Source organism: Streptomyces sp. BR1, assembly GCF_052373795.1.
In the GTDB taxonomy this organism is placed as follows: domain Bacteria; phylum Actinomycetota; class Actinomycetes; order Streptomycetales; family Streptomycetaceae; genus Streptomyces.
Genome location: NZ_CM126252.1, coordinates 2,633,087 through 3,083,680, shown reverse-complemented (window position 1 = coordinate 3,083,680; position 450,594 = coordinate 2,633,087). Strand labels below are relative to the sequence as shown.

The following is a 450,594-nucleotide window of genomic DNA, read 5'->3' as shown; positions in this document are numbered from 1 at the left end:
ACGCCGATCGTGCCGTGCTCGATCGTCGGGGCGGAGGAGATCTACCCGATGATCGGCAACTCCAAGACGGTGGCCCGGCTGCTCGGCATCCCGTACTTCCCGCTGACGCCGACGTTCCCGTGGCTGGGGGCGGCGGGGCTCGTGCCGCTGCCGACGAAGTGGACCATCCAGTTCGGCGAGCCGATCCCGACCGACGGGTATCCGCCGGAGGCGGCGGAGGACCCGATGCTCATGTTCAACCTGACGGACCAGGTGCGCGAGCAGATCCAGCACACGCTCTACAAGCTGCTGGTGCAGCGGCGGTCGGTGTTCTTCTGACGCCGTTTACGTAGGTGGTTTACGTAGTGGGGCGCCCGGGTCGATGGGGCGCCCCACCCACGTAACCGCTACTTCGCGTCCTCGCCGTGCAGGCCCAGGCCCGGGAGCAGGCCGGGGAGCAGCGGGGGCAGGGTGACGTCCGGGACCGGCGGCTTGGCCGGGGTGGAGCCGGGCGTCGACGGTGCGCTGTTCGACGGGGGGTCGAGCAGGCCGCCGGTGTTGCCGCCGAGCAGGCCCTCGTTCGCCTTGGGGCCCGAGCTGGACGGCTGGGGCCTGGCGTCGCCGCCCGCCGTGCCGTGCGTCGGGGCGGACGAGGAGGGGGCCGGGCGGGCCGTGTGACTGATGGAGCCGGAGGGTGTCGAGTCCGTACGGCCGTGCGTCCGCGTCTTGGCGTGCGGGAGCATCGAACGCAGCGGCGCGACTTCCTGGTCTATGGCCACGAAGACCGAGGTCACCTGGTCGCCGACGTCGGTGAGCTGGGCGGGCAGCTTGTCGCGGAGCTTGCTCCAGCTGTCGCGGTGGGACGAGGCGAACGACGACAGGGCGGCGATGGGGCCGAGCGAGCCGTCCTTCGCGTAGGCCGCGTGCAACAGGCGGTGGCCTTCGGTGACGTCGTGCTGCATACCGCTGAGCGCGCGGCGGACCTCGCTCAGCTGCTCGTGGTCGAGGTCGCCGGCGCGGCCGCGCTCCATGAGGCGGCGGGCCTCGCTCAGCCGGGTGGAGGCCTGGTCGAGGTAGATGCGCCCGCGGTCGGTGTCGTCGTCCGCGAGGTTGAGCTTGAGGTCCTCCATGCCGCGCTTCAGCCCGTACAGCGAATCACCGGGGAGGGCGTCGGAGCTGGCAGCGGCCACCCCGCTGAACGCGCCCGCGGCCACACCGATGCTGAGGCCGCCCGCAGCGATGCCCTTCGACCAGCGGGAGCGGGGGCGCAATTTCCGGAGCGAGGTCGCCCGGTGGGCGCCGCGGCCGGTCCGCTGCTCGGGCACCAGAGGGTCGGCGGGGACACCGCCCGCGGCGAACATCTGCTCCATGGCGGCCACGAGCAGCGCCCGCTGCTCGACCTTCACCTGCGGCTCCAGCTCCGGTTTGGGCAGCTCGCCGAGGACGCCCGCCAGGGTCAACAGGTCGGCTTCCGCCGCCTGTTCGGCCGGGGCGGCCGGGGTGGCTGGTGGCTGCTGGGCCGCCGAGGCTTCTTCCAGGGCCTGGGCGAAGGCGTTCGCCCGCCGGTGCGCCGATACGTTCGCGATCACTGGCGGCACCTCCTCTCGTCATCACGGTCGACTCCCCAAGGGGCCTGGAAGGTTGCACGTCTTGAGCACATCCACACGATCGAGTGAGCGGCGGTGGACATGACGTGACCACAGGGAGCCTGCATCCGGCACAACGACGGACGCGGCACTTGGGTTACGGACGAAGGATGATCGGACCACAGCGTGATCGAGGCACCACTGAGCGCTCACCGTAGGTGAGTTGAGGTGTTCGGCCGGGCTTTGTGTTCGGGCTGTTTGCTCGGCTCAGCGGGCGTCTTCCGGGAGGAGGCGGGCGAGCGTGCGCACGGCCCGGTACTGGAGGGTCTTGATCGCGCCCTCGTTCTTGCCCATGACCCGCGCGGTCTCGGCGACCGAGAGGCCCTGGAGGAAGCGCAGGGTGACGCACTCCTGCTGCTGGGGGTTGAGTTTGCGTACGGCTTCGAGCAGGGCGGCGTTGGAGAGCGACTCCAGGACGGAGTCCTCGGGGGAGCGCTCGACCTCGTTGGCGTCGAGCATTTCGCCGGTGGTCACTTCGAGGCGGAAACGGCTCGACTTGAAGTGGTCCGCGACCAGGTTGCGCGCGATCGTGACCAGCCAGGCGCCGAAGTCGCGCCCCTGCCAGGTGAACGTGGAGATCCGGCGCAGGGCGCGCAGGAAGGTCTCGCTGGTGAGGTCCTCGGCGGTCGCCTTGCCGCCGACGCGGTAGTAGATGTACCGGTACACCGTGTCGCTGTACTGGTCGTACAGCCGTCCGAAGGCCTCGGCCTCGCCCGCCTGGGCGCGCTCGACGAGGTCCATCATGCGGGCGCTGTCGCTGTCCGCGCTGGGGCGGCGGGCGGTGGGCGTCGCGGACGTGCCCGTGCCGCGGCCGCCGCTCCGTCTCCCGACAGCCGCGCCCCCGTCGGCCAGCGCGTAGCAGGCACCGAAGGGTGAGGCGGTGGCGAAGGCGGGGGCGGTGGCGTACGCGGTGGGGACGAAGCCGCGCAGACGGTCGACGACCGCTGCGCGCAGCGTAGCCAGGCCCGAGGCGTCAACCCCGACGTGTGGGTACACGGGACTCCCAGAGGCAGAGCTTCCATCACGTGCAGTGCGGGACCGTTCACCCGCCGTGGCGATGTGTGGGTTCCGGTATGCGTCTGAGGAGAATAACGCTTCGTGCAGGGAGCGCTACACCCAGTTGCTCAAATCGTCGATTCCGTCGCTTCTGTTACGTCTATGGGGCGGAACAAGTAGCGGATTGTGAGCGTGTGATGACTGGATGCTGATCGAAAATGACCGGGTGGTCGGTGTGATGTGGCCGAGTGCGGGGGGTGGGGGTGGTGGGGTTCGTGGCGGGGTAAGGGGCGAGGTTGGCTGCCCCACCCCGCCCCTTCCCGAAACCCTCCGAAGGTGGGTGGGGGTTGAGGTGGTCTCCCGGGGGCTCCGCCCCCGGACCCCTTTTCGCGGGGCCTGCGGCCCCTGCACCCCGCTTCTTCTGCGGACCGTGCTGGGTTGCTGGCGCAGTTCCCCGCGCCCCCAGATGCGCCCGGAGGGCGCTCCTTGGGGGCGCGGGGAACTGCGCGCTCAGCCCCCACCGGCGGTCAGCCGACGAACCCGGCCGCTCGCCCAGAGCTTTCGGGAAGGGGTGGGGTGGGGGACTGAAGCCCGGTGCTACCGCCTGCGGCGGTGCAGGGCCACGGCTGCCGCCGTGCCCCCGGCCAGCGCGCCGACGCCCGCCGCCGCCGGAATCCCCACCTTCGCCGCCTTCCGCCCCGTCCGATAGTCCCGCAGCCGCCACTCCCGAGCCCGCGCATGCTTGCGCAACTTCGCGTCGGGATTGATCGCGTACGGATGCCCCACCAGGGACAGCATCGGAATGTCGTTGTGCGAGTCGCTGTACGCCGCGCAGCGCGTGAGGTCCAGGTCCTCCGCCGCCGCCAGCGCCCGTACCGCCTCCGCCTTGGCGGGCCCGTGCAGCGGCTCGCCCACCAAGCGGCCCGTATAAACACCGTCGACCGACTCGGCGACCGTACCCAGCGCGCCGGTGAGGCCAAGGCGGCGGGCGATGATCGTCGCGGTCTCCACCGGCGCGGCCGTCACCAGCCACACCTTCTGCCCCGCATCCAGATGCGCCTGCGCCAACGCGCGCGTGCCGGGCCAGATGCGGTCCGCCATGTACTCGTCGTAGATCTCCTCGCCGATGGTCATCAGCTCGGAGACACGGTGGCCCTTGACGATGGAGAGAGCGCTCTCGCGCGCGTCCTGCATGTGCTCCGGGTCCTCGACTCCGGCGAGCCGGAACCACGCCTGCTGCCAGGCGAACCGCGCGAGGTCGCGCCGCTGGAAGAACTTCCGCTTGTACAGGCCCCGCCCGAAGTGGAAGATCGCCGCGCCCTGCATCACCGTGTTGTCGAGGTCGAAGAAGGCGGCTGCCAGCGAGTCCCCGACCACCGGGAACTCCGGCTCGGAGGGAGATCCCGCTTCCGCTTCCGCTTCCGCCAGTTCCGCGAGTTCCTGCGAGGACTTGCGGGCTGCCTCGGCTGCGGCCTCACCGGCCAGCACGCTGCGTGCTGTCGCCGAGCGCCTACGAGGGGTGAGCCATCCCAGTACGGCCATGTCGTGAGCATAGCCAGTCTGTTCGGTCCCACCCGACACGCCGGGATGCGATGGCGTGAACTCTCCGAGACCGGACTGTTAAACGGGCAATCCGTAACGAAAGAGGCATAGACGCGAGGGCTCGCCTCCCCGCGGCGGAGAATAGGACCCATGACTCCCTTGTTGCGCCGCACCAAGAAGCCCGCCCCGAGCCCCGTCCGCCCCGTCGACCGGCTCGTCACGCTGATCGGGAAGCCCGGCTGTCACCTCTGTGACGACGCGCGTGCCGTCGTCGAGAGCGTGTGTGCCGAGACGGGTGCGGCGTGGGAGGAGAAGGACATCACCGAGGACGAGGCGCTGCACAAGGAGTACTGGGAGCAGATTCCGGTTGTCCTGATCGACGGCGCTCAGCACACCTTCTGGCGCGTGGACCCCGTGCGTCTCAGGAGTGCACTGGGAGCCTGAAGCAACGAACTAGGGTATCGGTGGTAGTTGTGGTTACCATCGAGGTCGTTTTGTCGCGTTCGGGGGTGACATCGTGGAGAGGTGTGTACGGTTTTGCCCCCTTCGGGACTTCAACGGTCCGACCTCGTCGTCGGTTCCCGGAAATCGGCACCGGTTCGCGTGAGCCCGGTCACTTTGCTCGGACAAAGCGGACACCATCTTTGTGCACGCGTTCACAAAGACATAGCCTGCATTCGACGGGGCGGTCCTGGGACACATGGCCGCCTGCCTCGCTCATCCCGCAGGAGCACCGTGGCAACTGGCCGAACTCACCGACCGGCGACCCGTAGCCGAGGAATCCCCGAGGCCACCGTCGCCAGGCTTCCGCTGTATCTGCGTGCGCTGACCGGACTGTCGGAGCGCTCCGTGCCCACGGTCTCCTCCGAGGAGCTGGCCGCGGCCGCGGGGGTCAACTCCGCGAAGCTGCGCAAGGACTTCTCGTACCTCGGTTCCTACGGGACCCGGGGCGTCGGCTACGACGTCGAATACCTCGTCTACCAGATCTCCCGCGAGCTCGGGCTCACCCAGGACTGGCCGGTCGTCATCGTCGGCATCGGTAACCTCGGCGCCGCCCTGGCCAACTACGGCGGCTTCGCCTCCCGTGGTTTCAGGGTCGCCGCGCTGATCGACGCCGACCCCGCGATGGCGGGCAAGCCCGTCGCCGGGATCCCCGTCCAGCACAGCGACGACCTCGAAAAGATCATCACCGAGAACGGTGTCTCCATCGGCGTCATCGCGACCCCGGCGGGCGCCGCCCAGCCGGTCTGCGACCGCCTGGTCGCGGCCGGGGTCACCTCCATCCTGAACTTCGCGCCGACGGTCCTGTCGGTGCCCGAGGGTGTCGATGTGCGCAAGGTCGACCTCTCGATCGAGCTGCAGATCCTCGCGTTCCACGAGCAGCGCAAGGCCGGTGAGGACGCGGCGGCCGCCGAGGTCGGCGGTGTCTCCGAGGTAGTGGCGCCCGTGGTGCGCGGCGGCGCCGCCGTGGACCGGAAAGGACCCGACGGGGACATGCCCGCCGTGATGCCGGCATGAGCCTCCTGGTCGTCGGTCTCAGCCACCGCAGTGCCCCGGTGAGCGTCCTCGAACGGGCCTCCCTCTCGGCGGACACGCAGGTCAAGCTGTTGCAGGACACCCTCGCCGCGGAGCCCGCGGCCGAGGCGGCGGTGCTCGCCACCTGCAACCGCATCGAGCTGTACGCGGACGTGGACAAGTTCCACGCGGGCGTCGCCGAGCTCTCCACGCTGCTCGCCCAGCACAGCGGCGTCGGTCTGGAAGAGCTCACTCCGTATCTCTATGTGCACTACGAGGACCGGGCCGTCCACCACCTCTTCTCGGTGGCGTGCGGGCTGGACTCGATGGTCGTCGGCGAGGGCCAGATCCTCGGCCAGATCAAGGACACGCTCGCGCTGGGGCAGGAGCTCCACACCGCGGGCCGCCTCCTGAACGACCTGTTCCAGCAGGCCCTGCGGGTCGGCAAGCGCGCCCACAGCGAGACCGGCATCGACCGGGCCGGGCAGTCCCTGGTCACCTTCGGCCTGGAGCAGCTGGCCGCCGGGGAGCCGGTGGAGTCCTGGGCCAAGGGCAAGCGCGCGCTGGTGATCGGCGCGGGCTCGATGTCCTCCCTCGCCGCCGCGACGCTGGCGCGCGCCGGGGTCGCCGAGGTGATCGTCGCCAACCGCACGCCCGCGCGCGCCGAGCGCCTGGTCGAGATCCTGGCCGAGTCGGGCACGGCCGCGCGCGCCGTCGCGATGGCCGACGTCTCGCGCGAACTGACACGAGTCGACGTGGCCGTCTCCTGTACGGGAGCGACCGGTCTGGTCCTGACGGCTCAGGCGGTCGCCGAGGCCGTCGGCGTCGCGGCCCCCGAAGCCCAAGCCGCCCCCGAGGGCTGCCCGGTCGACTTCGCGTCGCCCACCGCCGCCTCCGGCGCGGGCCTCGCCGCGTACAGCGCGGTAACGGAAGCGGCCGACGCGAAGGCAGTGGACGCCGACTCCCTGGAACTGCACGGCAGTTGGGTCGACAACGCCACCGGCGCCCGGCCCGCCGCCCCCCGTATCCCCGCGCAGACCGGCCCCGTCCGGCTCGCGCTGCTCGACCTCGCCATGCCGCGCGACATCGACGCGGCCGTGCACCGCATCCCCGGCGTACGGCTCGTCGACATCGAGTCGCTGGCCGAGGCGTCCGCCGACGCGCCGATGGCGGCCGACGTGGACCAGGTGCGCTCGATCGTCTCCGACGAGGTCGCGGCGTTCGGCGCCGCCCAGCGCGCCGCCCACATCACGCCGACCGTGGTCGCGCTGCGCGCGATGGCCGCCGACGTGGTCGCGGGCGAGGTCGCACGCCTGGAAGGACGCCTTCCGGACCTCGACGAGCGCCAGCGCGCCGAGGTCACCCAGACCGTGCGCCGCGTCGTCGACAAGCTGCTGCACGCGCCGACCGTGCGCATCAAGCAGCTCGCCGCCGAGCCGGGCGGCGCCGGGTACGCGGACGCGCTGCGCACCCTCTTCGACCTCGACCCGGAGACGGTCGCCGCCGTGTCCCGGGCCGATCTGAACGACGCCGATGCCAAGAACCGAGGGCGGTCATGACCGAGAAAGCACTGAGGCTCGGGACCAGGCGCAGCATGCTCGCCATGGCCCAGTCCGGCCAGGTGGCCGACGCCGTACGGCAGTTGACCGGCCGTCCGGTCGAGCTGGTGGAGATCACCACGTACGGCGACACCTCGCGCGAGCACCTGGCGCAGATCGGCGGCACGGGCGTCTTCGTGACCGCGCTGCGCGACGCGCTCCTGAACGGCGAGGTCGACTTCGCCGTGCACTCGCTCAAGGACCTGCCGACCGCGCAGCCCGACGACCTCGTACTGGCCGCCGTGCCGGTCCGCGAGGACCCGCGCGACGTGCTGGTCGCGCGCGACGGGCTCACCCTGACCGAGCTCGCCGCCGCGAGCGAGGGCCGTCCGGTCCGGATAGGCACCGGCTCGCCCCGGCGCATGTCGCAGCTGAACGCGTACGCGCGCAGCCACGGCCTGACCATCGAAACCGTGCCGATCCGGGGGAACATCGACACCCGGATCGGATTCGCGCACAGCGGTGAACTCGACGCGGTGGTACTCGCCGCGGCCGGGCTGAACCGTATCGGCAGGATCGGTGAGGTGACCGATTTCCTTCCGGTCGACACCATGCTGCCCGCTCCCGGCCAGGGGGCACTGGCGATCGAGTGCGCGGCGCACAACGCCGACCTCGCCGCCGCGCTCGCCGAGCTCGACGACCCGTACACCCGGGTCGCCGTGACCGCCGAGCGATCCCTGCTCGCCGCCCTGGAGGCCGGCTGTTCCGCACCCGTTGGTGCGTACGCCGACCTGCTGGCCGACGGACAGGTTGTTCATGAGATGCGCCTGCGCGGCGTCGTCGGTACCACCGACGGCTCGACGCTGGTGCAGCTGTCCATCACCGGTCCCGTACCCATGTCGCACGACGAAGCCGTGGCACTCGGTCGCGAACTCGCGGTCGAGATGCTTGCCAAGGGTGCGGCCGGTCTTATGGGGGAGCGAGCACTTTGAGCCCCACCAACTCCTCGAACCTTCCCGCCGTCTCCGCGCACGGGTGCGTCACCTTCCTCGGTGCCGGCCCAGGGGACCCGGGACTGCTGACGCTGCGCGCCGTGGAAGCGCTCGCGTCGGCCGATGTCCTGATCGCCGAGCCGGCTGTGCTCGACGTGGTTCGCGCGCATGCGCGGGCAGGTGTGGACACGCCTCAGCTGACGGTTGTTGACGACACGTCAGCAACCGCTGGCGTCCCCGTGTTGCGGGACGCGGCCAATCTTGTCATGGAGGCCGCGCGCTCCGGCAGGCGGGTCGTCCGTGCCGTCTCCGGCGACCCCGGCCTCGACGGCAGCGCGGGCGACGAGATGCTCGCCTGCGCCGCCGAGGGCATCCCCTTCGAGGTCGTGCCCGGTGTCGCGACGGCGGTGGGCGTACCCGCGTACGCCGGTGTCCCGCTCAGCGACACCACGGGCGCCGACGTCCGCTTCGTCGACGCGCGCAGCGCGAACGACCGCTGCTGGACCGAGGTCGGCGCGAGCGACGGCACCGTCGTCGTCTCCGCGACCCTGGAGACGGTCGCGGCCGCCGCCGGTGAACTCGTCTCGGCGGGCCGCAAGCCCGACACCCCGATGACGGTCACCGTCGCCGGTACGACGACGCGCCAGCGCACCTGGAACGCGACGCTCGGCTCGGTCGCCCAGGTCCTCAAGCAGGCCAAGGTGCTGCCCTCGCCGGACGGGCACCAGCCGGTGATAGCCGTGGTCGGTGAGCGCAGCGCCGCGGCCCAGCGCGACCGCCTGTCGTGGTTCGAGTCCAAGCCGCTCTTCGGCTGGCGGGTGCTCGTGCCGCGCACCAAGGAGCAGGCGGCGTCGCTCTCCGACCAGCTTCGTTCGTACGGCGCGGTGCCGCACGAGGTCCCGACGATCGCCGTCGAACCCCCGCGTACGCCGCAGCAGATGGAGCGCGCGGTGAAGGGCCTGGTGACGGGCCGCTACGAGTGGATCGCGTTCACCTCGGTCAACGCGGTGAAGGCGGTGCGGGAGAAGTTCGAGGAGTACGGGCTCGATGCGCGCGCGTTCGCGGGCATCAAGGTGGCGGCGGTCGGCGAGCAGACTGCGGCGGCGCTGGTGGAGTTCGGCGTGAAGCCGGACCTGGTGCCGAGCGGCGAGCAGTCGGCAGCAGGCCTGCTGGAGGACTGGCCTCCGTACGACCCGGTCTTCGACCCGATCGACCGAGTCTTCCTCCCCCGGGCGGACATCGCCACCGAGACGCTGGTGGCGGGTCTGATCGAGCTGGGCTGGGAGGTCGACGACGTCACGGCGTACCGGACTGTCCGTGCGTCGCCGCCGCCGGCGGACACGCGCGAGGCGATCAAGGGGGGCGGCTTCGACGCGGTCCTGTTCACGTCGTCGTCGACGGTCCGGAATCTGGTCGGCATCGCGGGGAAGCCGCACAACGTGACGGTGATCGCGTGTATCGGTCCCGCCACGGCGAAGACGGCGGAGGAGCACGGCCTCCGGGTCGACGTCATGGCCCCCGAGCCGTCGGTCCTGAAGCTCGCGGAGGCGCTGGCGGAATTCGGCGCGGCGCGCCGAGCCGCGGCGGTGGAGGCGGGCGAGCACGTCACGCGCCCGAGCGAACGCCGCCCGGGCGCCCGTCGCCGCCGCACGACCTGACGGTCTGAGGAGCCCCCACCCCGCCCCTTCCCGAAAGCCTCCGGCGGTTGTCGGTCGGCTGCGGGTCGGTGGGGGCTTGTCGCGCAGTTCCCCGCGCCCCTGATGGGCCCTTCGGGCCCTCTTAGGGGCGCGGGGAACTGCGCGAGCAACCACGCACGGTCCGCAGTCGAACGTCACCTCTCGCAGAGTTTCGGGAAGGGGCGGGGTGGGGCAAAAAGGCCCGGGCCCACCGGCGTAGCGTGGTGGCATGACCTACGGATCCTTCCCCGGTGCCCGCCCCCGGCGGCTCCGCACCACCCCCGCCATGCGCCGCATGGTCGCGGAGACAAGGCTGCACCCCTCCGACCTCATCCTCCCCGCCTTCGTGAGGGAGGGGATCACCCAGCCCGCCCCCATCACCGCCATGCCCGGCGTCGTCCAGCACACCATGGACACGCTCAGGAAGGCCGCCGTGGAGGCCGTGGAGGCCGGGGTCGCCGGGATCATGCTCTTCGGGGTGCCGGAGGACGAGAAGAAGGACGGCGCCGGTACCGCCGGTACCGACCCCGACGGCATCCTCCAGGTCGCCATCCGCGCCGTCCGCCAGGAAGTCGGCGACGACCTCGTCGTCATGTCCGACCTCTGCCTCGACGAGTACACCGACCACGGCCACTGCGGCGTCCTCGACGCCGACGGCCGCGTCGACAACGACGCCACCCTCGAACGCTACGCGGAAATGGCCCAGGTCCAGGCCGACGCGGGCGTCCACGTCGTGGGCCCCAGCGGCATGATGGACGGTCAGGTCGGCGTCGTCCGCGACGCCCTCGACCAGACCGGGCACGAGGACGTCTCCATCCTGGCCTACACCGCCAAGTACTCCTCCGCCTTCTACGGGCCCTTCCGCGAGGCCGTCGGCTCCTCCCTCCAGGGGGACCGCAAGACGTATCAGCAGGACCCCGCCAACGCCCGCGAATCCCTCCGCGAGCTCGCCCTCGACCTCGAAGAGGGCGCGGACATGGTGATGGTCAAGCCTGCTGGGCCCTACCTCGACATCCTCGCCAAGGTCGCCGAAGCGGTCGACGTGCCCGTCGCCGCCTATCAGATCAGTGGCGAGTACGCCATGGTCGAGGCCGCCGCCGAGAAGGGCTGGATCGACCGCGACCGGGCGATCCTGGAAACCCTGACGGGAATCAAGCGGGCCGGTGCGAACATGATCCTTACGTACTGGGCAACGGAAGTCGCCCGGGGGTTGTAGCACTACGAGGGAGCTCGCATGGGGGAAAAGGCCCTGGACGTCCGGGATTTCGCGGATGTCACCGACTACTACACGCCGGTGGACACCGTTTTCGTACGGGCCCACATGGGCGTCCCGGACCTTGAACCCGCAGACGAGCTCTCCGACTTCGACTGGTCGCTGTCGGTCGAAGGGCTCGTCGAGAATCCCTTCACCATCAGCCTCGCCGACGTACTCGCCCTGCCCACGCGGAAGTTCACCGCGGTCCACGAGTGCTTCGGCAACCCGTTCCATCCTGACGTGCCTACGCGCGCGGTGGCCAACCTGGAGTGGGAAGGGACGCCCTTGGCCTCGCTCCTGGATCGCGCCAAGCCGCTCGCGTCGGCCCGGCATGTGTGGTTGGAAGGCGCCGACACGGGGTCTTTCGACGGCGTGGACGGGCTCTCGTATCTCAAGGACCTGCCGTTGCAGACGGCAATGGACGATGTCTTTCTTGCATATGGCATGAATGGCGAGCCGCTGACCGTCCGTCATGGCTATCCGCTACGGGCCGTCGTCCCGCGCATGTTCGGGACCAACTCCGTGAAGTGGCTGACGCGGATCGTCGTCTCCGACGAGCGCCCGGACCATATGTTCACCACGCGCTTCTACACCCGCGTCTTCCCCGGCGAGACCGTGAGCGTCCCCGTACGCGAGGTCGACGTCAGCAGCAAGATCCTCAGCCCGCAGGACGGGGGCCAACTGCCCGATGGGCGGCTTGAGTTGATCGGGCGGGCCTGGAGTACGAGTGAGGTCGTGCTCGTCGAGGTGGGCGTGGACGACGGGCCCTGGGAGGCCGTCGTCGGGCTCGAACCCGCCGGACCCGACCCCGCCTGGCAGCCCTTCACCGTGATCCGCGAGCTGGCTCCTGGCGAGCACACCCTCCGTATACGGGCCACCGACCGCGCGGGGCGGGTTCAGCCCCCGCCGGGGCTGCGGAACTCGATCCACGAGATCACGGTCACCGTTCCTTGATCCGACGGCTAGACGGCTAGACGGCTAGACGGCTAGACGGCTAGTGGGCGCGGTGGGGCAGAGGCATGGGGATCGGCGGGCCCTTGAGGTGGCCGGTCGCCGGGTCCAGTTCGATGACGGTGAGCGTGATGTCCGAACTCGCGTACAGGTACGTGCCCTTGGGGTGGACCGCGACGCCCGTGCAGTCGCGGACGGCCGCGTCGCGCATGCGCTCGGGCGCGGCCTCCTGGCCGAAGGTTCCGTCGGCGGCGAGGGGGAGGCGGTGGACCGTTCCCGTGCCCTGTTCGGTGAAGTAGACGCACCGCGCGCGTGGGTGGACGGTGAGCGGGCCCGGGGGCGTGGGCAGCTTCCAGAGGGGGAGCGGGCCGTCGCCGTCCGCGCCGCCGTCGTCCCGTAGCCGCAGTACGCCCAGGGCGCGGGCCTGCGGGTCGCCCACGTACAGGTGGGTGCCGTGCGGGTGGACGGCGAGGCTCTTGTGGCGGGGGCCGCCGAGCCAGGTGAGTACGGTCTCGCCGTCCTGCGGCCGTCCGTCCGTATCCAGGTGCAGCCAGGAAACGGGCGCGCTCTCGTCTTCGTTGGCGATGTACAGGCACGCGCGCGTGGGGTGCGCCACGAGCGCGCCCGGCCGCCGCGTCAGGGTGACGGCCTGCCACCCCGTCCCGTGCCCCGGGCGCCCGCTCCGATCGAGCGGCTGCCACCCCAGCATCCGGCGCGCGGGATCGGCGTCGGTGAGGTACACGTACCCGCCCGCAGGGTGCACGGCCACCCCGTACGGCCTTCTCCCGGCCGTCCACTCGGCCGGTGCCTCCGGGCGCCCGTCGTCGCCCAGCGCAATACGGTGGACCCCGTGCGGCCCGCCCACGAAGAGCCAGCCGCCGCCGGGGTGGACCGCGAGGGCCTGTACGACGGTCGACCCGCTGTACCGCTCTTCGTTCTGGCTCACGCCTCAAGGAGTACCGACCCCGAGGGCGTGTCGTCGCGCGCGGCGCGGCCGGGTCACCCGGTCAGCGCACGCCCGTGACGAACGACGACCAGGTGGCGGGGGCGACGGTGAGGGACGGCCCGTCCGGATTCTTGGAGTCCCGGACGTGTACGGCGGCGGGGTGGGCGCAGACCTCGACGCAGGCGCCGCCGTCGCTGCCACTGTGGCTGGACTTGTGCCAGTCGTAGCCGACTTCGAGGCAGTTGCCGCCTTCGCTACCGCTGTAGCTCGACTTGCGCCAGGTGAAGGCGACTTCGAGGCAGTTGCCGCCCTCGTCGCTGCTGTGGCTGGACTTGAACCACTTCAATGTGGCACTCATTGCTCTCCTAGCAAACGGTCCAACAGGCCCCTAGTTTCCTCGGTGTTGAGGGCCTGCGTCCGCAGCATCGCATACTTCTGCGCAAGGATGCTCACCTCGTCGGGGTCGGAGACGATCTGGCTGCCACGCTGTGTCTCGGTGTACGCGAGGTGCTGGTGGTCCGGGGTTTCCAGGAGGACGAAGGGGCCATCGAGCGCGGCATGAGACTGCCTGCCGAGCGGCATGATCTGCAAGGAGACTCCTGGGAGATCGGCACAACGGCGGAGATGCCGCAGGGCCTCCACGTACACTTCGCCGCCGCCGAGCCGGTCCATCAGCACCGCATAGGAGATGGTGAAACTGATGGTCGGCGGCTCCTTGCGGTGCAGGATCTCCTGGCGCAACAACCGAGTGTGGATCTGAGTGTCGATCTCCTCCTCGCTGAAGGCCGGGACCCGGCTCCGGAACACCGCACGGGCATAACTCTCGGGCTGGAGCAGACCTGGCAGTACCTGGTTCTCGTAGAAGGACAAGGCGATGGCCACCTTCTCCAGGTCGAGATACTGCTCCGCCCACGCCGGGATCAGGTCAACCTCCGGCAGGTTCTCGATCGCGGTCTCCAGGACCTTCTTCGTCTTGAGGATGGTGTCCAGCTGCTGCGCCAGATCAGGTTTCAACAGGCGTCGGCCCTGCTCGATCGAGGCGATGGTCTCCTCGTGCAACCCAGCCCGCTGGGCGAGTTCCCGCTGGGTGAGCCCGGCCAACTCCCGGAACAGCGCCACCAGGGCGCCCACCATCCGCATTGCTGACGCGTTCTTGCGACGCCGCCGCCGATTACTTGGGTGCATTCCTGCGAACTCCCCGTGCTCATAAGTAAGTTACGCACCCCCAACCCGTACAAAAAATCTGTACGGGTCGGCGCACTGCATCACGGTAATCACGCTCCGTAACCCTCGTCTCATGAACGAGAACGGACAACCCCTTCTGGTGACCGAGCGGTTCTGGCTGCGGGAGCGGCAATCGGTGCGGGCGGCACGGGAGTTCAGCCGCCGGGCGATCGACGGGTGGGGGGTCGGCGGGCGCGCCGACGACGTACTGCTGTGCGTCAGTGAACTCACCACGAACGCGCTGGTCCACGGCGTACCGCCCGGGCGCGGGTATCTGCTGCGGCTCGCGCTGTACGCGGGCGGGCTGCTGAGAGTGGAGGTGCACGACAGCGGCGGCGGGACGCCCCGGGTGCCGGAGTCGGCGGACGAGGGCGGGCGGGGGCTGCTGCTCGTGGCGGCGGTGGCGGACAAGTGGGGGGTGGGGGAGAGGCGGCCCGGAAAGGTGGTGTGGTGCGAGTTCGGGCCGCGCATGATGATCGGCGGGACGGCTGGAGGGAGCCAGGATCATGGCAGTTGATTCACCGGAAATACTCGCGCGCCGGTTGTGGGCGGCGGTCGAACCGCTGCACGGCATCGTGTACTTCGCCGAGGAGTCGGTGGAGTCGATGCGGCGGCTCGGGCTCAAGGGCTACTACATGGGGTACTTCGCCGGGCGCCTGTGCCCGGTCGGCCCCCTGGACGCGCCCGCCGGGCACGCCCTGTCGTTCGCCTTCGCGCCGGGACGGGTGGCGCGGGCGCTGCCGGACGCGTGGACGTACGCGTCACCGGAGGAGGTGCTGGCGGCGCGGCTGGACGTGGTGTCGGCGGTGCTGGGGCGGGCGTTGCCTCCGGCTGCCGATGTCGTACGACTCACTCAGGTGCTGGAGAGCGCAGCGGAGGGGTGTACGTACGAGGGGCGGGTGCTCGCGGCCGCCTGGTCGGGCGTGGCCCGGCCCTCCGATCCGCTCGCCCGTCTGTGGCTGGCGGCGACGGTGCTGCGCGAGCACCGGGGGGACGGGCACGTCATGGCGCTCGCCCAGCACGGCCTCGGCGGGCTCGACGCCGGGATCACGCATGTTGCGGCGGGTGGGGCCACGCGGGAGCAGATCCAGGTGACGCGCGGGTGGAGCGAGGAGGAGTGGGAGGCGGGGGTGTGGCGGCTGCGGGTACGGGGGTTGGTGGACTCGGCGGGGCTGCTGACGGCGGAGGGGGAACGGGTTCGGGAGTCGGTCGAGTCGGCCACGGACCGGCTCGCGGCCGGGCCGGTCGCGCGGCTCGGGGCCGAGGGGGTGGCGGAGGCGGTGTCGTTGGCGGCGCCGCTGAGCCGCCACCTCATGGACACGGGGGTGCTGCCGGTGCCGAATCCGATCGGGGTGCCGAGGCCGTGAGGGGTCGGTGATCAGCTGGCGGACGGCTATGTGCGGGATGCACTGAAGTGCGTACGCTGCCGGGTTAGTTGGAAGTCCGAGTAAGTGAGACTGAGTAACCGCCCGGGGGTCGCTTCATGTCCGTCCACGCCGCCGCCGTTCCCGCGCTCGCCGCGCGTGCCGCGTCCGTCGGGTCCTCGCCCGTACGCGAGATCCTGGCGCTCACCGCCCGCCCCGAGGTCATCTCGTTCGCGGGCGGGCTGCCCGCGCCCGAGCTGTTCGACGAGGAGGGGATCGCGGCGGCGTTCGCGTCGGTGCTCGCGGACCGGCCCGGGGCGGCGCTCCAGTACTCCACCACCGAGGGGGACCCGGAGCTGCGGGCCGCGACGGCTGCGCGGCTGTCGAAGCGGGGGCTGTCGACCGAGCCGGATCAGCTGGTGATCACGACCGGTTCGCAGCAGGGGTTGACCCTGCTGGCGGCGGCGCTGGTGGAGCCGGGGGACGTGGTCCTGGTCGAAGACCCCTGCTACTTGGCCGCGTTGCAGGTGTTCGGGTTCTCGGGGGCGCGGGTCGTGGCCGTGCCGTCGGACGCGGACGGGCCCGATCCGGTGGCTCTCGAATCCCTGGTGCTCCGCGAGCGCCCGAAGCTGTTCTACTGCGTGCCGACGTTCCAGAACCCGACCGGTCGGACCATGACCGCCTCGCGGCGTCGGGCCGTCGCGGACGTGGCGTCGCGGTTGGGGCTGTGGGTGGTCGAGGACGATCCTTACGGCGAGCTGCGGTACGAGGGGGATCCGGTGCCGTGGATCTCCTCGTACGCGGACGCGTCGGACCGGACGGTGTTGCTGGGCAGCTACTCGAAGATCATGGCGCCGGGGTTGCGGGTGGGGTGGATGCGGGGGCCGTCTTCGTTGCTGCGGGCGTGTGTGGTGGCCAAGCAGGCGGCGGATCTGCATACGTCGACGGTCGTGCAGATGGCGGCGGCTCGGTACTTGGTCGACCGTGACCTGGATGCGCACGTCGCCCGTGTGCGCTCGGCGTACGGTGCGCGGCGGGATGCGATGCTGGCGGGCCTTCCTTCGGCCCTGCCCCCGGGGTCTACGTGGAACCGTCCGTCGGGCGGGATGTTCCTGTGGGCGCGGTTGCCGCAGGGGAGCGATGCGACTTCGCTGTTGCGGCGGGCGGTCTCGCACGATGTGGCGTACGTGCCGGGGGCGCCGTTCTTTGCGGGTGCGGCGGATCCGGCGGCGTTGCGTCTGTGCTTCGTCACATCGGGGGTGGAGGAGATCGGGGAGGGCCTGCGCCGCCTGGGCGATGCTTTGTCCCCCACCCCGCCCCTTCCCTAAACCCTCCGGGGGTGGGTGGGGGTTGAGGCGGGTTTCCCGGGGGCTACGCCCCCGGACCCCTTTCGCGGGGCCTGCGGCCCCTGCACCCCGCTGGGGCTCCGGCCCGGAACCCTGGGCGGGGGCTGCGGCCCTTGCACCCCGCTGGGGCTCCGGCCCCGGACCCCGGCTGGGGTGGGTGGGCAGCGGGGCGTGCCCCTGCGGGTGGGTGGGTACGCGGGGCTTCGCCCTGCGCCCCGCCGCGCGGTGGTTCGTCTGCGGACCGTGCTGGCTCGCTCGCGCAGTTCCCCGCGCCCCTCAATGGGCCCTTCGGGCCCCTCCTTCGTCTGCGGACCGTGCTGGGTTGCTCGCGCCCACGCGGCGGAGCCGCAAATCGATACAGCCCCGCGCCCCTTAGAGCTTGTCTTTGAACCCCCGTCTGCGCCCCGACGCCCGGCACGCTCGCCCGCCGCCGTGCGGGCTTCCCCCCTCGGTCGGCAGAGCGCGGGGGGCTCGCTGAACTACGCTTACGCCGCTGGCCCGTTGCCATGTGTCGCATGTCGTGGGATTGCTGGACACACGTTAGTAGCGGGTTAGCGGCGGGTTAGCAGGGCGTTAGCGGGGTTCGCCATTCTGAGGTCGCTTTGGTCTTCGGTTCACACCGTCATGCACTGCCGTGGCGTGGTCGCGAGGAATGGGCGAGCACCACGCTTCGCAGTGGCTCCTCCTGGACGCGCACCGCCCGGCTGCAACGTTCAGAGAGAGAACGATGAGAAAACAACGAATACTCGCCGCGGCGTTTGGCACACTGCTGGCAACCGCTTCCGCCGCCGTGATCACCGTTTCCGCTTCGGCCTCGGACAACACGGACATCGCCTTCCCAACGTCGTGTTCATCGGACCCGACTTCGAAGCCGCCGAAGCCGAACCCGACGACGAAGCAGCCGAAGCCGAACCCGACGACGAAGCAGCCGAAGCCGCCGTCGCCGAACCCCACCACGAAGCCGCCGAAGCCGCCGTCCCCGAACCCCACCACGAAGCCACCGAAGCCGAGGGACGATTCAGGCGATTCGGCCGATTCAGCGGAGATGCCTTCGCCGCAGGCGACTGTGGCCGACGCCTCCTCCAGCGAGGCGACGGGGTGCAATCCGTCGTCAGGATTTTCCCATGCGCGGGCAACGTTCTACTCCACTGGGATGGGGGCGTGTGGCATTACCAACAACGATGGTGACTTCATCGTCGCGCTCAACTCCGCCCAGTTCGGCAGCGGATTCCCCAGCGCCCAGTGCGGAAAGAAGATAAAGATCACGTACAAGGGGAAATCCGCGACCGCGACCATCACGGACGAGTGCCCCGGCTGTCCCTACGCGGGCCTCGATATGTCGCCCGCTCTCTTCTCGCACTTCGAAAACCAGGACAAGGGCACAATCTACGTCGACTGGAAGTTCGTGCAGTAGTCGGACGGCCGCACGCCCCATTTCTCGTGGGGCTTGAGGCACTTGGAGCCTGTCTTTGAACCCCCGTCGCTCCCCGATGCCCGGCTGGGGCGGAGGGGCGACGGCCGCGCGGGCGGGTCCCTCCAAGACCTGCGCGAACCGGGCGCTCCACCGAGGCAGATGTACGAGATCAACCGAGGTTCAAAGACGGGCTCTTGGTGGGCCCTTCGGGCCCTCCTTGGGGCGCGACCAGCCCAAGACGGCCCGCTTTCAGGGGCGCGGAGAACTGCGCGATCAGCCCCCGCCGGGTCGCAGACGGCAATGGCGATGGCGTTCGGGGCGCAGCCTCAGCGGGGTGCAGGCCCCGCCTCGGGGGCAGGGGGCGAAGCCCCCGGTAGCCGCCTTGGCCCACCACCCGGCCGCCCGCCCAGGGCTTTCGGGAAGGGGTGGGGTGGGGAAACCGCCCGCCGCAGGCGCAGCGCACGTGGGGAACTACCACGCCTCGATCGGGGACACGCTCGACTGCCAGTACGTGACCATCGCCTGGGCGTCGACCACGCCCACCGGCTTCGACAGCGACGCGTACGCGGAGCGGCCCGTCGACTCCATCCCCACCGCACCCTGGAAGTACACGACGACCTGGCTGGTCATGTAGGGGTCGGTCCCGTCGGGCTCCCCCTGCGTCCGCACCATCGCGTACGCCGACTCGCCCGGGGCAAGGGTCACCACCGCCTGCGGGATGGTGTCCTTGTCGACCGGCACCGGCGACTGCGCGTTGGAGAACTTCACAGCCGGGGCGTTGTACGCGTAGCACGTCGACTTCCCGGTGTTCGTCGCCGTCAGCAGGACGTGGTTGATCGGGCGCGCCACCGGCGTCGCGGTCAGCTTGATGTTGCTGCCGGTGCACGTGACCGCCTTGCCCGAGCCCGAGCCGGAACCCGACCCGCCGGCGGAACCGGAACCGGGCTTCTTGGACGGGTGCTTGTCGGTCGAGTGGGCGGGCTTGGCGCCGGTTCCGGTTCCGCCGGTGCCGCCCGACTCGCCCGAACCCCCCGCCGTCCCGGCCGAGGCACCGCCGGTCGTGGCGGGCGCCGACGCCGACGGCGAGGACGTCGCCTTGTCCGACGCCTTCGAACCGGAGTCGCTGCCGCACGCGCTGAGCGACAGTGCGGCCACGAGCGCGGTGGTCGCGGCGGCGGTGATGCGGAGTTTGGTGCGCATGGTGGATCGAGCTCCCCGTTGGTCGGTGTGGGTCGGTGTTGATCGGTGTGTGAGTGGTACGCGCCGAGCGGGTCAGGCGTGAAGACTGAGGATCAGCGCGATGAACGTGGCCACCGAAGCGGCCAGCATCGCGGCGGCCATCGAGTCCGCCAGGTTGACCCGTATGCGGATTCGCATTGCGTGCTCCCCCGTGCTGCCGGACTGGCTGGTTGCTGCACCTACCTTGTGGGCCGGTCGGCGGCGGTCGCAATCAGCAGGGGACAATGGGGGAAGCTGGAACGCCGGAACACCCATTGACCTGGGGAAACATCCTTCCCCTGGAACGCGGTTCCGGGACGCACAGGGGAGGGGAACGGCTCGTGGCCACGGCAGAGTCCGAGGATTTCGCTGCGCTTCTCAGGGAGTTGAAGGACCGTTCGGGACAGAGTTACGGAGTCCTCGCGGGCAAACTCCATGTGAGTACGTCGACGCTCCACCGGTACTGCAACGGCGACGCCGTGCCGCACGAATACGCCCCCGTCGACCGCCTGGCCCGGCTCTGCCGCGCCACCCGGGACGAGTCGGTCGAGCTCCACCGCCGATGGATTCTGGCCGACGACGCCCGCCGCCGCGCGCGGGCGGGCACCGGAACCGGAACGGCGGCAACCGCCCCACCCGAACCGGCCGTTGCCGACGCGCCCTCAGAGGGTTCCGGCCCGGCTGCCCCCCGGACTCCTGCGGAGACGGCCGCCGCAGCGCCCATGGAGGGCCCGGGCCCCGAACCGGCTGTGCTGCCCGAAGTCGGGGCCGTGCGGGCCGACCCAAGCCCCCCGCGCCGAACCGGCCGGATCAGCAAGCGCACCCGGCTCGCGCTCGTCGCCGCCGGTGTCGTCGTCGGGCTCGGGGTGCCCGCAGCCGCCTTCGCGAGTCTGAGTGGTGGGGACGGGGACGACACGGGGGCCAAGAGTTCGGCCGTCGCCGATGCCAAGGAGGCTCGGCCCGGGCCGGCGAAGGGCACGCCCCTCAAGTCCGGCTCGCCGAGCCCCAAGGCCTCGGCGAGCCCGTCCGGGAGCGGCAGTCCGTCCGCCGCCGTCCCCTCCGCGCCCGTCACCCGCAAGCCCGCCCCGCCCGCCGAGGCCCCGCTCGGCGTCGGCGTCAGCTCGTACCAGTGGGACGGGCCGTGCGGGAAGTTCTATCTGCTGGACCAGAAGCCGAACTCGGTGCCGAAGCCGCCCAACCCGCTGGAGAGCCGTCCGTGGGCCGGGATGCTGGGCGGGGTCGACGGCGGGCATCTGACGCTCCAGCTCACCGCGACCGGCAAGACCCACGACTCGGTCGTCATCAACGCCGTACACGTGAAGATCGTGACGCGTGACGCGCCGCTCGACTGGACCGCGTACTCGATGGGTTCGGGGTGCGGGGGCAGCGTCACCCCGGGCTTCTTCGACGTGAACCTGGACGCGGCGCAGCCGCGCACCAAGCCGGTCGGCGGCATGCAGGGCGACGAGAAGGTGCCCGCCACGGACTTCCCGTACAAGGTGTCCACGACGGATCCGCAGGTGCTCAACCTCGATGTGCACACCGACGCGCACGAGGTGACCTGGTACCTGGAGGTGGACTGGAGCAGCGGCGACCGCTCCGGGAAGATCCCGGTCTACGACGACAACGGCAAGCCGTTCCACAGCAGCGCCGTCAAGGGCCGTCCGGCGTACGAGTACCGGTTGGATACGAATGTGTGGGAGCGGCTGTCGACCTGACGCAGGTCAGGAGTCGACAGCCGCCCCCGGCACGGGAGTTACAGGCGCTCCGGCGTCCGGATGCCCAGCAGGGCCATGCCCTGGTGCAGCGTCCGGGCGGTCAGGTCGCACAGGAACAGGCGGTTCTCCACCAGCTCCGCCGACTCGGCCTTCAGGACCGGGCACTGGTCGTAGAACGTCGTGTACAGCGACGCCAGCTGGTACAGGTACGCGGCCAGCTTGTGCGGCGCGTACTCGGCCGTGGCCTCCGTGAGGAGCTCGCCGAACGCGTCCAGGTGCAGGCCGAGGGCGCGCTCGGCCGGGGCGAGCGCGAGCTCGGGGTGGGCCGTCGGCCGCGCGGAGTCGGCCTTGCGCAGGATCGACTTGATCCGGGCGTACGCGTACTGGAGGTAGACCGACGTGTCGCCGTTGAGCGACACCATCTGGTCCAGGTCGAACTTGTAGTCGCGGTTGGCCGACGTCGACAGGTCCGCGTACTTCACGGCGCCGATGCCCACGTACCGGCCGTTCTCGACGATCTCGTCCTCGGTCAGGCCCACCCTCTCGGCCTTCTCACGCACGACCGCCGTGGCCCGCTCGGCGGCCTCGTCGAGGAGGTCCTCCAGCTTGACCGTCTCGCCCTCACGGGTCTTGAACGGCTTGCCGTCCGCGCCGAGGACCGTGCCGTAGCCCATGTTGTGGGCGGTGACGTCGTCGGTCAGCCAGCCCGCGCGCCGCGCCGCCTCGAAGACCATCTTGAAGTGCAGCGACTGGCGCACGTCCACGACGTAGATCAGCGAGGTGGCGTGCAGGTCGGTGACGCGGTTGCGGATCGCGGTCAGGTCGGAGGCCGCGTAGCCGAAGCCGCCGTCGGCCTTCTGGACGATCAGCGGGACCGGCTTGTCGTCCTTGCCGCGGATCTCGTCGAAGAAGACGACGAGCGCGCCCTCGGAGCGCACCGCGACGCCCATCTCCTCCAGGAGGCGGGCGGTCTCGGGCATGCCCTCGTTGTACGCGGACTCGCCGACGATCTCGTCGTCGCGGATCTCCATGTCCAGCTTCTCGAAGACCGAGTAGAAGTAGACCTTCGACTCGTCCACGAACTGCTGCCACAGCTCCAGCGTCTCCTTGTCGCCCGACTGGAGGGCGACCACCCGCTTGCGGGCCCGCTCCTTGAACGCGTCGTCGGAGTCGAAGACCGCGCGGGACGCCTTGTAGACGCGGTTCAGGTTGCTCATCGCCTGCTCGCCGTCGACGTCCCCGGCCGGGGCCAGCTCGCCGGGGTTCTCGATCAGGTACTGGATGAGCATGCCGAACTGGGTGCCCCAGTCGCCGATGTGGTGGCGGCCGATCGTCTTCTCGCCGGTGAAGTCGAGCATGCCGCGCAGCGCGTCGCCGATGACCGCCGAGCGCAGATGGCCGACATGCATCTCCTTCGCCACGTTCGGCTGGGCGTAGTCGACGACCGTGACGCCCGGGTTCTCCTTCAGCGGCACGCCGAGCCGGTCGTCGGCCGCGCGCGCGGCCAGCGTCCTGGTGATCGCCGCGTCGGTGAGCGTGATGTTGAGGAAGCCGGGGCCCGAGACCTCGACGTCCTTCAGAACGTCACCCGCCTCCAGCGCGTCGGTGACCTTCGTCGCCAGCTCGCGCGGGTTGCCCTTGAGCTTCTTCGCGAGCGCCAGGATGCCGTTGGCCTGGAAGTCGGCCCGGTCGCTTCGTCGCAGCAGCGGGTCGGTGGAGCCGGCCTCCGGCAGGGCTGCCGAGAGGGCGTCCGCCAGGCGCTGCTGGACTGTGGAAGCGAGGGAAGGGACCGATGCCATGGGTGCCGTTTCCTGTCGGTTGGCCGCACGCGCGCCGGGCGCGGGCGTGGATACGTACAGGCCGATTCTCCCATGGTGGCCACTCCCGTTTCTCCGGTAATCAACGCAACCCCTGAGCGCCCGCTTCCGTCTGGGACAATGGGCACGCCAGCCTCTCCATTGCGTACGAGAAAGAAGGACGTGCCGACCGTGGCTCAGAGCAGCACCGAGACCGACTGGGTCTCCCGTTTCGCGGACGAGGTCATCGAGGACTCGGAGCGTCGTGCGCCTGGCAAACCGGTCGTCGTCGCGTCCGGACTGTCCCCCTCCGGACCCATTCACCTGGGCAATCTCCGTGAGGTCATGACCCCGCACCTGGTCGCCGACGAGATCCGGCGGCGCGGTCACGAGGTCCGTCACCTGATCTCGTGGGACGACTACGACCGCTACCGCAAGGTGCCCAACGGCGTCCCCGGTGTCGACGAGTCGTGGGCCGAGCACATCGGCCGCCCGCTGACCTCCGTCCCGGCCCCGGCCGGCTCGGCGTACCCGAACTGGGCCGAGCACTTCAAGGCCGCGATGACCGAGGCCCTGGCCGAGCTCGGCGTCGAGTACGACGGGATCAGCCAGACCGCGCAGTACACCTCGGGCGTCTACCGTGAGCAGGTCCTGCACGCGATGAAGCACCGCGGCGACATCGACGCGATCCTGGAGCAGTACCGCACCAAGAAGGCCCCCGCCAAGAAGGGCCAGAAGCCGGTCGACGAGGCCGAGCTGGAGGCCGCCGAGGGCTCGGGGGCTGCGGGCGAGGACGACGGCACGGGCTCGGCGGGCTACTTCCCGTACAAGCCGTACTGCGGCGGCTGCGGCAAGGACCTCACCACGGTCTCGTCGTACGACGACGAGAGCACCGAGCTCGCCTACACCTGCTCGGCCTGCGGTTTCGCGGAGACCGTGAAGCTGAGCGAGTTCAACCGCGGCAAGCTGGTCTGGAAGGTCGACTGGCCGATGCGCTGGGCGTACGAGGGTGTGATCTTCGAGCCCTCGGGCGTCGACCACTCCTCGCCCGGCTCCTCGTTCCAGGTCGGCGGCCAGATCGTGTCGATCTTCGGCGGCGAGCAGCCGATCGGCCCGATGTACGCCTTCGTCGGCATCAGCGGCATGGCCAAGATGTCCTCGTCCAAGGGCGGCGTGCCGACCCCGGGCGACGCGCTGAAGATCATGGAGCCGCAGCTGCTGCGCTGGTTGTACGCGCGGCGCCGTCCCAACCAGTCGTTCAAGATCGCCTTCGACCAGGAGATCCAGCGGCTCTACGACGAGTGGGACAAGCTGGAGGCGAAGGTCGCCGACGGCTCGGTCCTCCCGGCCGACGCCGCCGCGTACTCGCGTGCGGTGCGCACCGCCGCCGGTGAGCTTCCGCGCACCACACGCCCGATGCCGTACCGCACGCTCGCCTCGGTCGTCGACATCACCGCCGGCCACGACGAGCAGACCATCCGGATCCTGAGCGACCTGGACCCGGCGAACCCGCTCTCCTCCCTGGACGAGGTGCGCCCGCGCCTCGACAAGGCGGAGGCGTGGATCAACACGCAGGTCCCGGCCGACCAGCGGACCGTGGTGCGCTCGGAGCCCGACACCGAGCTCCTGGCCACGCTCGACGACGCGGCCCGCGAGTCGCTGCGGCTCCTGGTGGACGGCCTCGACGACCACTGGTCGCTCGACGGCCTGACCCACCTGGTCTACGGCGTCCCGAAGGTCCAGGCCGGCTTCTCCGCCGACGCCACGCCGAAGGAGCTCCCCCCGGAGATCAAGACGGCCCAGCGCACGTTCTTCGCGCTCCTGTACCACTTGCTGGTGGGCCGCGACACGGGTCCCCGTCTGCCCACGCTGCTGCTTGCGGTGGGGGCGGACCGGGTGAGGAAGCTGCTCGCGGCCTAGCCGTACGTAACGGGAAGGGGGTCCAGGGCGAAAGCCCCGGGCCCCCTTTCGGCTCTGCGTGCCCCGCAACCTCCTAGGGGCGCGGGGAACTGCGCGACCAGCCCCCACCGGCCCGCAGACAAAACAACCGCCCCGGAGGGGCTACGCGATGTGGTCGGCCTCAAGCTCCGCGTGGTACCGCTGCTTGAAGTCCGGCATCAGGCGCCGCAGCAGCGCCGCCCCACGCGGATGCGTCGCGCCATGCCCGTCTGCGAGGTGTATCTCCAGCGCCTCGACGGCCGGATAGTCGTTGTGCTCGTTCACGAACTCGACGAAGACCTTGTACGCGAGGTCGGCGAACGCGACATCCTCCGGCATCGTCTCCTCGGCGTGAGCCATAGGCGCGGGCATCGGATGCTCGGGCGCGTTGCCCAGCGGCCGGGTGCGGCCGGGGCCCGCCGGGACCATCACCGGGGTCGGCTCAAGCCCCTCGACGTACTGCGGGTCGTACGTGCCCTCGTACGCGTCCTGGGAGAGCTGCTGCGCGGCGAACCACGGGCTCTCGTCGGGAACGCCCGCGGGGACGGCCCCGGGCTGCTCCTGAGCCTGCTGGGGCTGGACGGGGGCTTCCGCGGCGGGCGCAGGCTGGGGCGCGGGCGCGGCCGGAAGCTCGACCGGCTGGGGCGTCGCGCTCACCACGGGCTTCACCGGCGGGGCCGTCGGCAGCAGGGTCGGCTCGATACCGGCGGCGGCGAGGCCGGCCGGGCCGGTCTCGGACAGCGGCACACCGAACCGCGCCAGCCGCAGCGGCATCAGCGACTCGACCGGCGCCTTGCGCCGCCACGCGCGCCCATAACGGGCCTGGAGGCGGGCGCGGTACACGAGCCGGTCCTGTTCGAGCTTGATGACCTGCTCGTACGAGCGCAGCTCCCACAGCTTCATCCGGCGCCACAGGCGGAACGTCGGCACGGGGGAGAGCAGCCAGCGCGTGAGGCGCACGCCCTCCATGTGCTTGTCGGCGGTGATGTCCGCGATCCGCCCCACCGCGTGGCGCGCGGCCTCGACGGCGACGACGAACAGGACCGGGATCACCGCGTGCATGCCGACCCCGAGCGGGTCCGGCCAGGCCGCGGCGCCGTTGAAGGCGATGGTGGCGGCCGTCAGCAGCCAGGCCGTCTGGCGAAGCAGCGGGAACGGGATACGGATCCAGGTCAGCAGCAGGTCGAGCGCGAGGAGCACACAGATGCCCGCGTCGATGCCTATCGGGAAGACGAGGGAGAAGTTCCCGAAACCTTTCTTCTCGGCGAGCGCGCGCACCGCCGCGTAAGAACCCGCGAACCCGATCCCGGCAATGACCACCGCACCCGCGACCACCACCCCGATGAGTATGCGATGCGTGCGCGTCAGCTGCGTCGCGGCCACCCGCGATCCCCCTCCGTTGTCGACAACCGGCGCGCAAAGCCTGGCACATGAGTACGGAGTCCCGCCCACAGGGGAGGGCAGGACTCCGTATCGAGCCCGGCTCGTTACCCGTTGGACTACTGCTTGGCGCCGCCGTTCGCGGCGGCGACCGAGGCGACGGCCTCCTTGGCCGCGGCCTGCGCGTCCTTCATCAGATCACCGGAGTCCGGGGTGTCCGCGCCCTGGTAGCCCGCACCGTTGTAGTCGAGCACGACGACCGCGTTCGCGGTACGCGCCACGACGACCACGTTCTTGAAGTCCTCGTCGGTCTTCTTCAGGTCGAAGGAGAAGGCCGTCGCCTCGTCGCCGATGCCGCTGACCGGCGTCGACTTCACGTTCTTGGCGCCGTCGGTCGCCTTTGTCGCGGTCAGCACCCGGGCGTACTCCTTGGCCGCGCGCTGGTCGCCGCTGCCGACGGCCTGGTCCGAGACGAACCGCTTGAGCGAGACGTCCAGCCAGCGGTACTGCGAGCCCTTCACGCCCTTGTCGTCCAGGCCGTTCCAGGAGCAGGTGCCCTGCGAGGCCACGTCCGTGGAATTGCCCGCCGTGCCCGACTTGGACTTCGCCTTCGGCACCAGGTTGTCGATCGTCTTCTCCGACAGCGCCTTGCACGGGTCGGGCAGCTTGGCGTACTTCGCGGGCGCCACGGTCGGGGCCGAGGACTTCTTGCCGCTGGGCGCGGCGGCCGACGACGAGGAGCCGTCGTCGGCCTTCTTCTTGTCCCCGCCGCCGGAGTCCGACGAGCAGCCGACGGCGACGAGCATCACGGGGACGGCGGCGCAGGCGAGCACACGGGCGAGCCGCGTGCGCGGGGTGGTGGCCGGGGCGGTTCGGTGCATGGTTCTACGCGTCCTTAGGTGTTCGCTGTTCGCTGGGTTTCGACGTGCCTACTCGCCGAAGATGTCGACGAGCTTGGCGGCCAGGGCCCGGGACTTCTCCTGGAGTTCCTGGCTGTCGGGGGCGAGGGCGTTCGGGGAGGTGGGCTGTTCCGTGTACTCGACGGTCACGATCACGTTGGAGGTGCGGAAGACGACGGTGACGGTACGCCGCTGCACGGCCGAGCCGCTCGTCACCAGCACGTCGTTCAGGAAGGCGGCGTCGCCGAGCCCGCTGAGCACCCGCGGCTGAAGCCCGTCGGGCGGACCCGCGGGACCGCCGGAGGCGGGCGGGGAGACGGGCGTCGAGGCGGCCGGGGTGGCGGCCTCGCTCAGGGCGTTCAGCCCGGAGGACTTCGGCGACGGGGTCGGGGACGGGGAGGTGCCCGGCCCGGTGGTGCCCTTGCCGGCGCCGCCGGTGTGCGCGCCGGTCTTGTCGCCGTCCGTCGGCGCGGGCAGCTTCGCGGCCGTCTGCTTCTTGCCGTACACCGCCTTCGCCTGGTCGTCGTCGCTGACGGCCGGGTCGTACGAGACGACCCGCTCGAAGTCGACGTACAGCCGGCGCACACCGTCCGGCGACTCGTCCTTCCACCGGCAGCCGACGCGCCGGTCGGTGTCGTACGTGAGCTCCGCGACCCCCTCGTACGCCTTGGCCTTCTGGTCGTCCGGCAGCTCGGCGGCGCCCGGCAGCATGTCCTTGAGGACACCCTTGTTCACGGCCCGGCACGGCTCGGGCAGCGTCCGGTACCGGCCGGGCTGCGCGGCGGCCGCCTTGGGCGCGCCCGCCTTCGAGTCGCCGCTCGGCCCGCCACCGCCGGAACCCGAGGAGCAGCCCGCGGTCAGCGCCACGAGGAGCGCCACACCGGTCACGTACGCCTTTCGCTGCACGGTTCCCAGGCTCCTTTCGGGAGAAAAACGGTTGCCGCCCGGGGGCGGCCGCTGGACACAATGTCTATCGCACGCGCTGCCGTGAACGCCGGTCCACTGTCCTGTTTGTGGTCTTTGGTGACGGTTATTGCGCTTCGGGCGCATGCTGGCGCCATAGAGACTTTTCGGATGAATCAGCTCCACGGGGGAACGAGGAATTATGTCGTACGTAGAGGTGCCGGGCGCAAAGGTCCCGATCAGGATGTGGGCGGACCCCACGACGGTCGAGGACGTGGCGATGCAGCAGCTGCGCAATGTCGCCACGCTGCCGTGGATCAAGGGCCTGGCCGTGATGCCGGACGTCCACTACGGCAAGGGCGCCACCGTCGGCTCGGTCATCGCGATGCACGGCGCGGTCTGCCCGGCGGCGGTCGGTGTCGACATCGGCTGCGGAATGTCGGCGGTGCGCACATCCCTGACCGCGAACGACCTCCCGGGCGACCTGTCCCGCCTCCGCTCCAAGATCGAGGAGGCGATCCCGGTCGGGCGCGGCATGCACGGCGACGCGGTCGACCCGACCCGCTTCCACGGCTTCGCCACGGCGGGGTGGGAGGACTTCTGGGGGCGGTTCGAGGGGGTGGCTGATGCGGTCAAGTTCCGTCAGGAACGGGCCGTGAAGCAGATGGGAACGCTCGGATCCGGGAATCATTTCATCGAGTTCTGTCTCGACGAGTCGGGTTCGGTCTGGCTGATGCTGCACTCCGGGTCCCGGAACATCGGCAAGGAGCTCGCCGACTTCCATATCGGCGAGGCGCAGAAGCTGCCGCACAACCAGGGCCTGATCGACCGCGACCTCGCCGTCTTCATCGCGGACACCCCGCAGATGGCGGCGTACCGGAACGATCTTTTCTGGGCGCAGGAGTACGCGAAGCACAACCGCGCGATCATGATGGCGCTCTTCCAGGACGTGGTCCGCAAGGAGTTCAAGAAGGCGAAGGTGACCTTCGAGCCGGTGATCAGCTGCCACCACAACTACGTGGCGGAGGAGCGGTACGACGGCATGGACCTGCTGGTCACGCGTAAGGGCGCGATCCGGGCCGGCTCCGGCGACTACGGGATCATCCCGGGCTCGATGGGCACCGGCTCGTACATCGTCAAGGGCCTCGGCAACGCGGCGTCCTTCAACTCGGCCTCGCACGGCGCGGGCCGCAAGATGAGCCGGAACGCGGCGAAGCGGAAGTTCTCGACGCGGGACCTGGAGGAGCAGACGCGGGGCGTGGAGTGCCGCAAGGACTCCGGCGTCGTGGACGAGATCCCGGGCGCGTACAAGCCGATCGAGAAGGTCATCGAGCAGCAGCGGGACCTGGTGGAGGTCGTCGCGAAGCTCAAGCAGGTCGTGTGCGTGAAGGGCTGATCGTTTGTTCTTGAACGGCCGGGTGGGCCGTCGGGCGGGTGCCCGGCGGCCCACTTCGCGTATCGCTTACAGCTCCCGGTGCACCTTCGTGTTGGAGGCCTGGGCTCGGGGGCGGACGATCAGGAGGTCGATGTTGACGTGGGGCGGGCGGGTTACCGCCCAGGTGATCGTCTCGGCCACGTCGTCGGCCGTCAGGGGCTCGGCCACGCCCGCGTAGACCTTGGCCGCCTTCTCGGTGTCGCCGCCGAAGCGGGTCGTGGCGAACTCCTCCGTCTTGACCATGCCGGGCGCGATCTCGATCACGCGGACCGGGCGGCCGACGATCTCCAGGCGCAGGGTCTCGGCGATGACGCGGGTGCCGTTCTTCGCGGCGACATAGCCCGCGCCGCCCTCGTACGTGCCGTGGCCCGCCGTCGAGGAGAGGACGACGACCGTGCCGTCGCCGGACGCGTCCAGGGCGGGCAGCAGGGCCTGGGTGAGGTTGAGGGTGCCGATGACGTTCGTCTCGTACATCTGGCGCCAGTCGGCCGGGTCGCCGGTGGCGACCGGGTCCGCGCCGAGAGCGCCGCCCGCGTTGTTGACGAGGACCGCGATCGTACGGAACGCGGTGGCGAAGGCGTCGACGGCCGCGCGGTCGGTGACGTCCAGAGGGTACGCGGTGGCCTGGTGGCCCGCCTCGTTGATCTCGGCGGCCAGCGCCTCGATGCGGTCCTTGCGGCGCGCGGTGAGCACCACGCGGTAGCCGGCGGCGGCGAGCTGCCGTGCGGTGGCGGCACCGATGCCGCTGCTCGCTCCGGTGACGACGGCGATGGGGGTCCCGGTGGCGGTCATGGCGTACTCCTCGCGCGGATGATCGTATTGCGGCCAGGATAGGCGGACGCCAAGTAAAGGTGCCGGGGGCGTCTCGCTCAGCGGCCGCGCGGGGCGTACGTTCAGCGGCCGCGCGGGGCGTACATGATGACCGCGACCCCGGCCAGGCAGATCAGCGCGCCGGTGACGTCCCAGCGGTCCGGGCGGTAGCCGTCCGCCACCATGCCCCACGCCAGCGAACCGGCGACGAACACTCCGCCGTACGCGGCCAGGATCCTGCCGAACTCGGAGTCCGGCTGAAGGGTCGCCACGAACCCGTACACGCCGAGCGCGATCACCCCCGCCCCGATCCAGATCCAGCCCCGGTGCTCCCTGACGCCCTGCCAGACGAGCCAGGCGCCGCCGATCTCGAAGACGGCGGCGAGGAGGAAGAGGGTGATGGAGCGGGCTACGAGCATGGGGTCAGCGTGGCATGAGGGGACCCGCCTCTTTTTCCGTGTCGGGGTGGCGAAACGGGAATATAACCCGTTAAAGGTATCTTTCGGGCATGCTTGGGATGCTCAGGGGGTCCAGAGGCTTGTGGGTGGGGGCTGTTGTCGCGCTGGCGGCGGTGTGGGGGCCGTCGGCCGGGGCGGCTCAGGGTGTGGGTGATCCGGTGGGGCGTGCCGTGGGCCCTGATGCCGTCGCGCCGCCCGTCGCCGCACCCGGTGTCGAGGCCGATCTCGCGTACCACGGGCACGTCTCCTTCTGGAACGGACGCGTCGGCGTGTGGGTCGAGCCGTCCAACCACGGGCCGGGCGCGGTCCCGGACGCCACCGTGCGGCTGCGGTTCTCCACGCCGCTGGCCGGTGTCGAGGAGCTGCCTCCGGGGTGCCTGCGCGGGAGCCCGGAGACCGTGTTCTGCTCGACCGGACCGATGCGGGCGGCCGGGGCGGGGCGGCCGTTCGCGCTCGACCTGCGCGTCGCGGGCAGCCCGGCCGAGGTGGTCGTGAACATCAGCACCTCATGGAGCGGCGGCGCGCGGGACCGCAACCCGAACAACAACACGCACCGGGTGCTGGCTCCGGCGACCGGGGACAAGTACGCGTACTGAGCGGCCGTTGGTTGCCCTCTGCGCCGTACAATTTCTGCATGCCGCAGAAGAACAAGGACCGTGCCCGTCTCATGGGTGAGCTCGGCACCGCGTCGCGCCGCTACATGGCCTCGTACGCCCTGTTCAACCAGGCGCTCGCCGACCATCTGCGGCTGCACCCCACCGATCTCCAGTGCCTCAACCTCCTCGGCCTGGAGCCCGGCCCCGTCACCACCGGGCGGATCGCCGAGCTGACCGGGCTCACCACCGGGTCGGCGACGCGGCTCGTCGACCGGCTGGAGAAGGCGGGTTACGTCACGCGTCGGCGCGACACCGAGGACCGGCGCAAGGTGCTCGTCGAGGCCGTGCCCGAGCGGATGGCCGAGTTCGGGGCGGTGTGGGGGAAGCTGAACGGGGCCTGGTTCGCGATGTTCGACGCGTACGGGGACGACGAGATCGCGCTGCTCATCGCCCATATGCACCGCACGGTCGAGCTCGCGGGCACGCAGATCGAACAGCTGCGGGGCGGGGAGCTGTAACCCCTCGCGTGACGGGCCGTCAGTGGCCGTGTGCCGCCCCGCCGAACTCGGCCATCGCCCCGTCGACGATCGCTTCGAGGCGCGAGTGGTGGGCGCCGCGCCAGTACACCCGGTCGCAGGACGTGCACGCGGCGAAGACGTCGTACGTGCTGCTCGTCCCGTGTTCCAGACGCTCGCGGACCGTGTCCTTGTCGGCCGCGCGCAGCGGCGCGTTGCAGGCGGTGCAGCGGGTCCAGGGGGCGAGGACGGGGGCGAACCGTTCCAGTACGTCCCGGAGTTGGTCCTCGGGCCGGTGGCTGTAGACGTACGCGCCCGCCCAGATCTCGCGGCGCCGCAGCAGCCCGCGGTCCCGGGAGAGCAGGACGCGCTTCTCGGCCGCCGACCGCGCGGCGAGCGCCGGGTCGCCGATGTCCTCGCTCTCGTACGCCGCGTCGACGCCGAGCAGCCTCAACCGCCGTGCCAGCGTGCCGAGATGGACGTCCAGGAGGAAGCGGAGCGGGGCGCCGGGGACCTGCTGGGGGCGGGTGACGGGGCGCACTTCGACGGTCTCGTCCGCGCGCGGGATGTGTGAGACCGGGACCTCGCGGCCGTCGACGAGCAGCTGACCGACCTCGGTCAGCGGGACGCCGAGGGACTCGACGACATGGCCGAGCGTCGACGAGCCGTCGGTGACCACGGCCGTACGCCCCTCGCGGCGCTCGGCCGCGATGAAGAGGTGCAGCTCAGGGGCGAAGTGGCAGGTGATCTCCGGTCCGTTCACGCCGTCAGGATGCCATCGGGCGACGGGGCCGGGCCACGCATTTCGGTTCTTGCCGCCTACGGGCGGAACGTGTCCGCGTTCTCGGCGGCCCAGTCGGCGAACGTACGGGCCGGACGCGCCGTCAGCTCTTCGACGCCCCGGGTGACGGTGTCCGGGCGGCCGTCGTACGCGGCGAAGTAGTCGAGCAGCGCGTCGGCGGTGGCGTCGTCCATGTACGCGGACATCGCGGCCTTCCACGCCTCGGGGCTCACCGTCTCGACGGCGATGTCCCGGCCGATCGCCGCGCCGAGCGCCGCGATCTGCTGGGCGGCGGTGAGGGATTCGGGCCCGGTGAGGTGGTACGCGGCCCCGCGCAGCCGGGGCTCGGTGAGCACCGCGAACGCGGCGTCGGCGACGTCGTCTTGGTGGATGGGGCTGGCGTGCGTACCCGGGTACGGCACCTCGACCGTGCCGGTCGACTTGATCGACCAGGCCCAGCCGGCCGCGTTGCCCGCGAAGGCGCCGGGTCGCAGGAGCGTGGCGTCGATGCCGGAGGCGGTCAGCGCCTGTTCGACGGCGAGGTGCCGCTGGGCGATGGGGTTGTCCTCGGCGCCCGCGTACAGGACGGAGCTGGAGGAGAGCAGCACGATGTGCTCGACCCCGGCGGCCTTCGCGGCGGCGAGGAACGCGTCGACGTGGGTGGGGTCGGCGTACAGGAACACCTGCCGCACACCCGCGAGCGCGGCGGGGAAGGTGCCGGGCTCGCCGAGCCGCAGCCGTACGGTCTCGACGTCGTCGGGCAGATCCAGCTTCTCGGGGGCGGCGGAGGCGGCGCGGACGGGGAGCCCGGCGGCGCGGAGCCGGGAGACGAGGCCGGAGCCGATGGCGCCGCGGCTGCCGGTGACGAGGACGGGGGAGGACATGGAGGGCCTTTCGGAGGGTCGGGGGATGTTGCTGCGTCTCGCATAATCTGCGTGACACAGATAAATATCGGTGAAGAAGGCCCACCGGTCAAGCGGGATTACGGTGGGCCTTGCTCCGGACGTGCGCTTCCGGGTGCTACTCGACGACCCGGAAGTGGGTCATGGTCCGCCGGTCCGCGTCGAGGATGTGGAAGGCGATGCCGGGCGGCGACGTGCGGTTGACCAGGCCCTCGCCCGGCTCCCACGGCAGCCGCAGCGTCGACGTCACGCCCGGCGCGATGAGCAGCGGCCGCCCCGCGAACGTGGTCGCGGCCGGGGTGTGGGCGTGCCCGACGAGTACGGCCGCGATGTTGTCGCGCCCGGCGAGCACCTCCGCGAACCGGTCGCCGTTGGTGAGGTTGGTCGAGTCCAGGTACTCGTGGTGGATCGCGCACGGCGGGTGGTGGAAGGCGACCAGTGCCGGGGTGTCGCCGAGCCCGTCGAGCGTGCGGGCCAGCCACTCCAGCGTGGCGTCCTCGAACACGCCCGGGTCCTCGCCGGGGATCGTCGAGTCGAGCATGAGGATCGCGTAATCGCCCACGCGGTGCAGGCGGTTGACGGGTGCGTACGGGTCCGGGGCGGCGCCCTTTGTCGTGCTCGGCCCGCCCGGGAGGTCGAGGAGGCCCTTGCGGTACGCGGCGCGGTCGTCGTGGTTGCCGGGGCAGGTGAGGACGGGGGCGTCGATACGGGCGAGCAGTTCGGCCGCCTCGGCGTACTCGGCCGGGGCGCCGTGGTCCGCGATGTCGCCGGTGACCAGGACGGCGTCGGGGCGGCGGGACATCGCGTTGATGAACTCGACGACGCGCGCGGCGCGTTGCGCGGCCCGCGCGCCCCCGTCGAGATGCAGATCACTGATGTGGGCCAGCAGCACGGGATCCCCCTGGGTGACGCGTGGTGGCTAATGGTTGAAGTATTTTGTCCCATTAGCTCGTACGGAGGGGACTCTAGGGGGTGCGCGGCGCGGGGTTCAAGGGCCGATCGGCGCGGAGTGGCCTGCCGGGGGGTGGAGTGGCCGAGTCGGTCCGTCGTGGAGGAGTGGAGTGGCCGGGTCAGTCCGTCCGGGTCAGGTCGCGGCACCAGTCGTGGGAGGTGAGCCAATGGCCCGGCGGGTACTCGAACTTGACCTCGGTCAGGAGGTGGAAGCCGGCCTTGCGCAGGACGGCGTTGGAGGCGGTGTTGTCGACGGAGGGGAAGGCGTGCAGGTGGCGGCGCCCGCCCGCGTCGCGCGCGGCGTCGGCGGCGGCGCGGATCGCGGCGACGGCGAGCCCTCGCCCCTGGAACTCGGGCAGAATCCCGTAGCCCGTCTCGTACACGTCCTCGCCCTGCCATACGCGGGGCCAGTACCCCACGGAGCCCACGGCTTCGCCGCTCTCGGCGAGCTCGACCCGGAACATCCGCCCCTCGGTGGCGGGCCGTGCGCTGAGTTCGACGTACTTCCACTGCCGCGTGAGCAGCGTCTCCTCGTCCTCGGGTCCGCCGACGTGGGCGGTCATCTCGGGGGAGTTGGACCGCTGGAGGAGGGGGAGGTCGTCGGGGGACCAGGGGGTGAGGCGGATGTCTTGGGTGTTGTGGGTGGCCATGGGGGGACTTTAGGTGGGGGGTGTGACAGTGGCGAGGCGGACTGCCGGGGCTCGGCCCCGGACCCCCCCGCGCCCCGCCTGCGGCGGGCATTTCCCCACCCCGCCCCTTCCCGAAAGCCCTGGGCGGGCGGCCGGTTGTCCATCTGCGGACCGGTGGGGGCTGGTCGCGCAGTTCCCCGCGCCCCTTAATGGGCCCTTCGGGCCCTCCTTTGATGGGCCCTTCGGGCCCTCTTAGGGGCGCGGGGAACTGCGCGAGCAACCCAGCACGGTCCGCAGAAGAAGTGGGGTGCACGGGGCGAAGCCCCACGTACCCACACACCCCCAGCGGGGTGCAGGGGCCGCAGGCCCCGCAAAAGGGGGCCGGGGGCGGAGCCCCCGGGAGACCGCCTCAACCCCCCGCCCACCCCCGGAGGGTTAAGGGAACGGGCGGGGTGGGGGAGGTCACCCCGTGCGTCCCCTGCCGCACCACGCCAACCCCGCCGCATACAGCGCCAGCACCACACCCAACAGCGGGTAGTACACGACCGGCAACGCCCCCATCCCCAGCACCGCCCCCACAGGGGTGAGGGGCAGAAGCAGACCCACCGCGGCCAGCACCGCCGCCGCCACCGGCACAGGCCCGAGACGACCCGCCGCCGCCCCACGGCCCGTACGCAGCAGCACCATCACCAACGCCTGCGTCAGCAGGTTCTCGGTGAACCACCCGGTGTGGAACGACGCCTGCCCGGACGCGTCGGCCCCCGCATGCACCGCCCACGCCAGCACCGCGAACGTCGCGAGGTCGGCCGCCGCGTTCAGCAGCCCGAACCCGGTGACGAACCGCAGCACCTCCCCCGGAGCCAGCCGCAACGGCCGCCGCAGCGACGCCGGATCCTGCCGGTCGTACGCGAACGCCAACTGCGCCGCGTCGAAGCACAGGTTCTGCACCAGCACCTGGGACGGAAGCATCGGCAGGAACGGCAGCAGCAGTCCCGCCGTCAGCATCGCGATCACGTTGCCGAAGTTCGAGGAGAGCGTGATCCGGAGGTAGCCCGCGATCGTGCTGCCGCTCCTGCGGCCCGCCGCGATCGCGTGGTCCAGCGACGTCAGATCCTTCGCCGCGAGCACCACGTCCGCCGCCTCCCGCGCCACATCCACCGCGTCGCGCGGGCAGATCCCGACGTCCGAGGCGCGCAGCGCGGGCAGGTCGTTGACGCCGTCGCCGAGGAACCCGGTGACATGTCCCTGCTCGCGCAGCACCCGTACGATCCGGGCCTTGTGCTCGGGCGTGCAGCGCGCGAACACGGTCGTACGGGCGGCGAGCCCGGCCAGTTCGGCGTCGCCGAGAGCGTCTATGGACTCGGCGGTGACCGGGGTGCCGGGCTCAAGCCCCAGCTCGCGGCACGCGCGCGCGGCCGTGCCGGGGTGGTCGCCGGTGAGGACCTTGACCGCGACCCCGCTGCGGGCGAGCGCGGTGAGCGCGTCGGCGGCGGTCTCGGCGGTCGCGTCGCGCAGCGCGACGAGGCCCCGGAAGGAGAGCCCGCGCTCGTCGGCCACGGTGTACGCGCGCGTACGGGCCGGCCGCTCGGCGAGCGCCACCGCGAGCACCCGCAGCCCGTCGTCCGCCTGCGCGGCGGCGAGCGCGGTGATGCGCGCGCGTTCGCCGTCGTCGAGCGCGCACCGCTCCAGTACGTCCTCGACGGCGCCCTTGACGACCAGGGTGTGGCTGCCGAGGCGGTCCGGGGTGCGCACGACGGCGGTGGACAGTCGGCGCACCGGGTCGAAGGGGAGGGCGGCGACCGCGTCGTACTCCAGCGCGTCGAGCCCGTCCGGCAGCAGCCCCGCGGCGGCGTCCAGCAGCGCCTCGTCCAGGGCGTCGGTGCTCGGCATCTCGGCGAGCTGGAGCGTCCACAGGCTGTTGACGGCCGCCCAGTGCAGCACGTCCGCGTCCTCGGCCCCGCGCGCGTCGACCGCGCGGTCCAGGACGGGACGGTCCTGGGTGAGCGTGCCGGTCTTGTCGACGCACACGACGTCGACCGCGCCCAGATCGTGCAGCGCGGGCAGCCGCTTGACGATCACCTCGTGCGTACGGGCCAGGGTCGCCGCACCGCGCGCGAGCGCCGTCGTGACGATCACCGGCAGCATCTCAGGGGTGAGCCCGACGGCGACGGCGACCGCGAACGGCAGCGTCTCCAGGCCGCGCCCGCGCAGCGCCGCGTTCGCCATCAGGACGAGCGGCGGCGTGAGCAGCATGAATCTGATCAGGATCCAGGAGATCCCGTACACGGAACGATCAAAAGCGGTCGTACGGCGTTCGTACGCCAGCCGGGCGGCCCGGGCGGCCCGACGGTCGCCGGGCGTCGCGTCAGCCGCCCGCCGTCTGCCCCACCGCAGCCACGCACCCCCCGGCCGCGACCCGTAGGCCAGCGCGAACCGCGTGTCCGCGCCGGTCGCGACGACCACCCCCGTACCGCTGCCGGAGGCCACACTGCTGCCCTGGAAGCACAGCTCGGGACGGTCGAAGCCGGTGAAGGCGCCACCGGACGACGGCTCGTCGGCCGGGTACTTGTGCGCGGGAGCCGACTCCCCGGTCAGCGCCGCCTGATGCATCGTCAGACCGGTCGCCCGCAGCAGCCGCAGGTCCGCCGGGACCAGGTCGCCGGGGCCGAGCCGGATCACATCGCCCGGGACCACCTGGTCCACCGGGATCTCGCGCGGCGCCGGATCCTCGTCCGGGCCCGAGCGGCGCACGACCGTCGCCGTGGTCGCCACCAGCTCGCGCAGCCCGGACGCCGAGCGGTCCGCCCGGTACTCCCCGGCCGCGCGCAGCGCGCAGCTGACCCCGACCAGGACGGCGATCACCGACGCCGTGCCCCAGGCGGCGACGGCGGCCGACACCAGGGCCAGACTCGCGAGCACCGCCGTGAACGGGTCGCGCAGGCTCCGTACGAAACGCAGCGGCCAGGACGGCGGACGCCGGGTGGGCAGCACGTTCTCGCCGTGGAGCGCGAGGCGGGCGTCCGCCTCGGACTCCAGCAGTCCGCGCGGCCCGGCGTCGAGCGCGCGCAACACCTGCAGCGGAGTCTGCCGCTCAGGCGCCCAGGTCACGGACGAGTCCCGGATTCTCGCCCGCGTCGGGGCGGGTGCCCAGGCGGGCTATCAGCCAGCCCACCATCTCCGCCACGTCCGGGTCGTCCACCAGATACACCACCCGGCGGCCCTCGCGGCGCGACCGCACGAGCCCGCCCAGCTTGAGCTTCGCCAAGTGCTGGCTCACGGCCGGCAGCGCGCCGCCGACCCGCTCGGCCAGCCCCGTCACATCCGACTCGCCGTGGCTCAGCGCCCACACGATGTGCAGTCGCGCGGGCGACGCCAGCAGCCCGAAGACACCGGCCGCCTCGCCCAGCGCCGGGCCGGACGGGTCGGCGCAGCGGTCGGCGGACGCGGTGGTCAGATTCCTCACCGACGCCTCCTGCCCATGTCCGTACGTACGTGATGAAGTCAGGCGGCCCAGTCTAGAGGCGGCCACCGACAACGCGGCCGACGCCGACGGAACCGGGCTCGTCGAGGAGCGGCGCGCCGCCTCACAGCGCCACGAGAGTGACCTCCGTCGCCTTCACGCTCGACCAGACCGCCACGCCCTCCGCGAGGCGCAGCTCGGCGGCCGCGTCCGGGGTGATCTCGGCGACCAGGTCCGGCACCCCCGCCGAGGTGATCAGGACGCGCAGCCTGCTGCCGGACGCGGTGATCTCGCGGACCGTGCCCGGCCAGGTGTTACGGGGGCTGCCGCCGGGCCGGTCGCGGTGGACCGAGACCGACTCCGGCGCGACGATCGCCAACGCGCGCGTGCCGGCCGCCAGTTGCTCGGCGGCGACGATCCGCCCGCCGCCCGCCAGCTTCAGCCCGTCGGCGGCGGCCTCGCCCGGCCAGGCGTTGCGGCCGAGCATCCGCGCCACCCAAGGGGAGCGCGGCTGCCGGGTGACCTCGGCGGGCGGGGCGTCCTGGAGGGCGCGGCCGCCGTCGAGCACCAGGACGCGGTCGGCCAGCGAGACCGCCTCGACCGGGTCGTGCGTGACGATCAGGCAGACCCCGCCGAACCCGTCGAGATGGGTGCGCAGGGTGTGGCGCACGCGCGCGCGGGTCGTCTGGTCGAGCGCGGCCAGCGGCTCGTCGAGCAGCAGCAGCCTCGGCCTGGCCGCCAACGCCCGGGCCAGCGCCACCCGTTGGGCCTGCCCGCCGGAGAGCTGGCCGGGCCTGCGGTGCGCGAGCGCGCCCACCCCGAGCCGGTCCAGCCACTCCTGAGCCCCCCGCCGGGCCTCGCCGCGCGCCACGCCCTGGGCGCGCAGCCCGTACGCGGTATTGCCGAGCGCGGTCATATGCGGGAAGAGCGCGCCGTCCTGCGGCACCCAGGCGACGCCGCGCCGGTGCGGTGCGAGGCCGGTGACGTCCTGGTCGCCGAGGCGCAGCTCGGCACGCGCGCGTGGCGTGAGTCCGAGCAGCGCGCGCAGCAGGGTGGTCTTGCCGGCGCCGTTCTCGCCGACGACGGCGATGGTGGTGCCGGGAGCGGCGTCGAGGGTCAGCTCGGTGAACCCGGTGACGTCGGCGTGCAGGGCCCAATTGCCGTACGAAGCAGGCGATTTAACGGAGTCGGAACCTCCGGAAAGTCCGGAAACTTCTGCGGCATCCGCTTCGTTCTCCTCATACGAATCAGACGAATCCGAACGCGAATGTGGACGCGTCCGACTCGCCCCGCGTACGGAACGGGCCGCGCCCCCGGTCCAGCTCCCGCGCAGGGCGATGAGGACGGCCATCGCGATGGCGAGCAGCAGCAGAGAGACGGAGGTGGCGGCCTCGGGGGAGTCCTGGAGCAGCAGATAGACCTGGAGGGGGAGGGTCTGGGTGGTGCCGGGCAGATTGCCGGCGAAGGTGATCGTGGCGCCGAACTCGCCGAGCGCGCGCGCCCAGGTGAGCGCGGCCCCGGCGGCGAGGCCGGGCGCGACCATGGGCAGCGTGACCGTGGTGAAGACCCGGAACGGGGAGGCGCCGAGCGAGGCGGCCGTCTCCTCGTAACGCGGCCGCAGTCCGCCGAGCGCGCCCTCCAGGCTGATCACCAGGAACGGCATGGCCACGAAGGTGGCGGCGACGACCGCGCCGGAGGTGTGGAAGGGCAGCGTGATGCCGAACGTGTCCTCCAGCCACGGCCCGAGCAGCCCGCGCCGCCCGAAGCCGAGCAGCAGCGCCACACCGCCGACGGTCGGCGGCAGCACCATCGGCAGCAGCACCAGCGAGCGTACGAGCGCCTTGCCGGGGAAGTCGACGCGCGCGAGCAGCCAGGCCAGCGGCACGCCGAGGAGGAGGGAGAGACCGAGTGCCCAGAAGGAGACGACCAGCGAGAGCCGCAGTGCCTCGGTGACGCCGGGGCTGCTCAGATGCGTACCGAGGTCGCCCCAGGAGGTACGGGCGAGGATGCCGACGAGCGGCATCAGCAGGAACGCGACGGCGAGCAGCGCGGGCACGACGAGGGCGAGGGGGGTGCGGGTGAAGGGGCGAGGGCGGCCGCTGAAGCGTTTCATCGGGAGTTCCTGACGGAAGGGAGTCCGGCCGGGAGAGAAGGGGAGTTCCGCCCCGGCCGAAGGATGTCCGGCCCGCCTGTCCCCCGATCAGGCGGGCCGGGCCCGGGGGTTACGGCTTCTGGAAGCCCGCGTCCTGGAGGATCTTCTGCGCCTCCGGGGTGCTGAGCCACTGCACGAAGGCGGCCGCGGCGGCGGCGTTCTTGGAGGTCTTGAGCGTGGCGGCCGGGTAGGAGGCCACCGCGTTCTGCGCGTCCGGGATGTCGACGGCTTCGACCTTGGCGGTGGCGGTGGCGGCGTCGGTCTTGTAGACGATGCCCGCGTCGGCCTCGCCGAGTTCGACCTTGCTGAGGACGGCCCGTACGTTCGGCTCCTGCGAGACCGGCTTGACGGTGATCTTCTGCGCGTCCAGGACCTTCTTGCTGTAGCGGCCGACCGGCACCTCGGGGGCGGCGAGCACGACCTTCAGCTTGGTGTCGGCGAGGTCCTTGAGCGCGCCGACCTTCTTCGGGTTGCCCTGGCCGGTCGCGATGACCAGCCGGTTCTTGGCGATGACGGTGGCGGCGCCGGTGTCCGACTTCAGCCCGTCCATGGTCTTGGTGTCGGCGGTGACCAGCGCGTCGGCGGGGGCGCCCTGCTTGACCTGGGCGGCGAGCTCCTGCGACCCGGCGAAGGAGAACTTCACCTTGGTGCCCGGGTGCTCCTTCTCGTACGCGGCGCCGGCCTTCTTGAAGACATCGGTGAGGGAGGCGGCGGCGAGGACGGTGAGGTTGGCCTTGGGGACGGCGGAGGCACCGGACGCACTGCTGCCGGTGTCCTTCGTGCTGCTGTCGTCCTTCTTGTCACTGCCGCAGGCGGCGAGCGGAACGAGGAGGGCGGCGGTGAGAACGGCCGAGGCGGCACGGCGGGGAGTGAGTACTCGGGTCATGGGGACGGAACTCCTTGGATGCGGTTCGGGCCGCGCCGGTGACGGACGACGCGATGGTGCGTACGTAGGCGACGCGTGCGCCGCTAAGCGACGAGTGCGTACGTATGCGTCGGATGCGTCAGGTGCGGTCGATGTGCACGCTGGTGGACTTCACGCGGGCGGTGGCCTGCATGCCGACCTCCAGACCGAGCTCCTCGACGGCCTCCCGGGTCAGCAGCGACACCAGCCGGTGCGGGCCCGCCTGGATCTCCACCTGCGCCGCGACATCGCCGAGCTTCACAGCGGTGACGATGCCCGGGAACGCGTTACGGGCGGAGGTGTACGAGACGTCGTCCTCGCCGGTGCCGTTCTGCGCGACCTCGACGGAGAACGCGGCCAGATCACGGCCGTCGATGAGCCGACGCCCGCTCTCGTCGCGATGGGTGGCCACCCGCCCCGCATCGGCCCAGCGCCGCGCGGTATCCGGACTGACGCCGAGCAGACGAGCCGCCTGACCGATGGTGTAGGACTGCATGCGCCACAAGATAGGCCAGTTCAGCTCGCATTTACAGAAGAATTGGCGGTAGGTACGTCGCAGGTGCGAGGGGGGATGGAGAAAGCTCCAAGGGGTGGGGCGGGGGGTGTGGGGCCCGGTCCCGGGTCCGACAGCCGCCTTATGACCCGGCACGCGCGACGAGGGCGGGGTTCGAAAATCCCCACCCTCGTTACCCGGTGATGCCTCGGAGCGGCGCGCTACGGCCAGACCAGGCAATAAGGCTGATGCCCCGCCTCATGCAGCCGAACGGAAAAGTCCTGCCACTCGTGCAGCAGCTGGTACACGTTGAACGCGTCGCGGGGGCCGCCGCGGTCCGGGACCGTGGACCAGATGAAGGCCGCCGCGCCTACCGTCTCCTCGCCCACCCCGCGCAGGGGGTCGACCACCGTCATCGGGAGTTTGACCACCGCGTAGTCGGGGTGCAGGACGACGAGTTCCAGCGGGGGGACCTTGTGCAGCGGTATGCCCTGGATGCCGGTGAGGACCATCGCCGCCACCGTCTCCGGCTTGATCTTGGTGAACATGCCGCCCATGCCGAGCTCGTCGCCGCCGAGTTCCTCGGGGCGCATCGAGATCGGCACCCGGGCCGCGGTGGCTCCGTCGGGCGCGCCGAAGTACTTGTAGGTCACCCCCACTCGGCCGCTCCCGTTCCCTGGACCCGTGACGGGGTCGATCCGCTCGATCCGCTCGACCCGTTCCTCCGCGTCGCGCCGGTGCCGTCCCCGCCGACGGGCGCGCTCGGGACCCCGGTCATCGGTCCCCTCGCCCAGTCCGCCACCGCGATGCATATCTTTCACCCGATTGCTTGTAGCCCGACTGCTTTGTAGACGGCGCGGCCCCCGCCGCGCAACCCGATCATCGTGTCAGTGACCTCCCCCACCGGGGTGCGGTGAAACACCTGTCCGCAAGAACGTCCGGGCCTCTGCCACCATGGCCTGTGTGAGCTATCCGTACGAATACGACGCCCCAGTTTCGCAGACGCTTTTCGACCGTGCGTCCCTCGTGACGCCCGGCGGCGTCAACTCGCCCGTCCGTGCCTTCCGCGCCGTGGGCGGTACGCCCCGGTTCATGGTGTCCGGTACGGGTCCCTACCTGACCGACGCCGACGGACGTGAGTACGTCGACCTGGTGTGCTCGTGGGGTCCGATGATCCTCGGGCACTCGCACCCCGAGGTGGTCGCGGCCGTGCAGGCCGCCGTCGCCCGCGGCACCTCCTTCGGTACGCCCGGTGAGGGCGAGGTCGCGCTCGCCGAGGAGATCGTCGCCCGGATCGAGCCCGTCGAGCAGGTCCGTCTGGTGTCCTCGGGCACCGAGGCGACCATGTCCGCGATCCGGCTCGCCCGCGGCTTCACCGGCCGCGCCAAGGTGATCAAGTTCGCCGGCTGCTACCACGGCCACGTCGACGCGCTCCTTGCCGCCGCCGGTTCCGGCGTGGCGACGTTCGCGCTGCCGGACACCCCGGGCGTCACCGGCGCCCAGGCCGGCGACACGATCGTGCTGCCGTACAACGACCTGGAGGCGGTGCACGCGGCGTTCCACGCGCACCCCGGTGAGATCGCCTGCGTCATCACGGAGGCCTCGCCCGGCAACATGGGCGTCGTCCCGCCCGCCGACGGCTTCAACGCGGGGCTCAAGGCCGCCTGTGCCAAGAACGGCGCGCTCTACATCTCCGACGAGGTCATGACCGGCTTCCGGACCAGCAGGGCCGGCTGGTACGGCGTCGACGGCGTGAAGCCCGACCTCATGACGTTCGGCAAGGTCATGGGCGGCGGCTTCCCGGCCGCGGCCTTCGGCGGCCGCGCCGACGTGATGGGCCACCTCGCGCCCGCCGGTCCCGTCTACCAGGCCGGCACCCTCTCCGGTAACCCCGTCGCCACCGCCGCCGGTCTCGCGCAGCTGCGGCTGCTCGACGACGCCGCGTACGCGAAGGTCGACGCGGTCTCCAAGGAGATCCAGGGGCTCGTCAGCGCCGCGCTCACCAAGGAAGGCGTCGCCCACCGGCTCCAGACCGCGAGCAACATGTTCTCCGTCTTCTTCACCAACCGTGAAGTACGGAACTACGAGGACGCCAGGAACCAGGAAGCCTTCCGGTTCAACGCCTTCTTCCACGCCATGCTCGCCAACGGCGTCTACCTGCCGCCGTCCGCCTTCGAGTCCTGGTTCGTCTCGACCACTCACGACGAGCGCGCGATCGAACGCATCGCGGCCGCCCTGCCCGTCGCCGCCCGTGCCGCAGCGGAGGCCACCGCATGACCGTCAACGACACCTCCGGCGACATCACCGTCGTCCACCTCATGCGCCACGGCGAGGTGCACAACCCCGACGGCGTGCTCTACGGGCGCCGGGCCGGGTACCACCTCTCCGAGCTCGGGCGGCAGATGGCCGACCGGGTCGCCGAGCACCTGGCGGGCCGCGACATCACGCACGTCGTCGCGTCCCCGCTGGAGCGCGCCCAGGAGACGGCCACCCCGATCGCCAAGGCGCACGGGCTCGACCTCGCCACCGACGCGCGGCTGATCGAGGCGGGCAACGTCTTCGAGGGCAAGACGTTCGGCGTCGGCGACGGCGCGCTGCGCAAGCCCGCCAACTGGAAGCACCTGACCAACCCGTTCCGCCCGTCCTGGGGCGAGCCGTACGTGGAGCAGGTCGTCCGGATGATGGGCGCCCTCGACGCCGCGCGCGACGCGGCGCGTGGCCATGAGGCGGTTCTGGTCAGCCATCAGCTGCCGATCTGGACCGTGCGCTCGTTCGTGGAGCGGCGCCGGCTCTGGCACGACCCGCGCAAGCGGCAGTGCACGCTCGCCTCGCTGACGACGTTCACGTACCAGGGCGACAAGATCGTCTCGGTCGGCTACAGCGAGCCCGCGCGCGATCTGGTCCCGTCGCACCTGCTCGCGGGCGCCAAGCCCGTGAAGGGGAAGGCGAAGGCCTTCGGCGCCTGAGCCGGGCCACAGCCGCACGCGAATCGTTTCCGCCCGGCGGAGCCCTCCGCTCCGCCGGGCCGCGTGTCCGGACCACCCGAACCACCCCTCGTCGCCCTACGTGTACGGATTCTGACGACCCGTACGATTTGCGAAGATTTGTACGACTGGCCGGGAACCATCGCGCTCCCCGCCGCATCTCATCTGTTGTCCGCTCGCGGCCGTGGCCGGTGTGGACGCCGAGGACGACGATGCGATGGGGACGGACGCAATGCGCAATTTCAGTCGAAGGGGAATGCTCGGCCTAGGACTCGGTGCCGCCGCCGCGGCGGGTATCGCCGGTTGTGGCAGCAAGGACGGTTCGAGCGGCGGGAGCGCCGGCTCGGGCAAGGGCGGGGCCGACAAGAAGCCCGACGCCAAACTGATCGGCGACGGTTCCACCGCCGACACCGGCAAGCAGCCGCACCAGCCCCCCAAGCCCGTCCCCCTCGAACCCGGCCAGACCCCACCGCAGTTCGTGGTCTTCTCCTGGGACGGCGCGGGCGAGGTCGGCAACGGCCTCTTCCCCCGCTTCCTCGACCTCGCCAAGGACCACGGCGCCTCGATGACGTTCTTCCTCTCCGGGCTCTATCTGCTGCCCGAGTCGAAGAAGCGGCTCTACCAGCCGCCGAACAACAAGGTCGGCGCCTCCGACATCGGCTACCTCAGCGACGAGCACCTCAAGGCGACCCTGACCAATGTGCGCCGGGCCTGGAACGAGGGCCATGAGATAGGCACGCACTTCAACGGCCACTTCTGCTCCGGCCACGGCACCGTCGCCAACTGGACCGCCGCCCAGTGGCAGAGCGAGATCGACCAGGCGATGTCCTTCGTCACCAACTGGAAGACCAACACCGGTCTGCACGACGAGGACCCGCTGCCCTTCGACTACAAGCGCGAGCTCGTCGGCGGCCGCACCCCCTGTCTGCTCGGCCAGGACAACCTGCTGCCGACCGCGCAGAAGCTCGGCTGGCGCTACGACGCCTCCTCGCCCGGCGGCACCCAGGTCTGGCCGGTCAAGCGCCACGGCCTGTGGGACCTGCCGCTCCAGGAGATACCGTTCCCGGGGCACTCCTTCGGGGTCCTCTCGATGGACTTCAACATCCTCGCCAACCAGTCGAAGAATTCGACCAAGGCGCCGCCGGCGAACTATCCGGGCTGGCGCAAGCAGGCGACCGAGGCCTATCTCGCCGGATTCAAGCGCGCTTACGAGACCAATCGCGCCCCCTTCCACATAGGCAACCACTTCGAGCAGTGGAACGGCGGCATCTACATGGACGCCGTCGAGGAGGCCCTGAAGGGAATGGCGGGCAAGCAGGACGTACGCCTGGTCTCCTTCCGGCAGTACTGCGACTGGCTCGACGTCCAGGACCCCAAGGTGCTGGCGAAGCTGCGCTCGCTCGGGGTCGGCCAGCAGCCCGCCGGCGGCTGGAACACGTTCCTCAAGACGGCCTGACCAGGGGGCCCGCGCGGCAGCCTGTGAAACGGGCAGGACTTCTTAGACGGCCTTGACAAGGGTCTTTACGGGCACCCAGGGGGGCGCCCAAGATCCCCCAAACGGTCATGCGAAACTTTTCACATGTCCGTGAGTCCTGCCCATCCCCGCCGTCGCGCCTTCCTGCTGGTCACGGCAGCCGCGGCCGCCGGTGCGCTGACCCTGACCTCGTGCAGCTCCGGCGGTACGTCCGGCGGCTCCGGCGACACCAAGTTCGTCACCGGCACCGGCGGCATCGCGACGGTCGCCAAGGGCGACCGGCACAACGCCCCGGACCTGTCCGGCGAGACCGTCGACGGCAAGAAGATCGATGTCGCCGACCTCAAGGGCAAGGTCGTCGTCCTGAATGTGTGGGGTTCGTGGTGCGCGCCCTGCCGGGCCGAGGCCCCGTATCTCGCCAAGGTCGCCAAGGACACCAGAGCCAAGGGCGTCGAGTTCGTGGGAATCAATACCCGCGACACGGACAAGGGCCCGGCGGTCGCGTTCGAGCAGCAATTCGGCGTCGACTATCCGAGCCTGTACGACCCGATCGGCAAGCTCATTCTCCGCTTCCCGAAGGGAAGTCTGAATCCGCAGGCCATTCCGTCCACGATCGTGCTCGACCGGAACGGGAAGATCGCGGCCCGGGCGCTGCTCGCGCTCGACGACACCAAGCTCCACCAGATGATCGACCCGCTGATCGCGGAGAAGTGATCTCGTGGACGCGTCCCTGACCGCACTGGCCGCCCAGTCGACGCCCGGCATGAACGACACGGTCCTCAGCGGGGCCCTGCTCGTCGCCCTGCCGGTCGCCGTGCTCGGCGGTCTCATCTCGTTCTTCTCGCCCTGCGTCCTGCCGCTGGTGCCGGGCTACCTGTCGTATGTGACGGGGGTGACCGGCACCGATCTCGCGGAGGCCAAGCGCGGCCGGATGGTCGCCGGGGCGAGTCTGTTCGTCCTCGGGTTCACCGCCGTCTTCGTCTCCGGCGGCGCCCTGTTCGGCTTCTTCGGCCAGACGCTCCAGGAGTACAACGACACGATCTCCAAGGTCCTGGGCGTGCTCATGATCTTGATGGGCGTCTTCTTCATGGGCCTGATGCCCTGGCTGACGCAGCGCGAATTCCGGTTCCACAAGCGGCCGGTGAGCGGTCTCGCGGGCGCGCCGATACTCGGCGCCCTCTTCGGCGTCGGCTGGACGCCGTGCCTGGGTCCCACGCTCACCTCGGTGAACGTCCTGGCGATGGACCAGGCGAGCGCCGGTCGCGGGGCCATACTGACCGTCGCGTACTGCGCCGGTCTCGGACTGCCGTTCGTGCTGGCGGCGGTCGCCTTCCGCAAGGCCCTCGGCGCCTTCGGCTGGGTGAAGCGGCACTACGTGTGGGTGATGCGGACCGGCGGCGGCATGATGATCGCCACCGGTCTGCTGCTGCTCACCGGTGCCTGGGCGGAGCTCATCCAGCAGGTGCAGGTGTGGTCCAACGGCTTCCAGGTGGGTGTCTGATTGATGAGTAGGACCGAAGCGGCCCCGGAGCGGGCGTCGGAGCAGGACACGGAAACGAGCGAGGCGGCGGACCGCGCCAAGGAGAGCGCCGAGCACGATCTCGGCGAGGCCGGCGCGCAGCTGTCCACGGCCCCGGCCGAGGAGCTCTCCAACGGCCCGGTCGGCATCGGCGTGATCGGCTGGATCCGCTGGCTGTGGCGCCAGCTCACCTCGATGCGGATCGCGCTGCTGCTCCTGCTGCTGCTCTCGCTCGGCTCGATCCCCGGCTCGCTCATCCCGCAGACCCGGGTGGACGAGCTGAAGGTCGCCGACTTCGAGAAGCGGCACACCACGCTGTCGCCGATCTACGAGAAGCTCGGCATGTTCCACGTCTACAGCTCGGTGTGGTTCTCCGCGATCTACATCCTGCTGTTCGTGTCGCTGATCGGCTGCATCGTCCCGCGCACCTGGCAGTTCATCGGCCAGCTGCGCGGCCGCCCGCCGGGCGCGCCCCGGATGCTGACCCGGCTGCCCGCGTACACGACGTGGCGCACCGAGGCCGACCCGGAGCAGGTCCGCGAGGCCGCGGCCGCGATGCTGAAGAAGCGCCGCTTCCGTACGCATGTGGTCGGCGACGCGGTCGCCGCCGAGAAGGGCTATCTGCGCGAGGCCGGGAACCTGATCTTCCATGTCTCGCTGATCCTGATCCTGGTGGCGTTCGCCGTCGGCCAGCTCTTCAAGTCCGAGGGCGGCAAGCTGATCGTCCAGGGCGACGGCTTCTCCAACACCCTCACCCAGTACGACGACTTCAAGTCCGGCTCGCTCTTCAAGAGCGACGACCTGGCGCCCTTCAGCTTCACCCTGGACCGCTTCGACGCCACGTACGAGCGCAACGGGCCCAACCGCGGCACCGCGCGCGAGTTCGTCGCCCACGTCACGTACTCCGAGGGCGCCGACGGCAAGCCGAAGAAGAAGGACATCGAGGTCAACAAGCCGCTGATCGTCGACGGCTCGAAGGTCTACCTCCTGGCCCACGGCTACGCGCCGACGGTCACCGTCAAGGACGGGCGCGGCAAGGTCGTCTTCCACGGCTCGGTGCCGCTGCTGCCCATCGACAACAACATCTCCTCCAGCGGCGCCATCAAGGTGTACGACGGCTACACCGACGCCAAGGGCAAGTGGGACCAGCTCGGCTTCGCCGCGTTCTTCGTGCCGACCTACGGCGGCAAGGGCAACGGGACGATGTTCTCCCAGTTCCCCGCGCTCGACTTCCCGGTGCTCAACGTCGGCGCGTACCACGGCAGCCTCGGGGTCAACTCCGGGCTGCCGCAGAACGTGTACCAGCTGGACACCGACAAGATGAAGCCGTTCAAGGACGCCGACGGCAAGGTCCTCAAGAAGACCCTGCTGCCCGGTGAGTCCCTGGACCTGCCCGACGGTGCCGGGTCGATCACCTTCGACAAGGACATCAAGCAGTGGGCGAGCTTCCAGATCTCGCAGCAGCCGGGCAACGAGCTCGCGCTGACCGGCGCGATTCTGGCCATCGCGGGCCTGGCCGGCTCGCTGTTCATCCAGCGGCGCCGGATCTGGGTCCGGGCCGTCACCGGCAAGGACGGCGTCACCGTCGTCGAGATGGCGGGCCTGGGACGCAGTGAGTCCGCCAGGCTCCCCGAGGAGCTGGCCGATCTCGCGGTCACGCTCATCCCCGAGGCGCCGACCGCGCCCGATCCCGCAGCTGAGCCCGCCGAGGACAAGGCTGCTGTACCTGCCACCTCCGAAGGGGCTGAGAAGTGAATCTCGCCGCCACCACCAACGAGAACCTCGCGCACACCAGCAACTACCTGATCTACTCCGCCATGGCGGTCTATCTGCTGGCGTTCTTCGCGCACATGGCCGAGTGGATCCTGGGCAGCCGCAGCAAGGTCGCCCGCACGGCGGCCGCGCTCACCGCGGGCCCGGACGCCGCCGAGACCGGCTCCGGCACGGTGAAGGTGCAGGTCGCCAAGAAGGGCGGCGGCACCGCGGTCCTGGAGCGCCCCAAGGTCGTCACCCGCTCCGGCGCCGGCAACCGTGACGTACCGGACGGCCCCGGCGCCGCCGGCGGCGACGCCAAGGGCGACCTGTACGGCCGTATCGCGGTGTCCTTCACCGTCCTCGCGTTCCTCGTCGAGTTCGGCGGCGTGCTCACCCGCGCGCTGTCCGTGCAGCGGGCGCCGTGGGGCAACATGTACGAGTTCAACATCACCTTCTCCACGGTGGCCGTCGGTGTGTACATCGGCCTGCTCGCGATGAAGAAGGAAGTGCGCTGGCTCGGCCTTCCGCTGGTCACCTCGGTCCTGCTCGACCTCGGCCTCGCGGTCACCGTCCTCTACACCGCGAGCGACCAGCTGGTGCCCGCGCTGCACTCGTACTGGCTGTGGATCCACGTCTCCACCGCGATCTTCTGCGGCGCGGTCTTCTACGTCGGCGGCGTCGCCACCCTGCTCTACCTCTTCCGCGACAAGTACGAGGCGAAGCTGGCGGCGGGCGGACAGCCCGGCAGGTTCGCCACCTCGGTCATGGAGCGGCTGCCCTCGGCCGCCTCGCTCGACAAGTTCGGGTACCGCGTCAACGCGGCGGTCTTCCCGCTGTGGACGTTCACGATCATCGCGGGCTCGATCTGGGCCGGTGACGCGTGGGGCCGCTACTGGGGCTGGGACCCCAAGGAGGTCTGGTCCTTCATCACCTGGGTCGCGTACGCCTGCTACCTGCACGCGCGGGCCACGGCGGGCTGGAAGGGCCGCAAGGCGGCGGCGCTCGCGCTGATCGCCTTCGGTTGCTGGCTCTTCAACTACTACGGCGTCAACATCTTCGTGAACGGCAAGCACTCGTACGCGGGTGTCTGACCGCACTGGTACGCGGGCGTCCAGCCCCTCCCGTACACGGGCGTGAAGCCTCTGAAGCCGGGTCCGACCGTCAGCACAGGCGTTCGGGCCCGGCTTCGGTGACACTGGTGGCATGACGCACATGACGGACGTGATCCCTCATGGCACCAGCGAGCCCCACGACGGCGCCTGGCTCCTGCGCTACGAGCTCCATCTCCCGCGCCCGAGGACCCGGGTCTGGGCCGCCGTCGCCACCCCCGAGGGCCTGCCCGGCTGGCTCTGCGCCGCCGACGTACTGGAGCCGCGCCTCGGCGGCGCGGTGACGCTGCGCTGGCTGAACGGGGAGCCCGATGCCGTCCACTCCGGGCAGGTCACGGCCTGGTTCCCGGAGCGGGTCGCCGAGTACACGGTGGACCTGCACGGCCGCATCCGCTTCCACCTGGAGCCGGAGGGCCCGGCGGGGACGGTGCTGCGCTTCACCAACGAGTTCCCGGGCGAGGACGCCCTGCGCCTGGACTGCCTGGCCGGGTGGCACCAGCACTTCGAGTTCCTGGCGGACGCGCTCGACGGCCGCCCCAAGGACTGGTCGACCTGGACCCTGGAGCGCTGGCGCGAGCTGCGCGACACGTACGAGCGAGCCGCGGTCGCCCGCCAATAATCGGCCGCTAACGGCCCTTCGGATCGTCCTCGTCGCGCTTGTTCAGCGACGCCAGGAACTCCGGGTTGTCGTCCGGTGCCGTCCAGCCGCCGCGCTGCGCCGTGGTGCGACGCGGCCGACCGGCCACCAGCCAGGCGATCGGGCCGAGCAGGACCTCGCCGAAGAGCAGGATCACGATGACCCACACGACCTTCGGCAGGCCGCGGACCTCGTTCTCCGGGGTGTTGAGGCAGTCGATGAACGCGTAGATCCACAGCGCCAGGACCAGCAGGAACGGCAGATACCTGAGCATGTTCGGGAGGTCCCCCCAGGGAACGGCGGCGGGGCTTGTGGCGGCCCCGGTGACCGGCCCAGGGTAACCGGTGCCCGATACTTGACCCCATGGCTTACGACGATCTCCGCTCGCTGCTCCGCGCGCTGGAGCGCGAGGGCGACCTCATCCGCATCAAGGCCGAAGTCGACCCGTACCTGGAGGTCGGGGAGATCGTCGACCGGGTCAACAAGGCAGGCGGCCCGGCGCTTCTCTTCGAGAACGTCAAGGGCGCCTCGATGCCGCTCGCGATGAACGTGTACGGGACCGACCGGCGCCTGCTCAAGGCCCTCGGCCTCAAGGCGTACGAAGAGATCAGCGAGAAGATCGGCGGGCTGCTCAAGCCCGAACTCCCGCAGGGCTTCGTCGGGGTGCGCGAGGCGTTCGGCAAGCTCGGCTCGATGGTCCACGTACCGCCGAAGAAGGTGAAGGAGGCCCCCGTCCAAGAGGTCGTCCTCACCGGCGACGACGTCGACCTCGACATGCTGCCCGCGCTGTTCACCTGGCCCGAGGACGGCGGCTCGTTCTTCAACCTGGGCCTGACCCACACCAAGCACCCCGAGACGGGCGTGCGCAACCTGGGGCTCTACCGCCTCCAGCGCCACGACAAGCGCACCATCGGGATGCACTGGCAGATCCACAAGGACAGCCGCAACCACTACGCGGTGGCGGCCAAGAAGGGCGAGCGGCTGCCGGTCGCGATCGCCTTCGGCTGCCCGCCCGCTGTTACGTACGCGTCGACGGCGCCGCTGCCCGGGGACATCGACGAGTACCTGTTCGCCGGGTTCATCCAGGGCAAGCGGATCGAGATGGTCGACTGCAAGACCGTGCCGCTCCAGGTCCCGGCCAACGCCGAGGTCGTCATCGAGGGCTGGCTTGAGCCGGGGCAGATGCTGCCCGAGGGCCCGTTCGGCGACCACACCGGCTTCTACACCCCGCAGGAGCCGTTCCCGGCGCTGACGATCGACTGCGTGACGATGCGGAAGCGTCCCCTGATCCAGTCGATCGTGGTGGGCCGCCCGCCGACCGAGGACGGCCCGCTGGGCAGGGCGACGGAGAGGTTCTTCCTCCCCCTCCTCAAGATCATCGTCCCGGACATCGTGGACTACCACCTGCCGGAGTCGGGCGGCTTCCACAACTGCGCGATCGTCTCGATCGACAAGAAGTACCCCAAGCACGCGCAGAAGGTGATGCACGCGATCTGGGGCGCGCACATGATGTCGCTGACGAAACTGATCGTGATCGTGGACGCCGACTGCGACGTCCACAATCTGCACGAAGTGTCCTGGCGGGCCTTCGGCAACACCGACTACGCCCGTGACCTCACCGTCGTGGAGGGCCCGGTCGACCACCTCGACCACGCCTCCTACCAGCAGTTCTGGGGCGGCAAGGCGGGGATCGACGCGACGGCGAAGTGGCCCGAGGAGGGCTACACCCGGGACGGCGGCTGGCCGCACATGGTCGAGTCGGACCCGGACACGGCGGCGAAGGTCGACCGCCGCTGGAAGGAGTACGGCCTCAAGTGATGAGTGCTTCCGCAGCAGCGGTCCCGCAGCCGGGCCGCACAAAAGCCTTCCTCCGCCTGGTCATGATCGAGCACTCGGTCTTCGCGCTGCCCTTCGCCTACATCGCCGCGCTGACCGCGATGTTCCAGCTGGACGAGCAGATCCACTGGGTCAAGCTGCTCCTGGTCACCGTCGCCATGGTGGGCCTGCGCACCTTCGCGATGGCCTGCAACCGGATCATCGACCGCGAGATCGACGCCCGTAACCCCCGTACCGCCAACCGCGAGTTGGTCACCGGCGCGGTGAGCGTGCGGTCCGCCTGGACCGGCGCGCTGATCGCCGTGGTGGTCTTCCTCGGCGCGGCCGCGCTGCTCAACCCGCTCTGTCTGGCGCTGGCGCCGGTCGCGGTGATCCCGATGGTCGTCTATCCGTACGGGAAGCGGTTCACCGACTTCCCGCACGCGATCCTGGGGTTCGCCCAGGCGATGGGGCCGGTCGGCGCCTGGCTCGCCGTCACCGGCGAGTGGTCCGGGGACGCGGTGATCCTCGGGCTCGCCGTCGGCGTCTGGATCGGCGGGTTCGACCTGATCTTCGGCAGCCAGGACGTCCAGGCCGACCGCGCCGACGGCGTGAAGTCGGTCCCGGCCCGCTTCGGTGTCCCGGCCGCGCTGTACGGCGCGCGCGTCTGCCACGCCGTCACCACGGCCCTGCTGGTCTGGTACGCACTGGCGACGGACGCCGGGGCGTTCTTCTGGATCGGCCTGGTGATCGTGGCGGCGGCGTTCCTCTACGAGCACACGATCGTCAAGCCGCACGACCTGTCCCGCCTCAACCGGGCGTTCTTCACCACCAACGGTTTCATCGGGATCTCGCTGTTCGTCTGCGCGCTCCTCGACCTGCTGGTCCGCGGGCTCTCGGTGTGACCGCTCCCGCCCCCGTGCCGCCGGATAGGCTCGGACACGTGGAGCAGGTGAACATACACGGTCAGCGAGAAGCGCCGGGGGCTCGTACGCCCTGGGTCGTCGGGGTGTCCGGGGCGTCCGGGACGCCGTACGCGGCTGCCGTGCTGCGGGGGCTCATCGACGCGGGCGAGAGCGTGGACCTCGTGGTGTCGCGGGCCTCGCGGCTGACCCTGCTCGACGAGACGGGGATCGCCTTCCGTGACGCGCACTGGCGCGACGATCTCGCGACGTGGCTGGCGCGGGGGGCGGACGGGAAGCCGGGGACCTTCGACGTGGGCGGTGCCCGCCTCGACGACGTGCGGTACTGGAGCGCCGGGGATCTCGGCGCCGGGCCGTCGTCCGGTTCGTACGCCGTGCGCGGGATGCTGATCGTGCCCGCCAGTACGGCGTCGGTGGCCGGGGTGGCTCTCGGGCTTTCGAAGGACCTGTTGCAGCGGGCCGCGAGCGTGACGCTCAAGGAGCGGCGGAAGCTGGTGGTCGCGGTGCGGGAGACGCCTCTGAACGGGCAGACCCTCAAGCACCTGGTGACGCTGGACGAGGCGGGCGCAGTGGTGCTGCCCGCCTCTCCGGCGTTCTACGCGGGGGCGACACACATCCAGGATCTGGTGGACTTCGTCGCCGGGCGGGTGCTGGACGCGGCAGGCGTGCCGCACAGCTTGTACCGCCGTTGGGAGGGAGAGCTCGGAAGCGGCTCTCGTCCTCCTGGTTAGCGCTTCTTGGCGGCGCGCTTGGCGGCGCGGCGCTGAGCGGCGGTGGGCTGGTGGGCACGCGAGCGGTTGGCCTGGTCCTGAAGCTCGCGCATACGGGCGTAGGCCATCTCGATCGTGTACACGGTGTCAACACTCCTGAAAGATCGTCTTTGATCTGCTGGAAAATCATGCAAGCAGCTGAATGATTCACAGGGCGTCGACCCTGTGTACCTTAGATTCTACACCTAAACTCGCGGTATTGCTGAACAATGGAAGGCTTCAGGCATATGGACGCCGTGGACAGGCAGCTCATCCAGGCCCTGCGGGAGAACGGCAGGGCCTCCTACGCCGAGCTCGGCCGGCTCGTCGGTCTCTCCGGGCCCAGCGTCACCGACCGCATCAACCGTCTTGAGGCGGCCGGCGTCATCACCGGCTACCGCGCCACCGTCAACGCCGCCTCGCTCGGCCTCGGTGTGACCGCGCTCATCGGCATCTCGCTCTCGGACGCCGCCGACCACGAGGACGTGGCCCGCCGGCTGCGCGATCTGGAGGAGATCGAGGACTGCTGGTTCATCGCCGGCGACGACTCGTACATGCTCAAGATCCGGGCCTCGGACGTCGACGGCCTGGAGAAGACCATCCGGCGCCTGGGCTCCACCAAGGGCGTCTCGCGGACCCGTACGACCATCGTGCTCTCCACCAAGTGGGAGAACCGGGTCGGCGAACTGCCCGAGTAGTCGGGGGCGTACGGTGGTGGGGCCTGTGTACGGAGATATTTGGGAGGCCGCCGCATGACCGCATCCATCACAGATGTGGGCTTCAAGCGCGAGCTGGAGGCGAAGGTCCGGGCCGGGGAGCGGCTGTCCCGCGAGGACGGCGTCGCGCTCTACGAGTCGGACGACCTGGCCTGGCTCGGCGGCCTCGCGCACGAGGTGCGCACGCGCAAGAACGGCGACGTCGTCCACTTCAACGTCAACCGGCACCTCAACATGACGAACGTGTGCACCGCGTCGTGCGCGTACTGCTCGTTCCAGCGCAAGCCGGGCGAGAAGGACGCGTACACCATGCGCATCGAGGAGGCCGTCCGCCTCGCCAAGGCGATGGAGAACGAGAACCTCACCGAGCTGCACATCGTCAACGGGCTCCACCCGACGCTCCCTTGGCGCTACTACCCGCGCTCGCTGAAGGCCCTCAAGGAGGCCCTGCCGAACGTCGGCCTCAAGGCGTTCACGGCGACGGAGATCCACCACTTCGAGACGATCTCGGGGCTGACCGCGTCCGAGATCCTCGACGAGCTGATCGACGCGGGCCTCGAATCGCTGACCGGCGGTGGCGCCGAGATCTTCGACTGGGAGGTCCGTCAGCACATCGTCGACCACAACACCCACTGGGAAGACTGGTCGCGGATCCACCGCCTCGCGCACGAGAAGGGCCTCAAGACCCCCTCGACGATGCTGTACGGGCACATCGAGGAGCCCCGGCACCGGGTCGACCACGTCATCCGGCTGCGTGAGCTCCAGGACGAGACCGGCGGCTTCCAGGTCTTCATCCCGCTGCGCTACCAGCACGACTTCGTGGACATGCAGGACGGCAAGGTCCGCAACAAGCTCCAGGCGCGCACCACGATGGCGACCGGCGCCGAGGCTCTGAAGACCTTCGCGGTCTCGCGCCTGCTCTTCGACAACGTGCCGCACGTCAAGTGCTTCTGGGTGATGCACGGCCTGCAGACCACCCAGCTCGCGCTCCAGCACGGCGCCGACGACATGGACGGCTCGGTCGTCGAGTACAAGATCACCCACGACGCGGACAACTACGGCACGCCCAACAAGCTGACCCGTGACGACCTCCTCGACCTGATCCGCGAGGCCGGTTTCCGCCCGGTCGAGCGCAACACCCGGTACGAGATCATCCGCGAGTACGACGGCCCGGACCCGGCGCTGCGCGAGTCGCCGCAGGCGATGCGGATCTGAGGGCTTCGCTGTGTCACTGACCTTCGAACTGGACCCGTCCGTCACCCCGGAGCTGCGCGACGGGGTCCTGGCGCTGTGGGCCGACGTGTCCAACGCCGGGGGAGCGGTCGGCTTCGTGCCGCCGGTCTCGGCCGAGGACGTACGCCCCGAGCTGCTCAAGCACCTGACGGGGATGGCCGAGGGCCGGGTCCGGCTTCTGGTCGGCCACGACGAGGACGGGGCGGTCGCCGCCGCCACCTTCATCGCGCACAACACGCACGGCCTGATGCGGCACTGGGTCTGGGCGTACACGGTCATGGTCCACCCCCGCCACCAGGGCAAGGGGTACGGGCAGCAGCTGATGGCGGCCGTCGCCGACGCCGCCCGCTCCTTCGACGGGATCGAGGCGATACGCCTGACCTGCCGGGGCGGGCTCGGCCTGGAGCGGTTCTACGCGTCCTGCGGCTACAAGGAGGTCGGGCGGGTGCCCGGCGCGATCCGTGTGGCGCCCGGGGACGACCGCGACGACATCTTCATGCTGCTCCCGCTGAATTGATCCAATAGGGGACATGCTTCACTGGACGGACAGGCTTCACTGGACGGACAGGGAACGCCGAACCCAGAGAGAAGGTCAGCAGTGAACATCGCCAAGCCGAGCGCGACCGTCCGGTACACCGCGATGCGCATCGCCGTCTTCATGGGCTGCCTGGTGTTCGTGGCGGCCCTCGTCCACTTCGGGATCATGCCCGCGGGTCTGGGCGACGCCAACGCCATCTGGGTCGTGCTGCTCGCCCTGGTCCTCTCGGCCCCGCTGAGCTTCGTGCTGCTGCGCAAGCAGCGCGACGAGATGTCGGCGCAGATCGTCACCAAGGTGGAGTCGGCGAAGGCGAAGCTTGAGGCGAACCGCACGCAGGAAGACGGCGTGACGCAGTAACAGGCTTGGTTTCAGGGCCCGTTGGCCCTCGTAACAGGGCCGACTTCCCCCGCGCTTACCCTTACCCGGACGTAGGACGGCGCGCCGGGGAGGATGCGGACAGATGGGTGCAGCTGCGGGTGCGGGGAAGGCCAAGCGGATGCCGCGGGCCGTGCGCGAGCAGCAGATGCTGGACGCGGCGGTGCGGATCTTCGGCCGGCGCGGGTACCGGGCCGCCTCGATGGACGAGATAGCCGAGGTGGCCGGCGTCTCCAAGCCACTCGTCTACCTCTATCTCAATTCCAAGGAAGAACTCTTCACCGCAGTGATCCGGCGGGAGGCCCGCGCGCTGGTGAGCGCGGTACGGGCCGGGGCCGAGCCGAACGCCCCCGCCGACGCGCGGCTCTGGGCCGGGCTGCGCGCCTTCTTCCTCCACACCGCCGAGAACCCCGACGGCTGGGCGGTCCTCCACCGCCAGGCCCGTACGCACGGGGAACCCTTCGCCGCCGAGGTCACGGTGATGCGGGAGGAGATGGTGGCGTTCGTGACTGTCTTGATCGCCGCGGCGGCCCGTGAGGCCCACTCGTCCGAGCCGGAACTGGCGTCCCGAGACGTCGGCGGCCTCGCCCAGGCGCTGGTCGGCGCGGCGGAATCCCTGGCGGACTGGGCGAACGCGACTGAGGGGGTCTCGGCGAAGGAAGCTGCGGCGACGCTGATGAACTTCGCGTGGGTGGGGCTGGGGAACCTGCGGGAGGGCGAGCGCTGGATGCCCGGGGGATGCCCGGGGGCTGAGAAGGCGCCGGATTCTTTCGGCTGAAGGCGGTGGGGCGGGCGTACGTTCCGCGCCTGTTGTCTTGACGGCCGGTGAGCGGGGAGGGGGTCGGGGCTTCCGGGTCGGGGAAGGCGTGAATTGGCCAACGGTCCCCGAATTCAGGTCGAAGGGAAACGGGGATATGTGCTGTGCCCCGGCCAAGATGAATTCCGATGCACGACTTGAAGCCCCCGTTACGGGACGGGCCGTCGCGGATTAGGTTGAGGGCGCTCGATCAACATCCGTCGCTGGCAGTCAAGGAGGATTCATGGCCGAGAGCTTCATTCTGTCGCCGGGTCTGTACGTGATCAAGAATGTCGCGTACGACGACCGTGTGGTGGACGTCCGTGACGCCCGCACCGAGCCCAACACGCCCATCATCGGGTACTCGTACCACAAGGGTGACAACCAGCAGTGGGAGATCGAATTCCTCCCCGGCAACCAGTACCACCTCAAGAGCAAGCTGCACGGCGGCGAGTTCGGCGAGCTCTTCTTCGCGCTGAGCCTGATCAAGATCTTCCCGCCGCTGATCGCGACGCAGCCGTACCCCCAGCAGTGGTCGATCGAGCCGGTCGGCTCCGGCCAGTACCGGATCCACTTCCCGTACATGGACGGCGTGGTGACCCTGCGCCAGGAGACGGAGAAGACCCAGCTCACCATTGAGCCGTGGGAAGGCCGCGAGAACCAGAAGTGGCGCTTCGAGAACGTGTGACGGATGGGATAGCGGCTACGCCGATTACCAATCGGCGTAGCCGCTTTTTTGTTTTAGCGAGTGGCGTACGTGATGAATGTGACCCAGGCGGTGGGGGCGATGGTGATTTCGGGGCCGGGGGTGTTCTTTGAGTCGCGGATGTGGATGGCGGAGGGGTGGGCCGCGACTTCCACGCACTCGCCGCCCGCGCCGCTGCTGTAACTCGACTTGCGCCAGTCGTAGGCGACTTCGACGCAAGTGCCGCCTTCGCCGCTGCTGTAACTGCTCTTGAACCAGTGGAGCTGCTGTTCGGTGTTCATCGCTCTCCCAGCATCTTCTCGATCAGGGACAGAGACTCCCGTGGGGTGAGAGCCTGCGCCCGGATGATCCCATAGCGCTCGCTGAAGATCCGGACTTCTTCCGGGTCTGTGATCAAGCGGGGGTAGCCGTGGATCTCCGTGTAAGCCACCTGTGGACGCCCCTTGGGGGTCAACAGAGTGAACTCTCCGTCCAGGCTGGGGTGTTCCTCCCGCTCGATGGGCATGACCTGGAGCTCGACAGTGCGGAACTGTCCGAGGCGCAGCAGCTGTTGCAGCTGCTCGGTCATGACGGCGGCCCCGCCGGTGGGCCGGTGCAGTAGGGCCTCTTCCAGCGCGAAGCTGAACGTCGGAGCGGGCCACCGCTCCAGGATCTGCTGCCGCGCCAAGCGGTCGAGTACGCGCTTCTCGATCGTCGCCTCGTCCAGCAGTGGTCGACGGTGGGTGAAGACCGCCCTCGCGTAAGCCTCGGTCTGGAGCAGGCCAGGCACGGCCTGGACGCTGTAGACGTGCAGGGAGACGGCTTCCGCCTCCACGTTCGCGTAGTCGCGGAACCAGCCCGGATGCCGCACTCGGGCCTTCACCTGGGCCTTCTCGATCGCGCGCTTCGCGGCGATCAACACCCCGCCCGCGTTGAGGATTTGATCGGCGCGGTCGAGGAAGTCGGGCTGGGGGATGCGTACGCCTCGCTCAAGGGCGGAGATCTGACCTTCGGTGTAGCCGACGAGCTTGCCGAACTCGCGCTGGGTGAGCCCGGCGCGGATACGCAGCACCTTCAGCTGCTCGCCGACGGCGATGAACAGCTCCGACGTACCGTCTTCCTCGATCGCCGACTCCGGTCGTTCTTCCAGGTCCATGGCTGCCTCCGTGGTCACGGCCGATGACTCGTACAGAGCGGAGGCCGTACCCGTACAGGAAAACGGTGGCGCGCCGACGCCCCTGTTCAGCGTACGCACATCTCGTCACGCTCGGTGACATGAATCCTCAAATCACCACCCCTGCAACCGAGTTCGTACGGCGTTTCAGCAGTACGCGCCGGGGTGCGAGCAGTGCGCGGAAGGTGGCGCTCGGGCAGTTGGACGCGTGGGGCATCCCGCACGGGAGCGAACGCTCCGACACGGCCGCGCTCGTCGTCGCGGAGCTGGCGGCGAACGCGGTGCTGCACGGCCACGTACCGGGCCGCGATTTCGAACTCCGGCTCGTACTCGGCACGGTACTCCGCATCGAGGTCGCGGACACCAGGGCCGAACGCCTCCCGAGCCGTCCGGGTCCGGAGGCGGTGGGCGGCTGCGCGGAGTCGGGCCGGGGGCTGCTGCTGGTGGCGGCGCTGGCGACGGCGTGGGGGGTGGAGGAGCGGCCGCCCAGGAAGACGGTTTGGGCGGAGGTGGGGGTGTAGGGGGTGGGGTGAAGTGGCGGCGTGGGGTTGGCTGTTGAGGCCTGGCGATCTTGCGGAGATGCAGGCAGATTGCGGTTACGCGGGCCAGCGGCCACCTTCGCCCATTAGCCTGATGACCCACGCCCGGGGCTGATCCCAAGGGGGGATGCGGGCGGGATGGGGCTTATGTCGGAATCCATGAAAGTAAGCAAAAACGGGGCTGGGTCGACCTGAAACGCCAGGTCGCGCCCTGTGGTCCCCGCGCATGCGGGGGTGGTCCCGTCTCTACCGCCTCTTCCAGGGCTTCGAGAGAGTGGTCCCCGCGCATGCGGGGGTGGTCCCACCGTCTATCACATGGACTCGGTGCCGGTGACGTGGTCCCCGCGCATGTGGGGGTGGTCCCCAGTGGGTGAACACGGCCCAGGCGTGGCTGCCGTGGTCCCCGCGCCTGCGGGGGGTGGTCCCCACGTCGTACCGTCGCCCTCGGTTTCGGCCTGGTGGTCCCCGCGCATGCGGGGGTGGCCCCGTTCCCGGCAACGATCACGGTGACCCGGGCGCGTAGTCCCCGCGCACGCGGGGGTGGTCCCATCATCCAGGCCATCAGCCTGAACATCCCGCTGTGGTCCCCGCACACGCGGGGGTGGTCCCTGCTCGGGTCTCACGATCTACGCCTACGCCAAGTGGCCCCCGCGCATGCGGGGGTGGTCCTCGGACCGAGGCACAGCACATCGACGCCCTGTCGTGTTCCCCGCGCCCGCAGGGCTGATCCCCCCGAATCACCCGCCACCACCCCAACGGCCAAATCGACCGCCCAGCGCGCTTCAGGCGCTGCGCCTCAGTAGTTCGCCGTACTCCCGGAACATCTCCGTCACCGCCGCGTCCGCCGCCTTCGAGCGGGCGGCGAAGTTGAGGAAGCCGTGGATCAGGCCGGGGTAGCGGTGTTTGTGGACCGTTACGCCCGCCGCTGCCAGGGCGTCCGCGTACGCCAGGCCCTCGTCCCGTAGCGGGTCGTACTCGCCGCAGCCGATCACCGCCGGCGCCAGGTCCGCGTGGCTGGTGGCCAGGAGCGGGGACGCCGGGGGGAAGTCGGCGGCGGCTCGCATCTCGCCCAGGTAGAGGGCGATGTCGTTCTCCACCTCGGCCGTCGTCAGGAGGTAGCCCGTGGCGTTCTCCGTCAGGGACGCGTGGCTGCGGCCGGGGCTCAGGTCCGTGGACGGGTACGCCAGTAGCTGCGCCGCCAGCGGGCGGCCCTCGTCCCGGAAGGCCAGCGCCACTCCGGCGGCCAGACCACCGCCCGCGCTGTCGCCCGCCACGCCCAGTACTCCGCCGCCGTACTCGCCGATCGCCTCCGCGACATGGCTCGTCACCGCCACGCAGTCGTCGAAGCCCGACGGGAACGGGAACTCGGGGGCCAGGCGGTAGCCGACGCTCACCACGACCGCGCCCAGGTCCCGGCACAGTCTGCGGCAGACTCCGTCGTGGGTGTCCAGGTCGCCGACGATGAAGCCGCCGCCGTGGAAGAACACGATGGTGGGGGGCGGTGTGCCTGGTGCCTCTGGGCGGTACGTGCGTACGGGGACGCCCGCGATTCTGTCGTTCGTCACCTCGGCCACCTCGATCGGTGGGTCCGGGGCGACGGCCAGCGACAGCATGCGGTTGCCTGCGCGCATGTCGGCGACGGAGGGTGGGGCGTCGGGCGCGGGGGCGTCTACGCCGTACTGCTTTAGCATGGCCGCGATTTCGGGGTCCATCGGCATGTTGCCAGGATGGACCCCTTCGTGGTCCTTGCGCATCGGGGCCGCGCCGTTGCTTCGCTGGATGCGGTCGTTTGGGTGCGGGCCGTCTGTGGCTGGTTGCGCCGTTCCCCGCGCCCCTCTAGACCCTCTTGAAGGTGCGGACCGCGCGTGGTGCTCGCGCCGTTCCCCGCGCCCCTTAAGGCATCCGGGACCAAGCAGATCGCCCCAGCCCCCGCGCCCCTAGAGGCATCCGTGAGGCCCCCGGCACCTAGCAGTTGTTCCCACTAGGACGCCCCGCGAACTGGTCCGCCAACCAGTCCGCCGCCGGGAGCGCGCCCACCGTCACCCCGCCGATGTGCCCCAGCAGCGGCAGCGCGTGCCAGGAGATGTTCGCTCCCCGCGCGCACCAGTCCGACCTCAGGCCCTGGCCCACCGCGTACGGGATCAGCTCGTCCAGGGTGCCGTGGTACAGGTACACCGGGGCGTCGGGGGCGTGGGTGCCCAGGCGGGACTCGTTCAGGCGCGCCTGCCAGTCCGGTTGGTCCAACGGGTTCTTCACCGTCAGGTCTGTGATGTGTTTGAAGGAGCCCACGACCGAGTCGATCGCCACGCAGTTCGACTTGAAGTAGTGCACCAGCGCCTTCCCCGCCGGGTTCAGATACGCGTCCAGGTTCAGCTCCGGGAACGCCGCGTTCTGGCCCGCCGCCGCCATGAAGATCAGGCCCGAGCCGAGGCCGCCGTCGTTGGCGTGGGCGACCTTCAGGAGGTCGGCCGGGACTCCGCCGGTCGCCGTGCCCTTGACCTTGAGCTCGGGGGCGTACGAGTCGTGGAGTTCGGCCGCCCAGCTGCTGGCCTGGCCGCCCTGGGAGTAACCCATGATGCCGACGGGGGAGTTGGCGTCCACGCCGGGGATGCCGAGGCGCTGGGCCGCGCGGGCCGCGTCGAGCATGGCCGTGCCCTCGGCCCGGCCGACCGTGTACGTGTGGTCCCCGGGCGTGCCCAGGCCCTCGTAGTCGGTCACCGCGACCGCCCAGCCGCGCTGCACGATCTGGTTGATCAGGGTGGCCTCGATCGTCGTTCCGTACGGGAATCCCGCGCTCGGCGCGCACGAGTCGGCCATACCGACCGTGCCCACCGCGTACGTCACGAGCGGACGCGGTCCCGTACGGCCGTCGTTGGGGACGATCACCGTGCCGGACACGACGTTCGGGCCGCCCTTGGCCGTCGTCGAGCGGTAAGTGATGTGCCAGGCACTGGTGTTGGTCCATTGACCGGGCAAGGGGTGGAACTCCGTGGGGGCCGACGTGACCACGTCCCCGGGGCTCGTGGAGGTGTCGGCTGCGAACGCCGTGGGGGTGGCTGCCGAGAGGAGGAGCCCGGCGGCGACCGCGCCGGCGACTCTGGTTCGGATGGGCATTGCGGCTCTCCCAACGTCCTGTGGGGTGGGGGCAGTTGGGGAGACAGTAGTGACCCGCCAGTAGGTACGGCGCTGACCGAACCGCTCACCTTCACTGGCCCAGCCGATACGCCCCCGGCGTCGTCCCCGTCCAGCGGCGGAACGCCCGGTGGAAGGACGTGTCCTCGGAGAAGCCCAGCCGTGCCGCCAGGTCCGCGATCGGCTCGTGCCCCTCCGCCAGGCCCGCGATGGCGGCATCGCGCCGCACCGCGTCCTTGAGCTGCTGGAACGACGTTCCCTCCTGCTGGAGGCGGCGCCGCAACGTCGCCGGGGAGAGGGCGAGCCGGGCCGCCGTGGCGTCCAGGGACGGCAGGCGCGGGGAGTCCTGGAGGACCCGGGCGAGGTCGCGGTGGACCTGCTCGGCCACCGTCGTCCCGTACGCCCTGCGGCTCAGCAGTTCGAAGGGTGCCCGTCGCAGCATCTGCTCCAGCGCCGCCTCGTCCCGTACGAGGGGTGCGGTCAGCCAGCGGGCGTCGAACACCGCCTCCGTACGCGCGTCCCCGAAGCGGACCGGGCAGCCGAACAGCGACGGGTACTCGTCCTTGTGCGGGGGCGGCGGATAGCCGAACGACGCCCGCAGCAGCGGGATCCGGCGGCCCACCAGCCAGCTGCACAGCCGGTGCGAGATGATCAGCAGGCACTCGGTGAGGAAGTGGTCCGTGTCCCGACCGCCGAGGTCACCTCGTACGGAGAAGACCGCTTGCCCGGTGTCGGTGACGGTCAGCGACAGGATCGGGCCGCCCGGGAAGAGGCCGTAGAACGTGATCCCGCGCCGCATCGCCGCCCCCAGATCGCGGCACGCCAGCGACGCGTAACACATCATCGCGAAGGTGCCGGGGCGGCTCGGGGCCGTGCCGAGCCCGAGGAACTCGTCGCCCGTCGCCCGGTACAACGCCCGGAACAGCAGCGCGAATTGGGCGGGCGTCACCCGCGCCCGGTCGTCGCCGAGGAGCGATGCGGGGATACCGGCGGCCTGCAGCAACGGCACGGTGTCGATGTGGCGCCGCTCGGCGCCGCGCAGCACGGCGCGTACATGGTGCACGGTGATCGTCCCCTTGCCCATGGCCAACGACCGTAGCGGGATTGAGCGGTGCGGTCAGCGGGGGTGACGTTTCCCGTCATCCCGCGCGGCCGAACCCCGTCGTTACCGTCGGGTATATGACGGAACCGAGCACACGACGTCCCAGGACGCTGGCCCTGTTCGCGGAGTGGGTCGGGGAGCGGTACGCGTCCCACCCGGCCCAGCGGTTCCGCACGCCGGACGGCGCCTGGACCTCCACCTCGTACACCGACCTCCGCGACACGGTCCGCCGCACGGCCTGCGCCCTGCTGGCCCTCGGCCTGCGCCCGGGCGACCGCGTGGCGATCCTCGCCGAAACCCGCCCCGAGTGGACCCACACCCACCTGGCCTGCCTGGCGGCGGGCACGGTGGTCGTCCCGATCTACCCGACGGCGGGGGAGGAGGAGGTGGAGTGGGTGCTGAAGGACTCGGGGGCGAGCGTTGTCCTGTGCGAGGACGCGGCGCAGGCGGCCCGCGTTACCTCCTTACGTCCTCGCCTCCCCGACCTGCGGGAGTTGCGTGTGCTGTGCGCTACCGGAGGCCCTACAGGGGCGCGGGGAACTGCGCGACAAGCCCCCACCGGCCCGCAGTCGAAAGCAAACCCCGCATGGGCGGTACTGGGGGAAGGGGCCAACGCACCCCTTGACGACCTGCTGGCCCGCCAAAACGCCGTCCGCCCAGAGGACACCGCAACCCTGGTCTACACATCCGGCACCACAGGCTCGCCCAAAGGCTGCCGCCTCACCCACGCCAACATGGGCGCGGTACAGGACGCCACACTGCACCTCACCGAAGGCGGCCCGGGCGACAGAACGTACCTCTACCTCCCCCTCGCCCACCTCCTCGCCCAGCTCATCCAGTTCTCCACGCTCCTCTACGGCGGTGAACTCTGCTACTTCGGCGGCCGAGTCGAGGACGTCATAAAAGAGCTGGCAGAGGCGCAGCCCACCCATCTCCCCTCCGTGCCAAGGCTGTTCGAGAAGGTGCACCAGAGCGTTCTGAGGCTCGCGGAGGCCCAGGAGAACGGAAGGGCTCGCTTCGAGGAGGCCGTACGGCTCGGCGTGCTCGCCGCCGACGGCCAGCTGCCGCCCGAGCTGCACGAGGCCCACGCGACCGCCGACAAGGAGCTGTTCGCGCTGGTGCGGGCCGCGTTCGGGGGTCGTCTGCGCTGGGCGCTCACCGGCGGCGCCCCGATCGCCCCCGCCACCCTCGACTTCCTGCGGGCCACCGGCATCGCGGTGTTCGAGGGGTATGGGATGACCGAGTCGGGCGGGGTGATCACGCTGAACCACCCGGGCGCCGTGCGGTACGGAACGGTCGGGCGGCCGGTCGAGGGGTGCGAGGTGCGGATCGCCGGGGACGGCGAGGTGCTGGCGCGCGGGGCGAACGTCTTCCCCGGGTATCACGCCAATCCCGCCGGTACCGCCGAGGTGCTGGACGCGGACGGGTGGCTGCACACCGGGGACCTGGGGGAGCTGGACGACGACGGCTATCTGCGGATCACCGGCCGCAAGAAGGACCTGATCATCACGTCCGCCGGGAAGAACCTCACCCCGTCCGAGGTCGAGCTCGCCATCGAGCGCTCGCGTTTCGTCTCGCACGCGGTGATGATCGGCGACCGCCGCCCGTACCCGGTCGCGCTGATCACGGTCGACGCGGCCGAGGTCGCGGGGAAGGACGCGGCCGCCGTACGGGCCCTGGTCCAGGAGGCCGTCGACGAGGCCAACTCCCGGGTCTCCCGCCCGGCCCGCATTCGCGCCTTCGCGGTCCTGGACGAGGACTTCACCATCGCCGGCGGGGTGCTCACGCCGACGCTCAAGGTCCGCCGCCGGGCGGTGGCGGAGCGGTACGCCAAAGAAATAGAACGACTGTACGAATAGGAATGCCAGGCGCCCGCGCAAAGGCAGGAGCCCTTTCCCGTACGTCGCCGTACGGGAAAGGGCTCCTTGGGTACTGCTAGTCAGCGATCGCCGACCCGGGCAACTAGGCCGGGGTGACGTTCTCCGCCTGCGGGCCCTTCGGACCCTGCGTGACGTCGAAGTTCACGACCTGGTTCTCCTCCAGGGAGCGGAAGCCAGACGCGTTGATCGCGGAGTAGTGGACGAAGACATCCGGGCCGCCGCCGTCCTGGGCGATGAAGCCGAAGCCCTTTTCAGCGTTGAACCACTTGACGGTTCCGGTAGCCATAAGCCCTCCTTGGGCCAAAGGGTTGCCCTGCTCCAGAACCTGCAAACAAGTCTGAAAACTACAAAAGCCTGCGGGTTACATGCTCCGCAGGCTCTGTACTGCAAGGGAAACCAAACTGCAACTTGCGCTGAGCGTAGCACGCAGGATCGGGGGTGCGGTAGAGGGAAAGATCACGTCACCCGGACGTTTGACGGGCCTTTGACGCGCTGACGAAGAGACCCGCCGTAGCTGGACAAACCGGACAGGTCTAGTCTCGCGATGTGGACCAAACAACCACCCGGCCACGGGTCGGGCACATCCAGTTCCTCAACTGTCTGCCGCTGTACTGGGGCCTCGCCCGTACGGGCACCCTCCTTGACCTCGAACTCACCAAGGACAGCCCCGAGAAGCTCAGCGAGCAGCTGGTCCGCGGCGATCTGGACATCGCCCCGATCACCCTCGTGGAGTTCCTGCGCAACGCGGACGATCTGGTGGCGTTTCCCGACCTCGCGGTCGGTTGTGACGGGCCGGTCATGTCCTGCGTGATCGTCTCGCAGGTGCCGCTCGACCGGCTCGACGGCGCCCGGGTCGCCCTCGGCTCCACCTCGCGCACCTCCGTACGCCTGGCGCAGCTGCTGCTCGCCGAGCGGTACGGGGTCCAGCCCGACTACTTCTCGTGCCCGCCCGACCTCGGCCTGATGATGCAGGAGGCCGACGCGGCGGTGCTGATCGGGGACGCCGCGCTGCGCGCCTCGCTGCACGAGGCCCCGCGCCTGGGGCTCCAGGTCCACGACCTGGGCACCATGTGGAAGGAGTGGACGGGCCTGCCGTTCGTCTTCGCCGTGTGGGCGACCCGCAAGGACTATCTGGCCCGCCGGCCCGAGATGGTGCGCGAGGTCCACGAGGCGTTCCTGGCCTCCCGTGACCTCTCCCTGGAGGAGGTCGCCAAGGTCGCCGAGCAGGCGGCCCGCTGGGAGGTCTTCGACGCGGAGCTCCTGGAGCGCTACTTCACGACGCTGGACTTCCGGTTCGGCGCCGCGCAGCTGGAGGGCGTACGGGAGTTCGCCCGCCGGACCGGTCCGACCACCGGGTTCCCGGCGGACGTGGCGGTCGCGCTGCTCGGCGCGTAATCGAATGTGCTCTGTGCGTTAGGGCGACGGGATCGGGGCCATCAGGTGCTGGCTGATCCACTGCATGGTCCCGTCGCCCATTCCCTTGATGTACGTGTGGGCGTTGTGCTTGCCGCCCTGGATGACCTGGAGATGGGTCTTGACCGGGCCCTTGCCGTACCGGTCTATGAACCCCTTCAGGTTCGCCATGCCGCCTTCCTTGGTGCCTATCTGGAAGGCGAGGTCGACCTCGGGGCCGTTGCTGTCGATCAGGGCCTGGGCGAGCTTCTCCGGGTTGTTCGCCTGCTTCTCGGCCTCGTGGCCGGCCCACAGCGGGGAGTCCGGCACGGTGTCGGGGCCCGAGGCGATCACGGCGCGGAACTGGTCGGGGCGCTTGAGCACCGACTTCAGGCCGACGAAGCCGCCGGAGGACGAGCCCATGAACGCCCAGCCGTCACGGGACTTGAAGGTGCGGAAGTTCGCCTTCACGAAGTCCGGCACGTCCTCGGTCATCCAGGTGCCCATCTTGGGGTGGCCCGGGATGTCGCTGCCGTCGTAGTAGTACTTCGCGTCCGGGTTGAGGACCGGCATCACCACGACGAACGGGACGCTCTTGCCCTCCTTCGACCACTCGGTGATGCTGCTCTGCAGCTTGAGGTCGGTGCCCATCCAGTAGTTCTTGGGGTAACCGTTTCCGCCCGGCAGCGCGATGAGGACCGGGAAGCCGCTCTGGGCGTACTTGGGGTCGAAGTACTGCTTCGGCGCCCACACCCACACCTTGCCGGTGAAGCCCGACTTCTTGCCGTGCAGGGTGGTCACGCCGATCTTGGTGCCGTCCTCAAGGGTGTTCTGCGTGGTGAACTCGGCCTTGGGGCCGGTCGGCAGCAGCGTCTTGGCGCTGACCTCGGAGGCGTTCTTGTCCTGCGGCGTCTGGGGCGCCTTGCTGCCGGCCTTGGGCGAAGCCGACTGGGCGCCCGGGCTGTCGAAGCTGACCGGCTTGCTCTCGTCCGAGCAGCCGGTGACCAGCACGACCGCACCGAGGACGGCGGCGGCTATCAGCGCGGCGGGACGGCGATTCATACGGTGCTCCGAGGTGTTTTGTCGCTTACAGGCCAAGTGTGCGTTTCTCGTGCGATCTCCGCAGGGAGAGACGACCATTCGTTCGATACGGTTCGTCGCCGTACGTCTCGGATCCGACACGAGCCAGTGATCCCGCCCACGTCGCGCTCTACGCTGCTGTTCGACCGTACTTGACGGCCCGGGCCGGTCGGCCAGGGTATTTCGTCCCGGTCCTGTCGCCCGGTCCTGTCGCCTTGGGGGAGCAGATCGCGATGCAGCCGCTCGAAGCGGACGAACCGCGCACCATCGGCGCCTACCGGCTGCTCGGCAGACTCGGCGCGGGCGGCATGGGCCGCGTCTATCTGGGCCGCAGCGCCGGTGGCCGTACGGTCGCGGTGAAGGTCGTCCACCCGCACTTCGCGCTCGACGAGCAGTTCCGGGCCCGGTTCCGCCACGAGGTGGAGGCGGCCCGGCGGGTCGGCGGGGCCTGGACCGCGCCGGTCCTCGACGCCGATCCCGAGGCCGCGGTCCCGTGGGTGGCCACCGGCTATGTCGCGGGCCCCTCGCTCGCCCAGGCGGTCACCGCGCACGGCCCGCTGCCCGAGCACGCGGTGCGCGCGCTGGGCGCCGGGCTCGCGGAGGCGCTGGCGGCGGTGCACGCGCTCGGCCTTGTCCACCGGGACGTGAAGCCCTCCAATGTGCTGCTCACGCTGGACGGGCCCCGGCTGATCGACTTCGGCATCGCCCGCGCCACGGACGGCACGGCCTCGCTCACCGCGTCAGGTGTGTCGATCGGGTCCCCGGGCTATATGTCGCCCGAGCAGATCCTGGGCAAGGGGGTCACCGGGGCGGCCGATGTGTTCTCGCTGGGCGCGGTGCTCGCGTACGCGGCCACGGGTGCGCCGCCGTTCCCGGGCGACTCCTCGGCGGCCCTCCTCTACAAGGTGGTGCACGAGGAGCCGGAGCTGGGCGGTGGACTCGGCGGCGAGCTGCGGTCGGCGGTAGGCGCGTGCCTGGCCAAGTCGGCGGCCGATCGCCCCGCCCCCGCCGAACTCGCCCATGCCCTGGCCCCCGCCGGCGCCGCCGCCCTGGTCGCCACCGGCTGGCTGCCGGGCGCGCTGGTGGAGGAGGTGAGCCGGTCGGCGGTACGGCTGCTGGACCTGGAACCGGAGGCTCCGGCCACGGACGCCCCCGGCCCGGTGGCGTTCGCCGGCCCGTCGGTGGGGGTGTTCGGCCCGCCGGACGCGTCGTACGGGGCCGGTGCGCCGGTCGCGTCGCAGAGCGGTGGCTCGTACGCGTACGGGAACGGGGTGGCCGCTGGCGGTGCGGGGGCGGGGATCGCCGATGCCGTGCCCGGGCCGCGTATGCCCGAGCCGCCCGCCGCCCCGCCCCGCGTCTCGCTCTCCATGGGCACGGCGGTCGAGCCGGGTGAGCGGGGGCGCGGGCGGCGGGTCAGCTGCACGGTGGCGCTCGCGGTCGCGGGCGCGCTGGCGGCGGTGACGGTCGGGGGCGCGTTCGTCTTCGACTTGTTGCCGGGGCGCGGCGGCGGCAGTGACAAGGCCAGCGGCTCGGCGTCCTCGGGCTCCCCGCGTCCGCCGAGCTCGTCCTCCGGGGACAGCAGCGGATCGGTGTCCGCGCTGCCGCAGGCGTTCTGGGGGACCTGGCAGGGCCCGATGACCGAGTCGTCGACCGGGCAGCCGCACGGCGATCTGACGGCGGTGTTCTCGCCGGGCTCCATTGGCAAGGACGTGGTGAGCACCTCGTCCAAGATCACCCTCATCGGTACGACCGTGGAGTGCTTCGGGATCGGCAAGCTGGTGTCCGCCACGGCGGACAAGGTGACGATCGAGGAGCGTACGGACCCGTCCCGGCCGCGCCTGGGGGGCCTGTGCACCAGCGGCACGGCCACACTGGTCTTCACGCGCAACGCGGACGGCACCCTCAAGTACGACTCCCAGGAGGAGGCCGCGGGCAAGCCGTACGCGACGCTGGTGAAGAAGAAGTAGGTGAAGAAGTGGGGGCCGGTCGAGAACAAGGGCTCGGCCCCACCCGGACCGAGGCCGTGTCGGCGTGCTGGCGTAGGCTGGCGCGGTCCGTCCGAACCCCGCCGAAAGGGACACTCCGGTGACTGAGAAGGCCGAGCTTCAGTCCGTCCTCGACCGTGCCGCGGCGGGTGGACGCATCACCCCCGAAGAGGCCCTCGACCTCTACCGCTCCGCCCCGCTGCACGCGCTGGGCGCGGCCGCCGACGCGGTGCGCCGCCGCCGGTACGCCGGGACCGAGCACATCGCGACGTACATCATCGAGCGCAACATCAACTACACCAACGTGTGCGTCACGGCGTGCAAGTTCTGTGCCTTCTACGCGGCCCCCAAGGACACCAAGAAGGGCTGGACGCGCGACCTCGACGACATCCTGCGCCGCTGCGCGGAGACCGTCGAACTGGGCGGCACCCAGATCATGTTCCAGGGCGGCCACCACCCGGACTACGGCGTCGAGTACTACGAGAAGCACTTCAGCGCCATCAAGCAGGCCTTCCCGCAGCTGGTCATCCACTCCCTCGGCGCGTCCGAGGTCGAGCACATGGCCCGCATCTCCGGGGTGTCGGTCGAGGAGGCCATCACCCGTATCCACGCGGCCGGTCTCGACTCCTTCGCGGGCGCGGGCGCCGAGCTGCTGCCCGAGCGGCCGCGCAAGGCGATCGCGCCGCTCAAGGAGAGCGGTGAGCGCTGGCTGGAGATCATGGAGACGGCGCACGGCCTCGGCGTCGAATCGACCTCCACGATGCTGATGGGCACCGGCGAGACGAACGCCGAGCGCATCGAGCACCTACGGATGATCCGTGACGTACAGGACCGGACGGGCGGCTTCCGGGCCTTCATCCCGTACACGTACCAGCCCGAGAACAACCACCTCAAGGGCCGTACGCAGGCGAGCGTCTTCGAGTACCTGCGGATGATCTCGATCGCGCGGCTCTTCCTCGACAACGTCGCCCACATCCAGGGCTCCTGGCTGACCGTCGGCAAGGAGGCGGGCCAGCTGTCGCTGCACTACGGCGCGGACGACCTGGGCTCGATCATGCTGGAGGAGAACGTCGTCTCCTCGGCGGGCGCCAAGCACCGCTCCAACCGTATGGAGATCATCGAGCTGATCCGCAAGGCGGGGCGGGTGCCCGCGCAGCGGGCGACGACGTACGAGCACCTGCTGGTCCACGACGACCCGGCGAACGACCCGGTCGACGAGCGGGTCATGTCCCACATCTCCTCGACGGCGATCGAGGGCGGGACGGCGCACCCCGAGCTGAAGCTCCTGGCCTCCAACTAGCGTTCCTGTGCTGACGATTCACGCCCCTTCGGTGGGGGACGCCGTGGTGGTCGAGGGTGCGGTGGTGGTGGCGATCGGGCCGTACTCGGAGCTGGCGGCCGCGTATCCCGCTGCGCGGGTGCGGCGGTGGCCGGGGGTGCTGGTGCCCGGCCTGGTCAATCCGTACGGTTCGGAGCTGCTGGAGCGGGCGTATCACCCGGACCCGCGCGAGGCTTCCTCGCTGGGCACGGAGCCGATCCTCGACCCTTCCTTCCCGGTCGACGAGGCGCGTCGGGGCGGGAGTGCGCGGCGGGGGGTGCAGCGGCTGCTGGCGCATGGAGTGGTGGCGGTTTCGGGGGAGTTGCGGTCGCGGGTGGTGGTGGAGGCGGTGCGGCGGTCGGGGCTGGGGGTGGTGCCCGGGCCTGTTCCGTCCGGGACGCCGTCCCTGGGTGCGGGTGCGGCGTTGCCGCCGCTGCGGGTGGGCGGGGCGGCCCGGTTCGCGGTGTTCGACGGGGATGTGTGCGTGGTGACGGTGCTGGATGGTCGGCTGGTGTATCGCTCCCGCTGATCGAGCCCCACCCCGCCCCTTCCCGAAAGCCTCCGGCGGTTGTCGTTCGTCTGCGGGTGGGTGGGGGCCGCTCGCGCAGTTCCCCGCGCCCCTAGGAGCGCCCTCCGGGCGCATTTAAGGGGCGCGAGCAACCCAGCACGATCCGCAGCCAAAGAGCTCCCTCGGAGAGTTTCGGGAAGGGGTGGGGTGGGGGACGCCCGCCGCAGGCGAAACGGGTCGCCCCCGGGCAACACGGGGGGCGTGGGCGGCGGGGCGGAGACCCGGGGGCACAATGTGGGGGTGACCCGCGCATCCCTGGACAAGCAGCCGCACGAAGTCGCCTCGATGTTCGACGACGTCGCCGCGAACTACGACCTCACCAACGACGTGCTCTCCCTCGGCCAGGCCCGCCTGTGGCGCAAGGAGGTCGCGAAGGCGGTCGACGCGCGCCCGGCGCAGAAGGTCCTCGACCTCGCCGCGGGCACGGCCACGTCCTCCCTCCCGTTCGCCGCGACCGGCGCGTACGTCGTCCCGTGCGACTTCTCCATCGGGATGCTGAAGGTCGGCAAGGCGCGCCACCCGCACCTGCCGCTGACCGCCGGCGACGCCACGAAGCTGCCGTTCAAGGACGACACCTTCGACGCCGTCACCATCTCCTTCGGCCTGCGCAACGTGCAGGACACCGACGCCGCCCTGCGCGAGCTCTTCCGCGTCACCCGCCCCGGCGGCCGCGTCGTCATCTGCGAGTTCTCGCAGCCGACCTGGAAGCCGTTCCGTACGGTCTACACCGAGTACCTGATGCGCGCGCTGCCCCCGGTGGCGACGGCCGTCTCGTCCAACCCCGACGCGTACGTCTATCTCGCCGAGTCCATCCGCGCCTGGCCCGACCAGCCCGCGCTCGCCGCGAAGCTCCAGCGGGCCGGCTGGTCGAAGGTCGCCTGGCGCAACCTGACCGGCGGCGTCGTGGCCCTGCACCGCGGCTACAAGCCCCAGTAACCGGTCGGGCAGCACATCACCGTGGACTACCAGGCCGTCCTTGAGCGGATCGCGGACGACGTCGCGCCGCTCATCGGCAGCGGCACCCCCGCCGCGTACATCCCCGCCCTCGCGGACGTCGACCCGTCCCGCTTCGGCATGGCCGTCGCCGACCTCGACGGCAAGGTGTACGGAGTGGGGGACTGGCAGCGGCCGTTCTCCGCGCAGTCGATCACCAAGGTCTTCACGCTCGCCCTCGCGCTCGCGCGCGGCGGCGACAGCCTGTGGGAGCACGTCGGCCGCGAGCCGTCGGGCAACCCGTTCAACTCCCTCGTACAACTGGAGTACGAGAACGGCATTCCGCGCAATCCGTTCATCAACGCGGGCGCGCTCGTCGTCACCGACCGGCTCCAGACGCTCACGGGTGACGCCAGCAGCGAGATCCTGGAGTTCCTGAAGGAGGAGACCGGCAACCCGGACCTCGCCTTCGACGCGGACGTCGCCGAGTCCGAGTCGGCGCACGGTGACCGCAACGCGGCCCTCGCGCACTTCATGGCGTCGTACGGCAACATCGCCAACGACGTTCCCACGCTCCTCGACCACTACTTCTGGCAGTGCGCGATCGAGATGAGCTGCGAGGATCTGGCGCTCGCGGCGCGCTTCCTGGCCCGCCACGGTCTGCGCGCGGACGGGTCCCGGCTGCTCACCCGTAGCGAGGCGAAGCAGATCAATGCGGTGATGATGACGTGCGGGACGTATGACGCGGCGGGTGACTTCGCGTACCGGGTGGGCCTGCCCGGCAAGAGCGGCGTCGGCGGCGGCATCGTCGCCGTCGTCCCGGGCCACTGCACGCTGTGCGTGTGGTGCCCGGGGCTGGATGCTCGGGGGAACTCGGTGGCGGGCGTCGCGGCCCTGGACCGCTTCACGACCCTGACGGGCTTGTCGGTGTTCTGACCCCCACCCCGCCCCTTCCCGAAACTCTCCGAGGGATCCCGTTCGCCTGCGGACCGTTCTGGGCCGCTCGCGCAGTTCCCCGCGCCCCTCAGGGGGGTGGGGGGGCTCAGGAGTTGGACGCAGTTGCCCCGCGGCCCAACTTGGCCGAAAGACGCTCACCTCCGGACGTTTAGGGGCGCGGGGAACTGCGCGACCAGCCCGCCACCGGCCCGCAGACGAATCGCGCAGCCAAAAGCCGGCGTCACAGCGACAGCTGGAAGCAATACCCCGTCCGCTGAGACACCGGCGTCGTGAACGTCTCCGCCAGCGTCATCCCCAACCGCCGCGTCACGGCAACGGACCGCGCGTTCCGGGCGTCGACCATCGCCACGACATGGTCGACCCCGGCGGCACGCACCCGGTCGATGGCGACGCGCGCCGCCGCCGTCGCGTAACCCCGGCCCCACGCCGAACGGGCGAGCCGCCACCCGATCTCCACCTCCCCCACGGGGCCCCAGGGATGCGGCCACGGCTGCGCCCCGGTGAAGCCGAGGACCTCGTCGTCCTCGCCCAGGAGGGTCCACAGGCAGAACCCCCGCTCCGCGTCGTGCTTGCGCTGCCGCGCCGTCAGCTCCGCGTACACCGACAGCTCCGCGGACGCGCCCCCGTGGAACTCCATGACCTCCGGATCGTCGAACACCTCGTGCCACGCGTACGCGTCCTCCTCGGTCGGCACCCGCAGCCGTACGACGGGCAGGGACGTCTCTTCACTGGACTCGGTGGAGCTCATGGCGTGGCAACCCTTCGCGATGTCGATCAACAGCCCCCCATAGACTGCACATGTCCTGTGCATTCCGGCACGCAAAATCGAGTCTTCGGGAGAACCCGCTGTGACCGAGCCCCTCTCCGAACACACCGCGGATGTGATCGTCGTCGGGGCCGGCCCCGCCGGGTCGACCACCGCGTACTACCTGGCCAAGGCCGGACTCGACGTACTGCTGCTGGAGAAGACCGCCTTCCCGCGCGAGAAGGTGTGCGGCGACGGGCTCACCCCGCGCGCCACCAAGCAGCTGGTGGCGATGGGCATCGACATCTCCGAAGAGGCCGGCTGGCTGCGCAACAAGGGCCTGCGGATCATCGGCGGCGGCGTCCGCCTCCAGCTGGACTGGCCGGACCTCGCCAGCTACCCCGACTACGGACTCGTCCGCAAGCGCGACGACTTCGACGAGCAGCTGGCCCGCCAGGCCCAGAAGGCGGGCGCGCGGCTGTACGAGCGCTGCAACGTCGGCAGCCCCGTCATCGACGACCGTACGGGCCGTATCACCGGCGTCCACGCCAAGCTGGGGGAGGAGAAGACCGAAGTCACCTTCCACGCCCCGCTCGTGGTCGCCGCCGACGGCAACTCCACCCGCCTCTCCCTCGCGATGGGCCTGCACCGCCGCGAGGACCGCCCGATGGGCGTCGCCGTACGGACGTACTTCGAGTCGCCCCGCCACGACGACGACTACCTGGAGTCCTGGCTGGAGCTGTGGGACCGGCGCGGCCCGGGCGAGGACCGGCTGCTGCCCGGCTACGGCTGGATCTTCGGCATGGGCGACGGCACCTCCAACGTCGGCCTCGGCGTCCTCAACACCTCCGCCTCCTTCAAGGAGCTCGACTGGCGCGAGGTGCTGAAGGCCTGGTGCGCCTCCATGCCCGCCGACTGGGGCTACACGGAGGAGAACATGACCGGCCCCATCCGCGGTGCCGCCCTCCCCATGGCCTTCAACCGCCAGCCGCACTACACCAAGGGCCTGCTGCTCGTCGGTGACGCGGGCGGCCTGGTCAACCCGTTCAACGGCGAGGGCATCGCGTACGCCATGGAGTCCGGCCAGATCGCGGCCGACGTCATCGTCCAGGCGCACGCCCGCGCGACCCCCGCCCAGCGCGAACTGGCCCTGCACAACTACCCGAAGATCCTGAAGGACACGTACGGCGGCTACTACACGCTCGGCCGCGCCTTCGTGAAGCTCATCGGCAACCCGAAGGTCATGAAGATCGCCACCCAGCGCGGCCTCACGCACCCGGTCCTGATGAAGTTCACGCTGAAGATGCTCGCCAACCTCACCGACCCGACGGGCGGCGACGCGATGGACCGCATCATCAACGGCCTCTCCAAGGTGGCCCCGAAGGCCTGACCCGCCGCCAGTCGGCGTACAGCCGACGCATACAGCCAAGGCCGTCACTCCCCGAGCGGGTGACGGCCTTGGCTGTATGTGTGTTTCTGTCTGCTATGTGCCTACGCGTCAGAGAACGCGGACCGCGCCCGTCGGCTGGTCCCAGTCCAGACCGCGCTCGACCACACCGGTCGAGGAGTTCTGCGCGCCCACGAACTTGCCGCCGCCCACGTAGATCGCCACGTGGTACGCGGAGCCGGAGCTGCCCCAGTAGAGGATGTCGCCGGGCTGCAGGTTGGACAGCGAGACCTGGCGGCCGGTGGCCGACTGGTCCTGCGAGACGCGCGGCAGGTCGACGCCCACCGTGCGGTACGCGGCCTGCACGAGGCCCGAGCAGTCGTACGCGCTGGAGCCCGTGGCACCCGAGACGTACGCCTTGCCGACCTGGGCGAGCGCGAAGTCCACGATGGAGGCGGCGGAGCCGGTCGCGGACGAGGACACGGTGGAGCTGCTGCCACCGGTCGACGCGCTGAGCGTGGTGCGCTCGGAGGAGCGGGAGGCGCGCGCGGCGGCGTCCGCCTTCGCCTTGGCGTCGGCCTCGGCCTTCGCCTGCTTCTCCGCCTCGGCCTTGGCGTCCGCGTCGGCCTTGGCCTTCTTGGCGACCTTGGCGGCGCTGGAGGCGGCCGCGTTCTGCTGGGCCTGCAGCTGGAGGTCGTTGGCGACCTGCTGGGTGGCCTCGGCGGACGCGGCGGCGGTGGTGGCGAGCCCGGACGTGAGCGTGGGCATCTCGATGGTCTCGGTCACCGGCTCGGCGGCCTGCGCCGGTCCGGTGGCGCCGGCCACCGCGAGGGTGCTGAGGACGCCACCGGCAACTCCGGCCCGGAGCGCCATCTTCGAGGCGCTGCGGCGGGGCTTCCGGTGGCTGGGTATGTGAGCGGTGTGGGACATGAGGACAACCGCTATCAGGGGTTCACGGTTCCCTTCAAGAAACGTGTGCTGCGCCACAGTTGTGCTCGGAAGGGACGAATCCGCTTCCTCTGCGCCTTTATTGACGCCGTAACGGGCAATCCGGGCAGGCGCGATCATGGCTGTGATCATGTGGTTTTTATAAAAGGTCCGAATTGCCCGCCGCCTACCATCCGTTCACACCATTGGCCAAGCCCGGTTTATTCAGTGACCGAATCGTGTGACGCAGGTCACTTCGTAGCCGCCCCTCGGCCGTCCCGTAACCGGCCCGTGATCAACGGGGCGGCGAACCGGTCGACCTGTCTTGTCGCTTCGGGTCGACGGGAGTCGGTTCAGGACGATCCGGAGCTCGATCCGAAGTCCGATCCGGAGCTCGTGAACGCGTGCACAGGTCCACCCTCCGGCGAACACTTCACCCGCATGAGTGAGCCGCGATCCTTTACCACCCGAACGAGTCCATCGCCAATTTGCCTGTAGGGCCCATGTCTTGATAGTGCCGCACCCCTTGCGACCAGCGGTAACAAGGGCGGATGCTACGCCTTGTGATCACTCGGCCGCTTCGGGTGTGAAGATCACTGCTCATCCGACTTCATGATCCTTCGTCAGGTGGTGGAGATCACAAAGCCGTTGACGTACCCCGTGTCGCAGATCACAGACCACCGGGCATAGGATGCGGTGCAGTCGGGCTTGTGAACTGCCTCACATGTGCGCGATCTTCGCGTAGCGACGCGAACTTCGCGTGGCGGGAGGGGTGGCAGCGGAGCCCGCTGTGCGGTCCAACGGTCAAGGACGACTGGAAGGAGCGAGGAGCGTGAATGCCTACGCGCCCATCCTCGTGCTCGGCGCCCTCGGGGCAGGGTTTGCGATCTTCTCCGTGGTCATGGCCACGCTTATCGGCCCAAAAAGGTACAACCGGGCAAAACTTGAGGCGTACGAGTGCGGCATCGAACCGACTCCCACGCCGGCCGGAGGCGGCCGCTTTCCCATCAAGTACTACCTGACGGCGATGCTCTTCATCGTCTTCGACATCGAGATCGTCTTCCTCTACCCCTGGGCCGTCACCTTCGACGCCCTGGGGGTTTTCGGGCTCGTGGAGATGCTGCTCTTCGTGCTCACCGTCTTCGTCGCCTACGCGTATGTATGGCGGCGCGGCGGCCTGGAATGGGACTGAGGGGCTGAGGGGCACCTATGGGACTCGAAGAGAAACTGCCGAGCGGGTTTCTGCTGACCACCGTCGAACAGGCCGCGGGCTGGGTGCGCAAGGCGTCCGTCTTCCCCGCCACCTTCGGCCTGGCCTGCTGTGCCATCGAGATGATGACGACCGGAGCGGGCCGCTACGACCTGGCCCGCTTCGGCATGGAGGTCTTCCGCGGCTCCCCGCGCCAGGCCGACCTGATGATCGTGGCGGGCCGGGTCAGCCAGAAGATGGCGCCGGTCCTGCGGCAGGTCTACGACCAGATGCCCAACCCCAAGTGGGTCATCTCCATGGGCGTTTGCGCCTCGTCGGGCGGAATGTTCAACAATTACGCGATTGTGCAGGGTGTCGACCACATTGTTCCGGTCGACATCTATTTGCCCGGTTGCCCGCCCCGGCCCGAGATGCTGATCGACGCGATCCTCAAGCTCCACCAGAAGATCCAGAGCTCCAAGCTCGGTGTGAACGCGGAGGAAGCAGCCCGCGAGGCCGAGGAAGCCGCCCTCAAGGCGCTCCCCACCATCGAGATGAAGGGGCTGCTGCGGTGAGCGACACTCCCAAGACCCCCGAGACGCCGGGCAGTCCCGAGACCCCGGGCCAGAACGGCGGACTCCCGGCCCAGCGGGACGACACCGGCGACGTCATCGGCGTACGCAAGGGCATGTTCGGCGCGGCCAACGGCGGCGACACCAGCGGCTACGGCGGCCTGGTGCGCACCGTGGCCCTGCCGGGCGCCGCCTCCCGCCCCTACGGCGGCTGGTTCGACGAGGTGGCCGACGAGCTCGAAGGCGCCCTGGAGGAGCAGGACCTGCTCCCCGGCAACGCCATCGAGAAGACCGTCGTCGACCGCGACGAGCTCACCTTCCACATCGCGCGCGAACACCTCGTCCAGGTCGCCCGCACCCTGCGCGACGACCCGGCCCTGCGCTTCGAGCTCTGTACGGGCGTCAGCGGCGTCCACTTCCCGGGCGACAAGGGCCGCGAGCTGCACGCCGTCTACCATCTGCGCTCGCTCACCCACGGCCGGCTGATCCGGCTGGAAGTCACCGCCCCGGACAGTGACCCGCACGTCCCGTCCCTGGTCGCGGTCTATCCGACCAACGACTGGCACGAGCGCGAGACCTACGACTTCTTCGGCCTGGTCTTCGACGGCCACCCCGCCCTCACCCGGATCATGATGCCGGACGACTGGCAGGGCTTCCCGCAGCGCAAGGACTACCCCCTCGGCGGCATTCCCGTCGAGTACAAGGGCGCCCAGATCCCGGCTCCGGACCAGCGGAGGTCGTACAGCTGATGAACACGTCCAGCGAAGCTCCCGGCGCTTCGGCCGCCTCGGCCCGCGAGACCACCGAGGGGACTGTATATACGGTCACCGGCGGCGACTGGGACGAGGTCGTACGGACCGCGGCCCGCGCCGACGACGAGCGCATCGTCGTCAACATGGGCCCCCAGCACCCCTCCACCCACGGCGTGCTCCGCCTCATCCTGGAGATCGACGGCGAGACGGTCACCGAGGCCCGCTGCGGCATCGGCTACCTGCACACCGGCATCGAGAAGAACCTCGAATTCCGCACCTGGACGCAGGGCACCACCTTCGTCACGCGCATGGACTATCTGACGCCGTTCTTCAACGAGACGGCGTACTGCCTGGGCGTGGAGAAGCTGCTCGGCATCACCGACCAGATCCCGGACCGGGCCTCGGTCCTCCGGGTCCTGCTGATGGAGCTCAACCGGCTCTCCTCGCACCTGGTCTGCATCGCCACCGGCGGTATGGAACTCGGCGCCACCACGATCATGATCTACGGCTTCCGCGATCGTGAACTCATTCTCGATGTCTTCGAGCTGATCACCGGTCTGCGGATGAACCACGCGTTCATCCGGCCGGGCGGACTCGCCCAGGACCTGCCCCCGGGCGCGGTGGACCAGCTCCGCGAGTTCGTGAAGACCATGAAGAAGAACCTGCCGGAGTACGACAAGCTCGCCACCGGCAACCCCATCTTCAAGGCCCGTATGCAGGACGTCGGTTACCTCGACCTGACCGGCTGCATGGCCCTCGGCGCGACCGGACCGATCCTGCGCTCCGCGGGCCTGCCGCACGACCTGCGCCGCACCGACCCGTACTGCGGCTACGAGACCTACGACTTCGACGTCCCCACAGCCGACTCCTGCGACTCCTACGGCCGCTTCCTGGTCCGCCTGGAGGAGATGCGCCAGTCGCTCCGGATCGTCGAGCAGTGCCTGGACCGCCTTGAGCCCGGCCCGGTCATGGTCGCCGACAAGAAGATCGCCTGGCCCGCCCAGCTCGCGCTCGGTCCGGACGGGCTCGGCAACTCCCTGGACCACATCAAGAAGATCATGGGCACCTCGATGGAATCCCTGATCCACCACTTCAAGCTGGTCACCGAGGGCTTCCGGGTCCCCGTCGGGCAGGCGTACGCGGCCGTCGAGTCGCCCAAGGGCGAGCTCGGGGTGCATGTCGTCAGCGACGGCGGCACCCGCCCCTACCGGGTCCACTTCCGCGACCCGTCCTTCACCAATCTCCAGGCCATGGCGGCGATGTGCGAGGGCGGCCAGGTCGCCGACGTCATCGTGGCCGTGGCGTCCATCGACCCCGTGATGGGAGGCGTCGACCGGTGACCGAGAGCACCCCGACGAGCCTGGGCATGCCCCAGCTGCCCGCGCCCGACTTCCCGGCCGACGTCCGGGCCCGGCTGGAGGCGGACGCCAAGGACGTCATCTCCCGCTATCCCGACAGCCGTTCCGCGCTGCTGCCACTGCTGCACCTCGTGCAGTCGGAGGAGGGGCACGTCACCCGCACCGGGATGCGCTTCTGCGCCGAGATGCTGGACCTGACCACCGCCGAGGTCACGGCGGTCGCCACCTTCTACACGATGTACCGGCGCAAGCCCTCCGGCGACTACCAGGTCGGCGTCTGCACCAACACCCTGTGCGCGGTGATGGGCGGGGACGCCATCTTCGACGAGCTCAAGCGTCATCTCGGCGTCGGCAACGACGAGACGACCGCCGACGGCAAGGTCACCCTCGAACACATCGAGTGCAACGCCGCCTGCGACTTCGCGCCGGTGGTGATGGTCAACTGGGAGTTCTTCGACAACCAGACCCCCGAGTCCGCCAAGCGCCTGGTCGACGACCTGCGCGCGGGCAGGCCGGTGGAGCCGACCCGGGGCGCACCCCTGTGCACCTACAAGGAGACGGCCCGGATCCTGGCCGGCTTCCCCGACGAGCGCCCCGGCGCCGTCGCGGCGAGCGGGGGCGCGGGCCCGGCCTCCCTGGTGGGCCTGCGCCTGGCCCGGGGCGAGGCCCCGCACGCACGCGTCGTCCACCCCCGTGGCGAGGGCCCGCGCGGCGAAGGCGCCCGCGACGAACCCCAGCCCGGATCCCAGCACTTGAGCTCGCACGACGCACCGCACCAGACCTCTGCGTCCGACCCCGCACACCCGGCGGGCCCGGTCGACGAGGAGGGGGAGTGATGACCTTGGCAGCCGAACTGAGTGGGAACGGGAACGGAAGCAGCTCCGAAAAGCTGCTGGCACCCGTTCTGTCGGCCTTCTGGGACCAGCCCGAATCCTGGACCCTGGAGACCTACCGTCGGCACGACGGCTATGAGGGACTGCGCAAGGCGCTGGCCATGTCACCGGACGACCTCATCGCGTATGTGAAGGACTCCGGTCTGCGCGGCCGTGGCGGCGCGGGGTTCCCGACGGGCATGAAGTGGCAGTTCATCCCGCAGGGCGATGGCAAGCCGCACTATCTAGTTGTCAACGCCGACGAATCGGAGCCCGGGACCTGCAAGGACATCCCGCTCCTGTTCGCCAACCCGCATAGCCTCATCGAGGGCATGGTGATCGCCTGTTACGCGATCAGGTCGTCGCACGCGTTCATCTATCTGCGCGGGGAAGTCGTCCCCGTACTGCGGAGGCTGCACGAGGCCGTGCGGGAGGCCTACGCGGCGGGCTACCTCGGCAAGGACATCCTCGGCAGCGGAATCGACCTCGACATCACGGTGCACGCGGGCGCGGGCGCGTACATCTGTGGTGAGGAGACCGCACTGCTGGACTCCTTGGAAGGCCGTCGCGGTCAGCCCCGGCTGCGTCCTCCTTTCCCTGCGGTCGCCGGTCTCTACGCGTGCCCCACTGTTGTCAATAACGTCGAGTCCATCGCCAGCGTTCCCGCGATTCTCAATCGGGGAAAAGACTGGTTCAAGTCGATGGGAAGCGAGAAGTCCCCCGGCTTCACGCTGTATTCGCTGAGCGGGCACGTCGCCAATCCCGGCCAGTTCGAGGCCCCGCTCGGCATCACGCTGCGCCAGCTCCTCGACATGAGCGGCGGGATGCGCCCGGGGCACCGGCTCAAGTTCTGGACCCCGGGCGGCTCTTCGACCCCGATGTTCACCGACGAGCACCTGGACGTGCCGCTGGACTACGAGGGCGTCGGCGCCGCCGGCTCGATGCTGGGCACCAAGGCCCTGCAGTGCTTCGACGAGACGACCTGCGTGGTGCGGGCGGTCACCCGCTGGACCGAGTTCTACGCCCATGAGTCCTGCGGCAAGTGCACGCCGTGCCGCGAAGGCACGTACTGGCTGGTGCAGTTGCTGTGCGACATCGAGGCCGGCAAGGGCGCGATGGGCGACCTCGACAAGCTCACCGACATCGCCGACAACATCAACGGCAAGTCGTTCTGCGCGCTCGGCGACGGCGCGGCCGCTCCGATCTTCTCCTCGCTCAAGTACTTCCGCGAGGAGTACGAGCAGCACATCACCGGCAAGGGCTGCCCCTTCGACCCGGCCAGGTCGACCCTGTGGGCCGACGGCCCCCACCGCACCACGGAGGTGAACGCATGACGGTGACCACTGGCGCTCCCTCCGGCGGCGGAGAGGCGGCGGTGCCGCCCGAGGACCTGGTCTCGCTGACCATCGACGGCGTCGAGATCAGCGTCCCCAAGGGCACGTTGGTGATCCGGGCCGCCGAGAAGCTCGGCATCGAGATCCCCCGGTTCTGCGACCACCCGCTGCTCGACCCGGTCGGCGCCTGCCGCCAGTGCATCGTGGAGGTGGAGGGCCAGCGCAAGCCGATGGCGTCCTGCACCATCACCTGCACCGACGGCATGGTGGTGAAGTCGCAGCTGACCTCACCGGTCGCCGAGAAGTCCCAGCGCGGGGTGATGGAGCTGCTGCTCATCAACCACCCGCTGGACTGCCCGGTCTGCGACAAGGGCGGCGAGTGCCCGCTGCAGAACCAGTCGATGCAGGTCGGCGACCCGGACACCCGCTTCGAGGGCAAGAAGCGCACGTACGAGAAGCCGGTGGCCATCTCCACACAGGTGCTGCTCGACCGCGAGCGGTGCGTGCTGTGCGCGCGGTGCACCCGGTTCTCCGAGCAGATCGCGGGCGACCCGATGATCGAGCTCCTGGAGCGCGGCGCGCTGCAACAGGTCGGCACCGGCGAGGGCGACCCGTTCGAGTCGTACTTCTCCGGGAACACCATCCAGATCTGCCCGGTCGGCGCGCTGACCTCGGCGGCGTACCGGTTCCGCTCGCGTCCCTTCGACCTGGTGTCGTCGCCGTCGGTGTGCGAGCACTGCGCGGGCGGCTGCGCGACCCGTACCGACCACCGGCGCGGCAAGGTCATGCGGCGGCTCGCGGCCAACGAGCCCGAGGTCAACGAGGAATGGCTGTGCGACAAGGGCCGGTTCGGATTCCGCTACGCGCAGCAGCCGGACCGTCTGACGACGCCTCTGATCCGCGAGGCCGACGGTGAGCTGAGGCCCGCCTCCTGGCCCGAGGCGCTGGAGGCGGCCGCGGCCGGGCTCATGGCGGCCCGGGGCCGTGCCGGGGTGCTCACCGGCGGACGGCTGACCGTCGAGGACTCCTACGCGTACGCCAAGTTCGCGCGGATCGCCCTCGACACCAACGACATCGACTTCCGCGCGCGCGTGCACTCCGCCGAGGAGGCCGACTTCCTGGCGGCGAAGGTCGCCGGGCGCGGCCATCTCACCGGCGAGGGCGTCACGTACACCGCGCTGGAGAAGGCGCCGGCGGTGCTGCTCGTCGGGTTCGAGGCCGAGGAGGAGGCGCCGGGCGTCTTCCTGCGACTGCGCAAGGCCTGGCGCAAGCACGGCCAGCGCACCTTCTCGCTCGCCACCCACCTCACCCGGGGCCTGGAGAAGGCGGGCGGCACGCTGCTGCCCGCCGCCCCCGGCACCGAGACCGAGTGGCTGGACGCGCTGGCGGGCGGGGTCGGCCTGGACGGCGACGGCGCGGCCGCCGCCGAGGCCTTGCGGGCCACCGGCACCGTCATCGTCGTCGGCGAACGCCTCGCGGCGGTCCCGGGCGCGCTGACCGGGGCCGTACGGGCCGCCGCCGCGACCGGCGCCGAACTGGCGTGGATCCCGCGCCGGGCCGGTGAGCGGGGCGCGATCGAGGCGGGCGCCCTCGCGGCGCTGCTGCCGGGCGGACGTCCGGCGACCGATCCACGCGCGCGTGAAGAGGTCGCCGCTGTCTGGGGCGTACGCGAACTCCCGCACCGCTTCGGGCGGGACACCGGCCAGATCGTGGAGGCCGCGGCCACCGGGGAGCTCGGGGCGCTGCTCGTCGCGGGCGTCGACCCGGCCGATCTGCCGGACGCTTCACGCGCGCGTGAAGCGCTCGCCGGGGCGTTCGTGGTCTCCCTCGAACTGCGCCCGAGCGCGGTCACCGAGCACGCGGACGTCGTCTTCCCGGTCGCGGCCGTCGCCGAGAAGTCCGGCTTCTTCCTCAACTGGGAAGGCCGGGCGCGGATGTTCGAGGCCGCGCTCAAGCCCGAGCAGATGACCCGGCGCCTGGCGCCCACCGACGCGCGCGTGCTGCACATGCTGGCGGACGCCATGGATGTGCACTTCGCGCTGCCGGACAACCGCTCCGCGCGCGCGGAGTTGCAGCGACTGGGCCACTGGGACGGGCCGCGCGCCACCGAACCGCTGGAAACGGCCCTGCCCCTGCCCCGGCCCGGCGACGGCGAGGCGGTCCTCGCGGGCCACCGGCTGCTGCTCGACCACGGCACGCTCCAGGAGGGCGACGAGGCGCTGGCCGGGACCCGGCACGCGGCCGTCGCGCGGCTCTCGGCGGCGACGGCGGCCGAGACCGGCGTCAAGGACGGCGACCTCCTTCAGGTGAGCGGCAGCGCGGGCGCGCTCCAACTGCCGCTGAAGGTCACCGAGATGCCCGACCGGGTGGTGTGGCTGCCGCTCAACTCGACCGGCGGCGGCGTCCTCGCCGGCACGGGCGCGGTCCCGGGCCAGGTCGTCCGTATCGGCCCGGCGGCGCAGAACGCCGCCACCGCCGCACCGGAGGTGCAGCCGTGACCGACTTCCCCGTCCGCCCCGCGGCACCGGGCGCCGCCGTCCACGTACCGGAGGTGCGAGCGTGACCCCGACCTTCCTCGCGGCCGAGGACCTCTCGATGTTCGGCCGCGACCCCTGGTGGCTCATCGCCCTCAAGGCCGTGTTCTGCTTCGCGTTCCTGATGGTGACCGTGCTGTTCTCGATCGTGTGGGAGCGCAAGGTCGTCGCCTGGATGCAGCTGCGCATCGGCCCCAACCGGCACGGGCCTTGGGGCATGCTCCAGTCGCTCGCCGACGGCATCAAACTGATGCTGAAGGAAGACGTCATCGTCAAGCGGGCCGACAAGGTGGTCTACGTCCTGGCCCCGATCGTCGCCGCGATCCCGGCCTTCATGGCCATCGCCGTGATCCCCTTCGGGCCGCCCGGCAACGAGGTCTCGATCTTCGGCCACCGCACCACGATGCAGCTCACCGACCTGCCGATCGCGATGCTCTACATCCTCGCGTGCGCCTCGGTCGGCATCTACGGGATCGTGCTCGCGGGCTGGTCGTCCGGCTCGACGTACCCGCTGCTCGGCGGGCTGCGCAGTTGCGCGCAGATGATCTCTTACGAGATCGCGATGGGTGCGGCGTTCGCCTCGGTCTTCCTCTACTCGGGCTCGATGTCGACCTCGCAGATCGTCGCCCAGCAGCACGACCGCTGGTACATCGTGCTGCTGCCGGTCTCCTTCATCATCTACGTCGTCACGATGGTGGGCGAGACCAACCGCGCCCCCTTCGACATGCCGGAGTCCGAGGGCGACCTGGTCGGCGGCTTCAACACCGAGTACTCGTCGATCAAGTTCGCGCTGTTCATGCTGGCCGAGTACGTCAACATGGTCACCGTCTCGGCGGTGTCGACCACTCTCTTCCTGGGCGGCTGGCGGGCCCCGTGGCCGATCTCCACCTTCTGGGAGGGCGCCAACCACGGCTGGTGGCCGATGCTCTGGTTCGTCATCAAGGTCCAGCTGCTGCTCTTCTTCTTCATCTGGCTGCGCGGCACGCTGCCCCGCGTCCGCTACGACCAGCTGATGAAGCTCGGCTGGAAGGTCCTCATCCCGGTCTCGGTCGTCTGGCTGATGCTGGTCGCGACCGTGCGGGCGCTACGCAACGACGGCCACGACTTCTCCAAGATCGTGCTGTACGTCGGGGGCGCGGTCGTCGCCGTCCTGCTGATCTCCCTGGTCGCCGATGTCTTCCGGGGCCGCAAGGCCGAGGAACCGGAGGAGGAGCCCGCCGCCTTCGACCCGATGGCGGGCGGATTCCCGGTGCCGCCACTGCCCGGACAGACCCTCCCACCGGTGCCCAGGCGACGCCCGAGGCATGAGCGGGAGCTCGTTGTCAGTGGTGGGTCCGATACTGAGAGTGACCGTGACGGAAGGGAGGACGAGGGTGTCTAAGTCATCGGAACCGGAAGGGACTTCGGGGGAGCCCGAGGGTTCGTCCGAGGGCAAGTTCCTGAACCCGGTGGCCGGCTTCGGCGTGACCTTCAAGGCCATGTTCAAGAAGCGGCTGACCGAGCAGTACCCGGAACAGCAGAAGACCACGGCCCCCCGCTTCCACGGGCGCCACCAGCTGAACCGGCACCCGGACGGCCTGGAGAAATGCGTCGGCTGCGAGCTGTGCGCCTGGGCCTGCCCCGCCGACGCGATCTACGTGGAGGGCGCGGACAACAAGGACGAGGAGCGCTACTCGCCGGGCGAGCGGTACGGCATCGTCTACCAGATCAACTACGCCCGCTGCATCCTGTGCGGGCTGTGCATCGAGGCGTGCCCCACGCGCGCGCTGACGATGACCAACGAGTTCGAACTGGCCGACAGCAGCCGCGCGAACCTGATCTACACCAAGGAGCAGCTGCTCGCCGGGCTCGAAGAGGGCATGGTCGACTCGCCGCACGCCATCTACCCGGGCATGACGGAGGGCGACTACTACCGGGGCCTGGTCACCGAGGCTGCGCCCGGCACCGTCCGCCAGGTCGCCGTCTCCAAGGGCGAGCAGCCCGCCGAGCCCGCCAACGGGGAGCAGCCCGAGGAGGTGGACGCGTGATGCAGCTCGCCGTCTCCGCCACGACCACCTCCACCGGGGAGGCCTTCCAGTTCTGGGTGCTGGGCACGGTCGCCGTCATCGGCGCGCTGGGCACCGTACTGATGAAGAAGGCCGTGCACAGCGCGCTGTCGCTGGCCGGGACCATGATCATCCTGGCGGTCTTCTACCTCGCCAACGGGGCGTACTTCCTGGGCATCGTCCAGGTCGTCGTCTACACCGGCGCGATCATGATGCTCTTCCTCTTCGTCGTCATGCTGGTCGGTGTCACCGCCGCCGACTCGCTGAAGGAGACCATCAAGGGGCAGCGGATCTGGGCCGCGGTCTGCGGGCTCGGCTTCGGAGTCCTCCTGATCGCGGGCCTCGCCAACGCCTCCCTGAAGCACTTCGACGGCCTCTCCCAGGCCAACTCGAACGGCAACGTGGAGGGTCTGGCCACCCTCATCTTCACCAAGTACGTGTTCGCCTTCGAAATCACCGGCGCCCTGCTGATCACCTCGGCGGTCGGCGCGATGGTGCTCACGCACCGCGAGCGCACCGAGCGCGCCAAGACCCAGCGCGAGCGCTCCGAGGAGCGCGTGCGCGAGGGCAAGCACCTGCCGCCGCTGCCCGCCCCCGGCGTCTACGCCCGGCACAACGCGGTGGACGTCGCGGGCCTGCTGCCCGACGGCACGACCTCCGAGCTCACCGTCAACCAGACGCTGCGCGGCCGGGGCCAGATCCGCGATGTGTCCAGCGAGGCGCTGAACGACCTCAAGGCGCTGGAGCAGCGCTCCGCCGAGCGTCTGGGCCGGGAAGAGGAGGCCGCGAAGTGAACCCCGTCAACTACCTGTATCTGTCCGCCCTGTTGTTCACCATCGGCGCGGCCGGGGTGCTGATCAGGCGGAACGCGATCGTCGTCTTCATGTGCGTGGAGCTGATGCTCAACGCCTGCAACCTCGCGTTCGTGGTCTTCTCCCGGATGCACGGCAACCTCGACGGCCAGATCATCGCCTTCTTCACGATGGTCGTCGCCGCCGCGGAGGTCGTCGTCGGGCTCGCGATCATCGTGTCGCTCTTCCGTTCCCGCCACTCGGCCTCGGTCGACGACGCCAGCCTGATGAAGCTGTAAGGGGTCGCTGAATCGTGGACAACCTGATTGCGCTGCTCATCGCGGCGCCTCTGCTCGGAGCGGCCGTACTGCTGTGCGGCGGGCGCCGGCTCGACGCCGTGGGGCACTGGCTGGGCACGCTGCTCGCGGCCGTGTCGTTCGGCCTGGGCGTCACGCTCTTCGTCGACATGCTCGGCCGCTCGGCCGACAACAGGGCGGTGCACAAGCACCTGTTCAGCTGGGTCCCGGTGGAGGGCTTCCAGGCCGACGTCGGCTTCCAGCTCGACCAGCTGTCGATGACGTTCGTCCTGCTGATCACGGGTGTGGGCACGCTGATCCACCTGTACTCGGTCGGCTACATGGAGCACGACGAGAACCGCCGCCGCTTCTTCGGCTATCTCAACCTGTTCCTCGCGGCGATGCTGCTGCTGGTCCTCGCCGACAACTACCTTCTGCTGTACGTCGGTTGGGAGGGCGTCGGTCTGGCGTCCTACCTGCTCATCGGGTTCTGGCAGCACAAGCCGAGCGCGGCGACGGCCGCCAAGAAGGCGTTCCTGGTCAACCGGGTCGGCGACATGGGCCTGTCGATCGCCATCATGGTCATGTTCACCACCTGGGGCTCCTTCGCCTTCTCGACCGTCTTCAACCAGGTCGGCGAGACCGGCTGGGGCCGCAACACGGCGGTCGGCGTGATGCTGCTGCTCGCCGCGTGCGGCAAGTCGGCGCAGGTGCCGCTGCAGTCCTGGCTCGGCGATGCGATGGAGGGCCCGACCCCGGTCTCGGCCCTGATCCACGCGGCGACGATGGTGACCGCGGGCGTCTACCTCATCACCCGCTCCGGCGTGATCTTCAACGCGGTGCCGAACACCCAGACGGTCGTGGTCATCGTCGGCGCGGTCACGCTCCTGTTCGGTGCGATCGTCGGTTGTGCGAAGGACGACATCAAGAAGGCGCTGGCCGGCTCGACCATGTCGCAGATCGGCTACATGATCCTCGCTACCGGCCTCGGCCCCATCGGCTACGCCTTCGCGATCATGCACCTGGTCACCCACGGCTTCTTCAAGGCCGGGCTCTTCCTCGGCGCGGGCTCCGTGATGCACGGCATGAACGACGAGGTCGACATGCGCAAGTACGGCGGCCTGCGCAAGTACATGCCGGTCACCTTCGTGACCTTCGGTCTCGGCTATCTCGCCATCATCGGCTTCCCGGGCCTGTCCGGCTTCTGGTCCAAGGACAAGATCATCGAGGCGGCGTTCGCCAAGGGCGGCACCGAGGGCTGGATCCTCGGCGCGGTCACCCTGCTCGGCGCGGCCATCACCGCGTTCTACATGACGCGCGTGATGCTGATGACCTTCTTCGGTGAGAAGCGCTGGAACGAGGACGAGGTGCATCCGCACGAGTCGCCGAGCACCATGACGCTCCCGATGATCGTGCTGGCCTTCGGATCGGTCTTCGCCGGTGGCCTGTTCAGCATCAACGAGTCGTTCGTGAAGTGGCTGGAGCCGGTCACGAGCCTCTCCCACGGCGACTCGCCCATCAGCTCCGGCGTGGTCACCGCGGCGACGACGGTGGTGCTCCTGATCGGCGTCGGCATCGCGTACGCGCAGTACGGGCGGAGGCCGGTCCCGGCCGTCGCCCCGCGCGGCTCGCTGCTCACCCGGGCCGCCCGCCGCGACCTCCTCCAGGACGACTTCAACCATGTGGTCCTGGTCCGCGGCGGCGAGCACCTGACGCGTTCGCTGGTGTACGTCGACCACACCCTGGTCGACGGAGTGGTCAACGGAACCGCCGCAGGGGTCGGCGGGCTGTCGGGCCGGCTGCGCAAGCTGCAGAACGGCTTCGCCCGCAGTTACGCGGTCTCCATGTTCGGAGGTGCGGCGGTGCTCATCGCCGCGACCCTGCTGATGAGGGCGGTGTAAGTCATGTCGTTCCCCCTCCTTACCGCGACGGCGGCGCTACCGGCGGTCGGCGCGATCGCCACCGCCGCCGTCCCGGCCGAGCGGCGCACCGCGGCCAAGTGGCTGGCGCTGCTGGTCTCGGTCGGCACGCTCGCGCTGGGCGCGGCCCAGCTCGTACGGTTCGAGCCCGGCGGCGACCGGTACCAGCTCACCGAGTCGCACGCCTGGATCAAGGACTTCGGCGTCCGCTACGAACTGGGCGTGGACGGCATCGGGGTGGCGCTGATCGCGCTCACCGCGCTGCTGATCCCGTTCATCATCGCGGCGGGCTGGCACGACGCCGACCCCCTGGAGACCCACAACAGTCGTTGGCGCCCGACCCAGGGCTTCTTCGCCCTGATCCTCGCCGTCGAGGCGATGGTGATCCTCTCCTTCGAGGCCACCGACGTCTTCCTCTTCTACATCTTGTTCGAAGCCATGCTGATCCCGATGTACTTCCTCATCGGCGGCTTCGGCGACCGCGCCCATGAGCACGGCGACCAGGCCGCCGCGACCCAACGGTCGTACGCGGCGGTCAAGTTCCTGCTCTACAACCTGGTCGGCGGTCTGATCATGCTGGCCGCGGTGATCGGCCTCTATGTAGTGGCCGGGACGTTCTCGCTCGACGAGATCGCGGCGGCGCGCGCGAACGGCTCGCTCGACATGGCGACCAGCACCGAGCGGCTGCTGTTCCTCGGCTTCTTCTTCGCCTTCGCGGTGAAGGCCCCGCTGTGGCCGCTGCACACCTGGCTGCCGAACGCGATGGGCGAGGCGACCGCCCCGGTCGCCGTACTGATCACGGCAGTTGTCGACAAGGTCGGCACCTTCGCGATGCTCCGCTTCTGCCTCCAGCTCTTCCCGGACGCCTCGAAGTGGGCGACGCCGGTGATCCTGGTGCTGGCGGTGATCAGCATCATCTACGGGGCGCTGCTCGCGGTCGGCCAGCGGGACATCAAGCGCCTGGTGGCGTACGCGTCGATCTCGCACTTCGGGTTCATCGTCATGGGCATCTTCGCGATGACCACCCAGGGCCAGTCGGGCGCCACGCTCTACATGGTCAACCACGGGATCTCGACGGCCGCGTTGATGCTGGTGGCGGGCTTCCTGATCTCGCGCCGCGGCTCGCGCCTCATCTCGGACTACGGCGGTGTGCAGAAGGTGGCGCCGCTGCTCGCGGGCACCTTCCTGGTGGGCGGCCTGGCGACCCTGTCGCTGCCGGGGCTCGCGCCCTTCGTCAGTGAATTCCTGGTCCTGGTGGGCACGTTCAGCCGCTATCCGGCGATCGGCGTCATCGCCACCCTCGGCATCGTGCTGGCCGCGCTGTACGTCCTGGTCCTCTACCAGCGGACGATGACGGGCCCGGTCAAGGCCGAGGTGCAGGGCATGCCGGACCTGAAGGTCCGTGAACTCCTGGTGGTCGCCCCGCTGATCGCGCTCCTGGTCTTCCTGGGCGTCTACCCGAAGCCGCTCACCGACATCGTCAACCCGGCGGTGGGCCACACCATGTCCGACGTACACAAGAAGGACCCCAAGCCCGTGGTGGAGGCGGCCCAGTGAGCACAGCAACAGCTGTCCACAGCCTGTGGACGACGGCGGCCGACGGCAAGGTGAACAAGATCCCGACGCCGCACATCGAGTACGCGCAGCTGGCGCCCACGCTCATTGTGGTCGGTGCGGCGGTGCTCGGCGTCCTCGTCGAGGCGTTCGTCCCCCGCAAGAGCCGTTACTACGTCCAGGTGTTCCTCTCCGTCGTCGCGCTGGCAGCCGCCTTCGCCGCGGTCGTCGCCCTCGCGGCCGGCGGATACGGCACGACCAAGGCGCACATCGCGGCGATGGGTGCGATCGCCGTCGACGGCCCGGCGCTCTTCCTCCAGGGCACCATTCTCCTCGCCTCGATCGTCGCGATCTTCACCTTCGCCGAGCGCCGCCTGGACCCCGAGGCGCACGGCAACCGGGTGGACTCGTTCGCCGCGCAGGCCGCGTCCGTCCCCGGAAGCGACAGCGAAAAGGCGGCGGTGAAGGCCGGGTTCACGACCACCGAGGTCTTCCCGCTGGCCCTCTTCGCGATCTCCGGGATGCTGGTCTTCCCGGCGGCCAACGACCTGCTGACGCTCTTCGTGGCCCTTGAGGTCTTCTCGCTTCCGCTGTACCTGCTGTGCGCACTGGCCCGCCGCAAGCGGCTGATGTCGCAGGAAGCGGCCGTGAAGTACTTCCTGCTCGGCGCGTTCTCGTCCGCGTTCCTGCTGTTCGGCATCGCGCTCCTGTACGGCTACGCGGGATCGGTGCAGTACGCGACGATCGCGGATGTCGTCGACGGCACGGTCCAGACGGTGGACCCGGCGCTCGCGGGCACCATGGGCAATGACGCGCTGCTGCTCATCGGCGGCGCGATGATCCTGATGGGGCTGCTGTTCAAGGTGGGCGCGGTGCCGTTCCACATGTGGACGCCCGACGTCTACCAGGGCGCGCCGACCCCGGTCACCGGCTTCATGGCGGCCGCCACCAAGGTCGCGGCGTTCGGCGCGCTGCTGCGGCTGCTGTACGTGGTGCTGCCGGGGATGCGCTGGGACTGGCGGCCGGTGATGTGGGGCGTCGCGATCATCACGATGCTGGGCGGCGCGGTCGTCGCCATCACCCAGACCGACATCAAGCGCCTCCTCGCGTACTCCTCGATCGCGCACGCCGGGTTCATCCTGGCCGGTGTGATCGCGACCAACGCGGACGGCATCTCGTCGGTGCTGTTCTATCTGGGCGCGTACTCGTTCGTGACGATCGGCGCGTTCGCGGTGGTCACGCTGGTACGGGACGCGGGCGGCGAGGCGACGCACCTGTCCAAGTGGGCGGGCCTGGGTCGGCGTTCACCCCTGGTGGCGGCGGCGTTCGCGGTCTTCCTGCTCGCCTTCGCGGGCATCCCGCTGACCTCCGGGTTCTCCGGGAAGTTCGCCGTCTTCAAGGCGGCGGCGGAGGGCGGCGCGGGCGCGCTGGTCGTGGTCGGTGTGGTCTCGTCGGCGGTCGCCGCGTTCTTCTACATCCGGGTGATCGTGCTGATGTTCTTCAGCGAGCCGAAGGCGGACGGGCCGACGGTGGCGGTCCCGTCGGTGCTGACGACGACGGCGATCGGGGTCGGTGTCGCGGTGACGCTGGTCCTCGGTGTGGCGCCGCAGTACTTCCTGGACCTGGCGAGCCAGGCGGGGGTGTTCGTCCGGTAGCCGGTTCGATCGGTACGGCGGGGCCCCGGCGCGTATGTCGTGCCGGGGCCCTTGCTCTGCGCCCCCGCCCCACCCCCTGTGGATAACTTTTTGTCCGCTCTGACCTGCGGTTTCGTACCCGTACGAGGGAGATCTGCCAGGAGGGCGGCGGGGGGTGTCGGCCCGGGCCCCTATCGTGGCAGGGGTGGTGGAGTTACGAGGACGACGGGCGGGGACGCAGCGATGATCGGGACGGACGAGCAGGGCGCGGCGACCGGTGAGGCCGGGGCCGCTGGCGAGGCAGTGGTCGAGAGCGAGGCGCTGCGGACGCTGCGGCGGGTTTTCGGGTACGAGAGCTTCCGCGGTGACCAGGGCGCGGTCATCGAGCACGTGGTGGCCGGCGGGGACGCCGTGGTGCTCATGCCGACCGGTGCCGGAAAGTCGCTCTGCTACCAGATCCCAGCCCTGGTCAGACCGGGTACGGGCGTCGTGGTCTCCCCTCTCATCGCCCTGATGCAGGACCAGGTGGACGCGCTGCGCGCGCTGGGCGTGCGCGCCGGGTTCATCAACTCCACGCAGGACTTCGACGAGCGCCGCACGGTGGAGGCGGAGCTGCTGGCGGGCGAGCTCGACCTGCTCTACCTCGCCCCCGAGCGGCTGCGCGTGGAGGCCACCCTCGACCTGCTCTCCCGGGCCAAGATCTCGGTCTTCGCGATCGACGAGGCGCACTGCGTGGCGCAGTGGGGCCACGACTTCCGCCCCGACTACCTGGCGCTGTCGCTGCTGGGCGAGCGCTGGCCGGACGTGCCGCGCATCGCGCTGACGGCGACCGCCACACGGGTCACGCACCGGGAGATCACCGACCGGCTCGTGATGCCGCACGCGCGCCACTTCGAGGCGAGCTTCGACCGGCCGAACATCCAGTACCGGATCGTGCCGAAGAACGACCCCAAGAAGCAGTTGCTCACCTTCCTGAAGGAGGAGCACGACGGCGACGCGGGCATCGTCTACTGCCTGTCCCGGGCGTCGGTGGAGAAGACCGCGCAGTACCTGTGCGACAACGGGGTGGCGGCGGTCCCGTACCACGCGGGTCTGGATTCGGGGACGCGCGCGGTGCACCAGTCCCGCTTCCTGCGGGAGGAGGGGCTTGTCGTGGTGGCGACCATCGCGTTCGGCATGGGCATCGACAAGCCGGACGTACGGTTCGTGGCCCACCTCGATCTGCCGAAGTCGGTCGAGGGCTACTACCAGGAGACCGGCCGCGCGGGCCGCGACGGGCTGCCGTCGACGGCGTGGATGGCGTACGGGCTGCAGGACGTGGTCCAGCAGCGCAAGCTGATCCAGGGCGGTGAGGGCGACGAGGCGTTCCGGCGCCGGGCCGCGTCCCATCTGGACGCGATGCTGGCGCTCTGCGAGACGGCCGGGTGCCGCCGCGCCCAGCTCCTCGGCTACTTCGGCCAGGAGGCGACCGCCGAGCACTGCGGCAACTGCGACACGTGTCTGAACCCGCCGGAGACGTGTGACGGCACGGTCGCGGCCCAGAAGCTGCTGTCGACGATCGTCCGGCTTGAGCGTGAGCGGCGCCAGAAGTTCGGCGCGGGCCAGGTCATCGACATCCTGCTCGGCCGCAAGACGGCGAAGGTGATCCAGTTCGACCATGACGCGCTGTCCGTCTTCGGTATCGGCGAGGAGCTCTCCGAGGCCCAATGGCGGGGCGTGGTGCGGCAGTTGCTGGCGCAGGGTCTGGTGGCGGTGGAGGGGGAGTACGGGACGCTGGTCCTGACCGAGACGAGCGGGGAGGTGCTGGGGCGCCGGCGCGAGGTCAGGTTGCGCTCGGAACCGGCGAAGCCGGAGCGCGCGCCCCGCGCACGGGGTGCGGCCAAGGCGAAGGCGGCCCCGGCCGACTTCCCGGAGTCGGCGGCCCCGCTCTTCGAGGCCCTGCGTGCGTGGCGGGCCGCGCAGGCCCGTGAGCAGGGGGTTCCGGCATACGTAATCTTCCACGACGCGACGCTTCGGGAGATCGCCGTTGCCCGGCCCAGCTCTGTGGAGGAGCTGGGCACGATCGCCGGCGTGGGCGAGAAGAAGCTGGCGACGTATGGGGAGGGTGTGCTGTCCGTCCTGGCGGAGGCGTAGCCCCCACCCCGCCCCTTCCCGGCTGTGACATTTTGCGGCTCCGCCGCGTGGCCTGGGCGGGCGGCCGGGTTCTTTGGCTGGCCGCCGGTGGGGGCTTGTCGCGCAGTTCCCCGCGCCCCTCAATGGGCCCTTCGGGCCCTCCTAGGGGCGCGGGGCTGTATCGATTTGCGGCTCCGCCGCGTGGGCGCGAGCAACCCAGCACGGTCCGCAGGTGACTACCCCGCGATCCGGCCCGTCACCTCTCCCAGCCCCACCCGGACCCCGTCCGGGCCCGGGGCCCACGCCGTCATTGTGACGATGTCGCCGTCCTCCAGGAACGTGCGCTTGCCGGAGGCGAGTTCGACCGGCTCCGTGCCGTTCCAGGTGAGTTCGAGCAGCGAGCCGCGCTGGTCGCGCTCGGGGCCGCTGACCGTGCCCGAGCCGAAGACGTCGCCGGTGCGCAGCGACGCCCCGTTCACCGTCATGTGGGCGAGCTGCTGGGCCGCGGTCCAGTACATGCCCGCGAACGGCGGCTCGGCCACCAGCTGGCCGTTGATCGCGACGGCGATGCGGATGTCGAAGCCGCCCGGCACCTCGGCGTCCGCGTCGTCGAGGTAGGGCAGGAGCGGGAACTCGCGCGTGGGCGGCGTCACGCGGGCCGCCGACAGGGCCTCCAGCGGGGTGACCCACGCCGACACGGACGTGGCGAACGACTTGCCCAGGAACGGCCCCAGCGGCACGTACTCCCACGCCTGGATGTCCCGCGCCGACCAGTCGTTGAGGAGGAAAAGGCCGAAGACGTGGTCGTCGAACGCGCCGAGCTCCACCGGCCGGCCCAGCTCGGACGGGGTGCCGACGACGAAGCCGACCTCCGCCTCGATGTCGAGCTTCACCGACGGCCCGAAGACCGGCGCCGGGTCGCTCGGCGCCTTGCGCTGCCCGTGCGGACGTACGACATCGGTCCCGGAGACCACGATCGTGCCCGACCGGCCGTGGTAACCGATGGGCAGATGCTTCCAGTTGGGCGTCAGCGCGTCCCCGTCCGGACGGAAGATGCGGCCCACATTGGTGGCGTGGTGCTCGCTCGCGTAGAAGTCGACATAGTCGGAGACCTCGTACGGCAGGTGCAGGGTGACCGTGTCCAGCGGGTGCAGCAAAGGCTCTATGTCCGGCCTGTGCGCCGGGACCGTCACCCACGCGGTGAGCGCGCGCCGCACATCGCGCCAGGCCGTGCGCCCCGCCGCGAGCAGCGGGTTGAGCGTCGGCTGCGCGAGCAGCGCCGCGTACGGGGAGCCGAGCGCGTGCGCGGCGGCCCCCGCGTCCAGGACGTGGTCGCCGATACGGACGCCGACCCGGCGGTGGTCGGGCGCGTCGGCGGTGGAGAAGACGCCGTACGGAAGGTTGTGCGGGCCGAAGGGGTCGCCTTCGGCCAGGTCGAGCGGGCTCTGCTCGGACATCTGTGCCTGCCTCGCTTTCCACGGGTGTGGAGGACACGTTACGTCGGCGATGGTTGCGTAGGCAGTGTCTAAAGAGTTCGTAATGTCCGGAAACTCCGCCTCCGGAAGGACTGATTCCCCCTTACCGTCCTTGCCGGGACACGAACGCGGCGAGGGGGCCGTGCGTCCCGAGGGGGGACAGGTGGCGAGCAGTAATGCGCTGTTCACGGCCGACCGGACCGTGCCCGGACTGATCGTGAAGATCGGGAACTATCCGCTGCACCACGGCGGCGTCGGAGCCATTCGCAGTCTCGGCAGGCTCGGCGTGCCGATGTACGCGATCACCGAGGACCGCTGGACCCCGGCGGCCCACTCCCGCTATCTGCGGCACGCCTTCGCCTGGCCCACCACCGGCCGCGAGAACCCGGACGCGCTGGTCGACGGGCTGCTGCGGATCGGCCGCCGGATCGGCCGCCCGGCCGTGCTCGTCCCGACCGACGAAGAGGCGGCGGTACTGATCGCCGAGCACCAGAAAGAGCTCGCCGACAGCTTCCTGTTCCCCTCCGTGGCCCCGGAGTTGCCCCGCAGGCTCGCCAGCAAGCAGGGCCTGCACGAGCTGTGCGTGGAGCACGGGGTGCCGTCTCCGGCGGCCGCCTTTCCCGACACGTACGACGACGTCGAGGACTTCGCGCGGCACGCGCGCTTCCCGGTGGTCGCCAAGAACCGCGAGGCGTTCGTCCGGCGCGAGCGGCCCGCGGTGCGGGGCACCACCCGGATCGAGAGCGCCGCGCATCTGCTGGCGCTCGCGCGCCGCTGGGGCGAGCGGCCGGGCGTGATCCTCCAGGAGTATCTGCCGCGCGAGCAGGCCGAGGACTGGATCGTGCACGCCTACTTCGACGAGAACGCGGCGCCGCTGGCGATGTTCACCGGCGTCAAGGTGCGCTCCTGGCCGCCGCACGCCGGGATGACCGCCACCGCGTACGTCGTCGACAACCCCGAACTCGCCCTCCTCGCCGAGCAGTTCGTGAAGCGGATCGGGTTCAGCGGGATCGTCGACCTCGATCTGCGCTTCGACCGGCGCGACGGGCAGTACAAGCTCCTCGACTTCAACCCGAGGATGGGCGCCCAGTTCCGGCTTTTCGAGAACGAGTCGGGCGTCGACGTCGTGCGGGCGCAGCATCTGCATCTCACCGGCCGCGCGGTCCCGGAGGGCGAACAGCTGTCCGGTCGGCGCTATGTCGTCGAGAACATCGATCTGCCCGCGCTCATCGCGTATCGCCGCAGCGGCTACACCACCCCGCACGCTCCCGCGCGCCCCTCCGGCACGGAACTCGCGTGGCTCGCGCGGGACGACCCCAGGCCCTTCTTCACGATGCTCGCCCGCTTCGTACGCCCGGGAGCCGAGCATCTCTACCAGCTGTGGCGGAGCTCGCGCCACGCGACCGCCCGGGCGGCCGATTAGACCCACCGCACGCGTAACACCCTGGGGAGGGACTTCACGTGATTCGTCCGGTAGCTGTCATCGGGGCGGGACCCTTCGGTCTGTCCAGCGCCGCGCATCTGCGCGGGCGCGGCATTCCCGTCCGCGTCTTCGGCTCGCCGATGGTGAGCTGGCGCGAGCACATGCCCCAGGGCATGGTGCTGAAGTCGACGCCTTCCGCGTCCAGTATCGACGCGCCCCAACCGGGCCATGACCTGGTCGACTTCTGCGCGGACACGGGCGTACGACGGTACGAGTCCGACTGGGACCTCATCTCCGGGGCGGACTTCGCGGCGTACGGGCAGTGGTTCGCGCAGCGGCTGCTGCCCGATCTGGAGCAGGTGCGGGTGGTGTCCGTGGACCGCGCCCGAGACGGCCATTTCGAGTTGAAACTCGACTCGGGGGAGGCGTTCGAAGCGCGCGCGGTGGTGGTCGCGACGGGGCTCGCGGGCCTGGCCCGGATGCCCCGCGAGCTGGCGGCCGCCGTCCCCGACGGCCCGTCCGCCACCGGCCCGATCTCGCACGCCTCCCAGCACGCCGACCTCTCCCGGTTCGCGGGCCGCGAGGTGCTGGTCGTGGGGGCGGGCCAGTCGGCCCTTGAGAACGCGGTGCTGATGGCGGAGGCGGGTGCGAGCGTACGGATCGTGGCGCGCCGGGCCGGGGCCGTCCGCTTCGGCGCCGCCCCCGACCAGCAGCCCCGGCTGAGCCCCGACTCGCCGTTCGGCCGCGCCTGGTCGCTGTACGCCTTCTCGTACCACGCCACCCACTTCCGCCACTTGCCCGCGCCCACCCGCCACTACCTGGTGCGCAAGGTGCTCGGTCCGCTGGGCGCGTGGTGGCTGCGCGAGCGGTTCACGGGCCGGGTCGCGGTGACCGACGGGCGCCGGGTGGTGCGGGCGCGTATCGAGTCCGGGCGCCCGGTCCTGACCCTGAGCGGCGGGACGGGGGCGCAGCGCGAACTCGCCGCCGACCATGTGATGGCCGCGACCGGCTACCGCATGGACGTGGCCGCGCTCGACTACCTCGGCCCGGGCCTGCGCACCCAGCTCACCACCTCGCGCGGCGCGCCGGTCCTGGACGCGGGCTACCGCTCCACGGTCCCGGGCCTGTACTTCACGGGCCTTCCGGCGGCCTCGTCGTTCGGCCCGGTGATGCGCTTCGTGTGCGGCACGCAGTACGCCTCGCCGAGGCTGGCGGCGTCGGTGGCGGCAGGCAACTGAGGTCGGGGGCTGGGCAACTGGGCCCTGGCAGCAGTCAATTGACCATCGACGGCGCGCGCGGCGGGACTTCACCACGGCGTGTGCGCCCCGGCCTCACCCCGCCGTGCGCGGGATCTTCTTCTCCCACGTCCGGTGGAACACGATCTCCCCGCCGTCGCGGCACACCACCTCGTCGGAGGTGAGGAAGTCCGCCGCGTCGCACCGGATTTCGGAGCGCGTGGTGATCGTGACGTCCCAGGCCAGCTCCGGCCGGTGGAGCCGGATCGTCCAGTCCGAGCGGGTGCGCGCGGACTGCGGGTCGCCCTCCTCGATCGTGTACGTCTCCCGTGCCTCCTCGGTGAATTCGAGGCCGTCGGGGTAGACCCGGGTGCCGCCGTACCGGGGGTCCACCTCCAGGCGCCACTCGCCCTTGGCCACATCGCGGATCACCAGGCGTTCGGGGCGCGGCTCGTCGAGCGGTTCGGGCGAGACCACGCCCAGCGGCGCCGACTGCTCCGGCGCCTCGAAGGTGATGGCGTCCGACGTCCGTTCCCGCAGCGGGAGTCGCAGCGAGCTGCCGACCGGGTCGAGGGTGAAGCCGACCGAGTCCGCCTGCGGCCAGATCCACGGCCAGTACGCCGAGGAGACGGCGAGGCGGATGCGGTGGCCGGGCGGGAAGGAGTGGCCGATGCCGTTGAGCAGAAACGTCACGTCCTGGGTGGCGCCCAGCGGCCACGCGTCCACCCGGTCGCGCCCCTCGCGCGCGGACAGATTGAGCGCGCCCCGTGTGACCAGCGTGGACGAGCCGTCCGGCGCCACATCGCAGAGCCGGGCGATCGCCTGCCCGAACGGCACGTCCATGCGCAGCCGCAGCGTCACCTCGGGGCGCCCGAGGATCTCCAGCGGCGGACCGTCGTCGGGCACCGCGAAGTCGAACGCCGCCGAGTGGGCGTCCTCGCCGCGCTGGTCGGGCGGCAGATCGGCGGCGTTGCCGAACGGGAAGAAGCGGCCCGCGTCCAGGCCGGTGTGCTGCGGCGAGTCGACCCGTACCGGGGCGCCGCCGAGCGCGTACGAAACGGGTGTGACGTGCGGCGACGGCCACGCCGGGTCGCCGACCCAGCGGCCGGGCAGCTCGTCGTAGACCGTGGCGGGCCGGTGCGACTCGCTGATCCAGGAGCGCAGCAGCGGCTCGGCCATCACCCCCGTGTCCTTGCCCTTGAGCCAGTGGTCCCACCACCGCAGCGTCTCCTGGAGGAAGCCGATTGCGGGTCCCGGCGGCAGCCCCCGGTCCGGGTACTGGTGCGACCAGGGCCCGATCAGACCGCGTACGCGCTCCGGCGGCAGGTGTTCCACGAAGCGGAGGACCGTGTCCCGGTACGGGTCGTGCCAGCCGCCGACCGCGAGCACCGCAGCGCCGATCGCCCCGTAGTCCTCGCAGACGCTGCCGTGCTTCCAGTACTCGTCGCGGGTCTGGTGCGCCAGCCAGGTGTGGATGTACGGCTCGACGCTCTCCAGGCGCCGCAGCCACATCTCCCGCCACTCCTCTCCCACGTACGCCGGGTCCGGCGGGCGCGCGGTGAAGGCCAGCATGGTCGCCGCCCATGCGTGCATATCCACCGCCAGGACGGAACTTCCCATGTAGTGCACGTCGTTGTCATAGCGGTCGTCCGATGAGCAGACCGTGACGACCGCCTTGAGCGGCTCGGGCGCGAGGGCCGCGATCTGAAGGGAGTTGAAGCCGCCCCAGGAGATCCCGAACATGCCCACGCCGCCGTCGCACCACGGCTGCCGGGCCAGCCACTCGACGACCTCGACGCCGTCCGCCAGCTCCCGCGCGTCGTACTCGTCACCCGGCAGGCCCTCGCTGTTGCCGTGCCCGCGCACGTCGACGCGTACGGAGGCGTAGCCGTGCCCCGCGTACCAGGGATGGCGCTGCCAGTCGCGTGGCGCGGTCCAGTCGGTGAGCCGGTACGGCAGGTATTCCAGCAGCGCCGGGACGGGCTCGTCCGTCTCGGGCCGCCAGACGCGCGCGTACAGCCGCGTCCCGTCCGCGAGCGGGATACGGATGTCCTCGCGCCGGGTCTCGTACGGGAATTCGGTGCGGATCTGCATGGCGGAACACCTCGGGCAAGGGGTGCGGGGACGTCAGTGGACGGGGTGCATGGTGCGTCTGAGCCAGGGCGCGGCCGCGATCACCACGAGGCCGGCGGCCACCGCGATGGCGCCGTTGACCCCGAAGTAGGCCGCGTTGGAGACCTTTCCGTACACCTTCACGGTCTGTGCCTGGATGCCGTTGGCGAGTGCGAGGGAGAGGAACCAGAGCGACATCGTCTGGCTCGCGAAGGCCCTCGGCGCGAGCTTGGTGGTCGCCGACATGCCGGAGGTCTCAAGCAGCACATCACCGAGCCCGAGCAGCAGATAGGAGCCGACGATCCACCAGGCCGCCATCTTGTACGTGTCGGAGCCGTGCCCGGCGGTCGGCACGACCATCAGCAGAAAGGAGAGCCCGCCCAGGACCACACCGAAGGCGATCTTGTTGGAGGCATGCGGCTGACGCGGTCCCAACCGCGACCAGACCGTCGCGACCACCGGTGCGAGGGCCACCTCGAACGCGCCGAGCGCCGAGGCGTACCAGCTCGCCGGGAAGTGGAAGCCGAGGATCTCCGTGCGCGCGTTGGACGACGCGAGCAGCATCATCGTCGAGTACGCCTGGAAGAGGATGAAGTTGAAGACGACCGAGGCCGCGAAGAGCGCGAGGTAGGGCCGCAGTCGGGCGCGCTCCTCGGCGTCCACCCGTGGGCTGCGGAACATCACCGTGAAGTAGACGGCGGGCGCGATCACCGAGACGACGGTGAGCACGTCGACGAACCGGCCCATCGTCAGCCATCCGGCGAGCGACAGCGCGGTGGCGAGCAGTCCGGCCACGACCGCTCCGCCCGCCATCAGGCGCACGGCCCGGCGCATGCCCTCGGGCGGCAGTGCGTACTCCGCCGCGTGCTTTCGCCCGGCCAGATGGCCGCGCCCGGCGACGTACTGGACGAGGCCGAACGTCATCCCGATCGCCGCCGCCGAGAAGCCCCAGTGCCAGCCCTGGTGGTCGCCGAGCCAGCCGGTGATCAGCGGGCCGGCGAAGGCGCCGATGTTGATGCCCATGTAGTAGAGCGCGAAACCGGCGTCGCGGCGCTCGTCGTCGGTGCGGTAGAGCTTGCCGACCATCGAGGCGACATTGGGCTTGAGCAGCCCCGTGCCCGCGCTGATGAGGCCGAGGCCGACCCACGTCATCGCGGGGGTGGGGACGGCCATCGTGTAGTGGCCGCAGGCGATCAGGACGCCGCCGTAGAGGACCGCGCGGTACGAGCCGAGGATGCGGTCGGCGAGCCAGCCGCCCGCGACGGAGACCAGATAGACGAGCGTTCCGTACGCCGCCGAGACCGAGGCGGCCGTGGCCGCGTCCATGCCCATGCCGCCGTGCGCGACCGTGTCGGCGAAGTAGAGGACCAGGATCGCCTGCATGCCGAGGAAGGAGAAACGTTCCCACACCTCAAGGCCGGAGAGGGTGAGCAATCCCTTCGGGTGGCCCAGGAAGGCATGGTCGTCCTGGGTCGGCGGCTGCTCGGCTCCGGGCTCCGGCGCGGTGTCGGTCGTCGTCTCGGACAAAAGGTCCACTCCTGATCGTATAAGCCGATCACGAACATACCGGGGTCCATCGGACTGTGCGCGTGGGGTGACGGGAAGGCGCCCACGGTGATCGAACAGCGACCGGATACGCTGACTTGAGTGAAGACAGCGACACATCGACAATCCGTGTGATCGTCAGCAGACAGGAGTACCCCTCGTGACCGTCGTCGGGCCGTTCGGGCTGAGCGTGCGGGACCAGGCTCTTGAAGCCGATGTCCAGACCGGATTGGCGGCAGTCGAGGCGGGCCTGCTCGATGCCACCAAGAGCGAGGTCCCCTTCATCACGGAAGCCGCGCAGCACCTCGTGCGGGCGGGCGGCAAACGGTTCCGGCCGCTGCTCGTGATGCTCGCCGCGCAGTTCGGCGACCCCTACGCGCCGGGTGTCGTGCCCTCGGCGGTGGTGGTCGAACTGACGCATCTGGCGACGCTGTACCACGACGACGTGATGGACGAGGCCGAGGTGCGGCGCGGGGTGGCCAGCGCCAACGTCCGCTGGGACAACTCCGTCGCGGTCCTCACGGGTGACTTCCTGTTCGCCCGCGCCTCGCACATACTGGCCGACCTCGGCCCGGAGGCCGTACGGATCCAGGCCGAGGCGTTCGAACGGCTGGTCACCGGCCAGATCCTGGAGACCGCGGGCCCGCGCGACGGCCGTGACCCGGTCGACCACTACCTCGATGTGCTCGCCGGCAAGACCGGTTCGCTGGTGGCCGTATCGGGCCGGTTCGGCGCGATGATGTCCGGCGCGGACGAGACGGTCGTCGACATCCTCACGCAGTACGGCGAGCGGCTCGGCACCGCGTTCCAGCTGGCCGACGACGTCCTGGACATCGCCAGCGACTCGCACGAGTCCGGCAAGACCCCCGGCACGGACCTGCGCGAGGGCATCCCGACCCTGCCGGTGCTGCACCTGCGCGCGCAGGCCGCCCAGTACGGCCGCCCGGAGGACCTGGAGCTGGTCGCGCTGCTCGACGGCGACCTGACGGACGACGCCCGCCACGCGGAGGCCCTGCGCCGCCTGCGGGTCCACCCGGCCCTCGAACAGGCCCGCCGCGACACGGTCCGCTACGCGGAAGAGGCCCGCGCAACCCTCGCCCCCCTCCCCGAGTGCTATGCGAAGTCGGCCCTGGAGGAACTGTGCGACGCGGTGGTGCACAGGGCGGGTTAAGGCCCCGCGCCCGACAAGGGGCGCGGGGAACTGCGCGACCAGCCACGCACGGTCCGCAGTCGAACGGACTCAGTAGCCCGAGCCACTCGATGGGGTGCTGTTCGTGCCGCCCGAGGTGGTGCCCCCACCCGTGTCGCCGGTAGCCTTCGCGCCGGTCGGGGTGATCGCGAACCACGTACCGCCGGCGCCTTGCCCGTACGCCTCCCGAGGCTCGTCGTCCTTGGAGTACCGGTAGATCGGCCAGCCGGCGAGCGTCAGTTGCTTGCTGCCGTCGGGCCGGGTGAGCGTGCCGACCAGGGCCTTGTCGATGCCCTTGACGCTCAGCTTGTCGGCGGCGGGCGCCGGGGACGGTGGCCAGAGCGAGGCGCAGGCGGCCAGGCAGGCCGAGTGGGACGGCTTCGCGGTGTCCATGTCGAAGCGGTAGAGGACGAACCCCTTGCTGTCGGTGACCACCGTGCCGACCTTGTCGACCTTGGCGGCGGTGAGGGTGGAGCCGGCCGGGGTCGCCGGGGCCGTGGTGCCTGTCGACGGCTTTTCGGTCTTGCTGCTGTTGTTGCTGCTGCCGCATCCCGTGGCGGCGAGCGCGAGGACGGCGGTCCCCGCTGCCGCGCCCAGGGCGATGCGATGGACGGTGAGCATGGCGATCCCCTTTGGTGGTGCCGGTTGCTCTCACTCAGGTGTACGGATTCCGGCCAAGTGGCACTCGAACACCTCTATCGACAGTTATGTGACTCAGATCACACTGTTGGAATGAGTCCAGACTGAGATCGATGCCGTACCCCTGCCCGGAAGCCTACGCATCAGCCGAAGGCAGTGCAGAAGTCAACGAACATCTGCATACAGGGGGAAACGATAATGAAACGGAATCGCAAGAGCATCCTCGTCGGCGCCACCGCTGTGGCGGCCGCCGCCGGAATCGCCTTCGCGATCGTCCCGGCATTCGCCGCCGGAAAGGGCGGCGGCAACGACCACGCGCGCGAGGACGGCGCCACCTACTTCGTGGCCAGTCTGCGCGGCGCCAACGAGGTGCCCGTGGCGGGCAAACCGGCGGTCGGCGACCCGGACGGCGCCGCGCTGGAGTTCGTCCGGATCAAGGGCGGCACGGTCACGTTCGCGGTGAAGTGGCGCGGCACCGGCAGGCCGACCATGCTCCACATCCATCAGGGTGTACGCGGGGTCAACGGCGACGTGAAAGTCGACTTCAGCGGGCAGTTGGGGAGTGTCACGGGTGGCGGCAACTGGCGGCGGGTCGCGGGCTCGGTCACCGTCAAGGACGCGGCGCTGCTCGCCTCCCTGAAGAACGACCCCAGTGGGTTCTACGCCAATCTCCACACCGCCGAGTTCCCGGGCGGCGCGGTCCGCGGGCAGCTGCACAAGGTCGAGCCGTACGACCTGTCCAAGGCGGTCGACGGCGGGGCCTTCCAGGTGTCCGTGGTGCGGGGCCGCCAGGTGTACGAGTGCAAGAAGGGCGCGGACGGTACGACGGCGTTCGCCCAGCGCGATGTCTCGGCCGTGCTCGAAGGCGGCATCCGGCACTCCTTCACCGCCCCCAACTCCGGTACGCCGCAATGGATCGCCCCCGACACCAGCGCCGTCACCGGAAAGGTGCTCACCAAGTCCCCTAACGGGGACGGAAACATCCCGGAGTTGGACCTCCAAGCGACGCAATCGGGCGCGCGTCATGGCCTGTTGGCGCGTACGGGCGAGATTCTGCGGCTCGACACGGCTGGCGGCGTCGCACCGGTGGGCGCATGCTCGACCGGTGCGGTCGTCGGGGTTCCGTATCGGGCGGACTACGTCTTCATCGCCCGCTGACCTCAACACCTTTGACGCTTCTGACAGGTACGCGACGCGTTACCCCTACTGGAAGGGGGCGGTGTCGCGTGCCTGTGTCATCCCAGAGAGGTACACGAGGTTGCTCCCGGGGGCTGACGCGTTCACGCGGCCGATTTGGTCAGATGGGAATCACCACTCCTGACCAATTCGGGTGAGAATGGCGGCGCGGAGTGGACAGAGCGCAGCACTACGGACGGACGCCGCCGACCACGGAGGTAAGGCACACATGGCACCGAACGACAGCGCACACACCACCGAGGAGGCCGGGGACCTCGTCGCGGGCCGCCGCAAGGCAGCGCGCTATCTGGTCCCGGTCGGGGTGGCGGGGGTGGCGGCCGCGACCATCGGGCTGGTCCCGGCGCTCGCGGCTTCAGGTGACCCCGATCTGCCGAAGATCAGCGCACAGCAGCTCATCGAGAAGATCGCCGCGTCGGACGCCCAGCAGCTCTCCGGCACGGTGAAGATCAACACGGACCTGGGGCTCCCTTCCGTCGGCGGCCTGGCGGGCTCCTTCGCCCCCAAGGGTGGCCCGGGCGGCGGCTCGTCGGCCTCGCCCGACAGCAAGCTGATGGAACTGGCCTCGGGCTCGCACACGCTGCGGGTCGCGACCGACGGCCAGGACAAGCAGAAGCTGTCGGTGCTCGACAAGGCGTCGGAGTACAGCGTCATCCACAGCGGCACCGACGTGTGGGCGTACGACAGCGCGTCGAACCAGGTGTACCACTCGAAGCGCGCGACCGACGGGAAGAAGGAGTTCCGCGGCGGCGCCGAGAAGGGGCACCCGGGCAAGGCCCCCGAGTCGATGCCGACCACGCCCAAGGCGATGGCCGAGCAGGCCCTCAAGGCGGTCGACCCCACCACGTCGGTGACGGTCGACGGCACGGTCCACGTGGCGGGCCGGGACGCGTACCAGCTGGTGATCAAGCCGAAGCAGTCCGGCTCGACCATCGGCGCGATCCGGATCGCGGTGGACGCGAAGAACGGCGTGCCGCTGAAGTTCACGCTCGCCCCGGCGGGCGGCGGCAAGGCCGTCATCGACGCGGGGTTCAGCAAGGTCGACTTCTCCAAGCCCTCGGCGTCGACGTTCGACTTCACGCCGCCCAAGGGCGCGAAGGTGACCCAGGACGACGGCAAGGCGCACGCGGGCAAGGCCCCCCAGGGCAAGGACCAGGGCAAGGAGTTCAAGGGCCTGAACGTCATCGGGAAGGGCTGGAACTCCATCGCCCGCCTCGACGTTCCAGGAGGTAAGGGCATCCCGTCCGCGCACTCCGGCAAGGGTGGCAAGGGCGGTGCCTCGCCGGAGGCCCAGAAGTTCCTCAATTCCCTGGGCGACAAGGTCACGGGCAAGTTCGGCTCGGGCACGGTCTACAAGACCCGCCTGATCAACGCGCTGGTGACGGACGACGGCAAGGTCTACGTGGGCGCGGTCACCGAGGACGCGCTGGTGAACGCGGCGAATTCCGCGAAGTAGTAAGGGGAAAGGGGGGACTTGAATCTGGTCCCCCCTTTGCACCCCTTGAAATCAGGGCTCCGGCGCTTGAGGAGCGGGGGTCCGGGGGCAGCGCCCCCGGCAGCGGCGATCAGCCGAGGGGGTCTGGGGCGAAGCACCAGTCAAGGGAAGGGGCGGGGTGGGGAACTCAGCATCGGTCATCGAGACGCACGGCCTCAGCAAGCGATACCGCGGCGGCCAACTGGCCGTGGACCGGCTGGACCTCACCGTGCCCGCCGGCAGCGTCTTCGGCTTCCTGGGCCCCAACGGCTCGGGCAAGACGACGACCATCCGCATGCTGATGGGCCTCATCGAGCCGACCTCCGGCACCGCGAGGGTCCTCGGCAGCCCCATGCCCCGCGCGGGGCGGACGGTCCTGCCGCAGGTGGGCGCCCTGATCGAGGGCCCCGCGCTGTACGGCTTCCTGTCCGGCCGGGACAACCTCGTACGGTACGACTCCGCCGATCCGACGGCCGACCCCCGCACCCGCGCGCGCCGGGTCGCCCACGCGCTGGAGCGGGTCGGGCTCGCCGCCGCGTCCGGCAAGAAGGCGCGGGCGTACTCACTGGGCATGAAGCAGCGGCTCGGGCTCGCGGCCGCGCTGCTCCAGCCACGCAAACTGCTGGTCCTGGACGAGCCGACCAACGGCCTCGACCCACAGGGCATGCGCGAGATCCGCTCCCTGGTGCGGGAGCTGGCGGCCGACGGCACCACGGTCTTCCTCTCCTCGCACCTCCTCGACGAGATCGAGCAGGTCTGTACGCACGCGGCGGTGATGACCCAGGGACGCCTGGTCGTCCAGGGCGAGGTCTCCGAGCTCTCGGCGGGCAACCGGGGACGCCTCGCCGTCACCACACCGGACCCGGCCGACGCGGCCCGGCTCCTCAAGGAGCGCGGTATCGCGGACGTGTCCGTCGACGGCGACCGGGTGACCGGCGAAGTCCCGCCGGAAGACGTGGAGTTGGCGGAATTGAACGCGGCGCTGGTGCACGCAGGCGTACGAGTGAGGGCCTTCGGGGTCGAACGGGCCTCGCTGGAGGACGCGTTCGTCGCGCTGACCGGGGAGGGATTCGATGTCGCGGGCTGAGACGGAGGCGACGGGGGCGGCGGAAGCGGCCGGTGTCACGGGGGAGCCGGACGTCGCGAAGGCGGCCGGTGGTTCGGCGGCGCCACCCGCCCCCACGCCCACCTCGCCCGATGCCACGAACCACGCCCCGGACCGGGGCGAGGGTGTGGCGTCGGCGGCGCCGACGCTGCCGCGTCCCAGCCCCCTGTGGGCGCTCGGACTGTTCTGGTCCGAGCTGGTCACCGTGGTGCGGCGGTGGCGCACGCTCGCGCTGCTCGGCGTACTGGCGGCCGTCCCCATCCTCATCGGGGTCGCCGTCAAGATCGAGACCCGCAACGGTGGAACGGCGGGCCCGAGCGGAGGCGACGGTCCCGCGTTCATCTCGCAGGTCACCAACAACGGACTCTTCCTCGTCTTCGCCGGGCTGGCCGCGACCCTCCCGGTCTTCCTGCCGATGGCGATCGGCGTCGTCGCGGGCGACTCGATAGCGGGCGAGGCCAACGCCGGGACCCTGCGCTATCTGCTCGTCGCCCCGGCGGGCCGGGCCCGGCTGCTGCTCGCCAAGTACGCCTCGACGCTGGCGTTCTGCCTGCTCGCGACGCTGGTCGTGGCCGCGTCCGCGCTGGCGGTGGGAGCGCTGCTGTTCCCGCTCGGCGAGGTCACGACGATCTCCGGCACGCAGATATCGTTCGCGGACGGATTGGTGCGCTCGCTGGCGATCGCCGGGGTGGTGGCCCTGTCGCTGACCGGTGTGGCGGCGCTCGGCCTGTTCATCTCCACGCTCACCGGCAGCGGTGTCGCGGCGATGGCGGCGACCGTGGGTCTGCTGATCACCGTGCAGATCCTGGACCAGATACCCCAGCTGCACGCGATACACCCGTATCTGTTCCCGCACTACTGGCTGTCCTTCGCGGACCTGCTGCGGGTGCCCGTCTACTGGGACGAGCTGGTGAAGAACCTGGAGCTGCAGGCGCTGTACGTGGCGGTCTTCGGGTCGGCGGCGTGGGCGCGGTTCACGGCGAAGGACATCACGGCGTGACGGTGGCCTGACCCGGGAGGGGCGTCCGGATGCGACGGGCAACGGAACGGGGCAACGGCATCGGACAACGGAACGGTCGTGCGAGCCGACCCCCGTGGCGGCTCGACACGACACGTACCGTTTCCTCGGCACATTGTTGGAGCAGACCATTCCGCTGTCAATACGCTACGGGCCGTCCTCGTAGACTCGGCACGTGACCGACTCGCCGCGTCCCGCCCCCAACCCCCGGCGCCGGAGCGAGAGATCGCGCCGCGCGATCCTCTCCGCAGCCCTCGAACTGTGCGCGGAAAACGGATACGGCAAAGTCACCATCGAGGGTGTCGCGGCGCGCGCGGGTGTGAGCAAGAAGACGATCTACCGCTGGTGGCCGACCAAGGGTGCGGTGCTCCTGGAGGCGGTGATCGAGGGGGTGGTCAGTGCCTCGCCGCTGCCGGACACCGGGAACATCGACGCGGACATGGTGACCCATGTCACCAGCGTGATGCGGCTCTTCACCTCGCCGGTGATCGGCCCCGCGTACACCGGGATCCTCTCCGAGCTGCTGCACGAGGAGGCGCTGGCCAGGGCGGTCAACGAGGAGCTGGTGGCCCCGCGCGTCGCCCTCGTCCACCAGCGGCTGGACGCGGCCCGGCGTCAGGGGCAGCTGCCACCGGACGCGGACCTGGAGCTGGCCGTGGAGATGCTGTACGGCCCGCTGTACTACCGGCATGCCCTGAAGCGGCCGTTCCACGACGAGCAGCGGATCGTGGAGCTCGTGGCGCATGTCATGCGTGCGCTGCGGGCGCCGGCTCGGAGCTGAAGAAGGTCTTGGCGAGGGTCGTCGCCTCGCTGTCCTCCCCGATGGTGCCGGGCCGGTTGGCGCGGCCGAGCAGGACGCCGCCCCAGTTCATGTCCATGTACGCGGCGGTGTTGCGCAGGGTCCCGACCAGCGGGTCCGCCACCGACGGGTCGGCGGTGGCCAGCGCGGTGACGCCCCACAGGGTCCGCCCGGCCATCCGGGGCCTGAACTCCAGACCGGGCACCCGCATCCACCCCGACCAGTGGTCGAGGTAGTGCTTGACCGAGGTGGACACGCTGTACCAGTACAGGGGCGAGGCGATGACGAGGTCGGTCGCCTCCAGGGTCGCGTCGAGCAGCGTGGCGGCGTCACCGGTCGGCTCGGCGTAGAGCCCCTCGCCGTCGTGGCGCCGGTCGGTGAACTCCGGCAGCCGCAGCGCCGAGAGGTCCAGCCAGCGCTGCCCGACACCGGACGGCAACTGCTCGGCGGCGAGCCGGGCCAGCGCCTCGGTGTTGCCACCGGGACGCGTACTGCCGAGCAGGAAAAGGAAGTTGCGGGCCATGGTCCCCTCCGTACACAAAGCGTGGGCACGCGAAAGCATGCGCGTGCAGTATATGCACACGCATGCTTTTCGCGGGAGGAGAGCTGAGGGGGTCAGCTCCTGGGAACCGCCCCGGAGTCCCTGGGCCGCCTCACGACGCCAGCTGCCAGAGTGCGTAGGCGATGGCGTCGGTCTGGTGGCCGAGCACCGTGTCGTCGATGTTCGTGCTGGTGTCGCACGACCGGTGGTAGCAGGCGTCGAACGCCTTGCCCGCCGTGCCGCCCCACTTCTGGGCCTGGGCCGGGGTCTTGATGTAGTCGGCGCCGGAGAAGAGGCCGCCGACCGGTATCCCGGCGTCCTTGAACGGGGCGTGGTCGGAGCGGCCGTCGCCCTCGGTCTCGACTTCGGTGGGTATGGAGAGCTTGGTGAAGTAGTCCTTGAAGACCTTCTCCAGGGCCGGGTCGTCGTCGTAGACGAAGTAGCCCGGGTTCGGTGAGCCGATCATGTCGAAGTTGAGATAGCTGGAGATCTTGGCGCGCTCGGCGGCGGAGAGGCTGTCGACGTAGTGCTTCGAACCGACCAGACCCAGTTCCTCGGCGCCGAACCAGCCGAACCGCAGATGCTTCGCGGGCTTGAGCCGATCGCGGGAGACGGCGAGCGCGGTCTCCAGGATCCCGGCCGAGCCGGACCCGTCGTCGTTGACGCCGGGACCCTCGTCGACCGAGTCGAGATGGGCGCCGGCCATGACGGTCTTGGTGGTGTCGCCGCCCGGCCAGTCGGCGATCAGGTTGTAGCCGGTGGCGCCGGACGAGGTGAACTCCTGGACGGAGGTGGTGAATCCGGCCGCGTCCAGCTTGCCCTTCACATAGTCGAGCGAGGTTTTGTAACCGGCGTGGCCGTGGGCGCGGTTTCCGCCGTTGGCGTCCGCTATCTGCTGGAACTGTCCGAGGTGCGCCTTGACGTTGGCGACGGGGATGTCGGGGGCGGTCGCGGCGCTCGGCGTGGCGGACGTGGTCGATGTGGCGGGTGGGGCCGCCTGGACCGTGGGTGCCGCGAGGCCGAGCGTCATCGCGGCGGCGGCGAAGGCCGCGCCCACGGTGAGGGTGTGCCTGGTGTGTTTCATGCGCATGGGGGGCTCCGTGTTCCGTAGGAGATGGGACGGAAGCGCGAGCCCGATGTTCAAGGAGGGTCTGACCCACCGTCAAGAATGGATTCCGGACACGGGAGTTCGCCGACCGGACACCGACTGGAGAGGGCGCCGGGGCCGCTGGCCGGAACTCGACGGCGTTACGAGGCGTTGTACGCGTCGTACGACGCGCGAGCGGCCGCGATCTCGCTCTGGTGCTCCTCGGTCCAGGTGACCAGCGAGCGGATGGTGTGGTGCAGGGTCCCGCCGAGCGGCGTCAGGGCGTACTCGACGCGGGGCGGCACCACCGGGTGGACCGTGCGGCTGACCAGGCCGTCGCGCTCCAACTGGCGCAGCGTGACGGTCAGCATGCGCTGGCTGATGCCGTCGATCTCGCGGCGCAGCTCGGTGAAGCGCAGCACACGGCGGTCGAGCAGGGCGATGACCAGCAGCGACCACTTGTCGGCCACACGGTCCAGGATCTGCCGCACCTCGCATCCCTCGCGGGTGTCCCACTGGAAGGGATCGGTGTCGCCCTGGGCGTCCGGGGCGGCCGGGTCGGTTACTTCGCAGTGCCCGGGTGACCTCAAAGTGCCTTCTTCCATGGGTGGTTATCGTGCCGCAGGCTGTCGGTGGTTACAAGAGAGAACTGACCACCGTTCTGGTAACCACCCCCTTCCCGTACCTCCTTGATGGGAGTCGTCATGCCCGTACGCGCCCGGGTGCTGCTGCTGGTCCTCTGCGGCACGATCTTTCTGGAGGGCATCGACGTCGCGATGTTCGCGGTGGCGGTGCCGACCATCCGGTCCGACCTGGGCCTCTCGACGTCCGAGGCGGCCTGGGTGATGAGCGCGTACGTGCTCGGCTACGCGGGCTTCACCCTGCTCGGCGGGCGCGCCGCCGATCTGCTCGGACGGCGCCGGATGTTCCTGGGCGCGCTCACGGTCTTCCTGCTCTTCTCCGGCCTCGGCGGATTCGCCACCACCGGATGGATGCTGATCGCCGCGCGCCTGGTGACCGGGGTGTCGGCGGCGTTCATGACGCCCGCCGCGATGTCGATCATCACGACGTCGTACGAGGAGGGTCCCGAGCGCAACCGGGCGCTGCTGGTCTTCGCGGGGACGGCCGCCGGGGGCTTCTCACTGGGGCTGGTCATCGGCGGGGTGCTCACCGGATTCGGCTGGCGGTGGGTGTTCTTCGCGCCGGTGCTGCTCGCCGGGGCGCTCCTCGCGGCGGCGGTACGACTGGTCCCGGCCGAGGCGCGCCCGTCGCGCAGCGGGAACTTCGACCTGGCGGGGGCGGGTGCGGCGGCCGGGACGATGGTGCTCCTCGCCTACGGGATCGTGCGCCTGGAGCACGGCGCGGCGGGGTGGTGGCTGACGGCCGGGTCGTTCGCGGCGGGGCTGCTGCTCGCGGGGGTGTTCGTGGCGGTCGAACGCCGCGCCCCGGCGCCGCTGGTCCGGCTCGGCATCCTGCGCAACGCCCCGGTGGTACGGGCGGATGTGGGCGCCCTGCTCTTCGTCGGCTCGTTCTTCGGCTTCCAGTTCATCGCCACGCTGTACTTGCAGGAACTGCGCGGCTGGTCGTCGATGCGGACGGCGCTCGCGCTGGTGGTGATGGGGTGCGACGCGGTGCTCGCGCCGACGCTCACGCCCCGGCTGGTGAACCGGTTCGGCAACGCGCGGGTGATCCTCGGCGGATTCCTGCTGGCGATCGTGTCGTACGGGCTGTTCGTGCCGGTCGGCGACGACTGGTCGTATGCGGCGATGCTGCCGACGCTGGCGCTGACGGGGGTGGCATTCGCGCTCGCGTACGGGCCGTTGGCGATCGCGGCGACGTCGGGGGTCGCGGAGTCGGAGCAGGGGCTGGCCGGGGGCCTGCTCCACACGTCGACGCAGTTCGGGTCGGCGGTGGGGATCTCGGCGGTGACGGCGGTGTACGGCGCGGTGTCGTCCGGCCACGACCGCCTGGTGGCGTTCCGGGCGGCGTTGGTGGTGCCGGTGGGGATGGTGGTGCTGGGGGCGGTGGTGACGGTTCTGGGCTTGCGGGGTGTTTCCCCCACCCCGCCCCTCCCCGAAAGCCCTGGGCGGGCGGGCGGTGGCGCGTCTGCGGACCGTGCGTCCAGCGTGGCTGACGTGAGGTCCGGCTGACCGCCGGTGGGGGCTTGTCGCGCAGTTCCCCGCGCCCCTAGGCAGTTAGGGGCGCGGGGAACTGCGCGAGCAACCCAGCACGGTCCGCAGACAAGCGGGGCACGGGGGCGAAGCCCCCAGCGGGGCGCAGGGGCCGCAGGCCCCGCTCGGGGTCCGGGGGCGCAGCCCCCGGGAGACCATCCTCAACCCCCACCCACCCCCGGAGGGTCTAGGCGAAGGGGCGGGGAGGGGCTCAAGCCGCCGGTTCGCGGGTCGGCGCCGCGTCCGGACGAACCGCCGCCGCGGACTCCGTCGCCGCCGCCAGCGCCACCCGCCCCCGCCGCGCCGTACGCAGCGCGTCCCAGGTCAGGAGCGTGAGGGCGAGCCAGACCAGGGAGAAGCCGGCCCAGCGCTCCGGCGGCATGGCCTCGTGGAAGTACAGGATGCCCAGGCCGAACTGGAACACCGGCGCCAGGTACTGGAGCAGGCCGAGCGTCGACAGCGGCACCCGGATCGCGGCCGCACCGAAGCACACCAGCGGCGCCGCCGTGACGACACCCGTCGCGGCGAGCAGCGCGGAGTGCCCCGCGCCCTCGGACCCGAACGTCGCGTTCCCGGACGCCCCGAGCCACACCAGATACCCCAGCGCCGGCAGGAACTGCATCGCGGTCTCGGCCGCCAGCGATTCGAGCCCGCCGAGGTTGACCTTCTTCTTCACCAGGCCGTACGTGGCGAACGACAGCGCCAGCGTCAGCGAGATCCACGGCGGACGCCCGGCCCCCACCGCCAGGACCACCACCGCGCCCGCGCCGATCGCCACCGCCGCCCACTGCACCGGCCGCAGCCGCTCCTTCAGCAGGAGCACGCCCATCGCGATGGTGACCAGCGGGTTGATGAAGTAGCCGAGCGATGCCTCCACGACGTGGCCGGAGTTCACCGACCAGATGTAGACGCCCCAGTTCACGGTGATCACCGCGGCCGCGAGGCCGATGAGCGCGAGGCGGCGCGGCTGGCGTATGAGCTCGCCGATCCACGCCCAGCGGCGCAGCGCGAGCAGCGCGACGACGACGAACGCCAGCGACCACACCATGCGATGGGCCAGGATCTCGATCGCGCCGGCCGGTTTCAGGAGCGGCCAGAAGAGCGGGACGAGGCCCCACATCCCGTAGGCGCCGATCCCGTACAGCAGTCCTGCCCGCTGCTCACCGGCGTCACCAACACCGGCGGCGGTTTTCGGTTCCTCGGCCACTGGCCCTCCCTGCGCGCGCGTCAACCTTGTTGAAGGTAGCGCCAGAGGGCCATTTCTGTCATGCCCTATATCCGAAAACGGTCCTGACGGCCGGACCGGTTCCGTTTAATCGGCGGGCCGGATCCGTTTACCGGCCGCCCGCCCCGCGTCCCGCGCCCGCTCAGGGCCTCAGACGGCCGCCGCGATCGTCGTCGCGATCGGGGTCGTCGGGCGGCCGATCAGCCGGGCCAGGTCGCCGGACGTGGCCGCGAGGCGGCCGCGCTCGATCGCCAGGTCCACATCGACCAGGATCTCGGCGAACGGCGCCGGGACGCCCGCGCCGGTGAGGATGCCGAGGTGCACCTCGGGGGCCACGGCCTGGTACCCGATCTCCTTGCCGGTCGCCCGCGCGACCTCGGCCGCGTACTCCGCGAACGACCACGCCACGTCGCCGCTCAGCTCGTACGCCTTGCCCAGGTGGCCCTCGCCGGTCAGGACGGCCGCAGCGGCGGCGGCGTAGTCGGCGCGGGCGGCCGAGGCCACGCGGCCCTCGCCCGCGTTGGAGACGACGGCCCCGTGCGCCAGGACCGGCGCCAGGTTGGCCGTGTAGTTCTCGGTGTACCAGCCGTTGCGCAGGAACGTGTACGGCAGGCCCGAGTCGAGGATCAGCTGCTCGGTGGCCCGGTGCTCGTCCGCGAGCGTGAAGTCGGCGGCGGGCCCGCCCAGGATTCCGGTGTACGCGAGCTGCGCGACCCCGGCGGCCTTCGCGGCCTCGACGACGGCGGTGTGCTGCGCCACGCGCTGCCCGACCTCGCTGCCGGAGATCAGCAGCACGCGGTCACCGGCGTGGAAGGCCCCGGCCAGCGTCTCGGGCGCGCTGTAGTCCGCGATCCGCAGCTCCACTCCGCGCGCGGCGATCTCGGCGGCCTTCTCCTTGTTGCGTACGACGGCGGCTATCGAGTCCGCCGGAACGCCCGCGGCGAGCAGCTCGTCGATGACGAGACGGCCGAGGGATCCGGTGGCTCCGGTGACGACGATGCTCATGGCTGCTGACTCCTTGGCTCTCGGTCCCATACGGAACCCCGGGTTCCCGTGCGGAACCCGTGACACTCACCGTACGGCTGGCGCTAACCTTTCGTAAGTACCCACTTTGAAGTAAGGTACTGGTATGGCAGTAAGTACCTCGTCCAGTACGGCGCCCACCGAGGACCTCCGTGAGGCGATGTGTCCGCACCGGCTCGTCCTGGAGCACGTCACCAGCCGCTGGGGCGTCCTGGTCCTGCTCGCGCTGATGGAGCGGTCGTTCCGTTTCAGCGAGCTGCGCCGCCACGTCGGGCGGGTCAGCGAGAAGATGCTGGCCCAGACCCTGCAGACGCTGGAGCGCGACGGTTTCGTGCACCGCGACGCCAAGCCGGTCATCCCGCCGCGCGTCGACTATTCGCTGACCCCGCTGGGCCGCGAGGCCGCCGAGCGCGTACGGGCCCTGGCCGAGTGGACCGGGGTGCGGATGGAACAGGTGCAGGAGGCCCGCGTCGCGTACGACACGGCCCGCGAGTCCAAGCCCGCGTAACGCCGGCAGGCGTAGCGCCCACCCCCCGGCACCTACTCCGGCTGTGGCTCCCGCCCCGCCTCCAGCGACCGCAGCGCCCGCGAGACGTCGAATGGCAGGACCGTCACCGCCACCGACGGCAGATGCTCCAGGGCTTTGGCCATCGCCTCGCCCGTGCCCCGGTGCAGCAGCCTGCCGAGGAAGCCGGTGTACGTGCGGTGCGGGACCAGGACCGTGAGCCACGTCCGGTCGTCCTCGGTCGTCCGGGCCGCGAGTCCCGCCATCGCGTGCCGCAGCCGCCGGTCCGGGCACTCCACCAGCTCCAGCGGCACCGAGGTCGCCGCCGTGTCCTCCCACTGCGCGGCGAGCCGCCGTGCGTGCGCCTCGTCGATCGCGAAGTGGACCGCCCGGATCTCGTCGGGACGCAGCTCATGCGCGTACCGCAGGGCCTTCAGGGCCGCCAGGTCCATCGTCTCGACCAGGACGAGGACCAGATGGCGGCGGCCGTGCGGCAGATCGGCGCCCGGCGCCTGGAGGGTGTTCAGGGCCGCGGCCTCGCGCCGGTACTCGCGGTTGATCCGCGTCAGCGCCCACACCCCGAGCGGGAACACCACGACCACCAGCCAGGCGCCCTCGGTGAACTTGGTGACCGCGAAGATCAGCACGACGGCCGCCGAGACCACCGCCGCCGCCCCGTTGACGGCCACCTTCAGCCGCCGCCTCCGCTCGCGTCGCCGCAGGTGGTACGCGGTGAGCCCGGCCCCGGCCATGGTGAAGGCGGTGAACACCCCGATCGCGTACAGCGCCACCAGCTTGTCGACACTGGCGCGGGTGACCAGGAGCAGCGCCATCGAGACGACGGTCAGCGCGATGATCCCGTTGGAGAACGCCAGCCGGTGCCCGCGCCGGGTCAACTGCCGTGGCAGGAACCGGTCCTCGGCCACGAAGCTCGCGAGGAACGGGAAGCCGGTGAACGGGGTGTTGGCGCCGGTGTAGAGGATCAGCGCGGTCGCGAGCTGGACGAAGACGAGCCCGGCCGTCCCCGCCACCCCGCCTCCGAAGGCGAAGTGGGCCTCCTGCGCGATGACGGTCGGGGTGCCGTCGGCATACGGCACGGCGTGTGTGTAGTGGGCCAGCGTCGACACTCCGAGCACCAGGATGCCCAGGATGCAGCTCATCGCGATCAGCGTGTGGCGCGCGTTGCGCCCCTGCGGCTCGCGGAACGCCGAGATCCCGTTGGAGATCGCTTCGAGCCCGGTCAGCGACGACCCGCCGTTGGCGAACGCCCGCAGCACCATGAACAGCGAGGCCCCGTACAGCCAGCCGCTGCCCGCGCTCCCGATGGGAATCGCGCCGGAGGCGTGCAGATCGGCGCGCGGCAGTCCGCTCGTGAGCCCCCGCGCGGCCGAGGCGATCAGTATCAGCGCGACCGCCGCCATGAACAGATAGGCGGGCAGCGCGAAGAGCCGCCCCGCTTCCCGTACACCGCGCAGATTCCCGTACGCCAGGAAGAGGATCACCCCGACGGAGATGGGGAGTTGGAGGTGGTCCATGCCGGTCCACTGGCCGCCGAGGAGATGGGCCAGCGAGATGATCGCGTTGGTCCCGGCCGACACCTGGACCGCGACCGTCACGATGTAGTCGACGAGCAGTGCCACGGCCGCGATCTGCGCGATGTCCGGCCCGAAGTTCTCCCGGGCGACGACGTAGGAGCCGCCGGCCCGGGTGTAGATCGTGACGACATCGCTGTAACAGAGCGTCAGAAGGACGAGGACGAACAGGATCGCGCCGGTCACGGGCATCAGCAGACTGAACGCCGCCGCACCGACGACCGGCACCAGCACCCGCAGCATCTCCTCGGAGCCGTACGCCGACGAGCTGATGCAGTCCGAGGCGAGCACTCCGAGCGCCGTGCGGTTGTTCAGCTTCTCGTCGCTGATGCGCTCGGTGGTGAGCGGCTTGCCGAGCAGCCGCCGTTTGACGCGGTACGCGAGACGGTCCATGGGCATATGAGTACGGGTGCCCGGCCGGGGGGCCACGCAGACTCCCCGGCCGGGCACCCGTACTGATTCAGCCGGTTGCCCTCGCTCTGTTCCTCAGCCGACGACGGTCCAGGTGTCGTTGCCGGTGAGGAGGTTGGCGAGGTCGCCCTTGCCGCGCTGCTCGATGGCGGTGTCGAGCTGGTCGGCCATCTGGGTGTCGTAGACCGGGCGTTGGACGGAGCGCAGCACGCCGATGGGCGTGTGGTGCAGGGTGTCCGGGTCCGCGAGGCGGGAGAGGGCGAAGGCGGTGGTGGGGGAGGGGTTGTGGGCGTCGTGGACGAGGACGTCGGCCTCGTTCTCCGCCGTGACCTCGACAACTCGCAGATCACCGGTGGCCGGATCGCGTACGACACCCTTGTGCTGATCGGTGCCGAAACGGATCGGCTGCCCGTGCTCCAGGCGGATGACGGCCTCTTGGGCCTGTTCGTGGTCCTTGAGGATGTCGAAGGCGCCGTCGTTGAAGATGTTGCAGTTCTGGTAGATCTCGACGAGCGCGGTACCGGAGTGGTCGGCGGCCTGGCGCAGCACGTCGGTGAGGTGCTTGCGGTCGGAGTCGATGGTGCGGGCGACGAACGACGCCTCCGCCCCGAGCGCCAGCGAGACCGGGTTGAAGGGCGCGTCGAGCGAGCCCATCGGCGTCGACTTCGTGATCTTGCCGACCTCGGAGGTGGGCGAGTACTGGCCCTTGGTGAGCCCGTAGATCCGGTTGTTGAACAGCAGGATCTTGAGGTTGACGTTGCGGCGCAGGGCGTGGATCAGGTGGTTGCCGCCGATGGAGAGCGCGTCGCCGTCGCCGGTGACGACCCAGACGGAGAGGTCGGTGCGGGAGGTGGCGAGGCCGGTGGCGATGGCGGGGGCGCGGCCGTGGATGGAGTGCATCCCGTAGGTGTTCATGTAGTACGGGAAGCGGCTGGAGCAGCCGATGCCGGAGACGAAGACGATGTTTTCCTTGGCGAGGCCGAGTTCGGGCATGAAGCCCTGGACGGCGGCGAGGACGGCGTAGTCGCCGCAGCCGGGGCACCAGCGGACCTCCTGGTCCGACTTGAAGTCCTTCATCGACTGCTTGGCCTCGGCCTTGGGGACCAGCTTCAGCGCCTCAGACATGGATGGCCTCCTTGAGGGCCGTCGCGAGCTGCTCGGCCTTGAACGGCATTCCGTTGACCTGGTTGTACGACTGCGCGTCCACCAGGTACTTCGCGCGGATGAGCGTGGCCAGCTGGCCGAGGTTCATCTCCGGAACCACCACCTTGGAATAACGCATCAGCACCTCGCCGAGATTCCCCGGGAAGGGGTTGAGGTGGCGCAGGTGCGCCTGGGCGATGGGCTGTCCCTGGGCGCGCAGCCGGCGCACGGCGGCGGTGATGGGTCCATACGTGGAGCCCCAGCCCAGGACCAGCGTGCTCGCCTTGTCCGGGTCGTCGACTTCGAGGTCGGGGACCTGGATGCCGTCGATCTTGGCCTGGCGGGTGCGGACCATGAGGTCGTGGTTGGCCGGGTCGTAGGAGATGTTGCCGGTGCCGTCCTGCTTCTCGATGCCGCCGATGCGGTGCTCAAGGCCGGGGGTGCCGGGGATCGCCCAGGGGCGGGCGAGGGTGTGCGGGTCGCGTTTGTACGGCCAGAACACCTCGGTGCCGTCGGCGAGGGTGTGGTTGGGCCCGGTGGCGAACTGCGTACGCAGATCCGGGAGTTCCTCCGCCTCGGGAACTCGCCACGGCTCCGAACCGTTGGCCAGGTAGCCGTCGGAGAGCAGGAACACCGGCGTGCGATACGTGAGCGCGATCCGGGCCGCCTCCAGGGCGGCCGTGAAGCAGTCACCGGGCGTTTTCGGGGCCACGACCGGGACGGGGGCTTCACCATTGCGCCCGTACATCGCCTGCAGCAGGTCGGCCTGCTCGGTCTTGGTGGGCAGGCCGGTGGAGGGGCCGCCGCGCTGGATGTCCACGATCAGCAGCGGCAGCTCCAGCGAGACCGCGAGGCCGATGGTCTCCGACTTCAGGGCCACACCCGGGCCGGAGGTCGTGGTCACGGCCAGCGATCCGCCGAAGGCTGCCCCGAGGGCCGCGCCGATACCGGCGATCTCGTCCTCGGCCTGGAAGGTGCGGACGCCGAAGTTCTTGTGCTTGGACAGCTCGTGGAGGATGTCGGAAGCGGGGGTGATGGGGTACGAGCCGAGGAAGAGGGGCAGGTCGGCCTGGCGGGAGGCGGCGATGAGGCCGTACGCGAGGGCGAGGTTGCCGGAGATGTTGCGGTAGGTGCCGGGCGGGAAGGCCGTGGTCGCGGGGGCGACTTCGTAGGAGACGGCGAAGTCCTCGGTGGTCTCCCCGAAGTTCCAGCCTGCCCGGAACGCGGTCACGTTCGCCTCGGCGATGTCCGGCTTGCTCGCGAACTTGCGGCGCAGGAACGCCTCGGTGTTCTCGGTGGGCCGGTGGTACATCCAGCTCAGCAGGCCCAGCGCGAACATGTTCTTGGAGCGTTCGGCTTCCTTGCGCGAGAGCCCGAAGTCCTTCAGCGCCTCCACCGTCAGCGTGGTGAGCGGCACGGGGTGGACGCGGTAGGCGTCCAGGGTGCCGTCCTCCAGCGGGCTGGTGGTGTAGCCGACCTTGGCCATGGGGCGCTTGGTGAACTCGTCGGTGTTGACGATGATCTCCGCGCCGCGCGGCACGTCCGCGAGGTTGGCCTTGAGGGCGGCGGGGTTCATCGCGACGAGGACGTTGGGCGCGTCGCCCGGGGTGAGGATGTCGTGGTCGGCGAAGTGGAGCTGGAAGCTGGACACGCCCGGGAGGGTTCCGGCAGGGGCGCGGATCTCGGCCGGGAAGTTCGGCAGGGTCGAGAGGTCGTTGCCGAACGAGGCGGTCTCCGAGGTGAAGCGGTCACCGGTCAGCTGCATGCCGTCGCCCGAGTCACCCGCGAAGCGGATGATCACCCGGTCGAGGCGCTTGACTTCTTTCTCGCCTTTTTCGCCGACGGGCTTGCGCGGTTCCCCGACGACGGCCTCATTGGCCCCGTCTGCCTGCTCGGCTGGCGTACTGACCTGGCTGGTCACTGAACTGGACCTCCCTCGGACGGGCTGCTCGGGCGCGCCGGGCGTACCGGTCGCTCCACAGCCCACCCTACGTCGGTAAGGGTCGCCTTCCTTGGACCGGTCACATCGTGGACGCCCTTTTGGGACGATCCAGTGTCCTGGTTTGTCATGGTTCAGTCGCCCCCCGGCGTCTTCCCGCGTGTCGCCCCTCGTTCGGTCGAGCTCATTCTTTGGTGCTAGGTCCCCGGACCTACGCGCCCCGCCCTCGTCTGCCGTGTCCGGCCGCCTGCCGTATCTGACAGGGTGTCAGGTGTTCAGGAGTTGAGATAGGTCAGCACCGCGAGTACCCGCCGGTGATCCCCGTCACTCGGGGAGAGCCCGAGCTTCAGGAAGATGTTGCTCACGTGCTTCTCCACCGCACCGTCGCTGACCACCAGCTGCCTCGCGATCGCGGAATTCGTGCGTCCCTCGGCCATCAGACCGAGGACCTCGCGCTCACGCGGCGTGAGCCCCGCCAGTACGTGCTGCTTGCGGCTGCGGCCGAGCAGCTGGGCCACCACCTCGGGGTCGAGCGCGGTGCCGCCCTGCGCGACCCGGACCACGGCGTCCACGAACTCCCTGACCTCGGCCACCCGGTCCTTGAGCAGATAGCCCACCCCGCGACTGGAACCGGCCAGCAGTTCGGTGGCGTACCGCTCCTCCACGTACTGCGACAGAACCAGCACCCCGACCCCCGGGTACAGCTTCCGCAGCAGCACCGCGGCCCGTACGCCCTCGTCGGTGTGGGTCGGCGGCATCCGTACGTCCGCGACCACCACATCCGGCAGCGCACCCTCGTCGGCGAGCTCGCCGACGGTCTTGACCAGCGCGTCTCCATCGCCGACCCCGGCGACCACATCGTGGCCCCGGTCGGTCAGGAGCCGGGTCAGGCCCTCCCGAAGCAGCACTGAATCCTCGGCGATGACGACCCGCACCCTGTCCTCCACGATCTGCAGCCCCCCGCTAGGTGTTGCTCGGCTGTGCACTCCCTGTGGTTGTGCACACCCCAGCATCCCAGCATCCGGACCGGGCCGGGCGAAATCCAGCCCTGGGGAGCGGCGGGGTTCGGGAGCTCGACGCCCGCGTACCCCGGCGGGGGCTCGCGCCGGAGCCCCCGCGGACCTCTGGAAAGTTGTTGGGAAAGTCGCTGCTACGCCCGCTGGGAAATCGTTCCTACGCGCGCCACGGCAGCTCCGCCGTGATCGTCGTCGGGCCGCCGGGGGGCGAGTCGACGATGAGGATGCCGTCCACCGCGCCCAGCCGCTCGGCCAGGCCCGCGAGCCCCGAGCCGCCGTCGACCGCCGCGCCGCCCCGCCCGTTGTCCGTGACCTGGAGCATCAGCCGGTTCTGCGCCCGCCACACATCGACGATGGCCCGGTTCGCCCCGCTGTGCTTGCTGACGTTCTGCAGCAGCTCGGAGACGGTGAAGTACGCGATGCCCTCGATCGCGGGCACCGGCCGACCCGGCAGATCCACCTCCACCTGCACCGGGACGGTGCAGCGGGAGGCGACGGAGGAGAGCGCGGCGTCCAGACCCCGGTCGGTGAGGACCGCGGGGTGGATGCCCCGGGCCAGGTCGCGCAGCTCCTGGAGCGCCACCTTCACCTCGCCGTGCGCCTCGTCCACCATCTTCGCCGCGGCCTGCGGGTCCTCGGTCAGCTTCTCCTTCGCGAGCCCCAGATCCATCGCGAGGGCGACGAGCCGGGCCTGCGCCCCGTCGTGCAGATCGCGTTCGATGCGCCGCAGGTCAGCGGCCGACGTGTCCACGACCACGCCCCGGTCCGACTCCAGTTCCACCACCCGCTCCTCAAGCCGCGACGGCCCGAGCAGCCCGACGACCAGGCCCCGGTCCACATGCGCGAGCCCCCGGATCAGCCACGGCACGGCCAGCGTCACGGCAAGCCCCACGAGCGAGGTCACCGTGATCTCGAACGGCGAGTCCAGATAGAAGTTGTGCGTCCCGTCGCCGTAGAGCTGGATCCCGCCGTGCCCGGTGTACGTGGGGAAGACCCACTGCCACAGCGGATACGTCAGCAGCGCCCAGCCGTACACCCACAGCGACAGCGAGACGACGAAGGCGAACACCGCCCACGGGAAGTGCAGCAGCGAGTACAGCAGGTGGCGCCAGGAGACGCCGCTCTTCAGGACGGCCCCGATCCACCCCATCGGCCCGCCCTTGGAGCGGATCGGCTGCGGCGCGGCGACGTCCACGCCGAGCAGCGCCCGCGCCCGGGTCCGCTCCATCGAGCCGAACGCCCGGCACGCGAGGAGCCCGGCCGCGAGCACCGGAATCCCGAGGAACGTGATCAGCAGCCCCGCGCCCAGCGACACGATGGTGACCGCCCAGGTGAACATCACGATGCTGATCGGCAGGCTGAGCAGCAGATAGCCGAACTCACGGAAGGTCCGGGCCTCCAGCGGCGCACGCAGCGCCGGCGGAAGGAAGTGCCGCCGAGCCGGCCGCCGCCCGTACTCCGTGTCCATGATCATCGGTCCGTCCGTTCAGTCTCTGACGCTGTTGTCCGCGGGGGATGCGTACGGGGGGGCGTACGCGGTGGGTCGTGCGTGGTGCGTTGTACGGGGTGACCGCGCTGCCGTACGTATCCAGACTGCTGGTTGCGGCGGAGCCGGACCATGGAGCCGGTCACCGTGTACGACCGGGGGTTTTCCCTACCCTCGGCCCCGGTTATGGGCCCTGGGCTACTCCTTCGGCCCCCGCGCGCGCCACGGCAGTTCGGCCGTGACGATCGTCGGGCCGCCCACCGGCGAGTCGAGCACGAACAGCCCGTCCACCGCGCCGAGGCGTTCGGCGAGGCCCGCCATGCCCGTACCGCCGTCCAGCCGCGCGCCCCCGCGCCCGTCGTCCTCGACCTGGATGAGCAGCCGGTCGCCCGCCCGCCACACCTCGACCGACGCGGCCTTCGCGCCGCTGTGCTTGCTGACGTTCTGGAGCAGTTCGGAGACGGTGAAGTAGGCGATGCCCTCGATGGCGGCCGCCGGGCGTTCCCGCACGTCGCACGTGACCCGCACCGGGACGGTGCAGCGGGAGGCGACGGAGGAGAGCGCGGCGTCGAGGCCGCGGTCGGTGAGGACCGCGGGGTGGATGCCCCGGGCCAGGTCGCGCAGTTCCTGGAGGGCGAGTTTGACCTCGCCGTGGGCCTCGTCGACCATCGCGGCCGCCGCGTCGGGGTCTTCGAGCAGCTTCTCCTTGGCGAGGCCGAGCCCCATGGCGAGGGCGACGAGCCGGGCCTGGGCGCCGTCGTGCAGATCGCGTTCGATCCGGCGCAGATCGGCGGCCGCCGTGTCCACGACCACCCCGCGGTCCGACTCCAGTTCGGCGATCCGCCGCTCCAGATCGTCCGAGGGCGAGAGCAGCCCGCGCACCATCATCCGGTCGACATTGGTGAGCCCCCGGGCGATGAGCCCGAGGAACGGCCAGGCCACGAAGAACGCGGTGAGCGTGACCGCGAACGTCAGCACGCCCCACGGCAGCCGGATGAACTCGTACAGAACATTCCGCCAGCCGACCGGGTCCTTGAGGCTCGACCACAGCCAGCGCAGACCGCCGCCGCGCCCGCCCGGCCGCAACCCGCCCGCCGGGATCGGCGTGGGCTCGTCGATCCGTACGCCGAGAAGCGCGCGCGCCCGCGCGCGCTCCAGCTTGCCCAGCTGCCGCGCGCCGACCAGACCGACCGCGAGCAGCGGCAGCCCGATCACGGTGACGGAGAGCCCGGCGCCGGTGAAGACGAGCACGACGACGTAGACGAAGCCGATGAGCGCCATCGGTAGATTGGCGAGGAGATGCGCGATCTCCTTCCAGGTGTACGCGTCGTACGCGAACCGCACGGGGGGCGGGGTGCCGTCGTGCGCCTCGTGTCCCTGGTCGTACGCCTGGTCGTGCGGCCTGCCGGGCCGTCGGCCGGGTCGCTGCTCGTCGCGGAAGGTGCTGGTCATGGAGCCAAGCCTGCCGGGCCGCCGGGTCCGGCGCCATGGGGTAGGTATGCGCGTTTTCCTGGGGAAAACCCCACCCCGGGGCGCGGGGCGTGCGCGGATCGCGAGCGCCCGCGCGCGCGGCCGGGCCCGTACGCCGACATGATCAGGACACGGCCCCCGGTCGTCTTCCGGACACCGCCGCGCGGGCGCCAGGTGTGCAACCTGGGTGAGACACCTGCTTACCGTGCCCTTAGCAGGGCCTAGACTCCCGTGCGTACAGATCGTCGAACACACTGCAACGAGGTCAGGGAGCGAGGGGCGGACGTGCCGGAACCGACCGTAACCCAGCTGTCGGCGGGCTACTTCCACAGCTACTCGGTCGTCGGACTGCTCGCCCTCATCGGCGTGCTCTTCGTCGCGGTGGCCTTCGGAGCCGGGCGGCTGCTGCGGCCCGTGGTCCCGACACCGGAGAAACTGCTCACGTACGAGTGCGGGGTGGACCCCGTCGGCGAGGGCTGGGCGCACACGCAGGTGCGCTACTACGTCTACGCCTTCCTGTACGTGATCTTCGCCGTCGACTCGATCTTCCTCTTCCCGTGGGCGACGGTCTTCGCCGCCCCCGGATACGGCGCGGCCACGCTGGTCGAGATGTTCATCTTCCTCGGCTTCCTGGCCGTGGGACTGCTCTACGCATGGAAGAAGGGCGTCCTCGAATGGACGTGACGACTCCGGATCCTCAGTTCCTGCCCACGCCGACCGTGGCCGAAAACGGCTCCTCCGCGGGTGCTTCTGCGGGCGGACAGGGTCAGCGCCTGGGCGTGCTCTCCCGGTTGGCCCCCGAGCCGATGAAGGTGGTCCTCAACTGGGGCCGCCGCTACAGCCTCTGGGTGTTCAACTTCGGACTCGCGTGCTGCGCCATCGAGTTCATCGCGGCCTCGATGGCCCGCCACGACTTCATCCGGCTCGGCGTGATCCCCTTCGCGCCCGGCCCGCGCCAGGCCGACCTCATGATCGTCTCGGGCACGGTGACGGACAAGATGGCACCGGCCGTGAAGCGTCTGTACGAGCAGATGCCCGAGCCGAAGTACGTCATCTCCTTCGGCGCCTGCTCCAACTGCGGCGGCCCGTACTGGGACTCGTACTCGGTGACCAAGGGCGTCGACCAGATCATCCCGGTCGACGTGTACGTCCCCGGCTGCCCGCCCCGCCCAGAGGCGCTCCTCCAGGGCATCCTCAAGCTCCAGGAGAAGATCGCCCGCGAGTCGCTCGGCGAGCGCTACAGCACGACGGCGACGACGGCGCAGCTGACGAGCGGGCTGGTCAAGGCGCCTCCGCTGCCGGGCGCTTCGGGTGGTGCTTTCGCCGGTGGGGCTGCGGACGGCTCGGCCACTTCCGACGGTTCGGGCGACACGCCGACGGCGGGGGACACGCAGTGAGCACGACCGCGTACGACCGTCTGCCGGACGCCGTCACGGAGATCTTCGGCGAGGAGGCCACGGCCGAGGAGGCGTACGGCCTGCTCACGGTCGATGTCCCCGTCGGCTCCTGGATCGCCGCGCTGGAGATCGCGCGCGACAAGCTGGGCTGCACGTACTTCGACTGGCTGAGCGCGGTCGACGAGCCGGGCACCGGCTTCCGTATCTGCGCCCACGTCGTCGCACTGGAGGGCCGCCGGGTCCGTCGCCTCCTCGTCCGTACGACCGTGTCGCACACCGCACCCGTCCTCGCCTCGGCCGTCGACGTCTACGCGGGCGCGGCCTGGCACGAGCGCGAGACCCACGAGATGTTCGGCGTGGACTTCGAGGGCCACCCCAACCTGATCCCCCTTCTCCTGCCCGAGGGCTTCGAGGGCCACCCGCTGCGCAAGGACTTCGTCCTCGCCGCGCGGGTCGCCAAGGCGTGGCCGGGCGCGAAGGAGCCGGGGGAGTCGGACCACGGCGGCCCCAAGCGCCGCCAGATGCTCCCGCCGGGCGTCCCGGACCCGAACGAGTGGGGCCCGCTGAAGGGCCAACTCCCCCCGGCCCCCGCCCGTACGCCCCGAGCAGCGGGCGACCGCCCGGCCCGCACCCCGCGCGCAGCGGGCGACCGCCCGGTCCGCCGCGCCCGCTCGGTCGCGGAGGGCTCGGCGTCGCAGGCGGCCCCGGTGTCCGAGGCAGCCCCGGAGGCGTTGACTCCGCCGGTGGCGGACGCACCTGCTCCGTCCCCGCGCCGCACACGCAGTGCGTCGGAGGGCTCGGCCTCGCAGACCACGGAAGCCGGTGCGCCGACCGCGCCGGAAGCCGGGGCACCACCGCGTACCCCGCGCCGCAGCCGCAGTGCCGCAGACGGCTCGGCCTCCCAGGCGCAGCCGCCCGTGAGCCCGGAAGCCACTCCTCCACCGCGCACCCGCAGCACGGACGCGCCCTGGAACAACCCCCGCCCGGCGTTCGACGAGCCCCCGGCCACCCCGAGCCCGACGGACACAGAGGCCGGGACCGGCACCAAGGCTGAGGCCAAACCGGCTCAACCCGATGGCCCCGCAGAGCCGACCACGCCGGCGGAGCCGCCCGCACCCGAGTCGGCCGAGGCCAAGCCCAAGGCCGAGCCCGAGCCCGACCCCGACGACCACGACACCCCCGCCGGAGGCGAACCCGCGTGAACGACGCACTCGACGTCGCCCTCCGGCTCCTCGTCGTCTTCGGCGTGTTCCTCGTCCTGCCCCTCGTCATCGGGCAGACCGAGCACAAGGTCATGGCCCATATGCAGGGCCGCCTCGGCCCGATGTACGCCGGTGGCTTCCACGGCTGGGCCCAGCTCGTCGCGGACGGCGTGAAGTTCGCGCAGAAGGAGGACGTGGTCCCGGCCGACGCCGACCGCCGCGTCTTCCAGCTCGCCCCCGCCGTCGCCCTGCTCCCGTACCTCCTCGTCCTGGTCGCGATCCCCGTCGGCCCGAGCGAGGGCGCGGTCGGCCAGGTGGTCGACGCGGGCATCTTCTTCGTACTCGCGGTCATGGGCGTCGGCGTGCTCGGCTCGCTGATGGCGGGCTGGGCCTCGGCCAACAAGTTCTCCCTCCTCGGCGGACTGCGCACCGCCGCCCAGCTCCTCGCGTACGAGCTGCCGATGCTGCTCGCCGCCGCCTCCGTGGCGATGGCGGCCGGTACGGTCTCCCTGCCCGGCATCCTCAACGCCTTCGAGTGGTGGTGGCTGCCCTGGCAGATCGTCGGCGCCCTGGTCTTCTTCGTGGCCGGCCTCGCCGAACTCCAGCGCCCGCCCTTCGACATGCCCGTCGCCGACTCAGAGATCATCTTCGGCGCGTACACCGAGTACACGGGCCTGCGCTTCGCCCTCTTCCTGCTCGCCGAGTACGCCGGGATCGTCGTCCTGTGCGGCCTCACCACCGTCCTGTTCCTGGGCGGCTGGCACGGCCCCTTCGGCGCCGACGGGCTCGGCTGGGTGTGGACGCTCCTCAAGACCGCGGTCCTCGCCTTCATCGTCATCTGGCTGCGTGTCAGTTACCCCCGGCTCCGCGAGGACCAGTTGCAGAAACTCGCCTGGACCACGCTCATCCCCCTCGCTCTCGCGCAGATCGCGCTCACCGGCATCGTGAAGGTGGCGATCAGCTGATGGCTGCACACCCTGCGAACGCGGCGAGCGCCGCGAACGCCGCGGACGTTCCGCCCACCCGCCGCTTCCCCGGCTCCGGCCTCGCCAAGGGCCTGGCCGTGACGCTCCGCACGATGACCAAGAAGACGGTCACCGCGCAGTACCCGGACGTCCAGCCCGAACTCCCGCCCCGCAGCCGGGGCGTGATCGGCCTGTTCGAGGAGAACTGCACGGTCTGCATGCTCTGCGCCCGCGAGTGCCCCGACTGGTGCATCTACATCGACTCCCACAAGGAGACGATCCCGGCCGCGGTCGAAGGCGGCCGCGAGCGCAGCCGCAACGTCCTCGACCGCTTCGCCATCGACTTCTCGCTCTGCATGTACTGCGGTATCTGCATCGAGGTGTGTCCTTTCGACGCGCTGTTCTGGTCGCCCGAGTTCGAGTACGCGGAGACGGACATCCACGAACTCACCCACGAGCGCGACAAGCTCCGCGACTGGATGTGGACGGTCCCGGCCCCGCCCGCGCTCGACCCGGCGGCGGAAGAGCCCAAGGAGGTCGCGTCGGCCCGCAAGACGGCGGAGAAGCTCGCCGCAGCGGCCGAGGCAGCCGCGACCACCGAAGCCACCGCGTCCCCCGAGGCAGCTGCCGGGGCCGCTGCCCCCGAGACCAAGGCCGCCGAGCCCAAGCCCGAGGAGGGCCAGGCATGATGCTCCTCGCGCAGGGTCCGCACGCCGTGCACCACGGCTTTCTCTCCCCGACCGGGGTCGAGATCGCCTTCCTCCTCGTCGGCGCCGTGACCTTCGGCGCGGCCGTCCTCACGGTCACGACGAAGCAACTGGTGCACGCCGCCCTCTGGCTGGTCGTGGCGCTCGGCGGCATCGCCGTCGAGTACCTCCTGCTCACCGCCGAGTTCATCGCGTGGGTGCAGGTCCTCATCTATGTCGGTTCCGTCGTGGTCCTCCTCCTGTTCGGGCTGATGCTGACCAGGGCCCCGATCGGCCGCTCCCCGGACGCCGACTCGGGCAACCGGTGGGCCGCCCTCGCCGTCGCCCTCGCCGCGGCCGGCTCGCTGCTCTGGGTCGTCCTGGACGCCTTCCGTACGACCTGGATCAACGTCGACGGCCCCGGCCAGGGCTCGACCAAGGTCACCGGCTCGATCCTCTTCCGGCACTGGGTGCTGCCGTTCGAAGCGCTCTCCGTCCTCCTTCTCGCCGCACTCGTCGGCGCGATCGTCATGTCCCGCAAGAGCGGCGGCGACGACGCCCCCAGAGACAAGGAGCAGCGCTGATGCACCTGATCTATCCGGCCGCTCTCGCCGTCCTCCTCTTCTGCACCGGTGTGTACGGGGTGCTCGCGCGCCGCAACGCGATCCTGGTCCTGATGTCCGTCGAGCTGATGCTCAACGCCGTCAACCTCAACCTCGTCGCCTTCGACGTATGGCTGCGCGACACCCTCCACGCCGGCCAGGCGCTCACCCTGTTCACCATCGCCATCGCCGCCGCCGAGATCGGCATCGGCCTGGCGATCGTGCTGGCCGTGTACCGCAACCGCGGCACCGCGGACATCGACAAGCTCCGCGACACGGCCGAGGGCTCCGGCCCCGACGACCCCGCCGCCCCGGCACAGAAGGCTGAGGCCGCCGCGTGACCACCACGACCCTCGCCGTCCTCGTCCCCCTCCTTCCGTTCCTGGGCGCCGCGGCCGGACTGCTGCTCGGCCGCACCGCTCCCGGTTACGTACGCCCGCTGGCCGTACTGCCGACGCTGGCCGCGCTCGTCCTGGCCGTCGTCGTCGCCGTGGACCAGGGCGGCGGCAAGTCGATCGACGCCTCCCGGCGGCTCACCCCGACCGGGTCCGTCCCGATCGACCTGACCCTGCACCTCGACGGCTTCGCCGTCCTCGTCGCGGTCCTGGTCGGCCTGGTGGCGACCTGTGTGCAGCTGTACTCCACCGGGTATCTGCGCGACGACCCGCGCTACCCCTCGTACGCCGCTCTCGTCTCCCTCTTCACCTCCGCGATGCTGCTCGTCGTCTACTCCGGCGACCTGATGGTGCTCCTGGTCGGCTGGGAGATCATGGGCATCTGCTCGTACTTCCTGGTCGGCCACTACTGGGAGACCCCCGAGGCCCGCGCCGCCTCGCTGAAGGCCTTCCTGGTCACCAAGCTCGGTGACGTCCCCTTCCTGATCGGTCTGTTCGCGCTGGCCACGGACGCCGGAACGTTCCGCATCACCGGGGTCGTCCAGGCCGCCCTCACCGGCGGGATCGACCACCCCACGCTGATCGCCCTGCTGCTCCTCGCGGGTGTGGCGGGCAAGTCCGCGCAGTTCCCGCTGCACACCTGGCTGCCCGACGCGATGGCGGGCCCGACCCCCGTCTCCGCGCTGATCCACGCCGCGACCATGGTCGCCGCCGGTATCTACTTCGTGGCCCGGCTCCTCCCCGTCTTCGCGGCCTCCGCCGCCGCGCTGACCGTGCTCGCCGTGATGGCCGCCGTCACGATGGTCGGCTCGGCGCTCGCCGCCCTCGCACAGGACGACATCAAGCGCGTCCTCGCCTACTCGACCATCGGTCAGCTCGGCTATATGTCGGGCGCGCTGGCCGTCGGCGACCGTGGTGCCGCCGTCTTCCACCTCCTCTCGCACGGCGCCTTCAAGGCGCTGCTGTTCCTCGCGGCCGGCGTGATCATCCACGCCGCCGGCACCAACTCCCTGGCCGCCATGTCCCGTATGGACGGCCTCGCCAAGCGCATCCCCGACGCGTACTGGACGATGACCGTCGCCCTGCTCGCGCTCGCCGCGATCCCTCCCTTCGCCGGCTTCTTCTCCAAGGAAGCCGTCCTGTCGGCCGCCGAGCACACCGCCCTCGGGGACAGCACCGTCGCCCCCGAGGCCACCGGCTGGATCGTGCTGCTCGCCGGTCTGCTGACCGCCCTGCTCACCGCCGCGTACGCCACCCGCCTGTGGCTGATGGCCTTCCGGGGCAAGGGCTCACCGGCCCCGGACCACGGCCGCCAGCCCGTCGCCATGAACGCCGTGCTCTGGGTCCTGGCCATCCCGTCGCTCGCCTTCGGTCTCACCACCGGCTACATCGACGACTGGTTCGACGGCCACGCGCTCACCCCGGCCCTGACCACGTCGGTCCTGTCGACCGGCGTCGCCCTGGTCGGCGGGCTCGTCACATACGCCACCTGGCGGCACACCAGCACCCTGGCCGCCCGCACCCCGCTCGGCGCGGTCGCCGCCCACCCGGAGGCGGACGGAGGGCTCGTCGAGGAAGCGGCCATCGCCAGCCAAACCCCGGCGTACGGCGACATCGCCTCGGCCCCCGATCCGGCCGACCCGGGACGGCTGCTGCTCGGCCCGCTGCACCGCCACGCGGCCACCGGCTTCCACCTCGACGCGGTCTACCGGACGCTGTTCGTCCGCCCCGTGCTCGCCGCCGCCACGCTGGTCCGCTTCCTGGACCGCGAGGTCGTCGACACCTACGTACAGGGCGCGGGCGCCCTTCCCCGCTGGCTGGGCGCGGCCGTCCGCAAGGCCCAGACCGGCAATGTGCAGACCTATCTCAGCGCGCTGCTCGCCGGCTCCGCCGTCCTGGCGCTCGTCGCCGTCGTCCTTGCCAACGTCAACGCCGGATCGTGAGCCGTGATTGATATCAGCGCGTCCGTGATGCAGTTCCTTCTCGCGTTCCTCGTGGTCGGCCCGCTCCTCGGCGCGGTCGCGGCGCTCCTGCCCGCCCCGCCCGGGCTGAAGGGGAAGTCCCCCGACCAGGCCGTGCTCCGCCACGGCGTGACCGTCACCGGCGCGATCCTGCTCGCGGCGATCGTCCTGGCGCTCGGCTTCGACCGCGACCACCCGTCGACGATGCAGGCCACGACGGACATCAAGTGGATCCCCACGCTGAACGTGCGCATCCACCTCGGCATCGACGGCATCTCGCTCCCCCTTCTCGTCCTGACCGCGCTGCTGACCTTCCTCTGCGCGCTGTACAGCTACTTCAAGATGCCCGCGGGCCCGTCCCCGAAGGCGTTCGTCGCGCTCCTGCTCGTCCTGGAGTCCGGCACCCTCGCCACCTTCGCCGTCCTCGACCTGCTGCTCTTCTTCCTCGCGTTCGAGATGGTGCTCATCCCGATGTACTTCCTCATCGCCCGCTGGGGCGGCGAGCAACGGCAGGCCGCCGCCTGGAAGTTCATCCTCTACACCCTGCTCGGTTCCGTGGTCATGCTTCTCGGCCTGCTGCTGATCGGGCTGAAGACCGGCACCTTCGACATGGTGGCACTCGCCACTGACAACGGCCGGAGCATGACCACATCGGTGCAGGTCATCGCCGTTTTGGCGATCGGGATCGGGCTCGCCGTGAAGACCCCGATGTGGCCGCTGCACAGCTGGCTCCCGGACGCCCACACCGCCGCGCCGACCGTCGGTTCGGTGCTGCTGGCCGGCGTGCTGCTGAAGATGGGTACATACGGGTTCGTCCGGATCGTGCTGCCGATCGCACCTGATGGAATGCACCGGTTCGCCCCCTATCTGGCGGCCTTCGCGGTCGCCGGGATCATCTACGGTTCGCTGGCCTGCCTGGCGCTGGCCAAGCGGGGCAACAAGGGCGATCTGAAGCGCCTCATCGCGTACTCCTCCGTCGGCCACATGGGCTTCGTGCTCCTCGGCATCGCGAGCATGACCCCCACCGGCGTCAACGGCGCGCTGTTCGCCAACATCGCCCACGGCCTCATCACCGGCCTGCTGTTCTTCCTGGTCGGAGCCCTCAAGGACCGGTACGGCACCGCCGACCTGGACACCCTCTCCGGCGCGACCGGCGCCGCGCTCTACGGCCGGGCCCCGCGCCTGGGCGGCCTGATCGCCTTCGCGGCCGTCGCCTCGCTCGGGCTGCCGGGACTGGCCGGGTTCTGGGGCGAGATGCTGTCGATGTTCGGCGCGTTCAAGCCCGCCGACGGTCTGAGCCGCCCCGCGTTCCTCACCTTCATGTCGATCGCGGCCGTCGGCACGCTGCTCACCGCCGCGTATCTGCTCGTCGTCGTGCGCCGCGTCTGCATGGGCACGCCGGGCACCCAGCCGCAGGAGCCGCGGCTCGCCGACGTCCAGGGGTACGAAGTCGCCTCCTGGAGCCCGCTCGTGGCCCTCACCGTCCTCGCCGGCCTCTGGCCCGCGGTCCTCCTCGGCCTCACCGATCCGGCCGTCCACAAGCTCCTCGCAGGAGGCAAGTCGTGACCGTGGCCGCCGCAAGCGCCGCATCCGTCACCGGCGCAGCAGGCGTCGTCCAGTCCGTCGACTGGGTCGCGATCGCCCCGCCGGTGATCACCGCGGCCGTCGCGCTGATCGTGCTGGTCGCCGACCTGTTCGTGCCCAAGAGCCGCAAGCCGCTGCTCGGCTGGGGCGCGGTCGCGGGGCTCGTCGCCGCGCTGCTCTTCCTGATCCCGCTGCACAAGTCGACGCGCTCGACCTTCTGCCTCACGACCAACCCCGAGGCGTGCAGCTACACCGTCGACCGCTTCACGCTGGTGCTCCAGTTCGTCGTGCTCGGCGGCGCCCTGCTGACCGCACTGCTGTCGATGACGGAGACCAAGGAGAAGCTGCCCGCGGGCGAGTTCTGGTTCCTGTTGCTCTCCTCGGCCGCCGGCGCCGCGCTGCTGCCCGCCTCGCGCGACCTGGCGACCCTGGTGGTCGCACTTGAGGTCGCCTCGCTGCCGGCCTTCGCGCTCGTCGGCCTCAAGAGGGGCGACCGGCTGTCCTCCGAGGCGGCCCTGAAGTTCTTCCTCTCCTCGGTGACCGCGACCGCCGTGATGCTCCTCGGCGTCAGCTTCGTGTACGCGGCGACGGGCACCCTGCACCTCAACGAGATCGCCAACCGCCTCGCCGACGTGCCCTTCCAGCTGGACACGCTCGCCCAGACGGGCGTCGCGCTCACCCTGGTGGGCTTCGCCTTCAAGACGGCCGCCGTGCCCTTCCACTTCTGGGTGCCCGACACCTACGTAGGCGCGCCCCTGCCTGTCGCCGCCTACTTGTCGGTGGTCGGCAAGGCGGTCGGTTTCTCCGGCCTGATCCTGGTGACCGTCATCGCCTTCCCCGCGTACGCGGACGTGTGGGGCCCGGCCCTCGCGGTCGTGGCCGCCCTGACGATGACCATCGGCAATGTGGCGGCGCTGCGGCAGTCGGCCACGCGCGCGTACAGCGCGATCAGGCTGCTCGCCTGGTCCTCGGTCGGCCAGGCCGGCTACCTCCTCGTACCGATCGCGGCGGCCGCGTACTCCAGCGACGCCCAGGTCGGCGCCACCGTCGCGTACGCCCTGATGTACGCCGTGGTGAACCTCGGCGCGTTCGCGGTGGCCGCGCTGGTCGCCCGTACGCGGCCGCTGAACCGTCTCTCCGACTACCGCGGCCTGTACGCCGAGCGGCCGTTCGCCGCGCTCGCGCTGGGCTTCTTCCTGCTCTGCCTGGCCGGTCTGCCGCCGGGCATCATCGGCCTGTTCGCCAAGGTGACGGTCTTCTCGGCGGCGGTCGACGCGGGCCTCGGCTGGCTGGCGGTCGTCATGGCGTTCAACGTCGTGATCGCCCTGTACTACTACCTGCGGTGGACTGCGGTGCTGTTCCGGGCGCCGGAGGCGGTTGCAGAGGCCGAAGGGGCCGAGGGGACCGAAGAGGCAGCTGCGGCGCCCGCCCCGCGCCCGGCTCGTCCCGGCATCCCAGCCCCGCTCACCGTCGCCATCGCGCTGACGGCCGTCGCGGGCATCGCCCTGTCGGGCATGCCCCAGGTGGCCCTGCACTTCGCGTCGATCAGCCTGTTCTGAGCGCCCGCTTCCGGACGCCCGCTTCTCAGCACCCGTTTCCCGAGCACCCGGTCGGCCTCTCGCGAGAGGCCGACTACGCCGATCGGCCCCTTCGCACGCACCGGGTTTGAACTCGGGCACCCGAACAAGGCACTGTCGTACGCGCGTACGTGTACGCACGCGTGCCCGGACGCCGACGGCGTCCGTACGGGCAACCGGACATCACCAGGGAGCAACAGCAGTGCTGAGCGGGTTCAAGGACTTCATCCTTCGCGGGAACATCGTGACGATGGCCGTCGGTCTGGCCGTCGGATCGGCGTTCACCGCCGTGGTCACCGGCTTCAGTACCGCCTTCATCACCCCGCTCATCGGCCTCGCCACCCGCTCCAGCGGCGACTTCAGCACGGCGACTTTCAAGGCCGAGGGCGTGGTGTTTCCCTACGGGAAATTCATCGCCGCCGCCATCGCCTTCCTGATCACCGCCGCGGTGCTCTACTTCCTCGTCGTCGTCCCGATGATGAAGGTCCAGGCGCGGCTCGACCGCGACAAGCCGGTCGACATCAAGGCCGCCCTGCGCGACTGCCCCCACTGCTACTCCCAGGTGCCCGGCATCGCCACCCGCTGCGCGCACTGCACCAGCGCGCTGGTGCCCGACCCGAAGGCCCTGGAACTGGCGGGACTGCCCGCCCAGCGCTGACACCACCCGTACGGCCGAGCCGCCCTCCAGCGCGCACAAGGGAACCAGCGCCGCCCGTCTGGCGTTGACCAGTACGGGAGCGTCCACTGGAAAGTGGAAGGACCATCAGGCAAAGGGTTCCCCTGCCGCACCATTTGGAGGGCGTACCGTGCACCGCCGGCACAACGGGTTGAGGACTGCCGTTCTTCTCGGAGGACTGTCCGCGCTCATCATCGTCATCGGCAGCTTCTTCGGGCGTACGGGGCTGATCGTCGCGCTGCTCGTGGCGCTCGGCACCAACGCGTACGCGTACTGGAACAGCGACAAACTGGCACTGCGGGCCATGCGCGCCCGGCCGGTCAGCGAATTCGAGGCCCCGGCGCTCTACCGGATGGTCCGCGAGCTCTCGACCGCCGCGCGCCAGCCCATGCCGCGCCTGTACATCTCGCCGACCCAGGCGCCGAACGCCTTCGCGACCGGCCGCAACCCGCGCAACGCGGCCGTGTGCTGCACCGAGGGGATCCTGCAGATCCTCGACGAGCGCGAGCTGCGCGGGGTGATCGGCCATGAGCTGAGCCATGTCTACAACCGCGACATCCTGATCTCGTCGGTCGCCGGAGCGCTCGCCTCCGTGATCATGTTCCTGGTGAACTTCGCCTGGCTGATCCCGGTGGGCCGCTCCAACGACGACGAGGGCCCGGGTATCGTCGGCATGCTCCTGATCATGATCCTGGGGCCGCTCGCGGCGTCCGTCATCCAGCTGGCGATCAGCCGTTCGCGCGAGTACGAGGCGGACGCGTCCGGCGCCCAGCTCACCGGCGACCCGCTGGCCCTGGCGAGCGCCCTGCGCAAGCTGGACGCGGGCACCAAGCAGCTCCCGCTGCCGCCCGAGCCCAGGATCGAGACCGCGAGCCACATGATGATCGCCAACCCCTTCCGTCCGGGCCAGGGTGTCTCCAAGATGTTCTCGACACACCCGCCGATGGCGGAGCGCATCGCCCGACTCGAACAGATGGCAGGCCGCCCGTGAAAACAATCCTGAACGTCATCTGGCTGGTGCTGTGCGGCTTCTGGATGTTCCTGGCCTATGTGCTCGCGGGCGTCCTGCTGTGCATCACCATCATCGGCATCCCCTTCGGGATAGTCCTTCTGGGTTCAGCATCGCGCTCGGGTCGAGGCGCCCTTCGATAGTCATCGAGGGCAGTAACTGAGGCTCAGGAAGGGCGGTCCGTTCCACGTCCGTCAGAGCTGCGTTCACGCGGCCCCAGGTGCCGTCAGACATCCAGGCGTTGAAGTGTTTCGAGGCTTGGATCGTGGCGCCGGTGTCCTTGATCGCATTGGGCCACGACTTACCAGTGCGAGCCTTGTAGAAGATGGCGTCCATGGACCGGCGGACAGTGCCCTTGCGCCCCTTGGGCAGCAGGGGAGCGATCTTGGCCCACTCATCATCGGAGAGTGCGGTGGCGGGGACGTCGAGGCCAGCAGCGGCGTACCAGGCCCGCACGGTGCACGGGACGCCGCCGCGCCGATCGTCGGGCACGGGCCCGGTGATTGTGACCTTCAGTTCCAGCATGGACAGGATGGCCGCTTGCTGCTCCGGCTCCATGTCCGGGAACGACTCGCTCGCCATGGCCGCCAGCGCGATGAGATCACGGGCACGCTGGTCCGACTCCTGCATCTCTGTCAGCCATTCGGCCGCCTCGCCGCGCAGGTTTTGAAGCTGTCGGAGCTCCTCGTTCAGGACGGCCGTAGCGGCCTCGATGGCGTCTGCCGACCTGGTCTGCTTGGCGGTGGCCACGATGACGGCGGCGATCGACGCGTTCATTCCCTCGATCTGCTGGTCAAGATCAGCGATCCGGTCGACGAGGGCAGCCGTGTCCCCGTCTGCCATGCCGACCCACTCAGCAGCCAGCTCTTGAAGCTTCTCGCTGTCGCTCGCAATAGCGGTAACGTGCTCCCAAACGTGCTTTTCCAGCGCGGCGGCGTCAATGCGAGAGCAGTCGCAAGACTTCTGGCCAGGGTCTTTGGGCGCATTACCGGAGCACCGGTAGAACCGTGCGCATTCCCGTTCCGATGCGAAGCTGATTCCGGAGTAGGTCTTCTTGCAGAGACTCACGACCCGGCCGCTCAGGGGATAGAAGGACCGTTTCCCACTGCTGTGTTTGGCCGTCTCGGCAACTTTGCTTTGCAACTCAGCGCTCTGCTCCGCAGTCAGGATCCGAGGCAGAACAATCCTGACGGAGTCGCCCCAGATGGGATGGCCGTTCTCATCGGTTTTCGCATGCTTCCCACGGAAGACCAGGACGCCTTCCAGTACGGGCGTCGACATGATTCGGTCCCGAAGGTTGTCACGCGTCCACGTCTTACCGGAGCGTGTCTTGATCCTCTCAGCGTTGAGACGGATGGTGGCCTGGCGGAGATTGAGCCCTTCGCCGACGGCGAGGCTGTATACGTACCTGATGATCTCCGCCTCGTTCTTGTCGATCACGAGGTACGAGCCAGGGGTTCCCTTGGCGGCGACGCGGTAGCCGTAGGGAGGGGGGCCGCCGATGTGCGCGGCTGGCGTCAGTTCTGCCTTCTCCTGTAACCCGCCCTGAGTGCGGTCACGAATCGTCTCCCACTCGGTCTCGGCGTAGTCCGCATCGCGGCGCATCTTCTTGCGCCCCTCAGTCGTGGTGTTGTCGTAGTCGTCGGCAACGACGGCGACGAAGACGCCGATGTCTTCGAGAGCCCAGACCCAGCGCCAGAAGGCGCGGCCCTTACGGCCGATCACGCGACCGTCCGGCACGACCACAATGTCGAAGGGGCGCGGAGTCTGCTGGACGTCTTCCATAAGACGCTTCAGGTCATCACGATCAGCAGCTTCTAAGGAGCCGGAAACTCCCTCGTCCTTGTAAGTCCCTACGTGGGACCACTCCTTGAGCGCGATGTGCCGAGTCGTCTTACGACGCTGCCTGGCTACGCCATAGCCCTTTTTCTGATCTTCCGTCGAGACACGTAGGTAGTCGACCGCACGAAGCGTACGTGTGCCGACCCCGCGCGCAGCGGTCTCGATGGCTGAGGGTAGGGCTGTGCTTAGATTGGACATGTCGACTCCCAATCAGTCGGCCAGCCCCGGGGCGGTGCCAGCCGCTGCCGGGGCGTTTGTCTGAACTCCCAGGGTACTCCCAGAATGTGACGATGCATTAGATCTCTTGGAAGTTCTGGAGTGGCGCCCCTGCGGCCCGAAGAGAATCCGCAAGAGTAGTGCTCGCTCGGCCGGAGACAGCTTCTTGTCCGGAGTCCAGATCACGATTGTCTCGGCCACTAGGTGCACCCCCGGTCAACCGCTACCTCCTGCCACACTGCACGGCTGGCGGCGAGGTCTTCTGCGATTCCGGCGGCGATGAGGGCTGCGCCGGGGGTGTGGCCGGAGCCGGTGTAGCGCCAGCGAGCCTCAGCGGCGGTGCCAGGCGAGTCGTCGTGGCCCTGGTGCGCTGTTCGGTCGGCGCGTAGGGCTGCGTAGGTGGTGGAGTAGGCCCGGGATTTGGTGAGGATATGGCCCCGGTAGCCGAGGGTGTGGGCCCAGGGGCGCAGGCGCAGGGGCGCGTACTCGGGGAGGCTGCCGAGGCGCCAGCAGGTCCGCATCAGGGTGCGGACGTGCGCGTTGGCGGGGGCCGTGTCGATGTCGGCGCAGGTCAGGAGCTTGTGGTCGACGCCGGCGCCGGTCTCGCCCGCTCCCTTGGTGACGTACTTCGCGACGTATGCGGCCACCGCGTCATCGTCCGGTCCGCCGCCGTCGGCGCGCAGTGGGCGGATGTCGACCTGGGCACCCCAGTGCAGGGCGAGTTCGCCGACGGCGGGACTGTACGCGGTGCGAGCCACGACCCGGTGGGCGGAAGCTCGTACGGCGTCGGCCAGGCGGTCGGCGGTGCCCCAGGGCGGGGGTTCGTCGCTCGGTCCGGCGGGGCCGTCGAGGCGGACGACAGCGTGGACGTGGACGGCGGCGCGCTTCTGGTACTCGGCGACGCGGGCGAAGGAGAGCCGAGCGTGGTCGGGGAAGCGGGACTGTGTGAGGCCGACTGAGGTGGCGAGGTGGCGGCGGACCCCTCGGGTGAAGCGGTCCCAGAGCTTGCCCGTGTGCGCGTGCCACAGCACGTGGGCGGGGTAGTCGTAGCAGCCGGGACAGAGCGGTTGGCCGACCTGGGGAGCGTCGAGGCTGTGGGCGGCGCCGCAGCTGAGGGGGCGCCCGTGTTCGCAGGTGCCGCCGTCGCGGCGGGGTCGGCACCGTTCCCCTGCACGGTGGACGGGGCCGAAGGACGGGGCGGTCAGCGTGACGAAGAGGCGCGGCCGGTCGCGGACCGCTGGGGGAATGTTCTTGCCGCCGATCAGGCCCGCGCGCACCAGGTGGAAGGTGTCTCCGGCGTGGAGGCGGGAGCACGGCAGGCAGACGCTCGCGCGGCGGTTGCGGCAGCGGATCAAGAGCCGTTCGCCGGGTTCGTTGCGGGTGTCGTAGTGATGCAGGACCTCGCCGGTGGTCGCGTCCCATGTAGTGGTGGAGCCGGTGAGGTGGATGGGGTGGGCGCAGCCGCCGGTGGCCCTGACTTGGTCGAGCCAGCGGGCGAACTGGGGGTCTTGGGCGAGGCGTATCGCGTCGCGGTCTGCTTCGGGGAGCTGACGCAGGCGCGCCGCACGGTCGAGGTGGGCGCGCCTGTCAGTGGGGGTCGTGGTGGGCTCGGGGGTGATGGCGGGGACCTTCCGTTGGGGGCCGCCACAGCGGCCGGGTGGGTGGTGGGCGGCGCGAAGTTGTCCATACAGCTCTCCTCTGAGTGATCAGGTGCGGTGGGTCAGCGAATGGTGCCGGTGCCCCGGCAGACGCGGCAGCGCCGACGTCGTCCGGTCCAAGTGGTGCGGGCCCCTTCGCCCTTGCAGGCCGGGCAGCGCACGCGGCTCATGGGCATGACGTCATCTGTCCTTTCTGCTCGGGTCAGTGGGAGGTGAAGCCGTGCAGGAACCAGGTCACGAGCCCGTCGATGGTGAACAGGACCGGGGTCTGACCGAGGTACATGCCGAACAGGCCGATGCAGACCGCTTCCCAGGGGCGCACGTCGCGGGAGCGCACCAGCAGAACGGAGATGATCCCGAAGACCACCACGAGCGGCAGCGCCGCCGATTCGCTGATCACATCGCACCCCCTGTCTGCGCCGCGAGAGCGCGGTGAAGGGCGGGCAGGTCCGGGGTCATGGCCGCGTACTTACGGGCCGTCGCCGTCGCTTCCTCGGTCGTCGTCATGTGGGAGCGCGCACGGGACCAACCGCCATCAGGACCCGTACAGACGGCGACGCCCTGTTCCTCGGCGGTGATCGACTGGGCGACCGCCACGGCGTCCTTGTTCAGGTCCCCGAGCGTCATCTCCGCCGTGCCGGGATCGTTGACCCGGTGGCAGACCCTGCCGCCGAGCTGCGCCCGCAGCGCGGTGACGCCCGGACCGAGGTCGGAGCCGACCCGCTGCCCGGCCACGACCAGGTGCATGCCGAGCGCGGCGCCGAGCTGCGCCAGCCGCAGCAGGAGAGTCGAGCACTGCTCCGCCTCGGACTTGCCCTCGCGGGTGCCGTCCGAGAGGTACAGCTCTGCCAGTTCGTCGACGATCACGACGACCGGTACCGGGCGGAGCTTGTCGGGCAGTTCCCAGATCGAGCGGACCCCGGCCGCCCGGCAGATGAGCATCCGTTGCTGCATGTCGGTCACGAGCGCGCCGAGCACGGCGACCGCCTCGCGTCGGCACGTGGTCAGGGCGCTCAACCGGGGTGAGAACAGGCCGAGTTCCATGCCGCCCTTGCAGTCGATGCCGACCAGAGCAACCGGCTGCTGTGCCAATTGGGTGATCAGCCGGGCCAGCAGCGTGGACTTGCCGGAGCGGGTGGCGCCGGTGATGAGCCAGTGGGGCACCAGGCGCAGGTCCATGACCCAGGCGCCGCCGCTCTCCAGCGCGCCGATCAGCGCGGACAGGAGTTGGGCGGGGGCGGTGGCCAGGCCGGGCCGCTCCAGCGGATCAACAGCCGTCGCGGTCAGCAGCACGCGGCCGCGTTCGGGCGAGGTGACCCGCACGGCGTGGACCTTCCACGCGTGCATGAGTGCGTCGGCCGCCTTCATGTAGGTGGCGGGGGTCTGGCCCGGGTGCAGGCGCACGAGCACCGACAGGCCCAGGCGGGTGGCGCGGGGGAACGAGAGGCGGGGTGCGATCGGCCGCAGCGGGTCACCCTTGACGATCACGTCCCCGATCAGCCCGCGCGGTGGACGCCGCGAGACCGACAGGTCGTTGAGCATCGCGACCTTGCGCCAGGTGAACATCACCCGGCAGGCGGTCACGGGGTAGCCGGTGACGTACCAGTGCCAGGCCGGACGGGTCCGCCGCAGCAGGTCACCCAGGACCAGGGCCCAGGCGAGTGCGGCGAGCGCCAGCGCGAGCAGGATCGCCCCCATCACGCCCCACCCGCCTTCGGTAACGCCGCCGGGACGGGTGTGATCGCGTCGGCGCGGAAGCTGATCCCGTGCCGCTCGCCCATCGCCCAGGCGAACGCGATCAGTCCGGTGACCTTGACGACCTGTCCTTCCTCGATGCCGCGCGGCTCGCCGCTGACCGCGATCTCGATCACCGAGATACGGCGGGCGTCCTGGCGGACCGTGACCGCCACCGTGTACATCGGGTTGCCGTCCCGGTCCCTCTTGACCTCCCCGGTCTCGGAGTTGGCGATCTTCTTCTCGGGTGCGATGGCGCACCGCAGTACACCCAGTCGTGTCGTGTCCACGGGAATGGACTGCATGTTCTTGGCCTCCTAGGCCGCTCACGACGCCCGACATATCCAGACGTCACTTGTCCTTACCAGTTGGAACTATGCGCCTCTGTACGGGAGTTGGGCAAGTACTTATGCTGACGAGTGATGTCGCGCGTGCGACGTGCCTACGTCCCCACCACACCCACGACAAAGGTGTCCAGATGAGCGAGATTCAGCGCCCCGGAGCCCTCTACCAGCAGGTCGCCGCCGCCATCCGCGAAGCGATCCTCTCCGGCGAGTTCGAACCCGACGCACCGCTCCCCTCCGAGGCCCAGCTCATCGAGCGATACAAGGTCTCCCGCCCCACCGTCCGCAACGCGATTGCCGCCCTGCGTGCGGAAGGCTTGATCGACGTCCGGCACGGCAAGGGCAGCTTCGTACGCTCCACAGGACGCCCCGCCCTCATGATTGAGCGCCGGATCAGCCGCACGACCGGCGGACGGTTCCTCACCCACGACGGCGTCGAATGGGAGACAGTCGACGAATCGGCCGTCTACCGCTCGCGCACCACCAAGACCACTGGTCCCCTGCTCGAGCTCGGGGAAGAAGAAGCCCTCTTCGGCTGCGACCGCCTGCTCGCCGACCCAGCCACCGGCACCCGCGCAATGCACCGCACCTTGATCCCCTTCACGACCGCCGAGGCAATCCCCGGCCTTGCCGACGCACCGGACACGCCCCCGGCCGCGATCTACGCCCTGCTGGCGAAGGCCGGGCACACGCTGTGGTGGTCCGAGACGGTACGCGCCAGCATGCCCCTGCCCGACGAGCGCACGGCACTCCGCCTGCCCGACGCGACACCGGTCCTGCACACCACCCGCGTCACCCACGGCACCAATGACCGGCCCCTGATCCTCGAAGAACTCCGCATCGGCGCCGACCGGGCCGAACTCGCCTACAAGATCACCGCCGACAAGCAGCCTGCACGGCGTCCCCGCGCCTGACCTCCGAGGCCGATCGGTCGAAACCTTCTCCACTTCCTCAAGGGCGCGCCTGCGGCGCGCCGGGCCGCCCGGCCGCCCCGGCCGGGCATGCGGCGTACCCGCCGGTCCCGGCCGGACGCCCGACGCCCCGCACCACGCACCCAAGGCCGTAGCGCGTCGACCGGCCGACGAGGGCCGGTGTCCACGGGGCTGGGGGTCGACGGCCTCCGAGACTTTAGGCAGCTCCCATGGGGCGAGCCTCCAAGAACAGGGGGCCCGTCGGGCGCAGACGCGGGCAGGGCAGGTGCCCGCCCGATTCGCCGGGCCAGCGTAGGGCCCCCTGTTCACTCGCCCCATGGCAGCTACCGCCCAAAGTCTCTCCACCCGCCGACGTGCCCACGCGCGCCGCTCACCAGGCACAACGGCCCTCATCACGCGTGGCCGTCGCCGTCCGCGACCGACTTCAGGAGCACGGCAAGCCGGTCCACCACCACCGGCCACCCCGCCAGCCGCACCACCCCACGCCCGTCACCGATCGTCGAAGCGGTCGCCCGCAGCTCCGACAGCCCGAACCCCGCCGCCAGCAGCACACGGTTCAACCGGTCCGCCGCCCCCCGGGCCTCACGCCAGCCCGCCAGGTAGTCCACCCCCGGCGACCACAGCCCGACGTCCACCTCGACCGCGTCCAGGCCGTCGTACAGACCCTCACCCTCAATGCCGCTCACGACAGTCCACCTCTGTCCGGAATCGGGTAACGCATCGTCAACTTGCTTGTGCCAAGCCGGAAGCGCAGCACAACGGCCCCGGATACCATCGGCACCGGGGACCGCCGTGTCCCCTGCCGGGCCACCCCTCGCTTTGGTAGGGCTGATGGGGTGGCCCGGTCTCGGTCTGAGGTTGTTGTGCAGGGTGCAGCCCACGCGTGGGAGGGGAGCCCAACCGTTCACGTGGGCCGCACCCTTCGGCCGGAGGGTCAAACCCGGCCGGTTACCGGACCGCCGCATCCTCCCGACCGCGCGTGGGGAGGTGCTAGGGAGCAGCGGCCGGAGCTCTCTATGGCGAGCTGTCGGCAGACGCACCGTCGAGGTCGAAGCGGGCCCAAACGGTCTTGCCGCCTGGTTCTCCACGCGTCCACCACACGGCATCCGCGAGACGCTGGACGATCAGGAGACCCCGCCCCGTATCGGGCAAGACAGCCTCGGAGAAGTCGGGGGCGAGCTCAGGACAGAGGAGCCCACCCACCGGCAGATCCGGGGGAGTCGAGTCTTCATCGACCACGCCGACGAAAAGCCACTTCGGCCACATCTTGTAGACCACATCGACTCTGCGGGCCCCGCCAGGCTGCGACAAGCAGTCGTCAGGTACCGCATGGGTGACCACGTTGCCGACGAGCTCCGAGACGACGAGCTGAACATCATCGACGAGACGGTCAAGCCGCCAGTCGTCAAGCGTGGCCCGCGTCATGTCGCGTGCGGCGCGGACCGTGTCCGGCGAGTCGATGTAGAGCGTCAACGCCCTGAAACGTCCCGTCGCCGCAGCCAGCGCCGCCATGTCCACGACGGATACCTCTGGAGCGGCCACTTTGCGTTTGCTCTGGTGAGCAGTCACGGTGTTCCCTCCCGAGGTCCGACGGGCCCGGTACTGCGCCGTCCCGTGCCCACGAGTGAAGGGCACCGGCAAGCCGATCGGGAGTGTTCATGAGGGGGTTCACGTGAACACAGGCAAATACAGAGGGGGTTCACCGATGAACCCCCCGGTGCCAAAGTGCTGTGCCACGATGAAACCCAAGCCGTCATTCTCGGGTTGGCAGGGGAGCATGAGCCGAGAGCCGAACGCGCAATTGATCTCTCTTATGGCCGAGGCCGGAGTCTCGAACAAGGGACTCGCGAAACGTATGCGTGATCGTGCGCAGCAGCGCGGGATGAGTCTCGGAACGACCCATGTCGCCGTTCAGCGATGGCGAGACGGCGTCGGTGCACAGCCGCAGACCGCCGCGATCATGGCAGAGGTCATCGGAGCGAAGCTCAGCAGGCGCATTACGCCGACTGATCTCGGATTCGTCGGACCACTCGAACAGGCTGCACCCCAGCCGGTTGCCTACCCCAGCACCGTCCCCGACGTCTTGACCACGCTTGACGGGCTCGCCGAGGAACGAGCCGAGGCACCGGCGGATGGAGGGCTCATCATCGCGGATGCTGACCTCAGTTCCGCCGTCCTGTCGTGGATGGTGGCGCGCCCCGACGGAGTGAGCGTTGATAGACCCGCTTCCCAACGCGTCGGAATGCGCGACGTGTTGGCGATCAGAACGGCCGCAGACATGTTCATGCAGCTCGATTTCAAGTTCGGCGGAGGACACGGGCACAAGGCGCTGCGCCACTACTTCCGCCATGAGGTGCTTCCTCTGCTCAGCGCCAGCTATAGCGAGCGCGTGGGCACCTCGTTATTCGGCGCCGCCGCCGAGATCTCTCAGCTTCTCGCGTGGACGGCGTACGACTCGGGGAACCACCGTCTCGCACACCGCTACCTGACTTCGACACTCCGGCTATCCCAGGTCATCGACGACCGAATGTTCGGCGCCCGCATCCTGTCGAACCTCAGCCACCAGGCCAACTACCTGGGCAACCACGCCCAGGCCATCCAAATGGCCCGAGCTGCCATCGAGGGAGCCAAGGGCAAGGCCACCCCGCGCGCCATGTCGCTCTTCTCAGCGATGGAGGCCCGTGCCTGCTCCAACGCCAACGACCCGATCGGCGCAGGCCGGGCAATGAACGAAGCGGAGCGCTACTTCGAGCGAGTCGACTCGGCGGTTGATCCCGAATGGCTCGGGTACTTCGATTCCGCAGAACTCATGGGCGAGTTCTGTCACTGCTTCCGTGACCTCAAGATGCGCCGTGAATCAGTCGTGCATGCGCAACGAGCCGTGGACGACACCGACCCGAAGTACGCACGCACGCTCGGCTTCTGCCGCATGGTGCTTGCCCAGAGCCAACTACTGAACGGCGAACTTGAAGCCGCCGTCACCACAGCCAGCCTCGCCGTGGACGCTGGAGACTCCCTCCAGTCCGCTCGCTTCCAGCGCTACGTCACCGATTTCCAGGCTGAGGTCAGCACCCATGCAACGAACCCAGTGGTGGCCGCGTTCGACGAGAAGGTGCGTGAAGCGCTCGCCCGGCTGGACGACGAGTAGCGGCTAGACCGGATGCCAGTCGCGCGGCGCGCCGTCGTTCCGCAACCCGGTGATCCGGCGCTGGTACTCGGCCGCCACGCTCTCGCTCTCCTGGACGTTCTGCATGAGCCAGGTCGTCATGCCGAACTCTTGCAGGCCGCGCAGCGTCTCGTAGCCGTGCCAGTCGTACAGGTCCCGACCGTACGCAGCGACGAAGTCGGCGTACTGCTCATCGGTCTGCCACCGAAGGCTGTGATGCTCAACCGACGTGACCATCAGGTCCCACTCGGGGTGATCGAAGCAGAAGAACTCGAAGTCGATCAGGATTACTTGTCCTCGATCGTTCACCATGAGGTTCTGTACGTGGGCATCACCGTGGACAGGCCCCTTCGGCGACTCGAAGCGCAGTTCCGCGAACTTGTCCCGAAGCTCCCGTTCCCGCTTCCGCAAGAACGTCTTGTCGTCAGCTGGTATCACGGCCCGTTGAAGTCGTAGCTCCGCCTTGTCGAACGGTTCGTACGGCGGCAGCTCCAGGCGCTCCGGCACCGTCAGCGAGTGCAGATCACGCAGGACCGCCCCCAGCTCCCCGTACGTAGCCTGCCTGTCTCCCTCGACGATCAGATGCCAGAACGTCACAGGATGCCCGCCGATCAGTAGCGGTTGCTCCAGGTCCTCGATGGCCCGAGTCGCGGGGAACCCCTCCTCGGTCAGCCAGCGCGAGACGGCTACCTCTCGCCGTGCCTTCGGCAACCACTCCACGCCGCGAGCCACGCGGACGATCACCGGGGCCGAAGCTAGCCGGAACAGCGCATTCTCGCCAAGGCGGATCAGCTCCGCACCTCTGTGGTCGAGCCCAGCGGCATGGCACGCGGCAGCCATCACCTGTGCCGCCCCCGCCGAAGTGAACCCCTTGTCCGCCCCCCGAGCAGCGTTCAGCGCCATGCCCGAACCAGCTCCCCTAGTCGCACGCGATCAACCAGCGCACGCCGATGGGTGACCAACCCACGTACGCCGGACACGCCCTCGACCGTATCTGGGAGTAGAGGGTGAATACGAGAGCAGACCAGGACGGGATCACGGTCAGCCGTCGTTGGCCAGCGCCGCCAAGGACAAGGCGGGATCAACGCCCGGCGAATCCCTGGTCCGACCGCACTACCTCTCGTCCAAGAGGCATGAGCGAGATCGGGATGAGCTTGAGATTTGCCCAGCCGAAGGGGATGCCGATGATCGACAAGAAGAGCGGGATGCTCGTGATCAGATGCGCCAGTGCCAGCCACCAACCCGCGAAGATCACCCAGATTACGTTGCCGATGAACGATGGCGCCCCAGCGTTCGGCCGCTCCACTGTGGTCCGGCCGAAAGGCCACAGGACGAAGCCCGCGATACGCAGCGAGGCAATGCCAAACGGAATGGTGACGATGAGGACGAAGCAGATCAGCGCGGCGATCAGGTAGGCGATCGCCATCCAGATGCCGCAGAAGACCAGCCACACGAGGTTCAGCAGCAGGTTGATTAGCTTCATGATCGATACCTCTCCAGGGCGCTCCGCAGACACAGCGTGCCAACACAAGTATCGGCTGGTTACGCGTTCAGGCGGAACCGCAGCGCCCTTGTAGCGTGATCGGAAACGTTCCGAGACGATCCCGTTCGGCCTGGCCGCCTTCCGCATCGGTCTTTACGCGCTCTGGCCGTTCGGCTACACGGTCGTGGAGCGGCCCGACGCGGGCGCCGCGTCCTGCATCGGCAATGTGCTCTGGCTGATCCTGGCGGGCTGGTGGCTCGCCCTCGGCCACATCGTCACGGGCTTCATGCTGTGCCTCACGATCATCGGCATCCCGCTGGGCATCGCGAACTTCAAGCTGATCCCGGTCTCGCTGCTCCCGCTGGGCAAGCAGATCGTGCCGACCGACCAGCCGTTCTACGGTTAGCCGAACCGGTAGCAGAGAGGTCGCGGCCCGGTCGGCGCCCGGTCACCAACCGGTCGGCGGGCGGGAGTTATCCACAGGCTGGGGCGGCTCCGGACCGGATGTCGGTGACGTGGTCCACCATGGAGCCATGACCGAGAACGAGAAGATGTCCCGGCCGTTCCCTGCGGGATGCCACGGCCGGATACGCCGAGCGCGCCGAATATGAGGCCGCGGCCCGCCGGGTGACGGATGGTTCGCGGGCAACCGGCCCGACCGCCCGACCGGTGGGCCCGCCTCGACCGCCCCGACCGGGGCCCGCGTCGCCTCAGCGCCGTCGCACGGCGTACGCGAGCGCCCCCACGGCCAGCACCGCGCTGCCCGCCAGCACCGAGGACGGCGGCAGCGCGAAGGCCAGGAGCAGGCATCCGGCCAGCCCGCAGGCCGGCAGCAGGCGCCCGGTGCGGCCCGAACCGAGCGTCCAGGCCGACGCGTTGGCGATCGCGTAATAGACCAGCACGCCGAACGACGAGAAGCCGATCGCCCCGCGCAGATCGGCCGTCGCCGCCAGCACCGCCACGACCGCGCCCACCGCGACCTCCGCCCGGTGCGGCACCCGGAACCGGGGGTGCACGGCGGCCAGCACGCCCGGCAGATGGCCGTCCCTGGCCATCGCGAGCACCGTGCGCGAGACACCCAGAACGAGCGCGAGCAGGGACCCGAGCGCCGCAACCGCGGCCCCCGCCCGCACCACCGGCACCAGCGCCGGCACGCCCGCCGCCCGTACCGCGTCGGCGAGCGGCGCCGTCGCCCGGCCCAGCCCATCCGCGCCCAGAACGGAAAGGACAGCCACCGCGACACCGACATAGACGGCCAGCGCGATGCCCAGCGCCAGGGGAACGGCGCGCGGGATCGTCCGGGCCGGATCGCGCACCTCCTCACCGAGCGTCGCGATCCGGGCGTACCCGGCGAACGCGAAGAACAGCAGCCCCGCCGCCTGCAGCAGCCCCGCGCCGCCCCCGGACAGCCCCACGTCCAGGTGCCCGGTGCCGGACGAGCCCAGACAGACCGCGACCACCACGGCGAGGACCGCGAGCACCACCGCCACGATCGCCCGCGTCAGCCACGCCGACTTCTGAACACCCCCGTAATTCACGGCGGTCAGCACCACGACGGCCGCCACCGCCACCAGCCGCGCCTGCCCCGGCCAGACGTAGGCGCCCACGGTCAGAGCCATCGCCGCACACGAGGAGGTCTTGCCGACGACGAAGCCCCAGCCCGCCAGATAGCCCCAGAACGGCCCCAGCCGCTCCCGCCCGTACACATAGGTGCCACCGGACGCGGGATAGCGGGCGGCGAGCCGCGCCGAGGACATGGCGTTGCAGTACGCCACGGCCGCGGCCAGCGCCAGGGCGGCCAGCAGCCCGGTCCCGGCCGCGCCGGCCGCCGGGGCGAGCGCGGCGAAAATACCCGCCCCGACCATCGACCCGAGGCCGATGACCACGGCGTCGAACACGCCGAGCGTGCGGCGCAGCTCCTGTGTCATGGGCCGCACCTTAATCATCTGCGCAACCGGGCAAGGGACGCGGAACGTCTTCCGGAACGACACCACATGAAAGGCAGGTTCAGGACATGGGCATCGTGAGCTGGATCATCCTCGGCCTGCTCGCCGGAGCGATCGCCAAGATTCTGCTCCCCGGGCGCGATCCGGGCGGCCTGATCGGTACGACCGTCATAGGCATAGCGGGCGCGTTCGTCGGCGGCTGGATCTCGGCGCGCTGGCTGGACCGACCCATTGCCAACCACTTCTACGACGGCGCCACTTGGGCGTCGGCCATCGGCGGCTCGCTCGTGCTGCTGATCGTCTACCGAATACTCTTCGGCAACTCGCGAGAGCGCCGCTGAGGCTGCTGACTCGCTCCACTCGCTCGTCAGCTCAGGCCGGTCTCGCGGATGGTCAGGTTGAGGCGGCCGGTGGGCAGGCCGGTGGCCGGACCGCCCGTGCCCGGCAGGACCTTCGGTACGCCGTGGAAGGCGAAGCGCGAGGGGCCGCCGAAGACGAAGAGGTCGCCCGACGCCAGCTCCACGTCGGTGTAGGGGCGGCCCCGGTCCTCGGTGTTGCCGAACCGGAAGACGCAGCTGTCGCCGATGCTGAGGGAGACCACGGGTGCGCCGGACCGCTCGTCCTTGTCCTGGTGCATGCCCATCCGCGCGTCGCCGTCGTAGAAGTTGATCAGCGCGGTGTCGGGGGAGTATCCGTCCCCGGCGGCGGGGTCGTCGTACGCGTCGGCCAGCGCGGCGCGTCCCAGCGCGGCGAGCCAGTCGGGGAACCCGGCGACGGGCAGGCCGTTCACGTCGTCGGCGGTGCGGGTGTACCGGTAGGGCTGCCAGTGCCAGCCGACGCACACCGTCTGCACGGACATGACACCGCCGCCCGGCAGCCGGGTGTGCCGAATGGGTACGGGCCCGCGCGCCCACTCCCGGCAGGCCGCCACCAACTCGCGCTGGCGGTCCGGCGGGAGCCACCCCGGTACGTGCACGGCGCCGGGTGCGACGACGGCGCGCGGCCGGGGAAACAGCGTGTCGCTCACCCGACGGGGCGCCCGACGCCGCCGGTAACCGCGCCTTCGGCGGTCAGCGCGCCTTCGAGCCGCAGCAGCTGCTCCTTGCGCTCCAGCCCGCCCGCGTAGCCCTTGAGGGTGCCGTCGGAGCCGATGACGCGGTGGCAGGGGCGTACGACCAGCAGGGGGTTGCGCCCGATGGCCGTGCCGATCGCGCGCACCTTCACCGAGGAGGCACCGAGGCGCCGGGCGATCTCCCCGTACGAGGTGGTGGTCCCGTACGGGATCGCGTCGAGCTCCGCCCAGACCTGCCGCTGGAAGTCGGTGCCCGCGCCGGGCGCGTACGGGATGTCGAAGCGGGTCAGCTCGCCGGAGAAGTACGCTCGCAGCTGGCGGACGATCTCCTCGAAGGCCTCCGGCGCCCGCCGCCAGCCGTCCCGGACGGCGGCGCCGCCCTTCTGGCCGGGCATGGACAGCGAGACCAGCGCGGTCCCGCCCCTGACGGCGGGGGCTTCCTCACCGACGAGAAGCAGTTCGCCCAGGGGGCTGTCGAGGGTCGCGTAGACGGTCATCGCACGTTCCTTTCCTCGCGTACGAGATCGAGTCTGCGACCCCCGCCCGTGCCGTGCTGGCGGAAATCGGACAGCGCGTCCGTGGGGTCAGCGGTAGTTCACGAACTGCAGCGCGAAGTCGAAGTCCTGGCCCTTGAGCAGTGCCTGGACGGCCTGGAGGTCGTCGCGGCTCTTGGAGGTGACACGCAGCTCCTCGCCCTGGACCTGGGCCTTGACGCCCTTGGGGCCCTCGTCGCGGATGACCTTGGCGACCTTCTTGGCGTTCTCCTGGGAGATGCCCTCCTGGATGGTCGCGAAGATCTTGTACTCCTTGCCGGACAGCTGCGGCTCGCCGGCGTCCAGCGCCTTGAGCGAGATCCCGCGCTTGATCAGCTTGGACTGGAAGACGTCGAGGATCGCGGTGACGCGGTCCTCGGAGTTGGCCTCCATCAGGATCTTCTCGCCGGACCAGGCGATCGACGCGCCGACGTTCTTGAAGTCGTAGCGCTGCGAGATCTCCTTCGCGGCCTGGTTGAGGGCGTTGTCGACCTCCTGCCGCTCGACCTTCGAGACGATGTCGAAACTGGAGTCGGCCATGTCCTGTGGCTCCTTGTATCGGGTGCGTGGGGGTACGGCCTCGCTGCCGGACCTACTGCCCCAAAGCCTAGCCACCCGTGCCCGCGCGAAGCGCTGATCAATCGGGTGGCGAAGCACCCCTGGGCATCAGGTATCGTTTACGTCGTTGCCAGGGAGCACCGCGAAAACGGTGAGCCGCACGGCGACATCCCATGGCGGTGTGCCCGAGTGGCCAATGGGAGCGGACTGTAAATCCGTCGGCTTAGCCTACCCAGGTTCGAATCCTGGCGCCGCCACGCGATGCAAGACCCCCGTTGAACTGCGGAAACGCAGCTCGACGGGGGTCTTCTCGTTGTCTGAGTGCGATCTTCGACCGGAGTCGAAGGTGAGTGGGCTGTCTCACTCTCGTTCGGTCAGATCCGGGGGCTGGCCAGGGCGTGTGGGCCATACGCGGGCCGAGTTGCCAGCTGCCGCCCCGCGCGGCGGCAGGCGTGTGCTCGTCGACCACGGCGGACGAGGGGGGCGTCGGACACGTACAGCTGCTGTCCGCCGGATTCGGCCCGCCGAACTGAAGCCGATGGGTGCGGTCGCCCCGGGCAACCTCGACGGGGTCGGGGTGATCGGCGCCGAGGTCCGGCTCGACGGCCACGGGGTCGTGCGCGTTGAGCAGAAGTTCGGCGGCCCTCATAGTGACGCGGCCATTCAAAGCGCCGCCACGCGGCGGGACTTCGGGCCGCCGGTGAAGGTCTCGGCTCCGGAGGTGAGTTGAACGATCCCCGGCGGGGTCGGATTCCGGGAATCCAGGCCGCGTGGGTGCGTGGAGCGCCAAGTGCGAGCCTTTTCGGGGCGAAGGTGATGTCGAGTCCATCAACTTCGCTGTAGACGGGGCTCGTTAAAGGGGAGAGGGCGGGCGACAGTCGCGCCCCGCCTCCGCCGGACGACATTTCCATGGGGCGTCTCCCGTCTCGTATCGGTGAAATGCGCATTATGTGGCCATGGCGAAGGGTGGCGATTGAAGAGGCGAGTCCTGTGGCGGCGGTCCGCGTCTTTCAGGAGCGGCAGACTTTCTCCCGACGTCGGGCTGTAACGGCAATCTGACGTTCCGTGCCGCGAGCGGTGAGTATGGAATTGGCATATGCCATCCATACGGCGACCCGGCGCGGCGTATTACGGCACCGCCGACACCGTGAGGAGGCATGTGCACGTCTGTGACGTGCACAGATTCGGTCATGTTGAGTTCTGTCATCAAGGACGCCGGCGCCCACTACATAGCTGAGGTGATGTTTGCGATCACCGCAGTGGTTGTCGGGGTGCTGCGGTCCATGTGGCGTCGAAGGCCGCGAATGGTCCGCCATGCGGGAGGCTCGGCATCCGAAGGCCCCCTCGAAGGGCCATCGGGTACCTCGCGACTGCGCGCGACCGAACGCGACTCTTCGCCGAATATGTCGTCCAAAGGACGACGAGGGGAGTCGTCATGAAGACGACGCGTGTCGCACGTCGTGCGCAGTATCCCGAAGCGGAGTACAACCGGGACCGCGCATGGGGGCGGTTGCTGGAGTCTCCGGGCGGGGTTCGGCGGCATTCCCGGCCCGGGAGTTCGGGATCCGAACCAACGCTGTTGGAAGTCGCCCGCGCTTACGACCGGATCTGCCAGCGGGCTCGCGGGATCATCCAACCCGACGTCGAGGAAACGGATATCCTCGCGACGCTCATGGTCATCCGTATGCTCCGGGACAAACTGGAAAGTGATGAGCTCCAGTTGATCTCCTTGGCGCGGACCAAACGGATCACCTGGGAGCGCATCGCCGACGCCCTGGAACTGAGCGGACGTCAGTCGGCGGAGCGCCGGCATCTCCAATTGACGCGGGCACAGCGTGCCGACGGCACCCTGCCTCGTACGCAGAGCGAACGGGTGGAGTCCGTACGCGAACATCGCAGCCGACGTGCCGAGAGGGATTGGGCACTGCGTCACGGGGAGTTGATCCGGGATCTGGCCGTCCGGCTCGCTTCCGTCGAAGGGCTTCAGGCGCGCGTCGACCGATCGCACGAGGCTCGGATACTCAACGCTCTGGAGGACTCACGGGAGCGAGGCCCGCAGGAAGACGTAAAGGCCATGCGGCTCGTGTGGCCGCAGGCGCTGCGGGACTGCCTCGCCAGGGACGAACGCTTTCGCACCACTCCACAAAACCGCGGGGAGTTGGCTGCCGACCCTGCCTGGGAGCGCCAGCAGCAGGAGGCCGACAACCTGCACCGACTGCTTGGCTTGATCAGCTATGCCACCAACCCCAGGAATATCGATCTTTCCGACCTGCCGGACCTGTTCCGGGAAATCGTCGACGTCCACGGTGAGTATCAGCAGCAGGCCAGGCTTCGTCGCTGACGGACGAACGAATCCTGGCGCGGCCAGCGGCCAGCGGCCAGCGGCCAGCGGCCATTCGGGTGTTCGAGGACCGTGGCGGCTCCCTCAGTTGCCCGCCACGTCCTTGACCGCCACCGTCACCGGGACCGAGCCGCTGATCAGTTCCAGGGTCAGGCCCGCTGTGGCGGGGGTGTCGAGGAGTTCGGCCAGGGTCGCGGCCACGTCGTCGCGGGGGATCGGGCCCCGGCCTGTCGCGGCGGCGAGGGTGACCAGGCCCTTGCCGGCGTCGTTGGTGAGCATTCCGGGGCGCAGGATCGTCCAGTCGAGGCCGGGGCGGGACCGTACCGCCTCGTCGGCCGAGCCCTTGGCGCGCAGATACGCGTCGAAGACCTCGTCGCCCTCGTGGCGCGGGTCGGCACCCATCGAGGAGACGACGATGTAGCGGCGTACGCCCGCGCGTTCCGCCGCGTCGGCGAACAGGACCGCCGCCGCGCGGTCCACGGTCTCCTTGCGGGCCGCGTCGCTGCCCGGGCCCGCGCCCGCCGCGAACACCGCCGCGTCCGCGCCGTCCAGAGCCGCCGCGACCTCGTCGACGGACGCCGACTCCAGGTCGAGTACGACCGGCTCGGCGCCCGCTTTCCGGAGGGCGTCGGCCTGCTCGGGCTTGCGGATAATGCCCGCGACCTCGTCCCCGCGAGCCGACAGCAGCCGTTCCAGGCGCAGCGCGATCTGACCGTGGCCTCCTGCGATGACAATGCGCATGCTCACGACCGTACGCCGGTGCGCCGCCTCGCGCGCCCCCGCGAGCGGCCACGCGGGTGCGCCACCCGGAGCCCGGCCCGCGCCCCTCACCGATGCCCGCGCCCGGCCCCGCGCCCCCTCACCGGTCCCCGCACCCGGCGCCACGCGCAACGATCACCCCCGTACGCCCCCCTCACGGCCCCCCGTCCGCCCGCCCCTGCCGAGGCAGGTCAAGAGCCACCGCCGCCGCCGAGTCGCAGTACTCCCGTACCGCGCTCGTGCGGGCCACCACGCGGCCGCGGTGGATGACGATGCGGCTGTACGCGAGGGACAGGACGCCCGCGATGCGTTCGCCGCGTACGGCCAGGAGTTCGGCCGGGAAGCCCGCCTCCACGCGGACCTCCGGCAGGCCCATCGCGTCCCGGGCCGCCGTGCTCACCGCGCCGTACGCGTCCTCGGGGCGCAGGCCCGCCTGGGACGCGAGCAGATACGCGGCCTCCAGCGGATCGCCCCGGCCCACCGGGTTGGAGATGTCGCGCAGCGCGCCGCTGCCCGCCGCGACCCGTACGCCCGCCGCCCGCAACATCCGTACGGGAGGTGTTCCCTGACGGTCCGTCATGCCGCAGACGCCCTGCGGCAGGCACACCACCGTGACGCCCGCCGCCGCGAGTTGGTCCGCCGCGCGCGCAACCGCCTCGCGGGGCAGGCGGGACAGGCCCGCGCACGGGCCGATCACCACGCCGGGGCGCAGCCCGCCGCTCATCGCGGCCAGCCGGGCCAGGCGCGCCGGGTCGTCCCCGTCGGTGTGCAGGTCGACCGCGCAGCCGTGCTCGGCGGCGATCTCCAGGACCGCCTCGGTGTACCCGGCGGGGTCGGGGTCGAGATCCGGACACCCGCCGACCACCGACGCGCCCATCTTCACCGCGTCCCGCAGCATCGCGAGCCCGTCCGCGCCCGCCACACCCGTCAGCAGCCGGGGCACCGCCACCACGCTGAGCTCGGCGAGCCCCCGCAGCGACCTGCGGGTCTGCAGCGCGGCCTCCAGCGGCTCCAGACCCCGTACGTCGTCGATGCGCACGTGTGAGCGCAGCGCGGTCGCGCCGTGGCCCAACTGGAGCAGCGCGGCCTCGGTCGCACGCCGCTGGACGTCCTCCGCCGCGTACGAGACCGGCCCCTCGGGGCCGAACGCGGTCAGCGCCGTGTCGCTGTGCGCGTGCGGCTCGGCGGGGGCCGGGAGCAGCAGGAAGCCGTTCAGGTCGACCCGGGAGAAGTGGGCGGCGAGGCTGCCCGCCGTGCCGACGGCCTCGATCCGGCCGCCGCCGAGCCGGACGTCCACGGTCCGGCCGTCGGCGAGCCGGGCGCCGGAGAGCAGGAGCGTGGCGGCGGCCTCGGCGGGGCCGTCCCCGGTGCCGGGTGAGTGCGCCGGCTGCGACTGGCTGTCGGACATCGCGCTCCAGGTGGTCCTCGGGCCCCGCGGGGCTTCAGGGCAAGATCACGCAGCGTGATCCGAGCCTAGGGGCGCGCCCCTCGCGCAACGAGGAGGAGCGAAATAGTCGTACCGGTGTGGGCACGAGTGGCCTACGGGACGGGTGGGGCGAAGCGGGGCCAAGGGGGTGGCCGGGAGGTGGCCCGGGGGTCGCGCCCGGGGTTACGTCCGGGGTCCGCCCGGGGGTCGTGCCCAGGGTGACGTCCGGGGTTCGCCCGGAGAGCCTCCGTGCGCCGCGTCCGGAGATCGCCTCCAGGTGCGCCCGTACGCAGGATTCCGTTGGCCGTCCCCTCGCGAAGGGCGCTCGCCCGCCCGCCGCCCCAGCCGCCCCACCTGCCTCTGGAGCCGCCTCATCCGCCCCGCGCGCCGCACCCGCCCCCTACGGGGGCCACCCCGGCGGCGGGCCTCTCCAGCCCCTCCCGGCGGCCCCGCGAAACGGATTTGGGCGATCGGCGACCGACCGTGTAATGTCTTCATCGCTCGCCCCAATAGCTCAGTCGGTAGAGCGTCTCCATGGTAAGGAGAAGGTCTACGGTTCGATTCCGTATTGGGGCTCTGGTGAGAGGGTCCCCGCCCACAAGCGGGGACTTGATCATCAAAGCGGTGTAGCTCAGTCGGTAGAGCAAGCGGCTCATAATCGCTGTGTCACCGGTTCAAGTCCGGTCACCGCTACTCCAAGTAGCACCAGTAGCCGATTGTGGGGTCGGTCTCCCGATCGGCTACTCTTTTATGCGTTCATCCGTCTATCCGTCCGTCAAGGAGCACTCACGTGGCTGCCACCGACGTCCGCCCGAAGATCACGCTGGCCTGCGTGGAGTGCAAGGAGCGGAACTACATCACCAAGAAGAACCGGCGTAACAACCCGGACCGCCTTGAGATGAAGAAGCACTGCCCGCGCTGCAACTCGCACACCGCGCACCGCGAGACCCGCTAATCACGGGTTTAGCATTCAGGCTCGTACGAGAGGCCGTTCCCTGTACCGGGGAGCGGCCTCTCGTCGTTCCTGCGCAGCCGCCCAGTAGCCTCGCTGCTCAGCGGTGACGTTCCACACACCCTGAGCAGATGTCCCCAGCCGACACCCCTACCCCCGGGGTCCCGACAGCAGGAGGTTGTGAGCCCATGGCGCTCGACCAGTCCTTCGTGGGGCGGACCTATCCGCCCACCGCGCCGTACGAGGTCGGCCGGGAGAAGATCCGCGAATTCGCCGAGGCCGTGGGGGACGCCAACCCCGCGTACACCGACCCGGAGGCCGCCAAGGCGCTCGGGCACCCGGACGTGATCGCGCCGCCGACCTTTGTGTTCGCCATCACCTTCCAGGCGGCGGGCGTCGTCGTCCAGGACCCGCAGCTGGGCCTGGACTACAGCCGGGTCGTGCACGGCGACCAGAAGTTCGCGTACCGGCGCCCGGTGCGGGCGGGGGACCGGCTCACCGTGAGCCAGACCATCGAGGCCGTGAAGTCGCTCGCGGGCAACGACATCGTGGACATCCGCGGCGAGGTCCACGACGAGGCGGGCGAGCACGTCGTGACCGCCTGGATCAAGCTCGTGTCCCGCGCGGCCGAGGGGGAGTGACGATGACCGCCAAGATCCGTTACGAGGACGTCGAGGCCGGCACCGAGCTGCCCGCGCAGTCCTTCCCCGTGACTCGCGACACACTCGTCCGGTACGCCGGTGCCTCGGGTGACTTCAATCCGATCCACTGGAACGAGAAGTTCGCCAAGGAGGTCGGGCTGCCGGACGTCATCGCGCACGGCATGTTCACCATGGCCTCGGCGATCCGCGTCGTGACCGACTGGGCCGGTGACCCGGCGGCGGTCGTCGAGTACGGGGTGCGCTTCACCAAGCCGGTCGTCGTGCCGAACGACGGCACGGGCGCGCTCATCGAGGTCAGCGCCAAGGTCGCGGCCAAGCTGGACGACGAGGCGCGTACGGTCCGGGTCGACCTGACCGCGATGTGCGCCGGCCAGAAGGTCCTGGGCATGTCGCGCGCGGTGGTCGCGCTCGCCTGACCCGCATACGAGCGGTACGGGAGCGGCCGTCGGGGAAGACCCCGGCGGCCGCTTTCGTCGTCCCGTACGAGCCGCCCCGCACGCGTCCCGACGTACCGCTTGACAAAGTTAGTTATTGGCCACTAACTTCAGCTGCATGGTCAGGATGAGCGCGGAAGAGAGGCGCGAGAGCGTCATTCGGGCGGCGATGAGCGAGTTCGCTCACCGCGGCTACTACGGAACGTCCACCGAGGCGATCGCCAAACGCGTGGGTGTCTCGCAGCCGTACCTGTTCCGGCTCTTCCCGAACAAGCCCGCGATCTTCCTCGCCGCGACGCACCGCTGCATGGAGGACACGGTCAAGATGTTCGCCGAGGCGGCCGAGGGGTTGCACGGCGAGGAGGCGGTGCACGCGATGGCGAGCGCGTACACGCAGGTCATCGCCGACGAGCCCGAGCGGCTGCTCATGCAGATGCAGGTCTACGTGGCGGTCGCCGCGGCCGAGGCGGCGGGGGACCACACCTTCGGCGAGGCCGTCCGGCGCGACTGGATGGACCTGTGGGACACGGTCAGCGTCCCGCTGGAGGGCTACGAGGACACGACCACGTTTCTGGCCTACGGCATGCTCATCAACAACCTGGTGGCGATGGGGTTCCCGCCCGAGCACCGGGTCTGGGCGGACGTCTATCCGTCCGCGCAGGTCAAGAGCCCGCAGGAGAAGTAGTTCCGGGGGTGGCCGCACACAGGGGGCTCGCGGTGGCGATGTTCCGGCGCATACCTGTGGCCACGAAAGTTAGTAATGCATAACTAACCAACCGTCCAACAGGGGAAGCGATGTCCGAGCAAGGAACGTCCGAGCAGGGAACGGGAACGGCCCGTCGCGGGAGTGCGGCATGGGCCCTGGTCATCACCAGCGTCGCCGGGTTCATGGCGGCGCTCGACAACCTCGTCGTCACCACGGCCCTGCCGTCCATCCGCGAGGACCTCGGCGGAGCGCTCGACGACCTGGAGTGGACGGTCAGCGCGTACACCCTCACCTTCGCCGTCCTGCTGATGTTCGGCGCGGCGCTGGGTGACCGGTTCGGCCGCCGGAAGCTGTTCATCACCGGCCTGACGGTCTTCACCGGGGCGTCCGCCGCCGCGGCGCTCGCGCCCGGCATCGACGGTCTGGTCGCCGCGCGTGCGGTCCAGGGCGTCGGCGCGGCGATCATGATGCCGCTCACCCTGACGCTGCTCACGGCGGCGGTCCCGGCCGCCAAGCGCGGGATGGCGTTCGGGATATGGGGCGCCGTCAACGGCCTCGCCGTCGCGAGCGGCCCGCTCATCGGCGGCGCGCTGACCGAGCACTTCTCCTGGCAGTGGATCTTCTGGCTGAACGTTCCGCTCGGGCTGATCGCGCTCCCGCTGGCGCGGCTGCGGCTGTCGGAGTCGTACGGGTCCGGGGCGCGGCTCGACGCCCTCGGCACGGTGCTCGCGAGCGGTGGGCTCTTCGGGATCGTCTACAGCCTGATCCGGGGCAACATCGACGGCTGGACCAGCGCGACCGTGCTCACCGGGCTCATCGTCGGCACGCTGCTGCTCGGCGCCTTCGTCCGCCACGGGATGCGCGCCGAGGCGCCGCTGCTGCCGATGCGGCTCTTCCGCAGCCGCGCGTTCTCGGCGATCAACCTGTCCAGCCTGCTGATGTACGTCGGGATGTTCGGCTCGATCTTCCTGCTCAGCCAGTTCCTCCAGGGCGTGCTCGGCTACTCGCCGACCGAGGCCGGGCTGCGGATGCTGCCGTGGACCGGGATGCCGCTGCTGGTCGCGCCGGTCGCGGGCATCCTGTCCGACCGGATCGGCGGGCGGCCGGTGGTGGCGGTCGGGCTCGCGCTCCAGGCCGTCGGGCTCGGCTGGTTCGCCGTGATCATGTCGACGAGCGTGTCGTACACGGCGCAGCTGCCGGCGCTGATCGTCAGCGGCGCCGGGATGGCGCTGTACTTCGCGCCCGCCGCGAACCTGGTGATGTCCAGCGTGCGGCCCTCGGAGCAGGGCATCGCGTCCGGGGCCAACAACGCGCTGCGGGAGGTCGGCGGCTCGCTCGGCGTCGCCGTCCTGGCGGCGGTCTTCTCGGCCCAGGGCGGCTACACCTCCGGCCAGGCCTTCGTGGACGGGCTGCGGCCCGCGCTGTGGGTGGGCGCGGGAGCGGTCGCCCTGGCCGCGCTGAGCGCCCTGTGCCTGCCGCGCCGGACGGCCGCGGCCCAGGCGGAGGTGCCGTCGGGAGCGGCTCGGGAGGACGTGCTGGTGGGGTGACGGGGGAGTGGTCGGTGGAGGCGGGGGTCGCGGCCTGGGGGCGCGGCCCCCGCCCCCTTCACGCGCGTGTGGTGGATGAAAGCGGCTACGCGCGCGTAGTGGCCGGGACACCGCACCGTGTTGTCCGCGGACAACACCCCCCGCCGCCACGCGCGCGTATGTGCCGGTCGGGGTCGCGACCCCGGTCACCCGCCCCCTCACCACCCGCCCCGTACGCTGGACCCCGTGCAGGTACTTCACGACGCTCCCCTCGCCCCCCTCACCACCTTCCGGCTCGGCGGGCCGGCCGACCGGCTCGTTGTGGCCGGGACCGACGACGAGGTGATCGCGGCCGTACGCGAGGCCGACGAGAGCCGGACGCCGCTGCTCGTCGTCGGTGGCGGCAGCAATCTGCTCATCGGGGACAAGGGGTTCGCCGGGACCGCGCTGCGGATCGCCACCACGGGCTTCTCCCTCGACGGCACGCGGCTCGAAGTGGCCGCGGGCGAGGTCTGGACCGACACCGTGACCCGCACCGTCGAGGCCGGGCTCGCCGGGATCGAGTGCCTGGCCGGGATCCCCGGGTCGGCCGGGGCCACCCCCATCCAGAACGTGGGTGCGTACGGCCAGGAGGTCTCCGCCACGATCAGCGAGGTCGTCGCGTACGACCGGGTCGAGCGGGCCACGGTCACGCTCCCCAACTCCGCCTGCGCCTTCTCGTACCGCCACAGCCTCTTCAAGGCGCACCCCGAGCGTTACGTGGTGCTGCGGGTCCGGTTCGAGCTTGAGGACGCGGGCGGGCTCTCCGCGCCGATCAAGTACCCCGAGACCGCGCGGGCGCTCGGCGTCGAGGCGGGCGACCGCGTTCCGGCCGCCACCGCGCGCGAGACGGTGCTCAAGCTGCGGGCCGGCAAGGGCATGGTGCTCGACCCGGAGGACCACGACACCTGGTCGGCCGGGTCGTTCTTCACCAACCCCATCCTCGGCGAGGCCGAGTTCACGGCCTTCCTCGCGCGCGTGCACGACCGGCTCGGCGCGGACGTCGCCCCGCCCGCGTTCCCCGTCGGCGACGGGCGGACCAAGACCTCGGCCGCCTGGCTCATCGACAAGGCCGGGTTCACCAAGGGCTACGGCACCGGCCCCGCCCGCATCTCCACCAAGCACACCCTCGCCCTGACCAACCGCGGCGGCGCCACCACCGAGGACCTGCTGGCCCTCGCCCGCGAGGTCGTCGCGGGCGTGGAGCAGGCGTTCGGGGTGACGCTGGTCAACGAGCCGGTGACGGTGAACGCGGAGATCTAGGCCGGGCGGCACAGGCCCCCGTACGTACTACGTACGTACCTAGTACGCCACGCACACCCCCTGCTTCACCGTCGCCGCGTCGTCGATCATGCTCAGCATCGCGTGGGCCACGTCGGCGCGGCCGATGCTGCGGGCGCTGCGCGGGGTCCCGGCGATGGCCTTGCGGTACGTGCCGGTCAGCGGCTTGTCGACCAGGCGGACCGGGCGTACGGACGTCCAGTCCAGGGCCGAGGACGCCAGCTCCGACTCCATCCGGCGCAGGTCGGCGTAGACGTCCTTGAAGAAGACGTTGACGAGCGTCAGCGTGAGGCGGTCGAGGAACGGGTCGTCCGGCGCGTCCGGGCCGACCGGCCCCGCGCTGACCACCAGCAGGCGGCGCGTCCCCTCCGCGTCCATCGCCGTCACGATCGAACGGGTCAGCCGGGCCGCGATACCGGCCGCCGCGTCCGCGCGCTTGTTGGCGCCCAGGCCCGAGAGGACCGCGTCCCGGCCCGCCACGGCCGGGCGCAGGCTCTCGGGGTCGGAGAGGTCGCCCCGGAGGATTTCGAGGCCCGGTCCGCTGAGCGTGCACCGCGCGGGATCCCGTACCACCGCCGTGACCTGGTGTTCGGCGGCCAGCGCCTGCTGGACGACCTGCCGGCCGATTCTGCCCGTCGCACCGAAAACCGTGAGCTTCATGACGTCTCCCCCCGGTGGGTAAGTGCTTTCTCGCCACTAGAGTGCCGCGTTCGCGCCGTCGGCGGCCCGCACTTGCCCACCTGGAGGGGCCTGGACGCCCGTTCCGCGGGCCGAACAGGCCACCGACCGCTCACGGCCGGTGCGCCGACGTCTACGCCGTCAGCCAGGCGTCCACGCCCGCCAGGAGCCGCTTCTTCACCTCGTCCGGCGCCGCCGACCCCCGCACCGACTGCCGTGCGAGTTCGGCCAGTTCGGCGTCCGTGAAGGCGTGGTGGCGGCGGGCGATCTCGTACTGCGCGGCCAGCCGGGAGCCGAACAGGAGCGGGTCGTCGGCGCCGAGCGCCAGTGGCACGCCCGCCTCGTACAGCGTGCGCAGCGGGACGTCCTCGGGTTTCTCGTAGACGCCGAGCGCCACGTTCGAGGCGGGGCAGACCTCGCAGGTGATCCCGCGCTCGGCCAGGCGCCGCAGCAGCCGGGGGTCCTCGGCGGCCCGCACCCCGTGGCCCACGCGGGACGCGTGCAGGTCGTCCAGGCAGTCCCGCACGGAGGAGGGGCCGGTCAGCTCGCCCCCGTGCGGCGCGGCCAGCAGCCCGCCCTCGCGCGCGATGGCGAAGGCGCGGTCGAAGTCCCTTGCCATGCCCCGGCGTTCGTCGTTGGAGAGCCCGAAGCCGACCACGCCCCGATCCGCGTAGCGGACGGCGAGCCGGGCCAGGGTGCGGGCGTCCAGCGGGTGCTTCATCCGGTTCGCGGCGACCACCACGCGCATCCCGAGCCCGGTCTCGCGCGACGCCGAGTCGACCGCGTCGAGGATGACCTCAAGGGCCGGGATGAGCCCGCCCAGCATCGGCGCGTACGACGTCGGGTCGACCTGGATCTCCAGCCAGCCGCAGCCGTCCCGCACGTCCTCCTCGGCGGCCTCCCGTACGAGCCGCTGGATGTCCTCGGGGGCGCGCAGGCACGACCTGGCGATGTCGTAGAGCCGCTGGAAGCGGAACCAGCCCCGCTCGTCGGTGGCCCGCAGCTTCGGCGGCTCGCCGCTGGTCAGCGCGTCGGGCAGATGCACGCCGTACTTGTCGGCGAGCTCCAGCAGGGTCGTGGGGCGCATCGACCCCGTGAAGTGCAGGTGCAGATGGGCCTTCGGCAGATCAGTTACGTCGCGAACGTGCTCCATTGAAGGATCTTGCCGCACGCCACTGACATCCGACAGCCCCTTTCCCCGATCGGGACCTTGCCCGAACGCAGAAACGGTCACCGACTCACGTGAGTCGGTGACCGTTGGGCGACAGGAGCGACTCAGTCGCGGGCCTCGGCCAGCAGCTTCTGGATGCGCGAGACGCCCTCGACCAGGTCCTCGTCGCCGAGCGCGTACGAAAGGCGCAGGTAGCCCGGCGTGCCGAAGGCCTCGCCCGGGACGACCGCGACCTCGACCTCGTCCAGGATCAGCGCGGCGAGCTCGACCGAGGTCTGCGGGCGCTTGCCGCGGATCTCCTTGCCGAGCAGGCCCTTCACCGAGGGGTACGCGTAGAACGCGCCCTCGGGGGTCGGGCAGATGACGCCGTCGATCTCGCTGAGCATCTTCACCATGGTCTGGCGGCGGCGGTCGAACGCCTTGCGCATCTCGGCGACCGCGTCGAGGTTGCCGGAGACCGCCGCGATGGCCGCGACCTGCGAGACGTTGGCGACGTTGGACGTGGCGTGCGACTGGAGGTTGGTCGCGGCCTTGACGACGTCCTTGGGGCCGATGACCCACCCGACCCGCCAGCCGGTCATCGCGTACGTCTTGGCGACGCCGTTGACCACGATGCACTTGTCGCGCAGCTCGGGCAGGATCGCGGGCAGCGACACGGAGACCGCGTCCCCGTAGACGAGGTGTTCGTAGATCTCGTCGGTGAGCACCCACAGGCCGTGCTCGACGGCCCACTCGCCGATCGCCTCGGTCTCGGCGCGGGTGTAGACCGAGCCGGTCGGGTTGGACGGGGAGACGAAGAGGACGACCTTCGTCTTCTCCGTACGGGCCGCCTCCAGCTGCTCGACCGAGACCCGGTAACCCGTGGTCTCGTCGGCGACGACCTCGACCGGGACACCGCCCGCGAGGCGGATCGACTCCGGGTAGGTGGTCCAGTACGGGGCCGGGACGATGACCTCGTCGCCCGGGTCCAGGATCGCCGCGAACGCCTCGTAGATCGCCTGCTTGCCGCCGTTGGTCACCAGGATCTGGGACGGGTCGACCTCGTAGCCGGAGTCGCGCAGGGTCTTTTCGGCGATGGCCTTCTTGAGCTCGGGCAGGCCGCCGGCCGGGGAGTAGCGGTGGTACTTGGGGTCGTGGCAGGCCGCGGCGGCCGCCTCGACGATGTAGTCCGGAGTCGGGAAGTCGGGCTCGCCGGCGCCGAAGCCGATCACCGGACGCCCGGCGGCCTTGAGGGCCTTGGCCTTGGCGTCGACGGCGAGGGTCGCGGACTCGGAGATCGCGCCGATACGGGCGGACACCCGGCGCTCGGTGGGAGGAGTTGCAGCGCTCATACGGCCATCGTCGCAGACCTGTCGGGGCCGGGGTACACGGGTTTCATGGACCGGACGGGGCAGTTGCACAGTGCGTCGATCGCGTCCGTACGGAGCTGTCAGGAGCTATCTGTTCGACGCCGGGCGCCGGACCACGTACACTCACCTGTCGTTGGCCTCCGCCGATCGAATCCACTCCGGGCACTCGGTGCACTCGGTTGGATGCGGTAGGTTGGGGGAGCCACAAAGGGTCGTAGCTCAATTGGTAGAGCACTGGTCTCCAAAACCAGCGGTTGGGGGTTCAAGTCCCTCCGGCCCTGCTACACACACCTTCGCCAGGATGTGTGCGCATGTACGTACTTCTATGCACCGCCGTGCGGCTCCACCGGGCGCGGCACGGCCACGACCCGGAATCAGGTGAGAAGCGTGACGGACGCCGTGGGCTCCATCGACATGCCTGATGCCCAGGACGAGGCCGCCGAGTCCAAGGACGCCAAGAAGAAGGCCCGCAAGGGCGGTAAGCGCGGCAAGAAGGGCCCCCTGGGCCGTCTCGCGCTCTTCTACCGGCAGGTCGTCGCCGAACTCCGCAAGGTTGTCTGGCCGACGCGCAACCAGTTGTCGACGTACACCACCGTGGTGATCGTGTTCGTCGTCATCATGATCGGCATCGTGACCGTGATCGACTCCGGATTCCAGCACGTCGTCAAGTACGTCTTCGGCTGATCCGCCGCGTAAGGGCGCCCACCCGGCGCCTTTTTCGCATTTGTTCCACCCATCTGTAGCCAGGAAGAAGCAGCCACGTGTCTGACCCGAACCTGAACGACGCCATCGAGTCGGCGGAGTCCGTGGAGGACCAGATCGACATCGTCGAGGCGGCGGACGCCGTGGACCCGGACCAGGCCGAGACTGCCGACGCCGAGGCGGGCGAGCCGGCCGAGGAAGCCGCGCTCCACGTCGAGGACGAGGACGAGCTGGAGGCCGAGGAGGCCGCCGACGTCGTGTCCGAGGACGCCGACGTCGAGGAAGCCGCTGAGGACGAGGCTCCCGCGGAGCCCGCCGCGCCCGTCGACCCGGTCGAGGCCCTGCGCCAGGAGCTGCGCGGTCTGCCCGGCGAGTGGTACGTCATCCACACGTACGCCGGTTACGAGAAGCGTGTGAAGGCCAACCTCGAACAGCGTGCCGTCTCGCTGAACGTCGAGGAGTTCATCTACCAGGCCGAGGTCCCCGAAGAGGAGATCGTCCAGATCAAGAACGGCGAGCGCAAGAACGTCCGGCAGAACAAGCTGCCCGGTTACGTTCTCGTCCGCATGGATCTGACGAACGAGTCCTGGGGCGTCGTCCGCAACACGCCTGGCGTCACCGGCTTCGTGGGCAACGCCTACGACCCGTACCCGCTGACCCTGGACGAGATCGTCAAGATGCTCGCCCCGGAGGCCGAGGAGAAGGCCGCCCGCGAGGCCGCCGAGGCCGAGGGCAAGCCGGCTCCGGCCCGCAAGGTCGAGGTCCAGGTCCTGGACTTCGAGGTCGGCGACTCGGTCACCGTCACCGACGGCCCGTTCGCGACGCTGCAGGCCACGATCAACGAGATCAACGCCGACTCGAAGAAGGTCAAGGGCCTCGTCGAGATCTTCGGCCGCGAGACCCCGGTCGAGCTCAGCTTCGACCAGATCCAGAAGAACTAGTTCTTAACTGGTTCTTCTCGGAACCCCGTCTTCCGAACAGGTCAGACCGGCTCTTCAAAGCCTGTCTGACCTGCTCGGTTTTTAGCCGCACAGGGATACCCGTTATCGTTGTGCGGTATGCCTCCATCCGGATGATCGGATGCAGGCGGTTCACTCTCACTAGGACCCGGAGAGAGCAATGCCTCCCAAGAAGAAGAAGGTCACGGGGCTTATCAAGCTCCAGATCAACGCCGGTGCGGCGAACCCGGCTCCGCCGGTCGGCCCCGCGCTCGGTCAGCACGGCGTCAACATCATGGAGTTCTGCAAGGCCTACAACGCCGCGACCGAGTCGCAGCGTGGCTGGGTGATCCCGGTGGAGATCACGGTCTACGAGGACCGCTCCTTCACCTTCATCACCAAGACGCCGCCGGCCGCGAAGATGATCCTCAAGGCCGCTGGTGTCGAGAAGGGCTCCGGCGAGCCCCACAAGACCAAGGTCGCGAAGATCACCGAGGCCCAGGTCCGCGAGATCGCCACGACGAAGCTCGCCGACCTGAACGCCAACGACCTGGACGCCGCGTCCAAGATCATCGCTGGCACCGCCCGTTCCATGGGCATCACGGTCGAGGGCTGATCTCAGCCTTCCCCGCCACGCGGCGGTAGCCGCGAGGCGACAGAACTCCAGTGGTAGGGCCAAGCGCTGGCCCGCACCACGACTCCATGCCTGAACCAACACAGGAGCAGAAGTGAAGCGCAGCAAGACTCTCCGCGCTGCGGACGCCAAGATCGTCGCGGACAAGCTGTACGCGCCGCTCGAGGCCGTTCGTCTCGCCAAGGAGACCTCCTCGACCAAGTTCGACGGCACCGTCGAGGTCGCCTTCCGCCTGGGTGTCGACCCGCGCAAGGCCGACCAGATGGTCCGTGGCACCGTGAACCTTCCGCACGGCACCGGTAAGACCGCCCGGGTCCTGGTCTTCGCGACCGGTGACCGTGCCGAGGCCGCGCGTGCCGCGGGCGCCGACATCGTCGGCTCCGACGAGCTCATCGACGAGGTTGCGAAGGGCCGTCTGGACTTCGACGCCGTCGTCTCCACCCCGGACCTCATGGGCAAGGTCGGCCGCCTCGGCCGCGTGCTCGGTCCGCGTGGTCTGATGCCGAACCCGAAGACCGGCACGGTCACCCCCGACGTCGCCAAGGCGGTCGAGGAGATCAAGGGCGGCAAGATCGAGTTCCGCGTCGACAAGCACTCGAACCTGCACTTCATCATCGGCAAGGTGTCCTTCGACGACGCCAAGCTGGTGGAGAACTACGGCGCCGCGCTGGAGGAGATCCTCCGTCTGAAGCCGTCCGCCGCCAAGGGCCGCTACATCAAGAAGGCCACCATCACCACCACGATGGGCCCCGGCATCGCGCTGGACTCCAACCGCACCCGTAACCTCCTCGTCGAGGAGGACCCGGCCGCGGTCTGAGCCTCACCGCTCTAACGGCTGATTCCGGGCCGGGCCCCGCACCTGTTCGCAGGTGCGGGGCCCGGCTTTTTTGCTGCCCGCGTTCCGGTGGTGCGGGGGTGGGCTTTGTCGCAGCCGCGTCCCAACTGCCCCGGGCGCCCGCGGGGTTGTCGGACCTCTGCGCTACCGTCGATGTCCAGAAGAAAAGGTATTCGAGGGGGATGGCATGAACAGCAGGTCCGTACGGCGTACGTGTGTCTCGCTGGTGGCGGCCGGCGCTGCGCTCGCCGGTGTCACCGCCTGCGGGTCCGGCAGCGGCTCCGGCTCGGCCGCGCCCGCCAAGGAGCAGCACAAGGGGAGCTCGGACTTCAGCCCCGTCGCGGCCCTCCAGGCGGTGCAGAAGAAGACCGACGGGGCCGGCTCCTCGAAGGTCGAGGTGACGATGTCCATGGGCGCCACCATGGGCCTTGAGGGCGCGGGCGACCTGGCGTGGGGCAACGGCATGACCGGCACCATGCGCATGAAGTACACGCAGGGCACGATGGCCCAGACGATGAAGCAGATAGGCGCCGAGAGCATCGACGCCCGCTATCTGCGCGACGCCTACTTCGCCAACATGGGCCCCGCCTTCGCCCAGTCCGTCGGCGGCAAGCACTGGATCCGCTACGGCTACGACGACATGGCCAAGCTGATGGGCCCGAGCGGCGCCGTCATGAAGGACCAGATGCAGAACTCGACGCCCCAGCAGGGCGTGAAGGTGCTGCTGGCCTCGGGCGACGTCAAGAAGGTCGGCACCGAGGACGTGCGCGGTGTGCAGGCCACGCACTACTCGGGCACGGTCGACCTCGCCAAGCTGGTGGGCTCCAGCTCCGGGCTCGACGCCAAGACGCTGGACGCGTTCAAGGCGCAGATGACCCAGAGCGGCATCAGCACGGACACCGTCGACATCTGGGTGGACAAGGACGACCTGCTGGTCAAGAAGACCGAGCGCGCGGCGACCAAGAACGGCGAGCTGAACACCACGGCGTTCTACTCGGACTACGGCGTCAAGGTCGACGTCCAGGCCCCGCCGGCCGCCGACACCCTGGACTTCACGACCCTGATCAAGCCCAAGAGCCCGACCCAGCAGCAGGGCTGAGCCCGGGTCTTAATCCGTCCCACCTGTCACAGCGGTCGGATACGGTGGCGGGAGAACGCCTGATCGGAAAGCTCGCGACCCGGGGGAACGAAGGCCGCGACACGGGGGAACAGGGGAAACAAGGGGTGGGACGCATGACCAGGACCGGATGGACGAGGGCGGGGCTCTCGCTGGCGACGGCCGCCGCTGTGGTGGCCGGGGCCGCGGGCTGCGGCGGTGGCGACGGCAGGAAGGCGGACGGCGCGGCCAAGAAGCCGGTCGTGGGCGAGCAGTCGCGTACGGACGCGCAGCAGATGCTGACGGCGGCCTTCAAGAAGACCTCGGCCGCGAAGTCCGCGAAGGTCAGGATGAGCATGTCGATGCCGGCCGCCATGGGGGAGGACGCGGGCGACACCCAGGTCACCGGCGTCATGGCGTGGAACCCGACGTCGATGGACCTGACCGTGGTCAACTCCTCGCCCAAGACCAAGGCGGCGGGCGCCCCCGACAAGGTGCGCATGGTCTGGCTCGGCAACGTCATGTACATGGACGCGAGCTCGATGGGCACCGAGGCCGCCAAGGACCTCGACGGCAAGCACTGGATCAAGATCGACCTGGCGTCCGCGGCCAAGATGTCCGGCGGCAACGACCAGCTCACCAAGTCGATGACGTCCGGCCTGGAGAACATGAACCAGGACCCGTCCCAGCAGCTCGCCCTGCTGCTCGACTCGCCCAACCTGAAGCACCTGGGCGCCGAGCAGGCGGACGGGGTCGCGACCGAGCACTACAAGGGCACGCTCACCATCGACGAGATGGCGGCGAGCAACAAGATGCTCGACACCCTGGGCCCCAAGGAGCGCGAGCAGCTCCTCGCCAACATGAAGAAGACGGGCGTCAAGGGCTACGACACCGAGGTCTGGGTCAACAAGGACGGCTACCCGGTCAAGATGGACGTCAACATGGACAGCCCCCAGGGCAAGGTCACGACGTCCACGCACTACTCGGACTACGGCACGAAGGCCGAGGTCAAGGCCCCCGAGGCGGCCGACACCCTGGACCTGTTCGAGATGCTGAAGGGCCTGGGCGACCTGGGCAAGAACGGCACCCCGGGCTCGGCCTGACCGTCCCGTACGACGGGATCCGACCGTCCCGTACGACCGGATTTGCTCGATCCGCCAACCGTCACGTACTCTTCCACAGAAGCCAAAGACCGCTGGTCGTTGCCGTGCCTTCGCAAGAGGGGGCGGTGGCCGAAGGATCCGCTGTACGCGGACGACCCGCGCAGGTGACTGTGGAAAGTTCCCGGACTCGTTCCGGTCGAGCTACGCCCCGTGCACTTGCGCCGGGGCGTTTCGTTTTTCGCAGCCCCTTCTGAGCGGTCCTCATCACCCGGAAGGAGGCCGACGCACTATGCCGACGCCCAACAAGGCTGCATCGGTAGCCGAGCTCAAGGACGCGTTCCAGAGCTCGAACGCCGCCGTGCTGACCGAGTACCGGGGTCTCACCGTCGCGCAGCTCAAGACGCTGCGTCGCTCTCTCGGTGAGAACGCCCAGTACGCCGTGGTGAAGAACACGCTGACCAAGATTGCGGCCAACCAGGCCGGGATCACCGCGCTGGACGAGCACTTCGCTGGTCCGACCGCGGTCGCCTTCATCACCGGTGACCCGGTGGAGTCGGCGAAGAGCCTGCGTGACTTCGCCAAGGACAACCCGAACCTCATCATCAAGGCGGGTGTCCTTGATGGTAAGGCGCTCACCGCCGATGAGATCAAGAAGCTCGCGGACCTCGAGTCCCGCGAGGTTCTGCTCAGCAAGCTGGCCGGCGCGTTCAAGGGCAAGCAGTCCCAGGCTGCCTCGCTCTTCCAGGCGCTGCCGTCGAAGTTCGTCCGCACCGCGGAAGCGCTTCGCGTCAAGCTCGCCGAGCAGGGCGGTGCCGAGTAATTCGGCTCGCGCATTGATCCGCGCCGCCTAGTGCGCGGGTCGTAGCGGGCCGTTACGCCCGCCTCTATATACATCCGGCACCTGCCGAATTAGTGGAAGGATCGCCCATCATGGCGAAGCTCTCTCAGGACGACCTCCTCGCCCAGTTCGAGGAGATGACCCTCATCGAGCTCTCCGAGTTCGTCAAGGCCTTCGAGGAGAAGTTCGACGTCACCGCCGCCGCGGCCGTCGCCGTTGCCGGCCCCGCCGCCGGTGGCCCCGCCGCCGAGGCCGAGGAGGAGAAGGACGAGTTCGACGTCATCCTCACCGGTGCGGGCGACAAGAAGATCCAGGTCATCAAGGTCGTGCGTGAGCTGACCTCCCTGGGCCTGAAGGAGGCCAAGGACCTCGTCGACGGCACCCCGAAGCCGGTCCTGGAGAAGGTCAACAAGGAGGCCGCCGAGAAGGCTGCCGAGTCCCTCAAGGCTGCCGGTGCGGCCGTCGAGGTCAAGTGACCTTGTGAGTCTTCTGACTCTTCGTGCGTGACGTCCTCGGGCGTGTAACGCGCACACACTGAAGGGCGATCACCCATCCGGGTGGTCGCCCTTCGGCGTACCCGGGCGGCGCCGTCACGGCTGCCTTGCGCGGGGGACGACAGGGAGTATGGTGATCATCGCCGTACGCCCCGTGTGCGCCTCGTAGCCGTACGAGCAGTCACGGAGCGATCTCCGCGGAGCTGAGGGGTCTTGACGAACCGCACGCAGCGCGCAATTCTCAGGACGCGTCGTCACATCGATCCGGATCCGAGGCATGGATCGAAGACGAAGAGGGCAGTATCGATGTGCGCCTCACAGCGCGTGGCTTGCGAGGTACTGAGAAGAACAATGAGGGTCGCGAAAAATCCGCCCTGGACATCAGTGGGCCGAGTGGCTACACTGTCCCTTTGCGCTGCCTGTTAGCTGCCCCCTGCCCGTCACCAGGGGCATGCCCTCGCTTGAGCACCTCGGATTGAACCGCCCTGACCTGGCCTTCTCCGGCTGAATCGGGAAACGTCTTTCTCTGTGCCCACGTGGGACCGGTACGCGCGTAGTGAGTCCGAGCCCTCGGAAGGACCCCCTCTTGGCCGCCTCGCGCAACGCCTCGACCGCCAATACGAACAACGGCGCCAGCACCGCCCCGCTGCGCATCTCCTTTGCAAAGATCAAGGAGCCCCTCGAGGTTCCGAACCTCCTTGCGCTGCAAACCGAGAGCTTTGACTGGCTGCTCGGCAATGCCGCTTGGAAGTCTCGCGTCGAGGCCGCTCTCGAGAACGGACAGGACGTCCCCACGAAGTCCGGTCTGGAGGAGATCTTCGAGGAGATCTCCCCGATCGAGGACTTCAGCGGGTCGATGTCGCTGACCTTCCGCGACCACCGCTTCGAGCCGCCGAAGAACTCGATCGACGAGTGCAAGGAGCGCGACTTCACGTTCGCGGCCCCGCTCTTCGTCACCGCCGAGTTCACCAACAACGAGACCGGCGAGATCAAGTCCCAGACGGTCTTCATGGGCGACTTCCCGCTCATGACCAACAAGGGCACCTTCGTCATCAACGGCACCGAGCGTGTCGTGGTGTCGCAGCTCGTCCGCTCGCCGGGTGTCTACTTCGACTCCAACATCGACAAGACGTCCGACAAGGACATCTTCACGGCCAAGATCATCCCGTCCCGGGGTGCCTGGCTGGAGATGGAGATCGACAAGCGCGACATGGTCGGTGTCCGCATCGACCGCAAGCGCAAGCAGTCCGTGACCGTCCTCCTCAAGGCTCTCGGTTGGACCACCGAGCAGATCCTGGAGGAGTTCGGCGAGTACGAGTCCATGCGCGCCACCCTGGAGAAGGACCACACCCAGGGCCAGGACGACGCGCTGCTCGACATCTACCGCAAGCTGCGCCCGGGCGAGCCGCCGACCCGCGAGGCCGCTCAGACGCTGCTCGAGAACCTCTACTTCAACCCGAAGCGCTACGACCTCGCGAAGGTCGGCCGCTACAAGGTGAACAAGAAGCTCGGCGCGGATGAGCCGCTGGACGCCGGTGTCCTCACCACGGACGACGTCATCGCGACCATCAAGTACCTGGTCAAGCTGCACGCGGGCGAGACCGAGACGGTCGGCGAGTCGGGTCGGAACATCGTCGTCGAGACCGACGACATCGACCACTTCGGCAACCGTCGTCTGCGCAACGTCGGCGAGCTCATCCAGAACCAGGTCCGTACGGGTCTGGCTCGTATGGAGCGCGTCGTGCGCGAGCGCATGACGACCCAGGACGTCGAGGCGATCACGCCGCAGACCCTGATCAACATCCGCCCGGTCGTGGCGTCGATCAAGGAATTCTTCGGCACCTCGCAGCTGTCGCAGTTCATGGACCAGAACAACCCGCTGTCGGGTCTCACCCACAAGCGCCGTCTGTCGGCGCTTGGCCCGGGTGGTCTCTCCCGTGAGCGGGCCGGCTTCGAGGTCCGTGACGTGCACCCGTCTCACTACGGCCGTATGTGCCCGATTGAGACGCCCGAAGGCCCGAACATCGGTCTGATCGGTTCGCTCGCCTCCTACGGCCGCGTCAACGCGTTCGGCTTCATCGAGACGCCGTACCGCAAGGTCGTCGAGGGCCAGGTCACCGACGAGGTCGACTACATCACGGCCGACGAGGAAGACCGCTTCGTCATCGCGCAGGCCAACGCCGCGCTCAACGACGAGCTCCAGCTCACCGAGGCCCGCGTCCTGGTCCGCCGCCGTGGCGGCGAGGTCGACTACGTGCCGCCGGCCGAGGTGGACTACATCGACGTCTCGCCGCGCCAGATGGTGTCGGTCGCGACCGCGATGATCCCCTTCCTCGAGCACGACGACGCCAACCGTGCCCTCATGGGCGCGAACATGATGCGTCAGGCCGTGCCGCTGATTAAGTCCGAGGCGCCGCTCGTCGGCACCGGCATGGAGTACCGCTGCGCCACCGACGCCGGCGACGTGCTCAAGGCCGAGAAGGACGGTGTGGTCCAGGAGGTCTCCGCGGACTACATCACCATCGCCAACGACGACGGCACGTACACCACGTACCGCCTGCACAAGTTCTCCCGCTCGAACCAGGGCACCTCGGTCAACCAGAAGGTTGTCGTGGACGAGGGCGCCCGGGTCATCGCCGGCCAGGTCCTGGCCGACGGTCCGGCGACCGAGAACGGCGAGATGGCGCTGGGCAAGAACCTGCTCGTGGCGTTCATGCCGTGGGAGGGTCACAACTACGAGGACGCGATCATCCTGTCGCAGCGCCTCGTGCAGGACGACGTCCTCTCCTCGATCCACATCGAGGAGCACGAGGTCGACGCCCGTGACACCAAGCTCGGCCCGGAGGAGATCACCCGGGACATCCCGAACGTCTCCGAGGAGGTCCTCGCCGACCTCGACGAGCGCGGCATCATCCGTATCGGTGCCGAGGTCGTCGCCGGCGACATCCTCGTCGGCAAGGTCACGCCCAAGGGTGAGACCGAGCTGACGCCGGAGGAGCGCCTGCTCCGCGCGATCTTCGGTGAGAAGGCCCGCGAGGTCCGTGACACCTCGCTGAAGGTGCCGCACGGCGAGACCGGCAAGGTCATCGGCGTCCGCGTCTTCGACCGCGAGGAGGGCGACGAGCTTCCCCCCGGTGTGAACCAGCTGGTGCGCGTGTACGTGGCGCAGAAGCGCAAGATCACCGATGGTGACAAGCTCGCCGGCCGTCACGGCAACAAGGGCGTCATCTCGAAGATCCTGCCGATCGAGGACATGCCGTTCCTGGAGGACGGCACCCCGGTCGACATCATCCTCAACCCCCTGGGTGTCCCGTCCCGAATGAACCCGGGACAGGTCCTGGAGATCCACCTCGGCTGGCTCGCCAGCCGCGGCTGGGACGTCTCGGGCCTCGCCGACGAGTGGGCCCAGCGCCTGCAGTCGATCGGCGCGGACCAGGTCGCCCCCGGCACCAACGTCGCCACCCCGGTCTTCGACGGTGCCCGTGAGGACGAGATCGCCGGTCTCTTCGAGGCCACGATCCCGAACCGTGACGGTGACCGCCTGGTCCAGCCGTCCGGCAAGGCGCAGCTCTTCGACGGCCGCTCCGGCGAGCCGTTCCCGGACCCGATCTCGGTCGGGTACATGTACATCCTGAAGCTGCACCACCTGGTCGACGACAAGCTGCACGCCCGCTCGACCGGTCCGTACTCGATGATCACCCAGCAGCCGCTGGGTGGTAAGGCCCAGTTCGGTGGCCAGCGCTTCGGTGAGATGGAGGTGTGGGCGCTGGAGGCTTATGGCGCCGCGTACGCCCTCCAGGAGCTGCTGACCATCAAGTCCGACGACGTCACCGGCCGTGTGAAGGTCTACGAGGCCATCGTCAAGGGCGAGAACATCCCCGAGCCCGGCATTCCCGAGTCCTTCAAGGTGCTCATCAAGGAAATGCAGTCGCTCTGCCTCAACGTGGAGGTGCTGTCCTCGGACGGTATGTCCATCGAGATGCGCGACACGGACGAGGACGTCTTCCGCGCTGCGGAGGAGCTCGGTATCGACCTGTCCCGGCGCGAGCCGAGCAGCGTCGAAGAGGTCTGACGGGTCTGACGGGGGCTCGTAAGAGCCCCCGTCGTCCCCGGACCCCCCTCAGACCATCTTGAAGAATCGACCCCGAAAGAGGGATTGACGACAAGTGCTCGACGTCAACTTCTTCGACGAGCTGCGGATCGGCCTCGCCACTGCTGACGACATCCGTCAGTGGTCCCACGGTGAGGTCAAGAAGCCGGAGACCATCAACTACCGCACCCTCAAGCCCGAAAAGGACGGACTCTTCTGCGAGAAGATCTTCGGTCCGACCCGGGACTGGGAGTGCTACTGCGGCAAGTACAAGCGCGTCCGCTTCAAGGGCATCATCTGTGAGCGCTGCGGCGTCGAGGTGACCCGCGCCAAGGTGCGTCGTGAGCGGATGGGCCACATCGAGCTTGCCGCTCCCGTGACCCACATCTGGTACTTCAAGGGCGTCCCGTCGCGCCTTGGCTACCTGCTCGACCTCGCGCCGAAGGACCTTGAGAAGGTCATCTACTTCGCCGCGTACATGATCACGTTCGTGGACGAGGAGCGCCGTACGCGCGACCTGCCGTCGCTGGAGGCGCACGTCTCCGTCGAGCGTCAGCAGATCGAGAACCGCCGCGACTCGGACCTCGAAGCCCGCGCCAAGAAGCTCGAGACGGACCTCGCCGAGCTTGAGGCCGAGGGCGCCAAGGCCGACGTGCGCCGCAAGGTGCGCGAGGGTGCCGAGCGTGAGATGAAGCAGCTGCGCGACCGTGCGCAGCGCGAGATCGACCGTCTGGACGAGGTCTGGTCGCGCTTCAAGAACCTCAAGGTCCAGGACCTCGAGGGCGACGAGCTGCTCTACCGCGAGCTGCGTGACCGCTTCGGCACGTACTTCGACGGCTCGATGGGTGCCGCTGCCCTGCAGAAGCGCCTGGAGACCTTCGACCTCGACGAGGAGGCCGAGCGCCTCCGCGAGATCATCCGTACCGGCAAGGGCCAGAAGAAGACCCGTGCGCTCAAGCGCCTCAAGGTCGTCTCCGCGTTCCTGCAGACCAGCAACAGCCCCAAGGGCATGGTGCTCGACTGCGTGCCGGTCATCCCGCCGGACCTCCGTCCGATGGTGCAGCTGGACGGTGGCCGCTTCGCGACCTCCGACCTGAACGACCTGTACCGCCGTGTGATCAACCGCAACAACCGTCTGAAGCGTCTGCTCGACCTCGGTGCCCCCGAGATCATCGTGAACAACGAGAAGCGGATGCTCCAGGAGGCGGTCGACGCCCTCTTCGACAACGGCCGTCGTGGTCGCCCGGTCACGGGCCCCGGCAACCGTCCGCTGAAGTCCCTGAGCGACATGCTCAAGGGCAAGCAGGGTCGATTCCGTCAGAACCTGCTTGGTAAGCGTGTGGACTACTCCGCGCGTTCCGTGATCGTCGTCGGTCCGCAGCTGAAGCTGCACCAGTGTGGTCTGCCGAAGGCCATGGCGCTGGAGCTCTTCAAGCCGTTCGTGATGAAGCGCCTGGTCGACCTGAACCACGCGCAGAACATCAAGAGCGCCAAGCGGATGGTCGAGCGCGGCCGCACGGTCGTCTACGACGTCCTCGAAGAGGTCATCGCCGAGCACCCGGTTCTGCTGAACCGTGCGCCCACGCTGCACCGCCTCGGCATCCAGGCCTTCGAGCCGCAGCTGGTCGAGGGCAAGGCCATCCAGATCCACCCGCTCGTCTGCACCGCGTTCAACGCGGACTTCGACGGTGACCAGATGGCCGTCCACCTGCCGCTCTCCGCGGAGGCGCAGGCCGAGGCCCGCATCCTGATGCTGTCCTCGAACAACATCCTCAAGCCGGCCGACGGCCGTCCGGTGACGATGCCGACGCAGGACATGGTCCTGGGTCTGTTCTTCCTCACCACCGACGGCGAGCTGCGTGACACCAAGGGCGAGGGCCGCGCGTTCGGCTCCACGGCCGAGGCGATCATGGCGTTCGACGCCGGTGAGCTCGCGCTGCAGTCGGCGATCGACATCCGCTTCCCGATCGGCACCGTGCCGCCGCGCGAGTGGACCCCGCCGGTCGAGGAGGAGGGCGAGACGACCTGGCAGCAGGGCGACTCGTTCCGTCTGCGCACGTCGCTGGGCCGCGCGCTCTTCAACGAGCTGTTGCCCGAGGACTACCCGTTCGTCGACTACTCGGTGGGCAAGAAGCAGCTCTCCGAGATCGTCAACGACCTGGCCGAGCGCTACCCCAAGGTCATCGTGGCGGCGACGCTCGACAACCTGAAGGCGGCGGGCTTCTACTGGGCGACCCGTTCCGGTGTCACCGTGGCCATCTCCGACGTCGTGGTCCCCGAGGCCAAGAAGGCGATCGTCGCGGGCTACGAGGCGCAGGACGAGAAGGTCCAGAAGCAGTACGAGCGCGGTCTGATCACCAAGGACGAGCGCACGCAGGAGCTCATCGCGATCTGGACCAAGGCGACCAACGAGGTTGCCGAGGCGATGAACGCGAACTTCCCGAAGACGAACCCCATCTTCATGATGGTTGACTCGGGTGCCCGAGGAAACATGATGCAGATGCGTCAGATCGCGGGTATGCGTGGTCTGGTGTCGAACGCGAAGAACGAGACCATCCCGCGTCCGATCAAGGCGTCCTTCCGTGAGGGCCTCACCGTTCTGGAGTACTTCATCTCCACGCACGGTGCCCGTAAGGGTCTGGCGGACACCGCCCTGCGTACCGCCGACTCGGGTTACCTGACCCGTCGTCTGGTGGACGTCTCGCAGGACGTGATCATCCGCGAGGAGGACTGTGGCACCGACCGCGGCCTCAAGCTGAAGATCGCGGTGCGCGGCGAGGACGGTGTGCTCCGCAAGACGGAGGACGTCGAGACCTCGGTCTACGCCCGTATGCTCGCCGAGGACGTCGTCGTCGACGGCAAGGTCATCGCGCCGGCCAACGTGGACCTCGGTGACGTGCTCATCGACGCGCTGGTCAACGCGGGCGTCGAGGAGGTCAAGACCCGCTCGGTCCTGACCTGTGAGTCGGCCGTCGGCACCTGTGCCTTCTGCTACGGCCGTTCGCTGGCCACCGGCAAGCTGGTCGACATCGGTGAGGCGGTCGGCATCATCGCCGCCCAGTCCATCGGTGAGCCCGGTACCCAGCTGACGATGCGTACCTTCCACACCGGTGGTGTGGCCGGTGACGACATCACCCAGGGTCTGCCCCGTGTCGTCGAGCTCTTCGAGGCTCGTACGCCCAAGGGTGTCGCCCCGATCTCGGAGGCCAAGGGCCGTATCCGGATCGAGGAGACCGAGAAGACCAAGAAGATCGTCGTCACTCCGGACGACGGCAGCGACGAGACGGCGTTCCCGATCTCGAAGCGTGCCCGTCTGCTGGTGGGCGAGGGCGACGCGGTCGACGTGGGCCAGAAGCTCACCGTCGGTGCGACCAACCCGCACGACGTGCTGCGGATCCTCGGTCAGCGCGCGGTCCAGGTCCACCTGGTCGGCGAAGTCCAGAAGGTCTACAACTCGCAGGGCGTGTCGATCCACGACAAGCACATCGAGATCATCATCCGGCAGATGCTGCGCCGTGTGACGATCATCGAGTCCGGCGACGCGGAGCTGCTGCCGGGCGAGCTCGTCGAGCGCTCGAAGTTCGAGACCGAGAACCGTCGGGTCGTGACGGAAGGCGGCCACCCGGCCTCCGGCCGTCCGCAGCTGATGGGTATCACCAAGGCCTCGCTGGCGACGGAATCCTGGCTGTCGGCCGCCTCCTTCCAGGAGACGACCCGAGTCCTGACGGATGCGGCGATCAACGCCAAGTCCGACAGCCTCATCGGCCTCAAGGAGAACGTCATCATCGGTAAGCTCATCCCGGCCGGTACGGGTCTGTCCCGCTACCGCAACATCCGGGTCGAGCCGACCGAGGAGGCCAAGGCCGCGATGTACTCGGCCGTCGGCTACGACGACATCGACTACTCGCCGTTCGGCACTGGCTCCGGCCAGGCCGTCCCGCTGGAGGACTACGACTACGGTCCGTACAACCAGTAAGGCGTACGTCTGAACCGAAGGGCGCCCACTCCGTTTCACACGGGGTGGGCGCCCTTCGGCGTATCGTGGGTGGCGCTTGTCGAACGCATATTCGAAAGGCGGTTGCGGCCCATGGTGATGAGCGCCCAGGAGCGGCTGGTGGAGGTGGTGGTGGCCGCGGTGGAGGTGGCCGCCGAGGCGGGGGAGTCCGGGGCGTACACCGCCGATGTCGGTCGCACCCTCGGGGCGGTCGTGGCGAAGGTGGGCGCGCGGATCGCGATCGACGGGGAGGCGCGCGGGTTCAGCAGCGGCTGGCGGGAGGCGATGGCGTGCGCCGCCGGCGGCGCGGAGGGCGGCGGACGGGTGGTGCGGATGCCGGTGCGCGGGGGTGACGGGGAGGTTACCCCTGGGTAAGGTGTACGGGCCCCGGGTGTTGCGGGGGCGCACGCTGTGACCTTGCGAGCGTGCACGCAAACAGGGATGAGCGCGACAAGCCCCGGAATCCCGCCACAAAATCCTTACACCGGTGGCCGGACGGGCCATTAATTCCTTGCGCGCAAGCGCGATAGTCTGGTCCTTGCTTCGGAGGGAGGCGATCACGATGACCACCAGCGAGCTGGACCGGTTCGCGACCTGGGTCGAAGAGCTGATCCGTCGGCGCGGCTTCGACATCGACAGCCCGCGCGGTGGCGGCAGGTCGCGCCTCGCCGACGAGGCCGGGGTCCACCGGGCCGCCGTCACCCGACTGCTGCAGCGCCAGAGCATGCCGGACCTGGAGACGACGCGGCGCCTCGCGCATGTGCTTGAGGTGCCTGTACGGGAGATGCTGATCCGTTCCGGACGGCTGACGGAGGAGGACCTTCCGCTCCCGGCCCTGCGTGGGCCCTCGGCCCCGTCCTGGCAGCTCACTCTGGAGGAGGCCGCGGTGGGGCTCGGCGTGCCGCCTGAGCAGCGGGCGATGTTCATCAAGGTCGCGGGGCAGTTCCTGCCGGATGCGGCGACGCGGGGGTCCGTGGAGTCGCGGTAGGCGCCTTGTTGTTCGGCTGCGGGCCGTCTTGGGCTGGTCGCGCGGTTCCCCGCGCCCCTGTAGGTGACCCGGAACCGCAGTCGTGACCCCTCCGCGGTCGCACACAGTCGTAAGCTGACACGGCCTGGCAGCGATGGGGACGCGAGAGAGAGCCGTGCATGGCTGAGAGCGACGGGATCTCCCGGCCCAGCGGCGACCGGGCCGGGCGTGCGGGCCGCGATCCCGAGGACCTCCCGCGGCCTTACGAGCCTCCCGAGGAGCCCGACAGGCCCGCCGGGCTGCCACCGCCCCCGGACGACCTGCCGGGGCTCCTCGCCGCCCTCGGGGCCCACCTGGAACGCCACTCCGCCGAGGAGCTGGTCGTCCTGTTACGTGCCGAGGTGGAGAACCGCGAGCTGCGCGCGTACGCGGCCGGCTGGCGGGACGCGGCGGCCCAGTACCAGCGCGCCCTCGACGAGACGGCCTCGGCCGCACGGGCGCGTTCCTTACGCCGGGCGGGCCGCCGCGCAGGGCAGGGCGAGGTCATCCCGCTGCGCCGCGACCTCCCGCAGCAGGCCGAGCCCCGTACCTCGCAGGCCGACGACGGGATACCCGGCGGCGCCGCAGTCGAACAGGGGCGTGCTCCGGAGCCCGGCGCCGCGCCCGAGCGCGACCCCGGGCGCCCCGGTCTCGTACGCAAGAGTCCGCACTCCAAGGTGCCCACCATCCCCCGGCTGGCCGCGCCCAGGCGGGAGCGGGGCAAGGGGGGCGCGGAGCCGCCGGAGGAGGGGCCCGGGTGAGACGCGTCTCACCGGTCCCTCGGGGTGTCCCGCGTGTGGGTATTTGTTTTGACCCAAGTCGATGAGGTAGGTACGCTCAGACCTTGTGCCTGGGGTGTGCCTGGGCTCCCCTGCGTGCCTACGTCCGCAGGACGAGCTCGTCAACGGCCACCGCAATCTGCGCTTTCTCCGTGCCCTCGGCGAGAGCTTGCAGTATTCGACACACCCGACCGCGTGGGTCGGCGACGTTCCAGGTTAGTTTCACCAACGGCACACAGAAACCGGAGAAGTAGTGCCTACGATCCAGCAGCTGGTCCGGAAGGGCCGGCAGGACAAGGTCGAGAAGACGAAGACGCCCGCGCTTGAGGCTTCGCCCCAGCGCCGCGGCGTCTGCACGCGTGTTTTCACCACCACCCCGAAGAAGCCGAACTCGGCGCTGCGGAAGGTCGCGCGTGTGCGTCTGACCTCCGGCATCGAGGTCACGGCCTACATTCCGGGTGAGGGTCACAACCTGCAGGAGCACTCGATCGTGCTCGTGCGTGGTGGCCGTGTGAAGGACCTGCCGGGTGTTCGTTACAAGATCATCCGCGGTGCGCTTGACACGCAGGCTGTCAAGAACCGCAAGCAGGCCCGCAGCCGCTACGGCGCCAAGAAGGAGAAGTAAGAATGCCTCGTAAGGGCCCCGCCCCGAAGCGCCCGGTCATCATCGACCCGGTCTACCAGTCTCCTCTTGTCACGTCGCTGATCAACAAGATCCTGCTGGACGGCAAGCGCTCCACCGCCGAGCGCATCGTCTACGGCGCCATGGAAGGCCTCCGCGAGAAGACGGGCAACGACCCGGTCATCACGCTGAAGCGCGCGCTGGAGAACGTCAAGCCGTCGCTTGAGGTCAAGTCCCGCCGTGTCGGTGGCGCGACCTACCAGGTTCCGGTCGAGGTCAAGCCGGGTCGTCAGTCGACCCTGGCCCTCCGCTGGCTCGTGGGTTACTCCCGCGCCCGCCGCGAGAAGACCATGACCGAGCGCCTGATGAACGAGCTTCTCGACGCTTCGAACGGCCTCGGTGCGGCCGTCAAGAAGCGTGAGGACACGCACAAGATGGCCGAGTCCAACAAGGCCTTCGCGCACTACCGCTGGTAGTCGCAACCCACATCGAGACCGAGAGAAGACTGAGCCGATATGGCTACCACTTCGCTTGACCTGGCCAAGGTGCGCAACATCGGCATCATGGCCCACATCGACGCGGGCAAGACGACCACCACCGAGCGCATCCTGTTCTACACCGGTGTGTCTTACAAGATCGGTGAGGTCCACGACGGCGCTGCCACGATGGACTGGATGGAGCAGGAGCAGGAGCGCGGCATCACCATCACGTCCGCCGCGACGACCTGCCACTGGCCGCTCGAGGACGTCGACCACACCATCAACATCATCGACACCCCGGGTCACGTGGACTTCACGGTCGAGGTGGAGCGTTCGCTCCGCGTCCTCGACGGTGCCGTCACCGTGTTCGACGGTGTCGCGGGTGTGGAGCCGCAGTCCGAGACGGTCTGGCGTCAGGCCGACCGTTACGGCGTGCCGCGCATCTGCTTCGTCAACAAGCTCGACCGCACCGGCGCCGAGTTCCACCGCTGTGTCGACATGATCGTGGACCGCCTCGGCGCCACCCCGATCGTCATGCAGCTGCCGATCGGTGCCGAGGCCGACTTCAAGGGCGTTGTGGACCTGGTCCGCATGAAGGCCCTGGTCTGGTCCGCGGAAGCGACCAAGGGCGAGATGTACGACGTCGTCGACATCCCCGACACGCACACCGAGGCCGCTGAAGAGTGGCGCGGCAAGCTGGTCGAGACCGTCGCGGAGAACGACGAAGAGATCATGGAGCTCTTCCTCGAGGGCGTCGAGCCCACCGAGGAGCAGCTGTACGCCGCGGTCCGTCGTATCACCATCGCGTCCGGCAAGGGCGGGGACACCACGGTGACCCCCGTCTTCTGCGGCACCGCGTTCAAGAACAAGGGCGTTCAGCCCCTGCTCGACGCGGTCGTGCGCTACCTGCCCTCGCCCCTGGACGTCGAGGCCATCGAGGGCCACGACGTCAAGGACGCCGAGACCGTCGTGAAGCGCAAGCCGTCGGACGACGAGCCGCTGTCGGCCCTCGCGTTCAAGATCGCGAGCGACCCGCACCTCGGCAAGCTCACCTTCATCCGGATCTACTCCGGTCGCCTGGAGGCCGGCACCTCGGTGCTGAACTCCGTCAAGGGCAAGAAGGAGCGCATCGGCAAGATCTACCGTATGCACGCGAACAAGCGTGAGGAGATCGACGCGGTGGGCGCCGGCGACATCGTCGCCGTCATGGGCCTGAAGCAGACCACCACCGGTGAGACGCTGTGCGACGAGAAGAACCCGGTGATCCTGGAGTCCATGGACTTCCCGGCCCCGGTCATCCAGGTCGCCATCGAGCCCAAGTCCAAGGGTGACCAGGAGAAGCTGGGTGTCGCCATCCAGCGTCTCGCGGAGGAGGACCCCTCCTTCCAGGTTCACTCGGACGAGGAGACCGGCCAGACCATCATCGGTGGTATGGGCGAGCTTCACCTCGACGTCCTCGTCGACCGTATGCGTCGCGAGTTCAAGGTCGAGGCGAACGTCGGCAAGCCGCAGGTCGCGTACCGCGAGACGATCCGCAAGGCCGTCGAGCGTCACGACTACACCCACAAGAAGCAGACCGGTGGTACCGGTCAGTTCGCCAAGGTGCAGATCGCGATCGAGCCCATCGAGGGCGGCGAGGCGTCGTACGAGTTCGTGAACAAGGTCACCGGTGGCCGCATCCCCCGGGAGTACATCCCGTCGGTGGACGCGGGTGCCCAGGAGGCCATGCAGTTCGGCATCCTGGCCGGCTACGAGATGACTGGCGTCCGCGTCATCCTTCTCGACGGTGGCTACCACGAGGTCGACTCCTCCGAGCTCGCGTTCAAGATCGCCGGTTCGCAGGCGTTCAAGGAGGCCGCGCGCAAGGCCTCCCCGGTGCTCCTTGAGCCCATGATGTCCGTCGAGGTCACCACGCCCGAGGACTACATGGGTGAGGTCATCGGCGACATCAACTCCCGCCGTGGCCAGATCCAGGCCATGGAGGAGCGCAGCGGCGCCCGCGTCGTGAAGGGCCTCGTGCCCCTCTCGGAGATGTTCGGCTACGTCGGAGACCTCCGCAGCAAGACCTCGGGTCGCGCAAGCTACTCGATGCAGTTCGACTCCTACGCCGAGGTTCCGCGGAACGTCGCCGAGGAGATCATCGCGAAGGCCAAGGGCGAGTAACTCTTCGGAGTTCACCCGCTTTAGGCTTGTCACCGGAGTCCGGCGGGGCATTCGCCGCAATGCGAGAGTATTGCGGCGAATGCCCCCGGACCCGGCATCCCAGCAAAGATCACCTGGCGCCGATGAAGCAAGGCGTACAGAACCACTCCGCAGGAGGACTCAGTGGCGAAGGCAAAGTTCGAGCGGACTAAGCCGCACGTCAACATCGGCACCATCGGTCACATTGACCACGGTAAGACGACCCTCACGGCCGCCATTACCAAGGTGCTGCACGACGCGTACCCGGACCTGAACGAGGCCTCGGCCTTCGACCAGATCGACAAGGCTCCCGAGGAGCGCCAGCGCGGTATCACGATCTCGATCGCGCACGTCGAGTACCAGACGGAGTCGCGTCACTACGCGCACGTCGACTGCCCGGGTCACGCCGACTACATCAAGAACATGATCACGGGTGCCGCGCAGATGGACGGCGCCATCCTCGTGGTCGCCGCCACCGACGGCCCGATGCCGCAGACCAAGGAGCACGTGCTCCTGGCCCGCCAGGTCGGCGTTCCGTACATCGTCGTCGCCCTGAACAAGGCCGACATGGTGGACGACGAGGAGATCCTGGAGCTCGTCGAGCTCGAGGTCCGTGAGCTCCTCTCCGAGTACGAGTTCCCGGGCGACGACCTGCCGGTCGTCAAGGTCTCGGCGCTCAAGGCGCTCGAGGGCGACAAGGAGTGGGGCCAGTCGGTCCTGAACCTGATGGCCGCCGTCGACGAGTCGATCCCGCAGCCCGAGCGTGACGTCGACAAGCCGTTCCTGATGCCGATCGAGGACGTCTTCACGATCACCGGTCGTGGCACCGTCGTCACCGGTCGTATCGAGCGTGGTGTCCTCAAGGTCAACGAGACCGTCGACATCATCGGCATCAAGACCGAGAAGACCACCACCACGGTCACCGGCATCGAGATGTTCCGCAAGCTGCTCGACGAGGGCCAGGCCGGTGAGAACGTCGGTCTGCTCCTCCGTGGCATCAAGCGCGAGGACGTCGAGCGCGGCCAGGTCATCATCAAGCCCGGTTCGGTCACGCCGCACACCGAGTTCGAGGCCCAGGCGTACATCCTGTCCAAGGACGAGGGTGGCCGTCACACGCCGTTCTTCAACAACTACCGCCCGCAGTTCTACTTCCGTACCACGGACGTGACCGGCGTCGTTACCCTCCCCGAGGGCACCGAGATGGTCATGCCGGGCGACAACACCGCCATGACGGTCGCGCTGATCCAGCCGGTCGCCATGGAGGAGGGCCTGAAGTTCGCCATCCGTGAGGGTGGCCGGACCGTGGGCGCCGGCCAGGTCGTCAAGATCACGAAGTAATTCGTGTTCTGACCTGGTGGCTCACAGCTGAGCACCAAGAAGGGCCCCGCACCGAGAGGTGCGGGGCCCTTCGCTGTTCTACGCGTCCATCCGGCGCTGTCTTACGTGTTCATCCGGCGGCGTGCACAGAGGTCCCGCCGGTCCCCAGCGCCCACACCCAGGGCGTCCCGTCCACACCGAGCCCGACGGCGACCGGGCCGCGTGCGGTGAGGTGGAGGGTCGGCGCGTCGACGGGCACCACGCCCGGGGGACGGGTCCGGCGCCCGTCCCCGACCAGCGCCTGGACCCGCCCCTTGGCGTCCTTGCCGAGCACGACGAGGCCGTCCTTGGGGGAGTGGAGCGCGCCGACGGGCCCGTATCCGTCGAACTTCGGGCTGTTCGTGTCGGGCGAGCTCCCGTCCGCGCGTATGGAGACGAGCTTGGGGTCGGCCGGGGCGAGCCCCTTGCCCTTGGTCTTACGGGGGTCGGTGAGGGTGCGGTAGAGCAGCTGTATGCCGTTGCCGTCCGGCAGCCCGACGGCGGCGGGCGCGTCGACGGCCAGCGGGAGCCGGGGCCCGCTCTTCACATACGCGAGGGGCTGCCCGGGAGCGTCCTGGGCCCAGTGGTGGACGAAGTCGTAGCCGGGCGCGAAGAGATGGACGCGTCCGTCGGAGTCGACGGCGGTACCGAGCCCGTCCTGAACGATCTGCCCCCCGAGATCGACCCACGGCCCCCATGAGCCACTTATTTCGCGTATCCGCGTGCTGACACCCTTGTCGGCGTTGCGCAGGAAGAGATGGACGCGGCCGTCGGGGGCGGTGACGGCGACGGGGGAGCCGATGCGGCGCCCGCGATCATCACCGCGTTCGGGGTTGCCGAGCCCGCGCCAGGCGGTGAACTTCCCACCGGGCGTGGCCTGTTCGAGCAGTACGACCTCACGGGTGTTGGCCCCGGCGCGCCCGGCGACGGAGGAGAACCGCAGCCCGAACAGCAGCTGGCGCCCGTCCTTGAGGGCGGCGCCGCCGAGTACAGGCGCGAGCGGCCCGCCGCCGAGGTCGTCGGGCGCGCCGAACCGTCCGCTGCCGGGCGCGGTCTCGCGCCACCGTACGGCCCGGAGCCCGAGCACGCCGTACGCGGCGAGGCGTCCGTCGGGCTCGTTGCCGACGACGGGCCGGGGCCCGGGGAAGCGGTAGTGGGTCGAGCGGACCCACCCCTTCCAGTTGGTGAGGGGCCGCTTCCCGCCGACGTTGTAGTCCCCGCAGCCACCGGGATTGCCGCACTTCCAGTCCGGGGCGCCGCCGTAGGGGACCAGATGGGCGGCCTTCTCGGCAAGGACGTCCGGGGGGAGGTTCTTGGGCCAGTGCCGGTTGTAGTAAGCGCGATACGAGGTAACGGCGAATCCGGGGATCGGCTTGCGCTGCTGGGTGGCCTGGGAGACATACCGCACCATCCCGGCCCAGGCGAAGGAGGCGGCGGCGGTGTGGTCGGCGTGGTCGGCGTAGCCGGGCTGCTCGCTGTCGTGCTGCCGCGTCTTCTCGGTGCTGTGCTGGATGTCCGGATCCGGGTCGAGGGTCTGGACGAGCGTGGGCGCGTACGTGTCGAGCAGCCCGGCGACGACCTCGACGAGTTCGTCGTACGTGTACGGGGTGGCGGCGGTGACCGGCGACCCCGTGGCGATGACGACGGGCAGGGTGAGGGCCCGGTCCTCCCAGAGACTGGGCAACCCCATGCGGCCGCCGCGCAGGGTGTGCATGGCGGTGTTGAGGAAGACGAGCTCGACGTGACGGCCGTTGTGGACGAGGGTGTTGACCTCGGCGGTGTGCCCGCCGCGCAGCTTGAGGATGTCCTTCTGCCAGGGCGTGAAGAGCGGCAGCCCGAGCAGCGCGGCATAGGCCTGCCGAAGTCCTTGGTGCCGGGCGGAGGAGTAGGCGGCCTTGTCGAAGTGCATGGTCGAGGGATCGCTGACGACCCGGTTGTCCCCGTTGGCCTCGCCGCCGGTGAGGTACACGCTGACGATCCTGGCGCCGCCGTCGAGGGCGTGCTGGGTGTCGGGGTTCATGAAGTACAGGTCGTCGTCGGGATGCGCCACGATCTGCATCAACACGGCCCGCAGCCCGGCCGCGACGGGCTGCCCGGGCGCGGCGGTGGGGCTGTCGTCCCGGTGCCGCTGAGAGGCGGGCACGGAACACGACCCGACGGCGGCGGCGACCCCGGCGGCGGCAGCGGTGCCGAGCACGGCACGCCGACCCGGCCGAAGCCGCCGACCCGCCCCACCGGCCTTGCCTGCTCCGGCGGCCCGGCTTTCCCTGCTTCCTCCGAAGCTTCCTCCGAACACGTACGTTCCCCGTTCCCGTCCAATTCTTCGGCTCTTTGGTCGCCGAACTAGACGGATGGAAAGGGTCGCCGGTTGCTCGAAGTAATTCGATTATGGGGCGGTTTGAATTGTGGCCCATTTCGTTTTGAACGGAGTTTTCTTCGTGGCCACTTTCTCTTTGTCTGCGGGGCGGCGGGCCACTCCGGCGGGGCCACTCCGGCGACGGACTACGCGTACCGGGGGAGGCCGTCCGTCGAGATCGTCCAGTCGGCGATGGTCACGTCCTCGCCGTACATGTCGTGGACGATGCCTTCCTTCGTCTTATTCACGCTAAGCGGCCTCCGTCAGGTCGGTTCGGCAGCCACGGCAGCGGCCGGGGGCAGGAGCACGGAAGGCGAGGTCGCAGCCTTCGCAGTTCTGGAGCGGATCCGTCCGGGCGGCCGTCGGGGCCACGGGGAGGGGTGGCGGCAGCAGTACGGCCAGGCGGTGGGCGAGCAGGGCAGCCGGGTGGCGCAGGGGTTCCGGGAGGTTCGCCGTCAGGGCGCGGCGTACGGCATCGGGCTCGGCCCCGCGTTCCAGCCAGGCCGCGACGCCGGGTGTGAGACGGCAGACGTCCCGTTCGGCGAGCAGGAGCCGGGGGTCGTGGCGGCGCAGGTCGGAGAGTAAGTCGGCGGCGGCGTGGTGGTGTTGGGTGTCCGGGGTGTCGGGGTGGGGGAGCGGTGCGGGTGGCGGTGGTGCGGGCTCCGCGCGCGGTGCCGGCGGCGGCGCGGGTGCTGGGGTGGCTCGGACAGGAGGGGAGGCACCTCCCGGCCGGGCTGCGGGCCGGGCCTCCGGCTCGGCTCCCGGCTGGTTGTACGAGACCGTCCGCGTGACGATCCGCCCGCTGGGCAGCCGCTCGCGGGTCCGCTCCAGATAGCCGTACGCCTCTAACTCGCGCAGAGCGGCGGCGATACGGGTCTCGCTCTCCGGGAAGCGCTCCGCGAGCGTCTTGATGCCGACGCGGGCTCCGGTGGGCAGCGACTGGATGTGGAGGGCGAGCCCGATCGCGGTGAGGGAGAGTCCGCGGTGCTGGGCGAGGTGGTTGCCGACGACGGTGTAGCGGCTGGTATGCCGGATGTTGACGTGGACGACACCAGATCGGGCGGTGCCGTCGGGAATCGGGGACATGGCGCGCGAAGGCGCGCTAGGGTGCTGGAAAGCCATCGGGAAGCGTCCTTCTTCCTCGGTGGTCAGGCCCTCGATCGGGATTGCGAGTCCCGGCCGGGGGCCGACGCATGTCTGGAGTTGTCGCGTCAGCTGTTGCGCTGCTGCGTTGTCGCGGCGAGCATATGCCACCCAACTGCCCAGAAATCCAGCCCAGTTGGGGCAGGTCACTCGTGTGAGTGACGGGAGGTTGGAGGGGTTGGGAAGGGTGTTTCCCCTCCGGGATGGAAAGCCTTTGATGTCGTGGGGCGCCGCGTCGCGGACGGCCGTATCGCGGACGACCGGGTCGTGGCTGTCACGACTCGGTGAGGGGCAGTTCGGCGGGTGGCACCCGGAACCGCAGGCCGAAGATCGCGAAGGCCGGGGCTCCCGCGAAGGGGAGTCCCGGCCTTCGCCGGTCGCGTGGTCTGCGGCTACTACTGCGCGAAGATCTCTTCGGCGGTCGTGGCAGTGATCGCGCGGTCGAACCAGCGGCTGAGGGCGTCGAGGTCGCCGCAGGTGGCGATGCGCTCGCGGGCCTCGTCGGGGACATCGACGCCGCGGTGGTCCAGGACGTGCAGGATGTCCTCGGCGCGGCTCTCGGCGATGCCTTGGGCGCGGCCCTCGGCACGGCCCTCGGCACGGGCCTCGGCGCGGATCTCCTCCGAGATCGGCGACGAGAAGAACGAAAGATCCTTGATCACCAGGTCCCTCCACAGTTTCGAAGCGGTCGGCACATCGGAGAGGCCCTGTGCGAGAAGCTCGGTCGAAGCGGGGGCGGGTCTGAGCTGACCGAACCCGCCCCGGCGCTGTGTGTCGGCGTGCCGGGGCTACTCATCCGCGAAGACCTCGTCGGTGGAGGACGCGGTGAGGGCTCGGTCGAGCCAGTGACGCAGGAGGTCTAGGTCGTCGCAGGTGGTGATGTGTTCCCGCGCCTCGTCGGGGACGTCGATGCCGCGCCGCTCCAAGATGAACAGGATGTCCTCAGACCGACTTGCGGCCTGCCCTTCGGCTCGTCCCTCGGCGCGGAGTTCCTGGGAAAGGGGCGACTTGTAGAAAGAGAGGTCCACGGCCACCAGTTTCCTCCATAGTTCTGCGGCTGGGTACTTGCCCAGGCCCTGTGCGATGAGTTCGATGATCGGGTCGGCGATGTTCGACGGTGTGTCCCGCAGAACGGTCGTCATTGATTTGAGTATGGTCCCGATGTCCGGGTTCGTGACGTGGGTGATCGTGGACAGCGTGGCGAGCGCGAGGTCCTTGCGGGCCTCGGCCGGATCGGTGATCACAGGCACGTTGTGCGGTCCCGCGACGAGCGGGCGCAGGGTGAGCAGGGGCCACTGGCGAGGGCCGAAGACGACTGGTCGCGCCGCCCATTCGGCGGTGGCGCGGTCCTGGCAGACGATCAGCAGCATCGGCTGCAGCCGGTACTTCGTGAGCAGGTACGAGGCGTAGTACGCCCAGCTTGCGGGCTTGTCCGGGTCCTTCTTGCCCTGGGCCTCGACGGCGAGGAGAAGCGGCTCGTCGCCCTCCGTCTCCAGCCGTAGCAACGTGTCCAGGCGGCGTTCGAGCGGGCGGGGCTCGGTGAGGTCGGTCGGAAGGACGGTGACCGAGGTGGGCGGGGTGAAATCGATGCCGAGCACCTCGGAGACACGCGAGAACAGCCCCGGGTGGTCCTGGAAGATGCGGTGCATCGCCTCGTGGGGCGAGCTGACCATGTGGGTTCCTGCGAGGGTGAGGTGGCAGAGGGAAGCGGTATTGCCATCGGCACATGCCGGAAGAGATCTCCCATGAGCGTAGGAGCACAACACGGCTCGATAGAGGCCGAGTTGGTGAAGTTCACCTGGAGTGGTGAGCCTGGCGGCAGGCGATCTCTCGTGGACGCCGAGCCCCGGGCGGCTTCGTCGCGCAGTTGGGGCATGGGGTGCCGTCGAACCGGTGATGTTCACCCGTGTGAGTGAGGGAGCTCGGCGGGTGGGACGCCGAGTTCTGCCCACACCGTTTTGCGGGGGACCGGGCCGGGGGTGACGCCCCAGCGCGTGGCCAGCGCCTCGACCAGGAGCAGGCCGCGCCCCGACGCGGAGTCGGTGGACGGCGCTTGCGGGCGTGGGAGTTCGTCACCGCGTGTGTCCGTGACCTCGATACGGAGTACGCCGCCGTCGACCCGCAGGGCGAGGAGGAAGTCCCGCCCGGCGAGGCGGCCGTGCGTGGCCGCGTTGGCGGCGAGTTCGGCCACGATGTGCGCCGCGTCCCCGGCGGTCCCGTACGGCAGTTCCCAGGTCCGCAGCCACTCGGCGGCGAGCAGGCGCGCGAGCCGCGCGCCGCGCGGCGTGGGGGACAGCAGAACGCTGAAGTGGCGGGCAGGGGCCGGGAGTTGGGTGGATTCCTGGTTCACGTCACTGAGCGTGGCCGGATGCGCCTACGGTGAACAGTGACGGAGTCGGTGCGTACGGTGACTGTCCGGTTGTTGTCCCGCTCTGTCTTGTCTGTACGGCGAGTACGACGGCACGGCGGAGGCGGTGGTCGGGATGGGTGCGGACGGCGAGGGTGCGGACGAGGCCGGCTGGGACGTGGAACCCGGGGACGAGATCGCGCCGGTGGTGGAGGCGGTGGGGCGCCAGGTCAAACTCCGGCGTGAGGCGGCCGGGATGCGGGTGCCGGAGTTCGGGGAGGCGATCGGATACGGCGAGGACCTGATCCGCAAGGTGGAACGCGGGGTGCGCATTCCGCGCCCGGAGTTCCTGGACAAGGTGGACGAGGTGCTGGGCGCGGACGGCCTCGTATCGGCCATGAAGAAGGACGTGGAGAAGGCCCGCTACCCGAAGAAGGTCCGGGAACTGGCGAAGCTGGAGGCCCGGGCGGTCGAGCTTCAGCTCTACAGCAACCACAATCTGCATGGGTTGTTGCAGACGGAGGAGTACGCGCGGGCGCTGCTGGGGACTTGGCGGCCCACGTACTCACCGGATGATCTGGAGCGGCTGCTGTCCGCGCGGATGGCTCGAAAGTCCATCTATGGCAGGTCCCCCGCGCCTGAACTCAGCTTTGTGCAGGAGGAGGTGACATTGACCCGCCCCATCGGGGGAACAATGGTGCTGCGCCGCCAGCTCGAACACCTGTTGGAGGTCGCCGAGTTGCCGTACGTCGAGTTTCAGGTGATGCCGACATCTCGGGCGGACCACCCGGGAACTGTTGGGCGAATCCAGGTGCTCAAGTTCGGGGACGGTTCGGCTGTGGGCCGTACCGACGGTGAGTTCGGTGGCCGTCCGGTCTCCGACCCGAGGTACCTCCGGGTTCTCGAACTGCGGTATGGCATCATCCGGGCCCGGGCTCTGACACCGGAGGAGTCACGGGCCTTCATCGAGCAAGCGCTGGGAGAGACATGATCCGTAAGCCCTCAGCAGGTGACGTGGTCGAGCTGGTGTGGTTCAAGAGCAGCTACAGCAGCAGTAGCGAAGGTGACGACTGCGTCGAGGTCGCGCTGGAGTGGCGCAAGAGCAGCTACAGCGACAGCAGTAACGGCGAGGACTGCGTCGAGATCGCCGCCACCCCCGACCTCGTGCACGTCCGCGACTCCAAGAACATCGAAGGCCCTCGCCTCGGCTTCACCCCGCAGGCATGGGGCGACTTCATCGCGTACGCGCACGCGCACGTCTGAGTAGGGGTACTCATGCACGGAACTGCGGCTGGTCGGGGTCGCCAACCCACAGGGCCTGACGTGGAGTTACGCGTACGACACGGCCGGGCGGGTGGTGTCCGAGACGGACTTCGACGGGCGGGTGCTGGCGTATTCGTACGACGCGGCCGGTGACCTGTCGGCCCGTACGAACGGCCTCGGCGAGACGATCCGATACGAGCGGAACGCACTGGGCCAGGTCGTCCGCAAGGACGCGGCCGGCGCCGTCACGACCTACGAGTACGACCTCTCCGACCGCCTCGCCCTCGCGGCCAACCCGGACGCGACGGTGACGTGGCTGCGGGACCGGGCGGGGCGGCTGAGGGCCGAGACGGTGAACGGCCGGAGGCTGTCGTTCTCGTACGACGAGCTGGGACGGCGGGTCGGCCGTACGACGCCGGGAGGCGCGGCGAGCGCATGGAGCTACGACGCGGCGGGGCGTAGGGCAGACCTGACGACGTCGGGGCGGAGGCTGTCCTTCACGTACGACGGAGTGGGGCGGGAGCTGAGCCGGGCGGTCGGTGAGGTCGGCGTCTCGCACGTGTACGACGACCTGGGCCGACTCACTGGGCAGTCGGTGACGGGCGCGGGGGGCCGCCGGGTCCAGCACCGGGCGTACACCTACCGGCCCGACGGCAACCTGGTCGCGGTCGACGACCAGTTGTCCGGCCCGCGCCGCTTCGACCTGGACGGGGTCGGCCGGGTGACGGCGGTCCACACCCACGACTGGACCGAGCGGTACGCGTACGACGCGGCGGGCAACCAGACGGAGGCGGCCTGGCCCGCGACGCATCCGGGGGCGGAGGCGAGGGGACCGCGTGAGTACGCGGGCACCCGTATCACGCGGGCCGGGGGTGTCCGCTACGAGCACGACGCACAGGGCCGGGTGATCCTGCGCCGACGCACCCGCCTGTCCCGCAAGCCGGACGTCTGGCGGTACGCCTGGGACGCCGAGGACCGCCTGACGTCGGTGACGACGCCCGACGGGGTGGTCTGGCGCTACCGGTACGACCCGCTGGGCCGCCGTGTCGCGAAGGAGTCGGCGTCGGGGGAGCGGGTGCTCTTCACCTGGGACGGGTCGACCCTGTGCGAACAGACCACGACGGGGTCAGGGACGCCGACCCCGGTCACGCTGACCTGGGACCACGACGGCCTGCGGCCGATGGCCCAGACGGAACGCGTCGGTGAGCCCTCCCAGGAGGCGATCGACGAGCGATTCTTCACCATCGTCACGGACCTGGTGGGCACACCGAGCGAGCTGATCGACGAGCGGGGCGAGATCGCGTGGCGCACGAGGTCGACGCTATGGGGCACGACGACGTGGACGTCATCCGCGACGACCTATACCCCACTCCGGTTCCCGGGTCATTACTTCGACCCGGAGACGGGGCTGCATTACAACTATTTCCGGTATTACGACCCCAGTAGTGCTCAGTACCTGTCCAGCGACCCACTGGGACTGTCGCCCAGCCCGAACCCGACCTCGTACGTCCATAACCCGCATACCTGGTCGGACCCCTGGGGTCTCAGCCCCTGCCGTGAGCTGGGGCTGGGCGAGGGCGCCATGAAGGCGATCAGGAAGCTTGAAAACATAAAGAAAGACCCGGTGGGTGATATCAACTCCGAGCCCAACCACAACCACTACGACGCGGCTCGACGCGAATCGCACGGCGAAGTGGTGGCCCGGAAGGCGGACGGCACCCCGTTCGATCACATAGCCGACCTCACTCAGGCAAGGAATGGCCTCGACAGTGTGCGGCGGGCGCTGGAGGACGAGATGAGGAGACCGTCCGACGGGATGACCTGGCGCGGTCTGGAAGTTCTCGTGAGCAAGCACAAGGAAACCACCCAGATACTTGACCGCTTGAATGGATTTCTCCATTCCATCGGTCATAGATGACGATCGGAGAGGGATATCCGTGAGCAAGGAAATCGACCGGAACAGGTCACTGGAGGAACTGGAGGGCAGTCGGTGGCCGGATCCTCTGGAGGATTCCACCGGTCTCGTCAAGGCGGTGCACCGCCTCAGGCGCCGACCGATCGGATCTCTGGAGGTGGAAGAGCTCAGCCGTCTGATCACTCAGGACGTCGGGCTTCCTTGGCTTATGCCCTTGGCTCTCGGGATCCTGCGTGAAACCGCACCCAACCAGGCGGCCGGCGGGTTCTATGACGACGATCTGTTGTGGTCGGTGCTGACGCGGAAGTCGTCGCTTTGGGAGGCCATGCCTGAGTCGGCGCGCGAGCTGAGGGAAATCCTGGCTGTACTGACCGACCTGTCTTCGTATCTTCAGCCGGAAGCGGATGCCTTCCTCGCCTCCGCGCCGAAGTGACGGGCGCGGCTCGCTCAAGGGTGCATCCTGGTCCGCACCCCGGCAGCCGCGTCTCGGTCCGCATCCCGTGCCAGGACGTGCGCCCGGCCCGCGCCGGGCCGCAGGTGGGTGACGGCGCCCGTGATCCCGACCCGCCGAGGACGAGCCCCGTGCATCCGGCCCTGTGACGTGGGGTACGATCCTCGGCTCGATTGGCCAGGCCGCCGCCCCGTATGGCAGACTGTCGGGGTTGCTCGGTTGAGTGCCGATGCTGCGCGCCTCCCGCCGGGAGGACCGGAAGCGAGTCCCACAGTACTCGTCGCCCCATCTGTCGTACGGCTTCGTCGTGCGGTGGCGCTGGAGCGGACGTACGGGAATCTTCCGGGAAGTGTCAGCGGGGCTCCGGCCAGGCACCCGGTGGGTGTTCTGCCCCCGCTTGCGAGGTCCACGGCCCGCATCCCCTTGGTTGGGAAATCCCGTATGGGATTTCTGCGTAGAGGGAGTGCGACACGCCCGACCGCGTGGGTCGGAGACAGAGTCAGTAGAACCCCCGGGTTCCAGAGCGTTACGAGACAAAGGACTACTAAGTAGCCATGGCGGGACAGAAGATCCGCATCCGGCTCAAGGCCTACGACCACGAGGTCATCGACTCCTCGGCGAAGAAGATCGTCGAGACGGTGACCCGCACTGGTGCGTCGGTCGCGGGCCCGGTGCCGCTCCCCACCGAGAAGAACGTGTACTGCGTCATCAAGTCGCCGCACAAGTACAAGGACTCGCGCGAGCACTTCGAGATGCGCACGCACAAGCGCCTCATCGACATCCTCGACCCCACGCCGAAGACGGTTGACTCGCTTATGCGCCTCGACCTGCCGGCGGGCGTCGACATCGAGATCAAGCTCTGAGGTGACGCGCGAGATGGCAAAGAACATTAAGGGCGTCCTGGGCGAGAAGCTCGGCATGACCCAGGTCTGGGACGAGAACAACCGGGTTGTCCCGGTGACCGTCGTCAAGGCCGGGCCGTGCGTCGTGACCCAGGTCCGCACGAACGACATCGACGGCTACGAGTCGGTCCAGATCGCCTTCGGCGAGATCGACCCGCGCAAGGTGAACAAGCCCCTCAAGGGTCACTTCGCCAAGGCCGACGTCACCCCGCGCCGCCACCTGGTGGAGCTCCGTACCTCCGACGCCAGCGAGTACACGCTCGGCCAGGAGATCACTGCCGAGGTGTTCGAGTCCGGCGTCAAGGTCGACGTCACGGGCAAGAGCAAGGGCAAGGGCTTCGCCGGTGTCATGAAGCGTCACAACTTCAAGGGCCTGGGCGCCGGTCACGGCACCCAGCGCAAGCACCGCTCGCCCGGTTCCATCGGTGGCTGCGCCACCCCTGGCCGTGTGTTCAAGGGCCTCCGCATGGCGGGCCGCATGGGCAACGAGCGTGTGACCACCCAGAACCTGACCGTCCACGCCGTTGACGCGGAGAAGGGTCTGCTGCTCATCAAGGGCGCGGTCCCCGGTCCGAACGGTGGCCTCGTCCTGGTCCGTACCGCGGCCAAGGGGGTTTGAGGAACCGATGAGCACCATTGACATCCTTTCGCCGGCTGGCGACAAGGCCGGGACCGTCGAGCTCCCCGCGGAGATCTTCGACGCCAAGACCAGCGTTCCGCTGATCCACCAGGTCGTCGTCGCTCAGCTCGCGGCTGCCCGCCAGGGCACGCACAAGACCAAGACCCGTGGCGAAGTCCGTGGTGGTGGCAAGAAGCCTTACCGCCAGAAGGGCACCGGCCGCGCCCGTCAGGGCTCGACCCGCGCGCCGCAGTTCGCCGGTGGTGGCGTCGTGCACGGTCCCGTGCCGCGTGACTACTCGCAGCGCACCCCGAAGAAGATGAAGGCCGCCGCCCTGCGCGGTGCCCTCTCGGACCGGGCGCGTCACTCCCGTATCCACGTCGTCACCGGCGTGGTCGAGGGTGGTATCTCCACCAAGGCCGCCAAGACGCTGTTCGGCAAGATCTCGGAGCGCAAGAACCTGCTCCTGGTCGTCGAGCGTGCCGACGAGGCCGCGTGGCTGTCCGCCCGCAACCTGCCCCAGGTGCACATCCTGGAGCCGGGCCAGCTCAACACGTACGACGTGATCGTCTCCGACGACGTGGTCTTCACCAAGGCCGCCTTCGAGTCCTTCGTGTCTGGCCCCCAGACCGCTGAGACCGAAGGGAGCGAGGCCTGATGACTGAGGCCGTCGTCACCAGCAAGACGTTCTCGGACCCGCGCGACCTTCTGATCAAGCCGGTCGTCTCCGAGAAGAGCTACGCGCTTCTTGACGAGAACAAGTACACGTTCATCGTCGCGCCCGGCGCCAACAAGACCCAGATCAAGCAGGCCGTCGAGGCGGTCTTCTCGGTCAAGGTCACCGGGGTCAACACGATCAACCGTCAGGGTAAGCGCAAGCGCACCAAGACCGGTTTCGGCAAGCGTGCCAACACGAAGCGCGCCATCGTGACCCTCGCTGAGGGCGACCGTATCGACATCTTCGGCCAGGCCTCCTAACGGAGCGCCCTGGTCCGAATATCGGACGAGGACTGAGAAATGGGTATCCGCAAGTACAAGCCGACGACTCCGGGCCGTCGTGGCTCCAGCGTCGCCGACTTTGTCGAGATCACGCGGTCCACGCCGGAGAAGTCGCTGGTCCGCCCCCTGCACAGCAAGGGCGGCCGTAACAACACCGGTCGTGTGACCGTCCGCCACCAGGGCGGTGGCCACAAGCGCGCCTACCGAGTGATCGACTTCCGTCGTCACGACAAGGACGGCGTGCCGGCGAAGGTCGCTCACATCGAGTACGACCCCAACCGCACCGCGCGCATCGCGCTCCTGCACTACGCGGACGGCGAGAAGCGCTACATCATCGCCCCCCGTGGCCTGCAGCAGGGCGACCGGATTGAGAACGGCCCGCTGGCCGACATCAAGCCCGGCAACAACCTGGCGCTGCGCAACATCCCGGTCGGTACGACCATCCACGCCATCGAGCTGCGGCCCGGCGGCGGCGCGAAGTTCGCCCGCTCCGCGGGTGCCTCCGTGCAGCTGCTGGCGAAGGAGGGCACCATGGCCCACCTTCGTATGCCTTCCGGTGAGATCCGCCTGGTCGACGCCCGCTGCCGCGCCACGATCGGCGAGGTCGGCAACGCCGAGCAGTCGAACATCAACTGGGGCAAGGCCGGCCGTATGCGCTGGAAGGGCGTTCGCCCGACCGTCCGCGGTGTCGCGATGAACCCGGTTGACCACCCGCACGGTGGTGGTGAGGGCAAGACCTCCGGTGGTCGCCACCCGGTCTCCCCGTGGGGTCAGAAGGAGGGTCGTACTCGCTCGCCGAAGAAGGCATCGAGCAAGTACATCGTCCGCCGCCGCAAGACGAACAAGAAGCGCTAGGAGCGGGTTTAGATGCCGCGCAGTCTCAAGAAGGGGCCCTTCGTCGACGGACACCTCGTAAAGAAGGTGGACGCCCAGAACGAAGCTGGCACCAAGAACGTCATCAAGACCTGGTCCCGTCGCTCGATGATCATCCCGGCCATGCTCGGCCACACGATCGCGGTGCACAACGGCAAGACCCACGTCCCGGTGTTCGTCACCGAGTCGATGGTCGGCCACAAGCTCGGCGAGTTCTCGCCGACTCGCACCTTCCGCGGCCACGTCAAGGACGACCGGAAGTCGAAGCGCCGCTAACGCGGGGTGGAACGACTATGACTTACACCGAAGGGACAACCATGGAAGCCAGGGCCCAGGCGCGGTACATCCGCGTCACGCCCATGAAGGCCCGCCGCGTGGTGGACCTCATCCGTGGCATGGATGCCACGGAGGCTCAGGCGGTCCTGCGTTTCGCCCCGCAGGCCGCGAGCGTGCCGGTTGGCAAGGTGCTGGACAGCGCCATCGCCAACGCCGCGCACAACTACGACCACACGGACGCCTCTTCGCTGTTCATCAGCGAGGCGTTTGTGGACGAGGGTCCGACCCTGAAGCGGTTCCGTCCGCGTGCTCAGGGCCGTGCCTACCGGATCCGTAAGCGGACCAGCCACATCACCGTGGTCGTCAGCAGCAAGGAAGGAACCCGGTAATGGGCCAGAAGGTTAACCCGCATGGGTTCCGGCTCGGCATCACCACGGACTTCAAGTCCCGTTGGTACGCCGACAAGCTGTACAAGGACTACGTCAAGGAAGACGTCGCCATCCGTCGGATGATGACGTCCGGCATGGAGCGCGCCGGCATCTCGAAGGTTGAGATCGAGCGCACCCGTGACCGTGTGCGGGTGGACATCCACACCGCGCGTCCGGGCATCGTCATCGGCCGCCGTGGCGCCGAGGCCGACCGCATCCGCGGCGACCTCGAGAAGCTCACGGGCAAGCAGGTCCAGCTGAACATCCTCGAGGTCAAGAACCCCGAGATGGACGCTCAGCTGGTCGCCCAGGCCGTTGCCGAGCAGCTCTCCTCCCGCGTCTCCTTCCGTCGTGCCATGCGCAAGAGCATGCAGGGCACGATGAAGGCCGGCGCCAAGGGCATCAAGATCCAGTGCGGTGGCCGTCTCGGCGGCGCCGAGATGTCCCGCTCGGAGTTCTACCGCGAGGGCCGTGTGCCCCTGCACACGCTCCGCGCGAACGTGGACTACGGCTTCTTCGAGGCCAAGACGACCTTCGGCCGCATCGGCGTGAAGGTCTGGATCTACAAGGGCGATGTCAAGAACATCGCCGAGGTCCGCGCCGAGAACGCCGCGGCCCGTGCGGGTAACCGCCCGGCCCGTGGTGGCAACGAGCGTCCGGCCGGCCGTGGTGGCCGTGGTGGCGAGCGTGGCGGTCGCGGCCGCAAGCCGCAGCAGGCTGTTGCTGCCGAGGCCCCCAAGGCCGAGGCCGCTGCCGCCGCTCCGGCTGAGAGCACCGGAACGGAGGCCTGACCGACATGCTGATCCCCCGTAGGGTCAAGCACCGCAAGCAGCACCACCCCAAGCGCCGCGGTATGGCCAAGGGTGGTACGACGGTTGCGTTCGGCGAGTACGGCATCCAGGCCCTCACGCCGGCGTACGTGACCAACCGCCAGATCGAGGCGGCTCGTATCGCGATGACCCGCCACATCAAGCGTGGCGGCAAGGTCTGGATCAACATCTACCCGGACCGCCCCCTGACGAAGAAGCCTGCCGAGACCCGCATGGGTTCCGGTAAGGGTTCTCCGGAGTGGTGGGTCGCGAACGTTCACCCGGGCCGGGTGATGTTCGAGCTGTCCTACCCGAACGAGAAGATTGCTCGTGAGGCGCTCACCCGCGCTGCTCACAAGCTCCCGATGAAGTGCCGCATCGTTCGGCGCGAGGCAGGTGAGGCGTGATGTCGGCCGGAACCAAGGCGTCCGAGCTGCGCGAGCTGGGCAACGAGGAGCTCCTCAACAAGCTCCGCGAGGCCAAGGAAGAGCTGTTCAACCTCCGCTTCCAGGCGGCGACGGGCCAGCTCGAAAACCACGGTCGGCTCAAGTCCGTCCGTAAGGACATCGCCCGGATCTACACCCTGATGCGTGAGCGCGAGCTCGGCATCGAGACGGTGGAGAGCGCCTGATGAGCGAGAAGAATGTGACTGAGACGACTGAGCAGCGCGGTTTCCGCAAGACCCGTGAGGGTCTGGTCGTCAGCGACAAGATGGACAAGACCGTCGTCGTCGCTGTCGAGGACCGCGTGAAGCACGCGCTGTACGGCAAGGTCATCCGCCGTACGAACAAGCTCAAGGCGCACGACGAGCAGAACGCTGCCGGTGTCGGCGACCGCGTCCTCATCATGGAGACGCGTCCGCTGTCGGCGAGCAAGCGCTGGCGCATCGTCGAGATCCTCGAGAAGGCCAAGTAATTACTTGAGGGGGTAACCCTTCAAGTCAGTTCCGCCAGGCTCGGCCGGGGCTCTTGTGAGAGAGCCCCGGCCGGGAACCGGCAGACGATCAGGAGATAGACGTGATCCAGCAGGAGTCGCGACTGCGTGTCGCCGACAACACTGGTGCCAAGGAGATCCTTTGCATCCGTGTTCTCGGTGGCTCCGGTCGCCGCTACGCGGGCATCGGTGACGTCATCGTCGCCACCGTCAAGGACGCAATCCCCGGTGGCAACGTGAAGAAGGGCGACGTCGTCAAGGCTGTCGTCGTGCGCACCGTCAAGGAGCGTCGTCGTCAGGACGGCTCGTACATCCGCTTCGACGAGAACGCCGCTGTCATTCTGAAGAACGACGGCGACCCCCGCGGCACCCGCATCTTCGGCCCGGTGGGCCGGGAGCTGCGCGAGAAGAAGTTCATGAAGATCATCTCGCTCGCGCCGGAGGTGCTGTAAGCATGAAGATCAAGAAGGGCGACCTGGTCCAGGTCATCACCGGTAAGGACAAGGGCAAGCAGGGCAAGGTCATCGCGGCCTTCCCCCGCGAGGACCGCGTCCTGGTCGAGGGTGTCAACCGGGTCAAGAAGCACACGAAGGCCGGCCAGACCGCTCGCGGTTCGCAGACCGGCGGCATCGTGACCACCGAGGCCCCGATCCACGTGAGCAACGTTCAGCTCGTCGTGGAGAAGGACGGCAACAAGGTCGTCACGCGTGTCGGTTACCGCTTCGACGACGAGGGCAACAAGGTTCGCGTTGCCAAGCGGACGGGTGAGGACATCTGATGGCTACCACCACCACTCCGCGTCTCAAGACGAAGTACCGCGAGGAGATCGCGGGCAAGCTGCGTGAGGAGTTCTCGTACGAGAACGTCATGCAGATCCCCGGCCTCGTCAAGGTCGTCGTCAACATGGGTGTGGGCGACGCCGCCCGCGACTCCAAGCTGATCGACGGCGCCATCCGCGACCTGACCACGATCACCGGCCAGAAGCCGGCCGTGACGAAGGCCCGGAAGTCCATCGCGCAGTTCAAGCTGCGCGAGGGTCAGCCGATCGGCTGCCACGTCACCCTCCGTGGTGACCGCATGTGGGAGTTCCTGGACCGTACGCTGTCGCTCGCGCTGCCGCGTATCCGTGACTTCCGTGGTCTGTCGCCGAAGCAGTTCGACGGCCGTGGCAACTACACCTTCGGTCTCACGGAGCAGGTCATGTTCCACGAGATCGACCAGGACAAGATCGACCGTACCCGGGGTATGGACATCACCGTGGTCACCACGGCGACCAACGACGCTGAGGGCCGCGCCCTTCTCCGTCACCTCGGCTTCCCGTTCAAGGAGGCGTAAGCGAGATGGCGAAGAAGGCTCTCATCGCGAAGGCTGCCCGTAAGCCCAAGTTCGCTGTGCGCGCGTACACCCGCTGCCAGCGCTGTGGCCGGCCGCACTCCGTGTACCGCAAGTTCGGCCTGTGCCGCGTCTGCCTTCGTGAGATGGCTCACCGTGGCGAGCTGCCGGGCGTGACCAAGAGCTCCTGGTAAACCCCGCAATTTCGGGTTTTTCCGGAGTCTCTCGGTAAGCAAAGGGTGGGCGGAGGCCCATCCCTCCATGGCTTAGGCTAGGAGGGTTGGGCGTCCGCCGCCCGTACGACTTACTACGCCGTAGGTCCCCGCACCGCACCCGTCCCGCCCATGAGTGGGGAGAGGGATGGCGCATACAGGAAACCCCGGCGAGAGAGGCCGAAGGCCAATTCATGACCATGACTGACCCCATCGCAGACATGCTCACGCGTCTGCGTAACGCGAACTCGGCGTACCACGACACCGTCGTGATGCCGCACAGCAAGATCAAGTCGCACATCGCGGAGATCCTCCAGCAGGAGGGCTTCATCACCGGCTGGAAGGTCGAGGACGCCGAGGTCGGCAAGAACCTCGTCCTCGAGCTGAAGTTCGGCCCGAACCGCGAGCGCTCGATCGCCGGCATCAAGCGGATCTCGAAGCCGGGTCTGCGTGTGTACGCGAAGTCCACCAACCTGCCGAAGGTCCTCGGCGGCCTGGGCGTGGCGATCATCTCCACGTCCCACGGTCTCCTGACCGGTCAGCAGGCAGGCAAGAAGGGCGTGGGTGGGGAAGTCCTCGCCTACGTCTGGTAGTCGGGAACGGAGGAAAAGCTAATGTCGCGAATCGGCAAGCTCCCCATCCAGGTTCCCGCTGGTGTGGACGTCACCATCGACGGCCGTACGGTGCACGTGAAGGGCCCCAAGGGCTCCCTCACGCACGCTGTTGCCGCGCCGATCGAGATTGTCAAGGGCGAGGACGGCGTTCTCAACGTCACCCGTCCCAACGACGAGCGTCAGAACAAGGCCCTGCACGGCCTGTCCCGCACGCTGGTGGCGAACATGATCACCGGCGTGACCCAGGGATACGTCAAGGCGCTCGAAATCAGCGGTGTCGGTTACCGCGTCCAGGCGAAGGGCTCCAACCTGGAGTTCGCGCTTGGCTACAGCCACCCGATCACGATCGAGGCGCCCGAAGGCATCTCCTTCAAGGTCGAGTCGCCCACGAAGTTCTCGGTCGAGGGCATCGACAAGCAGAAGGTCGGCGAGGTCGCGGCGAACATCCGCAAGCTGCGGAAGCCCGACCCGTACAAGGCCAAGGGCGTCAAGTACGCCGGCGAGGTCATCCGCCGCAAGGTCGGAAAGGCTGGTAAGTAAGCCATGGCATACGGTGTGAAGATCGCCAAGGGCGACGCTTACAAGCGGGCCGCCAAGGCGCGCCGCCACATCCGCATCCGTAAGAACGTGTCGGGTACGGCGGAGCGTCCGCGTCTCGTCGTGACGCGTTCGAACCGCGGTATCACCGCTCAGGTCATCGACGACATCAAGGGTCACACCGTGGCGTCGGCGTCGACCCTGGACGCTTCGATCCGCGGTGGCGAGGGCGACAAGTCCGCGCAGGCCAAGCAGGTCGGCGCCCTGGTCGCCGAGCGCGCCAAGGCCGCCGGTGTCGAGGCCGTCGTGTTCGACCGTGGTGGCAACAGGTACGCCGGGCGCATTGCCGCTCTGGCTGACGCCGCCCGCGAAGCCGGGCTGAAGTTCTAAGCCCCGGTTCCGGGACTAACGGACGTAACAGAGAGAGGTAAATCCAATGGCTGGACCCCAGCGCCGCGGAAGCGGTGCCGGTGGCGGCGAGCGGCGGGACCGGAAGGGTCGCGACGGTGGCGCTGCCGCCGAGAAGACCGCTTATGTTGAGCGCGTTGTCGCGATCAACCGCGTTGCCAAGGTTGTCAAGGGTGGTCGCCGCTTCAGCTTCACCGCGCTGGTCGTGGTGGGCGACGGTGACGGCACCGTAGGTGTCGGTTACGGCAAGGCCAAGGAAGTTCCCGCGGCCATCGCCAAGGGTGTCGAGGAAGCCAAGAAGAACTTCTTCAAGGTTCCCCGTATCCAGGGCACCATCCCGCACCCGATCCAGGGCGAGAAGGCGGCTGGCGTTGTCCTGCTGAAGCCTGCTTCCCCCGGTACCGGTGTTATCGCCGGTGGCCCGGTGCGCGCCGTTCTGGAGTGCGCCGGCGTTCACGACATCCTGTCGAAGTCGCTCGGCTCCGACAACGCGATCAACATCGTGCACGCGACCGTGGAGGCCCTCAAGGGCCTGCAGCGTCCCGAGGAGATCGCGGCCCGCCGCGGTCTGCCCCTCGAGGACGTCGCCCCCGCGGCTCTGCTTCGTGCGCGTGCCGGGGCGGGTGCGTAATGGCCCGCCTCAAGATCACGCAGACGAAGTCGTACATCGGCAGCAAGCAGAACCACCGCGACACCCTGCGTTCGCTCGGGCTCAAGCGCCTGAACGACACGGTTGTCAAGGAGGACCGTCCCGAGTTCCGCGGCATGGTGCACACCGTCCGCCACCTCGTGACGGTTGAGGAGGTCGACTGACATGGCGGAGAACTCCCCGCTGAAGGCCCACAACCTCCGCCCTGCCCCGGGTGCCAAGACCGCCAAGACCCGTGTGGGTCGTGGTGAGGCGTCCAAGGGTAAGACCGCGGGTCGTGGTACCAAGGGCACGAAGGCCCGCTACCAGGTTCCGGAGCGCTTCGAGGGTGGGCAGATGCCCCTCCACATGCGTCTCCCGAAGCTGAAGGGCTTCAAGAACCCCTTCCGCACCGAGTTCCAGGTCGTGAACCTGGACAAGCTCGGCGCCCTCTACCCCGAGGGTGGCGAAGTCACCGTTGCCGACCTGGTCGCCAAGGGTGCCGTGCGCAAGAACAGCCTCGTCAAGGTCCTGGGCCAGGGCGAGATCTCCGTGGCGCTGCAGGTGACGGTCGACGCCGTCTCCGGCTCCGCCAAGGAGAAGATTGCCGCCGCCGGCGGCACCGTCACCGAGCTCGTCTGAGACAGCTCGTTGGCCTGAACATCCGACCGGGGATGCCTCTGAATTGGGGCATCCCCGGTTGGTCGTTCCTAGGGGGGCAGGGTCGCCGGTAAGGTGGCGTGCACTGTCTAAGTTTCCGTGCGGTATGCCCGCCCGGTTCCTCTGACTCATTCCTATCCGTCGAACCTCAAGACCGTCACCCTTGACGCACGTAGCGCGGGGGTCGCAGGAGGCACCGTGCTCACCGCGTTCGCCCAGGCGTTCAAGACGCCTGACCTGCGCAAGAAGCTGCTCTTCACGCTCGGCATCATCGTGCTGTACCGGATGGGGACGCACATCCCGATCCCCGGGGTGGACTACAAGAACGTACAGGTGTGCGTCGACCAGGCGAAGTCGGGCAACAGCCTCTTCGGCCTGGTCAACATGTTCAGCGGTGGTGCCCTGCTCCAGATCACGATCTTCGCGCTGGGCATCATGCCGTACATCACGGCGAGCATCATTCTGCAGCTGCTGACCGTGGTGATCCCGCGTCTGGAAGCCCTCAAGAAGGAGGGGCAGGCGGGCACGGCCAAGATCACGCAGTACACGCGTTATCTGACGGTCGCCCTCGCCATCCTCCAGGGCACCGGCCTGGTGGCCACCGCACGCTCGGGCGCGCTGTTCAGCGGCTGCCAGGTGGCCAGCGAGATCGTGCCGAACCGGTCGATCTTCACCACCATCACGATGGTCATCACGATGACCGCCGGCACCGCCGCCGTCATGTGGCTCGGTGAGCTCATCACCGACCGCGGTATCGGCAACGGCATGTCGATCCTGATGTTCATCTCGATCGCCTCCAGCTTCCCGACCTCGCTGTGGGCCATCAAGACGCAGGGCCACCTCGCCCAGGGCTGGATCGAGTTCGGCACTGTCATCCTGGTCGGCCTGGTCATGGTCGCCCTGGTGGTCTTCGTAGAGCAGGCCCAGCGCCGCATCCCGGTGCAGTACGCGAAGCGCATGATCGGCCGCAGGTCGTACGGCGGAACCTCGACGTACATCCCGCTGAAGGTCAACCAGGCGGGTGTGATTCCCGTCATCTTCGCGTCGTCGCTGCTCTACATCCCGGCGCTGGTCGTCCAGTTCTCCAACTCCACTGCGGGCTGGGCGATCTGGATCAAGGACAACTTCGTCAAGGGCGACCACCCCTACTACATCGTCAGCTACTTCCTCCTCATCGTGTTCTTCGCCTTCTTCTATGTGGCGATCTCGTTCAACCCCGAGGAAGTCGCCGACAACATGAAGAAGTATGGTGGCTTCATCCCGGGTATCCGGGCTGGTCGACCTACTGCTGAGTACCTGAGCTACGTGCTCAACCGGATCACCTGGCCGGGGTCGCTGTATCTGGGACTGATCGCGCTCGTACCGACGATGGCGTTGGTGATCTTCGGGGCCAACCAGAGCTTCCCGCTGGGCGGGACAAGCATCCTCATCATCGTGGGTGTGGGTCTGGAGACCGTGAAGCAGATCGAGAGCCAGCTCCAGCAGCGCAATTACGAAGGGTTCCTCCGCTGATGCGAATCGTCCTCGTCGGACCGCCCGGTGCCGGCAAGGGAACGCAGGCCGCGTTCCTTGCCAAGAACCTGGCGATCCCGCACATCTCCACGGGCGACCTCTTCCGTGCCAACATCAGTCAGGGCACGGAGCTGGGCAAGCAGGCCAAGGCGTACATGGACGCTGGCAACCTGGTGCCCGACGAGGTCACCATCGGGATGGCCAAGGACCGCATGGCCCAGCCGGACGCCGAGAACGGCTTCCTTCTGGACGGCTTCCCGCGCAACGTCGTCCAGGCCGAGGCCCTGGACGAGGCGCTGAAGACGGACGGCGTGAAGCTGGACGCCGTTCTCGACCTCGAAGTACCCGAGGACGAGGTCGTGAAGCGGATCGCCGGCCGGCGCATCTGCCGCACCGACTCCGCCCACGTGTTCCACGTCGCCTACAACGCGCCCAAGGCCGAGGGCGTCTGCGACGCCTGCGGCGGCGAGCTCTACCAGCGCGCCGACGACACCGAGGACACCGTCCGCAAGCGCCTTGAGGTCTACCACAGCGAGACCGAGCCGATCATCGACTACTACCGGGCCCAGAGCCTGGTCGTGACGATCTCCGCGCTCGGCAAGGTCGACGAGGTCACGGAGCGCGCGATGGAAGCGCTGCGCGCCGAGAAGACCGCCTGACGCCACCTGCCTTTCCAGGCTCACGGCCGCGCTGCCCGCACCGGGCATCGCGGCCGTTGCCGTACCCGGGCGCGGGTGGCCGTATCGTTGACGTACCCCTGTATCCGTTTCAGAAAGGCGTCAGCCGCCATGGTGGAGATCAAGACCCCCGAGCAGATCGCGAAGATGCGCGAGGCGGGCCTGGTCGTCGCCGCGATCCACGCGGCCACGCGTGAGGCGGCGGTGCCCGGGTCCACGACCAGGGACCTGGACGAGGTCGCCCGCAAGGTGATCGCCGAGCACGGCGCCAAGTCGAACTTCCTGGGGTACGGCGGCTTCCCCGCCACCATCTGCACCTCGGTCAACGAGGTCGTCGTCCACGGCATCCCGGACGACAAGACCGTCCTGAAGGACGGCGACATCATCTCCATCGACGCGGGCGCGATCATCGACGGCTGGCACGGCGACGCGGCGTTCACCGCCTTCGTCGGCTCCGGTCACGCCCCGGAGCTGCTGGAGCTCTCCCGGGTGACCGAGGAGTCGATGTGGGCCGGCCTCGCGGCGGTGAAGAAGGGCAACCGCCTGGTGGACATCTCCCGTGCGATCGAGGGCTACATCCGCCGCCAGCCCCGCCCCTCGACCGGCAAGTACGGGATCATCGAGGAGTACGGTGGCCACGGCATCGGCTCCGAGATGCACATGGACCCGCACCTGCTGAACTACGTGGACAAGCGCCGTCTGCTCGGCCGCCACAACCCGAAGCTGGTCCCGGGCTTCTGCCTGGCCATCGAGCCGATGGTCTCGCTCGGCACCCCGCGCACCGAGGTGCTTGAGGACGACTGGACCGTGATCACCACGGACGGCACCTGGTCCTCGCACTGGGAGCACTCGATCGCGCTGACCGAGGCGGGCCCGATCGTCCTGACCTCCCCGGACTGCGGCAAGGCGAAGCTGGCGGAGTACGGCGTCACGACGGCCCCGGACCCGCTGGGCTGACCGGTCCTGGGCGGGCCGCTTAACGATCTACGCTTGAGGGCAAACTCCACTGATTCGTCTTTTCGGGTGCCCTGACGTAGACTGATGCGTCGGCTCTCGTGTACCCGTGTGTCCGCACACGATCGCGGGAGTCGATCAAGGTAGCCGATTCGAAAGGCGAAGCGTGGCCAAGAAGCAAGGTGCCATCGAAATCGAGGGCACCGTGATCGAGTCCCTCCCGAACGCCATGTTCAAGGTGGAGCTCCAGAACGGTCACAAGGTCCTCGCGCACATCAGCGGCAAGATGCGGATGCACTACATCCGTATCCTCCCGGATGACCGGGTCGTCGTGGAGCTCTCTCCGTACGACCTGACGCGTGGCCGGATCGTCTACCGGTACAAGTAGATCTCACGACCCGGAGAACCTGAATCCAATGAAGGTCAAGCCGAGCGTCAAGAAGATCTGCGACAAGTGCAAGGTGATCCGCCGTCACGGCCGGGTCATGGTCATCTGCGACAACCTGCGCCACAAGCAGCGCCAGGGCTGACGCACGCCGACCGACCTGCATTTACGCAGTTCTTCGCGCGACGCAAGCAAAAACGTACATACGCAGATCCCGCCCAGCCCACACAGGGTCGGCGACACCTCCGGCGGGGGCCGGGGACCCGATACGTACCTAGTACGGCGGTCGGGAGTGGTTCTGCGGAAGACCCCCGAACACACAGGAGCCATTGAATGGCACGCGTTTCCGGTGTTGACATCCCGCGCGAAAAGCGTGTGGAGATCGCACTCACCTACGTCTTCGGTATCGGGCGCACCCGGTCCAAGGAGATCCTCTCCTCCACCGGCGTGAACCCGAACACCCGCGTTCGTGACCTGGCCGAAGAGGACCTGGTCAAGATCCGCGAGTACGTGGACGCCAACCTCCGCACCGAGGGTGACCTCCGCCGCGAGATCCAGGCCGACATCCGCCGCAAGGTCGAGATCGGCTGCTACCAGGGTCTGCGTCACCGTCGTGGCCTGCCGGTCCACGGTCAGCGCACCAGCACGAACGCCCGTACCCGCAAGGGCCCGCGTCGCGCCATCGCCGGTAAGAAGAAGCCGGGCAAGAAGTAGTCCTCAGCGGACGCTTGACCACACGGTCTTCGCTGTAGGACCGACCACCTCCCGTAGGAGTAATAGATGCCCCCCAAGGGTCGTCAGGGCGCTGCCAAGAAGGTGCGCCGCAAGGAAAAGAAGAACGTCGCTCACGGGCACGCCCACATCAAGAGCACGTTCAACAACACGATCGTCTCGATCACGGACCCCGCGGGCAACGTGATCTCCTGGGCGTCCGCCGGCCACGTCGGCTTCAAGGGCTCCCGCAAGTCGACTCCGTTCGCCGCGCAGATGGCCGCCGAGTCGGCCGCCCGCCGCGCGCAGGAGCACGGCATGCGCAAGGTCGACGTCTTCGTCAAGGGCCCGGGCTCCGGCCGCGAGACCGCGATCCGCTCCCTCCAGGCCACCGGCCTTGAGGTCGGCTCGATCCAGGACGTCACCCCGACGCCGCACAACGGCTGCCGTCCGCCGAAGCGCCGCCGCGTCTGACGCACGGCTGCTTCAAGGATTGCCTTGAGGTTTCGGGCGGTACGGCTCTTCGGGGCGGTACCGCCCGTACCCTTGCAGTACGCAGTAAAACCGAGGGCGTCAAATAGTGGGCGCCCACGACTGAAGGAACACACATGCTTATCGCTCAGCGTCCTTCGCTGACCGAAGAGGTCGTCGACGAGTACCGCTCGCGGTTCGTGATCGAGCCGCTGGAGCCGGGCTTCGGCTACACCCTCGGCAACTCCCTGCGCCGCACCCTCCTGTCCTCGATCCCGGGCGCCGCTGTCACCAGCATCCGGATCGACGGCGTTCTGCACGAGTTCACCACCGTGCCGGGCGTCAAGGAGGACGTGACCGACCTCATCCTCAACATCAAGCAGCTGGTCGTCTCCTCGGAGCACGACGAGCCGGTCGTGATGTACCTGCGCAAGCAGGGCCCGGGTCTGGTCACCGCCGCCGACATCGCGCCCCCGGCCGGTGTCGAGGTGCACAACCCGGACCTGGTCCTCGCCACGCTCAACGGCAAGGGCAAGCTGGAGATGGAGCTGACCGTCGAGCGCGGTCGCGGCTACGTGTCCGCCGTCCAGAACAAGCAGGTGGGCCAGGAGATCGGCCGTATCCCGGTCGACTCCATCTACTCGCCGGTTCTCAAGGTCACCTACAAGGTCGAGGCGACCCGTGTCGAGCAGCGCACCGACTTCGACAAGCTGATCGTCGACGTCGAGACCAAGCAGGCCATGCGCCCGCGCGACGCCATGGCGTCCGCCGGTAAGACCCTGGTCGAGCTGTTCGGTCTGGCGCGCGAGCTCAACATCGACGCCGAGGGCATCGACATGGGCCCGTCCCCCACGGACGCCGCCCTTGCCGCCGACCTGGCGCTGCCGATCGAGGAGCTCGAGCTCACCGTTCGTTCGTACAACTGCCTCAAGCGCGAGGGCATCCACTCCGTGGGTGAGCTCGTGGCGCGTTCCGAGGCCGACCTGCTCGACATCCGCAACTTCGGTGCGAAGTCGATCGACGAGGTCAAGGCGAAGCTGGCCGGCATGGGCCTCGCGCTGAAGGACTCGCCTCCCGGCTTCGACCCGACGGCTGCCGCCGACGCCTTCGGCGCCGACGACGACGCGGACGCCGGGTTCGTCGAGACCGAGCAGTACTAAGAGCTCGGGCCTCACGGTCCGTACTCGGGTGCGGTGCGCTGTGCTTGATCGCGCAGCTCTCCGCGCCCCTTCCGGAAGCACCCCTTCGGGGGTGCTCCCGGATCTCCGACAGGCGACCGCCTTGCTCGGATACTGACCCCGGTACCTGATACGGCCAGGGCAGACACCTAGGAGAATGCAATGCCCCGTCCCGCAAAGGGCGCCCGCCTCGGCGGCTCCGCCGCGCACGAGAAGCTGCTCCTCGCCAACCTGGCGAAGTCGCTCTTCGAGCACGGCCGCATCACCACGACCGAGGCCAAGGCCCGCCGCCTGCGTCCGGTCGCCGAGCGCCTGATCACCAAGGCGAAGAAGGGCGACATCCACAACCGTCGCCTGGTGCTGCAGACGATCACCGACAAGGGCATCGTCCACACCCTCTTCACCGAGATCGCGCCGCGTTACTCGGAGCGTCCGGGTGGTTACACCCGTATCACCAAGATCGGCAACCGCCGTGGTGACAACGCGCCGATGGCCGTGATCGAGCTGGTCGAGGGCGAGATCGCCAAGAAGGCGACCGTCGCCGAGGCCGAGGCCGCCGCGAAGCGCGCCGTCAAGGAGGCCGACGAGGCCGCCAAGACCGCCGAGGTCGAGGACGCCGCTCCGGCGGAGGAGTCCAAGGACGCCTAAGCGTTCCGACGACTGACGGACGGGTCCGTTCCCTTCGGGGGACGGGCCCGTTCCGCTTTTCTGTCGGTCTGAGAGGATCTGTTACGTGAGTGATGAGGTGGAGCCCGGCCGGGTCCGGGTACGGCTTGACCTGTCGTACGACGGCAAGGACTTCTCCGGCTGGGCCAAGCAGCCCAGCGGCCGGCGGACGGTCCAGGGCGAGATCGAGAGCGCGCTGCGCACGGTGACGCGGTCGGACCAGACGTACGACCTGACGGTCGCCGGGCGTACCGACGCGGGGGTGCACGCGCGCGGGCAGGTGGCGCATGTCGATCTGCCCGAGGACGTATGGGCCGAGCACCGCGAGAAGCTGCTGCGGCGCCTCGCCGGGCGGCTGCCCCACGATGTCCGGATCTGGAAGGTCGCGGAGGCCCCGAGCGGTTTCAACGCGCGCTTCTCCGCGATCTGGCGGCGGTACGCGTACCGGGTGACCGACAACCCCGGCGGTGTCGACCCGCTGCTGCGCGGCCATGTGCTGTGGCACGACTGGGAGTTGGACGTCGAGGCGATGAACGCCGCCTCCACCGCGCTGCTCGGCGAGCACGACTTCGCCGCGTACTGCAAGAAGCGCGAGGGTGCCACCACCATCCGTACGCTCCAGCAGCTCTCCTGGGTGCGGGGCGAGGACGGCATCGTCACCGCGACCGTCCGCGCCGACGCCTTCTGCCACAACATGGTGCGCTCGCTGGTGGGCGCGCTGCTGTACGTCGGCGACGGGCACCGGGGCGTGGAGTGGCCGGGCAAGGTGCTGGCCGCCGCCGTGCGGGACTCGTCCGTGCACGTGGTGAAGCCGCACGGCCTCACCCTGGAGGAAGTCGGCTACCCCGCCGACGAGTTGCTGGCCGCGCGCAGCCGCGAGGCCCGCAACATGCGCACCCTGCCGGGGCGCGAAGAGGGCCCCGGCTGCTGCTGACGGGTGGTCAGCGGGCGGGTGCCGCAGCCGCCGCCGACGCCTGTGCCTCGCCCCGGGCGACGATCTGACGGAACGTGAACTCGGACAGGTCGTCGCCCGGGGCGAACGCGTTCTTGTCACCCTTGGTGACGCTCTTGCCGTTGGTGTAGCCGGTGATGCTGAAGTAGGCGTACCGGCCGTACGAGTTGGAGAGGTTGCGGCAGACGGAGTGGCCGCCGTCGCAGAACCCGGGGACCCCGTCGCCCGCCAGCGGGGCGAGGCCGATGCCCGCCTCCTGCTTGGCCTTGTTGGCCTTCGCCTCGGTCTCGAAGGTGGCGACACCGATGGTGACGGCGACGCCGTCCTTCACGTACGTGGCCCGGATGACCTGCTCGCAGCCGTTGGACTCCAGAGCCGAACCGAGCGAACCGAGCGTCGCGGAGGAGCAGTTGGTGGTCCGGGCGGTCGGGCCCTTGGTGTACGTGCGGTCGCCCATCTTCAGCGTCTTGCCCGGGAAGAGCGTGTCGGCGCTGAGCGGCGCCTTGTCCTTCTTGGCGCTGGATATGAAGTCGTGCGGGTTGGGCGGGGGAGGCGGCGCCACCGACGAGAACGACGGCTGCGGCTGCGCGGTGTCGCTGGGCAGGGTCTGGGGCGAGGGCAGCTCGCTCGCGGACTTGCTGTCGTCCTTGGAGCTGCCCGTGGTCACGATCGCGGTGGCGACGATCGCCACGACGGCGGCCGTGGCCACCGCGCCGCCGCCGATCAGCAGCCACCGCTTGCGGCGGCTGCGCGCCGCGGCCTCGTCGGCGAGCGCAGCCCAGTCCGGTGTGCCGCCGTTGTCCCCCGGGCCCCACGAGGGTCCCCCTTGCCCAAAGCTCATGGCGCGCATCCTAATTCGGTTGTGGTCCGGAGTCCCCCGTGGGCGACAATCCGCCTATGGGACATGTAGAGGCCGCACACCTGGAGTACTACCTGCCGGACGGGCGGGTGCTGCTCGGCGACGCTTCGTTCCGGGTGGGGGAGGGCGCGGTGGTGGCCCTGGTCGGGGCGAACGGCGCCGGCAAGACGACCCTGCTGCGGATGATCTGCGGTGAGCTCCAGCCGCACGGCGGCAGCGTCACCGTGGGCGGCGGGCTCGGGGTGATGCCGCAGTTCGTCGGTTCGGTGCGGGACGAGCGCACCGTACGTGACCTGCTGGTCTCGGTGTCGCAGCCGAGGATCCGGGCGGCGGCGGCCGAGGTGGACCGGGCCGAGCACCTGATCATGACGGTCGACGACGAGGCCGCGCAGATGACGTACGCGCAGGCGCTGTCCGACTGGGCGGAGGCGCGCGGCTACGAGGCCGAGACGGTCTGGGACATGTGCACCATGGCCGCGCTGGGCGTGCCGTACGACAAGGCGCAGTTCCGCCAGGTGCGCACGCTCTCCGGCGGCGAGCAGAAGCGGCTCGTCCTGGAAGCGCTGCTGCGCGGCCCGGACGAGGTGCTGCTCCTGGACGAGCCGGACAACTATCTGGACGTGCCGGGCAAGCGCTGGCTGGAGGAGAAGCTGAAGGAGACCCGTAAGACGGTCCTCTTCGTCTCCCACGACCGGGAGCTGCTGTCGCGGGCGGCCGAGAAGATCGTGAGCCTGGAGCCGAGCCCGGCCGGTACGGACGTGTGGGTGCACGGTGGCGGCTTCGCCACGTACCACGACGCCCGCAAGGAGCGCTTCGCGCGCTTCGAGGAGCTGAAGCGGCGCTGGGACGAGGAGCACGCGCGGCTGAAGGCGCTGGTGCTGCGGCTGCGCAACCAGGCGGCGATCAGCCCGGACATGGCCTCGCGGTACCGGGCGATGCAGACGCGGTTCAAGAAGTTCGAGGAGGCCGGGCCGCCGCCCGAGCCGCCGCGCGAGCAGGAGATCACCATGCGGCTGCGCGGTGGTCGTACCGGCGTACGTGCTGTGACCTGCGAGAACCTTGAGCTGACCGGGCTGATGAAGCCGTTCTCGCTGGAGATCTACTACGGCGAGCGGGTCGCGGTCCTCGGCTCGAACGGCTCGGGCAAGTCGCACTTCCTGCGGCTGCTGGCGGGCGATCCTTCGGTCGCGCACACGGGTACGTGGAAGCTGGGCGCGCGCGTGCTGCCCGGGCACTTCGCCCAGACCCATGCGCACCCCGAGCTCCTCGGCCGCACGCTCGTCGACATCCTGTGGACGGAGCACGCCAAGGACCGGGGCGGGGCGATGTCGGTGCTGCGGCGGTACGAGCTGGAGCGGCAGGGCGACCAGCCCTTCGAGAAGCTCTCCGGCGGCCAGCAGGCCCGCTTCCAGATCCTCCTCCTGGAGCTCGCGGGCACGACCGCGCTGCTCCTGGACGAGCCGACGGACAACCTCGACCTGGAGTCGGCGGAGGCCCTCCAGGACGGCCTGGAGTCCTACGACGGCACGGTCCTCGCCGTCACCCACGACCGCTGGTTCTCGAAGACGTTCGACCGCTATCTGGTCTTCGGCTCGGACGGTGTCGTACGGGAGACCAGCGAGCCGGTGTGGGACGAGCGCCGGGTGGAGCGCGCCCGCTAGGGCGTTTGTGCAGGCCAGGGCTTGATCCGGTCGAATCCGGCCGGGTCGGGCCCTTGGCGGTTTTGACCCGCTCGGGGCACCCGGGTATTCTTCTGGTTTGTTATGCGTATTGGCTTGGTCGTTCTCACGCGAAGGGCCCTTACGTAGGTTCTCTGGAGCAGTTACCAGTGGCTCGCATACGGGCAGCGTCCCCGGCATTGTGAGCCCCAGCTGCATGATCGCTTCAGGGTGCAATGTGTCTGGACCCCATCCACCACTGAGAAGCGAAGGCTACGACCGTGCGTACGTACAGCCCCAAGCCCGGCGACATCACTCGCCAGTGGCACGTCATTGATGCCCGGGACGTCGTCCTGGGTCGTCTGGCGACCACCGCCGCCAACCTCCTCCGGGGCAAGCACAAGCCTGTGTATGCGCCCCACATGGACATGGGTGACTTCGTCGTCATCATCAACGCCGACAAGGTTCACCTGTCCGGCAACAAGCGCGAGCAGAAGATGGCCTACCGCCACTCCGGCTACCCGGGCGGTCTGCGCTCCGTGCGCTACGACGACCTCCTGGCGAACAACCCGGAGAAGGCCGTCGAGAAGGCCATCCGCGGCATGATCCCCAAGAACTCCCTGGGCCGTCAGATGCTCTCGAAGCTGAAGGTCTACTCGGGCGACCAGCACCCCCACGCTGCCCAGCAGCCGGTGCCGTTCGAGATCACCCAGGTCGCGCAGTAGTTCCGGCCACCCCCTAAACAGAAAAGAATCTGAGGAGCATCGTGGCCGAGACCACTGTCGAGACCCCCGTCGACACCGAGGGCGAAGAGACCTACGCGGAGGTCACCACCTTCGAGTCCGAGGTCCCCGTCGAGGGCGAGTACACCACCGAGTCGATGGCTTCCCGCTTCGGTGACCCGCAGCCGGCCGCCGGCCTGGGTCGTCGCAAGAACGCCATCGCCCGCGTCCGGATCGTCCCGGGCACCGGCAAGTGGAAGATCAACGGGCGTACGCTCGAGGACTACTTCCCGAACAAGGTCCACCAGCAGGAAGTCAACGAGCCCTTCAAGGTGCTCGAGCTCGACAACCGCTACGACGTCATCGCCCGCATCTCGGGTGGCGGCGTCTCCGGCCAGGCCGGCGCCCTGCGCCTCGGTGTGGCCCGTGCGCTGAACGAGGCGGACGTCGAGAACAACCGCCCGGCGCTGAAGAAGGCCGGCTTCCTCTCCCGCGACGACCGTGCGGTCGAGCGCAAGAAGGCCGGTCTCAAGAAGGCCCGCAAGGCCCCGCAGTACAGCAAGCGCTAAATCGCGCCTGCCGCCTGTACGGCTCTCGTCCGCCCCGGCAGCACTCTTGGTGCTGCCGGGGCGGCGTTGTTTTTACACCCATGGTGGGCGTCCGGGTGCGGCGCCTGGTGGATCGCAATGGAGGACAGCAGTGGGACGACTCTTCGGCACGGACGGTGTACGCGGCGTGGCCAACGCGGATCTGACGGCGGAGCTCGCGCTCGGCCTGTCGGTCGCGGCGGCGCACGTGCTCGGCGAGGCGGGTACGTTCGCGGGCCATCGGCCCACCGCGGTGGTCGGTCGTGACCCCCGCGCGTCCGGCGAGTTCCTGGAGGCCGCGGTCGTCGCGGGTCTGGCGAGCGCGGGCGTCGACGTGCTGCGCGTCGGTGTGCTGCCGACCCCGGCCGTGGCGTATCTCACCGGGGTCCTCGGCGCGGATCTCGGCGTGATGCTCTCCGCCAGCCACAACGCCATGCCGGACAACGGTGTCAAGTTCTTCGCGCGCGGCGGCCACAAGCTCGCCGACGAGCTGGAGGACCGCATCGAGCGCGTCTACGAGCAGCACCGCACGGGCGAGCCGTGGGAGCGGCCGACCGGCGCCGGTGTGGGCCGCGTCCGTACGTACGAGGAGGGCTTCGACAAGTACGTCGCCCACCTCATCGGTGTGCTGCCCAACCGTCTCGACGGGCTGAAGGTCGTCCTCGACGAGGCGCACGGCGCCGCCGCGTACGTCTCGCCCGAGGCGTTCACGCGGGCCGGGGCCGAGATCGTCACGATCGGTGCCGAGCCGGACGGGCTCAACATCAACGACGGCTGCGGCTCGACCCACCTGGACCTGCTGAAGGCCGCCGTCGTCGAGCACGGCGCCGACCTCGGCATCGCGCACGACGGGGACGCGGACCGCTGCCTGGCCGTGGACGCGCAGGGCAACGAGGTCGACGGCGACCAGATCCTCGCCGTCCTGTCCCTCGCCATGCGCGAGGCGGGCACCCTGCGGGGCAACACGGTCGTCGCCACGGTGATGTCCAACCTCGGCTTCAAGATCGCGATGGAGCGCGAGGGCGTCTCCGTCGTCCAGACGGGCGTCGGCGACCGCTACGTCCTGGAGTCGATGAAGGAGCACGGCTACGCGCTCGGCGGCGAGCAGTCCGGCCACGTGATCATCCTCGACCACGCCACCACCGGCGACGGCACGCTCACCGGTCTGATGCTGGCCGCGCGCCTCGCCGCGACCGGCCGCACGCTGGCCGACCTGGCCGGCGTCATGGAGCGTCTGCCGCAGGTCCTGGTCAACGTCCCGGACGTCGACAAGTCCCGCGTCTCCACCTCCGCCGAGCTGACCTCCGCGGTCACCGAGGCCGAGCGCGAGCTGGGCTCCACCGGCCGCGTGCTGCTGCGCCCCTCGGGCACCGAGCCGCTGGTGCGCGTGATGGTCGAGGCCGCCGACATCGACCAGGCCCGGTCGGTGGCCGGTCGCCTGGCGGACGTCGTGAAGTCCGCGCTGGGCTAGGCCTCTTGCGTACTTCGTACGCTCAACGAGCGGGCCCGCCGGGGGAGTTCCCCGGCGGGCCCGCTCGTTTTTTTGGCCGGCCAGTCAGAGCTTGCGCAGGGACAGCTTCTGGACCTTGTGGTCGGGACCCTTGCGGACGACAAGGGTGGCGCGGCCGCGGGTGGGCGCCACGTTCTCCACCAGGTTCGGCCGGTTGACGGTCCGCCAGGTGGTGCGGGCGTAGTCGAGGGCTTCTTCCTCGGAGACCTGGGTGTACTTGCGGAAGTACGAGAACGGGTTCTGGAAGGCCGTCTCGCGCAGCTTGCGGAAACGGTTCAGGTACCAGGTCTCGATGTCCTCGGGGCGCGCGTCCACGTACACGCTGAAGTCGAAGTAGTCGGCGAGGCCGACCCGGGTGCGGCCGTCGGTGCCGGGCAGGGCGGGCTGCAGGACGTTCAGGCCCTCGACGATGAGGATGTCCGGGCGGCGCACGGTGAGCAGCTCGCCGGGCACGATGTCGTAGATGAGGTGCGAGTAGACGGGGGCGGTGACCTCGTCCTTGCCCGCCTTGATGTCGGCGACGAACCGGGTGAGCGCCCGGCGGTCGTACGACTCGGGGAAGCCCTTGCGCGACATCAGGCCGCGTCTTTGCAGCTCGGCCATCGGGTACAGGAAGCCGTCGGTGGTGACCCGCTCCACGCGCGGGTGCTCGGGCCAGCGGGCCAGCATCGCCTGGAGCAGGCGCGCGACCGTGGACTTGCCGACGGCCACCGATCCGGCCACGCCTATGACGAACGGGGTGCCGCGCTGGGCGCCGTGGCCGTTGCCCGCGTCGCCCAGGAACGTGTTGAGGGAGCCGCGCAACTGGGCGGTGGCCTGCACGTACAGGTTGAGCAGCTGGGACAGCGGCAGATAGATGTCCCGCACCTCGTCCAGGTCGATGACGTCGCCGAGCCCGCGCAGCCGCTCCACCTCCTCGGCGGTCAGCGGCAGCGGCGTCTTGTCACGCAGCGCGCTCCACTCGCTGCGGGTCAGGTCTACGTACGGTGTCGAGTCCGCCCGGCGGTGGGCGCTTCGTGGCGGCGAAGTGATCACATGGCCATTGTCGGGGGTGGCGGCCGGAAGTGGGGGGTGGGGTGGGTCACGTGCGAACCCCGCGTGCGGGCAGGCCGGTGGGTCGCGTGCCGACCCGCCTGCGGGCATGCCGCGCGAGTGCCGCCCATGGAGCGCCCGTACGGTCGTAGGCTGCCGCCATGTGCGGAATCGTCGGGTACGTGGGAGCGCAGTCAGCGCTCGATGTTGTCATCGCCGGTCTGAAGCGCCTCGAATACCGGGGCTACGACTCGGCGGGGGTCGCGGTCCTCGCCGACGGGGGCCTGGCCGCCGCCAAGAAGGCGGGCAAGCTCGTCAATCTGGAGAAGGCGCTGGTCGACGGCCCGCTGCCGAGCGGGACCACGGGCATCGGGCACACCCGGTGGGCCACCCACGGCGGCCCCACCGACGCCAACGCCCACCCGCACCTGGACAACGCGGGCCGGGTCGCGGTCGTCCACAACGGGATCATCGAGAACTTCGCGGCGCTGCGGGCCGAGCTGGAGGAGCGCGGCCACACGCTGGCCTCCGAGACGGACACCGAGGTCGTGGCGCATCTGCTGGCCGAGGCGTACTCGTCGACCGAGGACCTGGCCGAGGCGATGCGGCAGGTGTGCCGGCGGCTCGACGGCGCGTTCACGCTGGTCGCGGTGCACGCGGACGAGCCGGACGTGGTGGTCGGGGCGCGGCGGAACTCCCCGCTGGTGGTGGGCGTTGGAGAGGGTGAGTCCTTCCTCGCCTCGGACGTGGCCGCGTTCATCGCCCACACGCGGTCCGCGATCGAGCTGGGTCAGGACCAGGTCGTGGAGCTGCGGCGGGACGGTGTGTCGGTCACCGACTTCGACGGGGCTCCCGCGAAGGTGCGGTCGTACCACGTGGACTGGGACGCGTCGGCCGCCGAAAAGGGGGGCTATGACTACTTCATGCTCAAGGAGATCGCCGAGCAGCCCAAGGCCGTGGCCGATACGCTGCTCGGCCGCATCGACGCGGCGGGGTCGCTGACGCTCGACGAGGTGCGCATCCCGGCGGCGGTGCTGCGCGAGGTCGACAAGGTCGTGATCGTGGCGTGCGGTACGGCGTACCACGCGGGCATGATCGCGAAGCTGGCGATCGAGCACTGGACACGGATCCCCTGCGAGACGGAGCTCGCCAGCGAGTTCCGCTACCGGGACCCGATCCTCGACCAGCGCACCCTGGTGATCGCGATCTCGCAGTCCGGCGAGACCATGGACACCCTGATGGCGCTGCGGCATGCGCGCGAGCAGGGCGCGAAGGTGCTGGCGATCTGCAACACCAACGGCTCGACGATCCCTCGCGAGTCGGACGCGGTCCTGTACACGCACGCGGGCCCCGAGGTCGCCGTCGCGTCCACGAAGGCGTTCCTGACCCAGCTGGTCGCCTGCTACCTGGTGGCCCTGTACCTGGGCCAGGTGCGCGGCACGAAGTGGGGCGACGAGATCCAGGCGGTCATCCGCGACCTGGCGTCGATCGCGCAGGACGTCGACCGGGTCCTGGAGACGATGGAGCCGGTACGGGAGCTGGCGCGCTCGCTGTCGGACAAGAACACGGTGCTGTTCCTGGGCCGCCATGTGGGCTACCCGGTGGCGCTGGAGGGCGCGCTGAAGCTCAAGGAACTGGCGTATATGCACGCGGAGGGGTTCGCGGCGGGGGAGCTGAAACACGGCCCGATCGCACTGATCGAGCCCGATCTGCCCGTGGTGGTCGTGGTCCCGTCCCCGAGGGGTCGGTCTGTTCTGCACGACAAAATCGTCTCCAACATCCAGGAGATCAGGGCGCGGGGGGCGCGGACGATCGTGATCGCGGAGGTCGGGGACGAGGCGGTGGTGCCGTACGCGGACCATCTGGTCCGCATCCCGGCCACGCCGACGCTCCTCCAGCCGCTCGTCGCCACGGTCCCGCTCCAGGTCTTCGCCTGCGAGCTGGCCACGGCGCGGGGCAACGAGGTCGACCAGCCGCGCAACCTCGCGAAGTCGGTGACCGTCGAGTGATCATCGGGGTCGGGATCGACGTGGCCGAGGTGCAGCGCTTCGGCGAGTCCCTGGAGCGCACACCTGCTCTGCTCCAACGGCTGTTCGTGGAGCAGGAGTTGCTGCTGCCGAGCGGGGAGCGCCGGGGCACGGCGTCCCTGGCGGTCCGCTTCGCCGCGAAGGAGGCGCTGGCGAAGGCCCTGGGCGCGCCGGCGGGCCTGCACTGGACCGACGCGGAGGTGTACGTGGAGGAGAGCGGCCAGCCACGCCTTCGGGTACGGGGGACTGTGGCCGCGCGGGCGGAGGCGCTGGGGGTGCGGGGGTGGCATGTGTCGCTCAGCCATGACGCGGGGGTGGCGTCGGCGGTGGTGATCGCGGAGGGGTGAGGCGGTTCTCCCGGGGGCGAAGCCCCGAGGGATGACTCCCGGGGTTGTCGGGGTGGCAGGCGGGCGCGGGATTCGGAAGGGTGGACCCATGCGTATCGCTTATCGCGTGGAGACCGTCCGGGCCGCCGAGCGGGAGCTGATGGCCCGCCTCCCCGAGGGCGCGCTCATGCAGCGCGCCGCCGCCGGACTGGCCGCAGCCTGCGCCGGCATCCTCGGCCGGGTGTACGGCGCCAGAGTCGTCGTCCTGGCGGGCAGCGGGGACAACGGCGGCGACGCGCTGTACGCCGGCGCCCGCCTGGCCCGACGCGGCGCGGGCGTCAGCGCCGTACTGCTCGCGCCGGACAGGGCACACCCCGGCGGCCTCACCGCGCTGCTGAGGGCCGGCGGCCGCGTCGCCGACGACCCGTACGACGTACTCGCCGCCGCCGACCTCGTCCTCGACGGCATCACCGGCATCGGCGGCCACGGCGGCCTGCGCCCCGACGCGGTCCCCGTGGCCCGCGCGGCCCGCGGCTCCAACGCGCTCGTCGTCGCCGTCGACCTCCCCAGCGGTGTCGACGCGGACACCGGCGAGGTGGCCGGGGAGGCGCTGCACGCCGACGCGACGGTCACGTTCGGGACGTACAAACCCGGCCTGCTCATCGACCCCGCGCACGCGTACACCGGTGCCGTACGGCTCGTGGACATCGGTCTCGACGACTTCCTGCCGTCCGTGCCGGACTGCGAGGCGCTCCAACACGCGGACGTGGCGCAGCTGTTGCCGGTGCCGGCGGGCGAGAGCGACAAGTACCGGCGGGGGGTGGTCGGGATCGTCGCCGGGTCCGCGCGCTATCCGGGCGCGGCGGTGCTCGCGGTGGCGGGCGCGCTGAGCGGTGGCGCGGGGGCCGTGCGGTACGTGGGGCACGCCGCCGACGGGGTCGTGGCCCGGTTCCCGGAGACGCTGGTCTCGGACGGGCCGCCGGCCAAGGCGGGGCGGGTCCAGGCGTGGGTGGTCGGCCCGGGCCTCGGGGACGCGCCCGGGGTCGCCGACGTCCTCGCCTCCGATGTGCCGGTGCTCGTCGACGCGGACGGGTTGCGTGGTCTGGACGCCGATGCCGTACGGGCCCGGACCGCGCCCACCCTGCTCACCCCGCATGCCGGGGAGGCGGCGGCGCTGCTCGGGGTGAGCCGGGGGGAGGTGGAGGCGTCACGGTTGCGGTCGGTGCGGGAGCTGGCTTCTCGGTACGGGGCGACGGTGCTGCTGAAGGGGTCGAGCACTCTTGTCGCCGACCCGGGCGATCGGTTGCCTGTCCGGGTCAACTCCACGGGTACGCCGTGGTTGGCGACGGCCGGGAGTGGTGACGTGCTGTCCGGTCTGGCTGGGTCGTTGCTGGCTGCGGGGCTTTCTGCGCGGGATGCGGGGTCTGTGGGGGCGTACCTCCACGGTCTGGCGGCCCGGCGTGCGGCGTCGGCCGCCCCCCTGACGGCCTCGGCCGTCGCGGCGTCGCTGCCGTCGGCGTGGCGCGACGTGTACGAGTGATGCGCCCCGCCGGGGCGTTTCACCCCCGGAGGGTTTAGGCGAAGGGGCGGGGTGGGGCGAGAGACCCGGCCGGATGACGGCGCGCGCCCCGCCCCGCGCGGCGTCCGCGACACGCCCGGCCCCGACGGTTCGCTGGGCCCATGAGCGAACGACGCATCCCGCCACGCCTCACCCTCAACCGACGCAAACGCGTCCTCGGCGGCCTCGCCCTCGCCGCCACCCTCGCCCTGGGCACCGCAGCCCCGGCCGACTCCTACCCCGTCCCCCCGCACCCGGGCCCCGCCCCCGCGCCCCCCGCCCCCGGCACCCACGGACCCGGCGCCCCCGCCCCCGGCGAAGCCGCCCCTCTCGGCCTCGAATCCCTCGTCCCCGGCGAGCCCCGCGCCCCCGGCGACATCCCGTATCTCATGGACACGCCCGACCAGGTGCTGCCGCCTCTCGTCTACGAGCCCGGCCCCGCCGAGGACGCCGTCGAGCCCGTCGCGCCGACGAGCGCCGGGCGGCTCGTCGAGTACGTGCCCGGTAACGAAGTCGGCGCCGTCGCGTGCAGCAAGCAGACCGGGCCCTACCAGCGGCAGGTCGAGCGGTGGCTCAAGCTGCCCGTCGACGGGAAGCAGTCCGTCGCCGACTGCGCCGCGGTCCGCCGGTTCCAGACCGAGCGCGGGATCCGGCCCAGCAACGGCTTCGCCGGACCCGTCACCTGGGGCACCATCCGGCTGCTCGCCGCCAGGGACCGCCCGAACGCCGCCGGCCACTGCCCCGTACGCAAAAGCCGCATCGCCTGCGTCGATCTGGATCGGCAGCTCATGTGGGTGCAGAAGGGGAAGACCGTCGACTTCGGGCCCGTCCCCATCCGGTCCGGCCGCCCCGGCTACGCCACCCGGACCGGCACCTACCCCGTCTACTGGCGGCACAAGAACCACTGGTCGACGATCTACCACGCCCCCATGCCGTACGCCCAGTTCTTCAGCGGCGGGCAGGCGTTCCACGGGATCTACGACAACGTCTACTCCACCGTCGGCTCGCGCGGGTGCGTCAATCTGACCTACTCGGACGCCCGGCGGCTGTGGGGCGTGTTGCGCAAGGGTGACGCGGTGCACATCTGGGGGCACCGGCCCGGTTCCTGAGGCCGGGTGTGAGCTCTGAGAGACTTGGCGCGATGACCGCGATGACTCAGACAGTGCACACCCGGGCCCGCGCCGAGATCGATCTGGCCGCGCTGCGCGCCAACGTCCGTGCGCTGCGTGCCCGTACCCCGGGCGCGCAGCTCATGGCCGTCGTGAAGGCGGACGCGTACGGGCACGGCGCGCTGCCGTGTGCCCGGGCCGCGGTCGAGGCGGGCGCCGCCTGGGTCGGCACCGCCACTCCGCAGGAGGCCCTGGCGCTGCGCGCGGCCGGGATCGGCGGCCGGATGCTGTGCTGGCTGTGGACGCCCGGCGGGCCGTGGCGCGAGGCGATCGAGGCGGACATCGATGTGTCCGTGAGCGGGATGTGGGCGCTGCGGGAGGTCACCGAGGCCGCCCGTGCCGCCGGACGCGTCGCCCGTATCCAGCTCAAGGCCGACACCGGGCTCGGCCGCAACGGCTGCCAGCCCGCCGACTGGCCCGAGCTCGTCCAGGCCGCGCTGGCCACCCCCGAGGTCCGCGTCACCGGCCTGTGGTCGCACTTCGCTTGCGCCGACGAGCCCGGCCACCCCTCCATCGCCGCCCAGCTCACGGTCTTCCGCGAGCTCCTGGCGTACGCGGAGAAGGAGGGCGTCGACCCCGAGGTGCGCCACATCGCCAACTCGCCGGCCACGCTCACCATCCCCGAGTCGCACTTCGACCTCGTACGGACCGGCATCGCGATGTACGGCGTCAGCCCCGCGCCCGAGCTCGGCACCCCGGCCGACTTCGGGCTGCGTCCGGTGATGACGCTGGCCGCGTCGGTGGCGCTGGCCAAGCAGGTCCCGGCGGGTCACGGCGTCAGTTACGGGCATCACTACGTCACCAGGGCCGAGACCAACCTCGCGCTGGTTCCGCTCGGGTACGCGGACGGCATTCCCCGGCACGCCTCCGGGCGCGGGCCGGTCCTGGTCGGCGGGAAGGTGCGCACGGTCGCGGGCCGGGTCGCCATGGACCAGTTCGTGGTCGACCTCGACGGGGACACCGTCGAGCCGGGCGCGGACGCGGTCCTGTTCGGGCCCGGCGACCGGGGCGAGCCGAGCGCCGAGGACTGGGCGCGGGCGGCGGACACCATCGCGTACGAGATCGTCACGCGGATCGGTTCGCGCGTTCCGCGCGTCTATCTGAACGAGAATCCGAACGACGGTTCCGACAGCTGAGCGAATGAACGTACGGGCCCGGTAAGCGAACGTACGACTGTCCGATCACTAGAACCACGGGAGCGGCACGGTGAGCGAGACCAGCGCGGGGGACGTGGTGCAGGCGGCCACGGGCGGCTGGCGCCGGGCGGGCCTGGCCGGCGCCGCGATAGGCGTGGTGGCGGCGGGCGCGGCGGCCGGGGTCGCGGTGGAGCGGCTCACCGTCGGGCGCGGCATGCGCAAGAAGGCCCGGCTCGCGCTTGACGCGACCGGCCCGTACGGCGCCCTGCGCGGGATGCCGGGGCGCGCGTACTCCGACGACGGCACCGAGCTCTACTACGAGAGCGACGAGGTCGAGCCGGCCGGCAACGGCGACGGACCGCGCCGGCGGCGGCTGTTCGGCCGCAAGGCGCCCGCGCCCGTCACCGTCGTCTTCTCGCACGGCTTCTGCCTCAGCCAGGACGCCTGGCACTTCCAGCGGGCCGCGCTGCGCGGGGTCGTGCGGACCGTCCACTGGGACCAGCGCAGCCACGGCCGCTCCGCGCGCGGCGAGGCGCAGGCCCAGGGCAAGCCCGTCACCATCGACCAGCTGGGCCGCGACCTCAAGGCGGTCCTGGACGCGGCGGCGCCCGAGGGGCCGCTGGTGCTCGTGGGGCACTCCATGGGCGGCATGACGGTCATGGCGCTCGCCGACCAGTACCCGGAGCTGATCCGCGACCGGGTCGTCGGCGTCGCCTTCGTGGGGACGTCCTCGGGCAAGCTCGGCGAGGTCAGCTACGGGCTGCCGGTGGCGGGCGTGAACGCGGTGCGCCGCATCCTGCCCGGCGTCCTGAAGGCGCTCGGCTCGCAGGCGGAGCTGGTGGAGCGGGGGCGGCGGGCCACGGCCGACCTGTTCGCGGGGACGATCAAGCGCTACTCGTTCTCCTCCAAGGACGTCGACCCGGCGATCGCACGGTTTGCCGAGCGAATGATCGAAGGAACACCGATCGACGTGGTCGCGGAGTTCTATCCGGCGTTCGACGACCACGACAAGGCGGCGGCGCTCCAGATCTTCGCCGAGGTGCCGGTCCTGGTCCTGGCCGGTGACCGCGATCTGGTGACGCCCAGCTCGCACAGCGAGTCCATCGCGGACCGGCTGCCCGACTCCGAGCTCGTCATCGTCCCGGACGGCGGGCACCTGGTGATGCTGGAGCACCCCGAGACGGTCACCGACCGCCTCGCGGACCTGCTGGCGCGGGTCGGGGCGGTGCCGGAGGCGACTAACGTTGGCACGTATGGAAGCACCGCACAGCCAGGCAGCTGAGGCCACGACCCGGCTCACTCTCCACTCCCCGGCCGAAATGCAGGAGTTGGGGCGCCGGATCGCCAAACTGCTGCGACCCGGCGACCTCGTCCTGCTCACCGGTGAACTCGGCGCGGGCAAGACGACGCTCGCGCGCGGCCTCGGCGAGGGCCTCGGGGTGCGGGGCGCGGTGACGTCCCCCACCTTCGTGATCGCCCGCGTCCACCCGTCCCTGACCGGCGGCCCGGCGCTCGTGCACGTCGACGCGTACCGGCTCGGCGGCGGTCTGGACGAGATGGAGGACCTCGACCTCGACGTCTCGCTGCCCGAGTCCGTGGTGGTCGTGGAGTGGGGCGACGGCAAGGTCGAGGAGCTGTCCGAGGACCGGCTGCACGTCGTGATCGACCGCGTGGTCGGCGAGACGGACGACGACCGCCGCGCGGTCACCGTGCGGGGTCTCGGCGCGCGCTGGTCGGGCGCCGGCGTCGAGGGGCTGTAGTCCCTGGAGAAGTCCGCTGCGGCGCGCGGGATGTGAGAGGGATACGTACGTTCCGACAAGCCGTCGGCAAAATGTTGCGCGGGTCCCGCCGGGCGTGGTCACATGGAGGCAGAGACCTGGTTAGGTCTACCTAACCACGCCTTCTCCAGGAGCCGGGAGGCCGCCATGACCGTGTCGGAGCCCAAGGCGCAGCCCAGGGGCGCGCAGGGTGTGTCGATGAGCGATCTGCTGGCGTCCTGCGCGGCCGCGAACGCGGTCTCCACTCCGCCGAAACCGGCCGAGCCGGAGCGGCCTTCGGCCGATGCCGCGGAGAAGGATGCACGCGGCGTGCGGCGGGATGCGGCGTAACCCTTTCGGGTGTGTCTTGAAGGTGGTCGTTTCGTCTGCGGGCCGGTGGGGGTTGCTCGCGCCCACGCGGCGGAGCCGCAAATGTCACAGCCCCGCGCCCCTGATCGGCTACGGCACCACGACGATCTTCGAGCCGATCGTCGCGAACGTCCACAGCGCGTTCCCGTCCTCGCGCTTCATGCGGATGCCGCCGGTGCGCTTGCTCGGGTCGGGGCTGGCGACCGCGCCGTTGACGGCGGCGCTGAAGCCGATCGTCACGGAGTCGACGGCGGTGAAGCGGACCACGTGCTCGATCTCCACGCCGTCCGAGCCGGTGACCTTGCTGGAGCGCGAGGTCACCGCGTACGTGCCGGGCTTCGGGTTGACCGTCGCGGGCATGACGTCGAAGTTCTTCGGCGGCTGGCCCTTCAGGGCCTTCGTGCCGACCAGCCAGACGCGCTTGGCGCTCAGCGAGTACACGGTGCGCGGGCCGACGCCGGTGTTCTCCGGGAGCGCCGTCACGGCCTTGCCGGGGGCCGAGCCCTTGGGCGGTACGGCGGGCGAGGCGTGCGGGGCCGGTGAGACGGTGGTGCCCGGGGCCGCGAGGTCCGCCTTCGAGGGGGCGCTCGCCGACGCCTGGTAGGCGAGGAAGCCGACCACGGCCAGCGCCGCCGCGGTGAGCCCGGCCACAAATCCCGAGCTGCTCCGTGCCACCTGGCTCCCCTTTCGTACGAACACACCTGCCGGTCATATATCTGCGGCTGACGGTAGCAGCCGGGGGCGGCCAGGGCGGGACGCCGTGCCCCCGGCGCCGTGGCCGTAGGCTGTTCGCGTGCTCTTGCTCGCCGTTGATACCGCCACCCCCGCCGTCACCGTCGCCCTGCACGACGGCACGGACGTCGTCGCCGAGACCAGTCAGGTGGACGCCCGCAGACACGGGGAGCTGCTGCTGCCCGCCGTCCACAAGGTGCTCGCCGGGGCCGGGCTGAAGCTCGACGCCGTCACGGACCTGGTCGTCGGGGTCGGCCCCGGCCCGTACACCGGACTGCGCGTCGGTCTGGTGACGGCCGCGACCTTCGGCTCGGTGCTCGGTGTGCCGGTCCACGGCCTGTGCACGCTCGACGGCCTCGCCTACGCCTCCGGGATCGAGGGGCCGTTCGTGGTCGCCACCGACGCCCGCCGCAAGGAGGTCTACTGGGCGCGCTACGACGACTTCCGCACCCGGGTGGGCGAGCCGTCCGTCGACCGGCCCGCCGACATCGCCGAGCAGGTCGCCGGGGTGCCGGTGGTCGGCGCGGGCGCGCTGCTCTACCCCGAGGTGTTCCCTGACGCGCGCGGCCCGGAGCACCAGTCGGCGGCGGCGCTCGCCTCGCTGGCGGCCGAGCGGCTGGCGGCGGGCGCCGAGTTCCTGGCGCCCACGCCGCTGTATCTGCGCCGCCCGGACGCGCAGGTGCCCAAGAACTACAAGGTGGTCACTCCCCAGTGAGCGGCGTCGCGCTCCGGGAGATGCGCTGGTGGGACATAGCGCCGGTGCTCGCCCTCGAACACGACCTCTTCCCCGAGGACGCCTGGTCGGCCGGGATGTTCTGGTCGGAGCTGGCGCACGCCCGGGGCCCGGGCGCGACCCGGCGCTATGTGGTCGCCGAGGACGAAGAGGGCCGTCTCGTCGGCTACGCGGGCCTCGCGGCGGCCGGCGGGCTCGGCGATGTGCAGACCATCGCCGCCGCCCGCGACCAGTGGGGGACCGGGCTCGGCGCCCGGCTCCTGACCGATCTGCTCAAGCACGCCACCGCCTTCGAGTGCGACGAGGTCCTGCTCGAAGTACGTGTGGACAACACCCGGGCCCAGAAGCTCTACGAGCGCTTCGGCTTCGAGCCCATCGGCTTCCGGCGCGGCTACTACCAGCCGGGCAACGTCGACGCGCTCGTGATGCGACTGATCGTCCAGGAACACGACCGAGAAACAGAAGAGACTGACTGATGGCTGCTGACGAACCGCTCGTACTCGGTATCGAGACCTCCTGCGACGAGACCGGCGTCGGCATCGTGCGCGGGACGACGCTGCTCGCCGACGCCGTCGCGTCCAGCGTGGACACCCACGCCCGGTTCGGCGGCGTGGTGCCGGAGATCGCCTCGCGCGCGCACCTGGAGGCGATGGTCCCCACCATCGAGCGCGCCCTGAAGACCGCCGGGATCTCCGCCAAGGACCTCGACGGCATCGCGGTGACGGCGGGTCCGGGCCTGGCGGGCGCGCTGCTCGTCGGCGTCTCGGCCGCCAAGGCGTACGCGTACGCGCTCAACAAGCCGCTGTACGGCGTCAACCACCTCGCCTCGCACATCTGCGTCGACCAGCTGGAGCACGGGCCGCTGCCCGAGCCGACGATGGCGCTGCTCGTCTCCGGTGGCCACTCCTCGCTGCTGCTCGCGCCCGACATCACCGCCGACGTGCGTCCCATGGGCGCGACCATCGACGACGCGGCGGGCGAGGCCTTCGACAAGATCGCCCGCGTCCTGGACCTCGGCTTCCCGGGCGGCCCGGTGATCGACCGGCTCGCCAGGGAGGGCGACCCGACCGCGATCGCGTTCCCGCGCGGTCTGACCGGCCCGCGCGACGCCGCGTACGACTTCTCCTTCTCCGGTCTGAAGACGGCCGTGGCCCGCTGGATCGAGGCCAAGCGCCGGGCGGGCGAGGACGTTCCCGTACGAGATGTGGCCGCGTCCTTCCAGGAGGCCGTCGTCGACGTGCTCACCCGCAAGGCCGTACGGGCCTGCAAGGACGAGGGCGTCGACCACCTGATGATCGGCGGCGGCGTGGCCGCCAACTCGCGGCTGCGCGCGCTCGCCCAGGAGCGGTGCGAGCGGGCGGGCATCCGGCTGAGGGTGCCCCGGCCCGGTCTGTGTACCGACAACGGGGCGATGGTGGCGGCGCTCGGCGCCGAGATGGTGGCCCGCAACCGGCCCGCCTCCGACCTGGAGCTGTCGGCGGACTCCTCGCTTCCGGTGACGGACCCGCATGTGCCCGGCCACTCGCACGACCACGATCACGACCATGTGCACGAGATCAGCAAGGAGAACCTGTACTCGTGACGGTCGCTCTGATGTGGGAGGCGCGGGCGGTCGAGGGCCGGGGCGCGGAGCTCCTTGACTGGGCCCGCGCCCAGTCGCTGCCGTCCGTGCCCGTGCGCCGGGAGGTCTTCGCGGCGCCCCAGGACCGCGTTCTGGTGATCACCTGGTGGGACGCGGCGTACGACGCCGAACTGCCCGAACTCCCCGAGCCCGACGGCGGGTTGGTGACCCGGGCGGTGCACCGCTGGCGGTTCGAGTCGCTCGAAGTGGAACCTCGGGCCTGAATTCTGCATCGATGGGTACGCAGGCATATACGAGTCGGCGGTTCGGACGGTTGGTTCACAGTGGGTAAGAAGAGCGCGGCAGCGGCGGCACTGGTCCTCAGCGGGGTGTTGCTGGCCACGGGCTGCTCGGCCGGTTCGTCGGGCGGCTCCGGGGACTCTCCGGCGAAGACGGGCGACAGCGCGGCGCCCGGGAAGCCCTCGGCGTCGGCCCCCGCCGACGACAACGGCGCCGCGAACGAGGCCGCGTACCGCAAGTGGGGCCTCAAGCCCTTCCCCGCGCCGCCCGCGCCCCCGGCCGACAAGCCCGTGAAGTTGAAGCCGGGCGAGGTCCCGGTGATCAGCGACATCCCCACGGACAAGAAGATCGTCTTCGTGACGTTCGACGACGGGGCCGAGAAGGACCCCAAGTTCGTCGAGATGATGCAGGACCTGAAGGTCCCCTTCACGATGTTCCTGACCGACGCGGCCATCAGCAACAACAAGGCGTACTTCAAGCCTCTCCAGGCGCTCGGCAACGCGATCGAGAACCACACCCTGACGCACCCCAACATGCGTACGGAGAGCGGTTCGAAGCAGCAGCACGAGATATGCGGCCAGCAGGAGAAGCTGACCAAGGAGTACGGCAAGGCCCCCCGGCTCTTCCGTCCGCCGTACGGCAACTGGAACGAGGCCACGCGCGCGGCGGTCAAGGAGTGCGGGCCCCAGGCGATCGTGCTGTGGCGCGAGTCGATGCAGATCCAGAACATGCAGTACCAGCGCGGCGACAAGAAGCTGCACCCCGGCGACATCATCCTCGCCCACTTCCGGGGCAAGAGTGAGCTCAAGGGCCACACGATGACGGAGATGACGGCGAACATGCTCCGCCACATCCAGGAGCAGGGGTTCACGGTGGCGCGGCTGGAGGACTACGTCTAGGACCAGGTCCGACGGGTCCGGCAGGGCCGCGAAACCGGGTGCGAAAAAATCTCCGGGAAAATCCTCGGGCCGTGTCGAATCCGGGTCCGGCCGTTCGACGTATGAGTGAGAAGGCGGAGTGAGAGGCGGGGAACAGCCCCGCTACCACCGCCCTCTCGCCACCCGAGGAGAACACCATGCCCCGCTACCTGTCGATGGTCCGTATCAACGAGGCCGAGACTCCCGCCGAGGGCCCCAGCGCCGAGCTGATGCAGCGGATGGGCGCCCTGATCGAGGAGATGACCAAGGCCGGGGTCCTGCTCGACACCGGTGGCCTCACCCCGAGCGCGCAGGGCACCCGGGTCACCTGGTCCGGCGGGAAGCTCTCGACGACCGACGGCCCGTTCACGGAGTCCAAGGAGGTCGTCGGCGGCTACGCGCTGATGCAGTGCAAGGACCGCGCCGAGGCCCTGGAGTGGGTCAAGCGCTTCCTGACGATCCACGAGGACCACTGGACGGTGACGTCCGAGCTCCGCGAGATCTTCGAGGGCTGAGCCCGAGAACTGCTTGCGGTGCCGATTGCCGCCGATTGCCGCCGGGCGGCGCCGGTGCTCTCATGACTGCCTGTGAGTACCGAACAGGACGCCGTCCAGGCCATCGAGACCGTCTTCCGGATCGAGTCCGCGCGCGTCATCGCCGCCGTCGCCCGGGTCGTACGGGATGTCGGCATCGCCGAGGAACTGGCGCAGGACGCGCTGGTCGCCGCGCTGGAGCGGTGGCCCGAGACCGGCGTCCCGGACAATCCGGGTGCCTGGCTCACGGCCACCGCCAGGCACCGGGCCGTCGACCTGGTGCGCCGCCGCGAGACGTACGCGCGCAAGCTCGCCGAGATCGGCCGCGACCTCGACGAGGCCGCCTGGGACCCGGACATCGAGGACGTCGGCGACGGTGACGGCATCGACGACGACCTGCTCCGGCTGATCTTCACCGCCTGCCACCCCGTGCTCTCCACCGAGGCCCGCATCGCCCTGACGCTGCGGCTGCTCGGCGGGCTGACGACGGACGAGATCGCGCGCGCGTTCCTGGCCCAGGAGGCGACCGTCGCCCAGCGCATCTCGCGCGCCAAGCGGACCCTCGCCAAGGCGCAGGTTCCCTTCGAGGTGCCGTACGGGCCGGAGCGCGCGGCACGTCTGGGATCCGTCCTGGAGGTCATCTACCTCGTCTTCAACGAGGGGTACGCGGCGACCGCCGGGGATGACCTGGTGCGGCCCGCCCTGTGCGAGGACGCGCTGCGGCTGGCCCGGGTCCTTTCGGCGCTGATGCCGAAGGAGCCCGAAGTGCACGCGCTGGCGGCCCTGTTGGAGATCCAGGCGTCGCGCACCGCCGCCCGTACGGACGCCTCGGGGGCGCCGGTGCTGCTCGCCGACCAGAACCGTTCGCGCTGGAACCGGCTGCTGATCCGGCGCGGCTTCGCGGCGCTGACCCGCGCGGGCGAACTCGGCGGCCCGCCCGGCCCGTACGCGCTCCAGGCCGCCATCGCCGCCTGCCACGCGCAGGCCCCGGCGTACGAGGACACCGACTGGGCGGCGATCGCCGCGCTGTACCGGCGGCTCGCGGCCATCGCCCCGTCGCCGGTGGTGGAGCTGAACCGGGCGGTCGCCGTCTCCATGGCCGAGGGGCCCGAGGCGGCCCTGGCGATCGTCGACGCGCTGGCCGCCGACCCGGCCCTGCGCGCCTACCATCTGCTGCCCAGCGTCCGGGGCGACCTGCTGGAACGGCTCGGCCGCGCTACGGAGGCCCGTGCGGAGTTCGCCCGGGCGGCGGAGCTGACGCGCAACGAGCGGGAGCGGGAGCTGTTGCGGGGGCGGGCTCAGGGAGGGCGATGAGTTTCCCGGGCGGGCCCAGTCTACCTTTCACAGCCGCCGGCATCCGCCGGACGGCCCGGCCGATCGGGAGGCAGCACCCATGTCCGCACAGAAGATCCAGACGTTCCTCTGGTTCGACGACCAGGCCGAGGAGGCCGCGAAGTACTACGTCTCCGTCTTCGGCGGCGACTCGCGGATCGTCGACAGCACGCGGTACACGGACGCGGCGCCCGGCAAGACCGGCTCCGTCATGACGATCACCTTCGAGCTCGCGGGCCAGCGGTACACCGCCCTCAACGGCGGCCCGCAGAACTGGAGCTTCAACGAGTCCATCTCGCTCGCCGTGACCTGCGAGGACCAGGACGAGGTCGACGAGCTGTGGGCCAAGCTCACCGCCGACGGCGGCGAGGAGGGCCCGTGCGGCTGGCTCAAGGACAAGTACGGCCTGTCCTGGCAGATCGTCCCGCGCCAGATGCAGGAGATCCTGAGCGGCGGCGACCCGGCGGGCGTGGACCGCGCGGTGAAGGCCATGATGGCGATGGGGAAGCTGGACGTGGCGGGGCTGCGGGAGGCGTACGAGGGGAAGTGAACGGGGGCTGGCGGCCGGGCCCTTACGGGGGCGGCCCGGCCACGCACCCCGGCGCCGTCACCGCTTGTGCAGCAGCTCCACCACGCTCGCGATGTCCTCGTCCCCGTGCCCGTCCGCCGCACGCCGCCGCATCAGGTCGAAGAGCGGGGCGAGGAGGTCGGCGCCGATGCCCTGGGCGCGGCCGAGGTCGCCGAGCGCGTCGTGCGCCACGACCTGCATGGCGAGGTTGGACCCCGTCGTCGCGTACTCGCCCTTGGCCGCCTGCGCGGCCATCGCGGGCAGACCGCCCGACATGGCCTGCAGCCACGGGACGAGCAGCGCCGTCGCGAACTCCTCGACGTCCCCGCCCGCCGAGCGCACCAGCGCCACCGACTGGAGGAAACCGGCGAACATCCCGTACATGCCGGTCAGCAGCGCCAGATCGTGCAGCGGTGCCTGGCCCGCGTCGTCGCCGAGGTAGACCGCGCGGCCGAAGACCTTCAGCGTCTCGCGGTGCCCCTCGAAGGCGATCGTCGAGCCGCTGTACAGCACCATGGACTCGGGTCGGCCGATCATCGCGGGGACGGCCATGATGCCGCCGTCGAGGTAGTCGGCGCCCAGCGCCCGCACCTTGTCGGCCAGTTCACGGGCCTGTGCCGGGGATCCGTTGGTGAGGTTGACGACGACCCGGCCGCGCAGCGCGGCGCCGTCCGTGTCGACCAGCGCGTGCACATCGGCGTATCCGAGAAGGCAGAAGACGACCACATCGCTCGCCTCGGCGGCCGCCGCGACGGTGGCGGCCCGTCGGGCGCCGCGCTCCACGAGCGGGTCCGCCTTCGCGGGCGTGCGGTTCCAGACCGTGGTGTCGTGCCCCGCCGTGAGCAGGGCCTGCGCCAGGGCGCTCCCCATGGCCCCCAGGCCGACGACCGATACCGAACTCATCGCGAACTCTCCTTTTCCGGGCGCGTTGTTGATCTGTTTCGAGTCTCGGTGGGGTCGCGGGTCCCGACAAGTACCCACTAATAAGTGCGTACTTACCCATTGGTGCGTGCGGGACGGGGCTCAGCGGGGCCTGAGACCGCCGGTAATCTCGTGCTCATGTCACCGCGCACGCCCCTCCCACCCCCGCCGCCACCTGCGGAGATCCGTGCCTGGCCGGACCGTGACGCGCTCCTGGCCGACCGGGCGGGCGTCCTGAACGATCTGCTCGGCCGCCTCCTCGGCCCCGGGCGGATCGCGGCGCACTGGGGCTGGGCGGTGCTGCTGGCGACGGGCTGGGCGTTCACGGGGACGGCGGTGATCGCGTTCACGGAGGCGCTGGACGCGCTGTCGCTGCTGTTCGGTTTCGTCTGCCTGGTGATCGGGGTGGCCACCCTCGTGCCGACGTCGATCGCGATAGCGGCGGGGGTGCGCAAGGACGCGCGGATCCGGGAACTGTTCGCGCAGTGGGCCGAGTTGGACCGTAACCCGGCGGACGCCGCGCTGCGCGCGGGCGGCCCGGTCCTCGGCTGGCTGCTGCCGGGCGGCCTGATGTGCGCGCTGGGGCTGTACGTGTGCGTGGCGGTCCCGGCGAGCGCCCGGCCCGGCGCCGACACCTACGGGATGGTGGTCCTCGGGATGGGCCTGGGTCTGGTGTGCTGGCTCATGGGTCTGATCGCGGTGACGAAGGCCCTGAAGCACCGCCGCTGGGCCCTTCGGTTCCTGGCGCCGGCGCACCTATCCTGAACGCGCGTACGGAACGTACGGACGCGCGTTTCACGGGGAAGAGGCAGCAAATGGAATGGTATTGGTGGGTCCTCATCGTCTTCTGGATGGGTGGCTTCGGCTGGGCGGCCGACAACGCGCGCACCGCGCTGCGCACCCGCCACGAGCGCAAGATGGAGCGCCTTGAGGCGGCCAAGCGCGAGCGGCTGGCCGTGGAGGCCGCGAACCGGCCCCCCGAGCCGGTCTGCGGCTGCACCCACCACCTCGCCAAGCACGACAAGCAGGGCAAGTGCCATGAGCGGGTCGAGGTGCCGGTGGCGTGGGACGAGTCGAAGAAGCCGGTCCGCTTCGAGTCCGGTCAGTGCAACTGCCAGCAGTACGTGGGTCCGCAGCCGCTGTCCCAGGTGTACGCGGAGGAGCTCACGGACCTCGCGTGACCAGCCGCTCGGCCACGCCGGTGAGCCAGGCGCCGGGGCCGTACGGGGCGGGCGGGTCGACCTCCATGCCGAGCTCGGCGAGCGCGTCGGCGTACCCGGACTCGTCGAGCCCCAACCCGAGGAGTTCGTGCACTTCCCCGGTGAGCCGGGCGACCAGATCGGTCGCGGTACTGCCCAGATAGTCGTCCATGGCGGCGTCGTGGTCGTCGAACTCATCCGGCATGTCCTGCGAGAACCACCCACCGAGCAGCTGCCCGAGCTCGGGGAAGCGGGCATGCCACTCCCAGTGGGTAAGGGGTGCGCCGGGCGGCGGCACCTCACCTTCTTCGACACTGTGCCGAATATGGTCGGCCAGCGTGACGAGCCAGGCCTGGATCGCGGACTCGGCGAGCCCCACATCGGGCACGGGATAGAACTCCCCGAGCCGCAGCCGGAGCCGCCCGGGCGGATTCTTCGCGTACTCCCGAAGCTGCGCCTCGGCGGTGGCCAGCGCCCAGGGCCGGGTGTGCCAGGTGTGCCGCAGATAGGCATCGAGGGCGACACTGCGCGTCTCGGGCGTATCGTCGGCGGCGAGCCCGAGATAGGCCCGCAGAACCTGATCCAACTCCCCGTACTTACGGTCGTGTTCAAGCGGCTTGAGGGACATAGGGCTCTGGCCTCTAGAGGTAGACGGGGAAGGTGGCGTGCACGGTGAAGCCGAGCGGGCTGGCGTCGCTGCGCTTGAGCACGACCCGCGCGGCCCGCACCTCGACGGCCCCGCGCCCGGCCAGCATCATGGCCTGCAACAGCACCCGCCCGACCGGCTCCTCCCGCGACGGCCAAGCGGCCTCGACGGCGAGCCGCTCCCGGGTCGACTGCCCGAGCCACCGATGAATGACCTGCTCGTTGTGGGTCACCACGTGCTGGGTGGCCCATTGGGCGGTGGCGCGGTCGGGGTAGGTGGCGGAACGGTTACGCATTGCCAGGTCGCCTATCGTCTCAGGTCGGTCTGCCAGACCGGAGGGTGGAATTCCTTCATGTGGGCGATGCACAGCTTCGCCAGCAGGGGGAGGAAGTCCACGAAGTCCGCGTCGCCCGAGCCGCCGCCGAGTTCCTGGGCGAAGAAGCGGTCCAGGGTGTCCTCGTCGTGGAAGAGCGCCAGTGCCTCGGTGCATTCGGCGGCCACGCCCGGGAGTTCGCCGGAGCAGGCGGGGTGGACCCGGGCGATCCACATCTGGATGCCCTCTTCGACCGTGGCGTCGCTCATCTCGTCGGAGATCGCGATGCCGTCCTGGCCGAAATAGACGGACAGCACCTGGGTCAGGCGGGGGAAGCGGAGCAGGAGTTCCCTTGTCGTGGGCGTCGCCTCGGTTTGGGGGAGGCTGTTCCATTCCTCGACATGGGCCGCGATTTCCCGGAGTACTGTCGGGGTGCGGTCGGCGGGATTCGCCGAGGGAATGTGTTGCAGGGCGGGCGGCAGATCCGACGCGGCCGCGGCGAAGAGGTCCGCTGCCAGGCGGAGTTCGGCCGCGATCTCGTAGAGGTTCCGGCCGCCCCCCTCCGCGGAATTCGCCAGGCCCCGGATCAGCGGAGCCAGAGCGGGCTGCCATTCCCCGGGATCGCCGGGCAGCGTGCCGTGCCGGAACGGTTCCAGGAGGGTTCTGGCACCGGCCAGCCGGAAATACTCGATCGTCTCTTGGCGGAATGACACGGTGTCAGGGCTTCTTTCCCACGACCGGCATGGACGTCATGACGGTGAACGGCGGATCGAGATCCGGATTGTAGACAAGTTTGGTCTTGACGCCGTAGGTGTCCTCGGCCTTGCCCACCGGGTTCGGGTCGGTCCGCATCTCCTGCCGGTCGATGCTGCGGCCGGTCACGCCGTACGGAGTCTGGTCGGAGGTGAACTCAAGCGGCGCGCCCTTGTCCGGATGCTTCGCGATCCACTCGCTGATGGCCTGCTTGTTCTGGTCGATGTTGTACTGGGTGACCCGCTGCGCCGAATCCAGGTCCTTGAACGTCGACGCGTTCGCCAGCCTCGGCTGACCGTAGGGCCAGGAGCTCTCCGGCTTCACCGGGCCCTTCAGCTCGTCCCGCAGGCGCTGGGCGAGCTGCTCGTCGGTCAGGCCGACGTGCTTGTTGATCGTGTGCGAGTTCTCCAGCCACTCCGTGGAGGCCAGGTCCAGGTCGTAGATGCCCAGGTCGGTGTTGCCCGGCTTGGTCCACCGGTGGCTCTGCTTGAACTCGTCCATCGACCGCGCGCCGTACGCCTCCGCCCTGGCCTCCTCCGCCAGGTACGTGGGCGCGCTGTCGAACGCCTCGTCCAGCTCCGGAAGCAGCGCCTTGAGCGCGGTGGCCGCCTCGTGGAACGCCTTCTGGTAACCGTCGACCGCGTGGTCGACCCCGTCCTTGTCCATGTGGGAGCGGAACTTCATGGCGATCTCCACGACCATCATCCTGGCCGCCAGCTTGGTCATCTCCTCGAAGTCGAGGTCTTCGGTGATGTCCTTGATGGTCGCCTTGCCGGCCTCCGCGCCGAGCCGTGACGTGGTGGCCCGGGTGGTGTCGGCCACCTGCGCCACGTCGTGGAAGATCTTCTGCACCGCGGTGCCGGTCTTCACCAGGATCTCGATGATCGGCTGGCGGTCGCCCGGCGCCTTGTCGGGGTTGGTGCGCCACTCACGGCCCGTACCGCCCTTGGGCACGGCCTTGCCGTCCTCGCTGCGCGGCTCGCCCCAGGAGGTGGTGCCCCAGACCGACTGGCAGAAGCCGTTCATGGCGTGCTGCCAGTCGTTGTTCTTGCCGTCGGTGATGCCGCCGATGATGTCCGCGAAGTTGTGCGCGGACGTCTTGGCCGCCTCGCCCGCCGCGTGCCAGGCGTCGCCGATCTTGCGCAGGTCGTCCGTCTCGGCGCCCGGCGTGATGTCGTACGTCTTGCCGAGCCGCAGGCCGTCCTTGATGGCGGGCTCGATCGCCCAGGCGATGAAGTCCGGGATCTCGCCGAGCGCCGCGAGGAACGGGACGTCGGTGCCGTCGCCCGTACCGGTCCACTGGATCGAGGCGACCGGGCCGTAGTGCGTGTTGCCGACGCCGATCGGCGGATCCTGGCGGGGCGCCGGGCCGTCGTGCTTCATCCCGGCGGCCGCCCAGTCGGCGGCCTGGTAGTGGTCGGCCGTCGTGGTGAGGCCGACGGCGACACCGCCGATGCTCTGGATGCTGCGCGCCCACACGTCCAGGAACCGCTTGGCGACGTCCGTGTACGCGGCGGCGAACGCGTCCGGGCCGTCCCCCTTGCCCGCGGCCTGACGCTTGTGGACGTCCTCGACCAGCTGGTTTCCGGCCTTGTGGAAGTTGAACTGCTCGTCCCGTACGAGCGCGGAGGCGTAGTAGAGATGGCCCGGCCGCACGTCGAAGCCGCCGTTCGCGTCGGGCTTCGGCTGCTTGAGCTGCTCCCGTTCCCACTCGCGGCGCTTGTCGCTGGGCAGGCCGTCGGGGCCGGTGGGCGGCGGTGGCGGCGGCTTGTAGTTGGGGTCGGGGGCGGTGCCCGGCGACGGCGAGGGCGTCTTGCCCGGGTCCGGGTGCGAGGGCTTGACGTCGCCCGCAGACGGCGAGGCCGAGGCCGACGGCTGCGGCGGGGGAGGCGTGGCCATCAGGCGGCCCCCCAGCCGCGCAGCACGGCCCGGTGGGCCGACGCGTAGTTGGCGTGGCCGGTGGTGACGACCTCGTGGAGCCAGGCCTGGCGGGCCTGGAGGTCCTGCATGTCGCGGTCCCAGCGGTCGAGTTCGTCGACGAACGCCTCGCGGGCCGCGCCGTCCCAGGTCAGCACGACCTTCTCGGTACGGTCGTAGAGCGAGCCCAGCTTCTCGTTGAGCTGCTTGAGGATGTCCTCCAGCTCTCCGGCGAGCTCGCGCAGCGTGCCGAAGCTGACGGCTATGTGGTCGTCGTCGGGCATGTTCCCCTGTTCCCCCGTTGAGCGTTCGTACGGTTCAGAGATCGGCGATGCTGCTGCGCGGGCCCGGCTCGGGCGCCTGCAGCGCGTCGGCCTCGCGGGCCACGTCGACGTGGTTCTGTATCTCCCGCATCCGCGCCAGGACTTCGAGGTCCTGCTCGCTGAACCCGTCCCGGCTCAGCCGCACGGCCTCCTCGATGACCTGGAGGACGCCCCGGATGCGCACGGCGTCCTTGGCCGCGCCCCGGTGCAGATCGCGGTAGGCCGACCCGGCCGGGCCCTTCCAGCCCGCCTCGATCCGGTCGACGATCCCGTCCATCCGGCGGACCTGCTTGTCGAGATGGCGCTGCATCTCGTCGAGATCGCGGGCCAGCGTCTTGAGCCCGTCCTCGTGGGGCACGCCGAGATCAGGTTTCTTGTCCATAAATCGCCTCCCCCGAACGTCTGGATGATCTCTTGCACCCTAACAACGCCCTGTGACAACAGAGCAGTTGCAAAGAGGAGGGGATGTGACGAGCGTTACGCCGGGGCGGCCACCGGATGTCCGACCAGCATCGTCGGTGCTCCCGCCACCCGGGTCAGGAACACGGTGGCCGAATTGCGCCCCTGGAGCTTCATCTTGCGCCGCAGCTCCTCCGGCTCGACCGCCGAGCCGCGCTTCTTGACGGTCAGGATCCCGACCTCGCGCTCACGCAGCAGCGCCTTCAGCTTCTTCATGTTGAAGGGAAGCTCGTCGGTGATCTCGTACGCGGTGGTGTACGGGGAGTCGTACGGCTCGTCGTTCGTCACGTACGCGATGGTCTCGTCGACGAGGCGGCCGCCGCTCGCCGCGACGATCTCGGCCACCAGATGCGCGCGGATGACGGCGCCGTCCGGCTCGTACAGATACCGCCCGACCGGTCCCACCGGCGGGGCCGGGAGCGGCGCCGAGGTCCACAGGGAGGCGTGCGCGGGCAGGAGCGTGGCGCGGACGGAGCCGGGGGTGACGGCGCCGCGCATCCCGCCGGTGCCGGGGGACTCGGCGGCCCCGCCGCCGAACCACAGCACCGCCTCCTTCACGTCCCCGCCGTCCGAGATCCACTCCGCCTCGGCCTCCGGCGGGATCGCCTCGTGCGGGATGCCGGGGGCGATCTTGAGGGCGGCGAAGGGCGCCTTCAGAGCCGCCCCGACCGCCCACGACAGCGGCGGCGAGTACGCCTCGGGGTCGAAGATACGGCCACGTCCGCCGCGCCGCGCCGGGTCGACGAACACCGCGTCCCACCCCGACGTGTCCACGTCCGCCACATCCGCGCACCGCACCTCGATCAGCCCGGCGAGCCCGAGCGCCGCCGCGTTGGCGCGGGCGACCTCGGCCGTCAGCTCGTCGCGGTCCACCGCGAGGACCTCGATGCCCGCGCGGGCCAGCGCGAGCGCGTCGCCGCCGATGCCGCAGCAGAGATCGGCGACCCCGCGTACGCCGTGCGAGGCGAAGACCCCGGCGCGGTACGCGGCCACCGTGGCCCGCGTCGACTGCTCGACGCCGTTGGGCGTGAAGAACATCCGGTACGCGTCGTCCGCGCCGAACTTCGCCACCGCGCGCTGGCGCAGCCGCGCCTGGGCGAGCGCCGCCGAGACCAGCTCGGGGGCGTGCGTGCGGCGCAGCCGGGTCGCCACCGCCAGCTCCTGGGACGGGTCGTAGTCGCGGAGCGAGTCCAGCAGGCCCAGGCCCTCGGGGGTGAGCAGGGCGCGGAAGGAGTCGAGGTCGTTCACCTGCCCCATTGTGGGCCAGGCGGGGGACGGGGCGCGTCCCGTGGCGGGTGTCGCCCCGGCGATCCGGCCGGGCGCTGACAGGATGCGGCGGCATGCAGCTTGTACGACAAAAGGAAGAATCCGGACCACACGGACCGTGCGTATCGCGCAGAGCGCCGCACGGGCACCGCACCCCCTGCCTCGTCCTCGCCGGTCTCGTCGCCGCCGCGCTCGCCTCCGGGTGCGCCGCCGAGGAGCCGGGCGGCGGGCGGCACGGGGCCAAGCCCGCCGGCGGCTCGCAGGCGTACCAGAACGACGCCGCCCGCGCCCTCGCCGGCTACTCCGACCAGCTCAAGGAGGCGCAGGCGGCCAGGGTCGCCGCCACCAGGAAGTGGAAGCTGGCCAAGGTGCCGCTGGCCGCGCCCGCCCCGCCCGCCGTCAAACCGAAGATCACCAACCGGCCCGGGTTCGAGACCGACGGCGGGGACTCGCTGCCGCCCGTCTTCACCACCGTGCCGACGAAGAAGCGGATCGTCTTCCTGACGATCGACGACGGTGCCGAGAAGGACCCGGCGCTGCTGAAGATGATGCAGGAACTGCGCATCCCCTACAGCGCGTTCCTCAGCGACTACCTCGTCCGCACCGACTACCCGTACTTCAAGCGGATGCAGGGCCTCGGCGTCACCCTCAACAACCACACCCTCAACCACCGCTATATGCCCGCGCTTTCGTACGAGACGCAGCACCACGAGATCTGCGACCAGCAGGACAGGATCGAGAAGTGGGCGGGCAAACGGCCCCGGCTCTTTAGGCCGCCGTACGGCAACTACAACGAGGACACCCTGCGCGCGGCTCAGTCGTGTGGCGTCAAGGCCGTGCCCTTGTGGGCGGCGGAGGCGTTTCCCGATCACATGGAGTGGCGCGAGTGGGACCGCGACCTGCACCCCGGCGACATCATCCTGACCCATTTCCGCGGTCGCGAGGACTGGAAGGGCACCATGCCCGACATGATCCGCAACGTCATGAAGGTGGTCACCGACAAGGGGTACGCGGTGGCCAGACTGGAGGATTACGTATGACACGCGCGCACCGGCGGCTGGCCGGTCTGCTGGTGGCCGGTGCGCTCGCGGTCTCGCTGTTCTCCTTGGCGGGCTGCGCTCAGTCCGTCGACCCGATCGGGCGGCTCGGCCGCAAGGCGGCGGCGAAGGTCGCGCCGGGCAGGGGCGGCCGGGAGGCCGCCGCGCGGCGGTGGGGGCTCGCGGTGCCGCTCCCGCCCGCCCCCGCGCCTCCCGCGCGCCGGCTCGCGCTTCCGTTCGTGGTGGACCGGGTGCCGCTGCCGGAGCGGCAGAAGGTCGTCTTCGTGACGTACGACGGGGCCGTACGGGACCCGGCGCTCCAGCGGATGGTGCGCGAGCTGAAACTGCCGGTCTCGACGTTCGCCCCGTCCGGCCGCGCTGTGGACCTGCGGGCACTGCCGTACGAGGGGCAGCGGGCGGAGATCTGCGGGCGCGGGACGCGGCCGCGGCTGTTCCGGCCGCCGTCCGGGGGGTACAACGCGGACACCCTGCGGGCGGCGCGGTCGTGTGGGGTGCGGTCGCTGGTGCTGTGGCGGGCGTCGATGTCCGCGCGGGGGGATGCGCTGCGCTACCGCTCCGGGGCGCGGCTGCGCCCCGGCGACATCGTCCTGGCCCGCTGCACCGGCCCCGGCACACCTGCCGCACGGGCCGCGCGGATGCTGCGCCGCATTCAGGAACAGGGGTTCACTGTGGGGCGGTTGGAGGATTACGTGTAGGGGGGCGTTTTTCTGCGGGCCGGTGGGGGCTTGTCGCGCAGTTCCCCGCGCCCCTAAAGGGCCGCTCTGCGGCCCGCCGCGTCGCTCACCCTGATCAGCAGCGCGATCATCAACCAGTTCGCCACCAGGGACGATCCTCCCTTCGCCAGGAACGGGAGGGCCTTGCCGGTGAGGGGGATCAGGCCTGTTACGCCGCCGACCACCACGAACACCTGGAGGGCGAGCGCCGCCGCCAGGCCCGTGGCGAGGAGTTTGCCGAACGGGTCGTGGGCCGCCAGGGCCGTGCGCAGGCCCCGCTGGACGAGCAGCGCGTACAGGACGAGCACCGCCATCACCCCGGCCATCCCCAGCTCCTCCCCGACCGTGGTCAGGATGAAGTCGCTGCGGCCCGCGAAGCCGACGAGCTCGGGGTGGCCCTCGCCCAGGCCCGTACCGGTCAGGCCGCCGCTGCCGAAGCTGAACAGGCCCTGCGCCAGTTGGTCGGAGGTGAGGCCGGGCGGCCGCTGGTCCGGCGGCAGGAACACGTCCATGGGGTGCTGCCAGGCCACGATCCGGCCCCTGACATGCGGTTCCGTCGAGCCGACCACGTACGCCCCGACCGCCGCCATCAGCACCCCGCAGACGATCCAGCTGGTGCGCTCGGTCGCCACGTACAGCATGACCACGAACAGGCCGAAGAAGATCAGCGAGGTGCCGAGGTCGCGTTCGAAGATCAGGACCAGCAGGCTCAGCACCCAGATCGCCACCAGCGGCGCCATCTGGCGGCCCGGCGGCAGCCGGACGCCGAGGACCTTGCGGCCGGTGAGCGCCAGCGAGTCGCGGTGGGTGACGAGGTAGCCCGCGAAGAACAGGGTGATCAGGATCTTCACGAACTCGCCCGGCTGGAGCGAGAACGGCCCGAGGTAGATCCAGCGCTTGGCGCCGTACGTGTCCGCGCCGAACAGCGACGGCGCCATCAGCAGGACGAGCGCCACCGCCATCGAGACATAGATGTAGCGCTGGAGGCGCCGGTGGTCGCGCAGGAGCGCCACGACCGCCAGGCATCCCGCCAGCCCGATGACCGTCCAGATCAGCTGCCCGGAGGCGGTCGGCAACGACTTGTACGCCCGCGCGTACGCCGGGTCGAGCCGGTACAGCAGCACCAGCCCGAGGCCCGACAGGAGCACGGCCAGGGGCAGGATCAGCGGGTCCGCGTACGCGGCGAACCGGCGGACGACGAGGTGCCCGGACAGTGCGATCAACGTCATGCAGACCGCGAACTCGGCGGTGGCGCGCGGGAGTTCACCGGTCGCCGCCACCGACACGCAGGCGTGGCCGCCGACCGTCACGACCACGACGAGCGCGAGCAGCAGCGCCTCGGTGCGACGCCGGGCCAAGGCGAAAGCCCGGCCGGGCGCGGGCGCCGGCGCACGCGCGGCCTCCGGCTCAAGGCCCGCCCCCGGCCCGGGCTCCGCCCCCGGCCCCGGGCCCGCGCCCGCCCGAAGGCCCGTACGAATCGTCCTCATCCGTCCGACCTTAGGGACCCTTATGCCCGTATGGCGATGATTCGGGGGCAAGAAACGGTGTCGCAAAGTCCACATGGGTAAGAAACAACCCGAAACGGAAAAACGCCCTCACGCTCGCGAATCCGGCCGCCACGGCCGTCGGCTTGGCACTCCGCTTGACCGAGTGCTAACCGCCGTCCTAGTCTCGCTTCTGGCACTCCCCACCGGAGAGTGCCAACACAGCGACGGGCAGGTCCGGCACCCGCGACGACGGATCCACCTGGTCGCCACCCCAAACAGTTAACCCCGTGAGATCTCCGAAGGGGGAGACCGGATCGTGACGACCGCCAGCTCCAAGGTTGCCATCAAGCCGCTTGAGGACCGCATCGTGGTCCAGCCGCTCGACGCCGAGCAGACCACGGCCTCCGGCCTGGTCATTCCGGACACCGCGAAGGAGAAGCCCCAGGAGGGTGCTGTCCTCGCCGTGGGCCCGGGCCGCTTCGAGAACGGCGAGCGCCTGCCGCTCGACGTCAAGGTCGGCGACGTCGTGCTCTACAGCAAGTACGGCGGCACCGAGGTGAAGTACAACGGCGACGAGTACCTCGTCCTCTCGGCTCGCGACGTGCTCGCGATCATCGAGAAGTAATCGCTTCACCCGGCACATGTGCCTGAGCTGCGCCCCTGGTCATCCCGCTAGCCGGGCGGCGAGGGGCGCAGTTTTCATTAACCGAGTTTTCCGAGAGGGCTGAACCGCTGCCATGGCGAAGATCCTGAAGTTCGACGAGGACGCCCGTCGCGCCCTTGAGCGCGGCGTCAACAAGCTTGCCGACACGGTCAAGGTGACGATCGGCCCCAAGGGCCGCAACGTCGTCATCGACAAGAAGTTCGGCGCTCCCACCATCACCAACGACGGTGTCACGATCGCCCGCGAGGTCGAGCTCGACGACCCGTACGAGAACCTGGGCGCCCAGCTCGTGAAGGAGGTGGCGACCAAGACCAACGACATCGCGGGTGACGGCACCACCACCGCCACCGTGCTGGCCCAGGCGCTGGTCCGCGAGGGCCTGCGCAACGTCGCCGCCGGCGCCTCCCCGGCCGCCCTGAAGAAGGGCATCGACGCGGCGGTCAAGGCCGTGTCCGAGGAGCTCCTCGCGACCGCCCGCCCGATCGAGGACAAGACCGACATCGCCGCCGTGGCCGCGCTCTCCGCGCAGGACGCCCAGGTCGGCGAGCTCATCGCCGAGGCGATGGACAAGGTCGGCAAGGACGGTGTCATCACCGTCGAGGAGTCCAACACCTTCGGCCTGGAGCTGGAGTTCACCGAGGGCATGGCCTTCGACAAGGGCTACCTGTCCCCGTACATGGTCTCCGACCAGGAGCGTATGGAGGCCGTCCTCGACGACCCGTACATCCTGATCAACCAGGGCAAGATCTCCTCGATCCAGGACCTGCTGCCGCTGCTTGAGAAGGTCATCCAGGCCGGCGCCTCCAAGCCGCTCCTGATCATCGCCGAGGACGTCGAGGGCGAGGCGCTCTCCACCCTGGTCGTCAACAAGATCCGCGGCACGTTCAACGCCGTGGCCGTCAAGGCCCCGGGCTTCGGCGACCGCCGCAAGGCGATGCTCCAGGACATGGCCACCCTCACCGGTGCCACCGTCATCGCCGAGGAGGTCGGCCTCAAGCTCGACCAGGCCGGTCTGGACGTGCTGGGCACCGCCCGCCGCGTGACGATCACCAAGGACGACACCACGATCGTCGACGGCGGCGGCAACAGCGCCGACGTGGCCGGTCGCGTCAACCAGATCAAGGCCGAGATCGAGGCCACGGACTCCGACTGGGACCGCGAGAAGCTGCAGGAGCGCCTGGCGAAGCTCGCCGGCGGTGTCTGCGTGATCAAGGTCGGCGCCGCCACCGAGGTGGAGCTCAAGGAGAAGAAGCACCGCCTTGAGGACGCCATCTCGGCGACCCGCGCCGCGGTCGAGGAGGGCATCGTCTCCGGCGGTGGCTCCGCGCTCGTCCACGCCGTCAAGGTCCTCGAAGGTGGCCTGGACAAGTCCGGCGACGAGGCCACGGGTGTCGCGGTCGTCCGCCGCGCCGCCGTCGAGCCGCTGCGCTGGATCGCCGAGAACGCCGGTCTTGAGGGCTACGTCATCACCTCGAAGGTGGCGGAGCTGGAGAAGGGCAACGGCTTCAACGCCGCCACCGGCGAGTACGGCGACCTGGTCAAGGCCGGCGTCATCGACCCGGTCAAGGTGACGCGCTCCGCCCTGGAGAACGCCGCCTCCATCGCCTCCCTGCTGCTCACGACCGAGACCCTGGTCGTCGAGAAGCCGGCCGAGGAAGAGGCCGACGCCGGTCACGGCCACGGTCACGGCCACAGCCACTGACGTCGTACGACGTCCGGCTGCGTACGTACGTAGTACGTGTGAAGGCCCCCGCTCCCGCCATCTCGGCGGGGCGGGGGCCTTTCCCGTTCCGGGTTCTGGGTCTGGGGTCCGGGTTCCGGGTTTCGGGAGGCTCGCGGTGGCTCGGGCCGTCCGGGGGGGCCGGTGGCTCAGCCCATGGCGCCCAGTTGCTTCATGAGCTTCATGGCGTCGTAGTGCCACCAGCCTTCCTGGATCTTGTCGTTCTTGAACCGGAAGATCGTGGTGCCGGTCATGGTGACCTGCTTGCCGGTGGCCGGGATGCCCATGAAGTCGCCCTTGTGGGTGGCCTTCCAGGTCCACAGCGTCACCACGTCGTCGCCCTCGCAGATCTGCCGGTCGAGGTCGAAGGCGAAGTCGAAGGCCGACCGCCACCCGGTGACGTCGTCGCGCAGCACGTCGGAGCCGACGACCGTGTCCTCCTCCTTGATGCTGTCGTGGCCGGCGTAGTCGCGCGCGAACACCTCGTCTATCGCGTCGAGGTTGCCGCCGGTGGCGATCTCGTGGAAGAACCGGCGGGCGGTTGAAGCGTTCAACTGGTCGTTGCGCACCACATCCAGGTCCGTGAAGGTGGGCATACCGTCGCAGAGCGCCACCATCTCCTCGAAGATCCGGTTGGTCTCCGGGAGGTTCGAGTTCGCCATGGCCTCCTCGTACGAGGGGAATTCGACGATCTCGACGAAGTGGGACGCGTCGGAGCGGTCCTTGCCGATGACGTTGTGGGAGGCGGTCCGCTTGCCCTTGGTCAGCTCGATCCACTGGTCCATGAGCTGGTCCAGATCGCTGAACCGCTCGGTCTTGAAGTCGATTATCTGTGCGAATGTCATGGTGTCTCCCGGCTGGCTCGTGGAGCGATACGTCCATTTTAGTGAGATTTGACCAGGCGGGGTGGGTGAGCGACGGGGGAGCGGGTGGGGGTGCGGCGGGGCGTAGTGGCTCGCGCCGAGTGGTGCGTCGATGGCTCACGCCGAGTGGTGCAGGGCCTCCGGGAGTACGGGGTCGGTGAACGGCACCCCGGCCGCGTACCGCTCCAGCTCGTCGAGCGCCCGGTCGGCCATCCGGTGCAGCTCGTTGCCGAGCGACCCGGCGATGTGCGGGGTGAGCAGCACATTCGGCAGGTCGTACAACGGGCTCTCGCGGGGCGGGAGTTCGGGCTCGGTGACATCCAGTACGGCGTGCAACCGGCCGGAGACCAGCTCGCCGAGCAGCGCGGACTCGTCCACCAGGGAGCCGCGCGCGGTGTTCACGAGCGTCGCCCCGTCGGGCATCGCGGCCAGCTGGCGGGCGCCGATCATGCGCTCGGTGGCCGGGAGCTGGGGCGCGTGCACCGAGACGACACTGCTGCGCGCGCACAGCGTGTCCAGGTCGACGAGCTCGACGCCGAGCTCCGCCGCCTCGACCGCGTCGACGTACGGGTCGTGCAGCAGCACCCGGAAGTCGAACGGGCGCAGCAGCTCGATCACCCGGCGGCCGATCCGGGACGCCCCGACCAGGCCGACGGTGCGGTGGTAGTTGCCGGTGCCGTCGGACGCCCGCAGCCAGTCGTGCGGGGCGCGCAGCTCGGCGTACCGCTGGGCGGCGGGCAGCACGTGCTTGCCCGCGAACAGGATCGCGGCCAGCGTGTACTCGGCGACCGGCAGCGCGTTGGCCGCGGCTGCCGAGGTCACCGCGATGCACCGCTCCCAGCACGCGTCGGTGATGTGGTGCTTCACCGACCCGGCGGCGTGCACGACGGCCCGCAGCCGGGGCGCGGCGGCCAGCACCTCGGCGGTGAGCCGGGGCGCTCCCCAGCAGGTCAGCAGCACTTCGGCCGTCGCGAGCGCCTTTGCCACGAGGGGTGTGGGCGAGGTGAGGTCGTGGGCGACGAGGCGGGGGTCGGTTTCGGCGAGCGTGGTGAGGCGGACGCGGTGCCGCTCGGCGAGCAGTCGGTCGGCGATGCCGGGGCCCATGGCGAGGAGGACGGCGGGGCGGCGGGCGGGTGCGGTGGGGCGGTGTGCGGATGCGCCGTGTTCGGACGGGCCGCCTTCGGAGGGGCGGTGTTGGGACGGGCCGTTGTCGGACGGGCCGTTGTCAGTGGCGTGGTGCATGGTGGAACTCGAGCTCCTCACGGGGGCGTTGTCCATGGGTAACCGGCTGTTCGTCCGTCCGGTCACTTGACGCTGCCCGCCGTGAGACCCGCCTTCCAGTGCCGCTGGAGGGCGACGAAGGCGACGACGAGGGGGAGGACGGCGAGGAGGGAGCCGGTGACGACGAGGGGGTAGAACGAGGGCTCGGCGTGGGTGTTGGAGTTCCACGAGTAGAGGCCGAGGCTCAGCGGGAAGAGCTTCTGGTCCGAGAGCATCACCAGGGGGAGGAAGAAGTTGTTCCAGATAGCGGTGAACTGGAGGAGGAACACGGTCACGAACCCGGGCATCACCATGCGCAGCCCGATCGACCAGAACGCGCGCAGCTCGCCCGCCCCGTCGATACGGGCCGCCTCCAGCGCCTCGTCGGGGATGTAGCTCGCGCTGAACACCCGGGCGAGATAGACGCCGAACGGGTTCACCAGGACGGGGATCAGCACCGACCAGTACGTGTTGACCACCCCGGTCTTGCTGGCCAGCAGATACATCGGCAGCGCGAGCGCGGTGGAGGGCACCAGCACGCCCAGCAGCACCACCCCGAACAGCTTCTCCTTGCCCCGGAAGCGGTACTTGTCGAAGGCGTACCCGGCGGCGACGCTGATCAGCGCACAGACCAGCGCGCCCCCGCCCGCGTACAGCAGTGAGTTGAGATACCAGCGGAAGTAGACGCCGTCGTTGTACGAGGCCAGGTCGGAGAGGTTCCTGCCGAGGTCGAAGCCCTTGAAGGAGAACGCGTCGCCGCCGAGCAGACCGCCGGTGTTCTTGGTGGACGCGGTGATCAGCCAGAGGAGCGGGAAGAGCGTGTAGCCGACGGAGAGCAGCAGGGCGCCGTTGACGGCGGCTTTGGAGAGCCAGCGGCTTGGGGTGGTCACGTCCGCGCCCCCTTCCGGGTGGTGAGGCGGGTGACGGCGAAGGACAGCAGCGCGGCGGTGAGGGCGAGCAGAACGGCCGCGGCCGCGGCGAGCCCGTAGTCGTTGCGGGCGAAGGCGGCGGTGTAGGCGTACATGTTCGGTGTCCATGTCGAGGTGACCGCCGAACCGCTGCCCTGGTTGAGGATGAGCGGCTCGGTGAACAGCTGGAGCGAGCCGATGACGGTGAACAGCGCGACCATCCCCAACGAGGCGCGGATCAGCGGGACTTTGACGCTGAACGCGGTCCGCCAGGCGCCCGCGCCGTCCACCGTGGCCGCTTCCAGGACGGTCCGGTCGATGGCCTGGAGGGCCGCGTAGAAGATCACCATGTTGTAGCCGAGCCATTCCCACAGCGCGATGTTGACCACGGAGGGGAGGGCGCCGTCGGGCGAGAAGAAACTGAAGCCGACACCGCCGGAATCCATCGCCCGTACGACCGGGCTGAGGCCGGGTGTGTAGAGGTACACCCAGATCAGCGCGGCGATGATGCCGGGCACGGCGTGCGGCAGGAAGAGCGCCAGCTGGAAGAAGCGGCGGGCGCGGGCGAGCCCCGAGTCGAGCAGCAGCGCGAGGACGAGCGCCCCGCCGACCATCAGGGGGATGTAGACGACGCAGTAGCCGAGCAGGATCCAGAACCCGTCGCGGAACGCCCGGTCGCCGAGGGCCGCCGTGTAGTTGTCGAGCCCGCTGAACACGGACTTCGCCCCACCGAACCCCAGCCCCGACTGCTTCTCGGTGAACAGACTCAGCCAGACCGCGTACCCGATCGGCACGACGGTCACGGCGGTGAACAGGACGAAGAAGGGCGCGAGGAGCACGGTGGCGGCGGCGTTGGTACGCCGACGGGTGGTGCGGGCGTCTCGGCGGCGGGCGGTTCCGGTTGCGCCGTTCACGCGAGCCTCGCGGTGCGTCCGGTCCGCTCCGGCCGTCCGGACCGTCCCGGCCACGTGCTCAGCCCTCGACCTTCAGGCCGCGCTTCTTCAGCTCGGCCACGGTGGCGTCATGGGCGGCCCGCAGTGCGTCGGTGATCTTCACCGAGCCGCCGGAGACCTTGCCGAACTGGTCCTTCAGCGTGGTGTTGGTCGTCCCCGTGGTCGGGCCCCAGCTCCAGGCGGGGTTGATCGAGGCACCGGCCGCGTCGAAGAGCTGGTAGATGTCCTCGCCGCCGTAGAACCCGGCGTCGAACGCCTTCTTGGCGGCCGGGCGCAACGAGATGTCGGCCGGGAACGCGCTCGAAGTGCCCGGTGCGATGCGGGCCTTGACGCCCTCCTCGGTGGTGGACATCCAGGTGGCGAACTCGACGGCGGCCGCCGCCTTCCTGCTGCCCTTGGTCACCGCCCAGGTGGAGCCGCCGAGCATGCCGCTGGCGGGCTTGCCGTCCCAGGTGGGCACCGGCGCGACGCCCCACTTGCCGCTCTGGTCGGGCAGCGTCGACTTGAGGACGCCAGCGCCCCAGGAGGCGCCGAGATAACCGACGGTCGAGCCGTCCTTCAGCGCGGCGGTCCACTCCGGGCTGAACGAGACCGCCGTCTGCACCAGCTTGTCGTCGATCAGCCCCTGCCAGTAGTCGGCGACCTTGTTGGTGGCGGCGTCGGAGGTGTTGAGCTTCCAGGTGTCGCCGTCGGCCTTGAACCACTGGGCCCCGGCCTGCCAGGCCATGGCCTCGAACGTGGTCGGGTCGTCCGGCATGAAGGTGGCGATCCGCGCCTTCGGATCGGCCTTCTTCGCCTGCTCGGCGGCGGTGCGGAACTCCGCCCAGGTCTTGGGCACTTGGATGTTGTTCTTGGTGAAGAAGTCCTTGCGGTAGTAGTACGTCTGCGGCGCGGCGTCGAACGGGACCGCCCAGCTCTTGCCGCCCAGCGTGGTCAGATCAACCGCCTGCGGCAGGAACTTCTTCCGTACGTCGTCGGTCAGATACGTGCCGATGTCCTGGAGCGCGCCCTGGCTGACGAACTCGGGAAGCATCGGGTACTCGATCGCGACCAGGTCCGGCGCGTTGCCCGCCCGCACGGCGTTGGAGATCTTGGCGTAGCCACCGGCGTTGCCGGACGGTATCTCCTCGAACTTCACCTTCATGGTTCTGTGCGAGGCGTTGAACGCGTCCACCACGTCCTTCGACCCCTTCTGCCAGGCCCAGAAGGTGAGGGTGACGGGCTTGTCGGCGGTGCCCTTGCCGCCGCCCGCGTCGGAACCGCCGTCCCCGCCTCCGCAGGCCGAGAGCAGGGCGAGGGCGGTCACGGTGGCGACGGCTGCGGTAGTCGATCTGGTCCAACTGCGGTTCACGGAACGGCTCCTGAACGTGAGGGGACGAGGCGATGGCCGCGATCCTTGAGCCGTTCCTGACCGAAGTCAAGAGCGAAAGTTCGAATGATCGAAAAATGATCGAGTTAGGAGTGAACGGTGATGGGCTGACTCGCGGGGGAGTCGGCGCCGTCGCCGGGCACGGAGCCCGGGGCGAGCCCGGCCCCGGCATCCGGCACCCCGACGCCCGGACGCGACGCCCCGCACGAGGACCGCACCCGCAGACGCGGCAGCAGATCCACATGGCGGCGCGGCTCCGCACCCGGCGCCGCCGAGGCACCCCGCAGCCGCTCGATCAGCAACTGCGCCGCGTACCGCCCCACTTCGTGCTTGGGCGGGGCCACCGCCGTCAGCGGGATGTCCGCGAGCGCCGCCACCTCGTCGTCGTAGGCGACGAGCGCCAGGTCCTGCGGCACCCGTACGCCCAGCTCGGCGAGGCGCTGCACGATCCGTATCGCGTCCACGTCGTTGTGGACCAGGGCCGCCGTCGCCTCCCCGCCGCCCACGGCCGCCAGCAGCGCCCGCACGGCCGCCTCGAACCCGGCCGGGTCCACCTCCGCCGGGACCGAACCGATCACCGGACGCGGTGCGTCGAGCCCCAGCGCGTCCAGCGCCTGGCGGTACCCGGCCCGCACCGCGACCGCCGTAGGGCTGTCCGACCGCGCCACCAGGAGCGGCGCCCGGTGCCCGAGCCCGGTCAGATGGCGTACGGCGAGGAGCACCCCGTGAGCGTGGTCCGAGCAGACCCGGTCCAGGTCGTCCAGGGCGCCTCCGGGCACCCCGCGCCGCTCCAGGAGCACGGTCGGCACCGGCAGTTCGCCTATCCACCGCCCGTGCTCGACCGGATCGTGCGGCTCCTTCCAGCCCGGCGCGACCAGCAGCCCCTCCGCCCCCGCCGCCACCAGCCCGGCCGCGAGCGCCGGGTCGTCCTGCGGGCGGTAGTCGGATATCCGCAGGATCAACCGGGCCCCGGCGGCGGCCGCCGCCTCGTGCGCACCCCGGATGACCTCGGCGAAGTAGTACGTGGCGTTCGGCGCCACCATCCCGAGCACCAGTTCGCGGCCACCGCCCGCACTGCCGGGTATGCCCTGCGCGGGCACCCCCGGCGCGCCCTGGGTGTGCGGCCAGGAGACCTTGCCGTGCACCCGGTCGAGCAGCCCCCGTACGGCCAGCGCCTCCACGTCCCGGCGCGCGGTCACGGGGGAGACCCCCAACTGCCCGGCCAGGTCGGAGACCCGCACCGAGCCGCGCCGGCGCACCAGCTCCAGCAGTCGGTCGTGACGTTCAGCAGCACTCTCTCGCACGGCGGCAGTCCCCCTCGCAGTGTGGCGCCCGGTGTCCTGGGGCCATGACCCTAATGCACCCTGATCGAACGACAAGTGTTTCGATCATTCGGTCCGATTCCATTGACGTTCGATCAGCAAGCCCCCTAGATTCCGCCGCAGTCCACAGACGGGGAGCATCATGCCGACACCGCCCCTCGATCATGAGCTCAGCCCGTACACCGGCTGGACCCGCGGCCACTGGGAAAACGCGGCCGATCAACTCCTCCTCTCCGTACGCCCCTACGCCTCACCGAGACATGGGCTGATCAATCTGCCCGGCGACCGTCCGAGCTGGTCCGGACCCCGCTCCGACGGCCTCGAAGGGTTCGCCCGCACCTGGCTGCTCGCCGCACTGCGGATCGCGGGCGCGCATGGCGACGACCCGCACGGTCACCTCGACCGCTACGCCGAAGGCCTCGCGTCCGGCACCGAACACCCGCTGCCCACGGGGGAGTCGGGCAGCGCGAGCCCGGACGCCTGGCCGCGCATGGCCGAGGTGCGCCAGGCGGTCGTCGAGTCCGCCTCGGTCGCCCTCGGGCTGCGCCTCACCCGCCCCTGGCTCTGGGACAGGCTCGACGACCGCGTCCGCCAGCGGGCCGTCGACTGGCTGCTGCCCGCCCTCGGCCCCTCGCCCGTCGACAACAACTGGTGGTTCTTCGGCCTCACCGTCGCAGGATTCCTCCAGGACGCCGGCATCGAGACCGACCGCGCCAAGGCCACCGTCGAGCGCGCGCTGGAACACGTCGATCAGTGGTACCTCGGCGACGGCTGGTACAGCGACGGCCCCGACCGCTCCTTCGACCACTACAACGGCTGGGCGCTCCACTTCTATCCCGTCCTGCACGCTCATTTGGGTGACAACCGGGAACTCCTCGACCGCTACGGCCCCCGGCTGCGCGCCCATCTCGCCGCCCACACCCGGATGTTCGGCGCCGACGGCGCCCCCATGCCGTACGGGCGCTCCCTCACCTATCGCTTCGCCGCCACCGCGGCCCCCTGGCTCGGCGCGCTCACCGGCCACACCCCGCTGACCCCCGGCGCCACCCGCCGCCTCGCCTCCGGCACCCTCGCGTATTTCCTGGACCGCGAGCCCGGCCGGGGCGCCATCGACGAGCGGGGGCTGCTCACCCTGGGCTGGCACGGCCCGTACGCGCCGATCGTCCAGGGCTATTCGGGCCCGGCCTCCCCGTACTGGGCGGCGAAAGGATTCCTCGGGCTGCTTCTGCCGCCGGAGCACCCGGTGTGGACGGCCGTCGAGGAGCCGCTGCCCGTCGAGACCGGGGACGCGGCCATCACTCTCGGTCCGCCCAACACCCTGATCCAGTCCACGGCTTCGGACGGCGTCGTCCGGCTGCACAACCACGGCACCGACCACCGCCTCGGCCCGGACGAGGACCCCTGCTACGCCCGGTTCGCCTATGCGACCCGTACGGGCCCGACCTGCGGGGACGTACGCGACAACCACTTCGGGCTCGTCCTCGGCGACGGCACGGTCACCGCCCGGGGCCCCGCCGAACCCCTCGGCGGCGGCCCCGGCTGGGCCGCCTCCGCCGCGCGACCGCTGCCGGGCGTGCGGACCGCGTCCGTCACGCTGGTCCACGGCCGGGCCGAGATCCGGGCCCATCTGGTCACCGGCGCCCCGCCCGGCACGCGCGTACGCCAGACGGGGTGGGCCGTCACCGGGCCCGGACTGACCGGCCAGTTGCACGCCGTCGGGGGATACGAGCCGCACGCGCGCGTAGTGGCCGCCGGATCAACCCAGTTCGGCCCCGACGCACACGTGGCGGTCCTCGACGGGGTGACCGGGGACGGCCCGACGCTCTTCGTCGCGCTCGCCTCCCTGACGGGGGAGGAGCACCCGGCTCCCCTCCCCGACCTGGTCGGCGCCCTACGCGTCGAGGACCGCACCATCCACGTGACCTGGGACGACGGCACCACGTACGAGCTCGCGCTCGACGGGAAGGCCCCGACCGTCCGTACGACGGGCCTCTGAAACTCCTACTGCGGGCCGTACTTGCGGCCGGTGCGGGACGTGAGCCCGCCCAGCAGGCCGCGCGGCGCCAGCTTCACCACGCCCATCATCGCCTTGTAGCGGGGGTCGGGGATCGACAGCGACTTCCCGCGCGCGAGGTCGGAGAGCGCGGCCGAGACCAGCTTGTCCGCGTCCAGCCACAGCCAGCCCGGAATGTTGTCGGTGCCCATCCCGGCCCGCTGGTGGAACTCCGTACGCACGAAGCCCGGGCACAGCGCCATCAGGCGCACGCCCGAACCGGCCAGGTCGCGGGCCGCGCCCTGGGTGAACTGCACGACCCAGGCCTTGGACGCGCCGTATGTGCCGCGCGGTACGAACGCGGCCACCGAGGCGACATTGACGACCCCGCCGCGACCGCGCTCGCGCATGCCCTCGGTCGCCGCCGAGGTCAGCCGCAGCACCGCCTCGATGTGCACCTTGAGCATCTTCAGCTCGTCGGCCATGGGCACGTCCAGATAGCGGCCCTTGTTGCCGAACCCGGCGTTGTTGACCAGCAGGTCGACCGGCTTCCTGCGCTCGGCGAGCCGGGCCTCGACCGCCGCGATGCCGTCCTCCGTGGACAGGTCGGCGACCAGCACCTCGGCCTCCACGCCGTGCCGGTCGTGCAGCTCGGTGGCCTGGTCCCGCAGCCGCTTGCCGTCGCGGGCCACCAGCACCAGATCGTGCCCGTCGGTGGCCAGCCGCCGCGCGAAAGCGGCCCCGATTCCCGCTGTCGCTCCCGTAATCAGTGCAGTCGTCATACGCGCACGGTAATGCCCCGCGTATGACAGCGGTGTGACGGCCTGTCCGGGTGCTCGTCCGGCGCCCGCCCGGTGCTCGTCGGGTCAGGAAGCCTGCCGGGCGCCCTGCTGCTCCAAGTACCTGCGGACAGTCTCGTGGCGCTCCGGCGGCATCGCGTCACCGGCCGCCAGGGTGCGCGGCAGCAGCTCCCGCTCGGTCGTGAACGCGCGGAACCAGAACGCCACCGACACCTCGTGCTCGGGCCGGTGGACCACCTCGATCGCGTCGCCCGCCTGGACCTCGCCCTCCTCGATCACCCGCAGATACGCACCGGGCACCGCGGCCTGCGTGAACCGCTTGACCCAGCCCTGCTCGCCCAGGGCGCCCGCGAACGTACGGCACGGAATGCGCGCGCAGGAGACCTCAAGGAGCACGTCCGGGCCGACCCGCCAGCGCTCGCCTATCCGGGCGTCGCTGACGTCCACGCCGTACGTGGTGAAGTTCTCGCCGAAGATGCCGCCGGGCAGTTCGCGGCCCAACTCCCGTCCCCAGGTGTCGAGATCCTCGCGCGCGTAGGCGTAGACAGCCTGGTGGTCGCCGCCGTGGTGGCGCTTGTCGCAGACGTCGTCGCCCGCCACACCGCTGGCGCCCACGCCCCTGAGACCGGGCCGGAAGATCCGTACGGGACCGTCCACCGGGCGCTTGCCGATGCCGGTGAGGCCGCCCTCGGCATCGGTGTAGTCGACGGCCGTGGCGCGGCCCAGATTCACTGACAGAAGCTTCATGAGGAGAACGCTAACGCGACTGTCTCAAAGCAGCCATCCAATATTCCACACGATCTCCAAGCATCCCTTATGCTCGAAGGGTGATCGAGGCCCGTCATCTCCGCGTTCTGCGCGCCGTCGCCACCACCGGCTCCTTCTCGGCGGCCGCCCGCCAGCTGGGCTGCACCCAGCCCGCCGTCAGCCAGCAGATGAAGGCCCTGGAGTCCTCGGCGGGCACCCCGCTGCTCGTGCGCACCGGCCGCGAGACACGGCTCACCCAGGCGGGCGAGGTGCTGGTGCGGCACGCCTCCGGCATCCTCGCCGGGCTGACGGCCGCAGAGGAGGAGGTCGCCGCCATCGCGGGCCTGCGGGCCGGCCGGGTGCGCCTGGTCTCGTTCCCCAGCGGCTCCTCCACGCTCGTCCCGAGCGCGCTTGCCGCCCTGCGCGCCGCGCACCCCGGCACGCGCGTGTCGCTCGTCGAGGCCGAGCCGCCGCGGTCGGTGGAGATGCTGCGCGAGGGCGACTGCGACATCGCGCTCGCCTTCCGGTACGGGAAGGCGACCGCGGAGGAGTGGGACGACCTGGTCGTCCGGCCGCTGCTCATCGACCGTCTGGTCGGGCTCGTCCCCGAGCGCCACCGGCTGGCCGAGAGCGGCACGGTCGACATCCGCGACCTCGCCGACGAGCCGTGGATCGCGGGCTGCCCGCGCTGCCGGCGCCAACTGGTCGAGGTCTGCGAGGAGTCCGGCTTCACCCCGCGCATCGATTTCGCCACCGACGACTACCCGGCGGTGATCGGGCTTGTCGGGGCGGGGCTCGGCGTCGCGGTGCTGCCGGAGCTGGCCATCGCGTCGGTACGCCCCAAGGGTGCCCGTACGGTCGCGGTCGAGCCGGCCGTGGAGCGCGAGATCGTCGCGCTCACCCTGCCCGACCTGGCCCGGGTACCGGCCGTCGCGGCCACCCTGGACCAGCTGGCCGGAGCAGCCGCCCGCAACTGACCGGCAGCCCTCCGGACTGCGCCATCCGGCGCAGGAACGTTTCTGCGAAACTCGGCGTGCGTGGTGCTAGCCGTGACCCCCGTCGCCCGCCCCGCCGGTGGCCGCGGCGGTCACCAGCCGGTTGCGGGCGCGGCCCATCAGCTCTTCGCGCTCGTCCTCCGTGAGCCCGCCCCACACGCCGTAGGGCTCGCGTACCGCGAGGGCGTGGGCCGCGCACTGGGCGCGCACCGGACAGCGCATGCACACCTCTTTCGCCGAGTTCTCGCGCGCACTCCTGGCCGCGCCGCGTTCGCCCTCCGGGTGGAAGAAGAGGGAGCTGTCGACCCCGCGGCATGCGGCGAGGAGCTGCCAGTCCCACAGATCGGCGTTCGGTCCGGGAAGGCGGGAGAAATCTGCCATTGCTCATGTCCCCTTGAAGCCGTGCCTGAGGCGGATGGGCCGGGTACCCCGGATCAACGGGGTGTACCGACGAACGTACATCTACGGTGTAAGTAGATGTAAATATGACTCATTGCGAATCTAGCCACAGACACCAGAAAAAGGGAAGAAAAGCCGCTAAATGGGGCATACCTCCAAGCGAACGACGGGTGACCCGCGATGCGCGCCCGGCGCACACGGTTCCTCACGTAGAGTGCCGAAGGCGCCCGTCCGACCCGTAACTCTTTCGAGTGACCGTCGTTGAGAGTGCGGAGCGGTTGAAAGAAGAAGCGCTCGGGCAGGTGTCCGAGGGCGTCAATCGCACAGGTGACGATACGTAACCAGCCTGGAGGCTCAAGGTGACGCGCATCAGCTGCGGAGGACGGCCATGACATCCGTCCTCGTCTGCGACGACTCCCCGCTTGCCCGAGAGGCGCTCCGCCGCGCGGTCGCGACCGTGCCGGGTGTAGAGCGTGTGACGACTGCGGCCAACGGCGAGGAAGTCCTCCGCCGCTGGGGCGCCGACCGCTCGGACCTGATTCTGATGGACGTACGCATGCCCGGTCTGGGCGGTGTGGAGACGGTCCGGCGGCTGCTCTCCGCCGATCCGGGCGCCCGCATCATCATGCTGACGGTCGCCGAGGACCTGGACGGTGTGGCGCTCGCGGTAGCCGCCGGGGCCCGCGGATATCTGCACAAGGACGCCTCGCGCGCGGAGCTGCGGGCGACCGTCACACAGGCGCTCGCCGACCCGACCTGGCGGCTCGCCCCGCGCAGACTGCGCTCGGCCGAGATGGGGGCCGCGCCCACGCTCACCGCGCGCGAGATCCAGGTCCTCGAAGGCATGAGCCACGGCCGGTCCAACGCGGAGATCGGGCGCGAGCTGTTCCTCTCCGAGGACACCGTGAAGACCCACGCCAGGCGGCTGTTCAAGAAACTCGGCGCCTCCGACCGGGCGCACGCGGTGGCGCTCGGATTCCGCTGGGGCCTGGTGCGCTGACCTGGTCGCGGCGGGGCCGGCCGGATCCCCGTCCGTCGTCGACGGACGGGTCCGTCCCCCCGCTCCGTGGAGCGGCGTGTGACGCTTCGCGCGCGATGCCGCATCCTTGAAGGTGTGGAGTTCCTCGGGGACGAGTCGGTCGAGCGGGAGGGGAGGGCGCAGGAGATGACTTCCGGCGCACCTGCTCATAACGCTTCGGTGCACAACTATGGACGCGGTGCCACGGAGTCTGCGACGCCGGGGCACCATGGACCGATGCGCGACGACGAGACAACGGTGATCGGTGCGCTCGTTCACCGTGCCGTCGATGGCGACGAGCAGGCCACGCACGACCTGCTGGCGCATGTCCACCCGCTCGCGCTGCGCTACTGCCGCACCCGGCTGAACCGTCTGCCGGGTGACGCGCGCCACTTCGTGGAGGACCTCGCGCAGGAGGTCTGTGTCGCCGTGCTGATGGCGCTGCCGCGCTACCGGGACACCGGACGGCCCTTCGAGGCCTTCGTGTTCGCCATCGCCTCGCACAAGGTCGCCGACCTCCAGCGGGCCGCGATGCGCCACCCGGGCTCGACGGCGGTGCCCTCCGACGAGATGCCGGAGCGGCCGGACGACTCCCTGGGCCCCGAGGAGCGTGCGCTGCTCAGCAGCGACGCCGAGTGGGCCAAGAAGCTGCTCGCCAACCTGCCGGAGAACCAGCGCGAACTGCTGGTGCTGCGGGTCGCGGTCGGGCTGACGGCCGAGGAGACCGGGCAGATGCTGGGGATGTCGCCGGGCGCGGTCCGGGTCGCCCAGCACCGCGCGCTCAGCCGACTGCGCGCGCTCGCCGAGCAGTAGTCCCTGACGCGCGCTCACGTCACGTTTCGGTTGCGTCTTCGACCGCGCTTCACGCGTCTGGCCGTACGCCGCCCTACGCGCGCGTGGCCGTACTTCGCTGTACGGCACTCCACGCGCGCGTAGCCGTTGCGCACGTACGTGTGAACGTACAAAGAATTCGGTTGATCTTGTTCATGGAATGAGACACCGCGCCAGCCCGTTAGCATGGACATCCGCACCGATCAAGGCCATGGGGAAGGTGTCATGACTGCAAACGTCGACGGAGTGCCCGACAAATTCGCGATGCTCGGGCTGACGTACGACGACGTGCTGCTGCTGCCGGGCGCGTCCGACATGGCGCCCGACCAGATCGACACTTCCTCGTACCTCTCGAAGAACGTGAAGGTGAACGTCCCGCTGCTGTCGGCGGCGATGGACAAGGTCACCGAGGCGCGCATGGCGATCGCCATGGCCCGTCAGGGTGGCGCCGGTGTCCTGCACCGCAACCTCTCGATCGAGGACCAGGCCAACCAGGTCGACCTGGTGAAGCGCTCCGAGTCCGGCATGGTGAGCGACCCGATCACGGTCCACCCGGACGCGACGCTGGGCGAGGCCGACGAGCTGTGCGCCAAGTTCCGCATCAGCGGCGTCCCGGTCACCGACCCGGCGGGCAAGCTGCTCGGCATCGTCACCAACCGCGACATGGCCTTCGAGTCGGACCGCTCGCGCCAGGTGCGCGAGGTCATGACCCCGATGCCGCTGGTCACCGGCAAGGTCGGCATCTCCGGCGTGGACGCCATGGAGCTGCTGCGCCGCCACAAGATCGAGAAGCTGCCGCTCGTCGACGACAACGGCATCCTCAAGGGCCTCATCACGGTCAAGGACTTCGTGAAGGCCGAGCAGTACCCGAACGCCGCCAAGGACAAGGACGGCCGGCTGATCGTCGGCGCGGCCGTGGGTGTCGCCGGCGACGCCTACGAGCGCGCCCAGGCGCTCATCGAGGCGGGCGTCGACTTCATCGTCGTCGACACCGCGCACGGCCACTCCCGGCTGGTCGGCGACATGGTCGCCAAGATCAAGTCGAACGCGGCGGGCGTCGACGTCATCGGCGGCAACATCGCCACCCGCGACGGCGCCCAGGCGCTGATCGACGCGGGCGTCGACGGCATCAAGGTCGGCGTCGGCCCCGGCTCCATCTGTACGACGCGTGTCGTCGCCGGCATCGGCGTCCCGCAGGTCACCGCGATCTACGAGGCCTCGCTCGCCGCCAAGGCCGCGGGCGTCCCGGTCATCGGCGACGGCGGCCTGCAGTACTCCGGCGACATCGCCAAGGCCCTGGTCGCGGGCGCCGACACGGTGATGCTCGGCTCGCTGCTCGCGGGCTGCGAGGAGTCCCCGGGCGAGCTGATGTTCATCAACGGCAAGCAGTTCAAGTCGTACCGCGGCATGGGCTCGCTGGGCGCGATGCAGTCCCGCGGCGAGCAGAAGTCCTTCTCCAAGGACCGCTACTTCCAGGAGGGCGTCGCCTCCGACGAGAAGCTGGTCCCCGAGGGCATCGAGGGCCAGGTGCCCTACCGAGGCCCGCTCTCCGCGGTCGTCCACCAGCTGGTCGGTGGCCTGCGTCAGTCGATGTTCTACGTCGGCGGCCGCACCGTCCCGGAGCTTCAGACCAACGGCCGGTTCGTCCGGATCACCTCGGCGGGCCTCAAAGAGAGCCACCCGCACGACATCCAGATGACGGTCGAGGCGCCGAACTACACCAAGCGCTGACGACGACCACGCGCGCGTAGGCGTCGCCGAGGGGCGGTCCCGTACAGGGGACCGCCCCTCGCCCGTATGTCGGGGACACACATGTCGGGGATACTGGGACCGCAGACGTAGAGGGAAAGGCCCACACAACGTGACTGAGATCGAGATCGGGCGCGGCAAGCGCGGCCGCAGGGCGTACGCGTTCGACGACATCGCCATCGTCCCGAGCCGGCGCACCCGGGACCCGAAGGAGGTCTCGATCGCCTGGCAGATCGACGCCTACCGGTTCGAGCTGCCGTTCCTGGCCGCCCCGATGGACTCCGTCGTGTCGCCGCAGACCGCGATCCGCATCGGTGAGCTCGGCGGTCTGGGCGTGCTGAACCTTGAGGGCCTGTGGACCCGTTACGAGGACCCGCAGCCGCTGCTCGACGAGATCGACGAGCTGGACGAGGACACCGCGACCCGCCGCCTCCAGGAGATCTACGCGGCCCCGATCAAGGAAGAGCTGATCGGGCAGCGCATCAAGGAGGTGCGCGACTCCGGTGTGGTCACCGCGGCCGCCCTCTCGCCGCAGCGCACGGCCCAGTTCTCGAAGGCCGTCGTGGACGCGGGCGTCGATATCTTCGTCATCCGCGGTACCACGGTCTCGGCCGAGCATGTCTCGGGCGCGGCCGAGCCGCTCAACCTCAAGCAGTTCATCTACGAGCTGGACGTCCCGGTGATCGTCGGCGGCTGCGCCACGTACACCGCGGCCCTGCACCTGATGCGCACCGGCGCGGCCGGTGTCCTGGTGGGCTTCGGCGGCGGCGCCGCGCACACCACCCGCAACGTCCTGGGCATCCAGGTCCCGATGGCCACCGCCGTCGCGGACGTGGCCGCGGCGCGCCGCGACTACATGGACGAGTCCGGCGGCCGCTACGTGCACGTCATCGCGGACGGCGGCGTCGGCTGGTCCGGCGACCTGCCGAAGGCGATCGCCTGCGGCGCGGACGCCGTGATGATGGGCTCCCCGCTGGCCCGTGCCACGGACGCGCCCGGCAAGGGCCACCACTGGGGCATGGAGGCCGTCCACGAGGACGTGCCGCGCGGCAAGCTGGTCGACCTGGGCATCGTCGGCACCACCGAGGAGATCCTCACCGGTCCGTCGCACATCCCGGACGGCTCGATGAACTTCTTCGGCGCCCTGCGCCGCTCGATGGCCACCACCGGCTACAGCGAGCTCAAGGAGTTCCAGCGCGTCGAGGTGACGGTCGCGGACGCGCAGCACAAGCGCTGACGTCGACTCACACGTACGTAGTACGTATGTGAAAGGGCCCGGACCATCGGATGGTCCGGGCCCTTTCACGTGTGCCGGGGGTTACGCGGCGCCCTTCTTGGAGCCGGTGAAGGCGGCGGCCGCGGCGATGCCGAAGAACAGGAACGTCAGCGGGTCGGCGTCGGCCTTCCAGAGCTCGTTCACCCCGCTCAGGTGGTTGATCAGCAGGTCCGTGGCGTCGGTGTGGAGCACCTTGGAGGCGACGATCGCCTCGCCGAACATCTGGCCCGCGTAGACGGAGCCGAGGGCCAGGACCGCGCTCAGCACCGGCAGGGCGGGGTTGCGCCCGCCGACCTTGCCCGCCGCCCACCCCACGACGAACCCGACGCCGACGGCCGCGTAGCCGATCTCGTGCTTGGTGGCGCCGAGGATCCCGCCGTATACGCCCGCGCAGACGACGGCGGCCACGAACGCGGCGACCAGACCGCCCGCGAGGTTGTCGCGGACCGGGGCGGGCGGCGGGGCCGGGACGAAGCCCGGGAAGCCCGGCTGCTGCTGCTGCTGCGGCGGCGGTGGAAAGTTCTGGCTCATTTTTCGGATCCCCCCGAGGTCAAGGAAGCGCGCGCACCACGGACGCGCGCGTGGAAGAGCACATGGAAATGGGAACGGCTGTGCGTTTGAGCGACCCGAAGAGTAACAGTGCGTGGGCGGGGCGCCACGGGGATTTCGACGGCCGCTCTACAGCCGGTGGGCCGCGCCCCCCGGCGTGACGCCCCGGGTGTCGAGGAGCAGCTGGGCCTTGACCGCGAGACCCTGGAGGTCGTACGTGCGGTGGTGCTGGAGCAGCACCGTGAGGTCGGCGTGGGCGGCCGCTTCGTAGAGCGAGTCCACGCGCGGCACGGGCTGGTCGCGCACGCGCCAGTCCGGCACATACGGGTCGTGGTAGCTCACCGACGCCCCCAGATCCATCAGCCGCCCCGCGATCTCGGCGGCCGGGGAGCCCTCCAGATCGGCGAGATCGGGCTTGTACGTGGTCCCGAGGAGCAGTACGCGCGCGCCCCGGGCGGACTTGCCGTGCTCGTTCAGGAGCGTGGTGGAGCGCTGGATGACGTACTGCGGCATATGCGCGTTGATCTCCCGGGCGAGCCCGACCATCCGCAGCCCGGTGTACGGCAGCGGCGTCGGGTCGAGCGGGATGCCGTGGCCGCCCACGCCCGGGCCGGGGCGGAACGCCTGGAAGCCGAACGGCTTGGTCTCGGCGCACCGGATGACGTCCCACAGGTCGACGCCCATGTCGTGGCAGAGCACGGCCATCTCGTTGACCAGCGCGATGTTCACCTGCCGGTAGTTGGTCTCCAGGAGCTTGGCCATCTCCGCCTCGCGGGTACCGCGCGCACGGACGACCTTGTCGCTGAGGCGGCCGTAGAACGCGGCGGCGGACTCGGTGCAGGCGGGGGTGAGGCCGCCGATGACCTTGGGCGTGGTGGCGTAGCCGTGGGTGCGGTTGCCGGGGTCGATGCGGCTGGGGGAGTAGGCGAGGTGGAAGTCGCGGCCGGCCCGCAGCCCCGAGCCCGCTTCGAGCAGCGGGCGCAGGAAGTCCTCGGTGGTGCCGGGGTGGACGGCCGACTCCAGGATGACCGTGGTGTGCGGGCGCAGCCGCGCGGCCAGCGTGCGGGCCGCGTCGGCGACGGCGGTGAGGTCCAGGGCGCGGTCGGCGCCGAGCGGGGTGGGCGCGCAGATCACGGCGGTGCGCACCCGGCCGAGCTCGGCGGGACCCGCGGCGGTACGGAAGCCCCCCGCGAGCATCCGGCGCAGCTCGGCGGCGGTGAGGCAGCCGTCGACCGGGGGGCGCCCGGCGCGGAGTTCGGCGAGGACGTGCGGGTCGGTGTCGTGGCCGACGGTGTCGATGCCCGCGGCGGCCGCGGCCTGGGCGAGCGGCAGGCCGAGGTGGCCGAGTCCGATGACGGCGAGGTCTGCGGGCATGCGATGACCGTCCTTCCCATAACCGGAGGGGACAAGGTGCGCAAGCCCTGTGGACAGAATGGGCGTTACGCAATGTCAGACTAAGAGTAAATATGACCGTTATGCGGCATTGCGGGCCCGTGGCCGTCCGAGTGTTGTCCACAGGCGGTGGCCGATGTCGGTGGTCGCGTCCAGAATCGAGGTTGTGAGCCAGACCACCCAGAGCAACGGGAGGCATCCGTGAGGACAGCGACACTGGGACCGGTGCAGCGTGCCGAGGCGCTCGCCGCGATGGCCGAGCGCGAGCTCGACGTGCTGGTCGTCGGCGCCGGGGTGGTCGGCGCGGGCACCGCGCTGGACGCCGCGACCCGCGGCCTGTCCACCGGGCTCGTGGAGGCGCGGGACTGGGCGTCGGGCACCTCCAGCCGGTCGAGCAAGCTGATCCACGGCGGGCTGCGGTATCTGGAGATGCTGGACTTCGCGCTGGTGAGAGAAGCGCTGAAGGAGCGCGGGCTGCTCCTCGAACGGCTGGCCCCGCACCTGGTCAAGCCGGTGCCGTTCCTCTATCCGCTCCAGCACAAGGGCTGGGAGCGGCTGTACGCGGGATCGGGCGTTGCGTTGTACGACGCGATGTCGATCTCGTCCGGCCACGGCCGGGGCCTGCCGGTCCACCGGCATCTGTCCCGCCGCAGCGCCCTGCGGGTCGCGCCCTGTCTGAAGAAGGAAGCGCTGGTCGGGGCCCTGCAGTACTACGACGCGCAGATGGACGACGCGCGGTATGTGGCCACCTTGGTCCGCACGGCCGCGAGTTACGGCGCACACGCGGCCAACCGGGCCCGGGTGACCGGGTTTCTGCGCGAGGGCGAGCGGGTCGTCGGGGCACGGGTGCGCGATGTGGAGGGAGGCGGGGAGTACGAGATCCACGCCAAACAGATCGTCAACGCGACAGGTGTGTGGACGGACGACACCCAGGCGATGGTCGGCGAGCGCGGCCAGTTCCACGTCCGGGCCTCCAAGGGCATCCATCTGGTGGTGCCCAAGGACCGGATCCACTCCACGACCGGGCTCATCCTGCGGACCGAGAAGTCGGTGCTCTTCGTGATCCCGTGGGGCAGGCACTGGATCGTCGGCACCACCGACACCGACTGGGACCTGGACAAGGCGCATCCGGCGGCCTCCAGCGCGGACATCGACTACCTGCTGGAACACGTCAATTCGGTCCTCGCCGTCCCGCTGACCCGGGACGATGTGCAGGGCGTCTACGCGGGCCTGCGCCCGCTGCTGGCCGGTGAGTCGGACGCCACCAGCAAGCTCTCGCGCGAGCACACCGTGGCGCATCCGGTGCCCGGGCTCGTGGTGATCGCGGGCGGCAAGTACACGACGTACCGGGTGATGGCGAAGGACGCGGTGGACGAGGCGGTGCACGGCCTGGACCAGCGGGTCGCGGCCTGCGTCACCGAGGACGTGCCGCTGCTCGGCGCGGAGGGGTACCGGGCGCTGTGGAACGCGCGGGCGAGGATCGCCGCGCGGACCGGGCTCCATGTGGTGCGCGTGGAGCACCTGTTGAACCGGTACGGCTCGCTCACCGAGGACCTGATCGAGCTGATCGTGGCCGATCCGTCGCTGGGGGAGCCGCTGAGCGCGGCCGAGGACTATCTGCGGGCCGAGATCGTCTACGCCGCGTCGCACGAGGGCGCCCGTCACCTCGACGACGTGCTGACCCGGCGCACCCGGATCTCGATCGAGACGTTCGACCGGGGCACGCGGTCGGCCCGGGAGTGCGCCGAGCTGATGGCGCCGGTCCTCGGCTGGGACAAGGAGCACATCGAGAAGGAGGTGGAGCACTACGAGAAGAGGGTGCAGGCCGAACGCGAGTCGCAGCGTCAGCCGGACGACCTGACGGCGGACGCGGCGCGGCTGGGGGCGCCGGACATCGTGCCGCTGTAGGACGACGGGCCCAGTTGGGGGCTACGGGGTGGGCGTCGGGCAGAACTCGGTGTCGAGCAGGCTGAGTGGAACCGGAACCGGAACCGGGGTCTCCGCCGTGTAGTTGAACAGACCGCTGGTGTGGGAGAGCAAGGAGCGCAGGGTGAGGTGGCGGCCGTCGTTTCCATGGCCGCGTATCAGGCCCGGCAGATGCTGTTCCACGGTGTCGTCGAGCTTCAGCCTGCTCTCGGTGACCGGTCAGGTGAGCGCCGTGACCTGCGGGTCCGTGTGGTCCGGGTGCTACGCGGGGCTGGGCGGGCACAGGGTGCCCGGGCCGCGGAGCGAGCCGGCCGGGGGTATGGCGAGCAGTGTCCGGAGTGTCGGCATCGCGGTCGTCCCCCTTCCAGGAGCCATCTTGGCGGACGGCGGACCCGGGACAATCATTGGTCCCGGCGTGAGAGACAATGGTCGCTCTGCCAGGGCGGGTGCCGCTCCCCCGGGGGCCAACCCCCGGACCCCCGGCAGGAGAAGCAGGACAAAGCGGTGAACCGGGCCGCCTCACGAGGCAAGTTGCGGGGAGCCGTCGGCCGGGACGCGGTCGGTGCGGGCGCGGATCAGGGATCGCAGAGGGGACGCATGTCGGAGGCGGAGCAGTCGCGGGAGCCCCAGCGGGACGAGCGGAAGGAGCCCGGCCGTAAGGCCGAGGGCAGGCTCCTGGCCGATCGGTACCGGCTCGGGGATGTGCTCGGCCGTGGCGGCATGGGCACGGTCTGGCGTGCCGTCGACGAGACGCTGGGCCGTACCGTCGCCGTCAAGGAGCTGCGTTTTCCCAGCAGCATCGACGACGAGGAGAAGCGTCGGCTCATCACGCGCACCCTGCGCGAGGCCAAGGCGATCGCCCGGATCCGCAACACCAGCGCGGTGACGGTCTACGACGTAGTGGACGAGGACGACCGGCCGTGGATCGTCATGGAGCTCGTCGAGGGCAAGTCGCTCGCCGAAGCGGTGCGCGAGGACGGGCTGCTGACGCCGCGCCGGGCCGCCGAGGTCGGGCTCGCCATCCTCGACGTGCTGCGCTCCGCGCACCGCGAGGGCATCCTGCACCGCGATGTGAAGCCGTCCAACGTGCTGATCGCCGAGGACGGCCGGGTCGTGCTCACCGACTTCGGTATCGCGCAGGTCGAGGGCGACCCGTCCATCACCTCGACCGGCATGCTCGTCGGCGCGCCCTCGTACATCTCGCCGGAGCGCGCGCGTGGCCACAAGCCCGGTCCGGCCGCCGACCTCTGGTCGCTGGGCGGTCTGCTCTACGCGAGCGTGGAGGGCGTCCCGCCGTACGACAAGGGTTCGGCGATAGCGACGCTGACCGCGGTCATGACCGAGCCGGTGGACCCGCCGCAGAACGCGGGACCGCTGCTGGAGAAGGTCATTTACGGGCTGCTCGCCAAGGACCCCGAGCAGCGGCTCGACAACGCGGCGGCGCGTGCGCTGCTCACCGAGGTCATCCACGCCCCGGAGAAGCCGGAGCCCGCGCCGGAGCCGGTGTCGTCCGAGGTGACGCGGGTCGTCGCGCTGCCGCCCGTGCCCGGCGAGCCCAAGGGCGAGACGGGCGCGAAGGCGAAGGAGGTGGCCGACGCGGCCGCCGACCGGATGCGGGGCGCGCTCAAGTCCGTACGGAACGCGGCGGTGGCGGCGCAGACCACCGCCAAGGAGAAGGCGAAGGACCGGGCGGTCGGCAAGAGTGCCGCCAAGTCCCTTGGCGGGGCGGCCGCGTCCATGGGGTCGGCGCCGGTCGCGCCCCCGGCGCAGTCCGGGCCGCCCGCGCCGGTGCGGGCGCCGCTCACCGATGTGGTGCCGCGCCGCACGCTCGTCATCATCGCGGTCGTCGCGGCCCTGGCCGTGCTCGGCACGGTGCTCGCGATAGCGCTGAGCGGCGGCGGTGACGACAAGGCCAAGACCGGCAAGGGCGGCAAGAGCGACAAGGCCGCGTCCAGCGGGGCCACGGCGGGTGGCGACAAGAACGGCAACGGCAAGACCGGCAACGGTCAGGCGCAGGGCCAGGGCAACGGTCAGGGCCAGGCGCAACCCGCGGGGCAGACTGACGGGCAGAACGGTGGCAAGACCTCCGGTTCGCCCGCGACCCCTGGCACGGGGCCCGGGAACGGGAACGGCAACACGGCCGGGCTGCCCAACGGCTACACCATGGTCACCGACGCCGACTTCCACTTCTCCATGGCCATGCCCGCCGGATTCCACCGCACCGGCACAGCCGGGGAGAACTCGGGCGGCATATACAGCGCCAACGGCGGCTTCCCGCGCGTCCAGGTCGACTTCAACAACAGCCCGAGCGACGACGCCAAGCGGGCCTGGCTGGAGCTCGCCGGCGCGGTCGCGGGGAGCAGCAGCAACTACAAGCTGGTCCGCATACAGTCCGTGTCGTACAAGGGCTACCCCACGGTGGCCGACTGGACGTTCGAGCGGGATCAGAGCGGCCAGCACGTACGGGTGCTCAACCGTGGCTTCAAGGCCGACGGGTCGCACGGCTACGCGATCATGATCACCTGCAAGGCGGCCGAGTGGGACGCCGAGCCGTGTGCGACGCTGCGCAAGACGGCGTTCGACACGTTCAGCCCCAAGGACTGAGCAGGCCACGTATCGTGAGAGCTCGCGGACCGTACGCAGCCACAATGGGCCGGTAATCGACCGGAATTGACGGGTTCGGGGGACAGCGCGCTCTGGGGAGGCGTCGTGGACGAGTATGCGGGTCGGGTGCTCGCCGACCGCTATCGGCTGCCGCTGCCGCCTTCGGACGAGTACGAACTGGTCGAGACCCGGGCGTTCGACACCTACAGCGGACAGGAAGTCCTGGTGCGGCGGGTGCCGTTGCCGGAGGTCGTCGACGCCGAGGTGCAGGGCGCGGACGGGCGGTACGGGGGCGGGTTCGGCGGCGGGGCACAGCGACGCCCGGCCGATCCTTTTCTGCGGCGCGCGATCGAGGCGGCCCAGGCGGCCGCGCGGATCCCCGACCATCCCCGGCTCGACCAGGTCTTCGATGTGTTCGCCGAGGACGGTTCGCTGTGGATCGTCAGCGAACTCGTCATGGCCCGGCCGCTGGCCGCGCTGCTCGCCGAGCGGCCGATGGCGCCCTACCGTGCGGCGGAGGTCGCCTCCGATGTGCTGACCGCGCTGCGGGTGCTGCACGCGCACGGCTGGACGCACCGCAACATCACGGCCCGGACCGTGTTGATATGCGATGACGGCCGCGTGATGCTGACCGGTCTCGCGGTCGGCGCGGCGGAGGAAGCGCTGTGCGGTTACGCGGTGGTGCCGGCGGCGTTCGAGGGTGGGGACGACGAGTTCGGGGCGGTGGACGCGCCCCACACGGAAGTGACCGACGGGGCTGATGTCATCGACCCCCACGCCCCCTTCAGGCCGCCCGCACCGACGGCTCCGGCCGCCCGGCCCGCCTCCCTTCCGTCCACCAGGGCGCCCGCGCTGCCCGCGGGTTGGTCCCCGGCGGGGCCTGACGGTGATGGTCCGGACGGTGACGTGCCAGCGGCCGACGGACACATGGCGCAGGGGCAGGCCCTCGTGCCCCGTCCCGGCACCTCCACCGCCGCCGGAACGCGCGCAGGAGCCATCGCCGCGTACCGCGCCGGGGCGCGGGCCGCCGCGCGCGTGGGGGACGACGGGGCGCTCCCCATGCAGCGTCCGGCGCCCCCGCAGGCCGAGTTGGAGGGGGTCTGGCGCGACGCCCCCGCCACCGACACCGGGACCGCCGGCATCGGGACCGCCGAGGTCATCGAGCGGGACATGTACGACCCGGTGAGCGGGACGCGCGTACCGCGTACGCCTGCCACCGGACCCGACGCGACCCCGGCCACCGGCCCGACCACCGGCCACACCACCGCGTCCGCGAGCCCCTACGCCGTCGAGGAGGGCCCGGACTCCGGGCGGACCCGGCGGGCGTACGACCCGGTGACGGGCCGCTGGATCCCGCGTCCGGAACTCTCCCGCCCGCCGGGCGCACCCACCTCCGCCAGCGCACCCCACCCCGTGGCCCCCGCACCCCCCGCCACCACCGGCCCCCCGCCCTCCGCCGTGCCACTGCCCGCGTTGCCGCATGCCACCGGGGCCGGGGCGGACGCGTTGCGGGCCGACGCGCAGCGGCAGACACATGCCAGTGCGGGCGTTGCCGCGCGGGAGAGCGGTGCGGGCGGCTGGGGAGCCGTGGTGCCGCAGCCGCACGGGAACGGGTACCGCGGGCCCACCACGCGCCTCGCGGCCGAGCGGGCGCGGCAGACGCGGATCGCTGTCGTGGGGGGTGTCACCGAGCGCTGGGCACCCGAGCAGGCCGGGCCGATACACGAGAACTGGCGGCTCGCGCCGCCGATCGGGCCCGCGACCGACCTGTGGGCACTGGGCGCGCTGCTGTTCCGGGCGGTGCAGGGGCACGCGCCGTACCCGGAGGAGAACGCGGTCGAACTGGTACAGATGGTGTGCGGCGAGCCGCCCGCGTTCGCCGAGGAGTGCGGACCGCTGCGGCCGGTCGTCGAGTCGCTGCTGCGCCAGGACCCCACCGAGCGGCCGGACTTCGAGGAGCTGCGCGGCTGGCTGCGCTCGATCGTCCGCTCCGCGCCCGAGCCGGACGCGGGCACCCATGTCGTCCCGCTGCCCTCGCCCGATGCCACCCGGCTGCCGATCCTGCGGCGGCGCGGCGAGTTGGTGCGGCGCCGCCGCGCGGCATCCGGTGAGCACGGCCGCCACCGGCAGGAGCGCCGGCCCAAGCCCCGCAGGCCGGAGCGGCTGAGCAGACACGAGGAGTTCAGCGAGCCCGGCGTCTCCCTGCGGGCCGAACCCCGTACGCCTCGTACGCCGAAGCGGGAACGCACGCGTGCGCCGGAGCGGGAGAACACGCCCCGCTCCCTCGGCCGCACCCTCGTCCTGCTCGTCCTGCTGCTCCTGGTCGCGGCCCTCGCGTACGCCGTGTTCTTCATGCCCAAGTCCGGTTCCAAGGACGCGACGGACAACGGCGGTGGGTCGCCCGCCGGAAAGAGCGCGCCGCGCACCACGCCGACCCCCGGCACCGGCACCACCGAGCGCACCGGTTCGCCCTCCAGCCCCCAGACCCAGACCACCGCGCCCGGCGGCCAGCCGCCCGCCAAGGGGTACGTGATCCGCACGGACCCCGAGGGGTTCCGCACCGCCGTCGATCCGTCCTTCGAGCGGCAGCCCATCAACGACGCCGGACAAGTCCGTTATGTCGGTGGGGACTTCACGCTGATCGTCGTGCCCGGCCGGGACAGCGTCAAGAGCATGGGTGACGACCCGCTCGCGTACCAGCGCGACAAGGAGCGCGAGCTACAACCGTTTCGGGACTCGGCCTGGGCCACCGTGGCCGGGCTGAGACGCGTCGACATTGGCCGAAAAGTGACCGCCGAGGGGCAGTTCACCTGGCGTGACAGCACCGGCCGGACCGTTTACGTGCGCAATCAGGTCATGATTCTCAATGGCCGGTATCACCTCATCCAGGTCATCGGTCCGGAGCCGCAGCGGGACAAGGTGACGGAGATCTATACGCAGGCCACGGCCGCCTACAGCGCCACTCGTTGACGGTTCATAGGTTGCCTCAGACACATACTTCGCAGTCGGTTCGGCGCAAGGTGCCCCCGAGGTTCCCTGGCCGGAATCCGCTCCGTAACCTTGCCCCTTAAGAACCGGCCGGGCGGGGGACGTGGAACAGAACCAGAGCAAGAGCGGCAAGGGCGCGGAAGCGGTGGCGGCGGGGCTGCTGCTGGCCGGGCGCTACCGTCTGGGCGACACCATCGGCCGCGGTGGCATGGGCAAGGTCTGGCGGGCCCACGACGAGGTCCTGCACCGGACGGTGGCCGTCAAGGAGCTGACCGCCGCGCTGTACGTGGCGGAGGCCGACCGCGTCGTGCTGCACGCGCGGACGCAGAAGGAGGCGCGGGCCGCCGCGCGCATCACGCACCCCGGCGTGGTCACCGTCCACGATGTGCTCGACCACGACAACCGCCCCTGGATCGTGATGCAGTACGTCGACGGGCCCTCGCTCGCCGACGCCGTCAAGGCCGCCGAGACCGGGCGAATAGACGCCCGCGAGGCCGCCCGCATAGGTCTGCACGTTCTCGGCGCGCTGCGCGCCGCGCACGCGGCCGGGGTGCTGCACCGCGACGTCAAGCCCGGCAACGTCCTGCTCGCCCGCGACGCGCGCGTGCTGCTCACCGACTTCGGCATCGCCGCCATCGAGGGCGACTCCACGATCACCCGAACCGGTGAACTCGTCGGCTCGATCGACTATCTGGCACCCGAGCGGGTACGAGGAGGACAGCCGGGTCCCGCCTCCGACCTCTGGTCGCTCGGCGCCACGCTCTACACCGCAGTCCAGGGCGAGTCGCCCTTCCGCCGCTCCTCGCCCATCTCCACCATGCAGGCCGTGGTGAACGAGGAGCCCCCGCCCGCCACCTACGCGGGAGCGCTCGCCCCGGTCATCACCGCCCTGCTGCGCAAGGACCCCGAGGACCGCCCCTCGGCCGAAGAGGCCGAGCGGATGTTCCTGGAGGCGATGGAGGGGCGCGAGCCCAAGGCCGCGCACGAGTACGTGCCGACCCGGCAGGTCTCCGAGGCCGAACTGCACGCGGCCAACGGCCCTGCCGGCGGCTCCGGTACGGTCCGCACACCCGCGCCCGTGCCCGCACCGGAGGCCGTGGTGCCCGCGCCCGTCGTCGCGCCCGCGCGCCCGGCGGGCAAGCGGCGCTGGCGGACCGTCGCCCTGGTGGTCGCGCTCGCGGCCGTCGTCGGCGGCGGGGTCGGCCTCGCCGTGCTCAAGTACCGAGACAGGGGCGCCGACACCGGCACGGGCACCACCACGACCGGCACGGCCAGCAAGTCCCCGGACAAGGACAAGGACAAGGGCAAGGACAAGCCGACCAAGCAGGGCGACGCGTCCGTGCCCGACGGATGGCAGCGGGTGAAGGACCCGGCCGGGTTCACCCTCTTCGTGCCCGAGGGCTGGCGGCGCCAGATGGACGGCAAGGAGGTCGACTACACGCCGGACGACGGCCGCCACTACATCCGGATCAGCGTGGGCAAGCCGGACTTCGAGAACCCGTACATGCACCAGCTGAACCTGGAGAAGGCGCTGGAGAAGCGGCTGCCCAAGTACCAGCGGATCACGCTGCACTCCAACACCTTCCGGGACCAGGTGAACTCCTCGCTCTGGGAGTTCACCTATGTGGAGAAGAAGGGCTTCCCGGGCAAGCGGCACGCGATCGACCAGATGTACTTCTCGGACGGCGGCGGCACCGAGTACGCGGTGTACATGTCGGGTCCGGAGACCGACTGGGCGACCACTCGCGAGCAGTTCGACACCGTGCTGCGCGGCTGGCAGCCGCCGCCGCTCAACTGACGGCCAATCCACTCCCGTTGCGGCCGTCCCGTGACCTCACGCCCTGCTCGGGCGCGGGCCCGTGCGGCATGATGGGCCCAGGACGAGCAACAGGGGGAAGACGCGGTGTCCGCACCCAGTGATCCGCGTGGTGGTCCGGCCGACGAGCGCCTGATCGCCGGGCGCTACCGGCCGACGGCCCGGCTCGGCCGGGGCGGCATGGGCACTGTGTGGCGCGCCCAGGACCAACTGCTCGGCCGCCAGGTCGCGGTCAAGGAGCTGCACCCCGACGGCGGCGGCCCCGCGATGGCCGCGCTGCGCGAGGCGCGGGCCGTGGCGCAGATCAAGCACCCGCACGTCATCGTCGTCCACGACGTCGTCGAGCAGGACGGGCGCTCGTACATCGTGATGGAGCTGGTCGAGGGCGGTTCGCTCGCCGACCGGCTGCGGCTGCGGGGGCCCATCGACGTGGCCGAGGCGGCCCGGATGGGCATCGCGCTGCTCGGCGCGCTGAGCACCGCGCACCGCCAGGGCGTGCTCCACCGCGACCTCAAGCCCGCCAACGTCCTTCTCGAAGAGGGCACCGGCCGGGTGGTGCTCACCGACTTCGGGATCGCGCAGCTGCCGGGCACCACCACGATCAGCGAGGAGGGCGCGTTCGTCGGCTCGCCCGAGTACACCGCGCCGGAGCGGATGCAGGGCGCGGCGGCCGGGCCCGAGTCCGATCTGTGGTCGCTCGGCGCGCTCCTGTGCGCCGCCCTGAGCGGCGAATCGCCCTTCCACCGCGACTCGTTGGGCGGTGTGCTGCACGCCGTGGTCACCGACGAGATCCGCCCACCCGCTGCCGCAGCCCCGCTGCTCCCGGTCGTCCACGGGCTGCTCGACCGGGACCCGGTACGCAGGCTGGGTGCGCCGGAGGCCACGGAACTTCTGCGGGCGTACGTGGCGACCGGCTCCACCCCCGTCATCCCCCGCACATACACGCCGACCGAGCGCGTGGCGGTGACCGGCCCGGCGCCTGGGCCGAAGCGTGGCAGGACCGCACTGGCCGCGGCGGCCGCGGTCGTCGTCCTCGCCGGTGCGGGCGCGGCCACCGCCGTCCTGCTGAGCAGCGACGACAGCGGGCAGGGCGGCGGCAAGGCACAGGCGGCCACCGGCGGCGGGACCACGGCGACGGTCACCGCGTCCTCGGCCGCCTCGCTGCGCCCCGGACCGGCGGGCGCCACGGTGACGGTCACCGCGTCCGAGCCCGCCCCGGCCGGCACCGCGCCCGCCGGGTACCGCACGGTCCGCGACCCGGACGGCTTCAGCCTCACGGTCCCGGCGGGCTTCACGCGTACCACCGACGACCGGCGGGTCTTCTACGTCTCACCGGACGGCGCCTTCCGGCTGGGCATCCGGCTGCAGAACTCCGTCTCCGGCGGGCCGCTCGGCGTGATGCGGCTCGCCGACGCCAACGGGCCGAGCACCAACCCCGGTTACCGCGAGGGCAAGGTCGTCGCCACCACCCACCAGGGCCATGACGCGGCGCTCTGGGAGTTCAGCTGGGACGGCTTCAGCGCGGCCGAGGGGCCCCGGCACACGTACGACGAGTCCTGGGACGAGAGCGGCAAGATGTACGACGTGTGGGTCTCGGCGCCGATAGGGCGGCGCGACGAGGCCAAGCGGCACTTCGACACCGCGCTCGACTCGTTCACGCCGTCGGCCTGACCGGGTGCGCCCGACCGGGGCACGTCTCCGCGCGGCCCTTGTCACGTCACGGCTCTGCATCCGCTGAACCCCCTCTGTGGCAAGGGCCACTCCTGTTCGACAGGATGTGCGCATGACGAACGACGGGGGACGGGCCGACGAGCCCACCAGCTACGGTCTTCAGCCGCCCCAGCCCGCACCGGACGCGTACGAGCCCACGCGGAGCGAGGCCACGCAGGGCGAGGCCGGGGCCGGGCGGGTCCTCGGCGGGCGCTACCGGCTCGTCGACCGCCTCGGTCACGGCGGCATGGGCACGGTCTGGCGTGCGCACGACGAGGTGGTCGACCGTGACGTCGCCGTCAAGGAGCCGCGCGTACCGGATCACTTGGGCGAGCGCGAGCGGGCCACCGTCCATCTGCGGATGCAGCGCGAGGCGCGGGCGGCGGCCCGGATCGACCACCCCAGCGTCGTCACCATGCACGACGTGGTCGTCGAGGACGACAAGCCGTGGATCGTGATGGAGCTGGTGCGCGGCCACTCGCTCGCCGACCGGCTCCAGGAGGGCACCCTCGACGTACGCGAGGCCGCGAGGATCGGGCTCGCCGTCCTCGGCGCGCTCACCGCGGCCCACGAGGCGGGCGTCCTGCACCGCGATGTGAAGCCCGCCAACGTCCTGCTCGGGCGCGGCGAGCGGGTGGTGCTCACCGACTTCGGCATCGCGCAGGTCGAGGGCGAGGAAGGGCTCACCGAGACCGGCGCGTTCGTCGGCTCTCCCGAATTCATCGCCCCGGAGCGGGTGTTGGGCCAGCGGCCGGGGCCGGAGTCGGACCTCTGGTCGCTCGGCGTCGTCCTGTACGCGGCGGTCGAGGGCATGTCCCCGTACCGGCGCAGCAACACCCCGGCCACCCTCCAGGCGGTCCTGTCGGCCGAGCCGCAGATGCCGGCCCGGGGCTCGGGCGCCTTCGGCACGCTGGTGATGCAGCTGCTGCGCAAGGACCCGGCGGCGCGGCCCGCCCCGGCCGAGATCCGCCGGATCCTGGAGTCGGTCGCGAACCCGGCGCCCGCCGCCGTCGCCGCGACCCGGCTGCTGACCGGCACAGCGGCCGGTCACGTCACCGGCGCCCGCGCCTGGGTCCCGCCGGTCCTCGCCGGGAGCAAGCGCGCCCGCTACGGCCTCGGGGGCGGGCTGCTCGCGGTGGTGGTGGCGGTGACCCTGCTCCTCACCGACCCGTTCGGTGGCGGAGGACTGCCCTCCGGCTGGCAGGTGCGGCCCGAGAACGAGGTCCTGAACGCGGACATCGCCGTGCCCGAGGAGTACAAGCGCAAGCAGTCCGACAAGGGCGACGCGGTCTGGTACTACGACCCCAGCGGGGTCTTCGAGATCGACGTCTGGAAGACCGACACCAACGGCAGGACGGACGACCCCGGCCCCACCGGAGCTTCCTGGAAGTCGCATTACGAGCACGGCGGCGCCGGGACCACCGAGATGCGCAATGCCGTCGTCACCGTCAAGGACACCACCCACCAGGGCAAGAAGGCGTCCGAGGTGGTCACCGACTTCGTCCCGTACGCGACCTCGGCGAGCGACCCCGACCCGTTGCACTTCCGCTTCCACGAGCTGCTGATCCCCAAAAGCGGCTCGGTCTACTGGCAGCTGCGGGTCAGGATGCCGGCCGCGGGCAAGGCGTCGAAGGACGGCGAGAAGCTGTTCGGCCAAGTCGTCGACGGTCTGAAAATTCATGGTCTCTGAGGGAAACAGGGCCTGATCAGCGGTTATGTGGCCAGTGATTACTGGCGTGTTTGTGAGGGTGCGACAAAGGTATTACCGGCGGGTACCCAAACGGTTGCGCCGGGCATACGCTCCCTCCCATGACGGACTCGCAGGCCACGCCCTCCAGCACCCGTACGAACCCGGTCGCCGCGGCTCCCGCGGGCGCCCGCACCGCCGCCGATGTGGTCACCCCCGAGGTGGTCGCCCGCCTCACCCGGGGTGTGATCGGCTCCGGCCGGACGGCGAACCACACGCCGTTCACCGGCGAGAAGCTGGCGGACCTGCCCGAGTCCACGCCCGAGGACGTCGCCGAGGCGTTCGCCCGCGCCCGCGCCGCACAGCCCGCCTGGGCCGCGACCTCGCCCCGCGAGCGCGCCGCCGTCCTGCTGCGCTTCCACGACCTGGTCCTCGCGCGTCAGGCCGAGGTCCTCGACCTCATCCAGCTGGAGACCGGCAAGGCGCGCCTGCACGCGCACGAAGAAGTCCAGGCCGTCGCCGTGGCCGCGCGTCACTACGGCCGCAAGGCGCCCGCGTATCTGCGCCCCAAGCGCCACACCGGTGTCGTGCCGACCCTCACCAAGGTCACCGAACTGCGCCAGCCGCGCGGGGTGGTGGGGCAGATCGCGCCCTGGAACTACCCGTTCGAGCTGTCGGTGGGCGATGCGCTGCCCGCGTTCGTCTCCGGCAACGCCGTGGTGATGAAGCCCGACACCGAGACCGCGCTGACCGCGCTGTGGGCCCGTGACCTGCTGATCGAGGCGGGGCTTCCCGCCGAGGTGTTCCAGGTCGTGCTCGGCGAGGGCCCGGTCGTCGGCCCCGAGGTCGTCAAGTACGCCGACTACGTCTCCTTCACCGGCTCCACCCGCACCGGCCGCGAGGTCGCCCAGGGGGCCGCGGCCCGACTGGTGGGCGTCTCGCTGGAGTTGGGCGGCAAGAACGCGATGCTGGTGCTGCGCGACGCCGACGTCGAGAAGGCGGCGGCGGGCGCCGTCCGCGCCTGCTTCTCCTCCGCCGGACAGCTCTGCATCTCCATCGAGCGGCTGTACGTCCACGAGTCGATCGCCGACGACTTCGTGGAGCGCTTCGCCGCCCGTACGAAGGCGATGCGGCTCGGCACGTCCCTCGCGTACGGCGCCGACATGGGCTCGCTTGTGGGCGAGCGCCAGCTGGAGACGGTGAGCCGGCATGTCGAGGAGGCCGTCGCCAAGGGCGCCAAGCTGGTCGCGGGCGGTGTGGCCCGCCCCGACATCGGCCCGCTCTTCTACGAGCCGACGATCCTCGACGGCGTGGAGGCCCCGATGGCCGTCTGCACCGAGGAGACCTTCGGCCCGGTCGTGTCGATCTACCGGTTCACGGACGAGGACGAGGTCGTCGAGGCCGCGAACGCCACCCCGTACGGTCTCAACTCCTCGGTCTGGACGAAGGATTCGCGCCGGGGACACCAGGTCGCCGCGAAGCTGCGCACGGGCACGGTCAACATCAACGAGGGGTACGCCCCCGCGTACGGCAGCGTGCAGTCACCGATGGGCGGCATGAAGGACTCCGGCCTCGGCCGCCGCCACGGCTCCGAGGGCATCCTCAAGTACACCGAGGCCCAGACCGTCGCCCAGCAGCGGATCCTCCCGCTGGCGCCGTCCTTCGGCATGGACGACGAGAAGTACGCCGCGTTCATGAGCCGCAGCCTCAAGGCGATGAAGGCGCTCCGTCTGCGCTGAGCCCGTCCGAAGTCCGTGTCCCGTAGTACGTGTTCCGTCCCGAAGTCGTACGAGGAGAGCCGATGTCCCAGGAGACCCCTGCCCAGAACCAGGACGACACGGCGTACGACTACGACGTCCTCGTCGTCGGCTCCGGCTTCGGCGGTTCGGTGACGGCGCTGCGGCTGACCGAGAAGGGCTATCGTGTCGGCGTCCTGGAGGCGGGGCGCCGCTTCACGCACGCGTCGCTGCCGAAGAACTCCTGGGACATCAAGAACTACCTGTGGGCGCCCAAGCTCGGCATGTACGGCATCCAGCGCATCCATCTGCTGGGCAATGTGATGGTGCTGGCGGGCGCGGGGGTGGGCGGCGGGTCGCTGAACTACGCGAACACCCTGTACGTACCGCCGAAGCAGTTCTTCGACGACCCGCAGTGGAAGGACATCACCGACTGGCAGGAGGAGCTGGGCCCGTACTACGACCAGGCACGGCGGATGCTCGGGGTGCGGCTGAACCCGACCATGACCCCCTCCGACGTGCATCTGAAGGCGGCGGCCCAGCGGATGGGTGTGGGCGACACCTTCCACATGGCGCCGGTCGGCGTCTTCTTCGGGGACGGGCAGGACGCCGACGGTACGGCGAAGGCCAGGCCCGGCGAGACGGTCGAGGACCCGTACTTCGGTGGGGCGGGCCCCGCGCGCAAGGCGTGCACCGAGTGCGGCGAGTGCATGACGGGCTGCCGCCACGGCGCCAAGAACACCCTCAACGAGAACTACCTCTACCTCGCCGAGAAGGCGGGCGCGGTGGTGCACCCGATGACCACCGTCGTCTCGGTCACCGACGACTCGCGCGGCGGATACGCGATCGCCACGCTGCCCACCGACGACCGCAAGAAGTCCCCCGGCCGGCTGTTCACGGCCCGGCGCGTGGTGATCGCGGCGGGCACCTACGGCACCCAGACCCTGCTGCACCGGATGCGCTCGGGCGGCCAACTCCCGTACATCTCCATGAAGTTGGGCGAGCTGACCCGTACCAACTCCGAGGCGCTGGTCGGCGCGCAGACCGACAACCGCCGCTACAAGAAGGCGCACGGCGCGGAGCGGGTCGACTTCACCAAGGGCGTCGCCATCACGTCCTCGGTCCACCCCGACGAGAACACCCACATCGAGCCGGTCCGCTACGGCCGGGGCTCGAACGCGATGGGCGGCCTGTCGATCCTCCAGGTCCCGTACGCGGAGGGCTCCTCGCGGGTGCTCGGATGGCTGGCGAACGCGGTGAAGCACCCGACGCTCCTGGCGCGCTCGGTGAGCAACCGCCGCTGGTCGGAGCGGACGATCATCGGGCTCGTCATGCAGTCGCTGGACAACTCCCTGACGACGTATCTGAAGCCGGACGGCGTCGGAAAGGGCCTGCTCACCGCCCGTCAGGGCCATGGCGCGCCCAACCCGAAGCAGATCGAGGCGGCCTCGCGGGCGGCGTCCGTGATCGCCGCCGAGATCAACGGTTTCGCGGGCTCGAACGTCGGCGAGCTCATGGGCACCCCGCTGACCGCGCACTTCCTGGGCGGCTGCCCGATCGGCGCGTCGGCCGAGGAGGGCGTGATCGACCCGTACCACCGGCTCTTCGGGCATCCGGGGATCTCGGTGGTCGACGGGGCGGCGGTCTCGGCGAACCTGGGCGTGAACCCGTCCCTGACGATCACGGCGCAGGCCGAGCGGGCGATGTCGTTCTGGCCGAACAAGGGCGAGGCCGACCCGCGCCCGGCCCAGGGCAGGCCGTACGTACGGGTCGCGGCGGTGGCGCCGAAGTCGCCGGCGGTCCCGGAAGCCGCGTTCGGCGCGCTGCGGCTGCCGTTCCTGGGGATGCCGGCGGTTCCGCCGAAGAAGTCGGACGAGGCGTAGGACTTCGGCCACCGACGGAGGACGGGGAGCGCTGCACCCCCCTCCGAGTGCAGCGCTCCCCGCTCGTCCACGGGCCCCGCAGAACATGCGGGGCCATTGGTTCCGCAGGGGATGACCTGCAACTCCTGTCAATGGTTGTCCCAGGACTCACAGAATTCTTATGTGCTTCCCGTCACAGCTGTTTCGGGCGCTCGAAGAGTTACGGGAGAGATCCCGCCAAAGGTGTAGCCCGGGGCAACCTCTCGGAGAGGCGGGAGCTCCGCGCGCGAGCGTGAGAGGGCCTGGTCAGAAGCGCGGACCGCTGCCCGGACAGAGCGAAGGGCCCCGCGTCGGGCCATCCTCCTGGGGATGGCCCGCGGGGCCCTTGGCGTCAGCACCGACGTCAGGGCAGCGTCGGTGCCTCGGGGCGGCGACGGGGGGTGGCGCCGCCGGGGTGTGCGCCGGGTGGCCGACCCGGCGCGCGGGGGGCGCGCGGCTGGTATCGACCACTGGCAGTCGCTCTGCGCAGTACGGGACGTGTCTTTGCATCGTGAGGGATGGGCTGCGGACCGCGCAACCGTTTGGACCGGATGCGGCCGGCCCCGGGCGTCCCCGGAGCCGACCGCTTTAAGGGGTGACCGGGCTGCTGTCCCCTGCCGTCCGGTCACGCGCGCTGGGGCGAGGTCCCACGACGCACCAACGGTGCGTCACACGCTCCAGCGGAGCCACGCGTGGTTTTTTCGGGCCCGCCCCTGGCTGGCACGGACACCCTGACAAACGAAGTGGGGCAGGGGGCGGTCACGGCGCCGGACGGGTGAGGATGCGACCGAACGCAGATGCGGCCCGTTCCCGGCTTCGGTCGCATCTGGCTCGTCCCCGGCCGCTCGCCTGCGGCCCGGCTCAGATCCGGCCCCGGCACAGCTCCAGCATCGTCATCGCGAGCGCGGTGCCGGGCTTGCCCAGCGCGTCCCGGTAGTGGGCCAGGACCTCCATCTCGCGGTTCAGGTTCACCCGGCGCCCGCCGGAGGCGATGCGGGACTCCTGGATGACGGCCGAGACGGCCATCCGTTCCTGGATGAGGCCGATGATCCGGTCGTCGAGCGTGTCGATGCGCTCCCGGGCGCCGGTGATCACGGCGGCGGCCTCGTCGGTACGGGCGCCGGTCTTCTCGGTCTGCGTGACGGAAGTGATGGACATGTGTGGGTCTCCTTGGGTCTTCGGGGCGGCGGCCCCGGAGCGGCAAGGCCCGGAAATGACAGCGCGCCCCGGGCCTTGTCGGCCCGGGGCGCCTGGGAAGTCGCTTGTCAGTTGCTCAAGCAGCACGACCATGGCGCCCGGCGGGCCGGGTGCCATAGGTAAAGACGAAGGTCTGGTGCTTGCGCATGGCGACAGTATGGACCGACCGCCCCGGGCCGGGCCAACCCCGGTTCGGATGGTGAGACGAAAGGTCCCACTCCGCTCCCCGGTAGAATCGACAAATACCGACCCCCTCCCTTCGCCGGAAGGCCGCCAGTGTCATCAGCGTCCCCTGCTGCCGCGCCCGCTTCCAACCCGGACGTAGTCCTCGTTGTCGACTTCGGCGCCCAGTACGCCCAGCTCATCGCCCGCCGCGTCCGTGAGGCCCGGGTCTACAGCGAGATCGTGCCGAGCACGATGCCCGTGGCCGAGATGCTGGCCAAGAACCCGAAGGCGATCATCCTCTCGGGCGGCCCGTCCTCCGTGTACGCGGAAGGCGCCCCCGTCCTGGAGCGCGAGATCTTCGAGGCCGGGGTCCCGGTCTTCGGCATGTGCTACGGCTTCCAGCTGATGGCGACGACGCTCGGCGGCACCGTCGACGACAACGGCGCGCGCGAGTACGGCCGTACGCCGCTGCACGTCACCAAGGCCGGGTCGACGCTCTTCGAGGGCACGCCCACCGAGCAGTCGGTGTGGATGTCGCACGGCGACGCCTGCTCGGCCGCGCCCGAGGGCTTCACCGTCACCGCGTCCACGGACGTCGTGCCGGTCGCGGCCTTCGAGAACGACGAGAAGAAGCTGTACGGCGTCCAGTACCACCCCGAGGTGCTGCACTCCACGCACGGCCAGCAGATCCTGGAGCACTTCCTCTACCGCGGCGCGGGCATCGAGCCGACCTGGACGACGCACAACGTCGTCGAGGAGCAGGTCGCCCTCATCCGCGAGCAGGTCGGCACCAAGCGCGCGATCTGCGGTCTGTCCGGCGGTGTGGACTCGGCGGTCGCCGCGGCCCTCGTGCAGAAGGCCATCGGCTCCCAGCTGACCTGCGTGTACGTCGACCACGGTCTGATGCGCAAGGGCGAGACCGAGCAGGTCGAGAAGGACTTCGTGGCCGCCACCGGCGTCCAGCTGAAGGTCGTCGACGCGCAGGAGCGATTCCTCACCGCGCTCGCCGGTGTCTCCGACCCGGAGACCAAGCGGAAGATCATCGGCCGCGAGTTCATCCGCGTCTTCGAGCAGGCCCAGCTGGAGATCCTCCAGGAGGACGGCCCCGAGGTCGCCTTCCTCGTGCAGGGCACGCTGTACCCGGACGTCGTCGAGTCCGGCGGCGGCACCGGCACCGCGAACATCAAGTCCCACCACAACGTGGGCGGCCTGCCCGACGACATCGAGTTCGAGCTCGTCGAGCCGCTGCGCAAGCTGTTCAAGGACGAGGTCCGCATGGTCGGCCAGGAGCTCGGCCTGCCGGAGGAGATCGTCCAGCGCCAGCCGTTCCCCGGCCCGGGCCTGGGTATCCGTATCGTCGGCGAGGTCACCAAGGACCGCCTCGACCTGCTGCGCGAGGCCGACGCCATCGCCCGCGAGGAGCTGACGGCGGCGGGTCTGGACCGCGAGATCTGGCAGTGCCCGGTCGTGCTGCTCGCGGACGTCCGCAGCGTCGGCGTCCAGGGCGACGGCCGCACCTACGGCCACCCGATCGTGCTGCGCCCGGTCTCGTCCGAGGACGCCATGACGGCGGACTGGACGCGGATGCCGTACGACGTGCTCGCGAAGATCTCGACCCGGATCACCAACGAGGTGGCCGACGTCAACCGCGTGGTCCTCGACGTCACGAGCAAGCCGCCGGGCACGATCGAGTGGGAGTAGGCCACGGCCTGATCCCCGTCTGACGTACGACGGCGCCGCCCGGCTTCGGGCGGCGCCGTCGTCGTGTGCGTGTGCTGTGCCGACCCGCGCACGACTCTGTTCACCTGCGAGAACGCGCGGTAACTTCCGGCCATGACCGAGATCCCGCAGACGCCCGCGGAGTCGCCGCCGGCCGCCCCCGCTCCGATACCCGTCGACCAGCTCCAGTTCTCGCTGCCCCCCGTGCACGACGACCCGGCCGAGGAGCGGCGCTACCGCAAGCGGCGCCTGGCAGGCGCGCTGCGCCTGTTCGCGGGGTTCGGTTACGAAGAGGGCGTGTCCGGGCACATCTCCGCGCGGGACCCGGAGTTCGAGGACTGCTACTGGGTGAATCCTTTCGGCGTCCCGTTCGCGCATGTCACGGCGGGCACTCTGGTGCTGGTCAACGGGGACGGCCAGGTTGTCGAGGGCCGCCACCACGTCAACCAGGCGGCCTTCGCCGTCCACGCCCAGGTGCACCGGGCCCGGCCCGATGTCGTGGCCGTCGCGCACACCCACTCGGTGCACGGGCGCGCACTGGCGGCGCTCGGCGAGCTAATCGAGCCGTACACCCAGGAGGCGTGCGCGTTCTTCGAGGACCACGCCCTCTTCGACGCGTATACGGGTGTGGTCGTCGACGCCGAGGAGGGGCGCCGGATCGCGGCCGCGCTCGGTGCGTACAAGGCGGTGATCCTGCGCAACCACGGGCTGCTGACCGTGGGGGACTCGGTGGACGCGGCGGCCTGGTGGTTCATCGCCATGGAGCGCTGCGCCCAGGTGCAGCTGGCCGCGCGGGCGGCCGGGAAACCCGTGCTCATCGACCGCAGGGACGCGGTCGCCACCCACGATCAGCTGGGCAGTGATCTGGTCGCCTGGATCAACTACCAGCCGCTGTGGCACCAGATCAGTGAGTCGGAGCCCGAACTGCTGTCGTAGTACGTCAATTTGATGGTGCGTCAATCACTCGCGCCGCGACGCCCCGTCGGGCGGGGGGTGGTCCGCGTACGGCACAATTCCCTGACAGTTGAGGTGACTTGGGCGTGGCGTGAGGGAAAGGGCGAGATCTCTGTGGCGGTGCAGGAGGCTCGGCAGTGCGGTGGTGAGTGCGGGCCGGGGTCGCGGGACGGGCACCGGCGCGCGGTCGCGGAGTTCCTGGCCAAGCGCGACGGGTTCGCCGCCGGAGAAGGGCTGCCCGCCGCCGTCGCGCACTCCGCCGGGGCGTCCCGCCAGTGGGTGTCGGACGAGCTCACCCAGTCCGCGCGGGTGCTCGCCGAATGCGGCCGGGAGGCGGGTCACGCCTGGCCGGGCGCGGTCTGGCGGGCCACCGTCGCGATCGTCTGGGGCAGCGTGGCCGCGCTCGCCCTCGCCGAGTCGTCCACCGCGATCGGCACCGGCTGGACCGCCGCGCGGACCGCGGGCCTGATCGCCGCGGTGGCCGCCGCCGTCCTGCTGACCGGGGCCGCCCGGCTGCATCGCGCGCGTGGCGGCCTGCTCGCGCCGGTCGTCGGCGAGGACAACCGGCTCTCGACCTCGCGCGCGGTGGCCGCCGCCTGGGTGCTGCTCGTGGTCTTCGCGGTCCTCGTCCTCGCGCTGCGCCTGGCCGGGGCGTCCGGCTCCGAGGAGCGCGACGACGTGCTCGACGGATTGAAACTCGGCCGGGGCGCGGGCCTGTTGACGGTGGTCGCGCTCGTCTGCGCGATCGCGGTGGTGGTGCGCCGCGTGGTGGTCGTACGCATCGCGGGGCAGCGGCTGCAGAAGGTGCGCGCCGACCGGCCGCGCGCCGCCGACCTGCTCACCGACGACGCCGGGCGCGGCAGCTTCTCGGATGTGCAGTACGTGCTGGTCAGCGCGGTCGCCGTGATCTTCGCCGGGGTGCGTCTGGCCCGTCGGCCGGAGCAGCTGCCCGATCTGCCGTGGGCGCTGGCGCTGCTGGTCGCGGTGTCGGCGGTGACGTACTTCGCCGGGAAGTACGCGGAGGGCGGCCGTCCGGTGGTCCTCTCGGTCGTACGGGCGCGGGAGGCGGGCGATCTGGACGCGCCCATTCGCACCGGCGACGACATCGAGATCCGCGGCGCCGGATTCGTGCCGCCGGGCGCGGGCACCCCCGACCGGCTCGCCCGGATGGTCGTGCGCATCGGCGCCGTCCATGTCCATGTCCCGCTGATCCCGGTCACCGGCGGCTTCGCCAACCCCACCGACACCCTGCTGACCGTGCCGGTCCCGGTCGACGTCGAGCCCGGCCGGGTCGAGGTGCGGGTGGTGACGGCGGCGGGCGTCGAGACGAACCGCATCTCGATCGACGTCACGGACTGATTCGACGCAACGCACTGGGCCCGTTGACGGCTCAACCGGTTGAGCCGCCTGTACCTCCCGTACGTATGGTCTGTTGACAGGGGATACGGAAGGCGGGATCGGCGATGGCACACGGATACCTCACCCGGACACATAGCGGCGGTACGGCGACGGGCAGGACGGGGCTGCGGGCTACGGCGGGCAAGTACGCGCTGCTGCCGCTGCGCGTTTTCCTCGGCGTCACGTTCGTCTACGCCGGGTTCGACAAGCTCACCGGCGGCACCACCACCCTCAAGGCGAGCGGCAGCGGCTCGATCGGGGAGCTGATGCACTCGGTGCGCGACAGCTCCGCGATCCCCGCCCTCGTCGACCTCGCCCTCAAGAGCCCGGTCGGCTTCGGGTACGCCATCGCGTTCGGCGAGATCGCGGTCGGACTCGGCATCCTGATCGGCCTGTTCGGGCGGGTCGCGGCGGCCGGCGGGGCGTTGATCTCGCTCAGCCTGTGGCTGACGGTGAGCTGGGCGACCACGCCGTACTACTACGGCAACGACCTGGCCTACCTCATGGCCTGGCTGCCGTTGGTGCTCGCCGGGACGCCGCTGCTGTCGGCGGACGCCTGGCTGGCGGCGCGGCGCCGTCTGCGCACCCCGTAGGCGATCCAGCTCGCGAGACCCGCGAGCCCCAGACCGCCGGACATCAGCGGGATCACCGCGTACCAGGGCGTGTCCCACTCGTTGGCGGCATCGCCCGCGAACAGCACGGCGGTGGCGAGCACCGCGGCCCCCGCGATGAGGCGCCCGGGCCGGAACTCATGACGCGGCACGGTCCACCTCCGCCTGGCCGATGGAGACATGCAGATCGAGCTCGACGGTCCCGGCGGGCTTCACGCCGGCGGGCGGCGCGAGCGTCACGGTCTTCTTCTGGTGCGGCTCGACGTCCACGTCGTGCGGGCTCTCGCTGGGCAACTGGACATCGCCCACGCCCACCTGGATGGTCGCCTTCACGGTCACGTCCTTCGGTACGAACACCCGGAGCCGGCCCGCGCCGAGCTCCGCGCGCGTGGACACGCTCTGCCCGGCGGGCACCACGATCCGGCTGAGATCCAGCGTGCCCTCGCCGGTGCCCAGCCGGTACGACGGCTGTACGTCGGCGATCGCGGCGGGCTTCCAGTCGGCCCGGGTCCAATGCGTGTCGATGGTCTTGGGCAGCGCCGAGGCCCCGGCCAGCAGGGCCGCGGTGAGCACCGCCATGAACAGCGTGCCGAACCCCGTACGCCCCACGAACGCGCTGATCACCAGGCCGAGGCCGAACACCGCGAGCGCGGCGGTCAGGCCGATCTGGAGCGCGGTGCCCAGCGGCTGGTGCCCCCAGCCGCCCGCCGTGCCGATGCCGCCCGCGATCAGCGCGAGCAGAAAGACGAGCCCGCCGATCGGGCGCGGGCCCCGGGTGGCCCGGTCGGCCGCCTTCTCGGCCTGGGCCTCCTTGGCGCGGGCCCCGAACCCGGGTCGCGCAGGCGCGTCGGCGCCCTCTGCACCCCACAGATAGCCGGTGCCGACCGGGCCCGTGGTGCCGTCCTTGACGATCGGGTCGCGCCACCAGGAGGGCGGGCCGGGGGCGGGCGGCGCCTTGGTCTCGGGGGGTGCGCCCGGGGTGGCGAAGGTCTGGGACGCGGCGCCGGTCGCCGTCTGGGCGGCGGCGGTGTCCGGCGGGGCGTCCGGGGGAGTGGTGGAGCGGCGCTGCGACCAGACGGCGGTGCCGGTGACCGTCAGCGTGAGCAGGCCCGCGAAGGCGAGCACCGAATCGTTGCCGATCATGGACAGGAAGATCCCGCACCCGGCGAGCGCCATCAGGACGGCGGCGAGGGCCGCCCCTTCGACGCGTCCCGAAAGCAGCCGCCGTGCCTCGTTCTCGTCCTCGCCGTCCAGCGGGACGAGCAGCCACGCGAAGCCGTAGAAGACCAGGCCGAGGCCGCCGGTGACGGTCAGCACGCCGAGCGCCACCCGGAAGATCACCGGGTCGACGTCGCACCACCGGCCGAGCCCGCCGCACACGCCGCCGATCACTTTGTTGCGGCTGCTGCGGCGCAGCTGCGGCGCGGCGGGCGCCGGGTCCGGCGGCGCGACGGGAGTCTCGGTCGGCTGAGTCATACGTCCATGGTGACGGGCGGTGCGGGCGTGCGGCACCCGGCTCGACCCTGGCCTGTCCCTGAGATTGCCCTGATGGGGCGGCTGGGGCCTCCCCCTGACGGGGGATCCGTCCTCCCCCGTGCGGGGATCGCGGATCAGGGGCGGTGTGGGGGCATTCCCTGATGTCCGCGCCCGGCTCGGCGTGTGACGATCGGTGCATGTCAGTCGCCGCTTCCCGTATCGCGCCCATCGAGGCCGACGAACCACCCGTGCGCAAGCTCTACCGGTCCGCCGAAGGGCGGATGCTCGGTGGCGTGGCGCGCGGGCTCGCCGGCCACCTCGGGCTGCCGGTGGTCTGGGTGCGGATCGTCTTCCTCGGCCTGTTCACGATCGAGGGCCTGGGCGCGCTGCTGTACGCGGTGTTCTGGTTCGTGGTGCCGCTGGGCCTGGGCGGTACGGCCGCCGAGCCGCGCTCCGCGTTCGAGGTCAGCCCGGACGGCCGCCGCAGGCTCCGCAAGCCCGACAAGGGCCAGGTCGTCGCGCTGATAGCGCTCTGCGTGGGCGCGGCGATCTTCGCCGGGAACGTCAACGTCGACGGCTGGGCCAGCCCCTACATCTGGCCGACGCTGCTGGTCGGCGCCGGTGTGATCCTGGTGTGGCGGCAGGCGGACAACGCCCGCCGCGCCCGCTGGACCGAGGGCGCCAAGCGCAGCCGACTGCTGCCGCTCGCCCGGGGCCTGGCGGGTGTGGCCCTGGTCGGCACCGGCTTCACCGCGTTCGTGGTGGTGCGGGGCTCGGCCGCGCAGCTCGGCAATGTGATGACGGCCGCGCTCGCGGTGATCGCGGGCATAGCCCTGCTGGCCGGCCCGTATCTGGTGCGCATGACCCAGGACCTCTCCGAGGAGCGGCTGATGCGCATCCGCGCCCAGGAACGTGCCGAAGTCGCCGCCCATGTGCACGACTCGGTGCTGCACACCCTCACGCTGATCCAGCGCAACGCGGAGAACGTGGGCGAGGTGCGCCGGCTCGCCCGAGCCCAGGAGCGGGAGCTGCGGGCGTGGCTCTACAAGCCGGAGGGTACGGGCAAGGACGAGGCGCAGGAGCCGACGACGCTCGCGGAGGCGGTGAAGAAGGCCGCCGCCGAGGTCGAGGACAAGCACGGCGTCCCGCTGGAGGTCGTGGTGGTCGGCGACTGCCCGCTCGACGAGAAGCTGACCGCGCAGATGCAGGCCGCGCGCGAGGCGATGGTGAACGCCGCGAAGTACGGTGGCGAGGGCGGAGCGGTCCAGGTCTTCGCGGAGGTCGAGGGCCGTACGGTCTTCGTCTCGGTACGGGACCGGGGCCCGGGCTTCGACCTGGACGCGGTGCCCGGCGACCGGATGGGCGTACGAGAATCGATCATCGGCCGGATGCAGCGCAACGGCGGAACGGCACGGCTGCGTTCGGTGCCCGGTGGGGGCACGGAGGTCGAGCTGGAGATGGAGAGGGCGGACGGATGACGACGGAGCAGACCCAGGGAGCCCAGGGCGGAGCCGAGCGGCGGGTGCGGGTCGTCCTGGTCGACGACCACCGCATGTTCCGCACCGGTGTCCAGGCGGAGATCGGGCGCACCGAGGAGACGGGCGTCGAGGTGGTCGGCGAGGCGGCCGACGTGGACCAGGCGATCACGGTCATCACGGCGACCCGGCCGGAGGTCGTGCTGCTGGACGTGCACCTGCCGGGCGGCGGCGGCGTGGAAGTCCTGCGCCGCTCGGCCCCGTTGATGGCGGACGCGGAGCGGCCGGTGCGCTTCCTCGCGCTGTCGGTGTCGGACGCGGCGGAGGACGTGATCGGGGTGATCCGGGGCGGTGCCCGCGGCTATGTCACCAAGACGATCACGGGTACGGACCTGGTCGACTCCATCTTCCGGGTCCAGGACGGCGACGCGGTCTTCTCGCCGCGCCTGGCGGGCTTCGTCCTGGACGCCTTCGCGTCCACGGACGCGCCGCCGGTGGACGAGGACATGGACCGCCTGACCCAGCGGGAGCGGGAGGTGCTGCGGCTGATCGCGCGCGGCTACGCGTACAAGGAGATCGCCAAGCAGCTGTTCATCTCGGTGAAGACGGTCGAGTCGCATGTCTCGGCGGTGCTGCGCAAGTTGCAGCTTTCCAACCGCCATGAACTGACGCGCTGGGCTACGGCGCGACGCCTGGTCTGAGAGGCCCCGCCGGGGGCGGGAACCGGGATTGTCAAGACAGCGTCAAAACCAATGTGATTTCGCGGTAGGGAAGTTACGCTGCGCGCCGTTGGTGATCCACGGGACACGGGGGAGTGGTCCATGAGCTTCGAGGAAGAGTGGGCGTCGAGCAAGGCGGCGGCCGCCGCGCAGCCGGTGAGCATGCGGCTGAACCGGGTGCCGAACGACGGGCCGCCCGCGCCGGCGGGCCCGGGCAACGACAACGACCTGACCTCCAACGCGGGGCGCAAGAAGACCGCCGCCAACGACATCGAGACGGACTTCGAGCCCAACAGCAAGAAGGCGGGCGCCTGGGCGGACGAGGCGACCGCGACGGCGGTCAAGGCGTTCGAGGGCTGGTCGACCGCGGCGGGTCTGAAGAAGGCCGAGGAGAACTGGGGGAAGTCGGTCACGGCACTGCTCGCCCGGCTCTCCGGTGAGAAGTCCGCCTTGCGCGGCACCACCTCCTTGTTCCTCAACCAGGACCTCGGCGTCGGCAACGACTTCAACCCGCTGATCAAACCGTCCGGGCTGTACCAGATCTCGCCGCCGGCGCACCCGTAGGAGACCCGCCTTGCTGACCTACGAAGAGATCATGAAGACCGATCTCTCCCAGCTCACCACCGCCGCCGACAAGTGGGACGCGATGGCGGGGGAGTTCAAGAAGCTGGAGGACCGCTACAAGAACCAGGTCCAGAACGTGAGCCTGGACGGCACCTGGACCGGCCAGGCCTCGCTCTACTCCCGGCCCAACTTCGCGACCACGCACAACCAGTACGTGGCCGCGCAGACGGAGGCCAAGGCCGTCGCCTCGCTGCTGCGCGAGGCGCACACACAGTTCGTGGACCTGAAGGCCAAGGTGGTGTCCGCCAGGGAGGACGCCATCAAGGCGGGCATGAAGGTGTCCGACACGGGCACCGCGACCTTCGACTTCAGCAAGGTCACCGCGCAGGCGGCCCAGCAGATGCGCAAAGACCCGGACTTCCGCGACGTCGAGAGCTCCTGGAGCCAGCACATCCAGCAGGCCGTGTCCGCCATGGACGATGCCGACCAGGGTGTGAAGATCGCCCTGGAGGCCGTGGGAGCGGACCCCGGCCCGTTCTCCGGGACCCCGAACGGCTTCAACGGCAAGGCCGTCGGCGACGTGGAGCACTACGAGGCCGATGCGGCGATCCAGCTGGCCAACAAGGTCAACGACGGCAAGAAGCTGACCCCGCAGGAGCTGGCCGAGGCCGAGGCCCTGTTCCGCGACAAGGCCCACGACAAGGTCTTCACCCAGACCCTGCTCGCGAGCCTGGGCCCCGACGGCGCGATCAAGTTCACCCGGCACGTGGACGACTGGGCGCTCTCCGACAAGGACCACAAGAGCGACTACGCGGCCATCGAGCGCGGCTTCGCCGACTCGCTGGCCACCGCGACCACCGTCCCCGGGAAGGTCGCCGACATGCCGCCGGGCTCGGAGAAGTACAAGGCGTGGCTGGACAGCGCCGACGGAAAGTTCTACAAGGACTGGACGGCCGGGATGGACAACGCCGGCGTCCACAACTACGGGAGCAATTCGCAGCCGCTGCACGGATACCAGATCCTCACCACGCTGATGCAGAAGGCCGACGTCCCGTACGACGACCAGTATCTGAACGACCTGGGCGATCACATGATCGCCGCCGAGAAGGCGCAGAAGCACGGCCTGTTCGACACGTGGGGCGCCGAGTACAAGGGCATCACTCCGGACCCGATCGACGCGCTGATGGGCGTCATGAGCAAGAACCCGGACGCCTCGACGTACTTCTTCGACCCCGCCAACAAGGACGGCGCCGACCACCTCCAGTACCTGGTGGGCCAGGGACACGGCAGCCGGGAATGGCCCTCGCACGCCATCGCCACCGGGGTCAGCGGCCCCCAGAACGTCCCCATCCCCAACCCCCGTGCCGGGCTCGGCTCGGCGCTGGAGGCCGCGGCGACGGGCCACCCGCCGCTCGGCGTGAACCAGGATCCGTATCCGGTGCCCGGGCACACCCAGGCCCAGGCGCGGGTGATGGACGCGATCATCAAGAACCTGGACGGCGGCACCAGCACCACGGTCCAGGCCGACCTGCGCGACCCGGTGGCCAAGGCGCTCGCCGAGTACACCCCGGACACGCACGAGATCCTGGGCGGATCCGGCGGCGGATTCGTCGACCACCTGGCCGACGGGGCCTGGACGGGTCCGGACGGCAAGGCGCATCTGGCGACGCCGCCGGACAAGCTGGTGCAGGTCATGCGGGGGCTTTCGGACGACCCGAACGCCTACGCGGATCTCAACAAGACCGAACTGCGCTACATCGACCAGCAGTTGCACCAGATACCGCCGGGGGCGACGGGGTACGACCGCAGTGTGCCGCTCTCGCACGCCGGGTCCGTGCTCGGCACGTACACCGCGATACGCGAGGACGTGCTCAACGACACTCGCTCGGCCGAGTACACGAAGGCCGACTGGAAGGCGAAGATGGCGTACCACTTCATCGGTGGCGCGCTCACGCCGCTCTATCTCACCGCGGGCGAGACGACCATCGCCTTCGGTGACTCCCTGCAGCGCGGTGTCGACACCCTCACCTACCAGTGGGACAACGCGATGCGGGCGCAGGCCGACTCGAAGGCCAACCAGGGCATCTCCGACTCCTTCATGCAGGCGGACACCCAGATGAAGACGATCGTGGGCAACTGGGGGAGTGAGCGCTACAACACCAGCACGCCGGAGGGCCAGACGCAGGTGAACGGTTTCATCACCGACATCATGCACGGGCACACCGACGGGCTGACCATGGCGCGCGGCTACCTCACCGACACCACCAACTGAGTCGGGGCAGGCATGGAGACAGAGGTGACGACGGCGGCTCCGCAGGAGCCCAAGGCCCGCCGGGCGCCGGTGAAGGCGCTCGCCCTCGCCGCGGCCGTCGTCGTTCTCGCCGCGGGAGTGGGCACGTGGCTTGCCCTGCGCTCCGACGGCGGCGGGTCGGGGCCGTCCTGCGCCACCGTCGGCGAGAACGCCCGCATCCGCAAGGATCTGGCTCCGGCCGACCCGAAGGACATGAACTGCCAGGAGCTGGCGGCCGCGTTGAAGAAGGCGGCGGCTTCGGACGGCTCCGGGCGGCACACGCTCCAGCAGGCCGGGGTCATGCGCGACCTGGTCAACACCCTCGACGAGGACTTCCACAACCGTTCCAAGGCGGACATGGCGGGGCCCCTGCGAGAGACGGTCGCGGATCTGCTGGCCGACTACTCGACCGACATGCACACCACGCTCGTGAACTACGGCGGCTCGGCGGTCTACAACATGAAGCACGACGGACCGTGGCGCGACGACAAGGGAGTCGTCCGCATGCCGGTGTACAGCGAGTCGCTCACCCGAGTCATGAGAGCGGTGTCCGACGACCCCGCCGCGTACGCGACGCTCCGCAAGGCCGAGACCGCGCGCTCGGCGGACGACCTGGCGCGGATCTCCAGGACGTCGGCCGGGTACGCCCTCTCCGTGCCGGTCACAGACACCGCCAGCGTGCTGGGTTTGCTCGACGGCATAGCCGAGGACCTTCTCGCCGCCCGCACGACGAGCGAGGCGGCGCGGTGGAAGGGGGGCGTGATGAAGGGCTTGTCGGACGGGGATGCGAGTCCGGTTCCGGCGTACTCCGCCGACCCGGCCCGCTACATCGCTCGCACCTGGGAGCGGAGCGCCGACGGCTACCCGGCCCTGGTCGGACAGACCCGGGACATGGTCGGCATCCTGGTGAAGGCGAGCGGCCGTTCGGCCGAGTCTGTCACGAAGCCGCTGAGCCAGGTCGCGGACTCCGGCCAGGCAGGAAAGGAACGGCTGAACGAGGCACTGATCAACATCGGCGCCTCACCCAAGGGCCTCCGGACGTAAGCCCACTCGCGCGCCCGCGTGTAGGCCCGTTCATCACCTGCCCGCAAGCCCCTCACGTAAAAACCTCGCAAACCAGTCAACCCGGACAGGAACCTCACCCTCTACCTCCACGTGACAAGCCTGACCGGTACTCCCTTTCTCGCCGCCGCGTTCATCGTGGCCGTGCTCGCCGTGCTCGTGCCGCTGTTCGTGTGGGGGCGGGTCGGGGGGCCCGTGGTGGTGCGGGGGGCCGTGCGGCTCGCGATGGTGATGGTGGCGCAGACCAGCGCGATCGTCGCGGTGTTCGTGGCCGTGAACGACCAGTACGGGCTGTACGACAACTGGGGCGATCTGCTCGGCACCGAGAGCCATGTCACCGCCGCCCCCGACCTCGGCGCCGACGGCACCGGCGGGCGGAACATCGCCGACTCGCCCCGGGTGCGGCAGACCTTCACGCCGGTCACCGACGACCCCGACATCGGGCCGGACCTGCGACGTACGCACCTCAAGGGGGAGCTGTCGGGTGCGGAGGGGGAGGTGTACGTGTGGCTGCCGCCGCAGTACGACGACCCGGCGTACAAGAACAAGGACTTCCCCGTCGTCGAACTGCTCGCGGGCTACCCCGGGTCCGCGCGGGACTGGTGGGGCAACCTCGACGTACAGACGCAGCTCAAGCCGATGACGGAGAACGGCGAGGCCAAACCGTTCATCCTGGTCTCGCCGCGCACCACGCTGCTGCCCGGCCAGGACACCGGCTGCGTCAACCAGCCGGGTGTCGTCAACGCCGACACCTGGCTGAGCGTGGACGTCCGCAAGATGGTCACCGACAACTTCCGGGCGCAGAAGAGTGCCGCCGGGTGGGCCGTCGCCGGGTTCTCGGCCGGGGCGCACTGCGCGGCCAAGCTCGCCCTGGAGCACCCGGACCGCTTCCGCGCGGGCATCGGGTTCTCCGGCTACAACGACCCCGGCGCCGAGCCCTCCTCGGTCGCCGCCCATGACTCGCGGCTGCGGCGGGAGACCAACCCGCTGTGGATAATCGCGCACGCCAAGACCCCGCCGCTCACCTCGCTCTACCTCACCGGCGAGCCCGCCGACGGCTACAACGACGGCCTCGCGCTGGAGCGGGTCGCCAAGGCGCCGACCTTCGTCACCGCCGTGCGGACCACCGGCGGGCACCGGGTGACCAGCTGGAAGCCGCTGGTGCCGCAGGCCTTCCGCTGGCTCAGCGGCGTGCTCGACGGCCCCGTCCCGAGCGCGCCCGCGGGCGGCGCCCGGCCGAGCGGAGCCCCGGCGAGCGCCCATCTGCCCGGCGGGCGGCCCGCACAGCACGGGCCGGGCCGTCCCGCCGCGACCCCGTCGCCCCGCCCCGTAACCGCCGACGCAAGTACCGAAAAGGTAAAGCCCTAGTCAAGCGGGGCAACTCCTGTTCGTACAACCGGCTCTTCTCCCGTGTGATGAGCCTGACCGGTACCCCCTTCCTGCTGACCGCCGTCGTCGTGGCGGCGGTGGCCCTGCTGCTGCCCCTGTTCCTGTGGAGCAGGATCGGCGGCCCGGCCGTGGTGCGCGGGGCCTCGCGGCTGGGCATGCTGCTGTTCGCCCAGTTCACCGCCGTCCTCGTGGTCTTCGTGATGGTCAACAACGCCAACGGGCTCTACGACAACTGGGACGACCTGCTCGGTACCGGCAACCACGTGAACGCCGCTCCGGACCTGGGCCCGGACGGCACCGGCGGCAAGAAGGCCGCCTCGGCGCCGAAGGTGAAGCAGAACTTCAAGGAGTACAAGGGCAAGGTCGGCGACGGCGTCATGAAGACCACGCTCAAGGGCGCGATCTCCGGCGTCGAGGGCGATGTGGCGGTCTGGCTGCCGCCGCAGTACAACGACCCCGCGTACAAGGACAAGACCTTCCCCGTGGTCGAGCTGCTGCCCGGCTACCCGGGATCCATCGGCGCCTGGTTCGGCTCGCTGCACACCCAGAAGCAGCTGACCCCGATGATGCAGCGTGGCGAGGTCGCCCCCTTCATCCTGGTCTCGCCGCGCACCACGCTGCTGGACGGCAAGGACACCGGCTGCGCCAATGTGCCGGGCATCGTCAACGCCGACACCTGGATCAGCGTCGACGTACGCAAGATGATCACCGACAACTTCCGCGCCGACACCGGGGCCGACGGCTGGGCCGTCGCCGGGTACTCGGCGGGCGGCCACTGCGCGGGCAAGCTCGCCATCGAGCACCCCGACCGCTACCGGGCCGGCGTCGACCTCTCCGGCTACAACGACCCGGCCGCCGAAGGCGCCTCGATCACCGCGCACGACCCGAAGCTGCGCCAGGAGTCCAACCCGCTGTGGATCCTCAAGAACGCCAAGACCCCGCCGCTGACCTCGCTCTTCGTCTCCGGCGAGATGGGTGACGGCTACAACGACGGCATGGCGCTCAAGAAGGCGGCCAAGGCCCCGACCGTCGTCCACGTCGTACGCCTCAACGGCGGCGGCCACCGCAGCAGCGTCTGGGAGCACCAGGTGCCCGACGTCTTCCGCTGGCTGACGAAGGAGATGGGCGGGGCGGGCAAGGTCGCGGCCGCCAACGGCGTCTGACCGGCCGGCCTCGCGAGCCGGTGAGCCACTCTCGGCCGCAGCAGGCGCCTGTCACGCCGGCCGGGTCGCCCCCGCGAACGGCATCTGGTCGATCGGCGCGATCCGCACCGGCGCCCCCGGGTGCGGCGCGTGGATCATCTGGCCGCCGCCGATGTACAGGCCGACATGGCTGACGCCCGAGTAGAAGAAGATCAGGTCACCGGGGGCAAGCGCGGAACGGGAGACCCGGGTCCCGGAGTTGATCTGGGTGTACGTGGTCCGGGGCAGTGAGACGCCCGCCGCGCCCCAGGCCGCCTGGGTGAGCCCGGAGCAGTCGTACGAGGACGGTCCCGTCGCGCCCCACACGTACGGCTTGCCGAGCGCCGCGTAGGCGTAGGCGACGGCGGCCGCCGCGCGCCCGCTGGGGGCGGGGAGCAGGCCGTCGGGGGCCGTCGGCGAGGAGTCTCCGGACGCGGAGGAGCGGCTGGAGCGCGAAGCGGCGGAGCCGTCCGCGCGGGCGCCGTCCTGACCCTCGTACGCGGTCCGCTCCTCGGCCGTCAGCTGGGACAGCAGCGCCTGGGCCGAGTCGAGCTTCGACTTGATGCTCTCCTTCTGCCGCTTGAGCTGCGCCTGCTGCCCGCGCAGCTCGGCGAGGCGGCCGTCCGCGTTGGTGTGCAGCCGCTTCAGCTCGGCGAGCTGCTTGCGCACCCCGGCCACCGCGTTCGCCGTACGGTCCCCGGCCCGCTCCTCGAACGCCGCGTCGTCGAGGTACTGCTGCGGGTCCGAGGAGAGCATCAGCTGGAGCGCGGGGGCGATGCCGCCGGTGCGGTACTGGGCGGTGGCGATGGAGCCCAGCGCGTTGCGCGCGATGTTGAGCCGGTCGGTCTTGCGGGCGGCCTCGTCCTGGAGATCGTCGACGGACTTCTGCGTCTCGTCGGCCTTCTCCTTGGTGGCGTCGTACGCCTCGGTGGCGACCTCCGCGTCCTGGTACAGCCTGTCCACCTTGGCCTTCACCTGAGCGGGGGTGAGGCGGGGCTCGGCGTGGCCGGTGCCCTCGAAGGCGGTGGCGGTGGCGGCTCCGGCCAGGGCCAGCGTCGCCGCGGTGCGGGCGGCGGGGCCGGTGAGCGGGTGCTGCCTGGGCTTTCGGTGTGCAGCCACTAGGGCTTTCACGTCCTTCCGTTCGCATCCGGCGACGGACCGCACAGGGGGGACGGCCCGCCGCCGGATCTCTCGGCGTGGTGACCGATGGCCGCCCGGTAGGGGGCGGCGGTGGGGAGTCCGGTCACCTGGTGGAGGACGCTAAACCTCGGTGACACGGGCGAGTGAGCCAATGAAGGGAAGTGTTCTCTTCCGGCGCCTGTACGACCGGAAGTGACCGGAGTGTCGACGACCGGATCCCTTTTCCGGCTACGGCTGTGACCGAAGCGCCGGATGGGACCCCCACCTGGCTGCCAGGCCGTGACCCGGGGTCGTTAGGCTCCGATTCCATGGACGTACTCATCAATGTCTTCGTCGCCCTGCACATCATCGGCATCGCCTCGCTGCTCGGCGGCTTTCTGACCCAGATGAAGGCGATGGGTGCCGGGACCGCGCGCTTCGTGCCCGCGATGCTGCACGGCGCGCTGACCATGCTGGTCACGGGCGTGGCCCTGGTCGGCCTCAACCAGGCCGACGACAACACCGTGAACACCGCCAAGATCGGCCTGAAGCTGGCGATCCTGGTGGTGATCCTCGGCGCGGTCTATGTGAAGCGGGACGACGAGAAGGTCGAGAAGGCGCTGTTCGGCGCGGTGGGCGGCCTGACGATGGCGAACATCTTCATCGCGACGCTCTGGACGTGATCCTCGCGGTGTCGGCCGGCTGATCGTTTCCGCCGACCGCTACGCGGGCCGCACGCTCCCGTAGATCGGCATGTAGTAGATCGACTCCTCGCGCACATACGCACCCGGGTGCGGCGCGTGGATCATCATTCCGTCGCCGATGTACATCCCGACGTGGCTGATGTCGTCGTAGAAGAACACCAGGTCACCGGGGCGCAGATCGGCCGTGGCGACCCGGGTGCCGACGTTGACCTGGTCCCAGGTCGTACGCGGCAGATCCACCCCGGCGGCCCGCCAGGCGGCCTGGGTGAGCCCCGAGCAGTCGTACGAGGACGGCCCGACCGCGCCCCACACATACGGCTTGCCCATCTGGGCGCGGGCGAACGCGAGCGCCTTGTCGGCCTTGGTGGACGACGAGGGCGATGACGGTGAAGTGGACCCCGTACCGGTCGAGCCCGACGACGGCTTACGGGCCGCGGCCGCAGCGTCCGCCGCCTTCTTCGCCGCCGCCTGCCGCGCCGCCAGCTCCTCGGCCTTGCGCCGCGCCTCGTCCTCCTTGGCCTTCTCCAGGGCCGCGAGCCGCGCCTTCTCCTGCGCGGTGAGGGTGCTCAGCAGCGTGCGGGCGGCGGCCAGCTTCGCCTGGACGTCCCGCTTGCCGGTCCGCAGGGACTCCTGCGAGGCGGTCAGCCGCGCCAGGCTCCGGCTCGCCTCGGCGCGCTGCTTCGCGTTGGCGGCCCGCTCGGTCTCGAAGGAGCGCAGCGCCTGTTCCTCGCGGCCGGTCAGCTGCTTCATCAGCTGGTTCTGGTCGAAGAACGTCTGCGGGTCGTCCGCGAGCATCAGCGTCATGGTGGAGGCCATGCCGCCGGTGCGGTACTGCTCGGCGGCGTAGCTCCCGAGCACCCGGCGGGTGTCGTTCAGCCGGGCGGTGCCCCGGGCGACCCGGTCGAGCAGAGCGTCGGTCTTCGTGCGCTGGAGGTCGGCGCTCTCCTTGGCCTGGTTGTACTTCTCGGTGGCCGTGCCCGCCTGCCGGTAGAGGTCGTCGACCTTGCGCTGGACCTCCTCGACCGTGGGCCCCGGCGCACCGGGCGCGGCGCTCGCGCTCTGGGCCAGCAGGCTCACCGAGGCGAGCGCGGCCGTGGTGATGCCGACGGCGGGCGTGGCCGTACGTATTCGGGTGCGCGGCTTGCGATGGGACGGCAAGGCCGACACCTCCTTCCGGATAGTTCCGGACGGGGGCGTTCCCCGGCTGAGGCGGCACGCTAGCCAACTGGTGTGCCCGCTGGGAAGGTTGATGTCCGACAGGCCCGATACATTCCCGTGACCTTCACTGTGCGTAGTCGTCGACCGTCTCTGCGAAGGCGGCGGCGGAGTGTCAGAGCGGGGTCCTAGACTCGGGAGACGATGAGCAGCCTCTTTGACGACAGCTTCCTGGCGGACCTCCAGCCCTCCGAGGAGGAGCACCCGCCGCCGCCCGAGGACGGCCCGGCGCAGGAGCAGGTGCCGGACGACCTGTTCCAGGGCCGGTTCGACGCGCCGCCGAGCCGCGACGCGTACTACCGGGACGGCGCCCACCGCCCGGTGGTCGACCCGGCGACCCTGCTTGAGGGGCTGAACGAGAACCAGCGCGCGGCCGTGGTCCACGCGGGCTCCCCGCTGCTCATCGTGGCCGGCGCGGGCTCCGGCAAGACCCGGGTGCTCACGCACCGCATCGCGCACCTGCTGGCCACCAGAGGCGTCCACCCCGGCCAGATCCTGGCGATCACCTTCACCAACAAGGCCGCGGGCGAGATGAAGGAGCGCGTCGAGCAGCTGGTCGGCCCGCGCGCCCACGCGATGTGGGTGATGACGTTCCACAGCGCGTGCGTGCGCATCCTGCGCCGCGAGTCCAAGAAGCTCGGCTTCACCTCGTCGTTCTCGATCTACGACGCGGCGGACTCCAAGCGTCTGATGGCCCTGGTCTGCCGCGACCTCGACCTGGACCCCAAGCGCTACCCGCCGAAGTCGTTCAGCGCCAAGATCTCGAACCTGAAGAACGAGCTGATCGACGAGGAGACCTTCGCGGGTCAGGCCGTCGACGGCTTCGAGAAGACGCTGGCGCAGGCGTACGCGATGTACCAGGCGCGGCTGCGTGAGGCCAACGCGCTGGACTTCGACGACATCATCATGACGACGGTCCATCTGCTCCAGGCGTTCCCGGACGTCGCCGAGCACTACCGCCGCCGCTTCCGCCACGTGATGGTCGACGAGTACCAGGACACCAACCACGCCCAGTACACGCTGGTGCGCGAGCTGGTCGGCCCGGGCGGCGAGGGCGAGGCCCCGGCCGAGCTGTGCGTGGTCGGTGACGCCGACCAGTCGATCTACGCCTTCCGGGGCGCGACGATCCGCAACATCCTCCAGTTCGAGGAGGACTACGCGGACGCGACGACGATCATGCTGGAGCAGAACTACCGCTCCACGCAGACGATCCTGTCCGCCGCCAACGCGGTCATCGAGCGCAACGAGAGCCGCCGCCCCAAGAACCTGTGGACGGACGCGGGCGCGGGCGCGCGGATCACGGGCTATGTCGCCGACACCGAGCACGACGAGGCGCAGTTCGTCGCCGACGAGATCGACCGGCTCACCGACGCGGGCGACGCCAAGGCGGGCGATGTCGCGATCTTCTACCGCACCAACGCCCAGTCCCGTGTCTTCGAAGAGATCTTCATCCGGGTCGGCCTGCCCTACAAGGTCGTCGGCGGCGTGCGCTTCTATGAGCGCAAGGAAGTCCGCGACGTCCTCGCCTATCTGCGCGTTCTCGCCAACCCGGAGGACGCGGTGCCGCTGCGCCGCATCCTCAACGTGCCCAAGCGCGGCATCGGCGACCGCGCCGAGGCGATGGTCGACGCGCTCTCGCTGCGCGAGAAGATCACCTTCCCGCAGGCGCTGCGCCGCGTCGACGAGGCGTACGGCATGGCGGCGCGCTCGGCGAACGCGGTGAAGCGCTTCAACCAGCTGATGGACGACCTCCGTACCGTCGTCGACTCGGGCGCGGGCCCCGCCGTGGTCCTGGAGGCGGTCCTCGAACAGACCGGCTACCTGGCCGAGTTGCAGGCGTCCACCGACCCGCAGGACGAGACCCGGATCGAGAACCTCCAGGAACTCGCCGCCGTGGCCCTGGAGTTCGAGCAGGCCCGGGGCGAGGCGGAGGGCGAGACCGAGGGCGCGGGCACCCCGACGCTCGCGGAGTTCCTGGAGCAGGTCGCCCTGGTCGCCGACTCGGACCAGATCCCGGACGAGGACGAGGAGGGGAGCGGTGTCATCACGCTGATGACGCTGCACACCGCCAAGGGCCTCGAATTCCCCGTGGTGTTCCTGACCGGCATGGAGGACGGGGTCTTCCCGCACATGCGCGCGCTCGGCCAGGTCAAGGAGCTGGAGGAGGAGCGCCGCCTGGCGTACGTGGGCATCACGCGCGCGCGTGAGCGGCTGTATCTGACGCGCTCGTCGATGCGCAGCGCCTGGGGCCAGCCCGCGTACAACCCGCCGTCCCGGTTCCTGGAGGAGATCCCGGCCCAGCACCTGGAGTGGAAGCGGACGGGCCCGATGGCGGCCCCGGCCGGGCCGGTCTCGGGCAAGGGCCTCGGCGGCGGCATCGCGGGCGCGCTGTCGTCGTCGCGCTCGCGCTCGGGTCCGTCCGGCTTCGCCACCCGGCGCACCGGCGACAAGCCGGTGATCGCACTGTCGGTGGGCGACCGCGTCACCCACGACCAGTTCGGTCTGGGCACGGTGATGTCGGTGACGGGTTCGGGGTCGGACGCGCAGGCGACGATTGATTTTGGTGACGAGCGCCCGAAGAAGTTGCTGCTGCGGTACGCGCCCGTCGAGAAGCTGTAGGTGCGCTTGGAGCTCCGGGCGATTCCCGCTCGGAGCTCCAAATCGTTTCTGTAGGGAGTCTGCCGACTCGGACTACGTCGGGTCGAGCCCGTGGCTGCGGAGCCACGGCAGGGGGTCTATCGGTGAGGCGCCGCCGGGGCGTACCTCGAAGTGCAGGTGCGGGCCGGTGGAGTTGCCGGAGTTGCCGGAGTACGCGATCACGTCACCGGCCTTGACCGGGCCGGAGCGGATCTTGGTGCTGGAGAGATGGCAGTACCAGGTCTCGGTGCCATCGGCGCCGGTCACTATGGCCATGTTCCCGTAGGCGCTGTTCCACTGCGTACGGACCGTGCCGTCGATCGCCGACATCACCGGAGTGCCGTACTGGACCGGGAAGTCGATGCCGGTGTGCACCGACATCCAGTTCACACCGGCCTGCCCGAAGTACGCGCTCAGGCCCTTCTGCGTCACCGGCAGCAGGTACTTGGGGCGTGCGGCCTCCTTCTTCGCCGCCGCCTCCGCCTTGCGCTGCTTGTCCGCCTGCTGGCGCGCCTTGAGGTCGAGACGTTCCTGCGTACGGCTGGCGCGGTCGGCGAAGCTGCCCGCCTCCGCGCTGAGGTTGGCGAGCTGGGTGTCCAGCTTGCTGTTGGCGGCGACCGGCTTGACCGACGACGGGTCGGACGCGGTGACGGCCGTGTCGTCGCCGTTGCTCTCGCCACCGAGCCCGCTCACCGACGCGGCGGCGACCCCGGCGACACCCATCACGCACACCGACGGCACCGCGACGGTCAGCAGCGCGGACCGCTTGGCGGGGGAGCGCCGGCGGCTGCGGTTGCCGCCCGCGGCGCGGCGCGACGAAAGGGGAGTGAGCTCGACCGGGTCGGACGTGACCGGGGTGGGCTCGGGCTCGAACTCGGCCTCGGGGAGCGGGTGTTGGGAGGCCTCGGTGTCCGGCGCGGCGAACTCCTGGTTCTCGACCGCGTCGAGGTCGATCACGGAGAACTGCGCGGTGCTCTGCGCTGCGTTCTCGACGTGCTCAGCGCGCTCGCTGTGCTCGGGCGCGCGGACCTGCGCCTCCACGCCCACGTTCCAGGCGGTGGTGTCATACGTACCGGTCTCGCCGTACGCAGCGGTTCCGTAGGCGGCGCCGGGCACGGCCCACTGGCCGGTCGTGTCATAGGCGGCGTCGTACGCGAACGCGGTGGTCTCGAACTGCCCTGTCTGCTGCGCCTGGTTCCAGGCGTTCGCGTCCCACTGGCCGGTGACATCGGGACCGGCGGACTGCGCCGGGATCGTCCACTGTCCGGTGGTGTCGTACGCGTGCTGCTGGTACTGCTGCGCGCCGTAGACGTCCCACTGGCCCGTTTCGTAACTGTCGTAACTGCCGGGCATGGCACCGAAGAGCGGGTCGGCGGCCGAATCGGCGGAGAAGTCGACGGGGGCGTCCGCTGTGGAATAGCCGTGGTATCCGGCGTACCCGGCGTGGGCGTGCTGGTCAGTCACCAACTTCTCTCTCGCCTCGGCAACAGGACCTGGGTCTGGACGCCCTGGGGAAGGGGCTTCCAGTGGGGGAAGCAGTGGCGTGACTGTACCCGGCGGTACGCGACAGCGACAATCTTCGGGAGGTTTTCTTGGCCCCGGAAACGGGCAATCAGCGTCTTTCGGCGGACTGCGGACAGAGCCTTGGCTCTGCGTTCGACGACTGTTCGAGATTTACGGTCGCGAACCGGGGATCGAGCCGGTTTTACGGACCGGGGTTCCGGCTCGGGTCCGGGCTCACGCCACCGAGAAGGCCTCGCGTCCGTCGGCCGTTTCCTCCTGTGCGGTCAGTGCCTGCCGTATGCCGGTCGCGACGGCCGGATGGACCGGCAGCGCGAGATGTCCGATGCCCGACACCCGTACGTTCTGAACGACCAGATCCGGGTGGTCGATACGGGCGGTCTCCACCGGGACCATCAGCGTGTCCAGGTCGCTCCAGAAGCTGACGAACCGGGTCCGGCAGCCGGGCGCGGGACGGCGCAGCTCCTCGACGACGTCGGAGCCGGGGCACATCTGGCGGACGATCGGGTGCGCGCTGATCAGATGCGCCGAGCGGGTCCCCGCGTGCGGGGTGCCGAGCGTGACCAGCGTACGGACGCGGGCGTCACCGCCGAGCCGCTGTACGTAGTAGCGGGCTATCAGGCCGCCGAGGCTGTGCCCGACGATGTCCACCTCGGCGTGGCCGGTGCGCGCGCAGATCTCCTCGATATGGCGGCCCAAGAGCTCGGCGGCCGTGCGGATGTCGCAGGTCAGCGGCGAGTAGTTGAGCGATTCCAGATGGCGCCAGCCGTTCCGGCTCAGGGAGCGGCGCAGCAGGACGAAGACCGAGCGGTTGTCGATGAAGCCGTGCAGCAGGACGACCGGCGCATGCGCGCGACCGGCCGTGGGCAGCTGCGGGGCGTCGTCGGCCACGGGGTCTCTGCGCTCGGGGGCCATGCCCGAGGGGTAGAGGACGAGATGGCCGGCGAGGACGGCGAGCTCCAGCGCCGTGGCCCGCAGCAGCGCGGCGGACACCCACGCGCGGCGCAGATACAGCGGAAGAAAGAGAAGGAACTGCACGGACCGACCTCCCGAACGGCACGCCGGGAGGACGACTCTGTCCCCCGTGTGCCCTCATGGGGCGCCCCTCGTCGAAACCGCGCTCGCCAGAACGCCGGGGCCGGACCACCGTGCGGTGCGGCTGACGGCACGGTGGTCCGGCGCCTTCCTTCAGAGCGGCTCCCTTTGCAGCCGTCCCGGTCGATCCGGCCGACGGACGGCGGACAATCGGGTAGGCGACGCAAAACGAACATGTCCCACCGTGTGATTTCCCCCTCGCTGTCCACCGTGAAACGGCGGCTTGCGGGATGCTGTAGATAACGTTCGTTCACTTCAGTTTGTTCACCTCGTGTGGTCGTGTGGAGGCAGTGATGGGTGTGACCGGTCCGATCCGCGTGGTGGTGGCCAAGCCGGGGCTCGACGGGCACGACCGGGGCGCCAAGGTCATCGCCCGGGCGCTGCGCGACGCCGGCATGGAGGTCATCTACACCGGGCTGCACCAGACGCCCGAGCAGATCGTCGACACGGCCATCCAGGAGGACGCCGACGCGATCGGCCTCTCCATCCTCTCCGGCGCCCACAACACGCTGTTCGCCAAGGTCATCGAGCTCCTGAAGGAGCGCGACGCGGAGGACATCAAGGTCTTCGGCGGCGGCATCATCCCGGAGGCCGACATCGCCCCCCTGAAGTCCCTCGGCGTCGCCGAGATCTTCACCCCCGGCGCGACGACGACGTCGATCGTGGAGTGGGTCCACGCGAACGTGCGGGAGGCGACGGCGTCGTAGGCGACAGTTCGTCTGCGGGCTGTCTGTGGCTGATCGCGCAGTTCCCCGCGCCCCCAAAAGCGGGGTGCAGGGGGCGCAGCCCCCGCTGGGGGTCCGGGGGCGCAGCCCCCGGGAGACCGCCTTCCCCCCCCACCCACCCCCGGAGGGTTCAGGGAAGGGGCGGGGCGGGGGGAACCAGCTCCGCCAACATCGCCGCGCGCAACCGCAACGTCCCCACCAGCCGCTGGAACGCCTCCGCCCAGTACCCGCCCGCCCCGGGAGACGCCCCTTCCGACTCCGGGGGTATCGCGGTGAGCGCGTCGAGACGCACCGCCTCGCCCGGATCCAGGCACCGCTCCGCAAGCCCCATCACCCCGCTGAAGCTCCACGGATAGCTCCCCGCGTCCCGCGCGATCTCCAGCGCGTCCACCACCGCGCGCCCGAGCGGCCCGGACCACGGCACCAGACACACCCCCAGCAGCTGGAACGCCTCCGACAGCCCGTGCGCCGCTATGAACGCGGCCACCCACGAGGCCCGTTCATGCTCCGGCAGCGTCGACAGCAGCTTGGCCCGCTCGGCCAGCGACACCGTCCCCCCGTCCCCGCCCGGCGGCGCGGACGGCGCGCCGAGCAGGGCACGCGACCACTCGGCGTCCCGCTGCCGCACCGCCGCCCGGCACCACGCCGCGTGCAGCTCGTCCCCCCAGTCGTCGGCGACGGGCAGCGCCACGATCTCGCGCGCGCTGCGCCCGCCGAGCCGACCGGACCAGCCACCGAGTGGCGCCGCCTCCACCAACTGGCCGAGCCACCACGACCGTTCACCCCGCCCGGTCGGCGGCTTCGGAGCCACCCCGTCGCGCTGCATCGCCGCGTCGCACTCGTGCGGCGCCTCCACCACGATGCGCGCCCCGTCCGCGTCCCCCGAGCGGTCTAGCCCGACGCAGGACGCCGCCCGCGCCGCCATCCGCCCGGCCAGCGCGGACGCGGGCAGCGCCGAAAGGAGCTCGGCGGCGGTGGCCCGGACGTTACGGCTGCGGTCGGACAGCGCCTGTTCCAGGAACGGCTCGTCCGCGTCCGAGAGCCCGGCCCGCAGCGAGTCGGCGAACATCAGCCGGTCCTCGGCCCGTTCGGCCACCCACGTCGTGGCGAGCAACTTCCGTGCGGCGCCGGGCGCGTACGCCCGTACCGCCGTGAGCAGCGCCACCCGCTCGGCGAACAGCCCCTCCTCCCACAGCCGCCGCACCGCCTCCGGATCCGAGACGTCGGGCAGGACCGCCGTGCCCGTGCCGCCGCGCAGCGCGAACCGCCACTCCGGGTTCAGCCGGGCCAGCCACAGCCCCCGCGACCCGGCGAACGCCAGCGCCTGCGGCCGCAGATCCGTGCGCGCCCTGGCCGCGTCGAGCAGCGCGGGCAGCAGCTCGGGCGGCGCCCGGAACCCCCGCTCGCCCGCCGCGCTCAGCCACTGCGGCAGCAGCTCCGCGAGATCGGGCGCGGCCCCCCGCCGCCCCGACGAATGCGCCGCCGCCGAGCGGTCCGCCAGCAACTGCCCGAGCCGCCGCCGCGCGGCCTGCGGCAGATGCGGTCGCTCATCGTCCGGCGCCTTCTCGGGCCGTACGGACGCGGGCGCGGGCACCAGACCCGCTCTGCGCCGCACGGTCCGCCGCGCGGCGTCGTCGAGCAGCGCGGCGGGCTCCCCGGCGGCGGCGCGCCGCTCGGTCCCGAGCAGCGCGGCGGTGACCAACTCCTCCCAGGAGCCAACCCCGTTGGCCTCGCTTCCCTCCACGGACGCGACCTCCTTCACGGATGCGGACGCAGACACGCGACTTCCCCCTTCCTTTCTCACGTACGTGGTTACGAGCGTTGGCGCACCCCGTCAGAGCAGCGACACCGTTTCCGGGGACCCCGGCTGCCACGCCGCCAGTGGGGCGAACCCCCGATGGCCGCACTCGCCGAAGACCGTCACCGGGCCGCCACCGGAGAGCGCGACGAGCCGCCACAGGCCCGTACGGGTGGCCGCGCCCGGAGCCACGGGCAGCGCCAACTCCCCGTCGGTATCCGCGAGTTGCCAGCCGTCGCCGCCGGTCTCTCCGGGCGGCACCGGTATGACCCCGCTCAGCGTCACAGGACAGGCGTCCAGCCACGGGTCGTCCCGCAGCGCCCGCCCATACCGCTCAAGCGCATCCGTCGTCGAGCCGCCCGGCGGCGGGCCCCCGGCCGTGAGCGGCGCCCCGTACCGCTCGCCGAGGGCGGCGCGCAGCTGCCCGCCGCCCGGGTACGGCGTGAGCTCGGCGTCGATCGCGAGGCCGACCGGCAGAGCGAGCTCGGGTGCCCGGCCCGCCGCGCCGAAGTCGAGCAGCAGCGCCGAGCGTCCCGAATCCCGGCCGTACAGCCATATCCGGCGCGTGGTCAGCTTGGCGTCGGCCGTGTCGTACTGGGCGAGGACCTGCCAGGTGTCCCGTATCGACGGCCCCTCCGGCGGCGTGGGCACCCCGACCCGCGTGCGGACCGTCGCGGCCAGCGGCTCCGGCAGCCGCTCCCGACTCAGCCACGCCCGGTCGAGCAGATGCAGCAGCGCGCACTCCTCCAGGAGCCGCACCGGCCAGCCGGGGCCCGAACCCGGTATCGCGCCCAACTCCCTTACCCGGCCCGCCAGTCCGGGCGCCTGGGCGTCGACCATGCGGGCGGCCGTCTCCTCCCACAGCCCGTACCCCGGCCGCTCCGCCGCCGCGATGCCCCCGCGCAGCAGGTCCTCAAGGCGCTGCTCCAGCTCCGTCGCCCCGGCGGTGACCCGCTCGGCCCGTCTCTCGGCGCGGCGCCGGGCCGCCTCCGGGTCGGCGGTCCGCTCGGCCGGGGGCCCCGCAGCCTCGCTCCCCTTCTTCTCCGCCCGCGCGCGCCGGTCGCCCAGCCACTGCGCGGCCCAGTCGGGCGGTGCCTGACCGTCCGGCACCGCCGACTCGTCCGCTGCCCAGAGCAGCAGCAGCCCCAGCGCGTGCTTGCACGGGAACTTCCGGCTCGGGCAACTGCACTTGTATCCGAGGCCGCCCGTGCCGGGGCCGCCCGTGTCGATCACCGTCTGGTAGGGCCTGCTGCCGCTGCCCTTGCACAGGCCCCACACGCTTGAGTTGTCACAGCCGCCCTGAGACCAGGGCCCGGCCGTGCCGAGCTTGCTTCCCGCCTTCCGTGACGGATCGTCAGGAGCCAGAGCCAGCACCTGTTCCGCCGTCCAGCGCACCCCCTGCTGATTCATGTTCCCGAAGGTAGATGCCCCCACTGACAATCGCCCTGACCTGCGCTTTCACCTGCCGTGAGGTCGATTGTCAGTGGCGTGGTGCACCGTGGAAACCACATCGGGTCGACTGATCTGGAGGGGGATCCATGACCACGTCCGCAACCGCTTCCGCGCAGGCCCTGCGGCCGCACGCCGAGCACGCGTTCGCCCATGAACTCACGGCGCTGGCCGCCGCCGACGACCGGCCCAGGCCCGCCCGCTGGCGGCTCTCGCCGTGGGCGGTGGCGACGTATCTGCTCGGCGGCACGCTGCCCGACGGCGCGGTGATCACGCCGAAGTACGTGGGCCCGCGCCGCATCGTCGAGGTGGCCGTGACCACGCTCGCCACCGACCGGGCGCTGCTGCTGCTCGGCGTCCCCGGCACGGCCAAGACGTGGGTGTCCGAGCATCTGGCCGCCGCCGTCAGCGGTGACTCCACGCTGCTGGTGCAGGGCACGGCCGGCACACCGGAGGAGGCCATCCGATACGGCTGGAACTACGCGCAGCTGCTCGCGCACGGCCCGAGCCGGGACGCGCTGGTGCCCAGCCCGATCATGCGGGCCATGGCCGAGGGAATGACGGCCCGGGTCGAGGAGCTGACCCGTATCCCCGCCGACGTACAGGACACGCTGATCACGATCCTGTCGGAAAAGACCCTGCCCATCCCGGAGTTGGGCGAGGAGACCCAGGCCGTACGCGGCTTCAACCTCATCGCGACCGCCAACGACCGCGACCGGGGTGTGAACGAGCTGTCCAGCGCGCTGCGGCGGCGGTTCAACACGGTGGTGCTGCCGCTGCCCGCGACCACCGACGAGGAGGTCGACATCGTCTCGCGCCGCGTCGACCAGCTCGGTCGCTCCCTCGACCTGCCCGCCGCGCCCGAGGGCATGGACGAGATCCGCCGGGTCGTCACGGTCTTCCGGGAGCTGCGGGACGGGGTGACCGGAGACGGCCGCACCAAGGTCAAGTCCCCTTCGGGGACGCTCTCCACGGCCGAGGCGATCTCGGTGGTGGCGGGCGGACTGGCCCTGGCCGCGCACTTCGGCGACGGGGTGCTGCGCTCCGGCGACGTGGCGGCGGGCATCCTCGGCGCGGTCGTCCGCGACCCGGCGGCGGACCGCGTCGTCTGGCAGGAGTACCTGGAGACGGTGGTCCGCGAGCGCGACGGCTGGAAGGACTTCTACCGGGCCTGCCGCGAGGTGTCGGCGTGACGACGCGCACGGAAAGGGATGCACCCGCAGGGCCTTGGCTGCTCGGGGTGCGGCACCACGGTCCCGGGTCGGCGCGGGCGGTGCGGGCCGCGCTGGACGCCGCGCGGCCCCGGGCCGTACTGATCGAGGGCCCGCCCGAGGCCGACGCGCTCCTCGCGCTCGCCGCCGACCCGGACATGCGGCCCCCGGTCGCGCTGCTCGCCCATGTGCTGGACGACCCGCGCCGGGCGGCGTTCTGGCCGATGGCCGAGTTCTCGCCGGAGTGGGTGGCGCTGCGCTGGGCTCTGGACGCGGGCGCCGAGGTCCGCTTCATCGACCTTCCGGCGGCCCATTCGCTGGCGACGGAGGTGGAGGCGGAGGGCGAGCGTCCGGAGGAGGACAAGGGAGAGGAAGGCAGGGAAGGGGACGGGCTGCGCATCGACCCCATCGGTCTGCTCGCCGAAACCGCCGGATACGACGACCCGGAGCGCTGGTGGGAGGACGTCGTCGAGCACCGGCACCCCGACGGCACCCGGAAACCCGACCCGCACAACCCGCCCGCCACACCCGACTCGTACGACCCGTACAGCCCCTTCGTCGTCCTCGGCGAGGCGATGACCGCGCTGCGCGAGGCATACGGGGACGGCGGGCACGCGCGCGACCTGGTGCGCGAGGCGTATATGCGGCAGCAACTGCGCGCCGCCCGGCGGGAGTTCGGGGACGAGGTCGCCGTGGTCTGCGGGGCCTGGCATGTGCCCGCGCTCGCCGCGAAGGTCGCGGTCGGCGCCGACCGGGCCCTGCTCAAGGGCCTCCCGAAGGTGAAGGCCGAGCTGACCTGGGTGCCCTGGACCCACCGCCGCCTCGCCCGGCACAGCGGTTACGGCGCGGGCATCGACTCGCCCGGTTGGTACGGGCATCTGTTCGCGGCCCGGGACCGGCCCGTCGAGCGGTGGATGACCAAGGTCGCCGGGCTGCTCCGCGAGGAGGACCGGCTGGTGTCGTCCGCGCATGTCATCGAGGCGGTCCGGCTCGCCGGGACGCTCGCCGCGATGCGCGGGCGCCCGCTGCCGGGTCTCGCCGAGACGACCGACGCGGTACGGGCGGTGATGTGCGAGGGCTCCGACGTCCCGCTCGCCCTGATCCAGGACCGCCTCGTCGTCGGCGATGTGCTCGGCGAGGTCCCGGACGCGGCCCCGGCCGTGCCGCTCCAGCGTGACCTCACCCGCGCCCAGCGCGCCCTGCGGCTCAAACCGGAGGCGCTGGAGCGGGAGTTGGACCTCGATCTGCGCAAGGAGACCGACGCGGCGCGCAGCCGTCTGCTGCACCGGCTGCGGCTGCTCGGCATCGACTGGGGCGAGCGGGCCGACGGCCGGGGCGGCACCGGAACCTTCCGCGAGGGCTGGCGGCTGCGCTGGGAGCCGGAGCTCTCGGTGCGGGTCGCCGAGGCGGGGGTGTGGGGCACGACCGTGGAGGCCGCCGCCACCGCACGGGCCGAGGCGGACGCCGCCGAGGCGACCGTTCTGGGTGAGATCACCGCACTCGTCGAGCGGTGTCTGCTGGCCGAACTCTCCGACGCGCTCCCGGTGGTGATGCGCGCGCTCGCCGACCGGGCCGCGCTCGACACGGACGTCGCCCATCTCGCCGAGGCCCTGCCCGCGCTGGCCCGCACCCTGCGGTACGGGGATGTGCGGGGGACGCGGACGGCGGCGCTCGCGGAGGTCGCGACCGGGCTCGCCGAGCGGATCTGCGTCGGCCTGCCGCCCGCGTGCACGGGCCTGGACGCCGACGGCGCCACCGCGATGCGCCGCCGTGTCGACGGCGTCCACGCGGCGATGTCCCTGCTCGCGGACGCGCCCGAGGGCGCTACGGCCCTGCGCGACCGCTGGGCCGCGGTCCTCGCCAAGCTCGCCGGGCGGGACTCCGTCCCGGGCGAGATCCGGGGCCGGGCCGTCCGGCTGCTCCTCGACGACGGGCGGCTCGACGCAGCCGAGGCCGAGCGGTACATGGGCCTCGCCCTGTCGGTGGGCACACCGCCCGGCGACGCGGCGGCCTGGATAGAGGGGTTCGTCGGCGGCGCGTCCGGCGGCGGCATGCTCCTGGTCCACGACGAGCGGCTGCTCGCCCTGGTCGACACCTGGCTGACGGGCGTCCCGGCCGACGCGTTCACCGACGTCCTGCCGCTGCTGCGGCGCACGTTCTCCGCGTACGAACCGGGTGTACGCCGCACGCTGGGCGAGCTCGTCCGACGCGGCCCGGGCACCGGGGGCGCGGCCCCGTCCGCAACCGGCGCGCCCGGCTTCGGCGCCGCGCTCGACGAGGAGCGGGCCGACGCGATGGAGCCGCTGCTGCGACTGCTGCTCGACCGGCGGGACGACAACAACCTTGCGGGGGTGGGGAATTGAACGCGAACGCGACAGATGTCGCCGCACAGCCCGACGAGCGGCTCCGCCGCTGGAGGATGGTCCTCGGCGGCGAGCAGGGCGCCGACGGCACCGGCTGCGCGCTCGCCGGGCGCGACGCCGCCATGGACGGCGCCCTGTCCGCGCTCTACGGCAGCGCGCCGGGGAACAAAGGGACGCGGGACCGGGGCGCGGGCCTCGGCGCCTCCGCGCCGAGCGTCGCCCGCTGGCTCGGCGACATCCGTACGTACTTCCCCACCTCGGTCGTCCAGGTCATGCAGCGCGACGCCATCGACCGGCTCGGGCTCTCCGCCCTGCTCCTGGAGCCGGAGATGCTGGAGGCCGTCGAGGCCGACGTGCACCTCGTCGGCACGCTGCTCTCGCTCAACAAGGCGATGCCGGAGACCACCAAGGAGACGGCCCGCGCGGTGGTCCGCAAGGTCGTCGAGGACCTGGAGAAGCGCCTCGCGACCCGCACGAAGGCGACGCTGACGGGGGCGCTCGACCGTTCGGCCCGGATCAGCCGCCCCCGCCACCGGGACATCGACTGGGACCGCACGATCCGGGCGAACCTGAAGAACTACCTCCCGGAGTACGACACGGTCGTCCCCGACCGGCTCATCGGCTACGGGCGGGCCGCCCGGTCCGTGAAGAAGGACGTGGTGCTCTGCATCGACCAGTCCGGCTCGATGGCGGCCTCCGTCGTCTACGCCTCGGTCTTCGGCGCGGTCCTCGCCTCCATGCGCTCGATCGCCACCCGCCTCGTCGTCTTCGACACGGCCGTCGTCGACCTCACCGACCAGCTAGACGACCCGGTGGACGTGCTGTTCGGCACCCAGCTCGGCGGCGGCACCGACATCAACCGCGCCCTCGCCTACTGCCAGTCCCAGATCACCCGTCCTGCCGACACCGTCGTCGTACTGATCAGTGATCTTTACGAGGGCGGGATACGGGACGAGATGCTGAAGCGGGTGGCGGCGATGAAGGCGTCCGGAGTGCAGTTCGTGGCCCTGCTCGCCCTGTCCGACGAGGGAACTCCGGCGTACGACCACGAGCACGCGGCGGCCCTGTCGGCGCTCGGCGCCCCCGCCTTCGCCTGCACCCCCGACCTGTTCCCGACGATCATGGCCGCGGCTGTCGAGAAGCGCCCGCTGCCGATACCTGACACGCTGTGAGCAGGTGATCTGTGACAGGTATCACCGCTCAGGTGTGATCTGCGATTTAGGGAGGTCGGTCCTACGGGGATAACCTGCGGGACGGACATGCCGCGTACCCGGTCACCGTGTACGCCTCCCTCAGTGACAGCGCCGTCACGTTGCCCTTCGCGGCACGCCCACGCAGAAAACGAACCGCGAGACCACTGAAAAGGGACGGACGCGCGTGGACCTGTTCGAGTACCAGGCGAGGGACCTCTTCGCCAAGCACGGTGTACCGGTGCTGGCCGGTGAAGTCATCGACACGCCTGAGGCGGCGCGCGAGGCCACCGAGCGACTGGGCGGCAAGTCGGTCGTCAAGGCACAGGTGAAGGTCGGTGGCCGCGGCAAGGCCGGCGGCGTGAAGCTGGCGGCGAACGCCGACGAGGCCGTCGCCCGGGCGACGGACATCCTCGGTATGGACATCAAGGGCCACACGGTCCACAAGGTGATGATCGCCGAGCTGTCCCCGGAGATCGAGGCGGAGTACTACGTCTCGTACCTCCTCGACCGCACCAACCGCACCTTCCTGGCCATGGCCTCGGTGCAGGGCGGCATGGACATCGAGGAGGTCGCGGAGAAGACCCCCGAGGCCCTCGCGAAGGTCCCGGTCAACGCCGTCGAAGGCGTGGACATCGAGAAGGCCCGCGAGATCGTGGCCCAGGCGAAGTTCCCGGCCGAGGTGGCCGAGGGCGTCGCCGAGGCGATGGTGACGCTGTGGAAGACCTTCGTCGCCGAGGACGCGCTCCTCGTCGAGGTCAACCCGCTGGTGAAGACCAAGGACGGCCGCATCCTGGCCCTGGACGGCAAGGTCTCGCTCGACGAGAACGCCGAGTTCCGTCAGCCCGAGCACGAGCTGCTCGAGGACAAGGCCGCGGCCAACCCCCTTGAGGCCGCTGCCAAGGCCAAGGGCCTCAACTACGTCAAGCTCGACGGCGAGGTCGGCATCATCGGCAACGGCGCGGGTCTCGTCATGAGCACCCTGGACGTCGTCGCGTACGCCGGTGAGAACCACGGCGGCGTGAAGCCGGCCAACTTCCTCGACATCGGTGGCGGCGCGTCCGCCCAGGTGATGGCGAACGGCCTGGAGATCATCCTCGGCGACGCGGACGTCAAGTCCGTGTTCGTCAACGTCTTCGGTGGCATCACCGCCTGTGACGAGGTCGCCAACGGCATCGTCCAGGCGCTGCAGCTCCTCGCCGACAAGGGCGAAGAGGTCACCAAGCCGCTGGTCGTGCGTCTCGACGGCAACAACGCGGAGCTGGGTCGCAAGATCCTGTCGGACGCGAACCACCCGCTGGTCCAGCGCGTGGACACCATGGACGGCGCGGCCGACAAGGCCGCCGAGCTCGCGGCTGCGAAGTAAGGGACGAGGGAAACCAGAGCCATGGCTATCTTCCTCAACAAGGACAGCAAGGTCATCGTCCAGGGCATGACCGGTGCCACGGGCATGAAGCACACCAAGCTCATGCTCGCCGACGGCAGCAACATCGTCGGCGGTGTCAACCCGCGCAAGGCCGGCACGTCCGTCGACATCGACGGCCACGAGATCCCGGTCTTCGGCACGGTCGCCGAGGCGATGGAGAAGACCGGCGCCAACGTGTCCGTCCTCTTCGTGCCGCCGGCGTTCGCCAAGGCCGCCGTGGTCGAGGCGATCGACGCCGAGATCCCGCTCGCCGTCGTCATCACCGAGGGCATCGCGGTGCACGACTCCGCCGCCTTCTGGGCGTACGCGAAGGCCAAGGGCAACAAGACCCGCATCATCGGCCCGAACTGCCCCGGTCTGATCACGCCGGGCCAGTCCAACGCCGGCATCATCCCGGGCGACATCACCAAGCCGGGCCGTATCGGCTTGGTCTCGAAGTCCGGCACGCTGACGTACCAGATGATGTACGAGCTCCGTGACATCGGCTTCTCGTCCGCCGTCGGCATCGGTGGCGACCCGGTCATCGGCACCACGCACATCGACGCGCTCGCCGCGTTCGAGGCCGACCCCGACACCGACCTGATCGTCATGATCGGCGAGATCGGCGGCGACGCCGAGGAGCGCGCGGCCGACTTCATCAAGGCCAACGTGACGAAGCCGGTCGTCGGCTACGTGGCGGGCTTCACCGCGCCCGAGGGCAAGACCATGGGCCACGCCGGCGCCATCGTCTCCGGCTCCTCCGGTACGGCCCAGGCCAAGAAGGAGGCCTTGGAGGCCGCGGGCGTCAAGGTCGGCAAGACCCCGACCGAGACGGCCAAGCTGGCGCGCGCCATTCTCGGCAATTAAGCGCAGCCTCGCGGGCTGACCTTCAGCAAGGCTGTCAGCGCGTGGGCCCGCACCCCTGAACAGGGGGTGCGGGCCCACGCGCTTTTGTGTACGCGCCCGACGCCTCAGCGGAAGTCCGGAACAAGGCGTTCCGGGCCATGGGCGGGTTCGTCGAGGAGCTTGTGGTGGAGCTCGGTGTTCTCGGCGCTGAGCCGCTGCGGACCGCTGTAGAGCGGTACACCGCCGACGCGCTGGCCCGGGGAGACCGGGGCGATGTAGCGGGTCGGCGCGGTGCTCAGGGTGAAGGCGGTCGCGCCGACGACGACGGCGGTGAGCGTGAAGGCGGCGCGGGTGCGCAGGCGGTTGCTGCGCTCGCCCTTGGTGCGCAGGCGTCCGGGACCGGGCAGCCGGGGCGCCGCGCGCGGTCCCGCGAGGGCGAGCTCGCCGATGCGCTCGCGCAGCAGCGCCGACCGCGCCTCCTCGCTCATGGCAGCGGCCAGCTCGGGCACCCGGAACGCGACCGCCTGCCGGGCGTTGATCACCCGGCTCGCGGCGGCCGGGGTGCTCGCCTCGGTCTCGGCGGCGGTCTCCGGCAGATCCAGGCCCAGGCCGTCGTAGAGCAGGATCGTGCGGCGGTACGAGGGCGGCAGGGCGAGCAGCGCGGTGAGAAGAGCGCGCCGCTCGGGGTCGGCCGGGGGATGGTCGGGGTGCTTGTGGGCGCGGCGGAACCGGTGCCAGGGGGAGATCGCGTACTCGTGCGCCGCCGCCCGCACCCAGCCCGCCGGGTCGGCGTCGGTGGCGACCTCGGGCCAGCACTGCCAGGCGAGACGGAAGGCGTGCTCCACCGACTCGCGCGCCAGCCGCGTCCGCCCGGTGAGCAGATACGTCTGCTGCACGAGCGGGGTCGCGGCGGCGGCGTACAGGGCGTCGAAGGCTTCGACGGGGGTGACGGGCGGCGCCTCGACAGGCGGCGGCTCGACGACCTCTGCCTCTTCGGGCTTCGCCTCGGCGGCAGGCGCCTGAACGGCCTGCGCCTCGGCGGGCTGTTCCTCTGTCATGAAGGGCTCCCAGGACTCCCCGCGAAGGCCGCCGGGGCGGCCGTACGTACCGCCCGCAGCCATGCCCGGACAGAAAAGCGCATAAACGTATATTGAGCGACACGGCGGCATTTTCCCGTTACGCGAAGAAAGCGCGTGTCGTTGGCAGCATGGCGGCCGTGACACAAGTGACCGATCGCGGCCTGACGTTGCCGGCGGCCCGGGGCCGCTCGTCCGTGTTCGCCACCTGTCTCGTACGCGGGGCGATGGCGGCCGGGCTCGGACTCGGCGCGCTCGCCGTGCTGGTGACGGTGGTGTGGATCAGCTCGCCGTACCCCGACAGCGGACCGGGCGGCGCGCTGCGCGCGGCCGCCGGGCTGTGGCTGCTCGCCCATGGAACCCTCCTGGTCCGCCCCGACACCCTCAGCGGGGTGCACGCGCCGGTGGGTGTGGTGCCGCTGCTGCTGATGTGGCTGCCGGTGTGCCTGGTGCACCGGGCGGCGCGGGACGCGCTGTCGTACGAGGAGGAGTTCGCGTACGAGGACGACGAGGCCGTCGACCACCGGTCGGGAGCGGCCCACGCCTGGAGTGCGTTCGCGGCGGTGACCTGCGGATATCTGCTGGTGGGCGGGGCGGCCGCGGTGTACGCGTCCGGCGGCCCGCTGCCCGCCGCGCCCCTCAGCGCCGTACTGCACCTCCTGCTCGTGACCACGGGCGCGGCGGCCGCCGGCTTCAGGACGGCGTGCGGCCGCCCGCGAGGCCCGCTGCCCGCGTGGGTGCCGGATGTCGTACGCGAGGTGGTCGCGGACCGTCGTACGAGCACGGCGGTACGGGCCGGGGGCGCCGGGGCCGGGGTGCTGCTCGCGGGCGGGGCGCTGCTCGCCGGGGCGGCGCTCGCATGGCATGTGGGTGCGGCCCAGGACACGTTCGTGCGGCTGGCGGGGGACTGGTCGGGGCGGCTCGCGGTGCTGCTCGTCGCGCTGGCGCTGCTGCCGAACGCGGCGGTGTGGGGGGCGGCGTACGGGCTCGGTCCCGGGTTCCTGCTCGGCACGGGCGCGGTGGCGACGCCGCTCGGGATCGCCGGGACCCCGGCGGTGCCGCACTTCCCGCTGCTGAGCGCGGTGCCCCAGGAGCCCCGGGGGAACTGGCTGACCTGGTCGGTGCTGGCGCTTCCGGTCCTCGCCGGGGCGGTGGTCGGCTGGTGGACGGCTCGGGCGGCGACCGGCGGGGAGGTGTGGGGGAAGCGGCGGACGGCGCTGGTGACGGTGTACGGGGCGGCGGTGTGCGGGGCCGCGATGGCGGTACTGGCCGCGCTGTCGGGCGGCCCCCTGGGCACGCAGCGCCTGGCGGTCCTGGGCCCGGTGTGGTGGCGCACGGGCGGGGCGGCGCTGCTGTGGGGCACGGCGGTGGGCGTGCCGCTGGCGCTGGTGCTGCGGTGGTGGTGGCTGCGGGGGGTGGCTGCGCCGGGGGATCGGCGTTCGCGCTTCACCTGGCGCCGCCGGAAGCCGGAGGCGGAGGCTGTCGTCGACGAGGCCGTGGTGCCGTACGACTTCCTGCCGGTGGGCACATGGCACGACACCGGCGCACGGGAGGCCCGCTGGGCGGCACTGCGGGAGGCATCGGGCGGCTTGATGCCGGACATCACGGCGACACCGGCGGTACCCGAACCGTCCTCAGAGCCCGAGCCCGAGCCCGAGCCCGAGCCGGAGGCTGAGGCTGAAGTGGAGTCGGGGGCCGCCCCGGAGCCGGAGCCGGAGCCGGAGCCGGAGCCCGAACCCGAAACAGAGCCGGAGGCCGAGGGCGAACCCCCGACCTCCGGCTAAGCGGCTGAGTGGCAGTCAGCTACGTTCCCCCGCACCTATAGGGGCGCGGGGAACTGCGCGACCAGCCACCCACGGTCCGCAGCCGAAATAACACCGCCCTCGGGGCTACTCCTTCACCCCGAACACCGGCCGCAACGGCTTAGGCAGCAAGTCATTGCAGGACAGGGACCCGGTCTTGGTCAGAGCGTCGTCCACGCACGTGTAGTAGTCCCGGTACACGATCTGCATCGTGAACGTCGCCGCCACGATCGACAGCGACAGAACCGCCGTCACAAGACCCGTCACGGCCGCCGTGGTCTGCGGCTTGGCAGGCGGAGCCGGCGGCACCTGGGGCGTCGGCGGGGTCACGGCCGACCCCGCCCGGGCCACCGAGTTCTCCGGCGCCTTCGGCGCCTTGGCCCGCAGCGAGCTGATCGCCCAGTACAGCGCCAGCGAGCCGAGCAGCAGCGAGATCTCCATCATGTCGAACAGGGCGAAGAAGAACGCCCACATGCCCGCGAGCAGCGCGTAACGCGCCCGGCGCTGGTACACGTCGGTCGGGTCCCAGCGTGGGACCTGGCCCTGCGGGGGCTTCTGGCCGGGGCCGCGCTCCGGGTCGTCGGGACGGTTGCCGAAGCCGCCCTTGCCGGGGCCCGGCTGACGGCTGCTCCACTGGCTGCCCCACTGCGAGGAGCCCTGCGGCGGCGTCCCGGGACCCCATGGCGAGTCGCCCTGCGGCGACGATCCCGACGGGTGGCGCGGGCGCCAGGGCTGGTCCGGGCGGCCCTCCGGCGGCGGCGCGAACGGATTGTCGTCGGCGGGCGCGTCCCCGGATGTCCCGCCGTGCGGCTTCTCGTCTCCCGACTGGCTCGGGTCCGTCGAATCCGTCGTCGCGGGGGACTGGCGTTCTGCGAACGGCTGGTCGCGTCGGTCCGGCATCTGGTGAACGTCTTCCCCTCGGACCCCGGGCCAGGGGGTCGCATTCGTCGAGCATCCGCCGAGCACGTACTGCTCGTCACGTACTGCTCTTGTCGTCGTCGCGGTGCCGTCCTGGGACGGCGCCTCCCCAGACGCTACCTGCCGGGCCTGCCCCCGTCCCGTGGGGGCGGTTCGGTGTGCCGGTATCGTTGCTGACGGTCGGCGCATTCGTAGGGTTCCCCGTATCGAGGGGTGCGACTCGTTCGTACGACCATACAAAGGTGGGCGTGCGCCCCGCACCGCCCGCCCCACCCCGCACCACCGAGCTCCACCCACGCATCAGCACGCTGCACCCGCACCGCGAGAAAGGGCCCAGCCGTGGCCTCCCCGTCCCCTTCCGCCGCTCCGGCCCGCCTTGTCGTGCTGGTCTCCGGGTCCGGTACGAATCTGCAGGCCCTCCTCGACGCCATCGACGCCGATCCCGACGGCTACGGCGCGCGGATCGTGGCCGTGGGCGCCGACCGGGACAACATCGCCGGTCTGGAGCGGGCCGAGCGCGCCGGGCTCGCCACCTTCGTCTGCCGGGTGAAGGACCATCCCACCCGCGACGCGTGGGACCGCGCGCTCACCGAGGCGACCGCCGCGTACGAGCCCGACCTCGTCGTCTCGGCGGGGTTCATGAAGATCGTGGGCAAGGAGTTTCTCGCCCGGTTCGGCGGGCGGGTGGTCAATACGCACCCGGCCCTGCTGCCCAGTTTTCCCGGCGCCCACGGCGTCCGTGACGCGCTCGCGTACGGCGCCAAGGTGACCGGATGCACCGTCCACTTCGTCGACGACGGCGTCGACACCGGCCCGATCATCGCCCAGGGCGTGGTCGAGGTCCGGCCGGACGACACGGAGGACGCGCTCCACGAGCGCATCAAGGAAGTCGAGCGAACGCTGCTCGTCGACGTCGTGGGGCGGCTGGCCCGCGACGGCTATCGCATTGAGGGACGAAAGGTTCTGTTGCCGTGAGTAGCAAGCGGGAGATCCGTCGCGCGCTGATCAGCGTCTACGACAAGAGCGGTCTTGAGGAGCTGGCGCGCGGGCTGCACGACGCCGGTGTCGAGCTCGTCTCCACCGGGTCGACGGCCGGGCGCATCGCGGCCGCCGGGGTGCCCGTCACCAAGGTCGAGGAGCTGACCGGGTTCCCCGAGTGCCTGGACGGCCGGGTCAAGACGCTGCACCCGCGCGTGCACGCCGGGATCCTCGCCGATCTGCGCCTGGACTCGCACCGCGAGCAGTTGGCGGAGCTCGGCGTCGAGCCGTTCCAGCTCGTGGTCGTCAACCTGTACCCGTTCAAGGAGACCGTCGCCTCGGGCGCCTCCCCGGACGAGTGCGTCGAGCAGATCGACATCGGCGGTCCCTCGATGGTCCGCGCCGCCGCCAAGAACCACCCGTCGGTGGCCGTCGTCACCAGCCCCGAGCGGTACGCGGATGTGCTCGCGGCGGTCAAGAACGGCGGGTTCGACCTCGACGCCCGTAAGCACCTGGCCGCCGAAGCGTTTCAGCACACGGCCGCGTACGACGTGGCCGTCGCCTCCTGGATGACCAATGTGTACGCGCCCGAGGACGGCGCCGTACTGCCGCAGTTCCTCGGCGGGACCTGGGAGCGCAAGTCGACCCTGCGCTACGGCGAGAACCCGCACCAGGCCGCGGCCCTCTACACCGACGGCCAGCCGGGCGGCATCGCCAACGCCGAGCAGCTGCACGGCAAGGAGATGTCCTTCAACAACTACGTGGACACCGAGGCCGCCCGCCGCGCCGCCTACGACCACGACGAGCCCTGTGTCGCGATCATCAAGCACGCCAACCCGTGCGGCATCGCGATCGGCACGGACCTCGCCGAGGCGCACCGCAAGGCGCACGCCTGCGACCCGCTCTCCGCGTTCGGCGGCGTCATCGCCGTCAACCGCCCGGTGACGGTCGAGCTGGCCGAGCAGGTCGCGGAGATCTTCACCGAGGTGATCGCGGCGCCGTCGTACGAGGACGGCGCGGTCGAGGTCCTGGCGCGCAAGAAGAACATCCGCGTACTGAAGGTCGACGGCACCCCGCACCAGCCCGGCGACCTCAAGCCGGTCTCCGGCGGGGCCGTGCTCCAGCAGACGGACATGTTCCAGGCGGACGGTGACGACCCTTCGAACTGGACGCTGGCGACCGGGTCGGCGCTGTCTCCTTCGGAGTTGGCCGAGCTCGCGTTCGCCTGGAAGGCGTGCCGGGCCGTGAAGTCCAATGCGATTCTGCTCGCCAAGGGTGGGGCGTCGGTCGGCGTCGGGATGGGGCAGGTCAACCGGGTCGACTCCGCCAAGCTCGCGGTGGAGCGCGCTGGTGAGGAGCGGGCGCGTGGGTCGTACGCCGCCTCGGACGCGTTCTTCCCGTTCCCGGACGGGCTGGAGATCCTCACCGCCGCGGGCGTGAAGGCGGTCGTCCAGCCGGGCGGTTCGGTCCGGGACGAGCTGGTCATCGAGGCCGCGGCCAAGGCTGGCGTCACGATGTACTTCACGGGTACGCGGCACTTCTTCCACTGAGTGGAGTGGCTCTTCGTCCGCGGACCGTGCGTGGCTTGTCGCGCCCACGCGGCGGAGCCGCAAATGTCACAGCCCCGCGCCCCTGACAGGGCTCGGGAACGTGGGCGACTGCCATAGCGCCGCGTACGCAAAAAGGGCCGCACCCCCTGTGCGGGGTGCGGCCCTTTGCGAACTGGATCAGTAACGCGGGCGGTTGAACCAGGCCGCGCCGTCTCGGGTCATCATCGCGGCCGCCATGATGCCGCCGAAGACCAGCCACAGGATCGCCCAGATCAGGGCGCCCGAGGAGTGGGTGTTCGCGGCGCCGATCAGGGCGAGGACGCCGACCACGGCGCCCAGGATGCCGTAGACCATCGTCGTGATGCGGACGCCCTGGCGGCCCTTGGACAGCCGGACGCCGAGCGTGATCGACAGCGCGGTGAGGCCGAGCCCGATGAACGCGAGCACGAAGAGGATGCCGGCGGCGGTATGCCCTATGTCCCCGAAGACCGTGTGGCCGAAGGTGTCGTCCGACTTGTTGGACACGTCGTTGGCCGCGGCCGCGATGAACAGGATGCCGATGCCGCCGAGGGCCTGGACGGCCGCCACGATGAACAGGAAGACGCGGGCGGTCTGCATCAGGCCCGGCATCTGCGGCTGCGGCATCATGGCGCCGCCGGGGTAGCCCGGGTACGCGGGCTGCGGCGGGTAGCCGTACGGCTGCTGCGGTGGGGCCGCCGGGTAGCCGTAGCCGGCCGGGGGCGCCTGCGGGGGCGGCGGCGCCTGGCCGTACGGGTTGTTCGGGTCGCCGAAGCTCATGGCGGAGTTCCTCCGTTGATGGTGCGGGGACGTCGCGGCCCGAGCGGAGGAAAGCTGGTCTGTGAGCGGTTCGCCCCCCGGCACTGCCCGCGGTACTGCTCGGATCATCGTTCTAAACAAGACATAAGTTTGTCCAGCCGGATGCTGGATGTGTTGTGCGAGTGCAACTTGGGCGATCATCAGTCGCCCTGGAAGAATGGGAAACATGACCGCCCAGATTCTCGATGGCAAGGCCACCGCCGCAGCGATCAAGTCCGATCTGGCCGTCCGCGTGGCGGCCCTCAAGGAGCGGGGGTTCCACCCCGGTCTCGGCACCGTGCTGGTCGGTGAGGACGCCGCCAGCCAGAAGTACGTGGCGGGCAAGCACCGCGACTGCGCCGAGGTCGGCATCGCCTCCATCCAGCGCGAACTGCCCGCCACCGCCACGCAGGAGGAGATCGAGGCGGTCGTACGGGAGCTCAACGAGGACCCGGAGTGCACCGGTTACATCGTCCAACTCCCGCTGCCCAAGGGCATCGACGAGAACCGGATCCTGACGCTGATGGATCCGGCCAAGGACGCGGACGGGCTGCACCCGACCAACCTCGGCCGTCTGGTGCTCAACGAGCCGGGCCCGCTGCCGTGCACCCCGTACGGGATCATCCAGCTGCTGCGCAAGCACGGTGTGGAGATCAACGGCGCCGAGGTCGTGGTGATCGGCCGCGGTGTCACCATCGGGCGCCCGATGCCGCTGCTGCTGACCCGCCGCTCGGAGAACGCGACGGTGACGCAGTGCCACACGGGTACCCGTGACCTGGCGTGGCACCTGCGCCGGGCCGACATCATCGTGGCCGCCGCCGGTGTGCCGCACCTGGTGAAGCCCGAGGACGTCAAGCCCGGCGCGGCCGTCCTCGACGTCGGCGTCAGCCGGGACGAGAACGGCAAGATCCTCGGCGATGTGCACCCCGGCGTGACCGAGGTGGCCGGCTGGATCTCCCCGAACCCGGGCGGCGTCGGCCCGATGACCCGCGCCCAGCTGCTGGTCAACGTGGTCGAGGCGGCGGAGCGCAACGCCGCCGCCGGCTGAGCCGCCGCGAGCCGGACGGAAGGAAGCACGAGGCATGGACGCCGAGACGAGTACGGGGGACGGCGGCGCCGGCGCGGACGACCGCGCCCACCCGCCGGTGAACGGCACCCGGCCGCCCGCGAAGAGCAGCACCACGAGCGGCCCCGAGCCGTCCCCGAACGGCGCCGAGCCGTCGCCGAACGGCGCCAAGCCGTCCCTGAACGGGGTCAAGGCGTCGACGAGCGGGGGCAAGGCGTCCGCGAACGGCGCCAAGCCGTCCGTCAATGGCGCCAAGCCGTCGGCGAACGGCACCGCCGTCGCCGCGCCCGCGCCCCGTAAGACCTCCCGGCGGTTCCCTTCCATCACTCGGGACACCGCGCGGCCCGAGGGGGGCGGGCGGGCGGCGTCCGGGGACTCGCCCGCGCCCGCTCGGCAGTGGCCGCTGCTCGCCGTGCTCGGGTCGGTCGGGCTCGGGCTGCTGCTCGTCTCGGTGGACCTGTTCCGCGTCGGCTTGATCATCATCGGTCTGGCGCTGCTCGCGGGCGGGGTGCTGCGCTGGATCCTGCCGTCGGTGGGCATGCTGGCGGTCCGGTCCCGGTTCACCGACATCACCACGTACGGGGTGCTGGGCACCCTGATCGTGCTGCTCGCCCTGGTGGCGCAGCCGAGGCCCTGGCTGGACATCCCGTTCCTGGAGGACGCGGTCCGCTTCACCGTGCGCTGACGCGCCGTTGAACATCCCGTACATCACACACGTAAAACAGAACGGCGCCCGTCCTCTCCCCCGTGGGAAGACGGGCGCCGTCTGTCCCCCGTGGAGGTAAGCGTCATGCACGCGCCAACCCGCTACAAGGGAAGCCGGTCGCCTGTGGCGCGGAGGTGACCGTTCCGCAACTGTGTGTGCGTCCCGCAACAGCCGTCCCACGTGCGACAAGGGCGTAGGTGACGGCATCTCCCGCCGATGGGAGGATGGGGGCGGAACAGGGGCCAAGGGCGCGGCGGGGGCGGCATCGGGCCTCGGGGGTACATCGGGTACGTATGGGGGGACAGGGGGAGCACATGCCGCGTTGGAAGGCGTTGCCGGAGGAACTGGACCCGCAGGTGCGGGAGTTCGCGAGCCAGCTGCGCAGACTCGTGGACCGCAGTGGTCTCAGCCTCGCCGCGGTCGCCGACCGCACCGGCTACAGCAAGACCTCGTGGGAGCGGTATCTGGGCGGCCGGCTGCTGGCGCCCAAGGGGGCGATCGTCGCGCTCGCCGAGGTGACCGGCACCAACCCCATCCATCTGACCACCATGTGGGAGCTCGCGGAGCGCGCCTGGAGCCGCTCCGAGATGCGGCACGACATGACGATGGAGCAGATCCGGATCTCCCAGGCGCGCGCGGCGCTCGGCGAGTTCGGCCCGGTTCCGGGTGGTCCGCAGACGTCCCCGGTCGCTCCGGCAGCTCCCGACCGGCGCCCCGCCGAGTCGCTGCCGACGGCGTCCCCGTCGGCCGGTCTCGGAGCGCCGCCCCTGATCGACCCGGCCAAGATCCGCGGCAAGGGCATACCGCTGCGCCGCCCCGACCAGGGGTCCGGCGGATCCGGCGGCACCGGCGGGCGGCGCAGGCTGCTCATGTTCGCGGCGGGCGTCGTCGGCGCCCTGCTCGTCATCGCGGCGGCCTTCCTGCTCACCGATCTGGGTGGCTCCGGCGACGACAAGGCGGCCGCGACGCCCACGGCGACGCCCAGCGCCTCCGTCACGCCGTCGCTGCCGGCGGGCGTGAAGTGCACCCAGGGCAGCTGCACCGGCCAGGACCCCGAAGTGATGGGCTGCGGCGGCGCGTTCGCCAAGACGGTGTCGTCCGCGAAGGTCGGCGCCACCCTCGTCCAGGTCCGCTACAGCCAGACCTGCGGCGCGGCCTGGGCCCGTATCCAGCAGGGCGCGCCCGGCGACACGGTGCAGATCAGCACGGCCACCACGGCGGGCGGCAGCGGGACGGTGGGCGCCGACAAGGAGGCGTACACCAAGATGCTCGCGGTCGACGGCCCGACGGCGGCCAAGGCGTGCGCCACGCTCGTCTCCGGCAAGAAGGGCTGCACGGTTCACCAGTGAGCCGTACGGGAGGGGCGCGCAACACGGGGTGAGGCGTCCCACAGGGGGGTGGGGGTTGGCGGCGGCCGGTGTCGGATAGCCTGACCGCTGGATATCTCTTCACGTCAAGATTCAGTTCGGGATCATGTCGGCGCCCGAGCGGGACCTTGACGTGAGGAGATAGCCGGAACCAGGGGCACAACCCCCACCACCTGCTGTTCTCAACGGAGATCGCCATGACCCGCACTCCCGTGAATGTCACCGTCACCGGCGCGGCCGGACAGATCGGCTACGCGCTGCTCTTCCGTATCGCCTCCGGTCACCTGCTCGGCGCGGACGTGCCGGTCAAGCTCCGTCTCCTGGAGATCCCGCAGGGCCTGAAGGCCGCCGAGGGCACCGCCATGGAGCTCGACGACTGCGCCTTCCCGCTGCTGCGCGGCATCGACATCACCGATGACCCGAACGTCGCGTTCGACGGCGCCAACGTGGCCCTCCTCGTGGGCGCCCGCCCGCGCACCAAGGGCATGGAGCGCGGCGACCTGCTCTCCGCCAACGGCGGCATCTTCAAGCCGCAGGGCAAGGCCATCAACGACAACGCCGCGGACGACATCAAGGTCCTCGTCGTCGGCAACCCGGCCAACACCAACGCGCTCATCGCGCAGGCCGCGGCCCCGGACGTCCCGGCCGAGCGGTTCACCGCGATGACCCGCCTCGACCACAACCGCGCGATCTCGCAGCTGGCGAAGAAGACCGGCGCCGCCGTCTCCGACATCCAGCGTCTGACGATCTGGGGCAACCACTCGGCCACCCAGTACCCGGACATCTTCCACGCCACGGTCGGCGGCAAGAACGCGGCCGAGCTGGTCAACGACGAGCAGTGGCTCGCCGACGACTTCATCCCGACCGTCGCCAAGCGCGGCGCCGCGATCATCGAGGCCCGTGGCGCGTCCTCGGCCGCCTCCGCCGCCAACGCCGCCATCGACCACGTGTACACGTGGGTCAACGGCACCGCCGAGGGCAACTGGACCTCGATGGGCATCCCGTCGGACGGCTCCTACGGCGTCCCCGAGGGCCTCATCTCGTCCTTCCCGGTCACGGTCAAGGACGGCAAGTACGAGATCGTCCAGGGCCTGGAGATCAACGACTTCTCGCGCGCCCGCATCGACGCGTCCGTGCAGGAGCTCAAGGAAGAGCGCGACGCGGTGCGCGAGCTCGGCCTCATCTGAGTCCCGCACCCCAGTAGCAACACCACCCCCGGCAGCCTCACCAGGCCGCCGGGGGTGGTCTTTTTGGCGTACGACACGGAGCTCAACCCTCCTCTACGCTGTGGCCTTCGTCACAGGCAACTCGCCTGCGGGCGCGGTCAGTTCGCTCATCGGGGGGACCGTTGACGCAGACCTACGTACCCCGGCAGCCGGGTCCGCCGGGCCGCCGGGGGGACATCGACCCGAAGGCGCCGGGGTCCAGCGAGGCCACCCGGCTGCTGTGCGCGGGCGCCTATCAGGACGCGGTGTTCCGGGACGCGGTCATCGACGAGCTGTACGTCCACGAGGAGCGCATCGCCGCCCCCTCGCTCGGCATCGACGCGGCCCGCGTGCTCGCCCACGCGCTGCGCGCCCGGCGCATCGAGCTCGGCTGGTCGGCCGCGATCGTGCTGCTGTGGATCGTGGCGGTGCCGCTCACCCAGTGGCTGATCCTGCTCTATCTGCCGGCGTTCGCGCTGTTCACCGTGGCGGGCTGGATCCGGGGCACGCAGGAGCGGCCCGTCTGGTACCGCAGGATCGCCGGCTGGTATGTGCGCGCGGTCGGGTGGGTGTCCTACCTGTGGGCCCTGTTCACGCTGCTCGGGCCCGCGCTGCAAGGCGGTTCGGCGGACCTCTCCGGACTGTTCGGCCCGCTCGGTGGCGGACCGTCCGGCGACGACCGCCTCCAGTCGTGGTGCGCCCTGGTGCTGCCGCTGCTGCTCGCGTGGGCCGTCGCCATGCAGCGCGGCCAGTTCGCCAGATCGCTCACCGAGGAGCTCTCCAGACCCCGCTTCCCCGAGGTCGCGGCCGACCCGGCCGAGGCCGCGGACGGCCACCGCTTCCAGCGCCTGGCCCGCCGCATCCGGGCCGAGCAGCACGCGCCGCTGGTGCTCTACCACGTGACCAAGCCGTTCTGCGGCGCCGGACAGCCGTACGAGCCGTGGTCCCTCTCCGTAGAACTGCGTCCGAGAAGCGACCGGGAGGCGGAACCGCTCGACAACAGCGCGATCCTGCGCCGCGTCGTCCCGCTCCTGGAGGCGCTGCGCGTCCCGTCCCCGCACGGCTCGCCGGAGCTGGCGGCCGCGGTCCGCGACCGGCTGCGCGACCTGGAGCTCGACGAGATCGTCTTCCTGCCGGTGACGGGCCTGCCGTCGCGCGCCGACGCGCCGTACACCACACGGCAGTTCGAGGAGCACCGCTCGCGCGCCATCGAGGAGGGCGGCGAGACCCGGCGGCACTTCCTGCGGATCCGGGTCGGCGGCTGGGGCGAGGAGATCGTCACGACGGTCTTCGTACGGGTCCACACGCAGGGCGGGATGCTGATGCTGGAGGTCGCCCCGCACGTGCTGCGCCCGGTGAAGCGGCTCTTCCAGGACGCCGACCTCGCCGCCCACCGCCACCGGCACAACAACAGCTTCGGCAAGGCCGCCTGGGCGGTGGGGAACACCCCGGCCGCCGCCGGGCGCGCGGTGCTCGCGCTGTGGCGGGGCGCGGTCTCGCTGTGGCGCCTGGCCACCGGCGGCTACGGCAGGGCACTGCCGGAGGGACCCGTCAGATCGGTGCGCGAACTGGGCTCCGACAACGACGCGTCCCTCTTCCAGGAGATGGACGTCAGCCGCTATCTGAAGTCCATTCAGGACCGGGTGGCCAACGGCGTACGGCTCGCGCTCCAGGAGGCGGGCTGGGAGACGGACGAGTTCGTGCAGAAGGTCGTGAACGTCGCCGAGGGGGCCACGTTCATCGAGACCGCGAAGGGCGCCATCGCCATCGGCGACCGCAACACCGTGGTCAACAGAACGTCCAGAACGGGAACAGGAGGCGGCGGCCGTGGCGAGGGATGACGGGCACAAGCGGGACGGCAAACAGCAGGGCATCAGCATCGGCAGCGTGGTGGGCGCGATGGCCATCGGCGACCACAACAAGGTGACGAGTCATCACGGAGTACCGGCCGCCGATCCGGCCCAGGCCGAACTACTGGAAGCGGTACGGGAGTTGAGGGCCGACCTCGCGCGCGCGGTCGCCACCGACCGCACCCGGGCGCTGGACGCGGCGGCCGCCGACACCGAGGAGGAGATCGCGTCGACGGGTGCGGCGGGCCCGGGCAGACTGGCCCGGCTGCGCCGCGCGCTCACCGAGGCGGAGGGCCTGACGGGCCTGCTGACCTCGGCGGCGACGGTCGGCCGCGCGCTCGCCGAGCTCCTGGGCGGCTGAGCCGATGAGCACGCGAGGCGGTGGCGGCGCCCACTGGAACGACGAGACGCAGAGCTGGGAACAGGGCGAACCCCCGCCCCGCCGGTACAGCGCGCCCGTACCCCCGCCGCCCCCGGCACCGCCGCCGTTCGGCCCGCCGGTCCCGCCGCACGAGACACCGTCGTACGAGTCGCCTTCGTATGCGTACGAGGGCGAGACGCAGGCCGGGTACGAGCTGCCGAGGGGACCGGTGCACTCGCCGTACGCTCCCGCCGACCCGGTCTGGCGGCAGCGGCAGCAACAACGGCAGCGGCTGGTCGTCGCGGCCGTGGCGGCCGTGGTGCTCGCGGGCGGTGCGGTCGGCGGCTGGATGCTGTGGGGCAGGGACGGCGGCTCGGGATCCGGCGCGGTCTCGTCGGCCTCGGCGTCGCAGTCCCCGCCGCCGGACGGCACGACGGACGCGCCGACGGACACCCCGAGCGCTACGCCGACGGACGGCGCCACCTACGGCTCGACGGATCAACCCACCGACCGTGCCACGTACAGCTCGACGGACGAGCCCACCCCGAGCCCGTCCGCCTCGCGGGCCGCCATCCCCGTGCCGGGCGGCTACCACCCGGTGACCGACACCCTCGGCTGGAGCGTCGCCGTGCGCGACGGCTGGACCCGTACGGAGGAGCGCGGCAGCGCGCTGTACCGCTCGCCCGACCAGGCGGATCTGCTCCAGGTCTACCGTCTGACGGAACCCGGCATCACCCCGTACAACGCGCTCAGCATCACCTCGGGCGACCTCGCCGGGAACCCCGGGTACCAGCAGATCAGCCTGCGCCGGATGACCGAGGTGACCAGAACGGACGAGGCCGAGCTGGTCTACGCGTACGACCGGACCAGTACGGGCGTACGCGTCCAGGGCGTCGCCCGCGCCTTCGTCGCCGCGAACGGGGTCCCGTACACGGTCCTGGTCTCCGGGCCCACCGCCGACTGGCCCGCGCTGACGGCGGTCCTGGACGCGGCGCTCGGCGCGTTCACGCCGCGCTGAGCGCCGGGCCGGGTCGTGGTCAGCCGGTGCGCAGCTGCTGTGCGATGTCCCGTACCGCGTTCATCGCCCGGCGCTGGAGCCCGGGGCCGAACGTGACGCGGGCGGCGCCCAGTTCGCCCAGGCGGCGCGGGGTCGGGCCGTCGGTCTTGGCGACCTGGTTGACCGGGGCCGGAACGGCGGCCGCGATCTTCGGCAGATGCTCGGCGGGCGCCCCGTACGGGTAGACGCCGTCCGCGCCCGCCGTCACATACGCGCGCGCCCGCGCGATGGTCGCGTCGAGGTCCTGGACGCCCATGATGTACGTGTCCACGCGCGCGTTGATGAAGAGCCGGTCCCCGGCCTCCGCGCGCACCTCCGCCAGCCAGTCGGCGTGGCGCGCCGGGTCGACCAGTGCGCCGAACTCCGAGTCCTCCAGATTGCAGCCCACCGCGCCGGTGTCGAGCAGCCGGGCCACGAGCTCCTTGGGGGACAGGCCGTAGCCGCGCTCGACGTCCGCCGAGACCGGTACGGACACGGCCCGCACGATCCGGGTGATCGCCGCGAACATCTCGTCGCCGGGCGTCTCGCCGTCCGTGTACCCGAGCGAGGCGGCGACCCCCGCGCTCGGTGTGGCGAGCGCCGGGAAGCCCGCCTCCTCGAAGACGCGGGCGCTGGCGGCGTCCCACGGCCCGGGCAGGATCAGCGGGTCGCCCGGGGTGCGGCCCTGGTGCAGGGCGCGGAAGGCGGCGGCGGGGTTCAGCTGTGCCATTCGGTCTCTCCGGGTGCGGTGCGGCGGGCCACCATCAGCCGGTTCCAGCTGTTGATGGCGATGATCGCGGCGATGAGATGGGCGAGTTCGGACGCGTCGAAGTACTTGGCGGCCTGCTGGTACAGATCGTCGGGAACGTATCCCTCGGTCAGGATCGTTATGCCCTCGGTGAGGGCGAGGGCCGCACGCTCGCGCTCGGTGAAGCGGTCCCCGGCCTCCTGCCAGGCCGCGACGAGATCGAGCCGTCCCTCGGTCTCGCCGTGCCTGCGGGCGAGGTCGAGGTGCATGTCCAGGCAGAAGGCGCAGTGGTTGAGCTGGGACGCGCGGACCATGACCAGCTCCGCGAGCGTCGGGTCCAGCTCCTTCTTGGCGGCCGCGCTGACCCCGGCGAGCGCCACATAGACCTCCTGCGGAACCTGCCAGCCGCGCGCGGTCACTTGTACATCCCCGGGGTGTAGTGGCCCGGGACCATACGGGTGGTGACGCCGAAGCGGTTCCAGGCGTTGATCACGGTGATCGCGGCGATGAGGTGGCCGAGCTCGGTCTCGTCGAAGTGGCGGGCGGCGCGCGCGTACACGTCGTCGGGGACGAAGCCGTCGGTGAGCACGGTGATCGCCTCGGTCAGCTGGATCGCCGCGAGCTCCTTGGCGGTGTAGAAGTGCTGCGACTCCTTCCACGCGTTGAGCTGCACGATCCGCTCGACCGACTCGCCCGCCGCCAGCGCGTCCTTGGTGTGCATGTCCAGGCAGAAGGCGCAGTGGTTGAGCTGCGAGGCGCGGATCTTGACAAGCTCGTGGATCACCGGGTCGACGCCCCGTCCGGCCGCCGCGTCCAGCTTGACCATGGCCTTGTAGACCTCGGGGGCGGCCTTGGCCCAGTGCAGCCGGGGGCTGTGCTCGGCCGCGTAGGAACCGGTCTCGCCGTCGTTGTTCTCGCTCACCGTGTATCCCGTTCGTCGTGTCCCATCGCCTACGGAGCCGACGCTACGCGCCACATGTCACACGGGTATGGTCCATTTTCATGGCGGAATCCTGGGCCACTTCTTCTGGAACACTGGCCGAAGTCTTCGGTGTCGATCTCCATGTGGAGGTCGGCGGGGGCCGGCTGCGCGCCGGTCTGATGGACGCGCTGCGCGAGGCGGTACGCACCGGACGGCTCGCGCCCGGCACCCGGCTGCCCTCCTCGCGCTCGCTCGCCGCCGACCTGGGCGTGGCCCGCAACACGGTGGCCGACGCGTACGCCGAACTCGTCGCCGAGGGCTGGCTCACCGCCCGCCAGGGCTCCGGGACCCGGGTCGCCCAGCGGGCCGCGCCCCGGTCCCCCAGACCGGCCGGGCCCCGGTCCGCCACCCGCCGCAAACCGACGTACAGCCTGGTCGCGGGCACGCCCGACCTGTCGTCCTTCCCGCGCGCGGAGTGGCTGAAGGCGTCCCGGCGGGCGCTGACGGCCGCGCCGCACGAGGCCTTCGGCTACGGCGACCCGCGCGGCCGCATCGAGCTGCGCACGGTCCTCGCGGACTATCTGGCGCGGGCGCGCGGGGTGTACGCGGCCCCCGAGCGGATCGTCGTGTGCGCGGGGTTCGTGCACGGCCTGGTGCTGCTCGGCCGGGTGCTGCGGGCGCGCCGGGTGCGGGAGGTCGGGGTCGAGGCGTACGGCCTGGACGTGCACCGGAACCTTGTGTCCGAGGCGGGCCTGCGCACGCCGGCGCTCGGTTTCGACGAAGTGGGCACGCGGACGCAGGAGTTGGCGTCGGCGGCGTACAAGGGCGTCGGGGCGGTGCTGCTGACCCCCGCGCACCAGTTCCCGGTGGGGGTCGCGCTGCCGCCCGACCGGCGTTCGGCGGCGGTCGACTGGGCGCGGGCGACGGGCGGGCTGATCCTGGAGGACGACTACGACGGCGAGTTCCGCTACGACCGCCAGCCCGTGGGCGCGCTCCAGGGCCTGGACCCCGAGCACGTCGTCTACCTCGGCACGGCCAGCAAGTCCCTCGCCCCCGGGCTGCGCCTCGCGTGGATGGTGCTGCCGGAGCGGCTCGCGGGGGAGGTGGCCGAGGTGAAGGGCCAGGTCGACTGGTCGTGCGGCGCGCTGGACCAGCTGACGCTGGCGGAGTTCATCGTGTCGGGCGCGTATGACCGGCATGTACGGGGGGTGCGCCTGCGGTACCGCCGCCGTCGTGACCAACTGGTTTCGGCGTTGGCGGCGCGCTCGCCGGAGGTACGGGTGAGCGGGATCGCGGCGGGCCTCCACGCGGTCCTGGAGCTCCCGCCCGGCACGGAGCGCGCGGTGATCCAGGCCGCGGCCTGGCAGGGCCTGGCCCTCCAGGGCCTCTCCCACTTCCGCCACCCCGAACTCCCGTCCGGACGGGACGCGTTGGTGGTGGGGTACGCGGCACCGGCCGACAGCTCTTGGGCGGGGGCGTTGGATGCGCTGTGCCGGGTGCTGCCTTGACGTGCGGGTTGTCTGTGGCTGATCACTTCCCCAAGTTCTCGACTCTGCTTGAACAGGGGACCCCCATCGCGGCGGAGCCGCACATGCCACAGCCCCGTGCCCCTTGGGGGAGTAGAGAGAGATCCTGGATCTTTGTCCGATGGTTGAGTCTCGCAACCGGTCCGGCGCTCCGGGGCATGCGAACGGCCACCCTCCGTGATGATGACGGCGGGTGGCCGGTTGTCTTGCACAGTCCTAACCCGATTTGGCTGCCGTGGGTTTGCGTTCCCGGTTCATTCGTCCTGTGTGACGCGGGCGTGGTCGGAGGACGGCGCGGGTCATCCCGTCGTCTCCAATGCCGGGGGAAGCGTGTTCAGCAGCTTCACCGCCGAGCCGACCGGAAGCGCACCGATTTCCACGTATGCACGTCCCTTACTGGTGATGAGCGGGCGTACCTGCGTGGCCTCATGTTCGGGGATTCCTGCGCGTTGCAGTGCTGCTCGCAGCAGTTCCGCCGTGTGTTCTGCTTCCGCGAGTGCGCTCTTGTACTGGTCCATGGGGATCACTGCCCCTCCTCCTTCGGGGCGCAGCCCATGTGCCAGTACGCGACGACGGGAGAGGAGTCCCGGCGGGCCAGCATGCCCCGGCGGCAGGGTTCGAGGCTCTTGACAGGCTTCAGGCACGCGGGGCACGCCTCGCCTTTGGGTGCGTACGTCGAGTACTCCCACTGCGCGGCGTCGGTGTCAGTCATGCGGTGCCCCCTGCTCGTTGGTGCAGGGGGAAGAGCCTGGTTGTAGCTTTGAGCACTGTCGTCAACCTCCATGCGGTTGGTGGCCACGCCCCCGGACGTTCGCAGCGTCGCGGGGGTACGTGCTGTCCGGTACGCGAGAAGTGCCGTCTGAAGAGCTTCAGTCCGACAGGACGCATCAGGGAACAGCGAACGGGGAACCCCGCAAGACACTTTGGGGAACCCCGTTCCGAGGCGTTCGGGGAACCCCGCTCACGGCCCGGGACTACTCTGGAAGAAAATCAACTCCCGTCCCTCCCAGGTGGCGTCCATGGACGAACGCGAGACCCAGCGCAGCGGTTATCCGCTGACGATCCCCGACGCGCTTCTACAGAGTGAAGCCATGCAACAAGCCTGCGTCGCAAGGGACTTCCAAGAGATCTTCCGACTCGTGAACCGGCGCACCGGCTCAAGCCATGCGGCCATGGCGGCAGCCATCGGCAAGATGACCAGCTCACGCGTCAGCGACATCATTCGAGGTGTCCGTGGTATCCGGGGACGCGAGGTCATCGAACGCGTGGCTGACGGATTCGGCATTCCCGGGGAAATGATGGGTCTGCCGAGAAGGTCGTGGGAGGGTTCCCCGGAAAGCATTGACGGAACCACCAGCGCTTGCACCAGCGTCGGGTCTGTAACCGAATTTGGGGTGAAGTCGCAGCATGACGCACCCGCCACTATTCTTGGTCTCCGCAACCAATTGGCAGCCCAGGGTAGTTCCGCATGGAGAATCACCCCGACTGCGGAACGCGAGGCTGAGAGCCTACTTAGTCGTCGCACCCTTCTCAAAGGAGGGGCCGTCGCTGCCGACATGGCAGGGGTCGACCTTGAAGAAATCCAGCACGTGGCCGCAGCGCTGGAAGATGCGTACCGTTACCTTGATGGCCCGGTGGTTGATTATTTCCGCAAACAGCTCGAAGTGGCCAAGAATGATGATGGTGCGCTGGGTGCGTGGAAAACCCTACCGCTAGTTCTTGGTTTGTTGGGTGCTATTGAGCAGAGAGCCCGCGATGTGAAGCCCGGGGCGCGGCGAGAGCTGCTGTCGGTTGGTGCCGACGGTGCGGAGTTTGCAGGATGGCTATTCCGTGATATCCAGCAACCCGCCATTGCTGTTTTCTGGTATGACCGGGCCATGGAATGGGCGCAAGAAGCCAACGACCCTGCCATGCAGGGATATATGCTGCTGAAGAAATCCCAAATGGCGTATGACGACGGAGATGCTGGGCGCATTTTGACCCTGGCACAAGCGGGACAGCATGAGAGGTGGCAACTCCCGGTGCGCGTGCAATCGGAGTTGCTGCAACAGGAAGCGCTAGGGTGCGCCATGATCGGTGAACCGTTCTCGCTGGTAGAGCAGAAACTCAGTACGGCTCATGAACTACTGGCCCACGCTGCTGACAGTGAACCAAGCGACCTTGGCGCCTATTTCAACGAACACACGTTGTTGCTCCGGAATGCAGTGAGCTACACCGAGGCAGGTAAGCCGAGTCTCGCCGCTGACTTGTTCGGAAAAATCATTGCCGCCGGAACACTCTCCCGCCGTGACGTTGGATTCTTCAATGCCCGGCGTTCGGCAGCCTTGGCACTGAGCGGCGAGCCGGACGAGGCGGCCCGGATTGGTTCCGCCTCGGCAGAGGTGGCTCACGCGATGAAGTCCGAACGCACCATGCGAGTATTGCATGAAGTGTCGCAAACGTTGAGTCGCTGGCGCGGTCGCCCCAAGGTGCATGAATTCCGTGAAATGCTCAAGACGGCCTAGACCTGCGAAGGGTCTGTATTCAGCCACTCGGTTACGGCGTGAATGACGAACGCCTGCCATTCCAGGCTCTGAGGGTCTAGATATTTTGGATCATCATGTACGGCGAAACCGTGCTGTGACCCTTCAATCTCAATGAGTTTACACGGGGCGTGGAAATTCTGTACAGCGGACCGCGACGAGTCGATGGGCACAAAAGTGTCTCGGGTGCCGTGCACGATAAGTGTCGGGGCCTGCACCTCGCCGAGCACTTCATATGGGTGCAGCCAGAACGCCTCATTGAGTAGAGGCCGTCCGTGTCGTAGTGTCGGTGTAAACTGGATAAATCCGTGTTCGGTGAGTTGCTGTGCTGCTTCCTCGCTGATCGAATCATCCACCCAATAGGAACGCGTATCGATGGTTCGCCATTTGTAGTCCAACTGGGGATTGAACAGCACTAGCCGCGAAAGGTCCATCGGGCGCCTTGCGGAGTAGTACGCGCAGATGCCGCCTCCGAAGCTGGCGCCCAACAGTGTAATTTCCTGTGCGGCCGTGGCGTTGCGCAGATAGGCGATGGCCACACGAATGTCATTGAGGATCGTGGCGAGCGTCAGCTCTTCTTGTCGGCCCTCACTATCGCCGTGGCCTCGCATGTCGAAGCGGAGAGACGTCACACCGCTATCAGCCAGTCCTGCGGCCAATCGCGTGAAGAACCCGCCCTCTTCACGGGTGACGCCACCGCCATGCACAAGTACGACACCGCGCGAGGTGCGCGTATCTGGGCTCACGAGGGTGCCAGCCAGGTGCAGACCATCAAGCGTTCGAAGTGTCACGCTGTCAGCTGTAGGCATGGCGCGAGCCTAGTACTGACGCAAACCGAGCGCGCCCCGTTCGACGCTCACCTCAAGTGTCGGGAATGGCCCGCAGACGGCACCAAGAGTCTTCTGTCCTGACCGGCAGCTGTCCGCCAGAACCCCTACCTCGGCACTTCGGGAAGGGACGGGGCGGGGGACGGTTCCGGGGCCTCGCCGAAGCGGGCCAGGGCCAGGGCGCCCGCCACCGCCACCGCGAAACCCGTTACCGCCAGCCACCCCAGCCCGTCCCGTGTGTGGTCGCCAAGCCACACCACCCCCGCCAGGGCCGGGCCGATCGTCTCGCCGAGGACCATCCCGGCCGTCGCCGTCGTCACCGAGCCCCGCTGGAGCGCCGAAGTCAGCAGCAGGAACGCCGCACCCCCGCCCACCAGCAGCGCGTACAACGCCGGGTTGGTGAAGTCGAGGGAGTCGATCAGGCGGACCGCCACCTCCACCACTCCGAAGCCGCACCCCGCGCCCAGACCGAGTACCAACGCCCGTGCCCGATCGGGCAGTCGGCCCCCGACCGCCCCCGCCATCAGGATCGCCGCTGCGACCGCGAGCAGCGCCCACGGCAGCGCGGCGGGCCCGTCCCGATGGCCCTCCGAGCCGGACGCGAGCCCGAGCATCCCGAGGCCCGCACAGACGACCCCGACGGCGGCCCATTCCGTACCGGAGAGCCGTACCGCGAGCAAGCGGGCCGCGACCACCGCCGTCACCGCGAGGGAGGAGGCGAGCGCCGCCCCGACCGCGTAGATCGGCACCGACCGCAGCGCGACGATCTGGAGGACGAAGCCGACCCCGTCGAGCCCGAGCCCGACGATGTAGCGCCACTGGCGCACCGCCCGCAGCAGCAACGCGGGGTCGACCCCGGAGTCCCCGGAGCCCCCGTTGTCCGGACCGGCCGCGGCCCGGGCCGCCACGGCCTGAAGAACCGTCGCGGTGCCATAGCAGACCGCCGAACCCAGCGCGCAGATCATCCCAAGGAGCACGAACGGACTGTAGTGGACGCCGGACGCCGGCCCGCCCGTGGCCGGGGACCAGGGGCAGATCTAGCGGACAGACCCTACGGTGTGGCCGGATCACGTCCGGACGCGGCGCCCCCGGCTACTCCGGGATGTAGTCCCGCAGCGGCGCGGGCCGCAGCCCGGCCGCGTCGGCGGCGGCGAGCGCCCGCGTCAGGTCGGCGTCGACGGTGTCGTTGAAGTGCAGCAGCACGATGTCACCGGCCTTCAACTTCGGTGTGGGCGGCGTCCATTGGCCCCAGGTCGTGAAGTCGTACGTCCAGGTCACCAGCGCTTTCGCGCCGCAGGCGCGGGCTGTCGTGCGGGTGGTGTCGTTGTACGTGCCGAACGGCGGCCGCGCGAGCCTCGGCTCGGCGCCGAACTGCGCGAGCGTCCGGTCCCGTGCCCCGCACAGCTGCGCGTGCTGGCCCGCCGCGTCGAGCGTGGTCAGGTCGGGGTGGTCGATCGTGTGGTTCTCCATCCGCGCGGGTGTGTGGTCGAGCAGGGTGCGGAAGTAACCGGGGTCGTACGCGTAGGCCCCCGGCAGGATGAACAGCGAGGCGGGCACCTGCCGGTCGAGCAGGAGCTTCTGGGCGGCGGGGTCGTGGGTCCAGCCGTCGTCGATCGTGATGAAGACGACCGGGTCGGCGGTGTCGACGTGCGACACGACGGGGACGGGCTCGGGCCAGTCCGCGGCCTGCGCGGGGGCGCCGACGGTGAGTGCGGCGAGGAGGGATACGAGCAGGGCGAACGCGGCGCGGGGTCTCGGCATGGCGGCATCATTGGTCTGGACCATGCCGATTGTCAACGCCCGTGCGGGAGAAGTCCGTTGGGGATGGGCCCCCACCCCGCCCCGATCCCTAAACCCTCCGGGGGTGGGTGGGGGTGGAGGTGGGTTTCCCGGGGGCGGGGCCCCCGGACCCCTTTCGCGGGGCCTGCGGCCCCTGCACCCCGCTGGGGTGGGGTGTGACGCGGGGCTGCGCCCCTGCGCCCCGCTTCGTCTGCGGATCGTGCCGGGTTGCTCGCGCAGTTCCCCGCGCCCCTGGGTATTCAGGGGCGCGGGGCTGTGACATTTGCGGCTCCGCCGCGTGGGCGCGACCAGCCCCCACCGGCGGGCAGCCAAAGAACCAGGCCGCCCGCCCAGGCCACGCGGCGGAGCCGCAAAATGTCACAGCCGGGAAGGGGCGGGGTGGGGCCAACCCGCCTAGGCTTCCGCCAGCACCGCCCGCAGCTGGTCCAGCCCCCAGTCCAGGTCCTCCTTCGAGATCACCAGCGGCGGGGCGATCCGGATCGTGGAGCCGTGGGTGTCCTTGACCAGGACGCCCCGGTCCATGAGCCGCTCGGAGATCTGCCGTCCGGTCCCGTACGCGGGGTTGATGTCCACCCCGGCCCAGAGCCCACGCCCCCGAACCGCCTCCACCGCACCGGTGTGCGCCAGCAGACCGAGTTCGTGGTGCAGATGCTCGCCGAGCTCGGTCGCGCGCTGCTGGTACTCGCCGGTCCGGAGCATCGCGATGACCTCCAAGGCGACCGCGCACGCCAGCGGGTTCCCGCCGAACGTGGACCCGTGCTCGCCGGGGCGGAACACGCCGAGCACGTCCGACGAACCCACCACGGCCGACACCGGCACGACCCCGCCGCCGAGCGCCTTGCCGAGGACGTACAGGTCCGGCACCACGTCCTCGTGCTCGCACGCGAACGTCTTCCCGGTCCGGCCGAGGCCCGACTGGATCTCGTCCGCGATGAACAGGACGTTCCGGTCGCGGGTCAACTCCCGTACGCCCGGCAGATATCCGGGCGGCGGTACCAGCACACCCGCCTCGCCCTGGATCGGCTCAAGCAGCACCGCCACCGTGTTCTCGGTGACCGCCGCCGACAGCGCGGTCAGATCGCCGTACGGGACGATCTCGAAGCCCGGCGTGTACGGGCCGTAGTCCGCGCGCGCCTCCGGGTCCGTCGAGAAGCTGACGATCGTCGTCGTACGGCCGTGGAAGTTGTTCGCGGCGACCACGATCTTCGCCATCCCGTCGGGCACGCCCTTGACGCGGTAGCCCCACTTGCGGGCGGTCTTGACGGCCGTCTCCACCGCCTCGGCGCCCGTGTTCATGGGCAGCACCATGTCCTTGCCGCACAGCGCGGCGAGCTCCGTGCAGAACTCCGCGAACCGGTCGTGGTGGAACGCCCGCGAGGTCAGCGTGACTCTGTCGAGCTGGGCCTTGGCGGCGTCGATGAGGCGGCGGTTGCCGTGGCCGAAGTTGAGCGCCGAGTATCCGGCGAGCATGTCGAGAAACCGCCGGCCCTCGACATCGGTCATCCACGCGCCTTCGGCCGAGGCGACGACGACAGGCAACGGATGGTAGTTGTGCGCACTGTGAGCCTCGGCAGAGCGGATGGCGTCCGATGTAGTAGACACGGGGTCTCCGTTTCATCGTGCGGCGTGGGGCAGGGGTGGGCACCTTTTCTGAGGTGGTCCCCTTTTCTATCGTCGTTTTCTATCGTCGCTCGGATGCTGGACGAAGAAACCTCCAATCGTGACGTGCCCGCTAGTGTGGAAGGTGCGTACGGCGACTGGCGAGCGGGGAAGCGACCCCGGGGAAGCCGTGCGCCGCCAGCGCACGAGGTGCCGCCCGCCTGGGCACCCGGGACCATTGAACGGACCCCGGAGGACGCCATGAGCCTGCCCCTTTCCCACCCGGCCCTTTCGGCCACCGACCCCGAACTCGCCGCGCTCGTCGGCGCCGAGGAGCGGTTGCAGTCGGACACCCTGCGGCTGATCCCCAGCGAGAACTACGTGTCGCAGGCGGTGCTCGAAGCCTCGGGCACGGTGCTGCAGAACAAGTACAGCGAGGGCTACTCGGGCCGCCGCTACTACGAGGGCCAGCAGAACATCGACCTGGTCGAGACCCTGGCCGTGGAGCGGGCCAAGGCGCTGTTCGGCGTCGAGCACGCCAACGTCCAGCCCTACTCCGGCTCCCCGGCCAACCTCGCCGTCTACCTCGCCTTCGCCGAGCCCGGCGACACCGTGATGGGAATGGCCCTGCCGATGGGCGGCCACCTCACCCACGGCTGGGGCGTCTCGGCCACCGGCAAGTGGTTCCGGGGCGTCCAGTACGGCGTACGCCACGACAGTGGGCTCATCGACTTCGACGAGGTGCGCGAGCTCGCCCTCAAGGAGCGGCCGAAGATCATCTTCTGTGGCGGCACCGCCCTGCCGCGCACCATCGACTTCGCGGCCTTCGCAGAGATCGCCCGCGAGTCCGGCGCCGTCCTGGTCGCCGATGTCGCGCACATCGCGGGCCTGATCGCGGGCGGCGCGCACCCGTCCCCGGTGCCGCACGCCGACGTGATCTCCACGACCACCCACAAGACCCTGCGCGGCCCGCGCGGCGCCATGCTGATGTCCCGCGAGCAGCACGCCAAGGCCATCGACAAGGCGGTCTTCCCGGGCCTCCAGGGCGGCCCGCACAACCAGACCACCGCCGCGATCGCCGTCGCCCTGCACGAGGCGGCCCAGCCCTCGTTCCGCGACTACGCGGCGGCCGTCGTCGCCAACGCCAAGGAGCTCGCCGAGCAGCTGCTCGCGCGCGGCTTCGACCTGGTCTCCGGCGGCACCGACAACCACCTGATCCTGATGGACCTCACCCCCAAGGACGTCCCGGGCAAGGTCGCCGCGAAGGCCCTGGACCGGGCCGGGATCGTGGTCAACTACAACACCGTCCCGTACGACCCGAGGAAGCCGTTCGACCCCTCGGGCATCCGCATCGGCACCCCGTCCCTGACCTCCCGGGGCCTGGGCACCGAGCACATGGCGGCCGTGGCCGGGTGGATCGACCGGGGTGTCACCGCGGCCCGCGCCGGCGACGAGGACGCGCTCGCCGTCATCCGCACCGAGGTCGCCGAGCTGATGGCCGCGTACCCGGCGCCGGGCCTGCCGACGGACTAGCCCCGACGACTGCGAGGTGCCGGTTCGTACACCGGCGCCTCGCGACTGTGTTCCTCATCTCATCGAGCGCGTACGGGCTGGTCGTGGATTCCTACCGGCCCCCGCGTCCGGGTTCGTACCGGCAACGGTTTCCGAGCTGTCGGCGCCACCTGAGAGAATGATGAACATGGCCATTGATCGTCCTCGTGTGCTCTCCGGAATCCAGCCCACCGCAGGCTCGTTCCACCTCGGCAACTACCTCGGTGCGGTCCGTCAGTGGGTGGCTCTCCAGGAGTCCCACGACGCCTTCTACATGGTCGTGGACCTGCACGCGATCACGGTTCCGCAGGATCCGAAGGAGCTGCGCGCCAACACCCGGCTCGCCGCCGCCCAGCTGCTCGCCGCCGGGCTCGACCCGGACCGGTGCACGCTCTTCGTGCAGAGCCATGTGCCCGAGCACGCCCAGCTCGCCTGGGTCATGAACTGCCTGGCCGGCTTCGGCGAGGCGTCCCGGATGACGCAGTTCAAGGACAAGTCGGCGAAGCAGGGCGCCGACCGCGCCACCGTGGGCCTGTTCACCTACCCGATCCTCCAGGTCGCGGACATCCTGCTCTACCAGGCCAACGAGGTCCCGGTCGGCGAGGACCAGCGCCAGCACGTCGAGCTCACCCGCGACCTCGCCGAGCGCTTCAACGGCCGGTTCGGCGACACGTTCAGGATCCCGGCGCCGTACATCCTCAAGGAGACGGCGAAGATCTACGACCTCCAGGACCCGTCGATCAAGATGAGCAAGTCGGCGTCGACGCCGAAGGGCCTCATCAACCTGCTCGACGAGCCGAAGGCGACCGCCAAGAAGGTCAAGAGCGCCGTCACCGACACCGACACCGTGATCAAGTACGACGCCGTGAACAAGCCGGGCGTCTCCAACCTGCTCACGATCTACTCCACACTCACCGGCAAGACGATCGCCGAGCTGGAGACGGAGTACGAGGGCAAGATGTACGGGGCGCTGAAGACGGACCTCGCCGAGGTGATGGTGGACTTCGTCACCCCGTTCAGGACCCGTACGCAGGAATATCTGGACGACCCCCGGACGCTGGACGCCGTCCTGGCCAAGGGTGCCGAGAAGGCCCGTGCGGTGGCCGCCGAGACGCTGGCGACGGCGTACGACAGGGTCGGGTTCCTGCCCGCGAAGCACTGAAGACGCCCTGACGGCTCTGGCAGAACGGCGGCGCGACCGCCACACTGCACACTGACGCACACAGACGTACCCGGACAACGATGGAGGAGAACGACGTGGGGACCGTAACGCTCGGCGTTTCGATCGCGGTCCCGGAGCCGTACGGCAGCCTGCTCCAGGAGCGGCGCGCGGGCTTCGGGGATCCCGCCGCGCACGGCATTCCCACCCACGTCACCCTCCTCCCGCCCACCGAGGTCGACGCGGCCCGGCTGCCCGGGATCCGGGCGCATCTCGCCGAGGTCGCGGCGGCCGGGCGCGCCTTCCCGATGCGGCTCTCGGGGACCGGGACGTTCCGGCCGCTCTCGCCGGTCGTGTTCGTGCAGGTCGTCGAGGGCGGGCCGGACTGCGCCCGGCTCCAGCAGCGGGTCCGCGACGAGGCGGGCCCGCTCGTGCGCGAGCTGCACTTCCCGTACCACCCGCATGTGACCGTCGCCCACGCCATCCCCGAGGAGGGGATGGACCGGGCGTACGAGGAGCTGGCCGCCTTCGAGGCGGAGTGGACCTGCGGCGGCTTCGCGCTGTACGAGCAGGGCGCGGACGGCGTGTGGCGCAAGCTGTACGAGTACGGGTTCGGCCTCAGCGGGGTCCCCGCCCAGGGCACCTCGCGCGACGAGCCGTCCGTACGCGCCTAGACCGGCAGGCGCCGGAAGATCGGGCGCGGTACATGCCGTAGCGCCGACATCACCACCCGTAGCGTCCCCGGCACCCACACCACCTCCGCCCGGCGGCGCAGCCCCGACTCGATGGCCTGCGCGACCGCCTCCGGCGTGGTCGCCAGCGGGGCCTCCGGGAGCCCGGCCGTCATCTTCGTCCGGACGAAGCCCGGGCGGACGACCATGACGTGCACCCCCGAGCCGTGCAGCGCGTCGCCCAACCCCTGCGCGAAGGCGTCCAGGCCCGCCTTGCTGGAGCCGTAGATGAAGTTGGCCCGGCGGGCGCGCTCACCGGCCACCGAGGACAGGATCACCAGCGAGCCGTGGCCCTGGGACTGCACGGCTTTCGCGCAGATCAGGGCCGCCGAGACCGCACCCGTGTAATTCGTCTGGGCGACCCGCACGGCCGCGAGCGGCGCGCTCTCGTCGCGGACCTGGTCGCCCAGGATCCCGAACGCCAGCAGCACCATGTCGATGTCGCCCTCGGCGAAGACCCTGGACAGGGCCGACTCGTGGGAGGCCGCGTCCAGCGCGTCGAACGCGACCGTGCGCACATCCGCCCCGAGCTCGCGCAGCTCCGCTGCCGCTGAGTCGAGCGCGGGGGAGGGGCGCCCGGCCAGCCAGACCATGCGGGTGCGGCGTGCTACCAGGCGGCGGGCCGTGGCCAGGCCGATCTCGGACGTACCGCCGAGGATCAGCAGGGACTGGGGGGTACCGAAGGCGTCCTTCATGTACGTTCAACTCCCTTGTACGGGTGCGTGGTTGTGGCTGTCCGCGTGCGGACCGTGCGTGGCCGCTCGCGCAGTTCCCCGCGCCCCTTTGGGGCGCGCCGTGCGCCGCACCTCCACGGGGTCGGTCACAGGTCCAGCCGTCTGGACAGGTCCGAGGTGAAGACCCCGGCCGGGTCGAGCCGCGCCCGCAGCTCCCGGAACTCCGCCAGCCTCGGGTACATCGCCGCCAGCGTCCGGGGCCGCACCCGCGCGTCCTTCGCCAGGTACACCCGGCCGCCCGCGCCCGCGACCTCCTCGTCCAGCTCGTCCAGGAAGTCGGCGAGGCCCGGCAGGCCCGTCGGGATGTCCAGGGCCAGGGTCCAGCCGGGGAGCGGGAAGGAGAGCCAGCCGGGGTCGGCCTCGCCGAAGCGCTTGAGGACGGCGAGGAAGGACGGGCAGCCGCGCCGGGAGATGCGGCGCACGATCCGGCGCAGCGCCTCCTCCTGCCCGTATCCGACGACGAACTGGTACTGCACGAAGCCGCCCCGGCCGTAGATGCGGTTCCAGTGCGGGACGCCGTCGAGGGGGTGGAAGAACGTGGGGATGCGCTGGAGTTCGCCGGTGCGGTGCTTGGGGGCTCGGCGGTACCAGAGCTCGTTGAACGCCGTCACCGAGGCGCGGTTCAGCAGTCCGGCCGGGAAGTACCGCGGTGCGGGCGGGAGTTGGCCCGGGCGGAAGTGGAGCGGGGTGCGGCGGGTGCGGGCGTCCAAGGCGTCCAGGGGGGCGTGATCGCCCCGGGTCAGCACCGCCCGGCCGGTGCGGGCGCCACGGGCGAGCAGGTCGATCCAGGCCACCGAGTAGCGGTAGCGGTGGTCCGTCGCCGTGAGCCGGGACATCAAGTCGTCGAGATCGGCCGCCCGTTCGGTGTCGACAGACATCAAGGACGTCTCGACGCGGTGGAGTCGGATCGTCGCCGACAGGATCACGCCGGTCAGGCCCATCCCGCCCGCCGTCGCGTCGAACAGTTCGCCGTCGGGCGTGAGGGTGTGTACGGTGCCGTCCGCCGTCAGCAGGTCGAGCGCGCGGACATGGCGGGTGAAGGAGCCCGAGCCGTGGTGGTTCTTGCCGTGGATGTCCGCGCCGATCGCGCCGCCGACGGTCACGTAACGGGTCCCGGGTGTCACCGGCACGAACCAGCCCAGCGGCAGCAGGACTTCCATCAGGCGGTGCAGGCTGACCCCCGCCTCGCAGACCACCACGCCCGCCTCGGCGTCGATGCTGCGGACACGGTCGAGGCCGGTCATGTCCAGGACGGCGCCGCCCGCGTTCTGCGCCGCGTCGCCGTACGCCCGGCCAAGTCCCCGCGCGATGCTCCCGCGCGGCCCGCAGGCGCGGACCGCCGCCACCGCTTCCTCGTACGTACGCGGCGCGAGCAGCCGCGCCGCCGTCGGCGCGGTGCGGCCCCAGCCGGTCACGGGGGTCAGGGGGGTGCCAGACATGGGGCCGACCGTAGCGCCGGTTGATTGTTTTCCTTGGTGTTATGTCCTATTCATTCAGATACTCACCGAAATGGGTGATTGAGTGAGTGTCAAGCCGCATTGACGCGGATCCGGCGCCGTGGCCCGGGAGAGTCGCGTACGGCCGACGCGGTGCCCTACGGCCGGTCGGCGGGCTGTCTTACGGAAGCGGGGTGGCAGATGCGGTACACCGACGCGGACCGCCGGCTCCTGTCGGCGCTGCGCGACTGCGGGACGGACCCACGCGTGGCCGCCGTCGCCCGCGCGCTCTCGCTGGCCGGGGAGCACGGCGCGGTGTGGCTCGCGGCCGGGGTCGTTGCCGCCGCCGTCGACCGGGACCGGCGCGGCGACTGGCTGCGCGGTACGGCGCTGGTCGCGGCCGCGCATCTGACCAGCATGGGGGTCAAGCGGGTGGTGCGGCGGCCCCGGCCCCGGCTGCCCGCCCGGGACCCGCTGGTACGCACGGCCGGGCGGCACTCGTTCCCCAGCTCGCACGCCACCTCGGCGGCAGCGGCGGCCGTGGCGTACGGCGGACTGCGGCCCGCCGGGGCCCGGCTCGCGCCGCCGCTCGCGGCCGCGATGTGTGTGTCCCGGCTGGTCGTCGGCGTCCACTACCCCTCGGACGTGCTGGTCGGCGCCCTCCTCGGCGGCGCGACGGCCCGCCTCGGCGCCAGATGGATCGGGGCGGGCTCGTGAACCGGCCCGGGCTCGTAGCCCTGGACGAGCGGCCCGCGCGGCGCGCGCTCGCGCTGCCCGCCGGGCTGCTGAAGACCGCGCGGCCCCGCCAGTGGATCAAGAACGTGCTGGTCGCCGCCGCGCCCGCCGCCGCCGGACAACTGGACTCCCGCCACACCCTGCGCCAACTCGCCGTCGTCTTCGTGCTGTTCACAGCCGCAGCGTCCGCCGTCTACCTCGTCAACGACGCGCGCGACGCGGCCGCCGACCGCGCGCATCCGCAGAAGTGCCACCGCCCGGTGGCGACCGGACAGGTGCCGGTGCCCCTCGCGTACGCGGTCGGCGCCGTTCTCGCGGTCCTCGCCCCGCTCGCCGCGGCCCTCACCTGCAACCCCATGACGGCGACCCTGCTCACCGGATACGTGGTGATGCAGCTCGCCTACTGCGTGAAGCTCAAGCACGTCCTCGTCGTCGACCTCGTGGTCGTCACCGCCGGGTTCCTGATGCGGGCGATGGTCGGCGGGGTCGCGCTCGCCATCCCGCTCTCGCGCTGGTTCCTGATCACCGCCGGGTTCGGCGCACTGTTCATGGTGGCGGCCAAGCGGTACTCGGAAGCCGTCCAGATGGAGGGCCACGGCGGCGCCACCCGCGCGCTGCTCGACGCGTACACCACCGGCTATCTGCGGTTCGTCTGGCAGCTCGCGGCCGGGGTCGCGGTCCTCGCGTACTGCATGTGGGCGCTGGAGGCCGGCGGCATGGCGGGCGGCTCGCTGCTGCCGTGGCGGCAGTTGTCGATGGTCCCGTTCATCGGCGGGATCCTGCGGTACGCGGTGTTCGCCGACCGGGGCACGGCCGGCGCCCCCGAGGACGTGATCCTGCACGACCGGGCGCTCGCCGTCATCGGCCTGGTCTGGGTCGCGCTCTACGGGCTCGCGGTGGCGGACCTGTGAGGCCCAGGGTGCGGCGCGCCGAGCTCGTCGGCTTCGCGCTCGCCGGGATCTGCGCGTACGCCGCCGACCTGGGCCTCTTCGTCTGGCTGCGCTCGGGCCTCGGCTGGGACCCGATCGCCGCCAAGTCCCTCTCGTTCGTGGTGGGTTGCACCGTCGCGTACGCAGGGAACGCCTTCGGTACCTACCGGGGCAGCCGGGCCGGGCGGCGCGAGTATGCCGTCTTCTTCGCCGTGAACATCGCGGGCGCGCTCGTGCAACTGCTCTGCCTCGGCGTCACGCACTACGGCCTCGGCCTCACCTCGCCGCGCGCCGACACGCTCTCAGGGGCCGTCTTCGGCATGGCCCTCGCCACCTGCCTGCGGTTTTGGGGCACCAGGACGCTTGTCTTCGGGGTCGAGAGGGGTACTCGGACGTCATGGACTGGCTGAAGAATCTTCCCGTCATCGGGCCGCTGGTGGCACGTTTCACGCGGACGCACGTCTGGCGTTCGTACGAGCGGCTCGACCGGGTGAAATGGTCCCGGCTCGCCGCCGCGATCACCTTCATCAGCTTCCTGGCGCTCTTCCCGCTGCTCACCGTGAGCGCGGCCGTCGCCGCCGCCGTGCTGACCCCGGGCCGGGTGCAGAAACTCCAGAACACCCTCGCCGACCAGGTCCCCGGCATCTCCGACCAGCTCAACCTCCAGGACCTCACCCGTAACGCGGGCACCGTCGGGGTCGTCGCCGGAGCGCTGCTGCTGTTCACCGGCATCGGCTGGATCGGCTCGATGCGGGGCTGTCTGCGGGCGGTGTGGGAGCGGGACGACGACGAGGGCGAGAACCCGTTCCTGCGCACCCTCAAGGACGGCGGGATCCTGCTCGGCCTCGGCGGCGCGGGCCTCGCCTCGTTCCTGGCCTCCTCCGTCGGCTCGACGGCCGTCGGCTGGACCGCGAATCACCTCGGCATCGACGAGAACGGCGCGGGCCGGGTCCTGCTGCGCATCGCCGCCATCGCGATCGCGGTCGCCGCCGACTTCCTGGTCCTGCTGTACGTACTGACGCTGCTGCCCGGGGTGTCCCCGCCGCGCCGCAGACTGATGGTGGCCTCGCTGATCGGCGCGGTGGGGTTCGAGCTCCTGAAACTGCTGCTCGGCGGCTATATGCAGGGCGTCGCGGGCAAGAGCATGTACGGCGCCTTCGGGGTGCCCATCGCGCTGCTGCTGTGGATCAACTTCACCGCGAAACTGCTGCTGTTCTGCGCGGCCTGGACGGCCACCCCGTCGAAGACGGACGAGGCGGCCGGGGCGGCGGAGCCCGGCCCGGAGGAATCCGACGGGCCCCGCACCCCGAAGATCACTTCTTCCGGCGGACCAGCTCCGGGAGCGGCCAGCGGCGGTTGAGCAGGAACAGCCCGCCCGCGACCACCACCAGCGCGCCGCCCGCGATCGCGAGCGCCGTCCCGACGCCGCCGGAGCCGGGCTCCTTGCGGGCGGCGACGGATGCCTTCGCGGGGTCCTGCGCACCGCCCGCCCGGCTGGGCCGGGAGCCGGGCGGGGTGCCGCTGGGCAGGGCCGACTTGGGCGCGACCAGTTCGCCGACCGGGGTGACCTTGCCGGCCGCCGCGAAGCCCCAGTCGAGCAGGCGGGCGGCCTCCTTGTAGACGGCCTGGCTCTCGCCGGAGTCGGGGTTCATCACGGTGACCAGCAGCACCCGGCCGTCGCGCTCGGCGACCCCGGTGAAGGTCGCGCCCGCGTTGGTGGTGTTGCCGTTCTTGACGCCCGCGATGCCCTTGTACGGGCTGATGCCGTAGTCGCCGGTGAGCAGCCGGTTGGTGTTCTGGATGTCGAAGTAGTCGCGCTCGTTGTTCTTGCCCTCGCCGCCGGGGAACTTAGCGGTGGCGGTGGAGCAGTACTCGCGGAAGTCCTTCTTCTGCAGCCCCGAGCGGGCGAACAGCGTCAGGTCGTACGCGCTGGAGACCTGGCCCGGCGCGTCATAGCCGTCCGGCGAGATCACATGGGTGTCGAGCGCCTGGAGGTCGTCGGCGTGCGCCTGCATGTCCTGGACGGTCTTGGGGACACCGCCGTTCATCGAGGAGAGCACGTGCACGGCGTCGTTGCCCGAGCGCAGGAAGACGCCGAGCCACAGGTCGTGCACGGTGTACGACTCGTTCTCCTTGACCCCGACCAGGCTGCTGCCCTCGCCGACGCCCTCCAGATCGGCCTGGGTGACCTTGCGCACCTCGGTCTTGGGCAGGCTCGGCAGCACGGTGTCCGCGAAGAGCATCTTCAGGGTGGAGGCGGGGGGCAGCCGCCAGTGCGCGTTGTGCGAGGCGAGCACCTCGCCGCTCTTGGCGTCCGCGACGATCCACGAACGGCCCGTCAGATCCATCGGCAGCACCGGCGCCCCCGGACCGAGCTTGGCCTGGGTGCCCGGCTGGGCGAGCAGCGCGCCGCCGACCGTCGACATCGAGGCCGGCGGCGGGTCGGGGTCCTTGCGGGTCCGGCCGGGCTTCGCGTCGGTGCCGGGCTTGCCCGGGGAGGCCGACGGGCCCGGCGAGGCCGACAGGCTGGGGGAGGGGCCCGGCGTGCCCGGCTTGACGTCGTACGGCACGGCCGCGGCGGGCGCGGCGGCGAGCGCGGGCAGCAGCGCGGCGGCGGCCGCCGCCAGTGCGATTCTCGCGGGCTTGTTCACAGCAGACACGGACGAGAACGTACAGGCCCGGCCCGGCGATCCCGACACCGGCGGGGGGACCCGCCGGGAGCTCCCACCCGCCCGGGGGTGCCCGGCCCCCGAGTCGGCTGTGTCTTCCCGGGGGCCGCTGTGTTCCGTAGCGGCTGCGCCGCGGGCCGGACCCCCGGGCGAACCCCCCGGGCGCCCGGGCGATACTGACCACATGAAGTTGAACCGCCCCGTCTCCTGGTTCCTGCTCGTGTTCGGAGCATGGAGCTGGATCATCTGGATCACTTTCGTCAAGAACCTGTGGAAGGACGGCAGCGGGCTCGCCTTCGACGACGCCGGCAACCCCACCGCGTACTTCTGGGTGCACCTGACGCTCGCCATCGTGTCCTTTCTTCTGGGGACGGCCGTCGGCCTCATCGGGTTGCGTTCCGTACGCCAACTGCGTACGGAGAGCATGGACGCGGCGGGGTCACGGGCTGCTAACGACTAGTCGCGACCCCCTTGTCACGCGCGGCTAACGAGTACCTGTGCAGTGAAGATTTCCTCTTCCGAATGTGAAACCCGTGTGATTGGGTGAGCGCCATCACAGGCTGTGCGCGAGGGGGTTCGGCACGCCTGAAGGGGTGGGGCGTTCCGAGGAGTGCACGTCGATGCGGTCGATCCGTATGCGGATTCTGGCGGTTTGTGCGGCCCTGGTGGTCGTCGGTGTGGGGGGATGGCAGCTGCTGCCGTCCGATCAGCAGAAGAAGGACCCGATCACGGTCGGCACCACCGACGTGATCACCTCGCTCGATCCGGCCGGCGCCTATGACGCCGGCTCCTGGGCGCTCTACAGCAACGTGTACCAGTCGCTGCTCACCTTCCGGCCAGGCTCCGCGGAGCCGGTGCCGGACGCCGCGCGCAGCTGCAAGTTCATCGGCATGGAGCTGAAGACGTATCAGTGCGTGCTCCGGGACGACCTGACGTTCTCCTCCGGCCGCAAGATCACGCCGGCGGACGTCAAGTTCTCCTTCGACCGGGTGACGAAGATCAACAGCGAGCTGGGGCCGTCCCCGCTGCTGTCCGTCATCGGCTCGGTCCAGGCCGACGGCTCCAATGTCACCTTCAACCTGAAGACCAAGGACGCGACCTTCCCGTCGAAGCTCGCGACGGGCGCCGGGTCCATCGTCGACAGCAGTACGTATCCGGACAAGGCGCTGCGCAAGAACAACTCCGTCGTCGGCTCCGGCCCGTATCTGCTCAAGACGTACAAGCGCGGCCAGAGCGCGGTCCTCGAACCGAACCCGCACTACAAGGGCGCGGTGACCCGCAAGGGCCTGCCGGTCGAGGTGCGCTACTTCGCCGAGTCCGACCAGCTCAACCGGGCGTGGCAGGCCGGGGACGTGCAGGTGGCGCACCGCGAGATGCCGCCGGCCGTGCTCGCCAAGCTCTCGCCCGGCGACCCGAGCATCCGCATCAGCGAGACGCCGGGCGCCGAGACCCGCAACCTCAACCTCAACGTCCGCCCCGGGCGCCCGCTCGCGAAGGCCAAGGTCCGCGAGGCCGCGGCCACGCTGATCGACCGGCCCGCGCTCGCGGCGTCGGTCTACCAGGGCACGGTCGAGCCGCTGTTCTCGCTGATCCCGCAGGGCTTCACCGGCCACAGCACCGCGTTCTTCGACGCCTACCCCAAGGTCGACGTGGCGAAGGCGAAGTCGCTGCTGCGGTCGGCGGGGGTGCAGACGCCGGTGAAGTTCACGCTGGCGTACCGCAAGCTGGGCGCCAACGGCGCGGAGGCCGAACAGCTCAAGGCCCAGCTGGAGAAGGGCGGCCTCTTCAAGGTCGAGCTGATCGCCGAGTCCGACTGGCCGAAGATGCAGAAGAACTACGCGGCGGGTGTGTACGACGCGTACACGGCGGGCTGGATCGCCGACTTCCCCGACCCCGACAACTTCAGCCAGCCGCTGGTGGGGACGGGCAACAGCTTGCACACCGGGTACTCGGACAAGTCCGTCGACGAGATCATTCAGCGTACGCAGCAGTACAGCGACCGGGGGCGTACCGCCGATGACTTCAAGGCACTTCAGGACAAGGTCGCGGAAGATGTGCCGCTGATTCCGCTGTGGCAGGGCAAGGACTATGTGGTGTCCCACCGGAGTGTCAGTGGGTTGCAGTATCTGTCCGATGGGACGGGGGTTTGGCGGCTGTGGGAGCTCGGGTGGATCTGAGGTGTTCGGGTGCGGGCCGGTAGGGGCCGGTCGCGCCCACGCGGCGGAGCCGCAAATGTCACAGCCCCGCGCCCCTATAAGTGACCCGGCACCGCAACGGACTCCACGAGCACGCTCAGCGCTTCTTTCGGGACGTCGCCGCCTGTGCCATTCCCGGTAGGAAGTCCGTGAACAGCTCGTGCACCTCGTGGACCAGTGGGCGCAGCACGCGGAAACGCGCCAGCGACACACCCCGCGTCGTGAGCTTCGCGCCGCGGGCCGCCAGGCGGTAGCTGCGTTCGCTGTTCTCCGAGCGGTCGAAGACCCAGTACAGGACCAGGCCCATCTGGGACAGCCACATCAACTCAGGGAGTACGTGGGTGAGTTCGGCCGGGACCTTCGTCTTGGTTCCGGCCAGTACCTCGCGGTGTACGGAGATCGCGGCGTCGCGGGCGTGCTGGGACTCGGGAGAGAACGGGCTGAGCGGGCTGTCCGGGTCCGCCGCGTTCTTGAAGAACTGCGCGGCGAACTCGTGGTACGGCGCCGCGATGTCCAGCCAGACGCGGAGCACCCCGGCGAGCCGCGCCTCCAGGTCGGTCTCGCGGTCGAGCACGTCCCGGACCGCCGCCTGGTGTTCGGCGGCGATCCGGTCGTAGAAGCCCTGGATCAGGTGCTCTTTGCCGTCGAAGTAGTAGTACGCGTTGCCGACGGAGACCCCCGCCTCCTTGGCGATGGCCCGCATGGTCGTCTTGTCGTAACCGAGTTCCTGGAACAGCCGCATCGCGGTCTCCAGGATCAGGGTGCGGGTCTGCTCGCCCTTGGCGGGACCCGGCTCGCTGCGGGTGGGCTCGGACGCGGCGGGCACACGCTCGTTCTCTGCTGGCACGGCACGAGCGTAATGGGCCGCCCTGTGAGCGATACCGCAGGTCACCCCTTTGCGAGCACCGGTGCCTCTTGCACGGCCCGGGTCTCCTCCTGCTGCCCGAACCGGCGTACGCCCGGGACCGCCGCCGTCGCCAGGCACGCCCCGCCGACGACCAATGCGGCCGCGACGAGCGGGACTTCGGGACCCCAGACGTCGGCGGCCAGCGGCGCGAGCGCGTAGCCGACGGGGGCCGCCGCCAGTGAGAGCAGCCAGTCGTACGAGGTGACGCGGGCCAGGGCGTGCGAGGGGATGGCCGACTGGACCGAGGTCTCCCAGACCGGCGAGAGGAAGCCGAGGCCCGCCTGGGCGATGCCGTACGCGGCGATGGCGAGCGGTGCCGGGGCCGAGACGGCGAGCAGCGTGAGCGGCAGGGCGTAGGTGGCCAGGCCCAGATTGGCGGTGAGGACGGGCCGCTTCGGCCGGGCGCGCCCGGCGACCAGCGAGCCGAGCAGCAGCCCGATGGCGCCCGCCTGGAGGAACACCAGCCAGAACGTCTTCCCGCCGAACTCCTTGAAGGCGATGGCCGGGCCGAGCGTCATCAGGACGGCGGCCGCTCCGTTCCAGGCGGAGTGGGCGAACAGGCTGGTCCAGTACCAGTCGCGGGAACGGACCTCGCCCCAGCCCTCCTTGAGGTCGGCGACCAGCGAGCGGCGCACCGGCGGCACATGGCGCACCCGTATCGCGCTCAGCAGCGCCGCGCTGATCGCGAACGACGCGGAGTCCAGGACGAAGGCCCAGCCGGGGCCCGCGGTGAGGATGAGCGCGCCCGCGACCGCCGGGCCGCCGATCCGGGTCGCGCTGTTGACCACCCCCATCAGGGCGTTGGCGCGCTGCCGGTTCTCCTTGTCGACGGTGCCGGTGAGCAGCGGCGCGAGCGCGGGCATCGCGAACGCGGACGCGCTGCCGCCGATCGCCTCGGCGAGCGCGATCTGCCACAACTTCGGGTCCCCGCCGAGCAGTTCGTAGCCGACGAAGAGCTGCGTCGCACACCGTACGAGGTCGGTGGTGAGCGCGACCGTACGGGCGTTGAAGCGGTCGCCCGCCACCCCGCCGAAGGGCAGGAGCAGCAGCTTGGGCACCATCGCGCAGCCGAGCACGATCGCGAGCTGGCCGGTGGAGCCGGTCGCCATGTAGACGGCGAGGGCGAGCGCAGGGGGGATGACGGCGTCGCCGAGCAGCGAGAGCGACCGGCCGATGAAGAGCAGCCGGAAGGAGCGGGTGCGCAGGGGGTGGGGGAGAGGGGGCATGCCTCGAAATATATTTCGGTACCGAATAATTCGTCAACGAAATATCTTGTGCCGAAGGGGTTGCGTTGCTTCCGGCGTACGTACGATCAAGGCATGGAGCACAGAGACTGGACCGACGGGCATGTGGAGCGGTGGCTTCCCGTCCTGCCGGGGCTCGACCCGGTCGTCGAGGGCGCGGTGACCCGGATGAAGAGGCTCTCCGTCCACCTCAAGCGGGTACGGGAGCAGTCCCTGGTCGACTTCGCGCTCGACCGGCCGGAGTTCGACACGCTGCACAAGCTGGCGGGGCGTGGGGGTACCGCGACGCCGTCGCAGCTGGCCGCGGACTTGGATCTCGCGCCCGCGTCCGTCACGGGCCGCCTCGACGCGCTGGAGCGGCGTGGGTTCGTCCGTCGTACGCCCTCCACGACCGACCGGCGGAGGGTCCACGTCGAACTGACCGAGTCCGGTCGGGCGACGTGGATGGGCGCGATGGACATGCTCGGGGACGAGGAGTCCCGGGTCCTGGGGGCGCTGTCCCCCGCCGAGCGGGAGCTTCTCAACGACATGCTGCGGCGGATCATGGTCGTCGCCGAGGCGGGCTGAGTCTCACCTGCGCGACCAGCCCCCACCGGCCCGCAGGCGAACCATCACGCGGTACGCGAAAGCCCCGCCTCCCGGAGCGGGAAACGGGGCCTCGTACGCGTACGGCGGGGAAGATCAGAAGCGCCGAGTAATCAGCGCGCGCTTCACTTCCTGGATCGCCTTCGTGACCTCGATGCCTCGCGGGCACGCGTCCGTGCAGTTGAACGTCGTGCGGCAACGCCACACGCCGTCCTTGTCGTTCAGGATCTCCAGGCGCTGCTCCGCCGCCTCGTCACGCGAGTCGAAGATGAAGCGGTGCGCGTTGACGATCGCCGCCGGGCCGAAGTACTGGCCGTCGTTCCAGAACACGGGGCACGAGGACGTGCACGCCGCGCACAGGATGCACTTCGTCGTGTCGTCGAAGCGCTCGCGGTCCTCGGCGGACTGCAGACGCTCGCGCGTCGGCTCGTTGCCCTTGGTGATCAGGAAGGGCATCACATCGCGGTACGCCTGGAAGAACGGGTCCATGTCCACGACCAGGTCCTTGAGGACCGTGAGGCCCTTGATGGCCTCGACCGTGATCGGCTTCTCCGGGTTGATGTCCTTGATCAGCGTCTTGCAGGCGAGCCTGTTCTTGCCGTTGATCCGCATCGCGTCGGAGCCGCAGATGCCGTGGGCGCAGGAGCGGCGGAACGTGAGCGAGCCGTCCAGGTCCCACTTGATCTTGTGGAGACCGTCGAGCACGCGCTCCTTGGGGTCGATCTCCAGCTGGAAGTCCTCCCACGTCGCCTCGTCCGAGATCTCCGGGTTGAACCGGCGGATCCGGAAGGTGACCGTGATGAGGTGCGAGGACGTGGAGTCCGCCTCAAGCTTGTCCAGGGTCGGGGTGGCCATCAGTACTTACGCTCCATCGGCTGGTAGCGGGTCTGGACGACGGGCTTGTAGTCGAGGCGGATCGAGTCCTTGCCGCCGTCAGCGACCTCGCGGTACGCCATGGTGTGGCGCATGAAGTTGACGTCGTCGCGGTTGGGGTAGTCCTCGCGGTAGTGACCGCCGCGGGACTCCTTGCGCGCCAGGGCCGACACGGCCATGACCTCGGCCAGGTCGAGCAGGTTGCCCAGCTCGATGGCCTCAAGCAGGTCGGTGTTGAAGCGCTTGCCCTTGTCCTGGACGGACACGTTCTTGTAGCGCTCGCGCAGCTCGGCGATCTTCTCGACGGCCGTCTTGATCGTCTGCTCGGTGCGGAAGACCATGACGTTGGCGTCCATGGTCTCCTGGAGCTCCTTGCGGATGACCGCGACCCGCTCGGTGCCGGTGGACGAGAGCAGGTTCTTGACCTGGTTCTCGACCAGCTCGGCCGGGTTCTCCGGCAGCTCGACGTAGTCGGCCTTGGCCGAGTACTCGGCGGCCGCGATGCCCGCCCGGCGCCCGAACACGTTGATGTCGAGCAGCGAGTTGGTGCCCAGGCGGTTGGCGCCGTGCACGGAGACACAGGCGACCTCGCCGGCCGCGTACAGGCCCGGGACGACGGTGGTGTTGTCCGAGAGGACCTCACCCTCGACGTTGGTCGGGATGCCGCCCATGGCGTAGTGCGCGGTGGGCTGGATCGGGATCGGGTCCGTGTAGGGCTCGATGCCCAGGTACGTACGCGCGAACTCGGTGATGTCCGGGAGCTTGGCGTCCAGCTGCTCCGGCGGGAGGTGCGTGAGGTCGAGGTAGACGTGGTCGCCCTCGGGACCGCAGCCGCGGCCCTCACGGATCTCCGTGTAGATGGAGCGGGACACGACGTCACGGGACGCGAGGTCCTTCATGACCGGCGCGTACTTCTCCATGAAGCGCTCGCCGTCCTTGTTGCGGAGGATGCCGCCCTCACCGCGGGCGCCCTCCGTCAGCAGGATGCCCATGCGCCAGATGCCCGTCGGGTGGAACTGGAAGAACTCCATGTCCTCCAGGGGCAGACCGCGGCGGTAGCAGGCGGCCTGGCCGTCACCGGTCAGGGTGTGCGCGTTGGAGGTCACCTTGAAGAACTTGCCGGTGCCGCCGGACGCGTAGATGACCGACTTCGCCTGGAAGACGTGGATCTCGCCGGTCGCGAGCTCGTACGCCACCACACCGGCGGACGTCTTGACGCCGTCGACCTCGGTGATGAGCTGGTCGAGCACGTAGAACTCGTTGAAGAACTCCACGCCCTCCTTGACGCAGTTCTGGTACAGCGTCTGGAGGATCATGTGGCCGGTGCGGTCGGCCGCGTAGCAGGCACGGCGGACCGGGGCCTCGCCGTGGTTGCGGGAGTGGCCGCCGAAGCGGCGCTGGTCGATCTCGCCGGCGGGCGTCCGGTTGAACGGCAGGCCCATCTTCTCCAGGTCGAGAACGGCGTCGATGGCCTCCTTCGCCAGGATCTCGGCGGCGTCCTGGTCGACCAGGTAGTCACCGCCCTTGATCGTGTCGAAGGTGTGCCACTCCCAGTTGTCCTCCTCCACGTTGGCGAGCGCGGCGGCCATGCCGCCCTGCGCCGCGCCCGTGTGGGAACGCGTGGGGTAGAGCTTCGTCAGCACGGCGGTGCGGCTGCGCTTCGTCGCCTCGATGGCGGCGCGCATACCGGCGCCACCGGCGCCGACGATGACGGTGTCGTACTTGTGGATCTTCATCAGTGAATTCCTCAGTCCCTCAGCCCGTGGCCTAGCGGATGTTCGGGTCGAAGGTGAAGATCACCAGCGTGCCCAGCAGGACGGTGAACACCGTGGCGGTGTAGAGCAGCATCTTCAGCCAGAAGCGGGTGTTGTCCCGCTGCGCGTAGTCGTTGATGACCGTGCGCAGGCCGTTGGCGCCGTGCAGCATCGCGAGCCACAGCATGGCCAGGTCCCAGACCTGCCAGAAGGGGTTCGCCCAGCGGCCCGCCACGAAGGCGAAGCCGATCTTGGAGACGCCGCCGTCGAGCACCAGCTGGATGCAGAGGTGGGTGACGACCAGGACGACCAGGACGACACCGGACAGCCGCATGAACAGCCAGCCGTACAGCTCGAAGTTGGTGCGCGTCGACTTCGGCGTCTTCTTGGTCCGCTGACGCGGGGCCTCGATGAGCGGCGCCGGGTTGTCGGCGTCGTACAGGCTCGCGCCCTCGACCTCGCCGATCGCGGAAGTGGTTTCGGCAGACATGTCAGTCCTCAGCTCCCGAACAGTTCACGGGCGGCGTGACCGAGCACGGGGTACAGCGCGCCGATCATCAGAACGACCCAGATGCCCACGACGGACCACAGCATCTGCTTCTGGTAGCGGGGGCCCTTGGCCCAGAAGTCGACCGCGATGATGCGGAGACCGTTGAGCGCGTGGAAGAGGATGGCGGCGACGAGGCCGTACTCCAAAAGCGCCACGATGGGCGTCTTGTAGGTAGCGACGACCTTGTCGTAGTCCTCGGGGGAGACACGCACGAGTGCGGTGTCGAGGACATGGACGAACAGGAAGAAGAAGATGAGGACACCGGTGACTCGATGAGCCACCCACGACCACATGCCTTCCCGGCCGCGGTACAGCGTTCCAGCCGGCACGGAAAAACCCTCCGGGAGCGGGGACTAGGGCCGGCCGGCTTGACTGTCGGTCTGACCCGGCCGGGTACGGTCCACCGGCCCCGGTCATCGTAGCGACGAGATGTCGGTTCGTTCGCGCGGGGTCCACAGGTGTGATCAAACAGGCAATCAAACAGCCACGGACGGGCTATCCGACGGGCGTGGTGCGGCCCCTGAGGGGCGCGGGGAACTGCGCGACCGGCCACGCACGGTCCGCAGCCGGATATCCGCGCTTCCAGCGGAACCTCATCGGACGGCGATCGCGGTATCCGTCTCCGGGTGGCCGGCCACGAGATGAGCGAGTCGGGCCCGGGCGAGTCGGCGCAACTCCTCGGCGGCGATGGCGGACTCCTCCTCGCGTTCGTTGGTCATCCGCACCCGGATCCCCGCGAGCATCTGGTTGAGGTGCTCGGTGGGCCGCAGCCCCTCCAGGCAGATCACGAAGGCGTACTTGAACCTGCTCTCGTACGCGGCGTGCGCGGCCCGCAGCGCGGTGTGCGCCGACTGCGGGGCCGTGGGGTGCAGCCCGGGCGAGCGCTCGTCGGCGAGCGCCTCGGCGAGGTCGCCGGGGGAGAGGTCGTAGCTGGCCTCGTCGGCGGCGGCGAGCAGCGCGTCCAGGTCCGGGTAGGGCCGGTGGACGGTCAGCCGCAACGCCCAGCGGCGGCTGGCACAGCAGGCGAGCAGCGCGGCTTCGGCGGCCGCCGCCGGGGCATGGTTGAGGCGCCGGAGTCCATCGGCCAGGGACTCGTACGGGCCCGGAATGGCCGAGTTCGCATGAGATTGCCCCACTGTGGCCGGACGAGGTGTGGGGCGGGGAGTGTGATGAAGTGGCGAAGGTCGCTTCCGGGGGCCGGCGTGGGATTCGCTGGACAGCGTGGGCTCCTAGAGCGGGCGACGTGCTGGAGGAACGTACGGGGGGAACGGCGGCTTCATACGCACGCCGCCGGGGAGACGACGCAGAGGCGGGAGGGGAAGCAGAGGTGGGAGTGCCGCCACGCTATCGACGCGAGGTGGGGGGTGCCCGACGGATGCGCGAATTTCACCCGGACGTGCGGGGTGAGGTGCGCATAGTGGACGCCTCCGGGCTACTTTCGCTCGCTTTCGCCGGACTTGTTCCCGTATGGGAGGATTCTGAGTGATGTCGCAGTCCAGGAGTGCCGGCGCCGATGGCGCCCGGGGTGACCGGACGACCCGGATATCCCGGGGCGCCCTGGTGGCACGCGTCGCCGTGGCGGCGGCCGCCGCCCTCGCGCTCACCGTGGTGGTCTGGCCCGAGGACGACACCCATGGCGGCCACGGCGGGCGCGTCGATGCCAAGCCGGGCGCGACCGCCTCGCCCACCCAGATCTACCCGCTCTCCTCGCCGCCCCGCACCATCCCCGCCGTGGCCCGGCACGAGCCCGCGCGCGGCCCCGGTTTCCGGCCCGTCGCGACCACCCGCGTGGTCGTGGCCACCGGCAGCGAGGCCCTGTCCGACGAGGGGCAGCTGCTCGCCGGGGAGCTGGACGCGGAGTACGCGCAGGGCGCGGCGCCGCGCGCCGGGGACATAGAGCTGGCCCTGAACCCCACCAAGCAGGCCGCCCCCGAGTCGTACACGCTGACCGCCCGCGACCGTACGGTGAAGATCACCGGGCCCGACGAGGCCGGGGTCTTCTACGGCACCCGCACCCTCAAGCAGGCGCTGCGCGGCGGCGGGGTGATGCCCGAGGGCACCGTCGAGGACAAGCCCGACCGCCCGCAGCGGGGGCTCAACCTCGACATCGCGCGCAAGCCGTTCACCGCGGCCTGGATAGAGGCCCGGCTGCGCGAGATGGCCGACCTCAAGATGAACCAGCTGGGGCTGCACTTCTCCGACGACCAGGGCTTCCGCATCGAGTCCGCCTCGCACCCCGAGGTCGTCTCCCGCGACCACCTCAGCAAGCGCGAGGTCGAGCGGATCGTGGCGCTCGCCCGCCGTCTGCACATCGAGGTGGTCCCGGAGATCGACTCGCCGGGGCACCTCGGCGCGGTTCTCAAGGCGCACCCCGATCTGCAGTTGAAGGACGCCACCGGCAAGGTCACCAAGGGCGCCGTCGACATCGCCAACCCGGACGCGGCGAAGCTCGTCGACGATCTGCTGCGCGAGTACGCGGACCTCTTCCCGGGCGCGTACTGGCACCTCGGCGGCGACGAGTACCTGGCCCTGATGGCCAAGGACCCGGAGGCCGCCTATCCGGGCCTGGCCGCCGCCGCGCACGCCAAGTACGGCGCCAACGGCGACATACAGGACCTCGCGACCGGCTGGCTGAACGACCGGGCGGCGACGCTGCGGCCGTTCGGCAAGACGTTCAAGGCGTGGAACGACGGCTACTTCAAGGGCACGCATGTCGCCCCCGACCCGGCCCGCGAGGTCGAGTACTGGACCGGCAAGGAGCTGGGCGCGCGCCCGCCCGAGGAGTATCTGGCCGAGGGCCGCAAGACGGTCAACCTCAACGACGAGTACCTGTACTACGTGCTCGGCGAGCCCAACGACTTCAAGTACCCGACCGGCCGCCGCATCTACCAGGAGTGGACCCCGCTGGTGCTGCGCGGCACCGCGCCGGTGCCCGCGCGCTACTCGGACCAGATCCTGGGCGCCCGGCTCGCGGTGTGGTGCGACTACGCCGACGCGCAGACCCAGGACCAGGTGGCCAAGGGCATCCGGATGCCGCTGCGGGCCCTTGCCCAGAAGCTCTGGGATCCGCGTACGCCCGCCCTGGAGTGGGAGGCGTTCAAGGAGCTCGCGGACAAGCTGGGCTGAACGCGGTTCCGGGCGCGCGGAGTTCCGGGGGCGCGGAAGTGACACTTCCGCGCCCCCGCGCGCAGAACAGACCATGGGCAGGGGTGGGGACCAGCGCCGTGGCCGGAACCGGAGCGACGACGCGGAGCTCGGAGCGGCCGTCGCGCGTGCCCAGGAGGGGGACGAGCGGGCCTTCGCGGTCGCCTACCGGCTCGTTCACCCGGGGCTGCTCGCGTACGTACGCGGTCTGGTGGGGGCCGACGCCGAGGACGTGATGTCCGAGGCGTGGCTGGAGATAGCCCGTGATCTGGCGCGCTTCCGGGGCGACGGGGCCGGGTTCCGGGGCTGGAGCGCGACCATCGCCCGCCACCGCGCCATGGACCATCTGCGCCGCCAGCGCCGAAGACCCCGGGGCGTACCGCTCGACCAGGAGGCCCTGGAACTCCCCGGCGGCCAGGACACGGCCGAGGCGGCCCTGGAGGCGCTGGCGACGAGCTGGGTCCTGGAGGTGATCGCCACGCTGCCGCGCGAACAGGCGGAGGCGGTGCTGCTGCGGGTGGTGGCCGGACTCGACGGCGCCGCGGCGGGAAGGGTCCTCGGCAAACGCCCGGGGTCGGTCCGCACGGCCGCACACCGGGGGCTGCGCCGCCTCGCGGTGCGGCTGACGGAGGAGGACTCATGACGGTCCCGTCGTGAACGGGCGCCCCGCGAGCGGGAGCAGAGAGTCAGGGAGGACGACCGGGGCCGCCACCCCCCACAGGAGAGGCCCCGGTCGCCTTCTGTCGGGGCCGTGTGGCGACCCCGTACTCCTCTCAGCGCCAACGCTGCGGTTTCTGTCACACCGCGCTGTGTCAGTGAATTGTTGCGGGTTGTACAAGTAATGGACTTAACCGCCGTACAGGCCGTAGCGTGCTCCTTCGCGCCGCTCGGCGCGGCAGCGGGACCGGCTGCGACACCAGGGCAGGGTGCGGAGAGTGCAGGGGGAAGACGCGGAGCTGACCACCGCGATACTCGCGGCACAGGACGGCGACGAGAACGCGTTCCGTGCCGTGTACCGCGCGGTGCACCCGAGGCTGCTCGGCTACACCCGCACACTCGTGGGCGAGGCCGACGCCGAGGACGTGACCTCCGAGGCGTGGCTCCAGATAGCGCGGGACATCGAGCGGTTCAGCGGCGACGCGGACCGCTTCCGGGGCTGGGCCGCCACCATCGCGCGCAACCGGGCGCTCGACCACATACGCATGCGGGGCCGGCGCCCCGCCGTCGGCGGCGACGAGACCGAGCTGACCGGCCGCGCCGCCGACTCGGACACCGCCGGCGAGGCGATCGAGTCCCTCACCACGGGACGTACGATGGCGCTCATCGCGCAACTGCCGCAGGACCAGGCCGAGGCCGTGGTGCTGCGGGTGGTGGTCGGGCTCGACGCGAAGAGCGCGGCCGAGACGCTGGGCAAGCGGCCCGGCGCGGTGCGCACGGCCGCCCATCGCGGCCTCAAGAGGCTGGCCGAGCTGCTCGGCTCGGACAACGGCCCGGATCTCGGTGGTGTGCCGCCGCAACGCAATCGGTCGTGCGGTGTGACGCAATCGGGCGCGCCGACGCAGAAGGACATGTGATGGCCGACGAGCGCCACGAGTGGCTGGACGAGGACGCCGCGGAGCGGCTGCTCCGCGGCGAACCGGTCGTACCCGTCGACGATCACGCACGCGAGCAGGCCGAACGGCTCTCCGCGGTGCTGCGCGCGATCGCGCATCCGGAGACCGCGCCCGCCTCGCCCGCCCGTGAACTCCCCGGTGAGGCGGCCGCGCTGGCCGCCTTTAGGCAGGCGCGCGCGCAGAGCGCCGCCGCGCCCACCGCAGCCGTGGCCGACAGCGTCGTACGGGTCGGCCGCAGCTCCGGGAAGTCCCGCGAGCCCGCGCGCGGCCGCCGGCTGCGGCCCGTCCGCTTCGGCCTGGCCGCGGCGCTGGCCGGGTGCGCGCTCGGCGGGGTGGCCGTGGCCGCCGGGACCGGTGTGCTGCCCGGGCTCGGCACCGCCGACCCCGAGCCCGTCTCGTCGGTCTCGGGCGCCGCGACCCCCGGGCCCATCTCCTCGGACTCGCCCGCGAGCACGGGCCAGTCGCGCACCCCGAAGTCGCCGTCGCCGAGCCGTACGCCCTCGGGCGGGCCCGGCTCGCCGAGCGCCAGCGCGTCCGGCGGTACGGACAGCCACCCGTCGGCCACGCCCGACCCGGCGACCAAGGGCGATGTGCCCGCCGCCGACTGGGCCGCCAAGACTGTCGAGGCGTGCCGCGACTACCGCTCGGACCGGCTCGACCAGACGCGTCGGCACTGGCTGGAAAACGCCGCTCAGGGCGCCGCCAATGTGAAGCGGCTCTGCGACCGGGTGATCGACGAGGCGGACAAGGCCACCAAGAAGGGCTCCGGCGGCTCCGGTGGCAAGGGCGACTCGGGCGGCAAGGGCGGCGGCAAGGGCGACTCCGATGGCCAGGGCGGCTCCGGCGACGACAAGGGGGACGGCCATTGGGCCCCCGGCGGCGCGGACGGCGGACTCGGCGGACGTGACGGCCAGGTCATGAAGCTGCCCACCGTGAGCTGGAGCAGCGTGCCCTCGGCGAACCCGTGGCCGCCCGTCGTGCCGGGCGGCGCGGACGCCTCGCCGAGCCTGCCGACGGCGGTCCCCGTGCTGTCGTCGGCGTACCGGACGAGCGCCGCCGCGTACCCGCAGCCGACCCCGGACACCGCCGCGCGAACCGCCGATCGACGGCTCGACGGCGGCCTCGATCGCTGGGTGTGACACTTTTCGGCCCGGCGGCGCAGTAAGAAGTGAGCCGACTGGTCATCGGCGGCGCACAGAGCCGGGGTTCCCCCCGTACCCACGGCTCGGCGCGAATGGCGCGGGCGGGACACGTTCCCCCGATCCCGCCCGCGCCCTCTCCCGTACGACCGAGCCCCCACCGGTGATCCGGTGGGGGCTCGGTCTTTCTCAGGGCTCAACTCGGGCTCACCAGTAGATGACGACCTTGTCGTTGATCTTCACCTGGTCGAAGAGCGCGGCGATCTTCTTCTTGTCGCGCACGTTGACGCAGCCGTGCGAGGCGCCCGCGTAGCCGCGCTTGGCGAAGTCCGACGAGTAGTGCACGGCCTGGCCGCCGCTGAAGAACATCGCGTACGGCATGGACGTGTGGTAGATCGTCGAGACGTGGTCCTTGCTCTTCAGGAACACCTTGAAGGTGCCCTCGCGGGTCGGCGTGTACTGCGAGCCGAAGCGCACGTCCATCGAGGAGAGGACCTTGCCGTTCACCACCCAGTTGAGCGTGCGGGTGGTCTTGCTGATGCACAGCACGCGGCCGGTCATACAGCGCTTGTCCAGCTTGGTCTTCTGCTTGACGACCGTCGTCCCGGCGAGCTCTTCGCGGGTCGGCTTGGTCGTCATCGCGGACAGCTTCTGCCAGGTCGCGGTGTCCATGGAGCCGGTGGCGGGGAGTTGTCGCTTGTCCTGGAAGCCCTTGACGGCTGCGGCGGTGACACTGCCGTACGTACCGGAGGGCGTGTCGTCGAACCAGCCGACCTGGGCGAGCCGGGCCTGGAGGTCCTTGACCTGGTCGCCCTTGGCGCCGCTCGCCAGCAGGACCTTGCCGGGCGTCTTCGCCCAGGAGGCGGCGGCCGGGCTCGCGGCGCCGTCGGCCTTGTTGTCGTTGGTGGTGTCGTCGGCCGTGGCCGCGGAGGGCGCGGACGCCGCCGGTGTCGTCGGTGCGACCCCCACCGCGGCCTTGTCCGTGCCGGCGCCGCAGGCGGCTGTGACCGTGAGCACGGTCGCCGCGGCGAGCGTCCTGGCTATGACAGTGGTGAGATGGATCCGGCGCATCGTCGCCCCCCTATTGAGTCTCTGGTACACCCCAGAGACTCTTACGCGGGCCGAACGGTTGCAGAGAAGCCGCGAGGAAAGCGAGGCGAGCACATGGCGCGCGACGCCGAGGATGCCCGGCGCACCGAGAGCGGGCTGCCCATCGAGGCGGTGTACGGGCCGGACGCGCTGGACGGCTGGGATCCGTCGGACCGGCTCGGCGAGCCGGGGGCGTACCCGTTCACGCGGGGCGTGTACCCGACGATGTACACCGGGCGGCCGTGGACGATGCGGCAGTACGCCGGGTTCGGCACGGCGGCCGAGTCCAACGCGCGCTACCGGCAGCTGATCGCCCACGGCACGACGGGCCTCTCCGTCGCCTTCGACCTGCCCACCCAGATGGGCCACGACAGCGACGCGCCGCTCGCGCACGGCGAGGTCGGCAAGGTGGGCGTGGCGATCGACTCGGTCGACGACATGCGGGTGCTCTTCGACGGCATCCCGCTCGACCGGGTCTCCACCTCGATGACGATCAACGCGCCCGCCGCGCTGCTGTTGCTGATGTACCAGCTGGTGGCGGAGGAACAGGGCGTATCGGCGGGGCAGTTGACGGGCACGATCCAGAACGACGTGCTCAAGGAGTACATCGCCCGGGGCACGTACATCTTCCCGCCGAAGCCGTCGCTGCGGCTGACCGCCGACATCTTCCGCTACTGCGGAGCGGAGATCCCGAAGTGGAACACGATCTCGATCTCCGGGTACCACATGGCGGAGGCGGGTGCCTCGCCCGCGCAGGAGATCGCGTTCACGCTGGCGGACGGGATCGAGTACGTACGTACGGCTGTGGCGGCCGGGATGGACGTCGACGACTTCGCTCCGCGGCTGTCGTTCTTCTTCGTGGCGCGGACGACGCTGCTTGAGGAAGTCGCCAAGTTCCGTGCGGCGCGGCGGATCTGGGCGCGGGTGATGCGGGACGAGTTCGGGGCGCGGAACCCGAAGTCGCTGATGCTGCGCTTCCATACGCAGACGGCCGGGGTGCAACTCACCGCGCAGCAGCCCGAGGTGAACCTGGTGCGGGTCGCCGTGCAGGGCCTGGCGGCGGTCCTCGGCGGCACGCAGTCGCTGCACACCAACTCCTTCGACGAGGCCATCGCGCTGCCCACGGACAAGTCCGCGCGCCTTGCTCTGCGTACGCAGCAGGTGCTCGCGTACGAGACGGATGTGACGGCGACCGTCGATCCGTTCGCGGGGTCGTACGCGGTGGAGGCGATGACGGATGGTGTGGAGGCGGCGGCGGTTGCGTTGATGCGGCGGGTGGAGGATCTGGGTGGGGCCGTGAGCGCGATTGAGCAGGGGTTTCAGAAGGGGGAGATCGAGCGGTCGGCGTATCGGATCGCCCAGGAGACGGATGGTGGTGAGCGGGTGGTGGTCGGGGTGAATCGCTTTCAGCTCGATGCGGAGGAGCCCTATTCGCCCCTGCGCGTCGACCCGGCTATCGAAGCCCGTCAGGCTTCGCGGCTTGCTCGGTTGCGGGCCGAGCGTGACGGCCGTTCTGTGGAGGTGGCACTCACCGAGCTGCGCCGGGCCGCCGAGGGGGACGACAACGTCCTGTACCCCATGAAGTCCGCGCTTGCCGCTCGCGCGACTGTGGGGGAGGTATGCGGGGCGCTTCGCGAGGTGTGGGGCAGCTATGTTCCGCACGAGGTGTTCTGAGGTGTTCGTCTGCGGACCGCGGTGGGCTGGTCGCGCAGTTCCCCGCGCCCCTTAGAACGCCCCTGCGGGGCGGTCGTCTGCGGGCCGGTGGGGGCTTGTCGCGCAGTTCCCCGCGCCCCTAGGGGGTGCACTTACCCGGGGCCGTACACCGTCTCCAATCCTGCGATCAGGACCCTCAACCCCTCCTCGAAGCGTTCCTCGTAGGACTCGAAGAGGTCGGGGCCCGCCGCTGCCGCCAAGGGGTAGGCCGCGAGGCGGTTGGCTCGGTCGGGGACGTCCATGGGGTGGGGGGCCATGCCCTGTTCCTCGGAGACGAAGCCCATCGTGTACGCGTACGCGGTCATCGCGGCGCGGGCCGCGTCGCGGAGGGGGAAGCCCGCGGCGGTCATCAGGGTGAGGAACGCCTCCAGGGACTCGGCGTGGTCCGTGCCGGTGAAGCTCGCGCCGCCGTAGACCTTCGCGCCGTCGCGGTAGCTCAGGAGCATCGTGCGCAGCTCGGTGTTGTGGGCGACGAGGAGCTGTTGCCAGGTGGCGCCGGGGGCGAGGCCGGGGACGCCGCCCGCCGCCTCGGCCATGCGGCGGTGCATCACCGTCGCCATCTCGTCGAGCAGCTCCTGCTTGTTCTTGAAGTGCCAGTACAGCGCGGGTGCCTGGACCTGGAGCTCCTTGGCGATCGCGCGCAGGGTGAGGCCGTCGAGGCCCACCTCGTTCAGGAGCCGCAGCGCGGTGTCGGCGACCAGCGCGCGGTCGATTCTCGTCGTAGCCACCTTGACAATTTAACACCGTTAAGCGCATCCTCGCGGCATGGGACTTAACGGTGTTAAGGAAGTCTTCGGCGGCTCTACCACCGCCGACGTCGACGTACTCATCTGCGGTGCCGGGCCCACCGGTCTGGTGCTCGCCATGGACCTCGCGCGCCGGGGCGTGTCCGCGCTGCTCGTCGAGAAGTCCGACCGGCTCTTCCCCGGCTCGCGCGGCAAGGGCCTCCAGCCGCGCACCCAGGAGGTGCTGCACGACTTCGGGATCCTGGACACGGTCCGCGCGGCCGGGCGCGAGTACCCCCGGATGCTCGCCTGGGAGGGCCCGGACGGCCGCACGCGCGGGCGCGAGTGGGACATGATGGAGCGCTCGGAGCCCACCGAGCAGACCCCGTACGCGAACGGCCTGCTGATCGGGCAGTCGCACTTCCAGGCGCTGCTGCACGAGGAGTTGAGGGCGCTCGGCGGCGAGGTCGTCTTCGACGCCGAGCTGACCGGGTTCGACCAGGACGCGGACGCGGTCACGGCCCGGTTCGCGGACGGCCGCGAGGTCCGTGCCCGCTATCTGGTGGCCGCCGACGGCGGCAGGTCCGCCGTGCGCCGGCTGCTGGGCGTCGCCATGAACGGCGAGTCGGTCGACCCCAAGCCGATGCTGGTGGCCGATGTGGTCGTCGCGCCGGACGCGTTCGTCGACGAGAACAACTGGCATGTGTGGTCGGGCCCGAGCGGCCCCGTGGTGCTCTGCCCGCTGCCGGGCGCCTTTCGGCTGTTCCAGCTGATCGCCCAGTACGAGGACGTGGACGCGGTGCCGGACGCCACCGCCGAGGGCGTACGGAAGCTGACAGCGACCCGTACGCCGCTCGCCGCCGACGAGATCACCGAGGTCGTCTGGGCCTCGGAGTTCCGGCCGCGCGCCGCGATGGCCGAGCGGTTCCGGGTGGGCCGGGTCTTCCTCGCCGGGGACGCCGCCCATGTGCACTCACCGGCCGGCGCCCAGGGCCTCAACACCAGCGTCCAGGACGTCTACAACCTCGGCTGGAAGCTCGGCCAGGTGCTGCGGCACGGCGCTCCGGCCGAACTGCTCGACACGTACGAGCAGGAGCGCCAGCCCGTCGCCGCCGACGTCCTCGGCATCAGCACCCGGCTGCACCGCCGGGCCCTGCTCGGCGCGGACAGCCAGCGCGGCAACGTGGTCAAGCAACTCGGCATCGGCTACCGGGGCGGCCCGCTCTCCTCGGGCGCGGCCGGAGCCCTGCAAGCGGGCGACCGAGCCCCCGACGGCACACTCCCCGAGGGCCGCCTCTTCGACCTCTTCAGCGGCCCCCACTTCACCCTCCTCGCCATCGGCACGGAGCCCCCGGCGGTGCGGAGCGAACTGGTCCACGTCCACACCCTGACCGCATACGAGACATACGGCCGCGGCCTGTTCCTCATCCGCCCGGACGGCTACGTCGGCTGGGCGGGGGAGACGGACCGGGGGCTGGGGGAGTACTTGGCGCGGTGCGGTGCCGCGCCCAGGACACCCGCCCGACCTTGACGACGTGAACGGATACGGCGGCGTCCTCCACCAGCCTGACGCAGGCGGCGGAACTCGTCCATCGCCCGGGTCTCCCACACCACTGTGTACGTCACAGTCCGGCCTGCCGGTCCTCGGTCTCCAGCTGAGCCATGAACTCGTCGTGGCTCATGGCGGGCCCGATCGGCGCCGCGTCACGGGCTCGCGCTTCGGCCAGGTCGGCTTGGTCCCGGAGTCGTTCGAGCTCTTCCAGTTCCTCTATGGGGACCAGGGCCGCCGCCGGCTTGCCGTACTCGCTGATCAGGATGTGTTCGCCACCGTGCCGGACGCGGCCCACGAGCTGGCCGAGCTGGTTGCGTGCCTCTACGAGCGGATAGGTCTCCATGGCAAAACTGTGCACACCTGCGGGTGTGTGGGGTGTGTAATGCCGCTATGTCGCCCGCGCCCGCCGGGCCACCGCTCTCGCCCGCCGGGCCAGCTTCCGTACCGTCGCGTTCCTCGGGATGAACGCCAGCTGGGACGGGATCGCGCCGGGGAGGGCGAGGGTGGTCAGGCGGCGGCGTTTGAAGTAGCGCCAGGTGTGGTCGGTCAGGTGGTGGGACAGGTAGCGCTCCGCCGTGCCGCGCAGGTCCGGGCGGATCTCGGACTGCATCGCGTAGCCGACCGCCGACACCAGGGCCGCGAGGTCCGTCGGGGGCTCGGGTGACGGGCCCGTGAGCGGTGGCAGCAGTGCGTCCACCAGCGTCACCGGCACCCGGTTGCTGTTCTGGTACGGCGTGAGCCGGTCGAGCAGCAGCTCGGTGCCGGTGCGGGCCGCCGGGATGCCGTAGAACGCCGACGCCGTGAGCAGCGCGGTCGAGAAGCAGCCCACCACCAGCCCGGGGCCGATCCGCTCGTACAGCACCTCGGCCAGCAACGGGCTGTCCAGGATGGTCAGTTCGACGTCCAGCTTCTCCGCCTCGGTGCGCAGCGAGCGCGACCACGCGGGCGGGGCCGACGGGTGCGGCTTGAAGACGATCCGGCGGTGGCCCCGCCCGGCCGCCCCCTTCAGCATGCTGATGTGGAGCTCTTCCTCCTCCGCCTCGGTGAGGATCGAGAGCGCGGCGAGGTACTGGCCGAGGAGCAGGGCCGCGCCCTCCGGGACCTCCAACTCTCCTGATTCCACCGCCAGTTCGTTCACCACCTTCGTGAACGCCGCCGTCGGGATCACCTCCGCCGGGGTGCCGAACTCGCCCAGGAGCAGCGGCTCCAGGCCCGGCACCAGGTCGAGGTGGAGCACCCGGCGGACCCGTGAACCCACCAGCGGGTCCAGCTTGTTGCGGGTGGGGCCGTAGCTCATCAGGCCGTCCGCGTACACATGCAGCGGCGCGTCCGGGAAGAGCTGGGCGACCGCGCCCGCCGGGTTGACCTGGATGGACTCCACAGCCAGCTCGATGCGGTCGTCGCCGAGGTCCCACTCGCGCCGCAGCTGCCGCTCCCACAGCGGTACGTCGTCGGCGCGCGGCCCCCAGCCGCCCGGGTGCAGCGGCGCGATCATGGCGTTCCACGACAGGACGCCGTCGAAGCGCTCCCGCAGGAGGTCGAAGCCCGGCATCGTGTCGAGCGACGGTGAAGTCTCCGGAATCGGCGCGTTGTTGCTGATCAGCAGCAGTCGCCGGTCCGCCGGGGCGAAGCAGTCGCTGTCGATCGCGGCGGCCAGCGTCGCCATCCCGTACAGCGTGGTCGCGAGGAAGATCTGCGTCGTACGCATCAGGCAGCGGCCCCCGCGCTCCGGGCGGCGGTGGCGGACGGCATCGAGACCGTGCGGCCGCGCAGCCGCCGCAGCCGGGAGGCGCGGCCCGCGTCCATCGCGTTCAGCGCCTCGTTCAGTACGTCCTGCGGCATCCTTTTCAGCGCTCCCGCGCTCATTGTCCGCAGTTTCCGTGCCACGGCGGGTTCGAACCTTTCGCTGTTCCCCAGGTGATGGGAAATAATGGCGCAGTACGTCCGTACCGCCTTCGGGAGAAGTTCCGCGGAATTTGGATCTTGAGCCGTTTCCTCGATTACCTGGTCGAATGACCGGATGAAATCGAGCTGGCGTACGTCTCCGATCTGGGTGAGAGAAGTCGCCACTCCCCGGCGGTAGTAGACGCCGAGCAGACCCACCACCGCGAACGATTCCGCCTCGCGGTGCAGCCGCCAGATCCACGGCCGGTCCTCGGCCGTGCGCAGCCCGTCCGTGAAGTGCAGCAGGCCGCGTTCGACCAGGCGGCGGTGGTAGATCCCGGCCCAGGCGAACGCGTAGTCCACCGACGTGGAGCGGGTGGTGGGCAGGATCGCGTCGCGCGGATTCATCGCCTCGCCGCGCCGCCCGTGCGGCACCCGCTGCACCGTGCGGTCCTTGCCGGTGCACTGCACATGGTCGGTGCGCAGGAAGTCGCAGCCCAACTCCTCGATGGTGGCGACCAGTTGTGAGTAGTAGCCGGGAGCGAGCCAGTCGTCGCCGTCGAGGAACGTGACGTACTCGCCGCGCGCCGCGTCGATGCCGGTGTTGCGCGCCGTGGCGAGGCCGCCGTTCTTCTCGTGTCTGAGGACCACCGCCCCCGGCAGCTCGCGCTCGGCGCGGGCGAGCAGTTCGGCCGTCCCGTCCGACGAGCAGTCGTCGACCAGAAGGAACTCGAAGTCGTCACGCGCGTTGTCGCGCAGACTTCTCAGGGTGTCGGGGGCATATGTCCGCACATTGTAGAACGGCACTACCACGGAGAGCTTGACCACCCGCGTGACGCTAAGTGCCGCCGCGTCATTCGTACTGGCCGGGCGAGGGACGGTGGGTGAACACTGGGCGGCCGGATTGTTAACCGGTTCGCTTTGCGGGCTCTTTCCCCTTGAGTAGTCGCGCTGTTAACCATCTGTTGCGGTCCAGTTGGGCCATCAATCGGAATGGATTCCTAGCTTCTTCGACGTGCCATCACGTACTCGTCCCGCCGACGCCCCGCTGAGGATCGCCGTTGTCGCGGATTCCGACACCCGGTGGAAATGGGGTGCCCTCACCGCCCGCCGCATAGCCGGGCCCGCACCCGAGATCGGCGGATTCCTGCTGCGCGGCCGGGCCACGCCCACCGCCCGCCAGCTCGCCGAGGTCGGCGAGGTCGGGGTCGCCGCGGAGGCGCTGCGCGAAGTGACGATGGCCGCGTTCCTGCGGGCGATCGAGCGGGAGCCGTACGACGTGGTGGTCCTCGCGCTCGTCGGCGGCGCGGCCCAGGCGGCGCTGCACGGCCTCGCCCGGCTATGGCCCGGCCACACGAAAAGGCCCGTCCTGGTCACCGGCTATGTGGGCGTCGTCTACGAGAAGCTGGCGGACGGGCTGCTGCTGCGCCACGGCGCCGATGTCGTCCTCGCCAACTCCCGCCATGACGCGGAGCGTTTCCGCGCGGTGTACGAGGGCGTGGGCGCCGACGCGTCGGCGGTGACCGAGGCCGCGCTGCCGTTCCTGGGCGGCGCGCCGTACCGCCCCGAACCCGGCCGCGAGACCGTGGTGTTCGCCGCCCAGCCGTCGGTGCCGGAGAGCCGCGCCGACCGGCTGTACCTGCTGCGGCGCCTGGTCGGGCACGCCCGCCGCCACCCCGGCCGCGAGGTGCTGCTCAAGCTGCGCTCCAAGCCCGGCGAGCACACCACGCACATCGAGGAACAGCCGTACCAGAAGCTCGCCCGCTCCCTGGAGCTGCCGCCCAACTTCCGTCTGGTGTACGGGAACATGGGCGAGGTCCTGGACCGCACCGACCTCCTGGTCACCGTCTCCTCGACCGCCGCGCTCGAATCCCTGCACCGCTCGGTGCCGACCGCGGTCCTCACCGATCTGGGCGTCCGCGAAACCCTCGGCAACCACCACTTCGTCGGCTCCGGCTGCCTCGCCTCCTGGGACCAGCTGGACGCCGGACACCGCCCCGCCCCCGACGCCGACTGGCTCGCGGCGCAGGGCGTGGCCCCCGGTGAGGCGTACGCGACGGCTTTCGACGGCGTACGCGAGCGGATCGCGGACCTCCTGTCCCGCCCCCAACTCCCGCCCGTACAGCCCTACTACACGCCCGCCACCGCGCCCGGATACCTCCCGGGCCTCCTCGCCCGCCACCACCTCGCCCCCGACGGCACCCCGCTGCCGGGCGCCGCGCCCGAAGCGGAGGCCACCGGCGTACGCCGTCTGGTGCGCGACGCGGTACGGGACGCGGCCCGTGGTGCCTACCGCCACGGCGTCCAGCGCGTGGCCCCGGTCATCCGCCGGATGGGAGAACTGTGACCCCGCCCTCTGCGATCCAGCCCGTGTCCCCGCCCGCGCGCCGCAAGGTGCTCGCCGTCATCCCCGCCCGGGGCGGCTCCAAGGGGGTCCCCGGCAAGAACCTCGCCCCGGTCGGCGGCGTCCCGCTGGTGGTCCGGGCCGTACAGGCCTGTCTCGCCGCGCGATACGTCACGGACGTCGCCGTCTCCACGGACGACCCGGGCATCGCGGCGGCGGCCGCGGCGGCCGGCGCCCACGTCGTGGTGCGGCCCGCCGCCATCGCGGGGGACACCGCGTCCAGCGAGGCGGCCGTGCTGCACGCGCTCGAAGGCCACGCGGACGCCGAGGTCGTCCTCCTCGTCCAGTGCACCAGCCCGTTCCTCAGCCACGAGGACGTCGAGGGCGTCGCCGAGGCCGTCGTCGTCGACGGCGCCGACACGGCGGTCACCGTCGCCCCCTTCCACGGCTTCGTCTGGCGCGAGTCGGCGGACGAGGGCGGCGGCGAGGGCATGGGCCACGACAAGGCGTACCGCCCGCGCCGCCAGGACCGTCCGCAGGACTTCCTGGAGACCGGCGCCGCGTACGCCATGGACGCGGCAGGCTTCCGCACCCACCGGCACCGTTTCTTCGGCCGCACCGCGCTCGTACGCACCGATCCCGCGCGGGTCCTGGAGATCGACGACCCGCACGACCTCGCCCGCGCCCGGGCGCTCGCACCGCTGCTCGACCCGGTCCGCACCCCGGCCCGCGACGACGTCGACGCGGTCGTCCTGGACTTCGACGGCACTCAGACCGACGACCGGGTCCTCATCGACTCCGAGGGCCGCGAACTCGTCGCCGTGCACCGGGGCGACGGGCTCGGCGTCGCGGCCCTGCGCCGCGCCGGGCTGAAGCTGCTGATCCTGTCCACCGAGCAGAACCCGGTGGTCGCCGCCCGCGCCCGCAAGCTCAAGATCCCCGTGTTGCACGGCATCGACCGCAAGGACCTCGCGCTCAAGCAGTGGTGCGAGGAGGCGGGGATCGACCCGGCGCGGGTGCTCTACGCGGGCAACGACGTCAACGACCTGCCCTGCTTCTCCCTCGTCGGCTGGCCGGTCGCGGTCGCCGACGCCCATGACTCCGTACGCGCCGCGGCGCGCGCGGTCACCGCCACCCCCGGCGGCGAGGGCGCGATCCGCGAGATCGCCGCCTGGCTCCTCGGACCCGAGCTCCACCACACCCCTCCCCTCACCCCTGAGCTCCACAACTCCCCCGCCCAGTAAGGAATCACCCTCATGAGCAACCGTCTGCGCACCTTCGGCAGCCGCACCGCCGGACCGGGTCAGCCGGTGTACGTCACCGGTGAGATCGGCATCAACCACAACGGTGACCTGGGCAACGCCCTCGCCCTGATCGACGCCGCCGCCGACGCGGGCTGCGACGCGGTCAAGTTCCAGAAGCGCACGCCGGAGATCTGCACCCCGCGCGACCAGTGGGACATCGAGCGCGACACCCCGTGGGGCCGGATGACCTACATCGACTACCGCCACCGGGTGGAGTTCGGCGAGTCGGAGTACCGCGCCATCGACGAGCACTGCAAGAAGCGCGGCATCGACTGGTTCGCCTCCCCGTGGGACACCGAGGCCGTCGCGTTCCTGGAGAAGTTCGACCTGCCGGCCCACAAGGTGGCCTCCGCCTCGCTCACCGACGACGAGCTGCTTCGCGCCCTGCGCGCCACCGGCCGCACGGTCATCCTCTCGACCGGCATGTCCACCCCGAAGCAGATCCGCCACGCCGTCGAGGTCCTGGGCAGCGACAACATCCTGCTCTGCCACGCCACCTCCACGTATCCGGCGAAGGCCGAGGAGCTCAACCTGCGGGTCATCAACAGCCTGATGGCCGAGTACCCCAACGTCCCCATCGGCTACAGCGGCCACGAGACGGGTCTGCAGACCACGCTCGCCGCGGTCGCCCTCGGCGCCGCCTTCGTCGAGCGCCACATCACCCTGGACCGCGCGATGTGGGGCTCCGACCAGGCCGCGTCCGTCGAGCCGGGCGGCCTGCAGCGCCTGGTCCGCGACATCCGCACCATCGAGGCCGCGCTCGGCGACGGCGTCAAGAAGGTGTACGAGTCGGAGCGCGCCCCGATGAAGAAGCTGCGCCGGGTCGCGGGCGTCGTCGCCGAGGCCGAGGCCGCCGAGGCCGACCGCGCGCCGGTCGCGGTCTGAGCCGGGCCGGCCGCCGTGCCTCCTCGGGACACCTCCGCCACGATCGCCTTCGTGGAGAGCCCGGTCCAGCTGCTCAACGTGCTGGAATGGGCCCATTCGACGCGCCCGCTCCTGAACGGTGTGCCGGCCCAGCGGACCGGACCCGGGGACGCGGCGGCCGCGCACGACGACCTCACCGTCGTCGTCCTGTCGCCCACCGACCCGATGTCGCGCGGCCAGCTGCGCCGGATGGCCGAGCTCGCCCGTGACGAGGGCATGCGGGTGCGCTGGGAGGAGGCGCGCGGCGGGCCGCTGGCGCCGCTGCACACCGTCGCCGGGCTCTCCTCGCTGCTGCGCGGCGCCGAGCGGATCGTCATAGGCGACCCGTTCTCACGCTACGTCCAGCTGCTGCTGACCGTGGCGCGCTCGCGCGACCTGGTCGTCGTCGACGACGGCACGGCCACCATGGAGTTCGTCTCCCAACTCGCGCGCGGCGAGCGGCTGGTGCGCTGGCACAGACGCGGCAGCCGGGCCGGGGTGCGCGATCTGCTCTTCGCACCGGTCGCGGCCTCCGCGCGCCGCCGCCTCACCCCGTCGCGCAGCCGTACGGTCGAGGTGTTCAGCGCGATGCCCGTGGAGGCTCCCGAGGCGGTCACGGTCACCCGCAACACCTTCGGCTGGACCCGCTCCCGGTTCGGCCCGCCGCGCATCACCAAGGGCGCCGACATGGTGGGCACCTCGCTGGTGGAGACGGGGGTGGTCGACCCGGAGCGCTATCTGGAGGCGGTCGCGGCGCTGGCCCGCACGCACGGCGTGACCCGCTACTTCGCGCACCGCCGCGAGTCCACCGAGAAGCTGCACACCCTGCACGCCCGTACCGGTCTGGAGATCGTACGACCGGACCTGCCGCTCGAACTCATCGCCCGCCGGGGGCCGGTGGGCCGCACCGTCCTGAGCTTTCCGTCCACCGTCGTGCACACCCTGCCGCCCGCGCTCGACGGCACCGGCGTGCGCCTGCTGGTCTGCGACATCGACCCCGCATGGCTCACCGAGAAGGCGTCCCCGCGCGCTCAGGGCTTCCTCGCGGACGTGACCGGCACGGCCCGCGACGCCCATGGCCTGCGCATGGTGGCGGCCCGCCCGCAGGCTCTCACCGCCTGAACACCCGTACGGACTACGCACGGCCGGGGCCTGAGACGGCGCTGAGAGCCCGCTGAGAGGGGGCTGCGACAGGGCTGGCACGGAGCTGAGAACCGGGCGCCGAGTTTACCCAGCCCGCGCGGGCGATATGCGCCGCGCGGCCAGGATTCTTTCCCCTATCGGGCTGAACTTTTGTTGATCGCCGGTTAGTTGGCTCCTGAAGGGGCCTACCCTTCAACAGGTGAACCAGTTGATGTCGCGCGCCTCCGACGAGTCCGAAGCCGATCTGCCCGGGGAAGCTCCGCTTCCCGGCGTGCTGCCCGAGTCGCTGCGCGCCGAACTCATCGCATTCCGCCGGGACTTGCACATGCACCCCGAGCTCGGGAACCAGGAGTTCCGGACCACCGCGGCGATCAAGAAGCGCCTTGAGGCGGATGGGCTGAAGCCACGGGTCCTCGCCAGCGGCACCGGACTGGTGTGCGACATCGGCACCTGGGACGGCGTACGGCCGATGTTGGCGATCCGCGCGGACATCGACGCGCTGCCGATCCCGGACGCGAAAGTCAACACGCCGTACCGCTCGACCGTCCCCGATCGGGCGCATGCCTGCGGCCACGACATCCACACCACCGTGGTGCTCGGCACCGGTCTGGTGCTCGCCGCGCTCGACCGCCAGGGCCTGCTGCCGCACCCGGTGCGCCTGATCTTCCAGCCCGCCGAGGAGGTGCTGCCCGGCGGCGCCGCCGACGCGATCCTGGGCGGGGTGCTTGACGGTGTGGGGAAGATCGTCGCGGTGCACTGCGACCCGCGCGTGGACGCGGGCCGGATCGGGCTGCGGGTCGGGGCGATCACCTCCGCCTGCGACCGCCTGGAGATCGCGCTGGCCGGGCCCGGCGGCCACACCGCCCGTCCGCATCTGACCACCGACCTGGTCACCGCCGCCGCCCGCGTGGTCACCGACGTGCCCGCGCTGCTCGCCCGCCGCATCGACGCGCGCGCCGGGCTCGCGGTGACCTGGGGCCGCATCGACGCGGGCCACGCCTGCAACGTCATCCCGATGCGCGCCGAGCTGGCCGGAACCGTGCGCTGCCTGGACCTGGACGCCTGGCGCGACGCGCCCGACCAGGTGCACGCCGCGATCGACGAGATCGCCACCCTGCACCGCGCCAAGTCCGAGATCACCTACGTACGAGGGGTGCCGCCGGTCGTCAACGACGCGGCGGTGACCGAACTCCTGCGCGAGGCTCAGACGGCGCGCCGAGGGGCGTATTCGATCGAGGACACCGAGCAGAGTCTGGGTGGCGAGGACTTTTCGTGGTACCTGGAGCATGTGCCGGGTGCGATGGCCCGGCTCGGCGTGCGCACCCCGGGCTCCAATGCCCGTCTTGACCTGCATCGGGGCGATTTCGACGCCGATGAGGCGGCCATCGAGGTCGGAGTGGAGCTCTTCACTGCCGCTGCGCTGCTGGAAGGACACCGTTCGTAACCGGACACTTCATCGTCTGTTCGCGGCGATTCGATAACGGCTTCCGAACAGGTCTTTACGCGACATCTACGCGCGTTACGATCCGACGCGAAACCAGCGCCGGTAGGGGCGCTCTCGGTTCGTTTTGAAGGGACCTCCTCGTGCGCCGGGTATCCAAGATCGCTGCGGCAGGTATCGCCACCGCCGCGCTCGCGCTTTCCGCCACCGCGTGTGGCAGCACGTCCTCCGAGAAGGACAAGGGCTCCTCCGCGTCGTCCAGCGCGGGCGGCAAGGGTGTCAAGGTCGGTGTCGCGTACGACGTCGGCGGCCGTGGCGACCACTCGTTCAACGACTCCGCCGCGCGCGGCATCGACAAGGCCAAGGGTGAGTTCGGCGGTGACATCAAGGAGCTGACCGCCAAGACCACGGACACCGAGGCCGACCGCGTCCAGCGCCTCACCGACCTGGCCCAGGCGGGCTACAACCCGGTCGTCGGCATCGGCTATGCCTACGCCAACTCGATGAAGCAGGTCGCCGGCAAGTTCCCGAAGGTCACCTTCGGCATCGTCGACTCCGTCGTGGACGCGCCGAACGTCGACAGCATCACCTTCACCGAGGAGCAGGGCTCCTACCTCGCGGGTGTCGCCGCGGCGCTGAAGTCGAAGTCCGGCCACGTCGGCTTCATCGGCGGCGTGGACGTCCCGCTCATCAAGAAGTTCGAGGCGGGCTTCGTCCAGGGCGTCAAGGACACCAAGCCGGCCGACAACGTCGAGGTCCAGTACCTGTCGCACGGTTCGGACACCTCCGGCTTCGCCAGCCCCGACAAGGGCAAGGAAGCCGCCCAGGGCATGCTCGACAAGGGCATCGACGTCATCTACACCGCGGCCGGCTCCTCCGGCACCGGTGCCATCGAGGCCGTCGCGGGCAAGAAGGGCGCCTGGGCGATCGGTGTCGACTCCGACCAGTACAACCAGGCCTCGCTCAGCAAGTACAAGGCGTCGATCCTGACCTCGGTCGTCAAGAACGTCGACGTCGGCGTCTACGAGCTGGTCAAGTCCGTCAAGGACGGCAAGCCGCTGACCGGCACCAACAGCTACTCGCTGGCCAAGGGCGGCGTTTCGCTCGCCACCAGCGGCGGCTTCATCGACGACATCAAGGCCCAGCTCGACGCGGCCCAGAAGAAGATCGTCGACGGTTCGGTCAAGGTCAAGACCACCCCGTGACCCGGTCTGTGACCCGGCCTCCTCGCGGGGGCCGGTTCCGGTCACGGCACCTGTAGTGCACGGGCTCGGCGGGGAGGGTGAGCCCCCTCCCCGCCGAGCCCATAACGATGTGTCAACTCTACGCGCGTAGGCGGGAGTTGGCGCGCTAGCGTCTCCACGCCCTCTGCCCCCACCCCCCTCCTTCTCGTAGGAGAGTGCGCCATCAACGCGTCCAGCCCTCCCGCCGTCGAACTGCGCGGCATCACCAAACGATTCCCCGGCGTCGTCGCCAACAAGGACATCGACATCACCGTCGCCAAGGGCACCGTCCACGCCCTGTGCGGTGAGAACGGTGCCGGCAAGTCGACCCTGATGAAGATCCTCTACGGCATGCAGAAGCCCGACGAGGGAACCATCACCATCGACGGCGACCAGGCGGTCTTCCACAGCCCCGCCGACGCCATCGCGCGCGGAATCGGCATGGTGCACCAGCACTTCATGCTCGCCGACAACCTCACCGTCCTGGAGAACGTGGTTCTCGGCGGCGAGAAGCTGTACGGCATCGGCGCCAAGGCCCGTAACAAGATCAAGGAGATCTCGGACGCGTACGGCCTGGGGGTGCGTCCCGACGCCCTCGTCGAGGACCTCGGCGTCGCCGACCGCCAGCGCGTGGAGATCCTCAAGGTCCTCTACCGCGGCGCCCGCACGCTGATCCTCGACGAGCCCACCGCCGTCCTGGTCCCCCAGGAGGTCGAGGCGCTCTTCGACAACCTGCGCGAGCTCAAGGCCGAGGGCCTGACCGTCATCTTCATCTCCCACAAGCTGGGCGAGGTCCTGAAGGTCGCGGACGAGATCACCGTCATCCGGCGCGGTACGACGGTGGGCACGGCCGACCCGAAGACCACCACCTCCAAGCAGCTCGCCGAGCTGATGGTCGGCAGCGAGCTCCCGTCCCCGGAGACCCGCGAGTCGACCGTCACCGATGTGGCGATGCTGAAGGTGGCCGGGCTGCAGCTGGCCGCGACCGACCCCGACGGGGTCGTGCGCGACGTGCTCTCCAACGTCTCGTTCACCATCCACAAGGGCGAGGTCCTGGGCATCGCCGGTGTCGAGGGCAACGGCCAGGCCGAGCTCGTCGAGGCCATCATGGGCATGCGCGACCCGGACGGCGGCGTCATCACCCTCGACGACGCCGACATCTCGCACGCGCCGACCCGCAAGCGCCGCGAGAGCGGCGTGGGGTACATCCCCGAGGACCGCCACCGCCACGGCCTGCTCCTGGAAGCGCCGCTGTGGGAGAACCGCATCCTCGGCCATGTCACCGAGCGCCCCAACTCCAAGGGCGGCCTGCTCGACAACAAGGCGGCCCGCCTCGACACCGAGCGGATCGTGCGCGAGTACGACGTGCGCACCCCCGGTATCGACGTCACCGCGGCCTCGCTCTCCGGCGGCAACCAGCAGAAGCTGATCGTCGGCCGCGAGATGAGCCACGCCCCCAAGCTGCTGATCGCCGCGCACCCCACCCGGGGCGTGGACGTCGGCGCGCAGGCGCAGATCTGGGACCAGATCCGGGAGGCCCGCCGCGAGGGCCTCGCGGTGCTGCTGATCTCCGCCGACCTGGACGAGCTGATCGGCCTGTCCGACACCCTGCGGGTGATGTACCGCGGCCGCCTGGTCGCCGACGCCGACCCCGCCACGATCACCCCCGAGGAACTCGGCTCCGCGATGACGGGTGCGGCCTCCGGCCACCTGGAGCACGTTGAGGGCGAAGAGTCCGGTACGGACGGGGGAGAGGACCGATGAAGAAGCTCACCTCCAGGATCGACAAGGAGCGCCTGCTCCTCGCGATCGCGGCCCCGGTGCTCGCGGTGGTCGCCGCGCTCGCCGTGACGGCCGTGGTCATCCTGATCACCGGCAAGAACCCGTTCACGGCCTTCAACGACATGCTGTCGTACGGCTCGGCCAGTGACAGCCAGATCTACATCCTGAACAAGGCGACCACGTACTACCTGGCGGGCATCGCGGTGGCCATCGGCTTCCGGATGAACCTGTTCAACATCGGTGTGGACGGTCAGTACCGTATGGCGGCGTTCTTCGCGGCCGTCGCCGGCGGTGCGATGTCCCTGCCGGGCTTCGTCGCCATCCCGCTGATGATCATCGTGGCGATGCTCGTCGGCGCGATGTGGGCGGCCGTCGCGGGCATCCTCAAGGTGACCCGGGGCGTCAGCGAGGTCATCTCGACCATCATGCTGAACGCGATCGCGACCGCCGTCATCGCGTATCTGCTCCAGCCGGACCGCCTCGGCCAGCTCGACTCGGCCGGCACCCTGGTCTCCACCAAGCCGCTGCCGAAGGACTCCTGGTTCTTCAGCATCGACACCGGCGCCGCGGGCACGCTGTGGGGCTTCATCTTCGTGGCCGCCCTCGCGGGCGTCGCCTACTGGTTCGTGCTCGGCCGCACCCGCTTCGGCTTCGACCTGCGGGCGGTGGGCCAGTCCGAGTCGGCGGCTGCGGCGAGCGGTGTAAGCGTCAAGAAGATGGTCGCCACCAGCATGATCATCTCGGGTGCCGTCGCGGGTCTGGTCGGTCTGCCGACCCTGCTCAACGACAGCCACCAGTTCGACAACAGCTTCCCGGTGGGCCTCGGCTTCACCGGTATCGCGATCGCGCTGCTCGGCCGCAACCACCCGGTCGGCATCGCGCTCGGCGCGCTCCTGTGGGGCTTCCTGGAGCGCACCACCAGCCACCTCGAATTCATCGGCTTCGACAAGGAGATCCTCGGCGTGATCCAGGGCGTCATCGTCCTGTGCGTCGTCATCGCCTACGAAGTCGTCCGCCGCTACGGCCTGAAGCGCCAGCAGCAGCGCGTCGGCGCCGAGCTCGCGGCCCAGGCCGCCAAGTCCGACCAGCAGGAGGTGACGGCATGAGCGTCACGACCGACACGACCACGACCCCGCCTCCGGCCGGGGTCAAGCGCGGCAACCTCAAGCGCAAGGCCTCCCTCGCGCAGATCCTGCTGATCGTCGCGGGCGCCCTGCTCCTGGTCTCCGCCGTACGCATCATCACCGGCGCCGACCAGCTCACCTCCGGCGGCCAGATCAGCGCCGCCCTCGGTCTCGCCGTACCGATCGGCCTCGCGGGCCTCGCGGGCCTGTGGTCCGAGCGGGCAGGCGTGGTCAACATCGGCCTCGAAGGCATGATGATCCTCGGTACGTTCGGCGCCGGCTGGGTCGGCTGGCAGACCAGCCCCTGGCTCGGCCTGCTCGCCGGTATCGGCTTCGGTGTGCTCGGCGGTCTCGTCCACGCGGTCGCCACCATCACCTTCGGCGTCGACCACATCGTCTCCGGTGTGGCCGTCAACCTGCTGGCGCTCGGTGCCACGCAGTACATGGCCAAGCTCTTCTTCAACGAGGGCGACGCGGCGACCAAGGGCGGCAACCCCAAGCAGTCGCCGCCCGCCGACGCCCTGCCCAGCTTCACGATCCCGGGCCTTTCGTCCGGTCTCCACTCGATCGAGAAGCACCACTGGTTCCTGGTCTCGGACCTCGCCGGCATCCTCGGCGGCCTGGTCACCGACGTCTCCTGGGTGACGGTCCTCGCGGTCGCGCTCTTCGTCGGCACCTGGTGGCTGCTGTGGAAGACCGCGTTCGGTCTGCGGCTGCGCTCCTGCGGCGAGAACCCGGTGGCCGCCGAGTCCCTCGGCGTCAACGTGTACTCGTACAAGTACGCGGCGGTCGCCGTCTCCGGCGGTCTGGCCGGGCTCGGCGGCGCGTTCCTCTCGCTGGTCACCTCGCACATCTACCTGGAGGGCCAGACCGGCGGGCGCGGCTACATCGGTCTCGCCGCGATGATCTTCGGCAACTGGCGGCCGGGCGGACTCGCCATGGGCGCCGGCCTGTTCGGCTTCTCCGACGCCCTCCAGCTGCGCAACGGCGGCGAGACCGTCCACGCGCTGCTGCTGCTCCTGGTGGTCCTGCTGGGCCTCCTGGCGGCCTGGAAGGCGTACAAGAAGGCCCTGGTCCAGGCCGTCGTGAGCGCGGTGATCGCCGCGGTCATCCTGGTCTGGTACCTGATGACGGACACGGTCCCCGGCGACTTCGTCGGCGCCACGCCGTACGTCGTCACGCTGCTGGTGCTCTCGCTGTCCGCGCAGCGCCTGCGGATGCCCAAGGCCGACGGCATGCGCTACCGCAAGGGCCAGGGCAAGTGACCGCCTCCGCCGTCGACTGGGAAGCCCTGCGCGTGGCCGCCCGGGACGCCATGTCCCGCGCGTACGCCCCGTACTCGGGCTATCCGGTCGGCGCGGCGGCCCTGGTCGACGACGGCCGCACCGTCACCGGCTGCAACGTCGAGAACGCCTCGTACGGACTCGCGCTGTGCGCCGAGTGCGGCCTGGTCTCGGCGCTGCGGCTCGGCGGCGGCGGCCGGCTGACGCACTTCGTCTGCGTCGACGGCCAGGGCGCCGCCCTGGTGCCCTGTGGCCGCTGCCGCCAGCTCCTGTTCGAGCACGGCGGGCCCGAGCTGCTGGTGGAGACCCCGGAAGGGATCCTGCCGCTCTCCGCGATGCTCCCGCAGGCCTTCGGCCCGGACCATCTCAGGACGGGCCCGCTCAACTGACCACGGCGGCCCCTTCGTTGCTGATCAGCGATGGAGGGGCCGCCCTCGTCACCCCTCTCTATGCGCGTAGAGTCGCGTGTACCGTACGGACGAACCGCACTTGCCGGAAGGAATGCCATGGACGTCATCTCCGTCATCCGCACCAAGCGAGACCGGGGCGAGCTGAGCCCCGAGCAGATCGACTGGGTCATCGACGCGTACACGCGCGGTGTCGTGGCCGACGAGCAGATGTCGGCCCTTGCGATGGCGATCCTGCTCAACGGCATGAACCGCACGGAGATCGCCCGTTGGACCGCCGCGATGATCGCCTCCGGCGAGCGGATGAACTTCGACACCCTGTCGCGGCCCACCGCCGACAAGCACTCCACCGGCGGCGTCGGCGACAAGATCACGCTGCCGCTCGCCCCGCTGGTCGCCGCGTGCGGCGCGGCCGTGCCGCAGCTCTCCGGCCGGGGTCTGGGCCACACCGGCGGCACCCTGGACAAGCTGGAGTCCATCCCCGGCTGGCGCGCGCTGCTCTCCAACGAGGAGATGCTGAACGTCCTGGACACCACCGGCGCGGTCATCTGCGCGGCGGGCGACGGCCTGGCCCCCGCCGACAAGAAGCTGTACGCGCTGCGCGATGTGACCGGCACCGTCGAGGCGATCCCGCTGATCGCCTCCTCGATCATGTCGAAGAAGATCGCCGAGGGCACCGGCTCGCTGGTCCTGGACGTCAAGGTCGGCACCGGCGCCTTCATGAAGACCATCGAGGACGCCCGCGAACTGGCCTCCACCATGGTCGCGCTGGGCACCGACAGCGGCGTCAAGACGGTGGCCCTGCTCACCGACATGTCCACCCCGCTCGGCCTCACGGCGGGCAACGCCCTCGAAGTGCGCGAGTCCGTCGAGGTGCTGGCCGGCGGCGGCCCCAAGGACGTCGTCGACCTCACCCTGGCGCTGGCCCGCGAGATGCTGGACGCGGCCGGGATCAAGGACGCCGACCCCGAGAAGGCCCTCGCCGACGGTTCCGCGATGGACGTCTGGCGCCGGATGATCGCGGCCCAAGGCGGCGACCCGGACGCCACCCTGCCCGTCGCCCGCGAGCAGCACGTCGTGACCGCCCCGAGCTCGGGCGTCCTGACCCGCCTCGACGCGTACGACATCGGCGTCGCCGCCTGGCGCCTCGGCGCGGGCCGGGCCCGCAAGGAGGACCCGGTGCAGGCGGGCGCGGGCATCGAGCTGCACGCCAAGCCCGGCGACACGGTCACGGCCGGCCAGCCGCTGCTCACCCTGCACACGGACACCCCCGAGAAGTTCGACTACGCGCTGCAGACGCTCGGCGAGTCGTACGACATCGCCCCGGCGGGCACCGCGTTCACCGCGAACCCGATCGTGCTCGACCGGATCGCCTGACACCCCGTCAACCACCCCTCCACGAGCCCGGCGCGCCCTCCCCGCCGCCGGGCCCGGCCCTCGGCCGGATCCGGTCCGTCCACCGGGTCCGGCCGATGAGTTTTCCGACGCGTCCGGGTCTGACACGTGTGCCCACTGACTCCGAACCCGTACTCGTGATACCCGAGCGGGTCCTCCTCGCCGATGTCCCGCCCCTGTGCGCCCATTTGGAGGCGCTGTACGCGGCGGGCGCGTCCGAGGTGATCTGCGACGTGGGCGCGCTGCTGAGGGCGGACTTGGCAGCGGTGGAGACGGTGGCCCGCTTGGCACTGACGGCGAGGAGGGCTGGCGGCGGAATCACGTTACGGAACACGGGCCCGGGGTTGAGGGCGCTGCTGCACCTGACGGGCTTGGCGGGATTGGTGGAGCCTTCCGGCTGAGCGGCCTCTTGGGGGCTCGCGCGGTCCCGGTGCCTTATAGGGGCGCGGGGAACTGCGCGACAAGCCCCCACCGGCCCGCACCCGAAGAACCGCCCTAGCGGAGCTGCTCCGGCAACCCGAACAACGGAAACCAACGGGCCGTGTCCAGGAACGCGTTCAGCCCGACTATCTTCCCGTCGGCGATCTCCACAACCTGAAGCGCCCAAGGCTCATGCCGCCCGCCAGGGCCACTGGCGCGGTACTGCCCAAACGCGGGCGTCCCATTGGCCACCGTCGGCACCAGACGCGAGCCACGGCAGCCGTGGCCGGGCCCGACATGCCACGCCACGATGTCCTCATGGCCCCGCAGCCACAAGTCATACGGCGGCATCGACAGCGTCGCGTCCTCATGGAGCAGCGCGGTGAGGGCCGTCATGTCGTACCCCTCGAACGCCTCCACATAGCGCGCGAGCAGCCGCTGCTGCGCCTCGGAGAGCGGATCCGCCGCATCCGAGGCGCGCGGCTCCGACTCCGCGAGGGTCGAACGCGCCCGCTGGAGCGCGCTGTTGACCGACGCGACCGTCGTCCCGAGCAGCTCCGCGACCTCGCTCGCCTTCCACGCCAGCACCTCGCGCAGGATCAGCACCGCCCGCTGCCGGGGCGGCAGATGCTGGAGGGCCGCGACGAAGGCGAGCCGTACGCTCTCGCGCGCGACCGCCGTCTCGGCCGGGTCGTCGACCGCCGACGGCAGCACGCGCGCGTCCGGCACCGGCTCCAGCCAGGTCACCTCCGGCCGCGAGTTGAGCACCGCCGAGGACGCGGTCTGCGGGGCCGTCAGGTCCATCGGGCGGGCCCGCTTGCCGCTCGCGCTCAGCATGTCGAGACAGACGTTGGTGGCGATCCGGTAGAGCCAGGACCGCAGGGACGAGCGGCCCTCGAACTTCCCGTAACTCCGCCACGCCCGTACCAGCGTGTCCTGTACCGCGTCCTCCGCCTCGAAGGCCGAGCCGAGCATCCGGTAGCAGTACCCCGTCAGCTCGACCCGGTGCCTCTCCAGCCGTGCGTCCAGGTCCGTCGCCGTTGACAGATCACTCATCGCGTCCACCCCAGGTCGCCCATGTGCTCCAGCCCTTCGGAAGCTACAGGAGCCCACTGACAATCGCGCCTCGGGCAGACGTTTCAGCAGGTCACATGGGGCGTGGCGAGTCGGCGCTGGACCCGGGCCGCGTGGCTGCCGTACAGCGTCACGGAGACCACGCCGAGGACCGCGAGCAGTCCGAGCAGGACCGTGGCGGGCCAGCCGCCCGCGTGGAAGGCGATCGCCCCGAGCGTGCCGCCCGCGCTGCTGCCCAGGTAGTACGCGGACTGGTAGAGCGCGGAGGCCTGCGCGCGGCCCTGCTCGGCGGTGCGGCTCACCGAGGAGGAGGCCACCGCGTGGCCCGCGAAGAACCCGGCGGTGATCAGGACCAGGCCCGCCAGGATCGCGGCCAGCGCGTCGAGCAGGCTCAGCATCAGCCCGGCGGCGGTCGTCGAGACGGCCAGGTACAGCGCGCCCCGGCGGCCGAGCCGCGCGACCAGCTTTCCGGCCGCGGCCGAGGAGACCGTACCGACCAGATAGACCAGGAAGATCGAGCCGACGACGCCCTGCGGGAGGTGGAAGGGCGCGGCGGTGAGCCGGTAGCCGATCACCGTGTAGACCGCGCCGAACACGGTCATGAAGAGTGCGCCGATCGCGTACAGCCGGACCAGGAGCGGGTTGGCGAGGTGTCCCCGCGCGGTCGCCGCGAGGGCGCGCGGGTTGAGTGAAACCGCCGTGAAGTTACGGGACTTGGGGAGCAGCAGCCGGAAGGCCACCGCGCAGACGGCGGCGAGCACGCCCACCGCGAGCAGCGCCGCGCGCCAGCCCCACGCCTGGGCCACCCAGCCGGTCAGGATGCGGCCGCTCATGCCGCCGATGGAGTTGCCCGCCACGAACAGGCCGATCGCCGCGATCAGCGCCTTGGGCCGCACCTCCTCCGCGAGGTAGGCCATGGCGGAGGCGGGCAGTCCCGCGAGCGCCGCGCCCTGGACCGCGCGCAGCACCACCAGAGCGCCCACGTTCGGCGCGAACGGGACGAGCAGCCCCACCGCCACCGCGACCGCCAGCGACACCGTCATCATCCGGGAGCGCCCGTACCGCTCGGACAGCGCGCTCAGGGGGAGCACGCACAGGGCCAGCGCGCCGGTCGCCGCCGACACGGTCCAGCTCGCCGCCGAGGCGGAGACCCCCAAGTCGCCGGAGATCAGCGGGAGCAGGGCCTGGGTGGAGTAGAGGAGGGCGAAGGTCGCGACCCCGGCGGCGAAGAGCGCGTAGCTCATCCGGCGGTAGCCGGGCGCGCCCGGGGCGAGCTGAACGGGCGACGGCGCGACAGGGGACGGCGCGGTGGAGGCACCCACGGTGGCGGGTGCCCCGGTACTGGCAGGAGGCATGGATCGACCGTAGGCCCGCCGGTATTTATGCGTCCAATGCGAAAAGTGGCCATAATCGATCCACGTACGCATAAGCACAGTTCAGGCGGGTGTCTGTCATTGAACAGTAACGAAGAAGACATTGTCACGGTGCTCGCGCCCCGCCTCGCGTACTTCGCCGGGGTGGCTCGGCACGAGCACGTCACGCGCGCGGCGCACGAGCTCGGTGTGCCCCAGTCGACGCTCTCGCGCGCGATGGTGCGGCTCGAAGAGGACCTGGGGGTCGCGCTGTTCGCCCGCAAGGGCCGCACCGTCTCGCTCACCCCGGCCGGCCGCACCTTCCTCGGCTCGGCCGAGCGCGCCCTCGCCGAGGTCGGGCGCGCCGCCGACTCGGTACGGGCCGACGCGGACCCCGCCACCGGCAAGGTCGCCTTCGGCTTTCTGCACACCATGGGCTCGGAGACGGTCCCCGGCCTCATCCGTGCCTTCCGGGTCGACCATCCCCGGGTGCGCTTCACGCTCGTGCAGAACTACGGCGAGGCGATGATCGAGCGGCTGCGGGCGGGGGAGCTGGACCTCTGCCTCACCTCGCCCGTCCCCGACGCGCCCGACCTCGTGGCCCGGCGTCTGGACGAGCAGCGGCTGCGGCTCGTCGTCCCGGACGACCACCGTCTGGCGGCCCGCAAGCGCGTCCGGCTGGCGGAGGCCGCCGAGGAGACGTTCGTGACCCTGGAGCCCGGCTACGGGCTGCGGCGCATCACGGACGACCTGTGCGCGGAGGCGGGGTTCACACCGAAGGTGGCGTTCGAGGGGGAGGAGGCGGAGACCCTGCGCGGGCTCGTGGCGGCGGGCCTGGGCGTGGCGTTGCTGCCGCCGCCCGCCGTGGCCCGCCCGGGCGTCGTCGAGCTGACGGTGACGGCGCCGCGCGCGGTCCGCGAGATCGGCGTCGCCTGGCTGGACGGCCACCCCGACACCCCGCCGGTGGCCGCCTTCAAGGCGTTCCTGCTGTCGCGCCGGGGGCAGTTGCTGCCGGAGTGAAGGCGTACACGTGCTGAGGATGTACGCGTACGTACGCGCGCGTGGCGCTCGTACGGGCCTCACGCGCGCGTAGAGGCGGTCAGGCCCGCAGTGACTTCCCGAACCCCGCCGCCAGTGGCATCCGCAGGCCCAGTGGCGGCGGCGCGGCCAGGGCGTCGGCCACCGGGCGCGCGTAAGGGTGGGCGAAGAGGGAGCCCGCGACGAAGTCGACCGCCAGGTTGAGGACTTCGAAGCGGTGCTGACGTAACGCGTGGCCGTCGGAGTGGACCTCGAAGCGGCAGGTGTCACGGTTCGTCTTCTTCGCGCGCGCCGCGAGCCGGAACGACAACTCCGGGTCGCTGCGCCGGTCGTTGGTGCCGTGCACGATCATCACGCGCCGCCCCACCAGCTGCTTCACCGGCTCCGACGTCGCCGCCAGATCGTCCTCGGGCAGCCAAGGGGCCAGGGAGAGCACGCAGTTGACCGCCGGATGGCCCGCCGCGCGCAGCGCCGCGCGGCCGCCCATGCCCTGCCCGACCAGGCACACCGGCACGTCCCCGTACCGCCGGACCACCTCGTCGAGCGCCCACTCGGCGTCCGCGGCGAGCCGTGCGTCGCCGCCGTTCCAGCCCCGGCCGCGGTAGCGGACGACGTGCGCCACCAGGCCGTCGTCCCGGCCCGCCCGGGCGAGGCGACGGGCCACGGGCAGCGCCGAGACGTACGCGAGGGACGAGGGGCGGCGCGCCGAGACGGGATCGCCGTCGGGCAGCACCAGCGCCACACCGCCGACCGACGAGCCGGCGCCGGGTGCGCCGACGGCCCGTCCGAGCCTGGCGGCAGGCTGGGGGATCGCAAGCTGAGCCATGGCAGAACAGTCTCAGAAGGCGAGGTGTACGCCACCCGTCCGCGCGGTCACTGTTACGTATCGGCAACCGATCAACTCCCGGTGATCTACGCGCGTAGGGGCTAGCATGCGCAGATGACGAGCCAGACCACCGACGTACCGACCCCGGACCAGATCCGCCGTGCCCCGAAGGTGCTGCTCCACGACCACCTCGACGGCGGTCTGCGTCCGGGAACCATCATCGAGATCGCCCAAGAGACCGGGTATCAGGGTCTCCCGGAGACCGAGGCCGACAAGCTCGGCATCTGGTTCCGCGAAGCCGCCGACTCCGGTTCCCTGGAGCGGTATCTGGAGACGTTCGCGCACACCTGCGCCGTCATGCAGACCCGCGACGCGCTGTTCCGCGTCGCCGCCGAGTGCGCCGAGGACCTGGCCCAGGACGGCGTCGTCTACGCCGAGGTGCGCTACGCCCCGGAGCAGCACCTGGAGGCGGGGCTGACCCTCCAGGAGGTCGTGGAGGCCGTCAACGAGGGCTTCCGCGAGGGCGAGCGCCGCGCCCGCGCCAACGGCCACCGCATCCGCGTGGGCGCGCTCCTGACGGCGATGCGGCACGCCGCCCGCGCCCTGGAGATCGCCGAACTGGCCAACTCCTACCGGGACTCGGGCGTCGTCGGCTTCGACATCGCGGGCGCCGAGGCGGGCTTCCCGCCCACCCGCCACCTCGACGCGTTCGAGTATCTGAAGCGGGAGAACAACCACTTCACCATCCACGCGGGTGAGGCGTTCGGCCTGCCGTCGATCTGGCAGGCCCTCCAGTGGTGCGGCGCCGACCGGCTGGGCCACGGCGTGCGCATCATCGACGACATCGAGGTCGCCGAGGACGGCTCGGTGAAGCTGGGGCGGCTCGCTGCGTACGTACGGGACAAGCGCATCCCGCTGGAGATGTGCCCGACCTCCAACCTCCAGACCGGCGCCGCCTCCTCGTACGCCGAGCACCCCATCGGAGTGCTGCGCAAGCTGCACTTCCGGCTGACCGTCAACACCGACAACCGGCTGATGAGCGGCACCAGCATGACCCAGGAATTCGAGCACCTGACCGATGTATTCGGTTACGCGCTCGACGACATGCAGTGGTTCACTGTCAATGCGATGAAATCAGCGTTCATTCCTTTCGACGAACGCCTCGCCATGATCAATGACGTCATCAAGCCCGGATATGCGGAATTGAAATCCGAATGGCTGTTCCAGCAGACCTCTGCGACCAGCGGATCCTCCGCATCCATGGGCTGATCTGGTAAAACGCAGAATCGGCCGGGAATCACCTTTCCCGGCCGTTTCTGTCATATTCGCGGGTTTGCGGGCCGTGCGGCGGCGTGACTAGCTTGCAGAGCCGCTCACATCCCCTTCCCTAGGATGAATTCCAGATGAAGCAGTCTGCCGTCAAGACTCTCGGTGCCGCCGCTGTCGGTGTCGCCTTCGCCGCCGCCGCTGCGGGTACGGCCTCGGCCGCCCCCGCCGTGGCCGGAGTCCCCGACCTCCCGGCGCTGTCCGGGCTCACCAAGTCGCTGCCCCTCGAAAACGTCACCAACAAGCTCTCGCCCGGGGCGCCGGAGTCCCTGGCGGCCGGTCAGAACGCCCTGGCCAAGGGCGCGTCCACGCTGCCGACCGGTGGCGCCGACCCGGTGGGCGGTCTGCTCGGCGGGCTGCCGACCGGCGGCGGCCTGCCGACCGGTGCGCTGGGCGGGCTGCCCCTCGGCGGCTGACGGCCGATGGCCGAATCGCGTCGTTCTGCGGCGTGTTGAGGCGTTGTGGTGGGGCGCACATCCGGTTCCGGGTGTGCGCCCCACCGCGCATGTGTCAGGATCGCCGCTCGTACGCTGGGAATTGACAGGTGAGTAGGGTTGCGACGATGCGTGTGAAGGCGACTGGACTTGCCGTACTGACGGCGTCGGCGCTGCTGTTCACCGCCGCCTGCGGCGGCTCGTCCGGCGGCGGCTCGGACAACAGGGGCGCCACCGCCAAGCCGAACGGCTCCTCGTCCTCGGCCAAGACCCGGACCAGACTCCAGATGGCCGCCCTCGAACAGGGCGACGTTCCCGGCTACCAGGTCTCCGCCGACTCCACGGCGACGGGCCGGACCCGGCCGCAGGCCGACAAGAAGGCCTGTCAGCCGCTCGCCGACATCATGGGCGACGAGCCCAACCCGCAGGCGCGCGAGACCGTCAACCGCGGCCTCGGCTCGCAGCGCGCGCTCGGCCTCGCCGTCGCCGCCTCGCTCAGCTCGTACAAGGAAGGCGACGCACAGCGCCTGATCAAGGACCTGCGCACGGCGGTCGGCGCGTGCTCGGGCTTCACCGCCGCGCTCGGTGGTGGCAGCAGCAGTACGTACGCACAGGTGAAGGCACGCCCGTACCGCATCGGCGGCGACGAGTCGGTCAGCTGGTCCGCCGCCTCCACGCAGGTCAACGTCACGACGCCGGTCCATATCGTCGTCGTCCGCCAGGGCGCGGTCATCGTCCGGTTCATGACGATCAACCTCGGCGCGCCCGTGAAGGGCAAGGCGCAGGAGCTGGTCGAGGTGCCCAGGGACGTGGCGGACAAGCAGCTGGCGAAGGTGCGCGAGGTGCTGGGCTGAGGGGCGCGCGTGACCCCCTAGGGGGTCACCACGCTGTGCTGGGGCGCTTCTCGGCCGGGAACAGGATCCACAGCGCTATGTAGAGCACGAACTGCGGACCGGGCAGCAGGCACGACAGCAGGAAGATCACACGCATCGTGGTCGCCGAGGTGCCGAAGCGCCGAGCCAGCGCCGCGCACACCCCGCCGATCATCCGTCCGTCACGGGGGCGGGCGAGGGTGGTCATTGTGGGGCTCCTTCGAGGAGTGAGGTGGTGTGGTGCGATGCCTCAATCCTGAGCCCCGAATCGGGCGAAAGCCTCGGACTACGGGGCGATTCCGACCCTGGGAATCGTCGGGGTCCGACCCTGAGCCGGTACCGGGACGGAAACGGGAACGGCCCGCTCCTGCCGGTGCCGCAGCGCGATGCGCCCGAACGGCACCACGGCGATGTGCGCGAAGGCGACCCCGGCGGTGTTCAGGAGCAGCGCGTCCACATCCGCGACCTGGCCCGGCACCCCGGTCTGCAGCAGCGCGATGCCGAGCGAGACGAGCGCGCCCGACGTGGTCGTACGCAGCAGCGAGGCGACCGGCGAGACGTCCAGGCGCCCGCCCACGAGCGGCAGCAGTACGCCGAGGGGTGCGAGCAGCAGCAGCCCCTCGCCGATCTGCCGCGCGGCCTCCAGGGGGCCGAGCGCCAGATCGGCCCGGATCCCGGCGAGCGGGGTGAGATTGGGGGCGGTCACCCACATGACGTCGCGGGGCCGCAGCGTGAGCCACGCCACGAGCACCAGATGCGCGAGGAGGAGAGCGCATCCCACCACGCGGAACCGGATGGCGGCGCTGCCGCCCAGACCATGACGCTGTTGCACGCCCCCCAAGACGCGCCGGGTCGCGCGATCGGTTCCGCGTTCTCGGGGACGGCGTCCCCGGAGCCCCTTTCCGCGCCCTGGAGCGGGGTGCGGGGCCGCGTGGTGGCTCGGCCCTGTCCCGCCCGGCTCAGCTGTGCAGCGCGTCGCCCAGGGTCGGGGAGGCGTCCGGGCGGGACTTCATCTCCGCCGTGCAGGCGTAGCCGCGCGCCGGGTCCTCGCCCGGGCCGCCCAGGACCACCTGCTGGGTGCCCGACGACGTCGGGGTGTTCTCCGCGTACGTACACACGATCTGCGACAGCGCGAGTGCCGGCAGGTCCTCGGGGCGGCGGCTCAGGCGCAGCGCGCCCGCCGGGTCGCCCTTGCGCGCGCCGGTGACGGTCAGCGGGCCCCGTACGTCCGTCGTGTACCCGGCGGCCTTCTCGTCGCCCGCCGGGGTGACTTCCAGCTCGCCCAGCAGCGCCTCCGCGAAGCGCAGCCGGTCCGCCGACGCCCGGCCCTCGGGGATGCGCACCGAGCGCTCGGCGGAGACCAGTTGGGCCCCGCAGACCAGATAGACCCGTACGGTCACGCCCTCGAACTGCGGGGTCACCGCGTTGCCCGGGAGCTCGCAGGGGACCCGGGAAGGGGCCGGGCCCGCGTCCACCGGGACGGCCGTGGGCCGGATGCCGCAGCCCGTGGCCGCGCCACCGAGCGCGAGCAGCGCGAGCACCCCGCCGAACAGCCGGGCCCGCCGTGGCGCCGGTCTGAGAAGTCGTCTCATCACGCCTCCTCACCCCCACCGCGCGGCAGTCGCAGCACGAACACCGCACCGCCCTCGGGCGAGTTGGCGGCGGTGATGTCGCCGCCGTGGATGTGGGCGTTCTCCATCGCGATGGAGAGGCCCAGACCGCTGCCCTCGGAGCGCGGCCGGGACGCGCTCGCCTTGTAGAACCGGTCGAAGACGTGCGGCAGCACGTCCTCGGGGATGCCCGGGCCGTGGTCCCGTACGGAGATCACCAGTTCCTCGCCCTCCACCCGCACCGAGACCCGCACCGGGGAGCCGCCGTGCTTCAGCGCGTTCCCGATGAGGTTGGCCAGGATCACGTCCAGGCGGCGCGGGTCGAGCCGCGCCATGATGCCGCGTTCGGCGTCCAGGTCCACCGCGTCCAGCCACGCGCGCGCGTCGATGCACGCGGTGATCTGGTCGGCGATGTCGACGTTGTCGAGGACCAGCCTGGCGGTGCCGGCGTCGAAGCGGGTGACCTCCATCAGGTTCTCGACCAGGACGTTCAGGCGCCGGGTCTCCGACACCACCAGCTGCACGGCCGGGGCGATCATCGGGTCGAGGCTGTCCGCCTCGTCCTCCAGGACCTCCGTGACGGCGGTGAGCGCGGTCAGCGGGGTGCGCAGCTCGTGCGACATGTCGGCGACGAACCGCCGGCTCGCCTCCTCGCGCGCGCTCATGTCGCTGACCTTCTTCTCCAGGCTCTCGGCGGTCTTGTTGAACGTGCGGGAGAGATCGGCCAGTTCGTCCGTGCCCGAGACCCGCAGCCGGGTGTCGAGCTTGCCCTCGCCGAGCTGGCGGGCCGCGTCGCCGAGCCGCTGCACCGGCCGCAGCACGGTCGTCGCGGCCGCCTGCGCGAGCAGCGCGGAGCCGAGCAGCGCGAGCGCGGTGGCGATGCCGAGCGACCACGCGAGCGAGTTGAGGTCCTGGCGCTCCTGGTCGAGCGAGGCCAGCATGTAGCCGGTCGCGCCACCCCCGATGATCTTCGTCCCGCCCACCAGGTAGGGCTTGCCGCGCAGGGTCCTGCGCTGCCAGAACAGGTGGTACGGGTACGCGTTGGAGTCGGTGACCTTCTGCTTCTTGTCCACCGCCTCCTGGAGCGAGGCCGGTACGTCGTCGAGCGTGAAGCGGTCCACGTCGGACGCGCCGATGATCGGCTTGCCCGGGTCGCGCTGGTCCACCAGGAGCACCTGGTAGCCGGAGCTGACGTGGTAGCCGGAGCGGCTGCTGGCCGCCATCTGCTGGGCCGTCACCTGGAGGTCGTGCTCGGTCGGCTGGAGCGGCAGCGAGGCCGCCCGGTTCTGCATCTCCTGCCGGAAGTCCCCGAGAGCCGCGTCCTGCGTACGTACGAGGACGGCCTCGCGGTTGAGCCAGTACGCGATCCCCGACGCGGAGACGGCGGCGGTCAGCGCGACGAGCGCGAACACGACGACCAGACGCAGGCGCAGGCTGGTCCAGCGGAGGCCGGCGAGTATCGCCTTCTTCACGTTCCGAAACGCTGCTTTCTTGGGGTCATCCGGGAGTTGCGGATCATCACGACGGGGTGTCGAGGCGGTAGCCCACCCCGCGCACCGTACGGATCAGGGTCGGGGACGAGGGCACGTCCTCGACCTTGGCGCGCAGCCGCTGCACACACGCGTCCACCAGGCGGGAGTCGCCCAGGTAGTCGTGCTCCCACACCAGGCGCAGCAGCTGCTGCCGGGACAGCGCCTGCCCCGGCCGCCGGCTCAGTTCGAGCAGCAACCGCAGCTCGGTGGGCGTCAGTTGCAGGTCCTCGCCGTTCTTGGTGACCGTCATCGCGGCGCGGTCGATCACCACGTTGCCGAACGTCGCCGAGTCCGTCGCCTCGCGCTCGCCGCGCCGCAGCACCGCGCGGATACGGGCGTCGAGGACCCGGCCCTGGACCGGCTTGACCACATAGTCGTCGGCGCCGGACTCCAGGCCCACCACCACGTCGATGTCGTCGCTGCGCGCGGTCAGCAGGATGATCGGCAGCTGGTCGGTGCGCCGGATACGGCGGCACACCTCGAAGCCGTCGATGCCGGGCAGCATCACGTCCAGCACGACCAGGTCCGGCCGCTGCTCACGGAGCAGCTTCAGGCCGTCCTCTCCCGTCGCCGCGGTGGCCACACGGTGGCCCTGGCGGGACAGGGAGAGTTCGAGCGCCGTGCGGATGGCGTCGTCGTCCTCGATCAGCAACAGGAAAGGCACGGAGGTCATTCTGGCCCATGGGGGAGCGGAGTTCGACCTCCCCCGGACTTCGCTCGTACAGCGCCGTTCACAGGGCGCTGTGACAGGCCTGTGACAGTCGTCGGACACCGCCATGAAACTGGCCGGGCAGAGTCTTCCTCGTACCGACCGAAACAAGACTCCACCGACGGGGGGCGCGAGATGAACGCACTGCACAGCACCACCTCAAGCGCAGTTGTCACGCGTCTCCACGACGTCGTGCGGAGCGAGAAGTCCGGTGCCGTGAGCGGACGGGGGTGCGCTCGCGGCACCGGGCGTCAGCACCAGACGTACATGACGGTGCTCGACGCGGTGCCCGTCACGCCGCTGCGCGGCGTGGGGACGAGCGGGGATGCGGCGTACGGGGAGCCCACGGGGGAGCGTTCCGCCTCCGAGGCCGAGTTCACGGCCTATGTGCAGGAGCGCCGGGCCTCCCTGTACGCCACCGCCTACCACCTGACCGGCGACCGGTACGAGGCCGAGGACCTGCTGCAGAGCGCGCTGTTCTCGACCTACCGGGCCTGGGACCGGATCAGCGACAAGGCCGCGGTCGGGGGCTACCTCCGCCGCACCATGACCAATCTCCACATCAGCGCGTGGCGCCGCCGCAAGCTGAACGAGTACCCGACCGAGGAGCTGCCGGAGACGGCGGGCGACACGGACGCGATGCGCGGCACGGAGCTGCGCGCGGTCCTGTGGCAGGCGCTGGCGCGACTGCCCGAACTCCAGCGCACGATGCTGGTCCTGCGGTACTACGAGGGCCGCACCGACCCGGAGATCGCGGACATCCTCGACATCAGTGTCGGCACGGTGAAGTCGAGCATCTGGCGGTCGCTCCGCCGGCTGCGCGAGGACGAGGTCCTCGCCTTCGGCCGTGACGAGGAAGAGTCCTTCGGCGAGCTGGTGGCCTGAAGGTCAGGGCCGGTGGCGGCAGCCACCGGAGTGCGGGGATCAGGGGGGAACGTACGGGGGTCGGCGTCTCGGGGGATACGTCGGACGTACGGATAACGGGGGAAACAGAAGCGGGACCGATGGGGCCGGGGGGCCCACTCGGTCCCGCTTTGCGTGGTCTGCCCAAGGGGCGCGGGGAACTGCGCGACCAGCCACGCACGGTCCGCAGTCGCCGACGAAGAAATCAGACCCGCGCCTTGGGCGCAGCCACACACCGCCCCGCCGCGGCCGCCGCGAGGCGGCCAAGCGCCTCCTCCTTGCCGCACGGGTGCGCACCCAGGGCGGACTGGCGAGCCACGATCCCGCGCTCGGCGCGCATCAGGCGCCAGCCCCGACGCAACAGGAACGGAACCGACTTGCGCCCCTCCTTGAGGTCGCGGGCGAGCCGGCGGCGGAAGGTCGTCGAGGGCCGCCCGCGCAGACAGAGCGCGTCGGCGAGCACGCCGAGCTCACGGCACCGGGCCACGATGTCGGCGGCGAAGATGCCCTCGGCGACGAAGAGCGGGGTGCGATCGATGGAGAACAGGCTCGTCCCGGTCCGCGAACTGGTCGCGATGTCGTACTCGGGCACGGCCGTACGCCCCGTACCGCACAGCTCGACGACGGCCGCCACGGCCGCGTCGGCGTCCCAGGAGAGCGGGGAGTCCCAGTCGATGTCCGTGGATCCGGGCACACGCGGCAGGGTCGGGTCGTCGCCCTCCTTGTAGAAGTCGTCGAGGCGCAGGACGGGCAGGCCCGTACGGGCGGCGAGGGACGACTTTCCGGAACCGGAGGGGCCGGCGAGCAGAACGACGCGGGTCGGGATGGCGTGTGCGGTCACGGGACACCAGTCTGAGGCATCCACCCGGGAGGTGGACCCCTCGGGGAGCCCGTTGGTATCGAGCATCACACCTCAACTACGCTGCGTGCTCGCACCGATACGGAGGAGAGTGGACGACCATGGCACGAAATCGCGTACTGCTGCGCGCCGGACTCACCGTCACGATGGCAGGAGCGGCCCTGGTGGGCGCGGCCGCGCTGGCCGAGGCGGCCCCGCCGCCGGTGGGCAGCACGGCCGCCGACCCGGCCGCGCCCCACGAGCCGACACGCTCCGTGATGGGCGACCTGTCGGCGGGCGTGACGAACGGCCTCGCTCCCGCGAAGACGCTCAGCCTCAACCCCTTCGCCAAGACGTCGGTGGACCCGCTCGACAACGCGGTGGGTACCCAGGTGGCCGACTTCAAACCGATCTCCACGGCGATCGCCACCGGCCCGCTGCACGAAAGCGGCGCCCTGAAGGACCTGCCGATCCTGGGCGCCGCTTCGAGACTGCTGCCGGGCTGAGGTGGCGCCCCCAAAGGGGCGCGGGGCTGTGACATTTGCGGCTCCGCCGCGTGGGCGTGACCAGCCCCCACCGACCCGCAGGCGAAAGCGCGCCGAAAAGGGGCGCGGGGAACTGCGCGACCAGCCACAGCCGGTCCGCGGTCGCCACACGACCTAGTAGGCGGATCCAGACGCGCCCAGTGAACCCGTCGGGTGCCACACGGTCTTGGTCTCCAGGAACGCAGTCATCCGCTGCGTACCCTGGTCCGCCGACCAGTCCACCGCGCCGGGGCGCAGAACCCGCTTCAGGTTGTCCGCCGCCGCAACCTCAAGGTCCCGCGCGAGAGCAGCATCCGCACCGGCCAGATCCAGCCCGTTCACGTCCTGGTGCGAAGCCAACGGCACCGCCAGCTCCGCGGTCTTGCCCGACAGGATGTTGACCACACCGCCCGGCACGTCGGACGTGGCGAGCACCTCGCCGAGGGACAGCGCAGGCAGCGGCGCGGACTCACTCGCGATCACCACGACCGTGTTACCCGTCGCGATCACCGGAGCGATCACCGACACGAGCCCCAGGAACGACGACTCCTGCGGCGCGACGACCGTCACGACACCGGTCGGCTCCGGCGTGGACAGGTTGAAGTACGGCCCGGCGACCGGGTTGGCGCCGCCGACGATCTGCCCGATCTTGTCGGTCCACCCGGCGTACCAGACCCACCGGTCGATCGCCGCGTCCACGACAGCAGCGGCCTTGGACTTCGAAAGCCCCTCCGCCTCGCCGACCTCGCGTACGAACTGCTCGCGGCGGCCTTCCAGCATCTCCGCGACCCGGTACAGCACCTGACCGCGGTTGTACGCCGTCGCCCCCGACCACCCGCCGAACGCCTTGCGCGCGGCGACGACCGCGTCACGGGCGTCCTTGCGGGAGGACAGCGGGGCGTTCGCCAGCCACTTGCCCTTGGAGTCGCTCACCTCGTACACCCGGCCGCTCTCGGAACGCGGGAACTTCCCGCCCACGTACAGCTTGTAGGTCTTGAAGACGCTCAGACGCGTTGCGGACGTTGCGGACTCAGACATCGAGGTAGCCCTCCAGACCGTGCCGGCCGCCCTCGCGGCCGAAGCCCGACTCCTTGTAGCCGCCGAACGGCGAGGTCGGGTCGAACTTGTTGAACGTGTTGGCCCAGACGACACCGGCCCGCAGCTTGCCCGCGACCGCGAGGATGCGGGAGCCCTTCTCGGTCCAGATGCCCGCCGACAGGCCGTACTGGCTGTTGTTGGCCTTGGCGACGGCCTCGTCCGGCGTACGGAACGACAGCACGGACAGGACCGGGCCGAAGATCTCGTCGCGGGCGATGGTGTGCGCCTGCGTCACGTTCGTGAAGAGCGTCGGCGCGAACCAGTAGCCGTTCTCGGGCAGTTCGCACGCCGGGGACCAGCGCTCGGCGCCCTCGGCCTCGCCGGTGTCGGCGAGCGCGGTGATACGGGCCAGCTGCTCGGCCGAGTTGATGGCGCCGATGTCGGTGTTCTTGTCCAGCGGGTCGCCGAGGCGCAGCGTGGACAGACGGCGCTTCAGCGCGTCCAGGAGCTCGTCCTGGATCGACTCCTGGACAAGCAGGCGCGAGCCCGCGCAGCAGACCTGGCCCTGGTTGAAGAAGATGCCGTTGACGATGCCCTCGACGGCCTGGTCGATGGGGGCGTCGTCGAAGACGATGTTGGCGCCCTTGCCGCCCAGTTCGAGCGTGACCTTCTTGTCGGTGCCCGCGATCGACCGGGCGATCGCCTTGCCGACGGCGGTCGAGCCGGTGAAGGCGACCTTGTTGACGTCGGGGTGCTCGACGAGGGCCGCGCCCGCGTCGCCGTACCCGGTGAGGATGTTGACGACACCCTTCGGCAGGCCCGCCTGGCGGCAGATGTCCGCGAAGAACAGGGCGGTCAGCGGGGTCGTCTCGGCGGGCTTGAGGACGACCGTGTTGCCGGTCGCCAGCGCCGGGGCGATCTTCCACGCCAGCATCAGGAGCGGGAAGTTCCACGGGATGACCTGGCCCGCGACGCCGAGCGGCTTCGGGTTCGGCCCGTAACCGGCGTGGTCGAGCTTGTCGGCCCAGCCCGCGTAGTAGAAGAAGTGCGCGGCGACCAGGGGGAGGTCCGCGTCGCGGGTCTCCTTGATCGGCTTGCCGTTGTCCAGGGTCTCCAGGACGGCCAGCTCGCGCGAGCGCTCCTGGATGATCCGGGCGATACGGAACAGGTACTTGGCGCGCTCGGAGCCCGGCAGCGCCGACCACTTCTCGAACGCCTTGCGGGCGGCCTTCACGGCCCGGTCCACGTCCGCCTCGCCCGCCTGGGCGACCTCGGAGAGGACCTCCTCCGACGAGGGGCTGACGGTCTTGAAGACCTTGCCGTCGGCCGCGTCGACGAACTCGCCGTCGATGAACAGGCCGTACGAAGGCGCGATGTCGACGACCGAACGCGACTCGGGCGCCGGTGCGTACTCGAAAACAGATGCCATGGTGATCAGTCCACCGTCACGTAGTCGGGGCCGGAGTAGCGGCCGGTCGCCAGCTTCTGACGCTGCATCAGCAGGTCGTTGAGCAGCGAGGAGGCGCCGAAGCGGAACCAGTGGTTGTCCAGCCAGTCCTCGCCCACGGTCTCGTTGACCAGGACCAGGAACTTGATGGCGTCCTTGGTCGAGCGGATGCCGCCGGCGGGCTTCACGCCGACCTGGACGCCGGTCTGGGCGCGGTAGTCGCGCACGGCCTCAAGCAGGACCAGGGTGTTGGCGGGCGTCGCGTTCACCGCGACCTTGCCGGTCGACGTCTTGATGAAGTCGGCGCCGCCCATCATGCCGAGCCAGGAGGCGCGGCGGATGTTGTCGTACGTGGAGAGCTCGCCGGTCTCGAAGATGACCTTGAGGCGGGCCTTGTCACCGCACTCGGCCTTCACGGCCGCGATCTCCTCGTACACCTTGAGGTAGTGACCGGCCAGGAACGCGCCCCGGTCGATCACCATGTCGATCTCGTCGGCCCCGGCGGCCACGGCGTCGCGTACGTCCGCGAGCTTCACCGGGAGGGCGGCGCGGCCCGCGGGGAAGGCGGTGGCGACGGACGCGACCTTCACGGTCGAGCCCTTCAGGGTCTCCTTGGCGGTGGCCACCATGTCGGGGTAGACGCAGACGGCGGCGGTGGCCGGGGTGGTGCGGTCCAGCGGGTCGGGGTGGACGGCCTTGGCGGCGAGCGCCCGGACCTTGCCCGGGGTGTCCGCGCCTTCGAGCGTCGTCAGGTCGATCATCGAGATGGCCAGGTCGATGGCGTACGCCTTGGCCGTCGTCTTGATCGAACGGGTGCCGAGGGACGCGGCGCGCGCTTCCAGGCCCACCGGATCGATGCCGGGGAGCCCGTGGAGGAAGCGGCGCAGTGCCGCGTCCGACGCGGTCGCGTCGGCGAGGGCTGCTGCGGGTGCATTGGTGGGCATGGTCACCAGATGAGCATATCTACGCGCGTAGCGTCCTGTACAGCCCCGCTGACCTGGGGCGCTTTGGAATGAGGGCCTCCGGTCTTGACCGAACTGCTGCGAGCGGGTTCCTGTCACACCGCTGTGACATGGAGCGGACGGCTCCGATGAACAAGATCATTAGTTTTGTCCATGCAGCCCGCCGAACGCTCACCGGCCCCGACCGAACGAGAAAACAGCGGCATGCGGCTCTTCCCACTCACACCACTTGTCTCCATGGGAGTCGTCATGCGTAACGTCCTTCGCGCCGCCCTCGCCACCGCGGTCGTCGCCGGTGTAGCCCTCACCCCGGTCGTCGCCGCGACCACCGCGCTCGCCGCGCCGTCCGTCCCGGTCGTCTCCAAGGCGGCCCCGTCGAACAACGACCGCTACTCCGGCACGCCGGTCTACATCGGCAAGGGGTACGTGGCGGTGCTGCGCAACCACACCTCCGACGGCGGCCCCGAGGCCTGGATCCGCGCCGTGGGCCCGGACTGGAAGCCCGGCGACAACTACATGCTCCACGTCATGGAGGTGCTGGACCGCAACAAGACCAGCGCCGTGGTCGACGGCATCGACCTGAGCCTGAACCGCGTCGGCGGCGACCTGCCCGAGCTGGTCGTCTCGGGCAAGAGCAGCACCGACACCACGGTCTCCTTCCCCGAGCGCGTGCACGACGGCGCGACCGCGGGCCAGGACCTGGGCGCCCGCGCGCTGGCCGACGGCTCGTCCGCCGAACTGTGGAAGAAGGACGACGGCTCGTACGTCCTGGAGCTCGGCACGCGGGACGGCAAGCCGCGCGGCTCCGTCACGGCCTGGCCGGGCATCGAGGACGGCAAGCAGGTCGGCGGCATGTGGGTCGGCCTCAACGGCAGCGGCAAGATCGGCTCCTGGCTCAACCCGGCGACCGGCGGTTTCGACGGCGACTTCGACGTCACCAAGGGCTGCACGACGTTCCGTACCAGCGGCACCCCGTTCGAGGGCCTGAACCTGAAGCTGTCGAACGGCCCGGAGGGCCCGATCGCCGAGGTGGGCGACGTCCACGGCGGCCCGGTCTACGACCGTCTCTCCGCCGCCCACCCGACCGGGGTGCTCGGCGGCGCCCGGGTGATGCTGGACCTGGCGGGCGGGCCCGTCTTCCAGATGCACGTGGCGAGCGCCCCGGGCAAGAAGATGTGGGCCACCATCCCGTTCCCGGCGAAGCCGTCGGGCAAGGGGTGTGCGGCCGACACCACCGGTAAGTCCGGCAGCAAGGCGGGCACGCCGTCGGCCAAGACCGCCACCGCCACCTCCGACATCACCCCGCAGACCGCCTCCACCGGCCCGCAGATCGTCCCCCAGGGCGCCGTCGCGGCCGGGGCCGAGGTCAAGGGCTCCGGCCACGGCAACACCGCGCTCGTCGCCGGTGGCGCGGGCCTGGCGTCCGCGGGCGTCGCCGGGCTCGGCTTCGCCGCGCTGCGCCGCCGGTCCGCCCGCCGCTGACCCGAGCCGCACCCGTACCCGGGGCGCCGCCACGACCTGACAGCGTGGCGGCGCCCCGTTCCGCTGTGGCGCCCCTCTCGGCCGTACTCGAACACGTACGGCACAATCGGCCCCATGACGAGCCCCACGCCGCCCGCCGAGCCCACCTACGCCGACCGCGTGTACCGGTCACCCGCCGGTATCGCCGCGGGCGTGCTGCTGCTCGGCCTCGGGCTGTGGCTCGCCGGGGACGCGATCGTGCGGGGCCACGGCAGTGCGCCGTGGCTGGCGCTGGCGGGGGTGATCTGCCTGGTGCCGCTGGTGTTCGCGTTCACCCTGCGGCCCGCCGTGTACGCCAACGACGACCGGCTGCGGGTGCGCAATCCGTTCCGGACGATCACGCTGCCGTGGGCGTCGGTCGCGGACGTGCGGTCCGGGTACTCCAGCGAGGTCTTCGACCAGGGTGGCAAGAAGTACCAGCTGTGGTCCATTCCTGTTTCGCTGCGGCAGCGTAAGCGGGCGGCTCGGGCGCAGGTTCGGGACGCTGCCAATGACCCCTACGGGCGTACGTCCACGGCCGCGCGGGCCGATGACGAGAAGTCCCGGCTTGCTCCTGCGGACCGGACCATTCGTGAGCTTCGTGAGCTTGCTGAGCGCAATGGTGGTCGTGAGGGTGCGCAGGGGTCGCCCAGCGTGCGGTGGGCTTATGAGGTCATTGCGCCTGTGCTCGTTGGTGCGGTGCTGCTTGTTGTGCTGCTGGCCATTGGCTGAGCCGTTGTAGCTGCGGATTCGTCTGCGGGTCGGTGGGGGCTGGTCGCGCAGTTCCCCGCGCCCCTGAAGACGAAAGACATGCCGTCTGTTTGGTGCGGACCGTGCTGGGTTGCTCGCGCAGTTCCCCGCGCCCCTAAAGACGCCGGGCGTGCCCTGGCCCTCACGGGGGGCCCGGCCACACCAAGAGCATGTACGCCCCCAGCCACGCCGATGACAGTGCCGCTGCCACCGTCAGCAACGCTGCCACGTGGCGTCTCGCTCTCGACAGGGAGAGGGCCAGGGGGAGCAGGAGCGGGAAGCCGGGGATCAGGAAGCGGGCTCTGGGGAAGTAGACGCCGCCGCTGCCCAGGACCACTGCCAGCAGCATTGCTGTGAAGATCAGCAGTACCAGTGGCTGGCGGTCCGCCAGGCACAGCAGGAACAGCACTCCTGACATGATCAGCACCAGGGATACGACCACCAGGAAGAGTGCCGGGGAGCGGTCGTACACCAGGAGCGTGCGCAGTTCGCGCAGGGTGTCCGCGCCGCCGTCCCACTGGTTGCCCCAGAGCTTCTGGACCGCGAAGTAGCCGTCCCAGCGGTCGAGTCGGGCTCCTACCCACGCTACGTATCCGAACCAGCCCAGGGGGGCCAGGAGTGCTCCGACCAGTGGCCTCCTGGTGAAGCCCGAGCGCCACAGCGTCGCCAGGGCCGCCAGCGACACCGCCGCCGCCACCGCGATGCCCGTCGGGCGCGTCAGGCCCGCCAGTGCCGCCAGCGTTCCGGCCGCCACCCAGCGGCCCGTCAGGACGCAGTACAGGGACCACGCCGCCAGTGCTGTGAAGAGTGATTCCGTGTAGCCCATCCACTGCACCACCGCCACCGGCAGCGAGCCCCACAGGATCGCGAGGACAGTTCCGGTGCGTCGGCCGTACAGCCGGTCGCCCACCGCGAACACGCCCCACGCGGCGCATGCCGAAGAGACCACCGCGACCACGAGTCCCACGCTCGCGAGCGAGCCGGGTGTCACGGCCGCGCACGCCTTCACCACCACCGGGTAGAGCGGGAAGAAGGCCAGGTTGTTGTGGTTGAGCTGGGTTCCGAGCACCTGGTCGTAGCCGTGGCCGGCGATGCCCAGGTACCAGTGGGAGTCCCAGGAGGTGGCCAGCGTCGTCCAGACGCCGTGGCCCTTGAGGTGCGCCCACTTGGCCAGGACCGCCAGGCCCAGCAGCCGTACCGCGAGATAGCCGAGCAGCGCGGGCGCGGCCCGGGCGAGCGCGTCGCCCAGCCGGGTCGGCGGTGAACGGAAACCGTCCCCGCCGCCCGGGGCCTGGTGGCGGCGGGCTGCGGGGACGGGACGGCGGCCCGCACGCGTGCGCGTACGGGCCGCCGGTGCGGCGATCGGGGGCACTGCGGCTGCTCCTGGGCTCGACGGACGGTACCGGCCCACCCTTTCTCGGATGATCCGGAAAGGGCCGGGAGCTTCGTCGGACGCCGTACGGGATTCACTCGTACGGGCGGACTCCGCAGGTGGTTCAGATGCCCGCGGCCGCCGCCAGGTCCTTCTTGATCCCGGCGAGCAGGACGGTCGCCTTGTCGCGCGCCTCGGGCAGCTTGTCGGCGGAGCCGACCGGGACCACGACCTCCAGGTAGCACTTGAGCTTGGGCTCGGTGCCGCTGGGGCGGACGATCACGCGGGCGCCTTCGAGGTAGTACCGCAGACCGTCGGTCGGCGGCAGCTCCTCGGTGCCCTCGGTCAGGTCCTCGGCCTTGGTGACCGCGAGACCCGCGAGCGAGGCCGGCGCCTTCTCGCGCAGCCGCCGCATCGCGTCCGAGATGATCGACAGGTCCTCCACGCGCACCGACAGCTGGTCGGTGGCGTGCAGCCCGTGCTCGACGGCCAGGTCGTCGAGGAGGTCCAGGAGCGTGCGCCCCTGCTCCTTGAGGACGGACGCGAGCTCGGCGACGAGCAGGGCGGCGGTGATGCCGTCCTTGTCGCGCACGCCCTCGGGGTCGACGCAGTAGCCCAGCGCCTCCTCGTAGCCGTAGCGCAGACCGTCGACGCGGGCGATCCACTTGAAGCCGGTCAGCGTCTCCTCGTAACCCAGTCCGGCCGCCTCGGCGATCCGGCCAAGGAGCGAGGACGACACGATCGACTCGGCGAAGACGCCCGAGACGCCCTTGGAGACGAGGTGGGCGGCGAGCAGCGAGCCGACCTCGTCGCCGCGCAGCATCCGCCAGCCGCCCTCCACCGACGCGTCCGGCACGGCGACCGCGCAGCGGTCCGCGTCCGGGTCGTTGGCGATGACGATGTCCGGGCTCACCGCGCGCGCGGCCTCGAACGCGAGGTCCATCGCGCCCGGCTCCTCCGGGTTGGGGAACGCCACGGTCGGGAACGCCGGGTCGGGCTCGGCCTGTTCGGCCACCAGCGCCGGCGGCGGGAAGCCCGCCCGGGCGAAGGCCGCCGTCAGGACGTCCTTGCCGACGCCGTGCATGGCCGTGTAGACGACGCGGGCGGTGCGGGGGGACCCGGGGGTCAACACCGCGTCCGTACGCGCCAGATAGGCCTCCAGGACCTCCTCGCCCAGCGTCTCCCAGCCGTTCTCGGGCCGGGGGACGTCGTTGAGCGAGGCGACCGCCGCGATCTCGGCGGCGATCTCCGCGTCGGCGGGCGGCACGATCTGCGAGCCGTCGCCGAGGTAGACCTTGTAGCCGTTGTCGCGCGGCGGGTTGTGGCTCGCGGTCACCTCGACGCCCGCGACGGCGCCCAGGTGCCTTATCGCGTACGCGAGGACGGGCGTCGGCAGCGGGCGCGGCAGCACGACCGCCTTCAGGCCCGCGCCGGTCATCACGGCGGCCGTGTCGCGCGCGAAGTCCGCGGACTTGTAGCGCGCGTCGTAGCCGACGACGACCAGGCCGTCGCCCTCGCCCTTCGCCTTGAGGTACGCGGCGAGCCCGGCGGCGGCGCGGATGACGACCGAGCGGTTCATCCGCATCGGGCCGGCGCCCAGCTCGCCGCGGAGCCCGGCCGTGCCGAACTGGAGCGTGCCCGCGAACCGCGCGGCCAGCTCCGTCAGGTCCTCGCCGTCGATGAGCTTCGCCAGCTCCTCGCGCGTCTCGCCGTCCGGGTCCTCGGCCAGCCAGGCCTTGGCCCGCGCGATCAGGTCCTGCGTCACGTCGAAATCCCTTCCGATACGGATCGGGGTCAGATGCGGTCGAGTACCCGGGTCAGCAGCGAGCCCATGCGCGCCGCCGAGTCACGGCCGGCCTGGAGCACCTCTTCGTGGTTGAGGGGCTCACCGGTCAGGCCCGCGGCCAGGTTGGTGACCAGCGAGATGCCGAGCACCTCGGCGCCGGCCTCACGGGCGGCGATGGCCTCCAGGACGGTCGACATGCCGACGAGGTCGCCGCCGAGCACGCGGACCATGTTGATCTCGGCCGGGGTCTCGTAGTGCGGGCCGGGGAACTGGACGTACACGCCCTCTTCGAGGGTCGGGTCGACCTCCTTGCACAGCGCGCGCAGCCGCGGCGAGTACAGGTCGGTCAGGTCCACGAAGTTGGCGCCGATGATCGGGGACGCGGCCGTGAGGTTGAGGTGGTCGCTGATCAGCACGGGCTGACCGGGGCGCATGCCCTCGCGCAGACCGCCGCAGCCGTTGGTGAGCACGATGGTCTTGCAGCCGGCGGCGACGGCGGTGCGCACACCGTGCGAGACGGCGGTGACGTCACGCTTCTCGTAGAAGTGCGTACGGCCCAGGAAGACCAGCGCGCGCTTCTCACCGATCTTGTACGAGCGGATCTTGCCGCCGTGGCCCTCCACGGCCGGCGGCGGGAAGCCGGGCAGCTCGGTGACGGGGAACTCGGCCTCGGGCTCACCGAGCGCGTCGACGGCCGGCGCCCAGCCGGAGCCCATCACGAGGGCGACGTCGTGGGTCTCGGCGCCGGTCAGCTCGCGAAGGCGCGCGGCGGCGGCGTCGGCGGCGGCGTGGGGGTCGCCCTGGATGTTGTCCGGAATAACAGATGCGTTCACGACGACGAGGGTAACCGCTGGTTCCCTACGCGCGTAGATGACTGGCGGCACAAGGGTTGGATCGTTGTCTTGTCGTTTCCGACGACAGCGCGAAACGCGGGCGCGGCCCGGCCCCGTTTTGCTGCTTCGTCTGCGGACCGTGCGTGGCTGGTCGCGCAGTTCCCCGCGCCCCTATAGGGCTCGGGCATCAGCAGGGGCGTTTGCGCAGCTCCATCACGTAGTCATGCGGCGCGCCCGCCGACTCCGCCGCGTCGGCGAGTTCGCCCAGATAGCGCGCGGACGGGAGGCCGCCTTCGTACGCGTTGAGTACGTAGATCCACGCCGGCTCCTCCCCGTCCAGCGTGTCCACACGCACCCGCATGCGGCGGTAGATGTCGAGGCCGACGCCCTCCCAGCGGTCCATCGAGTCCTCGTCGAGCGGCGCGATGTCGTACAGCGCGACGAAGACCTGGGAGCGGGGCGCCTCCACGATCGTGGCGAGGGCGCCCTCCCAGCCCATCTGCTCCCCGCCGAAGGTCAGCCGCCAGCCGTTGAGCCAGCCGGTGCCGCGCAGCGGGGAGTGCGGGGCGCGGCGCGTCATCAGCCGCGGATCCATGTTGCCGGCGTACGCGGCGTAGAGCGACATGGTGTCGAGGGTACGACAGCGGCCCATGCGTGCTCGCGCGAGAATGGCACACGGGTGTGACAGCCGGATGGCGCCCCGGGGACGAAGCATCTTGAAGCGTGCGGGACAATGAGCTACGTACTGCATTTCCACAATGCGAGGCGGAACATTTCGTGACCCGGATCGTGATCATCGGTGGCGGACCCGGCGGATACGAGGCGGCCCTGGTGGGCGCCCAGCTCGGCGCGGAGGTGACCGTCGTCGACTGCGACGGTCTGGGCGGGGCGTCGGTGCTCACCGACTGCGTGCCGTCGAAGACTCTGATCGCGACGGCCGAGGTGATGACCACCTTCGACTCTTCGTACGAGGAGTTGGGCATCCTGGTCGCCGACGACACCCCGCCGAACGAGCAGGCGGCCCGCGTCGTCGGCGTCGACCTCGGCAAGGTCAACCGACGCGTCAAGCGCCTCGCGCTGGCGCAGTCCCACGACATCACCGCGTCCGTCACGCGTGCGGGCGCGCGCGTGCTGCGCGGCCGCGGCAAGCTCGGCGGACCCCAGGGCATCGACGGCACCCGTGACGTCATCGTCACCGCGGCCGACGGCAGCGAGGAGATCCTCACCGCCGACGCCGTCCTGATCGCCACCGGCGGCCACCCGCGCGAGATCCCCGACGCCCTGCCGGACGGCGAGCGGATCCTCAACTGGACCCAGGTCTACGACCTGGAGGAGCTGCCCGAGGAGCTGATCGTGGTCGGCTCCGGCGTCACCGGCGCCGAGTTCGCGGGCGCCTACCAGGCGCTCGGCTCCAAGGTCACGCTCGTCTCGTCCCGCGACCGGGTGCTGCCGGGCGAGGACCCGGACGCGGCCGCGGTCCTGGAGGACGTCTTCCGCCGCCGCGGCATGAACGTCATGGCCCGCTCCCGCGCCCAGTCCGCCAAGCGCGTCGGCGACCGGGTCGAGGTCACGCTCTCCGACGGCCGGGTCATCAGCGGTACGCACTGCCTGATGGCGGTCGGCGCGATCCCGAACACGGCGGGCATGAACCTGGAGGAGTCCGGGGTCAAGCTCCTGGAGTCCGGCCACATCTGGACCGACAAGGTCTCCCGTACGTCCACGCCGGGTGTGTACGCGGCCGGTGACGTCACCGGGATCTTCGCGCTCGCCTCGGTCGCGGCCATGCAGGGCCGCATCGCGATGTACCACTTCCTGGGCGACGCGGTGGCCCCGCTGAACCTCAAGACGGTCTCCTCGAACGTCTTCACCGACCCCGAGATCGCCACCGTCGGCTACTCGCAGGCCGACGTGGACGCGGGCAAGATCGACGCGCGCGTGGTCAAGCTGCCGCTGCTGCGCAACCCGCGCGCCAAGATGCAGGGCATCCGCGACGGCTTCGTCAAGATCTTCTGCCGCCCGGGCACCGGGATCGTGGTCGGCGGTGTGGTCGTCTCGCCGCGTGCCTCGGAGCTGATCCACCCGATCTCGCTCGCGGTCGACAACAACCTCACGGTCGAGCAGATCGCGAACGCGTTCACGGTCTACCCGTCGCTCTCGGGTTCGATCGCCGAGGTCGCACGGCAGCTGCACACGCGCAAGAAGGCGGGCGAGGCGTAACAGAGGCACGCGGGGAGCGCGGCGGCGCGGGACAAGGCGCCCGGGAGGGCGCCTATACCACTTCGTGGACACCTCTGTGCACACCTTCTGTTATTCGGCGCAAACTGCTGAAAACAATCGGCCGCTCAGGTTACTGTCAGTTTCGTGTTCGCTGCAGAACGTCGCCAATTGATCCTCGAAATGGTGCGCGCCAACGGGGCGGTATCGCTCCGGGAGCTCGCCCGCGTCGTCCAGACCTCCGAAGTGACCGTACGGCGAGACGTGCGGGCACTGGAGGCCGAAGGACTCCTCGACCGCCGGCACGGCGGTGCGGTACTGCCGGGCGGATTCACGCGAGAGTCCGGCTTTCCGCAGAAATCCCATCTCGCGACCGCGGAGAAGACGGCCATCGCCGACCTCGCCGCAAGTCTTGTCGAAGAGGGCGAGGCCATCGTGGTCGGCGCGGGGACGACCACGCAGGAGCTGGCCCGCCGGCTCGCCCGGGTCCCCGGCCTGACCGTCGTCACCAACTCCCTGCTGGTGGCCCAGGCGTTGGCCCACGCCAACCGGGTGGAGGTCGTCATGACCGGCGGCACCCTGCGCGGCTCCAACTACGCCCTGGTGGGCAGCGGGGCCGAGCAGTCGCTCCAGGGGCTGCGGGTCTCCCGCGCCTTCCTCTCGGGGAGCGGGCTCACCGCCGAGCGCGGCCTGTCGACGTCCAACATGCTCTCCGCGAGCGTCGATCGCGCGCTCGTCCAGGCCGCGGCCGAGGTCGTGGTCCTGGCCGACCACACCAAGCTCGGCACCGACACCATGTTCCAGACGGTGCCGACGGACGTGATCACGCGCCTGGTCACCGACGAGCCCCCCGGTCACGACGACCGGGCCGGCACCGAGCTCCAGGCCCTGGCCGACCAGGGCGTGCAGATCGCGGTGGCCGGCACGGCCTCGGGCGGCGAGGGCGTCCCGCCGGGGCGCCAGCCCCGCCGGGACGTGCCACTTCCCGGCCAGCGCCGCAGCCATGTCCCGGGCACGGGCCCCCAGTTGCGCAGCGCGGCAGCGCTGGGTGACCAGCAGGGCCCCGGCGACCGGGCCAGAGTGGCCGACCTGCGGCGGCGCTAGAGGCTATTCGGCCACGTGCGGACCCGGGCCCTCCGGTCCGGGTGCGTCAGCTCGTGAAGGCCGTTACGGCTTCAGGCCCCGCAGGGTCAGCGCGAGGAGGCGGTCGGCCAACTCCGGGTCGTCCGGGGCCTGTTCGGCCGCCAGTGCGATGGCGTTGGTGAGCTGCATCAGATCGCCGATGGTCACGTCGACTCGTACGGTCCCGGCCAGCTGGGCCCGTACGAGCAGCGCGCTGCCCGCCTCGCGCATCGGCACGCTGCACTGTGCGAGGGCCGAACTGTCGTCGTGCGACGCCGACATGAGGGCGCGGGCCACCCCTCTGTACTCACCCGTATGAGTGATGATGGCGCGCAGCCACTCCACGAGCGCCGTGCACGGCTGCTCCGCGTCCAGCAACTCCCGCGAGCGCCTGAGGAGTACGTCCACCTCGCTCTGGAAGATCGCGTTCATCAGCGCGTGCCGGTTCGGGAAGTGCCGGTACAGGGTGCCGATCCCGACGCCCGCGCGCTTGGCCACGTCTTCGAGCGAGGCGTCCGTCCCGTGCTCCGCGAACGCGGTCCTGGCCACGCCCAGGAGCCGCTCGTAGTTGCGCCGCGCGTCGGCACGCATGGGCCTCGTCGTCATAGTCCAAGGATGCCCGAACACCGCGCTCACGGGGCCGCCCGGTACCGGTCCAGGGCCGTGGCCCGCTCGTGGAACGGGATGCGGGAAAGGCGCGACACCATCGTCCACATCTTGCGTTCCTCGGCGAGCTCCTTGGGCAGCACCAGGCCGAGCGCGTCCGCGAGCGGCTTGCGGCCCGCGTTGACCAGCGCGCGTACCGACGCCGCCCACTCGTCGGTCGCGGTCACCGCCGCCCGGTACCAGAGCGGCACCAGCACGCCCAGCACCACCGCCGTGGTCAGCAGCAGCGGTACGTCGGCCGAGGCGGCGGGGAGCGTGGCGAGCGCGATCAGGGCGACCGCCGTGTGCCCGGCGAGCAGCGCGACGAAGAAGTCGACGCTGGTACGCGCGAGTTCGACCTGACGGCACAGCTTGTCGGGCCCGGCCCCGGTCAGCTCGTTCCACAGCAGCTGCGTGTCCAGGCGGTACCGGTCGTGCCCGTACTCCTCGAAGCGGCGGATCGCGTTGCCGAGCCGGGTGGGCGCGATCTGCGCGGAGTCCACCGGGAACCGGCTGAGGCGCTCCTGGAGCAGCGCCCGCTGCGCCGAGGTGCGCCGCCGGTCCTTGCGCACGGCCCGCGTGAGCCGTGGATCACTGCTCACGCGTACGAGATCGGCGGCCGCGAGCGGTGCCAGCACGGTCCCGTCCCTGCGGCGCCGCCCGGTCGCCCAGCACCCGGGCCGCGCCGAGCAGGGCCGTGGCCCCCACCGCGTACACCGCGAACAGCCGGCCGAGCAGGACGAAACCGGCGATCCACAGGAGCGCCACCGGGAGCGCCCAGAGCCGGGCCGTGCGGCGGGCGCGGAGGGCTTCGAGGAGGACGGGGACCGCGTCGAAGTCGTACGCGGGGGCGGCGACGCGCTCTTCGTGCTCGTACAGCTCGTGGATGACCGCGTCGCGGAAGCGGGCGTCGAGATGGACACCGGCCATCAACTGCCGTGTGGCATCGGTGTGTTGATCGGACACCGCCGCAGCGTACCGCCGCACCCGACGTCGAGACCCCCGCTCGGACGAACCGGCGGGGGCCTCAACAGCTCAGCGTGGTGCGGGAGTTCAGTCCTTGATCTCGCAGATCATCGCACCCGAGGTGACCGACGCGCCGACCTCGGCCGACAGGCCCTTGATGGTGCCGGAGCGGTGGGCGTTGAGGGGCTGCTCCATCTTCATCGCTTCGAGGACGACGATGAGGTCGCCTTCGTTGACCTCCTGGCCCTCTTCGACGGCGACCTTGACGATGGTGCCCTGCATCGGGGATGCGAGGGTGTCGCCCGAGACCGCCGAGCCCGCCTTCTTGGTGGCGCGGCGTTTGGGCTTGGCACCGGCGGCGAGGCCGGTACGCGCCAGCGACATGCCGAGCGAGGACGGGAGGGAGACCTCAAGGCGCTTGCCGCCGACCTCGACCACGACCGTCTCACGACCGGCCTCCTCGTCCGTCTCGGCGTCGGCCGGGGCGGCGAAGGGCTTGATCTCGTTGACGAATTCGGTCTCGATCCAGCGGGTGTGGATGGTGAAGGGGTCGCTGGTGAAGGCGGGGTCGGTGACGACGGCGCGGTGGAAGGGGATGGCGGTGGCCATGCCCTCCACGGTGAACTCGGCCAGGGCGCGGGAGGCGCGCTGGAGGGCCTGCTCGCGGGTGGCACCGGTGACGATCAGCTTGGCGAGGAGCGAGTCCCAGGCCGGGCCGATCACGGAACCGGATTCGACGCCCGCGTCCAGACGCACGCCGGGGCCGGTCGGGGGGTTGAAGGTGGTGACGGTGCCGGGGGCGGGGAGGAAGTTGCGGCCGGGGTCTTCGCCGTTGATGCGGAACTCGAAGGAGTGCCCGCGCACCGCCGGGTCGGTGTAGCCGAGGGCTTCGCCGTCGGCGATGCGGAACATCTCGCGGACCAGGTCGATGCCGGTGACTTCTTCGGTGACCGGGTGTTCGACCTGGAGGCGGGTGTTGACCTCCAGGAAGGAGATCGTGCCGTCCGCACCGACCAGGAACTCCACCGTGCCCGCGCCGACGTAACCGGCTTCCTTCAGGATCGCCTTCGACGCGCTGTAGAGCTGCGCGTTCTGCGCCTCGGACAGGAACGGCGCGGGGGCTTCTTCCACCAGCTTCTGGTGGCGGCGCTGGAGCGAGCAGTCGCGGGTGGAGACGACGACCACGTTGCCGTGGCTGTCGGCCAGGCACTGGGTCTCGACGTGGCGCGGCTTGTCGAGGTAGCGCTCCACGAAGCACTCGCCCCGCCCGAAGGCCGCAACAGCTTCACGCACGGCGGACTCGTAGAGTTCGGGGACTTCTTCGAGGGTGCGGGCGACCTTGAGGCCGCGTCCGCCGCCGCCGAAGGCCGCCTTGATCGCGATGGGCAGGCCGTGTTCCTCGGCGAACGCGACGACTTCATCAGCACCCGACACCGGGTCCGGGGTACCCGCCACCAGCGGCGCACCGGCGCGCTGGGCGATGTGACGGGCCGCCACCTTGTCGCCGAGGTCGCGGATGGCCTGCGGGGGCGGGCCGATCCAGGTCAGTCCGGCGTCGAGGACGGCCTGGGCGAAGTCGGCGTTCTCGGAGAGGAATCCGTAGCCGGGGTGGATGGCGTCCGCGCCGGAGTCTGCGGCTGCTTGGAGGACTTTGGTGATGTCCAGGTAGCTGGCGGCCGGGGTGTCACCGCCCAGAGCGAATGCTTCGTCGGCCGCGCGGACGTGCAGAGCGTCCCGGTCCGGGTCGGCGTAGACGGCTACGCTGGCGATCCCGGCGTCCCGGCAGGCCCGGGCAACGCGGACAGCGATTTCGCCACGGTTGGCGATGAGCACCTTGCGCACGATGGCTCCCTCCTTGAAACAAGCTGAGTTTAGGGAAGCCGTACACCGGCCCACGACCCGTCCCCTGTGGTGAGCTTGCCCACACGGAGTGTGATCCGGGGCTCGCTCGTGTCACGAAATCCCTTGTCGCACCACGGTACGCCGGGTCCCTGTCCGGCACATTAGCGTTCCGGTGTGGTCAAGGTCTCTGTCCGCCCGGCCAGCGGGCGGCTCACATTCTTTGTGGAGTCCCTACGAATGGCCGAATGATTCTTTGCGAGTGAAAGGTCCGGTTCAAGGTCACGTCCGGACCCTTGCCCACAGGTTTACCCGTTAGTAGCGTTCCAATGTCAGACGTACTACCGGTAACAGGGGTAGGTCGCAGGAAACAGGGGGTGGTGCGCCCGTGGCGCGCAGACCGGTGGCTGTGGTGGCCGCGATCGTTCTCTTGGGCGAAGCCCTCGGCATCGTGCTGATCAACTGGTTCATGGGCCGGCTCGTCGACCGGCAGAACATGTCCCTCGGCGGCGTCTCCTCGGACACGATGAGGAACAGCACGTACGTCATGGGCGGCGTGTCCGGTTTCTACCTCGCCGTGTGCGGGGTGGCCCTGCTGCTCATCGGCATACGCGACCGCGCGCCCGGGCGTTTCGGCCGGATCCTGCTGATCAGCTGCGCGGTGGTGCACGGGGTGCTCGGCGCGCTGACGGTCGGCCTGGTCGGCTGGACCGCCTTCGCGTTCATGATGGTCGTGCTGGCCCTGATCGTGCTCGTCCTGATGATGTACGCGCCAGCGCGGCCGGCGGAGCCGGAGGACGGGGAGCCCGCGGAGGCCCCGACGGAGAACGGCACCCCGCCGAGCCCGGCGACCGCGTAAGACCTACGCCCAGAGGTCGGTGATGCCGATCCCCAGCTCCGCGAGCAGCGTGCGCAGCAGCGGGAGCGAGAGGCCGATGACGTTGCCGGGGTCGCCGTCGATGCCGTCCACGAACGGCGCCGAGCGCCCGTCCAGGGTGAACGCGCCCGCCACGTGCAGGGGTTCACCGCTCGCCACATACGCGGCGATCTCCGCGTCGCTCGGCTCGCCGAAGCGGACCGTGGTGGAGGCGGTGGCCGAGGCGCGCGCCCCGGTCGCGGTGTCGATCACGCAGTGGCCGGTGCGGAGCACGCCCGCGCGGCCGCGCATGGACTTCCAGCGGGCCGTGGCCTCCTCGGCGTCGGCGGGCTTGCCCAGCGCCTCGCCGTCCAGCTCAAGGACCGAGTCGCAGCCGATGAGCAGGGCACCGGCGGCCTCGGGACGGGCGGCCACCGCGTCGGCCTTCGCCTCGGCCAGGACGAGGGCCAGCTCGCCGGGCGTGGGCGCGGTGAGCGCGTCCTCGTCGACCCCGCTGACGATCACCTCGGGGGCGAGCCCGGCCTGACGCAGCAGCCCGAGCCGGGCGGGCGAGGCGGAGGCGAGAACGAGACGGCGCGCGGGGGAAGTCATACCGGCCATCGTAGACAGCGCGTACGCAAGGCTCCGACGGCGTACGGCGTCCACGGCAGGTCAGTCGTCAGTGCACGCTCAGCACGAGCATGGCGAACATCATCAACAGCGCCAGCACCAGCCCCGCGCGGCGCATCTTCGCCTGTGCCTCGCGCAGTTCCTTCGGCGGCTCGTTCTTCGGGTCGGACCACAGCATGCTTTCGATACTGCGGCGACGAGGGCCCCGGCGCCTGAGTACGAGTACTCAGGCGCCGGGGGTGCTCGGGACTACGCGGGCCAGTACGTCCGTGCCCAAGCGCGCGGCCCGGGCCGGGGGACCGGGTGGCGGGCGATGCGGGCCGGGGTGGACCACTCCTCGGGCGGCAGCGGCGCACCGGACGACACCGATGCCGTCGCCGCGGCGCGCGCACGGACCACCGCCAGTGCGGCGGCCAGCTCCTCCGGGGTCGGATTGCCCCGTACGACCTTGATCATGACGGCTCCTCGGGGCCTAGAGCGGAATGTTGCCGTGCTTCTTCGGGGGAAGGCTTTCCCGCTTCGTCCGCAGCTGACGCAGCCCGCGCACGATGTGCGCCCGGGTGTCGGACGGCATGATCACCGCGTCGACGTAACCGCGCTCGGCCGCGATGTACGGGTTGAGGAGCGTGTCCTCGTAGTCCTGGATCAGCTCGGCACGCGTCGCCTCGACATCGTCCGCGGCCGCGATCGTACGGCGGTGCAGGATGTTCACCGCGCCCTGCGCGCCCATCACCGCGATCTGCGCGGTCGGCCAGGCGAGGTTGAGGTCGGCGCCCAGGTGCTTGGAGCCCATGACGTCGTACGCGCCGCCGAACGCCTTGCGGGTGATGACGGTGATCAGCGGCACGGTGGCCTCGGCGTACGCGTAGATCAGCTTGGCGCCGCGCCGGATGATGCCGCCGTACTCCTGGTCGACGCCGGGCAGGAAGCCGGGCACGTCGACGAAGGTGAGGACGGGCACGTTGAACGCGTCGCAGGTGCGCACGAACCGCGCGGCCTTCTCGGACGCGTCGATGTCCAGGCAGCCCGCGAACTGCATCGGCTGGTTGGCCACGATGCCGACCGGGTAGCCCTCGACGCGCCCGAACCCGGTGAGGATGTTCGGCGCGAACAGCGCCTGCGTCTCCAGGAACTCGCCGTCGTCAAGGACGTGCTCGATGGCCGTGTGCATGTCGTACGGCTGGTTCGCGGAGTCCGGGATGAGGGTGTCCAACTCCCGGTCGGTGTCCGACACTTCGAGGTCGGCCTCCTCGGGGAAGGCCGGGGCCTCGCTGAGGTTGTTCGACGGCAGGTACGAGAGCAGCGACTTGACGTACTCGATCGCGTCCTTCTCGTCGCCCGCCATGTGGTGCGCCACGCCCGAGGTGGTGTTGTGGGTGCGCGCGCCGCCCAGCTCCTCGAAGCCGACGTCCTCACCGGTGACCGTCTTGATGACGTCCGGCCCGGTGATGAACATGTGCGAGGTCTGGTCGACCATCACCGTGAAGTCGGTGATGGCGGGCGAGTACACCGCACCGCCCGCGCACGGGCCGACGATCAGCGAGATCTGCGGCACCACACCCGAGGCGTGCACGTTGCGGCGGAAGATCTCGGCGAACAGGCCGAGCGCGACCACGCCCTCCTGGATCCGGGCGCCACCGCCGTCGTTGATGCCGATGACCGGGCAGCCGGTCTTCAGCGCGAAGTCCATGACCTTGACGATCTTCTCGCCGTAGACCTCGCCGAGCGAGCCGCCGAAGATGGTGAAGTCCTGGGAGTAGACGCAGACGGGGCGGCCGTCGACGGTTCCGTAACCGGTGACGACACCGTCGCCGTACGGGCGGTTCTTCTCGATCCCGAAGTTGGTCGAGCGGTGCCGGGCGAACTCGTCGAGTTCGACGAACGACCCCTCGTCGAGGAGCAGGTCGACCCGCTCACGGGCGGTCAACTTGCCCTTCGCGTGCTGCTTTTCCACAGCGCGTTCGGAGCCGGCGTGCGTTGCCTCGCCGATACGGCGCTGCAGATCCGCGAGCTTGCCCGCGGTGGTGTGGATGTCGGTCTTTTCCGGCTCGGACATCGGGATGCGGCTCCCTGCCTGGTCACGGGTTCGGCTGGCTACTGACTCGTAGGGTAGTGGCGCGGATACCGTTCGGCAGTGCGTCGTTGGCCACACCGGCGCGCGCCCCCGAAGGTGTCCCGAACCGGTTCTTCTCCCGCCTAACCTGGCTTCATGACGCCCTCGGACGCACCCGACAGCCGCTGGTCCGACCTCGACCGGCCGCCGCTCAACGCCGCCGCCCTCAGCCACGCCCTCGTACGGCCCGGCGCCCTGTGGACCTCCCTGGAGGTGGTCCAGGAGACCGGCTCCACCAACTCCGACCTCGCGGCCCGGGCCGGGTCCCTGCCCGAGGGGGCGGTCCTGGTGGCCGAGGAGCAGACGGCGGGCCGGGGCCGCCTCGACCGCAGCTGGACGGCGCCCGCGCGCTCGGGCCTGTTCTTCTCCGTCCTGCTCAAGCCCGGCCCGGGCGTCCCGGTGGACCGCTGGGGCTGGCTGCCGCTGCTCACCGGGGTCGCGACGGCCACCGGTCTCTCGCGTGCCGCCGGTGTCGACACCGCGCTGAAGTGGCCCAACGACCTGCTGGTCACGGTCGACGGGGAGGAGCGCAAGACGGGCGGCATCCTGGCCGAGCGCGCGGGCGACGACGCGGTGGTGGTCGGAATCGGCCTCAATGTGTCGCTGCGCGCCGACGAACTCCCCGTCCCCGCCGCCGGTTCGCTGGCGCTGGCCGGTGCGGTCTCCACCGACCGCGACACGCTGCTGCGGGCCGTACTGCGCTCGCTTGAGCAGTGGTACGTGGACTGGCGCGAGACGGGTGGCGACCCGGCGGCGTCCCGGCTGCAGGAAACGTATACGGCGGGCTGCGCGACGCTCGGCCGGAGCGTGCGCGCGGAGCTGCCGGGCGACCGGGCCCTGACCGGCGAGGCGGTCGCGGTCGACGGCGACGGGCGCCTTGTCCTGGCCACGGAGGAGGGCGTACGGGAGCCCGTGGCAGCGGGTGACATCGTCCACCTGCGCCCCGCCGCGAGCTGATGCGCCCGGCGGACTGGTAGCGACAGCACCACCCTGGCGGAGAGTCGACGGCCTACAGGGACGTGAGCTACGGCACACCTGCCGTATCGTGGAGCCCGATCCAGCGACAGATCGGCAGGGAATGCGCAGGGAACGGGCAGGAGGCGGCTGGTGACCGTCGACGACAAGCAGTCCGGCGAGGGGGGCCGCCCTCCGTCGGAACCGGCCCCAAGCTCCGCGTACCCGACCCCGCACCACGCCGTGGACCACACCGCCGAGCCGACGCACGACCCGCTCGCGATCCGCCTTGAGCAGCTGATTCTCGGCGCGGACCGCCGCTATACGCCGTTCCAGGCGGCCCGTACGGCCGGTGTCTCCATGGAGCTCGCCTCGCGGTTCTGGCGGGCCATGGGGTTCGCGGACATCGGGCAGGCCAAGGCGCTCACCGAGGCGGACGTGCTGGCGCTGCGGCGGCTCGCCGGTCTGGTCGAGGCGGGGCTGCTGAGCGAGCCCATGGCCGTCCAGGTGGCCCGCTCCACCGGGCAGACCACCGCCCGGCTGGCGGAGTGGCAGATCGATTCCTTCCTGGAGGGCCTGACCGAGCCGCCCGAGCCCGGTATGACCCGTACGGAAGTCACGTATCCGCTGGTCGAGCTGCTGCTGCCGGAGCTGGAGGAGTTCCTGGTCTATGTGTGGCGGCGCCAGCTCGCCGCCGCGACCGGGCGGGTGGTGCAGGCCGCCGACGACGAGGAGATGGTCGACCGGCGCCTCGCCGTCGGCTTCGCCGACCTCGTCGGGTTCACCCGGCTCACCCGGCGCCTTGAGGAGGAGGAGCTGGGCGAGCTGGTCGAGGCGTTCGAGACGACCGCGGCGGACCTCGTCGCGGCCCATGGCGGCCGCCTCATCAAGACCCTCGGCGACGAGGTCCTCTTCGCGGCCGACGACGCCGGGACCGCCGCCGAGATATCGCTCCGGCTGATCGAGACCATGAGCCATGACGAGACGATGCCGGCGCTGCGCGTCGGCATCGCGTTCGGCACGGTCACCACCCGGATGGGCGATGTCTTCGGCACGACCGTGAACCTCGCGAGCCGGCTCACGTCGATAGCGCCGAAGGACTCGGTGCTGGTGGATGGCGCCTTCGCGGAGGAGCTGACCCGGGCCGGGGACGCGCCGGTCTCGGAGGCGCAGGCCGCCGAGGAGGCGGCGGCCGCCGAGAAGGAGGGCGAGGAGCCTCCCAAGTACCGGTTCGCGCTTCAGCCGATGTGGCAGCGGCCCGTGCGCGGCTTGGGCGTGGTCGAGCCGTGGATGCTGCACCGGCGTACGTAGCTCCGCCAAGGGGTGCGTGTTCGTCTGCGGGCCGGTGGGGGCTGGTCGCGCCCGCGCGGCGGAGCCGCACAGTGTCACAGCCCCGCGCCCCTAGTAGGGCACCCGGCGCCGTATCGGCCTTCCAGGAGTCCGCCTAGGATCCCCGACGTAACGTTCGTTAACGTCGTCGGGAGGGTCTGATGGGTACGGATGAGCAGCGGTACGGGGAGTTCGTGGCCGTGCGGCGGCATGAGTACGTCGCCGAGCTGGTGCTGGACCGGCCCAAGGCGATGAACGCCGTCTCCTCCGAGATGGCCCGCTCGATCGCGGCCGCCTGCGACGCGCTCGCGGCCGACGCGCAGGTGCGCGTGACCGTGGTGACGTCGACGCACGAGCGGGCGTTCTGCGTGGGCGCGGACCTGAAGGAACGTAACTCCTTCACCGACGCCGAGCTGGTGCGCCAGCGGCCGACCGCGCGTGCCTGCTACACCGGTGTGCTCGATCTGCCGATGCCGACGGTCGCGGCCGTGCACGGGTTCGCGCTCGGCGGCGGGTTCGAGCTGGCGCTGGCCTGCGATCTGATCGTGGCGGACGCGACGGCCGTCGTCGGACTGCCCGAGGTCTCGGTCGGCGTCATCCCCGGCGGCGGCGGTACGCAGCTGCTGCCCCGGCGGGTGGGGGCGGCCCGGGCGGCCGAACTGGTCTTCACCGCGCGGCGGGTGGAGTCGGCCGAGGCGCGTGAGCTCGGCCTGGTGGACGTGCTCGTCGACGCGGGCGAGGACCGTACGGAAGCGCTGGCGCTCGCCGCGCGGATCGCCGCGAACTCGCCGGTCGGGCTGCGCGCGGCCAAGCGGGCGATGCGGCTCGGCCACGGCCTCGACCTGCGGGCGGGCCTGGAGGTCGAGGACGCGGCCTGGCGGTCGGTGGCCTTCTCCGGGGACCGGGCGGAGGGCGTGGCGGCGTTCAACGAGAAGCGGAAGCCGCAGTGGCCGGGGGAGTGAGCCGGTAGGTGGGCCGGGGGCGTGAACGGCTGGCCCGGCCAGTGGCTCAAAACCGGGCAAACCTCCCTAAGCTGGAGGGATGCGCGGTGAGGGTGAGGGTGTCGGCGGAGCCGAGGACGTACGGCTGAGGGCCGTGGTGTCGCTGGCGCAGGCCATGGCGGCGGCCCACACCCCGCGCGAGTCCTGGCGGGCGGCCGCGCTCGGCGCGCGGGACGCGCTCGCCGGGAACTTCGCGGCGCTCTCCACCTGGGAGCGGGAGCTGGGACGGCTGCGGGTGCTGGTGAACGCGGGCGAACGGGCGGCGGGGGAGGAGGAGTTCCCCGAGGACGAGACGTATCCGGTGCACCAGTTCCCCGAGATCACCGAGTTCCTGCACGAGCGGTGGGCGGGGGGCGGTGAGCCCAACGCGTGGGTGGAGACGGCGGCGGGGCCCGACGACTCGGCGGGCTACTGCCATGAGCGGGTGACGGCGCTGCGGCGGCGCGGGCGCGGGTGCTGTGTGGTCGCGCCGATCGTGCTGCACGGGCGGGCGTGGGGCGAGTTGTACGTGGCCCGTCCGCTCGGCGCCCCCGTCTTCGACGCGTCCGACGCCGACTTCGCGACCGTCCTCGCGTCCGTCGCGGCGGCGGGGATCGCCCAGACGGAACGCCTGGAGGAGGTCCGCCGCCTCGCCTTCACCGACCCGCTGACGGGTCTGGCCAACCGCCGTGCGGTGGACGTACGTCTCGACGAGGCGATCGAGGCGCATCGGCGGGACGGGGTGGTGGTGAGCCTGGTCGTGTGCGACCTGAACGGGCTGAAGCGGGTGAACGATACGCGGGGGCACGCGGTGGGCGACCGGTTGCTGGAGCGCTTCGGGTCCGTCCTGTCGCTGTGCGGGGCGATGCTGCCGGGTGCGCTCGCGGCACGTCTGGGCGGTGACGAGTTCTGCCTTCTGGCGGTGGGGCCTTCGGCGGAGGAGGTGGTGCGGGTGGCGTCCGAACTGTGCCTGCGTGCTGGTGAGTTGGAGCTGGGGGAGGGGGTGGCGTGCGGCGTCGCTTCTACGGGCGACCCCATCGGGCCGGTCCGCTCGGCCCGCCGCCTTTTCCGCCTGGCGGACGCGGCCCAGTACCGAGCGAAGGCTGCACGTGCCCCGAAGCCGGTGGTGGCGGGGCGGGACGACGCGGTGGTCCCCTTGGCGGACGCGCCGGTGCCGGAGCGGGCGGAACGCCGCCGCTTCCGTGGCCGGGGCTGAATTCCCCCGCCCCGCCCCTTCCCGAAACTCTCCGAGGGAGCTCTTCGGGTGCGGACCGTGCTGGGTTGCGCGCGCAGTTCCCCGCGCCCCTAGGTATTTAGGGGTGCGGGGAACTGCGCGACCAGCCCCCACCGGGCCGCACTCTGGGGAACGAACCCCGTAAGGGGCCACCCCGCCGCCCACTAGTGACACGCGGCGATTCAGTCCGTACGCTGCTGAATATGGATATGCACACTGTCGTGGTGGGGACGTCCGGGACGACCCCGGAGGACGTCGTCGCCGTCGCCCGGCACAACGCCAGGATCGAGCTCTCGCCCGCCGCGCTCGACGCCCTCGCCAAGGCCCGCGAGATCGTCGACGCCCTCGCGGCGAAGCCGGAGCCCGTGTACGGCGTCTCCACCGGCTTCGGCGCCCTCGCCACCCGGCACATCAGCCCCGACCTGCGCGCCCAGCTCCAGCGCAACATCGTGCGCTCGCACGCCGCGGGCATGGGCCCGCGCGTGGAGCGCGAGGTCGTGCGCGCGCTGATGTTCCTGCGGCTGAAGACCGTCGCCTCGGGCCACACCGGCGTACGCCCGTCCGTCGCGCAGACCATGGCGGACATCCTCAACGCCGGCATCACCCCCGTCGTCCACGAGTACGGCTCCCTCGGCTGCTCCGGCGACCTCGCCCCGCTCTCGCACTGTGCGATGACGCTCATGGGTGAGGGGGAGGCGGAGGGCCCGGACGGGACGGTGCGTCCGGCGGCGGAACTGCTCGCCGAGGCCGGTATCGAGCCCGTCGTGCTGCGCGAGAAGGAGGGCCTGGCCCTCCTCAACGGCACCGACGGCATGCTCGGCATGCTGGTCATGGCCATCGCCGACCTGAAGAAGCTCTACACCTCGGCCGACATCACGGCCGCCCTCTCCCTCGAAGCGCTCCTCGGCACCGCCAAGGTCCTCGCGCCCGAGCTGCACGCCATCCGCCCGCACCCCGGCCAGGGCGCCTCCGCCGCCAACATGCTCTCCGTGCTGAAGGGTTCGGGCCTGACCGGACACTTCCAGCAGGACGAGGCCCCGCGCGTCCAGGACGCGTACTCGGTGCGCTGCGCCCCCCAGGTCGCGGGCGCCGGACGCGACACCATCGCGTACGCGCTGACCGTCGCCGAGCGCGAGCTCGCCTCGGCCGTCGACAACCCGGTCGTCCTGCCCGACGGCCGCGTGGAGTCCAACGGCAACTTCCACGGCGCCCCCGTCGCCTACGTCCTGGACTTCCTCGCCATCGCCGCCGCCGACCTCGGCTCGATCGCCGAGCGCCGCACCGACCGGCTGCTCGACAAGAACCGGTCGCACGGCCTGCCGCCGTTCCTCGCGGACGACGCCGGTGTCGACTCCGGCCTGATGATCGCCCAGTACACCCAGGCCGCCCTGGTCAGCGAGATGAAGCGGCTGGCCGTCCCGGCCTCCGCCGACTCCATCCCGTCGTCGGCGATGCAGGAAGACCATGTCTCCATGGGCTGGTCGGCCGCCCGCAAGCTGCGGACCGCGATCGACAACCTGACCCGGATCATCGCCGTCGAGCTGTACGCGGCGACCCGCGGCATCGAGCTGCGCCACGGTCTGACCCCCGCGCCCGCCTCGCAGGCCGCCATCACGGCCGCCCGCGCGGCCGGTGTCGGCGGCCCCGGCCCGGACCGCTTCCTGGCCCCCGACCTGGCCGCCGCCGACGCGTTCGTGCGCAGCGGTGAGCTGGTCGCCGCCGTGGAGCCGGTGACGGGCCCGCTGGCCTGATCCGTACGTACGGCAAAGGGCGCCCTGGAAACCGGGGCGCCCTTTCTCGTACGGTCTCGTACGCGCTCGAAGACAGCTTTCAGTACTGCCGGCGGGCCCGCCGTACCGAGAACGCGACGAAACCGGCGCCCACGCCCAGGAACAGCGTGCCGCCGAAGAGGTACGGGGACGTGTCCACGCTGCCCGTGTCGGCGAGGGCCGGGTCCGCTTCCGTGCCGGAGGCGGTCGCCGACGAGTGGGCCGGGGCCGGCTGCGGCTTGCCGGGCGCGTCCGTGGCGTTGGCGGACGGGACGAACCACAGGGCGCAGAGCAGCGAGCCCGCCGCGGTGGCGGTGAGCAGCGGCCGGCGAGCGATGGGCACCTGGTCGATCCCCCTTGTGGATACGGCGAATTGGTGGTGTGTGCCGATGCTAGTGAAAGCAGCGGGTCGCAGGAAAGTCGCGGCGGCCCGGAGCCCTACGCTCCGTCGCATGACCACTGAAGAGACACCACGCTATGTACGCCTCCGGGTGGATTTGATCCTGGAGATCGACGACACGGAGGCGCTGACGGGCGCGGCCCTGGAGCGCATCACGGCGGACGAACTCCTTCCGGAGCTCGAACGCGCGCATGCCGAGTCGGCGGTGCGGGAAGACGAGGCGGAGGCCCTGGCGTATCTGGTCGATCCGTTCGACCTGATCGCCGAGGTGCCGGGGGTCGAGCTCGCCCAGGCCTCGTGGAGCAGCGAGGAGATCGAGTACGACCCCGACGACGAGGACTGGGACCTCGACGAGGAAGATGAGACGGACGAGGAGGACGGGGACGGCGGCCCGAGGCCGTAGCGTCCGCGGAGCCGCAGGGCCGGGGTCACCCGGCCCGGGTGGCGCCGCCGGGTGGGCTTTCCCACACCTCCTCCGGAAATGGAACCACAGCCTCAGCGGCTACGTTGTTCAGTCGATGGTTGGGGACCGGCGATGATGGAGAAGCGTGTGATAACGGAGAGTAAGCGGCGCAAGGGATTTGTGGTCGCGTCCGCCGTGCTCGGTGGCGTACTGGTGCTGTCGGCGTGCAACGACAGTTCCAAGGACAAGAGCGGCGCCGACGCCTCGAAGACGTCACAGTCCCAGGTCGACAAGGCGGCCGAGAAGGACACCTCCGACGCCAAGATCACCATCACGCCCAAGAACGGCGCCGACAACGTCGGCATCAACAACGGCACCAAGGTCACCGTCGCCGACGGCAAGCTGACGTCGGTCACCATGACCTCGGCCGACGGCACCGCGGTCACGGGCAAGATCTCGGCGGACGGCGCCGGCTGGGCGCCGGACAAGCAGCTGAAGCGCTCCGCCAAGTACAAGATCACGGCGACCGCGAAGGACGCGAAGGGCCGCGAGGCCCACGAGAACGCCTCGTTCTCGACCGTCTCGCCCAGCAACAGCTTCATCGGCAACTTCACGCCGGAGGACGGCTCGACGGTCGGCGTGGGCATGCCGGTCTCGGTCACCTTCGACAAGGCGATCACCAACAAGAAGGACGTCCAGTCCCACATCTCGGTGACGTCCAGCAGCGGCCAGGAGGTCGTCGGCCACTGGTTCGGCGCCCAGCGCCTGGACTTCCGCCCGCAGGACTACTGGAAGTCCGGCTCGACCGTGACGATGAAGCTCAACCTGGACGGCGTCGAGGCGTCCAACGGCATCACCGGTGTCCAGGAGAAGACGGTCACCTTCAAGATCGGCCGCAACCAGGTCTCGACGGTCGACGCCGGCACGCACCAGATGACCGTCACCCAGGACGGCAAGACGGTCAAGACCATCCCGATCTCGGCCGGCGCGCCCGACCACAAGACGTACAACGGCACCATGGTGATCTCCGAGAAGTTCAAGGAGACCCGGATGAACGGCGCCACGGTCGGCTTCACCGACGGCGACGGCAAGGGCGAGTACGACATCAAGGACGTCCCGCACGCCATGCGGCTCTCCGCCTCCGGCACGTTCATCCACGGCAACTACTGGGGCGACAAGTCCATCTTCGGCAGCGTCAACACCAGCCACGGCTGCGTGGGCCTGTCCGACACCAAGGGCGCCGACGACGCGGGCACCGCGGGTGCCTGGTTCTACGAGCACTCGATCGTCGGTGACGTGGTCATCGTCAAGAACACCGGCGACAAGACCATCGCGCCCGACAACGGCTTCAGCGACTGGAACCTGAGCTGGTCGGCGTGGAAGGCCGGCTCGGCCGTCTGAGCCCCTTCCGCCCGTACGACAGCGGCCGCGCCCGGATCCCGGTGCGCGGCCGCTGTCGTACTCCCGTGCACAGCTTCCTCATTGAGGGTTCTCATGGCGCTCTCATCGCGGCCTTAACTCCTCATCACCCCTCGCGCCTACCTTCGCGCCCATGTTCTTCACCTACCTCCGGCGCGAGCTGCGCCGCCGCAGAAAAGCGGCGCTGGTCGTCGCATCGGGGCTCGCGCTCGGCATCGCGCTGGTCATCGTGGTCAGCTCGGTGTCGACCGGGATGACCCGGGCGCAGGGCAAGGTCCTGCAGTCGCTGTACGGGCTCGGCACCGACATGACCGTCACCAAGGCCGCGCCCCCGCCCGGCTCCTCGGACGGCGGCCGCCCGCGTTTCAAGTTCGACGCCAAGGGCAGCGGCGACACCGGTGACCAGAGCAGCGACCGGGTGATGGTGCAGGGCTTCCAGACCCTGGCGTCCTCGACGGTGGGTCAGGTGGACAAGCAGGACGGCGTCGCGGACGCGGTCGGCGGCCTCAACCTGACCGTCCTGAAGGTCAACGGCCAGTTCACCCGCGGTGAGTTCAAGCAGTACCGCCAGCAGCAGAAGTCCCGGCGTGGCTCGGGCGGCACCGGAGGCGCGGGCCCGCAGGGCGAGGTCCAGGGCGGCGGCGCCTCCTTCGACGTCAACTCCTTCACCGTGTACGGCACGGACGTCACCAAGCAGCAGCTCGGCCCGCTGACCTCCTCCAAGATCACCTCGGGCCGTACCTTCCGCAGCGACGAGAGCGCCGGCAAGGTCGCGGTCGTCGACAGCGCGTACGCCAAGGAGAAGCAGCTGGCCACCGGCGGCAGCGTCACCATCTCCAACACCAAGTACACGATCATCGGCCTGGCCACCGCCGACAGTGGCAACGCCGCCGCCAACGTCTATCTGCCGCTCGGCGAGGCGCAGACGCTCGCGGGCGCCAAGGACAAGATCACCACGGTGTACGTCAAGGCCGCCGACTCGCAGCGGATCGCGGGCGTGAAGACGGCCATCCAGAAGAACGTCTCGGGGACGACGGTGACCACCTCCGCCGACCTCGCCGACACCGTCTCCGGCTCGCTGTCCACCGCCTCCAGCCTCGCCTCCAACGTCGGCAAGTGGCTCTCGATCGCGGTGCTCGCGGCCGCGTTCCTGGTGGCCGGGCTGCTCACCTCGTCGGCGGTCAGCCGCCGGGTGCGGGAGTTCGGCACGCTCAAGGCGCTCGGCTGGAAGAGCGGCCGGGTCACCCGCCAGGTCGTGGGAGAAGCCCTGGTCAATGGCCTGATGGGCGGCGCACTCGGCATCGCGCTCGGCCTCGCGGGCGCGTACGCGGTCACCGCGATCAGCCCGACGCTCACCGCGCAGCTCGGCGGCGGGGGCGGCAACGGCGGCGGAGGCTTCGGCGGCGGAGGTTTCGGTGGCGGCGGCTTCGGGCGCCGGAGCGCCGCCAAGGCCGTCGACATCGCGCTGACCGCGCCCGTCTCCCTCACCACCATCGGCCTCGCCGTGGCCCTCGCGGTCGCGGGCGGTCTCGTCGCGGGCGGCTTCGGCGGCTGGCGCGCCTCCCGGCTGCGCCCGGCCGACGCCCTGCGCCGCGTCGAGTAGCCGTCCGCGCACCGACCGACTCACGTACGTACGAAAGGAACCGAGCCGGAGTCATGTACGAACTCAGCGGCGTCACCAAGCGGTACCGGCGGGGCAAGGACACCATCAACGCGCTCGACGGGGTCGATCTGACCATCGAGGACGGCGGACGCCTGGTCATCCAGGGCCCCACCGGCGGCGGCAAGTCCACCCTGCTCCAGATGCTCGGCGGGCTCGACCGGCCGACCGAGGGCAGCGTCGTCCTCGACGGCGTCGACCTCGGGCGGCTGCCCGAGGCCCGGCTCACCAAGGTGCGGGCCGAGTCCATCGGCTTCGTCTTCCAGAGCTTCAACCTGATCCCGACGCTCACCGCACAGGAGAACGTCGAGACCGCCCTCGTCCCGCTCGGCCTCAAGGCCGCCGAACGCCGTGAGCGCGCCGCCGAGGCGCTGACGTCGGTGGGCCTGGGCGAGCGCCTGTCCCATCTGCCCGGCGAGATGTCCGGCGGTCAGCAGCAGCGCGTCGCGATCGCCCGCGCGGTCGTCAAGCGCCCCAAGGTGCTGCTCGCCGACGAGCCCACCGGCAACCTCGACGAGGGCATGCGCGACGAGATCATGGAGGTGCTTGAAGCGCTCTGGAAGGAGCACCACCTGACCTTCGTCATGGTCACCCACGACACCGCGCTGGCCCGCCGTGCGCCGCGCCTGGCGGTCATCCGCAAGGGCAAGGTGACGATCACGGAGAACGCGTCGGCGGCGTGACGGTTACGACGCTCACGCAGCGCGGTTCGGCGGCGTGACGGGGGCGGGGCGGCTCCCGGTCTCGGGGGCCGCCGCCCAGCTCGCGAGCAGCCGCAGCGAGTCGGCCGAGGCCGAGCCGGGCTCCGCGTAGTACGTCACCAGCGACAGATCGTGCTCGTCGGGCAGCTTCAACGTCTCGTACGAGAGGGTGAGTTCACCCACCACCGGGTGGTGCAGCCGCTTGCTGCCGTGGCCCTTCTGGCGGACGGTGTGGGCCGCCCACAGCGTACGGAACTCGTCGCTCTTGACCGACAGCTCGCCGACCAGCGCGGTGAGCAGCGGGTCGTCCGGGTAGCAGCCCGCGCACAGCCGCAGTACGCCGACCACCTCGGCCGCCTTGTCCTCCCATTCGAGGTACCGCTCGCGGGCGGTCGGGTCGAGGAAGACATGGCGGGCGAAGTTGCGCTCCTCCGGCGGCAGTTCGATGAAGTCGCCGATCAGGGCGGCGGCCATCCGGTTCCAGGCCAGCAGATCGAGCCGGCGGCCGAGCAGATACGCCGGGACCGACTCCATCGAGTCGATCAGATGCTGGAGCTCCGGCCGCACCCGCTGCTGGCGGGCCATCGCCGCCCGCTTCTTCTTGATCGTCGTGGGCTTGGCGAGGTGGGTCAGATGCTGCTGCTCGGCCTCGGTCAGCCGCAGCGCCCGGGCGATCGCGTCCAGGACCTCGGTCGACACGTTCTGCCCGTTCCCCTGCTCCAGGCGGGTGTAGTACGCGACCGACACCCCGGCCAGCTGCGCCAGCTCCTCGCGGCGCAGCCCCGGCACCCGCCGGTGCCGCCCGAAGTCGGGCAGCCCCACGTCCCCGGGCTTGAGCCGGGCCCGGCGGGAGCGGAGGAATTCGCTGAGTTCGGCACGCTGGTCCATGACATCCCAGTATCCGCCGTCGTACGACGGTGAGCCTGACCCTGCCAGTAGTACGCACACCGGTGGTACGCACGGCGTACGTACGCAGACCAGGGGGCTGGGTGGCAGGCCCCGGACGCGGCACCGTGGTGGACGTATCCGAGATCTTGAGGAGAAGGCAATGACCACCGTCGCCGCCTACGCCGCCCCCGCCGCCAAGGCACCGCTGGAGCGCACCACCATCGAGCGCCGCCCCGTCGGCGCACACGACATCCTGATCGAGATCAAGTACGCGGGCATCTGCCACTCCGACATCCACCAGGCCCGCGAGGGCTGGGGCGAGGCCATCTTCCCGATGGTCCCGGGCCACGAGATCGCGGGCGTGGTCGCCGAGACCGGCTCGGCCGTGACCAAGTACGCGGTCGGCGACCGGGTCGGCGTCGGCTGCTTCGTCGACTCCTGCGGCGAGTGCGAGCAGTGCCGGGCCGGGCAGGAGCAGTTCTGCGCCCAGGGCGTCGGCACGTACAACGCCATCGGCCGCGACGGCGAGCCCACCTACGGCGGCTACTCCACCCACGTCGTCGTCGACGAGCGCTTCGCCCTGCGCATCCCCGACAGCATCCCCCTCGACGTCGCGGCGCCGCTGCTGTGCGCCGGGATCACGCTGTACTCGCCGCTGCGCCGCTGGCAGACGGGCCCCGGCAAGAAGGTCGCGATCCTCGGGCTCGGCGGCCTCGGCCACATGGGTGTCAAGATCGCGCACGCGCTCGGCGCCGAGGTGACCGTGCTCAGCCAGACCCTGCGCAAGCAGGAGGACGGCCTGAAGCTCGGCGCGGACCACTTCCACGCGACCAGTGACCCGGAGACCTTCTCGAAGCTCGCGGGCTCCCTCGACCTGATCGTCTCCACGGTCTCGGCCCCGCTGGACCTCGGCGCCTACCTCTCGCTCCTGAAGCCGGGCGGCGCGCTGGTGAACGTGGGCGCCCCCGAGGAGCCGAACGCGCTCAACATGTTCGGCCTCATCGGCGGCAACAAGATCCTCGCCGGCTCGATGATCGGCGGCATCGCCGAAACCCAGGAAATGCTGGACTTCTGCGCGGAGCACGGCCTGGGCGCGGAGATCGAGCTGATCCGCGCGGAGCAGGTGAACGAGGCGTACGAGCGGGTGCTGGCGAGCGATGTGCGCTACCGGTTCGTGATTGACGCGGCGACGATCTGAGTCCGTTTGCCTTACGTCGGAGGTAATCGACGGTGCGGCGGTGGCCCGGCAGGATCGGGGCATCGCCGCACCGGGTTTTCCGGGCGGGGACTGCCGACCGAGGAGGTCACTGCCATGACCGCGTACGCCATCGCCAACCTGCGCCCGATCAAGACGATGCCGGAGGACGTCGTCGTCTACATGGAGACCATCCAGTCCACCATGGAGCCCTTCGGCGGCCGCTTCCTGGTGCATGGCGCGACGCTGGAGGTGAGGGAGGGGTCATGGCCGAACGCCCTGGTGATAGTCGGCTTCCCGAGCATGGCGGAGGCCCGCGCGTGGTACGACTCCCCGGCCTACCAGTCCCTGATCCCGCTCCGCACGGACCACATCGAGGGGGATGTGGTGCTGGTGGAGGGGGTGGCGGAGGGCTACGAGGCAGCGGCAACGGCGGCACGCCTCAGGGCCGAGCGGTCGGCGTAGTGGGGGAGCTTTACGTAGTGGTTCAGGGGCGCGGGGAACTGCGCGACCAGCCACACACGACCCGCACCGCACCAGTCACCCGACTCAGCATCCACCACCTCGTGGCCACCGATACGGCGACTCAAGCCGATACTCACCAGCCCGCGGCACGGCGAGCCGAACAAACTCCCCGTCACGGGAAACGCACGCACCCCCGGTCGCCCGCAACCAAGGCGAGTAGGCGATCCGCACAGTCACAGCCCCCGCCCGCGGCATCCGCACCACAAGCGACGCGTCATCACCCCCCACAGCCACCCCCGGCGCGGACACCAGCGGCACAGCACCCCGCACCCGATACACCGTCCAGTGCGCATCCCGCCACACATGCTCCAACCACGGCGGCTGCTCTCGAACGAGCGAGGCCTCCGCAGTGGCGGGCCCATCCGGCAGCCCGTCGTGCAGGGCGACATACCCGACGGCCCACCGATCGAGCCACGCCCGATACCGCGCCGCGGTGAACGACCCGTCGTAGAACAGGCGGCCGCGCTCGACGTCGAGCTGCCGATTCCAGCCGCGAGCGGAATTGACGTCCGCGGCCAGCACCGCGGCCTCGCGGTGATTGCGCGCAGGGACGACCTCGACCCGCGTACGGTCCGCCCCGAGCCGCCGCAACTCACTGACCAGCCCGTCCGTATGCGCAGCCCACGCGGGCGTGACGGTGGACACCCGTATGTCGTCGAGCGTCTTGTCGCGCAGCCAGTTGACGGAGACGACCAGCGTCACGGCCAGCACGATCCGCCGCGTCCGGTCGAGCCCGGGCACGAGGAGGGCTGCGAGTAGTACGGGCGGCCCGACGAGCCCGACGAGCCGTTCCACGTTCGACCCGACAGGCGAGGCGACGAAGAACGTGAGCACCACACCGACCGCGTACACGGCGGCTCCGACCCGTACGACCTTCCACGTACGCGCGACGGGCGCGGCGAGCAGCAGCGCGGCGCAGACGGCGAGCGGCATCCACACCTTGCCCAGCGCCATGGGCTGTTCGCCCTCGAAGGGGAAGAGCAGGGTGGTGACCGCGACGACCGCGCACGGCGGCAGGCCCAGGACGGCGGCCTTCGCCCACTGCCGGTCGAGCCCGTACGCGGCGCCGACGACGAGCAGGAAGAGCCCGGCGACGGGGCTGGCCATGGTGGCGAGAGCGGTGCTCACACCTGCGAGCACCAGTCGCGTTCCGGACCGCTCGGCCGATCCGAGAGCACTGCTCCGATCCCGAAGCGCCGCTCGCGGAACGGTTGTTGCCCCCACTCCCTGCACAAACAGACAGCCGGCCAGGGCGAACGAAACCCCCACCGCAAACGTGGTCCGCCCCGAGACGACATTGCACCAGAGCGCGATCGCCGCGAGCAGCGCGGGCCACAGCCCCCGCCAGGGACGGCCGTTCCCGTCGCCCCGAGCGCCCTCCGCCCGTACGAACAGCAGGGCCATCAGCCACGTACCGGACAACCCCGCCGCGACCGAGACGGCCCGCACTCCGAACGCGGCCATCAACCACGGCGTGAGCAGGCTGTAGTTGGCGGTGTGCGCGCCCCCGTACCAGGAGAGGTTGTACGCGGAGACCGGGTGCCGCGCCGCGAAGCCCGCCCAGGCGAGCTGGGCCGCGAGGTCGCCACCGCCGGTCGCGAGGACCAAAGCCCACACCACGTAAAACGGAACGACGACTGCGGTCGCGACGGCGGGCACACGCCATTCGGGCCGCAGCCACCCGCCGCGCGATGGCGAGCTGGCTCCGTCCCCGGCCGTGTCGTTCCTGTCGGCCTTGTCGGTCCGCAGGACTTGGCTGATGCCCACCCGCCAACCCTACGGTCCCCCACTGACACAGCCAGTAATGGTTTTCTCACGCGCTGCTCGACGGACCGGTCCCGGACGGCGATTGTCAGACCCGGTCCCTACCCTCGAAGACATGATCACCACGCTGGCCGTCGAGAACTACCGCTCACTGAGGCACCTGGTCGTACGACTCGACCGCCTCAATGTGGTGACGGGTGCCAACGGGACGGGGAAGTCGTCCCTGTACCGCGCCCTGCGGCTGCTCGCCGACTCCGCGCGCGGCGGCGCGGTCGCGGCCCTCGCGCGCGAGGGCGGGCTGCCGTCGACGCTGTGGGCGGGCCCCGAGCGGACGGGCCGGGCGGTCCGCGAGGGCCGCAGCCCGCTCCAGGGCACGGTCCGCACCGAACCGGTGAGCCTGCGCCTCGGATTCGCGGGCGACGACTTCGGTTACGCGGTCGACTTCGGCCACCCCGGCGGCGCGGCGGGCGACCCCGACTCGCTCTTCACGCTCGACCCGGAGATCAAACGCGAGTCGATCTGGAGCGGCCCGGTGCTGCGCCCGGCGACGGTGCTCTCCGAGCGGGCCGGGCAGGCGGTGAAGGTGCGGTCGGCGGACGGCACATGGCAGCGTTCGGCGGGCGAGATCCGCCCGTACGACTCGATGCTCGGTGAACTCGCCGACCCGCAGCGGGCACCGGACGTCCTGGCGGTCCGCGAACGCGTCCGCGCATGGCGCTTCTACGACCACGTACGCACGGACGCGCACGCGCCGGCCCGGGGCACCCACATCGGCACCCGTACGCCGGTCCTGAGCGGCGACGGCGCGGACCTCGCCGCCGCGCTCCAGACGATCCGGGAGATCGGCGACCGAGAGGGGCTCGACGAGGCGGTGGACGCGGCGTTCCCCGGCAGCCGCGTCGAGATCGACCTGGTCGGCGGCCGCCTCGAACTCCGCCTGCGCCAACACGGCCTGCTCCGCCCCCTGACCGCCCCGGAACTCTCCGACGGCACCCTGCGCTACCTGCTCTGGACGGCGGCCCTCCTGACCCCCCGCCCCCCGGCGCTCATGGTCCTGAACGAGCCGGAAACGAGCCTCCACCCGGACCTCCTGCCACCCCTGTCCGCCCTGATCCGCAAGGCGACAAAGCACACCCAACTGGTGGTGGTCACCCACGCCCGCCCCCTGGCCGAGGCCCTGTCCCACCGGGCCAACGTCATAGAACTGGTCAAGGAGTTCGGCCAGACGGTGGTGGAGGGACAGGGAGTGCTGGACGAGCCGGTCTGGTACTGGCCGAAGAGGTGACGGGACCGTCTGGCGCGGCTACTCAGCGCGTTCGACGCGAGCGAACGAGGTACACACCCGACGGAACCCCGGGTGCCCCGAACGCCCTGTGTGGCTCATGCACTCCACGTCGACGGCCGCGCCGTCCGTCGAGGCCACCGCCTGCCAGTCGCACCCCAGGCGCTCCGCCTCGAACGTCACGTCCGTGCCGGGATGTTGAGCGATCCGATGCTCGACATACCGCAGTACCGAGCGGGCGGTCATCGCGGACCCCGAGTCCGATGCGGATGGTTATGGATCTCCACGTCCGCGTCCGTCGCACCCGACAGATCTCCCCGATCACACGCGGCCTGCCGCTGCCGCACTAGTGCGGCGCACACGTCGCAGCCCATTGCGGGCTCGGGCGGCTTGCACGGCAGGGACAGATTCACCGGGCTGTCCATTGTCGTCCTCGTGTTTCTCACGCTCCACGCCTCCCTGGCCGATTGCTCACGGCGCGAGCAATCGTCCCTCGGGAAACAGGCAGCATGCGCATTCAGTCGCGCAGTCGACTAAAGATCAGGAACGGCAGACCGCTGCCCACTCGGACAGCTTCCCTCTCGCTTCGTAGCCGAAGAGTGCGCACCTCTCGTATCCGGAGAAGTCCGCGAGATAGCTGCAAATATCCTGGTTGTCACGCAGCACCAGGCTCCCTGCGGACGTCTCGACCGTCGCCAATGACGAGTCGTAAACAGTGAACGTATTCAAGGGAACTGTCGGTGTGAACGCTCCCACGGGAATCACGCCGAGCCGCACATTCGGCAGGTATGTGAGAGACGATAGGCGGTCCATCTGTTCGGCGAGAGCGAGGGGACTGACGACGGGCCATCTGACGGCTTGCTCGGTGAGGAGGAACCGAAACGTCTTGGAGGTGTCATACAGGACAGCCTGTCGCTCCAGCTTCTCGGCGACGGCCTTGCGCGTATCCGCCGTGGAGTGGGCAAGGCTGGCCCGGACGTATTCGGGCGTCGCCAACAGTCCTGTGACCATGGAGAGCAGGAAGAAGCGGATCTCGGTCGAGGAAGCTTCGAGCGCCTTCAGCTCCGACTGCCGGGTGTCCAGTCCCTTTCGCCGGAGGTCCCGCAGGTCGCGCCACTCGGTGTTGGCGATCCGGGCCAGCGCGGAGATCTCCGCGACCAGGTCGGGCGGCGCCTCAAGAGCCTTGAGGATCTGCTCGATGTCGACCAGGGAAGGGCGTACCTTCCCGTTCTCGATACGGCTCACCTTCGACTGGGACATGTTGCAACGCGCCGCAAGCCGATCCCCCGAGAGACCGGCTTGCTTGCGCAGCGAGCGGAGTTTCGCGGCCAGCTCCTGAGAGGAACGGCCGAGCCGCTCAGGGTCGAACGTCACCCTTCACGTACTCCAGTCACGTACTCCGGAAATGGGACGGATTCGGATATCGCGATGTGCTGGTACGTGATGAACGGCGCGACGTCGCCCTCGTACAGCTCGCGGCCGATCTGTGTTCCGTCGGTCTCGTAATGCATGAGGACGACCGTGGCGCGGTCGAACATCCAGAAATCCGGGACGTTCGGGAGCGGATTCTTTCGGCCCGTGACGTCCAGAATTCTGACGTCCTCACCGGCGAGAGAGTGGGGTGTGTAGTAGCGTGAGAACTCGAAGCGCAGATAGTCCGAGAGTGGCTGAGCGAGAAGGTGGACCCGCCCTTTTCGCCTGCCCTCGTCACGCAACCGCTTCAAGTCCTGAGTGTACGGAGACGCGTACGCATGGGGATCGATCCGCACACCGCTCCTGAACGCTTCGAACTCCGCGGACTCCTGCGGGACCAGATACTGCGGCAGGGTTTCCAGCCGCCAAGCTTCCCTCTGGAACTCCCGGAGCTTGGCGCGCCACGCGTCACCATCCAAGAGCACGAACTGCCTCCCGCAGCACCGATTCCGGGATCTCGACGAGCCCTTCCCCTTGAGGCGGAGTGAAGTCGCGGAACACAACGCCCTGGACGACGAACGACCCGCGATCGGTGGCGTACACATTGGGGCAGTCGTCCTCGCCGCACTCCCCGTTCCCGTTGCCCGTGCCGGTGAGGCGGGTCAGCCCTGCATGCTCGGCCATGCGAAACCCCCTGCTGGCCCCTGCTGCGAGGCCCCGGTTGGAGCCGGTGAAGCCGACGGTACGGAGGTCGCGCGCGGCCGTCCATGCATACACGCGACTATGCGCGTCCTCGCATAAACCCGGTGCCCCGGACAGAGGACATCGGCCGTCGACGCCTCAACGGCTGGAACCTGGGCCGAGTCGGCTGGTGGGCCGGCACGACCTCCGGACACCCGTGTGTGAAGCGAACATCACCGTCCGCGCGTTGAGCTCCGCTGTGCCTCGCTACCCTCCGCCGGTGCGGTGTTCCGCGGCCTCCTTGACGTTCCCCAGCGTCGTGAGAATGGCCGCGCGCTGCTTCTTCGGGAGGTTCAGCACCTTGTACATCGCCTTCATCGGCAGTGCGCCCCGATCCGGTTCTTCCACGCGCATGTGGTGGGACAGCCGGGTGCCGCCGTTCTCGGGTTCCAGGTGGTAGTCCCAGTACGCACGACCGCCCGAGCCCCGGTTCTCCTCCTTCATCGGAGGGAACGAGACCCAGCCGAAGTCATGCCCGCGGTCCACCGCCGTGATCTCCGACGGGGCGTCGAACCTCGACGGCCCGAACCTCTCGTGCGCCACCCACCGCGCCCCGAGCTCCAGCGGCCCGTCGAACTCGATGGCCTTGGTGATGCTCTTGGGCCCGGCGAACTCCGGGTGCCGCCGCACATCCGTCACGACCGCCCACACCACGTCCGGAGCGGCATCCACGTGAACGCTCTCCGTGATCTCCGACAGCGTCATCGCGCACCTCCACGAGACTCTCCTTCGATCATGCGCGCCCGGCTGCTGCCACGCCAGACTCCGGCGGGTGCCCCACGGCCGCGGTCACCGGTTCAGGACGTCCCGTTCGCCGTGCCGTCGCCAGCAGGAGCGATACCCGTCGGGCAGGAAGCCCCCCAGTTCGTCTCGAACGGCTCGCTCAGCTTGACCCCCGTGCCACCTATGCCGCAGTACCCGTCCGGGTTCTTGTCGAGGTACTGCTGGTGGTACGGCTCCGCCGGGTAGAACGTGCGGCCCTGGGACGGGAGGATTTCCGTGGTGATCGTCCGGTGGCCCGCCGCCGTCAGGACCTGCTGGTAGGCCTCGCGGGACGCCTCCGCCACCGTGGCCTGCTCCGGGGTGTGGGTGTAGATCGCGGAGCGGTACTGGGTGCCGACGTCGTTGCCCTGGCGGAAGCCCTGGGTGGGGTTGTGGGATTCCCAGAAGAGTTTTACGAGGGACGCGTACGAGACGACCCTCGGGTCGAAGACCACTCGGACCGCCTCCGTGTGGCCCGTCAGGCCCGAGCAGACCTCTTCGTACGCCGGGTTCACGGTGTAGCCGCCCTGGTAGCCGACCAGGGTCGTCCACACGCCCTCCGTCTGCCAGAACTTGCGCTCGGCGCCCCAGAAGCAGCCCAGGCCGAAGTCGGCTGTCTCCAGGCCCTCGGGGTACGGGCCGAGCAGTGGGTTGCCGAGGACCGTGTGGCGGGACGGAACCGTGAATTCGGGCTCCGGGCGGCCCTTGAGGGCCTGCTCGGGGGTGGGGAGTACGGGCGTACGGCTGTTCAGGAACATCGCGGGGGCTCCTCCGCCAGGAGAGTCGGGTCGGGCGCAGTCAGTTCGGGTTCCGTCGGGTGCAACCCGTTCAACGTTTCGGGGGTGCGGAGGATTCCGGCCACCGCTACCTCGGCAGCGTCGCCGGGTTCCCCCCGTTCGCCTCGTACCCCGCCACCGCCAGCGCGCGGTATATCGCGTACTGCGCCGCCGGGTCCTCGGACAGGGTCCACGGGAGCGCGCCCACATAGCCGTCGAGGTGGACGAACTGTTCCATCGACTCGGACCAGCGCTGGGCGCCGACCAGGAAGAACGCGAGCAGGTGGCGCACGTGCGCCAGGACCGGGTCGTCCGGGCGGGCCACATGGACCGCGTGGAGCGCGCCCTCCATCGCGCGGCTCACCACCGCCGTGCGGTGGAAGTCGCTGACCAGGACGATGTCGTCCATGTGCTCGTACACCGCGAACAGCGGCAGCGCGGACAGCAGCGAGCCGCGCGGGGCCCGCGCCGCCGCCGACGTCGCGAACTCGTCCGCCAGCTCGCGCGAGCCGTGCCACTTCTCGCACCAGTAGTGCAGGGCCGACAGATGCGCCCCCATGTGCTGCGGCGCGCGGTCGATCACCTTGGCCCACAGCTGCTCGAACTCCGCGTGCGGGTACGCCAGTCCGCGGGCCACCGCCAGTTCCGTGATGTACGGGATCGGGTCGCCCGGGGCCAGCAGCGCGGCCTCGGCGCAGACCGTGCGCGCCTCCTCCAGGATGATCCGGAAGTCGTCCTTGCCGGCCGACGACGAACGCCACGCCTGCTGCACCAGGAACTCCGCGTGCACCTGCGCCGCGCCCGCGTCCTTGGGCGCCTCCGAGCGCCACTTGCGCAGCCACGCGCCGCCCACGCCGGGGCGCTGCGCCAGTTCGAGCGACGCCGCGCCCGCGAAGGCCTGGACGCGCTGCCAGCGCACCTCGCCCTCCTTGGGCGTGCCCGCGAGCAACTGCGCCGCGGCCCGCCACTCCTGCGTCTGCTGCACCACGTCGAGTACGTCCAGGAGATCCTGGTCCGGGCCCGGCAGCCGCACGTCCAGCTCCTCCTGGCGCGCGAAGCCGTACGCCTGAGGGTCCGCCGCGTCGGGCGCGCCCGGCTCGGCCAGCTGGATGCCGGCCCGGCGGCGGCGCATCATCCACGGGCCGAGGGCCATGCTCAGCAGGCACGCGGCGATCAGGAACCAGAGAATCTCCATGCCTCAAGCGAACCAGACCCCACGGACATCTGGCCAACCCGCGCCCAGCCCTGTGGACAACCCGGCGCCCACCCGCACGGCCGACCGCGTCGAACCCGGCCCCGCCGAAGCCCGCGCCCGGTGGTCAGCCCAGGCGCCACCGACGCCCTGCTCCGGGCCAGCTCGCCCCCACCCCCGTCTCACCCCCCGCCGCCCCGTGTCTCATCACCCGGCGACCGCCCCCAATGTCGCCACCCGGCGAACTAGGCTCTGGCCTCATGAGCCACGAGCACCTCGACAAGAGCTTCGAGACCATCGCGATCCATGCCGGAAACACCGCGGATCCGCTGACCGGTGCGGTCGTACCCCCGATCTACCAGGTCTCCACCTACAAGCAGGACGGCGTGGGCGGGCTGCGCGGCGGTTACGAGTACAGCCGCAGCGCCAACCCGACCCGTACGGCCCTGGAGGAGAACCTGGCCGCCCTGGAGGGCGGTGTCCGCGGGCTCGCCTTCGCGTCGGGCCTGGCGGCCGAGGACTGCCTGCTGCGTACGCTGCTGGTCCCCGGCGACCACGTCGTCATCCCCAATGACGCGTACGGCGGCACCTTCCGCCTCTTCGCCAAGGTCGTCTCCCGGTGGGGCGTGGAGTGGTCGGTCGCCGACACCTCCGACCCGGCGTCCGTGCGGGCCGCCGTCAACGACCGTACGAAGGTCATCTGGGTCGAGACGCCCTCGAACCCGCTGCTCGGCATCACCGACATCGCGGCCGTCGCGGCGGTCGCCAAGGACGTCGGCGCGAAGCTGGTCGTCGACAACACCTTCGCGAGCCCCTATCTCCAGCAGCCGCTCTCTCTCGGCGCGGACGTCGTCGTGCACTCGCTGACGAAGTACATGGGCGGCCACTCGGACGTCGTCGGCGGCGCTCTGATCACCAACTCGGCCGAGCTGGGCGAGGAGTTGGCGTACCACCAGAACGCGATGGGCGCGGTCGCCGGGCCGTTCGACTCCTGGCTGGTGCTGCGCGGCATCAAGACGCTGCCGGTGCGCATGGACCGGCACAGCGAGAACGCCGGGAAGATCGCGGAGATGCTGACCCGCCACCCCAAGGTGTCGCACGTCCTGTACCCGGGGCTGCCCGAGCACCCCGGCCACGAGATCGCGGCCAAGCAGATGCGCGCCTTCGGCGGCATGATCTCCTTCCGGGTCACGGGCGGCGAGCAGGAGGCGGTCGACCTGTGCGCCCGCACCAAGGTCTTCACGCTCGGCGAGTCCCTGGGCGGCGTCGAGTCGCTGATCGAGCACCCGGGCCGGATGACGCACGCCAGCGTCGCCGGTTCCGCGCTTGAGGTGCCGGGCGACCTGGTGCGTCTTTCGGTCGGCATCGAGAACGTGGACGACCTGCTGGCGGACCTCCAGCAGGCGCTGGGCTGATCCTCATCCGACCCCGTAGGGGTCCTGGGGCCGACGGCCCCAGGACCCTCACTACGTATACGGCTCAGAAGCCGTCCACCGGTGGCGCCACTGTGGACGGCGGCGCCGTCCACGGATGGACCCGCGCCGCCCACACCGTGAAGGCGACCGTCGCCGCAAGGATCACCAGCCACATCAGCCGCCGCGCGGCCTGCCGGCGGCGCAGCAGCCGCAGACCCAACTCGGCAGCCTGTGCGGCGAGTTCGGCCGGAACCGGCGGATGCGGGCCCTCCAGGAGTCGGCGGACCTCCGCCTCCTTGCGGTCGGGCAGGCTCATGACACCCCCTCCGCAGTCGCCCTCGGGCGCGGCTGCCGGGGCCCCGCCGGGGCGCTGCGCATCGTCGCGATCGCGCGCGTGCAGATCACCCGGACCCGGTCCACCGGCAGCCCGATCAGCGCGGCGACCTGCTCCTCCGCGACCCCTTCGTACAGCCGCAGCACCAGGATCAGCCGCTCCTGCGGGGTGAGCGGTGCCAGGACACCCGCCGAGCGGTCGTGGTGCAGATGGTGGCGCCAGGCCGTGGCGGCGAACCTGGCCGCCAGCTCCTGGCGGGTGCGCACGTACGGGTCGTCGCCGCGCAGCGGGTCCCAGCGCGCGTACGTACGGGCGAGGGCGGCCGTCAGCAGGCGGCGGGCCCGTTCGTTGTGCTCGGGGGGCTCGGCCGTGAGCAGGGTCGCGGCATGCAGCAGCCTGCCGCCCGCGCCCGCCACGAACGCCTCGAACTCGCGGGCGCTGCGGCGCCGCAGTTCCGCCTGGCGCGCGCGCATGGCCTCATCTGAAGGCAGCGCGCGCAGCAGGTCAAGAGGTCGGCGCCGCCGGTTCCTGGGTGGCCGACTGGCGGGCCGAGAGAGCTGAGTTGAAGCGGGTCAGGAGGGTGCAGAAGGACTCGCGTTCGTCCTCGGTCCAGCCGTCCGTCACCCGCGCCATCAGCTCGCGCCGCGAGGAGCGCACCTCTTCGAGGCGGGCCTGGCCGCGCGGGGAGAGCTGGAGGACGACGGCGCGGCCGTCCTCCGGGTGCGAAGTCCGCTTCACCAGGCCCGTGTCGACGAGCGGCGCGACCTGGCGGGTGACGGTCGAGGAGTCGATGCCCATGCCCGCGGCGAGCGCCTTGACGCCCATCGGGCCTTCCTGGTCAAGCCTGTTGAGCAGCAGATAGGCGGCGCGGTCCATCGAGTTGCGGACCTGGCCGACGCCGCCGAGACGGGTCTGCTCCGCGCGGCGCGCGAAGATGGCCACCTGGTGCTGGAGGGCATCGAGGAGACCTGGGTCGAGATGGGAAGTCATGTCCTGAGTAGTGGGCATGGCCGGGGCTCTCTCGTGCGGCGGTCGGTGTGGTGGGGGACAGAGTACGCGGCCCGACCCCTACGCGTACCGGCCCTGCGCAAAGCTGTGGACAACTGCCCGGCGGATCCGGTCCGCAGCGGCCCTTGGGCCGATGAGCTG

At 70.4% G+C, this 450,594-nt stretch carries 433 protein-coding genes, 4 tRNA genes, 4 pseudogenes and 1 riboswitch (1 of these 442 running past the window's edge); of the genes and pseudogenes, 272 read left to right on the top strand and 169 right to left on the bottom strand.

Translation table 11 applies throughout. The features are described from left to right. Positions 1-318, top strand: the final stretch of a protein-coding gene (locus ACT1U9_RS13305) for a lysophospholipid acyltransferase family protein (RefSeq protein WP_444538512.1). Its footprint begins 789 nt before the window's first position; only the last 318 of its 1,107 coding nucleotides appear in the window; its start codon lies off the left edge, out of view; the stop codon is at positions 316-318. A gap of 68 nt (positions 319-386) precedes the next feature. Here ACT1U9_RS13305 and ACT1U9_RS13300 read toward each other — a convergent pair whose 3' ends face one another. The 3 genes from ACT1U9_RS13300 to ACT1U9_RS13290 form a co-directional block, all read right to left on the bottom strand. Further along, positions 387-1,568 (bottom strand): DUF5667 domain-containing protein, encoded by a 1,182-nt coding sequence (locus tag ACT1U9_RS13300; protein WP_444538511.1) that lies wholly within the window; start codon positions 1,566-1,568, stop codon positions 387-389. Positions 1,569-1,832: 264 nt separating this feature from the next. Further along, positions 1,833-2,621, bottom strand: coding sequence for an ECF subfamily RNA polymerase sigma factor, BldN family (locus tag ACT1U9_RS13295; protein ID WP_444538510.1), 789 nt, complete (start codon positions 2,619-2,621; stop codon positions 1,833-1,835). A 597-nt stretch (positions 2,622-3,218) separates the two neighbouring features. Further along, a complete protein-coding gene (locus ACT1U9_RS13290) occupies positions 3,219-4,163 on the bottom strand; it encodes an HAD family hydrolase (RefSeq protein ID WP_444538509.1) in 945 nt (314 codons plus the stop codon). Between the two features lie 150 nt (positions 4,164-4,313). Here ACT1U9_RS13290 and ACT1U9_RS13285 point away from each other — a divergent pair, with 150 nt between their 5' ends. From ACT1U9_RS13285 to ACT1U9_RS13255, 7 genes are all read left to right on the top strand, one after another. After that, positions 4,314-4,607 (top strand): glutaredoxin family protein, encoded by a 294-nt coding sequence (locus ACT1U9_RS13285; protein WP_444538508.1) that lies wholly within the window; start codon positions 4,314-4,316, stop codon positions 4,605-4,607. A 291-nt stretch (positions 4,608-4,898) separates the two neighbouring features. After that, the gene (locus ACT1U9_RS13280) at positions 4,899-5,681 is read left to right on the top strand and encodes a redox-sensing transcriptional repressor Rex (protein ID WP_444538507.1); all 783 of its coding nucleotides are present in this window, start codon (positions 4,899-4,901) and stop codon (positions 5,679-5,681) included. Continuing rightward, positions 5,678-7,237, top strand: coding sequence for a glutamyl-tRNA reductase (locus ACT1U9_RS13275; protein ID WP_444538506.1), 1,560 nt, complete (start codon positions 5,678-5,680; stop codon positions 7,235-7,237). The genes ACT1U9_RS13280 and ACT1U9_RS13275 overlap by 4 nt, the downstream gene beginning before the upstream one ends. Further along, positions 7,234-8,208 carry a hydroxymethylbilane synthase gene (gene hemC / locus ACT1U9_RS13270; RefSeq protein WP_444538505.1) on the top strand — a complete coding sequence of 325 codons (975 nt, stop codon included), beginning with the start codon at positions 7,234-7,236 and terminating at the stop codon, positions 8,206-8,208. Before ACT1U9_RS13275 ends, hemC begins: the two co-directional genes overlap by 4 nt. Continuing rightward, positions 8,205-9,866, top strand: a complete 1,662-nt coding sequence (locus ACT1U9_RS13265) for a uroporphyrinogen-III synthase (protein WP_444538504.1) — start codon at positions 8,205-8,207, stop codon at positions 9,864-9,866. Before hemC ends, ACT1U9_RS13265 begins: the two co-directional genes overlap by 4 nt. A gap of 247 nt (positions 9,867-10,113) precedes the next feature. Then, on the top strand, positions 10,114-11,100 hold the full coding sequence (gene hemB, locus ACT1U9_RS13260) for a porphobilinogen synthase (RefSeq protein ID WP_444538503.1): 987 nt from the start codon (positions 10,114-10,116) through the stop codon (positions 11,098-11,100). Between the two features lie 18 nt (positions 11,101-11,118). Beyond that, positions 11,119-12,093, top strand: a complete 975-nt coding sequence (locus tag ACT1U9_RS13255; protein ID WP_444538502.1) for a molybdopterin-dependent oxidoreductase — start codon at positions 11,119-11,121, stop codon at positions 12,091-12,093. Positions 12,094-12,133: 40 nt separating this feature from the next. On the opposite strand, the gene ACT1U9_RS13250 is transcribed toward ACT1U9_RS13255, so the two are convergent. From ACT1U9_RS13250 to ACT1U9_RS13240, 3 genes are all read right to left on the bottom strand, one after another. Beyond that, a complete protein-coding gene (locus ACT1U9_RS13250) occupies positions 12,134-13,036 on the bottom strand; it encodes a hypothetical protein (protein ID WP_444538501.1) in 903 nt (300 codons plus the stop codon). 61 nt (positions 13,037-13,097) lie between these two features. Next, positions 13,098-13,394 carry a DUF397 domain-containing protein gene (locus tag ACT1U9_RS13245; protein WP_444538500.1) on the bottom strand — a complete coding sequence of 99 codons (297 nt, stop codon included), beginning with the start codon at positions 13,392-13,394 and terminating at the stop codon, positions 13,098-13,100. Next, positions 13,391-14,176: a helix-turn-helix domain-containing protein gene (locus tag ACT1U9_RS13240; protein ID WP_444538499.1), complete on the bottom strand. Its 786-nt coding sequence runs from the start codon at positions 14,174-14,176 to the stop codon at positions 13,391-13,393. The genes ACT1U9_RS13245 and ACT1U9_RS13240 overlap by 4 nt, the downstream gene beginning before the upstream one ends. 157 nt (positions 14,177-14,333) lie before the next feature. On the opposite strand from ACT1U9_RS13240, the gene ACT1U9_RS13235 reads away from it, so the two are divergent. The 4 genes from ACT1U9_RS13235 (at position 14,334) to ACT1U9_RS13220 (ending at position 18,384) form a co-directional block, all read left to right on the top strand. Next, entirely contained in the window at positions 14,334-14,777 is a 444-nt protein-coding gene (locus tag ACT1U9_RS13235; RefSeq protein WP_444538498.1) for an ATP-binding protein, read from the top strand. Further along, positions 14,767-15,627, top strand: coding sequence for an SCO6745 family protein (locus ACT1U9_RS13230; protein ID WP_444538497.1), 861 nt, complete (start codon positions 14,767-14,769; stop codon positions 15,625-15,627). Before ACT1U9_RS13235 ends, ACT1U9_RS13230 begins: the two co-directional genes overlap by 11 nt. A 116-nt stretch (positions 15,628-15,743) precedes the next feature. After that, positions 15,744-16,952: an aminotransferase-like domain-containing protein gene (locus tag ACT1U9_RS13225; RefSeq protein ID WP_444538496.1), complete on the top strand. Its 1,209-nt coding sequence runs from the start codon at positions 15,744-15,746 to the stop codon at positions 16,950-16,952. Positions 16,953-17,622: 670 nt separating this feature from the next. Beyond that, on the top strand, positions 17,623-18,384 hold the full coding sequence (locus tag ACT1U9_RS13220) for an RlpA-like double-psi beta-barrel domain-containing protein (protein WP_444538495.1): 762 nt from the start codon (positions 17,623-17,625) through the stop codon (positions 18,382-18,384). A gap of 471 nt (positions 18,385-18,855) precedes the next feature. On the opposite strand, the gene ACT1U9_RS13215 is transcribed toward ACT1U9_RS13220, so the two are convergent. After that, positions 18,856-19,584, bottom strand: a complete 729-nt coding sequence (locus ACT1U9_RS13215; protein WP_444538494.1) for a DUF4232 domain-containing protein — start codon at positions 19,582-19,584, stop codon at positions 18,856-18,858. Between the two features lie 359 nt (positions 19,585-19,943). Here ACT1U9_RS13215 and ACT1U9_RS13210 point away from each other — a divergent pair, with 359 nt between their 5' ends. Next, entirely contained in the window at positions 19,944-21,320 is a 1,377-nt protein-coding gene (locus tag ACT1U9_RS13210) for a helix-turn-helix domain-containing protein (protein WP_444538493.1), read from the top strand. A gap of 38 nt (positions 21,321-21,358) precedes the next feature. On the opposite strand, the gene argS is transcribed toward ACT1U9_RS13210, so the two are convergent. After that, positions 21,359-23,119, bottom strand: a complete 1,761-nt coding sequence (gene argS / locus ACT1U9_RS13205) for an arginine--tRNA ligase (protein WP_444538492.1) — start codon at positions 23,117-23,119, stop codon at positions 21,359-21,361. A 180-nt stretch (positions 23,120-23,299) separates the two neighbouring features. Between argS and lysS the strand changes: the two genes are divergently transcribed. Then, positions 23,300-25,036 carry a lysine--tRNA ligase gene (gene lysS / locus ACT1U9_RS13200; RefSeq protein WP_444538491.1) on the top strand — a complete coding sequence of 579 codons (1,737 nt, stop codon included), beginning with the start codon at positions 23,300-23,302 and terminating at the stop codon, positions 25,034-25,036. Between the two features lie 141 nt (positions 25,037-25,177). Here lysS and ACT1U9_RS13195 read toward each other — a convergent pair whose 3' ends face one another. From ACT1U9_RS13195 to ACT1U9_RS13185, 3 genes are all read right to left on the bottom strand, one after another. Next, the gene (locus tag ACT1U9_RS13195; RefSeq protein WP_444538490.1) at positions 25,178-26,437 is read right to left on the bottom strand and encodes a DUF2637 domain-containing protein; all 1,260 of its coding nucleotides are present in this window, start codon (positions 26,435-26,437) and stop codon (positions 25,178-25,180) included. A gap of 116 nt (positions 26,438-26,553) precedes the next feature. Then, on the bottom strand, positions 26,554-27,315 hold the full coding sequence (locus tag ACT1U9_RS13190; RefSeq protein ID WP_444538489.1) for a DUF3558 family protein: 762 nt from the start codon (positions 27,313-27,315) through the stop codon (positions 26,554-26,556). Positions 27,316-27,363: 48 nt separating this feature from the next. Next, the gene (locus tag ACT1U9_RS13185; RefSeq protein WP_444538488.1) at positions 27,364-28,239 is read right to left on the bottom strand and encodes a DUF3558 domain-containing protein; all 876 of its coding nucleotides are present in this window, start codon (positions 28,237-28,239) and stop codon (positions 27,364-27,366) included. 199 nt (positions 28,240-28,438) lie between these two features. Here ACT1U9_RS13185 and ACT1U9_RS13180 point away from each other — a divergent pair, with 199 nt between their 5' ends. Then, positions 28,439-29,632: an RtcB family protein gene (locus ACT1U9_RS13180; RefSeq protein WP_444538487.1), complete on the top strand. Its 1,194-nt coding sequence runs from the start codon at positions 28,439-28,441 to the stop codon at positions 29,630-29,632. A gap of 66 nt (positions 29,633-29,698) precedes the next feature. Here ACT1U9_RS13180 and ACT1U9_RS13175 read toward each other — a convergent pair whose 3' ends face one another. Together ACT1U9_RS13175 and ACT1U9_RS13170 are read right to left on the bottom strand one after the other, a co-directional pair. After that, on the bottom strand, positions 29,699-30,463 hold the full coding sequence (locus tag ACT1U9_RS13175; RefSeq protein ID WP_444538486.1) for an SDR family NAD(P)-dependent oxidoreductase: 765 nt from the start codon (positions 30,461-30,463) through the stop codon (positions 29,699-29,701). 101 nt (positions 30,464-30,564) lie between these two features. After that, entirely contained in the window at positions 30,565-30,900 is a 336-nt protein-coding gene (locus ACT1U9_RS13170; protein WP_444538485.1) for a YnfA family protein, read from the bottom strand. A gap of 125 nt (positions 30,901-31,025) precedes the next feature. On the opposite strand from ACT1U9_RS13170, the gene ACT1U9_RS13165 reads away from it, so the two are divergent. Then, the gene (locus ACT1U9_RS13165; protein ID WP_444538484.1) at positions 31,026-31,535 is read left to right on the top strand and encodes a hypothetical protein; all 510 of its coding nucleotides are present in this window, start codon (positions 31,026-31,028) and stop codon (positions 31,533-31,535) included. A 38-nt stretch (positions 31,536-31,573) separates the two neighbouring features. Beyond that, positions 31,574-32,053, top strand: a complete 480-nt coding sequence (locus tag ACT1U9_RS13160) for a MarR family winged helix-turn-helix transcriptional regulator (protein ID WP_444538483.1) — start codon at positions 31,574-31,576, stop codon at positions 32,051-32,053. 19 nt (positions 32,054-32,072) lie between these two features. Here the strand turns inward: ACT1U9_RS13160 and ACT1U9_RS13155 are convergent, their stop codons facing one another. The 10 genes from ACT1U9_RS13155 to ACT1U9_RS13110 all read right to left on the bottom strand — a co-directional run bounded on the left by ACT1U9_RS13155 (position 32,073) and on the right by ACT1U9_RS13110 (position 43,134). Continuing rightward, entirely contained in the window at positions 32,073-32,813 is a 741-nt protein-coding gene (locus ACT1U9_RS13155) for a Mut7-C RNAse domain-containing protein (protein ID WP_444538482.1), read from the bottom strand. Between the two features lie 56 nt (positions 32,814-32,869). Beyond that, on the bottom strand, positions 32,870-33,715 hold the full coding sequence (locus ACT1U9_RS13150) for an NAD(P)H-binding protein (protein ID WP_444538481.1): 846 nt from the start codon (positions 33,713-33,715) through the stop codon (positions 32,870-32,872). A 136-nt stretch (positions 33,716-33,851) separates the two neighbouring features. Continuing rightward, positions 33,852-34,625, bottom strand: a complete 774-nt coding sequence (locus ACT1U9_RS13145; protein ID WP_444538480.1) for a metallophosphoesterase — start codon at positions 34,623-34,625, stop codon at positions 33,852-33,854. Positions 34,626-34,803: 178 nt separating this feature from the next. Continuing rightward, complete coding sequence (locus ACT1U9_RS13140; protein WP_444538479.1) at positions 34,804-35,334, bottom strand: GNAT family N-acetyltransferase; 531 nt, start codon at positions 35,332-35,334, stop codon at positions 34,804-34,806. A 441-nt stretch (positions 35,335-35,775) separates the two neighbouring features. Next, entirely contained in the window at positions 35,776-38,436 is a 2,661-nt protein-coding gene (locus tag ACT1U9_RS13135; protein WP_444539099.1) for an HAD-IC family P-type ATPase, read from the bottom strand. Further along, positions 38,405-38,767 carry an ArsR/SmtB family transcription factor gene (locus tag ACT1U9_RS13130; RefSeq protein ID WP_444539098.1) on the bottom strand — a complete coding sequence of 121 codons (363 nt, stop codon included), beginning with the start codon at positions 38,765-38,767 and terminating at the stop codon, positions 38,405-38,407. The genes ACT1U9_RS13135 and ACT1U9_RS13130 overlap by 32 nt, the downstream gene beginning before the upstream one ends. 130 nt (positions 38,768-38,897) lie before the next feature. Beyond that, positions 38,898-40,886 carry an ABC transporter permease gene (locus tag ACT1U9_RS13125; protein WP_444538478.1) on the bottom strand — a complete coding sequence of 663 codons (1,989 nt, stop codon included), beginning with the start codon at positions 40,884-40,886 and terminating at the stop codon, positions 38,898-38,900. Positions 40,887-40,995: 109 nt separating this feature from the next. Continuing rightward, a complete protein-coding gene (modA, locus tag ACT1U9_RS13120; protein ID WP_444538477.1) occupies positions 40,996-41,811 on the bottom strand; it encodes a molybdate ABC transporter substrate-binding protein in 816 nt (271 codons plus the stop codon). A gap of 118 nt (positions 41,812-41,929) precedes the next feature. After that, positions 41,930-42,325: a TOBE domain-containing protein gene (locus ACT1U9_RS13115; protein ID WP_188276502.1), complete on the bottom strand. Its 396-nt coding sequence runs from the start codon at positions 42,323-42,325 to the stop codon at positions 41,930-41,932. Between the two features lie 218 nt (positions 42,326-42,543). Beyond that, on the bottom strand, positions 42,544-43,134 hold the full coding sequence (locus tag ACT1U9_RS13110; protein WP_444539097.1) for a hypothetical protein: 591 nt from the start codon (positions 43,132-43,134) through the stop codon (positions 42,544-42,546). A gap of 142 nt (positions 43,135-43,276) precedes the next feature. Here ACT1U9_RS13110 and hemL point away from each other — a divergent pair, with 142 nt between their 5' ends. From hemL to ACT1U9_RS13070, 8 genes are all read left to right on the top strand, one after another. Then, positions 43,277-44,599 (top strand): glutamate-1-semialdehyde 2,1-aminomutase, encoded by a 1,323-nt coding sequence (gene hemL, locus ACT1U9_RS13105; protein WP_444538476.1) that lies wholly within the window; start codon positions 43,277-43,279, stop codon positions 44,597-44,599. Next, positions 44,596-45,288, top strand: coding sequence for a histidine phosphatase family protein (locus ACT1U9_RS13100; protein ID WP_444538475.1), 693 nt, complete (start codon positions 44,596-44,598; stop codon positions 45,286-45,288). Before hemL ends, ACT1U9_RS13100 begins: the two co-directional genes overlap by 4 nt. A 250-nt stretch (positions 45,289-45,538) precedes the next feature. Beyond that, entirely contained in the window at positions 45,539-46,762 is a 1,224-nt protein-coding gene (locus tag ACT1U9_RS13095) for a hypothetical protein (RefSeq protein WP_444539096.1), read from the top strand. 123 nt (positions 46,763-46,885) lie between these two features. Next, complete coding sequence (locus tag ACT1U9_RS13090) at positions 46,886-47,494, top strand: TlpA family protein disulfide reductase (RefSeq protein WP_444538474.1); 609 nt, start codon at positions 46,886-46,888, stop codon at positions 47,492-47,494. Positions 47,495-47,543: 49 nt separating this feature from the next. Beyond that, positions 47,544-48,281: a cytochrome c biogenesis CcdA family protein gene (locus ACT1U9_RS13085; protein ID WP_444539095.1), complete on the top strand. Its 738-nt coding sequence runs from the start codon at positions 47,544-47,546 to the stop codon at positions 48,279-48,281. Positions 48,282-48,284: 3 nt separating this feature from the next. Continuing rightward, positions 48,285-50,054, top strand: coding sequence for a cytochrome c biogenesis protein ResB (resB, locus tag ACT1U9_RS13080; protein ID WP_444538473.1), 1,770 nt, complete (start codon positions 48,285-48,287; stop codon positions 50,052-50,054). Next, complete coding sequence (gene ccsB / locus ACT1U9_RS13075; protein WP_444538472.1) at positions 50,051-51,145, top strand: c-type cytochrome biogenesis protein CcsB; 1,095 nt, start codon at positions 50,051-50,053, stop codon at positions 51,143-51,145. Before resB ends, ccsB begins: the two co-directional genes overlap by 4 nt. Positions 51,146-51,266: 121 nt before the next feature. Next, the gene (locus ACT1U9_RS13070; protein WP_444539094.1) at positions 51,267-51,782 is read left to right on the top strand and encodes an SRPBCC domain-containing protein; all 516 of its coding nucleotides are present in this window, start codon (positions 51,267-51,269) and stop codon (positions 51,780-51,782) included. Positions 51,783-51,789: 7 nt separating this feature from the next. Here ACT1U9_RS13070 and ACT1U9_RS13065 read toward each other — a convergent pair whose 3' ends face one another. Further along, entirely contained in the window at positions 51,790-52,074 is a 285-nt protein-coding gene (locus ACT1U9_RS13065; protein WP_444538471.1) for a PLD nuclease N-terminal domain-containing protein, read from the bottom strand. 89 nt (positions 52,075-52,163) lie between these two features. On the opposite strand from ACT1U9_RS13065, the gene ACT1U9_RS13060 reads away from it, so the two are divergent. The 3 genes from ACT1U9_RS13060 to ACT1U9_RS13050 are packed head-to-tail and all read left to right on the top strand — an operon-like array spanning position 52,164 to position 55,269. Beyond that, the gene (locus tag ACT1U9_RS13060; protein WP_444538470.1) at positions 52,164-53,618 is read left to right on the top strand and encodes a menaquinone biosynthesis decarboxylase; all 1,455 of its coding nucleotides are present in this window, start codon (positions 52,164-52,166) and stop codon (positions 53,616-53,618) included. Then, a complete protein-coding gene (gene mqnP / locus ACT1U9_RS13055) occupies positions 53,618-54,520 on the top strand; it encodes a menaquinone biosynthesis prenyltransferase MqnP (protein WP_444538469.1) in 903 nt (300 codons plus the stop codon). The genes ACT1U9_RS13060 and mqnP overlap by 1 nt, the downstream gene beginning before the upstream one ends. A 38-nt stretch (positions 54,521-54,558) precedes the next feature. Then, the gene (locus tag ACT1U9_RS13050; protein WP_444538468.1) at positions 54,559-55,269 is read left to right on the top strand and encodes a UbiX family flavin prenyltransferase; all 711 of its coding nucleotides are present in this window, start codon (positions 54,559-54,561) and stop codon (positions 55,267-55,269) included. Here the strand turns inward: ACT1U9_RS13050 and ACT1U9_RS13045 are convergent. After that, a complete protein-coding gene (locus ACT1U9_RS13045) occupies positions 55,266-55,391 on the bottom strand; it encodes a hypothetical protein (protein WP_444539324.1) in 126 nt (41 codons plus the stop codon). The genes ACT1U9_RS13050 and ACT1U9_RS13045 overlap by 4 nt on opposite strands. 144 nt (positions 55,392-55,535) lie before the next feature. On the opposite strand from ACT1U9_RS13045, the gene ACT1U9_RS13040 reads away from it, so the two are divergent. The 6 genes from ACT1U9_RS13040 to ACT1U9_RS13015 all read left to right on the top strand — a co-directional run bounded on the left by ACT1U9_RS13040 (position 55,536) and on the right by ACT1U9_RS13015 (position 59,633). Beyond that, the gene (locus tag ACT1U9_RS13040; RefSeq protein ID WP_067160265.1) at positions 55,536-55,985 is read left to right on the top strand and encodes an Lrp/AsnC family transcriptional regulator; all 450 of its coding nucleotides are present in this window, start codon (positions 55,536-55,538) and stop codon (positions 55,983-55,985) included. A 54-nt stretch (positions 55,986-56,039) separates the two neighbouring features. Further along, positions 56,040-57,218, top strand: coding sequence for an aminofutalosine synthase MqnE (mqnE, locus tag ACT1U9_RS13035; RefSeq protein WP_444538467.1), 1,179 nt, complete (start codon positions 56,040-56,042; stop codon positions 57,216-57,218). A 10-nt stretch (positions 57,219-57,228) separates the two neighbouring features. Then, positions 57,229-57,753: a GNAT family N-acetyltransferase gene (locus ACT1U9_RS13030; protein WP_444538466.1), complete on the top strand. Its 525-nt coding sequence runs from the start codon at positions 57,229-57,231 to the stop codon at positions 57,751-57,753. Positions 57,754-57,834: 81 nt separating this feature from the next. After that, positions 57,835-58,131, top strand: coding sequence for a DUF4229 domain-containing protein (locus ACT1U9_RS13025; RefSeq protein WP_444538465.1), 297 nt, complete (start codon positions 57,835-57,837; stop codon positions 58,129-58,131). A gap of 103 nt (positions 58,132-58,234) precedes the next feature. After that, positions 58,235-58,927 (top strand): TetR/AcrR family transcriptional regulator, encoded by a 693-nt coding sequence (locus ACT1U9_RS13020; RefSeq protein ID WP_444538464.1) that lies wholly within the window; start codon positions 58,235-58,237, stop codon positions 58,925-58,927. Positions 58,928-59,189: 262 nt separating this feature from the next. After that, positions 59,190-59,633 (top strand): RICIN domain-containing protein, encoded by a 444-nt coding sequence (locus ACT1U9_RS13015; protein ID WP_444538463.1) that lies wholly within the window; start codon positions 59,190-59,192, stop codon positions 59,631-59,633. Between the two features lie 53 nt (positions 59,634-59,686). Here the strand turns inward: ACT1U9_RS13015 and ACT1U9_RS13010 are convergent, their stop codons facing one another. Both ACT1U9_RS13010 and ACT1U9_RS13005 read right to left on the bottom strand, forming a co-directional pair. Further along, on the bottom strand, positions 59,687-59,932 hold the full coding sequence (locus ACT1U9_RS13010) for a DUF397 domain-containing protein (protein WP_444538462.1): 246 nt from the start codon (positions 59,930-59,932) through the stop codon (positions 59,687-59,689). Then, entirely contained in the window at positions 59,929-60,786 is an 858-nt protein-coding gene (locus ACT1U9_RS13005) for a helix-turn-helix domain-containing protein (protein ID WP_444539093.1), read from the bottom strand. Before ACT1U9_RS13005 ends, ACT1U9_RS13010 begins: the two co-directional genes overlap by 4 nt. A gap of 119 nt (positions 60,787-60,905) precedes the next feature. On the opposite strand from ACT1U9_RS13005, the gene ACT1U9_RS13000 reads away from it, so the two are divergent. Then, positions 60,906-61,325 carry an ATP-binding protein gene (locus ACT1U9_RS13000; protein ID WP_444538461.1) on the top strand — a complete coding sequence of 140 codons (420 nt, stop codon included), beginning with the start codon at positions 60,906-60,908 and terminating at the stop codon, positions 61,323-61,325. Positions 61,326-62,125: 800 nt separating this feature from the next. Here ACT1U9_RS13000 and ACT1U9_RS12995 read toward each other — a convergent pair. The 3 genes from ACT1U9_RS12995 to ACT1U9_RS12985 form a co-directional block, all read right to left on the bottom strand. After that, positions 62,126-63,034 carry an alpha/beta hydrolase gene (locus ACT1U9_RS12995; RefSeq protein ID WP_444538460.1) on the bottom strand — a complete coding sequence of 303 codons (909 nt, stop codon included), beginning with the start codon at positions 63,032-63,034 and terminating at the stop codon, positions 62,126-62,128. Positions 63,035-63,308: 274 nt separating this feature from the next. Beyond that, a complete protein-coding gene (locus tag ACT1U9_RS12990) occupies positions 63,309-64,457 on the bottom strand; it encodes a lipase family protein (protein ID WP_444538459.1) in 1,149 nt (382 codons plus the stop codon). A gap of 91 nt (positions 64,458-64,548) precedes the next feature. After that, positions 64,549-65,559 (bottom strand): AraC family transcriptional regulator, encoded by a 1,011-nt coding sequence (locus ACT1U9_RS12985; RefSeq protein WP_444538458.1) that lies wholly within the window; start codon positions 65,557-65,559, stop codon positions 64,549-64,551. Between the two features lie 95 nt (positions 65,560-65,654). On the opposite strand from ACT1U9_RS12985, the gene ACT1U9_RS12980 reads away from it, so the two are divergent. Beyond that, the gene (locus ACT1U9_RS12980; RefSeq protein WP_444538457.1) at positions 65,655-67,436 is read left to right on the top strand and encodes an AMP-dependent synthetase/ligase; all 1,782 of its coding nucleotides are present in this window, start codon (positions 65,655-65,657) and stop codon (positions 67,434-67,436) included. A 103-nt stretch (positions 67,437-67,539) separates the two neighbouring features. Here the strand turns inward: ACT1U9_RS12980 and ACT1U9_RS12975 are convergent, their stop codons facing one another. Continuing rightward, a complete protein-coding gene (locus tag ACT1U9_RS12975) occupies positions 67,540-67,743 on the bottom strand; it encodes a cold-shock protein (protein ID WP_003967102.1) in 204 nt (67 codons plus the stop codon). 260 nt (positions 67,744-68,003) lie between these two features. On the opposite strand from ACT1U9_RS12975, the gene ACT1U9_RS12970 reads away from it, so the two are divergent. Next, positions 68,004-68,852: a menaquinone biosynthetic enzyme MqnA/MqnD family protein gene (locus ACT1U9_RS12970; RefSeq protein WP_444538456.1), complete on the top strand. Its 849-nt coding sequence runs from the start codon at positions 68,004-68,006 to the stop codon at positions 68,850-68,852. Between the two features lie 18 nt (positions 68,853-68,870). Here the strand turns inward: ACT1U9_RS12970 and ACT1U9_RS12965 are convergent, their stop codons facing one another. Next, positions 68,871-69,911, bottom strand: coding sequence for an alpha/beta hydrolase (locus ACT1U9_RS12965; protein WP_444538455.1), 1,041 nt, complete (start codon positions 69,909-69,911; stop codon positions 68,871-68,873). 251 nt (positions 69,912-70,162) lie between these two features. On the opposite strand from ACT1U9_RS12965, the gene ACT1U9_RS12960 reads away from it, so the two are divergent. From ACT1U9_RS12960 to ACT1U9_RS12940, 5 genes are all read left to right on the top strand, one after another. After that, positions 70,163-71,896, top strand: a complete 1,734-nt coding sequence (locus ACT1U9_RS12960) for a serine/threonine-protein kinase (RefSeq protein ID WP_444538454.1) — start codon at positions 70,163-70,165, stop codon at positions 71,894-71,896. Between the two features lie 118 nt (positions 71,897-72,014). After that, positions 72,015-73,214 carry a cyclic dehypoxanthinyl futalosine synthase gene (mqnC, locus tag ACT1U9_RS12955; RefSeq protein ID WP_361430932.1) on the top strand — a complete coding sequence of 400 codons (1,200 nt, stop codon included), beginning with the start codon at positions 72,015-72,017 and terminating at the stop codon, positions 73,212-73,214. A gap of 7 nt (positions 73,215-73,221) precedes the next feature. Next, positions 73,222-73,761 (top strand): imidazolonepropionase-like domain-containing protein, encoded by a 540-nt coding sequence (locus tag ACT1U9_RS12950; RefSeq protein ID WP_444538453.1) that lies wholly within the window; start codon positions 73,222-73,224, stop codon positions 73,759-73,761. A 279-nt stretch (positions 73,762-74,040) separates the two neighbouring features. Beyond that, positions 74,041-74,736 (top strand): demethylmenaquinone methyltransferase, encoded by a 696-nt coding sequence (locus ACT1U9_RS12945; RefSeq protein ID WP_444538452.1) that lies wholly within the window; start codon positions 74,041-74,043, stop codon positions 74,734-74,736. A gap of 21 nt (positions 74,737-74,757) precedes the next feature. Next, positions 74,758-75,669 (top strand): glutaminase, encoded by a 912-nt coding sequence (locus ACT1U9_RS12940; RefSeq protein WP_444538451.1) that lies wholly within the window; start codon positions 74,758-74,760, stop codon positions 75,667-75,669. Positions 75,670-75,910: 241 nt separating this feature from the next. Here the strand turns inward: ACT1U9_RS12940 and ACT1U9_RS12935 are convergent, their stop codons facing one another. Further along, a complete protein-coding gene (locus tag ACT1U9_RS12935; protein ID WP_444538450.1) occupies positions 75,911-76,438 on the bottom strand; it encodes a GNAT family N-acetyltransferase in 528 nt (175 codons plus the stop codon). A gap of 100 nt (positions 76,439-76,538) precedes the next feature. On the opposite strand from ACT1U9_RS12935, the gene ACT1U9_RS12930 reads away from it, so the two are divergent. After that, a complete protein-coding gene (locus ACT1U9_RS12930) occupies positions 76,539-77,825 on the top strand; it encodes a geranylgeranyl reductase family protein (protein ID WP_188276469.1) in 1,287 nt (428 codons plus the stop codon). A gap of 108 nt (positions 77,826-77,933) precedes the next feature. Here ACT1U9_RS12930 and ACT1U9_RS12925 read toward each other — a convergent pair whose 3' ends face one another. Further along, positions 77,934-78,752 carry a C40 family peptidase gene (locus ACT1U9_RS12925; protein WP_444538449.1) on the bottom strand — a complete coding sequence of 273 codons (819 nt, stop codon included), beginning with the start codon at positions 78,750-78,752 and terminating at the stop codon, positions 77,934-77,936. Between the two features lie 829 nt (positions 78,753-79,581). On the opposite strand from ACT1U9_RS12925, the gene ACT1U9_RS12920 reads away from it, so the two are divergent. From ACT1U9_RS12920 to recQ, 15 genes are all read left to right on the top strand, one after another. After that, complete coding sequence (locus ACT1U9_RS12920) at positions 79,582-79,941, top strand: NADH-quinone oxidoreductase subunit A (RefSeq protein ID WP_007383963.1); 360 nt, start codon at positions 79,582-79,584, stop codon at positions 79,939-79,941. Positions 79,942-79,958: 17 nt separating this feature from the next. Further along, complete coding sequence (locus ACT1U9_RS12915; RefSeq protein WP_006382209.1) at positions 79,959-80,513, top strand: NuoB/complex I 20 kDa subunit family protein; 555 nt, start codon at positions 79,959-79,961, stop codon at positions 80,511-80,513. After that, positions 80,510-81,259: an NADH-quinone oxidoreductase subunit C gene (locus tag ACT1U9_RS12910; RefSeq protein WP_444538448.1), complete on the top strand. Its 750-nt coding sequence runs from the start codon at positions 80,510-80,512 to the stop codon at positions 81,257-81,259. Before ACT1U9_RS12915 ends, ACT1U9_RS12910 begins: the two co-directional genes overlap by 4 nt. Further along, positions 81,259-82,602: an NADH-quinone oxidoreductase subunit D gene (locus ACT1U9_RS12905; protein ID WP_444538447.1), complete on the top strand. Its 1,344-nt coding sequence runs from the start codon at positions 81,259-81,261 to the stop codon at positions 82,600-82,602. The genes ACT1U9_RS12910 and ACT1U9_RS12905 overlap by 1 nt, the downstream gene beginning before the upstream one ends. A gap of 26 nt (positions 82,603-82,628) precedes the next feature. Then, positions 82,629-83,456, top strand: coding sequence for an NADH-quinone oxidoreductase subunit NuoE (gene nuoE, locus ACT1U9_RS12900; protein ID WP_444539092.1), 828 nt, complete (start codon positions 82,629-82,631; stop codon positions 83,454-83,456). After that, complete coding sequence (nuoF, locus tag ACT1U9_RS12895) at positions 83,456-84,826, top strand: NADH-quinone oxidoreductase subunit NuoF (RefSeq protein ID WP_444538446.1); 1,371 nt, start codon at positions 83,456-83,458, stop codon at positions 84,824-84,826. Before nuoE ends, nuoF begins: the two co-directional genes overlap by 1 nt. Continuing rightward, positions 84,823-87,324, top strand: a complete 2,502-nt coding sequence (locus ACT1U9_RS12890) for an NADH-quinone oxidoreductase subunit G (RefSeq protein ID WP_444538445.1) — start codon at positions 84,823-84,825, stop codon at positions 87,322-87,324. Before nuoF ends, ACT1U9_RS12890 begins: the two co-directional genes overlap by 4 nt. Positions 87,325-87,421: 97 nt before the next feature. Next, entirely contained in the window at positions 87,422-88,741 is a 1,320-nt protein-coding gene (gene nuoH, locus ACT1U9_RS12885; RefSeq protein ID WP_444539091.1) for an NADH-quinone oxidoreductase subunit NuoH, read from the top strand. Then, positions 88,734-89,387 carry an NADH-quinone oxidoreductase subunit NuoI gene (nuoI, locus tag ACT1U9_RS12880; protein WP_444538444.1) on the top strand — a complete coding sequence of 218 codons (654 nt, stop codon included), beginning with the start codon at positions 88,734-88,736 and terminating at the stop codon, positions 89,385-89,387. Before nuoH ends, nuoI begins: the two co-directional genes overlap by 8 nt. Next, the gene (locus ACT1U9_RS12875; RefSeq protein WP_444539090.1) at positions 89,387-90,199 is read left to right on the top strand and encodes an NADH-quinone oxidoreductase subunit J; all 813 of its coding nucleotides are present in this window, start codon (positions 89,387-89,389) and stop codon (positions 90,197-90,199) included. The genes nuoI and ACT1U9_RS12875 overlap by 1 nt, the downstream gene beginning before the upstream one ends. Then, complete coding sequence (gene nuoK / locus ACT1U9_RS12870) at positions 90,196-90,495, top strand: NADH-quinone oxidoreductase subunit NuoK (RefSeq protein ID WP_067163047.1); 300 nt, start codon at positions 90,196-90,198, stop codon at positions 90,493-90,495. Before ACT1U9_RS12875 ends, nuoK (ACT1U9_RS12870) begins: the two co-directional genes overlap by 4 nt. A gap of 14 nt (positions 90,496-90,509) precedes the next feature. Next, complete coding sequence (gene nuoL / locus ACT1U9_RS12865) at positions 90,510-92,393, top strand: NADH-quinone oxidoreductase subunit L (RefSeq protein ID WP_444538443.1); 1,884 nt, start codon at positions 90,510-90,512, stop codon at positions 92,391-92,393. Positions 92,394-92,396: 3 nt separating this feature from the next. Then, positions 92,397-93,968 (top strand): NADH-quinone oxidoreductase subunit M, encoded by a 1,572-nt coding sequence (locus tag ACT1U9_RS12860; RefSeq protein ID WP_444538442.1) that lies wholly within the window; start codon positions 92,397-92,399, stop codon positions 93,966-93,968. Further along, complete coding sequence (gene nuoN, locus ACT1U9_RS12855) at positions 93,965-95,620, top strand: NADH-quinone oxidoreductase subunit NuoN (RefSeq protein WP_444538441.1); 1,656 nt, start codon at positions 93,965-93,967, stop codon at positions 95,618-95,620. Before ACT1U9_RS12860 ends, nuoN begins: the two co-directional genes overlap by 4 nt. A 222-nt stretch (positions 95,621-95,842) precedes the next feature. Beyond that, positions 95,843-97,732 carry a DNA helicase RecQ gene (gene recQ, locus ACT1U9_RS12850; RefSeq protein WP_444538440.1) on the top strand — a complete coding sequence of 630 codons (1,890 nt, stop codon included), beginning with the start codon at positions 95,843-95,845 and terminating at the stop codon, positions 97,730-97,732. Positions 97,733-97,947: 215 nt separating this feature from the next. Here the strand turns inward: recQ and fahA are convergent, their stop codons facing one another. Continuing rightward, complete coding sequence (fahA, locus tag ACT1U9_RS12845; RefSeq protein WP_444538439.1) at positions 97,948-99,168, bottom strand: fumarylacetoacetase; 1,221 nt, start codon at positions 99,166-99,168, stop codon at positions 97,948-97,950. 181 nt (positions 99,169-99,349) lie between these two features. Here fahA and ACT1U9_RS12840 point away from each other — a divergent pair, with 181 nt between their 5' ends. After that, a complete protein-coding gene (locus tag ACT1U9_RS12840; protein WP_444538438.1) occupies positions 99,350-100,609 on the top strand; it encodes a carboxylate--amine ligase in 1,260 nt (419 codons plus the stop codon). A gap of 38 nt (positions 100,610-100,647) precedes the next feature. Continuing rightward, complete coding sequence (locus tag ACT1U9_RS12835) at positions 100,648-101,847, top strand: NAD(P)-binding domain-containing protein (protein ID WP_444538437.1); 1,200 nt, start codon at positions 100,648-100,650, stop codon at positions 101,845-101,847. A gap of 93 nt (positions 101,848-101,940) precedes the next feature. Here ACT1U9_RS12835 and ACT1U9_RS12830 read toward each other — a convergent pair whose 3' ends face one another. Then, complete coding sequence (locus ACT1U9_RS12830; RefSeq protein ID WP_444538436.1) at positions 101,941-103,938, bottom strand: CocE/NonD family hydrolase; 1,998 nt, start codon at positions 103,936-103,938, stop codon at positions 101,941-101,943. Positions 103,939-103,971: 33 nt separating this feature from the next. Then, positions 103,972-105,483, bottom strand: coding sequence for a peptide MFS transporter (locus ACT1U9_RS12825; protein WP_444538435.1), 1,512 nt, complete (start codon positions 105,481-105,483; stop codon positions 103,972-103,974). 178 nt (positions 105,484-105,661) lie between these two features. On the opposite strand from ACT1U9_RS12825, the gene ACT1U9_RS12820 reads away from it, so the two are divergent. After that, the gene (locus ACT1U9_RS12820; protein ID WP_444538434.1) at positions 105,662-106,672 is read left to right on the top strand and encodes a polyprenyl synthetase family protein; all 1,011 of its coding nucleotides are present in this window, start codon (positions 105,662-105,664) and stop codon (positions 106,670-106,672) included. Positions 106,673-106,741: 69 nt separating this feature from the next. Here ACT1U9_RS12820 and ACT1U9_RS12815 read toward each other — a convergent pair whose 3' ends face one another. Further along, the gene (locus ACT1U9_RS12815) at positions 106,742-107,311 is read right to left on the bottom strand and encodes a hypothetical protein (protein ID WP_444538433.1); all 570 of its coding nucleotides are present in this window, start codon (positions 107,309-107,311) and stop codon (positions 106,742-106,744) included. 216 nt (positions 107,312-107,527) lie between these two features. Between ACT1U9_RS12815 and ACT1U9_RS12810 the strand changes: the two genes are divergently transcribed. From ACT1U9_RS12810 to ACT1U9_RS12790, 5 genes are all read left to right on the top strand, one after another. Beyond that, positions 107,528-108,487 carry a CHRD domain-containing protein gene (locus ACT1U9_RS12810; protein ID WP_444538432.1) on the top strand — a complete coding sequence of 320 codons (960 nt, stop codon included), beginning with the start codon at positions 107,528-107,530 and terminating at the stop codon, positions 108,485-108,487. A gap of 247 nt (positions 108,488-108,734) precedes the next feature. Further along, positions 108,735-109,979 (top strand): LolA family protein, encoded by a 1,245-nt coding sequence (locus ACT1U9_RS12805; protein ID WP_444538431.1) that lies wholly within the window; start codon positions 108,735-108,737, stop codon positions 109,977-109,979. A gap of 157 nt (positions 109,980-110,136) precedes the next feature. Beyond that, on the top strand, positions 110,137-111,084 hold the full coding sequence (locus ACT1U9_RS12800) for an ATP-binding cassette domain-containing protein (RefSeq protein ID WP_444538430.1): 948 nt from the start codon (positions 110,137-110,139) through the stop codon (positions 111,082-111,084). After that, positions 111,071-112,102, top strand: a complete 1,032-nt coding sequence (locus ACT1U9_RS12795; protein ID WP_444538429.1) for an ABC transporter permease — start codon at positions 111,071-111,073, stop codon at positions 112,100-112,102. Before ACT1U9_RS12800 ends, ACT1U9_RS12795 begins: the two co-directional genes overlap by 14 nt. 193 nt (positions 112,103-112,295) lie before the next feature. Then, positions 112,296-112,901: a TetR/AcrR family transcriptional regulator gene (locus tag ACT1U9_RS12790; protein WP_444538428.1), complete on the top strand. Its 606-nt coding sequence runs from the start codon at positions 112,296-112,298 to the stop codon at positions 112,899-112,901. Here ACT1U9_RS12790 and ACT1U9_RS12785 read toward each other — a convergent pair. The 3 genes from ACT1U9_RS12785 to ACT1U9_RS12775 form a co-directional block, all read right to left on the bottom strand. Continuing rightward, positions 112,867-113,442, bottom strand: coding sequence for a flavodoxin family protein (locus ACT1U9_RS12785; RefSeq protein ID WP_444538427.1), 576 nt, complete (start codon positions 113,440-113,442; stop codon positions 112,867-112,869). The genes ACT1U9_RS12790 and ACT1U9_RS12785 overlap by 35 nt on opposite strands. Positions 113,443-113,572: 130 nt before the next feature. Beyond that, entirely contained in the window at positions 113,573-114,550 is a 978-nt protein-coding gene (locus tag ACT1U9_RS12780; RefSeq protein ID WP_444538426.1) for a M28 family metallopeptidase, read from the bottom strand. A 158-nt stretch (positions 114,551-114,708) separates the two neighbouring features. Beyond that, positions 114,709-115,152 carry a winged helix-turn-helix transcriptional regulator gene (locus ACT1U9_RS12775; protein WP_444538425.1) on the bottom strand — a complete coding sequence of 148 codons (444 nt, stop codon included), beginning with the start codon at positions 115,150-115,152 and terminating at the stop codon, positions 114,709-114,711. A 99-nt stretch (positions 115,153-115,251) separates the two neighbouring features. On the opposite strand from ACT1U9_RS12775, the gene ACT1U9_RS12770 reads away from it, so the two are divergent. After that, positions 115,252-116,697 carry an MFS transporter gene (locus tag ACT1U9_RS12770; RefSeq protein ID WP_444538424.1) on the top strand — a complete coding sequence of 482 codons (1,446 nt, stop codon included), beginning with the start codon at positions 115,252-115,254 and terminating at the stop codon, positions 116,695-116,697. 232 nt (positions 116,698-116,929) lie between these two features. Here the strand turns inward: ACT1U9_RS12770 and rarD are convergent, their stop codons facing one another. Together rarD and ACT1U9_RS12760 are read right to left on the bottom strand one after the other, a co-directional pair. Continuing rightward, on the bottom strand, positions 116,930-117,838 hold the full coding sequence (gene rarD, locus ACT1U9_RS12765; protein ID WP_444539089.1) for an EamA family transporter RarD: 909 nt from the start codon (positions 117,836-117,838) through the stop codon (positions 116,930-116,932). Between the two features lie 255 nt (positions 117,839-118,093). After that, on the bottom strand, positions 118,094-118,948 hold the full coding sequence (locus ACT1U9_RS12760) for an SDR family oxidoreductase (RefSeq protein WP_444538423.1): 855 nt from the start codon (positions 118,946-118,948) through the stop codon (positions 118,094-118,096). Positions 118,949-119,072: 124 nt separating this feature from the next. Here ACT1U9_RS12760 and ACT1U9_RS12755 point away from each other — a divergent pair, with 124 nt between their 5' ends. Next, on the top strand, positions 119,073-119,474 hold the full coding sequence (locus ACT1U9_RS12755; protein WP_444538422.1) for a winged helix-turn-helix transcriptional regulator: 402 nt from the start codon (positions 119,073-119,075) through the stop codon (positions 119,472-119,474). A 32-nt stretch (positions 119,475-119,506) separates the two neighbouring features. Here the strand turns inward: ACT1U9_RS12755 and ACT1U9_RS12750 are convergent, their stop codons facing one another. The 6 genes from ACT1U9_RS12750 to ACT1U9_RS12725 form a co-directional block, all read right to left on the bottom strand. Continuing rightward, positions 119,507-121,462, bottom strand: a complete 1,956-nt coding sequence (locus ACT1U9_RS12750) for an APC family permease (protein ID WP_444539088.1) — start codon at positions 121,460-121,462, stop codon at positions 119,507-119,509. An 87-nt stretch (positions 121,463-121,549) separates the two neighbouring features. After that, positions 121,550-122,599 carry a 2-oxoacid:ferredoxin oxidoreductase subunit beta gene (locus tag ACT1U9_RS12745; RefSeq protein ID WP_444538421.1) on the bottom strand — a complete coding sequence of 350 codons (1,050 nt, stop codon included), beginning with the start codon at positions 122,597-122,599 and terminating at the stop codon, positions 121,550-121,552. Beyond that, positions 122,592-124,538: a 2-oxoacid:acceptor oxidoreductase subunit alpha gene (locus tag ACT1U9_RS12740; RefSeq protein ID WP_444538420.1), complete on the bottom strand. Its 1,947-nt coding sequence runs from the start codon at positions 124,536-124,538 to the stop codon at positions 122,592-122,594. Before ACT1U9_RS12740 ends, ACT1U9_RS12745 begins: the two co-directional genes overlap by 8 nt. Before the next feature lie 293 nt (positions 124,539-124,831). Then, a complete protein-coding gene (locus ACT1U9_RS12735) occupies positions 124,832-125,491 on the bottom strand; it encodes a response regulator transcription factor (protein WP_317453767.1) in 660 nt (219 codons plus the stop codon). Positions 125,492-125,729: 238 nt separating this feature from the next. Continuing rightward, entirely contained in the window at positions 125,730-127,040 is a 1,311-nt protein-coding gene (locus tag ACT1U9_RS12730; protein ID WP_444539087.1) for a sensor histidine kinase, read from the bottom strand. Between the two features lie 216 nt (positions 127,041-127,256). Beyond that, positions 127,257-128,510: a sensor histidine kinase gene (locus ACT1U9_RS12725; RefSeq protein ID WP_444538419.1), complete on the bottom strand. Its 1,254-nt coding sequence runs from the start codon at positions 128,508-128,510 to the stop codon at positions 127,257-127,259. Between the two features lie 303 nt (positions 128,511-128,813). Here ACT1U9_RS12725 and ACT1U9_RS12720 point away from each other — a divergent pair, with 303 nt between their 5' ends. The 13 genes and pseudogenes from ACT1U9_RS12720 to ACT1U9_RS12660 all read left to right on the top strand — a co-directional run. Further along, on the top strand, positions 128,814-129,212 hold the full coding sequence (locus ACT1U9_RS12720) for an NADH-quinone oxidoreductase subunit A (RefSeq protein ID WP_444538418.1): 399 nt from the start codon (positions 128,814-128,816) through the stop codon (positions 129,210-129,212). Continuing rightward, complete coding sequence (locus ACT1U9_RS12715; protein ID WP_444538417.1) at positions 129,203-129,925, top strand: NADH-quinone oxidoreductase subunit B; 723 nt, start codon at positions 129,203-129,205, stop codon at positions 129,923-129,925. Before ACT1U9_RS12720 ends, ACT1U9_RS12715 begins: the two co-directional genes overlap by 10 nt. Beyond that, positions 129,922-131,127 (top strand): NADH-quinone oxidoreductase subunit C, encoded by a 1,206-nt coding sequence (locus ACT1U9_RS12710; RefSeq protein WP_444538416.1) that lies wholly within the window; start codon positions 129,922-129,924, stop codon positions 131,125-131,127. The genes ACT1U9_RS12715 and ACT1U9_RS12710 overlap by 4 nt, the downstream gene beginning before the upstream one ends. Next, positions 131,124-132,092, top strand: coding sequence for a complex I subunit 1/NuoH family protein (locus ACT1U9_RS12705; RefSeq protein WP_188276432.1), 969 nt, complete (start codon positions 131,124-131,126; stop codon positions 132,090-132,092). Before ACT1U9_RS12710 ends, ACT1U9_RS12705 begins: the two co-directional genes overlap by 4 nt. After that, entirely contained in the window at positions 132,092-132,781 is a 690-nt protein-coding gene (locus ACT1U9_RS12700) for a NuoI/complex I 23 kDa subunit family protein (protein WP_444538415.1), read from the top strand. Before ACT1U9_RS12705 ends, ACT1U9_RS12700 begins: the two co-directional genes overlap by 1 nt. Beyond that, positions 132,781-133,362, top strand: coding sequence for an NADH-quinone oxidoreductase subunit J family protein (locus ACT1U9_RS12695; protein WP_444539086.1), 582 nt, complete (start codon positions 132,781-132,783; stop codon positions 133,360-133,362). Before ACT1U9_RS12700 ends, ACT1U9_RS12695 begins: the two co-directional genes overlap by 1 nt. Further along, complete coding sequence (gene nuoK, locus ACT1U9_RS12690) at positions 133,362-133,721, top strand: NADH-quinone oxidoreductase subunit NuoK (RefSeq protein WP_188276430.1); 360 nt, start codon at positions 133,362-133,364, stop codon at positions 133,719-133,721. The genes ACT1U9_RS12695 and nuoK (ACT1U9_RS12690) overlap by 1 nt, the downstream gene beginning before the upstream one ends. After that, on the top strand, positions 133,718-135,718 hold the full coding sequence (locus ACT1U9_RS12685) for an NADH-quinone oxidoreductase subunit 5 family protein (protein ID WP_444538414.1): 2,001 nt from the start codon (positions 133,718-133,720) through the stop codon (positions 135,716-135,718). The genes nuoK (ACT1U9_RS12690) and ACT1U9_RS12685 overlap by 4 nt, the downstream gene beginning before the upstream one ends. A gap of 27 nt (positions 135,719-135,745) precedes the next feature. Beyond that, positions 135,746-137,302, top strand: coding sequence for an NADH-quinone oxidoreductase subunit M (locus ACT1U9_RS12680; RefSeq protein ID WP_444539085.1), 1,557 nt, complete (start codon positions 135,746-135,748; stop codon positions 137,300-137,302). After that, a complete protein-coding gene (locus ACT1U9_RS12675) occupies positions 137,299-138,879 on the top strand; it encodes an NADH-quinone oxidoreductase subunit N (protein WP_444538413.1) in 1,581 nt (526 codons plus the stop codon). The genes ACT1U9_RS12680 and ACT1U9_RS12675 overlap by 4 nt, the downstream gene beginning before the upstream one ends. Before the next feature lie 220 nt (positions 138,880-139,099). Next, entirely contained in the window at positions 139,100-139,555 is a 456-nt protein-coding gene (locus tag ACT1U9_RS12670) for a large conductance mechanosensitive channel protein MscL (protein WP_444538412.1), read from the top strand. A 148-nt stretch (positions 139,556-139,703) separates the two neighbouring features. Further along, the gene (gene htpX, locus ACT1U9_RS12665) at positions 139,704-140,564 is read left to right on the top strand and encodes a zinc metalloprotease HtpX (protein WP_188276427.1); all 861 of its coding nucleotides are present in this window, start codon (positions 139,704-139,706) and stop codon (positions 140,562-140,564) included. Beyond that, positions 140,561-140,677, top strand: a pseudogene (locus ACT1U9_RS12660) (YccF domain-containing protein); the annotation flags it as partial. The gene htpX and the pseudogene ACT1U9_RS12660, both read left to right, overlap by 4 nt. Here the strand turns inward: ACT1U9_RS12660 and ACT1U9_RS12655 are convergent. The 5 genes from ACT1U9_RS12655 to ACT1U9_RS12635 all read right to left on the bottom strand — a co-directional run bounded on the left by ACT1U9_RS12655 (position 140,655) and on the right by ACT1U9_RS12635 (position 146,337). After that, positions 140,655-142,622: a recombinase family protein gene (locus tag ACT1U9_RS12655; protein ID WP_444538411.1), complete on the bottom strand. Its 1,968-nt coding sequence runs from the start codon at positions 142,620-142,622 to the stop codon at positions 140,655-140,657. The pseudogene ACT1U9_RS12660 and the gene ACT1U9_RS12655 sit on opposite strands and share 23 nt — an antisense overlap. A gap of 218 nt (positions 142,623-142,840) precedes the next feature. Continuing rightward, positions 142,841-144,163, bottom strand: a complete 1,323-nt coding sequence (locus ACT1U9_RS12650; protein ID WP_444539084.1) for a replication initiator — start codon at positions 144,161-144,163, stop codon at positions 142,841-142,843. Positions 144,164-144,500: 337 nt separating this feature from the next. Next, entirely contained in the window at positions 144,501-144,698 is a 198-nt protein-coding gene (locus ACT1U9_RS12645) for a hypothetical protein (protein WP_444538410.1), read from the bottom strand. Next, entirely contained in the window at positions 144,695-145,996 is a 1,302-nt protein-coding gene (locus ACT1U9_RS12640) for an FtsK/SpoIIIE domain-containing protein (protein ID WP_444539083.1), read from the bottom strand. The genes ACT1U9_RS12645 and ACT1U9_RS12640 overlap by 4 nt, the downstream gene beginning before the upstream one ends. Continuing rightward, positions 145,996-146,337 (bottom strand): SCO3933 family regulatory protein, encoded by a 342-nt coding sequence (locus tag ACT1U9_RS12635; protein ID WP_444538409.1) that lies wholly within the window; start codon positions 146,335-146,337, stop codon positions 145,996-145,998. The genes ACT1U9_RS12640 and ACT1U9_RS12635 overlap by 1 nt, the downstream gene beginning before the upstream one ends. A gap of 173 nt (positions 146,338-146,510) precedes the next feature. On the opposite strand from ACT1U9_RS12635, the gene ACT1U9_RS12630 reads away from it, so the two are divergent. Continuing rightward, entirely contained in the window at positions 146,511-147,290 is a 780-nt protein-coding gene (locus tag ACT1U9_RS12630; RefSeq protein ID WP_444538408.1) for a GntR family transcriptional regulator, read from the top strand. Positions 147,291-147,700: 410 nt separating this feature from the next. Here ACT1U9_RS12630 and ACT1U9_RS12625 read toward each other — a convergent pair whose 3' ends face one another. Both ACT1U9_RS12625 and ACT1U9_RS12620 read right to left on the bottom strand, forming a co-directional pair. Then, a complete protein-coding gene (locus tag ACT1U9_RS12625; RefSeq protein WP_444538407.1) occupies positions 147,701-147,994 on the bottom strand; it encodes a hypothetical protein in 294 nt (97 codons plus the stop codon). A 328-nt stretch (positions 147,995-148,322) separates the two neighbouring features. Then, complete coding sequence (locus ACT1U9_RS12620) at positions 148,323-148,877, bottom strand: ATP-binding protein (protein ID WP_444538406.1); 555 nt, start codon at positions 148,875-148,877, stop codon at positions 148,323-148,325. Between the two features lie 208 nt (positions 148,878-149,085). Between ACT1U9_RS12620 and ACT1U9_RS12615 the strand changes: the two genes are divergently transcribed. After that, on the top strand, positions 149,086-150,456 hold the full coding sequence (locus ACT1U9_RS12615; protein WP_444538405.1) for a sporulation protein: 1,371 nt from the start codon (positions 149,086-149,088) through the stop codon (positions 150,454-150,456). Between the two features lie 3 nt (positions 150,457-150,459). Here the strand turns inward: ACT1U9_RS12615 and ACT1U9_RS12610 are convergent, their stop codons facing one another. Continuing rightward, the gene (locus tag ACT1U9_RS12610; RefSeq protein ID WP_444538404.1) at positions 150,460-151,377 is read right to left on the bottom strand and encodes an aminoglycoside phosphotransferase family protein; all 918 of its coding nucleotides are present in this window, start codon (positions 151,375-151,377) and stop codon (positions 150,460-150,462) included. A 178-nt stretch (positions 151,378-151,555) separates the two neighbouring features. Further along, positions 151,556-151,957, bottom strand: coding sequence for a YccF domain-containing protein (locus ACT1U9_RS12605; RefSeq protein ID WP_444538403.1), 402 nt, complete (start codon positions 151,955-151,957; stop codon positions 151,556-151,558). A gap of 118 nt (positions 151,958-152,075) precedes the next feature. Here ACT1U9_RS12605 and ACT1U9_RS12600 point away from each other — a divergent pair. Beyond that, positions 152,076-152,363 (top strand): annotated as a pseudogene (locus tag ACT1U9_RS12600) (YccF domain-containing protein); the annotation flags it as partial. A gap of 304 nt (positions 152,364-152,667) precedes the next feature. Here the strand turns inward: ACT1U9_RS12600 and ACT1U9_RS12595 are convergent. Then, on the bottom strand, positions 152,668-153,885 hold the full coding sequence (locus tag ACT1U9_RS12595) for an APC family permease (RefSeq protein WP_444538402.1): 1,218 nt from the start codon (positions 153,883-153,885) through the stop codon (positions 152,668-152,670). Positions 153,886-153,971: 86 nt separating this feature from the next. Here ACT1U9_RS12595 and ACT1U9_RS12590 point away from each other — a divergent pair, with 86 nt between their 5' ends. Continuing rightward, positions 153,972-154,244, top strand: coding sequence for a GlsB/YeaQ/YmgE family stress response membrane protein (locus ACT1U9_RS12590; RefSeq protein ID WP_444538401.1), 273 nt, complete (start codon positions 153,972-153,974; stop codon positions 154,242-154,244). A 26-nt stretch (positions 154,245-154,270) separates the two neighbouring features. Here the strand turns inward: ACT1U9_RS12590 and ACT1U9_RS12585 are convergent, their stop codons facing one another. The 3 genes from ACT1U9_RS12585 to ACT1U9_RS12575 all read right to left on the bottom strand — a co-directional run bounded on the left by ACT1U9_RS12585 (position 154,271) and on the right by ACT1U9_RS12575 (position 156,048). Then, the gene (locus ACT1U9_RS12585) at positions 154,271-154,930 is read right to left on the bottom strand and encodes an alpha-ketoglutarate-dependent dioxygenase AlkB family protein (protein ID WP_444538400.1); all 660 of its coding nucleotides are present in this window, start codon (positions 154,928-154,930) and stop codon (positions 154,271-154,273) included. Beyond that, a complete protein-coding gene (locus ACT1U9_RS12580) occupies positions 154,927-155,472 on the bottom strand; it encodes a methylated-DNA--[protein]-cysteine S-methyltransferase (RefSeq protein WP_444538399.1) in 546 nt (181 codons plus the stop codon). Before ACT1U9_RS12580 ends, ACT1U9_RS12585 begins: the two co-directional genes overlap by 4 nt. Positions 155,473-155,559: 87 nt before the next feature. Beyond that, positions 155,560-156,048: a YajQ family cyclic di-GMP-binding protein gene (locus ACT1U9_RS12575; protein ID WP_444538398.1), complete on the bottom strand. Its 489-nt coding sequence runs from the start codon at positions 156,046-156,048 to the stop codon at positions 155,560-155,562. A 193-nt stretch (positions 156,049-156,241) separates the two neighbouring features. Between ACT1U9_RS12575 and ACT1U9_RS12570 the strand changes: the two genes are divergently transcribed. The 3 genes from ACT1U9_RS12570 (at position 156,242) to ACT1U9_RS12560 (ending at position 158,407) form a co-directional block, all read left to right on the top strand. Then, positions 156,242-156,323, top strand: a tRNA-Tyr gene (locus ACT1U9_RS12570). A 281-nt stretch (positions 156,324-156,604) separates the two neighbouring features. After that, positions 156,605-156,796: a hypothetical protein gene (locus tag ACT1U9_RS12565; RefSeq protein WP_444538397.1), complete on the top strand. Its 192-nt coding sequence runs from the start codon at positions 156,605-156,607 to the stop codon at positions 156,794-156,796. A gap of 705 nt (positions 156,797-157,501) precedes the next feature. Next, positions 157,502-158,407, top strand: a complete 906-nt coding sequence (locus tag ACT1U9_RS12560; RefSeq protein ID WP_444538396.1) for a hypothetical protein — start codon at positions 157,502-157,504, stop codon at positions 158,405-158,407. Between the two features lie 84 nt (positions 158,408-158,491). Here the strand turns inward: ACT1U9_RS12560 and ACT1U9_RS12555 are convergent, their stop codons facing one another. After that, the gene (locus ACT1U9_RS12555) at positions 158,492-159,148 is read right to left on the bottom strand and encodes an SDR family oxidoreductase (protein WP_444538395.1); all 657 of its coding nucleotides are present in this window, start codon (positions 159,146-159,148) and stop codon (positions 158,492-158,494) included. A gap of 172 nt (positions 159,149-159,320) precedes the next feature. After that, positions 159,321-160,574, bottom strand: a complete 1,254-nt coding sequence (locus tag ACT1U9_RS12550) for an amidohydrolase family protein (RefSeq protein WP_444538394.1) — start codon at positions 160,572-160,574, stop codon at positions 159,321-159,323. Between the two features lie 521 nt (positions 160,575-161,095). Between ACT1U9_RS12550 and ACT1U9_RS12545 the strand changes: the two genes are divergently transcribed. The 8 genes from ACT1U9_RS12545 (at position 161,096) to ACT1U9_RS12510 (ending at position 166,174) form a co-directional block, all read left to right on the top strand. Beyond that, a tRNA-Thr gene (locus ACT1U9_RS12545) sits at positions 161,096-161,168 on the top strand. A 44-nt stretch (positions 161,169-161,212) separates the two neighbouring features. Beyond that, a tRNA-Met gene (locus tag ACT1U9_RS12540) sits at positions 161,213-161,285 on the top strand. A 97-nt stretch (positions 161,286-161,382) separates the two neighbouring features. Then, the gene (gene rpmG / locus ACT1U9_RS12535; RefSeq protein ID WP_003956487.1) at positions 161,383-161,547 is read left to right on the top strand and encodes a 50S ribosomal protein L33; all 165 of its coding nucleotides are present in this window, start codon (positions 161,383-161,385) and stop codon (positions 161,545-161,547) included. Between the two features lie 185 nt (positions 161,548-161,732). Further along, complete coding sequence (locus tag ACT1U9_RS12530; RefSeq protein WP_361430741.1) at positions 161,733-162,185, top strand: MaoC family dehydratase N-terminal domain-containing protein; 453 nt, start codon at positions 161,733-161,735, stop codon at positions 162,183-162,185. Positions 162,186-162,187: 2 nt separating this feature from the next. Then, positions 162,188-162,622 (top strand): MaoC family dehydratase, encoded by a 435-nt coding sequence (locus ACT1U9_RS12525; protein WP_188276415.1) that lies wholly within the window; start codon positions 162,188-162,190, stop codon positions 162,620-162,622. Positions 162,623-162,758: 136 nt separating this feature from the next. Then, positions 162,759-163,325, top strand: coding sequence for a TetR/AcrR family transcriptional regulator (locus ACT1U9_RS12520; RefSeq protein ID WP_444538393.1), 567 nt, complete (start codon positions 162,759-162,761; stop codon positions 163,323-163,325). 110 nt (positions 163,326-163,435) lie between these two features. Beyond that, the gene (locus tag ACT1U9_RS12515; protein ID WP_444538392.1) at positions 163,436-164,893 is read left to right on the top strand and encodes a DHA2 family efflux MFS transporter permease subunit; all 1,458 of its coding nucleotides are present in this window, start codon (positions 163,436-163,438) and stop codon (positions 164,891-164,893) included. A gap of 225 nt (positions 164,894-165,118) precedes the next feature. Further along, entirely contained in the window at positions 165,119-166,174 is a 1,056-nt protein-coding gene (locus ACT1U9_RS12510; RefSeq protein WP_444538391.1) for a UDP-N-acetylmuramate dehydrogenase, read from the top strand. Positions 166,175-166,213: 39 nt separating this feature from the next. On the opposite strand, the gene ACT1U9_RS12505 is transcribed toward ACT1U9_RS12510, so the two are convergent. The 3 genes from ACT1U9_RS12505 to ACT1U9_RS12495 form a co-directional block, all read right to left on the bottom strand. Next, positions 166,214-166,852 carry an NAD(P)-dependent oxidoreductase gene (locus ACT1U9_RS12505; RefSeq protein ID WP_444538390.1) on the bottom strand — a complete coding sequence of 213 codons (639 nt, stop codon included), beginning with the start codon at positions 166,850-166,852 and terminating at the stop codon, positions 166,214-166,216. A 151-nt stretch (positions 166,853-167,003) separates the two neighbouring features. After that, a complete protein-coding gene (locus tag ACT1U9_RS12500; RefSeq protein ID WP_444538389.1) occupies positions 167,004-168,023 on the bottom strand; it encodes an adenosine deaminase in 1,020 nt (339 codons plus the stop codon). A 122-nt stretch (positions 168,024-168,145) separates the two neighbouring features. Then, positions 168,146-169,372, bottom strand: a complete 1,227-nt coding sequence (locus tag ACT1U9_RS12495; RefSeq protein WP_444538388.1) for a pyridoxal phosphate-dependent aminotransferase — start codon at positions 169,370-169,372, stop codon at positions 168,146-168,148. 226 nt (positions 169,373-169,598) lie between these two features. Here ACT1U9_RS12495 and ACT1U9_RS12490 point away from each other — a divergent pair. The 18 genes from ACT1U9_RS12490 to tuf all read left to right on the top strand — a co-directional run bounded on the left by ACT1U9_RS12490 (position 169,599) and on the right by tuf (position 190,519). Then, positions 169,599-169,671: transfer RNA gene (locus ACT1U9_RS12490), tRNA-Trp, on the top strand. A 106-nt stretch (positions 169,672-169,777) separates the two neighbouring features. Continuing rightward, positions 169,778-170,074 carry a preprotein translocase subunit SecE gene (secE, locus tag ACT1U9_RS12485; RefSeq protein WP_444538387.1) on the top strand — a complete coding sequence of 99 codons (297 nt, stop codon included), beginning with the start codon at positions 169,778-169,780 and terminating at the stop codon, positions 170,072-170,074. Positions 170,075-170,151: 77 nt separating this feature from the next. After that, entirely contained in the window at positions 170,152-171,033 is an 882-nt protein-coding gene (gene nusG, locus ACT1U9_RS12480; RefSeq protein ID WP_444538386.1) for a transcription termination/antitermination protein NusG, read from the top strand. Between the two features lie 178 nt (positions 171,034-171,211). Continuing rightward, positions 171,212-171,646, top strand: a complete 435-nt coding sequence (gene rplK / locus ACT1U9_RS12475) for a 50S ribosomal protein L11 (RefSeq protein WP_053731185.1) — start codon at positions 171,212-171,214, stop codon at positions 171,644-171,646. Positions 171,647-171,758: 112 nt separating this feature from the next. After that, positions 171,759-172,481 (top strand): 50S ribosomal protein L1, encoded by a 723-nt coding sequence (gene rplA, locus ACT1U9_RS12470; protein WP_188276406.1) that lies wholly within the window; start codon positions 171,759-171,761, stop codon positions 172,479-172,481. A 205-nt stretch (positions 172,482-172,686) separates the two neighbouring features. Continuing rightward, positions 172,687-173,598 carry a hypothetical protein gene (locus ACT1U9_RS12465; RefSeq protein WP_444538385.1) on the top strand — a complete coding sequence of 304 codons (912 nt, stop codon included), beginning with the start codon at positions 172,687-172,689 and terminating at the stop codon, positions 173,596-173,598. A 134-nt stretch (positions 173,599-173,732) separates the two neighbouring features. Continuing rightward, on the top strand, positions 173,733-174,698 hold the full coding sequence (locus ACT1U9_RS12460; protein WP_444538384.1) for a hypothetical protein: 966 nt from the start codon (positions 173,733-173,735) through the stop codon (positions 174,696-174,698). 289 nt (positions 174,699-174,987) lie between these two features. Next, on the top strand, positions 174,988-175,518 hold the full coding sequence (gene rplJ, locus ACT1U9_RS12455) for a 50S ribosomal protein L10 (protein ID WP_030008449.1): 531 nt from the start codon (positions 174,988-174,990) through the stop codon (positions 175,516-175,518). 110 nt (positions 175,519-175,628) lie between these two features. Continuing rightward, the gene (rplL, locus tag ACT1U9_RS12450; protein ID WP_283142066.1) at positions 175,629-176,012 is read left to right on the top strand and encodes a 50S ribosomal protein L7/L12; all 384 of its coding nucleotides are present in this window, start codon (positions 175,629-175,631) and stop codon (positions 176,010-176,012) included. A gap of 604 nt (positions 176,013-176,616) precedes the next feature. After that, a complete protein-coding gene (rpoB, locus tag ACT1U9_RS12445; protein ID WP_444538383.1) occupies positions 176,617-180,102 on the top strand; it encodes a DNA-directed RNA polymerase subunit beta in 3,486 nt (1,161 codons plus the stop codon). 94 nt (positions 180,103-180,196) lie between these two features. Then, positions 180,197-184,096: a DNA-directed RNA polymerase subunit beta' gene (locus ACT1U9_RS12440; RefSeq protein WP_444538382.1), complete on the top strand. Its 3,900-nt coding sequence runs from the start codon at positions 180,197-180,199 to the stop codon at positions 184,094-184,096. A 111-nt stretch (positions 184,097-184,207) separates the two neighbouring features. Continuing rightward, positions 184,208-184,489, top strand: coding sequence for a hypothetical protein (locus ACT1U9_RS12435; protein WP_444538381.1), 282 nt, complete (start codon positions 184,208-184,210; stop codon positions 184,487-184,489). 187 nt (positions 184,490-184,676) lie between these two features. Beyond that, positions 184,677-185,102: a helix-turn-helix domain-containing protein gene (locus ACT1U9_RS12430; RefSeq protein ID WP_444538380.1), complete on the top strand. Its 426-nt coding sequence runs from the start codon at positions 184,677-184,679 to the stop codon at positions 185,100-185,102. A gap of 158 nt (positions 185,103-185,260) precedes the next feature. Further along, positions 185,261-185,881, top strand: a complete 621-nt coding sequence (locus tag ACT1U9_RS12425) for a hypothetical protein (RefSeq protein WP_444538379.1) — start codon at positions 185,261-185,263, stop codon at positions 185,879-185,881. A 271-nt stretch (positions 185,882-186,152) separates the two neighbouring features. Further along, positions 186,153-186,524, top strand: a complete 372-nt coding sequence (gene rpsL / locus ACT1U9_RS12420; protein WP_007265893.1) for a 30S ribosomal protein S12 — start codon at positions 186,153-186,155, stop codon at positions 186,522-186,524. Positions 186,525-186,526: 2 nt separating this feature from the next. Continuing rightward, the gene (gene rpsG, locus ACT1U9_RS12415; RefSeq protein ID WP_101389595.1) at positions 186,527-186,997 is read left to right on the top strand and encodes a 30S ribosomal protein S7; all 471 of its coding nucleotides are present in this window, start codon (positions 186,527-186,529) and stop codon (positions 186,995-186,997) included. A gap of 39 nt (positions 186,998-187,036) precedes the next feature. Further along, positions 187,037-189,163, top strand: a complete 2,127-nt coding sequence (gene fusA / locus ACT1U9_RS12410) for an elongation factor G (protein ID WP_444538378.1) — start codon at positions 187,037-187,039, stop codon at positions 189,161-189,163. Positions 189,164-189,325: 162 nt separating this feature from the next. Then, on the top strand, positions 189,326-190,519 hold the full coding sequence (tuf, locus tag ACT1U9_RS12405; protein WP_444538377.1) for an elongation factor Tu: 1,194 nt from the start codon (positions 189,326-189,328) through the stop codon (positions 190,517-190,519). Between the two features lie 109 nt (positions 190,520-190,628). Here tuf and ACT1U9_RS12400 read toward each other — a convergent pair whose 3' ends face one another. The 5 genes from ACT1U9_RS12400 to ACT1U9_RS12380 all read right to left on the bottom strand — a co-directional run bounded on the left by ACT1U9_RS12400 (position 190,629) and on the right by ACT1U9_RS12380 (position 196,386). Continuing rightward, on the bottom strand, positions 190,629-192,734 hold the full coding sequence (locus tag ACT1U9_RS12400) for a PIG-L family deacetylase (RefSeq protein ID WP_444538376.1): 2,106 nt from the start codon (positions 192,732-192,734) through the stop codon (positions 190,629-190,631). Between the two features lie 408 nt (positions 192,735-193,142). Next, a complete protein-coding gene (locus tag ACT1U9_RS12395) occupies positions 193,143-193,979 on the bottom strand; it encodes a helix-turn-helix domain-containing protein (RefSeq protein WP_444538375.1) in 837 nt (278 codons plus the stop codon). 452 nt (positions 193,980-194,431) lie between these two features. Further along, positions 194,432-194,698: a hypothetical protein gene (locus ACT1U9_RS12390; RefSeq protein ID WP_444538374.1), complete on the bottom strand. Its 267-nt coding sequence runs from the start codon at positions 194,696-194,698 to the stop codon at positions 194,432-194,434. 126 nt (positions 194,699-194,824) lie between these two features. Next, positions 194,825-195,709 (bottom strand): hypothetical protein, encoded by an 885-nt coding sequence (locus ACT1U9_RS12385; protein ID WP_444538373.1) that lies wholly within the window; start codon positions 195,707-195,709, stop codon positions 194,825-194,827. A gap of 227 nt (positions 195,710-195,936) precedes the next feature. Beyond that, positions 195,937-196,386: an ATP-binding protein gene (locus ACT1U9_RS12380; protein ID WP_444538372.1), complete on the bottom strand. Its 450-nt coding sequence runs from the start codon at positions 196,384-196,386 to the stop codon at positions 195,937-195,939. A gap of 133 nt (positions 196,387-196,519) precedes the next feature. On the opposite strand from ACT1U9_RS12380, the gene ACT1U9_RS12375 reads away from it, so the two are divergent. From ACT1U9_RS12375 to truA, 35 genes and pseudogenes are all read left to right on the top strand, one after another. Beyond that, positions 196,520-197,374 carry a helix-turn-helix domain-containing protein gene (locus ACT1U9_RS12375; protein ID WP_444538371.1) on the top strand — a complete coding sequence of 285 codons (855 nt, stop codon included), beginning with the start codon at positions 196,520-196,522 and terminating at the stop codon, positions 197,372-197,374. After that, positions 197,371-197,646, top strand: a complete 276-nt coding sequence (locus tag ACT1U9_RS12370; RefSeq protein ID WP_444538370.1) for a DUF397 domain-containing protein — start codon at positions 197,371-197,373, stop codon at positions 197,644-197,646. The genes ACT1U9_RS12375 and ACT1U9_RS12370 overlap by 4 nt, the downstream gene beginning before the upstream one ends. 1,213 nt (positions 197,647-198,859) lie before the next feature. Then, positions 198,860-199,564: pseudogene (locus ACT1U9_RS12365) on the top strand (polymorphic toxin type 28 domain-containing protein); the annotation flags it as partial. A 19-nt stretch (positions 199,565-199,583) separates the two neighbouring features. Beyond that, positions 199,584-199,994, top strand: a complete 411-nt coding sequence (locus ACT1U9_RS12360; RefSeq protein WP_444538369.1) for a contact-dependent growth inhibition system immunity protein — start codon at positions 199,584-199,586, stop codon at positions 199,992-199,994. A gap of 572 nt (positions 199,995-200,566) precedes the next feature. Next, positions 200,567-200,875: a 30S ribosomal protein S10 gene (gene rpsJ / locus ACT1U9_RS12355; protein ID WP_003948644.1), complete on the top strand. Its 309-nt coding sequence runs from the start codon at positions 200,567-200,569 to the stop codon at positions 200,873-200,875. 13 nt (positions 200,876-200,888) lie between these two features. Further along, positions 200,889-201,533 (top strand): 50S ribosomal protein L3, encoded by a 645-nt coding sequence (gene rplC / locus ACT1U9_RS12350; protein ID WP_444538368.1) that lies wholly within the window; start codon positions 200,889-200,891, stop codon positions 201,531-201,533. A gap of 7 nt (positions 201,534-201,540) precedes the next feature. After that, entirely contained in the window at positions 201,541-202,191 is a 651-nt protein-coding gene (gene rplD / locus ACT1U9_RS12345) for a 50S ribosomal protein L4 (protein WP_444538367.1), read from the top strand. Next, complete coding sequence (gene rplW / locus ACT1U9_RS12340) at positions 202,191-202,511, top strand: 50S ribosomal protein L23 (RefSeq protein WP_444538366.1); 321 nt, start codon at positions 202,191-202,193, stop codon at positions 202,509-202,511. The genes rplD and rplW overlap by 1 nt, the downstream gene beginning before the upstream one ends. Positions 202,512-202,550: 39 nt before the next feature. After that, on the top strand, positions 202,551-203,387 hold the full coding sequence (gene rplB, locus ACT1U9_RS12335; protein ID WP_444538365.1) for a 50S ribosomal protein L2: 837 nt from the start codon (positions 202,551-202,553) through the stop codon (positions 203,385-203,387). 12 nt (positions 203,388-203,399) lie between these two features. Then, on the top strand, positions 203,400-203,681 hold the full coding sequence (gene rpsS / locus ACT1U9_RS12330) for a 30S ribosomal protein S19 (RefSeq protein WP_030154697.1): 282 nt from the start codon (positions 203,400-203,402) through the stop codon (positions 203,679-203,681). A 41-nt stretch (positions 203,682-203,722) separates the two neighbouring features. Continuing rightward, positions 203,723-204,070 carry a 50S ribosomal protein L22 gene (rplV, locus tag ACT1U9_RS12325; protein ID WP_030359020.1) on the top strand — a complete coding sequence of 116 codons (348 nt, stop codon included), beginning with the start codon at positions 203,723-203,725 and terminating at the stop codon, positions 204,068-204,070. Continuing rightward, positions 204,070-204,900 carry a 30S ribosomal protein S3 gene (rpsC, locus tag ACT1U9_RS12320; RefSeq protein WP_101389601.1) on the top strand — a complete coding sequence of 277 codons (831 nt, stop codon included), beginning with the start codon at positions 204,070-204,072 and terminating at the stop codon, positions 204,898-204,900. Before rplV ends, rpsC begins: the two co-directional genes overlap by 1 nt. A 5-nt stretch (positions 204,901-204,905) precedes the next feature. Further along, the gene (gene rplP, locus ACT1U9_RS12315; protein ID WP_053727610.1) at positions 204,906-205,325 is read left to right on the top strand and encodes a 50S ribosomal protein L16; all 420 of its coding nucleotides are present in this window, start codon (positions 204,906-204,908) and stop codon (positions 205,323-205,325) included. After that, positions 205,325-205,549, top strand: coding sequence for a 50S ribosomal protein L29 (rpmC, locus tag ACT1U9_RS12310; protein WP_015035581.1), 225 nt, complete (start codon positions 205,325-205,327; stop codon positions 205,547-205,549). Before rplP ends, rpmC begins: the two co-directional genes overlap by 1 nt. Further along, on the top strand, positions 205,549-205,833 hold the full coding sequence (rpsQ, locus tag ACT1U9_RS12305; protein ID WP_008739702.1) for a 30S ribosomal protein S17: 285 nt from the start codon (positions 205,549-205,551) through the stop codon (positions 205,831-205,833). Before rpmC ends, rpsQ begins: the two co-directional genes overlap by 1 nt. Positions 205,834-205,934: 101 nt before the next feature. Further along, entirely contained in the window at positions 205,935-206,303 is a 369-nt protein-coding gene (rplN, locus tag ACT1U9_RS12300) for a 50S ribosomal protein L14 (protein WP_053727611.1), read from the top strand. A gap of 2 nt (positions 206,304-206,305) precedes the next feature. After that, positions 206,306-206,629 (top strand): 50S ribosomal protein L24, encoded by a 324-nt coding sequence (gene rplX / locus ACT1U9_RS12295; protein ID WP_067163164.1) that lies wholly within the window; start codon positions 206,306-206,308, stop codon positions 206,627-206,629. Then, a complete protein-coding gene (gene rplE / locus ACT1U9_RS12290; protein WP_067163167.1) occupies positions 206,629-207,186 on the top strand; it encodes a 50S ribosomal protein L5 in 558 nt (185 codons plus the stop codon). Before rplX ends, rplE begins: the two co-directional genes overlap by 1 nt. Before the next feature lie 5 nt (positions 207,187-207,191). Beyond that, a complete protein-coding gene (locus ACT1U9_RS12285; RefSeq protein ID WP_004571834.1) occupies positions 207,192-207,377 on the top strand; it encodes a type Z 30S ribosomal protein S14 in 186 nt (61 codons plus the stop codon). Between the two features lie 212 nt (positions 207,378-207,589). Beyond that, positions 207,590-207,988 carry a 30S ribosomal protein S8 gene (gene rpsH, locus ACT1U9_RS12280; protein ID WP_067163170.1) on the top strand — a complete coding sequence of 133 codons (399 nt, stop codon included), beginning with the start codon at positions 207,590-207,592 and terminating at the stop codon, positions 207,986-207,988. A 21-nt stretch (positions 207,989-208,009) separates the two neighbouring features. Next, entirely contained in the window at positions 208,010-208,549 is a 540-nt protein-coding gene (gene rplF, locus ACT1U9_RS12275; protein WP_188276382.1) for a 50S ribosomal protein L6, read from the top strand. A 3-nt stretch (positions 208,550-208,552) separates the two neighbouring features. Beyond that, positions 208,553-208,936, top strand: coding sequence for a 50S ribosomal protein L18 (rplR, locus tag ACT1U9_RS12270; protein ID WP_444538364.1), 384 nt, complete (start codon positions 208,553-208,555; stop codon positions 208,934-208,936). 46 nt (positions 208,937-208,982) lie between these two features. Next, positions 208,983-209,585 carry a 30S ribosomal protein S5 gene (gene rpsE, locus ACT1U9_RS12265; RefSeq protein ID WP_015035588.1) on the top strand — a complete coding sequence of 201 codons (603 nt, stop codon included), beginning with the start codon at positions 208,983-208,985 and terminating at the stop codon, positions 209,583-209,585. Further along, entirely contained in the window at positions 209,585-209,767 is a 183-nt protein-coding gene (gene rpmD, locus ACT1U9_RS12260; RefSeq protein ID WP_007826007.1) for a 50S ribosomal protein L30, read from the top strand. Before rpsE ends, rpmD begins: the two co-directional genes overlap by 1 nt. A 1-nt stretch (position 209,768) precedes the next feature. Next, positions 209,769-210,224, top strand: coding sequence for a 50S ribosomal protein L15 (gene rplO, locus ACT1U9_RS12255; RefSeq protein ID WP_361430787.1), 456 nt, complete (start codon positions 209,769-209,771; stop codon positions 210,222-210,224). 216 nt (positions 210,225-210,440) lie between these two features. Continuing rightward, a complete protein-coding gene (gene secY / locus ACT1U9_RS12250; RefSeq protein WP_444538363.1) occupies positions 210,441-211,754 on the top strand; it encodes a preprotein translocase subunit SecY in 1,314 nt (437 codons plus the stop codon). After that, positions 211,754-212,413: an adenylate kinase gene (locus ACT1U9_RS12245; protein ID WP_444538362.1), complete on the top strand. Its 660-nt coding sequence runs from the start codon at positions 211,754-211,756 to the stop codon at positions 212,411-212,413. Before secY ends, ACT1U9_RS12245 begins: the two co-directional genes overlap by 1 nt. A gap of 129 nt (positions 212,414-212,542) precedes the next feature. Next, the gene (gene map, locus ACT1U9_RS12240) at positions 212,543-213,388 is read left to right on the top strand and encodes a type I methionyl aminopeptidase (protein ID WP_444538361.1); all 846 of its coding nucleotides are present in this window, start codon (positions 212,543-212,545) and stop codon (positions 213,386-213,388) included. A gap of 163 nt (positions 213,389-213,551) precedes the next feature. Then, on the top strand, positions 213,552-213,773 hold the full coding sequence (infA, locus tag ACT1U9_RS12235) for a translation initiation factor IF-1 (RefSeq protein WP_003956442.1): 222 nt from the start codon (positions 213,552-213,554) through the stop codon (positions 213,771-213,773). A gap of 28 nt (positions 213,774-213,801) precedes the next feature. Continuing rightward, positions 213,802-213,915: a 50S ribosomal protein L36 gene (rpmJ, locus tag ACT1U9_RS12230; protein WP_003956441.1), complete on the top strand. Its 114-nt coding sequence runs from the start codon at positions 213,802-213,804 to the stop codon at positions 213,913-213,915. Positions 213,916-214,103: 188 nt separating this feature from the next. Then, complete coding sequence (rpsM, locus tag ACT1U9_RS12225) at positions 214,104-214,484, top strand: 30S ribosomal protein S13 (RefSeq protein ID WP_101389611.1); 381 nt, start codon at positions 214,104-214,106, stop codon at positions 214,482-214,484. A gap of 66 nt (positions 214,485-214,550) precedes the next feature. Then, complete coding sequence (gene rpsK / locus ACT1U9_RS12220) at positions 214,551-214,955, top strand: 30S ribosomal protein S11 (RefSeq protein WP_006376016.1); 405 nt, start codon at positions 214,551-214,553, stop codon at positions 214,953-214,955. Positions 214,956-215,089: 134 nt separating this feature from the next. After that, positions 215,090-216,112, top strand: a complete 1,023-nt coding sequence (locus tag ACT1U9_RS12215) for a DNA-directed RNA polymerase subunit alpha (RefSeq protein WP_003956430.1) — start codon at positions 215,090-215,092, stop codon at positions 216,110-216,112. Positions 216,113-216,292: 180 nt separating this feature from the next. After that, positions 216,293-216,778 (top strand): 50S ribosomal protein L17, encoded by a 486-nt coding sequence (gene rplQ / locus ACT1U9_RS12210; protein WP_188276375.1) that lies wholly within the window; start codon positions 216,293-216,295, stop codon positions 216,776-216,778. Between the two features lie 85 nt (positions 216,779-216,863). Beyond that, a complete protein-coding gene (gene truA, locus ACT1U9_RS12205) occupies positions 216,864-217,730 on the top strand; it encodes a tRNA pseudouridine(38-40) synthase TruA (RefSeq protein ID WP_444538360.1) in 867 nt (288 codons plus the stop codon). A 7-nt stretch (positions 217,731-217,737) separates the two neighbouring features. Here truA and ACT1U9_RS12200 read toward each other — a convergent pair whose 3' ends face one another. Further along, positions 217,738-218,589 (bottom strand): hypothetical protein, encoded by an 852-nt coding sequence (locus tag ACT1U9_RS12200; protein ID WP_444538359.1) that lies wholly within the window; start codon positions 218,587-218,589, stop codon positions 217,738-217,740. 56 nt (positions 218,590-218,645) lie between these two features. Here ACT1U9_RS12200 and ACT1U9_RS12195 point away from each other — a divergent pair, with 56 nt between their 5' ends. The 4 genes from ACT1U9_RS12195 (at position 218,646) to glmM (ending at position 223,045) form a co-directional block, all read left to right on the top strand. After that, the gene (locus tag ACT1U9_RS12195) at positions 218,646-220,268 is read left to right on the top strand and encodes an ABC-F family ATP-binding cassette domain-containing protein (protein WP_444538358.1); all 1,623 of its coding nucleotides are present in this window, start codon (positions 218,646-218,648) and stop codon (positions 220,266-220,268) included. A 278-nt stretch (positions 220,269-220,546) separates the two neighbouring features. Further along, complete coding sequence (gene rplM, locus ACT1U9_RS12190) at positions 220,547-220,990, top strand: 50S ribosomal protein L13 (RefSeq protein ID WP_444538357.1); 444 nt, start codon at positions 220,547-220,549, stop codon at positions 220,988-220,990. Positions 220,991-221,031: 41 nt separating this feature from the next. Then, complete coding sequence (gene rpsI / locus ACT1U9_RS12185; protein WP_188276370.1) at positions 221,032-221,556, top strand: 30S ribosomal protein S9; 525 nt, start codon at positions 221,032-221,034, stop codon at positions 221,554-221,556. 130 nt (positions 221,557-221,686) lie between these two features. Next, on the top strand, positions 221,687-223,045 hold the full coding sequence (glmM, locus tag ACT1U9_RS12180) for a phosphoglucosamine mutase (RefSeq protein ID WP_444538356.1): 1,359 nt from the start codon (positions 221,687-221,689) through the stop codon (positions 223,043-223,045). A gap of 84 nt (positions 223,046-223,129) precedes the next feature. Here the strand turns inward: glmM and coaA are convergent, their stop codons facing one another. Then, positions 223,130-224,119, bottom strand: coding sequence for a type I pantothenate kinase (coaA, locus tag ACT1U9_RS12175; protein ID WP_444538355.1), 990 nt, complete (start codon positions 224,117-224,119; stop codon positions 223,130-223,132). A gap of 158 nt (positions 224,120-224,277) precedes the next feature. Between coaA and glmS the strand changes: the two genes are divergently transcribed. The 8 genes from glmS (at position 224,278) to ACT1U9_RS12135 (ending at position 232,440) form a co-directional block, all read left to right on the top strand. Continuing rightward, positions 224,278-226,125: a glutamine--fructose-6-phosphate transaminase (isomerizing) gene (gene glmS / locus ACT1U9_RS12170; protein WP_444538354.1), complete on the top strand. Its 1,848-nt coding sequence runs from the start codon at positions 224,278-224,280 to the stop codon at positions 226,123-226,125. Further along, positions 226,122-226,490, top strand: a complete 369-nt coding sequence (locus ACT1U9_RS12165) for a holo-ACP synthase (RefSeq protein WP_188276366.1) — start codon at positions 226,122-226,124, stop codon at positions 226,488-226,490. The genes glmS and ACT1U9_RS12165 overlap by 4 nt, the downstream gene beginning before the upstream one ends. Before the next feature lie 88 nt (positions 226,491-226,578). Then, on the top strand, positions 226,579-228,009 hold the full coding sequence (locus ACT1U9_RS12160; RefSeq protein WP_444538353.1) for an NAD(P)H-hydrate dehydratase: 1,431 nt from the start codon (positions 226,579-226,581) through the stop codon (positions 228,007-228,009). A gap of 140 nt (positions 228,010-228,149) precedes the next feature. Further along, a complete protein-coding gene (locus ACT1U9_RS12155; RefSeq protein ID WP_444538352.1) occupies positions 228,150-229,136 on the top strand; it encodes a L,D-transpeptidase family protein in 987 nt (328 codons plus the stop codon). 41 nt (positions 229,137-229,177) lie between these two features. Further along, a complete protein-coding gene (gene alr, locus ACT1U9_RS12150; RefSeq protein ID WP_444539082.1) occupies positions 229,178-230,332 on the top strand; it encodes an alanine racemase in 1,155 nt (384 codons plus the stop codon). Positions 230,333-230,402: 70 nt separating this feature from the next. Beyond that, entirely contained in the window at positions 230,403-231,614 is a 1,212-nt protein-coding gene (locus ACT1U9_RS12145) for an alpha/beta fold hydrolase (RefSeq protein ID WP_444538351.1), read from the top strand. Beyond that, entirely contained in the window at positions 231,586-232,092 is a 507-nt protein-coding gene (gene tsaE, locus ACT1U9_RS12140) for a tRNA (adenosine(37)-N6)-threonylcarbamoyltransferase complex ATPase subunit type 1 TsaE (protein ID WP_444538350.1), read from the top strand. The genes ACT1U9_RS12145 and tsaE overlap by 29 nt, the downstream gene beginning before the upstream one ends. Before the next feature lie 165 nt (positions 232,093-232,257). Next, positions 232,258-232,440 carry a hypothetical protein gene (locus ACT1U9_RS12135; RefSeq protein ID WP_444538349.1) on the top strand — a complete coding sequence of 61 codons (183 nt, stop codon included), beginning with the start codon at positions 232,258-232,260 and terminating at the stop codon, positions 232,438-232,440. Positions 232,441-232,548: 108 nt separating this feature from the next. Here ACT1U9_RS12135 and ACT1U9_RS12130 read toward each other — a convergent pair whose 3' ends face one another. Beyond that, entirely contained in the window at positions 232,549-233,133 is a 585-nt protein-coding gene (locus ACT1U9_RS12130; protein ID WP_444538348.1) for a hypothetical protein, read from the bottom strand. Between the two features lie 118 nt (positions 233,134-233,251). Between ACT1U9_RS12130 and tsaB the strand changes: the two genes are divergently transcribed. From tsaB to ACT1U9_RS12090, 8 genes are all read left to right on the top strand, one after another. Then, a complete protein-coding gene (gene tsaB, locus ACT1U9_RS12125; RefSeq protein WP_444538347.1) occupies positions 233,252-233,905 on the top strand; it encodes a tRNA (adenosine(37)-N6)-threonylcarbamoyltransferase complex dimerization subunit type 1 TsaB in 654 nt (217 codons plus the stop codon). Between the two features lie 20 nt (positions 233,906-233,925). Then, positions 233,926-234,399: a ribosomal protein S18-alanine N-acetyltransferase gene (rimI, locus tag ACT1U9_RS12120; RefSeq protein WP_444539081.1), complete on the top strand. Its 474-nt coding sequence runs from the start codon at positions 233,926-233,928 to the stop codon at positions 234,397-234,399. Beyond that, complete coding sequence (gene tsaD / locus ACT1U9_RS12115) at positions 234,399-235,505, top strand: tRNA (adenosine(37)-N6)-threonylcarbamoyltransferase complex transferase subunit TsaD (RefSeq protein WP_444538346.1); 1,107 nt, start codon at positions 234,399-234,401, stop codon at positions 235,503-235,505. Before rimI ends, tsaD begins: the two co-directional genes overlap by 1 nt. Further along, complete coding sequence (locus ACT1U9_RS12110) at positions 235,502-235,768, top strand: hypothetical protein (protein WP_444538345.1); 267 nt, start codon at positions 235,502-235,504, stop codon at positions 235,766-235,768. The genes tsaD and ACT1U9_RS12110 overlap by 4 nt, the downstream gene beginning before the upstream one ends. A gap of 60 nt (positions 235,769-235,828) precedes the next feature. Beyond that, a complete protein-coding gene (locus ACT1U9_RS12105; RefSeq protein WP_444538344.1) occupies positions 235,829-236,683 on the top strand; it encodes a polysaccharide deacetylase family protein in 855 nt (284 codons plus the stop codon). Between the two features lie 176 nt (positions 236,684-236,859). Continuing rightward, the gene (locus ACT1U9_RS12100) at positions 236,860-237,216 is read left to right on the top strand and encodes a YciI family protein (RefSeq protein ID WP_444538343.1); all 357 of its coding nucleotides are present in this window, start codon (positions 236,860-236,862) and stop codon (positions 237,214-237,216) included. Positions 237,217-237,288: 72 nt separating this feature from the next. Beyond that, positions 237,289-238,548, top strand: coding sequence for an RNA polymerase sigma factor (locus ACT1U9_RS12095; RefSeq protein WP_444538342.1), 1,260 nt, complete (start codon positions 237,289-237,291; stop codon positions 238,546-238,548). Between the two features lie 79 nt (positions 238,549-238,627). Further along, the gene (locus ACT1U9_RS12090) at positions 238,628-239,116 is read left to right on the top strand and encodes a VOC family protein (protein WP_444538341.1); all 489 of its coding nucleotides are present in this window, start codon (positions 238,628-238,630) and stop codon (positions 239,114-239,116) included. 57 nt (positions 239,117-239,173) lie between these two features. Here ACT1U9_RS12090 and ACT1U9_RS12085 read toward each other — a convergent pair whose 3' ends face one another. After that, positions 239,174-240,037: an NAD(P)-dependent oxidoreductase gene (locus ACT1U9_RS12085; RefSeq protein WP_444538340.1), complete on the bottom strand. Its 864-nt coding sequence runs from the start codon at positions 240,035-240,037 to the stop codon at positions 239,174-239,176. A 156-nt stretch (positions 240,038-240,193) separates the two neighbouring features. Here ACT1U9_RS12085 and ACT1U9_RS12080 point away from each other — a divergent pair, with 156 nt between their 5' ends. Then, on the top strand, positions 240,194-240,820 hold the full coding sequence (locus ACT1U9_RS12080; RefSeq protein WP_444538339.1) for a hypothetical protein: 627 nt from the start codon (positions 240,194-240,196) through the stop codon (positions 240,818-240,820). Positions 240,821-240,870: 50 nt separating this feature from the next. Next, entirely contained in the window at positions 240,871-241,236 is a 366-nt protein-coding gene (locus ACT1U9_RS12075) for a hypothetical protein (protein WP_444538338.1), read from the top strand. On the opposite strand, the gene ACT1U9_RS12070 is transcribed toward ACT1U9_RS12075, so the two are convergent. The 7 genes from ACT1U9_RS12070 to ACT1U9_RS12040 form a co-directional block, all read right to left on the bottom strand. Next, the gene (locus tag ACT1U9_RS12070; protein WP_444538337.1) at positions 241,220-241,882 is read right to left on the bottom strand and encodes a contact-dependent growth inhibition system immunity protein; all 663 of its coding nucleotides are present in this window, start codon (positions 241,880-241,882) and stop codon (positions 241,220-241,222) included. The genes ACT1U9_RS12075 and ACT1U9_RS12070 overlap by 17 nt on opposite strands. A gap of 13 nt (positions 241,883-241,895) precedes the next feature. Further along, a complete protein-coding gene (locus ACT1U9_RS12065; protein ID WP_444538336.1) occupies positions 241,896-242,195 on the bottom strand; it encodes an RNase A-like domain-containing protein in 300 nt (99 codons plus the stop codon). An 11-nt stretch (positions 242,196-242,206) separates the two neighbouring features. Continuing rightward, the gene (locus ACT1U9_RS12060) at positions 242,207-242,926 is read right to left on the bottom strand and encodes a hypothetical protein (RefSeq protein WP_444538335.1); all 720 of its coding nucleotides are present in this window, start codon (positions 242,924-242,926) and stop codon (positions 242,207-242,209) included. Positions 242,927-242,930: 4 nt separating this feature from the next. Beyond that, positions 242,931-244,865: an RNase A-like domain-containing protein gene (locus tag ACT1U9_RS12055; protein ID WP_444538334.1), complete on the bottom strand. Its 1,935-nt coding sequence runs from the start codon at positions 244,863-244,865 to the stop codon at positions 242,931-242,933. Next, a complete protein-coding gene (locus ACT1U9_RS12050) occupies positions 244,865-245,167 on the bottom strand; it encodes a WXG100 family type VII secretion target (RefSeq protein WP_188276347.1) in 303 nt (100 codons plus the stop codon). The genes ACT1U9_RS12055 and ACT1U9_RS12050 overlap by 1 nt, the downstream gene beginning before the upstream one ends. 34 nt (positions 245,168-245,201) lie before the next feature. Further along, on the bottom strand, positions 245,202-245,588 hold the full coding sequence (locus tag ACT1U9_RS12045; RefSeq protein ID WP_444538333.1) for a WXG100 family type VII secretion target: 387 nt from the start codon (positions 245,586-245,588) through the stop codon (positions 245,202-245,204). A 95-nt stretch (positions 245,589-245,683) separates the two neighbouring features. Beyond that, complete coding sequence (locus ACT1U9_RS12040; RefSeq protein ID WP_444538332.1) at positions 245,684-246,922, bottom strand: THUMP-like domain-containing protein; 1,239 nt, start codon at positions 246,920-246,922, stop codon at positions 245,684-245,686. Positions 246,923-247,005: 83 nt separating this feature from the next. Here ACT1U9_RS12040 and ACT1U9_RS12035 point away from each other — a divergent pair, with 83 nt between their 5' ends. Next, positions 247,006-247,971 (top strand): polysaccharide deacetylase family protein, encoded by a 966-nt coding sequence (locus ACT1U9_RS12035; RefSeq protein ID WP_444538331.1) that lies wholly within the window; start codon positions 247,006-247,008, stop codon positions 247,969-247,971. Next, positions 247,968-248,684 carry a hypothetical protein gene (locus ACT1U9_RS12030; RefSeq protein ID WP_444538330.1) on the top strand — a complete coding sequence of 239 codons (717 nt, stop codon included), beginning with the start codon at positions 247,968-247,970 and terminating at the stop codon, positions 248,682-248,684. Before ACT1U9_RS12035 ends, ACT1U9_RS12030 begins: the two co-directional genes overlap by 4 nt. A gap of 53 nt (positions 248,685-248,737) precedes the next feature. Here the strand turns inward: ACT1U9_RS12030 and ACT1U9_RS12025 are convergent, their stop codons facing one another. Beyond that, positions 248,738-250,189 (bottom strand): FtsW/RodA/SpoVE family cell cycle protein, encoded by a 1,452-nt coding sequence (locus ACT1U9_RS12025; protein ID WP_444538329.1) that lies wholly within the window; start codon positions 250,187-250,189, stop codon positions 248,738-248,740. 316 nt (positions 250,190-250,505) lie between these two features. Between ACT1U9_RS12025 and groES the strand changes: the two genes are divergently transcribed. Further along, on the top strand, positions 250,506-250,814 hold the full coding sequence (gene groES / locus ACT1U9_RS12020) for a co-chaperone GroES (RefSeq protein ID WP_004955293.1): 309 nt from the start codon (positions 250,506-250,508) through the stop codon (positions 250,812-250,814). Between the two features lie 112 nt (positions 250,815-250,926). After that, on the top strand, positions 250,927-252,555 hold the full coding sequence (gene groL / locus ACT1U9_RS12015; RefSeq protein WP_444538328.1) for a chaperonin GroEL: 1,629 nt from the start codon (positions 250,927-250,929) through the stop codon (positions 252,553-252,555). Between the two features lie 167 nt (positions 252,556-252,722). Here groL and ACT1U9_RS12010 read toward each other — a convergent pair whose 3' ends face one another. The 6 genes from ACT1U9_RS12010 to ACT1U9_RS11985 all read right to left on the bottom strand — a co-directional run bounded on the left by ACT1U9_RS12010 (position 252,723) and on the right by ACT1U9_RS11985 (position 259,230). Then, positions 252,723-253,418: an ester cyclase gene (locus ACT1U9_RS12010; protein ID WP_444538327.1), complete on the bottom strand. Its 696-nt coding sequence runs from the start codon at positions 253,416-253,418 to the stop codon at positions 252,723-252,725. A gap of 135 nt (positions 253,419-253,553) precedes the next feature. Beyond that, on the bottom strand, positions 253,554-254,540 hold the full coding sequence (locus tag ACT1U9_RS12005) for a hydroxyacid dehydrogenase (protein WP_444539080.1): 987 nt from the start codon (positions 254,538-254,540) through the stop codon (positions 253,554-253,556). Between the two features lie 200 nt (positions 254,541-254,740). Next, a complete protein-coding gene (locus tag ACT1U9_RS12000; RefSeq protein WP_444538326.1) occupies positions 254,741-255,586 on the bottom strand; it encodes a carbohydrate ABC transporter permease in 846 nt (281 codons plus the stop codon). Further along, complete coding sequence (locus ACT1U9_RS11995) at positions 255,583-256,518, bottom strand: carbohydrate ABC transporter permease (RefSeq protein WP_444538325.1); 936 nt, start codon at positions 256,516-256,518, stop codon at positions 255,583-255,585. Before ACT1U9_RS11995 ends, ACT1U9_RS12000 begins: the two co-directional genes overlap by 4 nt. 58 nt (positions 256,519-256,576) lie before the next feature. Continuing rightward, positions 256,577-257,908, bottom strand: coding sequence for an ABC transporter substrate-binding protein (locus ACT1U9_RS11990; RefSeq protein ID WP_444538324.1), 1,332 nt, complete (start codon positions 257,906-257,908; stop codon positions 256,577-256,579). Between the two features lie 104 nt (positions 257,909-258,012). Beyond that, the gene (locus ACT1U9_RS11985) at positions 258,013-259,230 is read right to left on the bottom strand and encodes a substrate-binding domain-containing protein (protein ID WP_444538323.1); all 1,218 of its coding nucleotides are present in this window, start codon (positions 259,228-259,230) and stop codon (positions 258,013-258,015) included. Positions 259,231-259,390: 160 nt separating this feature from the next. On the opposite strand from ACT1U9_RS11985, the gene ACT1U9_RS11980 reads away from it, so the two are divergent. Next, the gene (locus ACT1U9_RS11980) at positions 259,391-261,244 is read left to right on the top strand and encodes a DUF2264 domain-containing protein (protein WP_444538322.1); all 1,854 of its coding nucleotides are present in this window, start codon (positions 259,391-259,393) and stop codon (positions 261,242-261,244) included. A gap of 5 nt (positions 261,245-261,249) precedes the next feature. Here the strand turns inward: ACT1U9_RS11980 and ACT1U9_RS11975 are convergent, their stop codons facing one another. Both ACT1U9_RS11975 and ACT1U9_RS11970 read right to left on the bottom strand, forming a co-directional pair. Next, entirely contained in the window at positions 261,250-262,023 is a 774-nt protein-coding gene (locus tag ACT1U9_RS11975; protein WP_444538321.1) for an SDR family NAD(P)-dependent oxidoreductase, read from the bottom strand. Between the two features lie 84 nt (positions 262,024-262,107). Continuing rightward, positions 262,108-262,788: an MOSC domain-containing protein gene (locus ACT1U9_RS11970; protein ID WP_444538320.1), complete on the bottom strand. Its 681-nt coding sequence runs from the start codon at positions 262,786-262,788 to the stop codon at positions 262,108-262,110. Positions 262,789-262,868: 80 nt separating this feature from the next. Here ACT1U9_RS11970 and ACT1U9_RS11965 point away from each other — a divergent pair, with 80 nt between their 5' ends. Next, positions 262,869-263,765: a LysR family transcriptional regulator gene (locus ACT1U9_RS11965; RefSeq protein ID WP_444538319.1), complete on the top strand. Its 897-nt coding sequence runs from the start codon at positions 262,869-262,871 to the stop codon at positions 263,763-263,765. Between the two features lie 66 nt (positions 263,766-263,831). Here the strand turns inward: ACT1U9_RS11965 and ACT1U9_RS11960 are convergent, their stop codons facing one another. After that, positions 263,832-264,164: a WhiB family transcriptional regulator gene (locus ACT1U9_RS11960; RefSeq protein WP_188276333.1), complete on the bottom strand. Its 333-nt coding sequence runs from the start codon at positions 264,162-264,164 to the stop codon at positions 263,832-263,834. Between the two features lie 406 nt (positions 264,165-264,570). Between ACT1U9_RS11960 and ACT1U9_RS11955 the strand changes: the two genes are divergently transcribed. The 4 genes from ACT1U9_RS11955 to ACT1U9_RS11940 all read left to right on the top strand — a co-directional run bounded on the left by ACT1U9_RS11955 (position 264,571) and on the right by ACT1U9_RS11940 (position 269,017). Further along, complete coding sequence (locus tag ACT1U9_RS11955; protein ID WP_003948568.1) at positions 264,571-265,182, top strand: response regulator transcription factor; 612 nt, start codon at positions 264,571-264,573, stop codon at positions 265,180-265,182. Positions 265,183-265,437: 255 nt separating this feature from the next. Then, positions 265,438-266,013 carry a sigma-70 family RNA polymerase sigma factor gene (locus ACT1U9_RS11950; protein WP_188276332.1) on the top strand — a complete coding sequence of 192 codons (576 nt, stop codon included), beginning with the start codon at positions 265,438-265,440 and terminating at the stop codon, positions 266,011-266,013. Positions 266,014-266,256: 243 nt separating this feature from the next. Then, positions 266,257-267,762: an IMP dehydrogenase gene (guaB, locus tag ACT1U9_RS11945; RefSeq protein ID WP_444538318.1), complete on the top strand. Its 1,506-nt coding sequence runs from the start codon at positions 266,257-266,259 to the stop codon at positions 267,760-267,762. 130 nt (positions 267,763-267,892) lie between these two features. Next, a complete protein-coding gene (locus ACT1U9_RS11940) occupies positions 267,893-269,017 on the top strand; it encodes a GuaB3 family IMP dehydrogenase-related protein (RefSeq protein ID WP_188276330.1) in 1,125 nt (374 codons plus the stop codon). Positions 269,018-269,098: 81 nt separating this feature from the next. Here the strand turns inward: ACT1U9_RS11940 and ACT1U9_RS11935 are convergent, their stop codons facing one another. Together ACT1U9_RS11935 and ACT1U9_RS11930 are read right to left on the bottom strand one after the other, a co-directional pair. Continuing rightward, entirely contained in the window at positions 269,099-269,587 is a 489-nt protein-coding gene (locus ACT1U9_RS11935; protein WP_444538317.1) for a hypothetical protein, read from the bottom strand. 147 nt (positions 269,588-269,734) lie between these two features. Then, complete coding sequence (locus ACT1U9_RS11930) at positions 269,735-270,979, bottom strand: nucleotide sugar dehydrogenase (protein WP_444538316.1); 1,245 nt, start codon at positions 270,977-270,979, stop codon at positions 269,735-269,737. 219 nt (positions 270,980-271,198) lie between these two features. Here ACT1U9_RS11930 and ACT1U9_RS11925 point away from each other — a divergent pair, with 219 nt between their 5' ends. Continuing rightward, positions 271,199-272,905 carry a glycerol-3-phosphate dehydrogenase/oxidase gene (locus ACT1U9_RS11925; RefSeq protein WP_444538315.1) on the top strand — a complete coding sequence of 569 codons (1,707 nt, stop codon included), beginning with the start codon at positions 271,199-271,201 and terminating at the stop codon, positions 272,903-272,905. Positions 272,906-272,974: 69 nt separating this feature from the next. On the opposite strand, the pseudogene ACT1U9_RS11920 reads toward ACT1U9_RS11925, so the two are convergent. Beyond that, positions 272,975-273,133: pseudogene (locus ACT1U9_RS11920) on the bottom strand (serine hydrolase); the annotation flags it as partial. A gap of 387 nt (positions 273,134-273,520) precedes the next feature. On the opposite strand from ACT1U9_RS11920, the gene ACT1U9_RS11915 reads away from it, so the two are divergent. From ACT1U9_RS11915 to ACT1U9_RS11885, 7 genes are all read left to right on the top strand, one after another. Then, positions 273,521-275,527, top strand: a complete 2,007-nt coding sequence (locus tag ACT1U9_RS11915; protein WP_444538314.1) for a serine/threonine-protein kinase — start codon at positions 273,521-273,523, stop codon at positions 275,525-275,527. Between the two features lie 105 nt (positions 275,528-275,632). Further along, on the top strand, positions 275,633-278,497 hold the full coding sequence (locus ACT1U9_RS11910; protein WP_444538313.1) for a protein kinase: 2,865 nt from the start codon (positions 275,633-275,635) through the stop codon (positions 278,495-278,497). Between the two features lie 178 nt (positions 278,498-278,675). Beyond that, entirely contained in the window at positions 278,676-280,313 is a 1,638-nt protein-coding gene (locus ACT1U9_RS11905) for a serine/threonine-protein kinase (protein ID WP_444539079.1), read from the top strand. A gap of 198 nt (positions 280,314-280,511) precedes the next feature. Further along, the gene (locus ACT1U9_RS11900; protein ID WP_444539078.1) at positions 280,512-282,002 is read left to right on the top strand and encodes a serine/threonine-protein kinase; all 1,491 of its coding nucleotides are present in this window, start codon (positions 280,512-280,514) and stop codon (positions 282,000-282,002) included. Positions 282,003-282,114: 112 nt separating this feature from the next. Next, positions 282,115-283,731, top strand: a complete 1,617-nt coding sequence (locus tag ACT1U9_RS11895) for a serine/threonine-protein kinase (protein WP_444538312.1) — start codon at positions 282,115-282,117, stop codon at positions 283,729-283,731. Between the two features lie 119 nt (positions 283,732-283,850). Continuing rightward, positions 283,851-285,467, top strand: coding sequence for a succinic semialdehyde dehydrogenase (locus ACT1U9_RS11890; protein ID WP_444538311.1), 1,617 nt, complete (start codon positions 283,851-283,853; stop codon positions 285,465-285,467). 62 nt (positions 285,468-285,529) lie between these two features. Beyond that, positions 285,530-287,347 (top strand): GMC oxidoreductase, encoded by a 1,818-nt coding sequence (locus ACT1U9_RS11885; protein ID WP_444538310.1) that lies wholly within the window; start codon positions 285,530-285,532, stop codon positions 287,345-287,347. A gap of 879 nt (positions 287,348-288,226) precedes the next feature. Here the strand turns inward: ACT1U9_RS11885 and ACT1U9_RS11880 are convergent. Continuing rightward, entirely contained in the window at positions 288,227-288,523 is a 297-nt protein-coding gene (locus ACT1U9_RS11880) for a chorismate mutase (protein ID WP_444538309.1), read from the bottom strand. Between the two features lie 315 nt (positions 288,524-288,838). On the opposite strand from ACT1U9_RS11880, the gene guaA reads away from it, so the two are divergent. The 4 genes from guaA (at position 288,839) to ACT1U9_RS11860 (ending at position 293,391) form a co-directional block, all read left to right on the top strand. Next, positions 288,839-290,428 (top strand): glutamine-hydrolyzing GMP synthase, encoded by a 1,590-nt coding sequence (gene guaA, locus ACT1U9_RS11875; protein WP_444538308.1) that lies wholly within the window; start codon positions 288,839-288,841, stop codon positions 290,426-290,428. A 132-nt stretch (positions 290,429-290,560) separates the two neighbouring features. Then, positions 290,561-291,382: a class II aldolase/adducin family protein gene (locus ACT1U9_RS11870; RefSeq protein WP_444538307.1), complete on the top strand. Its 822-nt coding sequence runs from the start codon at positions 290,561-290,563 to the stop codon at positions 291,380-291,382. A gap of 132 nt (positions 291,383-291,514) precedes the next feature. After that, positions 291,515-292,759 carry a hypothetical protein gene (locus ACT1U9_RS11865; RefSeq protein WP_444538306.1) on the top strand — a complete coding sequence of 415 codons (1,245 nt, stop codon included), beginning with the start codon at positions 291,515-291,517 and terminating at the stop codon, positions 292,757-292,759. A gap of 104 nt (positions 292,760-292,863) precedes the next feature. Beyond that, positions 292,864-293,391, top strand: a complete 528-nt coding sequence (locus tag ACT1U9_RS11860; RefSeq protein ID WP_444538305.1) for a DoxX family protein — start codon at positions 292,864-292,866, stop codon at positions 293,389-293,391. Here the strand turns inward: ACT1U9_RS11860 and ACT1U9_RS11855 are convergent. Together ACT1U9_RS11855 and ACT1U9_RS11850 are read right to left on the bottom strand one after the other, a co-directional pair. Further along, positions 293,295-293,561: a hypothetical protein gene (locus tag ACT1U9_RS11855; RefSeq protein ID WP_444538304.1), complete on the bottom strand. Its 267-nt coding sequence runs from the start codon at positions 293,559-293,561 to the stop codon at positions 293,295-293,297. The two genes, ACT1U9_RS11860 and ACT1U9_RS11855, sit on opposite strands and share 97 nt — an antisense overlap. After that, on the bottom strand, positions 293,548-294,885 hold the full coding sequence (locus ACT1U9_RS11850) for a PspC domain-containing protein (RefSeq protein ID WP_444538303.1): 1,338 nt from the start codon (positions 294,883-294,885) through the stop codon (positions 293,548-293,550). The genes ACT1U9_RS11855 and ACT1U9_RS11850 overlap by 14 nt, the downstream gene beginning before the upstream one ends. A gap of 197 nt (positions 294,886-295,082) precedes the next feature. On the opposite strand from ACT1U9_RS11850, the gene ACT1U9_RS11845 reads away from it, so the two are divergent. The 7 genes from ACT1U9_RS11845 (at position 295,083) to ACT1U9_RS11815 (ending at position 303,547) form a co-directional block, all read left to right on the top strand. Next, positions 295,083-296,363 carry a PspC domain-containing protein gene (locus ACT1U9_RS11845; RefSeq protein WP_444538302.1) on the top strand — a complete coding sequence of 427 codons (1,281 nt, stop codon included), beginning with the start codon at positions 295,083-295,085 and terminating at the stop codon, positions 296,361-296,363. Next, complete coding sequence (locus ACT1U9_RS11840; RefSeq protein ID WP_361426689.1) at positions 296,360-297,061, top strand: response regulator transcription factor; 702 nt, start codon at positions 296,360-296,362, stop codon at positions 297,059-297,061. Before ACT1U9_RS11845 ends, ACT1U9_RS11840 begins: the two co-directional genes overlap by 4 nt. 120 nt (positions 297,062-297,181) lie before the next feature. Next, positions 297,182-297,643, top strand: a complete 462-nt coding sequence (locus ACT1U9_RS11835) for a hypothetical protein (RefSeq protein WP_444538301.1) — start codon at positions 297,182-297,184, stop codon at positions 297,641-297,643. A 10-nt stretch (positions 297,644-297,653) separates the two neighbouring features. Beyond that, the gene (locus ACT1U9_RS11830) at positions 297,654-299,915 is read left to right on the top strand and encodes a hypothetical protein (protein ID WP_444538300.1); all 2,262 of its coding nucleotides are present in this window, start codon (positions 297,654-297,656) and stop codon (positions 299,913-299,915) included. A gap of 12 nt (positions 299,916-299,927) precedes the next feature. Continuing rightward, on the top strand, positions 299,928-300,977 hold the full coding sequence (locus ACT1U9_RS11825; RefSeq protein ID WP_444538299.1) for a hypothetical protein: 1,050 nt from the start codon (positions 299,928-299,930) through the stop codon (positions 300,975-300,977). 111 nt (positions 300,978-301,088) lie between these two features. Further along, positions 301,089-302,363 carry an alpha/beta hydrolase gene (locus tag ACT1U9_RS11820; RefSeq protein WP_444538298.1) on the top strand — a complete coding sequence of 425 codons (1,275 nt, stop codon included), beginning with the start codon at positions 301,089-301,091 and terminating at the stop codon, positions 302,361-302,363. A 47-nt stretch (positions 302,364-302,410) separates the two neighbouring features. After that, positions 302,411-303,547, top strand: a complete 1,137-nt coding sequence (locus tag ACT1U9_RS11815) for an alpha/beta hydrolase (protein WP_444538297.1) — start codon at positions 302,411-302,413, stop codon at positions 303,545-303,547. A 51-nt stretch (positions 303,548-303,598) separates the two neighbouring features. On the opposite strand, the gene ACT1U9_RS11810 is transcribed toward ACT1U9_RS11815, so the two are convergent. Further along, positions 303,599-304,684 (bottom strand): NlpC/P60 family protein, encoded by a 1,086-nt coding sequence (locus tag ACT1U9_RS11810; RefSeq protein WP_444538296.1) that lies wholly within the window; start codon positions 304,682-304,684, stop codon positions 303,599-303,601. A 329-nt stretch (positions 304,685-305,013) separates the two neighbouring features. Here ACT1U9_RS11810 and ACT1U9_RS11805 point away from each other — a divergent pair, with 329 nt between their 5' ends. Continuing rightward, entirely contained in the window at positions 305,014-305,367 is a 354-nt protein-coding gene (locus ACT1U9_RS11805; protein WP_444538295.1) for a hypothetical protein, read from the top strand. Positions 305,368-305,406: 39 nt separating this feature from the next. Here the strand turns inward: ACT1U9_RS11805 and ACT1U9_RS11800 are convergent, their stop codons facing one another. Next, entirely contained in the window at positions 305,407-306,546 is a 1,140-nt protein-coding gene (locus ACT1U9_RS11800; RefSeq protein ID WP_444538294.1) for an NlpC/P60 family protein, read from the bottom strand. A 201-nt stretch (positions 306,547-306,747) separates the two neighbouring features. Here ACT1U9_RS11800 and pcrA point away from each other — a divergent pair, with 201 nt between their 5' ends. Beyond that, positions 306,748-309,222, top strand: a complete 2,475-nt coding sequence (gene pcrA / locus ACT1U9_RS11795) for a DNA helicase PcrA (RefSeq protein ID WP_444538293.1) — start codon at positions 306,748-306,750, stop codon at positions 309,220-309,222. Between the two features lie 72 nt (positions 309,223-309,294). Here pcrA and ACT1U9_RS11790 read toward each other — a convergent pair whose 3' ends face one another. After that, positions 309,295-310,704, bottom strand: a complete 1,410-nt coding sequence (locus ACT1U9_RS11790) for a M23 family metallopeptidase (protein WP_444538292.1) — start codon at positions 310,702-310,704, stop codon at positions 309,295-309,297. Between the two features lie 273 nt (positions 310,705-310,977). Beyond that, a complete protein-coding gene (locus tag ACT1U9_RS11785) occupies positions 310,978-311,799 on the bottom strand; it encodes an esterase/lipase family protein (RefSeq protein ID WP_444538291.1) in 822 nt (273 codons plus the stop codon). Positions 311,800-312,149: 350 nt separating this feature from the next. Here ACT1U9_RS11785 and ACT1U9_RS11780 point away from each other — a divergent pair, with 350 nt between their 5' ends. Continuing rightward, positions 312,150-312,563 carry a cobalamin B12-binding domain-containing protein gene (locus ACT1U9_RS11780; RefSeq protein WP_444538290.1) on the top strand — a complete coding sequence of 138 codons (414 nt, stop codon included), beginning with the start codon at positions 312,150-312,152 and terminating at the stop codon, positions 312,561-312,563. Between the two features lie 148 nt (positions 312,564-312,711). Here the strand turns inward: ACT1U9_RS11780 and ACT1U9_RS11775 are convergent, their stop codons facing one another. Together ACT1U9_RS11775 and ACT1U9_RS11770 are read right to left on the bottom strand one after the other, a co-directional pair. Then, positions 312,712-314,343: a DUF5691 domain-containing protein gene (locus ACT1U9_RS11775; protein ID WP_444539077.1), complete on the bottom strand. Its 1,632-nt coding sequence runs from the start codon at positions 314,341-314,343 to the stop codon at positions 312,712-312,714. A gap of 72 nt (positions 314,344-314,415) precedes the next feature. Then, positions 314,416-315,789 (bottom strand): SWIM zinc finger family protein, encoded by a 1,374-nt coding sequence (locus ACT1U9_RS11770; RefSeq protein WP_444538289.1) that lies wholly within the window; start codon positions 315,787-315,789, stop codon positions 314,416-314,418. A gap of 128 nt (positions 315,790-315,917) precedes the next feature. On the opposite strand from ACT1U9_RS11770, the gene ACT1U9_RS11765 reads away from it, so the two are divergent. The 5 genes from ACT1U9_RS11765 (at position 315,918) to sucD (ending at position 322,864) form a co-directional block, all read left to right on the top strand. Next, positions 315,918-317,021, top strand: a complete 1,104-nt coding sequence (locus ACT1U9_RS11765; protein ID WP_444538288.1) for an AAA family ATPase — start codon at positions 315,918-315,920, stop codon at positions 317,019-317,021. Then, the gene (locus tag ACT1U9_RS11760) at positions 317,018-319,402 is read left to right on the top strand and encodes a DUF5682 family protein (protein ID WP_444538287.1); all 2,385 of its coding nucleotides are present in this window, start codon (positions 317,018-317,020) and stop codon (positions 319,400-319,402) included. Before ACT1U9_RS11765 ends, ACT1U9_RS11760 begins: the two co-directional genes overlap by 4 nt. A 56-nt stretch (positions 319,403-319,458) precedes the next feature. Further along, a complete protein-coding gene (locus tag ACT1U9_RS11755; RefSeq protein WP_444539076.1) occupies positions 319,459-320,574 on the top strand; it encodes a vWA domain-containing protein in 1,116 nt (371 codons plus the stop codon). 205 nt (positions 320,575-320,779) lie between these two features. Then, positions 320,780-321,958 (top strand): ADP-forming succinate--CoA ligase subunit beta, encoded by a 1,179-nt coding sequence (sucC, locus tag ACT1U9_RS11750; protein ID WP_444538286.1) that lies wholly within the window; start codon positions 320,780-320,782, stop codon positions 321,956-321,958. Between the two features lie 21 nt (positions 321,959-321,979). Continuing rightward, on the top strand, positions 321,980-322,864 hold the full coding sequence (sucD, locus tag ACT1U9_RS11745; RefSeq protein WP_444538285.1) for a succinate--CoA ligase subunit alpha: 885 nt from the start codon (positions 321,980-321,982) through the stop codon (positions 322,862-322,864). A gap of 104 nt (positions 322,865-322,968) precedes the next feature. Here the strand turns inward: sucD and ACT1U9_RS11740 are convergent, their stop codons facing one another. Continuing rightward, the gene (locus tag ACT1U9_RS11740; RefSeq protein WP_444538284.1) at positions 322,969-323,901 is read right to left on the bottom strand and encodes a sigma factor-like helix-turn-helix DNA-binding protein; all 933 of its coding nucleotides are present in this window, start codon (positions 323,899-323,901) and stop codon (positions 322,969-322,971) included. 149 nt (positions 323,902-324,050) lie between these two features. On the opposite strand from ACT1U9_RS11740, the gene ACT1U9_RS11735 reads away from it, so the two are divergent. Next, on the top strand, positions 324,051-325,703 hold the full coding sequence (locus ACT1U9_RS11735) for a cell division protein PerM (RefSeq protein WP_444538283.1): 1,653 nt from the start codon (positions 324,051-324,053) through the stop codon (positions 325,701-325,703). 105 nt (positions 325,704-325,808) lie between these two features. On the opposite strand, the gene ACT1U9_RS11730 is transcribed toward ACT1U9_RS11735, so the two are convergent. Then, positions 325,809-326,621 carry a hypothetical protein gene (locus ACT1U9_RS11730; protein WP_444538282.1) on the bottom strand — a complete coding sequence of 271 codons (813 nt, stop codon included), beginning with the start codon at positions 326,619-326,621 and terminating at the stop codon, positions 325,809-325,811. A 357-nt stretch (positions 326,622-326,978) separates the two neighbouring features. On the opposite strand from ACT1U9_RS11730, the gene purN reads away from it, so the two are divergent. Together purN and purH are read left to right on the top strand one after the other, a co-directional pair. Then, positions 326,979-327,614: a phosphoribosylglycinamide formyltransferase gene (purN, locus tag ACT1U9_RS11725; protein ID WP_444538281.1), complete on the top strand. Its 636-nt coding sequence runs from the start codon at positions 326,979-326,981 to the stop codon at positions 327,612-327,614. Continuing rightward, on the top strand, positions 327,611-329,167 hold the full coding sequence (gene purH / locus ACT1U9_RS11720) for a bifunctional phosphoribosylaminoimidazolecarboxamide formyltransferase/IMP cyclohydrolase (RefSeq protein ID WP_444538280.1): 1,557 nt from the start codon (positions 327,611-327,613) through the stop codon (positions 329,165-329,167). Before purN ends, purH begins: the two co-directional genes overlap by 4 nt. A 177-nt stretch (positions 329,168-329,344) precedes the next feature. On the opposite strand, the gene ACT1U9_RS11715 is transcribed toward purH, so the two are convergent. Continuing rightward, a complete protein-coding gene (locus tag ACT1U9_RS11715) occupies positions 329,345-329,965 on the bottom strand; it encodes a hypothetical protein (RefSeq protein ID WP_444538279.1) in 621 nt (206 codons plus the stop codon). A gap of 205 nt (positions 329,966-330,170) precedes the next feature. On the opposite strand from ACT1U9_RS11715, the gene ACT1U9_RS11710 reads away from it, so the two are divergent. The 7 genes from ACT1U9_RS11710 (at position 330,171) to ACT1U9_RS11680 (ending at position 337,556) form a co-directional block, all read left to right on the top strand. Then, positions 330,171-331,031 (top strand): bifunctional methylenetetrahydrofolate dehydrogenase/methenyltetrahydrofolate cyclohydrolase, encoded by an 861-nt coding sequence (locus ACT1U9_RS11710; RefSeq protein ID WP_444538278.1) that lies wholly within the window; start codon positions 330,171-330,173, stop codon positions 331,029-331,031. A 34-nt stretch (positions 331,032-331,065) separates the two neighbouring features. After that, positions 331,066-331,734 (top strand): DUF3017 domain-containing protein, encoded by a 669-nt coding sequence (locus tag ACT1U9_RS11705; protein WP_444538277.1) that lies wholly within the window; start codon positions 331,066-331,068, stop codon positions 331,732-331,734. A gap of 335 nt (positions 331,735-332,069) precedes the next feature. Beyond that, a complete protein-coding gene (locus tag ACT1U9_RS11700; RefSeq protein ID WP_444538276.1) occupies positions 332,070-333,104 on the top strand; it encodes a DUF2690 domain-containing protein in 1,035 nt (344 codons plus the stop codon). 215 nt (positions 333,105-333,319) lie between these two features. Further along, on the top strand, positions 333,320-334,309 hold the full coding sequence (locus tag ACT1U9_RS11695; RefSeq protein ID WP_444538275.1) for a malate dehydrogenase: 990 nt from the start codon (positions 333,320-333,322) through the stop codon (positions 334,307-334,309). Between the two features lie 161 nt (positions 334,310-334,470). After that, positions 334,471-336,168, top strand: a complete 1,698-nt coding sequence (locus ACT1U9_RS11690; RefSeq protein WP_444538274.1) for a hypothetical protein — start codon at positions 334,471-334,473, stop codon at positions 336,166-336,168. Continuing rightward, positions 336,155-336,538: a hypothetical protein gene (locus tag ACT1U9_RS11685; protein WP_444538273.1), complete on the top strand. Its 384-nt coding sequence runs from the start codon at positions 336,155-336,157 to the stop codon at positions 336,536-336,538. Before ACT1U9_RS11690 ends, ACT1U9_RS11685 begins: the two co-directional genes overlap by 14 nt. Before the next feature lie 4 nt (positions 336,539-336,542). Beyond that, positions 336,543-337,556, top strand: a complete 1,014-nt coding sequence (locus ACT1U9_RS11680; protein WP_444538272.1) for a hypothetical protein — start codon at positions 336,543-336,545, stop codon at positions 337,554-337,556. 19 nt (positions 337,557-337,575) lie between these two features. Here the strand turns inward: ACT1U9_RS11680 and ACT1U9_RS11675 are convergent, their stop codons facing one another. The 3 genes from ACT1U9_RS11675 to ACT1U9_RS11665 are packed head-to-tail and all read right to left on the bottom strand — an operon-like array spanning position 337,576 to position 339,244. After that, positions 337,576-338,304, bottom strand: a complete 729-nt coding sequence (locus ACT1U9_RS11675; protein ID WP_444538271.1) for an isocitrate lyase/PEP mutase family protein — start codon at positions 338,302-338,304, stop codon at positions 337,576-337,578. Beyond that, positions 338,292-338,741 (bottom strand): carboxymuconolactone decarboxylase family protein, encoded by a 450-nt coding sequence (locus tag ACT1U9_RS11670; RefSeq protein ID WP_444538270.1) that lies wholly within the window; start codon positions 338,739-338,741, stop codon positions 338,292-338,294. The genes ACT1U9_RS11675 and ACT1U9_RS11670 overlap by 13 nt, the downstream gene beginning before the upstream one ends. Continuing rightward, entirely contained in the window at positions 338,738-339,244 is a 507-nt protein-coding gene (locus ACT1U9_RS11665; protein WP_444538269.1) for a carboxymuconolactone decarboxylase family protein, read from the bottom strand. The genes ACT1U9_RS11670 and ACT1U9_RS11665 overlap by 4 nt, the downstream gene beginning before the upstream one ends. 80 nt (positions 339,245-339,324) lie before the next feature. On the opposite strand from ACT1U9_RS11665, the gene pdxR reads away from it, so the two are divergent. Next, a complete protein-coding gene (pdxR, locus tag ACT1U9_RS11660; protein WP_444538268.1) occupies positions 339,325-340,752 on the top strand; it encodes a MocR-like pyridoxine biosynthesis transcription factor PdxR in 1,428 nt (475 codons plus the stop codon). 317 nt (positions 340,753-341,069) lie between these two features. Here pdxR and ACT1U9_RS11655 read toward each other — a convergent pair whose 3' ends face one another. Both ACT1U9_RS11655 and ACT1U9_RS11650 read right to left on the bottom strand, forming a co-directional pair. After that, entirely contained in the window at positions 341,070-341,288 is a 219-nt protein-coding gene (locus ACT1U9_RS11655; RefSeq protein ID WP_444538267.1) for a hypothetical protein, read from the bottom strand. 5 nt (positions 341,289-341,293) lie between these two features. Further along, positions 341,294-341,482 (bottom strand): hypothetical protein, encoded by a 189-nt coding sequence (locus tag ACT1U9_RS11650; protein WP_444538266.1) that lies wholly within the window; start codon positions 341,480-341,482, stop codon positions 341,294-341,296. A gap of 307 nt (positions 341,483-341,789) precedes the next feature. On the opposite strand from ACT1U9_RS11650, the gene ACT1U9_RS11645 reads away from it, so the two are divergent. After that, the gene (locus ACT1U9_RS11645; RefSeq protein WP_444538265.1) at positions 341,790-343,274 is read left to right on the top strand and encodes an XRE family transcriptional regulator; all 1,485 of its coding nucleotides are present in this window, start codon (positions 341,790-341,792) and stop codon (positions 343,272-343,274) included. On the opposite strand, the gene ACT1U9_RS11640 is transcribed toward ACT1U9_RS11645, so the two are convergent. The 4 genes from ACT1U9_RS11640 to rocD form a co-directional block, all read right to left on the bottom strand. Continuing rightward, positions 343,271-344,101: an alpha/beta hydrolase gene (locus tag ACT1U9_RS11640; RefSeq protein WP_444538264.1), complete on the bottom strand. Its 831-nt coding sequence runs from the start codon at positions 344,099-344,101 to the stop codon at positions 343,271-343,273. The genes ACT1U9_RS11645 and ACT1U9_RS11640 overlap by 4 nt on opposite strands. A 125-nt stretch (positions 344,102-344,226) precedes the next feature. Continuing rightward, the gene (locus ACT1U9_RS11635) at positions 344,227-345,084 is read right to left on the bottom strand and encodes a hypothetical protein (protein WP_444539075.1); all 858 of its coding nucleotides are present in this window, start codon (positions 345,082-345,084) and stop codon (positions 344,227-344,229) included. A gap of 127 nt (positions 345,085-345,211) precedes the next feature. Beyond that, entirely contained in the window at positions 345,212-345,880 is a 669-nt protein-coding gene (locus ACT1U9_RS11630; protein ID WP_444538263.1) for a polysaccharide deacetylase family protein, read from the bottom strand. A gap of 432 nt (positions 345,881-346,312) precedes the next feature. Then, on the bottom strand, positions 346,313-347,521 hold the full coding sequence (gene rocD / locus ACT1U9_RS11625; protein ID WP_444538262.1) for an ornithine--oxo-acid transaminase: 1,209 nt from the start codon (positions 347,519-347,521) through the stop codon (positions 346,313-346,315). A gap of 141 nt (positions 347,522-347,662) precedes the next feature. Next, positions 347,663-347,752: riboswitch (ZMP/ZTP riboswitch) on the top strand. Positions 347,753-347,779: 27 nt separating this feature from the next. Here rocD and glyA point away from each other — a divergent pair. The 3 genes from glyA to ACT1U9_RS11610 all read left to right on the top strand — a co-directional run bounded on the left by glyA (position 347,780) and on the right by ACT1U9_RS11610 (position 350,902). Further along, positions 347,780-349,051, top strand: coding sequence for a serine hydroxymethyltransferase (gene glyA / locus ACT1U9_RS11620; protein ID WP_444538261.1), 1,272 nt, complete (start codon positions 347,780-347,782; stop codon positions 349,049-349,051). A gap of 166 nt (positions 349,052-349,217) precedes the next feature. Continuing rightward, positions 349,218-350,231, top strand: coding sequence for a tryptophan--tRNA ligase (trpS, locus tag ACT1U9_RS11615; RefSeq protein ID WP_444538260.1), 1,014 nt, complete (start codon positions 349,218-349,220; stop codon positions 350,229-350,231). Between the two features lie 95 nt (positions 350,232-350,326). Continuing rightward, on the top strand, positions 350,327-350,902 hold the full coding sequence (locus tag ACT1U9_RS11610; protein ID WP_444538259.1) for a 2'-5' RNA ligase family protein: 576 nt from the start codon (positions 350,327-350,329) through the stop codon (positions 350,900-350,902). Here ACT1U9_RS11610 and ACT1U9_RS11605 read toward each other — a convergent pair. Both ACT1U9_RS11605 and ACT1U9_RS11600 read right to left on the bottom strand, forming a co-directional pair. Then, positions 350,899-351,654 (bottom strand): decaprenylphospho-beta-D-erythro-pentofuranosid-2-ulose 2-reductase, encoded by a 756-nt coding sequence (locus ACT1U9_RS11605; RefSeq protein WP_444538258.1) that lies wholly within the window; start codon positions 351,652-351,654, stop codon positions 350,899-350,901. The two genes, ACT1U9_RS11610 and ACT1U9_RS11605, sit on opposite strands and share 4 nt — an antisense overlap. 125 nt (positions 351,655-351,779) lie before the next feature. Next, on the bottom strand, positions 351,780-353,132 hold the full coding sequence (locus tag ACT1U9_RS11600) for an FAD-binding protein (RefSeq protein ID WP_444538257.1): 1,353 nt from the start codon (positions 353,130-353,132) through the stop codon (positions 351,780-351,782). A 198-nt stretch (positions 353,133-353,330) separates the two neighbouring features. Here ACT1U9_RS11600 and ACT1U9_RS11595 point away from each other — a divergent pair, with 198 nt between their 5' ends. Genes ACT1U9_RS11595 through ACT1U9_RS11580 form a run of 4 tightly spaced genes read left to right on the top strand, consistent with a single transcriptional unit; the run spans position 353,331 to position 356,153 of the window. Beyond that, positions 353,331-353,846, top strand: coding sequence for a phosphatase PAP2 family protein (locus ACT1U9_RS11595; protein WP_444538256.1), 516 nt, complete (start codon positions 353,331-353,333; stop codon positions 353,844-353,846). Next, positions 353,843-354,775, top strand: coding sequence for a decaprenyl-phosphate phosphoribosyltransferase (locus tag ACT1U9_RS11590; protein ID WP_444538255.1), 933 nt, complete (start codon positions 353,843-353,845; stop codon positions 354,773-354,775). The genes ACT1U9_RS11595 and ACT1U9_RS11590 overlap by 4 nt, the downstream gene beginning before the upstream one ends. Continuing rightward, on the top strand, positions 354,772-355,203 hold the full coding sequence (locus ACT1U9_RS11585; protein WP_444538254.1) for a GtrA family protein: 432 nt from the start codon (positions 354,772-354,774) through the stop codon (positions 355,201-355,203). Before ACT1U9_RS11590 ends, ACT1U9_RS11585 begins: the two co-directional genes overlap by 4 nt. Then, on the top strand, positions 355,191-356,153 hold the full coding sequence (locus ACT1U9_RS11580) for a YihY/virulence factor BrkB family protein (protein ID WP_444538253.1): 963 nt from the start codon (positions 355,191-355,193) through the stop codon (positions 356,151-356,153). Before ACT1U9_RS11585 ends, ACT1U9_RS11580 begins: the two co-directional genes overlap by 13 nt. On the opposite strand, the gene ACT1U9_RS11575 is transcribed toward ACT1U9_RS11580, so the two are convergent. Continuing rightward, positions 356,107-357,453, bottom strand: coding sequence for a D-alanyl-D-alanine carboxypeptidase family protein (locus ACT1U9_RS11575; protein WP_444538252.1), 1,347 nt, complete (start codon positions 357,451-357,453; stop codon positions 356,107-356,109). The two genes, ACT1U9_RS11580 and ACT1U9_RS11575, sit on opposite strands and share 47 nt — an antisense overlap. Positions 357,454-357,646: 193 nt before the next feature. Here ACT1U9_RS11575 and ACT1U9_RS11570 point away from each other — a divergent pair, with 193 nt between their 5' ends. Both ACT1U9_RS11570 and ACT1U9_RS11565 read left to right on the top strand, forming a co-directional pair. Further along, complete coding sequence (locus ACT1U9_RS11570) at positions 357,647-357,922, top strand: SCO4848 family membrane protein (protein WP_444538251.1); 276 nt, start codon at positions 357,647-357,649, stop codon at positions 357,920-357,922. Between the two features lie 160 nt (positions 357,923-358,082). Next, positions 358,083-359,639 (top strand): ABC transporter substrate-binding protein, encoded by a 1,557-nt coding sequence (locus tag ACT1U9_RS11565; protein ID WP_444538250.1) that lies wholly within the window; start codon positions 358,083-358,085, stop codon positions 359,637-359,639. Positions 359,640-359,754: 115 nt separating this feature from the next. Here ACT1U9_RS11565 and ACT1U9_RS11560 read toward each other — a convergent pair whose 3' ends face one another. Further along, positions 359,755-360,483 carry a TetR/AcrR family transcriptional regulator gene (locus ACT1U9_RS11560; protein ID WP_444539074.1) on the bottom strand — a complete coding sequence of 243 codons (729 nt, stop codon included), beginning with the start codon at positions 360,481-360,483 and terminating at the stop codon, positions 359,755-359,757. A 62-nt stretch (positions 360,484-360,545) separates the two neighbouring features. Further along, positions 360,546-361,790, bottom strand: a complete 1,245-nt coding sequence (locus ACT1U9_RS11555; RefSeq protein WP_444538249.1) for an MFS transporter — start codon at positions 361,788-361,790, stop codon at positions 360,546-360,548. A 93-nt stretch (positions 361,791-361,883) separates the two neighbouring features. Between ACT1U9_RS11555 and ACT1U9_RS11550 the strand changes: the two genes are divergently transcribed. Next, positions 361,884-362,375 carry a MarR family winged helix-turn-helix transcriptional regulator gene (locus ACT1U9_RS11550; RefSeq protein ID WP_444538248.1) on the top strand — a complete coding sequence of 164 codons (492 nt, stop codon included), beginning with the start codon at positions 361,884-361,886 and terminating at the stop codon, positions 362,373-362,375. 114 nt (positions 362,376-362,489) lie between these two features. Here ACT1U9_RS11550 and ACT1U9_RS11545 read toward each other — a convergent pair whose 3' ends face one another. From ACT1U9_RS11545 to ACT1U9_RS11525, 5 genes are all read right to left on the bottom strand, one after another. After that, on the bottom strand, positions 362,490-363,248 hold the full coding sequence (locus ACT1U9_RS11545; protein WP_444538247.1) for a succinate dehydrogenase iron-sulfur subunit: 759 nt from the start codon (positions 363,246-363,248) through the stop codon (positions 362,490-362,492). Continuing rightward, positions 363,248-365,002 (bottom strand): succinate dehydrogenase flavoprotein subunit, encoded by a 1,755-nt coding sequence (sdhA, locus tag ACT1U9_RS11540; RefSeq protein ID WP_444538246.1) that lies wholly within the window; start codon positions 365,000-365,002, stop codon positions 363,248-363,250. The genes ACT1U9_RS11545 and sdhA overlap by 1 nt, the downstream gene beginning before the upstream one ends. A 31-nt stretch (positions 365,003-365,033) precedes the next feature. Then, the gene (locus ACT1U9_RS11535; RefSeq protein ID WP_444538245.1) at positions 365,034-365,510 is read right to left on the bottom strand and encodes a succinate dehydrogenase hydrophobic membrane anchor subunit; all 477 of its coding nucleotides are present in this window, start codon (positions 365,508-365,510) and stop codon (positions 365,034-365,036) included. Between the two features lie 8 nt (positions 365,511-365,518). Continuing rightward, positions 365,519-365,899 (bottom strand): succinate dehydrogenase, cytochrome b556 subunit, encoded by a 381-nt coding sequence (gene sdhC / locus ACT1U9_RS11530; protein ID WP_188276263.1) that lies wholly within the window; start codon positions 365,897-365,899, stop codon positions 365,519-365,521. Between the two features lie 264 nt (positions 365,900-366,163). Continuing rightward, positions 366,164-366,706: a 2-oxo-4-hydroxy-4-carboxy-5-ureidoimidazoline decarboxylase gene (locus ACT1U9_RS11525; protein ID WP_444538244.1), complete on the bottom strand. Its 543-nt coding sequence runs from the start codon at positions 366,704-366,706 to the stop codon at positions 366,164-366,166. Between the two features lie 349 nt (positions 366,707-367,055). On the opposite strand from ACT1U9_RS11525, the gene ACT1U9_RS11520 reads away from it, so the two are divergent. The 4 genes from ACT1U9_RS11520 (at position 367,056) to ACT1U9_RS11505 (ending at position 371,466) form a co-directional block, all read left to right on the top strand. Continuing rightward, positions 367,056-368,696 (top strand): beta-N-acetylhexosaminidase, encoded by a 1,641-nt coding sequence (locus ACT1U9_RS11520; RefSeq protein ID WP_444538243.1) that lies wholly within the window; start codon positions 367,056-367,058, stop codon positions 368,694-368,696. A 73-nt stretch (positions 368,697-368,769) separates the two neighbouring features. After that, a complete protein-coding gene (locus ACT1U9_RS11515) occupies positions 368,770-369,357 on the top strand; it encodes an RNA polymerase sigma factor (RefSeq protein ID WP_444538242.1) in 588 nt (195 codons plus the stop codon). A gap of 292 nt (positions 369,358-369,649) precedes the next feature. Continuing rightward, positions 369,650-370,288: an RNA polymerase sigma factor gene (locus tag ACT1U9_RS11510; protein ID WP_444538241.1), complete on the top strand. Its 639-nt coding sequence runs from the start codon at positions 369,650-369,652 to the stop codon at positions 370,286-370,288. Further along, positions 370,288-371,466 (top strand): hypothetical protein, encoded by a 1,179-nt coding sequence (locus tag ACT1U9_RS11505; protein ID WP_444538240.1) that lies wholly within the window; start codon positions 370,288-370,290, stop codon positions 371,464-371,466. Before ACT1U9_RS11510 ends, ACT1U9_RS11505 begins: the two co-directional genes overlap by 1 nt. Positions 371,467-371,673: 207 nt before the next feature. On the opposite strand, the gene ACT1U9_RS11500 is transcribed toward ACT1U9_RS11505, so the two are convergent. Next, positions 371,674-372,537 (bottom strand): L,D-transpeptidase family protein, encoded by an 864-nt coding sequence (locus tag ACT1U9_RS11500; protein ID WP_444538239.1) that lies wholly within the window; start codon positions 372,535-372,537, stop codon positions 371,674-371,676. Between the two features lie 93 nt (positions 372,538-372,630). Here ACT1U9_RS11500 and ACT1U9_RS11495 point away from each other — a divergent pair, with 93 nt between their 5' ends. Continuing rightward, positions 372,631-374,229, top strand: coding sequence for an acyl-CoA mutase large subunit family protein (locus ACT1U9_RS11495; protein ID WP_444538238.1), 1,599 nt, complete (start codon positions 372,631-372,633; stop codon positions 374,227-374,229). Between the two features lie 131 nt (positions 374,230-374,360). Here the strand turns inward: ACT1U9_RS11495 and ACT1U9_RS11490 are convergent, their stop codons facing one another. Next, the gene (locus ACT1U9_RS11490) at positions 374,361-374,996 is read right to left on the bottom strand and encodes a TetR/AcrR family transcriptional regulator C-terminal domain-containing protein (RefSeq protein ID WP_444538237.1); all 636 of its coding nucleotides are present in this window, start codon (positions 374,994-374,996) and stop codon (positions 374,361-374,363) included. Positions 374,997-375,033: 37 nt separating this feature from the next. On the opposite strand from ACT1U9_RS11490, the gene ACT1U9_RS11485 reads away from it, so the two are divergent. After that, a complete protein-coding gene (locus ACT1U9_RS11485; protein WP_444538236.1) occupies positions 375,034-376,524 on the top strand; it encodes an FAD-dependent monooxygenase in 1,491 nt (496 codons plus the stop codon). Positions 376,525-376,615: 91 nt separating this feature from the next. On the opposite strand, the gene ACT1U9_RS11480 is transcribed toward ACT1U9_RS11485, so the two are convergent. From ACT1U9_RS11480 to ACT1U9_RS11470, 3 genes are read right to left on the bottom strand one after another with little or no spacing between them, the layout of a single operon-like run. After that, positions 376,616-376,888 (bottom strand): type II toxin-antitoxin system Phd/YefM family antitoxin, encoded by a 273-nt coding sequence (locus ACT1U9_RS11480; protein ID WP_444538235.1) that lies wholly within the window; start codon positions 376,886-376,888, stop codon positions 376,616-376,618. Between the two features lie 45 nt (positions 376,889-376,933). Beyond that, entirely contained in the window at positions 376,934-378,253 is a 1,320-nt protein-coding gene (locus tag ACT1U9_RS11475) for a polysialyltransferase family glycosyltransferase (RefSeq protein ID WP_444538234.1), read from the bottom strand. After that, the gene (locus ACT1U9_RS11470; RefSeq protein WP_444538233.1) at positions 378,253-379,257 is read right to left on the bottom strand and encodes a glycosyltransferase family 2 protein; all 1,005 of its coding nucleotides are present in this window, start codon (positions 379,255-379,257) and stop codon (positions 378,253-378,255) included. Before ACT1U9_RS11470 ends, ACT1U9_RS11475 begins: the two co-directional genes overlap by 1 nt. A 187-nt stretch (positions 379,258-379,444) precedes the next feature. Between ACT1U9_RS11470 and ACT1U9_RS11465 the strand changes: the two genes are divergently transcribed. From ACT1U9_RS11465 to ACT1U9_RS11410, 12 genes are all read left to right on the top strand, one after another. Further along, positions 379,445-380,776 carry a DUF6716 putative glycosyltransferase gene (locus ACT1U9_RS11465; RefSeq protein WP_444538232.1) on the top strand — a complete coding sequence of 444 codons (1,332 nt, stop codon included), beginning with the start codon at positions 379,445-379,447 and terminating at the stop codon, positions 380,774-380,776. 23 nt (positions 380,777-380,799) lie between these two features. After that, the gene (locus ACT1U9_RS11460) at positions 380,800-382,017 is read left to right on the top strand and encodes a cytidylyltransferase domain-containing protein (RefSeq protein WP_444538231.1); all 1,218 of its coding nucleotides are present in this window, start codon (positions 380,800-380,802) and stop codon (positions 382,015-382,017) included. Between the two features lie 12 nt (positions 382,018-382,029). Beyond that, positions 382,030-382,962, top strand: coding sequence for an N-acetylneuraminate synthase family protein (locus ACT1U9_RS11455; protein WP_361429702.1), 933 nt, complete (start codon positions 382,030-382,032; stop codon positions 382,960-382,962). Between the two features lie 51 nt (positions 382,963-383,013). After that, positions 383,014-384,102 carry a hypothetical protein gene (locus ACT1U9_RS11450; RefSeq protein ID WP_444538230.1) on the top strand — a complete coding sequence of 363 codons (1,089 nt, stop codon included), beginning with the start codon at positions 383,014-383,016 and terminating at the stop codon, positions 384,100-384,102. Positions 384,103-384,334: 232 nt separating this feature from the next. Then, positions 384,335-385,567 (top strand): amidohydrolase, encoded by a 1,233-nt coding sequence (locus tag ACT1U9_RS11445; RefSeq protein WP_444539073.1) that lies wholly within the window; start codon positions 384,335-384,337, stop codon positions 385,565-385,567. Between the two features lie 140 nt (positions 385,568-385,707). Next, positions 385,708-386,769, top strand: coding sequence for a BMP family lipoprotein (locus ACT1U9_RS11440; RefSeq protein WP_444538229.1), 1,062 nt, complete (start codon positions 385,708-385,710; stop codon positions 386,767-386,769). Between the two features lie 201 nt (positions 386,770-386,970). Continuing rightward, positions 386,971-388,551, top strand: a complete 1,581-nt coding sequence (locus ACT1U9_RS11435; RefSeq protein ID WP_444539072.1) for an ABC transporter ATP-binding protein — start codon at positions 386,971-386,973, stop codon at positions 388,549-388,551. Next, entirely contained in the window at positions 388,548-389,675 is a 1,128-nt protein-coding gene (locus tag ACT1U9_RS11430; protein WP_444538228.1) for an ABC transporter permease, read from the top strand. Before ACT1U9_RS11435 ends, ACT1U9_RS11430 begins: the two co-directional genes overlap by 4 nt. Beyond that, a complete protein-coding gene (locus ACT1U9_RS11425) occupies positions 389,672-390,958 on the top strand; it encodes an ABC transporter permease (protein ID WP_444538227.1) in 1,287 nt (428 codons plus the stop codon). The genes ACT1U9_RS11430 and ACT1U9_RS11425 overlap by 4 nt, the downstream gene beginning before the upstream one ends. Beyond that, complete coding sequence (locus ACT1U9_RS11420) at positions 390,955-391,365, top strand: cytidine deaminase (RefSeq protein WP_444538226.1); 411 nt, start codon at positions 390,955-390,957, stop codon at positions 391,363-391,365. The genes ACT1U9_RS11425 and ACT1U9_RS11420 overlap by 4 nt, the downstream gene beginning before the upstream one ends. 117 nt (positions 391,366-391,482) lie before the next feature. Beyond that, positions 391,483-392,760, top strand: a complete 1,278-nt coding sequence (locus ACT1U9_RS11415; RefSeq protein WP_444538225.1) for a thymidine phosphorylase — start codon at positions 391,483-391,485, stop codon at positions 392,758-392,760. Between the two features lie 128 nt (positions 392,761-392,888). Continuing rightward, positions 392,889-393,179: an STAS domain-containing protein gene (locus ACT1U9_RS11410; RefSeq protein ID WP_444538224.1), complete on the top strand. Its 291-nt coding sequence runs from the start codon at positions 392,889-392,891 to the stop codon at positions 393,177-393,179. 94 nt (positions 393,180-393,273) lie between these two features. Here the strand turns inward: ACT1U9_RS11410 and ACT1U9_RS11405 are convergent, their stop codons facing one another. Then, entirely contained in the window at positions 393,274-394,254 is a 981-nt protein-coding gene (locus tag ACT1U9_RS11405; protein WP_444538223.1) for a sigma-70 family RNA polymerase sigma factor, read from the bottom strand. Positions 394,255-394,337: 83 nt separating this feature from the next. Next, complete coding sequence (locus ACT1U9_RS11400; RefSeq protein WP_444538222.1) at positions 394,338-395,627, bottom strand: MFS transporter; 1,290 nt, start codon at positions 395,625-395,627, stop codon at positions 394,338-394,340. 36 nt (positions 395,628-395,663) lie between these two features. Between ACT1U9_RS11400 and ACT1U9_RS11395 the strand changes: the two genes are divergently transcribed. Then, positions 395,664-396,644: a LysR family transcriptional regulator gene (locus ACT1U9_RS11395; RefSeq protein WP_444538221.1), complete on the top strand. Its 981-nt coding sequence runs from the start codon at positions 395,664-395,666 to the stop codon at positions 396,642-396,644. 79 nt (positions 396,645-396,723) lie between these two features. Here the strand turns inward: ACT1U9_RS11395 and ACT1U9_RS11390 are convergent, their stop codons facing one another. Next, positions 396,724-397,488 (bottom strand): alpha/beta hydrolase family protein, encoded by a 765-nt coding sequence (locus ACT1U9_RS11390; RefSeq protein ID WP_444538220.1) that lies wholly within the window; start codon positions 397,486-397,488, stop codon positions 396,724-396,726. A gap of 114 nt (positions 397,489-397,602) precedes the next feature. Between ACT1U9_RS11390 and ACT1U9_RS11385 the strand changes: the two genes are divergently transcribed. From ACT1U9_RS11385 to ACT1U9_RS11375, 3 genes are all read left to right on the top strand, one after another. Continuing rightward, positions 397,603-398,757 (top strand): adenosine deaminase, encoded by a 1,155-nt coding sequence (locus ACT1U9_RS11385; protein ID WP_444538219.1) that lies wholly within the window; start codon positions 397,603-397,605, stop codon positions 398,755-398,757. Between the two features lie 134 nt (positions 398,758-398,891). Then, on the top strand, positions 398,892-399,230 hold the full coding sequence (locus ACT1U9_RS11380) for an ATP-binding protein (protein ID WP_444538218.1): 339 nt from the start codon (positions 398,892-398,894) through the stop codon (positions 399,228-399,230). Positions 399,231-399,376: 146 nt separating this feature from the next. Next, positions 399,377-400,102 (top strand): hypothetical protein, encoded by a 726-nt coding sequence (locus tag ACT1U9_RS11375; RefSeq protein WP_444538217.1) that lies wholly within the window; start codon positions 399,377-399,379, stop codon positions 400,100-400,102. A 25-nt stretch (positions 400,103-400,127) separates the two neighbouring features. On the opposite strand, the gene ACT1U9_RS11370 is transcribed toward ACT1U9_RS11375, so the two are convergent. From ACT1U9_RS11370 to afsQ1, 5 genes are all read right to left on the bottom strand, one after another. After that, positions 400,128-400,328, bottom strand: a complete 201-nt coding sequence (locus tag ACT1U9_RS11370) for a PspC domain-containing protein (RefSeq protein WP_444538216.1) — start codon at positions 400,326-400,328, stop codon at positions 400,128-400,130. Positions 400,329-400,406: 78 nt separating this feature from the next. Continuing rightward, positions 400,407-400,952, bottom strand: a complete 546-nt coding sequence (locus tag ACT1U9_RS11365; RefSeq protein WP_444538215.1) for a VanZ family protein — start codon at positions 400,950-400,952, stop codon at positions 400,407-400,409. Positions 400,953-401,079: 127 nt separating this feature from the next. Next, positions 401,080-401,712 carry a hypothetical protein gene (locus tag ACT1U9_RS11360; protein WP_444538214.1) on the bottom strand — a complete coding sequence of 211 codons (633 nt, stop codon included), beginning with the start codon at positions 401,710-401,712 and terminating at the stop codon, positions 401,080-401,082. Continuing rightward, a complete protein-coding gene (locus ACT1U9_RS11355; RefSeq protein WP_361429735.1) occupies positions 401,712-403,202 on the bottom strand; it encodes a HAMP domain-containing sensor histidine kinase in 1,491 nt (496 codons plus the stop codon). The genes ACT1U9_RS11360 and ACT1U9_RS11355 overlap by 1 nt, the downstream gene beginning before the upstream one ends. A gap of 46 nt (positions 403,203-403,248) precedes the next feature. Continuing rightward, on the bottom strand, positions 403,249-403,926 hold the full coding sequence (afsQ1, locus tag ACT1U9_RS11350; protein WP_190094067.1) for a two-component system response regulator AfsQ1: 678 nt from the start codon (positions 403,924-403,926) through the stop codon (positions 403,249-403,251). A 180-nt stretch (positions 403,927-404,106) separates the two neighbouring features. On the opposite strand from afsQ1, the gene ACT1U9_RS11345 reads away from it, so the two are divergent. Then, positions 404,107-404,856 carry a SigE family RNA polymerase sigma factor gene (locus ACT1U9_RS11345; protein WP_444538213.1) on the top strand — a complete coding sequence of 250 codons (750 nt, stop codon included), beginning with the start codon at positions 404,107-404,109 and terminating at the stop codon, positions 404,854-404,856. A 223-nt stretch (positions 404,857-405,079) separates the two neighbouring features. Here the strand turns inward: ACT1U9_RS11345 and ACT1U9_RS11340 are convergent, their stop codons facing one another. Beyond that, positions 405,080-405,781: a uridine kinase gene (locus tag ACT1U9_RS11340; protein WP_444538212.1), complete on the bottom strand. Its 702-nt coding sequence runs from the start codon at positions 405,779-405,781 to the stop codon at positions 405,080-405,082. 53 nt (positions 405,782-405,834) lie between these two features. Between ACT1U9_RS11340 and ACT1U9_RS11335 the strand changes: the two genes are divergently transcribed. Further along, on the top strand, positions 405,835-406,218 hold the full coding sequence (locus tag ACT1U9_RS11335; RefSeq protein ID WP_444538211.1) for a hypothetical protein: 384 nt from the start codon (positions 405,835-405,837) through the stop codon (positions 406,216-406,218). 153 nt (positions 406,219-406,371) lie between these two features. Here the strand turns inward: ACT1U9_RS11335 and ACT1U9_RS11330 are convergent, their stop codons facing one another. The 3 genes from ACT1U9_RS11330 to deoC are packed head-to-tail and all read right to left on the bottom strand — an operon-like array spanning position 406,372 to position 409,665. After that, positions 406,372-407,274 (bottom strand): aldehyde dehydrogenase family protein, encoded by a 903-nt coding sequence (locus ACT1U9_RS11330; protein ID WP_444538210.1) that lies wholly within the window; start codon positions 407,272-407,274, stop codon positions 406,372-406,374. Beyond that, positions 407,267-408,703 carry an aldehyde dehydrogenase family protein gene (locus ACT1U9_RS11325; protein WP_188276229.1) on the bottom strand — a complete coding sequence of 479 codons (1,437 nt, stop codon included), beginning with the start codon at positions 408,701-408,703 and terminating at the stop codon, positions 407,267-407,269. The genes ACT1U9_RS11330 and ACT1U9_RS11325 overlap by 8 nt, the downstream gene beginning before the upstream one ends. A 5-nt stretch (positions 408,704-408,708) precedes the next feature. Next, positions 408,709-409,665: a deoxyribose-phosphate aldolase gene (gene deoC, locus ACT1U9_RS11320; RefSeq protein ID WP_101389756.1), complete on the bottom strand. Its 957-nt coding sequence runs from the start codon at positions 409,663-409,665 to the stop codon at positions 408,709-408,711. 267 nt (positions 409,666-409,932) lie between these two features. Between deoC and ACT1U9_RS11315 the strand changes: the two genes are divergently transcribed. Further along, a complete protein-coding gene (locus tag ACT1U9_RS11315; protein ID WP_444538209.1) occupies positions 409,933-411,165 on the top strand; it encodes a hypothetical protein in 1,233 nt (410 codons plus the stop codon). Between the two features lie 114 nt (positions 411,166-411,279). Continuing rightward, a complete protein-coding gene (locus ACT1U9_RS11310) occupies positions 411,280-411,915 on the top strand; it encodes a PH domain-containing protein (RefSeq protein WP_444538208.1) in 636 nt (211 codons plus the stop codon). A 160-nt stretch (positions 411,916-412,075) separates the two neighbouring features. On the opposite strand, the gene ACT1U9_RS11305 is transcribed toward ACT1U9_RS11310, so the two are convergent. The 4 genes from ACT1U9_RS11305 to ACT1U9_RS11290 all read right to left on the bottom strand — a co-directional run bounded on the left by ACT1U9_RS11305 (position 412,076) and on the right by ACT1U9_RS11290 (position 416,549). After that, positions 412,076-413,305: a hypothetical protein gene (locus tag ACT1U9_RS11305; protein WP_444538207.1), complete on the bottom strand. Its 1,230-nt coding sequence runs from the start codon at positions 413,303-413,305 to the stop codon at positions 412,076-412,078. Between the two features lie 124 nt (positions 413,306-413,429). After that, positions 413,430-415,070, bottom strand: a complete 1,641-nt coding sequence (locus ACT1U9_RS11300; protein WP_444538206.1) for a phospho-sugar mutase — start codon at positions 415,068-415,070, stop codon at positions 413,430-413,432. 29 nt (positions 415,071-415,099) lie between these two features. After that, on the bottom strand, positions 415,100-415,924 hold the full coding sequence (locus ACT1U9_RS11295; protein WP_444538205.1) for a purine-nucleoside phosphorylase: 825 nt from the start codon (positions 415,922-415,924) through the stop codon (positions 415,100-415,102). Between the two features lie 187 nt (positions 415,925-416,111). Then, the gene (locus ACT1U9_RS11290) at positions 416,112-416,549 is read right to left on the bottom strand and encodes a gamma-glutamylcyclotransferase (protein WP_067163405.1); all 438 of its coding nucleotides are present in this window, start codon (positions 416,547-416,549) and stop codon (positions 416,112-416,114) included. A gap of 152 nt (positions 416,550-416,701) precedes the next feature. On the opposite strand from ACT1U9_RS11290, the gene ACT1U9_RS11285 reads away from it, so the two are divergent. Beyond that, entirely contained in the window at positions 416,702-418,141 is a 1,440-nt protein-coding gene (locus tag ACT1U9_RS11285; protein ID WP_188276224.1) for an NAD(P)H-quinone dehydrogenase, read from the top strand. A gap of 144 nt (positions 418,142-418,285) precedes the next feature. Continuing rightward, positions 418,286-419,242 carry a DeoR/GlpR family DNA-binding transcription regulator gene (locus ACT1U9_RS11280; RefSeq protein WP_444538204.1) on the top strand — a complete coding sequence of 319 codons (957 nt, stop codon included), beginning with the start codon at positions 418,286-418,288 and terminating at the stop codon, positions 419,240-419,242. Positions 419,243-419,305: 63 nt separating this feature from the next. Here the strand turns inward: ACT1U9_RS11280 and ACT1U9_RS11275 are convergent, their stop codons facing one another. The 4 genes from ACT1U9_RS11275 to ACT1U9_RS11260 form a co-directional block, all read right to left on the bottom strand. Then, positions 419,306-419,851 (bottom strand): TetR/AcrR family transcriptional regulator, encoded by a 546-nt coding sequence (locus ACT1U9_RS11275; RefSeq protein ID WP_444539071.1) that lies wholly within the window; start codon positions 419,849-419,851, stop codon positions 419,306-419,308. 41 nt (positions 419,852-419,892) lie between these two features. After that, positions 419,893-420,543 (bottom strand): hypothetical protein, encoded by a 651-nt coding sequence (locus ACT1U9_RS11270; RefSeq protein ID WP_444538203.1) that lies wholly within the window; start codon positions 420,541-420,543, stop codon positions 419,893-419,895. After that, the gene (locus tag ACT1U9_RS11265; RefSeq protein WP_444538202.1) at positions 420,497-420,871 is read right to left on the bottom strand and encodes a hypothetical protein; all 375 of its coding nucleotides are present in this window, start codon (positions 420,869-420,871) and stop codon (positions 420,497-420,499) included. The genes ACT1U9_RS11270 and ACT1U9_RS11265 overlap by 47 nt, the downstream gene beginning before the upstream one ends. Positions 420,872-420,958: 87 nt before the next feature. After that, positions 420,959-422,713 carry an acetyl/propionyl/methylcrotonyl-CoA carboxylase subunit alpha gene (locus tag ACT1U9_RS11260; RefSeq protein WP_444538201.1) on the bottom strand — a complete coding sequence of 585 codons (1,755 nt, stop codon included), beginning with the start codon at positions 422,711-422,713 and terminating at the stop codon, positions 420,959-420,961. Between the two features lie 385 nt (positions 422,714-423,098). Here ACT1U9_RS11260 and ACT1U9_RS11255 point away from each other — a divergent pair, with 385 nt between their 5' ends. Beyond that, a complete protein-coding gene (locus ACT1U9_RS11255) occupies positions 423,099-423,569 on the top strand; it encodes a hypothetical protein (protein WP_444538200.1) in 471 nt (156 codons plus the stop codon). Between the two features lie 3 nt (positions 423,570-423,572). On the opposite strand, the gene ACT1U9_RS11250 is transcribed toward ACT1U9_RS11255, so the two are convergent. The 4 genes from ACT1U9_RS11250 to ACT1U9_RS11235 all read right to left on the bottom strand — a co-directional run bounded on the left by ACT1U9_RS11250 (position 423,573) and on the right by ACT1U9_RS11235 (position 426,252). Further along, the gene (locus tag ACT1U9_RS11250) at positions 423,573-424,178 is read right to left on the bottom strand and encodes a Maf family protein (protein WP_444538199.1); all 606 of its coding nucleotides are present in this window, start codon (positions 424,176-424,178) and stop codon (positions 423,573-423,575) included. A 67-nt stretch (positions 424,179-424,245) separates the two neighbouring features. Further along, on the bottom strand, positions 424,246-424,374 hold the full coding sequence (gene mmpB, locus ACT1U9_RS11245; protein ID WP_361432031.1) for a morphogenic membrane protein MmpB: 129 nt from the start codon (positions 424,372-424,374) through the stop codon (positions 424,246-424,248). 71 nt (positions 424,375-424,445) lie between these two features. Continuing rightward, positions 424,446-424,652 carry an acyl-CoA carboxylase epsilon subunit gene (locus ACT1U9_RS11240; protein ID WP_188276217.1) on the bottom strand — a complete coding sequence of 69 codons (207 nt, stop codon included), beginning with the start codon at positions 424,650-424,652 and terminating at the stop codon, positions 424,446-424,448. Between the two features lie 16 nt (positions 424,653-424,668). Beyond that, positions 424,669-426,252 carry an acyl-CoA carboxylase subunit beta gene (locus ACT1U9_RS11235; RefSeq protein ID WP_444538198.1) on the bottom strand — a complete coding sequence of 528 codons (1,584 nt, stop codon included), beginning with the start codon at positions 426,250-426,252 and terminating at the stop codon, positions 424,669-424,671. A 153-nt stretch (positions 426,253-426,405) separates the two neighbouring features. Here ACT1U9_RS11235 and ACT1U9_RS11230 point away from each other — a divergent pair, with 153 nt between their 5' ends. The 5 genes from ACT1U9_RS11230 (at position 426,406) to hutH (ending at position 432,557) form a co-directional block, all read left to right on the top strand. Continuing rightward, on the top strand, positions 426,406-427,266 hold the full coding sequence (locus ACT1U9_RS11230; RefSeq protein WP_444538197.1) for a biotin--[acetyl-CoA-carboxylase] ligase: 861 nt from the start codon (positions 426,406-426,408) through the stop codon (positions 427,264-427,266). Between the two features lie 150 nt (positions 427,267-427,416). Then, a complete protein-coding gene (locus tag ACT1U9_RS11225; protein ID WP_444538196.1) occupies positions 427,417-428,574 on the top strand; it encodes an adenylate/guanylate cyclase domain-containing protein in 1,158 nt (385 codons plus the stop codon). A 176-nt stretch (positions 428,575-428,750) separates the two neighbouring features. Beyond that, entirely contained in the window at positions 428,751-429,554 is an 804-nt protein-coding gene (locus ACT1U9_RS11220; RefSeq protein WP_444539070.1) for an enoyl-CoA hydratase/isomerase family protein, read from the top strand. Positions 429,555-429,633: 79 nt separating this feature from the next. Then, positions 429,634-430,788, top strand: a complete 1,155-nt coding sequence (locus ACT1U9_RS11215) for a diguanylate cyclase domain-containing protein (RefSeq protein WP_444538195.1) — start codon at positions 429,634-429,636, stop codon at positions 430,786-430,788. Between the two features lie 227 nt (positions 430,789-431,015). Continuing rightward, complete coding sequence (gene hutH, locus ACT1U9_RS11210; RefSeq protein ID WP_444539069.1) at positions 431,016-432,557, top strand: histidine ammonia-lyase; 1,542 nt, start codon at positions 431,016-431,018, stop codon at positions 432,555-432,557. Positions 432,558-432,636: 79 nt separating this feature from the next. Here hutH and ACT1U9_RS11205 read toward each other — a convergent pair whose 3' ends face one another. Beyond that, the gene (locus tag ACT1U9_RS11205; RefSeq protein ID WP_444538194.1) at positions 432,637-432,918 is read right to left on the bottom strand and encodes a hypothetical protein; all 282 of its coding nucleotides are present in this window, start codon (positions 432,916-432,918) and stop codon (positions 432,637-432,639) included. Between the two features lie 109 nt (positions 432,919-433,027). On the opposite strand from ACT1U9_RS11205, the gene ACT1U9_RS11200 reads away from it, so the two are divergent. The 4 genes from ACT1U9_RS11200 to ACT1U9_RS11185 all read left to right on the top strand — a co-directional run bounded on the left by ACT1U9_RS11200 (position 433,028) and on the right by ACT1U9_RS11185 (position 437,140). After that, positions 433,028-433,378: a hypothetical protein gene (locus ACT1U9_RS11200; protein WP_188276212.1), complete on the top strand. Its 351-nt coding sequence runs from the start codon at positions 433,028-433,030 to the stop codon at positions 433,376-433,378. 135 nt (positions 433,379-433,513) lie between these two features. Beyond that, positions 433,514-434,779, top strand: coding sequence for a L,D-transpeptidase (locus ACT1U9_RS11195; RefSeq protein WP_444539068.1), 1,266 nt, complete (start codon positions 433,514-433,516; stop codon positions 434,777-434,779). A 151-nt stretch (positions 434,780-434,930) separates the two neighbouring features. Further along, the gene (locus ACT1U9_RS11190; protein ID WP_444538193.1) at positions 434,931-436,400 is read left to right on the top strand and encodes an ABC transporter permease; all 1,470 of its coding nucleotides are present in this window, start codon (positions 434,931-434,933) and stop codon (positions 436,398-436,400) included. Positions 436,401-436,453: 53 nt separating this feature from the next. Then, entirely contained in the window at positions 436,454-437,140 is a 687-nt protein-coding gene (locus tag ACT1U9_RS11185; RefSeq protein ID WP_444538192.1) for an ABC transporter ATP-binding protein, read from the top strand. A 12-nt stretch (positions 437,141-437,152) separates the two neighbouring features. On the opposite strand, the gene ACT1U9_RS11180 is transcribed toward ACT1U9_RS11185, so the two are convergent. After that, complete coding sequence (locus tag ACT1U9_RS11180; protein ID WP_444538191.1) at positions 437,153-438,046, bottom strand: helix-turn-helix domain-containing protein; 894 nt, start codon at positions 438,044-438,046, stop codon at positions 437,153-437,155. 160 nt (positions 438,047-438,206) lie between these two features. Here ACT1U9_RS11180 and ACT1U9_RS11175 point away from each other — a divergent pair, with 160 nt between their 5' ends. Next, complete coding sequence (locus ACT1U9_RS11175) at positions 438,207-439,244, top strand: NAD(P)-dependent alcohol dehydrogenase (protein ID WP_444538190.1); 1,038 nt, start codon at positions 438,207-438,209, stop codon at positions 439,242-439,244. 114 nt (positions 439,245-439,358) lie between these two features. After that, positions 439,359-439,706, top strand: a complete 348-nt coding sequence (locus ACT1U9_RS11170; protein ID WP_444538189.1) for a DUF1330 domain-containing protein — start codon at positions 439,359-439,361, stop codon at positions 439,704-439,706. 84 nt (positions 439,707-439,790) lie between these two features. Here ACT1U9_RS11170 and ACT1U9_RS11165 read toward each other — a convergent pair whose 3' ends face one another. Further along, entirely contained in the window at positions 439,791-441,425 is a 1,635-nt protein-coding gene (locus ACT1U9_RS11165) for a hypothetical protein (protein WP_444539067.1), read from the bottom strand. 220 nt (positions 441,426-441,645) lie between these two features. Here ACT1U9_RS11165 and ACT1U9_RS11160 point away from each other — a divergent pair, with 220 nt between their 5' ends. Continuing rightward, positions 441,646-442,815, top strand: coding sequence for an AAA family ATPase (locus tag ACT1U9_RS11160; protein WP_444538188.1), 1,170 nt, complete (start codon positions 441,646-441,648; stop codon positions 442,813-442,815). An 18-nt stretch (positions 442,816-442,833) separates the two neighbouring features. On the opposite strand, the gene ACT1U9_RS11155 is transcribed toward ACT1U9_RS11160, so the two are convergent. The 7 genes from ACT1U9_RS11155 to ACT1U9_RS11125 form a co-directional block, all read right to left on the bottom strand. Then, positions 442,834-443,058: a DUF7848 domain-containing protein gene (locus ACT1U9_RS11155; protein ID WP_444538187.1), complete on the bottom strand. Its 225-nt coding sequence runs from the start codon at positions 443,056-443,058 to the stop codon at positions 442,834-442,836. Positions 443,059-443,352: 294 nt separating this feature from the next. Then, complete coding sequence (locus ACT1U9_RS11150) at positions 443,353-444,186, bottom strand: helix-turn-helix domain-containing protein (RefSeq protein WP_444538186.1); 834 nt, start codon at positions 444,184-444,186, stop codon at positions 443,353-443,355. Further along, complete coding sequence (locus tag ACT1U9_RS11145; RefSeq protein ID WP_444538185.1) at positions 444,183-444,710, bottom strand: DUF6879 family protein; 528 nt, start codon at positions 444,708-444,710, stop codon at positions 444,183-444,185. Before ACT1U9_RS11145 ends, ACT1U9_RS11150 begins: the two co-directional genes overlap by 4 nt. Next, on the bottom strand, positions 444,694-444,909 hold the full coding sequence (locus ACT1U9_RS11140; RefSeq protein WP_444538184.1) for a hypothetical protein: 216 nt from the start codon (positions 444,907-444,909) through the stop codon (positions 444,694-444,696). The genes ACT1U9_RS11145 and ACT1U9_RS11140 overlap by 17 nt, the downstream gene beginning before the upstream one ends. A 264-nt stretch (positions 444,910-445,173) precedes the next feature. Further along, a complete protein-coding gene (locus ACT1U9_RS11135; protein ID WP_444538183.1) occupies positions 445,174-445,671 on the bottom strand; it encodes an SRPBCC family protein in 498 nt (165 codons plus the stop codon). Positions 445,672-445,763: 92 nt separating this feature from the next. After that, the gene (gene msrA / locus ACT1U9_RS11130) at positions 445,764-446,486 is read right to left on the bottom strand and encodes a peptide-methionine (S)-S-oxide reductase MsrA (RefSeq protein ID WP_444538182.1); all 723 of its coding nucleotides are present in this window, start codon (positions 446,484-446,486) and stop codon (positions 445,764-445,766) included. Positions 446,487-446,592: 106 nt separating this feature from the next. Continuing rightward, a complete protein-coding gene (locus ACT1U9_RS11125; protein ID WP_444538181.1) occupies positions 446,593-447,699 on the bottom strand; it encodes a hypothetical protein in 1,107 nt (368 codons plus the stop codon). A 257-nt stretch (positions 447,700-447,956) separates the two neighbouring features. Between ACT1U9_RS11125 and ACT1U9_RS11120 the strand changes: the two genes are divergently transcribed. Next, entirely contained in the window at positions 447,957-449,111 is a 1,155-nt protein-coding gene (locus tag ACT1U9_RS11120; RefSeq protein ID WP_444538180.1) for a cystathionine gamma-synthase, read from the top strand. A gap of 64 nt (positions 449,112-449,175) precedes the next feature. Here the strand turns inward: ACT1U9_RS11120 and ACT1U9_RS11115 are convergent, their stop codons facing one another. From ACT1U9_RS11115 to ACT1U9_RS11105, 3 genes are read right to left on the bottom strand one after another with little or no spacing between them, the layout of a single operon-like run. Beyond that, positions 449,176-449,427 (bottom strand): hypothetical protein, encoded by a 252-nt coding sequence (locus ACT1U9_RS11115; protein WP_444538179.1) that lies wholly within the window; start codon positions 449,425-449,427, stop codon positions 449,176-449,178. Beyond that, complete coding sequence (locus ACT1U9_RS11110; RefSeq protein ID WP_444538178.1) at positions 449,424-449,918, bottom strand: sigma factor-like helix-turn-helix DNA-binding protein; 495 nt, start codon at positions 449,916-449,918, stop codon at positions 449,424-449,426. Before ACT1U9_RS11110 ends, ACT1U9_RS11115 begins: the two co-directional genes overlap by 4 nt. 31 nt (positions 449,919-449,949) lie before the next feature. Then, positions 449,950-450,453: a MarR family winged helix-turn-helix transcriptional regulator gene (locus ACT1U9_RS11105; RefSeq protein ID WP_188276194.1), complete on the bottom strand. Its 504-nt coding sequence runs from the start codon at positions 450,451-450,453 to the stop codon at positions 449,950-449,952. Between the last annotated feature and the right edge of the window lie 141 nt (positions 450,454-450,594).

Bases quoted from the DNA above. Each gene is read 5' to 3' on its own strand.
- ACT1U9_RS13290 (WP_444538509.1), bottom strand. From the start codon at position 4,163: ATGGCCGTACTGGGATGGCTCACCCCTCGTAGGCGCTCGGCGACAGCA.
- ACT1U9_RS13285 (WP_444538508.1), top strand. From the start codon at position 4,314: ATGACTCCCTTGTTGCGCCGCACCAAGAAGCCCGCCCCGAGCCCCGTC.
- ACT1U9_RS13275 (WP_444538506.1), top strand. From the start codon at position 5,678: ATGAGCCTCCTGGTCGTCGGTCTCAGCCACCGCAGTGCCCCGGTGAGC.
- hemC (WP_444538505.1), top strand. From the start codon at position 7,234: ATGACCGAGAAAGCACTGAGGCTCGGGACCAGGCGCAGCATGCTCGCC.
- hemB (WP_444538503.1), top strand. From the start codon at position 10,114: ATGACCTACGGATCCTTCCCCGGTGCCCGCCCCCGGCGGCTCCGCACC.
- ACT1U9_RS13255 (WP_444538502.1), top strand. From the start codon at position 11,119: ATGGGGGAAAAGGCCCTGGACGTCCGGGATTTCGCGGATGTCACCGAC.
- ACT1U9_RS13245 (WP_444538500.1), bottom strand. From the start codon at position 13,394: ATGAGTGCCACATTGAAGTGGTTCAAGTCCAGCCACAGCAGCGACGAG.
- ACT1U9_RS13240 (WP_444538499.1), bottom strand. From the start codon at position 14,176: ATGCGGATGGTGGGCGCCCTGGTGGCGCTGTTCCGGGAGTTGGCCGGG.
- ACT1U9_RS13235 (WP_444538498.1), top strand. From the start codon at position 14,334: ATGAACGAGAACGGACAACCCCTTCTGGTGACCGAGCGGTTCTGGCTG.
- ACT1U9_RS13230 (WP_444538497.1), top strand. From the start codon at position 14,767: ATGGCAGTTGATTCACCGGAAATACTCGCGCGCCGGTTGTGGGCGGCG.
- ACT1U9_RS13225 (WP_444538496.1), top strand. From the start codon at position 15,744: ATGTCCGTCCACGCCGCCGCCGTTCCCGCGCTCGCCGCGCGTGCCGCG.
- ACT1U9_RS13220 (WP_444538495.1), top strand. From the start codon at position 17,623: ATGGGCGAGCACCACGCTTCGCAGTGGCTCCTCCTGGACGCGCACCGC.
- ACT1U9_RS13215 (WP_444538494.1), bottom strand. From the start codon at position 19,584: ATGCGCACCAAACTCCGCATCACCGCCGCCGCGACCACCGCGCTCGTG.
- argS (WP_444538492.1), bottom strand. From the start codon at position 23,119: ATGGCATCGGTCCCTTCCCTCGCTTCCACAGTCCAGCAGCGCCTGGCG.
- ACT1U9_RS13190 (WP_444538489.1), bottom strand. From the start codon at position 27,315: ATGCACCGAACCGCCCCGGCCACCACCCCGCGCACGCGGCTCGCCCGT.
- ACT1U9_RS13180 (WP_444538487.1), top strand. From the start codon at position 28,439: ATGTCGTACGTAGAGGTGCCGGGCGCAAAGGTCCCGATCAGGATGTGG.
- ACT1U9_RS13175 (WP_444538486.1), bottom strand. From the start codon at position 30,463: ATGACCGCCACCGGGACCCCCATCGCCGTCGTCACCGGAGCGAGCAGC.
- ACT1U9_RS13170 (WP_444538485.1), bottom strand. From the start codon at position 30,900: ATGCTCGTAGCCCGCTCCATCACCCTCTTCCTCCTCGCCGCCGTCTTC.
- ACT1U9_RS13160 (WP_444538483.1), top strand. From the start codon at position 31,574: ATGCCGCAGAAGAACAAGGACCGTGCCCGTCTCATGGGTGAGCTCGGC.
- ACT1U9_RS13150 (WP_444538481.1), bottom strand. From the start codon at position 33,715: ATGTCCTCCCCCGTCCTCGTCACCGGCAGCCGCGGCGCCATCGGCTCC.
- ACT1U9_RS13140 (WP_444538479.1), bottom strand. From the start codon at position 35,334: ATGGCCACCCACAACACCCAAGACATCCGCCTCACCCCCTGGTCCCCC.
- ACT1U9_RS13125 (WP_444538478.1), bottom strand. From the start codon at position 40,886: ATGAAACGCTTCAGCGGCCGCCCTCGCCCCTTCACCCGCACCCCCCTC.
- modA (WP_444538477.1), bottom strand. From the start codon at position 41,811: ATGACCCGAGTACTCACTCCCCGCCGTGCCGCCTCGGCCGTTCTCACC.
- ACT1U9_RS13115 (WP_188276502.1), bottom strand. From the start codon at position 42,325: ATGCAGTCCTACACCATCGGTCAGGCGGCTCGTCTGCTCGGCGTCAGT.
- ACT1U9_RS13110 (WP_444539097.1), bottom strand. From the start codon at position 43,134: ATGCATCGCGGTGGCGGACTGGGCGAGGGGACCGATGACCGGGGTCCC.
- hemL (WP_444538476.1), top strand. From the start codon at position 43,277: ATGGCCTGTGTGAGCTATCCGTACGAATACGACGCCCCAGTTTCGCAG.
- ACT1U9_RS13100 (WP_444538475.1), top strand. From the start codon at position 44,596: ATGACCGTCAACGACACCTCCGGCGACATCACCGTCGTCCACCTCATG.
- ACT1U9_RS13095 (WP_444539096.1), top strand. From the start codon at position 45,539: ATGCGCAATTTCAGTCGAAGGGGAATGCTCGGCCTAGGACTCGGTGCC.
- ACT1U9_RS13090 (WP_444538474.1), top strand. From the start codon at position 46,886: ATGTCCGTGAGTCCTGCCCATCCCCGCCGTCGCGCCTTCCTGCTGGTC.
- ACT1U9_RS13085 (WP_444539095.1), top strand. From the start codon at position 47,544: ATGAACGACACGGTCCTCAGCGGGGCCCTGCTCGTCGCCCTGCCGGTC.
- resB (WP_444538473.1), top strand. From the start codon at position 48,285: ATGAGTAGGACCGAAGCGGCCCCGGAGCGGGCGTCGGAGCAGGACACG.
- ACT1U9_RS13070 (WP_444539094.1), top strand. From the start codon at position 51,267: ATGACGGACGTGATCCCTCATGGCACCAGCGAGCCCCACGACGGCGCC.
- ACT1U9_RS13065 (WP_444538471.1), bottom strand. From the start codon at position 52,074: ATGCTCAGGTATCTGCCGTTCCTGCTGGTCCTGGCGCTGTGGATCTAC.
- ACT1U9_RS13060 (WP_444538470.1), top strand. From the start codon at position 52,164: ATGGCTTACGACGATCTCCGCTCGCTGCTCCGCGCGCTGGAGCGCGAG.
- mqnP (WP_444538469.1), top strand. From the start codon at position 53,618: ATGAGTGCTTCCGCAGCAGCGGTCCCGCAGCCGGGCCGCACAAAAGCC.
- ACT1U9_RS13040 (WP_067160265.1), top strand. From the start codon at position 55,536: ATGGACGCCGTGGACAGGCAGCTCATCCAGGCCCTGCGGGAGAACGGC.
- mqnE (WP_444538467.1), top strand. From the start codon at position 56,040: ATGACCGCATCCATCACAGATGTGGGCTTCAAGCGCGAGCTGGAGGCG.
- ACT1U9_RS13020 (WP_444538464.1), top strand. From the start codon at position 58,235: ATGGGTGCAGCTGCGGGTGCGGGGAAGGCCAAGCGGATGCCGCGGGCC.
- ACT1U9_RS13015 (WP_444538463.1), top strand. From the start codon at position 59,190: ATGGCCGAGAGCTTCATTCTGTCGCCGGGTCTGTACGTGATCAAGAAT.
- ACT1U9_RS13010 (WP_444538462.1), bottom strand. From the start codon at position 59,932: ATGAACACCGAACAGCAGCTCCACTGGTTCAAGAGCAGTTACAGCAGC.
- ACT1U9_RS13005 (WP_444539093.1), bottom strand. From the start codon at position 60,786: ATGGACCTGGAAGAACGACCGGAGTCGGCGATCGAGGAAGACGGTACG.
- ACT1U9_RS13000 (WP_444538461.1), top strand. From the start codon at position 60,906: ATGAATCCTCAAATCACCACCCCTGCAACCGAGTTCGTACGGCGTTTC.
- ACT1U9_RS12995 (WP_444538460.1), bottom strand. From the start codon at position 63,034: ATGCTAAAGCAGTACGGCGTAGACGCCCCCGCGCCCGACGCCCCACCC.
- ACT1U9_RS12990 (WP_444538459.1), bottom strand. From the start codon at position 64,457: ATGCCCATCCGAACCAGAGTCGCCGGCGCGGTCGCCGCCGGGCTCCTC.
- ACT1U9_RS12985 (WP_444538458.1), bottom strand. From the start codon at position 65,559: ATGGGCAAGGGGACGATCACCGTGCACCATGTACGCGCCGTGCTGCGC.
- ACT1U9_RS12980 (WP_444538457.1), top strand. From the start codon at position 65,655: ATGACGGAACCGAGCACACGACGTCCCAGGACGCTGGCCCTGTTCGCG.
- ACT1U9_RS12975 (WP_003967102.1), bottom strand. From the start codon at position 67,743: ATGGCTACCGGAACCGTCAAGTGGTTCAACGCTGAAAAGGGCTTCGGC.
- ACT1U9_RS12965 (WP_444538455.1), bottom strand. From the start codon at position 69,911: ATGAATCGCCGTCCCGCCGCGCTGATAGCCGCCGCCGTCCTCGGTGCG.
- ACT1U9_RS12960 (WP_444538454.1), top strand. From the start codon at position 70,163: ATGCAGCCGCTCGAAGCGGACGAACCGCGCACCATCGGCGCCTACCGG.
- ACT1U9_RS12935 (WP_444538450.1), bottom strand. From the start codon at position 76,438: ATGAGCTCCACCGAGTCCAGTGAAGAGACGTCCCTGCCCGTCGTACGG.
- ACT1U9_RS12925 (WP_444538449.1), bottom strand. From the start codon at position 78,752: ATGTCCCACACCGCTCACATACCCAGCCACCGGAAGCCCCGCCGCAGC.
- ACT1U9_RS12915 (WP_006382209.1), top strand. From the start codon at position 79,959: ATGGGACTCGAAGAGAAACTGCCGAGCGGGTTTCTGCTGACCACCGTC.
- ACT1U9_RS12905 (WP_444538447.1), top strand. From the start codon at position 81,259: ATGAACACGTCCAGCGAAGCTCCCGGCGCTTCGGCCGCCTCGGCCCGC.
- nuoE (WP_444539092.1), top strand. From the start codon at position 82,629: ATGCCCCAGCTGCCCGCGCCCGACTTCCCGGCCGACGTCCGGGCCCGG.
- nuoF (WP_444538446.1), top strand. From the start codon at position 83,456: ATGACCTTGGCAGCCGAACTGAGTGGGAACGGGAACGGAAGCAGCTCC.
- ACT1U9_RS12890 (WP_444538445.1), top strand. From the start codon at position 84,823: ATGACGGTGACCACTGGCGCTCCCTCCGGCGGCGGAGAGGCGGCGGTG.
- nuoH (WP_444539091.1), top strand. From the start codon at position 87,422: ATGTTCGGCCGCGACCCCTGGTGGCTCATCGCCCTCAAGGCCGTGTTC.
- ACT1U9_RS12875 (WP_444539090.1), top strand. From the start codon at position 89,387: ATGCAGCTCGCCGTCTCCGCCACGACCACCTCCACCGGGGAGGCCTTC.
- ACT1U9_RS12860 (WP_444538442.1), top strand. From the start codon at position 92,397: ATGTCGTTCCCCCTCCTTACCGCGACGGCGGCGCTACCGGCGGTCGGC.
- recQ (WP_444538440.1), top strand. From the start codon at position 95,843: ATGATCGGGACGGACGAGCAGGGCGCGGCGACCGGTGAGGCCGGGGCC.
- fahA (WP_444538439.1), bottom strand. From the start codon at position 99,168: ATGTCCGAGCAGAGCCCGCTCGACCTGGCCGAAGGCGACCCCTTCGGC.
- ACT1U9_RS12830 (WP_444538436.1), bottom strand. From the start codon at position 103,938: ATGCAGATCCGCACCGAATTCCCGTACGAGACCCGGCGCGAGGACATC.
- ACT1U9_RS12815 (WP_444538433.1), bottom strand. From the start codon at position 107,311: ATGCTCACCGTCCATCGCATCGCCCTGGGCGCGGCAGCGGGGACCGCC.
- ACT1U9_RS12810 (WP_444538432.1), top strand. From the start codon at position 107,528: ATGAAACGGAATCGCAAGAGCATCCTCGTCGGCGCCACCGCTGTGGCG.
- ACT1U9_RS12805 (WP_444538431.1), top strand. From the start codon at position 108,735: ATGGCACCGAACGACAGCGCACACACCACCGAGGAGGCCGGGGACCTC.
- ACT1U9_RS12795 (WP_444538429.1), top strand. From the start codon at position 111,071: ATGTCGCGGGCTGAGACGGAGGCGACGGGGGCGGCGGAAGCGGCCGGT.
- ACT1U9_RS12785 (WP_444538427.1), bottom strand. From the start codon at position 113,442: ATGGCCCGCAACTTCCTTTTCCTGCTCGGCAGTACGCGTCCCGGTGGC.
- ACT1U9_RS12780 (WP_444538426.1), bottom strand. From the start codon at position 114,550: ATGCGCATGAAACACACCAGGCACACCCTCACCGTGGGCGCGGCCTTC.
- ACT1U9_RS12775 (WP_444538425.1), bottom strand. From the start codon at position 115,152: ATGGAAGAAGGCACTTTGAGGTCACCCGGGCACTGCGAAGTAACCGAC.
- ACT1U9_RS12770 (WP_444538424.1), top strand. From the start codon at position 115,252: ATGCCCGTACGCGCCCGGGTGCTGCTGCTGGTCCTCTGCGGCACGATC.
- rarD (WP_444539089.1), bottom strand. From the start codon at position 117,838: ATGTGGGGCCTCGTCCCGCTCTTCTGGCCGCTCCTGAAACCGGCCGGC.
- ACT1U9_RS12760 (WP_444538423.1), bottom strand. From the start codon at position 118,948: ATGAGCATCGTCGTCACCGGAGCCACCGGATCCCTCGGCCGTCTCGTC.
- ACT1U9_RS12755 (WP_444538422.1), top strand. From the start codon at position 119,073: ATGGCAGTAAGTACCTCGTCCAGTACGGCGCCCACCGAGGACCTCCGT.
- ACT1U9_RS12750 (WP_444539088.1), bottom strand. From the start codon at position 121,462: ATGCCCATGGACCGTCTCGCGTACCGCGTCAAACGGCGGCTGCTCGGC.
- ACT1U9_RS12745 (WP_444538421.1), bottom strand. From the start codon at position 122,599: ATGTCTGAGGCGCTGAAGCTGGTCCCCAAGGCCGAGGCCAAGCAGTCG.
- ACT1U9_RS12730 (WP_444539087.1), bottom strand. From the start codon at position 127,040: ATGGACACGGAGTACGGGCGGCGGCCGGCTCGGCGGCACTTCCTTCCG.
- ACT1U9_RS12725 (WP_444538419.1), bottom strand. From the start codon at position 128,510: ATGACCAGCACCTTCCGCGACGAGCAGCGACCCGGCCGACGGCCCGGC.
- ACT1U9_RS12715 (WP_444538417.1), top strand. From the start codon at position 129,203: ATGGACGTGACGACTCCGGATCCTCAGTTCCTGCCCACGCCGACCGTG.
- ACT1U9_RS12700 (WP_444538415.1), top strand. From the start codon at position 132,092: ATGGCTGCACACCCTGCGAACGCGGCGAGCGCCGCGAACGCCGCGGAC.
- ACT1U9_RS12695 (WP_444539086.1), top strand. From the start codon at position 132,781: ATGCTCCTCGCGCAGGGTCCGCACGCCGTGCACCACGGCTTTCTCTCC.
- nuoK (WP_188276430.1), top strand. From the start codon at position 133,362: ATGCACCTGATCTATCCGGCCGCTCTCGCCGTCCTCCTCTTCTGCACC.
- ACT1U9_RS12680 (WP_444539085.1), top strand. From the start codon at position 135,746: ATGCAGTTCCTTCTCGCGTTCCTCGTGGTCGGCCCGCTCCTCGGCGCG.
- ACT1U9_RS12655 (WP_444538411.1), bottom strand. From the start codon at position 142,622: ATGTCCAATCTAAGCACAGCCCTACCCTCAGCCATCGAGACCGCTGCG.
- ACT1U9_RS12640 (WP_444539083.1), bottom strand. From the start codon at position 145,996: ATGGGGGCGATCCTGCTCGCGCTGGCGCTCGCCGCACTCGCCTGGGCC.
- ACT1U9_RS12635 (WP_444538409.1), bottom strand. From the start codon at position 146,337: ATGCAGTCCATTCCCGTGGACACGACACGACTGGGTGTACTGCGGTGC.
- ACT1U9_RS12630 (WP_444538408.1), top strand. From the start codon at position 146,511: ATGAGCGAGATTCAGCGCCCCGGAGCCCTCTACCAGCAGGTCGCCGCC.
- ACT1U9_RS12615 (WP_444538405.1), top strand. From the start codon at position 149,086: ATGAGCCGAGAGCCGAACGCGCAATTGATCTCTCTTATGGCCGAGGCC.
- ACT1U9_RS12610 (WP_444538404.1), bottom strand. From the start codon at position 151,377: ATGGCGCTGAACGCTGCTCGGGGGGCGGACAAGGGGTTCACTTCGGCG.
- ACT1U9_RS12605 (WP_444538403.1), bottom strand. From the start codon at position 151,957: ATGAAGCTAATCAACCTGCTGCTGAACCTCGTGTGGCTGGTCTTCTGC.
- ACT1U9_RS12595 (WP_444538402.1), bottom strand. From the start codon at position 153,885: ATGACACAGGAGCTGCGCCGCACGCTCGGCGTGTTCGACGCCGTGGTC.
- ACT1U9_RS12590 (WP_444538401.1), top strand. From the start codon at position 153,972: ATGGGCATCGTGAGCTGGATCATCCTCGGCCTGCTCGCCGGAGCGATC.
- ACT1U9_RS12580 (WP_444538399.1), bottom strand. From the start codon at position 155,472: ATGACCGTCTACGCGACCCTCGACAGCCCCCTGGGCGAACTGCTTCTC.
- ACT1U9_RS12575 (WP_444538398.1), bottom strand. From the start codon at position 156,048: ATGGCCGACTCCAGTTTCGACATCGTCTCGAAGGTCGAGCGGCAGGAG.
- ACT1U9_RS12565 (WP_444538397.1), top strand. From the start codon at position 156,605: ATGGGTGCGGTCGCCCCGGGCAACCTCGACGGGGTCGGGGTGATCGGC.
- ACT1U9_RS12560 (WP_444538396.1), top strand. From the start codon at position 157,502: ATGAAGACGACGCGTGTCGCACGTCGTGCGCAGTATCCCGAAGCGGAG.
- ACT1U9_RS12555 (WP_444538395.1), bottom strand. From the start codon at position 159,148: ATGCGCATTGTCATCGCAGGAGGCCACGGTCAGATCGCGCTGCGCCTG.
- ACT1U9_RS12550 (WP_444538394.1), bottom strand. From the start codon at position 160,574: ATGTCCGACAGCCAGTCGCAGCCGGCGCACTCACCCGGCACCGGGGAC.
- ACT1U9_RS12530 (WP_361430741.1), top strand. From the start codon at position 161,733: ATGGCGCTCGACCAGTCCTTCGTGGGGCGGACCTATCCGCCCACCGCG.
- ACT1U9_RS12525 (WP_188276415.1), top strand. From the start codon at position 162,188: ATGACCGCCAAGATCCGTTACGAGGACGTCGAGGCCGGCACCGAGCTG.
- ACT1U9_RS12520 (WP_444538393.1), top strand. From the start codon at position 162,759: ATGGTCAGGATGAGCGCGGAAGAGAGGCGCGAGAGCGTCATTCGGGCG.
- ACT1U9_RS12515 (WP_444538392.1), top strand. From the start codon at position 163,436: ATGTCCGAGCAAGGAACGTCCGAGCAGGGAACGGGAACGGCCCGTCGC.
- ACT1U9_RS12505 (WP_444538390.1), bottom strand. From the start codon at position 166,852: ATGAAGCTCACGGTTTTCGGTGCGACGGGCAGAATCGGCCGGCAGGTC.
- ACT1U9_RS12500 (WP_444538389.1), bottom strand. From the start codon at position 168,023: ATGGAGCACGTTCGCGACGTAACTGATCTGCCGAAGGCCCATCTGCAC.
- ACT1U9_RS12495 (WP_444538388.1), bottom strand. From the start codon at position 169,372: ATGAGCGCTGCAACTCCTCCCACCGAGCGCCGGGTGTCCGCCCGTATC.
- rplK (WP_053731185.1), top strand. From the start codon at position 171,212: ATGCCTCCCAAGAAGAAGAAGGTCACGGGGCTTATCAAGCTCCAGATC.
- ACT1U9_RS12465 (WP_444538385.1), top strand. From the start codon at position 172,687: ATGAACAGCAGGTCCGTACGGCGTACGTGTGTCTCGCTGGTGGCGGCC.
- ACT1U9_RS12460 (WP_444538384.1), top strand. From the start codon at position 173,733: ATGACCAGGACCGGATGGACGAGGGCGGGGCTCTCGCTGGCGACGGCC.
- rplJ (WP_030008449.1), top strand. From the start codon at position 174,988: ATGCCGACGCCCAACAAGGCTGCATCGGTAGCCGAGCTCAAGGACGCG.
- rplL (WP_283142066.1), top strand. From the start codon at position 175,629: ATGGCGAAGCTCTCTCAGGACGACCTCCTCGCCCAGTTCGAGGAGATG.
- ACT1U9_RS12435 (WP_444538381.1), top strand. From the start codon at position 184,208: ATGGTGATGAGCGCCCAGGAGCGGCTGGTGGAGGTGGTGGTGGCCGCG.
- ACT1U9_RS12430 (WP_444538380.1), top strand. From the start codon at position 184,677: ATGACCACCAGCGAGCTGGACCGGTTCGCGACCTGGGTCGAAGAGCTG.
- ACT1U9_RS12425 (WP_444538379.1), top strand. From the start codon at position 185,261: ATGGCTGAGAGCGACGGGATCTCCCGGCCCAGCGGCGACCGGGCCGGG.
- rpsG (WP_101389595.1), top strand. From the start codon at position 186,527: ATGCCTCGTAAGGGCCCCGCCCCGAAGCGCCCGGTCATCATCGACCCG.
- fusA (WP_444538378.1), top strand. From the start codon at position 187,037: ATGGCTACCACTTCGCTTGACCTGGCCAAGGTGCGCAACATCGGCATC.
- ACT1U9_RS12395 (WP_444538375.1), bottom strand. From the start codon at position 193,979: ATGTCCCCGATTCCCGACGGCACCGCCCGATCTGGTGTCGTCCACGTC.
- ACT1U9_RS12385 (WP_444538373.1), bottom strand. From the start codon at position 195,709: ATGGTCAGCTCGCCCCACGAGGCGATGCACCGCATCTTCCAGGACCAC.
- ACT1U9_RS12375 (WP_444538371.1), top strand. From the start codon at position 196,520: ATGGGTGCGGACGGCGAGGGTGCGGACGAGGCCGGCTGGGACGTGGAA.
- ACT1U9_RS12370 (WP_444538370.1), top strand. From the start codon at position 197,371: ATGATCCGTAAGCCCTCAGCAGGTGACGTGGTCGAGCTGGTGTGGTTC.
- rpsJ (WP_003948644.1), top strand. From the start codon at position 200,567: ATGGCGGGACAGAAGATCCGCATCCGGCTCAAGGCCTACGACCACGAG.
- rplC (WP_444538368.1), top strand. From the start codon at position 200,889: ATGGCAAAGAACATTAAGGGCGTCCTGGGCGAGAAGCTCGGCATGACC.
- rplD (WP_444538367.1), top strand. From the start codon at position 201,541: ATGAGCACCATTGACATCCTTTCGCCGGCTGGCGACAAGGCCGGGACC.
- rplW (WP_444538366.1), top strand. From the start codon at position 202,191: ATGACTGAGGCCGTCGTCACCAGCAAGACGTTCTCGGACCCGCGCGAC.
- rplB (WP_444538365.1), top strand. From the start codon at position 202,551: ATGGGTATCCGCAAGTACAAGCCGACGACTCCGGGCCGTCGTGGCTCC.
- rpsS (WP_030154697.1), top strand. From the start codon at position 203,400: ATGCCGCGCAGTCTCAAGAAGGGGCCCTTCGTCGACGGACACCTCGTA.
- rplV (WP_030359020.1), top strand. From the start codon at position 203,723: ATGGAAGCCAGGGCCCAGGCGCGGTACATCCGCGTCACGCCCATGAAG.
- rpsC (WP_101389601.1), top strand. From the start codon at position 204,070: ATGGGCCAGAAGGTTAACCCGCATGGGTTCCGGCTCGGCATCACCACG.
- rplP (WP_053727610.1), top strand. From the start codon at position 204,906: ATGCTGATCCCCCGTAGGGTCAAGCACCGCAAGCAGCACCACCCCAAG.
- rpmC (WP_015035581.1), top strand. From the start codon at position 205,325: ATGTCGGCCGGAACCAAGGCGTCCGAGCTGCGCGAGCTGGGCAACGAG.
- rpsQ (WP_008739702.1), top strand. From the start codon at position 205,549: ATGAGCGAGAAGAATGTGACTGAGACGACTGAGCAGCGCGGTTTCCGC.
- rplX (WP_067163164.1), top strand. From the start codon at position 206,306: ATGAAGATCAAGAAGGGCGACCTGGTCCAGGTCATCACCGGTAAGGAC.
- rplE (WP_067163167.1), top strand. From the start codon at position 206,629: ATGGCTACCACCACCACTCCGCGTCTCAAGACGAAGTACCGCGAGGAG.
- ACT1U9_RS12285 (WP_004571834.1), top strand. From the start codon at position 207,192: ATGGCGAAGAAGGCTCTCATCGCGAAGGCTGCCCGTAAGCCCAAGTTC.
- rpsH (WP_067163170.1), top strand. From the start codon at position 207,590: ATGACCATGACTGACCCCATCGCAGACATGCTCACGCGTCTGCGTAAC.
- rplF (WP_188276382.1), top strand. From the start codon at position 208,010: ATGTCGCGAATCGGCAAGCTCCCCATCCAGGTTCCCGCTGGTGTGGAC.
- rplR (WP_444538364.1), top strand. From the start codon at position 208,553: ATGGCATACGGTGTGAAGATCGCCAAGGGCGACGCTTACAAGCGGGCC.
- rpsE (WP_015035588.1), top strand. From the start codon at position 208,983: ATGGCTGGACCCCAGCGCCGCGGAAGCGGTGCCGGTGGCGGCGAGCGG.
- rpmD (WP_007826007.1), top strand. From the start codon at position 209,585: ATGGCCCGCCTCAAGATCACGCAGACGAAGTCGTACATCGGCAGCAAG.
- rplO (WP_361430787.1), top strand. From the start codon at position 209,769: ATGGCGGAGAACTCCCCGCTGAAGGCCCACAACCTCCGCCCTGCCCCG.
- ACT1U9_RS12245 (WP_444538362.1), top strand. From the start codon at position 211,754: ATGCGAATCGTCCTCGTCGGACCGCCCGGTGCCGGCAAGGGAACGCAG.
- map (WP_444538361.1), top strand. From the start codon at position 212,543: ATGGTGGAGATCAAGACCCCCGAGCAGATCGCGAAGATGCGCGAGGCG.
- rpmJ (WP_003956441.1), top strand. From the start codon at position 213,802: ATGAAGGTCAAGCCGAGCGTCAAGAAGATCTGCGACAAGTGCAAGGTG.
- rpsM (WP_101389611.1), top strand. From the start codon at position 214,104: ATGGCACGCGTTTCCGGTGTTGACATCCCGCGCGAAAAGCGTGTGGAG.
- rpsK (WP_006376016.1), top strand. From the start codon at position 214,551: ATGCCCCCCAAGGGTCGTCAGGGCGCTGCCAAGAAGGTGCGCCGCAAG.
- ACT1U9_RS12215 (WP_003956430.1), top strand. From the start codon at position 215,090: ATGCTTATCGCTCAGCGTCCTTCGCTGACCGAAGAGGTCGTCGACGAG.
- rplQ (WP_188276375.1), top strand. From the start codon at position 216,293: ATGCCCCGTCCCGCAAAGGGCGCCCGCCTCGGCGGCTCCGCCGCGCAC.
- ACT1U9_RS12200 (WP_444538359.1), bottom strand. From the start codon at position 218,589: ATGAGCTTTGGGCAAGGGGGACCCTCGTGGGGCCCGGGGGACAACGGC.
- ACT1U9_RS12195 (WP_444538358.1), top strand. From the start codon at position 218,646: ATGGGACATGTAGAGGCCGCACACCTGGAGTACTACCTGCCGGACGGG.
- glmS (WP_444538354.1), top strand. From the start codon at position 224,278: ATGTGCGGAATCGTCGGGTACGTGGGAGCGCAGTCAGCGCTCGATGTT.
- ACT1U9_RS12160 (WP_444538353.1), top strand. From the start codon at position 226,579: ATGCGTATCGCTTATCGCGTGGAGACCGTCCGGGCCGCCGAGCGGGAG.
- ACT1U9_RS12155 (WP_444538352.1), top strand. From the start codon at position 228,150: ATGAGCGAACGACGCATCCCGCCACGCCTCACCCTCAACCGACGCAAA.
- alr (WP_444539082.1), top strand. From the start codon at position 229,178: ATGACTCAGACAGTGCACACCCGGGCCCGCGCCGAGATCGATCTGGCC.
- tsaE (WP_444538350.1), top strand. From the start codon at position 231,586: ATGGAAGCACCGCACAGCCAGGCAGCTGAGGCCACGACCCGGCTCACT.
- ACT1U9_RS12135 (WP_444538349.1), top strand. From the start codon at position 232,258: ATGACCGTGTCGGAGCCCAAGGCGCAGCCCAGGGGCGCGCAGGGTGTG.
- rimI (WP_444539081.1), top strand. From the start codon at position 233,926: ATGCGCTGGTGGGACATAGCGCCGGTGCTCGCCCTCGAACACGACCTC.
- tsaD (WP_444538346.1), top strand. From the start codon at position 234,399: ATGGCTGCTGACGAACCGCTCGTACTCGGTATCGAGACCTCCTGCGAC.
- ACT1U9_RS12100 (WP_444538343.1), top strand. From the start codon at position 236,860: ATGCCCCGCTACCTGTCGATGGTCCGTATCAACGAGGCCGAGACTCCC.
- ACT1U9_RS12090 (WP_444538341.1), top strand. From the start codon at position 238,628: ATGTCCGCACAGAAGATCCAGACGTTCCTCTGGTTCGACGACCAGGCC.
- ACT1U9_RS12085 (WP_444538340.1), bottom strand. From the start codon at position 240,037: ATGAGTTCGGTATCGGTCGTCGGCCTGGGGGCCATGGGGAGCGCCCTG.
- ACT1U9_RS12080 (WP_444538339.1), top strand. From the start codon at position 240,194: ATGTCACCGCGCACGCCCCTCCCACCCCCGCCGCCACCTGCGGAGATC.
- ACT1U9_RS12075 (WP_444538338.1), top strand. From the start codon at position 240,871: ATGGAATGGTATTGGTGGGTCCTCATCGTCTTCTGGATGGGTGGCTTC.
- ACT1U9_RS12070 (WP_444538337.1), bottom strand. From the start codon at position 241,882: ATGTCCCTCAAGCCGCTTGAACACGACCGTAAGTACGGGGAGTTGGAT.
- ACT1U9_RS12065 (WP_444538336.1), bottom strand. From the start codon at position 242,195: ATGCGTAACCGTTCCGCCACCTACCCCGACCGCGCCACCGCCCAATGG.
- ACT1U9_RS12055 (WP_444538334.1), bottom strand. From the start codon at position 244,865: ATGGCCACGCCTCCCCCGCCGCAGCCGTCGGCCTCGGCCTCGCCGTCT.
- ACT1U9_RS12050 (WP_188276347.1), bottom strand. From the start codon at position 245,167: ATGCCCGACGACGACCACATAGCCGTCAGCTTCGGCACGCTGCGCGAG.
- ACT1U9_RS12045 (WP_444538333.1), bottom strand. From the start codon at position 245,588: ATGGACAAGAAACCTGATCTCGGCGTGCCCCACGAGGACGGGCTCAAG.
- ACT1U9_RS12040 (WP_444538332.1), bottom strand. From the start codon at position 246,922: ATGGGGCAGGTGAACGACCTCGACTCCTTCCGCGCCCTGCTCACCCCC.
- ACT1U9_RS12035 (WP_444538331.1), top strand. From the start codon at position 247,006: ATGCAGCTTGTACGACAAAAGGAAGAATCCGGACCACACGGACCGTGC.
- ACT1U9_RS12030 (WP_444538330.1), top strand. From the start codon at position 247,968: ATGACACGCGCGCACCGGCGGCTGGCCGGTCTGCTGGTGGCCGGTGCG.
- ACT1U9_RS12025 (WP_444538329.1), bottom strand. From the start codon at position 250,189: ATGAGGACGATTCGTACGGGCCTTCGGGCGGGCGCGGGCCCGGGGCCG.
- groL (WP_444538328.1), top strand. From the start codon at position 250,927: ATGGCGAAGATCCTGAAGTTCGACGAGGACGCCCGTCGCGCCCTTGAG.
- ACT1U9_RS12010 (WP_444538327.1), bottom strand. From the start codon at position 253,418: ATGACATTCGCACAGATAATCGACTTCAAGACCGAGCGGTTCAGCGAT.
- ACT1U9_RS12005 (WP_444539080.1), bottom strand. From the start codon at position 254,540: ATGGGCCCCGGCATCGCCGACCGACTGCTCGCCGAGCGGCACCGCGTC.
- ACT1U9_RS11980 (WP_444538322.1), top strand. From the start codon at position 259,391: ATGCCGACACCGCCCCTCGATCATGAGCTCAGCCCGTACACCGGCTGG.
- ACT1U9_RS11975 (WP_444538321.1), bottom strand. From the start codon at position 262,023: ATGACGACTGCACTGATTACGGGAGCGACAGCGGGAATCGGGGCCGCT.
- ACT1U9_RS11970 (WP_444538320.1), bottom strand. From the start codon at position 262,788: ATGAAGCTTCTGTCAGTGAATCTGGGCCGCGCCACGGCCGTCGACTAC.
- ACT1U9_RS11960 (WP_188276333.1), bottom strand. From the start codon at position 264,164: ATGGCAGATTTCTCCCGCCTTCCCGGACCGAACGCCGATCTGTGGGAC.
- ACT1U9_RS11955 (WP_003948568.1), top strand. From the start codon at position 264,571: ATGACATCCGTCCTCGTCTGCGACGACTCCCCGCTTGCCCGAGAGGCG.
- ACT1U9_RS11950 (WP_188276332.1), top strand. From the start codon at position 265,438: ATGCGCGACGACGAGACAACGGTGATCGGTGCGCTCGTTCACCGTGCC.
- guaB (WP_444538318.1), top strand. From the start codon at position 266,257: ATGACTGCAAACGTCGACGGAGTGCCCGACAAATTCGCGATGCTCGGG.
- ACT1U9_RS11935 (WP_444538317.1), bottom strand. From the start codon at position 269,587: ATGAGCCAGAACTTTCCACCGCCGCCGCAGCAGCAGCAGCAGCCGGGC.
- ACT1U9_RS11930 (WP_444538316.1), bottom strand. From the start codon at position 270,979: ATGCCCGCAGACCTCGCCGTCATCGGACTCGGCCACCTCGGCCTGCCG.
- ACT1U9_RS11915 (WP_444538314.1), top strand. From the start codon at position 273,521: ATGTCGGAGGCGGAGCAGTCGCGGGAGCCCCAGCGGGACGAGCGGAAG.
- ACT1U9_RS11900 (WP_444539078.1), top strand. From the start codon at position 280,512: ATGGGCACTGTGTGGCGCGCCCAGGACCAACTGCTCGGCCGCCAGGTC.
- ACT1U9_RS11895 (WP_444538312.1), top strand. From the start codon at position 282,115: ATGACGAACGACGGGGGACGGGCCGACGAGCCCACCAGCTACGGTCTT.
- ACT1U9_RS11890 (WP_444538311.1), top strand. From the start codon at position 283,851: ATGACGGACTCGCAGGCCACGCCCTCCAGCACCCGTACGAACCCGGTC.
- ACT1U9_RS11885 (WP_444538310.1), top strand. From the start codon at position 285,530: ATGTCCCAGGAGACCCCTGCCCAGAACCAGGACGACACGGCGTACGAC.
- ACT1U9_RS11880 (WP_444538309.1), bottom strand. From the start codon at position 288,523: ATGTCCATCACTTCCGTCACGCAGACCGAGAAGACCGGCGCCCGTACC.
- ACT1U9_RS11870 (WP_444538307.1), top strand. From the start codon at position 290,561: ATGACCGAGATCCCGCAGACGCCCGCGGAGTCGCCGCCGGCCGCCCCC.
- ACT1U9_RS11860 (WP_444538305.1), top strand. From the start codon at position 292,864: ATGGCACACGGATACCTCACCCGGACACATAGCGGCGGTACGGCGACG.
- ACT1U9_RS11850 (WP_444538303.1), bottom strand. From the start codon at position 294,885: ATGACTCAGCCGACCGAGACTCCCGTCGCGCCGCCGGACCCGGCGCCC.
- ACT1U9_RS11845 (WP_444538302.1), top strand. From the start codon at position 295,083: ATGTCAGTCGCCGCTTCCCGTATCGCGCCCATCGAGGCCGACGAACCA.
- ACT1U9_RS11840 (WP_361426689.1), top strand. From the start codon at position 296,360: ATGACGACGGAGCAGACCCAGGGAGCCCAGGGCGGAGCCGAGCGGCGG.
- ACT1U9_RS11835 (WP_444538301.1), top strand. From the start codon at position 297,182: ATGAGCTTCGAGGAAGAGTGGGCGTCGAGCAAGGCGGCGGCCGCCGCG.
- ACT1U9_RS11825 (WP_444538299.1), top strand. From the start codon at position 299,928: ATGGAGACAGAGGTGACGACGGCGGCTCCGCAGGAGCCCAAGGCCCGC.
- ACT1U9_RS11815 (WP_444538297.1), top strand. From the start codon at position 302,411: ATGAGCCTGACCGGTACCCCCTTCCTGCTGACCGCCGTCGTCGTGGCG.
- ACT1U9_RS11805 (WP_444538295.1), top strand. From the start codon at position 305,014: ATGGACGTACTCATCAATGTCTTCGTCGCCCTGCACATCATCGGCATC.
- pcrA (WP_444538293.1), top strand. From the start codon at position 306,748: ATGAGCAGCCTCTTTGACGACAGCTTCCTGGCGGACCTCCAGCCCTCC.
- ACT1U9_RS11780 (WP_444538290.1), top strand. From the start codon at position 312,150: ATGGGTGTGACCGGTCCGATCCGCGTGGTGGTGGCCAAGCCGGGGCTC.
- ACT1U9_RS11770 (WP_444538289.1), bottom strand. From the start codon at position 315,789: ATGAATCAGCAGGGGGTGCGCTGGACGGCGGAACAGGTGCTGGCTCTG.
- ACT1U9_RS11765 (WP_444538288.1), top strand. From the start codon at position 315,918: ATGACCACGTCCGCAACCGCTTCCGCGCAGGCCCTGCGGCCGCACGCC.
- ACT1U9_RS11755 (WP_444539076.1), top strand. From the start codon at position 319,459: ATGGTCCTCGGCGGCGAGCAGGGCGCCGACGGCACCGGCTGCGCGCTC.
- sucD (WP_444538285.1), top strand. From the start codon at position 321,980: ATGGCTATCTTCCTCAACAAGGACAGCAAGGTCATCGTCCAGGGCATG.
- ACT1U9_RS11740 (WP_444538284.1), bottom strand. From the start codon at position 323,901: ATGACAGAGGAACAGCCCGCCGAGGCGCAGGCCGTTCAGGCGCCTGCC.
- ACT1U9_RS11735 (WP_444538283.1), top strand. From the start codon at position 324,051: ATGGCGGCCGTGACACAAGTGACCGATCGCGGCCTGACGTTGCCGGCG.
- ACT1U9_RS11730 (WP_444538282.1), bottom strand. From the start codon at position 326,621: ATGCCGGACCGACGCGACCAGCCGTTCGCAGAACGCCAGTCCCCCGCG.
- ACT1U9_RS11715 (WP_444538279.1), bottom strand. From the start codon at position 329,965: ATGAGCTTCGGCGACCCGAACAACCCGTACGGCCAGGCGCCGCCGCCC.
- ACT1U9_RS11710 (WP_444538278.1), top strand. From the start codon at position 330,171: ATGACCGCCCAGATTCTCGATGGCAAGGCCACCGCCGCAGCGATCAAG.
- ACT1U9_RS11705 (WP_444538277.1), top strand. From the start codon at position 331,066: ATGGACGCCGAGACGAGTACGGGGGACGGCGGCGCCGGCGCGGACGAC.
- ACT1U9_RS11700 (WP_444538276.1), top strand. From the start codon at position 332,070: ATGCCGCGTTGGAAGGCGTTGCCGGAGGAACTGGACCCGCAGGTGCGG.
- ACT1U9_RS11695 (WP_444538275.1), top strand. From the start codon at position 333,320: ATGACCCGCACTCCCGTGAATGTCACCGTCACCGGCGCGGCCGGACAG.
- ACT1U9_RS11680 (WP_444538272.1), top strand. From the start codon at position 336,543: ATGAGCACGCGAGGCGGTGGCGGCGCCCACTGGAACGACGAGACGCAG.
- ACT1U9_RS11675 (WP_444538271.1), bottom strand. From the start codon at position 338,304: ATGGCACAGCTGAACCCCGCCGCCGCCTTCCGCGCCCTGCACCAGGGC.
- pdxR (WP_444538268.1), top strand. From the start codon at position 339,325: ATGGCGGAATCCTGGGCCACTTCTTCTGGAACACTGGCCGAAGTCTTC.
- ACT1U9_RS11655 (WP_444538267.1), bottom strand. From the start codon at position 341,288: ATGGACCAGTACAAGAGCGCACTCGCGGAAGCAGAACACACGGCGGAA.
- ACT1U9_RS11650 (WP_444538266.1), bottom strand. From the start codon at position 341,482: ATGACTGACACCGACGCCGCGCAGTGGGAGTACTCGACGTACGCACCC.
- ACT1U9_RS11645 (WP_444538265.1), top strand. From the start codon at position 341,790: ATGGACGAACGCGAGACCCAGCGCAGCGGTTATCCGCTGACGATCCCC.
- ACT1U9_RS11640 (WP_444538264.1), bottom strand. From the start codon at position 344,101: ATGCCTACAGCTGACAGCGTGACACTTCGAACGCTTGATGGTCTGCAC.
- ACT1U9_RS11635 (WP_444539075.1), bottom strand. From the start codon at position 345,084: ATGATCTGCGCGCTGGGTTCGGCGGTCTGCTATGGCACCGCGACGGTT.
- ACT1U9_RS11630 (WP_444538263.1), bottom strand. From the start codon at position 345,880: ATGCCGAGACCCCGCGCCGCGTTCGCCCTGCTCGTATCCCTCCTCGCC.
- glyA (WP_444538261.1), top strand. From the start codon at position 347,780: ATGAGCCTGCCCCTTTCCCACCCGGCCCTTTCGGCCACCGACCCCGAA.
- trpS (WP_444538260.1), top strand. From the start codon at position 349,218: ATGGCCATTGATCGTCCTCGTGTGCTCTCCGGAATCCAGCCCACCGCA.
- ACT1U9_RS11605 (WP_444538258.1), bottom strand. From the start codon at position 351,654: ATGAAGGACGCCTTCGGTACCCCCCAGTCCCTGCTGATCCTCGGCGGT.
- ACT1U9_RS11600 (WP_444538257.1), bottom strand. From the start codon at position 353,132: ATGTCTGGCACCCCCCTGACCCCCGTGACCGGCTGGGGCCGCACCGCG.
- ACT1U9_RS11595 (WP_444538256.1), top strand. From the start codon at position 353,331: ATGCGGTACACCGACGCGGACCGCCGGCTCCTGTCGGCGCTGCGCGAC.
- ACT1U9_RS11580 (WP_444538253.1), top strand. From the start codon at position 355,191: ATGGACTGGCTGAAGAATCTTCCCGTCATCGGGCCGCTGGTGGCACGT.
- ACT1U9_RS11570 (WP_444538251.1), top strand. From the start codon at position 357,647: ATGAAGTTGAACCGCCCCGTCTCCTGGTTCCTGCTCGTGTTCGGAGCA.
- ACT1U9_RS11565 (WP_444538250.1), top strand. From the start codon at position 358,083: ATGCGGTCGATCCGTATGCGGATTCTGGCGGTTTGTGCGGCCCTGGTG.
- ACT1U9_RS11555 (WP_444538249.1), bottom strand. From the start codon at position 361,790: ATGCCCCCTCTCCCCCACCCCCTGCGCACCCGCTCCTTCCGGCTGCTC.
- ACT1U9_RS11550 (WP_444538248.1), top strand. From the start codon at position 361,884: ATGGAGCACAGAGACTGGACCGACGGGCATGTGGAGCGGTGGCTTCCC.
- ACT1U9_RS11545 (WP_444538247.1), bottom strand. From the start codon at position 363,248: ATGGCCACCCCGACCCTGGACAAGCTTGAGGCGGACTCCACGTCCTCG.
- sdhA (WP_444538246.1), bottom strand. From the start codon at position 365,002: ATGAAGATCCACAAGTACGACACCGTCATCGTCGGCGCCGGTGGCGCC.
- ACT1U9_RS11535 (WP_444538245.1), bottom strand. From the start codon at position 365,510: ATGTCTGCCGAAACCACTTCCGCGATCGGCGAGGTCGAGGGCGCGAGC.
- ACT1U9_RS11520 (WP_444538243.1), top strand. From the start codon at position 367,056: ATGTCGCAGTCCAGGAGTGCCGGCGCCGATGGCGCCCGGGGTGACCGG.
- ACT1U9_RS11515 (WP_444538242.1), top strand. From the start codon at position 368,770: ATGGGCAGGGGTGGGGACCAGCGCCGTGGCCGGAACCGGAGCGACGAC.
- ACT1U9_RS11505 (WP_444538240.1), top strand. From the start codon at position 370,288: ATGGCCGACGAGCGCCACGAGTGGCTGGACGAGGACGCCGCGGAGCGG.
- ACT1U9_RS11500 (WP_444538239.1), bottom strand. From the start codon at position 372,537: ATGCGCCGGATCCATCTCACCACTGTCATAGCCAGGACGCTCGCCGCG.
- ACT1U9_RS11495 (WP_444538238.1), top strand. From the start codon at position 372,631: ATGGCGCGCGACGCCGAGGATGCCCGGCGCACCGAGAGCGGGCTGCCC.
- ACT1U9_RS11485 (WP_444538236.1), top strand. From the start codon at position 375,034: ATGGGACTTAACGGTGTTAAGGAAGTCTTCGGCGGCTCTACCACCGCC.
- ACT1U9_RS11480 (WP_444538235.1), bottom strand. From the start codon at position 376,888: ATGGAGACCTATCCGCTCGTAGAGGCACGCAACCAGCTCGGCCAGCTC.
- ACT1U9_RS11475 (WP_444538234.1), bottom strand. From the start codon at position 378,253: ATGCGTACGACGCAGATCTTCCTCGCGACCACGCTGTACGGGATGGCG.
- ACT1U9_RS11455 (WP_361429702.1), top strand. From the start codon at position 382,030: ATGAGCAACCGTCTGCGCACCTTCGGCAGCCGCACCGCCGGACCGGGT.
- ACT1U9_RS11445 (WP_444539073.1), top strand. From the start codon at position 384,335: ATGTCGCGCGCCTCCGACGAGTCCGAAGCCGATCTGCCCGGGGAAGCT.
- ACT1U9_RS11430 (WP_444538228.1), top strand. From the start codon at position 388,548: ATGAAGAAGCTCACCTCCAGGATCGACAAGGAGCGCCTGCTCCTCGCG.
- ACT1U9_RS11425 (WP_444538227.1), top strand. From the start codon at position 389,672: ATGAGCGTCACGACCGACACGACCACGACCCCGCCTCCGGCCGGGGTC.
- ACT1U9_RS11415 (WP_444538225.1), top strand. From the start codon at position 391,483: ATGGACGTCATCTCCGTCATCCGCACCAAGCGAGACCGGGGCGAGCTG.
- ACT1U9_RS11405 (WP_444538223.1), bottom strand. From the start codon at position 394,254: ATGAGTGATCTGTCAACGGCGACGGACCTGGACGCACGGCTGGAGAGG.
- ACT1U9_RS11400 (WP_444538222.1), bottom strand. From the start codon at position 395,627: ATGCCTCCTGCCAGTACCGGGGCACCCGCCACCGTGGGTGCCTCCACC.
- ACT1U9_RS11395 (WP_444538221.1), top strand. From the start codon at position 395,664: ATGCGAAAAGTGGCCATAATCGATCCACGTACGCATAAGCACAGTTCA.
- ACT1U9_RS11390 (WP_444538220.1), bottom strand. From the start codon at position 397,488: ATGGCTCAGCTTGCGATCCCCCAGCCTGCCGCCAGGCTCGGACGGGCC.
- ACT1U9_RS11385 (WP_444538219.1), top strand. From the start codon at position 397,603: ATGACGAGCCAGACCACCGACGTACCGACCCCGGACCAGATCCGCCGT.
- ACT1U9_RS11380 (WP_444538218.1), top strand. From the start codon at position 398,892: ATGAAGCAGTCTGCCGTCAAGACTCTCGGTGCCGCCGCTGTCGGTGTC.
- ACT1U9_RS11375 (WP_444538217.1), top strand. From the start codon at position 399,377: ATGCGTGTGAAGGCGACTGGACTTGCCGTACTGACGGCGTCGGCGCTG.
- ACT1U9_RS11370 (WP_444538216.1), bottom strand. From the start codon at position 400,328: ATGACCACCCTCGCCCGCCCCCGTGACGGACGGATGATCGGCGGGGTG.
- ACT1U9_RS11360 (WP_444538214.1), bottom strand. From the start codon at position 401,712: ATGAGACGACTTCTCAGACCGGCGCCACGGCGGGCCCGGCTGTTCGGC.
- ACT1U9_RS11345 (WP_444538213.1), top strand. From the start codon at position 404,107: ATGAACGCACTGCACAGCACCACCTCAAGCGCAGTTGTCACGCGTCTC.
- ACT1U9_RS11340 (WP_444538212.1), bottom strand. From the start codon at position 405,781: ATGCTCGATACCAACGGGCTCCCCGAGGGGTCCACCTCCCGGGTGGAT.
- ACT1U9_RS11335 (WP_444538211.1), top strand. From the start codon at position 405,835: ATGGCACGAAATCGCGTACTGCTGCGCGCCGGACTCACCGTCACGATG.
- ACT1U9_RS11330 (WP_444538210.1), bottom strand. From the start codon at position 407,274: ATGTCTGAGTCCGCAACGTCCGCAACGCGTCTGAGCGTCTTCAAGACC.
- ACT1U9_RS11325 (WP_188276229.1), bottom strand. From the start codon at position 408,703: ATGGCATCTGTTTTCGAGTACGCACCGGCGCCCGAGTCGCGTTCGGTC.
- deoC (WP_101389756.1), bottom strand. From the start codon at position 409,665: ATGCCCACCAATGCACCCGCAGCAGCCCTCGCCGACGCGACCGCGTCG.
- ACT1U9_RS11315 (WP_444538209.1), top strand. From the start codon at position 409,933: ATGCGTAACGTCCTTCGCGCCGCCCTCGCCACCGCGGTCGTCGCCGGT.
- ACT1U9_RS11310 (WP_444538208.1), top strand. From the start codon at position 411,280: ATGACGAGCCCCACGCCGCCCGCCGAGCCCACCTACGCCGACCGCGTG.
- ACT1U9_RS11290 (WP_067163405.1), bottom strand. From the start codon at position 416,549: ATGTCGCTCTACGCCGCGTACGCCGGCAACATGGATCCGCGGCTGATG.
- ACT1U9_RS11275 (WP_444539071.1), bottom strand. From the start codon at position 419,851: ATGCGTGCCGACGCGCGGCGCAACTACGAGCGGCTCCTGGGCGTGGCC.
- ACT1U9_RS11250 (WP_444538199.1), bottom strand. From the start codon at position 424,178: ATGACTTCCCCCGCGCGCCGTCTCGTTCTCGCCTCCGCCTCGCCCGCC.
- mmpB (WP_361432031.1), bottom strand. From the start codon at position 424,374: ATGCTGTGGTCCGACCCGAAGAACGAGCCGCCGAAGGAACTGCGCGAG.
- ACT1U9_RS11240 (WP_188276217.1), bottom strand. From the start codon at position 424,652: ATGATCAAGGTCGTACGGGGCAATCCGACCCCGGAGGAGCTGGCCGCC.
- ACT1U9_RS11235 (WP_444538198.1), bottom strand. From the start codon at position 426,252: ATGTCCGAGCCGGAAAAGACCGACATCCACACCACCGCGGGCAAGCTC.
- ACT1U9_RS11230 (WP_444538197.1), top strand. From the start codon at position 426,406: ATGACGCCCTCGGACGCACCCGACAGCCGCTGGTCCGACCTCGACCGG.
- ACT1U9_RS11215 (WP_444538195.1), top strand. From the start codon at position 429,634: ATGCGCGGTGAGGGTGAGGGTGTCGGCGGAGCCGAGGACGTACGGCTG.
- hutH (WP_444539069.1), top strand. From the start codon at position 431,016: ATGCACACTGTCGTGGTGGGGACGTCCGGGACGACCCCGGAGGACGTC.
- ACT1U9_RS11200 (WP_188276212.1), top strand. From the start codon at position 433,028: ATGACCACTGAAGAGACACCACGCTATGTACGCCTCCGGGTGGATTTG.
- ACT1U9_RS11195 (WP_444539068.1), top strand. From the start codon at position 433,514: ATGGAGAAGCGTGTGATAACGGAGAGTAAGCGGCGCAAGGGATTTGTG.
- ACT1U9_RS11190 (WP_444538193.1), top strand. From the start codon at position 434,931: ATGTTCTTCACCTACCTCCGGCGCGAGCTGCGCCGCCGCAGAAAAGCG.
- ACT1U9_RS11185 (WP_444538192.1), top strand. From the start codon at position 436,454: ATGTACGAACTCAGCGGCGTCACCAAGCGGTACCGGCGGGGCAAGGAC.
- ACT1U9_RS11180 (WP_444538191.1), bottom strand. From the start codon at position 438,046: ATGGACCAGCGTGCCGAACTCAGCGAATTCCTCCGCTCCCGCCGGGCC.
- ACT1U9_RS11175 (WP_444538190.1), top strand. From the start codon at position 438,207: ATGACCACCGTCGCCGCCTACGCCGCCCCCGCCGCCAAGGCACCGCTG.
- ACT1U9_RS11170 (WP_444538189.1), top strand. From the start codon at position 439,359: ATGACCGCGTACGCCATCGCCAACCTGCGCCCGATCAAGACGATGCCG.
- ACT1U9_RS11160 (WP_444538188.1), top strand. From the start codon at position 441,646: ATGATCACCACGCTGGCCGTCGAGAACTACCGCTCACTGAGGCACCTG.
- ACT1U9_RS11155 (WP_444538187.1), bottom strand. From the start codon at position 443,058: ATGACCGCCCGCTCGGTACTGCGGTATGTCGAGCATCGGATCGCTCAA.
- ACT1U9_RS11140 (WP_444538184.1), bottom strand. From the start codon at position 444,909: ATGGCCGAGCATGCAGGGCTGACCCGCCTCACCGGCACGGGCAACGGG.
- ACT1U9_RS11135 (WP_444538183.1), bottom strand. From the start codon at position 445,671: ATGACGCTGTCGGAGATCACGGAGAGCGTTCACGTGGATGCCGCTCCG.
- msrA (WP_444538182.1), bottom strand. From the start codon at position 446,486: ATGTTCCTGAACAGCCGTACGCCCGTACTCCCCACCCCCGAGCAGGCC.
- ACT1U9_RS11125 (WP_444538181.1), bottom strand. From the start codon at position 447,699: ATGGAGATTCTCTGGTTCCTGATCGCCGCGTGCCTGCTGAGCATGGCC.
- ACT1U9_RS11120 (WP_444538180.1), top strand. From the start codon at position 447,957: ATGAGCCACGAGCACCTCGACAAGAGCTTCGAGACCATCGCGATCCAT.
- ACT1U9_RS11115 (WP_444538179.1), bottom strand. From the start codon at position 449,427: ATGAGCCTGCCCGACCGCAAGGAGGCGGAGGTCCGCCGACTCCTGGAG.
- ACT1U9_RS11110 (WP_444538178.1), bottom strand. From the start codon at position 449,918: ATGCGCGCGCGCCAGGCGGAACTGCGGCGCCGCAGCGCCCGCGAGTTC.
- ACT1U9_RS11105 (WP_188276194.1), bottom strand. From the start codon at position 450,453: ATGCCCACTACTCAGGACATGACTTCCCATCTCGACCCAGGTCTCCTC.